Below are 461373 nucleotides of genomic sequence, written 5' to 3' on the forward strand. Positions count from 1 at the left end.
AGCTCACTATGTCAAACTAAAGCTCGATCACTCTTTTTCCTGTATCAAGAACCTTTTCCGCCAAAAAGTTCCCCTTCAAGAAAGCTCTCACTCCCCGCCACTTCTTATCTATCCATTAGTTATTTTGTTCACGCTTTCATCTATTGATTGAAAGGAAAAACATTATGAACGCCCTTACCAATCTTGTCTTCTATCTGAATACGCTCTTTTAAAAAACGCTTACTTATTCCCCCTTACTCTCCTCATTTAGTGTATGCCATGCACTCGTGAACATCGGCATTGCATAGCTTTTCTACATGATCCTACATTCCACAATTTTACGTTCAGATTTCTATGCTTATCGTGATTTTTTTCTTACAAATGAACGGCTAAAAGTAACTTTGACAAATATATTTTTCGCTATTCAATTCACAGAAAACCAAATGATAAAATGTTTTCATTAAAAATAAAAACAAATTATCCCAATGTGAAATTTGTTATTGATAAAAGGGAGGTTTTTCTCTTCATTACGCACGTTTTTCCTTATTGCTAGGTATGATTTCAAAGACGTACGACTTTGAGAAAATATACTTGGATTAAACCGTAACACTCAAATACTCCACAGAAAAGAGATGATACCATGAAGTTACCTAACATGTATAAATGTTTGATGGCAACTGCCCTTCTCGGTCAATTTGCAACCTATCCAGAAATATCACATGCGGCTTCACACGAAAAGGAAGTAGTAACTACACCAGATGCTAGTTTTAAAGGCTTAATAGGCTACTATTTTAATGATAAAGAATTAAAACAGACTGCTCTGATCTCGAATTCAGAGACAGGCGATTTATCCATTGACAGCGATCAACTAGATGACATGTTGCCTGAGGAATTGCAACAGTTTCAATCTGCCATGTGGAAAGGATTTATTAAGGTAGAAAAATCAGGTGAATATACGTTCTCCACGTCTGATAATGACCACACCATGCTATGGATAGATGATCAACAAGTCATCGATCACTCCTCCTCTACGCAAAAAATCGAATTAGAAAAAGGGAAGCTTTATAAAGTAAAAATCACTTATCAGCCAGAATCCGCTTCCGCTAACGAATTTGGCTTACAGCTTAACTGGATTACTCCACAAGGAAGGGAAGAAATCATTCCAGAGGGAAATCTACTGCTTCCTGACATAAAGAATCAACCAGAGAATGAATCTAGCAGAAAAAAAAGAAGTATTTCAGCTTCTGACGACGGAGTTGAAGATAGTGACGGTGACGGCATCCCTGATTCCTTAGAAGTTGAGGGATACACCTTGGATGTTAAGAATAAAAAACTTATCCTGATGCCTTGGATTGAAAAAGTCCATGGAAAAAAACGCACGAAATCTGGTGCTCCACTAACGAAATATAAATCATCTCCATTGAAATGGAGTACCGCTTCCGATCCGTATAGTGATTTTGCCAAAGTATCAGGAATGATTGATAAACAGGTACAAGTGAGAAATCCATTGCTTGCTGCATATCCTAATTTACAAGTTCATATGGAGAAATTTATTATCTCGAAAAATAGACATGAAACGCTAGAAAATGGCGGGAATACAAGTAGTTCAATCAGTGGAAGTACTTCTACAAGCAATACTAATTCAATAGAGGTTTCTGTTGGAGCTGAAGTCCACGCTTCCCTCTTTAATTTTGGTGGAAGTGTATCTACTAATTTGAGCGCCAGCAATTCACAGACCGTAACCATTGATCGTTCAAGTTCTGAGAGTTTAGGGAAAAACTGGTCCAAATCCTTAGGCCTAAACGCAGGAGAGGCTGCCTATTTTAATGCGAATATCCGCTATGTGAATAGTGGTACGGCACCTATTTATGATGCAGCACCTACTACCTCACTCGTGCTAGGAGATAACGACACCATTTCAACAATTAAAGCAAAAGAAAACCAACTAGCAAATGTAGTGTTACCGGACCGTTTTTATCCAAATAAAAACCAAGCAGCTATTTCTCTACAAACCAAAGACGATTTCGGTTCTAGCCCTATTACAATCAATAAAGATCAGCTTGATAAACTAGAGCAAACACAGCAAATGCGCTTGCAAACAAATCAGGTTTCCGGTTATGTAGGAGTAATTGATCCTAAAACAAAATTAGTATCAGTTGATAAAGAGAAGCAATGGAGTCATATTATCCCTCAAATTGAGGAAACTACTGCTCGATTGATCTTAAAAACAGATGATTCAGAGACAGAAAGACGAGTAGCTGCTGTTGATCCTGACGACTACACCGAACAAACGAAGCCAGATGTTACATTAGGAGAAGCGCTCCAATTAGCTTTTGGTTTTGAGGACAAGGATGGAACCTTATATTACGACAATAAAAGTATAGATGAGTTTAAATTGGTATTTGATGAAGAAACTGCTGAAAATATAGAAAAACAATTAGAAGATATGGAATCAGAAAATATCTATGACGTCCAACTGCATGCTCGAATGAATATTCTAATCAAGCCGAATAATGATGAGCCTATTGATGAAGTTGAGGTATCTGGTTGGGAAGAATTTGATGGAGAAAAATATTACAATAGATTTGGCGTGATGCAAACTGGTTGGCAAACGATAGATGGGAAAAGATATTATTTTAATGAAAATGGTGCATTAGTACCCAACAGAGTAATTGAGGATGGAACCTATCAAATTAAAACAGCATTAAAGAATACAAGTCTAGTTGATTGGAATAGAAACGATAATAATATCACAGTGTGGGAAAAGAGCGATGGGGATAATCAAAAATGGAAGTTAGAATATGATGACTCTCATCAAGCCTATGTGATTCGAAGCTTAGAGAATAACGATAAAATTATGGCTTGGAATGCTTATCAGGATTCCACTAATGTATTTGCTACAGCGTTTGAAGGAAAACCCGAACATTTTTGGATTCCCGAATGGATTGATAATGACTTCTATATCTTAAAAAATAAGAAAGACCCTACTAAAGTGCTAGATGTAGATGGTTCAAGCACTTCAAACGGGTCCAACATTCAGGTACGTGATTACAAAGACACTGATAATCAAAAGTGGGAAGTAAAACTAGTGAAAGAAAGTTAAGTTGTCGATCATATAGGACAATGAACTGAACACGAAGTTGATACATTCTCCTCTCTCTATACCATAGATATCAAAAATAGCCCTCTTTTACATAGTAATCACATATTAGACTTACTAAAAAAGAGGGTTTTTTTCTTTTACTGTAGCGCACATAGATAGACGATGATCTATTTTTTACTGCCTATTCAACACACTATTATCTTTTAAGATTTACTACCTGTAAGGAGGAATTTAGATGCCACACAGAAATAAAATGTTGAAAGTCTTGAGTACAACTACTATGCTGTTAGCTTTAACAGCCGCTTCTCCAGCGTTTTCCCATATTACTTATGCAGCAAATGGAATACATGATGTAGAAGTTAAAAAGAAAGAGGATAAAGAAAAGAAAAACAAAGAAGATAAAGAAAAGAAAGAGCGAGAGAAAAAAGCCAGAGAAGAAAGAATGAAGGAAGTCATAAAAGGAATTGTAAAAGCAGAAGGTAACAAGGAAGATGAGCGACGCTTAGAAGATACCCAAGAACTATTAAAAAAACTTCCACCAGAAGCATTGGAAATGTATGAAAAAGCGGGAGGAAAAATTCATCTGACCGAAAAAAGTATTGCGGAAAATCCGTTAGTCGAAAAAATCAGTGAAAAAGACAAAAACATAAAAGATAGCGAAGGAAATGAAGTATCCTTAGATTCTCATGTTGTCTTTTCAATTGGCGGGAAGGAACCAGCTCTGATTATTCATACGGAAGAGTTTTCGGATAGCCACACAAAAAGCAAAGAAGTTTATTATGAATTCGGAAAAGCAATCGCTCGTGATACGTTTGAAGAAAAAACTTTTGTCAATGAAGCATTTATAGATGCTTTAGATCGTGTACAAGCAGACGAGGATGCAAGCGCATTACTCCTATCCCATTTACCAACTCATGAGGGGAAGTTTGATTCCGAATATGTGAAAGAACACATCGATGGCTTTCGCGAAGTGTTTGCACAAGCCTTTTCATATTATTATGAACCAACCTATCAGCCGGTATTAAAGACTTATGCGCCAGAAATGTTCAAGTACATGGATGAAATGAATAAAAATGGATTTGAAGAAATAAATAAGAGCGTAGATGCACCAGAAAAACAGCCAGAGCGAAAAGACTTCGAGGAAAACGTAACAGCGGCTGACACATGGTACAAAGAAATGTATAAGGATTATAGTCAAAAGCTCAAGCCTGAACAAAAATCTGCCATCCAATTATATACCACGCAAAATTATAAAACGATCAATAAAGGACTACGAGAGAACGATTTGCCTTTAGATAAGATTAAAGAAGTAAGAGATATGTCAAAGGCTTTAGCTAAGTCCCCTCTCTCAGAAGCAGGAACTGTCTATAGAAAAGTGGGAAAAGATGCGCTAGGTATTGACATAACAACTAATTTTAAAAACGAAAATGTTGTAGAGAAATTGAAAAATCAGCTAGAAGGTTCCATTAGAGAAGAAAAAGCTTTCCTTAGTACCTCAGTAGCGAACCATTTTAGTGAATCGTTTGATGCGAAAACAGTTTTATTTAAAATAAATATTCCAGAAGGAACGCATGCTGCGTATATTTTTGGTGATCTTGCCACCTATCAAGGAGAATCCGAACTAATCATAGATAAAGGTTCTTCTTACAGAATTGATAAAATTGACACCTACGAATACACGAAAAAGTCTGGCGTTAAACAAACAAATTTACTAGTAGAAGCAACATTACTTCCGAGCCACCTTGCAGAAAATGTCAATACAGCAGCAAGAGAATTAGACAGACAGGGTCTAAAAGAAGATATGATAGAAAAATTAATTGATTTAGATGAGTCTCTATCTGATCTGGATCGTCTATTAAAAAAATCAGACAAAATAGATAAGGAAGAAGTAGTAGAGTTTTTTAATACGATTGTAGGTAATCTCAGTCATGTTACTAAACAAGATGCTGCTATCCTGGATTCACTAGTAACAAGTAGCCGCAGCCAAGAAAATGAAGAATATCAAACTTGGCTAGAAGATGTAAAAACAATGTATAACCATTATGAAACAATGCAACAATTAGATGACAACGAAATCGTTGAATACGTAACTGATTTGAAGAGTAAATTAGATTCTATTACCAACTAAATAGACTTCAACCCGTTTTTCCGTAATCTATGCACCCCTAACGCTCAGCGGTAACCCATAAGGTTTTCCATTGACTGCTGAAGGGGTGTATTCTCTTATAAAGTCCGAGAATGGTTTTCTTAGTAATTTATAAGCCTCTATCATGCCTGCATAAGTAATACCACCTAAGTTAACTCCCTGACGAAACGATCTATTTATACGTAAAGAGCCTCCCTATCACCCACATTTTTACTCATACTTATGTCCCAGGAAATAGCGCGCCCCTTTACACGTTTTGTTAGCCCGTTTTTCTGCTTCCTATAATTGCTTATAATAAAACCTATTTTACTAAAGCAGGATGGAAAATGCTTGCAAGCTACTTCACAAGGTAACAAGCTGCGGATAAAAAAAAGGGACAACCCCTCCTTCTATCACTGGAGCACTTGTCCCAAAACAGTCATTCCTTCACTCTTTTTTTTAAAGCAAGAAATAGTTAAACCAAAATTATGTGCAACGCGGTACACCTAGCGATAGCAGAAAGTTTGCTAATGCTTCATTAATAGGTGTTCGAATTGTCACACCAGCAGCTGTGACAACTAGGAAAAATTGGCCATTTACTTCATCTATACAAGTAACTTCTACCATATTTTCACCTTCTTTCCGAGAGTATGCTACATACTATGAAAAGAAGGAATAAAATGATAGGGACAACCTCCTAATTGAGTTAATTTCAACGAATTTACTAGTGTAACTTCGTCTTTAAAAACTGTAAGTCTCATTTATCGCATTACTATCCTTTGAGGGACAAGATATCCTGTACATCGGTTAATCGACTTGATTTTACGTGTAATTGCCTTAGTTTCGTATGTGCCCATGTAAAAATCCCCTTCTTGCAGACCACGACCTGTTAGTGTTGCTTCAGGTCCACGTTATCTGTTGCATGAAGCGCTACTAGTATTTTGGTCCGATTTTAATCCATTCATTTACGAAGCTGCCGCATCTATTGCTTTTCCGTCCGTACCACGAATTTGCTCTGCTGTACGAATTGGGTAATTTTTGAATAACAGTGAGCCAATATATCCTGAAAGAATACCAGATACCATAATACATAAGAAACATAATGTCACTTTCATTGGATCGTTAAACCCGTACATAACCATAAGTCCTGCAATTGGCGTTGCAGTTCCGGTTGCATTATTAATCAGATCAAACATTGAAATAATAATTCCCGCCGTTGCTCCACCAATAAAATTCGTTACATATACCGGTATTGGATTGGCTGAAATGAGATCCGCTTGCGTTAATGGTTCAATCGAAACGGCAATTACTGTACGCTTATCTCCGAGTTTCATTCGTTTAAAGAAAACATAGTTCATAAAGGATGAGCTTGTTACCGCCAAGGCACCAATTGCCATCGGTAACCCTGTTAATCCGAGCAATGCTGTTAATGCCATTGAGCTTAACGGTGCAGTTGCAACGACTGTAATAATTCCCCCTAGAATAATTCCCATAATAATTGGATTGGCATCAGTTGATGATGTAATAACTGCACCGATTTGCTTCAATGTTACTGTTACAATCGGGTCCATTCCTTTTGCAATTAATCTTGTTAATGGTGCCGCAATTACAATACAAGCAATTAAATCTAATCCTTCTGGTACGCGTTTTTCAATTTGTTTTACTAAAAATGATATAAGGTAACCAGCAATAAATCCAGGCAGCAATCCAAAATTTAACACAGAAGCCCCTACAAGCATAGCATAAACAGGTGATACACCCATCGCTAAAGCAACCAAAGTTGCACCAGCTACTCCGCCGAGACTACCGGAAGATTGGCCAACCTCCTTTAAAAATGGTATACCGATTAAATCGCCACCAACGTATAGCTGAAAAGCTTCAACTAAAAAACTAGCAACTGCCGCACTTGCTAAAGCCCCCATAGCCTTCATTCCATTGGGTGCTTTAAAACTAAAAAGGGAAAACAGACTTAGTACAAATAATAGTAGTATCGTACCCTTAAGAATCTCCATGATATCAACTTCCTTTTAATCAGGTTTAGTATGAAATAATGCCAAAAATCTAGTTTTCAAATGATGAAGAATGATAATACGCCCTCATTATAGCTTGTTTATTAGCAAACGTTTACTTTTAGTTAATTTAAAAACTTCTGATTTAAATAGCATTCACTATTCTTACAATAAAATTACCGTAATGAATTACCAGTAAATAGGCAGTAAAAAGAGTAGGCTCTAGCTTATTCCACATAACATGATATCGAACGTGAGCAGCACATCCTCTTAAATCACCTACCAGAGCTATGTTAGTGCAACTAACATAACTTTCTATTAAGATTGATGTAAATGGTCTGAGAACAGAGTAAGATCTTCACAAAGAATATACTACGCCATAGAACTCCTTTTGTTTTCCCTTAAGTTCCCAGACCCTATGTAAAGCGAGACAGATTTGTCATTTATGATGATAGGAATACTGCTGACCAGCACGACTTGGTTTTTCTATCAAGGTACCAATCCTGTTCATTTCACGAAGTAAATTATAGGATGCTCAACTGAAAAATGAAAGCACCACCCGGCTTTAGAGAAGCATGTACCTTCTTAACAACTTCCCCATTCGATTCGATGTAGTGAAAGGCCAACAAGCTAGTAACCACATAAAATAGAGAGTTTATATATAGAAATTAGATCATTTTACCTGGTTCTTAGTAGGTCAACACCTAGTAAAAATAAAACGATTAGGTTTACAAAAAAGTCGTCTTCTACATTCATAGAAAACGACTTTCTTCACTAGATAAAAGTCCTCAGTGATTCTGTATATCCTTATGTACTTTACGCCAGTATTGTCTTGTTTTCTCGTCGCGTACAATGTAGCCAAGCTTTGCAAGTTCATTGCGAAGGTCTCTGATATCTTCCTTTTCTTTCTTCTCCAAAGCTATTTCTCGTGCCTTCATTAGAGCATTGGCAGATGCTGATATATCGGGGGTATCAAGGACCCAGCGCCGATACTCGTCTTTAAACGGGTCCCCTTCTGAAGACCAAGGATAACCATGCTTCTGAAAGGCATCACTTATTTTGATAGCTGATTCATCGCTTTGTTCTCGTACAAGCTCATATCCTGATTTATCGAGCATGACCAATTGTTTTCCATCCAAGAAAACTGTATCAATGTCTTTTAAGGCAATCGTCTGCTTATACTCATCCTTCTCTAATTGTACTTCCTGATTCGTAATCGTTAGGATAAGAGATTCTTTAACAACTATGTAAGCAAACACCAAACCAGCAAGTAAACCAATCACTGCCAACACGATAGTAGGCCAGAATCCTTGAAAGGAATTGATGAGTTTTAAAATTCCTCGGAATGGGACCCAAGGAAGTGTTAAAGCCCATGCCGCTATTTGAGGAAGAAAAAAACCAAGAACAAACCCTGCTATTCCGAATCCACCGTATAAAAAAATACCAATCATTTTGGTGTATCCAACAACTGTTTTTTGTCCATTCAATGATATCTTTGATGTTGTCATCTATTTTCACCTACTTATGTATGATGAGCCTACTTTAAATCACGTCTTGCGTAAGCGATGAACGATCGCTTCTCTTCTCCATTCATGTTGCTGTGCTTCTATACTGTTCTTCACTTCTTTTGTTCACATAAAAGCTCTCCCTTGAATTTTCGATTCAATAATCAATTTTTCGAACAATCAATCAAATGTTATCGTAAAATAATTTTCTAGTCAATTCACTGCATATTTCTAATTTATTTTTGTTTATGTAGGAGAGAATAATGGATTTTTCACTAGCACCATCCTATAAAATTGGATCAACAGTAGAAAAAGGAGGCTGCTAATTGTTTTACATAGCAGTATTTTTCTCTGTCAATTCGTTGATCTCCATGAAGGCGTTAGTTAAACGAAGCCATAAAAAAAAGGTTCTCACTCGTCCAATAAAATATTTTCGATTTTTATGTTTGTACCATATATTGAAATAACAATAAATCTTTGTGTCCAAATTGTTAACTTAACCATATATGGAAGGATATCCCTTTTTACCAAAGAATTATTTGTGTTGTAACAAAAAATAATTTTTAGGGAGTTGAGGCAAATGTTTAAAAAATTTGTTGTTGGTGCCCTAGCCTTAGGACTTATGAGTGGATTTGGCGGTAGTTTCGCGTCTGCGGCTACTTTAGATTCCGCTCAAGAGCAACAGATTGTTAAAGCACAAATAAGAACTGGAGATCTTTTTGTAGTTCCAGGTGGACAACCAGTGCCTTTGTATTCTATGCGTAATATTTCATATGTAGTGATATCAGGCAACTCACATTTAGAGGTATATAAAAATCCCTATAATCAAACATGGTACATGAGAGCTGATTCCCAATTCACCGGTGGTTATATTAAACTGCTTCTCGATGGAGAAGATGAAATAGTGTATAAAGTTTATAGAAGATAGGCTCTACAAAGCTCTCCTATTAAATGAAGGAGAGCTTTTCAATTCACTCTCGTACATGTCCCAAAAACCACCGCCTACTGATCCGCTGGAAAACAATAGTCCTTTCAAAAAGAAAACATCTAAAATGAAAAAGATCGCGCTGATGTCGCGATCTTAATTTACAAGATTACGGTGTATTTTAGATATATTTTGCTACCAAAAAATGTAAGATATTTATGTTGATTTGTCGTGTTAGATTGAGTCAGGCATTTAAATCTGTCATAGCTGGTACATGAATTTCTTTGACACACGAAACCTTTGACAAGTTCACAACACATTTGACTAAAGAGACAATATCCTGGACTGGAATCCGTGTACCGTTATATTCAGAAATCGCTTTTTCGGCACCAGCCTCATATGGAATTTCTGCTGCTAGTTCACCTGGATTGATGCAAGTAACAGCAATTCCATCTTTTCTGACATGTTCTCGCAAAGCATTGGTTATGCCTCGCAACCCGAATTTAGAACTCACAAAAGATACTTGAGAATTATTTGTATTATCTAACCCAGCAGTCGATCCAATTAGGATGATCTTCCCACTTTCTGATCTTCTTAGATTTGGCAACAAGGCTTGGATATAAGTAATCGTGGATGTTATGTTTGTATGAATGATAGTAGCAATATCTTCTGGATCGTCCTGTTCGAAGTCATAATGATCTTCAAACCCTTCTTTTTCCCACACCCCAACATTGTATATCAGGACATCAATTCTTTCATGTTGAAGAGTATCCGTAATCATTTTTATTTTATTTTGCTGCGATAAATCGGCTTCCAGCCATATTCGCTGAACTCCGTCATGTAAGTCTAAGCTTCTGGGCCTACTTCTGGACACAATCCATACCTGATCACCAGAACTGGGTAAGCCTTTAACAAAAGCGTCTCCTAAACCTTTGCTAGCTCCAAATATAATATATATTTTCATCAAACGACCCCCTATTTCCGTAATTTACCATAATTATTCAGAATGTTATCATCTTTCATTATTTCAGTCAATTTACGTTAGATCAGGGAAATAGATATTGAACGGATTTTTGTCATTCTCTTTAATGTTTAAAACCAGCTCGTGTACAACATCACATTGTTTGGCAATCTCACTAATTTTCATAGTTTCATCTCCTTATTTATGATCAAAAAATAAAAAAAGCCCTATGCTAACCATAAACCTATTGAAGTGCACCCCTTAAAGTAGACATTGGTCATTCATTATTGAAAACCTCTTCAAATGCACGATCAATTTGATCAGCTTCTTTGGAGACCACAAACAGAACAAATTGGCCCTTCGCCTTCCAAACATGTTTTTCAACGAGATGATATTCTTCCGGGCGATAGTCTCTGAATTTGAGGGTTTGGGCCTCAATTCGTTTTTGCACATTTTCTTTGACGACATCCACCTGATTCAGGTCTTTCACTTTCAGTACCAAGAGTTCGTCCGCCTCCACATTAGATGAAGAGGTAAATAGGATAAAGTCCTCGACCTCCTCAGGAGCAATGTGATAAAGCTTTTGCAGCTTAGCCATATCACCTTGCTTCATTTTTTCCAAATTCACGGCTTGCTTGATGTGTTCTCCGACCTCGATCGCTGTACGAATGGAGGTATCTTCTCCCTCACTAGAACAACCAGTCATCACACAAAACAGAATTGTGCAAGCAAGGAATGCAGACAACCATTTCCTGCAACCACAACCTATGCTAGAATAAATTCCTTCCATTCTACTCCCCTCTCTCCTCCGCCTGTTCTGTTAAGACCTGGATAGACGGATCTTCAAAAAACGTCTGGACATTGTATAGCAACAGCATGTCGTGAATCTGCTGCTCCTGGATGAGCTTCTTGATATTCCCCTCATAATATCTGAGGTCGACGACATATATTTCTTGAAAATGCTGTGTTAAAAAGGGAAGAAAACTGTTGGCATAGGAATCTTTGATAACCAGCAGTTTTTTGCCCTTCCGATTGCTCGTTGCTATTTTGATCAGGCCGTGGTTCCCGTTGAGAAAAACGGTGTACTTGTCCTTCTTTTTCAGATTATCCATCACATACAGGGAGTCCGACCGTTGCTGTTCGTCAACATACTCTACGCTGTATCTACCGTTATCCTTTGGTAAATATAGCTCAATGCTGTCGGGCTTCATGTGTCTGTAACCGCTCTTGGAATACAGGGAACCGTAGAAGCCATTCGTCACTGTTTCAATACGGAAATCTTCTTTTATTTTCGGCTCAAACCCCATCTGCTTGCCCAACGCCTGATAGGCATAGTAAGCGCCATTGGTAGTCCAATGGTGATCCGTTTTATAAAAAATGGATTGCTCCCGATTGGCAAAAAGCGCTGGATACACATCAACAATATGAATATTTTCACGAAGAGATCGTTGGACCTTGCCTCTGGACACGAGCTCGCCATTATCCGAGACATTGGAAGGGAGCTTGTCGGCCAACACACTCTGAGCCGTGGGAACAAACATCACGTATTTTCGAAGATCGGGGGTGGAGTCATCGAAGGCATGGATTGCTGCTACCTTTTCCTTCAGATTCTCGTCTGTTGGCGGCGTAAATTTTTGCAGAAAAAATCCGTCCTTACCCAAATAAACCCCGTGGCTCTCCTTTTTCCCGATAACTCGTTCCGCATCCGTTTTCAAACCGATCCAAAAATCCCTTGCCGCAAATTGGTCAGCAATGTACTTCTCCACATTGGAAGCAAGCTTGCCCGACATCAGATTGCGTGAGGAAAAGCTCGCTAGCTGCTCCAAGCTCCGGTTTTCCGATTCCGAAAAGAGCTTATCTGGAGTCAAAAGGTTCCATACCAACATGCCGCATAAAAAAACGATCAACAGGATCGCAAGTATGTGCGGATACCAATGATTAGATCTGTTCAGAAAAACCACCTTCTTCAAAATCGAAAGTATAAGAAAGGATTGTACGTATCATTGACCAAGAAAGCAGTGGTCAGAAGCAGGAAAAGGAAATGCATAGTAAAAACAGCAATACCTCCTGCCCAATGGAATTTTTCTCTCACGTACAAAACAGCCCTTCTCGGAAATGGTGTTGCGCACAAGGCCAACAAAAGCAAAAGAATCAAATTGCTGGACAGGTAGTAAAGCGATTGATCATCATATACGTCATTCGAACCGAATCCAAACATCGTTTGGATGAATGTCCAGGCGTCAGAAACATGCTCGACTTCAAAGAATACCCATCCTACAATCACGAAGATAAGCGTGTAGACATGCCCGACAAAGGCATGCGACTTTTGCAGCCAGCTTAAAAGAATCCATTTTTCAATCATGATCAACACTCCGAAATACAATCCCCAAATCACAAAATTCCAGCTCGCGCCATGCCATAGACCAGTTAAAAACCAGACTACAAACAAGTTGATGAACTGCCGCAGCATGCCTACCCGGTTCCCTCCAAGGGATATATACACATATTCCCGAAACCAGGTGCCTAAAGAAATATGCCATCTGCGCCAGAACTCCGTTATGCTTTTCGAAATGTAAGGGTACTTGAAGTTTTCCATAAAATCGAAGCCGAACATTTTTCCTAGACCGCGCGCCATATCCGAATATCCGCTGAAGTCAAAATAAATCTGAAAACTAAAGGCCATAATTCCAAGCCAGGCGGAAATAACTGTGACTTCTTCTGCAGGCATCGCTTTCACATTCGTCCACAGAATACCGATGTTATTCGCAAGCAGCACTTTCTTGGCAAGTCCTCTGATAAACAATTCCGCTCCTTCGCCGAATCGTTCCAACGTCACTTTTCGAAAGGATAGTTGCTTGGCAATATCGCTGTATCTAACAATCGGTCCTGCCACCAACTGTGGAAACATCGTCACGTAAAGCCCAAAGGACAGGATATTTTTTTGTACAGGCACTCGATTACGGTACACATCTACGATATAAGACATCGTTTGAAATGTATAAAATGAAATTCCCACCGGAAGTGGAAGCTCTGTAGCTTGCAAATTCAGGCCAAGCCAGTGATTGAGATTGTCCACGACAAATCCGCTATATTTGAAGAACCCGAGAATGCCCAAGCTTCCGGCAAGCGAACAGATAAAAACAGCTCTGCTAATCCCTTTGCGGTGCCTGAAGTTGTCTATCAATAGTCCGTTTGCATAATCAAAGACGGTTGAAAAGAGCATGAGGAATACGTATACAGGTTCTCCCCACGCATAAAACACCAGACTGGCGGCAAAGAGAATCACATTTTTCAGAGCTGTGGGTACTAAAAAATAGAGTAAAATCGTTATCGGCAAAAAATAGTATAGAAAGATGAGACTGCTGAATACCAACGCTCGTCACCTCCTGACCTGCAGTCATTTAAAAATTTCAGCATGTCAGTTTACGTAGCCTTTTAATAAGTCCAGCAAAAGTTTGTAGTATTTCTCGTTGAAATGGATGCCGTCCTTATCATACAGATCGAGGCTGTTGGTAAAGATCGGAGACAAATCGACAAACGCTACTTTTTCCTCGGCAGCAAGCTCTTGTAATCCTTTGTTGTACTCTGCAATTTTTTGATAACGGGGTTCTTTCTGCTCCGCTTCCACAGTAACCGGGGTTACCGATAAGATCGTTATTTTTGCTTTAGGAAGTCTTTCTTTGATGCTGTCGATTAATTTTGCGTAATGCTTATACGAGTATTTCAGGGGATCATCTGTCGGCCACAGGATGTCATCCGATCCCAATTGAATAAAGACATGTTTCGGGTTTCTTTTCGCCAGATCGTTGACATCTTCCAAGGCAAATTCGGCTGTTTTCCCTGCACCTGCACTAACATTAGCTTCGTCCAAAACATCATGGAAGGACAGTCCTTCCATGATAGAATCCCCTAAAAATACACTTGTTTGAAACGTGGTTTTATACGAATGCTCTGCTATAGTGGGAGCAGATTTGCTTTCTTGAGTCACTGAACCCATTGCTTGCTCATTTGCCTGATTTCCACACGCTGCCAAGGATAATGCGATGACCCCCGTCAGCATAATTGCAAAAGTTTTATTTCTCATGTCAGTCTTCCTCTCTTGTGTTTGATAGATAATCTTGAATTCCCTCGATAATCGAAGTGGCAATGCGATATTGAAAATCTTCTTTCAACAGTTTTTGCTCCTCCATCGGATTCGTTACATACCCTACTTCAAGCAGTACTGCCGGCATTTCCGTGTCTTTGACAACGAAAAAATCCTCCTTTTTCACCCCTCTATCCCGAAATCCGGTCGCTTCTATCACGTGCTTGTGTATGCTCTCAGCAAACGGAAGAGATTCGGGACGATAATAGTACGTTTCTGTACCCGAAACAGTGGAATCTGTATACGTATTCCCATGGATGGAAAGAAACAAATCTGCGCCCATCTGATTGGCAAATTCCGGTCTCTTTCGATCAATCGAGGATAAAAAACTGTCATCGCTTCTGGTCAAGTACACCTTCATGCGCGAATCTTGCTCCAATAACTCCTTTACCTTTCGTGCCAGTTGCAGAGTAAAATCCTTTTCAGCTTGACCACTTACGCTCTTTGCGCCATGATCTTTTCCACCGTGTCCCGGGTCAATGACAATCTTATAGACTTGAGGATTGGCATAGCTCTTGTTTACATAACTGTCGCTTGCATCACTGTTGTTAGGATTGCTGTATAATAACCCAACAATAAAGATGACAAATACGGGCAATACCATATAAATAAATTTCTTTTTGACGATCACTTCCTACTCCTTTCTCCCTCTTACTTACATCCGCAAGGCTCCATTCTCTTGCTCACAATGAGATGATAATAGAAAGAGATAAAGATAAAGTGCAGAAGAAATCGAAATGGATTAAAGAATACGCTAAAACGGAAAGAAAACAAAAAAAGCGCAGAAGCGGGTTCTGCACTTGGGTGTTGACTTATACTTACTTGTGGAGATGGAAGTAAAACATAACGCCATCTTCCGTATTGAAAACGCCATAAGGTACGTCATGGAGCTCCAAAATCTTTTTAGAGATGGCAAGACCGAGCCCGGTTCCACCTGTGGAGCGATGGCGGGAAGACTCCCCTCGATAAAATCGATCCCATATTTTCTCAAGGTGCTCTTCTTGTATATGAGCTCCTTTGTTTTCGATACAAACGATTGCCATATCCTGTTCTGCGCCGATCGAAATCATGATGGTTTCCCCATCAGGCGTGTAACGAATAGCGTTGGTCAGGAAATTGACAAGAACTTGCTCGATGCGCAACTGGTTGGCCACTACCTTGATCGGAACAAGCTCGGTATGCAAATGCAACTGTTTGCTCTCGATTTCTGGCTGTAATTTCTCACAAATCTGCTTAATCACCACATCTAATGGAAACAACTCCATTTTCATCTTGTACGTTCCGGACTCGTATTTAGCAAGATCCAGCATATCCACAATGAGCATATCCATCTTTCTCACTTCATTTTCCATCGCATCGAAATAATAATCCTTCTTATGGCTCGCCACTCCATCTTTTAGGATCGACAGGCAGCTTTGGATCACACTGAGTGGAGTCTTCAACTCATGCGATACTCCTGAGATGAACTCCTTTCTCGTATTTTCCAATTGCTTCTCTTTCTCAATATCTTGCTGCAGTTGTTCGATGTAGGAGTGTAGCCGATCAGAGAGCATATTAATATTATGTGATAAGTCTCCGATCTCATCTTTGGACACAACGGGAATTTTCTCTGAGAAGTCTAGGGTTGCAATCCTTTTAGTCGTATGGTTGATCCGTAGCAAAGGCCTCGCGATCTGCTTCGAATAGTAGAACGAACTCAACAAGATGAGGAGCAGTACAAATAAAATGAGATACACATAGTATTCTTTAATCATGCTGATTGCTTCATCAACAGGCTGCAGCGATGTCATAGCAAAAATATAGACTGGCTTCCCGTCCTTGTTCTGGATGGGATGGACAAACAGTTGGTACTTGATATCGTTTTCTTCTACAAGGTACGTCCACGGGATAGTCAATTTCATCTTTTCCGGACTTAGTAAAAGATTAGCTTGAAATTCTTTGATCCGGTCCATAAAGACAAGGTTTGTATATAATAGTCGGGGTGTTTCGTTCTTTACAGGAAGATGAGTCTTGGTGATGGTTCCAAAAAGGTAGATGGATGGGAAAGCTTTTAGCGATTTTTCCTGGTCTTGAAATTTTGGAATTATCTCGTGCTCTTTTTTAGCGATTTGATTATTTTCAAAAGTTACCTTCCCCCATTCCACCCCAAGTCGATAAGGAACAACCGCCTTATCTTTCTTGATTCCTTCAATGGTAACCATTGCTCCTGTGTGAAGAAAGCTGTTTCCTTGGCGAATTTCCTCAATATTTATGAAGCCATATAACGGAATCATGAGTGTCTGATTGGAAAAGGGGCTGTCCTTATCGGGCAACAGCTTTACTTCTATGGAAAAATCATCGGCATGGTTTATATTCCCCAGACGATCCAGCGTGGTGATCCATGTATTGTGTTGGCGATAATATTCTTGCTCCAGTCTCTGGGTCACTTGCGCATCTCCGCTGTTCCTTCCATACTCTTGTGCGAATGTTTCCAGGTTCGCTTGGACATCCGCCACTTTTTTATTGATGTAAAATTGTTTGAAGAAAACGGTCTGTCCCACATAAATGGAAGCAAGAATGAACAAGCATAAAGTCGTTGTCCAGATAAACAATTTCAATACAATGCTACTCTTCATACTTGCTCCTCAAATTTATAACCTGAACGTACGACTGTGGTAATACATTTTGATTTCTCCCCTAGTTTGGAGCGCAGATTACGAATGTGACTATTCACGGTGCGATCATCGCCGGCAAAGTCATACCCCCATATTTTGGTGATCAATTGCTCCCTCGTGATGATCATCTCTTTATTCCTCATTAAATAAGCTAAAATTTCAAATTCGGTGTGCGTTAAATCGGTCTTAACACCTTCTACGGTAACTGTTCGGGACAGGAAATGAATGGTAATCCCGCTACTCGACAATCCTTCACCCACCAGCCCGGAAACATCGCGACTCTCCAGAAGCCTTTTTGCTCGTGCCAATAAAATGGGAGGACTGTATGGCTTGGTCACATAATCATCTGCCCCCAGCTCAAACCCAAAGATCGTATCATCCTCATCGACACGAGCTGTCAGCATGATGATAGGTACATTGGATGTCTTACGAATACGTTTGCAAACAGTCCATCCGTCCAATTCAGGCAACATAATGTCCAAAATAATCAAGTGTACTTCACTTTCCTGAAAAATCGTGAGTGCTTCTTTTCCGTCTGCCGCTTCTAACACTTCATATCCTTCATTTATAAAATAATCCTTCATGATCTCCCGCAATATTGGTTCATCTTCAACTATCAAGATGGTTTTTCGCATGTATGTTCTCCCTGAGCAATTTTATCTGATATACTATCATATTCGAAAAAGGATTTCTATCAGTTGCCCACGAACTTTCAGTCATGTAGGGATGCCCATTCCTACGCCCCGTGTTTGCACTAGCAAGGGTTTTTTATATTTATCAGGGCTATTTAACTTAATTTCTTCATGATACGGTTTCCTCCTGTTTGCGTAATTTTTAAGGAAATGAACTCACTTTAATAATACTAGTGCACGCTCGTCCCACTAAACTAACAGACCTACTGTTTCATCCTAAGAAAGCTATAAATGACAACACAAATAGCCCTGTTCACCTTAAATATGGTGAGGACTACTTGTATGTATGAGGAGAGCCATCCTAACGCTTACACAAATACGGGTTCCCAATCAATCTCCCTGCTACTTAGATGAGTTTTCTAGCAGTATGAAATTATTTATATAGCTGTCGGGCTTTGAATATATTTCGCTAATTTTATGAGTCTTAAGATCAAAGTAGAATAGTCCATTCGGTGGACCATCTTCGGTTATGTTATTATTTTTTAAAGTCGTTTTGAGGTTTCCTTTTATGAAAAGACCTTGTTTATCAGGAGCAAAATATGCCTCTTCGATTGTACTTAGTTCTGGAATAACAAGTGGCTCTTTTTTGCCTGAATCAAAATAAAAAAGATACATTTGTTTTTCTTTAAAAACATTAGAGCCACTTTTTATCAGTGCAACTTCTGTATTTGTTGAGACAGAGAATAATCTGATTACTTCTTTTGCTTTGTATAATTCTCTTGGTTTTTTTTGTTCTCCTTGATTCATATCGTATTCGACGACACGATGAGTGGCTGCATCAATGTCAGGTGCTTGTTCTTTTGCTGCTTTTCTGGTAAGTGTTTCATCTTCCTGATTAGAATAAAGAGTGGCATACAGCTTTTTTGTATATGGATTATACATTAGATGTTTTACTGAAGTATCATCATCATTTGGAGGAACCCAAAATGATAGTTTTTTTGTTTGTAGGTTATATGAAGCTAATTGGACCGCTGATTTTGTTTTTTCGGCAGCGGCTATAATAATTTGATTTCCCACTGGGATAATATAATTGATTGCAAATAAATTGGTGGTTAATTTCTCCTTCTTTTTCGTAGCAAGATCGAGTTTTACCAGTTGGTCAGACCCTGTAGAATCACGTTCGGAATAATAGAGTGACTTAGTATTTAGGTCAACAGCTCCAAGAGGATATTGAGCAGTATCAGGGGTTTTGGCCATTTCTTTTATGGTTTTTGCATCTATATCGTATGTATAAAAATGGTTTTCATTTTGTTTGTTTGTCACGGTGAGGGAAAAATATTCAGATTGGTTATGTTTTTCAGCATTTGAGTCAGAAGGCGGTACAGTCGAAGTGTTGGTGGTGCTAGTATTTGGAGTACAGGCATTGATCGCTACAGATACGACAAGAATGAAGGTAGTTAAGATTTTTTTCATTTTTGGCTCCCTCCTATATAACAAATAACACTACATTTTATTTTGAAAAAGAGAAAAGTGTCGTAAAATAACTCGACACTTATCAATCAGTTATAAGTACATTTTTGGTATGAGCTATTTTAGAAGAGCAGCTGTTCTACTTTTCGTAGTAGGTCCTTCCCTGAAATCGACCAGTTTTCTTTTTTCTGTCTACGGGAGAATCAAAGTCATCTTCCATTTTATCAGGCATGATATCTAGGACTGCATTAGGAAGGCCACCAACATCTGCCTTATATACATAGTCAACGATATCATTTTTTAAGTTCCTCACTTTGATCTTCGTATTGTATGCAGGTCTGTCATATTTCATTTTTGTAGCACAATGTTTTTCTTTTAATACTTTTCTGTCCGATCCTTTTTCGCCCATTCCATCATACCATGATACCCATCCTTCACCTTGAACATAGCTATCTGTGATGGTGAGTTTATTATCATCCTTACCATAAATGTAAACACCATTTTTCGGAGGGGTCCAAGAAGCAGCGGCTTTGGACTCGGTATCAACTAAGTTGCCTTTAGCATCAACGATCTTTGTAGGTAACCCCATTCCATCATAATAAATAGTCATTCCAGGTTCAGGTTTCGGTAATACTGGCTCGTCGACATAAAAAACAGGCAACGATTCTGCATCTTTTTTCACTTTTTCATAAATTGCCGTTTCTTCTTCAAGGAGTTTTAGATTTTGCCTATTTTCTTTAATAAGAGCTGAACGCTTTGCATTATTATTATTAAATTGGTACTTATGGACAATCATTTCATTATTTTCATCATACGTAACAATGGTTCCTGGTTCCATAGTCTCTGGGATACTTGGATTTGCAACTACTGAATATGGTACCACCATTAAACCACCTAAAACGGACAGCGTTAAAACAGAAGCCACAAATTTGTTATGTACTTTCATGATATCTACTCTCCTTTTTACAAATTTTGTTTTGATAGTCATCAGACCATATAGATAGAAGAGAAACAATTGAGAACGCTCTTATACCGTATTTAAGAATTGATTTATAAAAATCACCACCAAATATTTCCTTTTATGAGAATAACATTTATATTTCTGATAATCTATAATTTTTTTATTTTTTCGTACAAGGAAATTCTAGTTTTTTAGTATCAATTCATAATAAAATACCGTGCTGTATACACGGTATTTTGGTAGTGTTCAAATGTAATTTTGTAACATCAATAAAAAAACAATTTTTTCATTTACATCGGATGATCTTATTTTTATGTTATCGACTTTAACAAAGAAAAACATAGCTTGCGAACATATGACATTATAAAAAAATAAGGGGCACAAACAGGTAATAATCGTTTGTGCCCGCAGGTTTTATTTTTCCATAGGCGTCTCAACTTCGCCATTGGTTGGTTCTTTTTGTTCGATAAATCCTGCTAATGCTCGGATGGTTCGGTGTTCATAGACAACCAGATCATCGGAGATTAATCCCTCTTCCTCCATCTCTAAGTCGAGAGTAACAGCAAGTAATGAATTTCCCCCAAGCTCAAAGAAATCCTCGTTTGTCCCTACTTGTTCAACTTTCAAGACACGTTTCCAAATTTCCAAAAGCTTCATTTCTAATACAGTCTTGGGTTCTTCTCCTTCTTGGTTCCTTGGTGGTAAAAGTAGAGCTTCATCCTGAAGTGCACGTCGATTTACTTTTCCACTGGTCGTTATGGGAAGTGTATCCAGTGTCATGAAATGAGCTGGAATCATGTAGCTTGGAAGCTGTTTACTCAAATGTTCCTTAATCTCACTCATATTGATTGAATTTGTGGTAATGATGTATGCTACTAGCTGTTTATTTCCAAGTGAATCATCTTTATCTAGTACCACAGCGTCAGCTATCCCTTCATAGGAGCGAAGTCTTGTTTCGATTTCTTCCAATTCAATGCGGTATCCACGGATTTTCACCTGATGATCCATTCGGCCTAAAAATTCGATATTTCCATCAGGTAACCATCTTGCTAAATCCCCTGTCCGATACATCCTCTCATTGGCTACAAATGGGTTAGCAAAAAACGTCTGTTCATTCAACTCAGGCTTATTCAAATAGCCTCTCGCCACACCTGCACCAACAATATATAATTCCCCTACGATCCCGATTGGCTCCAATTGCATTGACTCATTCATCACATAAACCTGAACGTTTTGAATCGGTTTGCCAATCGGCAATGTATGATACTCTCCTGCGTTTCTCAGCGGAAAGCTTGTGGCGATGACGGTCGCCTCTGTAGGACCATAGAGATTATCAAGTTTTACATTCCTTGTAAGAGAGTAGAATTGCTCGACGAGGTCGTGCGAGATTGCTTCCCCCGCTACCAAGACGTATTTCAACTTATTGAGAACCTCAATTGACTCTTCGTGAATCGAATTGAGGAATACTTTAAACATGGATGGAACAAAGTTGATAAGTGCTACATGATAAGACTCAAGAGCACGGAGGATACGCTTAGGATTTCGATGTCCATTTGGTTCAAGAATCACCAATGATCCGCCAGAAATGAACCAGCCAAATAATTCAAGCACTGATACGTCAAAGGTATAAGGGGTTTTTAAGAGATAAGCATCAGCGGCTGTCATTGGATAGGTCTTTTGCATGGCAAATAGATAATTGACGATGCTTCTATGTTCAATCATGACTCCCTTTGGTCTTCCAGTAGAACCAGATGTGTATAGAATATAAGCAAGGCTGTCCGCTGTAGATATAGGCTCAAGGTTTGCTGTATCTCCCTCATAGAGAGCTTCAGCGTTAAGATCAAGAATTGGCCCCGTAAAAGCAATGGTATCGGTATGCTTTGTTTCCGTTAGTAAAACCTGCGTTTTGCTATCTTCAAGAATGTAGTGTACATGTTCCGCCGGGTAATCAGGATCGATTGCTACATAAGCAGCACCCGCTTTCATCACCGCTAAAATCCCTAGAATCATCTCTACCGAACGGTCAAAAAGTAAACCTACCACATCTTCTTTTCCAATCCCTAAGCCACGTAATTTTCTCGCTAATTGGTTCGCTCGTTCGTTCACAAACTCATACGTGTATGTCTGATTTTCAAAGATAAGAGCGATCTGCTTCGAATTGCGTCTCGCTTGCTCCTCGAATAATTGATGAACCTGTTTATCTTTTAGATACTCCTCTCTCGTATTGTTGAATTGATAAAGAATCTTATCTTTTTCTGCTTGCGTTAGGAGCTCTATATCAGAAATGCTAATGCTTGGATTTCGAAGTATCTGCTCTATAATCGCAAAAAAGTGATTCACCATTCTCTCAATGGTATCTTGCTTAAACAATTTCGTCACGTATTCTACGTGGAGCAAAAGCCCATTCTTTTCTTGAAAAATTTCAAATGTAATGTCAAATTTAGATGCTTTGTGTTTATATTCATAGGGAGTAAAGGTAAGTGAGTTCGCTTGTGTATGGTAGGCTGGAATATTTTGCATGATCAGCATCGCATCAAATAAAGGATTACGGCTGTTATCACGTTCCAACTGTAGCTTATTGACCAGCTCTTCAAATGGATACTCTTGATTCTGATAGGCTTGCAGGGCATTTTCTTTTACTTCCTGAAGGAGAAGACGAAACGGTTTATCTTGGTTTAGACTGTTTTTCATCGCCAATGTATTGACAAACATCCCCACCATTTTTTCCGTATCTGCGTGGACACGTCCAGCAATAGGTGACCCAACAATAATTTCTGTTTGTTTTGTATATTTATGAAGAAGAACATTGTAAGCGGCTAGTAAGACGATATACAAAGTAGTACCTGTTGATTCTGTAAAACCGCTCAACTGCTTCGCGAGAGAATCTGGGAAACGTTGAATGACACGGTTACCGTCGAAGCTTTGCTTTGCTGTTCGAGGGAAATCAGTAGGTAGTTGCAAAATTGGAATTTCATCTTTAAAAGTCTGTAACCAGAAGGCTTCCTGATGCCTTATCTCATCACTTTTCATATGCTTGCGCTGCCACGCCGCATAATCTTTATATTGGATGGACAAGACAGAAAGCTCTTCTTGAGCGTAAAGCTTTATAAAATCCTGCTGCAAAATCGCCATGGAAACACCATCGGAAATAACATGGTGCATATCAAAAAGTAGCAAATGACGATATTCGTTGAGTTTTACCAACCCGACCCGAAGTAAAGGGGCTTGACGTAAATCGAAAGGCTGAATGAACTCGTCTATGATCGAATCGATATGCTCCTCCGTAGTTTCCTGAAACCAGATGTCAATCGTGGCATGCTCCTGCACTTTTTGCACGGGTTCTCCATCTAGGAAAACAAACGACGTACGCAGGCTTTCATGACGTTGTATCAATTCCTGAATAGCTTGTTCGAATCGTTTTTGATCAAGCTCTCCTTCAACGATTAGTGCTCCTGGAATATTGTAGCTAGTTCTTACCCCTTCAAATTTATTCATGACAAAAAGACGCTGTTGTGCAGTGGAAACGGGATAATAATCACGTTTTTCTACAAGATCAATTGCTTGATACTGCTTTTTTTCGCCCCGATCAATATAGATTGCAAGCTCCTCAATGGTCGGATGCTGGAAAATAACCTGTAAGGGAACCTCCACATGGAAGATCTTCATGATGCGTGAAACAAGCGTCGTCGTATTTAACGAATGACCACCAAGTTCAAAGAAATTCTCGTGTACACCAATCGGGTCTTTTGAAAGTATATTCTGCCAGATTTCTACAAGCTTTGCTTCTGTCTCGTTACGGGCAGCAACGTACTGTGCCTTGGACATATGTTCAAATACATCCTCGGGATGAGGAAGCATTTTCTTATTTATCTTTCCATTTGAGGTAATGGGTAGCTTATCCACTTGGATTATGTAGGTAGGTACCATGTAGATAGGTAGATCCTTCGAAAGAAACTCACGTACTTCTCTTGCAACTACTGTATGATCTGCTACGACATACGCGCACAGATAGGTTTCTTGCGACGTTTTACTATCCAAACCAATCACAACAGCTTCTTTTATGCCTGAATATGTGAGGAGCATGCTTTCGATTTCGCCCATTTCAATGCGCATACCGCGTATTTTTACTTGCTCATCAAAGCGACCTAGGTATTCGATATTTCCATCTGGCAGCCATCTGGCTAAATCTCCTGTTCTGTACATGCGTTCACTAGATTGAGGAAATAAATCAAGAAATGGATTTGGCGTAAACTTCATTTCGGTTAGCTCAGGACGATTCAAGTAACCTCTGGCTAATCCCTCACCCGCAATACATAGCTCTCCAGGAATTCCAATTGGCTGAAGCTGATTATTCTCATTTATAATAAATACCTGTTGATTCGCCAGTGGCCGCCCGATGGAGATATTGTTAACTCGATCAACCTCTTCCAAGATTACATGGCAGGATGTGGAATCCACGCAGGTTTCCGTTGGACCATAGGCATTGAGTATTTTTGGTTTGTTTGAGAAATGACGTACAAAATTCGCTACAACCTTAGGCGTAAGCGCTTCGCCTGCAATGAGTAAGTGTTTGAGAGCCAAATCGGTAGTGTTTGCTTTGTGTAAGCAGTCCCCTAAAATACGTAGATGAGTTGGTGTGCCATCTGAAAGTTCGATTTGGTGCTTACGATAGAAAGCAACCAATTTGTCTCCCTCGACTCGTGCATCCTCTGGAACAATAAATAGACTATGACCGTTTAACAGGGAACCAAACATGTTTTGTATGGATGCATCAAATTCAAGTGGCGACACCATGGCTACTCGCAGAGGGGATGAATATGTGCCATATAATTCTTGGCTAAGCCCCCAAATAAGATTAACAACGCTACGCTGCTCAATCATCGTACCTTTTGGTTTACCTGTTGAACCAGATGTAAAAATCACATAGGCAAGATTGGATGGATTTACCTTGCAAAATTCTTCCGCTTCTTTTGTCTTATAGGAAAGAAGCTCTGTTACACTTAGCACTTCCAAGTCTGGGAGGTCCGCCATAAGCGAACTGTCAGAAAGGAACTCCTCATTAGTAATGAGAAGCGGGCAATTCGTGTCCTCTAACATGGATTGAATGCGATTTTTTGGTAGAAACGGATTGAGTGGCAAGTATGCACCGCCAACCTGCAGGATAGCTAGAATCGAAACTACGATATCTATATTACGCTTTAACATCAAACCTACGATTTGTTCTTGTTGAATTCCTTTTTTCTTTAATAGATACGCCGCTTGGGTTGCCCTGTCTTTCAACTCAGCATAGGTTAACTGACGATTGTCATCTGCCACAGCAATTACATCTGGCGTCTTTTCAGCTTGTAACGCAAAAAGCTCATATAAGTTTTTCTCTGTAGGAAATTCCATTTGCGTATCGTTAAAATCACGAATTTGTAGTTTCTCGTTCTCTGTTAGCATGTCAATGACAGACAAAGGTGTATCAAGATTATCTAAGATCTTTTGTAATAGTCCTTTGTAATGAGTAGCTATTCTTTGAACGCCGGCTCTGTGGTATCGATCGGTCGAAAATGCAATCTCCAGCTCAAGACTGTCATTTGTTTTGAGGAATGAGAATAAGACTTCCGGCTGGTTTGAAAGTAGGTAGTTATGATCATGGATGTTCTCTAGCAGAATTCCAACATGAAAGAGAGCTGAATAATCAGACCCGGAATGCCCCATAATCTGTTCATATAAGGATAAAAGCGGATAATTTTGATTTTGCGTCGCATCATTCAGCATTTCTCTAGTCTGTAAGAGTAGCTCCTTATATGTCATTTCATTTCTTAATTGGTTGCGAAGAATAAGGATCGTATTGATAAAATCAGCTTCTGTTTCCTGCTTTAAGACCGGAGTGACCACGATGATGTCAGTATGGCCCGTATATTTGTATAACAGCACGTTCAATACAGATGTCAAAATCATGTGTAGGCGAATGTCAGAGCCATTGGAAAGCTTCATTAGCTGGTTAAAAGTCAAGCCATCAACAACACTTTTTACATAAGCTCTTTGTTCACAAGGGCTCTCTTGATTTTTTTGATCGTAGGGAAAGTGGCACTCCGTTAGCTCTCCTGACAGCTTCATCTGCCAATAATCTCTTTCCTTTGACTTCTGGTTTGCAACAATCATTCGATCTTCTGAAACGTTTATCCTACCCATTGACTGCATTTGCATCTCTCCTAATAAGAAGTCCTTCTTATCCTGCTTTGCATGCCACATGTGTGATGTCCTTGAAGTTGAAGATTGCGTTCACGATTTGGGCAGTCTCCTTACCCAAATCGTTCTGATCATCGTGCAATTCAATCATTATTTTCATAACCGGTACCGTTATTCATCTTCTGTTAAAAACAACTTTTTGGTCAGAATCTCCCATTCTTTTAACCCATGCAAATTTTTCAAGTCATTTTCAAATTTCACGTCGCTTGTATCACTCCAGCCCTTGTCAATAGCTCGTTCTAAATAGGAAAGAGCAGTAGTCGTGTCTTTACTCACAGCAAAGCCACAAGCGATGAGAAAGCAATGCCAGTCTTCCAGTTCTCCCATACCTTTTGCTCTTCTAACATAGTCATTGGCTGTAACGACATCGCCAAACTCTTTTAGCTGGTAATAAGCACTGCTGACAAGATTATCTTGTTCTCGATAAAAGAAATAGTACGCCATGTAATCCCGACGGTTTTCAAAGCCTAACTTATTTGCAAGTCTTATGGACGCATAACGGAAATGTTCTGTCTTCCAATGTGGAGTGATCCCCCGCTGAAGACATTCATCCAGCACAGCGCGAGCAGCCAGTGTTGCCAATCCCTTGTTCCGATGTTTCATATCGTAGGTGTTAATGCCGATCTCAATATTTCCTTCACTTGCATAAACAGAAAGGCAACTGCTAACTGCCTTATCTCCTTGCATGGTGCAATAGCCAATACCCTTCTCGAAAAAAACCTCTGGAGAGACCCAGAAGTTCTCCAGCTCTTCTCGAATAACGCCCTCTTTGTCCCTCTCCATTAATTCCGGAGTAATTTTTTCTACAGAGTAGCCAAAGGGAGTCTGATCATGCCATTTTCCAAGCTCTCGATACCTCGCTTCATTAAATGTGAAAGCACAACGTCCATAAGCTTTTGGCAGATAGCTTTTCAGCCTATCAATCACTGTTCCTTCACCCGTATTCGCCCCTGCGAACTCTAGCTGAAAAGAAATGTCACCAATCTGCAAGCTCTCTGGTGCAATCCTCTCCCGAATGAACGACTCAAGGCTTCTGTTAAATGATTCGTTCTCCTTGTCTCCACCAAGTATAAATATTTCAAATTTTGCCCATATCAATGCTGTTTTTGGGTTTTCTGTATCATCTACATATACTTTTCCTTGGTTATTTCCATGAATGATTCCCCAAATAATAGGATGATTGATTTGTTCGCGAAAAATATCCGTAATCCGATCGTATTGTTGAACAGGAAGCTCATAAATCATGCCTGATGTTTCCTTTCTGTTGTGGGTTTTCTTATCTAGTATTCAAAATCTTTAGCCTATGCCTTCTTTTCTAACAGGAGACGATTATATTCTTCAAGCAACTGTACGGCAAAGCATCTTTCGTCCTGTGAAACCTCCATGATTTTTTGGGAGAGCTTCTCCAGTGTATTATCATTATATCTTTTTGTGAGATGCATTTTAATAACCATCCCTCGAATCACATTCCAATTATTACCTATCGCTTTCATTTCTTCAACTTCCTGTTTCAATCGAAGCATTTCCTTCTGCATAGCAGCAATCTCTTTAGGTGCAATAGATTGTCCTGCTTCCCGAGAGGAGTAAATTCTTTGATCCATTTGTAAATAGTGACTTCTGAAATACCATATTCGCTAGATAATTCCTTTACAGAGTAACCAGAGTGATAAAGATCTACCACTGTTCTTTTAAAATCTTCATTGTATCTCTTGTTCGTTTTTTTGTGTTCCTCATCTCCTCTTGTTTTCATTGTAAGGATTTAACTAAGAGGTGTCCATGAGACTATACTAACTCCATGAATCTTTTTTCAACAGATAGTCATTAACACATTGTACCTTTTAAATAACCATACATTATATTAATTTACATAAAATTACAATTATAATTTTAGTATTAACCGTACGATAAACAAGCTCAGCAAAATCTCTTCTTACACCGGTTAATCGTTACTAAAAGTGTAATGCATGTTGACTCTGTGTATACTGTGTATTATCATAATATACAGTTAGAATAACAAGGAGTACACTCATGAAAATTATTATTCAAAATAATTCTGGTCAACCATTATATCAGCAAATAAAGGATCAAATTAAATCGGCTATTCTTCGTGAAGAATTAAAGCCAGGAGAACAGCTTCCTTCCATTCGTTCATTAGCAAATGATCTTCAGGTTAGTGTACTTACAACCAAAAGAGTCTATGAGGAGTTAGAAAAGGAAGGTTTTGTTGTAACACAAGCAGGTAGAGGCTCATTCGTGGCATCAGAAAATGTAGATATATTAATGGAAACGAAAAAGCACCTAGTAGAAAAAAAATTATCAGAGGTATGGCATATGGCAAAAAACCTAGGGATTCAGAAAGAAGAACTATATGCCATGATGGATATACTTTTTGAAGAGGATGAAGAACAATGAAAAATGTTTTGGAAGTGAATCATTTAACCAAGAAATTAGACAGCTTTAGTTTGGATCAAATTAATTTTTCCTTACAAGAAAATTGTATTACTGGATTTATTGGCACGAATGGATCAGGGAAAACTAGTACGATAAAAACAATACTCGGACTCTATAAAAAGGATTCAGGAGTAATACGCTTTAACGGCCAAGACATAGAAAAACATGAACAACAAATAAAAAATCGGATTGGAATAGTCTTGGATGAGGGTTATTTCTATGAGGAAATGACATTAAAAGAAATGAAAAGTATCATAGCCCCTGCTTATAGTAACTGGGATGAATCAGTATTTTCCCAATATATCAAGCGATTTCAATTAAAATTAGATCAAAAAATTTCTCATCTATCAAAAGGGATGCGCATGAAGTTTGCCATTACCTTGGCTCTTTCTCATCATGCCGATTTATTAATCATGGACGAACCAACAAGCGGCCTAGACCCACTCGTTCGAAGTGAGCTAATGGAGATCCTGTTAGAATTTATGAAAGAGGAAGGAAAAAGTGTATTTTTTTCTACTCATATAACCTCTGACTTAGAGAAGATTGCTGACGTTCTTATCCTCATTGATAATGGTCGAATCATATTTAATGAGAGTAAGGATGAACTATTAGACCGCCATGCCTTAATCAAGGGCGACAATCATTTGATTAATCAGCATACGGAGAAATTATTCGTAAAGCTGCGCCAAACAGCATACGGATTTGAAGGAATTACAGATAAGCCGGAAGCGATTCTAGAACAGATGAATGGTGTCATCGTAGAGAGACCATCTATCGAAAATGTAATGCTAGCTTATATAGGAGGACATCAAAATGGTTTTGAATCTTGTTAAAAAGGATTTAATTCTTGCCAAAAAATATATCATCCCCATGCTCATTTTTGCAGTTGTTGGCCCCATCTATCTCTATTCGAAGCTAGAATTCAGTGGAGGTAGCTTTATCAGCTTTCTAATCACAGTGATATTCGCAGAATTTATTCTATTTAATATGGTTTCAATGTCAGAAGAGAAATATAAAGGTGCTGTTCTGCTTTGCACTACCCCTTATACACGAAATGGCATCATTAAGGGAAAATACCTATTGGTTCTTTTCATCTTTTTGAGCTGTTTCATACTGTATAACCTAGCAACAGTACTTGGAGCATCTATTGGTTTAGAATTGCTAACCCCTTTGACTTTCGGAATAGCCTTATTGGTCGTTTCTATTTTCTTTGGAATATTAATACCCGTTCAAATTAAGTTAGGTTATGAGAAAACAAGATATATCTCATTCTTTACAATCTTTCTAACACCTTTTGTACTTCCTACTATTTTAAAAGGGATACAATCTTCAAACCTATCCTGGCATTTTTCTTTTACTGAAGGAATCCCTGGCATAATCATAGATTGGCTTCCATTAGGTATTGCCTTATTCATTGGTTTCCTATCTATGTACATTTCTTTACATATTTATGCGCAAAAAAATCTATAGGAATATATGATTGCAGCAGTTTGCAGTTAATGTACGCAATTGGACAGCTATTCTATTTTCAAAAGCAGATTACAAACACATGCCACGCTTGTAATCTGCTTATTTTTTTACAGCTTATAGATTATTCAGTATTTCTTTTACAATTTCATCTAGAGGAAGCTGACCATCAATAATATAATCCGCATCAAGTTTCACCTTATTTTCCATCAGCTTGTATGCCTTTCTTCCCACCTCCAAATATAGTTCGTAATCATCTATGACATCATTGATCGAATCCATCGGCTCACGAAGGAATCTTCTTGCCATCGCGATATCTAATGGTGTATCAATATAAAAGGAATGACCTATCAATTCTTTCATCTGCTTATTAAGATAGGAAAAAGGATAGTCTACAATAATATATTGCACGTTAGATTCATGTACTAGCGATTTGATGTCTTTTACGATTGGCTCAACATTCCAATCATCATAACTTGCACTTTCTTCTACCCATCTACCAATATCACTTGGTCCTTCAATGTCATAATCATCGAAATGAATGGTTTTAGCATCATTAAGTTTACTAGCTACATTTTTTGCAACGGTTGTCTTACCTCCACCCGACACAGCCGCAATGGCTATTACTATTGGTTTCTGATTCATTTTTCCTCCTTAGGATGACTCGTTTTGTTAACAGACCTAATCGTTAGTCTTCCATTACCATCAGATATTCCTTCAATCTTCTGCTAAAACTTCCCTTTACTCTTTACTAGCTTAAAAAAGAGAAATCCAAATAATAAAGAAACATGCCCCTATAACAATCAGGATAAAAATGGTGCCCCAAGTCCTATTACTGTTTATCTTGGTCTATCTAGAAGTAAATAAATCTAAGAGTTGCAAATCTTATACGTCTTGCGATAGACGTACCATATCTATGCACTGTATGCCATTTTCAAATATCGGTTCGTCATAATGTCTGATAAAAAAGTCCTTATCAATATGAGTCATTCTAAATCCACATTTTTGATAAAGTGCTAATTGAACAACACTTGAATTACCCGTTCCAATTTCAATCGTTTTATAATGATTCAATCTTGCACTTTCAATGGCATGTAAAACTAGTTGTTTTCCATATCCTTTCCCATGCAATTCTTCATCAACCGCGACATTGACAAGCTCTACTGTTTCTGGACGAGTCGGGATAAGCACATATGTACCAATAATTCGTCGATCCTGTTCCATAATATAGCATTGCCCCCTCGCTACATATTCCTTCACAAGCCTCTCAGATGGGTCTGCCAACAACAGTAATTCCATCGGTACATCCTCAGTTTCATGTATCATTCTAATCTCCATTTTTTCACCTCTTGTAGAATAATCTTGTATGTATCCATAATTTATTTCAGAAATATTTTACATCAATTCGTTATAAATAGATATTCTAGGCTGAACCTTACAAGAAAGAAAAGGCTGCGATTTGCAGCCTTGTTTCTATCGAATAAGGTCAATTATATTTACTAGGAATCAATCCCCTCTCTACACAATTTTATTAGTTGGTGCTGAGAAAAAAGCTTTCCTCATCCTAAATAGATTTATGTATGTAATGACAATTAAGCTTACACTAAGTAAGAACGGTACTACGTAGTAATGGCTGTTAAACAAACTATTATATCGCTCAAGAGGTGTAAAATAAATGGCGACAATAAGACTCATCAGAGCTAATGCAACTGTAGTAGCTTTATTACCATTTTGACTTTTTATATTTCTATAAATAAAGATAGAATTAGTAGTTACCATCCACATACTTAATACAAGCAACGCGTGAGAAATCCTTTCTTCATATAATGAATGAAAATTGTATATAACAACTGAAATGATAAGCAAGGCAATTACAGGTATAATCATGAGTACTTTCGTTTGCATATATAAATGACTTGTTGATGAATAATTCTTTACGCCAATGAGCTTATTGGTATTTAAAACCGAGAGTAATGCGAAAAGAATAGATAGAAATATAGTAATAAACAAGAGATCACTTCCTATACATGTATAGTTTAATCAGACTTACTTGCACAGCTACAGCTAGCCATTAAAACATCTGCTTTCAAACGAATATTTGTCTTTTCAGTATTATGATGAAGAAATTATTACTGAAAGCGTAACACTAGTGTTTCTAAGATCAAACGTAAAATTCAATTAACAGGATTGAATCATTTTTGATAATAACTGCTCCCGCTCTTACCCTAATATGATAAGCCAGCAGTATCTCCCACCTTATTAAAAATTGATTGATAGTCTCTTATTTTACATGATCTTAGAGTTCTTTGTCTCACAAAGAACCTTTTAAAAAGAAGTCAGAAAAAAGGTCGATTCCTAGTATACAGGAAATCGACCTTTTTTCGTTTTGACTAACGAAAGCACCTATTCGTTCAATAAAGTTTCTCGTTTCTACATGTACATAGGAAACGTTCTACACCCGGATACTTTTCACCCAGACTAGTTACCTCGAAACCGTAATTTCGATAAAAATCCACTGCATCATGATCCGTCTCAGCATAAATCACTGAATATGTATCAGCGACATAGGTAATCATCTTGCTGCCAATACCTTTACCTCGTTGGCCTGAAGATACCGCAATATGTTTAATTTCACACTCTTTATCACTGATCATTTCAATACCAATACAACCAACAATTTCTCCTTCAAGCTCAAAACTATACAATTTTCGGTTTAGCAATTCTAAATATTTCTGGTATTCTTGCCCAACCTTATACTCTGATGTGGCAAAGGACAAAAGCTTCCTTATCGATGGATGAATCGTTTCTGTATGAACCTCTTTCATAAATATCACCTTTAGCAATCGACTTGTTCTTCATTTATAAGGTTTTTTGATTGGAGAGATCGTTTATTTTTTCTGTTTTTCTGGTAATAGCTCCGCTTCTATATTGACGACGATCCTACCATTTAAAACAATACCTTTCACATTTATTATTTTATAAGAAGAATCTCTTTTCAATAATAACTCTAACCAGTTATTATCCATGTAAATTGCAGGAGTTCCTTTTGGGAGTTTCATCTGAATAAGAATTGATTCCTGATTTCCACCTAAAGGAATACTATTAAGAGCTAGTGATGTGCTAATAAACCCTTTATCCGTTTTTATTTTGCCTTCTAATTTCTTTAATTTATTAATGGCATCGTGATTAACATTTCCATCCTTCGTGAATAGAGACCCCGCTGTGAGAGCAAATTCCCTCTCATCCGTTCTTCGATATACGATAAGATCATTAGGAAGCTTTGCTTCCTCTTTTTTAAAGAGACTGTCGATCCCATGAATGAACAGATCAATATCAGAAATTCCCGGATGTTTGTCGATTCCTCTTAAAATCCTATTTAACCTTGGGCCATATGCGACATAACCATCCATAAATTTTTTGTCTTCTTTTGTCACTACAGTATCCGATAGTTTTATTTTAGCTCCAAATTCCTTAGCAGCATCCATATCATCTTGAAAGTCTAATGGAGTTGTTTGTTTTTCCATCAAGTGAGTATTCGTTTCATTAAATCCTTTTTTGCTCATGTCATTCATATATCTAAACATTTCCGGTGCATAAGCTTTTAAAACAGGTTGATAACTAGGTTCATAATAATACGCAAAGGCCTGAGCAAACACTTCTCGAAAGTCATTGATGTGTTCTTTCACATATGCGTTATCATACTCACCTTCATAGGGAGGTACATGTGAAAGAAGTAAAGCACTTGCATCTTTGTCTGCTTTTGCTTGATGGACAGCATATAAAAAACTTTCATTTACAAAAGCACTTTCTCCTAACGCGTCACGAGCGATTGCTTTTCCTATCTCATAATATACCTCTTTGCTTTTGGTGTGGCTTTCTGAATACTCTTCTATATGTATAATCACAGTTGGATTTTTACCACCTGTTGAAAATACAAAGTGAGAATCTATAGAAACTTCTTTTCCTTCGCTATCTTTTATGTTTTTGTCTTTTTCACTGAGTCCTTTGACTATAGGATTTTCCGCGATACTTTTTTCGGTCAGATGAATTTTCCCTCCCACCTTTTCATACATTTCCAATATTTCAGGCGAAAGCTTGTTTACTAGTGCTTGGGTATCTTCTAACCGTTGTTTATCTTCACTGTTCCCCTTTGTTGTTACAATTCCTTTTATGACTTCCCTCATTCCTTCTTCTCGGTCGTTTTTCTCTCGCTCTTTCTTTTCGTTATCTTCTTTGTCTTTCTTGTCTTTCTTTTCTTTATCTTCTTTCTTTTTATCTTCCACATCATGTGATCCATTTGCCGCATGAGCAATATAGGAAAACGCTGGTGAAGTGGCTATTAAGGCAAATAACATAGCAGTTGTACTCAGAACTTTCCGTATTTTTTGTCTGTGTAGCATCTATATTCCTCCTTACAGTAGTGGAACCCCCGAAAGCAGTAGAGTCTTTTGTATCTCCATCGAAGAATAGAACGCTCGTTTCTCAGATTCATCGACAAAGAAAGAAAACAGCCCTCTTTTTTAGTACATCTATGAAATGATTACTATGAAAAAGAGGGCTATTTTAACATCTATGGGATAGCGGGAGATTCAGACACTACCTTCATGTTTATTTCATTGTACGTAGATTCACAACCTAATTTGCTTCCAATTGTTCTAATTTCCACTTTTGATTATCAGTACCTTTATAATCACTTACCTGAATGTTGGACCCGTTTGAAGTGCCTGAACCATCTACATCCAACACTTTTGTCGGATCTTTCTTGTTTTTTAAGATATAGAAATCATTACCTAGCAATTCAGGAATCCAAAAATGTTCGGGTTTCCCTTCAAACGCTGTAGCAAATACATTAGTAGAATCCTGATAAGCATTCCAAGCCATAATTTTATCGTTATTTTCTACGCTTCGAATCACATAGGCTTGTTGAGAGTCATCATACTTCAATTTCCATTTTTGATTACTTCCATCGTTCGTTTCCCACACTGTGATATTATTATCGCTTCTATTCCAATCAACTAGACTTGTATTTTTTAATGCTGTATTGATTTGATAGGTTCCATCCTCAATTACTTTGTTGGGTACTAAAGTGCCATTTTCATTAAAATAATACTTTTTCCCATTTATCGTTTGCCAGCCAGTTTGCAGCACATCATATTTATAGTAATTGTCTTCCCCATCTATTTCCCAGCTAGATAACCCTTCATGATCACCAGATTCATCCTTCTTCGGTGAAATTAGTATATTCATTCGAGCATGTAGTTGGACATTATAGATATTTTTTGTTTCCATATCTTCTAATTGTTTTTCTATATTTTCAGCAGTTTCTTCATCAAACACCAATCTAAAATCATCTATACTCGTATTTTTGTAAGATAATTTTCCTTGCTTGTCCTCAAAACCAAAAGCCAATTGAAGCGCTTCTCCTAATGTAACATCTGGCTTCGTTTGTTCAGTGTAGTCATCAGGATCAACAGCAGCTACTCGTCTCTCCAGCTCTGAATTGTCTGGTGTTTTTAAGATTAGTCGAGCAGTAGTTTCCTCGATTTGAGGGATAATATGACTCCACTGTTTATCTCTGTCTACCTCAATTAATTTTGTTTTAGGATCAATTACTCCTACATAACCGGAAACCTGGTCTGTTTCCAAGCGCATTTGTCGTGTCTGCTCCAGAATATTAAGCTGATCCTTATTGATTGTGATCGGGCTAGAACCGAAATCGTCTTTGGTTTGTAGAGAAATAGCTGCTTGATCTTTATCTGGATAAAAACGGTCTGGTAACACTACGTTTGCTAGGTGATTCTCTTTTGCTTTTATCGTTGCAATGGTATCGTTTTTCCCTAGTACTAGTGAAGTAGTAGGTGCTGCTTCATAAATAGGTGCCGTACCATTATTCACATAGCGAATGTTTGCATTAAAATAGGCAGCCTCTCCTGCATTTAAACCTAAGGACTTGGACCAGTTTCTTCCCAAACTCTCAGAGCTTGAACGATCAATGGTTACGGTCTGTGAATTACTATCGCTAAAATTAGTGGATACACTTCCGCCAAAGTTAAATAAGGAAGCATGAACTTCCGCCCCAACAGAAGCTTCTGTTGAATGAGTATTGCTTGTAGAAGTACTTCCACTGATCGAACTACTTGTATTCCCGCCATTTTCTAGCGTTTCATTTCTATTTTTTGAAATAATAAATTTGTCCATTTGAACCTGTAAATTAGGATACGCCGCGATCAACGGATGTTTCACTTTTACCTTTTTATCAATCATTCCTGATACTTTGGCGAAATCGCTATATGGATCAGATGCGGTGCTCCATTTCATAGGTGAAGATGTATATTTTGTTAACGGTGCTCCAGATTTCGTGCGTTTTTTTCCATGAACTTTTTCAATCCAAGGCATCAGGATAAGTTTTTTATTCTTGACATCCAAGGTGTATCCTTCGATTTCGAGGGAATCAGGGATGCCGTCACCATCACTATCTTCAACTCCGTCATCAGAAGCTGAAATACTTCTTTTTTTTCTGCTAGATTCATTCTCTGGTTGATTTTTTATGTCAGGAAGCAGTAGATTTCCCTCTGGAATGATTTCTTCCGTTCCTTGTGGAGTAATCCAGTTAAGCTGTAAGCCAAATTCGTTAGCAGAGGAGGATTCTGGCTGATAAGTGATTTTTATTTTATAAAGCTTCCCTTTTTCTAGTTCGATTTTTTGCGTAGCGGAGGAGTGATCGATAACTTGGTGATCATCTATCCATAGCATGGTGTGGTCATTATCAGACGTGGAGAACGTATATTCACCTGATTTTTCTACCTTAATAAATCCTCTCCACATGGCAGATTGAAATTGTTTTAATTCATCAGGTAACATATCATCGATTTGATCGTTATCAACGAATAGATCTCCAGACTCAGAATTAGAAATCAGTGCGGTTTCTTTTAACTCTTTATCATTGAAGTAGTAGCCCAATAGGCCTTTAAAATTCGCTTCTTGGTCGTTTATTATTTCTTTCTCGCTTGAAGCCGCATGTGATAGCTCTGGATAGGAGGTGAATGAACCGAGGAGTGCAGTAGCTAATAAACACTTATACATGTTAGGTAATTTCATCGTATCAACTCTTTTCTAGGTGTAATGTGTAGAAGTAATGAAATCTTACCAATTTTATACTTGGAATAAATTCCATTATTTTTTACAACATTACTTTATCATTCGTTTTTTTGTTCATTAAATAGCAGAAAGTTCCTTAATCAAAGCAACTTTCTGCTATTTACAAACCATTTATCATTGTGATGGTGACACAAATATTGGTATTTTATGCTATAAGTAGCTTTTTTTCGTGTCTGCGCTGCGCGGCGGTACACAATTTGTTGGCGGGAATGGTAAAGAAGTCGGTAGTAAAGCTCGCCCGCCCGAATTATAAATACGCCGTCGTTATGGGCTCATGCGTCTTATCTATTTAGATGTCGTTTTATTCTAAATGTAGGACCACGTGTGCCCCTTTTAACATGAAGAGAAGACAATCGCAACAAGAAACCCGACACCCGTCCTTGAATAAAAGGCGCCGCTCTCTAATGAAGTAATACTATTACACAATTCCTACATAAATAAGAAATCTGCGAAATATTTAGTTTTTCTATGATCTTCATGTTAACGGAGCGTCCTTACTACCGGGTCAAAATAGGAGGATTCTACACAGTGGCACCCACTCCCCGTAGCAAATAATTCGATGAACACAACCGTGTAACAGCCAGACACTTAAGTGGACAAAATGGAGAATTTGCCAGTACCAAATAAATTTCGTTTGCCTGTGACATTTTGTTTACATGTTGATCAAACTTTGGTGACATGTGCCCGCTATAGTGGAATAAGCATGGCATCACCCATATGCAAAGAATAATAGAACACCCAAAGAAATAACCATTTTGAGGAGGAATGCTAATTGTCAGTCAGTAGCAAGAAGCCGGACGAGTTCGGCAGTGAATATAAAACAGGGGCAAGCATCGCGGATGCAGTGGCTTCCAAAAACAACGGACTGAAAAAAAATGCGGTTGTAGGCAAATCAAAGGGGCGTCTTGTAGCGCTTGATGCAGCACGGGGGTTGGCGGTCATAGGGATGTATTTGCAGCACTTCGGGCTCAACGAAAGGATTGCTGCAATCGTCTCTGGGAACACGACGCTACTATTTGTGCTCTGTGGCGGCATTTCCTACTCGATCATGGCGCAACGCATGAAGGATCGAGAAACGGAGACAGCCGCGTTCCGGACACGGATGCTCGCCCGCGCGGTGTTCATCGATGTGATTGGATATCTGCTCATCCTACTGAATACCTCGTATGGAGTGATCTTGCCCGCTTATGCGGCAATGTTCGTGCTGGCGTTGGTGCTGATTCGTCGTTCGACGCGCGTACTCATTACGACAGCAATCGCTTTGACCGTGGTGGCCCCACCGCTGATGATTCTTGGTATGAGCGTCCTATCGGGAGCTTACCTCCTTTATGATATTGCGGGCGGCCCAATGTCTGCGCTCGCACTTGCCCCCGCTTTCGTCGCGGGTATGGCAATCGGGCGCCTCGAACTTACTAAGATACGTACTGCACTCTCGCTCGCGGGCGGCGGCATCATCATGCTCGTCGTCGGAAAGGGGCTGGGCGCTTTCGTTCTTCCTGGGCTGAGACCTTCCTTCGAGGCGTGGCTCATTGGCGTTCAAGGCACTGTCAGCAACCAGCCGGACCCGAATGTAATTTGGCCGCTCAACGCGGAACCACCGCTGTGGAACATGCTGCTCTGGCCATCTCCGCACAGTGCGTCGACATTCCAGACGCTGATTGGGCTGGGGGGCGCATTCTTGGTGCTGGGACTGGTATGCCTCGTACCGAAGAAGACCTCTGCCGTGTTAATGCCTTTCGCGGCAGTCGGACGCGTGGCGTTAACGATGTATGCGGCTCAGTTCATAGTGATATGGTGTCTCAAACTCGCGGGGATCGAATATGGTCTTGAGGGAATTCCATGCAGTGACCTGCTCGTTGCAGTCGCCACGTTGGTGACGGGGTGGTTGATCGCGCGGCTCCCCAACGGTCCGCTCGAGTCATTGATGCGACATTTCGACCGGGCGTTCAGCTCCTCCCGAACAGCACCGGTGTCCAGGTAGGCGGTCGTCCTCGAATCCCTCTTACCGCCGCACAAAAATCCTTATGCGTATCGCTTAATTAATGTCCCTTTATATTTCTTCTCTTGACTGCTTGCGGTCTGTTTGCTTTACCTTTTGTGGGAATCCCTCATCGCTGTTCCACACTTTTCTTGCCCAACGCTCCCTTTGTTTTGAGTTTTGCTCATCTCTCAATGGGGTACTTTGCTTTTCATAATGTTTTCCTTTTTTAGAATTCCCATGTAAATGTGATGGAAAAAAGCAACGACGCGTACTATGATAACAATAAAAATTTAACGTAGGAGCTACATATATGAAAAATATAAAAAAGGAAAAACGAAAAAAAATAGTAACAATTTTACTTGTAAGTCTATTTGCCTTTTCTGGTTGGGTATATTGGGGAAACACTGCCATTCAAACAACAAAAATTAACATCAACAATGAAAAAATCCCGGAATCCTTTGATGGATTTACCATTGTGCAGGTATCTGATTTGCACAATGCAGAGTTTGGAAACAATCAAAGCAGACTGCTTAATGCAATTAAAGCTGTATCCCCAGACTTCATTGCCGTTACCGGAGATTTGATTGATTCAAATCATACGGATGTTGCGAAGGCGATGGAATTCATCAATGGAGCTATTGAAATTGGCCCGGTGTATTACGTTACAGGCAACCATGAAGCACGGTCTGATCAGTATGCTAAGTTAAAACAACAAATGCTTGAAGCTGGCGTTATCATGTTAGAGGATGAAGGCACTACAATCAAACGCGAGGGAGCTTCCATCCGGTTGTTTGGGCTTAATGATCCAAACTTCACGGCAACTGATGATGCATACGAAAGCACAGCCATGGTTGATACGAAATTAAAAGCTATGCTAAGTAAGAACAATGAATACACGATTCTGTTGTCACACAGGCCGGAATTGTTCGACATCTATGCGGAAAACAGTATTGATATGGTTTTAAGTGGTCACGCTCATGGCGGGCAGGTTCGCTTGCCCTTTATCGGAGGGCTTGTAGCACCGAATCAGGGCTTCTTTCCTAAATATTCTGAAGGCGTGCATGAAAAAGAGCAAACTAAAATGATTGTCAGCCGAGGCTTAGGTAACAGCATTATCCCTGTGCGAATCAACAATCGACCTGAATTGGTTGTTATTACGCTTGATCATAAGCAGATATAACTACAATTCACTGAGCAGGCCAACTCTCTTTAACGAGTTGACCTGCTCCATTCATCACATTCTTCCTTGCTGATTATTTCATCTGTTGAATCTGTGATGTTCAAATTCCCTAAAGACCCCAGATGACTTTCAACATTGTCATAGTTATGTAGCTCAGAATATGAATTAATCATTGCTAAGTATGCTCTAGCTTTTAGCTCTGTATCATTTTCTTCTAAAGGAACCCTAGCCTCACATAGTTCAATACATTCAAAGTATTTCTTAATGTTATGAGCATGTAGTGACATTCTGAAGTAAAACGTTATTTTCTCGTCGTCAGATAGAAAATCAATTTAATGTAAACCTTCTTCTCCTACTTAAAACGATTCCTCCAACCGTTTTAAGTCCTCTCTCTCGATAAGGTACTTTTGATATAGTCCCTTGGCTATATATTTTGGTACTCCATGCTGTCTTGCGTATTTCACAATGACATTGTAAAGAGTCAACTTTGCTTCATTGTCTTCGAAAGTAGTGGTAAGGTTAAACAGATGTTCCAATATTGTGGATTACAGCTACTTTTGTGAGTAACGAGATATTGGCAATTTCAACAGCCTCTGCTAAAAATGCTTCTAAGATATCAATACGGGGTTCGACATCAATATAACGATCAATAATATCTTCATAAGGTATGTATATAGTGTCTGCAATAACTTTAAGATTTCTTAGCTCTAGACGCTTTGTTTCACCCGATTCTATTTTTTGAATAATGCCTGTACTAACCCCCGTTCTTCTTGATAATTCCGATAAAGTAATTCCAAATTCTTCTCTTTTTTCTTTTACCAGTTCCCCCAATGATGTGAAAGTTAAACTTTCAGCCATGTTAATATATATCCACCAATAACAACTGTCTTCCATAAATAGAAAAAGCCACCGTAAATGGCGATTATACTTTAACAAGGTTGTGTATTCCTTGATATCTCAAGGCTCAGATACTGAAACTAGGATTGCCAGTCCCCTAAGTTATACAAGCGGTTGGCCTTTAAAAGGATTAATAACCTGAATCATCGGACCAACCGGGGTCACTGTAATGCATGTGTATTGAATCGACCAATCAGGCTCTGCCATAAGTATGTTCTCACTTAGATGATATCTAGGATCATCACGCCAACTTGAATCAAAAACCCATTCAGGTTCTATGCAAAGTTTCCGCTCTTGAAAACTTTCATAACTCCAACCTGATCCGTTATGTGCCTTCATCCAACTCACCTCCTTGCTACACCTTCGATAAGATAATTCAAAGTCCTTCCATATAAGAGATCTGGTTTGTATTAAAAGGTAATATCATGTTCTACTAACGATAGGTAGAGGCTTATTTTATTTATCGGTACCCCTTCAGCCTTACTTCTATAGAATTCCATTAGTTCTAGATGATCTGGTGTAACTTTCTCATTAAACGATATTAATATTTGAGCGCTTTGATTAGGAGGAATCATTAATCTCTGAACTGGTATATATTTGCTCCTAATGATCACATATGGAGCTTCTTTATCCCCTACCTTAATAAAGCCGGTTACACCTTAGCGGAGTGAATACCGGCTTTTTGCATATGCAAACGTCCTAGCAGTAGGATTTCTTTTCGCATCGGTCATGCTTTTTCCATACTTTCTATATTCTTTTCCTCGTTTGGCATTGTCGAAAAGTGCAGGAGTTGGCGCAATTCGGTTTCGTTCTTTGGATAGCTGAATGTTCGTGCCACGCTCACCACCTCCTTTCGGAAGTATGTTCTTCTCTGACCCGTTCATCGTTCTTTTGCCCACTGATTAGAGGGCGCAGAACTCTATTCCTTTATAGGAGTAGGATAGGTATTCCCGTACCCAAGGTTTTACCTATGATGACTCCCTCTTTCGAGAGCGACAACCTTCGGATTTGGTTGTCTCTGGCTTTCGAGCCGTACATTCGAAGATTCGTCAAACAGCTTTTATACTGCTATTCTCGGTATAGTCACCTTATAGCCTCCCGACTATGTTAAACCATCTCAGGTTAGTTGTTCGCCGCCTTCACCGAGCTTCATAGAAGAATATTGGTATCCACTCTTGCATGTCGGAGTATTAGAGAACGTTAGCCAATCTTCTAACGTGCAAAGAACTGCCCCTGACCATTCGGATACGAAGTTCGGTTTCGTTAGAAACCGCCTAGTTTTATTGCGTATTACTACACAGGTTGTGTCTAGGAACAACGCGCACGGGTACCGCCAGCAAAACGCAAATTTACTACATTAAGGACTTCTTGACACAAAAAGAGCCAGTTTTCACCACATTCAGGGTGTGACCGGCTATTCTAACCTGCGGAAGGGTTGCTCTATATATTTGTAAGAAATGGCGGCAATGATAAAGCTGGCTGCCAGTTGCAATACGATGCGCAGTATGCTGGCCCCTTCCGTATTCACTGGAGAACTCGATAACACAATGATTGGGAAGTGCCAAATATATAAGCTGTACGACCGGACCCCGATCCATCGGAGTGGCTTGCAACCGATGAAGTTCCCTACTCGACTGGCAGAATGTACTAGCACGGCAATCGCTGCTGCAGTGATAAACGATAACTTTAGGAAACCGCCACGGTAAAGTGAATCATCGAATTTGTTTGTATCATTGATCAGTGCGAGTAACATAAACACTCCTACTACTCCAATGCTATCCAGCAAAAGACGTGTTGTTTTGGAAACCTTATAATTTAACTTCTGACTTGGCCATATCACTGCCAACGCCGCACCGGCCTATCAGTTAACAGGTGTGATTATCACTGGTATGTTGATCACCAGTTTTGGCAATCCTGCTATTGACTACAACACTGACTGATGTGTTTCCTTAGAGTCATCCAGTTTTCCCCTTCGTGCTAGAAGAACCGTTATCACCTTCATAGATCGGCGAGTTGTTCAATTCGGTAATTTGATGGTTCATCACATTCATCTCGGTTCGTAGCGAATTGCGAATGGCGAGAAATTTATCCCTGTACAAATACGTATACCCAGCCTTCCAATAGCCACCGTTGTCAAGGGAGATTAAGGAAGAAGCCGAAATACCTTTAAAGTCCATTGTAAGACCAATTATTTGTTCTTTCGAACAGGTCGGTATGGACATGTTCACCAGCTACTTCCAGCAGCTTGAACAGCTTTGGCAACTCGTCAAGATTGGTCAACTTATCTGCAACCACCTTGATCACCTCTTGAAGTCTCCTCTTTGTCTTACAGAACTCTCCAGCGAGAAAAGTGATTTACCCATCATAATTAATTAACGCTAAACTCGTGCTGGCCCACCCGACTCTTCCGAATATATCGCTCTTATGTCACGAAAGTTTGGCATACTTGTAAACAAATTGTCAACATAAGAAACAGAATCAAGCTTTTATTGTTTTTATATTGCTTTGATGCAAAAAAACAACCTTATTTCGGTTGAATAACGAAATAAGGCTGGCAAGCTGTCTGGTTCCCGATATGGCCTCAGACAGGGTATTATCATTACAAATTTGAGGATTTTAAGATTAAGCTACTTTTCCAAGATATACTATTGAAATGTAAGTACAAAAGGCGGCTCATCTAAGGTACTCGATTCTACCAGCCCGCCCTGCACAGAAGAATAGTACTTCCTGCCATGAATGAGAAGGCTTTTATTATCTGGACTCCAGAATATTTTCGACGGTATGACTCCATGATACACGGGTTCTTCGTAGAGGACATTTTTACCTTGGAGCTTTCCGACAAGGATGGTGTCTTTATCGTACAACGAGTATGCGACATACTTCCGGTCTCGGGAGAACTCGAAGTTGCTTACTTTATCCAGCAGGACGGTAAGCTCGCTGGTTCTGCGGTCGTATTCATACAGCGTTCCATCTGTTCCAAGGTACACGAACTGATCATTATTTAGCCAAGCGTTTTGTTCGCGACCCGTCTGGTGCTCATACTGTACGGTAATCTCACTTCCATTGATCATTCCCATGACTATCCTGTTGGAACGATTTGATTTATTCTCAAACAGGGTAAGCAGCACGCTGTGTCCATCATCAGAAATATTAACCCCTGTGAGCGTCCTTCCCCGATCAATATCCTTTAGTTGATACGTTTTGTACGATCCTGAATCGTTATCGTATACACCAACTCTGGCGTTTCCCTTCATGGATGCATCTATGATGAGAAAGCATACGTATCGACTGTTGTTAGACCACCCAACATCTTGCAGATACAGACTTTGGCTAGAATGGTAGATTTCCGTTTCCTTTCCATCAGGTAACGAGATCAGCTTTAGCGATGCACCTGATGACGACATGGCCATTTTAGAGAATTTCTTGCCGTCTGGGGACAGTTCCAAAAAATCTGTATTGGAGTCGATTTTTTTCAGCTGCTTGAGCTTTTCATAGGGAAAGGGAAGACGACTCAGGTTCCACGTCACACCCTCCGTTGTGCTCGCTTTCCTGAACAAACCAATCACAGAATCTGTGGTGGACCACCCCAACATCTGATCCGTCTCCGCGAATGTATTAATGAAACGGTATATCGCCTTCACCTGGAACGGGCGGCTATTCAGTTCATCGGTACGAGTCTCTTCCTTGCTTGGTATAACAATCGTCTCAGATCTGGGCCCTTGCGTGCATCCGGACAGAAAGATGGCGAGGAACAACAGCAACGCCCCAGAAGTTAACAAGGATCGACTATTCATCATGATAATATCTCCGCCTTCATGCAAGGTATTTCCACAAACACGCTAGTATAATCATTCTCGCTGACGATACTGATCTTCCCTCCGTGATCGTCGACAATAGATTTGGCAATACTCAGTCCTAAACCGACACTCCCTTCTTCCGCGCCTTTCACATTTGCCGAATAAAAGGGTTGAAACAGTTTTGTTAGTTGCTCAGGTGCGATCGGATTACCGGGATTTTTACATTCAACACGTACATTCCCAGCTGAAAGCTCGCCCTTAACTGATATTTCCGCATAAGTTGAGCTGTATTTGATGGCATTATCCAGAAGATTAATGAAAAGCTGGCGCAATTTGTCAGCTTGACCGTACACAAACAGATTATCTTCAGTCCTCCAGACGATCTTCTTCTTATAGCGCTTCGCCCGAAACGACATCGAATCACAAACGTCATGCAGAATTATTCCTGTGTCCACCCTATCGAATTCATAATTCTTTGAGGTTCTGCGGGAGATCTCAAGCAGTTTCAACACCATTCTGTGCAGACGTCGGCTCTCTTCGATGATGTGATTGATCCCTTTTTCGAAAAACGCCCGGTCAGTTTCCCCTTTTTCCCGAATAATTTCGGCGTACCCCAGAATGGAAGTCAACGGTGTTTTGAGCTCGTGCGTGATATTGTCAAAAAATCGTTTTTCCTGTTGGTTGACTTCTTTAAGTAAGTCACGGTCTCTTTCGATGGTTGAAATTTGGGTGCTGATCCGTTCGATCATATCGTTAAAATTGACAGCCAGTCGACCAATCTCATCCTTGCGATGAAAATGAATACGCACATCGAGATTGCCATTCTTCACCTCTGTGGAAGCATGGGTTAGTTTGACGAGTGGGATCGAGAGGTGCCTGGAGAGGATATAGGAGAACAGAAACGCCACTGCGAAGAGCGCAAGCGAGCTGTAAAAGATGATGTCCAATATCCGTCCACTTTGTTCATAAAGCAGGCTAAAGTCTTTAGCAAATCGCAGAATTCCTACCTTGCTTCCGTCAATGACAACCGGATAAGAGAAAAAGACATCCCCGTTGTTCTGGTCGTACGTGATATGATAGGCTGTTTTGCCTCCAATCGCCTGTTTAAGGTCCTCCTCTTGCTGTCCTGAGAATACCAATTTGTCCGAGGAATACAACAAAACGCCTTCCAACGTATAGACGCCGACGTTGCTTCCGGTGGCATGATTTAAATCACTTACCAAATCCTGGGCCATTTGGCTGAAATAGAGTTTGTTATTTGAAAAATGATTGATGAGAAATGCTTGACGTACATACACATTGCTGTTGTTTTTGAGACCAACCAATTCCGAAGTTACAATCTTTTGATTGCTCGTCCAAATGATCTCTTTTACCGTCTGATTGAGAATAAGGAAAGAGAAAAGAAAGATCAGAAGAAAACCGATGATAAATTTGGCTCGAATCGTCCCGATCATCGCTATTCGACCTGCTTCCCGAATTTATACCCGATCCCGAACACGGTTATGATCAGATCGCCTGCATCCAGTTTTTTGCGGAGCCTTTGAATATGGGTATCAACCGTCCGGGTATCGCCGCCAAAATCGTATCCCCATACCAGGTCAAGCAATTCTGATCGAGTAAAAATTCTTCCCCGGTGGCCAAATAATGTCATGAGCAAGTCGAATTCCTTGGGAGTCAGGTCGACTAGTATGTCCTCTTTTTTAACCAGTCTTTCCTCCACCACAATCTCGATATTTTTAAACCGGATCACATCGTCTTCACCCGTATCCCGTTCCCTCATATTGGCTTGATCAACCCGACGTAGAATCGTGCGGATTCTAGCGATAACTTCACGCAGGTCAAAAGGCTTCGTGATATAATCATCTGCTCCGAATTCAAGTCCGAGCACTTTATCGGTAATATCAGACTTCGCAGTTATCATTAAAATAGGAATATTGTAGTTTTCTGTAACTCTTTTACAAATATCTAGTCCACTTTGATCCGGTAGCATCCAGTCGAGCAAGAGAAGATCGGGGTTGAATTGTTCCATTTCCATCATTCCTGTAGCTCCACTTGCGGAAGTACGTGTACGAAAGCCTTCCAACGTAAGCCCATATGAAAGTAAATCAGCAATTGGTTGTTCATCTTCAATAATGAGAACTTTTGTTTTATTCATGGAGATCACCATTCCTTACTAGTCCGGCTAGGGATAAAATGTAAAAAGGTCCCTATGTTGAATCGATTTTAGCACATTATAATATAAATCATAACTTCCAAGCACTATCTTTCTCTTCCTAATTCCCTAACTTTGGTAACCAGGGAAATAGGAAATATTTTCCCCCGATACTCTTGCCTTTTGAGAGTTTTGATGAATTTCGGTCATCAGCTTATCATAAGCTATGTGCGCCTGAGCTATCACCCCCGCCTGTTCTTTTACTACTGCTTCCTCTACTACCTGTTCAAGTTTTGCCACACTCTTTTCATCTCCTTCGTTTTTTCTCCATGCAAAAAAGGACTCACTCCAATTTCAACAAGTGGAATAAGCCTCCAGGATTTTTATCAACACCTACTGCAATCACCTCTAAAGGCACTAATTCTTTTTTAAAATACCTTCCCGAGTTTAGTTCCGCAATTACATAACCAACCTCCCAGTCTGACATAGTATCAAATACATAAAGATACACTTACATTTCCATTTTTCCAAATAAAATGGCTACTAATAGAAATTGACCAATCAAAAGCTATATCCATTCGTTTTACACGCCATTCTCCAATAGCTAAGTCTTCCCCGTAATCTTAAGACATAGTTATACATGCAACGAAAATTTAATAAAAAAAACCGTTCAAGCTTGACGTAGAGAGGTATTGAACTATTCTGCTCATTACTTCAATCCCTAAAACTACAGTCCAAAAAGCCCCTACCAGAAAGGTAAAGGGTTTTTGGACCATATAGCTACTGAGTATTTTGCGAGGGATAATCAGGACACCGCCTGTTACTTCAAGACCTCACATTTTGTTTAAATACCCCATAAATGTTAGTGGCACCCAATTGTAAAGGAACTTTTCATTCTTACTACTAAATATGCAGATGTGCTGAATTGGTTGTCTGAGCATCTGCTTTACCAATATCATTTCTATCGTAATCTACACCGAAATATTTTGGTATTATGGTTTCGTATACATGTCCATCAACCTTATGAAGTAACTTAGTTACTTCGATTTGGAAGTAATGTAATAGGTTTTCTTCTGTCATCAACTCAGATACTGGACCTGTAATAATGGGTTGGTCTTTAGCAACCATGAGCACTTTATCTCCAAAATAAAATGCATGATTTGCGTAATGTGTATTGATAACACATGCTAGCCCACGTTCTTTCACAAGCTTTTTAATCGTTTGTAATATAATTTTCTGCTTATGAATATCTAGATGCGATTCTGGCTCATCCAATACTAAAATGTTGGGTTCTGATACCAATGTACGAGCAATCAATGCAAGTTGTAGTTCCCCACCACTTACAGCTGTGCATGGCTGTTCTGCTAGGTGTTGAATACCTACCATATCGAGTGCATCTAGGGCAGCTTTTCTATCGACTTCAGATGGTTGGGCGTAAGTATGCAGTAACAATGCACGCCCCATGATTACTAAATCTAAAATAGAATAGCCAAATGTCATTTTAGATGCTTGCGGTACATAACCAATCGTTTTCCATACTTCCTTTTGACTATAGCTAGAAAGAGGTTTCCCACCTAATAAAGTTTCTCCCTTTTTCCATCTCAACAACCCCATAATACACTTGAGCATTGTCGTTTTTCCCGCACCGTTTGGGCCGAGAATGGACATAATTTCCCCAGGCTGTAGTTCAAAGTTGATATCGTTATGGTATAAATATTTTTGTTCATTGCCATGATTTGATTTTTTATAAAAATAGTTGCCATCTTTTATTTGTAAAATCAACTCCAGCCACCTCCTGTTTTTCGTAATAAATACGCAAAAAAAGGTGCCCCGACAATTGCTGTTAAGATCGATAATGGTATTTCTGCTGCGGTTAAACTTCTCGCTAAATTATCAATCATTAACAAATACATCGCACCAATTGAGATGGATGCAGGCAATACATACTGATTATTACTACCAACAAGCATTCGGGCAATATGTGGGATAATTAAACCAACCCAGCCTATGATTCCTGCTATTGCTACTGCAGAAGATGTAATTAACGTTGCCCCTAAAATTACGAGCCATTTCATCTTCGCTACCGATATCCCAAGCGATTTTGCTTCATCTTCAGAAAGCGATAAAATATTTAAACGCCAACGCAAGATATATAAAATGATGATTCCTATTAATATAAGTGGACCACCAATTAATAAATCTGAATAGCTTGCTGTTCCGAGGCTGCCCATCAGCCAATAAGTAATGGAGGGCAGCTTTTCTTCTGGATCAGCTAGAAACTTCACTAGTGAAATAAGAGCTTGAAATAAGGCGCTTGTTACAACCCCTGCTAACACTAGCATAAAAATAGGCATATCTCGTTTGGAACCACCGATAAGAAATGCAAATCCAATGGCTAACATTCCCATCAGCAGTGAGAAAATTTGCATTGTAAAACCATTACCAAAGAGTAATATGCCAATAGACGCACCGAATCCAGCACCGGCAGAAACACCTAAAATGTCAGGACTGACTAAAGGATTCGCAAACATTCCTTGAAATGCAGCACCGGCGATGGATAGACCGCCACCGATGAGCATTGCAAGTAAAATACGGGGAAGACGGATATTCATTACAACCGTTTCATCCATATTTGTCCACGTCTTTTCTATAGGAACGATTTGTGAAAGCAATATTTTAGTTTGTACAATAAAATCTACGTGATAACGTCCAATTCCAATTGATATAAGTCCAAATATCAGCGGTAGCGTCCAAAGTAATGATTTTATGAATCTAGATTTCATTTGAAAGCCACCTTTACATTAATATTTTGCTGCCTCAGATGGGGGATTTAAGATTTCTTGTACTTGCTTATCTGTTAATTCATAATCATAGAAACGCTTATAGTAATCCTTAATTTCTTTATTCATGTCGTATGTGAAACGTTCTGGATAGTTTTTCTGTGCCATCCATTTCAGCATGAGAGGAGCATCTCCACTTGGTGGATACCAACGATATATTCCAAGAGGCATTTTATAAACTTTCTTATTTTTCACTGCCTTTACTTGGCTCCAGTCTTGTCCATCAAATACGTTATTATATAAGTCTTCTGGTTGTGTTTCCGTGAAATTTGTAATGTAAATAATGTCCGGATTCCATTCATAAACTTGCTCCATATTAATTGCTTTAATACCTTTTATTTTTTCAGCAGCAACATCAATACCTCCCGTTGCGTTTAACCAACGATTTCCATGCATACCAACACCGGCTGTCGAAATTTCCCCATTACTGTGATATTGAAGGATCATTACACGAGGTTTATCTTCTTTCACTCCTGAAAGTACTTCACTAATCATTTTCTGATTTGCTTCGCCCTCTTTAATAATTTCTTTTTGTCGATTTATCGTACCTGTAATTTCCCCTGTTAAAGACAACCAACGATTTAATGTATCAAGTGGGTTTAAAGAAGTTGTTTTTGTATCTAAAGCAACTGTTGTAATACCTGCTTCTTCAAGCTTTTTTACAGTCTTTTGTTGGTTAGCAATTTCAAAATACACTTGAGGATTTAACGCTACTAATTCTTCGATGTTTACTTCACCATTTTTAATAAAATTTGTTTTCGCTTTTAGAATAGATGGAGAAATATCTTTTAAAATCGAATGCGCTGCTGCATTATATGAATTCGGATGAATCCCTACAATTTCATCCGTTGAATTGGTTGCAATATACCATGTCGAGAAGTATGGAAGAATACTTCCCATTACTACACGATCAATTTTTGTTGGAATTTCCACCTTTCGATTTAATTCGTCAACAATTAGTTTTGTTTCTTGAGTTGGCTTAAGTTCTTTACTTGTAGAAATCTCTTCTGTGTTACCACATCCAGCAAGAAACAATAGTAGAGTAGTAGCCGATAAAACAAATTTACACTTCATTCTTTTACCTCATTCTGATATTATTTTTATTGATAACGATTTTCATTATCAATTTACAGCAATACTATCCTTTGGTCAATCATAATATCAAAATTTTAATATTAAGATAATAATCTATGTTAATTTTTGAATATGGCGACGGTGTTCACCGTTACATTGATATATGTTAACAAGACCTATTTAAACCCACTTCGAATGGAGGATTTTTTTTGGCTCAGTTTAAAGAATTTTTATGGTTAGATCCAGGTCATGCATTTGGTCTAGAGAATCGTACAAGTCCATTTATCGTAGAAAATTTTACACAAATTGATCAGTATGACTTTGCTGAGATAAATGTAAGACCATTCAAATGTATTGTCATCCATGATTTTATTGATCAGGAATATATGTTTAAACATAAGGAGAAAATTTCTTCATTTTTAGAAGAAGGTAAAATTGTTATTTTTTCTGGGCACTTATGTAAAGAATGGTTACCTGGTTGTCCAATATTTACTCCTAAAAAGATAAATACTTACAAAGATTATGAGATTTCTATCGCAACATCAAATCCAATCTTTGAGGGTGTTACACCAAACGATATGACTTATAACAAAGGAGTGGCTGGTTTTTTCGCTCGGGGCACACATTCACCTGTTCCAGCTAAAGCTGAAGTATTGCTTACACTTTCTGATGATTTGCCGGTAACATATATTGATCGGCATACAACAAAAGGGACAATTTTAGCCCACGCGGGACGAGACATTTTTGCCCATCGGATGCAAAATAAATCAACAGATCGTATTAGTGCGCAGTTACTTCAATGGATTCACGATGAATACGAAACAATACAAAATTCAGGAGGGAAATAATGAGAAAAATCGCAGTAATTTATAGTGGAAACGCTCCGCATCATCGCACATTTAATGAACCTAAATACCGACAATATATCAAAGAACTCATATACTTTCCCGAATTTTTAGATACCCCTCTAGAAAGTTTTGATGTATTAATCGTTCCGTCTCAATTGAACCAAAAATTACTTCTAGAATCTAAAGAGAAAATTCATGCTTTTGCACAACGAGGAGGAATTGTGGTTTCATTTGGCCCACAACCATGGGAGTGGCTACCAAACCAAAAATGGGAGGACCGAGAAACGAATTTTTGGTGGTGGATAGAAAAAGGAGCCCAAAGTGGTCTAGTATTGTCTGCATCTGAATACGACCTTTTTAATTACATTACTTTAGCTGATGCAACTTGGCATCAGCATGGCGTGTTCTGGCCCATAGAAGGTACGAAAAAACTAATCACAACAGAAGATGGAGGTGCAGTAATGTATGTAGATAAGATAAGCACTAATGGAACTTGGATTATTACAACACTTGATCCTGACTATCACTTTGGCTCATATTTTATGCCAGCCACTGAACGTTTCTTCGATGGCTTTTTTCCTTGGTTAGCACATGGGGAAATATAGAATTCTCTAAGATAAATTTATTTCTTCTAAAGGTAATACATTTGTATGGGTAAGCGACTTATTGATTTTTTCGGAACAAAATTAATCCAATAAGAACTACTATCATGCTTCTACTTTGCACCCTCCAAAAGAGGAAGGAGATAATCTCCCATTTTCTAAAATAAATTTTTATTGAAAGGCTTATTTGTGATATCTAGCAAATAAGTCTTTCTCCTGTTGTAGGGAACGCTTCGAGGACAAGGTTCTTACACAGTCCGTTCTCTCCTTTCAATCCGTGCTACTACATAAAAGGAGTGATACTTTCTTCAATTGCTTTCTTGAATACAGTAGGACGTTACCATCCTATCTCCCATGTAAGAAGCGATAACTCGTTCTGAAAGAAATTATCATCTCGCCTCCCCATGTTTCCGTCCGTACTCTTCATGTAAAGGCCCGAACTGAGTATCAAGCAATTTAATGTAGTTAACAATATCAGAAAGGATTATAATAGTGTAAATAGTAAGAAAAACCACAACATAATCTTGTACATTTTTATCAATTCCAGCGGGAAGATGATATAGGCGATTGTCATCTTGCATTCAATTGAAAACGAATGCTCAACTCAAGAAAGAGAGAACACTATGAAAAAAAATCTCCTGATTGTAATAAGCTTGTTCATCATGATGTGTGTTTTCACGGGTTTCTATTCTGAATCAGCCAACACGTTGCAACAGTCATTGAAATCTACCCTTGTTCCTGTTTCAGAAATAGAGCTTCCTTCGAAAAACACTATCTCTGAATCACCCAACACGCTAGAACAGTCATTGAAATCTACTCTTGCTCCTGTTTCGCAAATGGAACTTCCTTCGAAAACCATCATCGGGTTTGGAGAAGCTACGCATGGTAACAAGCAATTTACTACGCTAAAGTCAGATATTTTTAAGCATCTGGTGGAAAAACAAGGATATCGCGTATTTGCGATAGAAGGCGATTTCGGCGGAGGACAAAAAGTCAATGAATACATTTTAGGAGGCAACGGAACTGCGCAAGATGCTGCAAAGGCAATCGGATTTACGATTTACAATACACAAGAAATGGCAGCCTTTCTATCCTGGATGCGCTCCTATAATGAGCATCGGGAGGCAAAAGATAAGATTCATTTTTATGGTTTTGATATGCAGCGCTATGACCATAACAAAAACGGGCTATTCTCCTATTTAAAAAAAGTTGATCCGACACTTGCCTCCAAGTATGAGCTTGCGCTTACGAATCTAAATGATAAAACGGTGTATGATCAAAAGCAGGACAATGTTAAAGAGGGGCTTGCCCATAGTAAAGGCTTGATGGAGCGGATGAAAGAAAACAAATCCGTTTATACCGCAAAAAGCTCTGAGAAAGAATATGAGTTGGCTCTGGCCTTTGCCGAGGCTATCAAGCAAAACGCTACACTGCACGGAACAAATGTGAACTATAACAATACCCGTGATCAATATATGGCGGAAAAAGTGATATGGATTTTATCATTTGAAAAGAAATATTACGGTCGTGAAAACATATTCATAGCAGGACATAATGGACACATTGAAAAAACCTCCACATCCTTGGGAATGACAGCCTGTATGGGAGAGTATCTCGCAAAAACCTTAGGTGATCAATATTACGCAATAGGAAGTGAATTCTACGAAAGCTCCTTCATTGCTACTGACGCTTCGACCAATGAACGAAAAGAGTTTTATGTCAAAAATAATGGGAACGATCGGCTAGCTGTTCTGTTTGCACATACAAACATGAAGGATGGATTCCTTGACTTTGCAAAGGTGAGACATGATAAAAATTTCACTGAATATCTGAATAAAGCTCAGTCCATCAGTGCAATAGGTGCAGTCTTTAGTGGATTGTATGGAAAAATTGAAAAGATGTATACTTTAAAGATGATTCCAGCGAAAGCTTTTGATGCTATTATTTTCGTGCGCACAGCTACTCCTTCGGTCATGATAACAGATTAACGAACTTAGTCTAGAACAATATGTTCACAGTCTAACACTTTATTTCGAGTCTAAAAGATTCTTTTCAATGAACCATATTACCTTCAAACCATTAATGGCTTCGACCCTTGTAAGAAAGAGCGAAGCCATTAATGTTAAACGACTCCGGCATGGAAGTATCCCTTTCCAATTGCCTCATTTCATAGGTTAACTCAAGCATTCAATACACCACGAGCCAAACAAATAAGCCTTCCTTGTAGCAAGCTAACTGATTGCTTAGTTTAGCCATCCCATCCCCCCTCTCACCCGTAAATCTTGTACAAATACTGTTCTAATAACGGAAATCTATCGTGTAAGAAAAAGTGATAGTCCGGGACATATTTCTTTCTGACTACTACTTTTTCTTTACTAGAAACCTTCTGCCACATGTATCATGCCTTAGATAAATAGATTATGTCCAAACGCCCCGACCCTCTTTAGTAGTCTTCTTGGTTATGACACGTCTCATATAATGGCTGGCCAGTTATTCCGAGCCTAAAATAACGTCTTATCTCCCTTGTGTAAAACGTTTGGTCTACTACTGTATCCCTCGTTAGAAATTCTTTGGCATAACAATGTTTGCAGCATTGATGCTTTCTTACAAATCCGACAAAGTTATGGCTACATGATGTAACCAATCTGTACATAAGAAAAAGCACCACATTGGGTACGCCATGTAATGCTTTCTCTTAGAATTATAATCACTGGTATTTTTGATACTAAACAGTATTTTTACCAAGTTAGATTGCTAAAATGGATCTGTTTACGTAACCATCATAAAATCATTCTTTTCAAAAAGGCCAAACTATTATCAAGGGTTAAAACTCCCCTTTATTTTTAATCCGTTCTCAACTTTGTTAAAAAAACATACCCTGTATTAATGGGATCTTATGAAAATTGGCTTTATCCTCTATATCTATGGACTTTCATACGAAAGATTTCTCGACACCCTTGGCTTTTTTATTTTATGAGAGGAAGTTTAATAAATGAAAATTTTAGCCTTACTGTCTTTTGAAATTTTTCGTTTTTCCATTGGAAAATCTCTTGAGAAGCTAGGTCATGAAGTCATTTATTTAGATAACTTCGATGAACATCTTTTGGAACTAACAATCAATACATTTAAACCAGAGATCGCATTTAGTATGGGGTGGGAAGTGTGGCATGTATCTTTCTTTAAAACAGGAAAATTCCCGTTAATTAAGGAGCTTCTAAAAAAATACAATATCTTTCATATATATTTTGCTGAAGAAGATTGGCTACATCATGACAGATGGTCCAAGTCATATGTTAAAGCAATTCAACCTAATTATGTATTAACAAGAAGTACAATCTGTGTAGAAAAATATCAAAATCTGGGGATACCTTCTATGTTCTTTGATGTAGGTTGCAATCCCGATATTCACAGACCCGTACCAATTGATCCAAAATATCAATGTGATGTTGCTGTAGTTGCTAATGGGCACTTTGGTTTTGGGGAAATCCGTCACAAAAGTATTTGTGACCTTGTCTTTTCTCTAGTTAATCAACCATTCAAAACTAAAATTTTCGGGAAAGGCTGGGAAAATGTACAACATCACTTTAGTAATATAAATCTCCCATCTGAAATGCTGCATGGATCTATCGCTTATACCGAAACACCAAAAATATATAATTCAGCAAAAATATCCATTAGTTTACAAACCTGTAACGATCAATTAAGCAATCGCACTTTTGATATCATGTCTTCAGGGGGATTCTTACTTACTTCTGATACACCAGCAGTCCGTATTAAGCTTATTCCTGGCGTAAATTGTGTAATCTCTAATTCCGCTAAAGAAACAGTTGAAAAAATTACGTACTATTTAATCCATGAAGAGCAACGGATTCAAATAGCAAAAGCTGGACGAGATTACGCTATTAGACACTTCGACTATAAAAACACCTTACATGACGTTTGGCCAAACATTTTAGCCGAATATATGAACACTCTATTTCTCTAGAGAAGTTTTCTGCACACGCTGATCATTTTTAATATGGTGATGAATCATTCGAACCTATGCTACAAAGATATCCCTATAAAAAGTACCGCCTCTACAGAAAGGCGGTTTTACTATGTTTAAGTTCGTTTTTACCTTTTTCCCAACCTCATTAAATTGAATATCTCCTCTGGTAATTTTCTATTCATCTTTTTGTGTGAAGGTTGAGTACCTCTAACCCTGAAAACAGCATTTACTTCTTCTACAGGTATCCGCTAAAAAAACGAAAACGAAATCACAGGTCTAAAGAACGTTTAACGAAACTCCGATATTAGGTAATAAGTAACAGACGACATACGACGTTGGTAAACAGAGCAGTGATCAATGGACCGTAACGATGTAGGAGGACTCATCTTGGCAAAAAATAATGAAACAAAAAGCGAGCTTGGTAAAATCATCGTAGTGTTCGGAACTGTTCTAGGAATAGGTGTAGGCTCTATCTATTGTTTGTATCATTTTGTATTTGACTCCAAAAATGCTACCGCTGTAATAACAACGGCTCATTCAGAAGCAGCGAAGAATGCGGGTTCAGAAGGAGTATCTACGCTTAATGAAGCTGAAAGTAGTGAATCTCAAACCTCACCTCCTGTTGATAAGGTAAACAATCCTTCTGAAGCAGGATTTGAGCCCTTCTATGCTTCTCTTCAGATGGATGAATATGTAGCTGTTTACAATCAGAATGGTACGGAAAAGGTACTTTCTTTGGATTTAACAAAAGAAGAAGTGAAAACATTGCTGGGGAACCCTAAGTCTGAGTCCTACGTGGATAATGGGACTAGAAGCTTATGTTACAGATATGGTTCTTTATCAATTTTCTTCGATGATGAAGACCAATCCATTAGTTACATGACATACGAGGGAACGAAGGAACTATTGAATAAACAATGGTTGTCTAGTCTTACGAAAACATTAGATTCAGGCGACGTGAATTTCTATGAGTCTCCTACCCGTAATACAATGGTAAAAGTGGACCATTATCCTGAAACCGATGAGGTTGTAGTTTACTTGTCAAAACAATACCCACAGGATCAGAGTCTTACTGCACCATCGACCGAACAATCTCACGTTGTCCAAACACCAGCACCAACGCCACAAAATGCCAACACTTCTACGGAAGAACAGATGAACACCAATGGTGGATACTTGTTGTCCCCGGGTGAAGAAATTGTAATTGAAAATATTCAGGTGACCAATGACAGCAGAGTCCATACCGCTAAATACAATATTTATGTCAACTATCACTTTGCCTTCAACAGTCCCAATATGGTAAAGGTTATTACCGACCCTGAAAAAAACTTGGAACTCATGCCCGGAGAAACGGCCACAGTCCAAATCAAAGTCAAAGCCAGCAAAAGTGCTCCCAAAGCAAGATACAGATTTATCGTTTCATTGACACAAGGTTGGTCAATGCAGCCGCTGAAGGATTTTACTGTAGAAGTGAAATAGAGGATTATATGGCTCTATAACGAAATAAGTTCCAAATGATAAAGCGGCTACAAATTCGTTTTATGGTACGCCATTAATGGGCTTTTTAAAGGACAACGCGATCGAACATCTTGTTATCATGGGATGTATCAGCTTACTCACTTATTTAATGGCTCGATCAATCCAAAACGGGCTAGAATTAAAATTAAATAAACTGCTCCCTTCAACCCTTTTCTGTATGATAGGATTAAAAAAGGCACCTTAGTGGGTGCTTTTCCTTGTGGCACTTTTAATTTGTTTCTTTACTATCCTTATATGTAAAATTGAGACTTGATCTGCTTAAACGTATGCTTATAACAAGCCGTATAACAGAACTACATTTAATGTAAATAAGTTGATTAAAAAGTTGTTTACATAAAGTTAACCCTCTAGGGCTTTCTAGAGGGTTTTGTACTTATTAATAATTAAATGCCCCGTCTCATCGAAAAAGTAACCTAGCTTGCAACATAACTGAACGATTTCTGCCGAAAGTAGTTCATTACGAACAATATTTAAAGTAAGATTACCAGCGGGCACTGATGCTGAACTGAATTTAATAAAAATTTTAAATTTACCCCACTTTTTATTTAAATAGTCTTCACTATCCTATACCTAAGAAAGGGGGAACTGGAAATCCCAAATTATATGAACGAAAAGGAGAATTGGTATGAAAAACAACCTTAAAAAATCGTCTGTACGTTTGGCATCTTTAGGATTGGTCACTGCAATCGCGCTATCTGGTGGTTTACAAGTAAGTGCGAATGAAAATCCAGCTCAAAATACTGTAGCTCAAAACCAAGATTCTGCAGGTTTGTATGCAGGAGGGTACAAAAAAATCACAGCTTCCGAGGCTCTTGCGGACAAGGATGTGAAGGCAGCAATCGATCGAGTCTATGCTCAGTTTCCAGAAACAAAATCCTATGAGATTAATGCCTATGAAGATGTGGTATCAAAAGGCGAGTATGATAAGTATGTTATTAGACTGGAAAAAGATTCAGAGAACTTTTTTCACTTTGCTGTAGATGCGAAAACGGGGAAAGTCAGCTATACCATACAATCATTGACGGCTACTGAAGTGCTTTCATACGCAAAGTCCGGGATAGATAAAATCTACGCCTTGTATCCAGAAACAAAGTCCTATGAGATTACAAGTGTGAATGTTATCGACAACTATGTAAGCAATTTTAGCAGATATAACATTACGTTTAGTGAAAAAGATTCCAAACGCTCGATCACTTTTGGAATAAATGCGAAAACAGGAGAGATTATTACTCCCAAGAAAAAAGAAGTATAACCTGTAAAAAACTCTCCACTTAAAAGAAGTGCACCCCTTATAGTAGATAGGAACAACTCCTTGAAAATCAGATTCAAGGGGTGCATTTGTATTTAACAGCAACAAGCGCTCAGATTAGGAAACCGGACGTTTGTCTGCATAGTGCTTATTATCGGAACCCAATTCTAACGTAATTAGTTCATGGACTGTAAAACACTAAACTATACAGTTTTTTAAAGGAATGTTGCTCAACTAAACGTCTCATTTCCTCTATGCATTTCCACTCATCTACCACATCTATATTCATTTTAAACTCAGACCGTTTGAACTGTTCGCTTGCTCCGCTGTCAGTTGACATCCCCATTTAATATGTAACTAATTTCCTCCAATATTTGGTTCTGAAGTCCGTCACGCTGCAGTAGTTTCACCTAAGCGAAAGCACATGAGTGATTTTTCTTATTAAACGAATGGACAATCAGCCGTTACCAAATACTCTTTCAACAATATTATAGAATATTAAGAAAAGGGAGGTGATGAAACATGTCATGTTCATCTAGAATTAAAGCCTCTCGATATTGTCCGCGACGCCGAATAAATGTAGATATTGTCACATTGATATTCAACAATATAGATGGAGACATTATCGACTTCAAAATCGAAGGAAGTGCCGATCCGTGCGTAGCATTAATTGCTGTAGGACTAAGGGTTAGTAACGCCAGACATTGTCTGCTGTCAAATCGTTTTAAGATAACGAAGAGAACGCCGAACCTATTGGTGTTTGAACGTATCAATTTAAAAAAGCGTAAGAAGAAAACTAAAAAATACCCCGATCACTCTCTTTAGCCTTTCTGTCTGTAACGGCAGAGGCTTTTTTTTATATTTGCCAATTCATAAATTAAGTTATCTATACGAAATACTACTTTTATCTGTTATATAGTACGACATTATAAAACTCTTGTATACCTGGCTTGCCAGTTCTAATTATAATAACAGTCCTGGAATATCGATGAATTTGAAGCTATTACGGTGTTCTGTTTCTTTAACTCTTTGTAATATTTTGATTTTGCAGCGGTCTGGCAGCTCTCGAAAGTGAACCCGCAATGATAATACCAATAAATACGGCAATCAGTGCACGCAATAACCCAAAATGCTCTCCTAGGAAGCCCAGAGCAGGCGGACCTACCAAAAATGCGATATATCCTGTAGTGGCTACGGCTCCGACTCTTGCAGCAGCACCTTGAGGTTCATCTCCTGCCGCCGACAGGCCCACTGGAAAACCAAGTGAAGCCCCAAGCCCCCATAAGACGACGCCTACCGAAGCGACTAGATAATGCTGTCCCCAGATCACAAGCAGTAATCCTATAGTGGCTGCAATGGAACAGCCCAATAAGACCCGCTCTCGTCCAAAACGATCCAGAAATTTTCCTCCAGTTAAACGTCCCATGGTCATCGCGGCTACGAACAAACCATAGACAAATGAACCTGTTAGCGAGTTAACACCATAGCCGTCCACCATAACCAGCGGCAGCCAATCATTAGCTGAACCCTCGGCAAATGCCATACCCAAAACAATAATCCCAATTAGCAACGTCCGCTTCTCGTTCCATACCTTTAACTGCTGTTTAACAGCCGAATGCCTTGGAGTTCCTACCTTCACTTGTTCCTTTCCCGTATTTTCCGGCAGGTAACGATAGCAGTAATATACTGCTGCAGCCATTAATAGAGCGAGGGTCAAGAAATGGACCAAGATCGGGAGGTGAATGGCCAAAGCCCCGGCACTGATAGCCGCTCCCACGAGTGTTCCAACACTAAAAAAACCATGAAAGGCAGGTAAAAGCGTTCGATTAAGTACCTTCTCTACAGCCGATCCTTCGACATTCAGTGCCACTTCCGCCGAGCCGTAACCGCAGCCAAAAATGAGCAATCCTCCCATTACGACGGACACCGATGTCAGGGCCGTACCGACCCCAATAGCCGCAAATCCAATCACAATCAGCATAGAACTGACCATAATGACAAGACGGGCACCCTTTCGTGCGATAACCGAACCGGTCGTGAGCAGGCCCAACAAAGATCCAGCAGCAAGCGCGAATATAATGATTCCCATCTCGGCGGTCGAGAGCTGAAGTAAGTCTCGAACAGCAGGTGTGCGGGAAACCCATGAAGCAAAGGAAATTCCGGGCAAAGCAAACAGTAAAAACAAGATATTTCGTACAATTCTAGGATTTTGGTTGTAAGTTGATGTCATATGCTTCGATTCATCTCCGTTTCTCCACTAGCTGCAACGAATAGACAAGGCTCCCCACTGTCACTGTCATTGTAATTAATCCGTACAAATAGTCTCATCTGGATACTCTAACAACCATGAACGGCTTATGAACCCCGGAATATACTTCAGACACTCCTAACGAATTGCCAGTGTGGGTATTTCCATTCTCACGGTAGCTTCTGAATAAGAATCAGCGAGCCAGTAAAGACCTTAAGTTAATTCACTCTTGTCTATTTTTAGAATTATTCCGTAATTCGTTCCAGCTATCTAGCTCAGTAATCTCACGGATCATCCTCCAGGGCACTCCGGCAGCAATGCCCCCCGGTGGGAGATCTTTAGTGACGACATTCCCGGCCCCAATTACTGAATCATGATGCATTTCTAGCGATTATCCCGCTGCCTGATCAATTCTTCATCCGATGTTTTGTAGAGCTTTCCGGACAACACTTTTCCCTTTTCAGCCAACATATCCACATTCTCCATATATAGTGACTTCCAACCGGTAGTACCTGTTGAAAGTAAGATCGCCACCGCATATCTTCCGTCCATGCATCAATTTGGCAAATAGTCCTCCACATCAAACTCCCTGTCTTTGAAATAATATTTCCGGTCATCTTCCGTAATTTCGCGGATCACCCTGCAAGGATTTCCTACAGCAATCACATTATCTGGAATATCTTTCGTCACCACACTGCCCGCTCCGATCACAACATTGTTTCCAATCGTAACACCGGGGTTGATAACGACATTGCCACCGATCCATACATTGTCCCCGATGGTGATGGGAATTCCATATTCATAACCTGAATTTCTGGAATCTGGATGAACCGGATGACCAGCCGTATAAATGGATACATTGGGAGCAAACATAACATTCTCGCCGATGACGACCTTGCCCACATCCAGAATGGTACAGTTGAAATTAGCATAAAAATTGTTGCCTACCTCAATATTTTTCCCATAGTCACAATGGAAAGGCGGTTCAATATATACAATTGGACCTGTTTTTCCTAAAATACGCCGGATCAAATCATTCCGTTTGGCTTCTTCGTTCGGGTTTGACAAATTGTACTCTTGAATTTTCAGCCTGTTCTCTGTTCTTTCTTCACTTAATCCGTCTAACCAGGCTTTGTAAGGCAGACCAGCAAGCATTCTTTCCTTTTGATTCATTATCTACTTCATCCCTTCACGCTGTTCTATGTTAAATAGTATCTATTTTACAGATTCTTTATAGTGAATCATCTGGATTTCACAACAAGAGAACACCATAAATAAAATTAGTCGCCATTGAAAAAAGGTCATGCCTTTTCCGATGGCAAGAGAAAATACGACGCTCCAATATCGACGCAATCACTTGTGCAAAACCGGCAAAAGCGATCCTTTAGCAGTTAAACGCTCTCCCATGTGGGCTTGGGAAGAGAGTAGTGAAAAAATACATAAACAGACACCGATAATAGCTTTAGAGAAATCCCGGAAATAAGCAGGGCAACACTCTTCGTGAGGGGTTCAATCACAAACATGAGGCTCAAACAAGTCAATTCTTCCATCCTCACGAAAAGCCTTCGCCGCGTACAGCATGAGTCCAAAGAACATAAATCCGTCAGAGCTTTCATATTTTTGTTTTTGATTATCCACTAGCTCTTCTTTTTGCCGCATCTTATTTGGTATCAATCATGCTTAATGCGCTCTGTTTGATTCCGGCTTCAAAATCGGTATTTAAATCCGCTGACGTAATAATTTCGGGAAGCATCATCTTCTCTAACGGCAACAGACATCTTTCATGAATGATCTCAGTGATACGGTGCCTGATGTTTGCCCCATAAAGAACTATCCGATCCGGGTTGTACATACAAAGAAATGCCTGAATGGTTTTGAACATCACATCTTCCATTTCTTCAGATTTGTAATTAAATGATTCCCAATGAACACCGAAAGGAAAATATTTGATCTCTCCGGCCAAACCATTTCGTCCTTTATAAACTTTCCCATTCAAGTAAATTCCAGCTCCCGGGGGGTATTTATCGGGAAAGTAGAGTCCGATCACACACTCATCGCTACGAATTTGATTCAGATGACAATAACCCATGACTGCCGCATTGATATCATTTTCGATAAGAACAGGCAAATGGAATTTTGCGCTAACATGACCAGAAAGGGATTGTTCCCTCATTTCTTCGTAATCGCTTATGACGATCTTTTGATTCACTTCTGCCCCCGGAATCCCAAAACAGATAGCTTTGATTGCCGGAAATTGAGTAAGCAAATTTTCAATATGGTTATCAAAGCTGTCCACATTAACGTTGGAAATAGCATGCTGTGTCCTTTGAATAACCTCTCCCCTCAGATTGACAACGCCATAAAATACGGTGTCCTGTCCGTAGTATTCGTGCATATAGATCATCAAAGCCAGGCGGAATGTACTGTTATAGCGAAATGATGCCGCAGGACGTCCGCTAGCAGAATGCAATACCAAATCCGGAAGAACCTCTCCGGTATCCATAAGTGTATTGATCAAGGAATTGACGGTAACCACACTAAGACCTGTGAATTCGGCCAACTGAGATTTCGTTGCCGTTTCAACATCTAATAAGGCAGAACGGACTTTATTTAAATTAATCTCTTTTATAAGATTAACTTTTTTGCTCATTTGTTAGCTTGCCTCCTAAAAATAAAGGGCATTTATAAATATAGTTTATAAATACCCTTTATAAATATTCTTTACTTTAATCCTTATCAGAAATGTTGTCAATAAAAAGTTACCGTTGTTTTTAAGACAATCCTGTCTATAACCGTTGTTGGAACGTCTTAGGAAATGCCAGCATTATCGGGGATTATTTCCAAGCGGCGGGGATATGACGTTAGGGGCTGTCAGTGCCCCCCGCTTGGTAAATTCAAATATCAATAAACAAGGAGATTTATAATAAAAATTGGGGGAAATATTTATAATCTGCCCATCCATACGCAATCGGAATAATAACCAACTACCACAGCAAGGCTCCATTTGCTCGTTGTAACCTACTCTCCCTTCACACTGTGTTAAATATCCAATTCTAGTAGTTAATTGTGTGGTATAATTTCCCTAAATAAAATGAAAGGAGATATCATTGTGGAACTTATTCTAAAGGAAGTAACTTCTGAAGACTGGGAAGAATGTATTGAGTTACAGCCCCATGAAGATCAAAAACACTTTATCGCCTCAAATCTATATTCCTTAGCACAGTCAAAATTTTTACCGAATTTTGAAACCCTTGCCGTGTACAAAGATCAAATAATGGTTGGATTTGTGATGTTTGGGATAGATCCCGACGATTCACAATACTGGATTTATAGACTTATGATCGCTTCTGGTCATCAAGGAAAAGGGTACGGAATTGAAACCATGAAACAGGTTATAGACAAAATAAAAGCAAAACCAGATACAACAGATATTATGGTAGCCTATCACCCGGACAACCAAGCCGCTGCCTCTCTCTATGAAAAACTAGGCTTTCAAGTTCTTGGTAAAGCTCCATGGGGTGAAATTATGGCACGTCTTTCTCGAAAGCTAACTTAACAAAATGAGTATTGTGTACCCTCCAGCTAAACCGTCAGCGCTATCTGGGGTAAATTTTTGAGCGTGGCTTAGAGTTTAAGAAGCTCTTCTATTTACATCGCTATTGCTGTATTTTAGTGCAAATCATTGAAATAAGTTATCTTAGTTACTCACTATGAGAAGCGGTTTGAAAAACACGGGACTAGTTAAATTCTCCCTAATTTATTTATAGTCTTCTAGCTGAATAGAACGATCACAAACTTCTTTTAAAAGCTTCTTATTATGTGATATAAAGAGAACTGCCATATTTTCCTGTTCTTTTAATAATTTAATGATCCATAATTCATTGATCTTGTCTAAACTAGACGTTGCTTCATCACAAATCAAGAGCTTAGGCTGTACGAGCAAAGCTAAAGCGATACAGATTCTTTGGTATTGGCCTCCGCTTATTTCCAACGATCTCTTAGCAAGTATATCAACGGTTAAGTTGCAACGAGAAAGCACCGATTCGACTTTTGGCAGATATTCCTCTTTGCGGGCAAGCTGGAACTGCTTTAACGGTTCAAATAATAGTTGTTTTATTGTTTTTGTCGGATCCAAAGCTCTCCGTGTATATTGGGTCACTAGCTGAATCTGCTGGACCCACTCCTTCTTAGAAAAAGTTGCCATAGTGCGTCCGTCTAAATAAATTTGTCCATGGGAATATTTCTCTAATCCCGTTATAATCCTAACGAAAGTAGATTTCCCAGCACCATTTTCACCCACTATTCCTACCCACTCGCCAGTGTCAACGAGAAGATCCAAATTTTTGAAAATCAATTGGTTTCCATATGTTTTGGTCAGTTGAGAGATTTTTAATAAACTAGTATTTTCCTTCAAAGATCTCGATTAACTCCTTTGTATACTTTTCTTTCGGCTTACTGAGGACTTGATTTGTTGGTCCAGCTTCGATCAATCGTCCATCTTTAATGATACCCACGTGCGTACTATATTTCTTCACGATCGTTAAGTCGTGGGTAATAAAAAAGATGGTCATTTGCTTTTTCTCGTAAATTTCCCGCAGAAGATTTAGAATCGTTTCCTGGCTTTGTTCATCCAAAGCACTGGTGGCTTCATCAGCAATGATGATCTCCGGATCAGAAACGAGAGCCATTGCCAGTGCCACTTTCTGGCACATTCCTCCGCTCAACTGAAAAGGACGTTTGGCAAGCAAACTAGAACGATCGGAAAAACCTACCCAGCTTAGAACTTGAAGCATTTCCTTTTCACGCTCTTCTCTATTTTTCATACCTCTGGATTTTAAGAGATGATGAAATTGAGTTTCCACGGGAACATTGCTTTGCATGCTCCCAATTGGATTCTGTAGGATTATCTCCATCTTTTCCCGATTACTTTGAATAGAGCCGCTGACATGAAATTCTTTCGGCAAAAAGCCCAATATCATTTTGCCCAGTAAGGTTTTCCCACCCCCGCTTTCACCGATCAGGCAAAAGAAATCGCCTTTAGAAACCGACAGTGAGATCGATTTTAGCAGTGCTTGTCCTTTGAAATAGACAGAACAATTGGATAGATCAATCATAGGCTATTCCCCACCGTTTCCTGATTTTGCTGCTGATGAATTGAGTTATGAGCACGATCGCACTCAAAATGATTCCCGGAAAAATAAATATCCATGGCGCTACGAAGAAGTAGGCTTTTCCATCAAAAAGGATCGTTCCTAGTTCTGGTGTTGGCGGTTGTACACCTATACCTAAGAAAGACAGTCCGGAGATACTCAAAATAATTTTGCCGATATCGGTTAGAAATAAGGAAAGTAATTCTGTAAAAATATTAGGAATGATATGGTAAAACAATGTATGCTTTCCATACGATCCCCTCAAAGGAGCCAAAATGATGAATTCTTCTTTGCGGATATTCAGAACTAAGTTTCGGATATAGCGGATGTACTTGCCTGACCAACTTATGATTAGCGCAGCCATTACAGTAAAAATCGAATTTGAAAAGAATCCTGTAAAAACAAGCGTCAAAATCAATGATGGGATACTGATCATAATATCCGCAATGGTCGTTATACTGGAATCAACCAGCCCGCCAACAAGACCTGATATCCCACCTAGTATCAAGCTGACCAAAACGACTCCGAACAAAGAACAAATGGCCAGCAGCAAAGAATAGAAGCTGCCATAAAAAGTTCGACTAAATAAATCTCTTCCCAAATAATCTGTCCCAAACCAATGGCTCCAGCTCATCCCTTGCAAACTATTGCTCTTCTCGATAGCATAAGGGTCTTTTAATTGAATGAAGATAAGGGCAAGAACAACGCAACAAGCGAAAAAAACAACGATATGCTTCTTCATCATTCTCCCCCTTGATCGAGTTGTATTCTCATATCAATTTTTTGGATCAATAAATCGACGAAATAATTCAATAAAAAGATAACGCAAGCAATGATCAAGGTGATCCCTTGAATAACTGGATAATCTCTCGTGGAGATGGCATCCATCAACAGCTTTCCTAAGCCAGAAATACTGAATATGATCTCGACGATAACCGTCCCTCCGATAAGATTTATTAGGCTATTGCCGTAAAGAGAAATCAGTGGTACGAACAATTCCTTCAATTGATAATAAAACCGATAATACCACTTGATCCCCCTAAACTTGGCAATAATCTGCTGCTCGCTGGTTGCTGAAGATACAATTAAATCACTTACCATTTTGGATAGATAACATCCCTCAGAAAAGCAGATAACGAATATCGGTAAGACGAGATGCCTGCCAGAACTACTGCCTACAAAAGGGAACCATTTTAGCTGGACTCCAAAAATAAAGATAGCCAATATAGCGATCCAATAAATAGGAAACGACAACATTACAGAAAGAAGCTGTCTTAGCCATTTCAAAGCAGGAAAATTCCCGATCATGCCTCCCAAACTTAGAGAAAAAACAATACAAATAACAAGGGAGATTCCGATCAATTTCAAAGTGACCGCAGCTTTTTCTGCAATGATCTGCAAAACCGGTGTATTTGTCATAAAGGAATTTCCAAAATCCCCCTTTAAACTATTAAGCAGCCAGCGAAAGTACTGATCCAAAAAGTTCCCGTCGATCCCTAGCCTTGTTCTCATTTCTTCAATTGCTTCTTGGGATACGTGTTGGACCCCCAGCTTTCGGAGAACACCTAATGCTGGATCGCCTGTCGAAAAGGAGAGAAGCTCGTACAGCAAAAAGGAAAAAAGCAGCAGACTCACGACTAAACGTAGAGTTTTCCAGAAAAAAAACCCTTTATTCATCTTATTTCACCACAAGTTTTTTAAAATCGATTGGTACATCGGATACACCAGAATAATGGAATTCTGAAATTTTGCTTGAAGTAACAAATTTTTCATCTTTGTAATCGATTGGAATAGCAAGTGTTTCTTCAGAAATACGTTTAAAAATATTGTCGAATATCTGTTGCTGTTTTTTTTCTTGGATTGTAACTGCAAAATCATCTAGTAGATTCGTCAATTTGGTGTCATTTGCAAGAACTCCATGTCCCTCAGCAGTATTATGATAAAGTGAGTTCAAGAAATTATAAGGCAGCAGTGCATCAGTATAGGTACGATAAAAAATCATGTCATACTTTTTCGTTTTCCATAAAACATCATAGTAGCTTTCACTATCAAAGATATTGATATTTACTTTTACCCCAGCTTTTTTCAAGTCGCTTTCAATAATTTCCGCCTGTTCTTTCCATTCGGGAAATTCTGTTGTTTGGATAACTAGATCAAATGCAAGCACATTATTTGCTTTTTCATAATAACCCTCTGCATTTTCTACGTAGCCCTCTGATTCAAACATACTTCTAGCTTTGTTAAGATCATACGGAATGTTCTCTTGATTATCCGTAGAAACATATTTAACGTTCTCCTGGAATATGCCAACCAGCTTTTTATCCGATAATGTAGACTTGTTGACGGCCAATTCGATCCCTTTACGGATAGTGGAAGTCAATACTTGATTATCAGGATTGAAGGCTAGAAAATGCGACCTCGTTCCTTCAAATTTATGTACATTATAAGATTTATCCTTTTTCAATGAATTGATGTCACTATCCGTGATACTGCCTAATGTTCCTCCGACAACGTCGACCTCGCCGCTTTTAAGCGCTAAAGTACGTGAGCTTCCATCTTCGATCGTCTTGAAATTCACCTGATAATTCACTGGATTTCCATGATTATAGTATGGATTTGGCTCCATCAGCACTTGCTCGGCAGAGATTTCCTTCACAGTAAAGGCCCCAGTACCAATTGCCTCTTTGAAAGCTCCATCAACTTTTTCACCCTCAACAGAATGCGGACTCATGATTCTTAATGGACGAGCCTGACACAATTCAGCTAATACTTGATTGGATATTTTTGTAAAATGCATCGCAACTGTCGTACCATCGATCACTTCGATTTTTTCCAAATTTGTCAGAGTCTGCAAATCACTTGTTTCATTCTTTGCTTTTGCTCGATCAATAGTAAATTTCACAGCCTCCGCATTTACATCGCTGCCGTCAGAAAATTTGACATCCTTTTTTAGATGAAATACATATTTTTTCCCGTCCTCTGATATTTCCCAAGACTCAGCTAGACCAGGCTTGAAGGCTCCTTTTTCGCCATATTCGACTAAAGGCTCATAAACTGCTCCATATAGAGCCAAATATGCATCATAAGAAGTGGCATCTAGTTTCTGAGCATTTGACTCGTTTGAAATAGCGATATTTACTGTCGCCTTCTCATCTTTTTTTGATGCATCCTGATTATTAGAAGAGCAGCCAACAAGAGAAATGGCAGCCAGCATAGAAATTACAATCCCGAACTTTTTTTTCATTGTTATCTTTATTCCTTTCACATTTCCTACTCAAAGGACAACATCGTCTGAGAACAAACGTACAACTTTGTGTGTTTTTTACAGTAAACCAAACTTGGGCAGGGAAAAGTCGTTGTCCGCAGCAAAACTCGAGGGGATGAGCAAGCACATGGTCCCACTTCATACCCTCGCACTGTCAAAATGTACAGCTTTGCTTTGCAAGGCGGACGGACATTTCCCATGCCGCTTTTCTACAAGGATGAAATCCGTTGATTCATTTCTGGCAATGTGTCGTAATCATTTTAAGCGTTGCTTCCTGTTTTCCTTGCTTTGATTAGATAAGAATTTTCGCAAGATAAAATATAATCATCAACTGATAGATAAAATTCTTTATAATCGGTCACACTATATACCGGTTCAGTGTATTCTTTAAGCAGCTCGACTGAAAATCCATTTTGGATCAGACTATCTACTACCTCAGTAAGCGTCTTGTTCTGCATTTTTGTTGCTCCAAATTGATCTATCTGTTCTTTCATATAATCGAAGCTAGGATTTTTCGATTGATCCGCAAAAGAAGCATAATAGACTCCGCCATCATTTAATACATTCGAAATCATGCGGAAATGTTCATCTATATTTTCAATCAGATATAGTACTGAGGTGCTGATCACCGTATGAAACTTTCTTTCTAATGAAGCAGCATCTCCCGTTTGAAAATATTCGATCGGATACCCATCGACACGTTCTTTTGCAACCCCAATCGCTTTTTTAGCTAAATCAATCCCGCAAGCGCTATAAAAGGGCGTGGTATCATACAATGTCCTTAAAAATCCACCCTGATTGCAACCGAAATCCAAAACATCTCGGTTTTTCACATCATCGATATCAATAAGCTCAATTACTTTTTTCCATCCTTCTTGGTGACTGTCTTCCATCTCCTGATCGCCAGTATTCCCTTTTTGCCACCAATTATCGTATCCTTGTACCATTTTTAAACCCTCCTATATTTACATCTCAAATTAAACTAACTTCTTTGGCTGATATGTATATTTTGTATGTTAGTGTTCTTTCTAAAAATCGCAAAAAATATAGGATTTTCAAAAAATCCCCACATACAATTTTATTCATCAGTAAAATATAAATGAAATTCCTATTCTTTAGCAGAATGAATAGATAAAATAAAAATTCAATTATAGTGATGAAGCCATTTCTATTAGTTTTTTATTCCTAAATGATAATAGTAATCATTACGTTTTGATGGTTGCTATGTTATCAAAGGAGGTATCCACTTGTCAATCATTATTTTCAGATATACTGTTGAATTACGTTTATTGGTTCCTGTCTAGATTAGAGTCCATATCTTGGATACATTTTAGCAGAGACATTAGGTAATTTTGCTACGAGTTTAGTAATCAATGGAGCTATGAATTCTATTCCGATTGTAAAAACCTTCCATGTAAGAAAACAAAGCTCGTTTTGCCTCTTCAAAGTTTTCATAGCTCGTTCGATAAATTTCTTCTTTCTGGAGAAATTCAATTCCTACATGATTGTGCGGCGTTCCTTTTGGGGGTGGGTTGCAAAAACTTGCGGATATATCGTAGAGGGTATCGTGTATGCCATAATTTAATAAACAGAAAGGAGATAAAATGAAATTACAAAGGATATGAATATAGCTGATAATTGGTTTAGCTGAATAATCATTTATGAAAAAACGTCCGAATCTCCCTCGTATTCGGACGTTTGCTTGTTCCCTATGTTGCTTTAAAATAAAGTTAAAGCAACATATAGTTTCATAACCAGATTTTTACTGATTATATCTTCAATTCTTCATATTTAACTACATAGATATAGTTTTTGTTGCAACTGTTTGTTGAAATGCCTGATCATGCTCAACAATAACCATTGTAGGATTAAATCTTTGAATAAGCTCTTCAATCTGCATGCGTGAATAAATATCAATAAAATTTAACGGTTCATCCCAAATATATAAATGAGCTTTTTCACATAAACTTTTGGCTATAAGCAGCTTTTTCTTTTGTCCACCAGAATAATGAGATATATCTTTCTCAAATTGAATTCGGTCAAAATCCATCTTACGCAGGATGGATTTAAATAACGGTTCATCAATCTCATGCTCTTCAATAAAGTCCGATAAAAGTCCCTTCAAATGAGAAGTACCTTGTTGGACATAGGAAATAATGAGGCCTGAACCTAAATTTATTGAGCCTGTATGCTGTATCGAATTTCCTAGAATTAGTTTGAGGATACTACTTTTTCCGCTTCCATTCTTTCCATCAAGTACAATTCGGTCACCTTGTTCAACTTTAAAGCTAATTGGCTTATTCACTATTTGGTCATTGTACTTAACAGACACATCAGCCAAAACAATCAATTCGTTTGACTGAAATTCCAATGGTTCTAATTTTAATGACTCAGTTTTTTCCACATTTTTTAGCAGTTTTGACTTTTCCTCAATAGCTTTTTGTTGCCTTGATTCAAGGTTCTTTGCTCTCTTCATCATCTTTGCTGCTTTATGTCCTACAAAACCCTTGTCCAACTTGGAACCCGAATTCGTTGTCCCATTTTTGGAAGCTTCCACTTGATTAGACCAGCCTGCTGTACGCTTTGAAGACTGTTTTAATCTCCCTATGTCTTTTTGTAGACGCTGATTTGTTGCCTCTTCGTGTTCCTGCTGTCTATCAAAATTTAACTTCCAAGAAGAATAGTTACCACTTTGAACTTCAATATTTGCCCTATTTATAGATAAGATATGGTCAACGCATCCATCTAAAAAGATTCTGTCATGTGAAATTAAAATAAACCCTTTTTTCTTCCTTAGATAATCAGAGACGATCTTTCGTGCATCAGTGTCTAGATGATTGGTTGGCTCATCTATTAATAGAAATTGACCCTCAGTCAAAAAAAGTGCAGCAAGCAACACCTTTGTTTGTTCTCCATTTGATAATGTTTTAAATGGTCGGTACATGACCTCAGCATCAACATTTAGATAGGATATTTCACGAAGAAATTCCCAATCTTCTGCTTGGGGGCAAATTTCTTCAAAGATTTCATGAGTATACTTGTTTTTATCCGAAACTGGATAAGGGAAATAATTAAATTCTACCGAAGAAATGATTTTCCCACTATACTCATAATTCCCTAATAATAAATTAAAGAATGTTGTTTTACCTCGTCCATTTCTACCGATAAACCCAAGTTTCCAATCCGTATCTATTTGAAAGTTTACACCTTCAAAAATATTGTCAAAGCTACCTGGATAAGAAAAAGTTAAGTCTTGAACTTGTATCATTGACATGATAATTCCTCCTTTGTATATCAACCCTTTTTACTTTTTATACAAAGTCGGCACATCCATCTATTCTAAATTTCTCCGTATAAGTTTGATGGATATTAACGACTTATACGGAGTATTCATGCGTAACAATAGTGTCTGAATTGCTCATTTCTCTCTCTCCTTTACTTATTAGATTAAAGTTACAGATTCAAAAATATCAATCTTGACTATGAGAGAATAAAAAATCCTCCCAATTTGTAATTGGAAGGATTAGTCTTTCACTTATAGTAAATAAGCTCTTTTTTGCCATTGGAATCATGACAAATAAAGTGTAAACTGATTTATAAAAATGGATAGACTAACCCTATATTTTGTAGTTTGAAGTTATTCATTTCAAATAAAAATATAGATTAGTTAATCATTGTCCATCCATCAGTCCTCTCATAATTGTATTTATATAGTAACAAATTTTTTTATGAAATACAATTCAGCATCATCTTCACCTCAAATTACTGCTTGTTGCTCTTTTGATAATTTCCATACAATTGACCACAAGCAGCATCTATATCAATTCCAAATTGACTTCTAATGGTTACATTAATACCTGATGATTTTAATTTTTTGTAAAAATGAACAACATGACCTTCATCAACTTCTGCGAATCTTAAAGGAGAACTGACGGTTGGGTTATATCTGATTAAATTTACATGATATAAACGTCCTTCTTTATATCGACCTTTTAATAGACTTACTACTTCTTTAGCATGGTCAATAGAATCATTCACACCAGGTAACATAATATAAGCAATATATACTTTTCTTGATGTTATTCGTATATGCTCATCTAATGTGTCCATTACATCTAATAATGGATACCTATCATTAATCGGCATCAACTTACTTCGTTGTTCATTAAAAGGAGAATGTAACGAAAACGTTAAATTGACTTGCGGATAATTCAGAGTCATTTTTTTTATACTCGGTATAATACCAATAGTTGAAATAGATATCCTACGAGGGCTTAAAGCAAACATCGTAGGATCAGTGAGTACATCTAAGGCATCAAAAACTTGTACATTGGCTAACGCTTCTCCCATTCCCATAAAAGAAATACTATCAATTGAGTGACCTTGTAAGTAAAAATGGAGGATTTGGTCAGTTATTTCATCTGAGGTCAAATTTCTTTTTAATCCAATGTCACCTGTTGCACAAAATTTACATCCAAAATTACATCCGCACTGAGAAGATATACAAAATGATTCCCACCCAGCTTTATATTTCATATTTACCGTTTCTATTTTTCCATTTCCTGGAATTTCAAATAAGACTTTAGTGACTTGCTCAGAATGTTGTTCCTTTAAAGGAACAACATCTAAAATAGACTCTCCAAATTCCTTACCTAAAATTTCTCTTAACGATTTTGGAAGTACATGAATTTCGTTGAATTTATTTATTCTTTCTTTAAAAATGGCATTCAATATTTGTTTCATTCTAAAACTAGGGTAATTATGTTCCCTTAAGAATTCTTTTATTCTACTATACTTATTGTTTAGTTTTAATTGCATCTTCCTCTTCCTTCCATAAGACTCTCTAGTTTTATAGGAGTAAATAGAAAGGAGTTGTCTATCCCTTACGTTAAAAGTAAACGCCAAAAAAGCACCGATAGAATTATCGGTGCTGAACTTTAATTAAAATATGCACAAATAAATAAACAAGGACTCTAAGTCATTGCTTTGTAATTTATTTGCCATAGAGGTAAAGCTCCGATAACTGTTTTTGTATGGTTGTATAGCATAAAAAAGGACAGACTACTCCCTTTGTCTGCTAAATCATTACCAATTTTTACATTTTTACCAAACAGAATTCTAAAAACAGTTAACATTGCTTGCACCTCCCTTTGTCAAATTTATTATAGAGTAACCTAACATAAAAGTGAGTGTATGTAAAGTGTAATTTGAGAATTATTGTAAAACTAACCTGCCTATTAGTTAAAGGAAAAAAATTCTGCAAAAATAAGTTTTTAATCAAATTTTATTGCAAATTATCAATCTTTATTTTGAATAATCGAACTTTGTTTTAACTGATTCAATCTTTTTTATAAAACTACACCCTAATCACTAATCATTTTTTCTTACACTAATTACATCCACAACAGCATCCACCAGAAATCCCTCACTCCAATCCAGACATTGCCTAGCAAAATGGCGTCGCCCTTTTTGTACGTTATCTACATTGATACCGAAGTGCTCAAAGTGGTCATAACCGTGTTTGCTAATGACAAAATCTCGACCGGATCGTTCAATCATTCCCAACTCAAGCAGCCGATCAGTCAATCCAACACCCACTTCTCCCGCTATGTGGTCATAGCAAGTCCGGGCATACCTCAACACTTTTGACTGGTCATATTCCTTTAGAGACCGAATCGGCTCATCAAAAGCTATGTTTTTACAGGGATTATCAAGTTTTTTACACATGTTTGTAAGTGAAACTTGGGGAGGTACTACTTTTTAGAACTCCTGAAAACCCTTATGGCTCTGAGGCTACGAGTTATGAAATTGATTCATATAATAAAGGTTCTAATGGTCTCGCTTTTCTTTCCCAATGTTTTTTTCGTCAAAATATATGTTACGATTAAATCGTTCAATAATCCAACGCAGTCACTAGTTACTTTATATGAAACATGGGCAAATGGTCTTTCTGTGTTCCAAAGAAGAAGGGGTTAATATTCTTTTATCTAAAAATAAAATTAGTGTTCAGGCATTGTTTAACCGCAATTGTATTAGATACTTGACTCCAATATCATATGAGGGATATGGTAAACCAAACATAACAATTTGCATAACATAATAGCATTTGACATAAATATCTCAAAATAAATCTTCTATATTTATTAGTATCTTGTGCTTCGTCTCAAAAGATAAAAAATGATCCATTTATATCAAAATAGCCCTCTGACGGAAATTAGACCGTTGGAAGGCTTTCGCATTATCTTTGTTTCGCTAATTTAAAATACACTTCATCTATTTCAAATCCCGTTATTTTAACGGCCAAGCTTGTTCACCGCTTTTACTGTTGGTCCAGATCCTAAAAAGAAATCCGCTAACGTTTCGCCTTCCTGACTACTGTTCAGAATAATGCTCTCTATAAGTTTAACTGGCTTTTCGATGGGATGAATCATTTTTTGTCCTTCTACCGGGCATGTGGAGTGCTGTTCACTGTTCGTACGGAAAAATTGAAGTAAGATGCTTCGGTGTCTAAACCCTTCCAACATGACGGAAGTTTTTTTGTTTAGACGGTTCGACAGCTTAATGTGGTAACTATTTTCCAAAAATAAAAAAATGATATTTCTCCAGAACTAATTCTGATGGTAAAAGAAAATGGATGGTGTAATGGGTTTTGTTTAAGAAAAAACAAAATGGGACGATTGAAAGGCAATGTAACTGCCAATCTATGATCCCCTGTAATGCTTAAGGTTTAGTCATTGCAAGTATATTTAAATTCAGGGCATGTTTGAATAAAGTAACCGCTTCTCACTTGCCCTGCCCAATTATGCAATGCTTCCTTCCACTGGACACTCTCAAAAAAATCATTCACGGTTACACCAGTAGAAGAGTGCCAGATCAGTGGCGTGAAGGGAAAGAGCGGCCCCGCATCACCCCAAATCCCTCCTGCTGAAACCGTATCTTGTTTAACGAGGAGCAAAGGGAGTCCATATTGGAATGCCATGGAAGGTTCAATCTGTAAGAAGGGAGAATAGGGTTCACCTTGATTTGTTGGCTTTGTTGGCTTCAATAGGGCCGCTATAGTACCGTAACTTGAGTTGATCATGGTGCGGATATTTTCTAAGGTAGTATTAGGGTACTGGTCAGTATTAGGTAACGTTCTAGGAAAAAGAAGCACCTTCTTGATTTCCTTAAACATCCGAATGATGAATTGTTGCTCCTGTGATAATGGGGGTTGCGCTGGTCCGAGAGTAAACAGGTTTTGGTGGCTGAAAAAAACAGGGATTCGAAAAAACGCGCTTGCCGCTTCATTTAAATCATTCAGATCAGCGTAAGCCTGTTTATGCTCTTCCTTAGGGATAGTTTCCTTTGAATTATCATTCTTATATTTATCTTTCGATTTGTCTCTACTCATTTACATCACCTCCATGGGATAACATATTCAGAAATAAAGATGGGGGTGATAGCGATATTGCCAGCCCATGCCCATGTGTACTTTGTTCCAGACCAGACAATTCTTTATCGTAAATCCGACGCGCTGCATCCACAAATAAAGGAGCGAATACATGTTCCAATCAATAGATACATAAATATGTCTACCTGGCTTCAAAACTCTGTACGCTTCTCGGAGCCATTTAGTAAAACTTTCCTACCTTCCCTAGCGAGGTGCTAATGATCGTTAGAGACCCATGTTTTACCCTTGTAAGAACAGGGACCGCTAACGTGTATACGGTGACGATGCTGTCCCAACTACCAAAGAAAGCAAATTCATCCAGAACATATGACGATATGATGCAAGTAGAATCGTCAAAGTTTTGTGATCTCGCCAGAGCACGAGCTACTGATACAAATGAAAAACCTAACTGCCTACCCTTTAAGGAGATTTGTAAACGATCAGTTTACTCCAGGAAGTCACGCTGGTAATCATCAAACTCGATGGCCGGATCGCTTAACAGTTCCAGATACCCGCTTTCGGTGGCCAACACAGATTGTAAAGCCTCTGTATCAACCTTTTTAGGTGTGATAATAGTAGGGCCATTATTCTGCTCACTCACGAACTGTCATCCTTTTCAGAAGAACGTAAGCAAAGAGAGCGTTGACAGCTTCAGCAGAAATACCTATATTCACCTGAACCTGTGTCCCGTTATCCTTAGGGGCTTTTGGTGTCATGAGATATTGGCCGGATCAATACCGAGATCTTTGGTCATTTTTGTTGCCATAGCTAAAGCTGGATGGGCTGTCTTCTCGATGTATGGAATCCCACTGTTTTGTGTTTTTTATCTTTTAATTTCTCAATTTTAAGTTCGGTACGTAACAGGGAGCTACGCCCCTTTTCACTCAAAAACTTAATCAAAAAGCCACTCATTGCTTGATCATGTACACATGATACATCACTTTGAGTGGATCGAATCGTTTACCTTTTTATCTCACACTATCGAATCTTTGTTGCTCTCCATGTATATTGTTTTTCTCCTTGTGGATGACGAAACAATCTTACCTCAACCTTAACCTTTTTCTTATGCTCATCAAAATAAAAATCTGCTTCAGCGCCTGGATTAACATGACTACCTCTAAAGTACCAAATGCCGCGCCGTAAATATGCTAATAATGGTCCGGCTTGTAACCACTCTCCGGTAATGTAAATTATCGGTTCTTCTTTGTTAGGATCTTGATGCCTGAACCACACTGAACCATTAACCCTATACTGATGCGGTAGTACATTTGTGTATATATAAGTGTTAAATTTTAGAGTGGTTCCCCCATTTGTTTTGTAGATTCCATCAATGTTCAATTGATTTGGATTGGATGCAAATCGATACATATCTACTCTCCTTCATCACAGGCATGAAGAAATTTATCCATTCCAACATATGCGAAATAAAAAGAGAGGAGTTTGTCTAATTGGTAAAGATGTCGCCTATTTCTTCTAAAACAAAAAGCCCTAGCATGAGCCAGAGCTTCGTTAGCTACCGTTAACCGATTATTACTTGTACAGTGGACGCACAATGGATTCTGTGCTAGAAATAACTCCCTTGCCTTTCTCCACTTGTCATCATAGCCCCAACTTTTGGAAGAAACACGCTCTTGATCGTATTGTTTCTTGAGGGAGCTTGTCCAGAACTGGTAAGGCTTTTTTTATGCCGTAAATCTTTCTACCAACCTCGGTTATATATGAGGAACAAATTGGTTTCTCTTTTTCTCATTTCAAACTATGGACAACATTCCGCCGATCTATGAATGTGTTGAGTTCTTCAGGAGTTCCTTCGAACATTGTGTTTCCCATGATCATGTTCATAAGTAAAACCATCCTATCTGATTTTGGATATTGAAAAAGGATGTAGCATCAGCTACACCCTTGCATAAAGATTTTTGTGATAAATACTATCTATGTTAAGTCTTTTGTTTTACATGTAATTACAAATCCTAATCCACCCCAGGTATTTCTTACTTCTGGAATGCCTCCAGCTTCTTTACAATCCTGTGATTGCACTTCTGCAAATCTGTAGTTTCTAGCATGAAGAAGGCTTAAGAAAACAAAGCAACCAATTACTAAGATTATAATCAACAGGGGGTAGAACATTTTTTTCCTCTTACTAATTATTGTGGAATTTTGCATTTGACATCATATCCAATACCAGGAAAAGTATTTTTTACGTCTGCAACTCCCCCTGCATCTTTACAATCTTGAGCGCGTCGTTCAGCCATATCATAATTTCTTTCGTGGACTGTGTAGATCGTAAAAGTAGTGGCTCCTGCTGTTAAAAGCCCAGCAATTATCCAGATTGCAGGAAGAACACCTTTTTGCTCCTTATTAATATTGATTGGGATACCTCCATGATCTGCTGCCGAAATTGATGCTGGACCTAATACTAGAGAAGAAGATAAAATCGATAGCGACAAGATGACTGAAAGGAAAATAGAATTACCTTTAAAAATTTTAAATCCTCCTAACACTATTAAAATATTTTACATAAGGGACTTATTCTAGAGTTATACGGTATTTCCTTCCAATTATTACAAACATTTATTTTGTTGCGTTTTTATTGGTCTAATAACGTGTTTTTGCTCTCTGGTGTTAGTATTAAGAATTAAGAATATTGACACCCCAAAAACAAGATTGGTGCATAGAGCCACATGGGCTAGATTTATTTCTGAATTTTTAAAAAAATCTATTTATTCCTGTATATAGAAAAGAGAAAACAGCCTTCCGCCATACTCCCCCATAGGATTTAGGAATTTTTGATCTATCGGGGGAATATCCGTTTTTTGTTATCTACATTTTCAAAATACCGGTGAATCTCAGGTAACACCTCTCTGCCGTTTGTGTAGTAGTCAGGGTTGACCACATACACTTTTTCCTAGCTGGACAACGCTAAAAAGCCTAATGCTCTCTTGTCTAAGAGCGATTGGATTAGACAGTATCCTTGTGATTTTGAATAGCCACCTCTTTTGCAAAGATCAGTAGCATTACGTGGATCGCCCCGTTTCCCCCGTTCACCATCTCCAATCAGAACTTTGTTCATTTCATTTTGCCTCACTCCTTCTTCTCAATCACAGGACCATCTGATAAAGCTAAATACTACCTGTCCTGATTAATCAAAATATGTGCTGGCCCAGTACCTCTATAGTCTCTGCTTGCCCTATCCCATAATGATCAACGATTAGCTTGCAGTAGCCTGTGGCGAACGAATATAAATGGGTTCCTTGCCTACAGGACGCCTTGCTACTTCATCCCGCAATTCCTTAGTTAAAGACAAGCTCAAATCTGATTCGACTAATCCCGTTACTCGCTTGTAAGTTCGTTCAAACGGTATACAACAATATAGTAGTTGCTTCCGCTAAACGTCTTATCTCCTCTACGCTTTTCAATCCTTCTGCCAAATCTAGATTCACTTTGAAACTCAAACCATTTGAACTATTCACTTGCTCCTCACCCATATCACAGCAGCCCTTTAACATATAGTTGGTTTTGCCCACCTTTCGGGTTCCGAAGTCCGTCGCGCTGTGGTAGTTTCCTACCGAACTTCAGAAGCCTGACGATGGGGTAATACGCCTGACGGGCAGGAGAGATTAGCGTAAGAAGGATTTAGTGTAGATTTTATAGAATATTTCAATTAATCTGTTAAAAATTCAAATCTATCTTGTAACGTTATTAAAAATAGAAGAATTAAACAAACATTTTTAGGGGGATTTTTTTATGTTCCAAACCTTAGACCATTTTTTAAAATCTTGGGAGTTCGAAGCTGCTGCTACACAGAAACTACTGCGTAATCTAACTGATGAATCACTTAAACAGGAAATAACTTCACAAAGTTGGACTTTAGGACGTATTGCTTGGCATACCGTTGCTGCCATTCGCATTATTACTTCAAATACAAACTTAACGTTTGATGCCCCAGCCGAAGATTATCCCGTTCCTACTACGGCTCAGTTTATAGCAGACAGTTATCATCAAGCTAGCAATGCTTTTGTACAGGCATTAAAAGAAGAATGGACTGACCATACACTACAAGAACGCATCGAATTTATAGGTCAACAGATGCCGAATGGTTCACTATTAATGTTTTTGATTCAACATCAAAGCCACCATCGAGGACAAATGACGGTTCTTATGCGACAGGCAGGATTAACTGTTCCAGGAATTTATGGCCCTTCAAAAGAGGAATGGGCAAAATTTGGTATGGAAGCACCACAAATGTAGTTCAACAAAACCCATCCTAATGATCAAACTTCTTGTATTACATTTCCATCCGATATTGTAGAATCAATTTTGTTCAATCTTTTTTCAAAATTGATTCTTTTTGTTTGCTGACTTTTATTAAACTAACGGTAAACATCAGCTTAATAAAACAGTTGCAGTCTAGGACTTTATTTTTATGGTCCATGGATTGTCGCTATGTTTGTTTTTGAGGTCAGTCCAATACTTTATTATCAGCGAACAAAACAAGCTAAAACTACTTTGAATACATTTAAACAATGTGAGCCATTGATTTAACAGTGATTGTCACATAAAAGTTAAGTTAACGGCAATTTCCTGACGCTACCCCAGATGATAATGAATTTAATGAATCGAAGTCTTTGCTTTACCGAACCATAAATGTTTTGAAAAAGAATTTGATGTTGTTACATATGCATCTGAAATCTCATCAAACAATAACTCAGATTGTAAGATCACACGGATTTTTTCTTGACAGAATTTGGAGAAATCGATAAGTTAGAATTGATTTTTAAAGGAAGAGTCTTGTTAGTAAGAAAGGATTTTGGAGAGAAAGCGTTACATACAATGCGTGCTCTGTCGGGTTGACTCAATTGAAAAAAGAATTAGTAAAAACTTTTGCAAGTTCTCAATTATGCTCCTGCTATGGCTACCAAAACAAAGACGTTAAGAATCTCAACCTTCGTGATTGGAATTGCCCATCTTGTGGTACACATCACGCCAGAGAGCTTAATGCAGGTTTAAACCTAAAAAATAAAGCGATACGACTTCTAACCGTAGGGACACGGGGATAACCTAATCATTAGAAATCAAAAGGTTTCCGTACTTAGGAATCTCCCACTTCCACGAAGTAAGTGGGGAGTAGTTCAAGTAACGGATCTTTAAGAAAAGGGAAGCAATCAATAATTAAGGTGGTATATATGGAGTTAAAGAAATTTATGGAAGAGCATTATCATAATTTAAAGTTAATGCCTGATTTTTATCATCTTTGGGGACTAGGAATCCATGTTGAATTAGGCGATCATATATATCAATTAGATCGCAATGGTCAACTTAATATGGATATGTTTTATAGGGTGTATGAGCAAGTTTCTGAAATTACTTCCTTGTTATTTCAACAAAAGGATGATGTCATTGTTGTTGTGAACTCATATCCGAATGAAACAAAAAAAACAGCATATCCAAACTTTTTTAAACGTTATGTTAAAAATCAAAAGCTAAAATATTCATTACGTCTTCATGAATATTATTGGCAGGATGATGAAGATAATGAGTTTGTGCAGCAGATGGAATTGTTTTGTAAAGTATCTGACTTAAAATTAGAGTGGTTATTAAAAACCTTGATTCATAAAGATTTTTATGAATTACAGCCTCGTTTAAGAAAAAAAGGTAGTTTTTATGAGCCTGATGTATTCTTAGTAAACATCAATACAAATTGTATTTTCCATCTTTATGACGATAGAGGTTGCGAAATCATGAATACAAATAGAGCATATCATCAAGAACTAATGAATTACTTCAAAGAATGGGAAACTCAATCGAAGTCTTAATTTTTCAATTTAACGGGCACTTTTTATGAAGGTACGAAAATCGAAATGAAGGGCACAGGGTGGAGATTTTTTCGCGAGTTTTTTGGACTAATTCCTTTGCCCGTTTTGAAATTAAATCCAAAGCAGAAGGTTGCGAAAACAAACGCCAAGCGCTAGGCTATTGATGCCAAATGCAACACCCCGCCAGATTATCAATGGTGGGGTGTTTGCTGTATCCCTGCCCCACAGGTGCACTGCTTACGCTTCTATATTTACCACATTCTCAACAGGTATCCATCAAAAATCCTCATCATTCTTTCACTTGAATATGTTTAAACGTTGAATCAAATTTATCTATCCATCCCTAAGCTGATTCTATAAACCTCTGCCCTCTTTCGTTTCTTTCCACCAGCTAATTGTTAATACGTAGTCATACTGACGTGAAGTAAGATATCCTGTAAACAAAACTCGGCTAGCTCTGGAAAGATGAATTTCGTTACAAGTCAATTTCGATTGTAATATCCATCGGAAGCTGATTGACACCAACAGCTGTACGAGCATGCTGACCTAAGATACCAAACACGTTATACAACAACTGAGAGGCAAGTGTAATACCTAATTATTTAATTTTTCGTTCTATTTCTACAATACTTTCTCAATCCTTAACAATTTATCTGAAGGTCAGCGATAGAATATAAAACAGCAGAACCACTAATTTTTACTCTTTCCCCGATAAATTTACAGTATAGTGTTCCACCACGTTTAGAAAGCTGTCTAGCAATCATTTCGTTTTTTCCTAGTCGTTTTGCCCAAAAAGGAGTTAAACTACAATGCGCTGAGCCACAAACTGGATCTTCGTTTACCTGTAACTTTGGCCAAAAAGCTCTGGATACAAAATCAACCGCTTTTCCTTTTGCAGTCACAAAAACTGCAAGTCCTTCTGGAAATTGTGCTAATTTAGCAAAATCAGGGGATAAATTAAGCACCGCTTCTTCATTTTCGAGTACAAACACCAAATCTCTCCCTATATATGTTTCAATAGGCTTTACACCAAGTGCTTCCACCATCTGTTCTGTCAGCATATATTCCTCAACTTCAATACTCGGAAAATCCAATTCATAAAGATTGCAATTTTTCAAAACAACCAGTTCTCCGCTCATTGTTTGAAATCTGATTTTTTCTAGTTCTTTTTCATAATAGTTAGTGATTACATACGCAGTCGCTAGAGTAGCATGTCCACAAAGATCAATTTCCCCTCCTGGTGTAAACCATCTTAAACGATAATTGTCTATATCTCCCTCTTTGACAGCAAATGCTGTTTCAGAAAGGTTGTTTTCAGTAGCGATCTTCTGCATAGTGTTATCTGGCAGCCATTCCTTCATGATACAGACACCCGCAGGATTTCCTTCAAACAATTTTTCAGCAAACGCGTCTACCACGTAATATTTCATTACTAATAACCTCCTTGTTTTTATCTAAAACTTACAAATTACTTTACCATCGCAATTGTATGCTTTCAATGATAGAATTGTATGCAAGACAATTATCAGGAGGTTTAATATGCCTGTAAATTCATTTGAAAATTACCCAATGACATGGAAACCAGATAAGAAGCAGCTTGTTTCTCCAATATACCGATCCATTGCAAGTTTATTAGAATATGATATTCTCAATGGCTATCTCACACCTAATACCAAACTTCCTCCTCAAAGAGAACTAGCAGATTATCTTGATATTAATCTAAGTACGGTAACCAGAGCTTTTAAAATATGTGAAGTTAAAGGATTAATTTACGCTGTTACCGGAAGTGGAACCTTTGTCGCTCCTAATGTGGGAAATGCTATTTTTAAAGCAGATAGTGAAGAGAAAAAGAATGTAATAGAGATGGGAGTTATAGAACCACTTGATTGCTCAAATGCATTCGTAGCAGAAACAATTAAAAGCATCGTCACTAAAAATTATTTGGAAAAATTATTGGATTACAGACATCCGTTAGGCATGCCTTATCATAGAATGGCAGCCAAAAAGTGGATGGAGCGCTTTAACATGGATGTATCTGTTGAAAATATTTCGATAACTTCTGGGGGACAAAATTCCCTTACGCTGATTTTAATGTCCCTGTTTAATCCCGGGGATAAAATTGCGGTAGATACGTATACCTACCCTAATTTTATAGAATTGGCAAATATGCTTAATATTCATTTAGTTCCAGTAGAAGGAGATATCTTTGGGATGATACCAGAACGGTTAGATACCGTATGCATAACAAATCATTTGCAGGGAATCTATTTAATTCCTTCGTGTAATAATCCGACTGCTGTTACTATGGATATGAATCGAAGAAGGGATATAGCAAAGGTCATAAAGAAACACAACCTTATACTAATGGAAGATGACATATTTTCTTTCCTTGCTCCACAAGGTTACTTACCTATTTCACACTTTGTACCGGAACGCTTTGTTTATAGTTTAAGTATCTCTAAATCACTAAGCTCAGGCATACGAGTTGGATTTTTAGCCTACGCCAATCAGTTTGCTGAAAAAATCACTCACGGAATTTTCAATATCAATATAAAGACCTCCGCATTAAATGCAGAAGTTATAACAGAGTTGATCAATACTGGTTGTGCAGAGAAGATTATTACTCAAAAGAGAGAAATTGCCAAAGAACGTAATCTTCTCTATCAACAATATTTTCAAAAAAAATCTAACGAAAACCCTTTGAGTTTCTTTCGTTGGCTTCCGTTGCGCCAAAGGTATCAACTGAAACAGTTTGAACAGAACGCTTTGGCACATGGTATTCATGTGTATCATTCCCATCGTTTTTTGGTCAAAAAAGATGAATCTGATCAGTTTATTCGTATCTCGTTGACATCTGCCAAGGATGCTGATGAATTGGAGAAAGGACTTTGCATACTTAAGAATTTCTTACTGAACACCGAATGAAAAGTAAAGTAATTTAGAGGAATTGATTTGCGATGTTCTGGCTCTCGTTAGAAATGGTTAATAATATTTTGAATGAAGAAACAGAACAAATTACCAAGTAGAATTTGAGAAAATTCTTTGGAGTGGTTGGCAGAAAATCGTATGTTCAGAATATCCGTGACATACGATTTTTTTTGCGAAAATAAAGATTTGTTATGTCGAATGTTGCTTATCGAACTGAGAGCATGTACCTTTATTGAAGAAAAAAAGGTGGTTGCTATGAAGTTTGGAATGCGTAAACCAAGTTTCATAAAGCGTGTAGTAGCTAGGACAAGCCTAATAAGAGAGTTAGTGCTTCGAGTTGGGCTGAAAATTCCGAGAGGCTGGGGATGGCTCAGAAATCCTAAGAAGCATGCTTATAATAAAGTTTATAACAGGACTACGTTTGTTATATTTAAGGTGATTGGTAAGTTGTTTAAATAACTAATGCTTTGGTTGCAAAATTTCACCAAAATAAGCAAAATGGTTACAGAGATGATTGTCAAGAAAAAGAATAAAAAACCTCCCGATTAAGGAGTGTTTTGTAGTTATTTATTCTGCGGTTCCTATCCACTAGCAATCCTCAGCTCATCCAGTCATTGTCCATTAAAATTAGCTAGATCATACCTTTAGTATCGAAAAAACGCTAATCGCTGTAAACAGGAAATAAACGCCCGAATTTTGGGGTTCGGACGCTTATTACATAGCTATAATTGGACTCAATCTTTCTAGTTTCATTACTACTACAGCTTTGCATCCTGTTACTTAGTGAGTCAGCTTAGGCTATTTTTTCTTATTCAGATTTTTGATAAGTAAAATAATCCCTACAATAGCTAGGATAAGAATTATAACCCCTGCATATCCAACAGACCACCCTGCATCTCCAACAGACATTGATACTTCACTCCTTGTTATCCATTTAATAACTTTATTACCACATTTAATAACTCTATTACCACCATCAACGAAAAGTAAAGCTTTAAATTAAAATCATTGTTATTTTGCGGAATTTATTCTTTTTATTTACAAATAATATTTTTGTATATATTATATTTTTTGTTAATATTTATTTTATCTAGGGAGGAAGTCATCTTGAAAAAACTTTTACCGTCTTTATCCGTTTTTGCTTTATCTCTAACTTTATTAACTGGAAATGCTTTTGCTGCAGAAGCATCTCTTCCTACAAACTCGCACTATTCAGTAGCAAGTGAAGATGCCATTAATCAAAAACTTATTGATATCGCTAATAAATATGAGATTGGTGAAGCTATTGTTGGCAAAGATCTGGATTTTATTAAGGAACATGGAACAAGAGTGATTACCAATACTTCTTCAACTGAAGGTAAACAAAGACAAAAGAGAGCTATTACTGATAGTGAAAAAACATATAGAGTCAAAGGTTTTGAATCCAACGATTTTTTCGATGCTTCGATAAAAGGTAAGCTCTATACAGCATTAGGTATTTGGCATAATACTATTGATGGGGATATCACTACTAAAGTAAGTAGCGGAGAACCAACTGACTATAACACAGACGTTCGAATTATAGGATACGGTGCCGTGGGTACTAGTGGCACAATTGTTGGTAAAACTGTTGACGAAACATATTCTAGTGGTTGGACTAAAAGTACTAAAAAGTCTTGGACTTATAGTTTAGATCGAAACTTTTATGGTAGTGTGGCTGTCCTAACAATTAATGTTACTGCTTCAGTAAAAGGTCCAGACGGCAGCTTAGAAATTTCATGGGATTAGTTTACGATTAAAAACACTATCAAACAAAAATGGTAATTTGTTTATGGATTTCATTTACAATAGATTATGGAATAAAGCTTTTGTGAGCTGATAAGTGATTAATTGAAGGGTTCAAAAGCCCCTATATCTTAGGGTTTTTTTAAAAAATATTATTACTTTTGCCAAAACGTAACTAACACGCTCTTTAAACTTGTTTTTATTAATTTTTTCTTATTTGTCCACTAGCAACTCTCAACTCATCAGCCAATTGCCCAATCCTCACAGCTTTATCCTTCATCCCCATTTGATTGTAAAAAGCCCATTGTCCTTGTAAATGGCTAATAATTTCGTTCGCTACCTCTGGTTTCACTGTTGGTTCCTCCTTGTCATATTTAGCTAAACCATACTTTTCAATCAATCCGATAAGCTTACCTGGATACCCCGGATCAGTGGCATATCCTCCCTTGTGAATAGCATGGCAAGCAGTTTTATAATCAGCACCTAAAACGCCATGATAGCGTGTAGGCTTGTCTCTTGTACCGTTTAGAATTAGCTTTGAATGGTCTGCAATAGACTCTCCCCAGTTGTTGTAAGCTCTGAAATTAGCCGTGATAGTTGTCCATTGACCGTTGTAATTCTCCTTTGTAGGCATAGCGCAAACGCCTGCTGGGCCTGTTCCTTTGATACCAAAGAGATTGTTTCCTCGTTTAGTTAGTCCACTTTCTCCCCAAGCTGATTCAAGGATAGCCTGAGCGATCGTAAGAGATGCAGGTATCTTCGTTTTCTTCATGTCAGCTACAGCACTAGGTGCTATCTTATCTATAAAATCCTGTGGTTTCATTGCTCCACATCTCCCTTCTGAAACGAATTTTTAACTCCTGAATGAATCCCAATGGCAGCCGTTGCCTCAATAAAAGCTATCTTGCCAGCTTCGAGTAAATCTCCCCTTGAACAAAAAAGCGTTTATTGCATTATAGGCTATTGCCATCACAACAATAGCTAAAGGAATGTAATCATTTTGGGGACCAGCTCCGTGTTTTCAACCATGCTCCTGACGCCATTACGACTGCAATTACTAAACCAATTTCTATCATCATTAGCCCACCTTTTCTTTAAGTTCTTGTAATTTATTTTCTAAGCCATTTGGACTGCGCTCGATCTGTTGCAATGTAGTGGTATTACGTTCTAATTGAATTGCCATTCGCTCGTTATGCTCCATGAGTTTGGCTTCGCGTGTCTGAGCCTGTTTTACTAGTTGGGCCTCGCGCTCTCTTCCTTCCTTTTTTGTAGAGAAAAACAGCCAAACAAACAGAGCAGCGAACGGCCCCTGTTGAAGGAATGCGTTCATTACACTCTCTTCCATGCTTTTCCCTCTCCTTATCACCCCCCTAGGAGCAAAAATGAAAAGGGAGCCTATCAGCTCCCCATGAATGAAAAAACCCCTCTCTGATCGAGAAGGCGTTACTTGGCTAAATCCTCATATCCCAGTACAGTTAGTTGTCGTTTCACTTCAGGTCTTTATCTATTAGTTGTTTAGGCACCTGCTCCAGAGTTTTCTCTCCAGATATTACTTAATAAACAGTTCCACATTTATTATCAACCCAAACAGTTTGATCAAAATATGCGCGGAAACCTGCATTTTACACCAAAATAAAAGAATCCATTTTAAAAAAAGATTGATCAAAATGGATTCCTCACTTATAAATGATGGCTCGATTTTTATAAAAAAGCTTGATTGATAACTGACGGTGTATATTGTTCACTCACATCCAAACGACTTTTGATGTTTTCTTCTATAATTTTATGATTTACTTTTTTTCCATGACTGCAAAGTAATTTTTTTCTTTATCAGCAAAGTTAAACACTCTACCAGAAGGCATACTTACAATTTCCCCGACTGTAATTTTTTTATCTGAAAAGTCTTTATATAACTTATCGAGATCTTCCGAGAAAAACATCAGCGAAGGTGTATTAAGATTTAATTCAGGCTGCATTTTAGCAATTAATTCCTTATTGTGGAGAATGATACTCGTTCCTGCCTCATTTGTTGGAGCAATTTCAATCCATCTTAACCCTTGACCATTATCTTCTTCAGAAACTACGCTAAACCCTACTTTTTCTGTCCAAAATTGTAATGCCTCATCTTGGTTATTTACATATAACATAATTTGACCGACTTTATTAATCATTTTCTTCTCTTCCTTTCTATTAGTTCAGTTAATATTGATTTTTTACTTTTGAGCATTCCATTATACTTTGGCATCAAAATCATATCATTTTACTCCATCTTTATTTTAAATCAATTTTTTTAAAAGCCACAGCATTATCTGCTGATTGTAATTGTAAAATTGTTCGAACAGATCTGTTACGGCAATACTTATCTCAAAAGAGTATTGATTAAAACCTTGAGGATCATAGTAATCCCATTTTAGGATAGGTGCTAAACTGGCGCCTCCTGGTTTGTCCCTACTACCTACAGGTGATAATGGAGTAGCTGTTGGAGCTTTATATGTTTTAAGGTATTGTCTATTACTAAACTACGTTGTTGTATTGATCCCAGACTCGTACTGTATCGTAAAACTCCGTATCAGCTTGTAAGTATGCTGTCACTTTATGCGTACTACTACCACTCTCTATCATGCTGAGCCTGCCTTAACTTCAAAATCGTTCCACCCAGTTTGAAGATATCCCTTGTCAACCCCATTGCAAGTTCTCCTTTGTCAAAAACCAGATCGCCCCCTTGCAAAAGAAAAGACCAATATTTTCTTGGGCATCCATCTTGGTAACTGCGTTTCCAATTGACCATTCCAGGACAGGGTTCTTGTCATTAGAACCTCCTTTTCTAAGACCATTTCTCTAAAATTCTTAGTCGGCTCTGATAGAGTACGCACCCCTTACCTAATTTCAATCATGGTATAGCCTTCTGCTTCCATATTAGCAGCGAATTGAGTTGCATTGTATGGATCGTAACAAATTTCTTTGATTTTCTATTCCTCTTCGCGCTCCATGTGCTGAATATACGCCTTAATATAGGACAAATAAAAGAAGCAATCCATCAAGAATTGCTTCTTTATTTTCTAACCCTATTGTTCAAACTTTTATTTAGTTGAAAGTTCACTCTTTGTTACCCATTTATGATTTTTCACTGGTTCTCCGCCAGTTGTCGGAGTGTAATCAACCATATACACGGTAGCATGTTCACTGAATCAAATTTAGCAGTTGCTCCTTTCATACCTGGCATGTGGTCTGCCTCTAAGGTAACTTATTTACTTCAGAGCAAAACTCGCTTCGAGAATCTCTTTGAGTATGGAGCCATTTTTAGTAACTTGTTCTCCGCTAAGCATCCTCGGATGATCTCCATAGCCACGATAGTTTATAAATCGTTCAGATGCCCGTGCCCACACTTCCTCATTCCATTTTTCAGCCTCATAGGCTGTTACGTTTCCTTGCTCGCATTCTGCTTGGATGAGATGAATAGCGGCCTTTATATTACCTTCATTTACCAATTGATTATGGAACATCAGATAACTGAACATGTTTTGAAAAAAACTTTGTTTGATAAAATCGTTAGTTATGAACTGCTCTAGATCCTCTTTTTTCATATTAAACAGCTCGTTATTTTCTGCTATTTTTTTAAAATAGGCTCCAATTTCTTTTCTTGCTTCAGTAGCCGTTTGTTCAATTGTTTTATCCTTCCAATAGGAGTCAAATAAAATAATGCTGGACACCTGTCTTCCTTGGTTTTCCAATACTTTAGCTACTTCAAAAGCTAAGTTACCGCCAGAGGAATACCCCATCAAAGTATACGGCCCCTCAGAATCGATCTGAGTAATTGCATTGACGTACTGCTCAATGCGATTGTCTTCTTCTATGAAGTCAAAGCTATATAAAGAAATGTCGTGGACTTCTTCAGCAAGCTTTTGATAGAAGGTACTGTGGGCTGCAATCGGTGTAAAGCTAAATACAGGTCGATTTGTTTCTTTATTTAGTAGAATCGGGTAACCCGCGTTTTGCTCGTACTGCTTATGCAAAATAAACTCTGCCATTTTTTCAATCGTTGGATGCTGGAATACGAGATGCAACGGCAACTCTTCCTGCATGTACTCATACACCTTTGATATGAGAAGCATCGCTTTTAAGGAATGTCCCCCGATTTCAAAGAAATGATCGGTGATGCCAATTTTCTCTACTTCTAATACTTCTTGCCAAATAGCAGCCAATTGTTCCTCTACCATGTTTCTAGGGGCAATATATTCTTTTGCTGCAACGCCAACGTTCTGAGGCTTTGGCAATGCTCTCTTATCTACTTTTCCGTTAGCAGTAGTAGGTAGTTCTAAAAGCTGTACGAAGTAGGTAGGAACCATGTAGGCTGGGAGTTCCTTGGAAACAAATTTTCTCAGATCAGCCAGTACAACTTCCTTTTCAGCTACAAAGTAAGCACATAAATATTGCTGTGCATGTTGATCCTCTTGAGAAGTAACCACTACCTCCCCAACACCTTGATACTGAAGAATGGTAGATTCGATCTCTCCTATCTCAATTCGGAAACCTCGTACTTTGACTTGTTCATCTACCCGACCAACATATTCTATCGTGCCATCTGGACGCCACTTGGCCAAATCACCCGTTTTATACATGCGCTCCCCAGGTACAAATGGATTAGCAACGAACTTCTCTTCTGTTAATTCTGGTCGATTTAAATAACCTCTACCCAGTCCACGACCTGCTATGCATAACTCCCCTACTACTCCTATAGGCTGTAAATGATGCTCATTATTAACAATATAGACAGTTACATTGGCTAGCGGTCGACCAATTGTAATCGCTTGATCTACTCCAATTGCTCTTTGGATCGTCGTAACTACACTATTCTCCGTAGGTCCATACTCATTGTTAATCTCAATAGCAGGATTTTTTTGTTTAATCTTTTGGACAATTTGTGGTGATAATTTTTCTCCTCCAAGAGTGACACAACGTAATTGGTGTAAATCCTCTGCTGTAGCGCTATCCACAATTGCATTAAACAGACTTGGAACACCATAGTAATGAGTGATTGATTCAGAGGCGATCAATTTTCGTAGTGCAAATGGATCTTTTGACTCTTCTTCCCTTGGCAAGATCGAAGTGGCCCCTCCAAGCATAGGAGCAAACAAACTAGCTACAAATCCATCAAAAGCAAATGAGAAAATCTGCAGAGCTTTATCCTTTGGATTAAATGCATACTCGTCTCTTCTCCATTGCAGGCAGTTCACGATGGAATGATGTTCAATCATGACACCTTTTGGTTTACCAGTTGTACCTGAAGTATAGATTACATATGCCAAGTCAGTTGGTTGGTTCACAACTGTGAGATTGGTTCCATCAACTACATAATTTTGCTCCTCATCTAAATCTAGCCTCACCATATTAACTGCTAATCCATTGAACAAATGCGACTGGGTCAGTAAAAGAACAGCACCGCTATCTTCTAAGACATATTCAATACGTTCAGTAGGATAAGCTGGATCAATAGGAACATACGCCGCCCCAGCTTTCAAGATTCCCAATACGCCAATAATCATTTCAACGGAACGTTGTGCCATAATCGCTACTAGCTGATTAGCAACGACTCCTTTATTGCGTAATGTACGCGCTAATTGATTGGCTTTTTCATTTAGCTTTTGATATGTTACTTTCTGCTTGTTCCAAATAAGTGCTACTTGATCTGGTGTTTTTCTTACCTGTTCTTCAAAAAGCTGATGAATCGTTGTATCTTGCTGATAGTTTCTTTTTGTGTTATTAAACTCTTGTAAAAGCTGATTTTTTTCTGCATTCGTCAATATTTCGATAGTAGCTAGCTTCACTTCAGGATTATCTACGATCGCTTTTATAATCTGAAGGAAATTTGTCGTCAAGCGTTCTATTGTTTCCTGACGGTACAATTTGGTGCAGTATTCCACACCAATCATGATTTGATCTCTTTCTTCTGTAGCGATAAAGGTGATATCGAATTTAGAGTGTTTCCATTTATTTTCCCCTTCATAGGTAATAAACCGTAGCTCATCTAATTCAATAGAATCTTCCCCTCTGTTTTGGAGAGTAAACATGGTATCAAACATTGGATTTCTGCTTACATCGCTTTGTAGCTCCAGTTTCTCCACTAGCTCTTCAAATGGATAATCCTGATTCTCATAAGCTTGTAATGCATTTAGTTTTACTTCTATTAAAAACTCTCTAAATGATTTTGATCTAGCTGGTTTATTTCGCATGGCCAATGTATTGACAAACATCCCAACAGTGCTCTGTAAATCAACATGCGATCGACCTGTAACCGGTGTACCCACAATCAGATCTTCTTGACCAGAATATTTGGAAAGAAGTACATTATATGCGGCTAACAAGACCATATAAAGTGTGGTTCCTGTGTCTGCAGCTATCTTGTACAAGCCTTCCATAAGCTCTTTGCCAGTTCCTCTTGTGATTACATCTCCGTCAAAGCTTTGTGTATTTGGTCTCGGAAAATCTGTCGGTAGATTTAACACAGGAATTTCATCTGCAAATGTTTGAACCCAGTGGTCTTCCTGTTTTTTATACAAATCCGTCTGAGACTGTTCATGTTGCCATTCAGAAAAATCCTTATATTGAATCGTAAGCTCCGGTAACGTATTCCCTTGATACAATTCCACCAATTCGCTGATGATGATCCCAGATGATACTCCATCAGAAATAATGTGATGCGTATCTACTAGTAACAAATAACGATCCAATCGGGTTTGAACAAGCTTGACGCGAAGCAATGGTGCCATATTTAACTGGAATGGTTTGATAAACTCATCAATGATTTCTTCCAGCTCTTCTTCAATAGTTACCTGATAATCGACTTCAAAATCAACTACTGAATGGATTTTCTGTATAGGAGAACCATTTACTAACTCGAAGGATGTACGTAAGCTCTCATGACGGTTGATTAAACCTTTAAAAGCGGTTTCTAGTTTTACCAGATCAAGTTTTCCTTCCAGTAGCATGATAGAAGGCATGTTATAGCTGATATCTATCCCATCAAACTGGTTAAGAATAAACATTCTTCGTTGTGCTGCTGAAACCGGATAGTAATCTTGCTTTGTAGCAGGTCGGATAGAAATGATCTGCTTCATACGCTCGCTCTCCAAGTATTGGGCTATTTCTTCGATCGTTGGTTTTTCAAATAGGACACGTAAAGGAATATCCATTTGATACTCTTTATGCATTTGAGATATAACCATCATAGCACGTAAGGAATGTCCACCTAATGCGAAGAAATCGTCCTTACATCCAACTCGATCAATACCTAAAACTTGTTGCCAGACAGTAGCAAGTTGTACTTCCAATTGTGTTCGAGGAGCCACATATTCTGTGTTAAGCAAAGAATTGTCTGGATCTGGTAACGATCGCTTGTCAATTTTTCCATTTGCAGTTAATGGCATCGCCTCAAGTGAAATAAACGTAGAAGGAATCATCGCGATCGGTAGTTTAGCTGCTAAATGGGCACGTATTTCCGCTATGCTTACCTCTCTATCCGTAACCATATATGCGCAGAGGAATTTTTCCTTCGCTTGATCTTGCTTCGCTACAACGACTACTTCTCTTAGACCATCAAGCTTACGCATTTGTGACTCAATCTCACCAAGTTCGATCCTAACCCCACGGATTTTTACTTGATCATCAATTCGGCCCAAATATTCAATATTTCCATCTGGTAGCCACCTTGCTAAGTCCCCTGTTCTATACATTCGTTCTCCCGCGACAAACGGATTTTTCACAAATTTCTCTTCCGTAAGCTCCGGTCGATTCAAGTACCCTCTTGCTAGACCAACACCAGCAATGCATAACTCACCTGCTATCCCAATTGGTTGAAGGTTCTCAGAATTAGCCTGGACGATGTAAAGTTGGGTATTATATATAGGTTTACCAATCGGAATTGCAGCTAGTTCCTCATCTGTATCACAATCAAAATACGTAACATCGACAGTAGCTTCCGTTGGTCCGTATAAATTGATTAATCTAGCTTCACACACGGAGGAAACTGCTCGACGGAATCTATCAACATGCTGTGGTGGCAATGCTTCACCACTTGCAAAAACCTGCCGTAAAGACTGGAGTTTTTCCTCTACCAACTCACTTGGCTGTTGTTCAACATAATCCAGAAAAGCGTGTAGCATCGCAGGAACAAAATGCATTGTTGTAATGCGATGTTCGGCTATTGTCTCTAAGATTTGCTCAGGGTTCTTTTCTCCTCCTACAGGTAAAAGGCACATTTTGGAGCCCACCATCGACCACCAGAATAGCTCCCATACTGATACGTCAAACGTAATCGCTGTTTTTTGCATAATGGTGTCAGCGGATGAAATAGGGTATTTTGCATGCATCCACATCAGTCGATTTATAACTGAATGATGTTCAATCATAACTCCTTTAGGCTTCCCTGTAGATCCTGATGTATAAATAACATAGGCTAAGTGATTCGGACCATTTATCGCTTCCAAATTCGAACCATCTTGGTGATAGCTTTGAGCGTCATTTATATCTACTATCTTCCCAGAAAAAGTAACTCGCTCCAACAAATGGTTCTGACCCAAGAGTAGTTTTGCTTTTGAATCTTCTAGCATGTAGCGGATTCTTTCCTCTGGAAATTCCGGGTCGATCGGCATATAGGCACCGCCAGCTTTTAAAATCCCAAAAATTCCAATCATCATCTCTAATGAACGTTCTGCCATGATTCCAACTAATTGATCAGCTATTACTCCTTCAGAACGTAGCTTTCGCGCTAACTGATTTGCTCTTTCATTCAGTTCCCGGTAAGAAAGTTGTTCCCCCTCGCAAATGACAGCTATCTGATCTGGTATACGTGCTGCTTGTTCTTCAAATAGCTGATGAATCAGCTTTTCGCGTGGATATTCCATTACCGTATTATTAAATTCAGATATAATCATATTTTTCTCTTCTTCTCGAAGCAGGGATATGTCCGCTATTTTTGATGTAGGATGATGAATGATTGTTTCAATAATGGTAAAGAACTGTTGAATTAGTTGTTCCATCTCCATTTCTGTAAACAACTGTGCTCGATAATTTAGTTGAAACAGAATTTTTTGATTATCTAATTCAATCACATTCATTTCAAAATCATTAATGACGTCTCCACAAAAATTCTCATCAACTTCAATTTCAACATTTTCATACTGCGAATAATTCATAGCACGGTACTGTACAGAAACACCAAAGAGACGTTGAAGGTCCTTATGCTGATGTGCTTCTCGTAAATCTTCCATCATTTGATTGTACGGGAATCTTTGATGGCGTAGGATCGAAACCTGCTCTTTTGATACAACTTTCAATAATGAAAGCAAATCCATCTCAGGATCAACGAATACCCGTGTTGGCACTGTACTAACGAACATTCCTAGCATTTCTTTTTCCTTTTTGGTTGTTTTGTTCGCATAGAATGTACCAATTGAAACATCATTCTGTGTTGTCTTTTTATGCAAGTAGATGTACAACGCAGTCATAAAGATTGTTAACATACTACTGTTTGTTTGTTTGCAAAACTCATACAGGTTATAATACAAACGCTCTTCTAAGATAATATTTTTTCTTTTTCCAGCAGTACTTAAGGTAAGAGGATTATATGATTTAAACCCTATCACTTCGGGTAAGGTGCTAAATTTATCTACCCAATACGATTTATCCTTTTGATAGCGATCCGATTTTTCATAGTCCTGCTCCGTTTGTATAAAGTCGAAATAAGTATAATTCTCTGTTATTTCTGGAAGCTCATCATTTGCAATCTGAGAATAGTACTCGTTCACTTGATTGATGAACATTCTTGCAGAGATTCCGTCGCAGACAATATGATGAATTTTGACATTGTACCAATATTCTTGGTCACTAATCTTGCAAATGATAAATTGATACAATTCTGAATGTAGAAGTTCAAATGGTGTACGATTGTGCTGGTCCAGCCACTTTAATGCCTTAGCTTCTCCATCAACACCTGAAAAATCGAAACATTCGAATGATTTTTCGCTATATTCCTCCACATATTGCTGAGGATAGCCATTTTGAGCTGTCAATTTAATCCGAAAGGCATCGTGCCGGAAAATAATCATATTTAAAGCTTGTTGCAAGGCACCTAGACTTATATTACCTTTCATTTTAATTGTCAATGAAATCGACGATACACCCGTATTTGGATAAAGTAATTCAGAGTACCAAATCCTTTGTTGAGGATGAGTCAACGAAAATAATTGAAGCAAATCCTTATTCATATTGCTGCACCTCTTGTTAGAAATTATAGTTTATATAAAAAAATACTATGATTGCTTACTATGTAGATGCTATCGGCATGTTGCAAGGTTTGACTGTATGTTAGGATAGATGACGTTAATCTAAGATTTATGAGAGTTATGTCTAGAGATGTAGGGAGTCGCTTGAGGAAAGACGGTACTTTATGCAGAGGAATCATCATGATGTGAGAAAAGATTTTTTGTATATGAATCTATCAAATATTTTACCATCACCTCTTTTACTCAAGGATAATTGAAGCGGTTGTATGCGATCATACTTGGCCTCCTTTTCGATGGGAGTGACATATTGTTGCAGCAAAAAACCTTTGACCTCACTGTAAAAGCTAAATCACATATTCCACAAAAATATATTTTATGAAAAAATAAACATTTGCGACTCACCATAACATATTAGCATTATTCTTCCATTGAAGTGTTTGTAAATTTTGTGAACTTTTATATATATTTCTGTAAATTTCATGCTGAAAAAGTCAAAGATGCTATTGACCGTACTATACTAATGAATAGAGATTGCTTTGTCAGAAGTGGTTTCCCCTACAATAAACGCAGGTAATGTCTCTCTTTCACTTTCATCTCATCAGGTGTCCCATGATCCACGATAGAACCCTGCTCCATCACGAAAATGACATTTGCTATCTCTGCAGTTTGCATTTGATGCGTTACGATCACGACGGTACGTTGATCCTTTAATGAGCGGATCGCGTCACGAACACATGATTCGGAATGTGAATCTAGAGCAGACGTAGGCTCATCAAATAAAACGATAGGAGTTTTTGATAATAAAGCACGTGCAATGGCGATTCTTTGCCGTTGTCCTCCTGATAAACGTACCTTATCCCCTCCAATGAAGGTTTTGTATCCATCAGGCAACCCCAGAATAAATTCGTGAGCATACGCAGCTTTGGCTGCTTCAATAAGTTCCTCCTCCTCTGCATCAGGCCTCCCAAATCTAATATTCTCTTCAATCGTTCCTTCAAATAAATGCGGATCTTGTGGAACGTATGCTATCAATTCTCTCACCTACGTGAGAGTGTGAGTTTTTGCATTTTTAGCAAAGAAATTTATATCGCCTTCCGCAGGGGAATAAAACCCTAGTAGCGCTTTTAATAACGTACTTTTCCCAGAACCACTTGTTTCCACTACAGCGGCTAATATTTCCAAACTAATCTCCGTTTAGCTTAATGAGGCACTTCGTCTAATACTTTATTTTTTCTAACAGATAAATCATCTTCAAGAGCCTCTATCTTCTCTAGCATTCTTTCGATTATGACATTGCTCATATTATGGCTACCAGTTGTTCCGATCCCAAAACAACGTCTTATCTCCCTATGTGGAACGATATGGTGAACTACTGTAGCACCAGTGAGTAAGCCTTTATCAAAGCAATGTTTGCAGAGTGGATGTGCTTTCTTAAAAATCCTATTCTTGCTTTTCCCCACTTGGCATCGTAGCCACGTTGCGTAGATGATCCGCGTTCTCGATCATACTGCTGATGTAAAGGACAATAAGTTACTCTTGTTAAGGTTGGGCATCTGGAATGCAGACAGGTCTTTAATGGTTTGCTAGGCATTGTTTCATCTTCCTTGTTTCATAGAAAAAATATCTATCAAAATGACCTATATATTTATTTCTTTTCTTTTGTGTACCTATTGCATATATCATGCAGTAAAAACTAGAGTTACTGTTACAGAAACTACAATTTAAACAGAGTAATTGCAACATGATGTAAACATTAAGTACAAAAGAAAAAAGCACCACACTGGGTGCTTACAGCGGGTAGACAAAATACAGAAAGGTATGAAGGTCTGCACGCTGTTAGCCCTCCGGTACTCTGGAGGGTTATTATAGTATCCATGCCTCACTGACAATACATTCTATGCTGTAGTATTTCCCCAAAAATACAAAAAGCCGCCGAAAAAACGGAGACGGCGACCTATATAAATTCTTCCTTAAACCTAGTGAGTCACGGGCCATTTAATGACACCTCACTAGGCTATTAATAGTGAGGTGTTGACCGTATCCCTGTTCCCACAGGCAGTACGTTCTATGCAATTGTAAGATACTCAACTTAGGCTTCTACACCAATCACATCTTCTACAGGAATCCACCAAAAATCCTCATCGTTCTTTAACTTGATCTGTTTAAACGTTGAATCAAACCTATCTATTCATCCCCAAGCTGATTCAATTACTCCTCGCCCCTCTTTTGTTTCTTTCCACCAGCTAATCGTAAGGGCATAGTCGTACTGACGTGAGCCAGATATCCTGTAGCAAAACTCGGCCAGCTCATCCTCTTCAATGATCGGTTTCTCGATCAGTTTCTTATCCTCGTGATGCTGACGTAAAATCTCTGCATTTTTCTATGGGTACATATCTAGGACTCTCAAAAAATGGACTTCTTGGTTTGATACTAGTCTATTTCCCTTCTCTTCACTTGTGCATTATATATATAACACCACTGATAAACTAGGGAGGGAATACGATGAGTAATAACAAGTGTGCAGAAAAGGAAATTGATAAAATCGTTCGCAACATCAAAAAGTTTAAATGCAGACTAAAACATACAAGAAGAGAGAGCAAAGTAGAAGCAAATGAATCAAATATTCTCATCACGGAGATCCAGAGATTAATCGAACAAGCATTGCTCACATAGAACAGAAAGGGGTTATGAACCATGAGTGCCAGTCTCTGTAAACGTTTGGAAGAAATCGAGGAAAATATTAAAACACTCACAAGTCAATTCCTGCACGAAGCTGACGAAATAAAAGCTGATTTCGAGGATATTAATGAGCAATTACGACAAACTTTAGCCGTCATTCAGCAATTGCTTGCATAAAGGGAGGAATTTATTTTGATCACTGACTTTCAAAAAAGCCTTTTGGTTGACATTTTTACTACAACAACAAGAATTAGGGCAACACAAAGAGCAATTCTTGCTTTAGAAAGGCAAGCTACTTTCGGTTTCGCAGTGCTACTCTCTACGCTGTCTAATGAGAGTAAAGAGCCAAGCGAAAAAGAAGATATTCTACTCGCACTCACATTCGCCCTTAGCGGACTGGTAAGTCAAATCAGAACATTGCGTGAATTTTTACAAGGACTGCAAGAAGAATTAACGTTGGAGACGAACGCACTGGCAAAAACCCTCTGAATAATGGCCGCAAACCACCCTGCGAAATCAAACGAGCCAAGCTGGGTGGTTTGTTCTATCCAACATCTACATAGGAAAAATTGTTAGATCAGTATGCATACTGGTAGTCGATCATTGCAGTCTTTGGATTTTCGGCTTCTCAATCAGTTTCTTATCTTCATAAAACTGATGCAACATTTCTGCATGTTCTGGCAAGATGAATTTCGTTACAAGCGGATCAAGAATTTTGCTAGCCATCAAAACATCTCCTTAAAATACGAATATGCGTTCTTGTTTTATTAAATCTTGAAGAGACTATGCAATGGGTAAAATTACATGTTCAATAAATCTGCTAACCAATAAAAAATTATTTCTTATAATAAAAATAATTTTTAAAAATGTATTATATTTACATTTATTACAATATTATGTTATTGTATAGAGGTAATAGCCTACCCATTTAAGGAGAGTGATTATTTTGAGAAAAGCTTTAGTTGCTTTAGGAGTGCTTGCAATGGTTACAGCCGCAGTTCCAGCATCAGCTTCAACTCAAATCTCTGAACCTAAGGAAATTACAGCAAATGGCACTGTACAGTTTGGAGATACGGTTACGCATAACATTGCTGGATATTCTAGTTCCAGTACAGATACTCTGGAATTAGGTAACTATGGTAATCATACAATTCGTGTTAATGTAAATGAGATTTATCATGGTTCTATGGGTTCTAATACTGTAAAGGTCCATATTAATGAGGATGACGCGGGATATCTTCAACCTGGAAATAATTATTTTACCGTTAAGGCAGGCTCAGCAAGCTTTAAATATTATGGTAAATCGACTGGAACTAAATCCTTCAAAGTTACGTACTATAAATCATAAGCATATAGTTTTTTGAAAGTTTCACTAAGTCTATAAAATAGGTTTCCAACAGTTTAGATTTTACTTCTCTGTTGGGAACCTTTTATTATTCACATCCTAAAAATCCCTTTCAGTTTCACCATTTAATTATTTCTGTACATGGTTAACACTTGATAGCCCTCACTTTTAGTAGCTCAATTCCGTTACAAAAATCTCATATAAATCAACTTGGTTGCTGACATATTTCGTCAACTAATTTTTATTCTGTGGTTCCTGTCCACTCGCCACGCGCAATTCATCAGCCAATTGCCCGATCCTAACAGCTACATCCCTCATCTCCACCTGATGGGCCTGTTCCTTTGATGCCAAAGAGGTTGGTTCCTCGCTTGATTAGTCCACTTTCCCCCCAAGCTGATTCAAGGATTGCTTGAGCAATTGTAAGGGATGCAGGTATCTTTGTTTTCTTCATGTCAGCTACAGAACTTGGTGCGATCTTATTTATAAAGTCTTGTGGTTTCATTGCTTGTTCCCTCCGTTGTCTGGTTTTACATAGCTATAAGCTCCCGAAGCCGTAATCCAACGACTACCGCTGATAGTAAATTGGTTTTTACTTCTCCGTTTGGAAGAAATACAAATAGAGCTGAAAAAGCCATAGCGACTAATGGAGCAAATTTATTCGGAACTCCAAACCCTTTACACACCAGTTAGCGCCGCAACAATTGGGGCTAATGTAGCGATATCAGTGGTCATCTCCATTCCTTATCCCACCTTTTCTTTTCGTTCTTGGATATCACTACCAAGTTCTGCTAAACTCCGTTCAATCTATTGCAGGGTAGTTGTATTTCTTTCGAGCAGAATCACCATTTTCTCGTTGTGTTTCATGAGTTTTGCTTCACGTTCTTTCCCATCTTTTTTGGTAGAAAAAAGTAACCATACAAACAAAAAAGCAAATGGCCCCTGGGACATCACTGCCTTGTAAATCATTTCTTCCATGCGTCCCTTCTCCTCATCACCCCCTAGGGGCAAAAGTAAAAAAGGAGCCGCATCTCCCCATGAAAAAACGCCTTTTAAAATGAGAAGGCGCTATTTGGCTAATTCTTCGTACCCAAGTACAGTAAGTTGTCTTTTAACCTCAGGACGTATTTTAATCGGAACCTGAGGATAGGGTTTGTCACCATCCAATATTAGATATACATATATGGTCGCAAAAGGCATGATGGACTCACCCCCTTTCACTAGCATCCGAAGCCAAAAGAAAAACGCCCCTAAAGCTCTTCTAATCAGCTTCATTGGCGCTTAATTGACTTTCAACTTTATCTCTAATTTTTTGGGGAACCTATTCCAAAGTCTTGTCACCAGATTTAATTAGTGAGCAGTAGATTGGTACCATTGAATTCATTAGGCATTACCTCCAGATTGTAATTCTAAAAATTGTTCAAACAGCTCTGTTACGGCAATCATGATAGCTGTAATCCGCTTGTTCGATTCTAAATTTTGCTCGTACATGTCTGTGACAGTGAGCATTAGATCCCGCTTTTCCTATTCAAGTTGGTCTACCTGATCTAGCAGTTTCTTTTTCTCTTGCTCCAGCTTTTCTTTGACAGCACGCATTTTCTCTAAATCCGTCGATTTTGCTATTTCCAATCTATATCACTCCCGCTCCCGTTTAGTCGTAGGAAAAACCAAACGCATCAAATTCAATCGGGCCTAAACTGTCATTAGCACAAAGACAGTGATCCTCACGTTTAAACCCCAAATTGAATAGCTATTGGAGCTTTATATGTTTTAAGGTATTGTCTATCACTAAGCTAGCGTTGTTGTATTGATCCCAGACTCGTGCTGTATAGTACTACTCCGTATCAGCTTGTAAGTATGCTGTCACTTTATGCGTACTACTACCACTCTCTATCATGCCTATGTTGTATATTGAGTTATCTTTGATAAGTACCTGATAATACTTTTGAGTACTCCCAACATCGGGGGGCTGTATGAACACGATACTGACAAATTCGAAGAGTATATGCAAAATATTTACGACTAATTGGAAAAATGCGGGTGTTTTGTGGATGCGTATATGGCTACATACTTTTTCAACCGTATAACCCACAAACAAGAAAAACCCTCACGCTTACAGGCGCAAGGGTTCTGATCGATTAATACGTATTCATGTATTGGTTACGCTCCCACTCGTGAACACGCGTGCGGAACATACTTCCTCTAATCAAACAATATTTTTTAATTCGAAAACACGCGTTAAATCAATGTTTTACAGGTTCTGTAGTTTCAAATTATATCATCGCTTTTCAAAAAAATGTGGGCAAATTGTGGGCAATTTTGTGGGCAAATTTTTGAGCATGTCTTAGCGGTCTTTTGGATACCGTTTAGTTGTATTTGAGAGCATACCCCTTTTTAAAATGAAGGGGGCTTATTCCTTTTTCAACTCCTCTATCTTCTCTATCCTTGAACATAGATCATGCTGCCAGTCCGTGTTGTTCGTCATACTGACGATCAAGAATACGTTTTTGAGTTTTGCAATCTCCCAAGCTCTTTGTGCGTTTGCACTCATGCAATGGCTCATTTCTGTCATTTCCGAGTCAGTAAGCTCCCTTGTCTTATTAATAAACCAAAGCTCTGCCATCCATTGATGGACGATCCACATCTGCACCAGCTCCTTAATCTTGATGGTACAGTGTATGGCAGAGAAAAAACAAAAATGCATGTCCTCACAAATATAAATCCGCCATTAACGGAATTATTCTTCCCAAATATCTTCTACACTCATGTTTAGAGCCTTTGCAATGCGAATTGCAACCGGTAGGGTAGGTAAACTTTCTCCCCGTACGATTTGGCTCATTGCAGAAGTAGATAATCCTATACGTTCACATAGCCATTTCTGCTTAACCCCACGTTCCCCCAGTATTTCTTTCAACTTACATCGCATAAAATCACCCCATTGCTCACTTCATTACACGGCTTGTCGAATCCTTTGACGATTAAATAGAGATTTTGATGAAAAAGATCCAATAAACGCCTGTTTTTCCCTAATTATGACATAACTAGAATTAAGAACATATAATTTGTAAATTTTTGACTTTTTGTTATAATAAGTATATTAATTTCGATAAAATTTAGGAGGTTCTCTATGAAAAAGTTACGTCGATCATTTATTGTCCTTTGTAGCTTAGCTATGTTTTCCTCAGTAACACCTGCTTTTGCATACAATTCAAGCCATTCTAGTAGTAACGTACAATCCCAAGAACTGTCTGAAAAACAAACATTAACAAAAGAATTCATTAACAAGGTATCACCATATGTTAATCTTGACGAAAAAACTAAACAATTCTCTCTGTCAGAAAAAGCAAAGAAAGATTTAGATAAAGATACCTATGACAAAGCATTAGAGATACTCAACAAAAGCAACGCTCAAATAAGCGATATTAAGGACGAACTGGTAGTTTCTTCAAAGGGGACATTAATAGATAAAGAAAATGAATCAAAGATGTCGGCTATTGATCATGATGAATACTGGGATTATGACTTCACTTGGTGGGGACTCCAAATTTATTGGTCCCATGACTTTGTGGAGGATTTAAAAGATAAAATAGGACTAAAAACTTCAGTAACTGTAGGTACCTTCATAGGAACTGTTCAATATCTCATGGAGAAACATGGAAAGAGACCACCTAGCTGGTTTTCAGCTTTTACTACCGCAGCGGCTGCTCTTACTCTATGGTCATTTTTAGAACAAGATGAGGGTTGCGGAATTTATCTAGATTGCTATCTTTATGTTCCAACACGTTGGTATTCCGCTTGCGATTAAGAATAGAAGGGTAAATAAAAAAAGTGCACTTCATTACATAATGAAATGTGCTTTTTTATCATAATTATAGTAGTATAACCGAATAACGAAAGGAGCCCATAGGAGTGAATAAATTTCAAGAATACGTAAAAAGGCGACTTATATGGACAGTTATAACGTCTGTCATTCTAGCCACTGTCCCTTATTGGATTGGTACACATAACATTTCCTTAACAACTATTTGGGAATGGCTGATTTTGTTTTCTATAGTCACTATCTTCGATATTTTATCTATTTCTTCTCGACAAAACATAAAAAAATAATAATCTTAATAAGAATCATCCCTCCGCTACTCCATTATTCCGTATAGGTTCTGTCGAATCCTTTGACGAGTAAATGAAGGTTTTGACGAAAAAAAGACCTCGCCATCAACTTACTGGCGAGGTTATCTGTATCCCTGCCTCACAGGTTCACTGCTTAGGATTCTATATTGACCACATCTTCAACAGGAATCCACCAAAAATCCTCATCGTTCTTGAACTTAATTTGTTTATATGTTAAATCAAACTTCTCTACCCATCCCCAAACTGATTCAATTACTCCTCTACCCTCTTTTGTTTCTTTCCACCAGCTAATTGTTAATGCGTAGTCATACTGACGTGAGTCAGATATCCTGTAACAAAACTCGGCTAGCTCATCCTCTTCAATAATCGGCTTCTCGATCAGTTTCTTATCCTCGTGATACTGGCGTAACATTTCTGCATGTTCTGGCAAGATGAATTTCGTTACAAGCGGATCAAGGATTTTACTAACCATCAAAACATCTCCCTAAATACGAATGTATGTTCCTATCTTATTAGATGATGAGGAGATTATGCAACGGACAATTTTTTACTATCTAAATTAAAAAAGAAAATATTTTTTAAAAAATATACAAAATACACCATAATTAATTACATATTTTTCAATTTATGTTTTGTTTTATGAAATTTAATCTCGTATAATGCAAATGTGTCGGCCGACATAGCTAATATTCTTACAACATTTTTTATTCGTTATTCTTACATACACTCATAAAGGAGGTAAGCACTTTTCTCTTTCTATACAGATAGAGTAGGAGTGTTAGACAAATGAACCTAGAGAAAATAGGACTATTCGCTATTGCGATGATCATGACCTTGTTTAGTTTTCAAACGTATTCGTTTGCAGCGGAAGTAGATGAATATATTTGGACAGAAAAAAGTCCGATGCCAACAGGAAGATTTGGAATGGGGAGTTTAGTTTATGATGATAAAATTTATGTATATGGTGGAACTGTAAGTGGTGGAAGTATAAGTGGTGGAAATACAGCAATCCTTGAGACTTATGATCCTAAAACAAATCAGTGGGAACAATTATCTAGTTCTTCAATTAGTAGGTATTTAGTACAGTTTGTAGAGCATCAGGATAAATTTTATGCGATTGGTGGAGTTGAAAGTGCCGTAACCAATGTCGTTGAAGAGTATGATCCATTCTCTAATCAGTGGACTAATAAACAACCTATGCCAACCCCACGTTATAATGTGGGTGCTATTTCTATAGGTGATTATGTTTATACCTTTGGTGGATTCGGGATTAATAATACTTTAACTGATGTTGTAGAGGTATTCAATACCAAAACAAATAGTTGGGATATCAAAAACCCAATGCCTGTTAAAACCTCCGAAACGATTCCTTTTAAGATAAACAACTCAATCTATGTACTTGTTTATACCAAACCTGGAGAAACTCCATCTATTTATAATTATGACCCTGAACAAGATACATGGACACATATTGCTGAAATGCCTTCAGAAGTTACTTTGCCTAGGAATGTAATAGTCCACAATGAAAAGGTTTTCTTTCCAAGTGATAAGAATTTATTTTATTATGATTTAAAATCAAAAAAATTAATAAAATATCCTGTTGCACCTTTAAATAAGGCTATCAATAATTTTGAAATAATTAACAATAAACTTTATGCTATGGGAGAATTTCCGAATCTTGGATCTTTCTTAGAATTAAGCCTTTCAGATTTAGTTAATCCTAATCCTAATCCTAATCCCGATCCTAACCCTAATCCAACTGGAAACGCACTCTTAGTTATTTACATGGATAGTGGTTTAATCAAAGAATTTGAAATGACAACTGAAGAAATCAGAAACTTTTCCGAATGGTATGAAGGTAGAGCAAAAGGAAACGGTAGAGAAGCATACATCGTTAATAAGAAATACAACATCGGCCCTTTCAATTCTAGAAAAGACTTCATTAGCTACAGTCATATTGAGAGTTTTGAAGTTCAAGAATACAGTAGATAATAAGATACCCCCTCTTACACTATGTGGAGGGGGTATCTTATGTTTTTTAAGGTGATCAGTAAGTTTTTTAAATAGCTAATGTTTGGTTGCAAATTTTCATGAAAATTAGAAAAATGGTTGCAGAGATGATTGTCAAGAAAAAGAATGAAAACCCTCCCGATTAAGGAGGGTTTTATAGTTATTTATTCTGCGGCTCCTGTCCCCTTGCAATCCTTAACCGATCGGCAAGCTCCCCAAGGTATTTTGGCTGTCTTACAAGCGGATCAAGGATTTTACTAGCCATCAAAACATCTCCTAAAATACGAACATGAGTTCCTGCTTTATTTGATGATGAGGAAATTATGCAATGGGTAAAATTACATGTTTATCTTCAGGCTAGGTGTGGTATTTGTTGTACCCATCCCCTAACAAACTCAAAGGTACTGTAATTTTATGTAATTTTTTGAAAAAAGTTATATGTTATTGATTTTATGGTAACATTTAACTGTTAATACAAATATTTTAAAAGTTTTGAGTTTTAACATTAAAACCAAAGGAGATATGATGTTATGAAAAAAAGTTTCTCGCAACTGCATTGTCTTTAGCTACTATTATGGGAACCGTCACTACTGGACTAGCTGCTTCCCCCGTTGAGGTATCTAGTTCATCGTCACAAGCTCAATCCTCAATTGAATCTAAATTACAGGAACAGGTTATTGGCAATATTACTGTAATGTCTGAATAGTTAAAGTAGGTCAGGATGGCTTGGTTCACGTTGATCCTGCTGCTAAAGAGATAGTGGGAAAAAAAGTTTACGAGGTATACGTGAATTGTGCCGCATCTGTTAATAGTGCAATAGAGTCTGGCGACATTAAAGTAAAAGATGGCGAGCTTTCAGTAGATAAAAAAGATTTATCTGCCCCTACTGAAAAGGATTCGAAAGTTGCGTCACTTGGATCTTTCGGAAACTACTACTGGTGGGGATATGCATTTACTATGACAGATAGGAATACTAGAGACGTAGCTAACGCTTGGGCACAAGCAGGGACAGTTACAGCAGGTGTTACTGCGATTTCTGGGTTGATTCCTTCTCCGCCAACAAAACTTGTACAAGCTATTTCATATGCTTTGTCAACTGGAATGGTAGCCATTGCAAACGAAATTAACCATAAAAATGAAGGTTATGGGGTTACAATAAACATTCATTATATCGGTTATTTCACAATATCGACAAATTCTAAAGGTACATGGTAAAATATTGATAAAATCAACATATACTACTCCATCAAGGTATTACAGAGGGGTGTTGACTTATCGTATTCGGTGTATTTAATATAATGCTGTTTATTATATTAATAGGTGCTGTTGTAACTTTATTCCTGTTAAAGTCTGTGTTTTCAAAAAACATAGCCTACATTGTTTTCTCTTTGCTTCTTATTTCGGTTTTAGTTTGGCAACAAATATCAATGGAGCATGCAAACAATTTGTTCGTTATTACTTTAAATTTTGGCTTTCACTATTAAAGTAATAGCTGACCAAAAAAAAGGATAGAACACTACTACCACAGAAATAAAAAAAGGCCTCTGACGGTTTATAACTTTCCGTCAGAGGCCTTTCCCGTTATCTTTCCATAGTTGTTAATAATAATTCAGCTCATTTTTTTCGTTTTGGGACAACAACCAATTTCTTCACTTGATTGCAATGTGGTGCTACCCCTAGTAGACGGATAATCAAAAAGTGACTTACTATATTTCAGTTCTAATTAGTGGAACTTTAATCTCTTGAACGACAGTTCCACTCCCGTTATTGTTTCGTAACTTTGAATCTGTGATGTCTTCAATTTTTAAAATGAAGTCCGTTCCATAATTAGATTTGAAAGTACCTTGGCCTTTAACGATTACATCTCTTCCACTAGGTTGAAAGTTTCTGAAATCTCCCCATCCTTTTTGTTGGCATTTGGTAAGTACAGCACCTATATTTATTCCTCCGCCATTGGGATAACCTGGTAAAACCCCCCAAGCTATACCCCCAACATTTGCGTAAAGGTTAGCTTCACCTGATATAGATCCAGTATTTAGGTATGCTAAAACTCTATAGGTTTTACCTGCTGGTACTTTAATTTTTTGTGATGGGCTTTTATATGATACTTGTTTAGTTTTAGTATCAGTGGAAGAATTTTGAAAGTTATATTCAGTAGAAGCTTCCATGCTACCCTGAGCAATCGGGAATTTCATGGTAGCAGTGGTTTTGACTCCTAATTTTAATCCATGAGTTGTTGTATTTGAAGTGCTTTCCGTATAGGTATAGTTAAACTCGGGTGTTAACAGCTCTTGATCCATTGTTCCTTTTGAGTTATCTAATACGTTTTTTCCCGCATATAAAGGTGTCCCCGATACTTCGGTTGGACTTCCTTCTAATGTAGCCCATGCATTATTTACTTTATACTGTGAAATTCTTCTTTCGCCAATAACATTTTTAGGTGGTGTTAAGAAAACAATACCTTCAGTTGGACTATAAGAGAATTGTTGTTCATCACTGGGTTTGAAGTTAGTATTCCATGCTACATTAAGGGTTCCAGCTTCATTTTCTCTTGCCAAGTCCCGTAATCTTTCTTGAACATCTGTGGATGACGCATGAACAAATTGCGTACTCGAAAAAAGGAACACACTTATAAGAATTAAACTTGCAAATTTTTTCATAAAAACCCTCCCGTTAATATTTTATTATGTGAATATATTCACATAATAAAATCATACAATTAAATTCCACTAAATTCCACTATTTTCATTATGTAATCAGATATGTTCATAAATTCTCCATTTTTATAACAATTATTTTACAATTGGATTGTTGTTTATTTCTCAATGTATAATCTCTGTAAAATTAGGTTACACCCATAATAAACACAGACCGACTCTTTATTGTAAATAGACGAAACGATGCCTAGTTGTAAGTTCAAAAGGTTTTATTTGGAAATAAAAGTAACCTATTACCTCAATGACTTATTATTAATTGGATACATTGGACCTTCTTATATCTTTTCAGGAGGGTTTTATAGTTATTTATTCTGTGGTTCCTGTCCACTCGCCACGCGTAATTCATCAGCCAATTACCCGATCCTCACAGCTTCATCCTTCATCCCCATTTGATTATAGAAAGCCCATTGCCCCTGTAAATGGCTGATAATTTCGTTCGCTACCTCTGGTTTCACTGATGTTTCCTCCTTGTCATATTTGGCTAGACCGTACTTTTCAATCAACCCAATTAGCTTACCTGGATAACCTGGATCAGTGGCGTATCCGCCCTTATGGATATCATGGCAAGCAGTCTCATAATCAGCACCTAGTACGCCATGATAGCGTCTAGGCTTGTCTCTTGTGCCGCTTAAGATTAAAGTCCTAATTGAGACAGGGATGCGTAAGGGAGAAGCTGCTGCCTTACAATGGACGGATATCGACATCAAAACAGCACGCTCAACATCAACAAGACTCTCGACTTTTCAACAAAAAATAAAACCGACCTGTTCGGAGACACAAAAACGTATAGCTCTGCCAGAATTATTCGTATAAGTCAGACTTTAACGAACGATTTAAAAAACCATGCAAAATATCAGAATCAAAATAAACTTGCTTGGAATGAAAAATATCACCACGATCTAAATTTAGTACTATGTAGAAACGATGGTAACTTCATTCCTAAATCCTCTTTGTTTAATGCTTTTTCGAGAATATTAAGTAGGGCTAATCTTCCTTCAATCCCTATTCATTCCCTACGACACACCTACGCAGTTTTACTATTAGAAACTGGAACAGATATGAAATACATCCAGGAACGCCTTGGACACGGTAGTATCCAAATCACATCAGATGTATACGCCCATATCTCTAAAAAAATTGAATCAGATAACATGAATAAGTTCGAAAACTACATGAAGAATATCTATGATTAGTCAAAAAAATGTGGGCAAATTGTGGGCAAGAATTATAAAACTTGAAACAAACGATTTCTGCCCCCAAACAAGAAAACCCCTCACGCCTACAGGCGCAAGGGCTTTGCCACTTCTTACAGTGACATGTATTGGTTACGCTCCCACTCGTGAACACGTGTACGGAACATATTTTTTGTTTTCAATCGTTGTAATTAGCTTAATAAATCCGCATTAAATCAACAAATTTACTTTTCACACCTTCAAAGACTATCGTATCTTTTCATCATTTTGTGGGTGAATTGTGGGTGGAATTGTGGGTGAGTCTATAGGAGCTTTATCAGTATTAGTTCAACGATTTTATCAATACATTCCATCAGTGTTCACAAGAAGGGAATTTAACGTCAGTACCAATTTGGCTGTCAGTTGTCGAACCCTCTCCAAGATTAACGAAGCTCTTTCCTTTTTTCAACTCCTCTATTTTTTGTATCTTTGTAACAACTGGCGTACCGTTCTGTTCTACTTATGAAACTGGTAATAGAAAACCTAAGAAAAATTCTTGATTTCTCGTGAAAATTAACGTTTATTTACTGTCGACCGGACTGGGTTCGAACCAGCGACCCCCACCCTGTCAATTTGGTCAAACGCCTTTACGCTAGTTAATTTAAGTGCATTAACCTTACTTTAGTGCGGTTTATGTGTAATTAAGATGATGTAAATTTACCTGATTTACTTAAGTGCGTTGTCAATTTGGTTGTCAATGTTGTCTGCCTTCTTCAACATGAAAAACGTCAGCAGAATTATCTGCCTGCTTTAACCTCCTTAATCCATATCAATAAGTCCTCCGTCATCCTTAGTATCCAAAGCGCATCATTCATTGTAGCCTTCTCTGGGTAATGAACACCCTCTATCATAGGACCCTCATTTATATGTGGGCCTAAGTCAGATGATAAGGAATACAACTGGTATATTGTTCGGAATCTAGAATATTTAAAATCTACGTTTACTAAACCGAGTTCTTTCTTGGCTACATTATCTATTATATGTCTTGGACTACTTACATTTTCTATATAGGTATCTGTACTTAATTTTTGAAGTCCTTTAAGCCATCTTGTTTCATCGTCTTTTGAATTATCAAAGATTCCAGTAATGATATTCCGACAATTAGCAATACATGAAACAGATAGACCTTTTACATAAGCTTCTAAAGCATCTTTGTAGGACTTTGCCACAATCGGAAACTCAGTTTCTAGCCAATCCATCAATAAAGAAGGATTTCTGTTTAATTCACTTGCTCCCTGATGTGTAAAAGGCCTTAATACTAATTGATAATTCGAATAACTGATGTCCAAGTTCAAAACATGTAGATTATGAACCAATTCGTGATAGTCTTTTTTAGCTTCTTTATTGATTTTTTCTAAACACTGATCATTAGAACACCCCTTGAAAATCTCTTCTAAAGGATTTTCATAAATCCAATCATTCCCTCTTAAATTTTCTGCAACTTCCTCATTTAATACATCCATAATATCTATTTCTTCTATGATGGTACCAATCAGTTTAGTGAAAGCTTCCGAATTCTTCCCATGATTATAAACCGTCTTAAGGATGGCTTTGATTGCCGAGTAAAACTCACTAAATCGAGGATTATCATTTTCATAATCTCTGCCATTATAATGGTTGAAAAAACTAGGGGTAAGAGCATAATTATATTTATTAAATAATTCACTTTGACCAGCATTAGAGAGAACTCGATCCCATTTAGTATTATTCACCGTTCGAATAATACTATTTTTACTTATAATGGTGGCAATCCTCGATAAGGAAATATCTTCTATAGTATCCAATAAAAACTCCCCCTTGATAAAATAATCTACCTTTATATTACAACAGAATGTTTCAATTAAATTAAATTAAATATCCCAAAAACTTTATAACATATTTAGTACAGCCCTTTTTTTAATTAACACTTTTTCAACACACTTATACTTAAACTTTCAATATTATAGTTTGACGTGATAACAAACTGAATTGTAGAAAATTTAAATCTCCTGCGATTAAGCAAGGGATTTATCTTTGTCTTAACAATCAATTTTTGAAAATACTTTATTTAAACAACGAGCCAATTCTCGATTTATAATATATCTCTAATCAAAGAATAAATGTGTTCAAACACAAAACGATATTGGGAGTTGCTATGAAGAAACCATATACAGTGTATGTAGTCTTTACGACCGAATTTGAAGTAAAACACCATAAATGTTTTGAAAAAGAATTTGATGTTGTTAAATATGCATCTGAAATCTCATCAAACAATAACTCAGATTGTAAGATTACACGGATTTTTGCCTTGACAGAAGTTGGAGAAATCGATGAGCTAGAATTGATTTTTAAAGGAAGACTCTTGTTAGTTGAACAACGGACTGAAAAAGAAACTGATGAAGAACCTTTTAATCCTTTCATGCCTAAATCGTCTAAGAAGGATACTGCCACTGAGAATCCCTTACCTTTTAATCCATTTAAGCAGAGATAAACTTACACCCCGTTGATCATTCTTGACGGGGTATTTGCTGTATCCCTGTTCCCACAAGCAATACATTCTATGCAATTGAAAGATGCACCGCTTAGGCTTCTATATTGACCACATCTTCTACAGGTATCCACCAGAAATCCTCATCATTCTTTAGCTTAATCTGTTTAAATTGGGAATCAAACTTATCTACCCATCCCCAAGCGGATTCTATCACGCCTCTACCCTCTTTCGTTTCTTTCCACCAGCTAATAGTAAGGGCATAGTTATACTGACGTGAGTCAGATATCCTGTAGCAAAACTCGGCCAGCTCATCCTCTTCAATGATCGGCTTCTCGATCAATTTCTTATCCTCGTGATACTGACGTAACATTGCTGCATGTTCTGGCAAAATAAACTTCGTTACAAGTGGATCAAGAATTTTACTAGCCATTAAAACATCTCCCTAAATACGAATGTGTGTTCTTATTTTATTAGATGATGAGGAGATTATGCAATGGTTAGAATTGGTATTTACACCGAATGTAAATGAAAGAAGTACTGGCAAGCCTCCAGATGGTCACATTCTTTACAGGTGTCCTCTATATACCTTCCATACATAGATTTAATATTAATATTTACATATTTGTATTAAATTGGTAATATAATGGAAATTAATAGAAAATAGGAGGAACAAAAAAAATGGCCTTTAAAAAGCTTTCTATTGCTGTAGGGATTTGTTTAGTAGTATCTGGAGGGAGTTCTGTATTCGCAAAATCTCAGGATATGAATGAACCTACTATTACACATGAAACAATAGGTGATTTGGAAATCGTTGAAAAAGTCTGGAATACTCCTGTGAATTATGATTATGAGGATGCTCTTGAAGAAGATAAGGAATCGAAATATACTCCCAAGGGTATTAGTCCTCAGTATGTCGATTTCAATGAAACCGTTTATGAAATTAGCAAAAAGGATTTATATAAAGCAAAAAGTTTTGAAACAGAAGTAACAAATAGGGGTTCGGCAAATGACTCTGTTACAAGATCAGTTTCAAGAAAAACATTTGTTACCGGAAAAGTAGGCACATCAGGTGAAACAGCAGTTAATTGGAAGCTAATTCAAGGGAAAGTAGGAATAAATGCAGAGGTTGCATTTGGAAAGGAAACTGTTGAGACTACAACTTACACCTGGACCATTCCTGCAAATACTGTTACAACTATTGAGTACGGATCAAAAGCAGTAAGCACAAGCGGAAGTATAGTGAAGTACTTCCACGGGGAGCCAAAGAAAACCACTTATGTATACACCGATTACTCATATTCCGAGTATGCTGATAAAAATCCAAAAAAATTGAGGTAGCAAAAAAACTACATGAAAAGAACACCAGTCATCCCAGCCGTTCTCATTGCTTCATTATTTCTGTTTAGTGGTTGTGCAGTAGATAAATCTCCGAGAAAAATAGACAAAATATCAGAGGAAACGATTCAGAAAGTATCCAGCAAGACCTATCAATCGATTAATGAGTACAGTAAGGAAATTGCTGGACAGCATCTAAAAACATCTGTACTTCAAATATCCCAAAAAGATACCTTGGCTGATCTTAAACTTGAAATTTCTATATCGGAATATTTAAGGGAAAAGATGGTGGATACTGAAAAACCTATTTATTTTACGTTTGGGGACGTATTGGGTAGCAAAAAAATAGGGCAGTTACTTGTTGAATCTCCTCCAGTTATTCAAATTGATTTGAGTAAAGGTAAAGAAAACACCTATACTCTTTCACAACAACTCAAATTAAAAGAGAAACCGTCAGAGGAAGAGAAAAAAACACTTTTAACTCCGGAGAATTATGAGCTACAAGTGCTCAATGAAGAAAAGTTAGCTGTAGCTGTTTTCATTGGATTGGAAACCCCAACTATTCAGAAATAAAGCGTGAAAACAAAAAAATAGCCCTCCGACAGAAAAATTAAACCGTCGGGGGGCTTTGACATTATCTTTCTCTCGCTAAATCAAAATAAAAGGGTAATTGCTATGAAGTTTGGAATGCGTAAGCCAAGTTTCAAAAAGCGTGTAGCAGCTAGGACAAGCCTAAAAAGACAGTTAGTACATCGAGCTGGATTGAAGATGCCAAGAGGCTAGGGATGGCTCAGAAATCCTAAGAAGTATGCTTATAATAGGGGGAGGATTTACAACGTTAAGGAAATTACAATCGAAGTATGTTTAGTTCTGATTCGTAGGTTTTCGAAAGTATTTCAACAACCATCTACAGAGCATCTTAAGTAGATCTTTTGCCATACTGTTACACTCCTTATCCTTGTGCAAGAGTGCTAAGCAGACGTTTTTTCATCATCTTTAAATTTTATTTTTTGTCAAGCATTATTGATGGCGAAAAGCCCTAAATAGCAAATAAAAACATCCCCAAAAATGATAAACCTAAATAAAAGATTGCTTCGTGTTTGATGACAACTGAAGATGATGTTATTTCATCTTTTTCGTTGCTATTTTTTTTCAAGAAGACGTGAAAGAATGCTTTAAAGATGAAATATCCAATAATAGCGCCTAGTGTGTTCATAATTAAATCATCTGTCGTTGTGTTTCGACTTTGAGTAAACAACTGACTTAATTCAATACATAAAGATAACAAAAATCCCGACAAGGCAACCTTTTTTATTGTTCGAAATTGTTTCCAAATCAATGGTAACAAGAATCCTAATGGTATCGTCATTATAATATTTAAAACATACGGCATAGTTACCTCAGAACTAGAGAATGGAATTAAATAAATTCGATTAAATTCAGATGTAGATGCGGTAACAAACCTTTGCACATCCCAAATTGTTCCTATACCTGTTACACCATAAACAACTGCCAGATACACTAAAAAAATAAATACCCCTAAAAAATGCTTGCGGGAAACTCTTCCTTCCTTCTTCTTATCCCTTAGAAAAAATATTTTTTGAAATATAATACATAAAATACATGTGCAAATAATGTTAATTAATAAATCCGTATGAACAACATACATAATACATATACGAGTATAAACATATAAATACTGAAATAGTGACATAATAATCCCCCTTTCTGAATCTCCTAACTTTACATTAAACCTATGACTTTATCATTTTAGAACCTAATTCAAGAAAATGTGGTCACAATCACTCCATCTATATTATCACCAGATATTTCATATTGTTCATTCGCTGGTACTTCAACTTCAATTGTCTCATTTTGAGAAATGGGATAAGGTGCTTTATCCATCTTCATTTGAGTAGATCCTACATCAAGTGCTAATCCTAAATTATGTTCGCTATGACCAGCTGACAAAGCATAGTCAGCTCCCATCTCTTCGTATAATCTGCTTTACTCATCCAAGTCTCGATAACCACTGCTAATTAAAAAATTACTAACTCCATCCTCTTCGGCAGCAGCTATCATCTCCGAAAATTCTTCAGCTATTTCTTCTGACAATTCGTTATCAAGTAACCCATACCCCTTCGTCAATTCTTTGTGCGTAAATAAATTTACAATATCCGATTTTATACCTGCTTGTTGAACAGCAGATTCACTGTTAACCAAAAGCAGATTCCCTTGATAGATCTGCTCTTCTGTAATCTCAATCTTTTGGGTATTTTCAGTAGCTGTATTATCATTTTGTTCATATATTTGATCCTCTACTTTATCTTGGGATATCGGTAATATATTAAAAATAAATACTAGAAATAATGCAAAAACCAATAAAAATCCCCACTTTTTCATTTTTAGTCTCCTCCTTGATGTAACTTGTTTATAGGATAGGAAAACCTTTTAAAATAAAAAGTGGGGTAAATATAAAATTTTTCTTAAATTTTTTACTTCGATTTTACACTTAATCTCTTTGGGAATCCTCCATTGGTAAACGGACTTCAAATATAGTACGTATTAAATTAACCTATTATGTATCAGAAATTTTTGAATCAACTATTTGATAAAGGCTACAGCAAGCGTTCAGTTGAGTTTATACACTCTACCATGCATAATGCAATGAGCAGAGCTGTTACATTAGGGAAGATTGAGAAAAATCCATGTATCGGTGCAACTATTAAAGGTCAACAAAAAGTACAGACTTTAAAATTTATGAAAGCTTATCAATATAATTACATCTATTGGATTTACTTCAAGCTTTTAATTGAGACAGGATGCGAAAAGGTGAAGCTGCTGCACTTCAATGGTCTGATATTGATTTAAAACAAATGACCATCAGCATCAACAAAACACTCGATTTTTCTGCCAAGGATAGAAGTGAGTTATTTGGTGATACAAAGACCTATCACTCTGTTAGAACGATTCATATTAGTAAAAACTTAGTTAATGATTTGATCAATCATGCAAAATATCAAAATCAAAACAAGTTAGCGCTAAACGATCTCTACCATCACGATCTTAACCTGGTTCTATGTAGAAATGATGGGAGCTTTATTCCTAAATCTTCTCTATTCAACGCTTTCTCAAGGATTTTAACTAGAGCAGGCATCCTCTCAATGCCCATACATTCTTTACGACACACTCACGCAGTTTTGCTTTTAGAAACAGGAGTAGATATGAAATACATTCAAGAGCGTCTCGGACACGGCAGCCTTCGAATCACATCAGACGTATACGCCCACATATCTAAAAAAATCGAAACTGATTCGATAAGCAAATTCGAAGAGTATATGCAAAATATTTACGACTAATTGAAAAAAATGTGGGTGTTTTGTGGGTGCGTATGTGGGTGGAGACTTTTTCAACCGTATAACCCACAAACAAGAAAAACCCTCACGCCTACAGGCGCAAGGGCTTTGCCACTTCTTACAGTGACATGTATTGGTTACGCTCCCACTCGTGAACACGTGTGCGGAACATATCCCATTCAATTTCCTTCGCTTCGATGAAGTGTAACGCGGCATGCTCACCTAGCGCTTCACAGATAACACGATCTGCTTTCAGACATTCGATCGCCTCTTTTAGCGTAGATGGCAAGCTATCAATTCCGTTTGCTTCGCGTTCAGCTTCGTTCATCACATAGATGTTGCGATCAACAGCAGGCTGCAATTCTAATTTGTTCTTGATTCCATCCAAACCAGCTTTCAACATAACAGCTAGTGCCAAGTACGGATTCGCTGCCGGGTCGGGATTACGCACTTCCAAACGAGTCCCCAATCCGCGTGATGCAGGGATACGTACTAATGGAGAACGATTTTTTGCAGACCATGCCACGTAGCAAGGTGCTTCATAGCCTGGTACAAGGCGTTTGTAAGAGTTCACTAGTGGATTTGTAATTGCCGCAAATCCTCTTGCATGCTTTAAAAGACCAGCTAGATAGTATTTTGCTGTTTGACTTAGACCTAGCTCATCAGATTCATCATAGAATGCATTTTCGTTGCCAATAAATAAGGATTGGTGCGCATGCATACCAGATCCACTTACACCAAACAATGGCTTTGGCATAAAGGTTGCGTGCAAACCATGTTGACGCGCAATTGTTTTAACCACCAGTTTAAACGTCAGAATTTGATCAGCTGCATGTATCGCATTTGCATATTTAAAATCAATTTCATGTTGTCCTGGTGCTACTTCATGATGAGAAGCTTCGATTTCAAAGCCCATTTTCTCTAAAGTTAGAACGATATCACGGCGACAGTTTTCACCCAAGTCTAATGGTGCAAAGTCAAAATATCCGCCTTGATCATTCAGATCGAGAGTAGGCTCGCCTTTTTCATCAATTTTAAACAAGAAGAATTCAGGCTCTGGACCAACGTTAAAATCCGTATAGCCAAGCTCTTCTGCTTCTTTCATTACCTTTTTCAAAATATAACGGGGATCACCTTCAAACGGTTTACCATCCGGCATATACACATCACAGATCAAACGAGCCACTTTTCCGAATTCAGTTCCCCACGGGAATACCACCCATGTATCTAAATCTGGGAAAAGATACATATCAGACTCTTCAATGCGCACGAAACCCTCAATGGAAGATCCGTCAAACATCATCTTGTTATCCAACGCTTTTGGCAATTGAGAAACCGGAATCTCAACATTCTTACTGATACCCATTAGATCAGTAAATTGCAAACGGATATACTTCACATTCTCTTCATCAGCAAAACGCATAATGTCTTCTTTCGTATAACGGCTCATTCTCTCTTCCTCCTTGACCAAATCCATCAATTTTTTGTACCCATCTATCTAGTGGAAGAACCTAGAAAGCTCTCCACGAATCAATGCCGATTCACCTAAGCGATTGGCACTGGGGTTGATCACTTGTTGTTTCAATAATTGCAGTAATTCCTTCTTCTCCATTTGTGGACGAGCTGCCGTTTTCCCTGGTAAGATCGGCGCCTCCACAACAGGCTCCTTCAATTGGATCACCTGTTTAATGCCAGCAATATTTAGCCCCTTATCAATCAGTTGTTTAATTTCTAACAGACGATCTACGTCATTAAACGAAAATAACCGCTGCTTCCCGTCTGTACGAGCTGGTGTGACTAACCCGTGTTGTTCATAATATCGGATCTGTCGTGCAGTCAGATCGGTTAATTTCATAACGATGCCTATGGGAAAAAGGGCCATGTTGCGACGAATTTCATCACTCATTTTGCTTCCCCTTCCTCGCAAATCAAATCATTTCAATTTGTTATGTTCAAATTCTAACGGATAGTAGATTATCTGTCAACACATGTAAGGAAATCTGACATGACTTTTTTACAACAAGAAAAAAGCATGCTCTCTACGATCTCTTGACTACCTTATTTGCGGTAGAACAGCGAGACGATCTGAGAACATGCTCCCTTGTGATTATTTCTTATCCATTTTAATTACTGCTCGATCCCATACATTTTCACATATTCCTCCAAAATTTGCTTTGCAATCACTCCAGACATATCAGCACCATGCCCACCACCTGGCACAACGACAGCAAATGCAATCTGTGGATTTTTAACGGGTGCATATCCGACAATTAGCGCATTGTCTGCGTTCCCTCCCGTTTGTGCTGTACCCGTTTTAGCTGCCACAGGAAACGGAAAACCCTTGAAGTTACGATACGCTGTCCCATTCGGTTGGGTTACCTTTGCCATACCTTCCTGCACTACCTTTATCCACTTGGGATCAATATCGACCTTATTTAGAACATATGGCTCCACTTTGGTCAATGTTATTCGTTCTGTTGGATTACTTGCTCCCTTGCGAATCTCTTTGACTAAATGAGGTTTGATTCGATAACCCCCATTTGCGATTGTACTGACATACTGACAAAGCTGCATAGGTGTAAAGCTATTGTATTGACCGATAAATGCATCTACTAAATTCCCTAAATATTTGTCGTTTGCCAGGTACCCTGCCTTCTCACCCGGAAGATCAATTCCCGTTTTTACACCCAGCCCGAACTGGCTGTTATAGTAATCTAACACATTAAATTGTTCGCTATAATGCTTGCCTTCACGATTCCCCTTTCTTGCTAAACGAAGCCCCATTTCATACATATAAGTATTATTAGATACCTGTAAGGCCCTTCTTGCATCTACTGCACCATGTCCAGAGCGTAACCAGTTATTTTTAAAGCGATTTCCAACTAAGAGACCACCTCTGTCTATGATCGTCTCAGAAGGAGTAACCAGCCCCTCCTGCAAGGCAAGCATCACGGATATAGGTTTTACGGTCGAGCCTGGCGCATAGGCTCCCCGAGTAATTTTATTATCTTCATAAGGCCAGATATCCGTTTTATACACTTTACTAAATGTTTCTCGATCATAATACAAATTCAAATCATAATCAGGATAATTAGCCAAAGCTAATATTTCCCCCGTATCAGGAGACATTACCACCGCATGCCCAACTTTCAGATTTTTCTGCGAAAGGTTTTTATGCAGAATTTCCTCTACTTTATCTTGAAATCTCCAGTCCAAAGTAAGAATAAGATCATTTCCAGGCTCTGCAACACGCTTTATGGTTTCGTTGACAAATTCCGAATTCCGATTTACCTGTACAGTCATGGCACCAGTTTTTCCCCGTAGCTGCGACTCGTAATAATTTTCTAAGCCAGCTACACCAACCAATTCATTCCCTGAATATTGTTTGGACTTATACTCCTTCACAAAGCGAGGATCAATGGAGTTGATATACCCCAAAATATGTGTCGCAAGTGGCCCTCCGTTTGCATCAGTCTTTACTTTTCTAAGCGGCTCCACCTCTACATAAACACCAGGGAATCGGGCTAATCGCTCCTCAATCCGAGCATCCTCAGCCGCTGTAATATTTCGCTTTATCTGTCTTGGCATGAAGGCTGGGACACCCATGCCTACCATCCGCTCTAAAACAAGTAATTTTCGCCAAGTCTGCTCACGCTGTATCCCAGACAGACCTAGGTTTACATCTAAGAAAAAGAAGCGTGCATTTTCAATTAGCTTTCGATCGCTTTGCTTCGTAACAGGTGTTGCACGCAAAATCTCAATGGAGCTTTTTATTTTGCGAACAAGATCATCTGATTGTTTTTTCTCCAAATGATAAGGAAACGGAATCTGCTGTTGCAGAAGTTCGCCAAGCAGTACCCGATCATTTGCCCCTTGCTCATATGATAAGGTCTTTCCTGTTTTTTTTCGCAACAGCTCAAGAGCCTTAGTGCGTTCTACATCGGTAAAGGCATATTTGATTGGGATATGCACTTCTTTTGCCAGACGGAGTAACCCTACGGATTGTAATAGTTCCATTTTTTCTGGTAAAGGTAATGCATCTAATTTTGTCTGTATTTGCGTTCGCAGTCTCTGACGTTGCTCAAAAGACAACATGATGGGAAAGCTAGCTTGTAGCTGAATCCCTAAGTCAGCCAGCTTCTTATCATCACCTCGCTCCTCTTGCTTCCAATCAAGCAAGGTAGCCAATTCCTCCGCTACTCTCTCCTTATTTATTTTTTCTTCTGGTCTATCCATAAATTTAACAGTGAAAACAGGCTTATTATCCACTAGGACCACCCCATTGCGATCTAAAATATGACCTCTTGGAGCAGGAATTGGAAGTTCTTTGAGGCTGTATTTCTCTAATTCTTGCGCAAATAACTCCCCTTGAACAACTTGAACATATGCTAGCCGTAAAATGACAACTACAAAACAGATAAAAACAGCTAAAAACATAATATTTACACGGAATACTATTTCCGGGTCTTTTTTTCGCTGCTGCTCTGGTTCAATTTGCATGATTTCACCGCATCCCTTGTCATATATCCCTTTCTTATAAATATACCAGAACATTCCATATATTCCATTAGATAATATAGCCGAAAAATTAGTACGTCCCGCTAGGTTTCACTTTTACTCCATATAAAAAGACAGCTATAAATGTTGGACATTCATAGCTGTCTGCATAATTTCATCATATCTATCGTTATATGTTATAAATCAAGTAACCCTTTTGCAATCATGCCATCTAAAGCTGTTAAAATACCCACTTTTACATGCGAGTACGTAAGCCCTCCCTGCACAAAGCCCAAATAAGGTTCACGTAGAGGACCATCAGCAGAAAACTCAATGCTAGCCCCTTGAATAAAGGTACCCGCTGCCATGATAACCTCATCCGCATAGCCTGGCATTGGACTAGGATAAGGTGTTACATGCGAATCGACAGGAGCCGCCTTCTGTATACCTTGGCAGAAGGTAATTAATCGTTGGGCACTTCCAAATTCTACAGACTGAATTAAATCAGTTCGTGGTTCATGCCACAACGGATCAGTACGGAATCCAAGTTTTTCCAGCATAGCAGACGAGAAAATCGCCCCTTTCAACGCTTCACCTACCACGTGCGGAGCTAAGAAGAAGCCTTGGAACATCTCCAATAAAGAGTATAATGACGCTCCGCCTTCCGCTCCGATTCCTGGAGCTGCCATACGATAAGACGCCATTGTAACCAAATCCTCGCGTCCTACAATATAACCACCTGTTTTAACCAAGCCGCCCCCTGGGTTTTTAATCAGTGAACCAGCCATAATATCAGCGCCGACCTGTAGCGGTTCTTTTTCCTCTGTAAATTCCCCATAGCAATTATCCACGAACACGTATAATTCAGGGCGTATTTCCTTCACAAAAGAAATCATTTCCTCTAGCTTAGCAATCGTAAACGACGGGCGATCCGCATAGCCACGCGAACGCTGAATCCCAATCACTTTCGTTTCGGGACGAATCGCTGTTCTTACAGCATGAAAGTCAATGCTTCCATCCTCTAATAAGGGTACATAGTCGTAACTAATCCCATAATCCTTCAATGAGCCTTGACCTTCTCCACGCACTCCTACCACTTCTTCTAGCGTATCGTATGGTTTGCCCGTTATATATAATAAGTGATCTCCTGGGCGCAGCATTCCAAATAAACTAATTGCAATCGCATGCGTTCCCGATATAATATGCGGCCGTACGAGAGCCGCTTCTCCACCAAACACTTCTGCATAAATAGATTCTAGTGTTGCTCGACCACTATCATCATAACCGTAGCCAGTAGATGGTGAAAAATGAAATTCATTTACTTCATGCTTTTGAAATGAGCGCAATACTTTTAATTGATTATAGTCAACCAAGCGGGATACTTCCTGATGTCGCTTGGCAATCATCTCTTCTACTTCTTCCACAAGCGGACGTAATTGCGCCCCGTGCGTAAACAGTTGAAACATGTTCTTTCTCTCACCTTTCTCTTACCATTCCTCTTCGTTGATTGCTGGTGGGTTTACCATATATGGAATCAAACGCCCATACATGGGTTCATCTGGCTTAATACGTATCGTAATATGATAAGCGGTGCCATCCTCGGAGAATTCCTGCTCCATTTCTAGTCCAGCTCGATGCATCATGGAGATCACGTCCCCACGCTCCATCGGAATAATCAGTTCGACACTTTCATACCCCGTCAATACTATTCCTTCGACTCTATTTAATAAACGCTGCAAATCCTGCTCAGACAATGCTGATATCTGAATCGAATCTTCAGGGTGCGGCAAATACTTGTCAGTATCAAGCAGATCAGCCTTATTATATACCACTAATCGAGGGATGCCTTCAGCTTCTAAATCCTTTAAGACCTGATCTACAACCTCCATATGAACTTCAAAATCAGGATGGGAGCAGTCGACTACATGTAAGATTAAATCTGCCTCTTGAACCCCTTCTAATGTGGATCGAAAAGCTGCAATCAAAGCAGTGGGCAGGTCTTGAATAAAACCAACTGTATCCGTCAACAGTACTTCTTTTCCACTAGGAAGAGCCAGCTGACGTGTGGTTGGATCAAGCGTAGCAAATAATTTATCCTCTTGCAATGTATCTGCTTTTGTTAAATTATTTAATAAGGTAGATTTGCCTGCATTCGTATAACCAACCAGTGCGATTTGGTAAACATGGTTTTTCTTCCTGCGCTCACGATGAAGCTGTCTAGTCCGCACAATATCATCTAGCTGTTGCTTTAATTCACTAATTCGACGACGAATGTGACGGCGGTCTGTTTCCAATTTCGTCTCACCAGGTCCACGTGTTCCAATACCGCCACCCAATCGGGACATCTGATTTCCTTGCCCGGCAAGTCGGGGCAGTAAATAGCTATATTGTGCTAGCTCTACTTGAATCTTACCTTCACGCGAATTAGCTCTACTCGCGAAAATATCCAATATCAATTGTGTACGGTCAATTACTCGACACTCAAATAACGCTTCCAAATTACGGTTTTGGCTAGCAGATAATTCATCATTAAAGATGACAACATCTACATCCAGACTAACTGCTAATTCCGCAATCTCTTGGATTTTACCCGTTCCTAGATACCAAGCTGAATCGACCCGCTCGCGATTTTGAGTAATAACTTCTAGCACTTCAACACCGGCCGTCCGCGCTAGCTCTCCCAGCTCTTCTAGGGATAACCGCATCCGTTCTTCATCTCGCTGATCTATTAGACAACCAACTACTATAGCTGTTTGCTGTTTATTCCATTCACTCATATATGTAACCTTCCTTCCCACGTCCCCAGACGAAAAGAACGGCATCCGTTCGCATGTCTAGCAAACGTATGCCCTAATTCATTCTTTTACTAGCTAGTAATCAATATACCTTCTTTTTTACCCATTTGCCATCCTTTTCATCCTTCACCCGTTAAATCTAGGGAGATGTCAACTTTGTTCTCCAGATTTAAAAACACACGTTACATCCATTAAACGTCAGGCTTTCAGTTCAAAAAAGGATTGCTAACCTGCAAGTCCTCTGCTCGTATGCTCATTAATTCTTCCTTGCTTGGGTTAGAACTCTTTAACAACCGCATAGCTTGTGCTCGAATAGCCTTCTCCAGCATATTCCGTATGTAACGCGCATTGCTAAATGACTCCAAAAAAGGGTCGGATAGCAGGTGGATCAGATGCTGCTTCATTTTTTCTTTTGCCGTAGAGGTAAGCACATATTGCTTTTCCTCGACCATGATCGCTGCAATTTCCATCAGCTCATCTACCTCATAATCCGTAAAGTGAATCTGAATGGGAAAACGCGAGGGCAGGCCTGGATTGATCTGCAAAAACTCATCCATCTCCTCTGTGTACCCGGCCAAAATGCAAATAAATTCGTTTTTGTGATCTTCCATTGCCTTCGTGAGACAATCCACTGCTTCCTTGCCAAAATCCTTCTCTCCTCCGCGTGCTAACGAATAAGCCTCATCCACAAACAAGATTCCGCCCAAAGCCTTTTTAATTAAATCGCGTGTTTTCTGCGCTGTATGTCCAATGAACTCTCCCACTAGATCGGCTCGTTCCACCTCAATTAAATGGCCCTTGCTTAAAATCCCCATCTCTTTAAGCACCTTCCCAAAAATTCGGGCCACCGTAGTCTTTCCCGTTCCTGGACTACCTTTAAATACCATATGATATACCTGTTGTTCTGTCTTTAACTGATGCTTTGCGCGTTCACGGTTCGTTCTAAGGAGGGCATAAATCTCGTACATGACAAGCTTTGCCTCATCTAGTCCAATCATTTTTTCCAGATCATTAATAACGGATTTGATTTGATCATTCGCAGTAGATCGTACCGTGTCTACCAACGGCTCTGGCTCCTTTAGCGGCTGTACAACCGGATGATGAAACACAAATTGAATTCGATGTGGTGACTCCGGTGATTCTGTAACGACCGTTTTGGTCATAGTCGCAGCCTGTTTCATGTCCCATCACCTGCCTTCCATAATCGTCTCTACAGTATACGCAGCACACTTTGAAATCCTGTACAGAAAATCCAAAATAAATAGCTTGATTTATAAAAAAATCCCGTCTCACCTGTTGCAGTGATCCGGGATGCTTCTTATCTGTCAACAAATACAGCTTTACCTGTAGTCGCATCAATAAATACGTTTTTGTCTACCGTCTTCTCCTTAACTTGATACACTAACCTAGTCTTTTTACCCCCATCCACATATTCATACACCAGCTCTACCGGATTATAGCGCAGCCACTCACTAGCTCCCACTTTTGGTGACACTATGGCATTTCGATCCGGGAGCTTGACTTGCTTAATAGAAGAAGATACAAAAGGCTTTTCAACTGAATCTTTGATAAATAAGATGACTTCTCCTGTAGCTGAATCTACATGAACCGAATAACTGAGATAGGAACTATCCGTCTGTAAAACCGGAATGCCTTGATGGCTTTTAAAGAAACGGAATATATGCGTGTATTCATTCTCGTTACTGTATGTGAGCTGTACTTCTTTGTCCCAAGGATCAAGGTATTTCTCCAGAAATCGAATGGCCTTCTCTCTAGCTTTCTCTTTGGAGACTCTCCATTTTTCTTTAAGAGTAACCTTGGAAATTTGCAGGACACGCCCGGAGCTTAATTCCGTAATAACCGTATATTCACCCTTTTCTCCAAATTGGTAAACAGCCTCATTTTCTTCTTTCCGTTGTTTATGATCGTCCCAATTATTGGAGTAAACTTTTAATGGCCCCTTAATTCCATACTCCTGTTTAATGAGCAGCTCTGCTTCTTGTTGGTTGCGTGCGAGGGCAGGTTTATTTGGTGGATTCATTTTAATTAAGGTCGGTTGATCATAATCGTAGTAAGTATGATAGATCGTTTTGCCCGTAATCGCATCAAAGCTGTACGCGTTCAGGATACCTGGTGTATATTCTAGTATTGGGCGGTCATTTTTTGGATCAAAATGTTCGATATACCTTAATTTTATATACTTCTGTAACTGATTTTCCAATTCATGTTCGGGTATTACCTGTGACGGATGTGGAAAGGCTGATTGATCTATCCATTCGTCACTCCGTACACCGAACCCTTTTAACTCCCCTTTTCCATTCACACTTATGTAAACATTATCCCCGCTTACTGGAATCCCATTAACATATCGCATAAAGTTAGCTGAGCTTTTTGAAAGATTGGTTTGTTTATACTCTTTCCTTTTTTCACCTAAAAATTCCTGTAAAATAGCCGTGGCACTTTGTGAATCAATCGCTTTATTCCCCTTATCCCTTCCTGCATTCAATACGTCGAGTTCTTCTAACTTACCGTTAGTCCGATCGAGTCGAATTCTTGCTGACCATCCTTCTTCTTCTTTTTCTGTTTTCTTTTCTTCAATAGTAACAATATAATTATCACGAGCGTCTTTGAACTCCATTACTTTACCATTTTTTAGATATGGGGCAAATTTATAAAGGGACTGCATCGTTTTTTGAGCTTCTAGAGACAATCTTTTTAATTCTGTTTCCAGCTTAATAATCGGTTGTTTTGAGCTAAGCTGTATATCCTCGAGCCACACTGAGCGTGAACCAAGCACAATCAAAGTAAAGCCACACGCTAATGATAGGGAAGCGAATAATCGACGGTTTTTCTGCTTTTTCTTACGAATACCTTCCCAAATTTTTGCTTCCAACTGAGGAGTGAAGGGAAGGACATCTAAGTTAGTTGCCCTAAACTCTTGTGCTAATTTTTTATCAAATGAATCTACACCCATGTCTCTCCCCTGCTTTCTAGCATTTGCTTGATTTGTTGGCGGGCTCGCGAAAGCCTTTTCCGTACTGCCTCTTCTTTTATCTGTAGAATAAATGCTATTTCTTTCATTTCTAGCTCTTGGTAATAACGCAAAATAATGACTTGCTGATAATCTGGAGACAGAGACATCACTAGCTTTCTTAATTCAACGGCTCCGTTTTGCTTAAAAAATATACTTTCGGTATCATCCGTTACCTTATTTTGGGCCTGCTGTTGACTTTGCAGGGTAAGCTTTGAGAAAATCGTCCGAAATGACCAGGAACGGACATACTTTTTCGTTTCATTGATAGCAATCCGATACAACCATGTTTTAGGCTCTGACTCCCCTCTAAAATAATCCCAATTCATATACGCCTTCATAAAGGTTTCTTGTGTAATGTCTTCCGCAATCTTTTGGTCTTTTATCATGAGATACACCATATTTAAAATCTTTGGACCATATTCATGCATAAGAGACTCAAAGATAGTCTCTTTAGACATTGTTAAAGCGATTTCCGCTTTTTCCAATGAATTCACCTGCTTTATGTATTCTTTTTTCTTCTATTAAATTAGATTCTGCTAAACGATTTTTGTGACAATGATTTTTATCGGAATTCCCCTAAGGTAAAACATGAAAAACCGCCCTCATAGGAGAGCGGTTCACATCGAGCTCAGTCATTTTGGGGTACTAGCGGTACTGTTCTTTAACTCATCTACCTCCAATATAGAGTTAGATCATCAAAGCGAACCGGATACCACAATCTGGGTAATCATTTCATCGTCCACGGCACATCAACCTCCTATAAAGACTGTTGCGCGTTTCTAATTTGTGACCACCGAGCTCGATAAGTATAGTGTAGCCACAATGAACATTTCTATACATAGCTTATCCATTTTTTCTAAACTCGCTCGCTGAAACACCATATTGTTGCTTCCAAGCACGTTGAAACGAGCTGAGGCTACCAAATCCAGCCTCATATGCAATTCGAGTGATATCCCAATCCGTTGAACGTAGTAAATAGGCTGCCTCTTTTATTCGTAAATGTTGCAGGTATTGTCCGGGTGTCATTTTTTTATTCTTTTTAAACTGATGAATAAAATGATATTTGCTACTGCCGGCAATGCCTGCTATTTCTTCAAGTGTTACGGGATGTTTAAATGCTTCGTGCATATAGTCAACTGCTCTTTTGATTCCCGGATATTCATACAAAGAGGTTACCTCAAGCTCCGTGTATGTATTGTTTTTTGAATGAAGGGTAAGAAAGAGTCTAGCTATCTCCCACTCCAGTTCCGTTTGAAGCAATTCATCCATCGGCTCAAACACCGATCGCTGAAAGGCACGTTGTACGGTTTGTTGAAATAAGGGGACAACCTTCGTAGATAAGCTTGTATATTCAAGTGCATGTCTTGCTCTAACGGGCTGTTCATGCTCCCATACCTGTTGTAGAAAATTACGATGTAGGCCAACTAGCAAAATAGTAGCAGGGCCATATGTAGCAAGATGACGATGTTGTTCATCCGGTTGTACCAACAGTCTTTGCTTAGCTGCTACTCTTTGATATCGTTGATTCCATTGAATCTCTACCTCATTGTCCAGCGGCATGCTGACTTGCAGGTAATCGCCATGATCATGTAATTCATCGCTTTCCCCCTGTTGTAAGGTAAACAATCGAAAACCACTGTTTTTCCATTCTAGAAGCATATCCATTTGTTTATATTTCCTCCACTACAAGAGCTAATAAGAATTTCTAACGTGCTCAATATTCTGATTTTAAAAGGCCTTTATATGAGCAGGAATACGACATTATCAATAGGAAATACATACATTTTTACACATTAGTCTAACATAATCAGAAGAATAAAAAAGCGATGATCCATTGATATGTCCTAGTTTATTTGTTTTTCTATTGTATATTTTTTAGCCAAATCTTTATTGTACTAAAATATACACTTCTCTCTTTTTATAGAAATAACGCCCTTTTTTTGTTTCATTTTGTATTTTTCGCCACTGGTATATACCCTTCCCCATCTATAAGAGTCACCATATAATGCAAAAGATCTACTAAATTTATTAATGAAAGCGGTGATTTATTTGCCCTTTGGCAACAAAATTGTGAATGGAAATTTTGAGACAGGAAGCTTAGTCCCATGGAATTTTTCAAATGTAGCAATTAGTAATTTTCGGAGTCACACAGGGCTTTTTAGTGCACAAATGTTTGGAGATACTACAAATAGTGTATTATTTCAGACTGTTCCTGTCACACCCGGAGATAGTTTTGAATTTTTTCTATCGATCGGAAAAATAGGAAATTTGCCAAGTCCACAAGTAAATATTGCTGTGATTTATTTAAATTCCGCTTCTACTCCTATTAGTATCGGAATCAATATTATACTTCCGGTAGGTCAACTACCTAATAACCTGAATAATAACTGGTCTACCATCTACGAAATATCCTCTGTTGTACCCGCGACCGCAACTCAAGCAATGGTTATTATTCATAAAATCCCTGCTCCATCAACTGCAGATATAGTCGTTGATGATATTGTTTTAGTACAAACTGGGGCAGGGACAATAGGAGGTACGGGGCCTACTGGTGCTACTGGCGTTACCGGACCTACCGGTTTTACTGGCGCTACTGGTATTACTGGCGCTACTGGCGCTACCGGACCTACTGGTATTACTGGCGCTACTGGCGTTACCGGACCTACCGGTATTACTGGCGCTACTGGTTCTACCGGCGCTACTGGAGACACTGGCACTACAGGTTCTACCGGCGCTACTGGGGACACTGGCACTACGGGTTCTACCGGTGCTACTGGGGACACTGGCGCTACTGGCATTACCGGACCTACTGGTATTACTGGCGCTACTGGTTCTACCGGCGCTACTGGAGACACTGGCACCACGGGTTCTACCGGTGCTACTGGGGACACTGGCGCTACTGGCGCTACTGGCGTTACCGGTGCTACCGGTGCTACCGGTATTACTGGCGCTACTGGTATTACCGGACCTACTGGTTTTACTGGCGCTACTGGTATTACCGGACCTACTGGTTTTACTGGCGCTACTGGCGCTACCGGACCTACTGGTTTTACTGGCGCTACTGGCGCTACCGGACCTACCGGTATTACTGGCGCCACTGGTATTACTGGCGCTACTGGCGCTACCGGACCTACTGGTATTACTGGCGCTACTGGCGTTACCGGACCTACCGGTATTACTGGCGCTACTGGTTCTACCGGACCTACTGGTATTACTGGCGCTACTGGCGCTACCGGACCCACCGGTATTACTGGCGCTACTGGCGTTACCGGACCTACCGGTATTACTGGCGCTACTGGTTCTACCGGACCTACTGGTATTACTGGCGCTACTGGCGCTACCGGACCCACCGGTATTACTGGCGCTACTGGCGTTACCGGACCTACCGGTATTACTGGCGCTACTGGTTCTACCGGCGCTACTGGGGACACTGGCACTACGGGTTCTACCGGTGCTACTGGGGACACTGGCGCTACTGGCATTACCGGACCTACTGGTATTACTGGCGCTACTGGTTCTACCGGCGCTACTGGAGACACTGGCACCACGGGTTCTACCGGTGCTACTGGGGACACTGGCGCTACTGGCGTTACCGGTGCTACCGGTATTACTGGCGCTACTGGTATTACCGGACCTACTGGTTTTACTGGCGCTACTGGTATTACCGGACCTACTGGTTTTACTGGCGCTACTGGCGCTACCGGACCTACTGGTTTTACTGGCGCTACTGGCGCTACCGGACCTACCGGTATTACTGGCGCCACTGGTATTACTGGCGCCACTGGTTCTACCGGCGCTACTGGGGACACTGGCACCACTGGTTCTACCGGTGCTACTGGGGACACTGGCGCTACTGGCGTTACCGGTGCTACTGGGGACACTGGTGCTACTGGCATTACCGGACCTACTGGTTTTACTGGCCCTACGGGTTCTACCGGCGCTACCGGTATCACTGGCGCTACTGGCATTACCGGACCTACCGGTTTTACTGGCGCTATTGGGGAAACTGGTCCTACGGGTTCTACCGGCGCTATCGGTATCACTGGTGCTACTGGTTCTACTGGCGTTACCGGACCTACTGGTTTTACTGGCGCTACTGGCATTACCGGACCTACTGGTTTTACTGGCCCTACGGGTTCTACCGGCGCTACCGGTATCACTGGCGCTACTGGCGTTACCGGACCTACCGGTTTTACTGGCGCTACCGGTGCTACTGGTGCTACCGGTATTACTGGCGCTACTGGTATTACTGGCGCTACTGGTATTACCGGACCTACTGGTTTTACCGGACCTACTGGTTTTACTGGCGCCACTGGTGCTACTGGCGCTACTGGAGACACTGGTACTACTGGTTCTACCGGCGTTACTGGAGACACTGGCCCTACGGGTTCTACGGGTGCTACTGGGGACACTGGTGCTACTGGCATTACCGGACCTACTGGTTTTACTGGCCCTACGGGTTCTACCGGCGCTACCGGTATCACTGGCGCTACTGGCATTACCGGACCTACTGGTTTTACTGGCCCTACGGGTTCTACCGGCGCTACCGGTATCACTGGCGCTACTGGCATTACCGGACCTACTGGTTTTACTGGCCCTACGGGTTCTACCGGCGCTACCGGTATCACTGGCGCTACTGGCATTACCGGACCTACCGGTTTTACTGGCGCTATTGGGGAAACTGGTCCTACGGGTTCTTCCGGCGCTATCGGTATCACTGGTGCTACTGGTTCTACTGGCGTTACCGGACCTACCGGCATTACTGGCGCCACTGGTTCTACAGGTGTTACCGGACCTACCGGTTCTACTGGTAACATGGGAGCTACCGGACCTACCGGTTCTACTGGTAACACGGGAGCTACCGGACCTATCGGTTCCACTGGTAACACAGGACCCACAGGACCTATCGGTTCCACTGGTAACACGGGAGCTACCGGACCTATCGGTTCCACTGGTAACACGGGAGCTACCGGACCTACCGGTTCTACTGGTAACACAGGACCTACTGGACCTACCGGTTCTACTGGTAACACGGGAGCTACCGGACCTACCGGTTCTACTGGTAATACAGGACCCACCGGACCTACCGGTTCCACTGGTAACACGGGAGCTACCGGACCTACCGGTTCCACTGGTAACACGGGAGCTACCGGACTCACTGGTTCCACTGGTAACACGGGAGCTACCGGACCTACCGGTTCTACTGGTAACACAGGACCTACTGGACCTACCGGTTCTACTGGTAACACGGGAGCTACCGGACCTACCGGTTCTACTGGTAATACAGGACCCACAGGACCTACCGGTTCCACTGGTAACACGGGAGCTACCGGACCTACCGGTTCCACTGGTAACACGGGAGCTACCGGACTCACTGGTTCCACTGGTAACACGGGAGCTACCGGACCTACTGGTTCTTCTGGAAGCTTTTTAAATTTCCAAGTTTCCGAAAACGCACCTAATACCAGCGGCAGTTCCGCTATAGTAATAAGTACCACTCAAACCATATTAAAAACCATCACAGTAACAGGAAGTACAGCTACAAGCCGTATCTGGTTAACTGGAATAATTGGTTGGCAAAATGGATCAAGTAATCCAGTAGTCGAATTCCAAGTTCTTCAAGGAACAACAGTCATTTTTAGTATTAATGATCAAAGAACTGGAACAAATGCGTTTGGTTCTACGAGTATAAATCATGTTGATTTAGCCCCTGGAGTTGGTAATGTCACGTACACATTAGTGGCTCAAACTGTTGGTAGCGGCACAGTTACTGCTGTAGGGGGAATTACTTTTACCGGAGCTTTATTGTAGTCATATGTACTCTCTGTGGTCGCTCTTTATAAAGAGTGACCACTTCTCATTGCAAATAATCATTTCACTACGTCAAATATGAAACATCAATCCTGCCAATGAAAAATAAACAGTCAAATGAAGCAGCGCAATTTATACTACATAACGCGCAATTTTTAATGTGCGTAATTTCCGTATTCTTTTTATACTTAATTATGATATGTTAGCGCAGGAAATTTAGATGTAGCTAGCAGTTCTCGAAAGGAGTGAATAAATGTGCTTAGACAAACAAACGGTGCTTATGCCGCTGCAGGGCTTACGGAAGCCGAACTCATTCAAATAAAAGAACTTCTACAGGTATGTAATACTCACGATAACATTCAGATAAAATTAAATCTGGATATGCTTACCTGTAGACCCACTGACCAAGTTCAAGATTTTTACTTTGCTATAGATAACCGAATCATTGGGTATCTTGCCTTGTACATTTTTAATACGCAAGAGGTAGAAATCAGCGGGATGGTAGATCCAGCGTATAGACGTAATGGCATATTTTCTTCTTTGCTTCGGCAAGCCTATCCTGAAATCGAACGTCGTCAATTACCCAAGCTAATATTTATGTCTCAGGAAAAATCAGATTCTGGCAAAGCATTTTTAGAATCACTCGGTAGCACTTATTCCTTCTCAGAATACTGGATGGAATTAGAAGCACCGCCTACAGAATTAATTGCACCTTCTCTTTCACTAAGAGAAGCAACGCAAGAAGATCTTCCCCTGCTTGTCCAAATTGATATGGAAGCCTTTGGAGCAACAAAAGAGGATGCAACCAGATATGCCTCAACAGGAGTTGAAGAACCTGATCGGCATCTTATCATGGCCTTTCATAACAGCGAATTTATAGGAAAAATCAATTATCAAAGAATTGAGAATATGGATTTTATTTACGGCTTTGCGGTCATGCCAGCCCAACAAGGAAAAGGTTTTGGGAGAGAAATTTTGACAAGATTGGTGAACGACTTACTTCAAAAACAATCACCTTCCATCGTCTTGGAGGTGGAAACGAAGAACAAAAGCGCGCTCACACTGTATAACCGTTGTGGTTTTAAAGAAGTAACTGCCAATGATTATTATATCCTGGCCACTTCGCAACTTGGGAGCCTATTTCGTCTTTCGGATAGAGAGGTAGGTGACCAGGAAATGTAAGATTCTACGAATAATCAGGAACCGCAACAGGATAGCTTCCTTTTGCTACCGTTACTTCTAATCCTTGCTTCTCGATTTGATCTCGTAACTCTTTTGGTGTTCCCTCATCAGTGATGAGTAAATGAAAGCTGTTGAGGGGACCTATTTTAGAAAAAGCATCATGTTCCATATTCTCATGAGACGCTAAAATGAAGCGACGTCGAGAAACCTCCAAAACAGCGCGACTAAAACTAGCTTCCTCTGGGGTTGCAGTACTAACACCTTGCAAGCTAATGGCTCCTGCTGTCATAAAACACAGATCAATTGTAAATTGTTTTACCATTTCATTGGCAATAATATCGGAAATCATACCTGTTTTATTAACTTGTCCTCCGATAAGATAAACGTCAGTATTTTCAGATTCACGTAACTGCTCTGCGATTTTAACCGAGTTCGTCACCACTGTTATCGGCATATGTTGAGGTAAATATTTTATCATATGAAAATGCAGGTTCGTTCCACTTAAAAATATTGTATCGTGCTCTTGTATGTAGGATACGGCTGTTTTGGATATAGCAGTGATATGACTAGGACCATCTTTTATACGTACCGCTGATGGTACAACAGGCTTTCGCACAGCTGATACAGGGATAGCACCTCCATGAGTTTTTTTCAATAATCCCTGTTCTTCCATAATGGATAAATCTCTCCTGATGGAATCAATAGAAACATGAAATTGCTCCGCTAACTCCTTCACCAGCACTCGTTGTGCTTCGTGGAGTATCTCCAGAATCTTTCCTCTTCTCTCTTCAGCAAACATCTCATCGCCTGCCTTCACTATGTAATACTTCCATTTTATTCCGTTATCCGCAAAAAAGTCAATATTTACCTGCAAAAATCTTCTTGTTTATGCTTTTTTGGGCAAAAAAATCAGGATTCCCGAAGAAACCCTGATTTTCTTGTCTGCAATTACATTTGTTGTGATTGGCTTTCCGACATCAAGGATACCGGACGTTGTGGTGTAAATGTAGAGATCGCATGCTTATAAACCAATTGTTGCTTGCCTTCTGTATCAATAACGATTGTGAAGTTGTCAAACGCCTTGATATAGCCTCTCAATTGGAATCCGTTTACCAAATATATGGTAACTGCGATATTTTCTTTTCGTAAATGGTTTAAGAACGTATCTTGAATATTGATCGTCTGTTTCATGGACAATACCCCCTAAAAGGACTTGTAAGTTATATATTCGGCGTGGAATGGAACTTTCCTTCCATCGCACTGGTAATTGTTTCAACCACTTGTTCATATGAATCGGATTCAGTCATATCATACCATTCCAACTGAGGCATCCGCTTAAACCAAGTTAACTGACGCTTAGCAAAATGCCTTGTTCTTTGCTTAATGTCAGCTATTGCCTTATCTAACGTGATCTCTCCATATAGATAAGGAATGAGTTCCTTGTAGCCCAGCCCCTGCATGGCAACCAGATCAGCAGAATACCCTTGATCTAGCAACCTGCGAACTTCTTCTACCAATCCAGCCTCAATCATTAAATCGACTCGTTGATTTACTCTTTCGTAGAGCTTCGCCCGATCCATTGTTAAGCCTATAATTTTCAAGTTGTAAGGCGAATAAGCGGCCTGATTTTGAAAATCAGACATACGTTTTCCAGTCAATTCGTATATCTCGATTGCACGTATAACCCGGCGAACATCATTTGGATGTAAGCGATCTGCTGTAATAGGATCATGCTCGCGTAGGCGTCTGTGAAGAGCTTCTACTCCTTCCACATCGGCAAATCGTTGCAATCTCTCTCGCAATTCCTCGTCCTGATCCGCCTCAGAGAATTGATAAGCATGAGTAACCGATTGTATGTAAAGTCCTGTTCCACCAACGATAATAGGCAGATGATTACGCTGATTAATTTGGGTGATTAGCTGTTGGGCCTGCTGCTGAAAGATAGCCACAGAGTATTCCTCATCTGGATTCATGATATCAATCAGATGATGGGGAACAATGGACCGCTCTTCCTCGGTAGCTTTAGCCGTACCTATATCCATGCCACGATAAACCTGCATAGAATCACCAGAGATGATCTCTCCATTAAACTGTTGTGCTAATCGAAGGCTAAGAGCAGTCTTGCCTACTGCCGTAGGGCCTGCAATTACCACTAAATTCTCTTTTTGCCTCATCTCTCACTCCCCTCCAATGCTTCCATATAACTATAAATCACTTGATGTTCACGTTTTCGATAAGGTGTAAAGCCCAATTGCTCGTGCAAGGTACCTGTTGTACCCTCTTTTAAAACGACTCGTCGTTTAGCTACCCGGCGAGCTTGAGCAATCGTTTCCTCCGTCAACACCTTATCATTAGCCAATTGACGCAAGGTAGAAATACCATGTGACTCGAAGACAGCTTGTTGGAACATAGGATCAAAATAAACTACATCAAACGAGTTATCGGGCAATGCTTGAAGCTTGTCAAGGTGATCAACCTGTTCCACCTGTACTCGCCGCATCGCTTCGATTAAAGCTGGTGATCCCGTATCCCAATGAGTAAGACCGTCTCGGACAAGTCTCGCAATCATAGGCTCCGATTCAATTCCAACCACTTGCCCTGTTCCACCTGTGGCATAGGCAAATACGATCGCATCTGCCGCCAATCCCATCGTAGCATCAAGCACCTTATCACCTGGTGAAATTTGGCAAACAGAAAGCATAGTATCATTATCGCCGCGTTCTAGCCTCTTTATACGGAAAGACGCTGTATTTGGATGAAAAAAGAAAGCCTGTTGACCCCTCCGTTCCAACCTAGCTCCCTTAGCAGTTACAATTAAAATATCATTCGCCTGGTATTTATCTCTGAGCTTTTCAATCGAAAGCTCTCCACGTGAAACTAGTGGAGCGGAAAAGATAGTAGCCAGTTCCTGCGCATGAGCCAAAACAGACGCCCTTGGCTCATTTCCTGTTGTTACAATCATTTTATCACTCGTTTCCTACTCATACTAAATCCGATCAAATTTGATTCCTATCTCTATGTATGTCTGCCTTGGTTGCTATCCTATTATACTAACAAAAGAAAGCTGACAACAGCAACGAATTTTGATTAGCAATAAGCTTAAAATCAAGGTTATTCACGATGTTGCCGCTTTTCCCCTAATCAGCTTCATTATCCATAAAAAGAAGAACATCCCGCCGCCTCGTAAGCATACGTTCGAGATGTTCCTCTATACTCATGCCAATGGATGATCAAATTATCTCTACATACTCGTTTGATTAGTTGTGTTTCTATTAGTTAATTTGACCGCATTAACCGCTTTCTAATGCGATTCTTAACGAATATAGTTAACGTACATTTATCTGATTTACTTAAGTGCGTTGTCAATTTGGTTGTCAATGTTGTCAGTTCTCTATCTTCTCTATCCTTGAACATAACTCATGCTGCCAATCCGCGTCGTTCGTCATACTGGCGATAAAAGATAAGTTTTTGAGTTTTGCAATCTCCCAAGCTCTTTGAGCGTTTGCACTCAGACAATGGCTCATTTCTGTCATTTCCGAGTCGGTAAGCTCTCTTGTCTTGTTGATGAACCAAAGCTCTGCCATACGTTGATGGACGATCCACATCTGCACCAGCTCCTTAATCTTGATGGTACAGTGTATGTAGTTCACGACTACAAATTGCATGTCCATTTTAAAAAATTAGCCAGGAACTTCTAACCAGATTTCTTCTATCGGCATTTTCAAAGCCTTGGCTATTTGTAAAGCAGTTATAAGAGTAGGAAGATTCTTTCCTTGAACTATTTGACTCAATGACGCATGTGAGATAGGCTCGTCCATCTGTTTTAATAAATCAAGCTGTTTCATATTACGCTCAGCTAAAATAATGCGCAGACGACACTGTAGTTTCAAGAACTATCACCTCACAAAGAATAATTCGCCATTTGTCTTTGTCGAATCCTTTATCGAGAAAGCAGAGGTTTTGATGAAAAAAGCCCCTCTATCATTAATATAAGAGATTAAATCCTAGTCGCAGTGTTCATCAGTACTCCAGTATAAACTTTGACACTATGTAAAAACTAAAAAATATTAACTAAAACTGGAGGGAATTATGATGCAAACATTCGAACAGGACGGAAGGAGTCCAAACCGTCTTCAAAACGCGCTAGAACATCTGCTGAATACCGGGGTAAACGATTTTGTAGAAATGAAAGGACAGCACGAAAAAGAAGTGAAGAGTTTGGTACCAGACCAACAACCTACTACTACTACTACTACTACTCCGCCTCATGAGACGGCTGGCTTACAGACAATTACCAAACAGGATTTGCCTTCCTCTGAGGACTCAAAAGCATTTAATCTCTGTGCCCCTATCAGCGATAGTGTAGACCCGCAGTATAAAGTCACACATGAGCGGGGAGTTTACGCTCAGGAACTACCTGTCCTTATCGGAGATGGCATTGACCTACAGCAATTAAGTATTGGTTGTATTAGGGCTACCAATTCTCATGGCATTTCTGCCTTTTTTGGACTTTTACTCCTCATGGAACAGGTTTGGGATTTAAAGAATGTTGCAGTCAGCGATCTTTCATACACCACTAGTCTAGCTCCTAGCGAACAGTTAACCATCCAAATGCAAAATACTCAGCGCCGGATAATGGAAAAAAACACATTAGATCAAGCCGAAGAGATGACTTCTGAAGAGTCAACAACAGTAGATAAAGAAGCGCTCAACGTCACTCGGTCTTCGACTAAAACCGAAAAGTGGCATGTTAATGGGAATGGCCGGATCTCTATTGGCAATCCGCTATCACTAGGAGGACAGCTCGGGGCCGACGCAGGTTTTGACCGTTCTACACAACTGACCGCCCAAGTTACATTGAACCAAATCCATGAGGCGACCAAAAAATCAGCACACAGTTTGAAGACGCTTCACAAAGTAGAGGTACGCGGCTTCAGCGAGGACGTGTTTGATAAGCGGATTACTCGAGTGATTCGTAATCCATACCCGGACCGCACTCTATCACTCAATGTTTTTCAGTTGGTAAAACACTATAAAGTCACGTCACAGCTAAGTGATCAAATATTTGCACTGTTCATCTCGATAAACAATCTAGAATTCGATGACCAGTTTATCGGGGCATACATAGACTTCTTACGCAATCATCTGCTGGACCCTGTACTAGTAGACGAACTACCTTTAGCCTTTAAAGGAGCGCAGCTTTCAGTCAAACGAGCACTTGATGTGGCCAAAATGGCACTTCATTACCTATACGATGAGCCAAATATCTTCCAATTACCTCCCATTCAGATTAACTCAAATCAATGGGAAGACCCAAATCTTCCAGCTACCTCGTATGATGTAAGTGATTTTATTGGTTTTAGTGGTTTTAGTGATTTAAGTGGTTTTAAGGATTCACTTGAATCCGATAATCACCCTCGTGAGAGTATACCTCAGATCTTCACTATCATGAACATGTATTACAAAATTTACAAGGACAAGGTTTCAGATGGAACTCTCACTGAATACGCCATAGACTTGGCACTTTCCTTAGATCAAGGAGTTGGTGCTCTATGGAAGGGGATACAAAATAACAAGATAATTACTGAAATTATGGATAACGGATCTTTTACTGAATGTTTCCGTCGTCTATCAGGATTTCTGGCTTTGGTCGAAGGTATGCTTAAACCAGTGGTTTCGATAGATGAGGAAAAAGAAATGATTCAAAAACGGTCAGCGGCACTCAACGCACTAAATCGAGTTAAGGATCATCTTCATTGTAACCGTAACTACTATATACAAAAACTTCTCATCCACTTAGAGCGTTCAACGGAAAGTAATGCCATAACAGAGTTTGTAGACTTGATAATCGAACGGCTTAATGTACCGGACACCGTAAAAAAGCAGCTTCGTCAATTGCTTGACATCCAACGAGCGTATGTCGATAGACAACAAATTATAGTTCCAGCATATAGATCGATCCTTTTAGGACAATTAGTTGAGTTCAGTTTTGCCTTGTCAGGTGGATCGGGGAACATAATACTACCTGAGCCAATTCCACCTCTGGTACAGCAAATAGAAGTTCCCTGTGATGGAGTTCACATTGAGGTGGCTCAAGGGTTATGTCGACTAAGAGAAGTGCCGACCGATCATAGGGGGGAGAAATAGGTGCCCAATAAACCAGTAGATTACGTGTGGGTAGCGGATGATAAATTTTGGGAGGCTAGAGAGTTTTATAAGCTTCGTCCTAATACAAAGGTCTTGGAGGAGATTAGCAGGGATAAGATTATGAGCTTACAAGGGTTCATTGAAGCGGTCAGACAAAACAGTCAGCGCAATCCTCCTCATAATCTGATCGTGGTTGCTCATGCTGATATTATTGGGGGCCTTAAAATAAAACTTTTTGATGATGACGACGAGGAGTGGGTAAATTCTGAGCAACTACTAAAGGTTATTAATGACAGTGAAAAGAAAAAAAAGTTAATGATCCCCAGAGGTGTCCATTTTCTACATGTACGTGGTTGTCAAATTGGTCTAGCGAAGGGCTTTTTGAAACTATTACGAAAGGCAATCGGCGGAAACGTTCACGTATCGGGACCTAAACATATCATACTTTATGGGCCTTTTTCCTGGAATGGAAAACAGATTGGTTACCAGGAGTATATGATGTATGGCTTCCGACTCTTACGAACAAAGAAATTATCTGGACCTGAGGAAGTCAGAAACGATCTCAGGAAAAAGCCTTTTCACTTTTATGATAATACGCCTGTACCAAAAAAATTCTGGGATACAATAGACATTCCTAACCCAGATAAAGAAACGTTTTTCGAAGTTAAAGTAATATCCCCAGTTACCCAGACAGGATTTTTGCTTCAAGCTAGGTGGTTTTTTTATCAAATCTACTATCCGGGAATAAACAAAGATAGTAAAGAGAGATTTAAATTAGAAGGTAAGGATCCTGGCATTGATAAATTAAAGATGGAGGCTTTGCGACTTCGAAGAGACCTCCTTAAAAAGTTCCTATGTAACCAAAAGTGGTTTCCCATGGAGTACCAACGATTCGGATACAGAACGGCGAAGGAATTCATGGATGGCTGGAACTGGGATATCTCCCCGCTTGAAGGGCATCCTGACGAGCTTAAGTACGGTGGAAGCCGGTTCGATTACACTATCTGGTTTCCAGTCACTAATCTTAGTCCAAAGAATAAAGATTTGCTTTTCCTCAACTTTAACCCTCTACCAGGGGTTAAAAAGTACAAACGGATCAACAAATTGATCGATCCGGAAAATGATAAAAATAGGTGGTTTTATGAGATTGTATAATGTTTTCAAATGCTTCTAGGTTCAATTACTCAAGTGCCAAACAAATAAGCCTTTCCCTGGTCTTACCCCTGTCAAGTAGACAGTATTAAAAAAGCCTAAGCAGCCAGTGTGTTTCGGTATTCCACCGGAGCACACTGGTTTAATTTTTTCTGGAATCGTTCATGGTTATAAAACCATATGTATTTTTTTATGGCTTGAAAGAGTTCTTCTTCTGTTTTACACTCAGAAAAGTACAATGTCTCGGTTTTGAGATGCGAAAAAAAGGATTCAATGCAGGCGTTATCGAGGCAGTTTCCTTTGCGAGAGTGGCTGCCTTTTATGCCAAGCTCCTTTATTAGCTTATTGTACTGCTTAGACGTGTACTGGAAGCCCTGATCAGAATGCAGGATCGCTTCCTGCACGTCTCTTTTTTTGCTCAGTTGTTCCACAGTATCCAATACGAGCTGTAAGTCATTTCGATGAGAAATCTTCCAACTAACAACTTCGTTGTTATAGAGATCCTGGATGACTGAGAGATAGTAAAATCGATTTTGAAACGATACAAAGGTGATATCTGTTACAAACAAGTGATTTGGCTTGTCCGTTTTAAACTTACGGTTAAGTAAATTAGGATGAATAACAGATACTGTTTTACCAAAATAACGTCTCTTCTTTCGGATAATAGACCGAAGGTTTAGCTCCTTCATCAACCGGTATACTCGTTTGTGATTCACATTCCATCCTTTCTTTCTTAATGCAATTTGCATTCTTGGATATCCGAAATATGGATGAGTTTGGTGGATCGCTATTAGATGTTCCTTCAGATTTTGATTCTGCTCTTGTCTCAATGATGGTTTTCCTTTTGCGTTGAGCCATTTGTAGTAACCGGATCGAGACACTCTCGCAATTTCTACTAACCAAGTAAGGGGATATTTTTTACGCAGCTCATTTATGATTAAAAACCGATTTACTTTCCATACCTTCCCCCCAGATGCAGATTCGGATTGCGCTTTTTTAGGTATTCTACCTGCGCTTTAAGATAATCTCTTTCTTCTTCCACAGTAGCAAATTTGGTGCGTGGACGACCAATAAAAGGGTGGTCACCAGAACGGCTCTTCCCTCGTTTATCCATAACCCCTTCTCCGCTATTGAACTTTCGAACCCACTGCTTAACCTGAGTTGAACTTGGTATTCCTAATGCTTTAGTTATCGCTTTATAAGACATCCCTTTTTCTTGATACAAATTTACAGCCTTCAGCTTAAACTCCTCGGAATAACGTTTGAATTTTTGACCTTTTTTAGCCATAGGAAAATCCCCTCCAAGTAGAGTGTACCACCCACCGTCAGGTGGGCGGGCTTTTTACACTGTCTACTCAAAGGGGATAATACCACCCCATTTTTAAAGGAAGGCTTATTTGTAATTCTTGCATCCGCGTTCATGGAAAAGGAACGATCTACTACCATGCATCGCTGGTCTTGTCGAAGTATTGCTGTTGTAGATATCGGTGGTTTGTTTCAATGGGCGCCCCCGTGTAAGGAGCGATAATATCAGGAAAAATTAGCATACTAGAAGGTCTCATACGTGGTCATATAAATTCTAAAGTTCGATTTCCTTCTACTGGTCCTAGTAAATCTATTCCTGGTCCATGACTGTCCTGAAGTCTCAATTCTACTCCCCTCCCCCACAGGAGTACCTTCTATGGCTATAGGATTTCCCTCCAAATACAAAAAGCCTCCTAAAATCGGTGACCTACATAAACTCTTCCTAAAACGTAATTCAACCACGAGAGCTCCAGCGAGTCACGGGCCTATCCGGGGGAGTGTCACAGTCATCCACCAATTCCTTAGCCTCTTCGATCGGGTCCATAGACTGATACCTTCCAGGCGCGAGCGGTTCTACAGCAAGAAACTCACCATAAACTTTTAACTGCTTATCTATCCATGCTTCCAAGTTATTTTCATCTACATTATCGGCGTCAACAACTAGTAGTTCAGGGTGTTGTTGCAGGAGAAACGGTGCGCAAATCTTGATAGCTCTAGGTAGTTGGTGTGTTAATAGAGACTCACCTGTATGTGGTTTAGGATGTCGTAAACCACATCCATTCGCCGCGTTGAAACTAGTTTGCCTGTCGTGACACTGAGTACGTCACTAATGTGGAACAACTTCATTACTACCTCTCCTTCCGGTGACTATATGAAGTGCTTATAAGAAAGATACCATGTTCCGTTAAACGCGACAATACATTTCGTGCTATTATAGTGCTAAATTGAGTAATGGAGTTGTTCGCGATGAAAATACATATTAAACTAGCCGATCTACTCAAAGAACGTGGAATCTCGCAACGAGAACTCTCACGCCTGACAGGCATACGTGTCTCGTCAATCAACGAAATGTGCAATAATGAAACTGTACGGCTACCACTCAATAATCTTGCGAAAATATGCGAAGTGCTTAGCATTGGTATTACGGATGTACTAGAACTTTCAGACGAACGTCTCTAACAAGCATATATGCAAAACCGTTTGAAAAGCTATTAAATGTTAGGTGGCAACACCCCACTATTATAGCCTAGTGGGGTGTTGCTGTATCCCTGTTCCCACAGGTAATACACTATATGCAGCTATAAGATTCTCTGCTTAGGCTTCTACACTAACCACATCTTCTACAGGTATCCATCAAAAATCCTCATCGTTTTTTAGCTTGATCTGTTTAAATTGGGAATCAAACCTATCTACCCATCCCCAGGCGGATTCGATTACTCCTCTACCCTCTTTTGTCTCTTTCCACCAGCTAATCGTAAGGGCGTAGTCATACTGACGTGAGTCAGATATCCTGTAGCAAAACTCGGCCAGCTCATCCTCTTCAATGATCGGCTTCTCAACCAGTTTCTTATCCTCATGATACTGACGTAACATTTCTGCATGTTCTGGCAAAATAAATTTTGTTACAAGTGGATCAAGGATTTTACTAGTCATCAAAACATCTCCCTAAATACGAATGTGTGTTCTTATTTTGGTGGATGGTGAGGGGATTAATCAATAGTTAGAAATGGTATTCAAAGATCAACCACAAAAACAGATGTAATAAACTATTATTTCAATATTTGACATAATTTTCAAATATAAGTATTCTATTCTTAATATAAGAAAAGGAGAAATAATAATGAAAAGAATACTGATTTCTGCTCTTACTGTGTTTCTATCTTTAAGTTTATGTTTTAGCGCTTATGCCGAAACAACTCAAACAGAATTGAAAGAAAGTGAACGAGAAACCCTTATTTCAGACATTGGCTTGGATGAAGAAGAACTAGAAGATATGCCTCCCCACATCTTGCAAGCATTAATTGATCAAGGTGCTAAAAAAATTGGTTCAAAAACGGTTACACATAAATTTGATGAAGGTCAATCTGAGATGAATAAATCATTGGCCAAAAAGAAGGATGAAGAAGATGATTTTAGCGAAATAGAGCTAAAGGCAAAAGCTTTCGAAGTCAAAAGTGATAGAAGTGGTTATCGAAAATACTATTTATACGGTAAATTCGAGTGGTCAGAACCCCCGATTTGGACGTTAACTGATAAAATGTCAATCGGATACCCTGTAACATCCAAATTCTTTATGCCTATGACCTCAAGAGGTAAACCAGATGATCATGAAAATCGCTATTGTACTAAACCAGCTTTTAAAAAGAAATGGGAATGCGAAGATTCTTCAAAAGCATCTGATTGGGACCCAGGTATTGGTGTGGCAGCAGAATATGACCTACAAATGGGAAATAGACAACTACACTCTGGATACATTTCTCAATATGTTTACGCTGATAAAAATGAAAGAGGAACGATTAATATTAAATTCCAATATGGGCATAAAATTATAGGTGGCTCCGTATCCGTTTCTTATAGGCCCGTGGGGCTTTCCCTTCAACCTGCAACAACTACTCAAGTAGCGGATTTTGGTATAGAGTTTAAGTATCCAGAGCTTTAATTTTTCTGACCTTATTACGAGCTTTTCCGCTAATGTTAGACACTATAACCTATTGATCAAAGGAGAGAGGCTTCTATGATATTGCGCGCTTTTCTATACTGGTTACTCACGATGGCAATAATGTTTTTAGTGTTTATAGTTATCGGAAGTATCAAAGGTACTTTTATTGAGCTTATGGTTATATTACTTGCAATCTCCCAATCATTCACCATTGCTTTATTAGTAGCTCTTTTGCGAAAAAATAATAAATGACAACCCCACAAGTTAATAACTAAAAAAAGCCCTCTGACGTTTTATAACTTTCCGTCAGAGGGCTTTCGCATTATCTTTGTCTAGCTAAATTAAAATAAACCTCATCTATTTCAAAGCCTGTTATTTTACGGCCAAGCTTGTTTGCCGCTGCTACCGTTGGGACAGATCCTAAAAAGAAATCCGCTACCGTTTCGCCTTCTTCACTACTGTTCAGAATGATGTCTTCCATAAGTTTAGCAGGCTTCTCGGTGGGATGAATGGTCTTTTGACTTGCGATTCGTTGTATTGGCCAGATATCAGTAGCACGACGATTCGAAACACGACGGGCCTTGCTCTTACCCTTTACAGCGAAAATGATAAACTCGTGCTGATAGCGGTATTGCCAGCCCATCCCCATGTGTACTTTGTTCCAGACCAGACAGTTTTTTATCGTAAATCCGACGCGCTGCATCCACAAATAAAGGAGCGGATACATGCGCCAATCGATAAACACGTAAATATGTCTACCAGGCTTCAAAACCCTGTACGCTTCTCGGAGCCATTGAAAAGTGAATCGCTGATAGTCTCGTGGGTGTAGCTGATCGTTTGCGATGATGTTAAATCTAGGCTTTTTCGTCTTGGTTTGCGTAGTGCCACCAAAACCTAGATTGTAGGGTGGATCTGCAATGAGTAGGTCAATAGTTTCGTCTTGTAGGTGTTGTTTTGCTCCGGTTATGCAATCCATGTTAAAGATCATCGTAAATAGCTCCCTTGATGTAGTAAGTTATGTGTGTGCAGTAGGGAAAAAGAAAAATGCCTATCACTTGAACGGCATTTTAGTCTAATAGGCTATTGAATTCTATACCCCTAATTTTTTGGCCATGTTATGAATTAGCGTGGCAGCATTCTCGCCTTTTACTTTCCCACCTTTAATAGCATTAGTTTTCCAATACTCAGGTGATTGAATGATTCCAGCTCTTACAAGGGCCTCTAATGATTTATCTAAGTCGCTCATAGCTCCAGCTCCTCCTTTTGGTTTATATGGATGCCCAACGTATTCACAAAAGGCCTTTACAACTGCTTCTGCATACGTCTCCCAGTTAGTTTCTAAACGTGCGGCATCTCCCTTATTGTCGATAAAACCGTATTCCATGATCGTGGTGTCTACCGCTCCCGTCTCTCGATGCATGAAATAGTAGTCAGTACCTCCGTTTCCCTGGCGGCTATACGCCTTACGGAACTTTTGGCCGCAATCCTCAACGGACTCGGCGAGCACTTTCGCAAGCTTGTCAGTGGCGTGAATCGAGTGGATCGCCTCGACACCTTCTCCGCCACCGGCGTTTATATGGTTAGAAATGCAATACTTAGCCCCGCTTTGTTTAACCGCTCCTGTGCGCTGTGATGGCGTCAGAGTGACATCTGTTGTCCTTGTAATCGCTACTGGTAGGCCCAGCTCCTTGAATCGATTAAATTGATACAAACTAATTTGGAGGGTGAGGTCTTTTTCGCGCATTCCATTTCCAACTGCACCTGAGTCAGTACCGCCATGTCCTGGATCAATAATCAAAATAGGTGTGGCCACTCTATCAGCTCCTTGGTCGTGTTTGTATAGTTGGTACTCTTCAATACGTTTAATAAGTTTTTCAGCATATTCCGAATCAGTTGCATAGCCCGCTTTCTCAATCTCATAGCAAGCAGTACGCCAATCGGTGTTAATAATCTTGGCGTAACGTGGTCTCAACAAAAACTCCGAATGATCACACACAGAATCTTCCCAATCATGATATTTACGAAAAGGAGATTTCTTTGTTATTTTCATGTTCTTCTTCTGAAGAATCCCTTTCGTAACTACCTGCAGGTCCGACGCCCTTAATGCCAAACCAGTTATTTGCATTAACTGTCAGCTCGGAGGCTCCCCATCCGGATTCTAATATCCCTTGTGCAATGGTTAGGGATGCAGGGATACCGGTACGTTGCATTTCATGGATAGCAATAGGGGCTAATTTGTCTATAAAGTCCTGTGGTCTTATTGCTCCACATCTCTTTTCTGGAACGAGTTTTTTGTACCCGAATGAATCCCAATAGCAGCTGTCGCCTCAAGAAACGCAATCTTGCCAGCTTCGAGTAAGTCGCCACCGTAGAGTAAAGCATTGATCGCATTATAAGCTATCACCATCACAACAATAGCAAGAGGAATGTAATCGTTTGGGAACCAGCTCCGTGTTTTCAACCATGCTCCTGACGCCATTACGACTGCAATTACTAAACCAATTTCTATCATCATTAGCCCACCTTTTCTTTTAGCTCTTGTAATTCGTTTTCTAAGCCGTTTAGACTGCGTTCGATCTGTTGCAATGTAGTGGTATTACGTTCTAATTGAATTACCATCCGCTCGTTATGCTCCATGAGCTTGGCTTCGCGTGTCTGAGCCTGTTTCACTAGTTGGGTCTCGCGCTCTCTTCCTTCCTTTTTTGTAGAGAATAACAGCCAAACAAACAGAGCAGCGAACGGGTCCTGTTGAAGCAATGTGTTCATTACGCTCTCTTCCATGCTTCCCCTCTCCTTATCACCCCTTAGGGAAAATAAAATAGGGAACCGCAGCTCCCCATGAAAAAACGCCCTCTCCAGATCGGAAAAGGCGTTTTATGATTCAGTTTGTTCAGCTAAATATTCCGCTACGGGACCCCTATAAACTTCCGGTAAGGATTCAATTTCTCTGCGACCGACTTTAACCAATAGGCTGTACACAGGAATCATATACGCTTTAACCATTTCTACTTCTCTCCTTCTAGTGTTTTTATTTTGGCTTCCATTCTAGTTACCGTCTCTTGCAACTGAGCAATAGCTTCATAGGCTTCTATAACTCTGGCGAGATTTTGCCTTTCTTACGCTCTTACTCCATTTCACCCAAATCCATAGGTTTCATTAAAATTAATCGAATGCACCTCCGAATCCTTTTACAATCACAGACTCAGTTGCAACTCCTTTAACAAAAACAAAACGCACACTAACGCCCCATTTTTCTGCTGTTTTCCTTGTTGGTGAAGATGAAGCCTTGGTTGAATTTAACATGGTTAGTTGCGTCTTCCCACGTAGGCGACTCGTCAAATGCATTGTTACACACCTCGATTTTATAATCTGCACCAGGAAAAACTGTCACATTCTGCATTTTTATCACATTGAAAGATGAATGCTTTTTTTGTACATAATAAATAAAAATTTTTGTCACAAAACATGTTTTTCCGAATTGAAAAAGCAGATGGAAGTTTGGTACCGTTTGAATTTGACACAACAGGATTAAACCTTAAAAACGATGGGAAAACAAATGACCAACAAGAAGAAAATCCTGAATATTATACGAAAGATGGTAGCTTCCCACAATCATCCATTTATTCAAGGTACAGATGGTTTACCATTCAAATTAACAGCAGCAGAAAAAGAATTAACGCATGTAGGTATTCGTGATAAAGATAGACCAGAGGGTATCATTACATTTGTTGAAGGTCCTAAAGGGAAAGAATCCTTTAAACAACCACTTACATTAGATGTAAATATAAACAGAATTGGAAAAGTAGCTGGTTCTTGGAAAGGCGAAATTCATATTGATCCTACAAAATTGAAAGTAAGGTGAATGGAAAATGAAAAAAAGAACGCTGTGTATCTAATACCATGCTTTTCTTCTTTCTTGTGTTATGATTAAACAAGGCGAACAGCTTATAAATTGACACCCCACAAACCCTATACAATGAACATATAAAACATCTTTCAACCTTTTACGGAAATGGAAGGTGTTTTATTTTTTAAAAAGATATTTTTAGAGAACCATTACATAATTTTATTCGTATTTACATAATTATACATTTAAGTTAGAATGTTAAGAAATATCACGTTTTATTAATTCTGGAAGGGGATTAACTTAACATGAGTGTAAGTCTAACTTTCACAACATTGGGGGAACTGATAAAAGGAAAAATAAACTTTGGTTTGAGTTTATCAGAACTATCTAGGAAAACTGGGGTTAGTAAAGGGATACTATCTAAGATTGAATCAGGTGAAACAAAACGCCCTGAACTAAGGAACCTTAAATTAATTGCAGATGGGTTACAGATTCCTTATGACGAGGTAATTGAACTTTATATAGAGATTGAGCATAGAATGAGCATTTTTGAGGATTTTCTTTGGGAAGCGATTGACATTTCTAGTCCCTCTTTGATTGAAAAAGTGGCGTTAAAGTTCCTTGAAGATTCAAAAAAAGATACCTTCGAAACATTAGAGGGTATCTTTGCAATTGCTAATACTATTACAAACAATGATGCTAAATTAGCACTTTACAATACTATAATTAAATATGCGAGAGTACATGGCGTACCAATGTATATAGCTAAGGGTTATATCAAAAATATTTGATCGACAGACAGGATTTAAAACGGATGGACAAATCTTTTAAAGATGGTGAAGAAATCCTCCATTATGTCGATTTTTTATCTCATGAAGATAAAGTCACTTTTTACTATAAAATGGCACTACAAGCATTTGCCTTAAAGAAATATGAAGCATGTATCGAACTCGGGAAAGTGGGACATGCCGAAGACACAACAGAAAATGAGATGAAGGAAAGAGTCGCTTTAGCCATTTGTAAAGCGTACATGTTTACTGAAAATTATCATGAATTAGAAGAGCATCTACAGTTGTATGAAAAATTGGGGCATCAGTTTATACATGATCGTATCAAGTTTTTAGAGCTATTATTCTAGCTCGAACGGGAAACTCAAAATTTGCAAGAAAACTTAATAGCAAAAATGAGGGTAAAGGTGTAAACGTCGATATAGCTTGGGTACCAGTAGTTATCTCGATCTATGGTAGGTAGTAATTACTTATAGAGATAGCTGGAAGGAGAGAGTTATACCATGGTGTCTTTTTTGACAGCTGTCGTCCTGTTTAGTCTATTAGGTTACCTATATTTTAATTCTGAAGTAAACCCAATGATACTAATTTTATTAGGGATATCAGCTTTAGTAAATGTGTATCGTGGGTTTAAAGAATTAAAGAAAAAATCGTAGTATTTAAAATACGATTTACAGATCGTGTCCCGATAATAACTTTTAAATAGACAAAACGTCAGAGTCTCTTGTATTCTGACGTTTGTCTTATTATTTAGATTTAAAATATTATGAAGCCGATAGAGTACGTTATGAATAAAAGTCAATTATTGGAGGGGAGAGGTGATGTATTTTCCTCTTCACCTCCTACATATGAAAGGGATGAACATTTATTAAAGTAGATAGATATTCATCGTGTTCCTATTTCATTGTTTTGGGTATAGTCGTTTTTATTGATCGTTTACTACGGAATTCGTTCGACAATATTTATGTTCTCTTGCTTATCGATTTAGTTTTGATATATTTATTGTTCAAATTAGCGGATAAATTCATCGCCCCATTCATACAAAAAATTTGTACTAGATATCATATTCATGTGCTAGTCATATATATCGTTTATTTCCTGTTTTTTATTTTTGTTATGGCATAAAATCTAGTTATTGTAAGAGCGAACGTCCGAACCCCTTATATTCGGACATTTCTTTGTTTGGATTCACCCCTAAATCTTATCTGATGGTGGTTCTTGATTATAAGCAATGTCTGATATTGATTCCTTTTCGTTTTCTTTAGAGATTTCATTTTCAACATAAAGGAAATGAATTGTCTCATATTAACATGTTGTAAACCTCCTAGAAGGTCTTTAGTGAATAGCTGAAGATCGGCTTTTTAATTATTCACCCTACTGGGCTTTGTAAAGTTTCCCGTACAGCTTATTCATATCGACCAACTAGCGTCTAAGCTTCTGTAAGATAACGATGTACTCATCTAGTTGTCGGTTTATTTGTATTACAATTGGGTGTAGAAATGAGCCTTTTTTATAAGCTAATTGGATTGATTGAGAAGTATGTTCTAGATAAATATGACAAGGAGGAATTAACAGTAATCAGAGGTAGCGAACGAAATTATCAGCCATCTACATGGACTATGGGCTTTCTATAATCAAATGGGAATGAAGGAAGAGGACAGAGGCGGCATAGCTAAGAAGATAGATAAAAACAAGACCAAAAAAGGTGTTTATATGGATTTTGATTGGGATGGATTGACAACTAATATTTACGAGCGTTAATTTAACTGCATGAAAAGCCGCATACTTGCGGCTTTAGTTCATTTTAGGAGGTTGTTAGGATGAATGTAACCGTGATGAATATTGGTTTGTTTCTAGCCATTGTAATATTTTTAATTTCTTTATTTATTAAAAATAAAAAAATCCCAAAAAATCATATGTTATAATCTACATACTCAACATTATTATTCTGTGTGTTGTATTAGGTAACTATTTCTCCAATCCCCCTGGTGGAGCTGGTTCTATTGTTATACCTATCGTTTATATTCTGGTGATATTATTGAACCTCCAGCAAATTATACGAGGATTAAAAAATAATAACTTGAAATAATTTGTTCCTGATTATCAAACGTCCGAATGTGAGAATTCGGACGTTTTGCTGTATTAGCTATTATTTATTCTTTTTTCTTATAACATAAATTACTTATTCTGCAGCTCCTGCCCACTCGCAATCCTTACCCGATCAACCAGTTCCCCCAGATATTTAGCCTGCTCTTTCATCCCTATTGGGTCACTAACTTTCCATTGTGTTTTCAATACTAAAATGATTATTCAGGCGTACGGGGTAGCTTCACATCACCTGAGCTTGATGACGAAGTAAATACTACCCCATGTATAAATAAAAACACCTTTGGAAAAGAAAAGGATGAAGTACTATATATAGGAGGCAGAAATGAAGAGGTCGTTCTTGTTATTGTCGATATTTACAGTACTATTGCTTGCATTAGTTGGAATCATGAAATTTCAAAGTGAAGCAGTCTCAAAACGCAACTCGGGAGTATCTCAAGAGCAAGAGCCTAAATGGGAGTCTGTCAAGAGAGTTTTTAACAAGGGGTCAATTCAAAATGATGTTTTTAGAGTAACATTCCCTCGTTCCGATTTGCAGATAAAAGTAGATGATGTTCAAATTGATCCAAACCTTGCTTTAACATCTTATTTAGCTTTTAAACAAGTTGGTAACCATTCTATGATGATGGGTGATCTTGTTCTCCTTGAAAAAGAGGTCAAACCTGTTGAAACAAAGTTAGCTGAGCTTGGAATTGAGATTACTGCTTTACACAACCATATCATCGAAGAAAATCCAAAAATCATGTATTTACATGTTGCTGGTCACGGTGACCCAGTTAATCTGGCTGAAAAAATGAAGGTTGCTCTTTCCGTAACAGGCACTCCATTAGCCTCTACGCCACCTGAAAAATCACCGTCAACCTTTAACTGGTCTAAGGTTGAGGACATAATAGGGTGGAAAGGTGTACAAAGAGGAAAGGTGTTTCAATTCTCTATACCAAGACCGGAAAAAATAACGGAAAAAGGCGTAGGTATTCCACCGGCTATGGGTATAGCGATGCCCATAAACTTTCAATTGATTGGTGAGAAAGCAGCAACAACTGGTGATTTCGTTCTGCTTTCAAACGAAGTGAATCCCGTGGTTCGTGAATTAACGAAAAATGGGATTACCGTAACAGCGATACATAACCACATGTTGAATGAATCTCCTCGATTATTCTTCTTGCATTTCTGGGGAGTGGATGAACCCGAAAAGTTAGCTCGTGGTCTACGTGCGGCACTAAATCAAACCACAGTGGGAACACAAATAAAGTAGCCATAACGGAAATAGCCGGTTTCCTAAGCATATAGGATTCCGGCATTTTTTCGGTCAAAAAGGTCTTAGTGTTTATTTAATCGTTTTGAAGGTGATCCTTTTTCTTTTTTTATGCTTACATCACTCGTTTAAACATTTTCTCTAAATCATACGTTGAAAAATGAATAGCGATGGGTCTGCCATGCGGACAAGTGAATGGGCTCGTAGTTCGGCGAAGTTTGTTTAAAAGTGCCTCCATCTCAGCGTGGGTCAAATAACGATTCGCTTTTATAGAAGCTTTGCATGACATCATAATCGCAGCCTTTTCCCGCATTTTACTCACGTCAACCCGTTCATTTTCGCTCGCTTCTTGTACGAACTGAATCAGTTCGTTAATGACCTCCACTTCACTCCCCTGAGGGAACCACTGAGGATGAGCTCGAACAATAAACGTCCGGTTGCCAAACCATTCTATATCTAACCCAAAGGATTGCAGCAAATCAAGTCGCTCCAACAGTTTCGCTTCCTCCTGCATTGTACATTCGACTGTATGCGGAAATAGAAGCATCTGACTTGAAACCTTTTCCTCTTGCAGTTTTTGCATGAAGTACTCGTAAAAAATTCGTTCCTGAGCAGCATGCTGATCAATTAAATACATACCGGTGTCATTCTGAGCAATGATGTAAGTACCATGAACCTGACCTACTGGGTATAAGATTGGGACAGCATTTCCAGACTCATCTACGTAGGCTGCATCTTCATGGTTGCTTGCTTTTTGTATGGATGTATTCTCGGTATCTTCCTCAACTGCTGAGCTACTCATTTCACCTATATGCTCTGGTTGTTCTTCTCGATTTGAACCCAGCATATGAGAAGCTTCCTCGTGCGGTGTACTATTGTCGTCCTCGATAGCATCGCTCCAAAAGTCTTCCTCTGTATCGATACTCCTCCCTGAATCGGTCATATCATCTTTAGTTGGCGACTTTTCCAGCGCGTTAGCATCAATAGTATTTCCAGACTCATTTTGAGCAAAATGGTTACGAGAGCCTTCTGTGACAGACTGACTGGAATTGTGAGCAGGATAACTGGGCTTGCTGTTACCTGTGTACATCCAATTGCTCTCGCGTTGCTGATCTGACTGTATCTGAGCCTCTGCTTTCGACTCCTGATCTCCTTGCTGTCCAGATCCTTTTTTCGCCGTCAATTCAGAAGATGCAGGATCTGTGGATTGTTCTACGTAGGCTGACCGTTTTTCTCTAATCGGTACATCAAAAGCGGTCAGTAATCGATTCATCTGCTGTTGCTGCTCGTTTGAATGGTGTTCACCTAGATTAAGCTGCGGCTGATACGGTTTTTCCAGCTTAATTTTGGGCTTACTGTTCGTTTGCATCGGCTGTACAATTCGTAAGCCTACGCGCAGTGCCTCTTTTACTGATTGTTCAACCGCTGCACACAATTCCTGTTCCTTACTAAAACGTACCTCTAATTTAGCCGGGTGAACATTTACATCAACCAAGATCGGGTCCATTTCAATATGCATAGCGACTATCGGAAAACGCCCAATTGGTAAAAAGGTATGATACCCTCGCATAATCGCTTGTGATAATGGATAATTGCGCACATAACGACCATTAACCAGCGTAGAGATGTAGGTACGATTCGCTCTCGTTACCTCTGTCTTAGATAGAAGTCCGCTCCAGCGAAAATCTAACGTCTCCCCTTCAAATGGCAATAATTGCTTTGCTACCTGAACCCCATAAATGGCCGCCATCACATGTAACAGTTTACCATCGCCTGATGTTTGGAGAAGATTTTTTCCATTATGAGTCAACGTAAAAGCAATTTTTGGATAGGTAATCGCTAAACGGTTTACATAATCTGATACATGTCCTACTTCTGTCGAAATGGAGCGCATATATTTTAACCGAGCTGGTGTATTAAAAAATAAGTCACGTACAACAATTTCCGTTCCTTTTACCCTAGCCAAATCCTCAACGCTTTTCATGTCTCCACCGTCGATAACGACCTTAGTTCCTACTTGTCCGCTATCTTCAGCACTCATCAATTCAATTCGAGATACCGAGGCGATAGATGCCAAGGCTTCCCCGCGAAAACCAAGAGAACGAATATGAAATAAATCACGTGCCGAACGAATCTTGCTCGTAGCGTGCCGTTCAAAAGCTCGCAAACAATCTTCTCGATCCATTCCCACGCCATTATCAACGATGCGGATTAGCTGTAATCCGCCCTCCTCAATATGAATCTCTACTTGAGAGGTACCTGCATCAATAGCGTTTTCCACCAGCTCCTTCACCACGGAGGCTGGGCGTTCCACCACTTCACCAGCAGCAATCATATTGCTTACCTGTTCCGTAAGCACTTGAATTTTTCCCATGTTCCTCCTCCTTTTTTGTGTGAAGCAAGCTTATTTATGCTTGCGTAAACGTGTATTCCAGTCTGACAACTGAATGAGTGCCTGCAGAGGCGTCATTTGATTTAAATCGATATCACGTAATTCTGATAGGACATCAGCCTCTGTTGGATTTGGTAAAGGTTCATTTTTGCTAGATGTAGCTGGGGCTTGGGCTACCTCTGTACCTTCTACTACTGTATCGGTTTTATCCGTTTTTCCTTTTGTTTCTGCCTTTGATGTAGAAGCATCGTTAGCCCTTTTCTTCTTCTGATGAGTCGTTGTTTCAATTTGACCAGAAAAAACCTGCTGGGAAGCGGCTGGGGCTTGTCCCCAGAGCATATCAAGCGAAAGCTGCTCTAATGGCGCTTCTCGATCCTTGCCTTCTAAGCCCTGTAAAATTTCACGCGCACGACTGATTACCTCTAGCGGCATTTCTGCTAATTCTGCAACATGAATACCGTAGCTTTTATCAGCTCGTCCCTCTTCGATTTTATGCAGGAATAAGAGTTTGCCGTCACGCTCCTCACAACGTGCATGAACATTCACCACTCCTGGAATCTTCTCCTCCAGATCAGTTAGTTCATGATAATGTGTAGAGAATAAGGTCTTTGCCCCGATATGCTCGTGGATATATTCAATGACAGCTTGAGCTAATGCCATACCATCATAGGTGGACGTTCCCCGCCCAATTTCGTCCAGTAATATCAAGCTACGCGGGGTTGCTTTTACCAGCGCGTTACGAGTTTCTAGCATCTCCACCATAAACGTAGAGAATCCCCCCACTAAATCATCGGCCGCTCCAATTCGAGTAAAAATCTGATCCACTAGGCTAATACGAGCTTCACTGGCAGGAACAAAGCAGCCGATCTGAGCCATAACCGTAATCAAAGCCATTTGACGCATATATGTACTCTTACCCGCCATATTGGGGCCTGTAATGAGTAAAATATTACGATCCTTTTGATTCATCGTCACGTCGTTTGCCACATACTTCTCTTGATTTAATACTGCTTCCACAACAGCATGGCGACCGTCTTTTACATAAACCTCGCCATCGGTGGTCAAGGTAGGACGGGTAAAGCCGCGTTCTTCACTCACGGTAGCAAAAGCCTGCAACACATCAATGCGGGCAATTCGTTCTGCTAAATTTTGAATCCGCGGGATATGCTTCGCTACTTCCAAGCGAATTTGGGTAAACAACTGATATTCTAATTCCACAAGCTTCTCTTCAGCTTCCAGAATCAGAGCTTCCTTCTCTTTTAACTCTGGGGTGACATAACGCTCCGCATTCGTTAGGGTTTGCTTACGCTCATAGCGTCCCGGTGGTATGTGGGCCAGATTAGCCTTCGAAACTTCGATATAGTAACCAAAGACTTTATTGAAGCCTACCTTCAAGGAGCGGATTCCTGTTAGCTCACGCTCGCTTTTTTCGAGTTGTGCGATCCAGCCTTTTCCTTGGCGACTAGCTAATCTGAGCTTGTCTAGATATTCGTCATAACCGTCCTGAATTAAATTACCCTCACGCACGCTTACAGGAGGATCTTCTACAAGAGTTTCGGATAAAAATTGGGCAATATCACCACAGTCATCCATATCTGAAGCAATCGATTGCAGGGCTTGCTCTCCGCTGTTAACCAATAGATGGATTACACTCGGGATAGCTTCAAGAGAATGGCGTAGCTGCACCAAATCCTTGGCATTTGCATTTCCATAAGAAATCCGGCCCGCTAAACGCTCCAAATCATATACGCGATCCAGCCCCTCACGTACATCAGAACGCAATAATAAATCGTGGCGAAATGCTTCTACTGTATCATAACGATTACCAATTTCCTCAGGATTCAAAAGAGGCCGTTCAATCCAGCGACGTAACAATCGTCCTCCCATGGCCGTCTCTGTTTTATCCAGAAGCCACAATAAAGAGCCCTTTTTGGACTTGTCCCGAATCGTTTCAGTCAGCTCTAAATTTCTTCGTGAGAAATGGTCCATTTGCAGAAATTCATCTGCCACGTAATGCTGTAGGGAACGCATATGTGTTAACGCTCTCTTTTGCGTAGTCCCTACATAGTGCAAAAGTCCATTCATAGCTAGGCGGACTGCATCCTCTAGCTGCGAAGCTTCCTCTGGATATAGCTCATCTACGGCTGTTTGCGACATTGCATTGGTAGCTAGGCAGGTAATAGACATATGGGGCGGTAATCCTTTTCCGCGAAGCTCATCCTCAGCGATATCACATAGCAATAGCTCACTCGGGCGATATTGCATCGCTTCCTCTACTGCTGCATACATGGTTGACAATGAGGTGGTATACATTTCACCAGTACTTAAATCACACGCTGCTACCGCCGCTTTCCCTGACAAAGCGGCAATAGCAACTAGATAATTGTTCTCTTTATCATGTAACCATTTTCCCTCAATCATGGTTCCAGGTGTGATCATTCGCGTTACTTCACGCTTTACAACACCTTTTGATGCTTTCGGATCTTCTACCTGCTCACAAATCGCTACTTTATATCCTTTTTTTAACAATTCAGCGATGTAGGTCTCCGCTGCATGATGAGGAACTCCACACATGGGAATGCGCTCTTCAGCTCCTCCACCACGACCTGTCAACGTAATCTCTAGTTCGCGTGAAGCTAGAACTGCGTCTTCAAAAAATAGCTCATAAAAATCACCTAAACGGAAAAACAAAAAAGCATCGGTATATTGACGCTTTATCTCTAAATATTGTTGAATCATCGGGGTGTATTGTGCCATTATTTCTACTCCTAATACCCATAATCATTCATCTATTATAACATGGTTCCTAGTGGTTGTTGAGTTGAAATGGAGGTAACTTCCAAGTAAGCTTCATATCCTGATTGCAAGGCCACTCCCCATCCATAAAAATACTATGAAAAAAGGGGGTTATATATTTTCGATACGTTTGAAATAAAGGTAAATTATTTATCTCCAAATACAAGTCCTTGACCAATGAAGCAAGTTTTTCTTTTTCCCCGCGATAGTAGGCAAGCTGCATGGATATGTCTGTACTGACATCTTGCTTGAGAAGATATTGGGATTCTGCTATTACTTTTGTAAGAGCCAAAACTCCTTTGGTGATTCTTGGCGAAACCAGCCAACTAGGAAGAGTCCTGTATTCAAATCCTCCATGCGCCTGTGCACGTACATCTCCTAAAAAACCGTAGCGCGGCCTTCTTTTCATACATCCTTGATCTTCTAGTAAACATAAAGGTAATGCCAAATACGTATCTAATTTACGCACTAAATCAAAATGCAGAGTAGTCCCGCTAACATGAACATGACCGCCGATTGGATAACCATCAAAGGGCATCCCCCCTGCCAACCAAATAATCGAATCATCTGAAATCCGGCGTTGAGCCAGATGGAGGGCTCTATAAATATTTTTAAAGACAGTTTCTGGTTCAGTTGAGGGTTCTGGTCGAACTTCAACCAATGGATGCTGGTGCGATAGAAGCTCTGTTTTTAATCGGACTCCATCATATCCGATAACACCATTTTTCGGTAAATATTCTGAAGCAATTGCCATATTTCCAGACTGATCTCGTAAAGCAAATTCCGGATCGGCTCCTAGCATTACTTGTGGAGCTGCTACTTGATCTAAAAGAATTTGCTGTTCACGTTCCTTCATAAACAACTGTAAACGTTCTCGTAGCAAAACATCTGCTGGTAGCTCGGCTTTACAGTCCAGTACCCGCATCCTTGTTGGGGAATGAACTCCAACCAAAACTTTCCCGTAATCTAATCCAAGAGCGTAAATGGTACGGATCGCCAGGCTAATGATCCGATTTTTCTCAATCTCATCCAGCTTTTGACTTACTTCTTCTTTTTGCGTTTTGCCAGTTGTTCGTGCTTCTTGTAAAATCCAAACATTCCGTTCTTCTATTCGATAAATGGCAGCAACCTGGTGCTGAAACAGATGTACCTCAAACGTTTGCATAGGGATTACTCCATCGTACGTCTGAATTGGCATTCCGTGTAATTTCAGAATAGCCAACATTTTCTCTCGATGATGCGTATGTTTTATGGCACTCTCCCTATTCCACTTCTCAAACGTAGAAGCGGCGACTTTACTCATTACCATGTTAGACATACGCTTACCTCCCTTACTTCCTTCCTACACGCTATGCATGATAAAAAAGTAAGGTGCCTGGCCCAGTATGGTACCATTTTTAATAATAATATAATATTTTTCGTTATAAAAAATAGACGTAAAAAAGCTGCCGGACAAACCGACAGCCTTTTTCTACCACTTAATCTAAATCATCTAGTAAACTCGATGAGTCGAATTGATCGTACTCTTCGGTTGAGTCATCAAAGTCATGCGAGAAGGAATCTTTATCCTCACAGTTGTGACAAATTACAACACACACCTTCGTTTCTCCAACAACTTCAACAGAATACTCCTGTTCAACTCTTACATTAACTGCATTACCGCAAATTTCTGCTCTGACGCATTTTGGTTGTTCAATGCACTGGCAAATGATTTCTAAATCACCGCGGCAATTTTTGTCAAAATAAGAAAGAGGAACATCTAACGTGTACTTTACTTCTTCTTTTTTGACTTCTGTTTGAGTATTATCCTCATAAGAATACCAGAGATTGACATCATACGTTCCACTGATAACGACCGATTCTAACACTTTCTCTGCTGAAAAGTTATTGTTTATAATCCAGCATCCTAGGATAGTAGTCGGTGTCTGAGTAGGTGTGATCGTATGTGTCGTTTGCGAGAATCTATGTCCTCTACCGCAGACAGCCTTGGCAATCAATTCTCGACACTGCAAATCTTTATCAGGACCAGACATATTGTAACCTCCTCCATACATCGTTTCTGTACATTTGTATGCAGGTGATTCGCTCAGAGTGCAAGATCGAGAGAACTGTTGCGGCAAGAATTAATCTTTCATACTTTAGTGACCACAGCCACAGCCTTCATCATCATGATGACCGGCTTCAGGGCCACCTGTTTTACCGGTGAGAGGATTACCACCCGTATCTAAAATAATTCTATCGGACACAGTATTGGTAATAACATGGGTCACCATTTGCAAAAGATCGTTTACATCTGTTTGAGATTGCTTAAATTCTGTAACTAGCGGAATCTCATCTAATTCTTCCTGAAGAGCATCGAACTCCGCTTGTACTTTTTCTACAAGTTGCGTATTGTTCATGCTTTCATACATGACTAGTTGCTTTTGTTTTGCTTTCAGACTGGAAATCAAATCCTGAACGCGTTTGTTTTGCTTCACCTGTGATTCTGCTCGTTTGAAAAAGTCTACTTCCTTCGTCCGAGAAATCATGTTAGCTAATTCACGCGCTTTTGCTAAAATTTCTTGATCTGTGTAAACCGGTGTTTCTGCCATCTCCAATTACACCTCAACTTTAGTCACTAATTCCCCATATGTGGTAAATGTTTTTGCCTCTGTAATTGTAACATGTACCAGTGTACCAATTAAAGATTTATCAGCTTTTACATGCACTAATTTTCCAGTTCGAGTGCGTCCAGCTAATACCTCTGGATTTTTTCGACTCTCTCCTTCAATCAACAATTCATAGGTTTTACCAACCATCTCTTGATTTTTACGCAAGGAAATCTCATTCTGTACGGCCATCAATCGTTGTAAACGATCCTTTTTCACCTCTTCTGGTACATTATCCACCATAGAAGCAGCCGGTGTACCCTCGCGTGGAGAGTAGATGAACGTATACGCTGAATCGTATTCCACTTCTTTCATCAAGGACAGTGTTTCCTGGAATTGTTCCTCCGTTTCACCTGGGAATCCCACAATAATATCTGTAGATAACGAAACATCCGGAATAGCAGCCTTAATTTTACGAACCAACTCCATATAATGCTCGCGTGTATATTTACGTGCCATTTTTTTCAATACTTCTGAGCTACCAGACTGTGCAGGCAAATGAATTTGCTCTACCAAATTTCCGCCTTTTGCTAAGACTTCAATGAGGTGGTCATCAAAATCCCGTGGATGACTTGTTGTAAAGCGAATACGTGGAATATCAATCTTACGAAGTTCGTCTAACAAATCCCCAAGTCCATATTTCCGATCTTCAAAGTCTTTACCGTATGCGTTTACGTTTTGTCCCAGTACCATGATCTCTTTAAAGCCTTGGCGCGCCAATTCACGCACTTCAGCAACGACATCCTCTGGGCGGCGACTGCGTTCTTTTCCACGTGTGTAAGGCACGATACAGTACGTACAGAACTTATCACAGCCATACATAATATTAACCCACGCTTTGATATCACCTGTGCGTGTTTTCGGCATATTTTCGATGATATCGCCCTCTTTAGACCATACCTCAATCACCATTTCTTTACTAAACATTGCATCTCGCAATAATACTGGCAGACGGTGTATATTATGCGTTCCAAAAATCATATCTACTTCTGAATAAGAGCGTAATACTTTATTGACTACCTTTTCTTCCTGTGACATACAGCCACATAAACCGAGAATGAGATTAGGATTGTTACGTTTCAGATGCTTCATGTGACCAAGCTCACCAAACACCTTATCCTCTGCTCCTTCTCGGATCGCACAGGTATTAAACAGAATGACATCAGCTTCCATTGTATCTTCTGTCGCCGTATAACCCATTGCTTCAAAAATTCCAGCCATGGTCTCTGTATCATGCTCGTTCATTTGACAGCCATACGTACGAATCAAATAGTGAAGACCTTTTCCTATTTGTTTCATCTCTTCAGGTATAGTGAAATCGTAATGCACGGTAATGTCTTCTTTTCCACGTTTCTTGGCGTCCTTTAAGCTTGGTGCCTGAAAATATTTTGCATAATCAGCTGTGGACTTACTAGACTTTCCGGATTTTAAGTCCGTTGTCGCCTCTTTTTTATCGATCATTTTCTATTTTCACCTCATAATATGCTGTTTTTTTCTGCTATCATCCAGATATTATAGCATATTTGGACTTTGAGAATAAAAGGAAAAAAGTTCTCTGGGAATAGGAGAAGGGTGGTTATACTTGTCATACAAGTAAAGAGCAAAAACGCTGACCACTATTCTTAACGTGTGTTATTTAAAAGTGTAAAACAAGCCTGATGCGAGTGTAAAAATGGATACGTGAAAAAGAGCCTTTCTTGGTTGATTCAAGAAAAGCTCATACGGAATACAAGCAAACGATGCTTTTACCTGACATGTATAATATCATGCCTGTTCAAACTTACTTTTAAACTGATGCTTTTTTTGCGGGAATGTCTAATCGAAGCATGTATTTCGCTATTATGCATTTGCTTGGATGATTTCAGCCCGATGTTTCGTTCTTCTTGCCGCCCTATCCTCTTCTTTCATGAGAGGACAGGTATAGCAATACTGGGCACCCTCGGTTCTAAAATATCTACAGCAAACATTTTTCATTCTCATTTGCTTTGTTGGATCCTCTATATGTTCGATTAATCGCACCTTCACATCAAACGGATTCTTGCTACGTCCAAAAACACTTGGATTTAACTCATGCTGTAAAAAATGAAAATCATCAATCACACGCTGCTTCTCTTCGGAGCTTGTTGTTTGTTCCAAAAGATTTGTTGTAAAATGATGGAATTTCATTGGCAGTTGTCCCCACATTTGGCCTACGTTAAATCCAGTAACTGCAGATATGCATTCCAAGAGAGGACGCAAAGTTTCACCATACAGCCTGGAAAGAACGTCTGTTCTCCATTCCTGTCTCTTCTCATCACTCACCGGTGCTTTTGTTTCTGCCCAGGAGCGTAGTTGAAAAGAGATTCGGGTATACGATCCCTCTGATTTTGGACTCATATGTACAATTACATTCTCTAAGGAGAAATCCAACGCCTTATTTTGGATCGACACCATGTACTGAAGTCCTGTAGCCATCCCCAGAAACCAGCTAGCAATGTAAGCAGCCGTAGCCGTATCATCTAATGCCTTGATCACTAGAGCGTATTGATCAATAAAATTTCGCATAGTGCTCTCATTAAGGAGATCCGTGGCAGGCATGGAATAAAAAGCCCCATTAGGTTCTAGCAAATGAATATTAAACAGCTCATCAAGTCGTTGGATATATTCGTTTTTCATTATATTTCTCCTTTTCTTACTTTTCGTTATGTAGCAGAGAACGGTTCTAATGTGCGAGAATGATTTTCATTATTTGTAATTGTAAAGCACAGGGCTTACGCATTCAACTCAAAAAGGCTACCAAACGTTCCCTCATGACGTTTTGTAGCCACTTTTTATTTGACATTCCCATGCAGTTCTTCATCAGCCTCTGTTCTCCTGTGCTTTTATTTTTTTCAAAATGTATCTAGCTTCCTAATTTTTAAAGAACAAAACTTGAAGGTATTTCAACTCAAGGAATTTCAAAATCTATTTTTTATCTTATAAGCAAATTATATTTTATGTAAAATAGTATGTAGTAACTAGCTTCTTTTGACAGAAATCCATGGTTGATATTCTGGGATAAACACGAAAAAACTTGAAATAAGTTCAAATCATTTATGTAGATATCTTGAATTTTCTTCATATTCCTTTTGAAGATACTTCAACTATCGTATAATTGTTAGAAAAAAATGGGGTGAGAATATGTCGACATTTGGTCAACGATTACAAAAATCTAGAAAAAAAGCAAAATTAACGCAGGAACAAGTGGCCAATAAGCTCGGACTTGACTACTCCACTATCTCCAAATATGAGAATGATCACTCGCAACCCGATAATGATACTCTTATTTCGCTAGCAGATTTATATTGGGTTACTGTAGATTATCTACTCGGTCGATCAGTCGAACAATCTGATCACGATCTCTCTTTAGTGGATGCATACCTGCCTAAGGAAAAATTAGAAAAATTAACTCCAAAACAAATGGAAAAGATTAATGATTTTCTGTCTTTACCTGAAGACATTCAGATGAATATTGGTACAATGATTGAAGCCGCTGTCGAAATCGTAAAAGACAAAAATCGTCCTGATTAGTAATCGAACTGATTATGGCGTTTTTTCGCATCTTCAATGATTTTCTCTATAAAACAAATAATGGAATTTATACTATAGTCTTTATTTTCGATTAAGTAGAGTTCGGCTAATTCAACGGCTTTCATTTTGGTATAATCTGTGAGTTGTACCGCTTTTATCTCCATTTTTTTCACCTACTTTAAAATTCTTTGCATATAAAAATTTATCATTAAATTATAGAATTTTTTGTCGAAAAATGAAGATAAAGCCTGTCTGTTCTACCCCCTTCAATTTTTCTTTACATTTATCAAAAATATCTGTATAATGTTATACCAAAAAAGAAAGAATCATCCATTTAATCCGGATGATTCTTTCTTTTCAAATGTTTTACTAATTCATATTTAGACCTAGAAACTGTTGTATAAGAACCATCGTCGAAGTAAGCTCTGATGAACAACGGATTCTCCACTACATAAGTAATATTTTCGAGATTAACAACATTTACAGCATCTAATGAAACAAAGCCGTATTTCCCCCAAGAAGCGCGAATCCCTTCTAAGGTAGTCACTCCAAGAAACACACCTTTGCTAGTATGGAAGCGTAAAATGCTATCTGAGTTTTTTTTTGGTCTAAAGAGATCTACATAATTAACCTCTTCTACTCCAAATTCTACAAAATCTGACTCATCGTACTTTCTTTCGATTCTAATCCCTGTTAGCCTAGGTTTCATTTTGCTTCACTTTGCTTTTTTAGTTCTTCTGGAACGACTGGACTACCGATACCAGCTTTGAACGAAACAGCAAAAGCTCTGGCCACGGCGGTAAGCATAACCGAAGTAATTTCTGCTATATGTTTTTTCATTGATACTCACCCCCCTTTGGAATTAATAGCAACGATTGTACAAAGAATGATAATGCAACTATGGGAGAACCGAAAACGAAATTCGTGCTTACAATTAAAACAGAGCTTACTTTTAACAGAAGCACTTTTCGAGGTACGGTCAGATTTTCATATGTACTATTAGGAGCAAAACCACATACTAGAATGATACTGATAGCTGTTAGTAAATATACAAAAAAATTGTTTACAGGAACATGCGGGATGACCGCAATAATTGCTGTTGTAACAAGAAAACATTGATCTAAGGATTTTAAATGATAGCCCCCCGAAAAAAAGCGTAGAATCACAAAAGATATCAACGCGATAAAGGTCCCCAGTAACTTATTTGTCCAAAACCCAATAAGAAACAAAAAGAAACAAATGAAAAATAAGTTAAGTAAAATAGAAAGAGCGTAGGATAATATTGCTACACTATTCGTACGCTCTGGACTTGCGTTTTTTATTTTAATAGACATAACTTCTGATAGTTTTTCAATCAATAATTTTGTCCCTCCTATATAACCAACGAAGTAAAAGTAATAGAGGGGCCAAAATTGGGAGGATTAACACCCATATGTCACCTTTAAAAATAAAAATCCAATATGTAGTTGATGAAAGAGTCAATATCCCCAACACCAACCCACAAATGATTCTTATCTTTAATGCGTCCAATTTTCCTTTTTGATATAAATCATGAGGTGGTTGCATAATGAAAGAAAACCCAAAGTTAAACATACCAATGAGCCAGCCTATCAATAAAACGGTCACATCGGTGATAAATTGAATCAAAAAAGTTCCCCACTCTACAAGACTTTTACCATCACTTAATGTCACCAATTCAAAGGATAGAAGAATAGGATAAATCACAAATTGAATTCCTAAATAACTTAGATAACCAATTGCGGTAATTAAGGCTGATTCATATACTCTTATTTTGAACAAAAGTCTGAAAAACACTACAATCAGAAAAAATTGCGCCCCAACATCAATCTGGTCTACTTCTAGTACAACTCGGTTTACAAACGATGTGATAGACAATGCTGTAGCCATGATTGAGAAGTCCCTCAAATACATCGTTACTGGTAGCCTAAATGCTTTGAAGGTTAAGAACAGAATAGTAAATGAATCAACGAATCCAAACAATACATACAAAAAACTTTTCATATTATATCCCCTATTTAGCCAAGATCAAAACGATGTAGGTGTTTTTGTACTCACGACCATACAATAGACTATCTCTTAGAGAGTGTAGCTCGCTCATAACTTCTTGGTGAAAAATGATCTCCTCGCCTAATCAGCTCAAGGGAGGTTTTTTTATTTTTAAGTAAGTAACCATCAAGGCTAAAAAGAACATGCCAAACATGGAAATCAAGAACAAACCCTGATATCCACTGTGTACCTTTATGTACTCACCTCCTTCCCAATTGGGATAAAAGAGAGTGTGCTGATCATCTCTTAAGTGCCGCATTCTATTGTACCTCGCTATTATAGCATGGATTTTTTACGTATTCTCTACTTTCATAAAATATCAATAAAAAGCATGTGAATCCTTATCAATTCAAGTATTTTCTTGTAAAAACACACAAAAAATAGCACAAATAAATCCCTAAAATCTGAATGCTAAACCTCATCCTCCCTCTGTTACTATTTTTGTCCAAACCAACAACAAGCAATGCCCACATGACATCTTGCCAAACGACGAATCACTATAAATGTTAGGTGATAGGAGATAGTGGCGTAGATACCGTATTGGTCGACAAACGACAGGTAGCCCATGGTAGCTCCTCTACTAACACAGGTCTTTACAATTTGCCAATGATAAATCACTGACATCCATGATTCATACTCTTAGCGAAGATATACTCTTCCCAACACTAGTATTGTTGATTCATTTGGGGAACAAAAGAAAAACGCCACAGCTTGTATGTAAGCCTGGCGTTTTCTTGCTGAATGGATTTTGTTTTTATATATTCTCTGACTTAATCTACTGGTCGTTTATCGTATGTTTATTTTTATTTACCAAACGTTTTCGCGATTTCAACAGCACGCTCTTTTGCTTTTGCCTTGATATTTTCTGCCTCAGCAGGAAGTGCATTCATGCCTTCTACTGCCAATGTTTCGTAGTCAGTGATACCGATGAAGTTCATTACTGCTTTTAAATATTTATCACCAAATTCAAAGTCAACAGCAGGACCCTCAGAGTACATGCCACCACGAGCTTGGATATGCAGAACTTTTTTACCGTTTAGTAAGCCTGCTGGACCAGCTTCTGTATATTTGAAGGTTTTTCCAGCGATTAATACGTTGTCAACGTATGCTTTCACTACAGGAGGGAAGCTCAAGTTCCACATTGGTGTTACGAATACATAGCGATCTGCTTCTAAGAACTGATCCAATACTTCACCCATGCGGCCAACTTTAGCTTGAGCTTCTGGAGATAAATCACCAAACGCAGTTCCTTGACGCAATTTGTTCCATGCATCTAGCACAGTTCCATCAATCATTGGAATATCTTCCTTGAATAGATCAACACGTACTACCTCGTCCTGAGGATTTGCTTGACGGTATGCATCTACGAAAGTTTGTCCCACACTTAGTCCAAAGGAATCCTCTACAGAGTTCGGATTTGCTGTAATATACAATACTTTTGCCATTTTTGTAATCATCCCTTCTGATGTATGTACCTTATTATGTGCTTGATAAGCCTGCTGCATGTAATACATTAATATTTATTTACTTACCTTATATAAGTATAGTACTTTTTGATAGAAAATTTGTCAACACATTTATTTAGAAAGTACCCTTCCATATTTTTCTGTATTCTTCATTTGACAAGAGTGAACTACCTGTGAGATGCTTTGCCTAACGAACGTTAGGTAGGAGGTTTTGTCTTATGACTGCAAACAAGATAAAAGAGGCTGCCTTGCAGTGCTTTGCTCAACACGGCTACGAGGGAACATCGCTTGCTCAAATTGCAGACGAGGTTGGAATAAAAAAACCTTCCATTTATGCTCACTTTAAGGCAAAGGAAGATCTTTTTCTGCACCTGATCCATGATGTATTTACGATTGAGAAGGCCAAGATGCAACAATTTTTAATGATCAATCAGGATCAGCCCCTAGCTACCTTGTTACCCGAATTGTTAAACCATTACAAAACAAATTTTACTTCCGATAGCACGTTTACCTTTTGGCTTCGGATGGCTTTCTTTCCCCCCTCTAGCTTGGTGGAGCCGGTTAGTGATGTGACCAATCAATTTTTAGACGAACTGGAGGCTATGCTAGTCCCCTTGTTCAAGCGTGCAAAAGAATTAAGAGAAATTCAGGTGGATGATCCCCAAGATGCCGCCATTGCCTTTCTTTGTTTAATGGATGGTCTATTTGCAGAATTATTGTTTGGTGGATCAGATCGATATGAGAAACGTTGGTCTTCCTCATGGAAAATTTTTGCCAAGGGAATACACCTTCGAATACACAGGGAAAGGGATTGGGAGTAAACCTATGATGAACCGGAACTGGACATACGTCCTTATCGCAGGCTTATTAGAAATTATTTGGGTCTCGGGGATTAAACACTCCTCTACCTGGTATGAATGGGCTGGAACAATAATCACGATTGCTCTTAGTTTTTTCGTGCTTATCCGTGCAACGACATTTCTGCCTATTGGCACGGTCTATGCGGTCTTTACAGGAATCGGTACGACAGGTACTGTTTTGACAGAGATGTTGTTATTTGGTGAACCGTTTCATTTAGCGAAAATAAGTCTTGTTGCATTATTGCTGATTGGTGTTATCGGACTGAAATTAATTACGTCTGATGATTCCAATACGAATGAAACAAAGATGAAAGGAGCGAGCTAAGCATGGGCTGGGTTTTCTTATTTTTTGCAGGATGCTTTGAAATTGTTGGCGTGCTTGGCTTAAAAAAGGTCTCATTGAAGCAGAGCTTAGCCTCTTATCTGATTTTAATGGGGGGATTCGCTCTTAGTTTTACCTTTTTGAACCTGTCGATGCAAAGTATCTCCATGGGTACAGCTTACGCAATCTGGACTGGCATCGGTACAGTTGGGAGCGCCTTATTGGGTATGCTTGTTTATAAGGAACCGAAAGAATGGAGGCGGATTTTATTTATTATGATGATTGTATCCGCTGCTATTGGTTTGAAAATAATCGCATAGATACTGCACAGCAAAGACGAGTGGAAAAGCACAGAAGGTTGAGATTGCGAGAATGTTCAATATTTCGCAATGACACCTCTGTGCTTTTTGTATAGGTGAAATGACTGACTATCCCATTTCTTTTTGTTTCATCTAGACGTTACCAACCTCTGCGGTCACTTTCCTTGTCTCCTCTTTGAAAAACTGGGGCAGATAGGGCTTATGTGCTTCCAGCATTTCATCTAAAATCGTTTTAGCGATGGAGTCTGATGGAATTAACGGATTAATGCTCATGGCTAGCAATGCTTTATGGTAATCGCCTGTCACTGCTGCTTCGATCGTCACGCGTTCAAAGGATTTAATTTGTTGAACTAAACCGTTTACGGCGATTGGCAGCTCTCCCACCGAGATTGGCACAGGTCCTTCTTTTGTGATAACGCAGTTCACTTCGACAGCCGAATCAGGAGAAATCCCCGCAATGGCACCGTTGTTACGAACATTAACCGGTTGAATATCCCGTACATCATTATAAATCGAGTAAATAAGATTACATGCCGCATCACTATAGTATGCGCCGCCTCGTTTCTCTAGCTGTGGTGGCTTGATCGCCAACTCAGGGTCTTTATACAGTTCAAACAATTCCGCTTCTACCTTCTGAACTACCTCAGCTCTCGTTCCTTCTTTTTTCGCCGCTTCTCTTTCATGTTCAAGCATCGGTCCAGTCTGATAATAATAACGATGATAGGGACATGGCAATAAGCCTAGCGCCCGAATAAACTCTTTTTCCCACCCCATATCTGCAATATTTTTCACGGAAGGACCGGTTTCCTCGTCACTTGTCAGCTTATCAATTACTTGCTGGGTTACCTTCTTGCCATCCAGATAGACGTTTGTACCGAAAACCATATGATTTAACCCTGCAAAATCAATATGCACGCGACTACCATCTACATCCAGCATCTTGGCAACAGCCATTTTCATACCTACTGGAACATTGCAAAGACCTACGACTTTTTTAATATTGCTGTGACGCAGAACTGCCTCGGTCACCATTCCTGCTGGATTGGTAAAATTAATGAGCCATGCTTCTGGACATAGCTCTTCCATATCCCTACTAATGTCTAAAATTACTGGGATAGTGCGCAATGCCTTAAACAGACCACCTGCACCGTTTGTTTCCTGACCAATGCATCCATGTTTTAATGGTATACTTTCGTCTAATCCACGAGCCTTCAGTAGACCTACACGTAATTGAGTCGTAACAAAATCTGCTCCTAGCAGGGCTTCTCTGCGATCCAATGACAAATGAATTTGCATGGGAACACCAGCATTCTCCACCATGCGTTTTGCTAAATTGCCTACGATTTCTAACTTTTCTTTGCCTTCTAAAATATCGACCAGCCAAAGCTCACGTACAGGTAATTCCGCATACCGCTTGATAAAGCCTTCAACTAACTCTGGTGTGTAGCTGGAACCACCGCCAATGGTTACGATTTTAATTCCGCTCAACTGTAAGTCCCCCTTTGATGTTTATTTTTGCATAAAGGTCTATGAACTCGTTTGCTAAGTCTTTCACTGTGATTGCATTCATTAAATGATCCTGCGCGTGGATCATTAATAGGGTTACTTCTGTCTTGTTTCCGCCCGCTTCTTCCTGAATTAAAGAAGTTTGAATATGGTGCGCTTCACGTAGCTCTGCAGTCGCTCCGTCCATTAGCTTGCGTGCTTCCTCTATTTCTCCTCGCTTTGCCGCTGCAATTGCCTCCATAGCGAAGCTTTTTGCGTTGCCACCATGTAATATTATGTGAAATGCTACATCTGTAATTTCCATATGGTTGCCTCCTATCCCATGCACTACTGTCAGCCTAGTTGTTCAAATGTAATCAATTGTATATCTCGGCAGTTCAACCGTTTTGTAACATGCGGGTCAGTCAAAATCGCCAATTCGTTCATACGTTGAAGCGCATAGCTGCTCCCTTGGTAAAGTGGTTGGTCGATAAAAGCCGGATGTGTCATAATCTCCAGTGATTCAGCTCCAGCATGCTTATCGAGAATTTGTTCCAGGGACTCAAGGGAAAGCTTATCTCCATAAAAACTCTGATCGAAAGCAGCAGTGCTTTTTATGCCTGCTGGTAATCGATTAGTCTCATCAGGTGTGCGGAGAAGACGAAGCGGCAAATGATACCGCTCCGCCAATTTCAACACAATAGGCAATATTTTTTCATGCGCATGTACATGATGATGACTATCAATATGGGTTGGTTTCTTTCCGTATGAGAGAAATGCTTCTACTTGATGTGTAAATTCTTTCTCTACATCTTCTGTATTTATGTGATGAAATACATCCGGCAGTGAGTGAAAATGACCTGATTCATTTACTAAGGAAGGTACGTCGTCACCAAGTGGTTTGCCACAGGTCAAAACCAAATGAATTCCTACTCCTAACGCTGAATGCTGTTTGGCCAGTAAAAAGGCATGATCTACCTCGGGCATATTCATCATCATCGTAGTCGATGTAACAACCCCGCATGCATGAGAAGTAATAATTCCATAGTTGACTCCTTTTGAGTAACCAAAATCATCGGCGTTTATAATCAGTTTCGTAACGATTCCTCCCTTCCCGTGCATCTAATTAACACAATTGTTCTTATGCTTGTAATGTGGTGACAGCTTGATTTTTTGTTGCCTCCTGCTCTTCCTTGCATTTTTGGCGATCCCACAGACGTATAAATGGGTAATAAATCGCAAAAGCGAGTATAAAATTGATTAATTGTAGGACTAATCCGGATGTTTTAGCCCCAGTCGCGAGATAACCACTAACTAACAATGGAGTGGTCCATGGCACGGATATTCCGCTTGGTCTCGCTACAAGTCCCGTGGACATTGCAAAATAAGAGACACATAAAAGAACAACGGGCGTTACTATAAATGGAATAATTAAGAGCGGGTTCATGACGATCGGTACCCCGAAGATCACCGGTTCGTTAATGTTAAATAACCCTGGTGCAAGAGATAGTCTTCCTAAGCTTTTCATCTGCTGGCTCTTTGCCAGAAAAGCCATGGCAACAACCATTGCAAGCGTTGTACCTGATCCGCCAATATAGAGCCATAAATCAAAGAATTGAGTCGTGATAACATTCGGTAATTCTGCATTAGGATTGCTCATGTAAACAGCTCGGTTTGCATCCATCAGCGTTAACCAGATCGGGCTCATTACACTGCCAACCAAATTGGCTCCATGCAAGCCGCAAGCCCATAAAAGATGAATAAGAATAACAGCGATTAAAGCACCTGCGAAGCTGGAACCCAGTGCCTGTAGGGGAACTCCTAATAGTGTTTTAACAACATTGTGTACGCTTTCAAAAGTAGTAGCTTCCATAATCAAACGAATAATCCAGCAGGTTCCAAGTACAATAAAGGCTGGAATCAGTGCAACGAAGGATTTCGCAACCGCTGGTGGTACACCTGGCGGCATTTTTAAAACAATGTCCTTTTGTATAACAATACGGAAAATTTCTGTCGATAAAAGAGCCATAATCATGGCAACAAACAAGCCTTGACTTCCCATTAATGTTACCGGTATGACACCGCTAACCTGTATGGCTGTTTCTGTGCCAGCCGGAGTAAACATCGTGTTGTATGGCGTTACTAGCAAAAAGGAGGCAACAGATATCGATGCTGCCGATAAAGGGTCCACCTTATACTTTTCCGCTAACCGATACGCTATACCAAAACTAGCAATGAGTGCCATAATATCAAAGGTAACGCCTACCGGATATAAGAGCTTTGTACGCCATAGCTCTCCAAAAATCCCCTTCATAAAGTCATCATAACCCTCGATTGGAATAAACCCAATAACCAAACATAAGGAGCCGACAATTAGCAGGGGAGTTGTTAAAACGATACCGTCACGAATGGCTTGTAAGTGCTTCTGCCCAGCGACTTTCCCTGCAATGGGCATTAGCGCTCTCTCGAATAATTGAACGAGTCTGTCCATCGATATCACTCCTATCTATTTCTTCATGTGTAAGGCAGCTTCTAGTACCTTTTGGCCATTGACCATTCCATAGTCAACAGGGTTTATAACATCAACGGGTATATTTCTCGCTTCGCCTTCCTTTTTAAATTCTGCTAATTTATAACGGATTTGCGGTCCGAGCAGCACAACCTCTGCTTTATCCCAGTTATCACGCATATCATCTGCAGATATAGCCCAAATCGTCGCTTCGATTCCTTGCTCCTTTGCTGCCTCCTCCATTCGAGTTACAAGTAGGCTAGTTGACATTCCTGCTGAACAACATAGTACGATATTCATCTGTATATACCCCCTCTGGTCATGTAAGTGCTTACATTTTACTTATTTTGCAAATATGATGCCAAAACACTAATGATGTATATGTAGGCTGTCATCCTTTCATTCTTCCATTAGTGTTTCGCTTGTCCATAAGAAAAACGAAACACTAATCTATAGTGTTTCGTCCTAAATACAGTGAGTGTTTACTTATACATGAGACTGATTTGCTTCACTCATAAGGAAAAATTTCGCGAGATAACAAATTTCATTTTCTTCCACCATGATTCCATACGTCAACTCAATTGGCTGCATTTGTCCTTGTATAACAGTAAGCATCTCTTTAAAATGCTCTTTGTACGCTTCCTTTTCTTTAAATTCTGCTACTTCTCCTCCGCCTTTCAGCCGATCAATCATACAGCACATATGCAATGTAATCCCCATCAATTCATCCTGATATAGCTTCTGCTGTAGTTTTCGTTCCATGCGTTTAATAGTAGCACGTACATCTGCTAGGACTTGTTCGCCTGAGAGATATTTTAAATGAGCTTCTAGTGTTTCACCCATTTTTTTATAAATTTCTTCCTGGTTGATAATTTGCTGAATCTCAGGAATAGCCTGTAAGCTTAAGACCTGCTCAATATTGTATTGAGGTGCATCTATATCCAATCGAAAATTGCTGACAATACACAAAATCTGGCGGTTTGTCTTTAGTGCCTCCAGCTCCTGTTTCGCTTTGTTTTGATCCACACATGTAATCGGTATAATTTGTAAGGATTCGTTATGAAAGCGAAGATAATTTTTCAATAGATTTTTAATCACAAGTGCGCTTCCTTCACCTGTCAAGCACGCTGTTACGATCACTTGCTTTGGTAGCTTATTACGTTCCCGTTTAACAGACTGTTCTTGTATTTCATGACTTGATACCGCTAACACGCTTTGATAAATCTCGTCTAATGTAGAACCGGATATCGCTTTGCGGGTAGCTTCTAAAACATGCGTGGTACTAACCAAGGGGATCACTTTTACCGGTATTCCCAATTCTTTTTGGACGATTTCTCCAAAGGTAAGTAAAGAGCCCATATCTACTAAAAACAGCAGACCCTCTTCATTCCCAATCGTTTTGGCAATTTCTTTGGCTTTTTCTAATAATTCATGGGGAGGCTTTTCTAAGGGCATATCTAAAGGAACAGCATGATTCGTTCCTAAGAGGCGATTTGTCACCTCTACCATGGAGGTCGCACTGGAATTACCGTGCATCATGACGAGAATACCCACATAATTTTTGATCTCCTCAGGCTGTGCTTCGTCAAGTACAAAGAACATGCAGAGAAAACCTGCCTCGTCTAGCGGTATGTCGAGATCAAAAGCCTCTTCTATCTTACTCACACATTCAAGAGCTACCATGAATTCAGCCTTATGTAGCTTGCTAATTTGATTCAATTGCGGATTTGAGATTGTTTTTCCCCTTCCAATCCGATCAATGAGTGTCTGAATATGCAAAGACATTCCCAGTAGAACATTGCGTGTTAATGTTCTATTCAATATAGTCTGGGCATACGTAACGATGTCCTCGACCAGATTGACAATTTCGGGGTGGACAATTTTCAAGACATCTTCCTGATTGAAGCTTTTTCGTACATTAGTCAAATAAGTAGTGAAATACTTTTCAATCTCACTAGTCAAGACTGTGTACAGCTCTGTATCAGATACTCCCGTAGCTCGCAATTGTACAATCTTTTGTTCCATTCGTTCGTAGATATTATTGTCCATTACCGATGAATCTTCTATAATATATGGTTCTTGATCGGGATGAAACAAAAAATACTTCTTTTCCCCAATAAGCTTCTCGATATTTTGTCTATTCTGCTCCACATGCAGCACGCCCTCTTTTACATGAGGGGGAAGATCAGCGGTAGTAATTTGCATTTCTGTTTTCCGCAAAGATATAAAATCGGCATATGCCTTTGCACAGGATAGGCGAATATCCGTTTTCAATTGACCAATGTTGTTTGGACAGTCGTACAGGAGAAGCGCACGGATAGAATTACCTGAGACATGAATATCCTTCCCTAAACGATAAGACTCTTCTTGAAAAAATTGTTTGATTAGCTGTAGCCGCTCCTCCAGTCCTCTTTCTTTTAAGGAAGGCAGAGAAATCATCATAGGAATTCGTCTGGTAAAAGTCGCGAGCAATGCAGAGGTAGGATTCTCTGTTGTCGCCGCAATTAATCGTACATTTGCCTGACGCACTCCATCTGTTTCTCCTACGCGTCTGAAGAAGCCTTTATCGATGAAAGTAAATAACATTTCCTGCCCTTCAGACGGTAAGCGGTGAACCTCATCTAAAAACAGAATGCCAGTGTCAGCAGCTTCCATTAATCCTTGTCGATCATGATCAGCGCCAGTATAGGCACCCTTTTTTACACCAAATAATTGGCCTACCAATAATTGAGCATTGTGAGCATAGTCTGCACAGTTAAAAGTGATAAACGGAGCAGTAGCTGCTAAGATTCCTTTTTCCACAGCATATTCGTACATAAGCCCAGCAAACATGGTTTTCCCAACACCCGTTTCCCCAAAAAGTAGCGTATGCATGCCATGGGGCGGATAGAGCAACGCAGCCTTAGCTTGTTCAATGAGTGCCGCTAAGCTCTGGCAATCTCTAGCCAACTGGTCCATTACACTTGTTTGTAGCTGATTTTCGCTATGATGTATATTCCTCTTAAGCTCCGGCGGAAAAGAACCCGCTCTCTTACGTTCCCAAGTCTGCTTCCCTTCCGTTTTCCTTTGTTCGGACAAACCTGCGTTCATCAAAGCTTTAGGTTGAATCCCAGGCAAGGAGAAGCGTACAGGCCTAGTTGTACTTTTCTCTATACGACCTTCTCTCCAAAGCTGGTTTAAATCAGAGCTGACATTGGCTCGACTTAACGAGAGAAGCTCAGCCAGCTCTTGGGCACTGCTTGCTTGTCCTTCACGCGATCTGGATACAATCTGTTGCATAATCAGCTCTATGCGTTTCATTTCATCACCTTGTGCCGATTTTTAACTGACAGCCTTCACTATGAAAACTCTTTCATGATCCATCATCTCATATTTATATTCATTCATCCATGCATCATTTTTGTGAAAGTTAGATTCGCTTGGTTCGAGCTCGATCTACCTCTGGAATTTTGAATACTAGATAACCAAGAAAGACTACAAGAAGAATACCCTGAAATAAAATGGCAAAGGAAACAGAGCCGCCCATATAGGATACAGCATAGTAAATAACCGTTCCCCCTAGCATTAAGCTATTCTCTACAAAATTTTGGACCGCAATCGTTTTACCTGATCCGATGATTTGAAGTCCTTGCTCCTGAATGACAGTGTTCATCGGAACGATAAATACCCCGCCCATAAAGCCAACAGCAAGCAACATCAGAATAGCAATGAATGTTGAATGTATCCAAGGAAACAGCATAATACAGCCAGTCATAAGAAATCCATAGAGAATGGCTTTCGTAAATCTAGATAAAGGAATCACCTTCGGAGCAAAAAAGGCTCCTCCAATAATGCCAATGGAGGTAGTCGCTAGTATAAGGGATACACGAAAGTCGTTCTCTGCAAAACCCAGGGCAAGCGGAATCCAAGCAAGCACAGCAATCCGAAGTACCGCCGAACTCATCCAGAATGCCCCTGTTCCTATCAGTGCGTAGTGTGTAGTCGGATGACCGTACAGCAAACGAAAATTTTCAAAAAATAAGCGGATTTCTTTTCTGATTTTAATATGGCGATTGCCTCGCTGCATTGGGATGTAAAAGGTCATCGCAATCGAAGCCGCAAAGAGCAGCAAGCAGATGCTCGAAGAAACCATGACACTAGTAACGGCCGCAATGGCCCCTCCTCCTCCGATTCCTAGCAAAATAGCCAGTATCGTATAGGCCTCAATCCGTGAATTAGCTTCAAATAACTCCATTTCATTTTCAGTAAGCTCTACTAATATGCCGTACTTGGCTGGTGAGTAGACAACCGCTCCTATTCCTACAGTAAAGTAACTAGCCATCAACGCTATAATGCTTTGGTGGTCTACCGTCATTAATAATACGATGCCTAAAAGCTTCAAAAAATTACCTACAAGTAAAACGGCTGTTTTCGAATACTTATCTGCTATGGGCCCTACCACAGGTGCCATTACAATAAACGGCACGAAAAATGCCATGGAAACTAAGGCAAGCGCGACAGGAGAAAAGCCATTTTGTCTTAACAGATTGGCAATCACAAATAATGCCATGTTATCAGCAAACGCAGATAAAAACTGAGTGATATATAAATACTGCAAGGCTTTATTTTTCACGAATGCCGCTCTCCTCTCCCTATCGTTTAGATGGGGTCTCTTGTTCTGCCCATTGTTTTAATGTTACATAGTCCACCTTACCGCTTCCTAATAAAGGAAGTTCCTCAATTTCCACAATTTTAGAAGGAACCAATAGTGCTGAGAAGCCTTTAGCTATCACGTATTCCTTAATCTCACGCATTGTAATGGGAGTAGAGGTAAATAGATAAATGCGCTCTCCTTTTCGCGGATCACCTGTGGTAACAGCAGCGAGCCTCGTATCTTGCACTACCTCCGTAACCAGTTGCTCAACTAAATTTAGTGAGACCATTTCACCTGCAATTTTTGCAAAACGTTTTTTCCGAGCTACAATGGAAATATACCCTTCGTCATCCACTGTTACGATATCTCCACAATCGTAGTACCCTTCTCTTGGCTCGAAGCCTTTTCCATGAAATAAATAGCCCTTCATGACATTTGCTCCATCCACCCAAAGATTGCCGCCTTCCGCTATGCCTTCAATCTTCTCTAATTCGTAACGAATACCTGGCAAAAATTGACCGACTGTTCCCTTTTTATGCTGTAGTGGAGTGTTCAGTGAAAGGATTGGAGAAGCTTCTGTTGTACCATATCCCTCCATTACCCTAATGCCGAATTTATCCATCCAAAGCTGTCGAACCTCATCCTTTAATTTTTCTGCTCCCGCCACTACATGACGCATAGCGTAAAAATCGTATGGTTTGGCAGTCCGAGCATATCCTGCAAGGAATGTAGACGTTCCAAATAACACGGTACAATTGCGATCATAAGCAATCTCTGGAATCACCTTGTAATGAAGCGGCGAGGGGTAAAAAAACACAGGGATTCCTGTCACAATCGGTAAAATCGTACCTACCGTTAACCCAAAGCTGTGAAACATGGGTAAGGTATTTAAAAATTTGTCTTTCGATGTCATATCCATCATGGCCAAGACCTGCTGAATATTGTTATAGATATTACTGTGTGTAAGCACCACTCCTTTTGGTTTGCTCTCGCTTCCAGATGTAAATAAAATAAGTTCACTTTCCTGTAATGGATTCACCTTTAAAGCACGCTGTTTGCTCACATAAGCAACCATCGCTTTTCCTTTATCAGTTGTGCTAATCGATGCTTTTACGTCTTCTAGGTAAATAACCCGAATATGTTTGGCAAGCGCATCAGCCATCACCTGTAAATTAGCCTTCTGAATAAACTCTCTGGAGGTTAAAATGGTGGAAATACTCGCTGTTTCACAAGCATCCAATACCGTCTGAACCCCCATACTAAAGTTGAGGAGAGCGACCGTTTTATCTAAATAAAATAACGAAAATAAAGCTACGGTATGCCCAAGTGATGTAGGTAATAATGTGCCGATGCGTTGCTCCTGCTGAACAAGATCCTGTAATTTATTCCCTAATGCATATGTACTTATGACCAGCTTTTTATACGTTATTGACTGTGTTAATTCTTCCCCAATCATCCGGTTTGGACCATTAAGACGACAGGCATCTAGCATTTCATTAAATAATTGCACATGGTGCTTCTCTTTGGCATAAAATAATTCTGTTTGCATCGTTCTCAGGACTGTATTTCCGGCCTTTTCCTTTTGAATACGTTTCGATACTCCCTCTTTTGCTGGAATCGTATAGGCCTCACCAATACGGATACGCACCTTGGGGAATAAATGCGTTTTCCACTTATCCGTAATGTAAGAAAATGGTGTTCGTTCAGGCCCCACCAATGTAACGGGATAAATAGTGGCCCCTGTGCGAAGAGCAATATAACCGAGCCCACTATATATTTTCATGATTCCACCAGTCGTTGTAATTCTCCCTTCAGGAAACAACACCAAAGGAACTCCAGCCTTAACCTCACGCACAATTTTGCGGATGGAATAAGAATTAAAAGGATCAACCGTTATAAATTTTCGTTGTGATAAAAAGCTGGCATATTTTTTGGCAATATCCGTATTTACCACATAGCATACTTCTTTAGGAAGATTGCAGGCCAGTAATACGGCATCTAATATGGAAACGTGATTTGGTGCTAAAATAACCGGCTTGGAAAAATCGAGTTTTGAGAGTCCCTCAATCTCAACTCGATAACTCGTATTAACCACCGTTTTTAACAAACTATCTACAATACCCACACCATTCCACCTTTCTCCCTTTTTCTCTTTAACTTGTATTCTCAAAAAATCATAACAGACTTGTCAACTAATATATACTTTCATCTTCTAATCCCAACCATACATCTTATGTAGGATTTGCTTTTTCTATCTTTTTTCTTAGCATATTCTACTCTCCGTTGTTCAAAACAAGTCTTTTTAGCCAGATAAGAATACCTCTCAGGAAATTAGCCCTACTCAATCAGCCCTATTTTTTATTTTTTCTGATAAATACCGAAACTAACTCGTTGTTTTGCGCGTCAAGGATTTTGACAAACATCACATATTTGTGAAAAAGAACATGAGGAGGAAACCATGAAAAGGATATCTGCTTTATTGCTGTCGTTCCTATTGCTGTTTTCCATGATGCCCCTGCTAGCACAAGCTAAAAACACAAATTTCTGGGATGTCTCGCGAGATCATTGGGCTTATGAGGCAATCACTGACATGGCCACCAAGGGAATTATTGATGGCTACAGTGACGGTTCGTTTCGTCCAAACTCAAAAGTGACCCGTGCCGAGTTTGCTAAAATTATGATTGCAGCAGCAGGAGTCCAATTGGGGGATAAATGGGGGATTTCTCAGACCTTTAAAGATGTACCGCGCAGCCACTGGGCATTTACGTATGTCGAGCATGCAAAGCCTTACCTGACTGGCTACAAGTCAGGCTCAACCTACAGCTACAAGCCTGATCAGAATGCCGTACGTGAAGACATTGCCGTAGCTTTGGTGCGCCTGCTGGGCTATGATCAATCAAAATCAGCAAAAGTATCTTTATTAAATCAATTCAGAGACAAAGAAAGAATTTCTTACAATCTTCGCACCTTTATCGCAATCGCCTTAGATAATGATCTGATTAAAGGCTTCAACGATGGTACCTTCCGACCACAAGATGCCATTACACGCGCGGAAGCCGCCTCTCTATTGTATCGAGCTAAGCTAGATGAGCAAAAAGTCGTTTTCCCAACTGATCCTACTTCTCCCGTCCCGCAACCAAAGCCTGATCAAAAAACAAGAGAAGTGGTTGATGATTTTTCAGATAATCAATTGAAAAAATGGAACAGTACGCGAGGAACTGGATCGTGGGTGGTTTATGATAAGCGTGTAACAGCTTATAGCAATGACAGCGCTCTAAAGCATTATCTCCTGCCCCTAAAAGATAAGGTAAGCAGGGATGATACAGAATGGGAAATATCAGTAGATATTATTCCTGTCAAAACCGATGCGGAAGCCGGTATATTTATTAATGGGAACGATGGAGAAGCTGATATCGTTTATCTAACAAAGGATTCTCTACAGATTCGCCACCTGCCTGATCCTGAAAAGAAAGAGACAAAAGCTATCGCAAGCATTGCCACCAAGCTAACAACCAACAATAGCCTTAAAATAAAAGCTAGCGGTGATACATTATCCGTTTATCTAAACGGCACCAACATCTATACGCTCCAAAATGTGAACTGGGATCATTCCGAAATAGGATTATATATGAGTAAGGATGCTTTTAAACAGATTCCATCAAAGACTACCTGGTTTGACAATTTCACATTTATCGCTACGAAAAAATAAAAAAAGCTGGTCCCCTGAACATTTCGTTATATGATAAAGGTACCATTTTTTATTGTTTGGTACCTTTGGCGAAATGTTCTGGGAAGCCAGCTTTTTTTTGCTGTTTTACAGATTTTTTTTTAAAATCACCATATCTAAAGCACGAATTCCATTTTCCCAAATTGGATAGGGGTATTGCAAAAAGAAATCGGCTTTGATTCCTGTAATTCGAAACCCTACCTTTTGATAAAACGCTAGATTATCCAAGCTAGAATTCGCTGTTCCTACAACCATCACCTTATAGTTGCCTTCTTTAGCCTTCTCTTCCAAACACGAAATGAATTGTTTGCCGTAGCCCTTTCCCTGCTCTCCTCTACATACCGCAATATTTTTAATTTCGACCATTTCTTCGGTACACGGAAGCAAAATGGCGATACCAAGCAAACGCTCCTCTGTATAAGCAGCGTACATATCTCCACGATGCTTATAGCGTGCAATCATCTCTTCTGATTCATCAGCCTCTAACAACAATCGATCATATTCACCTTTATCCCGCTCTTCCATGGGTACAAGGACTACAGTTACCTCCTCTGACAAATCGCTCTTCCTCTCTTACATGGACTTCTTGACTTTCTCCTCATATATTAAACAAATCACACCGAAAAATCCATCTTTTCTGAATACTCCTTTTTCCTAGCAGAGATTTTCATGACATGTGTATAATGGAGAAAGACACCTCTCTTACAGGAGGGTATTTGGGAAGGGGTTTTATTGTGTATTCTGAACTACTGCACTCTCCATTTACCTGGATTGATTCGGGCATCTACCGACAATCTCCGGTAGAACCGATCGCATTGGATGAAGCATTAGCTACTGCTATGAAAGAGCCTAATGCGAAACCAATTATCCATTTATGGATTTATGATAAAGCTTTTTGGTTGGGACGACGTGACGCCAAGCTTCCGCACTTAGAGCAAGCCTTGAAGGCATACAGTTATGAAGGGTACTCGGCTCTCCTCCGTTCCTCGGGCGGCGCATGTGTTCCACTGGACAGCGGTGTTTTAAATATGGCTATTTTATTCCCACAATGCAATCTGGCAATTGATGATTTTTATAAGCTAGCTGCTGATATTCTATCAGTCGGACTTGCTGACTACGGAAAGATTGAACTGGGAGAAGTCGTAGATTCCTATTGTGTAGGTGACTATGATTTTGCGCTTTCTGGTAAAAAAATTGGTGGAATGGCTCAACGCCGTACCCGCTATGGTTCCATTTTGCAGCTCTGTATCAATATTGAGGGTAGTGGAATAGAACGCGGAGCCCTGATGGAAGACTTCTATCATCAAGCTGGACTTTATGAAATGGAAGTAGCCCAGCGCCCTGTTCCTGCCGTTCGAAAGGAGACTATCGGCAGTATCTCCGAGCATATGGGACGTGCCATCTCCGTAGATGAAGTAAAAGAGCAGCTGTATTCTGCTATTTCAAACAAATGGACAGCTCCCAAGGGAGAATTACCTTTGACAGAAGCAGATAAAGAAGTCGCAATCCAGCATTTAACGGGACGCCTTGGCCTCTTCTCTTATACCGCAGCAGAGATTCAACAATCTGATTGGCGGTTACAAAAATAAATTCATAATCAATGAGGTCTTTTGCATATCTATAAAAAAGACATCTTCTCATTTTAAAAAACCTGAGGATTGACCCGCTCAGGTTTTTTCTTTTTCATCTATTTTGAGACAAAATGGGCAGCATACATAAAAGATTTAGGATAGTCAGGACTTATAAAAATTTGCTCAAGCTACTTCTACACTGTTTTTCAACTCATTTCAAATAGAGAAAAAAATGCATTTTTGCTTAATTTTTTATACAATACAAGAAGAATGTCCATTAACAATGAAAGGTAAGGAGGATCTTGCATTGATTAATCCTCAAGCTAAGCATATTTTCAATTACCCGATTATGGATTTAATATTGCCCGCCTCAAAAGTAGCTCATGTTCAATTGGGCAATTCTTTGGAACACGCTTTATTAGTATTGGTGAAAAGCAGATATTCGGCCATTCCTGTATTGGACTCTTCCTATAAAGTGATGGGACAAATTAGTAAAACAATGATACTGGAATCCATTCTAGGTTTAGAGCGTGTGGAGTATGAAACATTACATGAGCATCATGTAGAAGAGGTCATGGAACATAACATCCCTCGTTTACGCCCTACTGACTCTTTTCAACGCGCTCTAGAATTATCCATTAATCATCCGTTTGTGTGTGTCGAGGATGAGCAAGGTGTTTTTGAAGGAATTTTGACTCGTAAAGCAGTTCTTGCCCTCGTGTACCACCATTTCCGTAACGCCGAATAATACAGTCTCAGACCCACACCCCATGGTGATGTTAGAAATGAAGGAAAGGCCCGCATCCAACTTGGAGCAGGCCTTTTATTACACACACGCTTTTTCTATTTTCCCGTAACCAATAGCATGATGTCTGGCCGTCTAGCAGTCTACTAATCATCATTTTTTCTTTTTGTACAGAGTAGCTCCATATTCAAGTGGTGTTTTATAAGATTGATAAAACATGGTCTTCTCACCTGCTTTAAAAAATGAGTATCTTTGATCCCTTACGTTCGCCTCTATAAAATATGGTAATCCAGACCGGTCAATCCCCATATCTAAGCCCAGATCAGCTAGTGACGTTTCATGTTGTTCTAGCTCCTCTACAATGGCAAAGCATGCAGCCTTCAAACGATTCACAATGACGGGAATACTTTGAGTAGCAAACAGCGAGGCCAGAACTGTTTCCAATTGTTCTGCCCTACCACCTTGTGCTAAGTTACTTAATTTATTGGTAGGATTTTCCAATTTCGCTACCATCCCTGATATCTTCCATTCATGCAATTGATTTTTTTGAATAGAAACACGCACATCAAAAGTTCGATCCTGATACTTGCAAAGCGGAATACCTTGTTGAATAATGTAGGTTTTGTTCTTGATCCAGTTTTCCACAAACTGTACAAGTTCTTCTACATGCTGAAAGCTTTCCTTTGTTTGCGACGAGTAGAAAAAATATCCCTCTGCCTTACGTTCTATTCGAGCAACTCCGACCCCTACTGATCCGACTACCGGTTTGATGTAGATAAAAGAATATTTATTCAGCATGTCGGTAAAGGCTTGTTTACGAAATAGCTTGGTTTCTGGAATGTAATGACGTAAATTATCCTGTCCCCAAAGTCTCTTGTGCACCCTCCATTTATTGCGTGTGACAATTCCGTTATACACTTGGCTTATTTTTTCTAATTTTTTTATCCGAAAAATCGTAGCTTTCTTGCCAGAAAGTAATCGATTGTGAATGACTTTTGGGATTATAAAAGTGGATGGTACCAGCTTCTTATCTCTCCATACATAGCCTTTAATTTTATTCGTGGCAAAGTTTATTTGATCAGCATGAAAAAACACAGTCTCTAGTCCAAGCCTAGCCCCAATCTCTACATAAAAAGCCAGCCGCTCATAGGTGTGTCGTCGTCGTCTGTTCAAGGAAATAACTTTCTTATCAAGCATGATTCCGATTTTTTCCACATTCATCCCTTCCTACATCATTTCTTCAGTACATTTTTCTTTTTTATTACTCTATGTAGGCCGCAGACAGATGGGTTGCCTATTTTTTATCTGCTTGATTTCAACTGAAAAAACCGAGTAATGAATAGATCCATTACTCGGCTAGGGCTGACGATATCTGTTTTGTCTTATCTTTTTTCAATGGCAATGATAAAAGGAGCTTGGTTTTGTTGATTCATATATTGATAACGAAGCACAAGGTATTCTGTCTGCGGTAGTTTTTCACAATAATCAACAACCGCCTCCTTCTCTATAGTCCCTGCTTCGTGCCCCCAGTAAATAATGATCGTCATGATTCCACCAGTCCTGAGCTTATCCAATCCGGCTTCAATAGCACGAATGGTGGTATTAGCCTGTGTCGTAATATCCTTATTTCCACCTGGTAAATATCCTAAATTAAACATAACAGCTCCGATTGCTACCGGAATCTCTTTCATTTGCTCGTGGCTGGTTAATAATAAATTCACCCGCTCTACTACCTGTTCGCGTTCTAAACGTGCTCGGGTTTTCTCAATCGCTTCCGATTGAACATCATAAGCGTACACTTTTCCTCTTTCCCCAACTAGCTGAGCAAGAAATAATGTGTCATTTCCATTGCCCATAGTGGCGTCCACTACCGTCTCTCCTTCTTCTACTCGTTCTCTAATATATTGACGTACAACTTCTAAAACATTTGGAAACACGTTAGCTCTCTCCTTTTTATATCTCTATCTGTAATCCTATCCTTGCAACATAGCATGATTCCCCATATGAGCTTGCTTGCTCGTATACATCCTCGTCTTTTGTATTATGAAATAGATGCGTAATTAATAATGCTTTTGCTTTTATATCATTGGCAATCTGGGCAGCTTGCCGCACTGATAAATGGCCAGTCGGCTTGTTCGGTTCAAAGCCGTCAAGATACGTTCCTTCACATATAAATAAATCAGGCTCCATAACCCTCTCCCAATTCGTTTGCATCCCTGTATCTGCACCATAGAGGATTGTTTTTCCATTATACGTAAACATCATGGCATAACATAAAATGGGGTGATCTGTTTTAACAAAACGAATAGTGATGTCTCCTACAATTATTTCTGTCTGCTCAGTTATCGGCTTAAAAACTGTTGCTTCTTTATAGGCCATTTGACTGCTAAATTCGACTGGCTCTGTCGGAGCATAAATGGGTACAGGTTGATTGGCACGAATCCCTTCTACTCTTTGATGCACATTCAAACCATACTGCAAAACTCCAACATCAGCAATATGATCTTGATGATAATGTGATAAGAAAACCGCATCTAGCTGATGAATTGGTATGTATTTTGTTACCTGACTGATTACCCCGCTCCCACAATCAATTAATATATTCTTTGATTCTGTTTGTAATAAATAACCAGGGGTAGCTCCTCCAGGTCCTGGATACGGTGATTGAAAGCCTAACACAGTCATACGCATGTTTTCACTCTCCATTTCATAGGATGTAGTATGGTGGACAGGAGGTACTCAATGCAAAATTCATGGAAAACTATTTTGCAGATCGCCTTTACTTATATCGGAACGGTTGTAGGCGCTGGATTTGCTTCAGGTCGAGAGATTCTCGAATTTTTTGTACGGTTTGGACCCTATGGCTTAGTTGGCATTGGCATTGCTAGTCTATTATTTGTATGGTCTGCTATACAGGTTATGCTGGTAGCACAGCGTATACAGGCCAAATCCTATCAGGAAGTTAGCTTCTACCTGTTTGGTAAAACGATCGGCACTTTTTTTAATACAATCTTACTCCTAGTTCTCATCGGGACAACTTCCGTCATGCTTGCTTTTACTGGTTCACTTTTTAAAGAATCGTTCCATTTACCAGCTCAGCTTGGAATTTGGGTAAGTATGATATTTATTTTCCTGGTAACAGCTAGAGGTATGGGTGCTATTCATATGGTAAATAGTATTTTTGTTCCAATCCTTATTGGATTTACGCTACTTGTCTTTTTCTACACGAAGCCTTGGGATAGCACTGCCTCCGTAGCCGGCTTGCCTCTTGATGAACTAGAAGCTGACGGATGGCTCCAATCTCCCATCTATTATGTATCACTAAACGTTGCATTAGCCCAAGCAGTCCTAGTCCCTATTGGACGTGAGTGCCCCTATAGGCGTACTTTGATTTACGGAGGTTTAGTTGGCGGTTTGGGTATTGGCTTGCTTCTCTTTCTCGCATATGCATCATTATTGGACAATATGCCCCACGTTCAATTTGTAGATACGCCTACTATTTTCATTTTGTCTGGACTAGGCAAAACGATTACCTTTCTTTTTGCATTATTGGTCTATGCGGAGGTTTTCTCCTCGCTCGTTGCCAATCTGTTTGGATTAGTTGAACAGGTGAAAAGCTATATTAACGTTCATTTTTCACTAATCCTATTGATCATACTGCTAATCTGCTATGGAGTTAGCTTCGTAGGATTTAGTTCTTTGCTTACTATATTGTACCCGCTTTTTGGACAGATTGTCGTGTTCTTTTTGGTGATGCTATTTTATCGCCAAATGATGGATCGATCAAAGCAATTGAATTGATATTTGCAGGCGCATAAGCTGATTCTGTATGTTACTAGAATCAGCTTGCTAGTATGGTATGATCATGTCAAAATTCCCCGCCCATCCTCAAAAAAAACATCCCCTCATAAACACTATTGTAGCAAAAGAAATCCGTTTTGCTGCCAAGTGTAGATGAAGGGATGTTTTTATGAGGTAAGCATCGTTATACTTGCATTTGCCTTACGCAAATTCCGCTTGTAATTGATTAAAGAGCTCTTCACCAAGATGCAAATCCTTTTTCACAAGGGCTTCTTGATCAAATCCTTTAACCAAGTCCTCGTAGCGCTGTTGCTCTGTATTTTGATAGATAATACCTGTTAGCAGGCCATTGTTCGCCATCGAATGGGACATTGCCATAATTTTATTGTGCTTGTCATAGCCTTCAATGCTATCAACTGGAACAATATTTTGCTTGAACCAGTCATATGTGTTTACTTTATTAAAGGTTACACAGGGGCTGAATACGTTAATTAACGAGAAGCCCTTATGTTGTATTCCCTTTTCAATAACATCTGTCAAACCTTTTAAATCACTGGATACGGACTGAGCCACAAAAGTAGCTCCCGCTGACAGAGCTAATTCGATAGGAGAAATAGCTTGTTCAATCGCGCCAGCAGGGGTAGATTTCGTCACAAAACCTGCCGCAGAGCGTGGCGATGTTTGACCTTTAGTAAGTCCATAAATCTGGTTATCCATCACAATATACGTAATATCCATATTGCGACGAATCGCATGTACAGTATGCCCCATACCAATAGCGAAACCATCTCCGTCTCCACCAGAAGCAATGACAGTTAATTCACGGTTTGCCATTTTTAGACCTTGGGCAATTGGTAAAGCTCGGCCATGCACACCGTGGAAGCCGTAGCAATTAATATAGCCTGAAATACGTCCTGAACAACCAATACCAGACACGACGGCCAAGTTTTCTGGTTCTAATCCCACGTTTGCTGCTGCCCGCTGAATCGCAGCTTGTACGGAGAAGTCACCACACCCTGGACACCAGTTTGGCTTGGTACTATTGCGAAACTCTTTGAACGTCGCCATCTTTTATCAGCCCCTTGACTTGTGTATAAATTTCGTTCGGCAAGAACGGATTCCCATCGTATTTTACTACGTTCTCCAGTCTGACAGCACAGCCTACATTCAATTTCACTAGGTTGGCGATTTGACCAGTCGCGTTATTTTCAACTACAATAATTTTTTTAGCTTGATCTACGTATGGCTTGATTGCTTCTACAGGGAACGGATGAAGCAATCGAATTTGAGCATGATTTACCTTTAAACCGTCCGCTTCCAAGCGTGTACGCGCTTCTTCCACTGTACCTCCAACAGAGTTGATCGAAACCAACAGTACATCAGATTCTACGCCTTCACCATTAATGCGAACCGGTGTAGGGAATTTAGAAGGAAGCACGTCTAATTTTCGTAAACGTTTATCCATTTGCGCCTTACGGTTAGTTGGGCTTTCCGATGGTTTACCTGATTGGTCATGCTCTACCCCTGTAACGTGGTGAAGACCATACTTTTGTCCTGGAATGACCCGTGGAGATACACCATCCTCTGTTACTTGATATCGCTGGAACATCGCTCCAGCTTCAGTTTCTGGAAGCTCCTGACCCGCAAGCAGCTTTCCTCGACGAATCTCAACACGTTTATAATCAAGCGGTTCAACGGTTTGCTTACCAAGTGACAATGCCAAATCCGTAATCAAAATAACAGGGACTTGATATTCTTCCGCAATATTAAAAGCCTCTACTGCATCATAGAAGCACTCTTCAACCGATGTAGGTGCCATTACTACCTTAGGAATTTCACCATGTGTACCATTGATCATGGCATTAACATCTGATTGCTCTTGTTTTGTAGGTAAACCTGTAGACGGACCGCCACGTTGTGTATCTACAATCACGACAGGCATCTCGGTCATTCCTGCTAAACCAATTGCCTCCATCATCAGAGACAGACCTGGACCGGCTGATGCTGTCAAGGTACGTACACCACCATAGCTAGCTCCAATTGCCATCGTAATAGCGGCAATCTCATCCTCTGTTTGTATAACTGTACCGCCAAATTTCGGTAGTTTTTTAATAAGATATTCCATGATCTCAGACGCTGGTGTGATTGGGTATGCAGGCATAAAGCGGACTCCAGCCGTCAAACAGCCTAGAGCTATCGCATCATTGCCGATCATGAAAAGACGTTTATTTCCATCTGCCGGTTCTAGTTGGAACTCTGGAAGTTGTCCACCTGTTAATTCATTTACAAATTGTGCTCCACGAGTAATCGCTTGCATGTTTAATTCGACTACTTTTTCACCTTTACGCAAGAACATGTCCTCTACAATGTTTCGGTATCCCTCAACTGGAATACCCAAAATTGCGCTGGTTGCCCCAATGGATACCATGTTCTTCATTAAGGAAGTACCCAATTCATCAGCAATTTGAGTTAGTGGAACAGCTAATAGGCGGACAGACTGTATCCCTTCTGGCAACACTGGGTTGAATTTAGCATCTGCTATGATGACTCCGCCTTCACGTAGCTCTGGAGCATTTACATCAATCGTTTCCTGATCAAACGCTACCAACATATCTAGGACATCCGAAATGGCCTGAACAGGCTTCGTGCTTACACGAATCTTGTTATTGGTGTGTCCTCCTTTAATACGCGAGGAGAAATGACGGTAACCATACAGATAATAACCCATGCGGTTCATGGCAATAGAGAAGATTTCACCTGTACTTTCAATACCTTCCCCTTGTTGTCCTCCAACTTTCCAAGAAAGTTGACTAATCATGAAATTCCACCCCTTCAGCGACTGTGAGAAAATCTACAATCATCATTCAATCCGAACTGCACACATCTGTTCAATCAGTATTTGTCTATGTAATATAGTAGACAAATTGTGAAGAATTTGTGTATAAACAAAACCAATTTTAGACCTAGCTTATTCAAATTGCAAGTGCTTTTACTAAAGATGGTTGCATTGTGTTAATAAATGTACTCGGTATATTAATGATCTTCTGAAGTAATTGTAACATGTTCCCATAAAGTCGCAACTATTTTTACTAAAAATTTAGAAGGTTTTGTCCTTCTGTTGAAGTTGATTCATTAGCTATTCTTTATATCTTCGTTGATTTTCGTGCTGAAAGCAAGTCATGTTTATTTATTTGTTTTTTTGACTGCTTGTACATCTTTTTTACGATGTATTTTTGAAATAATTATATGTAAAAACGATAAGAAAGCCAAGCCAATCGACTGAGAGGCTTGGCATCTAACTCTCTATGCTTTAACAGGCTTGTCTGCTATTCGGCAAATAAAAAACCTGTTTATTCCAAGAGGACAAACAGGTGAATAGGTAGTTTAGTTCTCTATCATCTGGGTTCTACAATTAATTTTATGGCTGTACGTTCTTCTCCATCAATTATTATGTCTGTAAAGGCTGGGATACAAATCAAATCGACACCACTAGGCGCTACGAACCCACGTGCGATAGCTACTGCCTTAACAGCTTGATTGAGCGCCCCCGCTCCAATGGCTTGAATCTCGGCGGCCCCACGCTCACGGAGTACGCCTGCAAGAGCACCAGCAACAGAGTTGGGGTTAGACTTTGCTGAAACTTTTAATACGTCCATCCTTTGTACCTCCCGTCAGATAGAAATAACTCTTATCTCTAGAATGATATTCGCATAACCCCTAAAAATTCCTGCCTTTTACGATTAATATTCGCAAAATTCGAATCTACCTTGTATTATTCCATAAAAGGACAAGCTGCGTCAATTCGAATTCGATCTATCTTTTTCGTTTTTCCTGTGGAATTATCGAGGGTAAAGAGAACACCGTTTAATTGTGTTGGCCCTTCTGCCACTTCAAATCTGACAGGTAATTGTGTTAAGAATTTCTTTATCACTGCGCTCCGCTCCATACCCAGAATCCCATCTGTTGGACCGCACATTCCTGCATCGGTAATATAGCCGGTCCCATTAGGTAAGATTCGTTCGTCTCCTGTTTGTACATGTGTATGTGTTCCAACCATGGCACTAATTTTCCCATCCAGATACCAGCCTAGTGCCTGTTTTTCTGAAGTAGCCTCAGCATGCACATCCACAAAAATAAATTTGGTGCGCTTTCTTGCTTCTTCTACTAGCCGCTCTGCCGTTTCAAATGGACACATTAATGGTGGTAAAAAGGTTCTTCCCTGCACGTTAATGATGGCTACCTCTCCCACATGTGTTTGGACATAGGTAAGACCTTTACCTGGGGTCCCCTCCGGAAAGTTCGCTGGGCGAACAATACGTGAATCGTCGTCTATAAAATCAAAAACTTCTCGATTATCCCATGTATGATTCCCCATCGTGATCGCCTGAACACCCACCTGAAAAAGCTCATTAGCAATTTTTCGTGTAATTCCACGGCCATGTGCTGAATTTTCACCATTAACTACAATCAGATCAGGTGCATATTTTCGTTTCAAACGTGGTACATAATCTTTTACAATTTCTCTTCCGGGAGACCCTACAATATCTCCAATGAACAATAATTTCATTCTAATCACCTCTACTATTGATTCTAAAAATGGGCGATGACCAATCCGCTACCCCCAGCAGGACTTGGTTGTACGTATAGAGATGAGAATGTAGATACATTTCTATCCGTCAAAAAAATAAAGTGGCGTCTCGCCACTTTATTTTTACTTCGCGTATTCAACAGCGCGGGTTTCCCGAATCACCGTTACACGTATATGTCCTGGATAATCCAGCTCATTTTCAATACGTTTCGTAATTTCTCGTGCTAGCCTCATTGACTCAGCATCATCAATTTTTTCTGGCTGTACCATCACGCGTACTTCTCGACCTGCTTGGATTGCATATGATTTTTCTACGCCATCGAAGGACTCAGAGATTTCCTCAAGTTTCTCCAAGCGTTTAATATATGTTTCCAAGGTTTCACGGCGTGCGCCTGGACGCGCAGCAGAAAGGGCGTCAGCTGCAGCTACTAACATCGCAATGACAGAAGTAGGTTCTGTATCACCATGGTGAGAAGCAATACTGTTGATAACAACAGGGTGCTCATTGTATTTCTTCGCTAGTTCCACACCAATCTCTACGTGAGAGCCTTCTACCTCATGATCAATTGCTTTACCGATATCATGCAGCAAACCTGATCTTTTTGCCAGTTTCACGTCTTCTTTTAATTCCGCAGCCATTAGGCCAGCAAGATGAGCTACTTCCATTGAATGTTTCAAGACATTTTGTCCGTAACTTGTACGGTAACGCAAACGTCCTAAAATCTTTATTAAATCAGGATGTAATCCGTGTACATCTGTCTCAAATGTTGCTTGTTCCCCGTACTCACGAATACGTTCATCTACTTCACGTCTTGATTTCTCAACCATTTCCTCAATACGAGCTGGGTGAATACGTCCGTCTGCCACCAGCTTATCGAGAGCCGTTTTAGCAATTTCACGTCGAATCGGGTCAAAGCCTGAAAGAATAACTGCCTCAGGAGTATCATCAATAATAAGATCAATACCAGTTAGTGTCTCTAGTGCTCGAATGTTACGACCTTCTCGACCGATAATTCGACCTTTCATTTCATCATTGGGAAGAGTAACAACTGAAACGGTCGTCTCTGCCACATGATCAGCCGCGCAGCGTTGAATTGCTGTTGTGATAATCTCACGAGCTTTTTTATCAGCGTCCTCTTTTGCTTGCGTTTCAATATCCTTGATCATAATTGCCATGTCATGGCGCACTTCGTTTTCTACGTTTGTTAGAATAATTGTTTTTGCTTCATCTTGAGTTAGTCCTGAAATGCGTTCGAGTTCAGCAACTTGATCTTTATATAATTGCTCAACCTTGGCTTGCAACTCAGTAATTGATTTTTCACGGTCGCTTTGTTCTACTTCTTTACGTTCCAATTGGTCCAGCTTTCGGTCAAGAGACTCCTCTTTCTGAAGGATACGTCTCTCTTGACGCTGAATTTCGTTACGACGCTCTTTGATTTCGTGATCAGCATCTGTACGCAGCTTAAACACTTCGTCTTTGGCTTCTAAGACTTTTTCCTTTTTCACTGCCTCCGCATCGCGTTTCGCTTCTTCGACGATTTGCTTCGCCGCTTCTTCTGCGCTTGAAATTTTGGCTTCTGCAATGGATTTACGTAAGAAGTATCCGACCCCAAAACCAATTGCTAGTGCTACCAACAATAGCAAAACTAACAATAGTGGGTTAGATAGATCCATACGTGTTCTCTTACACCTCCTTTGTCTATGACTTTTACATTTCTCATACAAATCATTTTTTTCTTGGTGATTCCTATCATCTTCGTATCTCGTACACAAAATGAAAAACAAGTAAGACCGAAGAAGGAAACATTTGGCATCCATAGCCTAAAAAACAAGACCGATGCGACTCGGTCGACTGCAATCATGATAGACATAGGCCTCATGGATGTTCAGTTATGGATTGCTAATCGCAAAAAGTTATCAAACACCAAGTAATACAAACCTATTTTATTATTTGCGAACAAGCCTTGTCAAGGAGTAGACCTTGTGGGGAGTAGGATTGCTTCGCTAGGGAAGGATTTAGAGGATACGCCCTCCCTACTCGTCATCTTCCTCCATCCAGTTTTTTGTTCTCCATTCATTTCTTAGCTGTTGAACAATGGAATGGGAAAATCCTTTCCGTAATAAAAATTGTAAGAGCTTATGCTCTGTTTTTTGATCAATGGGAACTGTTATTCTTGCTAGTTTTCCTCGTAACAAACCACGCGCTGCATCTAGCTCCTGTTCATATTCTATTCTTCCCAATACTTTCTCTATCAAACTTGAGGCAATTCCCTTCTGCTTTAATTCCATCTTGAGCATATAGGCTCCCCTAGGCTTCAAACGCAATCTCTCTTCTACCCATTTTTTAGCAAATAGCTCATCGTTTATATATCCTTCTCGCATACACTTCTCTACTATTCGCTCCGCTAGTTCTAGTGAAAACTCTTTCCCTATTAAATATCTTTCTACTTCTCTAGAACTCCGTGGACGATAGCTAAGATAATTAATAGCAGCCAAATAGGCTTTATTCTCATGATCCGCTCGTAAAACCTCTGCGAAAAAATTACTATCTATCTCTGTACCCTTCATCAAATGGTACTTAATAAAGACTTCCTCATGCACTTCAAATGCAAATTCATTGTCCAGATCAATTAAATACACTTGTTTTCTTTTAGAATCCCTATGAACGGACGTGATTACCCCTGAGGTTTTCATGTTTCCTCCCATTCTAATCGAGACTGCTTTGTCTTCACATAAAAAGCCTGCCGCACAGAATACGACAGGCTTACATCTCTTCTACTCTAAATCAAAAGTTGGCTCTTCATCCTGCTCTGGATCGAGAACCGCTTCTCCCTCTGGGATGGAATTAGGATTCAAGCTGTAATATTCTCGAATTTTTTGGTCAATCTGAGCTGCAATAGCTGGATTCTCTTTCAAGAACTGTTTTGCATTTTCACGACCTTGACCTAAACGTTCCTCATTAAATGCATACCAGGCGCCGCTTTTAGCAACAATGTCCAGCTCAGCTCCAATATCCAGAATACTTCCTTCTTTAGAAATACCTTCTCCATACATAATATCGACTTCGGCTACTTTGAACGGAGGAGCTACTTTATTTTTTACAACTTTAATTTTAGTCTTTGTACCTACTATATCATTGCCTTGTTTAATTCCCTCTGCTTTACGCACATCAAGACGTACACTAGCATAGAATTTCAAAGCACGTCCACCAGGAGTAGTTTCTGGGTTTCCAAACATAACGCCCACTTTTTCACGCAACTGGTTAATAAAGATCGCAATCGTTTTGGATTTATTGATAGCTCCAGAAAGCTTACGTAAAGCTTGAGACATCAAACGAGCTTGTAGACCAACGTGAGAGTCACCCATTTCTCCTTCAATCTCAGCTTTTGGTACCAAAGCCGCTACGGAGTCTACTACAATAATATCTACAGCGCCAGAGCGTACGAGAGCTTCTGCAATTTCTAAAGCTTGTTCTCCTGTGTCTGGTTGGGATAAAAGTAATTCTTCTATGTTAACACCCAATTTAGCAGCATAAACAGGGTCTAGAGCATGCTCTGCATCAATAAAGGCTGCTTGTCCACCTTGCTTCTGTACTTCTGCAATGGCATGAAGTGCAACTGTTGTTTTACCAGAGGATTCTGGCCCGTAAATCTCAATAATACGGCCACGTGGGAAACCGCCGACACCAAGTGCGATATCAAGAGCTAAGGCTCCTGTTGAAACAGTAGAAACCTGTGAATGTGCCATTTCTCCCATCTTCATGATGGAGCCTTTCCCGAACTGTTTTTCTATTTGTCTTAAAGCACTCTCAAGCGCAGCGCGACGATCTGACAATAGTGACACTCCCTTTCTCGTTCCACTCAACTTTTTCTTATGTATGTATCATACATCGAGATAGAGGGGTTTGCCAAGTATTTTTTACGAACAAATATTCGTATAGGAATTATATAGAAAAAAGAAGGCATTTTCACTTAACCTCCATGTGAAAAAACCTTCTGTACAGCCTAATTATGATTTACGTGTCCGCGGTTTAGCAGGCTCTAGATTAATACGTTTACCGTTGATGCGCGTCTGTCTTAACGCCTCATAAACAAACGGAGCAACATCTTCTGGGACTTCTACAAACGTGAAGTTTTCAAAAATATCAATTCGTCCTACTGATTTGCCCGGAATGCCCACCGATTCGGAAATCTCCCGTACAAGATCCTGAGGCTTCATGTTCACATTTCGTCCTACATTTAAGAAGAAACGAACCATTCCTCTTGCTGCGCCCGTCTCACCAAAATTGTACCCTTCTTCTTCATCATTTCCACTCGGATCAGTATGAAACGCGAGATGTAGAGCAGCGGCTGCAACTTTAGCTGGGTCATGCTCCTGCATTAGCTCATTCACGATTTCTTGATACATACCATTCACAGACTCACTTTCAATCAGCGAACGTAGCTGTTCACGTAATTGAGTACGTTTGCGCTCCGCAATCTCCTCCAAGGTAGGCACGGTGCGAGTAATCAAGGATGCTTTCGTCTGTTTTTGAATCACCATTAACTGACGCATCTCTCGAGGAGTGACTAGTGTCATAGCTATCCCTTTACGCCCAGCACGTCCAGTTCGGCCGATCCGATGTACGTAGCTTTCTGGGTCCTGTGGAATATCGTAATTAATAACATGTGAGACGTTACCTACATCAATCCCACGAGCTGCTACATCTGTAGCAATCAAAAACTCAATCGTACCTTCCCGGAAGGCCTTCATTACTTTGTCGCGCTGTGCTTGAGATAAGTCGCCATGCAAGCCATCTGCCATATAGCCTCGTGCTTGTAAGGCCTCACTCAATTCGTCTACTCCGCGCTTCGTTCGACAGAAAATAATGCCAAGCTCTACATCCTGGCTATCGAGAATGCGGCATAGGCTCTCCCGTTTATTACGTTCGAAAACTTTATAATACACTTGTTCAATAGAAGGTGCTGTTACTTCTTCACGGCTGACAGCCACAGTCTCGGGATTTTTCATATAGCGATGAGCTAAACGCTTGATTTCAGGAGGCATGGTTGCTGAGAAAAGCAAGGTTTGACGCTCAGCTTTCATGTGGCTAAGAATGGTCTCGATATCTTCAATAAAGCCCATGTCCAGCATTTCATCTGCTTCATCGAGAACAAGCATTTTCACATTTTCCAACTGGAGTGTCTTGCGGCGCAAATGGTCCAAAACACGCCCAGGTGTACCAATCACCACATGCACACCTTGTCGAAGCGCACGAATCTGATGGCTAATTGATTGCCCACCGTAGATAGGGAGTGTGCGAATTTTTTTGTATTTGCATATTCTCACTAATTCTCCCGCCACCTGTATAGCGAGCTCGCGAGTCGGAGTCAAAACAATCGCCTGTATACGGTTGTTAGTAGGGTTTAAGACCTCAGCCAACGGGATACCAAACGCAGCCGTTTTCCCTGTACCTGTTTGAGCCTGTCCGATCAGGTCGCCACCCTCTAGTATTTTAGGAATGCAAGCCGCCTGAATTGGTGATGGTTCTTCAAAGCCCATATCATGAATAGCTTGCAACACATTTTTATGTAAAGCTAAATCTGAAAAAATCGTCATGATAGTCACCTTTCTTTTAGTCATTACAGTGAAGCTGCTGGAGCGCATAATATAGAGCATTCTTGGCAACACGCCCAATTATCGCTCTGCGCTGTCCCGCAACTTGCACCTTTTTTACCAAAGTAGGCTGCTTCTCACTGGCGATTCCGATATAGACCAGTCCCACAGGTTTTCCCTCGGAAGACTCAGGTCCTGCTACACCGGTAACAGAAACGCCATAGGTTGTGCCCATCTTTTGGCGAATATTCTCAGCTAAAAGCCGAGCCGTTGTTTCACTGACAGCCCCTTCTGTCTCTAAGACTTCAAGAGGCACATCCAGCCATTGATGCTTGATTTCATTGGAATAGCAAACAATTCCTCCTCGATATACCTGCGACGCACCGGGAACCGAGGTAAGCAGTTGTGAAACAGTGCCCCCTGTACAGCTTTCAGCAAAAGAAATCGTCTCTTGTTTTACTAGTAGCTGCTCATAAAGCACCTGATGCAACGGAGATTCCCCTACTGCATATATAAACTCACCTACACGATTGCGAATCTCCTCTTCAACAGGACGTAGCAATCTCTCTGCTTCCTCCACAGAGGTAGCGCGAGCCGTAATGCGCAACGTCACCTCAAACTCCTTGGCATAGGGGGCAATTGTCGGATTGGATTGCTCCTCAATTAAGTCTATCAGCTTTGCCTCTAACAGAGATTCTCCGATACCAAAAAAGCGAAAGACACGAGAATGAAAGATTTGATGCTCATTTCCTAAAGAAGCCAAAAACGGCATCACATAATTTTCCATCATCGGATACATTTCGCTTGGGGGACCAGGCAACAAGACATATGTAACGCCCTCTTGGGTAATCCCCATTCCTGGTGCCATTCCGTGATCATTATCAAAGACTGTCGATCCCTCAATTACAAGGGCTTGCTTACGATTATTTTCAGTCATGTCAGTACCGCGTCTCTCAAAAAAATCACGAATGTTCGCCATTGCTTTTTCATCCGTGACTAGCTTGTGACCAAGATGGTCGGCCACTACGTCTTTGGTCAAATCATCCTGCGTAGGGCCCAACCCCCCGGTAAAAATGATGAGATCGGAACGCGATTTCGCACGTTCTATCACTTGTAGCATTCGTTCATAATTATCGCCAACTGTTATGTGATAATAAACATTGATTCCTACTTCTGCTAGCTTTTGCGATAAAAACTGCGCGTTTGTATTAGCAATTTGTCCAAGTAATAACTCAGTTCCAACCGCGATTATTTCCGCTTTCATCACTCTTCATCCCAATCTTTTACGAATATTGAATGACATTGCGATTCTTAGAAAAATAGTCATACCCCGACCAAAGGGTAATCAGGACCATTGCCCAAATCGCGATTTTATCAAAAGGTATGCCGACAAATTCAAACGGGAAATTATTCATCATTAAGACAGCAATCGCTACGATTTGAACCCAGGTCTTAATTTTTCCCCACGCGCTTGCGGCAATAACCTTTCCTTCCGCCGCTGCAATCATTCGTAGACCTGTCACTGCAAATTCCCGACTAATAATCACTATAACGACCCACGCTTCGATTCGTTGCATCTCAACAAGAGAAATAAGCGAAGCCGATACCAACAATTTGTCCGCCAGTGGATCTAAAAATTTGCCCAAATTCGTAACAATCTTCCGCTTACGGGCAATGTACCCATCTAGACCATCTGTGCTGGCTGCCAAGATGAATACCAAAGCCGCTATCAGCTCATTGTACGTCATAGTTAGAGTCCCGATGGTAAACGTGCCAAATTTGTATTCTACTAGTAGAAAAAACATGACGACAGGGACCAGAAAAATTCTGGCAAGCGTGATGCGGTTGGCAAGATTCAACTAAATAACCTCCCCAGCTAGATCATAATCGTATGAGTGGGTAATTCTCACCTTTACAATCTTACCTAGTTCTCCTTGATAATTTGAAATAAAGACTTCCCCATCGATTTCTGGAGCATCGTATTGGGTACGGCCTACGTAAATGTTGTTTCTACCTTCGTATCTCTCTACTAGGACATCCAATACCTTACCCACGTATTGACCATTCTTCTCGTTAGCAATCTCACGTTGAATTTCCATCAATATATTAGCGCGTTTTTCTTTGACATCCTCATCAATCTGATCAGGCAGGCGTGTCGCAGGAGTATCGTCTTCATTCGAATACGTAAACACACCTAGACGATCAAACTTAATGTCTTTCACAAAATCACAGAGCTTCAAGAAATCCTCTTCTGTTTCCCCTGGGAACCCAACAATTAAAGAGGTTCTCAAAGCTACATCCGGTACTTCAGCGCGGATTTTAGCAACAAGCTTACGAATATCGGTTTGACGTCCCGGACGGCGCATCCGTTTCAGAATGGCGTCCTCTGAGTGTTGCAAAGGCATATCAATATACTTACAAACTTTCGGGTTTTTAGCAAATGTTTCGATTAACTCATCTGTAAAGAACCCTGGGTATGCATAGTGTAGTCGAACCCACTCAATGCCGTCTACTTCAGACAGTCTGTTCAATAGCTCAGGTAGCATTAGCTTACCGTATAAATCCATACCGTAGTTCGTTGAATCCTGGGCGATTAGCGAAATTTCCACAATGCCTTTCGTTGCCAGATATGTCGCTTCCTCTACGATAGATTCAATTGAACGACTGCGAAATTTACCGCGCATGAGTGGGATACTACAGAATGTGCAATTGTTATCACAGCCTTCTGCAATTTTGGTATATGTTGTATAAGTTCCTTCTTTTACCTTACGTTTAACCACTTGCTCGTAGTTAAACACAGGATTGCCGATCAGGCTTGTACGTTTACCAATGAGCGTGTCTTCAATCACGTTAATAATTGACATAAAATCGCCGGTTCCAACAATACCATCCACTTCAGGAATCTCATGTAATAAATCTTCTTTATAGCGTTGGGTTAAACAGCCAGCTACTACCAACGACTTTAATTTTCCGCTCTCTTTTAACTCGGCCATGTCTAAAATCTTGTTCACAGACTCTTCTTTTGCAGCATCGATGAATCCACAGGTATTCACGATAACGACAGTTGCATCATCTGGATTATCAACTAACTCATAACCCTTCTCATCGATCAGATGTGCCATCATATCTGAATCGACCAGATTCTTCTCACAACCCAAGGTTACTATGGCAACCTTTTCACGGGGTGTTGTCTTTTCGGTCATTTCTCTTCCTCCAATTGCATATTCCAGCCCAAATTCACCTAACCAGTATAATATAAGCAAAGGCGAGTAGTCAAAAAGAGTAGCACTTAAAATCAACCGTTTTCAAGCGTTCAAAGCCTGTATCCTATATGGGTTAACTCTGATTGCAGATACAATCATGTTAGCTTATAAATAAGTCCTTCTGCTAAAAAACTCCCGTCTCACTTTTGATAGTGAAACGGGAGTCCATGAGCTTATAAAAAGTTATTGTGCCGGCACTTCGTCTTTTTGCAAAGTGAAATTAAACTTAGCCGTTTGCGCTTTAATATCACTCATTGTGATTGGAACCTGGTTAACTATTATTTCAATAGCAGGCGAATAACCTACATGCAGAAAAGCAGTATCTTGTGCCTCTATTGTTTTTTCTTCACCTTTTTGAAGAGTAGATTCAAATAGTTTTTTCCCTCGATCTTTATCTCGCACCTGTACCCAACAAGCACCATGGGTTGCTTTAATCGTCACTGAGATTTTATCCGTATTACCAACCTTATAATTATAAGTCTTTCCTTGCTGGGATTCAAAAGTAAGTGTACCCGCAGCCCCAGCCCCATCCGTCTCAGGTAAATTCTCATCAGGCATCGTAACATCTGGAGGAGTTGTCGTTGCCGGCGGTGTAGCTGTTCCAGGAGTAGTCGGAACCTGTCCTTGACCCGGAGTTTGATTCGGCGTAGGAGTCCCTCCTCCACCTTGTGTGGTATCAATGATACCTTCAGCGGGCTTTTGCACAGTAGGTGGTGTACTATCCCGGTTCACTAGTGCCATATAAGCAACGCCAAGAACTAAGATGATAAATAGTGTTAATAAAGTAGGAGCTACCCAGCTACCGGTTTGAAAAGGTGATCGCCTTTGAACCACATGGCGTCTTTGTAATCGTTCCACCTCTTCTTGTGGCGGTTGGGATGGCAAGTCGGCCTGGTAATGCTCTACGATCTGATTAGGATCCAATCCTACCGCTTCCGCATAGCTTTTGATAAAAGCTCTTGCATAAAAGTGGCCGGGTAACATGTGAAAATCTCCCCGCTCAATCGCTTCTAAATATCTGGTTTGGATTTTTGTCATTTTTTGTATATCATTGAGCGAGATTCCTTTTTCTTCTCTTGCTCTCTTCAATACTTGGCCGAGCTCAGACACAATGTAGCCTCCTTACGTCATCTCGAAGTCATTAAAACTTCTCGTGTTGATTAATTCATATGTAATCTCTTCATCGGGATGATGTCTCAACTCAATAATGTAGTGGAAATCAGACAGCTTGTACTCTGTCTCTCTTGCAAAAATATCAGGGTGTTCAATGACTTTAGTAGCTGGGAAAGCCATAATCTCACGCAACAAGCTGTGATGACGTTCCGTTGAACGCATGGTTGAGACGATCCCATCAATCAAATATACATGATTAGCTGTCATTTCATCAACGGTCAAGGAACTACGAACTGTTTGTCTTAATAAAGTTGATGAAATAAACGTCCAGCGCTTATTGGAGGATACACTGGCTGCGATCATAGACTCTGTTTTACCTACCCGAGGCATTCCACGAATTCCGATTAATTGATGCCCCTCTTTTTTAAATAGCTCTCCTAGAAAATCAACCAGAATTCCTAATTCGTCACGAATAAAGCGAAACGTTTTTTTATCTTCCGCATCACGTTCGATATAACGTCCGTGACGAACAGCTAGACGGTCAAGCATGGTAGGCGGACGTAGCTTGTTAATTTCAATATTGCTTACTTTTAACAACAGGCTACGCAAGGCTTCAATCTTATCATTGTCATCTGTGGATAATAACATTCCTCGCGTATTGGTTTGAACACCATTAATTGTACGAATGTTGATGTTAAGCATCCCCAGAATAGAAGCTAAGTCTCCTAGCAAACCAGGACGATCCTTTATTAAGCGATATTCTAAATACCACTCAAAAAATTCCTTCTCCTCCGTGAGCATCATGTATCCCCTTTTTTTCTGTAAGAACAATCCTACTTGTTCTTCCCCCGTGATAGATGGCTTTTCAACAATAGTATACCATTTGCATGTAGAAGGACAAAGAAAAAATGCAGAAAACATGCCAATGATACCAATAAAAATTCTTTTACTGCACTTATCAGCGGTTCGCTCTTTTGTTTATCAATAATCATTTCTATGCGCCGTTCAACTTATTATTCTCTTATAAAAAATACGCTTATTTTAATCTGTCTGCTTTTCTTACATTCCTTCGTATAAAAAACAGCCCTTACGTCTTTTCTAACGTAAGAGCTACTTTTCCTCAAAAGAAAAATCTATTCCATTTTACCATCGCTTACAAGCTTAACCATGACACTAGCTAGGGCGCGACGTTGCTCGTCATCACCAGCATCCCATAGTTGTTTAAGTAAACGTTCTTGTTCGTTTTTCGGATCAACCTGATCAGCAAGGTATCCACCGATTTGAAATGCTACATTTTGAATGGTATCGGAGTTCATACCAGCTTGTGTAGCTTGTTGGACGCGTTCAGATAAAAAACCTTTCCAATCACTAAAGTTATCAAGTACTGACATCCCAATCCCTCCTTAAGCACTCTTCGGACGCTTTTTCATGTCCGCTCAGAATTAGAATGCGTTTCAGTCCTGATTTTTATACAAGAAGAAGGAAAAGTTACTGAGCTTTTACATCCATGTTTTCATTTCTAGGTATGCCAGCCACCATTAACCGAAATGGTTTGACCAGTAATATACCCGGCCTCCTTTTGGAATAAGAAGGAAACCGCTGCGGCTACCTCTTCTGGTCGTCCAAGTCGTCCCATTGGAATTTCTTCGGATACAGCCTCTCTTTCTTCCAAAGTAAACCGATCCATCATTCCACCTAAAATAGCACCTGGCGAGACCGCATTGACTGTAATGTGGTTACGTGCCACTTCTTTAGCCAATGCTTTTGTAAAACTAAGAATAGCACCTTTTGTCATGGAATATAAAACCTCACACGATGCACCTATCTCTCCCCATATCGAGGAGATGGTAACAATTCGCCCAAATCTAGCCTGTAGCATTGCTGGAAGTCCTTGCTGCGATACAAAAAAGCAAGAGCCTATGTTAACTCGAACCAATTGATCAAATAATTCTGGGGTCACGTCGCTCAAGAGACCTATATGATCAATCGAAGCATTATTAACGATATACAATGGCTTCACTGGCATTTGACTAAACATAGCCGCGACTGCATCAGGTTGAGATAAGTCAGCCTGTAGTGCAATCGCCGGCACATTTTTGCTTTCACAATACGCTAACAATACGTTTATTTTATCTTTCTGTGTGTTGTAATGAAGATACAGGGGGATTGATTCGTCTGCCAGCTTCCGGGCAATAGCTTGCCCAATCTCACCGGAAGCTCCCGTAACCAATGCCCATGCTTGCTTGTCTTCCATGTATTTCTCCTCTTCCCCGGTTGCCTATGCCTGTGAACGTACGATCGAGACCGCCATCTGACTTTCTTGTAGATGGTCATGCATACGCTTTTGTACATCCTCTAACGTAATTTTTTCTAAAGTAGGTACGATTTCAAACAAATCAATTCCATTAAATTTATAACTAGTAAATTGATTAGCAATAAATTCAAGGGAATTTAACGAGCGCAGGAAAAGTCCGATTCTTCTCCGTTTTTGTCGTTGGAACGATTCCTCATCAATTCCTCGCGCTTTCGCCTCCTTGATTTCCTGTGTGATAACGCTAACTAGCTTTTCGGGATCAGGTGTATCGCCGCCTAGAATCGTATAGCCGTAATCCGTCTCGTTGCTGTAATCAAAATCAAAGGATTCTGTAAGGAGTCCTTCGTCATAATATCTTTGGTAAAAACTAGAGCTGTTTCCAAACAGCAACTCTAGCATCAATTTTGTCGTTAGTTCACGTTTTAGCAGCTCTTCACCAAATAATTGGTTTTTCACTTCTTTAAATCCGATGTATATTTTAGGGATTGCCACGGAAAGATGAGCTTCCACAAGCTTTTCTCCCACTTCAGTCGGTTCGTCTGGGAAAAAGCGTTCAATGATCGGGGCTGGTGGAAAACTTTTCACTTGCTGATTACTACGAATCAATTCACCAATCTGATCTTTATCAAATCCTCCCACCACAAATAACACCATGTTGCTTGGATGGTAAAAGGTCTCATAGCATTGATACAGCATGTCTTTTGTGATCGGTGTAATGGTTTCGATTGTTCCAGCGATCTCGATTCGTACCGGATATTTTTGATACATGGCTTTCAACAAATTAACATATACTTTCCAATCCGGATTATCATCGTACATTTGAATTTCTTGACCAATAATTCCTTTTTCTTTTTCAACGCTTGCTTCAGAAAAATAAGGTTCCTGTACGAAATCCAGTAATATCTTCAAATTCTCCTCTACTTTATCCGTAGAAGAAAAAAGGTAAGCTGTCCGGTTAAAGCTGGTAAATGCATTATAAGAAGCACCGTTTCGGGAAAAATCCTGAAATACGTCACGATCTTCCTTTTCAAATAGCTTATGCTCCAAAAAATGGGCAATACCATCAGGTACATTGATGGTCTCCTGGTTATTTAATCGGAAATGGCTATCATTTGAACCATAGCGGGTTGTAAAAACGGCATAGGTCTTGCTAAAGCCTTCCTTTGGCAACAAATAGACTGATAAGCCGTTTGGCAGTTTTTCATGATAGAGTGTTTCATTTAACTGATCAAATGTTACTGTTTTCACCCTATTCCCCACCCTTCTTATCGCGTAGTAGATAAATCGTATCGAGTTCAATTTTTTTAGCTACATGGACAACATCCTGCACGTTCACTTTTTCAATCTCAGACAGCAGGGTTTGTAAATCACGGTTTCTGCCGCTTATGACTCCGTTATAGGCAAAATCGACCATCATTCTACCGCTATCAAGCAATTCTTTAAATTGATTGTACAAGGTAGCTTTCGTCATATCCATTTCTTCCTGACTAATCTCGCCATTTTCCATCATCGTCATCTGTTCCTTGATGATGGTGACCGCTTTTTCATAATTATTGACATCAATACCTGACATCATCATTACTACGCCTTTATGGCTTTCCAAACGAGACACGGCATAATAAGCCAAGCTAGCCTTTTCACGTACATTTAAAAAGAGCTTGGAATGTGGGAATCCACCTAAAATCCCGTTATACACAAGCAAAGCAGGATAATCATCGTCTTTATATACAATATTGGTACGGCATCCTATGTTTAGCTTAGCCTGATTTACATCCATGCGATCTACAATTGTTTTTTGTTCAGTAACCTGCTTAGAGACCTGCTGAATGTTTAGATGGCTTTTATGCTGGGAGGGTAGCTGAAGATGCTTCTTACATAAAGCGGTAATCTCCTCTTCCTTCACATCGCCCACTACAAAGATTTCAAGAGGGTTATTATTTATAACTTGATGATAATAATCAGTAAGTGAAGCGGCATCTAGCTTTGTAACGTTATCTATTGTGCCGAATGCAGAAATAGCATATGGTTCACCCTTAAACATCTCTTCCGTAATCCGTTGATTTGCGTATCTCATTTTATCATTAACGATGCTTTCAATTTTTTTCGTTAAGGATTTTTTCTCTGCTTCAACATATGTGCTGTCAAACTGATCGTTAACCAAATAGGGGCGAGTAAGGATATCGCCAACAAACTCTATCGCGTCTTCAACTAATGACTGGCTTTCGCTTACATATTTTTCATTTGGAACCTCCATATATAGCTGGAGGACTTGGCGCTCCCCTCTTTTGGCTACATCAACGTCAAAAATAGCCCCATACAAATAATCAAGATGCTGACGAAGCTTTTGAGGTTCAGGAAAACGAGCTGTTGCACGCTTTAACACCATGGCAAGCAAAGCGGTTTTCGATGCATTTTCCTCCGTTAATTCCTGTTCAATGTTTACGATCATCGTAATTGATTTAAACTTTTCGGTCTGTAAAATATGTAGATTCATGCCATTTACCTGAGATTTCGTAAAAGCAATCTCCTGTGCCTTTTCAGCCATATGATTCGTCTCCCTCCTTATTTACGTACCTATTCTTTATTTTACCCAAAATAGGTAGCTTTCAGCAAAATGATTACATCAAATGTATGCCACACAACTGTACTCTTATACATCGTAGTTCATTCCAACAAAAAAGACTGATGAGCGAAAAACTCAACAGCCTTTTCTGTAATGCCCTTCCTTAAAAATCACTTGTATCCCAATCGCTAAGCATCTCCACACTAGTATCGCTAGAGTCAAAACGACCACAGTCCGGATTTAAGCAGAGAATGCCATGTAATTGATTGTCCAAAAACACATGACCATTTACAAACCCACAGTATGGACATTCCCACATTTTGATACACCCCTTATGCTTTTTATCTCAAAGTAGTGTACCCATTCCCTGTCTAGGATATAAGTATGGCATATATCATATGCTTTTACTTCGTCGATTGGATTTCAATCGTTTCCAGATATTTAAGGAAAAAATAAGGATTAACAGCTTTACCTGTCTGATTGCTGTACAGGCCAAAATGCAGGTGAGGAGAAAACATACCTGAAGTTTCCATCGGCCCGTACCCTGTATCGCCTACAAAGCCTATTAACTGACCTGCTTTAACAGAACTACCCACCTTTATTTCGGGAGCAAAAGCGCTCAAATGGGCATAGTACACCCGATACTTGCCAGAGGAATGTGTAATATTAACTCTCCATCCTCCCATGCTATTCCACCCTAAGCGATTAATGACTCCATTCGTTGATGAAAAGACAGGGACTCCATGAAAAGCCATTATATCAATGCCTTCATGATTTCTACCCTGAGCATCTGCGCCCCATGTTCGTTCATCCCCATATGTATTGTAAACCTGTTCATACCATGTACCTTTTTGCAAGGGGAAGACACTTTGCTTGGGGGCTAAGGGTTGATCAATGTTCCCTAGATATTGCTGCTTAGATTGTATGTCTAATGGTTTCCATGTCTGATTATACATACTAATGACTGGAATAGTCAGCGTCATTCCCTGGTGTATCTCTTCCTTTGTTAGACGAGAAGCATTCTGTATCGCCGAAATAGGCACACCAAATTTTTGACTAATCGACCATAACGAGTCCCCGGCCTGTACCGTATAAGTTGCTGGAGAGGTTTTAGTAGCCACCATCGCTACCTTCGCTTGTTCATTATAATTTACCTGATAGCCTAATAATTCACTTATCGAACGTAAAGGGACTAAAATACGTCCTTCCTTTACTATAGGGGAAACATCTAGGCTATGCTTTTTTCCATTCCCCCAAGCTGTTTTTTGATTCACCCTATAAGTGAATTCGTTTGTTTTTGTCTTAATAACTACTTGCTTCGTTGATGCCTGATAAGTAACTTGTGCCTTAGTAGCTTCTGAAACAGCACGAATCGGTACCAGCATACGATTATTCACAATTTGTGGTTCTACATCTGTTTTTAAACCCTTTCCATCTACCATAAGGAAAACACGTGGCACAGAAGCAGCCTGTACTTGTATAGGGTTAATCCAGGAAATGGATAACAAGGTAGCACCCACCAGACTCCTTACTAACCATCGGCTCGTACTCCTTCGTAATCTGTTCATGTAAATATCCTCCTTATCCAAGTCAAACTTGTCCCATTATCCCATAGGTTACAAAAGGGTATCTATGCATAATTACTGGTAAAAAGTAGCCGAACAAGAAAAACCACCCTTCCGGACGGAAAGGTGGCCATTGATTTTTTAGCTAGATTTACCTTCAAATACATGTAGATTCTTATTAGAAATAGATAAATACCGTTTACTAACGAGAACCTGTTTCATATGGTTCACCACTTGCTTTTGGAGCACGTGATTTACCAACAAGACCAGCAAGTACCAAGATCGTCAATACGTATGGCAACATGTAGATAAATTCAACTGGAATGTATTTGGTAAGTCCAAATACTTGTACAAGTGTTTTAACAGCTTGAGCTAATCCGAAAAACAGAGCTGCTCCCATAGCACCTACTGGATGCCACTTACCAAAAATCATCGCTGCAAGTGCAATAAAACCTTGACCAGAAATCGTGTTGTGAGAGAAGTTTGATGTTGTTGTTAAAGCAACAGTTGCTCCACCCAACGCTGCCAAAGCTCCACTCAGCATAACCGCAATGTAACGAACACGAAATACATTAATACCGGCTGTATCAGCGGCACGCGGATGTTCCCCTACAGAGCGAAGTCTTAAGCCAAACTGAGTTTTAAACAGTACGAACCAAACGATTGCCACTGTGATAAATGCCAAATAACTAGTAGGATATGCTTGGAACAAAGCACGGCCCAAGAAAGGAATTTCACTTAAAAACGGGATGTCCCATTTGGAAAATACAACGCTCAATGTTTTGGTTTGACCAGCACCATCAAAAATGATTTTGGTAAGATATACTGCCAAACCTGTTGCCAAGAAGTTAAGAGCAACACCACTTACTACTTGATTGGATTTAAACGTAATCGAAGCCGCTGCATGTGGCAGGGAAAAAATAATACCACCAATACAAGCCGCGATTAAACCAATCCAAGGTGCGTACGGCGCTGGCTCCATAAAGTAAGTAACAACCGCTCCAATGAAAGCTCCCATTACCATGAGGCCTTCCAGCGCAATGTTAACTACCCCAGAACGTTCAGAAATAACACCGCCAAGTGCCGCGAAAATGAGGGCTGTGGAAAATACGATCGTGTCATGTAAGAGATCGCCACCAATGGTTAGCCATTGCATCTTTACAGCACCTCCTTCTTATTCTTCTTAGATAAAACAGGTTTTAAAATAAATCTTACAATACCATGAGCGGCAACGAAGAAGATTACAGAGGCAATTACCACACGAATTAACTCTACAGGTACGCCTGCTCCCATCTTCATTCCATTTGCTCCAAAGGACAATATTCCAAATAAAATAGCACCTAATACTACCCCAATTGGAGTATTACCACCAATTAATGCAACTGCGATTCCATCAAAGCCATACCCAGGCTGAGCGGCCATAATAGCTTGATAATGGAACACCCCTAGAATTTCAGCGGCTCCACCCATACCTGCCATACAACCTGAAATAAACATAGCTTTAATAACGTTATTATTTACATTCATACCAGCATATTGTGCCGCATGCGGGTTAAAGCCTGTCGCACGAAGCTCAAAGCCTGTTTTTGTTTTCCAAAGAACAATATAGAAAAGGAGAGCTAAAACAAGAGCAAGTAATGTTCCCCAATGCATACGTGCACTTTCAAACATTTGAGACAGCCAGCCAATTGCAATAGACGCTGATTCCTTAATATTTTCAGAACGCTGTTGTCCTTCTGGAACCAATGTAGTCACCAGAATAAAGTTCACCATATACAAAGCAATCCAGTTCATCATGATTGTAGTAATAACCTCGTGGACACCACGTGCAGCTTTTAACCAACCTGCAAAAGCCGCCCACAGCCCACCGACAATTGTACTAACAATAATGGTTAATGGAGCATGAATATAGGCAGGTAAGTCCAGCTTTACACCGAGGTAAACAGCTGTAATCATACCCATCATGAATTGACCCTCTACTCCGATGTTAAAAAGACCAGTACGGAAAGCAAAAGCAACAGCCAGTCCACTAAAAATTAAAGGGGTGATCTGGCGAATCGTTTCACCAAAATTATAGGCGTCACCAAATACTTTCTTGACCAGAGAACCATAGGCTAACAATGGATCAAATCCACCTGCTAGCATCGCAATCGCCCCGACGATGAGTCCAAGCAGAATCGCAACAACAGGAACGATGAAAGAATCCTTCGTAAAAATCTTAAATACACTATTCATCCTGTTCGCCTCCTTGAATGCGTTTTCCACCTGACATCATCAACCCGAGCTCTTGTTCACTCGTTGTTTTCGGATCAACAATACCAACGATTTCACCTTCATAAATAACAGCGATCCGATCGGAAACATTGCGTATCTCATCCAGCTCAAACGAAATGAGTAGAACCGCTTTTCCCTTATCGCGTTGTTCAATTAGGCGTTTATGAATAAATTCAATCGCACCTACATCCAGCCCGCGTGTCGGCTGAGCTGCAATCAACAGATCAGGATTCTTGTTCACTTCACGTGCAATAATCGCTTTCTGTTGGTTACCACCCGACAGAGCGCGTGCTAGTGTATGTATCCCTGGCGTACGAACATCGAATTCTTCAATAAGCTTTTCTGCATGTTTGTTAATCGCATCATAATTCAAAAATCCATTTTTATTAAATTCAGGGTGGAAATAAGTCTCTAGAACAATGTTTTCAGCCATGTTAAAATCGAGAACTAAACCATGCTTATGTCGATCCTCTGGTATATTAGATAGTCCTGATTCAGAAATAAAACGCGGAGTTTTATTGGTTAGGTCCTTACCATTTAGAGTTACTGAGCCTTCCTGACACTTACGTAGCCCCGTTAACACTTCAATCAATTCAGACTGACCGTTGCCGTCAACTCCCGCAATTCCAAGAATTTCACCAGCCTTAACATCAAAGCTGATTTTATTTAGGGCATTAACTCCACGATTACCCATTGCTGTTACATTTTTCACAGATAGACTTTCTTCTTTAGGATTAGCAGGCTTTTTATCTACAGAAAACGTTACGTCACGCCCAACCATTTTGGAAGCCAATTCATCTGGATTCGTATCTTTAATAGCTAGAGAGTCGATAGTCTTACCACGGCGAATAATGGTGACACTATCACAAATTGCCATAATCTCTTTTAGCTTATGGGTGATTAAGATAATCGTTTTTCCTTCTTTAACCAAATTACGCATAATCTCTATTAACTCGGAAATTTCCTGCGGTGTAAGAACAGCCGTTGGTTCGTCAAAAATGAGGATATTAGCTCCGCGGTACAAGGTTTTAAGAATCTCAACGCGTTGTTGCATCCCTACTGAGATGTCTTCAATCTTTGCATACGGGTCAACCTTGAGCCCATACTGTTCAGATAGTGCTTGTACCTTTTTAGCCGCTGAATTGATATCTATCTTCAAACCATTCTTTGGTTCTTTTCCTAGAATAATATTTTCCGTAACGGTAAACGGTTCGACAAGCATAAAGTGTTGGTGAACCATTCCAATACCCAATTCGTTAGCAACATTTGGACTGGTGATTTTCACTGGTGTTTCATTAAGTAAAATCTCACCCTCATCAGGCTGATACAACCCAAATAGAATATTCATTAGAGTGGATTTACCTGCACCATTTTCACCTAAGAGCGCGTGAATCTCGCCCTTTTTTACTTTAAGTTGAATATTATCATTTGCAATAATTCCTGGAAAGCGCTTCGTTATTCCGCGCATTTCTACTACAGTTTTTACGTCTTTCATTTCACTCACCCCGTTTTTCTGGGTAATAATCCACAAGTAACTCTGTACAAGGCAACAACAAGGCTAGTCATGAAACTAGCCTTGTTGCTTATTTTCTTCAACAAATAAAATAACTAGATCAATTACTTAACAGCTTTTTCTGGAACTTTAATTTCGCCACTTACGATTTTTGCTTTAAATTCATCAACTTTTTTCAGAACTTCAGCTGGCACATTGATAGTAGAAGTAGATGCTAAACCTACGCCGTCTTCAGCGATACCTAGGTTAACAACTTTTCCACCTTCCCATTTGCCTTCAGCCATATCTTTGGAAACTTTGTAAACAGCTTCGTCTACTTTTTTCACCATAGAAGTTAAAGTGATTTCGTTACCAAAGTTAAGAGATTGGTCTTTGTCTACACCGATAACCCAAACATTTTCGCCTTTTTTCTTACGATCAGCAGCTTCGTTGAATACACCGTCACCAGTAGCACCAGAAGCATGGAAGATGATATCTACACCCTGTGCATACATACCAGAAGCAGTGGATTTACCTTGGTCTGGCTTATCAAATGCACCTGTGTAGATAGATATTACTTGAGCTTCCGGATTAGCGGCTTTTACACCAGCAAGGAAACCAGCTTCAAAACGTTCAATAACAGGAATTTTAACACCGCCTACGAAACCAATCTTTTTGGTTTTCGACATTTCAGCAGCTACAACACCTGCCAAGAAAGCACCTTCTTGCTCTTTGAACAATACGGATGCTACGTTTGGAGCATCAACTTGCGCGTCGATGATCGCTAGTTTCGAATCTGGGTTTTGGTCAGCAATTTTCTTAATTGGTTCAGCCATCATGAAACCAATACCCCATGTTAGATCCCATTTTTCCTTAACAAAGTTGTTCAAGTTTGGTACGTAGTCAGCATCGCCATTACTTTGAGCATAGTTTGTTTCAATGCCTGTGTCTTTGTTTAGTTTCTGTAGAGCTTCCCATGCACTTTGGTTAAAGGAGTTGTCGTTAACACCACCAACGTCAGTAACCATACCAACCTTTGCAGAAAGTTTCTTTTCTGCCGCTGGAGAAGCGCTTTCTTTACTAGGCTCAGTTGGTTGAGCTTTACCGCAACCAGTTAGCACTAGTGAAAGACTCAGGGTTGCCACGGAAAGAACAGATAGGATCTTTTTCATGCTTGTGATACCCCCAATTATCAGTTTTTATGTAGACAAGAAAATATCAGACTATCAAATTTGGGTGATGATTCAGGAGCTTGGAGAGAGCACTTCATAAATAAAAAACGATAATTTGTTTATTTTGTTCTCTACCAATTCCTATTAAGGAAAAAACACCCATTTTCGACATGATTCCAATATTTTCGCCAGCCCGTAGAAATTTTACCCCATGTAAGAAGCGATATGCAAGCGAATTTTTTATTCTATCATTCGGAATATGTTAGTTTTCTTACTCTTTAACATAAAAAACCTTTTTAAGAGATTTGTGATTCAGATGATGGTCGTGGAATTCGTACCTCTCGTGGTTTACTCCCCTCGTACGGACCAACAACTCCTTGGGCCTCCATCATATCTATAAGCCGAGCAGCTCTCGTATAGCCAACACGCAGTCTTCGTTGCAATAGAGAGGCTGATGCTGTCTGAGCTTCTGCCACAACCTGTACGGCCTTATCATACATTTCATCGTCCATGACCATTTGTGGCTCCTCGCTTATTTCCTCGGGAATCATTTCTTCACTGTATTTTGCTTCCTGCTGTTCCTTCACAAAGGATACGACATCTTCAACTTCCTTATCTGCAACAAAAGCCCCTTGTACGCGGGTTGGTTTGGAGGCTCCCATAGGTAAGAAAAGCATGTCTCCTCGCCCAAGTAATTTTTCTGCGCCTCCCATATCTAAAATCGTTCGGGAATCAGCCATAGACGAAACTCCGAAGGCAATTCGCGATGGAATGTTCGCCTTTATCACACCTGTAATGACGTCAACAGAAGGCCGCTGGGTCGCAATTAAAAGATGAATTCCAGCTGCGCGAGCCATCTGGGCTAATCGACAGATGGCATCTTCTACCTCTCCTGGAGCTACCATCATTAAATCGGCCAGCTCGTCCACTATTACAACGATATAAGGGAGGGGAGCCGTATGTTGCCCTTGTTCTGCGTTTTTCACCATCTGGTTGTACATTTCTATGTTGCGACAATTCGATTTAGAGAACAAATTGTAACGTCTTTCCATTTCTACCACTACTTTTTTTAAAGCTACAGAAGCACGTTTTGGATCAGTTACAACAGGCGCTAGCAAATGTGGTATACCATTATAAACATTAAGTTCTACCATTTTCGGATCTATCATCATTAATTTCACTTCGTTCGGTTTTGCGCGCAATAAAATACTCATAATAATCCCATTAACACATACTGATTTACCACTTCCTGTAGCTCCAGCCACCAATAAATGGGGCATTTTTGCTAAATCTGCCAAAATCGGCTCACCAGAAATATCGCGTCCTAAAGCTACAGTTAATTTGGCTTCTGAATCTTTGCATTGTGGACTTTCTAAAACCTCTCGCAGTGTTACCAACGAAATCTCACTATTGGGAACCTCAATACCTATGGCAGATTTGCCGGGTATAGGAGCCTCAATTCGAATGTCTTTTGCTGCTAAGGCTAAGGCTAAGTCATCTGTTAAACTTACGATACGACTTACTTTTACCCCAGTAGCAGGTTGTACCTCATAACGTGTTACGGCTGGACCGCGATGGATTTCAGAGACAATAGCGCTCACACCAAAGCTTTTCAGCGTTTGCACTAGCTTAGCCGCATTTGAGGCATGATCTACGTCTTTTTGTTGACCAGTGTTCTTCGGTCTTGATAGCATGGACAAATCAGGGATTATATAAGTACTTTCAAGCTGACTATCCTCTGTTTGAAAATTTACCGTCACATCCGGCATATCTTCTCCTTGAGAATCAGCCTTTGTTTTAATCGTGATCTTGGCTGATGTTTCTGTTTTGTTTGGCAGATTTGTCATTTCCTGCTCTGGGAGAGTCTCTACTCGCTCTGTGAAATCTTTTATCACAGGTGAGACCATCGCTGGTTCACTATCCATTTGCTCTTCCCAAGGGGTACTGTTATCTACAATCACTGGCGGTGGAGCCTCTATCGAACTAGCATGCTCCAAGTTTGATCCATTCCCGAGCTTTTCCTCTGATTTTTTCTTTTCTTTTTCTTCTTGTAAAAGCTGCATAGATTCTTTAACTGATTGCTTTGTTTTCATATAACCTGCGGACAGCTTGCCTCGAATGATATTGAACAGATCTACATAGGAAACCTGGAAGATAAACATGATGCCTATCAAAAAGAAGAGGCCAACAACAAGACCCGTTCCAACTGTGCCAATTAACGCATTGGTTACTGTAAATAAAATAGCTCCGATCATTCCCCCGCCGACGCTTACGGTCGATACTCTCTGCTTCTGATCCTCTAAAATTCTCTCCCAGGTGAGCTGAATCATATTTTGATCGAAACGTCCATTACCGGATAAAAGCTCATATAACAGCAGATGGTCCCATAATAGAATTCCCATGAAAATGATGAAAAAACCGAACATTCTTGGACTCATTCTGGGGAGTTTTCGAACGAACATCATATATACAGAAATCACAATAAGGGCAACAGGTATCAGAAAATCCCATGATCCTGCAAACATGCGAAATAAAAAGGAAAGGACTCTTTGACCTAACCAACCACTCTCCAAAAGACCGATCACACTGAGACAGATTATAATAAGACCAATCAGTTCCAGCTTAATGATCGAGGCCCATGCCGATGGGGATGTTTTTCTCTTTCTTCTACTCATGGCACGCTTGCCTCCTTTACGTATGATTACTTTTGCTTTTCCAGTCCCCTTGTAACATTCCCTTTTGACAGCGAGAATCCCTGCTTTAAGGGAACAAAAACAGCCGGAGTTGGTGCGTCCGGCTGTTTTTGCTATCTTAATTAGTATACCACAGGAAATTGTTACAAATACAAACTACTAACAAAATTCCTTTATTAATCAAATGAAGGACGAAATTTAACTGTTTGCCCAGGTGCATAGGCTGGATTGACATAGTCATGAGGGTTAGGACTAATCAGACGGACAATTTTTCCTTCATAGGAATTAATAGGCTCTACCAGCATGACTGCCGCTCCCATTTGGATTTCCTGAATTTGCTGCTTTTCCACCTGCTCCTGGTTATCAAATATGAGCTCCATTGGCATAACAGAGTAAATAATCATTGAAGCACACCCTCTTTATTACGTTTTTCCTCAATAAGTTCATTTAGTTTCTTTAACGCTTTCCCAAGTCCACCTACTTCATTAATTAAGCCATATTTAACCGCATCAGAGCCAATTACATTCGTTCCAATATCTCGGGTTAATTCACCTGTACGTAGCATGAGATCACGGAATTTCTCCTCTGTAATATCCGAATTACGAGCGACAAATGAAACTACTCTATCCTGCATTTTATCCAGATACTCAAAGGTTTGTGGTACACCAATAACAAGCCCCGTTAATCGAATCGGATGGATTGTCATTGTCGCTGTCTCAGCAATATAGGAGTAATCACCTGCAACAGAGATTGGCACACCGATAGAATGCCCACCACCAAGTACGAGGGTAACAACAGGCTTTGATAAGGATGAAATCATTTCGGCTAAAGCAAGACCGGCTTCAACATCGCCACCCACTGTATTTAAGATAACCATAACACCTTCAACCTTTTGGTTTTGTTCTGCTGCCACCAATTGGGGAATGATATGCTCGTATTTCGTTGTTTTATTCTGAGGGGGTAATTGAATATGCCCCTCTATTTGGCCGATGATTGTTAGGCAGTAAATATTGCTTTCCAATTGAGGTACGTTAGTCTGGCCAAGCTGAGTAATATTGTCTATTAGACGTTTTTTAACCTCATCTGAAGGCTCCTGCTGTGGTGCTGGCGTATCTGGCTGCTCTTGAGATCTTGAGCGGTCTGGTTGTATTTGGGGTGTTTGAGGACTCTCCTCATTATTGGTTCTATTCATTGTAAATGGGGGCTTACGCAAATAATCTTTAGGATCCATCTGGCTAACGACCTCCTTTCTGCTAGTTGTAGTATGGGTTAGCCCTACCGAATTCATGCATTGATGGAAAAGCTAGCCTGCTTATAAAATTGTTTCACATGAGTCAAATCCTTGTAAAAAAACACTCCTTTCATATTTGATGGCACATTCAGCCAATCATCCATGACAGGAGTGTTTTTATCGTCTATTTACTCTCTAAGCCTTTATTTAATTTTTCGCTTGCCTTAGCAGGAATCTCTGATATTTGTACCTCAGTATAAGAAACTACTTGATCAGGCTTCACATACACTTTAAGATACGCCTTTTGACGCAATTGTTTAAGACCAGTAAATGTAATCGTCTTTTCCATTCCGTCCTTATCATATCCAGTTAACGTATATTCGTACAAGTCTGTATTTGACACTTGTTTACCTTCTCCAATGATCTGAACATAATAAAGGTCTGCACCTATTTTTTTGAATCGATTGTCTTCAAAAAGATAATACAAACCGCCTAAAACGATCAAGAAAACTAAGATTCCAATAATTGCCTTCTTCATTTTCATTCTCCTCTATACGAATTCTCTTGCGATCAGTATAAGGGAGTTTTAGCCAATGTAACATTGAATATCCTTTCATCAATATTACATTTTTGTAAGATAAGGCATGTATCTGCTATCTAGAGACCATTGATCCTTTTAAAAGGGAAGCAAGCGGGAGAGCAAATTCAGGAATCCCAGCAGCATAAGGAGTATATTCATATAAGCCAAAATAAATGATTACGGAATCTCCTTTGATATAAAACGCTTGTTGCTCATTAATCGTTTCAAACGGTGTTAGTAAATACCCATATTTTTGTTGAAATTGTCTCTTTATTTGTTGTGAAATCTCTACTTTATAATCAGGGTTTTCTTTGAAAAGGTCTTGCAGTGAAAGAATTTTACCTGTTTTGATATCGATTGTGTAAGCAACCCGATCAACCATTCCGTGTGCTCCACCCGTATATGTATACTGATCAAAAACGACGCTAATGAATCCGTTTTGATTATAGGTAATCTCGTAATCAAGTGAGTAATCATAAGGATTTTCACCCTCTCTAATCTCCACAGAAGCTTGAGAACCCATTTCAAAGGTTTCAAGTGCAACCTTTTCTAGCTGATCGTTTATTTTCCGTTGAATTTCTACATTGGAAGAAAGCCATTTTAATTGCGGATATTGTATCGATACGTTTGTATGATTTCTGTTGATTTTCAGTTCTTTATTCTCGAATTGTAGGTCATTTTCGGATACAAAATGGGTGCTTACAGCTTTCGAAACGGAATCCTGTGAAATAGAAAAACCCATGTTTTCACAAATAACCCGCAATGGTACCAGTATGGAAGAGTCTTTGATTCGAGGGGCTTCCTCCATAAACAGCTTATGTCCATTTACGAGATAGGCATTATCTTCTACCTTCATTACGATTTCCTTTTTTGAAGATAGGATTGAAATACGTTTTGTTTGGGGCTCGTAGTATACATGAAATCGGAAATCGTTACGTAACGTATCTAATGTTACAAATGTAGTTCCCTTGATGACTGCTCCGGCACTTCTAAGCAGTTTGGTGTCGACCAATACATCAATCTGCTTAGTAGATTCTGCCCAGACGGAATTTGCACCGAACGTAACGCAATGAAGCATTGCTGCTACCATCAAAATAAACCCTCTTGCTTTTCTCATACAAGATTCTCCTTTTTGTACAGAACGATTCCTTCTTTTTACCATGACGCCAAAAGGACAGTATATCACATGTGATGCTGTTTGTACTCCTTCATTAGCATTTCACATACCTCGGTACAGCTTTTATTATTACTTTTTCAGGTTAACTTCTTATTCTAAAAACAACGACCCGTCAACGAAATCTTGACAGGTCGTTCATACTGTATCCCTGTTCCCACAGGCCATATATTTTATGCCTCTTTAAGAAGAAATGATTAGACTACCTGCCTGACTTCTACATTTATTCACCCTTAACCATTTCTGTCGCTTCAAATGATCGCATGTCATATTGCAGCCAAATCAACTGGCTAGATCGAAGCGATTTAATCAGCAGTCTGATCAGTACGTCCTATTCGAGATGGAACTAAAAGACTTATTTATCAGACTTATATGATCATTTTAAATTCATCCCGCCCAAAATTTTATTCCACATCGGTTACAAATAAATTACCTTTTTGTTATGGTACGAGTAAATTTGAACACTTCATCCGCTGCCCTTTGACGTCCTCCAGACTTATGAAATGACTGACTGATTTTTTTTGCCTTTTCCTGATAAATCGGATTTTCTAAAACCTCGTGAACAGCTTGTTTAATATCCTCTGATGATAGATTTTCAAAATCTAACAAAACCCCTGCTCCAAGCTCCTTCACCCGTTGTGCTATCATAGGTTGATCATTAACAATGGGCAGCATAACTAACGGTACCTCAAAATAAAGTGATTCACTTATGCTATTCATCCCACAATGGCTAATAAACACATTTGTGTGACGTAATACATCTATTTGAGGAACATAATGACGCACAATAAAGTTATCTGGTATATCCCCTAATTCTTCCATTGTTGTATTCTTTCCAATGCTAAGTACTACCTTACCATCTACGTCTTTTAAAGCCGTAAAGCATTTTTGATAAAGCTCTAGCTGTTGGTTTACGATCGTTCCCATAGAGATGAAGATGACTTGTTTTCCTGTTAACTCATCAATGGGAAAATCACCAAGGTGACTGCTATCTGGTATGGAAGGACCTACAAAAATATAGTTGTCATTAAACTGCTCACTATTTCTCTGGAAATAAGAAGAAGTGAACACAATATTTAAATCAACTGGCCCAGGATTCGATAAAAAAAATCCCGGAAATGGAACTTTATATTTGTTTTCTAATTGCTTTTTACATTCTTGTATTTTTTCCAATTGTAAAAAATTTTGAAGCGTATCCAGCCTCTCTAGCTTCCTTTTTTCATCATCTGAGTCTGTTAGTGTCATATTTTCATGAGGATCATTTGAAAATGCAAATGTAGTCCAAGTAGCAATGGATAATAACTTACATTGGTGAGCAATCCAGGTACCTACCATCGTTTGTGCATCGTATAAGAGATAGTCATATGTCTCATTCGTAATTTCGTTTTGTATGGTATCCGTTATCATTTCCATGGCATTTAGAAATTGCAGGAAAAACTCCACCGGTTGTGAATTAATCAGATTACTAATTTCTTGAAGTATTTCTTGCGCCCTTTGATCCACAGGCCGAAATATAGCTCCTGTTTGTTCAATTTTCTCTTGAAAATGATTGGACGAATAATAGACAATCTGCTCCCCGCGCTTTACTAAATCTGTTACTAGCCCTAACGTTGGGTTTACATGACCTTCTCCCAACATACTGATGTATAGTGCCTTTGCCATTTGCTTCCCTCCCATAATAAAGGTTGTTCTACTCCCCATTCCGTTTTTTTACAGGATGCCCACGGAAATTCGTTAGAACTGCTGCTTGTGAATGAAGATCCCTATAAAACTAAACGTAGTTATTATTTGTTTGGATTATAACAAACAATTTTATTTTTTGTCTACATATTATTCACATCCCTTTCATTCCGTATTCTTACGTCTTAGCTATTTACAGTTTTGAATTTCTAATAGATTCAGTTCATGAAATTACAGAGAAAATGAATTTGCGTAGATAAAAAAGCAAGTAGGCTTACGTTTTTTTAAAAACACCATCTATTTAATGGTACAATTCTAAATAGATAGATAACTAAAGCTAAAGTATCAATCTCTACGATTTGCTCGTTTTACTTGCATTCTTATTAGGAAAAGGTAGTGAAATTAGCTTATAGGAGGACGTATTATGGCAACAGCAACAGATATTTTTTGGAGACCAATCATCGGAAGCGGCTATGAACATTTGCGATTAGTAAAAGACGATCACAAAATAACGGTTGACAGTTTAGTAATTGGAAAGACAGACAAGGGTGCAATTTTTCGTGTACAATATCAAATTATTCTTGACACGAATTGGATCGTCCGCAAAGTAACCATACAGTGTATTGGCAAAGAACAATCCCTGATACTGACCTCTAATGGGAAAGGAGAATGGCGGGATGCGCATGGAAAGGTCATCTCCGCTTTAGCAGGATGTATTGATATCGACATATCCTGTACCCCATTTACGAATACACTCCCTATCAATCGCTTAGAGCATACCCTCTCTACTTCACAGGAAATCTCTGTAGTTTACATATCGGTACCCGATCTATGTTATCGTCAGGTAAAACAGACCTATACTCTGATGAAAACAAACCAAACTGAATCGATTTTTACCTATCAAAGTGGAAGTTTTATAGAAAATATCAAGGTAGATACTGATGGAATCGTCACAGAGTATCCGCAATTGTTTTTGCGTGAATTAGCCCATACTTAAAAATGTGATTATCCTATATAAAGCTGCGTCAAATCATATAGCTTTTGAATAGCTGCATTCTGTACAATGACCTAGGCCTACTAATGAATTAGCATAAGTAGGCTTGGATTTTATGTTTTCAAATGCAGGCAGGCACTCGTTAATTTTCACTGAGTAAAAGGGGAAATAAGCTATTTTCCTTACACTAGCTACAACTAATTTTTCAGCTAATACAGGATCATTTCATACCGACAAACCTCACAGTCCCCTTGTTTGTTGTATGAAAAATCTTTTAAGCTGAGCTTGAGATCCTGATAGCCATACAATGAGCCTATTTTTACTGAATCGAAGCCAAATGTATCCACAGCTCAAATCTCTTTGGCAAATGATAATCCCTTGTCGGCTAAAGCGCGACGGATTTGATCCATTGCTTTTGGACCCATACCATGTAGCTTCATCACCTCGGCTTCACTTCGTAGTGTAAATTGTTCTAGCCGGAAATAGCCTGCCCCTTCGAGTGCTCGTCTTGCCGGCTTGGCTAGCGTACTAGGTAAATCACTTTGTGTTTCATGATCATTCTGAGCCATCAGTCCCCCCCTCCCTCCTCCTTATTGAATCCCTCTTACAATTTCATTCTATTCTAGTTCAGCTCCCTTCATTATTTATAAAAGATTTCAAAAAGGATTAGACAAGCTTCTTTTTTAAATATTCCTTCCATATGCATGAACATAGGTGCATTACTCAGGTCTGACTAGCTTCGTTAACGAAAGTTATTTTTGTAATATATTTACATTATATAATTTTTCTGTATATAATAAATCATATAGAATGATCTGTCTACAGCGACTTGATGATATATAGAGTCAGGTTAACTAGCAATCATAACAGTCATTTATTATTTGACCTATTAGTTGGGATGTTGACATTATCTACTAAGATATCCCCTCCACTATCCGAAAATAGCTCGTGTGTTTTCGTAATCATGATTTCTCTCTGCTCATAGGAATTCATACGATCATACTTACTCCCTACATCAAATCTGGTTTTAAACTCTTCCATTTTCTTGTATCATGATCCACTCCTTTCTTTTTTATTTATAGTTGAAGCTGTTTAAATACCTTTTTCAAAACAAAAAGCCGAAAACCCTTGCTGTACAAGGATTTTCGACTCTTTAACTTCATGTCTGGAATTACACTTCCATGATGATAGGTAAAATCATTGGTCTTCTACGTGTTTGTTCGTATAAATAACGTCCAAGTGTATCTTTTACATTATTTTTCAGCGATGACCATTCATTTACTTTTTCATCCATACATTTTTGCAGAGTTTGGGCTACGATACGATTTGCCTCTTCCATCAATTCTTCCGACTCACGTACATATACGAAGCCACGAGAGATGATATCAGGTCCAGACACGATAGTACCATGTTGTTTACTGAGGGTAACGACAACAACCAGAATTCCATCTTGGGATAATAATTTTCGATCACGTAAAACGATGTTACCTACATCGCCTACGCCCAGTCCATCAATAAGAACGTTGCCAGCATGCACTTTAGGACCGTATCTTGCCTGACCCTTTGCAATTTCCACGGTATCTCCATTATCGAGTAAGAAGATATTCTCAGATGCTACTCCCACCTGTTCAGCAAGTATTGCATGCATACGCTGCATACGATACTCCCCGTGAATCGGGATAAAGTATTTAGGTTTCATCAGGTTAAGCATTAAACGTAGCTCTTCCTGGCTTCCATGTCCAGATACGTGTACAGTACCATTTGGACCATGTCCTCCATAAATAACTTCTGCACCTGCTCGGCATAAGTGATCGATGGTGCGGGAAACGTATTTCTCGTTCCCTGGAATTGGTGTTGCTGCAATGATTACTGTGTCACCAGGCATCATGTCTATTTTCCGATGGGCGGATCGGGCAATGCGGGTAAGCGCTGACATAGGCTCTCCCTGACTTCCTGTTGACAGAATAACTACTTGTTCTGATGGTAATTTATTACATTCATCAATATCTACAATTACCCCTTCTGGTACATGTAAATATCCTAAATCCATACTTATAGTTATAACATTGATCATACTGCGTCCTACTAACGTTACTTTACGATTGTATTGAACAGCAGCATCAAAAACTTGTTGGATACGATGAACGTTTGATGCAAACGTGGAAACGATAATTCGCCCCTCCGCTTTATGAAAAACTTCTTTTAACGCTTTCCCTACTGAACTTTCAGATCCAGTAAAGCCTGGACGTTCTGCGTTTGTACTGTCTGATAACAAGCAGAGTACGCCTCGTTCCCCAATTTCCGCCATTTTTCCGAGATCAGCTCTTTGATTGTTTACGGGGGTTTGATCAAACTTAAAATCTCCGGTATGGACGACATAACCTTCAGGGGTTTCTAAGCAAACGCCGACTGAATCAGGAATACTATGATTTACTCTGAAAAACGTTGCAGTTAATGTACTGCCAAGACTTACTTCTGAATCACTATTGATCAAGTGACGAGTAGTTGTATTTAGGATACCCGCTTCCTTCAATTTGACATCAATCAGACCTAGCGTTAACTTTGTTGCATATACCGGCACATTAAGGTGACGCAATACGTAACTTAGTCCTCCAATATGATCTTCATGTCCGTGTGTAATAATAATTCCGCGTACTTTATCACGATTTTCTTCCAAATAGGTAATATCAGGTATTACCATATCAATCCCCAGCATTTCCTCCTCTGGGAATTTGAGACCAGCATCAATAACAACGATGTCTTCATCGGTCTCTACTACGTACATGTTCTTACCAATTTCGCCAACTCCGCCCAGGGCAAAGATAAGAACACTTTGATTCAACTTAGACAATGAATGTACCTCCTATATTTAGTTGTCAAATTACACCTCAAATTAAACCGCCCCAAATCGCTTATCCCTATTATATCCGAATTAAAAACAGGAATACAAGTAAGAAAAGCATATATATAAATTTATCTAGACATTAGTACGCCAGCTCTGAAAAGGGTTTGCGGTTTTTTCCTTTGAAATTCTGCTCTCTATTATTTGTAAAGATATGGGACAAATAAGAGGTGGACCGTACAATCCATAATCTTATAAATCATTTTGTTACCTGTAAAATACTGACTCAAGACATATGCTTTACACAAAAAATCGCTGAGTAGTCATTTAGATATGACATACCCAGCGATTTTGTCAAAACGCTAATACAATAACGGATTTCATAGGTACCAGAAGGGCTAACTTCTAAAGAGCAGCAATCTACAGCCATTCATCTATATAGCTAGCTTCTTCGTCCGTCAGCTCCACAAGCGGTAAACGAACACCGCCTACCTCAATCCCTTTTTTGTTTAGCGCAGCCTTAATTGGTGTTGGATTAGGATATTTGAATGCACCTTCAAAGATCGGAACTAGCTTACGATGAAGAGCTGCTGCCCTAGAAGTATCTCCCTTGAAGAACGCATCCATCATTTCCTTCATCTCTAAACCAATTATATGGCTCGTTACGCTTACTACTCCAACTCCGCCAATAGAGAGTACCGGAATAGTTAAACCATCATCACCGCTATATAGCTCAAAGCCTTGAGGTGCACGTTCAATGATCTGTGCCATCTGGGTAAGATTACCAGACGCCTCTTTAATACATACTACATTCGGTAGTTCAGCTAAACGTAAAGTCGTGTCCGCTGTCACGTTAATTCCTGTACGTCCAGGAACATTGTATAGCATGATTGGCAGCTCTACTGCTTCACTAATTGCCTTAAAATGCTGGTACAACCCCTCTTGCGATGTACGACTGTAGTAAGGAGCCACCAGCATGATCGCATCTATACCCGTTTTTGTTGCTTCTTTTGAGAAAGCAATGGTTTCTTCTGTATCATTGCAACCTGTACCTGCGATGACTTTAACTCTACCGTTCGCTTTTTGTACACTAAAAGTAAATAAATCAAGCTTTTCCTGTTTAGAAAGAGTTGGTGATTCTCCTGTTGTACCACTTACCACGAGTGCTTCTGAGCCTGTGTCTATTAGGTAGTTGATCAGTTTTTCTGTGCGATCCCAGTCAATTTGGCCCTTGTCATTAAAAGGCGTTACCATGGCAGTCACAATACGTCCAAAAATAGCCATGTTTTTTCATCTCTCCTCTTTCTTCCTTAATAGGCTCTCTAACTTCCGCTCTACATAACTATAATCGAGCATTAGACAAATCAAACTGCTGATGCAATGCCCGCACAGCCCTAGCCATATCCTCGTCATGCACTAGCACCCAAATGGTTGTATGTGAGTCAGCAGATTGCAGGATTTGTATCTCCTCTTTCGTAAGTGCTTCTACAATATGAGCCATAACACCTGGTACTCCTGCAATGCCAGCGCCAATTACCGACACTTTAGCACAATGAGGCATTATTTGAGGCTCATAGCCCATGTCAGCTAAGATAATCGCCGCCTTTTCAGCCATATGATCGTGTACCGTATAAGCGACACCTAGTGGATTTACATTAATAAAATCAACGCTGATATTATGTTGTGCCATTGCTTTAAAAACCTGAAGCTGGGTATCATATTGTCCTTCTTTAGAGAATACCTTGATCTGTGTAATATTAGGAACATGAGCTATCCCCACTACAACTCGATCACTAAAGGATTCATTAAAACGGCCTAACTCATGTAGACTGGTAACCAATGTTCCTGGTTCGTCTGAAAATGTGGAGCGCACACGTATTGGAATATTGGTTTGCATAGCAATTTCCACAGCGCGTGGGTGAATCACCTTAGCACCTAAGTGCGCCATGTTGCAAATCTCCGTATACGTGACGGTATGAAGTGACTTAGCCTCGTCTACTATTCGTGGATCGGCCGTCATAATGCCATTTACATCTGTAAAAATATCAACCATGTCAGCTTTTAAGGCGACGCCAAGTGCTGTTGCTGTCGTATCGCTTCCTCCGCGGCCTAAGGTGGTCACTTGCCAATCTTCCGTACGCCCCTGGAACCCTGGGACGATGACAACACGCCCTTGCTCAAGCTCTTGTTGAATACGATCAGGTTCAATCGTAAGGATTTGTGCGTTATTAAAATCATTAGTAGTTATGATATTAGCTTGCCCACCCGTTAAAATTGTGGACTCGATGCCTCGCTCATTAAGCATGCTGGATATGACGCATGCGGAAATAATTTCCCCTGTATGCAATAACAGGTCGTTTTCGCGCGCTCGTAGGCTGTCCCCATTTTGACGGATCAATTGTAATAGCGTGTCAGTGGCGTAAGGATCACCCTTACGCCCCATCGCTGACACAACTACTACTAAGGAAAAGCCTTCCGCCAGTGCTTTTTCAATGTGGCCAATTGCCCGATTGCGATGATCCTCCGTTGTTAAGGATGAACCCCCGAACTTTTGGACAAGTATTTTCATGAAAACCTCTCTCCTAGCTGTTGGCCTTGATAAGCTCCTCGGCAATTTGTACGGTGTTCCACGCAGCACCCTTTAATAGATTATCTGATACAACCCACATATGGATCCCACGTGGATGCGTTAAATCTCGGCGAACACGACCGACAAAAACTTCAAGCTTATCCGCAGAATCGGTAGCCAATGGATATTTTTGTTCTTCAGGGGAATCGACAAGCACAATACCAGGTGCATGTGCTAGTAAAGATTTCACTTCTTCCAGTTCATAGTCATTTTTTAATTCGACATAAACGGACTCACTGTGACCTTTTACTACAGGAATACGCACACAAGTAGCTGCAACTAAAACTTGATCGTCACCCAATATTTTCTTTGTTTCGTTTACCATCTTCATCTCTTCATACGTAAATCCATTGTCTGTGAAAACATCAATTTGCGGAATCGCATTAAAAGCAATCTGATGATGAACCGGAAGCTTGGATACTGGCAGTACATTTGCTTCCGGCTCTTTCCCATCTAAAACATCTCTGGTTTGAGTCAACAGCTCATCGATAGCTTGAGCACCCGCACCAGATACAGCTTGATACGTAGAAACAATAATCCGATCTATTCCAAAACGGTCATAAAGAGGCTTCAATGCCGCAACCATCTGAATGGTAGAGCAGTTAGGGTTTGCAATGATTCCTTTGTGTTTGCGCGCTGCATCCATGTTAACCTCGGGCACAACCAATGGGACTTCTGGATCCATTCGATAAGCACTCGTATTGTCAATGACAACCGCTCCATGACGTACAGCATGAGGAGCTAATTCCTTACTGATCGCTCCTCCTGCACTGAACAGAGCAAAATCTACACCGATAAAGCTATCAGGTGTTGCCTCTTCAATTGTCACTTCCTGACCTTTAAACAGTACCTTTTTACCAGCCGATCTTTTTGAAGCCAATAGCTTCAGTTGACCGATTGGAAAATTTCGTTTCTCCAAAAGCTGAATCATTTGCTGTCCTACTGCTCCTGTCGCTCCCACGACTGCGACATTTACCTTCAGTTGGTTCTCCATCTTTTTCTCCTCCTAAGAGCCTGTTAGCTGCATCAATAATGGAATCTTTCTATAAGCAAAGGTTGCAACTGACGATGTTGAATAGCTAGCTCACACGTTTCCATGATGAGATCCATTCGCGCTACCAGTGAGTTTGGTTTTTTGTCAGGCGCATCCTGCCCAAACGGAACAAAATAAATATTTTTAGTGGCTAGAAGTTTTGCAATATTTGCCGCATTTAACCCCAATCCATCATTGGTTGAAATCGCCAAGACGACTGGATATAGATTGCGTAAGGTTGCTTTGGCAGCCATTAAAACAGGGCTATCTGTGAGTGCGTTCGCCAATCGGCTCGTGGTGTTACCTGTGCATGGAGCAATCACCATAACGTCAAATAGCTTGGAAGGTCCAAGCGGTTCTGCATCAGTAATAGTAGTGATAATCTCTTCGCCTGTAATCTGTTTTAATTGGTTCTGCCAATGGTTAGTCGTTCCAAAACGCGTATCAGTGGTCATCACAGTCTGGCTCGCTATGGGTACAACACGTGCTCCAGCGTCTACTAAGCGCTGAATTTGCGGCATGGTTTCTTCCAAGGTACAATGGGAACCCGTTAGCCCAAATCCAACCGTTTTTCCCCTAAGATTGCTCATGATGACCCCCCTGATTCTCGGCTTGCTCCGAAAGAAGTCGCGCTAAGGTATTGGCAATGATTTGCCCGGCTGTTTTCGGTGCAACAATTCCAGGAAGACTTGGGGCGAGAATCGCTTTGATTCCTCGACGTTCTGCATAACGAAAATCAGTTCCACCTGGCTTAGAAGCAATATCTAGGATAAATGCAGTCTGTGGCATGTGTGCTATTATGTCTGATGTAATAATCAAATGCGGAATTGTGTTAAAGATAATGTCTACCTTTGAAACATACTGCTTAAAATCATCCAGATCAAAAGCATCAATGCCCATTTCATTACTACGTGCTATGTGTTCCGGACGTTTTGTCCCAACCTTAACATGTGCTCCCAATGCATGCAAAGCTCTAGCTAATGACATACCTACTCGACCTAATCCGAGAACAATCACCTCGGAGCCATGGATCGTAATATCAGTGTTTTGGATCGTCACCATCAATGCTCCTTCCACAGTGGGAATGGAGTTGTAGATAGCCACATCATCACGGTTCAATAGCTCTTTTAGTGGGACGTTATGCAGTTTTAATAGTTCTCTGAGATAAGGCTTTGCCATCCCGGTATAGACAACGCATTTTTCTGGTAAAGCTTCAATATGCTCCTTAGATAGCTGAATGCTTTTTGTAGAAAAAATGCTTTCAATCATTCCTTTGTCATCTGTACCGACGATAGGTAGGATCAGGGCATCAACATCCTTTAACACATCGCATGTTAATGGTTTTTTGTTTGCTCCTGTAAAGCTACTCTCTAAGTTATCAAAGCCAATAAGAGTAACTGTGGCGTCCAGCTGGATGCATTTTTTGATGACTTCCAGCTGACGAGCATCACCGCCAATAAAAGCAACATGTTTTCCCGTCAGCATGCCGTGTTCCCCTTTCCAAACATTTTACGCAAGATAACCTGGAAACGCAAAGAATTTTTCCGAGTCCCATGGAAAATGTAAAATAGTTGACGGACCGTTTTTTGTTCACGGTCGATGTATATGTCGTGCACTGCGGTAATCTACCGTCATCCTATTCGAACACCTAACGTTTCGTTACTGAAGTTTCCTGTGGGAAATGGTTTTGGGTAGGTTGTAACTGTACAATTATCATATCCGGCCCAATTTGTACAATAGACCTCCAAGGAATCATCGTATCAGCTTTTTTCTTCCCTATCCCAAAAAAAGAATGATTGGAAATGACAATAGAAGCAATTTCGCCTGTTATTGGATTAATTTCCATATCCGATTGTGCTATCACTCCGCGTTTTTCTCCATAATCAACATCTACAATCTCTTTACCGCTAAACTCGCTTAGTCGCATTTTACTTCCTCCTTTGTTTGTCCACTCACAGCAGAATATACGAAAAAGCTGTTCAGTTTATACGTAAGATTGTCGTAAAGGGTATTTTTTAAAATAATTCGTATAAGATCAAATAATAAAAAGGCTTCCCACTAAGCCTAATGACTTAGGAGAAGCCTTTCTACCAAACAGTTATTTACCTGTAGAACCGAATCCACCTGCACCACGTTCTGTTTTTTCCAACTCGTCAACAATCTCTAACCGTGCTTGCATCACTGGCATAAAGAGAAGCTGGGCAACACGGTCCCCTTTTTTGACCACAAATGGTTCAGTCGTGTCTAGGTTCTGCAACAGCACTTGAATCTCACCTGTATAATCGCTATCAATTACTCCAACAGCATTCGTTAGTGATATTCCGTATTTAAAAGCATTGCCGCTACGTGGGAACACTAGACCTACCATACCTGCGTCAGGCATTTGCACAGCAATCCCTGTAGGAATCTTGGCGCGTTCCCCAGGAGCAATCGTGATCTCTTGTTCAATACATGCTGCTAAATCAAGTCCCGCTGAGCCTGATGTCGCATAATGCGGTAAAGGAAGATCCGTCCCAATCATTGGAGACATTTTTTTAATGTTTACAAACACAAAAGACACCTCTTTTTACGTTAAGAATACATTTGCATCAACATTTTCCGGGAATGCTTCCAATGGACTCACCATTGCCATCGCCATTTTGGAGTGGAATAATTCTTTCGCTACTGCTAGAACAGATTCCTGACTTACACGATCTACCTTCGCAATAATTTCATCTAATGTAAGGTGTCGGCCATGTAACAGCTCATTTTTACCCAAGCGATTCATGCGGCTGCTAGTGCTTTCTAAGCTTAGCATCAAACTACCCTTAAGCTGTTCTTTTCCTTTGTTTAATTCTTTTTCTGTAATTCCGTTTGCGCGAACATCATGTAGAACATTAGACACGATATCAAATACTTTACCTACATGCTCTGGTGCTGTTCCCGTATAAATATTGAATGTACCAGATTCTTTATAGGAAGAGTGATAAGAATAAACAGAGTATGCTAGACCGCGTTCTTCACGAATTTCTTGAAACAGTCGAGAACTCATGCTGCCACCCAAAATATTATTTAAAATAATTAAGGAATAAACATTGTCATGGCCCACAGCATAACCAGGCATAGACAGGCATAAATGAGCCTGCTCGGTCTGCTTTTGATGTACAATGCTTTGACCTGTAAAGGTTGGTGTAGCGATATCCATTGTTTTTCCTGCACGCTGGTACGTCGAAAATAATGATTGCACCAATGTGATTAACTCATCGTCAAAGTTACCTGCTACTGTAATTACCGTGTTCTCTGGTAAGTAGCGTTGTTCGATATATGTCAACAAATCCTCGCGTTTCATGCCTTTGAGTACATCTTCTTTTCCCAGTATCGTGTACCCTAGCGAATGATCGGCATAGGAAGCACGTGCAATCAGATCATGCACCAAATCATCTGGTGTATCCTCATACATACTGATTTCTTCTAGGACTACGTTCTTCTCTTTCTCTAGCTCCTCTGCATCAAACACAGAGTTGAAGTACATATCAGATAAAATATTGAGAGCAAGCGGTGCGTGACGATCAAGTACACGCGCATAATAGCAAGTGTATTCTTTGGATGTAAAGGCGTTTACATTCCCACCAATTTCATCAAACGCTTCCGCTATTTCTTTCGCACTGCGAGTTGTAGTACCTTTAAAAAACATGTGCTCCAAGAAATGTGAAATTCCGTTATTTTGCTCATTCTCATATTTTGAACCCGTTCCTACCCAAATTCCTAAAGCAACGGATCGAACACTAGCTATTTTTTCGGTAACAATCCGGACACCATTTGCACACGTATATGTTTGAATCAAATCTGATCCCCCTCTATCAATCTGCTATCTCTGGCTTATGCCACACAGGGAAGCGATCATAAAGTCGCTTCCCTGTTGTACATGTTACTGATAAGCGTTTTGCTTTCAATAGAAAATAACATGTCTTACTATAGCAAAAAATAGCGTCCGGTACAATATTCCATAAGCTTCTACGGCAATCGACGACTAGAGATTACCTCGGAAACCGTCGTTGGTTTCAATCCTTTTTTCTCTGCTAGTGTCAGCATTTGATCTAGTCCTTTAGATGAGGAATCAGTTGGGTGCATTAGTATGAGCACCCCTTTATCTAACTTCTTGCGAATGCGCTCTACCATCGTTCCTACCGGTGGGTTTTTCCAATCAATTGTATCCGCTGTCCAGAGAATGGTCTTCATCTGGTAATCCTGATGAGCAATTTCTACCACCCGTTGATTAAAGGAACCAGACGGCGGAGCAAATAGAGAGGGCTTTAAACCGATTGTCTTAGAAATAATATCTTGTGTTTTGCTAATTTCTTGGCGAATACGCGCCTCTCCCAGCTTGCTCATATCTGGATGGGAATAGGCATGATTTCCTATTTCATGACCTCTATCATAAATTTTCTTCGCTAGCTCAGGATTTCGTTTGACCCAAGATCCGTCTAGAAAAAAGGTGGTTTTTACTTTATGCCGATCCAATGTAGCAAGAATTTTATCCAGGTATTCATTGCCCCAGGCTACATTTATCATGAAGCACACTGCCTCTTTTTTGGGATTCCCTCTATAAATGGGATGAGCCCCTAGCTGTTCTACCTGTACCTTTGGCATCTGTTCTTTATAGACAATTGAACTTTCATCCTGCTTTCCTGTTTTCTTCATTTGAGCAATTGTTGCGTTAACATCAATCACTCGTCCGTTATATCCCGGAATCGCTTTCCAGACAGGATCAAGATATGCATCTTGTGGTGCTTCCTCGCGTTCCTTTTGCCACTGCTCTATCTTTTCTTTAAATGGCTCCTCAATGGTAATCTGACCTTGTACAGGGGTAACGCCAACTTTTAGTTGTGTAACATATGTGTTAATTGGAGATGAGGTTACTAATCCAAACAATAACGCTCCACAAACAGTTGCTACCGCCATATATTTTCTTGTCTTTTTAGAATGCTGTTTCACGGTTTCATCACCTTTGCTTTTATCTATCGAGTTCTTACTCTTATTCTCTATCCTCTTTGTCCAATCTATGTAGAGAAAATGCTCGATAGAAGCAAAAAAAGCTTGCACCCACATAGTTTCCCATGATCGGCAAAGCTTTTTGGCTATTTATTATTCAGTTTCTTGTGGTGCAGCCTGCGCTTGTTCTTTCAAAACAGCTTTTCGAGAAATATTAACGCGGCCTTGGTCATCAATCTCGGTCACTTTAACCAAGATTTTATCCCCGACAGAAACTACATCTTCCGTTTTAGCGACGCGCTCTTCCGCTAGTTGTGAAATGTGGCAAAGTCCTTCTTTACCTGCAAACAACTCGATAAATGCACCGTATTTTTCAACACGTTTAACAGTTCCCAAGTAAGTTTGACCCACTTCTACTTCGCGTACCAAATCCTCGATGATTTGTTTTGCACGTAGGTTCGCATCTGCATCCGTAGAGGCGATAAAGATACGACCATCTTGCTCAATATCAATTTTAACGCCTGTCTCTTCGATGATCTTATTGATAACGCGACCTTGTGGCCCAATCACATCACGAATTTTTTCTGGGTTAATTGACATTGTCATGATCTTAGGTGCATAAGGAGACAAGTGATCGCGCGGAGCATTGATTGTAGCCAGCATGCTTTCCAGAATATGCATTCTGCCTTCCTTCGCTTGCGTCAATGCTTGCTCTAGGATTTCACGATTGATACCTTCAATCTTGATATCCATTTGAAGAGCTGTAACCCCTTCAGCGGTACCTGCTACCTTAAAGTCCATATCTCCCAAGTGGTCTTCCATACCTTGGATGTCTGTTAGGATGGAGAAATGTTCACCATCTGTATCCATGATCAAGCCCATTGCGATACCAGCAACTGGTGCTTTAATTGGTACCCCTGCATCCATCAAAGCAAGAACACTACCACAGATAGACGCTTGAGAAGTAGAACCATTCGATTCAATTACCTCTGATACCAGGCGAATTGTGTAAGGGAATTCTACTTCACTAGGGATGATTGGTTCAATTGCTCTTTCACCCAATGCACCGTGACCGATTTCACGACGACCTGGAGGACGAAGTGGACGTGCTTCCCCTACGCTGTAAGGAGGGAAATTATAATGATGCATGAAGCGTTTTGTTTCTTCAAGACCAAGTCCATCCAAAATTTGTACATCACCAAGTGCTCCTAATGTACAAACGCTCAATGCTTGTGTTTGACCGCGAGTAAATAAACCTGAACCGTGTGTTCTTGGTAAAATCCCCACTTCGCTCGACAATGGACGAATTTCAGTTAGTGCACGACCGTCTGGGCGAATTTTTTCATGGGTAATGAGACGACGAACTTCTTCTTTCACCATGTCGTAGAGAATTTCGCTAATTTCTCCCTCGCGCTCTGGATACACCTCAGCAAAATGTACTTGTGTCTCATCTTTAACAGCATCGATCGCTTCTGCACGGGCATGCTTCTCTTCAACACGGACTGCTTCACGTATTTTAGCATCAGCAAAAGCACGCACAGCCTGGTCAATTTCCTCGTCTACACTATGCAAGACGACTTCCATTTTTTGCTTACCAATTTCAGCTACGATGTCATTTTGGAAAGCAACAATTTTCTTGATGTGATCGTGACCATACATGATCGCTTCTAGCATGATTTCTTCCGGTACTTCTTTTGCACCAGCCTCTACCATGTTAATAGCGTCCATCGTACCTGCCACCACTAGATGGATATCACTTTTTTCTTGCTCAGCAATCGTAGGGTTGATAATAAATTTACCGTCAATACGGCCTACAATAACACCAGCAATCGGACCATTAAATGGGATTTCAGATGTACTCAATGCAGCAGAAGTACCAATCATTGCTGCGATTTCGGTTGAACAATCCTGATCAACGGAAAGAACTGTATTTACTACTTGTACATCATTGCGGAAGCCTTCCAAGAATAGAGGGCGAATTGGACGGTCAATTAATCGGCTCGCCAAAATAGCTCTCTCGCTTGGGCGACCTTCTCGCTTAATAAATCCACCTGGAATTTTACCTACTGCATATAAGCGCTCTTCATAGTTTACCGTTAATGGAAAGAAATCCAAGTCTTTTGGTTCTTTCGAAACGGTAACCGCAGATAGAATGGTGGTATCTCCGTAACGCACTAAGACCGAACCTTGTGCCTGTTTTGCAACTTTGCCAAACTCAAGCGTAAGTTTTCGGCCTGCTAAATCAAAGTCAAAAGTACGATATTGTTGCTCCATTCTTTTAGCAGTCCTCCTTAATTAGACCATTGTCTAACATGATTCTTTTCTATCTCTATGTATTATTTCCTGCTATGGCAGAAATAAAATAGATATGATAATAGAAAAAGCGGGAATTCACCCGCTTTTTCAGACGTGCCGATTAACGGCGAAGACCAAGTTTGTCAACCAATGTACGATAACGAGCAACGTCGCTGTCTCTTAGGTAACCTAAAAGGTTACGGCGTTGACCTACCATTTTCAATAGACCACGACGGCTGTGGTGATCTTTCTTATGAGTGCGTAGGTGTTCGTTAAGATTGTTGATGTTTTCCGTAAGAATTGCGATTTGAACCTCAGGAGATCCAGTATCGTTATCATGTGTACGGAATTCATTGATCAATTGAGTTTTACGCTCTTGAGTAAGTGCCATTCGTACTCACCTCCATTAATTTTCCCACTAGCTGAGCATGCCGTCGGTGAGAATCGGACAGCCAAGCTAAAGGGGCGTTCTATTTAGAACAGTACAGATTATAGCATACTTTTTTTCATAAAGTAAAGGAAATCATTCACTTCGTTAGCATTCAAGCCAACTTAGCAAATTTATCTTTAGCAAAATTCACGTCTTGCTGGATTTGGGCGACAAGAGCATCCACGCCAGAAAATTTAATTTCATCGCGGATCATGAAGAGTAATTCTACTTCTACATTTTTTCCATAAATCTCATCTTTAAACCCTATGATATGAACTTCCAGCGATTTTTCACGCTTCTCCAGCTCAAAAGTCGGCTTAATTCCAATATTCATCACACCGTCATAGGTTTGACCATCAACGGTAATTCGAACGCCGTATACACCATTTTTCCCGATTAAATAAGGCTCGTCCACCCCGACATTTGCCGTAGGAAACCCGATGGTTCGACCGCGCTTGTCTCCGTGAATCACTGTTCCCTTTACCTTATAAGGGCGTCCTAACAGATGACGTACTTGCTCTACTTCTCCCTGGTGCAGATATTCCCGAATAATGGTACTACTTACCTTTTCGCCTAAACGATTTACTGGACCAATGATATCTACAGTATATCGGTCCTTGCTTAGTTCTAATAGCGTCTGAGTGGTCCCCATTCCCCGATAAGCAAACGTATTGTCAAAACCAACCACAATATGCTTGACCTGAAGCGGCAAAATCACTTCTTCTACAAAATCCTCAGGATAAATAGAGGAGAAGGCAATATCAAATTGCATGACAAAGACGATGTCTACTCCCATTTTTTCGAATTGCTCCAGCTTATCATCCAACGGGGTGATATATTGAGAATAACCACTTCTGCCTAGAACTTCACGTGGATGTGGGTCAAAGGTCAAGACACCACTTTTTATTCCATGTGCCTGGGCATGATCAATCGCTCGCTGGATGACGCGACGATGCCCGATATGAACACCATCGAAGTATCCCATGGCGACCGCGCATGGTTGTAATTCGATCTCAGATGAAAGCGGATAGGATAGTCGTATTATGTTCAAAGTCCCCACCTCATGTGCGAAAAACTTTTTCTGGTTTGGCATATAGACCTCGGTGGCTCTTATATACCTTATGAATGCCAAGTAATTGACCATTACTATACAAACAAATGAGCTTCCCTTCCTCAACCTGACAACCTGGCAAGCCTGTTTCCAATCCGTTTAGAACAGCCTTAGCTCGATCCGCTGTAATTTCATAGCGAGGCAAATAAGATAAGGCTTCTCCAATTGGAACCACAAGTTCCTCAATGCTCTTAGAGCCCTGCTCCTTGTTCATGCTGGCTTCCAATTCCTCAAACGTATGGGCATGCTGCATTGTAAATGGTCCGCTTTTGACACGAACTAACTTGGCCATATGCGCAGGATACCCCAGTTTTTGTCCAAGGTCAACACATAACGTACGCATATACGTCCCTTTGGAGCAAAGACAATAAAACGACACATCTACATATTCTGCGTTAGATTCAATGTGATGGAGCCGTAATTCATAAATAGTAACCTCGCGAGCCTTTCGCTCAATCGTAATTCCTTCACGGGCTAAATCATACAGACGCTGTCCATTTACCTTAATAGCAGAGTACATAGGAGGGGTTTGTTCGATTACGCCAAGCATTTCCTTCATTGCTTCCTCAACCCGTTCTCTAGTAATGGTCGCAGCATCCACCTTAGCTGTCTCCACTACCTCACCAGAGGCATCCTCGGTTGTCGTGGTTGAACCAATACGCATAACAACCTCATAAGCCTTTGGAAGCTCCTGTAAGTACTCCACAATTCGTGTCGCATTATTTATGCATATAGGTAACACACCTGTCACATCAGGGTCTAGTGTTCCCGTATGCCCCACTTTTTTCGTTTGAAGGATGCGACGAATTTTGGCAACACAATCATGTGAAGTCATTCCTGCTGGTTTATGTAAAACGAGAACTCCATGCTGCTGCTCATTCATTTCTTTCCACTCCAAGCACTTGATCTACCAATGTCAAAACAGACTTCTTGGCTTCTTCCAAAGTTACATCCTTCATCGTGCAACCTGCTGCGCGGGCATGTCCACCGCCGCCGATATTCTTAGCTATCTGAGCTACATCTACCTTCGCACGTGAACGCAGGCTAATTTTGATAATGCCTTCTTCTACCTCGGTGAATAATATTCCAACCTCGACGCCTTCAATATTACGCCCGTAATTTACAATGCCACCTGTATCATCATTGGTTGAATGGGTTTCTAAAAAATCCTGTTTTGATATTTGCATAGTGGCCACGAGTCCCTCGTTAGTCAGTTCCAGAGATGCTAAAGCACGTTTTAGAACCTGTACATGCTTTAATGTAATGCTCTCTAGACAACGTTCTGCGATCTCGGCTGAAGAAACTCCATATGTAAGTAGATGGGAGGCGATTTCCATCACGTGCGGTGTCGTATTGGAATATCGGAAACCACCTGTATCCGTAAGTAATCCTGTATAGATACATGTAGCAATTTCTTTTGTTAATGAAAAGGAGGAAGCAACACACCAATCATACATAATCTCTGCCGTTGCAGCGGCATGAGGCAGGAGAATGTTATACGTACCAAACGCATCATTGGTAGGATGATGGTCAATATTTAGAATTTGTGCATCTGGAGCAAACAAATGAGTTACTTCTCCCATCCGACTGCTATCTGCCGCGTCTACAGCGATAACGCAGGAGAATTTCTCATCCACAGTTTGTTCCGATAGATTGATGATGTGGTTGGAGCGCGGTAAAAAGGAGAACATATCAGGTGTAGACCCTTGGTTTACAATCACATAGCTTTTCCCCATCTGTTCTAACAACAAAGCCATAGCCAGTGCAGAGCCCGTCGTATCACCATCAGGATTAACGTGGGAAATAATTAAGAAACGCTCGTTTTCACGAACAAAACGAGCGGCATCTAAGAAAACAGTTTGGTCGATATTCATCCTATTTCTCTCCTTCATTTGGGGAGATTTCACGCAAAAGGTTATCGATTTTATTTCCGTAATCAATGGAAGCATCCAGTTTGAATAGAAGCTCAGGCACATGTCTTAATTTGATACGACGGCCCACTTCTGTGCGTAGAAAGCCTTTTGCTTTTTGCAAGCCTTTCAGCGATTCTTCACGTTTGCTCTCATCTCCGAAAACGCTAATATACACTTTTGCTTGTTGAAGGTCACTAGTTACTTCCACATCTGTTACTGTTACAAAACCGATGCGTGGATCTTTCATTTCACGTTGCAACAGAATGCTCAATTCTTTTTTGATCTCTTCACTTACGCGACTCATTCGGGTTTTATTCATGCTCATTTTGTTCACCTCCGAACGTAAATCGTACCTTAGTCGTAGTATTCCGTATCCGCACGAATTAACTCTACGTCGGAAAATGTTTCTACAAACCGCACGATGGTGGTAATTTCCTTTTGCAAAAAGGAGTATTCATTGGCAACGGCAGCTACCTCAAGTAAGGTACGCTGCCATTGCTCGTGAAAATCTATTTCAGCAATTGATACATTGTACTTATTTCGAATTTGACTCATGACGCTTTTAATAATCGAACGTTTTTCCTTAAGAGAACTCGTATAGGGCATAAACAATTCTAACTGCGTCACGGCTACCATTAGGCTTTAACTTCAACCATAATGAAGGCTTCGATAATGTCGCCCTCTTTAATATCCGTAAAACGTTCTAGAGTAACACCGCACTCGTAGTTCGTCGCCACTTCTTTCACATCGTCCTTGAAACGTTTTAGCGTATCTAATTTACCTTCGTAAATAACTACGCCATCACGAATCAATCGCGCACCTGCGTCACGGCTCAGTTTACCTTCCGTAACATAGCAACCTGCAATTGTACCCACTTTAGATACTTTGAAGATCTGACGCGCTTCCGCTTGACCAATGATCTCCTCTTTATATACAGGATCAAGCATCCCTTTCAATGCGGATTCAATCTCTTCAATTACAGTGTAGATAACGCGGTGTAGGCGGATATCAATTTGCTCCTGCTCAGCCATACTGCGAGCATTCGGTTCAGGACGTACGTTGAAACCAATGATAATTGCGTTAGAAGCATTTGCTAAAGTAACATCAGACTCTGTAATCGCACCAGCGCCTGTGTGAATAACCTTCACGCGAGTACCATTCACTTCAATTTTCTCTAAAGAACCTCGAAGAGCTTCTACAGAACCTTGAACGTCTGCTTTAATAATTAGGTTTAATTCTTTAATATCGCCTTCTTGGATTTGAGTAAACAAGTCATCCAAGGAAACACGCGCACTTGCACGGCGCTCAGAATCACGCTGTTTAACTGCACGAGATTCACCGATGGAACGAGCTTTCTTTTCATCCTCGAATACCATGAATTGATCCCCAGCCTGAGGTACATCATTTAAACCGGTGATTTCAACTGGCATGGACGGTGGTGCTTCTTTCATGCGGCGACCTTTGTCGTTCACCATAGCACGAATGCGACCGAAAGCAGAGCCTACAACGATTGGATCACCGACACGGAGCGTACCATGCTGAACCAATACAGTTGCAACAGGACCGCGACCTTTGTCCAACTCAGCCTCAACAACCGTACCGCGAGCACGTTTATCAGGATTAGCCTTTAATTCTTGTACTTCAGAAACCAATAGAATGTATTCTAAAAGTTCTTCAATACCTGTACGCTGTTTTGCGGATAGCGGGCAGAAAATCGTATCGCCGCCCCACTCTTCCGATACTAATTCGAATTGCATTAATTCTTGTTTTACACGATCTAGATCAGCAGCTGGTTTATCAATCTTGTTGACAGCCACGATAATCGGAACATTTGCCGCTTTCGCATGGCTGATTGCTTCGATTGTTTGTGGTTTCACACCATCATCAGCAGCTACAACAAGAATAGTGATATCCGTAACTTGAGCACCACGAGCACGCATTGTAGTAAACGCTGCGTGACCAGGTGTATCCAGGAAGGTAATTTTCTTGCCTTTAATTTCAACTTGGTAAGCACCGATATGCTGTGTAATACCACCAGCTTCTCCTGCAACAACATTTGTAGAGCGAATCGCATCTAGCAACGTTGTTTTACCGTGGTCAACGTGACCCATGATGGTAACAACTGGAGGACGTTCACTTAGATCTTCTTCTGCATCCACTTCAGCGATTGTTTCGAAGTTTGTTTCATCAATGACGATTTTTTCTTCTACTTCTACACCGTAGTCAGCACAAATTAATTCGATGGTATCTCGATCTAGATCCTGATTGATCGTAGCCATGATACCTAAAGCGAATAGTTTTTTAATAATTTCTGCTGGCTCTCTTCTTAGCTTTTTACCCAATTCGTTTGCAGTAAGTGACTCTGTAAACGTAATTTTGCTAGGCAATTCTAACACAGGCCGTTGTACAGGGGCTCCACCTTGACGTCCATTTGAACGTTTTTGGTTTTTATTAAACTGCGGTCCTTTTCTGTTATCTTCAAAGGTTTTTTTAGTTTGTGGAGCCTTCTTAATTTTTTCGCGTTTTTCCATTCCAACTTTTGCTGGAATTTTCGCTTTGTCTGCTAGCGTTTCTTCCTTACGTTCTGCCTCAACATTGGTCGTTTGATCTTTTACTTCATTTTGCTTTGCATCTTGTTTTTTGTTTTGACTCATAGTATTTGCTCTTCGCTCCTGATTCTTCCCCTGATTTTGGTTTTGCGTTCCTCTACTCTTTGCTTGAGCTGAGGTGTTACCAGCAGCATGTGCAATTTGCGGTTTTTGACCGTCTTGTTTGGGGGATTTTTCCGATTGGGATGTGGCTCGCGCCTCGCTGCTCGTTATGGTTTGTGGCTTATCTTGCTTTGGTTGTTGCACTTGTTTTGCTTGGGTGTTACCACTGGAAGCATTCGCTCGTAAATTTGCTAAATGCTGTTCCAATTTTTGTACCGTTTCTTCGTCCATAATACTCATGTGATTGCTGACATCTATATTGATTCTCTTCAAGAGAGTAACAATTTCTTTACTGCTCATGTTATGTTTCTTTGCGTATTCATATACGCGTGTCTTCATGTAATCACCCCTTGTTATGGATTAGGTGTGAGAAGGTTCTCCATGCTCTTCGCCATCTTTGTATCTGTGATGGCGACCGAGACTCGAGCTTCTTTACCAATCGCACTTCCAAGTTCGTACCTGGTCGAAAGCGAATAACAAGGCACCTTATAATACAGGCATTTGTCGGACACTTTCTTGGTCGTGTTAGCTGATGCATCTGTAGCCAGAAGGACAAGCTTTGCCTGTCCGTTACGAACCCCATTGATCACGAGACCTTCACCCGTTACTACTTTGCCTGCACGCATGGCCAACCCTAGCAATTGCGCTACTTTTTGATTCATTTCCCCATCATCTCCAGCCATTTCTCGCGGAAGTTCTCGTATTGTTCCTGTGAAATGCTGGTGTTTAGCGCACGCTCCAAAACTTTTTTCCATTTTCCAGCAGTGAAAGTATCTGGTGTGCGGCAACTCTCTTTTTGACAAACATAAGTGCCGCGTCCGGACGCCCTTCCGCTCGGATCAATCAAAATTTGTTCATCCGGCGTTCGAACGACGCGGAGCAATTCCTTCTTCGGGTACATTTCCTGACAAACGATGCATTTACGTAATGGAACTTTTTTTACTTTCATTCCATACCCACATCGCTAGCGTCTTCATCGGAAGGCTTAGGATAGGAAATCCCCTCTTGTTCAGCTTGACTTTCACTCTTAATGTCTATTTTCCATCCAGTAAGTTTGGCTGCCAGGCGTGCATTTTGTCCACGTTTTCCAATAGCTAGCGACAATTGATAATCAGGTACGATTACGCGCGTCATTTTCTCTTCTTCGTTCACTTCAACGTGAACTACTTTAGACGGACTTAACGCGTTAGCTACGTACTCAGCCGGGTCCTCAGACCAGCGAACGATGTCAATTTTTTCGCCCTTTAGTTCGTTTACGATCGTTTGTACGCGTAGACCTTTAGGACCTACACAGGCACCCACTGGATCGACTTCTTCATTTGTGGAGTGAACCGCAATTTTAGAGCGATCTCCAGCTTCTCTCGCGACTGATTTAATTTCAACGACACCGTCATAAATTTCAGGTACTTCCAATTCAAATAGACGTTTTAATAGTCCTGGGTGCGTACGGGAAATGACGATTTGGGGACCCTTTGTCGTTTTCTCTACTTTAATAATATATGCTTTGATTCGGTCTTGTGGTTTAAAATCATCTGTTGGCATTTTTTCAGTGAGAGGCATTACCGCTTCCACTTTCCCCAAGTCAACAAAATATGCGCGGGAATCTTGGCGTTGAACGATACCATTTACGATATCTTCTTCACGATCAATAAATTCATTATAAATAAGTCCGCGTTCTGCTTCACGAATGCGTTGCGTAACGACTTGCTTCGCCGTTTGAGCCGCAATGCGCCCAAAATCACGAGGCGTTACCTCAATTTCAACGATGTCATCAATGCGGAAGTTAGGATCGATTTCATTAGCAGCCTCCAAAGAAATCTCCAAACGAGCATCTAACACATCTTCTACAACATTTTTACGTGCAAACACGCGAACTTGACCTGAATGGCGGTTTACATCAACACGAACGTTTTGTGCGGAGTTAAAGTTGCGCTTGTAACCAGAGATCAGCGCTGCTTCAATCGCCTCAATCAAAACCTCTTTGTCAATCCCCTTTTCCTTTTCCAGATCATGCAGTGCTGTAATAAACTCTGCATTCATTGTACTAATGTCCTCCCCTCAATTAAAAGACGATAGCCAATCGGGCTTCGTTTATTTGATCCATTTTAATTGTATATTTGTTTTTTTGTTCAGAAATCGTTAACGTATCACCGTCAAACGCTTCTAGTGTACCTTCAAACAACGTGTGACCGTCCACCGCTTCTTTGGTGGTGATATGTACGTGTTTGCCTACAGCCTTGTGATAATCTTTTTCTTTACGTAAGGGACGCTCCGCTCCAGGCGAAGAAACCTCTAAGAAATATGCGGTTGGAATCGGGTCCAATTCGTCCAGCTTTGCGCCTAGTTTTTCACTAACGGTACCGCAATCTTCAATATCGATGTTGGACGAATCATTATCGATAAAGATACGCAAAAACCAGTTGCTACCTTCCTTCTTGTATTCGATATCCACCAGTTCCAATCCTGTTTCTTCAAGGATAGGAGTCAGTAGTTCCTCAACAATTTGCACTACCTTGCTCAAGCAAGTTCCTCCTTTAAGCAGATCCATACTGTTATAAATGTGTAACCGGCTACCAAAGTGGCACCGGGTGGTCACAAATCTAATTCTTTGCCACGAGAAGCTTTCTAGCTAGAAATCCTCTGTGGTCAAGAAGAAAGAGTGGGTTTCCCCACTCTCGTACGTGTATAACCAGTATTTCCAAAAAAATTATAGCATAATACCATGGCTCTTGACAACCACTGCCTCATTTGATCAGACTTTCCAAAACCATGCTGAATCCCTATTATACCAGTCATTGTAAAGCCCAGCTTACTCAATCTGATACATGAAAAGGGGGTGTTTCCTTTTCTTTCCGACCTTGATACCAGGCTATGTAAAATCATTCCCAGCATGATAAGCAGGAGCCCTGCTGAAGCCACTGGTGTAGGCAAGCTTGCAGATAACCACACGACCTCTCCTGCTGTAGCAAATAAGACTTCCATCGATTGTGTTGCTTCTACAGCCGCTAGGCGACGCATGTTGCCTTTCACCATTTCCGTAGCTCGGAAAAATAACACAGTTGCACAAATTCCTGAGAAAATCGCAACGAGAGAGGTTTGGAATACCTGACTCTGACTTGGCGCCCCATCTACAACCAAAGCTGTTATCGATAACAGCATCCAAAACGGCATACTGCAAATTGTCATACCAAGTACACGCTGATAGGTATCGACTCGCTCTCCACAAATTTGCATCATTTTACGATTCCCTAACGGATAAGCAAAGGACGCTACTACAACTGGCAAAAATCCTAACAGCACCTCTTTAGGTTGTAGTACACTCGCTTCGTTCGCTCTGCATGAACACAATTCCAAGCAAAATGATACTTGACATCCATAACCCCGGAAGCGAGATTTTCCCTCGCACTAATTGTACGCCCTGTGAGCCTGTTTTCTGCTCAAAAAAGAAAGGAGCCAGCAAGGAGCCAGAGATGATTGTAATTTGCCATGTTCCCGCTATTAACCATCCTGGCCCATACGATTGAGCAAAACAAAAGGGGGCGTAAAACAGGCCAAAACCTACCGTGCTCCATTATATCCATTCTTTTGGGTGCTTTTTAATCTCTATCCATAGCATTCCCAGATTTCCTCGTAAAAACACAAGAAACAATAGTGGCGGTAGCATGAAAAAAAGCGAAGTGCCGCACTCCACATCCAACTGCCTCCAGCAAGCTCCATGGAACGATTCAATACAAAGGTAAAGGCAAAAAAGAAGGAAGATATAATCACAAAAATTGATCATAGTGATAGATGGATCGATCGTTAACGTTGCCATTCTCAACGTATGATCAGTAAACTGCACTATGCTTTAATCGTTAGAACAAGGACAATTGATTTGAGTCTGGCATACCTTGGAGGGCTCCCTGCTCGTCTAGATATTCCAAAATTGTTTTAGAAATTTTGGAACGGCTGAGCAGGTCCTCTTTTGATAAAAATTCACCCTGTTCACGTGCTTCTACAATGCTGATTGCTGCGTTAGTTCCTAGCCCTGGAATCGCATTAAACGGTGCAATAAGCTTGTTTCCATCAATCAGGAACTTCTCAGCGTCTGAACGATATAGATCGACATTGGTAAAGCTAAAGCCTCGCTCTACCATTTCCAATGCCATCTCTAATACAGTCAAAAGAGATTTTTCTTTTGGTTGGGCATCGTGACCTTTTTCCTCAATCTCTTCAATCCGTTGGCGAATAGCTGCCGATCCTTGTACCATTAACGGGATATCGAAGTCATCAGCACGAACTGTAAAATACGTAGCGTAAAATTCTAGCGGATGATGTACCTTACAATAAGCAATCCGAACCGCCATCATTACATAAGCAGTCGCATGCGCTTTCGGGAACATATACTTAATCCGTTGACAAGACCCTATGTACCATTCAGGTACATCATGCTTGCGCATCTCCTCTTGGTCTTCCTCGCTGACACCTTTTCCTTTACGCACTGATTCCATTATTTTAAAGGCTTGAGATGGTTCCAGTCCTTTATAGATCAGATATACCATGATATCGTCACGGCAACCGATAACCTCAGACAGCTTACACGTCTGATTACGTATCAACTCCTGTGCATTGTTTAGCCACACATCGGTTCCGTGCGAGAGACCAGAAATCTGTACCAATTCAGCAAAGGTGGTTGGTTTTGTATCTTCTAGCATCTGACGAACGAATTTCGTACCGAACTCCGGTATTCCCAACGTCCCCATATTCGTACGAATTTGATCAGCCGTTACACCTAGCGCTTCTGTTGAACTAAAGATAGACATCGTTTTTGGATCGTCTAATGGGATTTGTTTCGGGTCTAATCCCGTCAAATCCTGAAGCATCCGGATAACGGTCGGATCGTCGTGACCCAGAATATCGAGTTTTAATAGATTGTCATGGATGGAATGGAAGTCGAAATGCGTTGTTCGCCATTCAGATTTAACATCATCAGCAGGGAATTGGATCGGACAAAAATCCTCCATATCCATATAATCAGGCAAAACAATAATTCCCCCTGGATGCTGTCCAGTCGTACGTTTAGCGCCCGTACAACCATTAACCAAGCGAGCAATCTCTGCTCCGCGAAGCATTAGCTTGCGCTCTTCCGCCCATTTACGAACATAGCCGTACGCTGTCTTTTCGGCAACTGTACCTATCGTTCCTGCACGAAAAACATTATCGATACCAAATAGGTCTTGTGTATATTTATGCGCCCTTGGCTGATAGTCACCTGAGAAATTTAAGTCAATATCGGGAACCTTATCTCCTTTAAATCCAAGGAAGGTTTCGAACGGAATATCTTGGCCATCTTTCATATATCTAGTGCCGCATTTCTCGCAATCCTTGTCCTTTAAGTCGAATCCAGAACCAATGGAGCCGTCCATAATAAACTCGCTATGCTGACAGTTTGGGCAAACATAGTGAGGCGGCAGTGGATTAACCTCTGTGATATCGGACATGGTCGCTACAAAAGAAGAGCCTACTGATCCCCGTGACCCTACTAAATAGCCGTCGCTGAGTGATTTTGTCACCAATCTCTGTGAGATCAGATAAATAACACCGAATCCGTGTTTAATAATACTGGTCAGTTCTTTTTCAAGACGTTGTTCAACAATTTCTGGCAACGAATCGCCGTAGATGCGCTTCGCTTTGTTATAGCACATATCACGCAGCTCTTCATCTGCCCCTTCAATTACAGGGGTATACAAACGATCTGGGATCGGGCTAACATCTTCAATCATGTCAGCAATGGCATTTGTATTGTCTACTACAATTTCTTTAGCCTTCTGTTCACCCAAATAAGAGAATGCCTCTAGCATTTCCTCCGTAGTCATGAAATATAGTGGAGGTTGGTCGTTAGCATCCTGGTCTCCTTTTGATAGCAAGAATACTTCACGAAACGTATGATCTTGAGGGTGTAGAAAATGAACATCTCCTGTGGCCACAACAGGCCGTTCCAAATGGTCAGCAATGCGTATCAGTGTTTCGTGATATGTCTTTACGACGTCCGTGTTAGGGATCGTCTCGTTGCGCAATAGAGGTTTGTAATGCTCTAAGGGCTGTAACTCAATATAATCATAGAATGTAGCAATCTCTTCTAATTCTTGTTCAGGTTTACCACGCAGAATGCCTTGGAATAGCTCCCCTTCTTTACAAGCCGTTCCAATTAACAAGCCTTCTCGATATTTTGTAATCTGGCTACGCATAATACGTGGTACGCGGAAGAATGTTTCCGTATGCGAGATAGACACCAGCTTATACAGATTTTTTAAACCCTCTTTGTTTTTCACCAATATCGTAGCATGAAAAGGACGGGTACTCTTATAATCCGCTTGAGCGTTGCTGCGCTCATTTAGCTCAGAGAGTGTTTTGATCTCTGCTTCCTTCACGTCCTTTAACATGAGCTGGAAAACCTTTGCTAGTGCAACGGTATCGTCCAACGCCCGGTGAGCATTGATTAGTTCAACATTAAAGCGTTTTGCAAGCGTTCCTAATCGATAATTGCGCATGCCTGAATACAGCATGCGTGCGAGCGGCAAAGTGTCTAAAAAAGAATTTGTCCACGGTTCCATTCCTACTCGAATGGCACACGCATTAATAAATGCTTGGTCAAATTCGGCGTTGTGGGCCACAAGAATCGAATCCCCAGCAAATTCTTTAAAACGGCGCAAGACAACGTCCAGCTTCTGTTTTCCCCGTAGCATTTCGTTTGTAATCCCCGTAATCTCCGTGGTTTTAGGGCCAACCAAGATACCAGGATCAATTAATTCTGTCCATTCTTCAATGATTTCTGAGCCTATCATTTTTACAGCCGCGATTTCAATAATGGTATGTTCATTCGCATTTAAACCTGTTGTCTCTGTATCAAATACGACATAAGGGGTCTTGTCATCAATGGCGTAATTCGTTGCTCCACGATCTAGGTTATAGACAATATTAATACCATCTTCCACTACATAGGCTTCTAAACCTAGAATACATTTGACACCGTTCTTTTTCGCTACACTATAAGCCTCAGGGAATGACTGTACGACACCATGATCCGTTATCGTAACAGCTTTGTGTCCCCATTTAGCAGCTTGTGAAATGTAAGATTTAACAGAAACAACTCCGTCTAACATGCTCATAGGAGTGTGAGCGTGTAGTTCAACCCGTTTTTCCTCTGCTTGGTCCTTACGTCCTTGTTGTTCAATCTGGTTGATGTCATTTGCCATCATTACCAGCTCGCGCATAAAGGTATCATGCTGAACGCTACCGCGCGCTTTAATCCACATACCGTCCTTAATCGCTTCAAGTACTTTAACATCTTCCTTGTCACGCGAAAAGATTTTGACCGTTAACGAATCCGTATAATCTGTCAGATGGAATGTTAGAATGTGACGTCCACTTTTTAATTCTCTAATTTCTACATTAAAGACTGTACCTTGTATCGTAATTCGTCTTTCTTCCTCTTGAATCTCACTGATAGGTACAGGCTCCTCCTTGATGTCATATCCAATGGTAACGGTGGTAATCGCTTCAGCTTCTTGTCCATTCTGGCGCTCTTTCTCTGCTTGAGCCTGCTGGGTCATGACATTTTTAACCAACGCTCGTTCTTCTTCTTTACGTTGCTCAATAAAAGCCTGCATAGCCTCGTCATTTTCTTCGGCTTGGAACAGAAAGCGCGGGCGTACCTGTGCAATCTTCCAAAATGCTTGGGTCAGTTGTTCATCTGCTTTTTTCGATTTCATAATATCTACTGCCATCTCAGTAGGTAACAATAGCTTTACTTGGTCCCCCGCTGTCTCCACTCGTCCTGTTTTCAGGGTACCTACCAATGTTTGCAAATGTGCATCTGGATCGCTGAGCAAGTAATCCCAGTATTCTTCCACCACAATATGTACGGGCGGCTGCAAGGAATAACGAAAAATCGCGTCAACCTTAGCTAAATGCGCAAAGGTTTGCTGTAATCGTTTCGTAAACGCACGATATATATCAACTGGCATCATTTTTTCAAATGTAAAATGAAATATCCATTCTTTGGTTTGTTTATATACTTCCAGCTTCTCAATATACCCCTCGGTAAAATAACGCTCAACCATCTCTTGGGGAACCTCTAATTGCTTGAGGAGCAGAGAAAATCTATGTTTTTGTTCTGTTAATAGATCCATTTTTTCTCACCTCTCGCTTTTCTCCTTCTCTACCTTACGACAAAATGCTAAGCAGAACCAACGGTAATATCTACATAGAAAAGGTACCCCTTGCGCTTCTGGGGTACCTTTTTCTTTTCTACAAAATTCAAAGCAAATCCTGCATTGCTTTGGATACCTAACTCTATAGGTTTGCTAGCTGTTCTTTTACATAAGAGACAAGCTCGCTCACAGCTACCACAGTAGCCTCACCTGTACGTCTAATGCGAACTTCAACTGTACCTGGTTCCAATTTATCAGAAACCGTGATTCGAAGCGGTAAACCAAGTAAGTCGGCATCCTTAAATTTCACACCAGCACGTTCTGTACGGTCATCGTACAATACTTCTACTCCCGCAGCTTCTAATGCGGCTGTAATCTCTTCACTCATTTCACGCTGTTGATCAGATTTGACATTGATTGGAATTACATGTGCATGATAAGGAGCAACTGACGTTGGCCAGATGATACCATTTTCGTCGTTGTTTTGTTCAATTACCGCAGCCAGCGTGCGAGATACGCCGATACCGTAGCATCCCATGATCATTGTTTGTTCACGGCCATTCTCGTCTAAGAATTTAGCACCGATTGGCTCTGAGTATTTTGTACCCAATTTAAATACGTGACCTACTTCTACACCGCGGGCAAAAGCGATTGGAGCTTGCGTACGTGGGCAAACGTCACCCTCCTGAATATTTCGCAGATCAGCAAAACGAGATACTTGATAATCCCTTCCATACTGTGCGTTCTTCAAGTGGTAATCTACTTCATTTGCCCCGATAATGGCACTAGCCACCTCTTGAACGTAGTTGTCCGCTACTACCTCAATTTTTCTCTCACCAGCACCCACAGGACCAACGAAACCAACTGGAGCACCTAGCTTCTCCGTGATTTCTGCTTCAGTCGCCATGCGTACATCAATTGCGTCAAACATATTTTTCAGCTTCACTTCGTTCAATTCATGATCACCACGAATCAAAACAAGTACAAACTGATCATCCACCATGAATGCTAAGCTTTTCACGATGTCTTTGCCTTCAACACCCAGACCCTCTTTTAGTTGCTCAATGGTTTTGATGTTTGGAGTGTGAATTTTTTCTAATGGAGCTACGTCTGCTTCTGGGGAAGTTGGTCCGTTATACAATACTTCCGCTTTCTCCAGATTAGCTGCATAATCGCCCTCTGTAGAATAAGCAATCGTATCCTCACCGATTTCACACAACGCCATAAATTCATACGTTCCCGTTCCACCAATAGAACCCGCATCTGCTTCTACCGCACGATAATTAAGTCCAACACGAGTGAAAATACGGTGATAAGCATGGAACATATCATTAAAGCTCTTATCCAAGCCCTCTTGAGTTGTATCAAAAGAATAAGCATCCTTCATCATAAATTCCCGACAACGAATGAGTCCAAAGCGCGGGCGTACCTCATCGCGGAATTTTGTTTGAATTTGATACAAGTTAATTGGCAGTTTTTTATAGGAGTTGATTTCACTAGCTACTAAAGTAGCTACAACCTCCTCATGAGTTGGCCCTAAAGCAAAACGACGATCATGACGATCACGTAAACGCATCAACTCAGGACCATAATGATCCCAGCGGCCGCTTTTCTCCCAAATTTCTGCCGGTTGAATCGTTGGCATTAAAATCTCTTGAGCACCTGCGTTATTCATTTCTTCACGCACGATGTTTTGAATTTTTTGGAGGACACGTAGAGCTATCGGCATAAATGTATAGATACCGGAAGCTAACTGTCTTGCAAGACCAGCACGCAACAACAGTTTATGACTGGCAATCTCTGCGTCTGCTGGTACCTCGCGTAAAGTAGGGATTAGTAATTGGCTTTGCCTTAACACACAAGTTCCTCCTTTGATCAAATCAACACGTTCTATTTCTCTTCCATGATTGTGTTGATTTCTTTCATTAACTCTTCAAAAAGTTCATCTTCTTTTACTTTACGGACGATTTCACCGTTGCGGAAGATTAGTCCCTCTCCATTACCGCCAGCTACACCCACATCAGCTTCGCGTGCTTCACCTGGTCCGTTAACTGCACATCCCATAACAGCTACCTTTAATGGTTTCTTCAACGTGCTAACTGCGTCCTCCACCTTCGTGGCCAATCCGATCAGATCAATGGCACAACGACCACAAGATGGACAAGCAATAACAACTGGATCGTTGTTCACGATATCTAGACTGCGCAAAATCTGTTTCGCTACCTTAATTTCTTCAACAGGATCGGCAGTGAGGGATACGCGAATTGTGTCACCGATCCCCATGGATAAAACCGTACCAATTCCTACAGCAGATTTAATGCTACCAGAGAATTGTGTACCTGCTTCTGTTACCCCTACATGTAACGGGTAAGGACGACGTTCGGCCATTAACGAATACGTCTGAATCATGGTTGGAACATCTGAAGATTTTAGTGAGATCGTAATATTATCATAGTTCAGGTCTTCTAAAATCTCTACATGGTTCATAGCTGATTCCACGATCGCTTCCGGACTAGGGTATCCGTATTTGTCTATTAGACGTCTTTCTACTGAACCTGAGTTTACACCAATACGAATAGGAACATTTCGTTCACGACAAGCATCCACTACTGCCTGGGTTCGTTTCCGATTTCCAATATTCCCCGGATTAATTCGAATTTTATCAATCCCGCTCTCCAATGCTGTAAGCGCTAATCGATAATCAAAATGGATATCAGCTACTAACGGCAATGGGGAGCGTTCCTTAATTTGCTTGATTGCTTTTGCAGCATCTTCATTAACAACCGCTAAACGAACGATTTGGCATCCAGCTTCATGCAATTGCTCTATCTGTTTGAGCGTAGCTTCTACATCACGCGTATCAGCGGTGGTCATAGATTGGATAACCACACTTTTTTGTCCTCCAATTTGGACTCCGCCTACAAATACCGGTTTGGTCTCCTCGCGCTTATACAAAGTAAGCACACTCCTTTATCTGTTTCTCTCTACATGTTGAAATTACTGTAAAAAGAGACGTTGTATATCATTCCAAGTCACAACTAGAATTAACATCATCAATAAAGCAAAACCAACAAAGTGAACCATGCCTTCTTTGTTAGGATCAATTGGTTTACCGCGCAATGCCTCAATGGCAATGAACACCAAGCGTCCACCATCTAGGGCAGGAATTGGCAGCAAATTAAAAATACCAAGGTTAATACTCAAAAGTGCTGTCCATGTAAAGAGTGCCGCAAGACCATTTTGCGCAAATTGACTGGTCATTGTAAAGATCCCTGCTGGTCCACTTAAATCCTTCACACTTACATGTCCCGTAAAGAGCTGTGCAAGATTGGTGAAGATGGTTTTCGTCCAGAAGATTGTTTGGTCAACACCATGCGTCAGCGCTAATCCAATCTCTCTTTTGACACCGGCACCAACCATTATTTTACCTTGTTCATTTACCTGTACGGGTACGACCATGTCTTGCCCATCCCTGTTGATCTTCATTTCGATATTTTTATTAGGAGATGCATTAACCGCTCCTACAAACTGGTTCCAATCATTTATTGGTGTCCCATCGATGCTAATAATGCGATCTCCCTGTTTCAGTCCCGCCTGATAAGCAGGTCCATCCGGAATAACTTGGCCTAAAACAGCATCTTTTGACGGAGCTCCGAAGAATAAAGCCCCCATCACAAAGATAACAAAAGCTAAAATAAAGTTAGCAGCAGGACCAGCAAAAATAGCTAGGAAACGTTGCCATATGGTTTTCCCTTTAAATTGACGATTAAAGGGAGCGATCTGTACTTCCTTACCCTCAATCACTAGCATTGTCTTGGGATCAACAGCAAATGTCTTCATTTCTCCCTGTATATCCAAGGTCATGATCAAATCATGCTCCAGATCATAACGAACCACATTACCAATCGTTGCATGATTGGGGATATCTTTAGGAGTAACATAAATGTGAGAAATCTGATTAGCTTGATTAAATAAAACCCCGACCTCCATATGAGGCTGTAATACTTCCATCTCAGGGTCTTCACCAGCCATTCGCACCATACCACCGATCGGTAACCAACGCAACGTGTATTCTGTTTCGCCCCTCTTAAAGCTAAACATTTTTGGTCCCATTCCAAGAGCGAACTCACGGCATAAAATACCTGCCCGTTTTGCTAACAAAAAATGGCCCATTTCATGGAAAAAGACCAACAATCCAAAAATAACTACAAAGGCGATTACCGATCCAAAACCAATCTGTACGGGAGGCATTTGCATAGATATAGCCACCTTTCCTTCTATTTCGTGATTGAGAAGCACTCACCCGTTCTATCGAAACAGGACCACTACTCTACTATATGTAGGTAAAGCGTCTAATCAGTACCCTGTCTCTGGCAAAGCTTTTCGCTTGTTTCTTTCCCTCTTATTTGCCCCAGTTGCGTGCAGCTTGTCGTGCCCATGCGTCAACTTCGTCAATCTCTTCTAAGGCAGGGTGTGAACTCGTGTTGTGCAAGGCACATACCTGATGAACAACCTCTTCAATTCCTACGATTGTGAGTTCATCCTGCAAAAACCGCGAAACGGCAACTTCATTGGCTGCATTTAGTACAGCGGGCAGTGTACCGCCAACCTTACCGCAATCGTACGCTAGTTTTAAGAGTGGATAGCGGGTGAAATCCATCTCTTTAAAATGAAGCGTTCCGCATTTCACGAGATCAAGGGTCTCAGTCGGCAACGGCCAGCGGCTTGGATAGGTAAGAGCGTACTGAATGGGAACCTTCATATCCGGTGTTCCCAATTGTGCTATCACGGCTTTATCTTTGTATTCTACCATAGAATGAATAATACTTTCATAGTGAAGAATTGTCTCTATCTGCTCATATGGCATTCCAAATAGCCAATGAGCCTCTAATACTTCAAATCCTTTATTCATCATTGTAGCTGAGTCAATCGTTATTTTGGCTCCCATGCTCCAATTTGGATGTCGCAAAGCATCTTCTCGCGTTACATGAGCTAACTCATCTCGAGACAAATGGCGAAGTGATCCTCCTGAAGCAGTAATAATGAGTTTGGAAACATCCTGTCGATTTTCCCCGTTTAGAGCCTGAAAAATGGCAGAATGCTCGCTGTCAACAGGAACAATTGTCGCCTGATGCCTTTGGGCAGCCTCCATGACCAGGTGTCCTGCACTTACCAGGGTTTCCTTATTCGCAAGCCCAATTGTTTTGCCACGTTCAATCGCAGCCAGGGTTGGTTTTACTCCTACACTGCCTACTACTGCTGACATAACAAATGATGCTTGTGGATGTGTTGCTACCTCAATCAAGCCCTCTAATCCATACACGATCTCTGCGGATAAAACTCCCGCAAGGCGTTTCGATAACTCTCGTGCAAGCTCTTCTGTCCCTACGGAAATAAGTTCCGGTTTCGCATATAAAGCTTGTTCTTCTAATAAGTCAATGTTAGTACCGGCTGCCATTGCAACGATGTTAAATTGATCGGGGTGCTGTCTCACTACTTCCATGGTACTTGTCCCGATCGAACCGGTAGAACCTAACAGCGATATATTTTTCACTCATCTCACCTCAAAACCCCTATTTGTCTACGAGCTACTACTTAAAACAAGCCAAATAAGTACAGTATCGGAAACACAATAAGCATACTATCAAATCGATCGAGAATGCCTCCATGGCCTGGTAGAATATGACCTGAATCCTTTACTGCAAAATGGCGCTTGTAAGCTGATTCTACTAAATCTCCTAGCGGACCGACAATACCTGTAATGGCTGCAATTGCTAAAGCTTGTCCCCAAGGAAGAGCTCCAGGTACTTGCAAAAAGATCAAGAAAGCATCAATTGCCCCGACAATCACAAGGGAGGCAAGGAAACCTCCAAGCGCTCCCTCTACTGTTTTATTTGGACTAATATCTGGCCATAATTTACGTTTACCAAATGCTTTTCCTGCAAAATAGGCTCCAGAATCTGTTGACCATACAGATAACAAGATGATAATCGTGAGCCAAAATCCAGTTAAGCCGATCCCCCCGCGAGCGACGGCAACGTAGTGAAAACCATATCCTATGTATAACGCTCCGAGTAATACCAGAGCGGCATGTTCAATATGAAAGCGATTTTTACTAAGTACAGTATAAAATAGCAGCAAGAATAAAGGTAACAGCAGAATTTGACCCCATTCCACTGTGATTGTACCAATACCATTCACCTTCAAGAATCCTAGCACTGGAAATAATAAAGCTGCGAGGTCTGGTTGCCATGCACTTATTAAAATCACATAGCCTAGTATACCTGGAAAACTAAATGGCTTTATGTTGGCCATGCGTAAAAATTCAAAAAGGCCGATGAAGGCCATAAGTAATACAAGGGACGAGTACCAAATCCCCCCCAGATATACCAGGGTGAGAAAACCAACACCCCCAAGTATTCCGGTAATTATCCGTTCCTTCACTTGTTCCACCTCTCCAGATCAAACTGCGCCATAGCGACGAGCTCGACCTTGGTATTCAGCAATCGCCTGTATGAAATGCTCTCTGGAAAAATCGGGCCAATACACATCCGTGAACCAAAATTCCGTATAAGCTAGTTGCCATAGCATGAAATTGCTAATACGAATTTCTCCGCTCGTGCGAATTAACAAATCAGGTTCGGGAATTCCTTGTGTATATAAATGAGAGGCAATTGTTTCCTCATCAATTTGTTCAGGTGTTAGCTTGCCTTGGGCGATCAATTGAGCAATCTCTTTTGTCGCTTTTAAAATTTCATCACGCCCTCCATAATTAAGGGCAAAATTAAGTTGTAAGCCTGTATTTTTTTTTGTCTTTTCCTCTGCTTCAATCAAAGCGTTTAGAGTATGAGAAGGTAAGCCTTCTCTAGAACCTATCATACGTATCCGTACATTTCGTTCAACTAATTCTACCAATTCAGTCGACAAGAACTCCTGCGGGAGCTTCATTAGAAACTCAACTTCGTCTTTAGGACGCTTCCAATTCTCTGTAGAAAAGGCGTACATCGTTAATACACCTACACCGATTTCATCTGCTGCTTTTACCACATCTTTTACGGTTTTCATACCCTGATGGTGCCCAGCAACACGCGGTAAATTACGTCTTTTAGCCCATCGTCCATTACCGTCCATAATGACTGCTACATGGTGCGGAATGACTCCTGCCTGATCAAACGCATTGCTTTTATGTTCTTCCTGCCTACCGCTAAACATTTTTCCTAACCGTTCTAACATACAGGTTTCCCCCAAAAAGAGAGATATAGACATAGCTCCCCCTCATCACAGAGGGGGAACATTTTCTCACATTATACCTCGAGAATGTCCTTCTCTTTATCTTTTACGATTTTGTCAACTTCCGCAATAAACTTATCGGTCGTTTTTTGAACCGTTTCTTGATGACCGCGGGATTCATCCTCAGAGATTGAAGCCGCTTTTTCCAACTTTTTAATACCATCATTCGCATCGCGACGTACGTTGCGAATTGCTACTTTTGCATCTTCTCCACTCTTGTTCGCAACTTTTACTAAGTCGCGGCGGCGCTCTTCTGTAAGTGGTGGAACGGCAATGCGGATTACGGAACCATCATTAGTTGGTGTAAGTCCGATATCAGACTGCATGATTGCTTTATCGATATCTTTTAGAGCACTCTTATCCCAAGGCTGAACTTGTAGCATACGTGGTTCTGGAGCAACTACGTTAGCCAATTGATTGATTGGTGTTGGTGTTCCATAGTAGTCTACCATGATTTTATCCAACATAGCCGGAGTCGCACGACCAGCACGCAATGTCGCTAGGTCCTTTTTTAATGTTTGAATCGCCTTGCTCATGCGATCTTCCATATCCTTTAAAATGTTTTGTGGCATTTAAGCATCCCCCTTTACTATAGTCCCAATTTTTTCTCCCATGACGGCCCGACGAATGTTGCCCTCTTCCGTTATGGCAAAAACAATAAGTGGTATATGATTATCCATGCAAAGACTGGAAGCGGTAGAATCCATGACGCCTAAGCCTTTGTTTAAAACTTCAAGGAAAGTTAGGTTATCGTATTTTGTAGCGCTTTCGTCAATACTTGGATCGGCTGTGTACACACCGTCCACCTTATTTTTTGCCATCAGGATAACCTCTGCTTCGATCTCGGCAGCACGCAATGCTGCTGTTGTATCGGTGGAGAAGTACGGGTTACCTGTACCAGCCGCAAAGATGACAACTCGCCCCTTCTCTAAATGACGAATCGCCTTTCTGCGAATGTATGGCTCAGCTACTTGACGCATCTCAATAGAAGTTTGAACACGGGTAGGTACGCCGACCTGTTCTAACCCATCTTGCATCGCAAGCGCGTTCATAACAGTTGCAAGCATGCCCATGTAGTCAGCCGTTGCGCGATCCATTCCTTTGGAGCTTCCGGAAAGACCTCTCCAGATGTTTCCTCCACCTACTACTACGGCTACTTCTACACCTAGCTCTACGATTTCCTTTATTTGATTTGCAATCGAAGCGATAACTTTTGGGTCGATTCCATACCCTAGTTCCCCAGCTAGTGCCTCTCCACTCAGCTTTAGTATGACTCGTTTATATGCAGCGTCTGGCATGCGAAAAGACCTCCATTTTCATTTCGTATTGCTGTTATTTCCTGTCTTTCTTTAAAAATAGGGAACACAGCGGTGTTCCCTATTTTCATCTTATTGCTTATTCACTTGCGCCATTACTTCAGCAGCAAAATCTTCTTGTTTCTTTTCAATACCTTCCCCAACTTGGAAGCGAGCAAAGCCTTTGAAGCTAGCTCCTGCTTCTTTCAACAATTGAGAAACGCGTTTGTCTGGATCCTTAACGAATGGTTGCTCTACTAAGCAATATTCTTCAAAGAATTTTGCCATGCGGCCTTCTACCATTTTGTCTACGATGTTAGCAGGCTTTCCTTCAGACAACGCTTGGTTTTTCAATACTTCACGCTCACGGTCAATCACGTCTTGAGAAACTTCTTCTCTCACGCCGAAACGTGGGTTAGAAGCTGCTGCGTGCATTGCAATGTCTTTTGCCAAAACTTCATTGTCAGTATCATTTAAAGCTACCAACGTACCGATTTTTCCACCCATGTGCAGGTATCCACCGAAAACGCCGTTGTCAGCTTTTTCAAGGATTTCAAAGCGACGGAAGCTGATGTTTTCACCAATTGTTGCGATTTTCGCGTTGATGGTTGTACCCAAATCTTCTCCACCTTGGAACGCTTGAGTCAAAGCTTCTTCAACAGTAGCAGGGCGAGCGTTTACTACATGTTCAGCGATATCTTTAACTAGTTGTTGGAACTCAGGGTTTTTAGCAACGAAGTCTGTTTCACAGTTAACTTCTACTACTGAACCAAAGTTTCCGTTAATTGCAAATCCAGTCAAACCTTCAGCAGCGATACGTCCGGACTTTTTCGCAGCTTTTGCAATACCTTTTTCACGAAGTAGGTCAATCGCTTTTTCGATATCACCGTTTACTTCTTCTAGTGCGCGTTTGCAGTCCATCATACCTGCGCCTGTTCTTTCGCGCAATTCTTTAACTGTTTGTGCCGTAATTGCCATTGAATTACATCCTCCTTCAACTAATCCGCAAGCATCTTATTGCCTACGTATGTAATGTGTGAAACTCTTCGTCGGGAGATACAATTGTATTCGTAGAAAAGGGTGGACGGGGTTCTGAAAACCCTCAGTCCACCCTCATTCATTACGCCGTGGTTGTTTGCTCTCCGCCTTGGTTTCCTTCAGACAGAGCGTCAGCCATCTTGCCAGTTAATAGTTTAACAGCACGGATAGCGTCATCGTTACCAGGAATCACATAATCGATTTCGTCTGGATCACAGTTAGTATCAACGATCGCTACGATTGGGATACCCAATTTACGAGCTTCCGCAACAGCGATGCGCTCTTTGCGAGGGTCGATTACGAACAATGCGTCAGGCAATTCTTTCATGTGCGCAATACCGCCCAAGAATTTCTCTAGGCGATCCATTTCTTTGTTCAATACGATAACTTCTTTTTTAGGAAGAACATCGAAAGTACCATCTTCTTGCATACGTTTTAGTTCAGCAAGACGAGCAGTACGTTTTTGAATAGTTTCGAAGTTAGTCAATGTACCACCCAACCAACGTTGGTTGATGTAGTAGTGACCAGTGCGTTCAGCTTCTTCTTTAACAGACTCTTGCGCTTGTTTTTTCGTACCAACGAAAAGTACTTTACCTTCGTTAGCAGCAACTTCGCGCATGAAGTTGTATGCCTCTTCTACTTTTTTCACCGTCTTTTGCAAGTCGATGATGTAAATTCCGTTACGTTCTGTGAAGATATAGCGATCCATTTTTGGGTTCCAACGACGAGTTTGGTGACCGAAGTGAACACCAGCCTCAAGAAGTTGTTTCATAGAGATTACCGCCATATTTCACACCTCCTCTAGTTTGGTTTTTTGTGTCAACCTCCGCCGACCGCATTTTTCAAGCAAAACTACCAGATGGTAGCACCGTTGCCGAAATTAGCCTGCGTGTGTATTTAACACCGAAGAAAACTATATCATATCAAAATAACAAATGCAATAAATAGTGTTAGAAAAGTTGCTTCGGTTTACTGTTATTTTCACCTAACAATATCCATTTTATCCAAAAAATGAACGACATATCATCAGTAAACTTATTTTTTAAGAAAATAACTATTAGGAAGCATTCTATTACCTGTCACTTATTTATGTTCAGATAGTGAATCAGCTACAGGAGTTTTCGGCGGCTCAGGAGGGGTTGGAGGAACTGGCGGCGTTATACCTGATGTATCCTTTTGCTCTGCTCCCGGCTTATTATTCGTAGTTTGCTCAACTGACTGCTCCTGCTTTTTCTCCGGCTCTTTTTCGCCTGTAGTGGACGTAGATGGCTCACTGTTCTCCTTAGAGCTATGATTCTGTTTTGAAACATCCTTCGCTTGTTGTTGCGTTGGAGCTGATGAGCCTTTAACAGGCTGCGTAGTTTTACTGCTTTCTTTTTCGTTTTCTTTCGTTTTCTTATCCGATTTCTCGGTTGATTGTTCCGTCTTCTTTTTCTCTTTGCTGGACTCATTCATTTTCTGCTTCTCTGTCGCCGACGGTGAAGCCTTCGTTGCCTCCTTATCATGCTCGGAAGCTAACTTCTTTTTCTCAGTATTTGCTGTTGGAGCAGTATCAGGCTTCTTCTCTGGTTGCTTTTGTCCAGTTGGAGCAGAGATAGCTGGTTGCCCGCTTTGTTTTTCTTTACTCGGATTTGGAGTTGCTTGTGGCTGATCTTTTGAAGGAACCTGCGTTTGCATACGCTGATATTCCTCTTTAGAAAGAACTACCCACCCTTGAGTAGCAGCGATTTGCTTTAGTTCATCTATGCTAATCGCCTTCTGTCCGAAGACTAGAAGAAATACGGCAGAGAATACAATCCCTAGTCCAAAACCCATCCACCCGATTCTCGTTCTCATGTCAGGCCTCTCTTTCAATCGGCTCGGCAAGCGTTAAAATTAATTCAATCTCCCCATGTCCGGCTCCAAGCTTTTTAGCTATCTCGGGAGTAGTAAGCCCTTGTTGTACTAATTCAAACACTCGCTGATACCGATCTTTTAATGCCAACACGTCTTGAGAAATCTCTGGTTGCTGGTCAGCGCTAGCTTGGCTCAACATCTGGGATTGCTCTACTCCCTTTTGTAATAAAGCGTGGGATTGTTGCAACTCACTAAATTGAAGATGTAATTTTTCCATCTCCTGCTGAAGAGAAAGATTGTCTTGTGCATGTTGCTTAGCAGAAGCGAATAATTCCTGCTGGCTATTTCTGATTTGCTCGATGTTCGCATGCAAATTCTGAGCTAACTCTTCATTTTCCCTTTTCACCTGTTGAACAAAGCGTTTAAGCGTTGTTTCCATGCTAGCGCGATCCAGGCTGGTGAGCTCTGAATGCTTCATCGAAGAAATTGCCTCAGAACCTATCTCGTGATGTTTTCTTTTAGATAACCAAAGGGAGAGGCCTGAAAGCACAATAGCGATTAGGCCAACTCCAAGTAGTATATATAACAATAGAGTCATTTTTCTTCACCTAGTTAGAATAGTTACAAAGAAATATCAATATGATGCCCACGGATTGGGTCAGGTGAAGGATGGGTTTGCGCTTTCATTTCTCCTTCTGCTTGTCCCTCTCGCCTTTGTTCAGGTTCTCCCTCATGCTTCTTTGCAGACTCTTCATGTTTATTTTTAACCTGTTGTTGTTCTGATTTATGCACATTCTCCGTTTTATTCCGTTTGGCTTCAGCTAGCCTCTTCTGTTCTTCCTTAATCTGCTGTTGCTCCGCTGCAGCCCGTTGTTGCAGTTGTTCTTGCCATCTACCTATCTCTTGTGTCCTTGGAATAGCATGCTGTAATTCGAGTGCTTTAAAACTCATCAGCATCTCTCTCCTTTTCTAAATGAGAGTGGAAGTAGATATCTCTCCATCCAAAACTAGGAATCGAGTACGGCTAAACTCTTGTTTAATAAAACGCACATGCTTACCAAAAACCAGTTTTGCTCCTGGGAAAATTAGCTGAGATACCTCAATATAGGATGGAATCTCTTGGTCTAATTCTGCCTCGAGCCGTCGTTTTTCTTCTTCTAACGTTTTTATTTCTTTATCCAACACAAGCTGCGTATTGCTCAATTTAATCTGTAACGACTTCTTGTCAGAAGGCAAATCTCCATAGGCTTGCATCATTTGCGTCAATACCTGTAGCCCTTGATCTGCCTTGCGCTTCTGATCATGAAGGTCGGTTAATTTCTTTTTAATTTGGCTGACTTCTTCACGGCATTGGGGCTTAGCACCCACTTCAAGACTGGTTGGCGTAGAGCTCATATTGCCAACTACCTGTGCAATAATCTTCTCGCCTGCTTGAACGACACCACCAATAATAATCCCCTTGGTTCCTTTGCAAACCACCTGCTTCCCAGCCTTTACCTGTGAAAACATGATGCTTTGTTTAACGAAAACGTTATTGCCGGCAGTTACATTCCCATTTTGAATATAGGAGGTCGTCACGTTATTACCTGCTTGAACATGTCCCTTATCCTGACCAGCAATACCATTTTTAATATCAATGGAGCCTTCTGCAATCAGTTCGGCACCCTCTACACTTCCATAGATGCGAATATCGCCTGTGGCTTTTATCGTAAACCCAGTTGGCACATGGCCACGAATAACAACAGTTCCAACAAAATCAATATTACCTACACTAAAATCAACGTCTCCATTGACTTCATAAACAGGGAACACATGAATCTTGTCATTGTCCACCGATACTTGACCGTCTATTACAGCGTATGCCAATGTTCGTTCTTCATTTAACACAATCCCTTTACCAGGCTTTAATAATGCTTCTTTACCTGGCTTTGGTGGGATCACATCATCTGTAACCGTTCTACCTGGTACTCCCGGTGTTGCCATAATCTTTTCTGCTAACAGTTGACCACGTGTCACATTAGCAATATTGAGAACGGAATAATAGTCCACTCGTCCATCTTCAAGCACTTTGGGGGAAGTTTTCTCTGCTGACTCATCTTGAAATAGATAACGAATGCTACCATTTTTACCCGGTATCGGTTCCACTCCTTTAGCAATACTGAGAGGCGTATTAACATATTGCGACGGGGCAGAACAGATAGCACGCACATGATTTTCTATTATCCCATATCTCACACCTTTTGTTTCACAAAATCGAATCAAGTCTTCCTCTTTTAGCGGGACATCACTTGTTGCTTTTAATGTAATTTCAGCAAGAAGCTTGTCAGATGAAATATGAATTTCCGCGTAATCGGTAATTTGATTCACGAAAAACCCCCCTTTTTCTGCGCTTTTGGGCGCCACCAGTTTTCTACATTAACTGCGATTTCCATTTTGCCAACGTATTGCGTAGACGAAAAATCGCTTTGGAATGCAACTGGGAAATACGTGAAGGGGATAAGCTCATGACCTCAGCGATTTCAGATAGAGTTAACTCTTCAAAGTAAAAAAGTGAAACAACGAGGCGCTCTTTCTCTGGTAGTTTGTCAATGGCTTGAGTTAAAACTTCCTTCAAATTCTGCATTTGGGCGACGTTTTCAGGATTTGGCATAAGATCATCTATTAAATAAGCATGACGAGCAATTTTCTGTTCATCTTCATCACCTACTGCTTCGTCAATCGACAACATACTGGATAACGAGGTATCATACATCACCTGTTGAACTTCTTTTTCCGTTATTCCCAAATGAACACTTACTTCTTTCTCAGTGGGAGAACGTAACAGATTTTGCTCTAAATATGTATATGCTTCTTCGATTTTTTTTGCCTTATCCCGTACCGTGCGAGGAATCCAATCATTTTCACGCAATCCATCAATCATAGCTCCACGAATTCTCCACATGGCATACGTTTCAAATTGCAAGCCCCGTTTATAATCAAACTTGTTTAAAGCATCAAGCAACCCGAATCGACCATAGCTGATGAGATCATCCTTATCCACGTTGTTAGGTAAACCAATGGAAAGACGCATTGCCACTTTATTTACTAGCGGCAAGAATTTTTCCACCAGTTCTAATTCCGCTTCTCGACTCCCGTTTTCTTTCCATTCCATCCATTTATCAAATTCTTTTGTTACCTTCTCTTGATTATATACGCGAGCCATGGTTTAATCACCTGCCTTTTACTCATCAGTAAATCTTCTTAACGTTTGGGCAATTAATTTTGGGTCATGCTCTGCAGATTCAGCTTCTGCACGCTCTACTTTTAATGGAATAAACTCTTCTTCTGGATGTAAAGACTCGTTCGTTTCTTCCTGATCGGTAGCAGCTTCCTGCTCTTCCCCTGCTGCTACTTCCTCGTCACCATCTGTATCCTCCAGCTCGATAGGATCTTCTTTTGGAAAAAGAATGGATAATACCCACTGAACAAGAAAGGCGATGATAAAAATAACCAGAAAAGCCAAAACTCCACGATAAAACGATACAACAAACAAATTGCCAGTAATAGCAGCCAAAAACGTTAGTAGAAATGCAATGCATCCTAACCAAAGACTTCTTTTCACGGTTTGGTTCATGGTTATACTTCCTTAGTTCCTTGATTTACGGTCCGGATTTGCAATACCCCGGTTTCCGCATCAACTTCAATAGTTCGTCCGCAATTTCCACCAGTATCCTCTGCAATAATCTGAATGGAGAATTGTTTTAAAGCTACTTTGCACGCCTCCACATTCCGCGGTCCAATTCTCATTGCATCGTTGGTAGAAAGAAAGGTAAACATTTGGGCGCCTCCAGCTAACTTAGCCGTCATATGACGGGTTTGGGCTCCCAGTTTCTTCATTCGTTCAACTAATTCAGGAATTGCTGTATCAGCATATTTCAAATGATTGGTCTCTGTATTTTTCCCTAGGCTTGAATCCGGTAACATGACATGTGCCATCCCCGCAATTTTAGTACTACGATCATAAAGTACAACCCCAACGCAAGAACCTAAGCCTGTCGTGCGAATATGGTTGGGGGAACTAGCTACTCCTGCGTCTGCCATTCCAACTTTAATAATTTCCATCTAACGGGACCCCTAATGCTTGGAATAATGTTGCAAATGAATCCGGATCTGGGATGAGGAAAAAGTGACCTTGCATTTTTTCGTTGCCTTCCATAAAAGCTGTATCGATCGTTAAAGCAAAATCACCGGCCCGACCTAGTTCAATAAGTCCATAGCTCAAAAGAGCGCCTGCCATATCAATCGCAAGAGCAGGTACAGTCGGTTGCATATTGAGCTTCGTAAAATCAGCCAGTGATGACAGATAAGAACCAGCCATAATGTTACCGATCTCATGCAAAGCCGATAATTCCATCTCACTAAAGATCTCTTCCTGCTCTTCTTGTGGCACAATCCCCAGCAGATGCTGCAATAGATTTTTAGCGGAAGGAATATCTATAATAAAAAACATATTTCCAGGGCAATCGCCTTCTACACGTAAAAAGACTGCAATTACCACCACTTCATCTCCACCCAGGAAATCAGCAATTTCCTGGAAAGAGATGATTTTTACTTGTGGAACGGTCATGTCGATTTCTTTTTGAATCAATTGCGAAAGTGCCGTGGTTGCATGACCAGCCCCAATATTACCTACCTCACGAAGCACATCTAATTGAAATTCGCCTAATTTCTTAATATGAGTCATAGACTAAACCTCAAACGAATCCAATTGTTTAATCTCTTCTGTACTCAACACTTTATCTAGATTTAATAAGATGAGTAGACGTTTTTCTAATTTAGCTACACCACGTAAATAGGTTGCTTCAACTCCGCCAACCACGGCTGGTGGCGGTTCGATTGCATTAACAGGGATATCAACCACGTCGTTTGCAGAATCAACAATTAGTCCAACTTCTAGTTCGTCTACAGCTACGATAATCACCCGTGTAGCTTCTGTGCATTCTGTTTCAGCCAATTGAAAACGACTGCGTAAATCAATAATAGGTGTAACCACACCACGTAAATTGATAACACCCTTTACAAACTCTGGTGTGCGAGGTACGCGGGTAATATGTTCCAGTTTCTCAATCGATCTAACCTGCTGAACCTCTACACCGTACTCTTCGTCTACCAATCGAAAAATAATTACTTTTACTTCTTCAGATGCTGCATTCATATCCAACATACTCATGACCTCCTACCTACTTAATTAAGGCATTGCAATCGAGAATTAATGCGACCTGTCCATCACCTAAGATTGTTGCTCCGGAAATGGCAAAGACATTGACTAGATACTTGCCTAGCGATTTCAGCACAATTTCTTGTTGTCCAATAAAGGAATCAACAACTAAGCCAGCCATTTTTTCCCCTTTGCGAACAATAACGACAGCCACTTCGTCTTCACGAGCTTTTCCATTAGATGGAATTTGGAAAATTTCTTTGAGAGACACAAGAGGTACAATACGTCCTCGGAAGTCAATCACTTGTTGACGATGAGCCATCATGATTTCACTTTTCTTGAAGACAGCAGTCTCAATAATGGAGCTTAACGGAACCGCATACTTCTCATTTTCAACCTGAACTAGCATTGCAGAAATAATAGAAAGGGTCAGCGGTAGCTGAATACGGAACACAGAGCCTTCATTCGGCGCTGAATCAACTGATACGGAGCCACCTAGTGATTCAATCTTCGTTTTAACAACATCAAGACCTACACCGCGTCCTGAGATGTCAGATACTACGTCAGCCGTACTAAATCCAGACGAGAATAAAAGTTCAAATATCTGTCTATCCGTCATCGTTTCCGCAACAGCGGCACTTACTACTCCACGGCTGATCGCTTTGTTACGTACCTTATCCTTGTCAATACCTGCTCCATCGTCACGTACTTCAATAAAGACGTGGTTACCGCTATGATACGCTTTTAGCTGAACCACACCCTCCTCTGGCTTACCAGATTGTTTACGCTTCTCAGGGGATTCTAGTCCATGGTCGATAGAGTTACGCAATAGGTGAACAAGTGGATCGCCAATTTCATCAATTACAGTACGATCAAGCTCCGTTTCAGCCCCAAAAATCTCTAGATTTACCTTCTTGTTTAATTCCTTAGCCAAATCTCGAACCATCCGAGGGAATCGGTTGAATACCTGCTCTACTGGAACCATGCGCATGGTTAGGATGATATTTTGTAGATCACCGCTAATCCGGCTCATGTGTTCCACTGTTTCATGCAGCTCTGTTTTACCGATTTCTCTGGCTAACTGCTCTAAGCGTCCGCGATCAATAACTAGCTCGCTAAACAAATTCATTAAGATGTCTAGACGTTCAATATCTACACGGATGGTTTTGCTAGCAGCAGGTCTTTTCGCAGGAGCTGCTGGGGTTGCCGGCTTTTGCTCTTTCTCAGGCTTAGCAACTTCCTGGGCAGGAGCTGCCGCAGCTACTTCCTTGTCACCCGCTGCCAAGTTAATCTCCTCAATCAAAACCTCCTCGATCTCAGAGATATTGCTGATTGCTTTATGGATCTCTTCTAAAGATTTTGAAGTGATATAAACAACCTCAAAGGATCTATCAAATTTTTCATTTTCAATCTCTTCTACGGAAGGAGTTGACTTGATTACCTCTCCATGTGTGTCCAGTTGGTCAAATACCATATAAGCACGCGCTGCTTTTAGTACACATTCTGCTTGCAGGCTAACACGAATCCAATATAAATTGTTTCCTGTTTCCTGCGATTGACGCATAATTGTGATCGCATAATCATCTAGCTGATAGTCACGTGTTACAGCTTGAGCTTCTTCGACCTGATCATTGGTTTCTGCATCAGAGTCGTCATCCTCAGCCATTGTAGCCGTAGGCTCAGAGGATGCTTCGTTAAAATCTCCCGCTACTATGGAACGAAGGACTCCTACTAATGAGCTAACATCAGCGGCCCCGTCGCCACCTTCCATAATGTTTTGAACCATGCCCTCCATAATATCTACACTTTTGAAAATGACGTCCATGATGTCGGTTGTAATCATTAGCTTCTGATTACGGATCAAATCAAGCACGTTTTCCATTTCGTGTGTTAAGCTGGCCAAATCTTCAAAGCCCATCGTTGCTGCCATTCCCTTTAAGGTGTGAGCTGAACGAAAAATTTCATTAACGATTCCAATGTCATGCGGATCGGTCTCCAGAGTCAACAGATTGGAGTTAATCGCCTGCAAATGTTCCTTGGATTCTTCAATAAACATATCAAGATATTGATTCATATCCATGTATCTATAACCTCCCCCATCATGTTACGAGTCGAACTAACGTCTCTGCCATGTGGTCCAGTGGAACAATATGATCCGCTAATCCAGCTTGAATGGCTGCACGTGGCATTCCGAACACGACACAACTACTTTGATCTTCTATCAATCCTACAACGTGATGAGCTTCCTTCATCTGTCGTAAGCCCGCTGTCCCATCAGCTCCCATGCCAGTCAAAATGACCGCCCACTGCCTTGTATGCGTAAGTTTGCTCGCTGATTCAAACAAAACGTCAACGGACGGACGGTGACCGCCACGTGGCGCCTCTTGATGTAATTTAATGATGATTTTTCCACCGGATGGCTGCATGGCTTCCATATGATAGCCTCCCGGTGCGATATAAGCTATACCTGCCTTCACTTCTTCTCCGTCAGTTGCTTCCTTTACTGTGATTTGGCACATGCTATCTAGGCGTTGGGCCAAACTTTTCGTAAACCCTGGTGGCATATGCTGCACAATTAATATCGGCGCTGGAAAATAAGCAGGTATCTGAGTTAATAAAGTTTGTAAAGCACGAGGTCCCCCTGTGGATGTTCCTAAGAACACAACCTTGGTCCCTGACTTATCCGTCAATTCCGTATGTTGCACTCCCATACTTTCTTTCGTAGGAAGGACTTGCTCATTCGTCTTTTCTGTTTGAAATAGCTTTTTCTTTGGCTCTGTTAGTGGTTTTTTAACAGGAGCTTTCGCGATTGGAGCTATTTGTTTTTGCCTGAAACGTCCCTTTGCTGCCGCAGCTTCCTTCACGAGTTCGACAAGCTGTTTGCCAACTTTATGGATGTCTAAGGAAATGGGCCCAGAGGGTTTGCCAATAAAATCAAAAGCACCTAACTCCAGCGCTTTTAAAGTGGCATCCGCTCCTTCTTTAGTCAAGCTACTCAACATGACAACAGGCAAAGGATGCTCTACCATCAGCCTCTCTAATGTTGCAAGTCCATCTAAAATAGGCATTTCCACATCAAGCGTAACCACATCTGGCTGTAGTTCTCTTACTTTTTCTAAGCATTCCATTCCATTTCGAGCACGAGCCACCACTTCAATGTTGGGATCGCTTGTCAAAATGTCAGAAATGACCTTGCGCATGAAAGCGGAATCGTCTGCCACTAGTACTTTAATTTTCATCATGTTACCGCTCCCTTCTAGTCACTTCAATCGTTTACACCATCTGTTTACATCCACTTTCTTAATTTAGCTAGAAATCCTTTAAATCCACCTTGCTCTTCCTGATCTATTGAAGAAGGGTTGAGCTGGGCAGTATATTTTGCAGCCAGTTGGCGAATGCCTTTTGCCATCTGAGACTGTGGATAAACGAGTAAAAGGGGGTGCTGCTGCTTTACTGCCTTTGAAACATACGGGTCGTCTGGCAATATTCCAAGTACTCCTATAGGAAATTCCAAAAAACGTTGGGCTACTGTAATCAGCTTATCAGCGGTTTGCTGACCTTCCCGTGTTGTTGAAGTACGATTTATTATTAACTTGATGTTAGCATCAGGTTTTTGCAAATGAACCATCTTCATCATGGCATATGCATCCGTGATAGCTGGTGGCTCAGGTGTGGTCACCAGCAAAATTTCATCAGATGCCATTAGAAATTGCAAAGATTCTTTGCTAAGTCCAGCCCCTGTATCAAAAAGGATAATATCGGCATAACCTTGTAATTTTCCCAATTCATCAAAAACCTTGCTCAATTCCCAATCTTGGAGTCGAGACATTTCGCTAAAGCCTGAGCCACCTGCAATGAATTCCAGACCTTTAGGACCTTTTTCAATGATGTCCCATACAGTATGGTCTGCTTCAAGAAGATGAAATAAGTGTTTCTTAGGAGTAACCCCCATTAAAACGTCAAGATTAGCTAAGCCTAGATCAACATCAAATACAAGAACCTTCTTGCCTTGCTCCATGAGACCTAGGGCTAAATTAAGCGTGACATTTGATTTACCAACGCCACCCTTTCCGCTAGTAACGGCTACGAGTCGCGTTTTGCGCGTCTCTATCTTTGCTTCATACGCTTGCTTCTTCCGTTGAAACTGTTCTCGCAGCTTTTGAGCTTGATCATGCATATGCCTCTTCCCCCACGATCAACTTGGTCAGTTTCTCCGTTGTGATGACTTCAATATCGTCAGGAACATTTTGTCCTGTAGTCAAATAAGAAAGAGGAAGATCAAATTGCTCAAGTAACGACAAGATGGGTCCATAATGTAGTGTTTCGTCAGCCTTTGTTAAAATAACCTGCGAGATAGGCACGTTCTTAAACTGCTCCATGATTGCCTGCATGTCCGCAAATTTGGAGGTTAGACTCATGACTAGTAAATGCTCGCTCATTTCTTCCCATTGTAAATACTCTTTTATTTTGCTTACAAATTCATCATTTCGATAGTTACGTCCCGCTGTGTCAATGAAAATCAGATCATAGCCCTGCATTTTGTCCAAGGCATTCTCCATTTCATTTGCAGAGAAAACGACTTCTAATGGTACATTTAAGATATTGGCGTATGTCTTTAACTGCTCTACTGCTGCAATTCGATAGGTATCGGCCGTAATAAACCCTACCTTTCGTTTTTCCTTTAACATATGCCATGCTGCCAGCTTGGCAATTGTCGTGGTTTTACCCACTCCTGTTGGTCCAAAAAAGAATAGATATTTTTTAGGATTCTTTGTTTTGGTTTCATCAGGTACATGCTTAGCGATTCGTTCGGCTATCCTTTGTCTCATCAAGCTGTCTACTTCTTCTTGGGTAGCATGATATGGATCAGATAGCTCTAGCAAAATATCATGCAATAGTGTAGCAATGGTGCTTTCTTGCATTTCATTATGTAAAAGCTTCTCTCGCCATTCGGTAAGGGATGGAGGTAATTGCTCACTGGCCTGTTTAGCAAACAAGAGCTTGTGGAGCATTACTCTCATATCTTTTAGCTCCCCAATCATATCCCGATATTCTTGCATACCTGTTGCTTGATCAAGTCGTTTCTCTTGATGCGCTTTTTCTGTAGAAACAGAAGTCCCAGTCTGATTCATGGATAAAGAGGATGCCAAGCTCTGAGAATGATCTGGCAACGAAGACTCTTCTACGCTAGGAGTAGAGGTCACCTCTACTGATGTTGCTATGAGTCCCGTGTCTTCCTCTCGCTTCCGCACTAGCGGAGTTTGAACTGGAGTTGACTTCGGTAATCCTGTACTCGCTTGTGGATTAGAATCTGTAAAGGTGTTTATTGTTTGTTGATAACGGATGGCTGCAAGCGCTCCTGCCAATGACTTGGGTTGCCCCTCTGGCTGCACGGCATCTCCATTTTGTGCTGGAGTTACCAATAGCTCCTCTTTTGGACTTGCGTGAGGAGCTGTGTTGGGCTGAGAAGCTGTTTGGATAACCTTGGGACTCTGTCCAACAGAGGGTTGCTCATTGTTTTTAGGCGCTTGATACCCTTGCTTGCCTACCAATGAGTTCACAGTCTCTTGCCTATCCAGTTTAGGAACGGAAGTAGCAGGCTTTGCTGGAGCCTGCTTTTCTTCCTTGGTTTCCGCTGCTGCGATCACTTCGATTTGCTGTTTTTTAAACAGCCCCATGAAGCCGCCTGTCTTAACTTGCTTCGTATTTAAAATGACAGCATCTTTCCCGAGTTCGACACGAATCTTTTCTAAGGCCTCTGGCATTGATTCAACCAAGTATCGTTTGACTTTCATTATACATTCACCACTCCTACACTCTGCACTTCAACATGAGGCTCTAATTCACTGTACGACAGAACAGGAATGTCAGGCAACATGCGCTCCATCAATTGTCGCAAATACATGCGAGTCATAGGAGAAGATAGAATAACAGGCTGTTGACCCATATTTACCATACGATTTACTTGCTCAGATACACTTTGGTAGATGCGTTGAGAGGTATCCGGGTCCATAGCTAGGTAACTGCCTTGTTCAGATTGCTCAACACTCTCGGAGATGGTTTTTTCCAAACTTGGACCTGCCGTAATGACTCGGAGCGGTTCTCCAGGCTGTGTAAACTGTAAAGTAATTTGTCTAGCTAATGCCTGTCTCACATATTCAGTCAATACCTCTGGGTCCTTAGAGAACATAGCATGATCAGCCAATGCTTCCAAAATGATTGGAAGATTACGAATCGAAATTTTTTCTTTTAATAGTTTCTGTAGAACCTTCTGAACGTCACCAATTGAAAGCAAGGATGGGATTAATTCATCTACTAACACTGGTGCTGTTTCACGTATGTTATCAATTAACGCTCGTGTCTCCTGACGTCCGAGTAATTCATGAGCGTGGCGTTTAATAATCTCTGTTAGATGGGTAGCAACTACGGATGGCGGATCGACAACCGTATAGCCAGATAGCTCAGCCATCTCTTTATTTTCCTCAGAAACCCAAAGAGCTGGTAGGCCAAACGCCGGTTCCATCGTAGGGATACCCTCCACAGATTCATCCTCAAATCCAGGACTCATTGCCAGATAGTGATCCATTAAAATCTCACCCGTAGCAATCACGTTGCCTTTGATTTTGATGATGTATTCATTCGGCTTCAGTTGAATGTTATCCCGAATACGGATAACAGGAACAACTAGTCCTAATTCAAGGGCGCACTGGCGACGGATCATAATGACTCGATCGAGTAAATCTCCACCCTGCTTCGTATCCGCTAACGGAATTAACCCATAGCCAAATTCAAACTCAATCGGATCAACCTGTAGAAGATTAACCACACTCTCTGGACTTCGAACTTCCTCAAGCTGCTGCTCTTCTTCCTGTGTAAAGGATTCGGCCAATTCGCTTTTCTGCTGTTTGGTTAATCTCGTTGCCGCAATACATAAAATGACTGCTACGATAGCCGTAGGAAGCAAGCTGATTGGTGTTAACAATCCGAGTAATAGCATCGCTGCAGCAACCACATACAGCAATTTAGGGTGTGCGAACAATTGTTCTGTGATATCTTCCCCTAAACCGCCTTCCGAAGATGCACGTGTTACAATAATACCTGTTGCTGTCGAAATCAGAAGCGCGGGAATCTGGCTTACTAAGGCATCACCGATCGAAAGTAGTGTAAAGGTACTTAAAGCTTCCATAAAGCTTAATTTATGTATAGCTACCCCGATAATAAAACCGCCAATAATATTGACGATAAAGATAACGATACCTGCGATAGCATCCCCTTTTACGAATTTACTCGCCCCGTCCATGGAGCCGTAAAAGTCTGCTTCTCGTTCAATTTTACGACGTCGCTGTCTCGCATCTTGTTCACTAATCATTCCTGCATTTAGGTCTGCATCAATACTCATTTGCTTCCCTGGCATCGCATCTAATGTAAAACGAGCAGCAACTTCCGCTACACGTTCCGAACCTTTCGTGATAACGATGAACTGGATGATGATCAAGATTAGGAATACAACAAAACCGATAACAGCGTTACCACCTACTACGAAATCTCCAAACGCTTCGATAACTGTACCACCCTGACCTGTAGATAAGATGTTACGGGTAGTTGAAACGTTTAGAGCCAACCGGAATAGTGTTGTTAATAGCAATAATGTAGGAAAGATGGAAAATTCCAGAGCCTCTTTGGTATACATCGAGACGAGCAGGATAACCAGGGCCAACGATATATTAACAATTAGTAGCATATCTAACAATCCGGATGGTAAAGGGATTACCATCATTACGACAATGCTTAACACGAAGATGATCATGCCCAACTGTTTTGCACCCATCTCGTCTCCTCCTTTCATCGTTTCACTTTACCTTGAAGTTTATAGACATAGGCCAATACCTCTGCTACCGCTTTGAACAGTTCCTCTGGAATGGTTTGACCAACCTCCACCTTTGCGTACAATGCCCTCGCAAGTGGTTTGTTCTCCATTGTAACTACGCGGTTCTTTTTGGCGATTTCTCGGATTTTCAAAGCTAAAAAATCCTGACCTTTAGCAATCACCGTCGGCGCCATCATTTCAGCAGAATCATACTTAATCGCTACCGCAAAGTGAGTCGGGTTGGTAATAATGACATCTGCGTTAGGAACTTCCTGCATCATGCGGCGCATGGCCATCTGTCTTTGGCGTTCTTTAATTTTACTTTTGATGAGGGGGTCACCCTCCATTTTTTTATGTTCATCTTTAATGTCTTGTTTGGACATGCGTAGATTCTTTTCATATTCGTAGCGTTGATATAGATAATCAAGGAATCCTAAGATAACCAACAGCATTCCGACTGAAATCCCCAGCTTCACGACCTGCCAGCCTGTAAACTCTAGCACTGCTTCGATTGTGGAAAAGGAAAGCCGTGGAATCTTATCCTTGATGTCCCATAAAATCATGTAAACAACAATCATTCCTGCTGTAATCTTTAAAATAGACTTAAACAATTCAACAAGAGTCCGCATCGAAAAAATTTTCTTAAAGCCTTCGATTGGATTTAATTTTTCTAGTTTAAATTGAATTGGTTCTAAGGAGAAAAGCACCCCGACTTGCAAATAGTTGACCACTAACGCGACCAACATGCAGACGCCAAACACCATACCCAGAATCTTGGCTGCCTCCTTGACGACCTGCAGGGTAATCACCTGAAGATTTTCAGCATTTACTTCCCAGGTCGCATAACTGCCCAACGATTCGCGTAGAATGCCTTCAAAGATGCCTAACATCCAAGAGCCAGCGATCATCAACAGAAAAAATACGGAGCTGATCATAAAAGCGGGGGCCAAATCTGAACTTTTGGCAACCTGCCCTTTTTTGCGAGAATCCTGACGTTTTTGAGGAGTTGCTTTTTCTGTTTTTTCGCCGTTAAAAAATTGCAAGTCTACTGTCACAAAAAAACGTGGATAACTCATCATGCTCCTCCCAAAATCAAGATCAATTCCGCCATAGCCTGAAACATCTTGGAAATATAATTACTAAGTACTAAAAAGAATCCAGGCATGATGAAAATGAGCATTAAAAAGCTAATTAACAGTTTCAATGGAAGACCTACCACAAAAATATTAAATTGTGGAACCGTTTTGGCGACAATACCAAGAGAGAGGTCTACCAGAAATAAGGCAATAACAATCGGTATTGCCATCATGAAGGCGCTCAAAAACATCTGCGAAATAGCCTTCAGCATAAACTCTCCAAATGCTTCAGAAGAAAACGAGACTCCGAGTTTGCTAATCGGGATGGTCTGATAGCTTTTCAGAATGCCCTGAATCATCAAATGATGTCCATTAATACTCAAAAAATATAAGGTAGCTAGGATTTCCTTCAAACGACCCGAAATTGGTACATAAGCACCTGTAGCCGGATCTACAACGTTAGCCATAGCTAAACCCATTTGCAAATCCATGAGTCCACCCGCTACCCGTACAGCCGAAAACATGAGCTGTAGCAAGAACCCCAATAACAAGCCCACGATCGTTTCCTTTACTACATAAGCAGCAAAAGTGATATCCAGCGGAATTTTATCCAAAATGGGTACATAGGCAAAACTGATGAACGCCATAGCAGCAGCGAAGCCAATCTTAAACTGATTAGGCATACCGCGTTGCGTAAATAGTGGAGCCGATACCACAAAGGAAATAATTCGCACAAATACCAGCAGGTACATGGGCAAGAACGTTTCAATCAGTTGCATATTCTACCCCACAAATCTGTACAGGTTACCCATGATATTTGCTGTAAATTCAATGACAATCCGTAGCATCCATGGACCAAAAATGAGCAAGGAAAGAAACACAGCTACGATCTTGGGAATGAACGCCAACGTTTGTTCTTGAATTTGTGTTGTTGCCTGAAAAATACTCACCATTAGCCCGACTAACAGCGCAATTCCCAAAATAGGGGCAAGCACGATCAATATGGTATATACTGAGGATTGCGCAATTTGTAAGATCATATCTGATGTCATGTTTCATCAGGCCTCCTAGAAGCTTAAAAAGAGTGATTTCACAACGAGATACCAGCCGTCCACCATGATAAACAACAGGATTTTAAACGGTAGTGAAATCATGACAGGCGGGAGCATCATCATCCCCATCCCCATCAAAATACTAGCCACAATCATATCGATAACCAAAAATGGAATAAACAACATAAAACCGATTTGAAAAGCTGTTTTTAATTCGCTGATGGCAAAAGCAGGAACCAAGGCTACTAAAGATACATCTTCTATTGACTTTGGTTTTTCAGACTTCGAGTATTGCAAAAATAACGCTAAATCCTTTTGTCTCGTCTGCTTTAGCATAAACGATTTTAGAGGAGTAACTGCTTTATCCAACGCTTGTTGCTCCGTAATTTTCCCCTGCATGAATGGTTTTACTGCGGTATCGTTAATGGTTTGAAATGTAGGCGCCATGACGAAGAATGTTAAGAACAACGCCATACCCACAATCACCTGGTTAGGTGGCATTTGTTGAGTAGCTAAAGCCGTACGTACAAACGACAACACCACTACAATACGCGTAAAGCAAGTCATTAAAATTAAGATGCTGGGTGCTAAGGCTAAGACCGTGAACATTAACAGCAGTTGAATCGTAGAAGCTGTTTTCTCAGGAGTATCTGCTCCCCCGCCGATCTTAAACTCTACCTGTGGAATTTTGGTTAAAAGTCCTGCTGCATCTGATGTACTTGCTTCAGCAACCTGTGTATAGGTCATCAAACAAAGAAACGTTGCACATATGAATAGAAGTGGCAAAAATCTGTTCATGACTAATCCCCTTTGCGGCGGTTCTGTTCCCATTGATTCTTTTGTTGCTCCGCATGGGAGACTTCCCGCCACTGTTCGTCCAGTAGCTGATCAAAAGAGGCATCTGTTTGTTGAGTGTGCGTGGATGTAGTCTTAGATTGTGCTTGAAACAAATGACCAAGCTTATTCCATGACCAGTCAGGAGTTGTTTTATTCTCGATATCGGCCAAAATAACATCCAACTCATCACCAGGCGGAATCTGCCGGATAAGCTGAATATTTTCCCCCACGCCTAACACATAAAGCGAGTCGCCAATCATCACCAATTGAATGGACTTACCTGTTCCAAGAGAAAAGCCTCCTAAAGTTCGAAATGGACCACTTTCTCGAAAACCGCCAGCTTGTCTCTTTCCTAACCATTTGAATAACAGATAGATTAGGCCGACAACTACTGCTAATGAAAAGACGATTTGGACCACATACCCAAGAATACTAGGGCTTTTTGGAACTGGAGAATCCGTAGATAACTCTCCCCCAGTCCCTTGTTTTCCCTGTTTTGCATCCTGCTGTAACCAGTCAAAAGCTGACCCTTCTGTCTGTTTTGCCTCCGCATAACTCACTGTTGGTGAAGGCGCTACTACAGCAAAAACTAATAACATTGCCACGAACAAACTACGAATGTTCATTGCATTCATAATCGTTTAGCTCAACGTCTTTTTGATGGCTTCGATTACTCGATCCGCTTGGAAAGGTTTTACGATAAAGTCTTTCGCACCAGCCTGAATAGCATCGATAACCATAGATTGTTGTCCCATTGCGGAACACATGATAACACGAGCATTAGGATCAAGCTTGCGAATTTCCTTCAAAGCTGTGATACCATCCATCTCTGGCATTGTAATATCCATTGTTACTAAGTCAGGACCTAACTCCTTATACTTCTCAACTGCTTGGGCACCATCACTTGCTTCCCCAACAACCGTAAAACCATTTTTCGTCAAGATTTCCTTTACCATCATTCTCATAAATGCTGCGTCATCCACGATTAACACTTTGTTAGACATCCTACTGTTCCTCCTTAAAGATCTGCTTATTGTAACTTCTGTACACGATCCCATTGACTAATTATATCGGTTACACGCACACCGAAGTTTTCGTCAATGACAACGACCTCACCTTTTGCGATCAGCTTGTTGTTGACTAATATATCAACAGGCTCACCCGCTAATTTGTCTAACTGAATAATAGAACCAGCAGACATCTCTAGTATATCGCGAATTAGTTTTTTTGTACGACCCAACTCTACAGTTACCTGAAGTGGAATATCCAATAGCAGCCCTAGGTTCTGCTCATCTGACTGAGCAGCATTATTCCCTTGGAATGGGGCAAATTGTGCTGGTTGAACATTCGCTGCCGCTACCGGTGAGTTAATCGCTCCCCCAGCCTGTTGTGGAGCCTGAGCATATGGCTGCGGATATGGCGGGTATGGATACGGATATGGAGCATACCCTTGATTTGGCGGATAGCCATATGGTGCTGGTTGCGGCGGATACGGATGCGGTGGTTGTTGTTCATAACCACTCGGAGCCGCGCCCATAGGCATACCAGGTGTTTGTTCCATAACTGGCTGTTGCGGTGCTGATGCTGCCATTGGTGCTTGTGCTGCAGGTGTTCCTTGCGGAGCTACTGCTGGTTTTCCAAAATCCATGGACGCTTCATGCATGATAGAAGCTGTTGCTGATGTCTCAACCATCTCCGGTCCTTCACTTCCCATCAAACGACTAATCATTTGTTTGGCAAAATTAATCGGTAAAAGCTGCATAATGTTAGAATCAATTAGCTCTCCTTGATCTCCAACCTTAATTTGGAAGGAAATCTTGACAAGCTCCTCACCGCTAGGCAATCCTTCTTCTCCTTGCCCATTCTGTAGGTCCATCATATCAATCCCAGGAGGAGAAATGTTCACTAATTGATTAAAAATAGTCGACATCGAGGTTGCGGCGGAGCCCATCATTTGGTTCATTGCTTCCTGCACAGCACTCAAATGCATTTCTGATAGCTCAAGAGCATTATTTCGACCATCGCCACCCATCATTAAATCTGCAATGACAGAGGCATCTGCTACCTTAATAACAAGCATGTTGATACCTTGAAAGCCATCCGTATATTCAACATGCACCGCAACATGCGGTCGCGGAAATTCATCGACTAACTCACTTCTCTTCACGATGGAGACTGTTGGTGTCGTAATATCTACCTTTTGACTTAGCAGAGTAGATAATGCAGTTGCTGCACTGCCAAACGTAATATTACCGATTTCACCTAAAGCATCTTGCTCAAAGGGAGAGAGATATTCATCAACATCGGCGATGCTGTTCTCCACTTGTGTTGGCTCCTCAGAGAGGTTATCGTTGGCTTTTAGCAAGGCATCAATCTCATCTTGAGACAACATATCTCTACTCATAGTTTTCCTCCCCCTCCTCTATCACTTCATCGATTTGTACAGCTACCTTACCTTTTAATGTACCTGGCTGCCCGTAGAATTTCAGGCAATCGCCCACTTTGATATGTAATCTGTTATCGATGGTTTGGTCCAATTGAATGACATCACCTTGAGTTAGTTGTAAAAATTCTCGTACGGTGATGGTGCTTGTTCCTAGTTCCGCACAAATCGGCAATTTAGCAGTTTTGACTTGATCTTCTAAAAGCAGTCTTTCTGCTTCATCTCGTTGTCGTCGCTGTGTTGAGAACCAGTATTGCCCTGATAATTTTGGCATGATTGGTTCTAATACCACGTGCGGCAAGCAAAGATTAATCATGCCTGTCGTATCACCAATCTTGGTGCTAAAGGAAATAACAGCAACAATTTCATTAGGTGAAACAATCTGCATAAATTGCGGATTCATTTCCAGAACTTCCAAATATGGATCTAATTCAATAATTTGTTTCCAAGCTTCGTGAAAACTATCTAGCGCCTTGCTGAAGACGCGTTCCATTACGGTCGTTTCAATCTCGGTCAATGCCCCCATTTTATCTGGGATCATTCCTTGACCGCCCAATAATCGATCCAACATCGCATAAGCGATATTTGGATTTACTTCCATTACCATTCTACCTTCTAAAGGCGGTGCCTCAAAGATATTTAGGATGGTCATCTTCGGTATAGATCGGATAAATTCGTCGTAAGGCAACTGGTCAACAGAGGCGACATTAATTTGCACGAAGGTCCGAAGCTGCGCTGAAAAATAGGTAGTTAAGAGTCTGGCATAATTCTCGTGAATTCGCGTAAGTCCGCGGATCTGATCCTTAGAGAAGCGAAGCGCTCGCTTAAAATCATATACCTTGATTTTTTTCTCGGCATCTTCTTTTTTAAGTTCATTAGCATCCATTTCTCCAGAGGAAAGAGCAGCTAATAACGCGTCTATCTCACCTTGTGAAAGTACCTCGGCCATGGCGGTCACCTCCTTTTGCGCTTTGTTTCATCCCACTCATCGTTTTTCTCATCTCTTATGTCTTTTTTAGGTTCGTTGTGCTAACAAGAATGATTCTACCATCTTGCATAATTGAATTCACATCATTTAGGACTTTGGCCTCAAGCTTGTTAATGCCTTCTGTACCTTTTAGATCCTCTGGAGTTAATCCAGCCAAGCTTTTAATAATAACCTGCTTTACTTGCGGCAATCTTTTTTCTAGCTCAGCTTTGCCTTCTTTACCGTCTGCTGTAATGCTAAAACGTACTACCACGAAGTTATTGGTTAAGAGGTTAGTGGTAATATCGTCGGTATCTACCGAGTATTCCTTCATTTCATCTGCATTTAATGCTTTTACTACCTCTGCTCCGTTCGTTTGTTTTGCTGGAGCAAACGTGTACATGTACATAAAGAATGCTGCCACACCTAATAGAGTGATAGCAATTAGAATAATAAGTGCCATATTTACTAATTTATTTTGAAACATAGCGGCCTCCCGTTATTAGCTAGATTCGCCTGGTTGTTTAAGCGTCTTTGCCAAATACGATTCCTGATAGAACTGCTTCATTTGAAGAATGATGTCTTCGACTGTCTCTTTGACCAGATACTTTTTGCCAGTGGTTAAGGTAATAATGGTATCTGGTGTTGCTTCTACTACTTCAATATGAACCGCGTTTAAATAAAAGGTGTTTCCGTTAAAACGGGTCAAGCGAATCATCGAACGACTCCTTTCAAAGGTGGCAGAGGAGGAGTTATTCCTCCTCTTGCCTTATCGTTGTGATGCGGATGATTACTTCTTACTACTAGCTGTTACCTAGCGTTTTAGGTTAATCAGCTCTTCCAAAACGGTGTCGGAAGTGGTGATAATACGGGAATTCGCTTGGAAACCACGCTGTGCAACAATCATTTCAGTGAACTCTTCACTTAGGTCTACGTTGGACATTTCAAGTTGACCTGAGAGAATTTTAGAGTTAGCCGCTGTTGGAGTAGTCGTTTCCATTTCAATGTTCCCTGATGCTACTGTCGTTTTAAATAGGGAACCACCCACTTTTTCTAATCCCCCTGGATTTGGAACTGTAACCATACCTATTGTAGCAGCTGTTTGTACTTGTTGATCGTTCCCAACAGTAGTGATTACCCCATCAGAACCAATTGAATAGGACACTACATTATCTCTCTCAATCTGAACAGGTTGTCCAGTCTCATCTAGTAGCTTCATTCCTTGTGGGTTAACAAGAAATCCCTCAACATCGCGTTCAAAGTTACCGGCACGAGTCAGATATTTATTCTCTCCATCCGAAACCACGAAGAATCCATCACCCTCAATAGATAAATCAGATGTCAAATTCGTGGTCATTGGGCTACCAACAGAGTGAACAACGTTAATGGCAGCAACTGTGGTTCCCAAACCTATTTGCTTTGGATTAACACTACCGCGTGTTTCAGATGGTCCTGATTCACTACCAACCTTTTGGCTTAAAATATCCTGGAACATGACACGGCTCTTTTTAAAACCAACCGTATTCACGTTAGCAATATTATTACCAATTACATCTAATTTTGTTTGAAAACCCTTCATGCCGGATACACCGGAATACATCGAACGAATCATCAATAAACCTCCCTTTTTCATTTATGGATTACCTCAGTCATTTGGCAACCCGTGGGCTTCCTACATGAGGGCCGGCCCTATTTATACAAAGACTGCACTGTCAATATTGGTAAATACATTTTCCTTCATTCGGCTTTCATCCATAGCCGTAATTACCTTTTGATTCGAGATGCTTACGACATAGGCGACATTATCCATCAAGATTAGGGACTCTCGTGCTCCTTTGTCCCTCGCCTTTTGAAACCCACTCTCCAACCGCTGCATATCTTCTGGTTGCAGCTCAATACCACTCTCACGCATCCTCTGTACTGCATGCTGGCTAAAGGAGAGGGCTTTTGGAGAGGAGCTCTGACTCTGCTGGGCCGTTAAGGAATCAGAAAGCCATTGATCAAATGGCTTAGTCGCTGGTTGCGAAGCTCCCGTCTTCTTAGGAGTGGAGAGCCGCGAAGGATAATAGGTGCTTCCTACACGTATATGATGGTTCAAAGCTATCCCTCCATCCTTATACCCTTTATGCGTTCAGGTCTACGCGAGATGCTCCTAGCCTTCTACTGCTTTCACGCTCGCTATCGAGAACACTGTCAAAGGAAGCTTCTGCTTGCTCGTTCTGTGTACCTTGATCCTGTGATTGCTCACGAGCCTGCTGACCACCATTTCCCTTGTCCTGATCAAATGAGAATGTGGAATTAGTGTTTTGTTGGCTTACTTCCAGCTTATCCACTTGTATCCCCTGCTGAGCAAAAGCGGTTCTAAGCTGAGCCATTTGTTGATCCAGCATGTCTTTGCCATGTTTGGATTCGGCAATAAAGTGAGCGGTAATCACACCATTGTGTGAGCTAATACGCACATCAACTTTACCTAGCTCCTGTGGATAAAGGATTAGCTTTGCTTCCGTTACCCCTTGGAGTGTTCCTACTTTTAGCTGACGGACAAATATATCCGTAACCTGCTGTGGCATCTGTTCTGCTCGAACAGGGAAGCTTCTCATTTCCGGTGCTGTAGTTGATTGCTTTTGTACCGGAGTAGCTGAAATGTTCTCCACGTGAAGTTGAGCGGTCGCATCTACGTCTCCATCAACGTTCTCTTGGTTCATAGCTACTGGTGTGATTGCTTCCTGCATGGTAGCTTGGAACGATTTCACCTGAATACCCGCTTCCTGGCCATATTGGCTCAGTGCATGATGAACTCGAACGGGTTGCATATGAGTAGGAGTTTGGTTGGAAACCTCTACTCGATTAGCTGTAGTAGGCATCAACTGCTTTTTCAATTGAGGAGTAGCCAATACGGATTGTTGCTCTTCTAAAGCCCCATCCTTTTGTAAGGAAATCCCCATTTGTCCCAGCGTTTTTTGCACGGTTTCAAGCAATTTTTGATAATCTCCCTTTGCTTGATCAGGAGTCATCGACGGCAGCTTCTGCAACAAATCAGTTAATTTGTTAGCATCCTCCGCAGACATTCCCTGTGCTGTTAATGCTTGAAGTAAGGTTTGTTTTCCCTCATTCGTTGTGAGTGTGATGATTGGAAGCTTGCCGGCAGTAGCTTCCTCAGCTTGTCCATCCTCTACGCTGATTTGCTGTTCCTGTGGCAAGAGCATCTGTTGATTGGCTCCTAGCAACTGCTGAAGCATCGCCATCAGATCCTCCAAAGCACTTGCATCTTCATCAGAAAGACCCGGAAACTCCACTTCAGACATGTTAGTAAAGGCTCCAACCGCTAAGCCTAATTGCAAAGAAAAAATTCCTTGCTCCTGGCCGGCAACAGAAGCCTGTCCTCCATTTACTAGTGGAGCCGCTCCTGTTGCGCCAGGTCCCATAGGCATCACAGCTTGCATGTTTCCAATATTCATCTAATCACCTCCTATATAATTTCGTTGCTATGTAAACGATGAAGAACATTTGTACTTCATCGAGGCAACGCATTCGTCAAGCGCGCTGCTAATTCGGGGTTTGTCTTGCTAATTTCACTTAGAAACTCGCCCCGTTTATTGTCAGATACTTGTCCCAGTACGCTTAAAGCACGTTCTGAATTAATTTTATACAGTGAGATTAAAATTTTAGATGCATCTCCTGCATTCATAGATTCAAAGCTTTTCATTAACTTCTCTGCATCTATTTTGCTTGATTCCCTAGTTTCACTTAAGGCTTTCGTTAAAATTTGGACCCGCTGTTGTAAGGCTGCTATGTCATCATCCTTGGAAATTTGATTATCCTTTAGCAGGATAGAAATATCCGCGGCCTTTTTTGGGTCCATCTTCGCCAGTAGCTGAGCTTGTTGGTCTGTCTTCATTTTGGAAAGAACAACAACGGCTTCCTCCTTGCTAAGATTACTTACGATCGCGGCTGCATTTTTAGCCGACATAGTGCTGTATATCTTAGCTAAATCCTGAAACTGTTTTTGTCTTTCTTCCTCTTCTATGCGCTTTTCTTCCGTTGCTTTTTGTAGATTCGCGATTTGTTTTTGTAAAGATGCAATCGTGCTATCTTTTTGGCTTACCTCTTTTTGCAATTGATCAGCAGCCTGTTTGCTCTTAGCTGCCTCCTCATTTACCTGAGCCTTTTTTGCTTCCGTTTTGCTATCTTCTTTGCTACCTTCTACCGTTTGGCTAGTTGGTGTATCGTCTGGTATCAGCTTTTCTACATATGGAATGTTATTTAGCCAATCTTTTACGCTTCCCACGACATCGTAGCCAAGGAGGCTTGCCAAGATTCCAGCTAACAAACTAGCAAATAAGGCAGGAATAACAATGATGTATAAGAGCCACTCTAGCCTGTTATACTCGCGTTCCTCCTGGATTTCCTCTTCCATGAAGACGCCTCCTTTCACACCTGCTTCAATTGTCGGAGGAATCGATTTGTGCCGATCTCATCCATTTCTTTTTGTTCTACTTGGTTTTGCCATTCTATATATTTGGTTTGAGCTTTATCACGCAGGGTTGACCACAGCTTGGATTCTTGCAAATGGTAGTGCAATTTCTCCTTGCATCGCTCAATTTCTTTATCACAACCAATAATGCGACGTTTTTGCGTTTCAATCTGGCGGTCAACTACCTGCTGAAATCTCGTTACGGCTAATAAGTCAGATGCGCTGCATGCAGAATGTTGCATATCCACAAGCGAATCGGACATCGTATTTCGCTTATCAACAAGTCGATATAGCTTTTGCTCTTCTTGTTGTTTTTGTTGTACCGATCGACCAAATGCCCATTGTGCTTGTTCTGTTTCTTTTTCCTTTAAATCAAGTACTTTTTGCATATGGAAGCGAAAAGGCTTCACGTTACATCACACTCCCAAAATGAGCGGTTAATGCTTGCAGAGTCGTATCAAAATCGGAGGGCTCATTAACACCCTGTGCCGTAAATGCCCGAATCGTCTCTCTATGACGAATAGCGGCATCAATTTCTCGATTCGTTCCCGTCTTGTACGCTCCAATATTAATTAGATCCTCTGCCTCTTTATATGTAGCCATGTGTCGTTTTAATTCCTGAGCTGCTTGTAAGTGCTGTGGAGTGCAAATCTCACTCATTACCCGACTCACGCTTTGCAAAATATCAATCGCTGGAAAATGCCCGCGTTGGGCAATTTTGCGATCCAACACAATATGACCATCTAATATCCCCCGCACAGCATCGGCTATCGGATCATTCATATCATCAGAGTCAACCAATACGGTATACAAAGCGGTAATGCTGCCTTTGTCTGATGTACCTGAACGTTCCAGTAGCTTAGGCAACATAGCAAATACAGACGGGGTATATCCGCGTGTAGCTGGTGGTTCACCAATGGCGAGACCAATTTCACGCTGAGCCATAGCAAAACGTGTCACAGAATCCATCATTAACATCACGTTAAGCCCACGATCTCTAAAATATTCAGCAATCGCAGTAGCAATCATCGCACCTTTAATACGAATCATTGCTGGTTGATCTGATGTAGCAACTACAACAACAGACCGTTTTAATCCCTCTTCGCCTAAATCTCGCTCGATAAAGTCCCGCACTTCACGTCCACGCTCTCCGACAAGAGCAATAACATTAATGTCAGCAGTCGTATTGCGAGCAATCATACTCATCAAAGTACTTTTTCCTACCCCAGAGCCGGCAAAGATACCTACACGCTGACCTTTTCCCATAGACAGTAAGCCATCTATAGCTCGAACACCTAAACTTAGGGGTTCTGCTATTCTCGGTCTCGTCAATGGGTTAGGTGGCATGTTATCAGTTGGATAGTTCGTTAGTCCATAGGGAAGCGACTCATTTGATAAAGGACGACCTAAACCGTCAAGAATACTTCCTAAAATTTCGGGTCCTACCTTCACTGATAAAGGTCTACCTGTAGCTACTACATCACATCCAGGACCGATGTACGACAAATCACCAAGTGGCATTAATAGAACCTTGGTATCTCGAAACCCCACCACCTCAGCCATAATTGGCTCTTTGTGATGAGGCGATTCAATCATGCAAATCTCACCTAACTTAGCTTCAGGTCCCTGGGATTCTACAGTGAGTCCCACTACCTGTGTCACCTTGCCATTTATCCGGTGAGGCGTGATTGTTTGCATAGCAACTTTATATTTTTCTGCGTTTAATGTAATCATTGGGATTCACTTCCCCGCGCTACGTCCATCAGAATTTGTTTGATTTCTTTTAGTTGGGTATCAATTTTGGCATCCACGCTTCCGTAGGCTGTCCGGATAATGCAACCTTCATCTTCAACGGCATAATCTGGATAAATGCCTAGTTCCGCTTGTCCATCGATTAACGAAAGCAATTGTTCACGGTGTTCTTCGACAAATGGATACAGTTTGTGATTCACCAAAATAGATACTTCTCCATGCGAGCGTGAGCTTTTTAAAGCCTGTCGAACAATCTCAACGACCTTTTCAGGTGCCAGCGTCAGCTCATCATGAATGATTTTACGAGAGATATCTAAGCTCAGTTCTACTAAAAATGGCTCGGCTTCCGCTATAACCTTCTCTTTGGTCTCATAAGCTTGCGTTAAAACATCCTTAGCCTTTTGAACATTTTCCTCCTGTTCAAGACGTGCCTGCTCTAAGCCCTGCTCCTGACCAAGAGCGTATCCTTCCTCACGAGCCATTTCCTTAGTCTGCTGCGCCATTTCCTCTGCTTCTTTTTGCTTTTGCTCCCACCACTCGGCTATCTCCTGCCGTGCTTGCTCGCGCAATTGCTCTGCTTGATTAGAAGCATCAGCCATAATACTTTCAGCTAGCTCTTCCGCATCTCGTATAATGGCTTTCGCTTCTTCTTCAAGTTTCTGATGATCAAAAACTTTATTTTCCAGCAACATTTCGTCTACTTCATCCGTCTGTACTTGTAAAGCAGCATTCATTTTCTGAGTTACTTCAAGTACATAGGCATCTACAGACTGGACATATCGATTTGCCTTAACAATCCTAGACAATGATATCATCTCCTCCACCGCGGGCGATGATGATTTCTCCAGCTTCTTCTAAGCGACGAATAGTAGCAACAATCCGGGATTGTGCCTCCTCAACATCACGCAATCGCACAGGTCCCATAAACTCCATTTCTTCTTTGAAGGTATCTGCCATCCGTTTGGACATGTTGCGGAAAACCGTTTCGCGAACTTCTTCACTTGCCACTTTAAGCGCAAGCTGTAAATCGTTGTTGTCCACATCGCGAATAACACGTTGAATGGAACGATTGTCCAGTGTAGCAATGTCTTCGAATACAAACATGCGTTTTTTGATCTCTTCCGCAAGCTCTGGGTCTTGAATCTCCAGTGAATCAAGGATGGTTCGTTCTGTACTACGGTCAACACCATTTAAGATGTTTACGATTGATTCAATGCCACCCGCTTGTGTGTAATCTTGGGTTACAGTTGCAGAAAGTTTTTGTTCCAATACCTGTTCTACCTGGGCAATTACCTCTGGAGATGTACTATCCATTAAAGCTATCCGTTTAGCTACATCTGCCTGACGATCCTGCGACAGTGATGACAAGATCATGGAAGATTGCTGCGGTTCTAGATAAGCTAGAACCAATGCAATGGTTTGTGAATGTTCATTTTGAATAAAGTTAAGGATTTGACTAGGGTCCGCTTTTCTAGCGAAGTCAAACGGGCGCACTTGCAAATTGGCTGTCAATCGGTTCAAGATATCTAGCGCTTTGTTTTCTCCTAATGCTTTTTCCAAAATTTCCTTTGCGTAGGTAATACCACCTTGTGCTATTACTTCCTTGGCAACTGCAATCTGATGGAATTCTGCTAGAATTTTGCCTTTTTCTTCATGATCCACTTTACGTACACTGGCAATTTCCAGTGTAAGCTGTTCAATCTCATCTTCACGTAAATGCTTAAATACCTGTGCCGAGACATCTGGACCAAGCGAAATGAGCAAAATCGCAGCTTTTTGCCTTCCAGTTAACTCTTTTGCGACACGAGCCACTATACTCACTCCTTAGTCTTCTGCTAGCCACGTACGAAGCAGAACGACGAACTCGTCTGGATTGCTTCGAGCCAATTTTTCCAGCTGTTTACGAACCACCGCTTCATCTGTATCATCTTCCAAAGAAGATAGATCTGGAATATCAGGCGATGGAGTAAACGGAAATTCCTCTTCGAACTCTTCCTCTTCTTGCTCTTGCTGTTTGCGTCGACGAATAAGCATAAACGCAAGTGCTCCTATGGCTAATAAAGCTACTGCTCCGACTCCATACATCACGGTTGGAGTAAAGAAGCCATTGTTGTTATCATCTTGGTTGCCGGAGAACGGTTTTGCAAAAACAGAAATACGCTTGTTCACTTCATCATCGGGTAAATTCTTATTGCTGACGGCTACACGAACAACATTACCAATTACTTTTTGTATGTTTTCTTTGGTAGCGTCATCCAACGTTCCTCCATTTGGAGGCTCAACCCCAACGTTGATAGAAATATCGACAATTTGATATGGACTAGCGGTTACGTTCTTCGTTATACGATTTACTTCACGATTGACAGTATCAGACAGCTCTTCATATTCACTATTGCTACCTTGAGTTGTAGCAGACTGATAACTGCCAACTTGGTTATCACCTGTACCGGCTACACCACCGATCGGCGGAGTTCCTTGTCCGGTATATGCTTTTGATAATTTTTGAGAACTAATTATAATACCTTCATCATTTACAACAGGTGAAACTAAATTTTCTACACGGTTTTCTTTTGAGAAATCCATTTGTACCATTGTATGTACGACAACTTTATCTCGGCCCATAATGGTGGATAGCATGTTGAATAAGTTCTTCTGTATTTCTCTTTCTACTTTGTTACGTATCCGTTCTTGCTGTTCAAAAGCAGTAAGTGAATTGCCCTCTTCTTTACCAGCTAATTCCAATGTATTGGAATACTGATCGGTAATCGTTATGTTTTCTACAGGTAAGTTTTTCACTGAGCGTGAAACAATATGATACAAAGATTTGATTTGTGCATCGTTTAATTGAGTACTTGGGTCTACCTCTACCATGACTGATGCTGTGGCTTTATCTGTGTTGTCCGTGACAAACGTGGTTTCTTCGGGCATGGTTAGGATAACTTGGGCAGTACGAACCCCTTTGACTTTTTCCAAGATTTTTCGAATCTCCTGTTGAAGAGCATCTTTCTTCATCACTTCAAACTGGCGATCGGTCATGCCAAACATATTATTAGAGAAAATTTCAGAGCTGATCCCAGCATCCTTAGGAATTCCTTGAGCTGCTAAATCAACTATGACATCTTGCGCCATTGTTTGCGGCACTTGAATACCTGTCCCATTTCCAGTTAAACGATATGGGATGTTTTTTGCTTCTAGTTCTTGTTTTATCGCACCAACTTCTTGCTCGCTCAATCTGTCATATAAATTTACATATACAGGACGAGAAGCTATGTATAAATAAAGGGAAAGCGCGATAAGTAGGAAAAGAGCTGAAGCACCTATCAATAATTTTTGTTTTTTCGTGAGCTTGTCCCACATTGTCTTTATCTTGTCTCGATATAACAATAAACGTTCGTTCATGGTTCACCTCTACAGAGCTGCATACCCGTTTGGAACCTTACACCTGCATGCGCATGATTTCCTGATATGCTTCGATCGCTTTGTTACGTACTTGCATCGTCATTTGTAACATGAGAGAAGCTTTTTGACCCGCTACCATCACCTGATGGACATCGGTCACTTCTCCTGCGGCATATTTTATTGCCATTTCTTCTGAAACTAATTGCGCCTGATTCACCTGATCAAGGGCATCGGTCATATAGGCCGAGAAATTGCGCGCTACTTCAGCCGGTGAAGCTGTATTTTTTACTTGTTGTAGCGGCTGTGCATTTATGACTGAACCTATGTTATTAATTTCCAACTGTCAGTCAACCCCTTTATTATTTACCATTAATCTCTAGTGCTTTTTGCATCATGCCCTTTAATGCATTCATAGCTGTAACATTTGCCTCATAAGACCTAGAAGCAGAAATCATGTCAACCATTTCTTTTGTCACGTCTACATTAGGCATCAGGACGTAGCCATCTAGGTCTGCGTCCGGGTGTTCAGGATTATAGACCCTTTGAAATTGACTATTGTCCTCTTTAATCCCGGTAACATGTACCCCCGATTCCTGACGACCTGCTACATTCCCGACCGCTGCTTGTAGAAGATTGTCGAATGACTCTCCTGTTCTTGGTGATAATTCTACCATCTTACGTCGGTACGGTTGCCACGCCCCATTTACGAATTTCCCACGAGTCGTATTGGCATTTGCGATATTAGAAGCAATCGTATCCAGCCTTAGCCGATTGGCAGTCAAGGCAGAGGCACTTGTATCAATTCCACGAAACAGACTCATCTACTATCTTCCTCCCTCAACAACACTCTTCAGTTTCGTAAAGTATCCATTTGTTAGCTGAACTAGACCGTTATACCAAATGGTGTTCTTGGCCTGTTGGCTCATTTCAAAATCAATGTCCACATTGTTTCCATTATTTTGAATTGATGTCTGGTTGTTCGTTATGGTCCGGGCCTGAGGGATATTACCTAAACCTGTGCCAAATGGAATGTGTCTCTGATTCGTTCGATATGCTTCTAAGGTTCGACCACTATTTCCTTCCAATGCCTCCTTCAGCAAGCTTTCAAATACTACATGCTTGCTCTCAAAATGAGGAGTATCAATGTTAGAAATATTGTTGGCAATCACTTTTTGTCTAAGCATAGCGGCGTCCAATGAGTTTTCTAGTACATTTAATTGCGTAGATTGAATCAAGCTTCTCTCCCCTCCTTTGTGCCTAAGCTTACATTTTTCTTCTATTTTCTTTGCAATTCGACATCTAACACGCACCTATAATACCATGAAGAAAACTACTAAGAAAGCCCTATCTTACTAGGACTAGGAAAAATGTTACAAAAGTCTCAATTGGTTAAAATGCCTATAAAAACAGTGCTTTTTACCAATTTTGTCACATTCGTTTCATAAATGTATTAATAATGTGAATACTTATTGTGAATACTATATAACTAAGTGATAAATATGAAAAAAAAGAGAAGAAGGTCAATAGACCTCCTTCTTCATTTTTCAACAAAGCGCATAACAACTGGGTTTTATGTCAGTTTATGGCGTTTTAAGCTTTTCTAATTCCGGAAGAAGTTTGCCATTTAGAACTTTAATAAATGTACCCTTCATACCCAAAGAACGTGATTCAATAACACCAGCACTCTCTAATTTTCTCAAAGCGTTAACAATTACAGAACGCGTAATACCTACGCGGTCAGCAATTTTGGAAGCAACAAGTAGGCCTTCTTTCCCATCTAGTTCTTGGAAAATGTGCTCAACCGCTTCAAGTTCACTATAGGACAATGAGCCAATAGCCATTTGTACAACAGCTTTGCTGCGCGCTTCTTCTTCAATTGCCTCAGCACGTTCACGCAAAATTTCCATCCCTACTACAGTAGCGCCCACTTCAGTTAGAATTAGGTCACCTTCAACAAATTCTTTATTTACACGAGCCAAGATCAATGTACCCAATCGATCTCCGCCACCCATAATTGGAACAATTGTAGTCCAACCTGTAGGGAATACTTCTTTCATTTCCACTGGGAAAGCACTATGTGGACTGTTTACATCAAGGTTTGCAGATGTTTCTTCAACTTTTAATAGACCATTGCTATATTCTTCTGGGAAACGGCGATCTTCAAGCATTTTGCGAATACGATCATTGTCGATTTCCTGTGCAATTGCATATCCCAGTAATTTTCCTTTTCTACTTAAAACGAAAATATTTGCATCAATAACGTCACTTAGTACGCTTGACATTTCATTAAAATTAACCGCGTTACCAGCCGTTTTTTGAAGCATACGGTTAATCCTTCTAGTTTTTGTTAGTAAATCCATCGTATATTTCCTCCTGACATCTTCTCACAAATAGATCGCCAATATATATATTTCTCTCTATAAAATGTATTGACTTAGGTCGCGATTCTGTACAATGCTATTTAACTTTTCCTGTACATATTGAGCGGTAATATTAATCACACTCAGGTTAATTTCTGATGCTTCAAAAGATAAATCCTCAAGCAATTTTTCTAATAGGGTGTGAAGTCTTCTTGCTCCGATATTATCGGTACTTTGATTCACCTCTGTTGCCAATCGTGCTATCTCATGTATAGCATCTTCAGAAAACACAATTTTAATTCCTTCCGTTTCCAAAAGGGCTTGATATTGTGTAATTAATGCATTTTTAGGTTCTGTCAATATTCTTATAAAATCTTCGGCTTTCAGGCTTGAAAGCTCTACTCGAATCGGGAAACGCCCCTGTAATTCCGGAATAAGATCAGATGGTTTGGCTACATGGAACGCTCCAGCAGCCATGAAAAGCATATAATCTGTCTTCACTGGTCCATACTTGGTCATAATCGTAGAGCCTTCCACAATCGGTAAAATGTCACGTTGGACTCCCTCTCGTGACACGTCAGGCCCACGACTATCCTTTCCGGCGATTTTATCAATCTCGTCGATAAAGATAATCCCAAATTGTTCAGCTCGAGCTATTGATTCTTGAGTCACTTCATCCATATCCACCAGCTTTTGAGCTTCTTGTTGAATCAAGATTTTACGTGCTTCTCGGATGGTCAGCGTGCGTTTTTTGGTTCGCTTAGGCATTAAGCTCCCAAACATTTCCTGCATCTGATTCCCCATCTGCTCTGCACCAGGAATTTGCAACATATCGAACATGGACGGTGACTGATCTTCTACTTCTATTTCGATCTGTTCGTCCTCAAGCTGACCTGCCGCTAGCTTCCAGGCCATTTGTTTTCGTCGTTGCTCTAGGGTTGGATCTTCCTGATCGCTTTTTTCGGTTTGTTGCTGGTTAGAAAATAACATCTCAAAAGGATTCTTAAAGTTGTTTTGCGGTTTCTTTGAAGGAAGTAAAAGCTGAACTAGCGCTTCTTCAGCATTTTTCTCCGCCTGTTCCTTGACTTTTTCCATCTTTTCCATTTTGACAATTCGGATAGATGATTCCACTAAATCGCGTACCATCGATTCTACATCGCGACCTACGTAACCGACTTCTGTATATTTTGTAGCTTCTACTTTTATAAACGGAGCTCCGGTTAGCTTTGCGATACGACGCGCAATCTCCGTTTTCCCGACTCCAGTCGGTCCAATCATCAAGATATTTTTAGGAATCACTTCATCCCGAATTTGTTCCGGCAAGCGACTACGACGATATCTATTGCGAAGCGCTACAGCAATGGCGCGTTTGGCCTGCTGCTGCCCTACAATGTATTTATCCAAATGTTCTACAATCAAGCGGGGGGTCAATTGCTCCCAATTTAATAACAAGGACATCTCTCCCTACCCTTCCATTTTCATGTCTTCAATTACTAAATTCGTATTCGTAAAGACGCAAATTTCAGCGGCTGTTAAAAGACTGGCTTCAGCAATCTGTCTAGCAGTAAGCTCTGGTGCATATTTTTTCAAAGCCCGTCCCGCTGCAAGGGCAAAATTTCCGCCTGACCCGATGGCTAGTATGCCGTCGTCCGGTTCAATAATTTCACCATTACCTGAGATTAAAAGAAGATGTTTGCGGTTACAAACAATCATCATGGCCTCCAAACGGCGCAATACTTTATCAGAACGCCATTCTTTAGCTAGCTCGACCGCCGCTCTCTGTAAATTCCCATGATACTCTTCCAGTTTGCCTTCAAAAAGTTCAAACAAAGTAATTGCATCAGCTACAGAGCCAGCAAATCCTGCCATAACTTCCTCTCGATATAGTCTTCGTACTTTTTTGGCTGTATTTTTCATTACCATACTGTTGCCAAACGTAACCTGACCGTCTCCTGCCATCGCCGCTTCACCCTTATGCTGGACGGCAAAAATGGTTGTAGCATGAAATTGTTCCATAGTCGTTCACCCCCTGTGAAAATTTGCACGCGGATGTGCAGTATCGTATACCTCTCGTAATCTTTCTTTTGTAACGTGAGTGTATACTTGTGTAGTGGAGATATTCACATGTCCTAATAGCTCTTGTACCGTCCGCAAATCTGCCCCTGCATTTAGTAAATGAGTTGCAAAAGAATGACGGAAACTGTGCGGTGAAATCCCTAGATGAAGGGCTGCTTGCTGTAGATACTTATCTACCATTCGGCGCACACTACGATCAGATAAAGGGGTTCCCCTATAATTTAACAAGAGTATTGGGTTATCTTTTTCAGCCTTGGCTAATAACTTCGGACGTCCTGCCTGTAAGTATTCTTGCATAGCTTTGATAGCAAAACTCCCAATTGGCACATATCTTTCCTTAGCACCTTTACCGAACACAAGAGCAATTCCATTCTGAAGGTCAACATCATTAATAGACATTGTTACCAATTCAGACACGCGCATTCCACTTGCATATAAAAGTTCCATAATAAGGAAATCGCGAAGACCAAGCGGTGTAGATGTATCAACTACTGCCAATAGAGCTTCTATTTCATGCGGATACATAAAGGTAGGTAGCTTCTTCTCTACTTTTGGTGTAGAAACCATTTGGAAAGGATTTTGATCCAAATGCTCTTCACGCATTAAAAAGCGATAGAAGCTCCGCAAGCTAGACAGCTTTCTCGCAATACTTCGACGGGAAAGACCTTTTCTCGCAAGATGAGCTAAAAAAGACCGACCATGTAAATAAGAAACAGCAGCAAATTCATTGATTTGTTGCTGTTTCATAAATACGACAAATTCATTGATATCTGCTACGTATTGCTTCAGCGTATGAGGAGAGACGTTTTTTTCCACCTTTAGGTAATGGATGTAAGATGTGATCCATACGGAAAACTCTGATGAATTGTCCATCTGAGATGTACTCCTCCCAAATCACATATATAGTAACATAGCGGTAAACAATGAAACAACTTTAATTATGTCTTTTATGTGTAAAATTCTGAATACTGCCAAGCGCGCGTTCAGCAAGCTTTTCGTTTTTTTCCTTTTTGTTCCTAATTTTAATTCCTAAACTTGGTAAAAGACCAAAATTAGCATTCATTGGCTGGAAATGTTTGGCGTTGGTTGTTGTGATATAATGTGCCATACTGCCCATTACGGTCTCAACCGGAAGAATGATTTGCTCTTCACCCTTAGCAAGACGCGCTGCATTGATACCTGCTAGTAACCCAGAAGCCGCAGACTCAACATATCCCTCAACACCGGTCATCTGTCCAGCAAAAAACAAACTATCTCTATCTTTGTATTGATAAGTTGGTCGTAGCAACTTTGGTGAGTTGATAAATGTATTGCGATGCATAACTCCATAGCGAATGATTTCACAATTTTCCAATCCTGGAATCAATTGAAAAACCCTCTTTTGCTCTGGCCATTTCAAATGAGTCTGAAAGCCTACTATGTTATACAAAGTTGCAGCGCTATTGTCTTGTCTTAACTGAATAACAGCATGTGGTTGTTCCCCAGTACGTGGGTCTATTAGCCCTACTGGTTTCAACGGACCAAACAGCATGGTTTGCCGCCCGCGAGAAGCCATGACCTCAATCGGCATGCACCCTTCGAAAAAGACCTCTTTTTCAAATTCCTTTAGAGGAACCGTTTCAGCAGAAATTAATGCATCATAAAAACGATTAAATTCCTCTTCGTTCATAGGGCAGTTTAGGTATGCCGCTTCCCCTTTATCATACCGAGAAGCAACAAACACTTTTTCCATGTCAATTGAATCCTTCTCAATAATAGGCGCCGCTGCATCATAGAAATACAGATACTCTTCTCCCGTAAGCTGCTTTAATTTATCGGAAAGTGCTGGAGAAGTAAGCGGACCAGATGCAACGATCACAATTCCCTCAGGAATCTCCGTAATTTCTTCATTAAGTACCTCAATTAACGGATGGTTACGTACTGCTTCCGTAACATACTCTGCAAATTCATGACGGTCAACAGCCAAGGCCCCACCAGCAGGAACCTGGCATTGATCGGCTGCCTTCATGATTACAGAATCAAATTGACGCATTTCTTCTTTTAAAACCCCAACGGCATTGGTTAATGAATTAGCTCTAAGCGAATTGCTGCAAACCAATTCAGCAAATTTATCTGTGTGGTGCGCAGGAGTTTGCTTAACCGGTCTCATTTCGTACAGCTTTACAGCAACACCAGCCTGAGCGATTTGCCAAGCAGCTTCACTTCCGGCAAGACCTGCTCCAACCACAGTTACAAAAGGTTGTGTCATGGTGAAAAATCCTCTCTATACCTACTATTTAATTAATCAGGGGAATAGAACTAAAAAGTTCTAAGAATCCCCCTCTTCTTCGTAATCACATTTTGTACAGACAATATTTACGCCTTGTTTTTTTCGTTTCTTTTCAACAAGCAACTCGCCACACTTTGGACAAGGTCTGGAAATTGGTTTATCCCAGGACAAAAATTCACATTCCGGATAGTTGGTACATCCATAGAAAATACGATTCTTTTTGCTTTTACGCTCAACTACCTCACCACTTTTACAGCTAGGGCATTTAACACCGATATGCTTGACAATTGGTTTGGTATTTCTACAGTCTGGAAACCCAGAACAAGCGAGGAATTTTCCGAAGCGCCCTAATTTGTAAACCAAATGCTTACCGCATAGCTCACAAATCTCATCAGACACCTCATCCTTTAGCTCCACTTCCTTCATTTCTTCTTCTGCAACTTTAACCCGTTCAGAGAAGCCTTGATAGAAAGAATCGAGAACCTTTACCCAGTCTGCTATCCCATCCTCAACCTGATCAAGCCCACCTTCCATTCCAGATGTAAATTCTACATCTAAAATCTCAGGGAAAAACTCTTCAATCAAAGAGATGACGATCTGACCAAGCTCGGTAGGTATAAACCTCTTCTCTTCTAAAGCCACGTATCCACGCTTTTGAATTGTTTCTAGAGTAGGAGCATAGGTGGATGGACGACCAATTCCGTTTTCCTCTAACGTCTTGACCAATCTTGCTTCTGTATAACGTGGCGGTGGCTGTGTAAAATGCTGTTTTGGTTCAATGGCTTTCTCAGATAGAAGCTGCCCTTCCTCGATTGGAGGTAACAGCTTATCATCTTCATTGGAACCGTCATCATTTCCCTCAACATATACTTTCATAAAGCCTGCAAATTGTACTTTAGAACCGCTGGCACGAAACATCACACCATTGTTCTCTATGTCTACGCTCATTGTATCGAGAACGGCTGAGGCCATTTGACTTGCTAAAAAGCGTTCCCATATTAAGCGATACAATCGCAGTTGATCTCGACTTAAGTATTCCTTCATGTCATCAGGCGTACGTAAGACAGACGTGGGACGAACTGCTTCATGAGCATCCTGAGCATTTTCCTTCTTCGGTGCTTGACGAGGTTCCTTTACAGAAAACTCCTGCCCATAATGATTGTTTATGAATTCCTTCGCTTCGTCTTGAGCGATTTGGGATACGCGTGTTGAGTCAGTACGCATATACGTAATTAAACCGACTGTACCTTCTTTGCCTAAATCAATACCTTCGTATAGTTGTTGAGCAATCATCATCGTCTTAGCAGTACGGAAATTAAGCTTACGAGCGGCTTCCTGTTGCAAGGAACTCGTGATAAACGCTGGAGCCGGATGACGCTTGCGTTCCTTCTTCTGCACTTTTACGACTCTGTATTCGTCTTTCTTGATTTTTCTCAAAATCTCTTGGACATTCTCTTCTGAAGAGAGTTCTACCTTTTCGTTAGCATATCCATAAAAACGAGCTTCAAATGGTTTTTTATTGGATTCTAATGTAGAAGTAATCGTCCAATACTCTTCAGGAATAAACTTCTGAATCTCTTTTTCTCGATCGTTTATCATTTTTACTGTTACAGATTGAACACGACCTGCACTCAAGCCCTTACGTACCTTTTTCCATAAGATAGGACTAATATTATAGCCCACGAGACGGTCTAAAATTCTGCGAGCTTGTTGAGCGTGAACCAAATCCATATTAATGTGTCTTGGATGCTTAAATGCATCTTTAATAGCTTCTTTCGTGATTTCATTAAACACTACACGCAGAGGCTTCGTCATATCAAGACCAAGATATGTGGCTAAATGCCAAGCAATAGCTTCCCCTTCACGATCCGGGTCGGCTGCGAGATATACTTTAGTCGCTTTCTTAGCTGCATCTTTCAATCCTTTTAAAATGTCACCTTTACCACGAATGGTTATGTATTTGGGTTCAAAATGGTTACCAACATCAACCCCCATTTGACTTTTAGGGAGGTCGCGCACATGGCCCATTGACGCTTTCACGACATATTTGCTGCCCAGATATTTACCTATCGTCTTTGCTTTCGCCGGGGACTCGACGATAACGAGAGTATCAGCCATTCTATTTTTTTCCCCCTTACAAAATGAATCTCCCCTATTATTCAATACGGGATATCCATTTGTCAAACTTCTAATATTTTCCTTCTACACTTCTCTTCTTCTATAAAATTGTCCAGCTTCCTCTTCAACCAAACCTTTTCCTACCAATAAAAGTAAAAAAATATGAAAATCACTCTGAAATTCCTTTGCTATTTTACCCCTGATCTCATCGATATGAAGACTCTTCTCCTGCATACTTGACAATAGTGCTATTTCACCTGCTGATAAATCTATCGCCTTCGTATCTACAGATTTTTTCTGGAATGTAGCTTGTAAATGATAAGGTAGTTCCTCTATGATATCTTCTAATGAACTTATTAATTTCGCTCCCTCTTTAATTAAGGAATGGGTCCCTTCACTTCCTTTAGCAAAGATGGAGCCAGGAATAGCAAATACCTCTCTATTTTGTTCCAAGGCACAACGAGCTGTAATAAGTGATCCGCTTTTCTCTGCTGCCTCCACAACTATTGTCCCCCAGCAAAGTCCGCTAATAATCCGATTGCGTTCAGGAAAAAAACCAGTCCTCGGAGCTGCCGCTTCTGAATATTCAGATACAAGCAATCCATGCTGTGCCATTTGCGTATATAATACCCTATTTTGCGCAGGATAAATCCGGTCCAGTCCGTTTCCAAGAACACCAATGGTTTCCGCCCGATGTTGGAGTGCAGTTTGATGTGCTATGGTGTCAATTCCTTTCGCTACCCCCGACACAATGACCATTCCAGATTTTGCTAAACCACTCACCAACATCTTACAAGCATCTCGACCATAAGCTGAAGGATTTCTTGTTCCCACAACTCCAATCGAGATTTTATGCAGCAACTCCAAATTCCCACGATAATATAAAAGGATGGGAGGGTCAGGTATTTCGCGTAAATTCTCTGGATACTCTTGATCCCAATATGTAATAAATTGGATTTCCTTCCGTTCCCTTTCTATTTTATCCTCATACACCTGTTTTGCAGTGAGACTAGTAAGAAATTTCCCGTCTTCCTCTCTTTTCTCGAACCAATTTAGGTTATAAGGAGGTTCAAAGCCTCTCTTTTCTTCATATATAGCCCACAACGTTTTTCTTCCTACTCCACGCTGTCTACTCAATGTATATACCCAATCACGTTCCTCTAGCACTCTCATCTACCTTCACTCTTTCTTTTTCTTCATTATAAAAAGAGTAAGAGGGGTAGCACAAAAATAAAAAACAAAAAGCCAAGCAAACCCAAACATGTCTCCAAGTCTTGTTTTGGAGTAGTTCAGCTTGTTGACTTTTTGTAATCAATTATTTACTCATTACTTTATCTAGCATTCCTTTTTCTGTCAGGAATTCTACTAATGTTTCACCGATAACAGCAGGAGTTTTAGCAACACGTACACCGCATTCCTCTAGTTTAGCAATTTTCTCAGCGGCTGTTCCCTTACCACCTGAGATAATCGCTCCTGCATGACCCATACGTTTCCCTGGAGGAGCTGTTTGACCACCGATGAATCCTACCACCGGCTTTTTCATGTTAGCTGCAATCCATTCAGCCGCTTCCTCTTCTGCTGTACCCCCAATTTCTCCGATCATAATAACCGCTTCTGTATCAGGATCTTCATTAAATAGTGCTAGTACATCGATAAAGTTAGTGCCGTTTACTGGGTCGCCACCAATACCAACTGCTGTTGATTGGCCCATACCGCGGGTTGTTGTTTGATGAACTGCTTCATATGTCAACGTACCAGAGCGGGATACAATCCCCACTTTGCCTGGAGTATGGATATATCCTGGCATAATCCCAATTTTACATTCTCCTGGAGTAATGACCCCTGGGCAATTCGGACCGATTAAACGCGTCTTTTTGCCTTCCATGTAGCGTTTTACTTTAACCATATCAAGAACAGGAATTCCTTCGGTAATGCAAATAACTAAATCAAGATCGGCATCTACTGCTTCCATGATGGCATCTGCTGCACCTGCTGGCGGTACGTAGATTACAGAGACAGTGGCTCCTGTTTTTTCTACAGCTTCCACAACGGTATCAAAAATTGGAATCCCGTCTACTTCTTGTCCACCTTTTCCAGCGCGTACTCCACCTACCATTTGTGTTCCGTATTCAACAGCACCGCGAGTATGGAACAAAGCTGTAGAGCCTGTAATCCCCTGTGTAATCACTTTCGTATTTTTATTAATTAAAATACTCATCGCGTATGTTTCCCACCTTTTTATCGTCTTCTTGCTTCTGTAACGGACAACATCCTACTTTACGAGAGCAACGATTTTCTCGGCTCCATCAGCCATGGAATCAGCTGCAACGATATCTAATCCTGAGTCCTTCAGAATTTGTTTACCAAGCTCAACGTTTGTACCTTCCAGACGAACGACTAGAGGCTTGTCTAAACTTACTTGTTTCGCCGCTGCTACTACACCGCTCGCGATAATGTCGCATTTCATAATACCGCCAAAGATATTGATGAAGATACCTTTCACCTTAGGGTCTGACAGAATGATCTTGAAAGCTTCTGTTACTTTCTCTTCTGTCGCACCGCCCCCAACATCAAGGAAGTTAGCTGGATCGCCGCCATAGAATTTAATAATATCCATGGTTGCCATTGCTAAACCAGCACCATTTACCATACAACCGATGTTACCATCCAGAGCGATATAGGATAGATCATATTTAGAGGCCTGAATCTCTTTTTCGTCTTCTTCTTCTAAGTCACGTAATTCCACTACATCAGAATGACGATAGAGGGCATTGCTATCAAAGTTTAATTTTGCATCTAAAGCCATTACTTCGCCGTCACCTGTGACAACTAGGGGGTTAATTTCAGCGATGGAACAATCCTTGTCAACGAATGCTTGATATAAGCTCATCATGAAACTAGCTGCTTTATTAACTAACTCAGTAGGAATATTGATCGCAAAAGCCAAGCGGCGAGCTTGGAATGGTAGTAAACCCGTAACAGGATCAATTACTTCTTTAAAGATCTTCTCAGGTGTATGAGCTGCTACTTCTTCAATCTCCGTACCGCCTTCTTCTGATGCCATCATGACAACGCGATTGGTGGCACGATCCACTACTACCCCTACGTAATATTCTTTCTTAATGTCACAGCCTTGCTCAATTAGTAAGCGCTTAACTTCTTTGCCTTCTGGACCTGTTTGGTGGGTTACAAGGACCTTACCAAGAATTTCGTTTGCATATGTACGAACTTCATCCAGATTCTTAGCGACCTTAACACCACCAGCTTTTCCGCGACCACCAGCATGGATTTGTGCTTTTACCACTACGACCTGGGTGCCAAGCTCTTCTGCTGCTTTCACTGCTTCATCTACGGAAAAAGCTACTCGGCCTTCCGGTACCTTTACTCCGTATTGTTTTAGTATCTGTTTTCCTTGATACTCATGAATGTTCATTCTGCAACCTCCTATGGCAGTTTGAATCAATAATGGTGAGCAAAAGTATAATTTCTTGCTAGACCAAGCAAAAACCAGCCCTAAAAAGCTCTGGTCGGACAAAAAGTGTCAATGTTATGACGTATTTATTTTACGATAAGATATGAAAAAAGTCACTCACTTAATGGTACGTTATCATTTATGAACTCAGTAAATTATTTAGTCTTCTCACGTAAACAGAATAGCCTCTATATTCGCTTGTAAATTAGGCCAATAGTATTTCTTCCCTTGATAAAAAACATAATTTCCTTCTATCTTCATCGGATATCGTTTTTTATTGAGAGAAAAGGTCAGGTTCAATGATGTATGGGGGCTGTCTTCTTGTCGCCACATGGTAGAAGTAGAAGGCTGGGTACGTGAAAGCACACGAATGACTTGATGAATTTTGCCCTGCTGCATCAGATTTTGTTTGATAAGATAGGCTTCTCGTTTATTGTCGTGAGCTCGGATATCCTCTGCTTCTAATTGTGTTGCTTCATATAATTCCTCCCATACTGACTTTTTAGGACTATCTGGCAATAACTTGGATATGAGTTGATACAAGGAAGGATTTGTTTTGTAATATATCGTTTCCCTTCCTACCACACAGCGAAGCAATGTTGGTTGAAGCAGTTCGTAATGAGGTTCACTCGGTCGCTGAGGATATTTCATCTGAAAGGAAGGATAGATCGGGTAAGCCTGGACAGGTTGATCTACCATTTTGCTATCTGCTAACAACCTGATAGCCTCCTGAGCTACTGTCCCTTTCACTGTTAAGGTTTTGGATTGGGGTAAATCCAGTGCTTTGAATTCTACCCCATCCAATTCTTGAACTTTTATGATAGCTAGCCCGAGTTGCTTACGTGCGGTTTGGTAGAAGACGCTGGCATTTTCACCTCGATATGTATTGTTTGCATAGGTGAAGCCCTGCTCGCCAACCTCTAAAACCAGTGGAGCCTCTTTTTGTCTATAGGCAATTAGTCTAAATTTAACTTCCTGATCCTTCAGCCTATCCTTTGACATCATCAAAGATAGACGACGGCCGGTGAAGTTTTTCTCGAATTCTTCTATAGATAGTGGTATTTCTTGTCCTGTTGTAGTGAGGACAGAGACTCCTTCCAATGCCTGAAAAACCTGTGAAAGGTCTACTTTTTCCTCAGACCCATAGCCGTTTGATTGCGTGGAGCACCCAACAACGACAAGACAAGTCCATATAACGGACATTAAGCAAACATGCCAGCTTTTTTTCACGCATGTCCCCTCCTAATCTACTTCTATGTTGTCTATCTACAGCAGTCCTAGACGACGGCTTATATCGCTGCCTAATCTACGCTTCACATAAATTTCGCCGATTTGATGAGGGTCCTTCACAATAAAGGAGCGATTGTTGGTTCGAATGGAGACATATTTTTCATTATTTTTATCTAGTCCGCATATCAATTCATTACCAACCTCTACGAATATACTAACTACAAATTTCCCCTCAACCTCCCGTAACGAGATTTTTGGAAAAGGATGTAATATCGGCGTAGTTTTAATTTGAATATATTGGGTAATAGCAAGTAAGTATTTATCTGGATCACCATAATGGGCAAGCTCATCGTTAACACCTATTATCTTTGAATCATCGCTAATCCCTAAAAATATATTTCCATTATTACTATTAGCAAAGGCGACAATCGCTTTGATGATCGCTTGCTTTGAATGTAAGAAGTCCTGTTTAAATTCAATCATATCGTTCTCACCCAGCTTAGTAGCGATGATTGGGTCATCCAGCCTGCCAAGATGGCGAAAACGACTCAGTGCTCCTAGTCGATAAACATAATCCTCAAATAGATCGGCCGGTAATGATATATCTTCAATAACTGCATCCATCTTCTGCCATAGCTGATAGGTTTCTTTAGAAAAACACATATCGAATAAAACCGTGCTTCCTAACGATTTCATGTTCATCCCAACTGCGACACTGTTGCGATAGGCAGGCTGATAAGTATCCACTCCTCTTACCTGCATAACCCCTTTTTCAATAAGGAAGTCAAAATAGATACGCGGTAATACAAGTAACCGTTTAAGCAGCATCGGATGGAGAGAAGGAAGACGATCATGGAACAAATCAAACAGAATTTCATTTTCCGAGACACGATGGATCTCGGCAAGAAAAGTACATAAGGTTTTCATCATTCACCCCGTTGCCCCTCTAGTGTTTTTATGAAGATGTTCATTATGCAGACTTTTTGTTCAATCATTCATCCTGTAAGAAGACTCCTTGCTCTTACATTCTTATTCCTTTTTAGTTTATGTTATCTATACTCATTTCAATTAATTTTTCTTATCATACTAAAGTAATATTACAAAACAAAGACAAAAGCTGATTTGATTTCAATTTCTTCGTTCTTACTGTTTTGTTAACAGAAAAAGCGCCCCCCAATGGAACGCTTTTCTGAAAATGAACGTATTTAAAAATATTGTTTCATTAAATAGTCTACCCAGTCTGGCAATTGTATATCTGAAACATGATCAAAAGCTGGAAAATATGGGTGGTCTCCTAATACGATGCTTCTTCATACCGATCCGTTATCGAATTTTTGATCCATACCAAAAAGGGAATCACTAATTAACAACCATAAGTGATTCCCAATCAATTCATATGTGTAGGCTAGCCTCTCGCCTATTTTTTATAATCTGTTACTTGCCAACAGCCGTCACACGTCCATTTTGAGACACAAGATAAATAGTACCATCTGCACCGATAGCAGGGGCTGATACCGTATTGTCTTTCATGTTGTATTCCCAAATTCGATTTCCTTTTTGATCAAGCGCACGCAGCACACCGTTTCCTGTTACCATGTAAATCACTCCATTGGCGTCAAGGATTGGTGCCGATTCAATTTGATGTCCTCCATTATAGGACCACTTGGTTTTCCCGTTTTTAGAATCTAACGCAAAAAACATACCGCTATCTGTTCCAACGTAAAGTGTTCCATTAGAATCAATAGCAGGGGATGAGGTTATTTTTTTTCCAACAGAAGTAGACCATTTTTCTTTCCCATTAGATGCAATTGCGTATATCTTTCCATCTTCCGTACCCAAATAAAGCGTACCATCATTTCCGATAACCGGAGATTGCTTCATTGGAGCATTCAATGCCAATGTCCATTTCGATTTTCCTGATGCCGCATGAACAGCATATAATTTACCGTCAGAATTTCCTACATAAACCACTTGATCCTTTGAAATGATTGGCGCTGTCGTTACAGGGGCTTTTGAGCTAAATGTCCATTTCTCGGAACCATTCTCGTTAAAAGCTTGTAGTTTGCCATCGCCCGTTCCTACATAAATCGTGCCATCTGAACCAAGAGCAGGGGATGTAGTTACTTCACCAACCGTACGTTTCTCCCACTTTTTCACTCCGCTTGGGTAAACAGCAAACAAGAGGTGTTCAGTCGACCCCGTATAAATCGTTCCATCCTTCCCAATTACACTACTGGTCAGATCGCCTTTGAGCAGAGTTTTCCAATTAATGCGGCCGTTTTGATATGCATAAAACTCTCCCCCATTAGAGGTTACGTATATCGTGCCATTAGCTGTAACTACAGGTGAGGATTTGATAGATTTTCCTGATGTAATCGACCATTTCTCAACTGGGTTAGGAGCAACATTATAACGCGATTGGCGGGTCCAGTTATATGTAGAAGGTTGTGCTGCTTGATAATCATAGCTACCAGCGTGATAACCTGTTCCTTGCGTAAAGGCTGTTGTTGTTTGAACTGGCTTCACGGCTACAGGCTTAGCCAAAATTGCCTGAGGTACTACCACTGAAGACAAAATCATGGTTCCCGCTACTAACAGTTGGATTCTATTCTGTTTTTTCATGTTAATTCCCTCTCTCTTCCACAGGTTTTTAATGAATTGATCATGTTATGCTTTTATTCCGACTATACGCACAGAAAATGATGGGTTTACTACCAGAAACGTGCGTGATTTCCTTTTGAATATACTGTAAATTGCTAGGTGAGTCTACCGTTTATTGTCAGGTAATTTCACCCATTCTTTCTTAGGACTTTTGTCTGAATATTAGTAAAGGATGGGTGAAGATGGTCATTGAACCCATGGTATCATTTTATGTAAAGCGCCTTATAGCATAAGTTTACACGTTTGACATAGGAATGAATCAGTGTGGTTTTTTCCAAAAAAAAGAAGGAAGGTTTCTTCAACCTTCCCCTCCATGATCCAACAATTACCTGTATGCTGTTAGACCCTTCATCATTTAGTTATCCTCTTTTATTGGCTTCCTCTAGCTCTTCCACCATAATCGATAGCTCAGTCCAACGTTCCATAGCCTGCTCCAATTGATTGGCTATCTTCTGTTCCTGAGCAAACAGCTCCTGCGCTCGCTCTACGTTACTACCAGCATTTGCAACCTGATTTTTTATCTCTGAAAGCTGTTCCTCCAAATCAGCAATACGATCCTCTATTTCATCCCAATCTCGTTGGTCTTTATAGGATAATTTTTTGGTTCGGTTTCCACCCCTATTGGCTTGGGCAGATGACTGATCTGATTTTTGTTCATTCGCTTTTTCCTTTGCTGCTTTTTCAGCTAATGCTTTCTCTTGCTTGCTCTCGTCTAGGTACTCCGAATAATTTCCCATGTAATGACGAATTGTCCCTTGCCCTTCAAAAGCAAACAGATGCTCAACCGTTCGATCTAAGAAATAACGATCATGGGAGACAGTAATCACAGCCCCTGGGAAGTTATCCAGGTAGTCTTCTAAGATACTAAGTGTTTGGATATCCAGATCATTGGTTGGCTCATCAAGGAATAAAACATTGGGTTCTCCCATTAACGTCCGTAGCAAATACAGACGGCGACGCTCCCCACCAGACAGCTTAGAAATATACGTCCATTGCTGATTAGGAGTAAATAAAAATCGTTCCAGCATCTGTGAAGCAGACAAGGTAAATCCATCTGCTGTTTTGATTTGTTCGGCTACTTCCTTGATATATTCAATGACCCGTAGATTACCATCCATCTCCACATTTTCCTGTGTGTAGAACGAAAGCTTAACCGTTTCACCTGTTTCAATTGTTCCGCTATCAGGCTGAATACGACCTGCAAGCATGTTTAGCAGTGTTGACTTCCCGCTACCATTGGGCCCAATAATCCCAATTCGATCTCCAGGTACTACAATGTAGCTAAAATCAGTAAGCAGTCTACGTCCGCCAAAAGCTTTAGAGACCTTCTCTGCTTCAATGACCTTTTTACCAAGACGACTTGCCCCCAAAGCAATATCAAGCTTAGCCTGTGGCCCCTCCACCTTCTTGTCTCGTAGCTCTTCAGCTCGCTGCACCCGGGCTTTTTGCTTTGTAGTTCGGGCTTTAGCGCCTCTTCTTAGCCATGCCAGTTCTCTACGCAGTAGATTTTGGCGTTTGCTTTCTTGAGCCAATTCATTCTCTTCACGCTCTGCCTTCTTTTCTAAAAATGACGCATAGTTGCCCTCATAGCTATACAGCTTGCCGTTGTCCAATTCAAAAATACGATTAGTAACGCGATCGAGGAAATAACGGTCATGGGTTACTAGTAATAGTGCACCTTTAAAGGAAGAAAGATACTCTTCTAGCCACTCTACTGTTTCATTATCAATATGGTTGGTCGGCTCATCTAAAATAAGCAAATCGGCAGGCTGAATTAGCGCACGTGCCATCGCTACCCGTTTACGTTGTCCACCAGATAACTCGGCTACTTTCTGCCCAAACTGGGTAATGCCTAATTTGGTCAGTATTGTTTTTGCCTTCGTGTTTGCATCCCAAGCATTCGTTGCATCCATTTGTTGCTGGGCACGTAATAATCGTTGTAGCTTTCGCTCATTTTCCTGATCCTGCTGCAGTTCTTCCAAAGAAACCTCATATTCCCGTAGGGCCTGCATAAGAGGAGTATCTCCATAAAATACTTGCTCAAGGACAGTTGAATCTCCATCAAATTCTGGATTCTGCGGCAAATATTCTACACGAAAATGATTGGAATGAATAATCTCCCCCTGATCTGCTTCCTCTATCCCTGCTAGAATTTTAAGCAAGGTAGACTTACCAGTACCATTTACGCCAATCAACCCAATCCGTTGATTCTCAGCAATATGAAAGGAGATCGTGTCAAACAAGACCTTTTCTCCAAAACTTTTTTTAATATGTTCTACTGTTAGTATATTCAATTTGACCATCCTTACTTCTATATAAGATGTCCGTTCGTAATACTCTACAAAATCCGTTTTTAACGAAACGTAGAGTAAAATATTGTTATCGTACATGGACTTACTTCTCATTGTACAAAATGACAGGCCTAATGGGAACAGCTAGCGGGATTTTGAGACACGAAATCATTTTTGTTGCAGATACCCTTTAACTTTTTATACAGTCAAACTTAGATGGCTTGAAAATGGATTATTCTAGTTCAAATCAATTCGTAACGACTAGTAAAGGGGTTATCTAACATGTATGCAAAAATTTACTCAGCTACCATTCATGGAATAGATGGCATGCTAGTTACAGTAGAAGTGGATATTTCGAATGGATTGCCACATTTTGAAGTGGTGGGTTTAGGAGGTAGCGCTATTAAAGAAGCACGGGATCGTGTCCGAGCCGCCTTACGAAATTCCGGATTCGACTTCCCTATGCAGCGAATTACCGTCAATCTAGCCCCCGCAGATGTGCGAAAAGAAGGCTCCGTTTTTGATTTAGCTATCGCCTTTGGAATCTTGCTAGCATCTAAACAAATTGAAATGACATCAGCTATTCCACTTATTATCGGTGAGCTGGCGCTAGATGGTAGCTTACGTCCCATTCCAGGTGTCTTGCCCATGCTACTGAAGGCTCAGCAAAGAGGATTTAAGAGAGTAATTTTGCCCATTGCCAATCAAGCAGAAGCAAAACTTGTTCCCTTAGAAATTCTGCCTGTACCCCATTTGCGAACCGCTGTGGAGGCTAATAAAGAAAAGGAATGGGTTCATGTAAGCGATCCTGCTGCATCTCATTTGGACTGCACTAATTCAAGTCCTATTGAGCTTAACACCGAAAGTAGACATCCTCCTGATGCGATTCCTACATATGATTTTGCTGATGTCATGGGACAACATTTCGTAAAAAGGGGTTTAGAGGTTGCAGCCGCTGGATTTCATAATGTAATGCTAGTTGGTCCACCCGGCTCTGGAAAGACCCTATTAGCCAACTGTTTTCCAACCATCATGCCTAAAATGACTCAGGAGGAATCCTTTGAGGTTACTAAGATTTACAGCATTGCTGGCTTAACAACGCGACATGGGCTTATTGAGACTCGCCCCCTGCGTGCGCCACATCATACAATCACCCAAGCCGCTCTAGCAGGTGGAGGTTCTCAAATTCCACGTCCGGGAGAATGCAGTCTGGCTCATGGCGGAATTCTTTTTCTTGATGAAATGCCTGAATTTCCCAGAGGTGTTCTTGAAGTGCTACGACAGCCCCTTGAAAATGGTCACATTACCATAAGTAGGGCCAAACAAGCCTATTTGTATCCAGCGCGTTTCTTACTAATTGGATCTATGAATCCTTGTCCATGTGGATATTATGGTTCCAAAGATCAAAATGTCTGTCGATGCTCACCCTCACAAGTATTAAAATATCGTTCAAAAATTTCTGGTCCCTTGCTAGACCGCATCGATATTCATTTGGAAGTGCCTCGTGTCTCAGTCGAACAGTTAACAAAGCGAGAGGGGGAGGAAAATTCAGCTTCAATCCTCACACGTGTAGAGATGGCTCGGAATATTCAACGTCAGCGTTATCGTCAAAACAAGCGTTCTTCATTTAATAGTTCAATGACTGGACAAGATTTACGAGCATACTGTTCTCTTGATAAAGGCGGGCAGGAGTTAATGAGCATAGCTTTTAATCAACTGGGACTGAGCGCTCGTGGATATGATCGAATTGTTAAAGTGGCTCGTACGATTGCTGATTTAGATGGTTCTGAGAACATCAAAACCTCACATGTAGCTGAAGCGATTCAATATCGTTCACTTGATAAGGCTGTTTTAGCATAATCCAAAAATATCTCTTCAAAACAGGTTAGCCATACACCTTTTTGGGGTAAATCTTTGTTGAGCATATTTGCTATCTATGAATTCCTGAACAAGTTGTCCTTCGCAAAAGATAGCATTATGTTCATATACTGTTTAGCAGATTGGGTACTATTTTACGAGTAAGAATCATAATAAGTAAACAATCTCATGTAAGCGGAATCAACGTTATAAATGTTAGGAGAATATTCACTTTTTTAAAAGAAGTAAAGATTGACTTATTTATTAAATATTGGTACGATAATAATCAGATAACCTGTCGAATTTTGACTAAATACATCTGACAGAGAGGGGATTTACACCTATGAAATCAACAGGTATTGTAAGAAAAGTGGATGAACTAGGACGTATCGTTCTTCCTATTGAATTGAGACGTACATTAAACATTGAGATCAAAGATCCTATGGAGATCTATGTAGATGGAGAACGCGTAATCCTGAAAAAATACTTGCCATCTTGTATCTTCTGTGGAAATGCTGACCAAATTACTCACTTCAAAGGTAAAATCATTTGCCATGATTGTCTGAATGATATGCCTGTTAGCACGAAAGAATAAGCTTTCCTTGTTACATACGCACTACATATGTTTTCCTTTATGTATAACTAAAGAAACCGTTCTCTTCCTCGGAAGAAAACGGCTTTTTTATTTCATCCTGCAAAATGTGGTTTTTACAAAAAAATGGCTGTCTTCACGTCATCCCCGACTAAAGACAGCCAAACCAGATGTATTACTTAATATGGAGGAGTTACAACTCGTCGAGTACATTGTATTGTACGCTTGAAGATGTACTATTGATGTAGTTAAATCACTATGAACAGCCTATTTCTTGCAAATTTAGGTGCTATCATATTATCCATTGCCTAAATACATTTGTAATGCTCAAGACCTTCTCCACTCAGTGAAAGATCAGGCGGAATCCATACTGCAATGGCATCAATTCGAAATGAATCATAGGACTGAGTATGATTTTGCAGATAAGCTAGAGCTAGCTGTCGCAATTTTTGCTGTTTGCGTGGTGTGATTGATTCAACAGGACTTCCATACCTAGGAGTAACTCCTTTTTTACCTATACGAGATCGAACTTCAACAAACACAACCGTTCTCTGCTCCATTGCAATAATATCAATCTCTCCCTGAGAAAGTCGGACATTACGACCAATAATACTGTAGCCTAGGCTTTCAAGGTAATCACATGCTCTCGATTCCCCAATTTGACCAATTAGCCTTCTTCGGTCTGTCATTAACTCCACTCTTTCTTCTCTAACCGATAAACAAACGCAAGAATTTCTGCTACCACCTGATATAATTCAGGGGGAATTTGCTGCTGTAAATCCAATTTAGACAGAACCTCTAATAATGAAGGGTCCTCCTGAACAGGGATGTTATGCTCTTTTGCCTTTTGCAGGATACTTTCAGCAATATAACCTCCCCCTTTAGCAACCAGACGTGGAGCATCGTCCTGATCCTCTTTATAGCGCAACGCTACTGCCTTTTTTAATCGTGGTACTGATTTTTCTTGAAAGTCATTGTTGGTAAAGGACCGATCCATTACGTTCCCCCCTTCCTATATTAGACACGCAAATCAACACCTGTGTAATTACTGTTTAATTGCTCTGTTTCTCTTATAAGTCCCCCGTTACCAGATTTGGCTTCTGGTAATGGCAAGACACGTAAAATAGATAGCTGATACCCTACTTCTTGGAGTTGCTGAGTAAACGTTTGCTTTTCTGACTGAATCAGCTTCTCCAACCAAGGTTGATCATTATAAACCTGAATTGTTGTAATTCGATTGACAATACTCACATCCACCATGGTCATTCCTAGCGCATGTAGATCTAATTGAAAAAATAATCTACAATTTCCCGGGTCTAATTGCCCACCTTTTTGCTTACGTGCCTCCACTTGTACAAAAGCTGTATCTTCTCCTTGCTCAGTTTTAATTGGAATTTGCATCATCACATGTGTCAGTGGTTGTGTTTGCTGAGAAGTCGACATCATTAATTGTTGTCCGGTAATATGCTGAAGCAATTGCTCTGCTGTTTCCTTTAATACTAAAGATACGCCTTGGGAAGCCTGTGCAACTTGTAATAACAAACTTTTTATATTTTGTAAATGCTGCTGATCAATTGCTTCTTTGCCTGTCCGTCCAGCCTGAAAAATATGTCTTTCATTAGAGACACCTAATAGTTCCAGTTTTTGTTGTAAAATTCCAGTTTCTTTCCGTAACTGAGCTTGATTCGCTGACGTTCCCTCATTTGATTGGGAAGATACTGCTTGATTACCTATTGTAGATGGCTGTTTCAATGATTCTTCTGGAGCAAGCATGCCAGAAGCTTGAATCTTAGTATTTACAGAAAAATTCTGCATGGGAGCTTGCATACTGGTTTGTTGTTGTCTATTTTGGTTAGATTCCCCTACACCTGTGAGTGTTTGGTTGCTATTACCTGTGATAATGACTGATTCTGTAAGAGTGCGTGTATTGCCAGATGAAGGAAGGGAAGACGATTGACCTGTACCTTCTGTTTGCTTCAGAGTAGCCTGGCCATTTCCTCCATTTATCCCCCCATTCAATCGTGTTTGCGCATCTGCTTCCGCTCCACTTATAACTCCAGCATTTCCTCCTTGTTGTGCATTTGAACCTTGAGTGGATGAAAAAGGTGCCGTGTTATCAAATAGGGCTGACGACATAGGTCTCTGTTGGGTTGGAACTTGATTCAAAAGATTCGTCTGTTGCCCTGTTTGCTGGCCGATTCCAACAGATGAGGTACCATTTTGTACTCCTGTCCCTGTTTGTTGCCCTGCTTCAGCTTCTTGGTTGCCAATATGTTGAGGCAATGACGTTTGCGAAGGATTCCCAATCACTTGTTTTCCCAACATTCCTAAGTTCCCGTTTAGCAAAGGGGATTCTTCATTGAGCTGTAGCGGCAACGACTGTAATAAGCTTGCAAGTGTTCGTAAGGTTTGTTGTAATTGTGGTTGTGGTGACACAGAGGCTGAAGAGCCACCTTGCGGGGTTGTTTGAGTCTGCTCATTAGCCCCCGAAGCCTCACTTTGCAAGGAAAGCGTAGCCAGTGTATCGGTCACCTGCTGTAAAAAAGCGCGAATAGAGTCTGATATGTTATTTCCAAATAAAAAGCTGCGCAACGCCAAGACTACATCCTGCGTGATTGGGATTTGTTTCGTAAGTGCTGTCTGCACTGCTTGCATGACATCTGTACCTGATCCTTGCGTCTTTATTATTTGACCAAGCTCCATTAATGTTTGCTTGTTTACAGGCAAATTCTTATCAAGTAAAAATTGCAGAGCTTCTTTTAATTCTGGTTGATTCGGTAAACCAAAAGAGCGCAATAAACCCTCCTGAGAGGCTTCCTTTGTGGTTTGACCTGCTTCCGTATGAACCACTTTTAACGTAAGTGGTTCTGTATTTCCCTGAACCTGTAACCATGCTTTTTGGCCTGCTTCCAAATTCGTCTCCATTTTAGCTACCATCTGCATTCCGCCAATTTGCACGATAGCACCCTGATCTGGAAGTACTTTTACGATGGTTCCCTTTACCACCTGATTCGGGCTTAGCTCTATCTGTTTGCTTCCGCTTGTGCGGGTTTGCTGCAGCATATTAGATAGCAATTGACCAGCTTGGATCATCGGGTCCTCCTCCTTTCATGTAAAACGAATAAACCTTTATTCCAAAAAGAAATTTTATGTACGAAATAGGCTGAAATGATTCTTATCAATGCTGATTTTGATCAGGAAAGATTTTTGGCCACTCAAGCCCGAACATATCTTATCCCCCTCTATCCAGTAATAAGCTCTTTAACTCCCCCAAAGGTTTTGCGATGCAACGCGGAAGGGCCATGAGTGCGTAAGGCTTGTAAATGTTCGGCTGTGCCATAACCAGCATTTTGCTCAAAGCCATATACCGGATACTCTGCCGCATATGCTTTCATAAGACGGTCACGCGTCACTTTTGCTACGATTGATGCAGCTGCGATCGAAATACTTTTGCCATCACCGCCAATAATCGAGAGTTGTGGAGCTTCTAAACGCGGTAGATGTACAGCATCAATTAAGCAGAGGTCTGGAGTGATTCCTGCGTCATTTATGGCTGTATACATTGCTTCGCGCGTCGCTTCTAGAATATTAATTTCATCAATGCGCTCAGCAGAAACGATCCCAATACCTACAGCGATTGCTTCGCGCATAATTACTTCATAATAAGCTTCACGCATGGTGACATTTACCTTTTTCGAGTCATTTAAACCTGGAAGATAAAAATCAGCGGGTAAACAAACGGCTGAAGCAACCACGGGCCCTGCTAGAGGCCCTCTTCCAACCTCGTCTATTCCTACTATGTATTGATTACCTTGTGCCCAGTATAATTTCTCTGTTTCTGTCATAGCTTCCCAAAGGGCTTGCTGCTTTTTCAAATGATTTTCCTGAGCAATAAATCTACGCCAAATTGCTTGGACGCCTTTTCTTGGGTCTGTAGAAAGCTCCAATCGTTCCTCAGAGGAAAGCTGGTCAGCTCCTTCGACCCATTCTCTTATCTTTTGTATCGACATTTCCGCAATGTTCATTAATTCTCTCTCCCGACTTCCTTTACATTCTTTCTTTATTCTATCGTAAGACTAGCCCCGCGACAAAAATTTTTCGCATCTATCGTAACCAAACAATCTATTACAACCATTCTTACATAGTGCAATCTGATTGAATGATTCACATATTTTATCATTTGATCAAACAACTAAAAACCCCTGCCATGTAGGCAAGGGTCAATACGTACATTTTTATTCATCATAGATAGAACGGGGCTCGCCAATGGTTACTTCCATTTCCCAATCAATCGGACGTTCTAACGAAATTTGCCCAATCTTTCCTGAGCGCAGTTCACGTAGCAATAGCTCAGAAGCTTTGTCATAGTCAATATATCCACCTGACGCCATACAGCCACGTTTTTTACCGATCATTTCTAGTAATTCTACGCCATCCTCAGGTAAATCAGTCAGCTTAAAGCGGTCTTTTAATCGCTCTGGATAGTAATGCATCATATAACGAACAGCATACAGGGCCACCTCAGAGAAATCAATCAGTTCATCCTTAATAGCACCACTTGCAGCTAATCGTAATCCTACCATTTGATCCTCAAACTTAGGCCAAAGAATACCTGGTGTATCCAGAAGCTCTAGTGTATCGCCCATTTTTACCCATTGCTGTGATTTGGTCACGGCAGGACGATCTCCTGTCTGTGCAACAGAGCGTTTTGCTAAACGATTAATCAGTGAGGATTTACCAACGTTTGGAATACCTAAGATCATGATTCGTACTGCTCTTGCCAGCATTCCACGATCTGCACGTTTTTGTAACATATCTGAGGCTAACTCCTGGCAAAGCTCAGGGAGCTTATTCACTCCTCTTCCTGATAAAGCATCAATCGGTAGCGTACGGAGGCCTTGTTCTTTAAAATATCTTACCCACATTTCTGTTACAGATGGATCAGCTAAATCCGCCTTGTTTAGCAATATCAAACGTGGTTTTTCTGCCACGATCTCATCGATCATCGGGTTACGACTAGATAAAGGTAGTCTTGCATCCAGAAGCTCGATGACCACATCAACCTGCTTTAATTTCTCCGTAACCTGGCGGCGGGCTTTAGCCATATGTCCCGGAAACCATTGGATTGTCATCGTACATTCACCTACTTTGTTTACACAGCTATTAGCGTGTCATGCGTATATCTTTTAACGGCCAGAAGACAAACTCTGCCCGGCCTACCACCTTGCTTATTTCAACTGGCCCAAACTCTCGGCTATCTGAACTATTTTGGCGATTATCCCCCATTACATAAATATGTCCGGGTGGAATCGTTATTTTTTCGAAAGGAGTGGTTAGTGGTAGATCCTTCTCTTTTTGCGCAATTTCACGTTTCTCTTTTAAGTATGGCTCTTCCACTGGCTTATCATTAACGTACAAAACATCATCTTTTACCTCAACGGTATCTCCAGCAACAGCGATAACCCGTTTGATATAATCTCGCTTCTCAGACGCATGGAATACGATAATTTCCTCACGTTGTGGCTCTCTTAGATGATAGAGAGCTTTGTTAACCACGAGTTTTTCTTCGTTATGCAAAGTAAAATCCATGGAATGACCCTCGACGATAAACGGGGCAAATAAAAAGGTACGGATGAAGAATGCTAAAGCTATGGCTATGACAATCGCTTTAATCCATTCCCAAGCTTCATTTTTCTTCTTGGTAGTCGAGGCGTTTTCGTTCATAATCTTTCCTCCTGCTCTAGAGTCTCATTTATCTATTATATATGACAGAAGATATCTTTACACTTTATAAGTGCATCTATCTGAGATGAACTGTATATTCTAGAGAACTGAGGGCATTCAAAACCGAATGTAACTGAAAAAAGGGGGACTGGCAAGCAGCCCCCCTCTTATTCTTATCGACGAATTTCTTTAATGCGAGCAGCTTTACCTACGCGATCGCGAAGATAGTACAATTTCGCACGACGTACGCGACCATGGCGAACTACTTCAAGTTTGTCGATCTTCGGTGTGTGTAGTGGGAATGTACGCTCAACACCCACGTTGTAAGAAATCTTACGAACAGTGAAAGTTTCGCTTACACCAGTACCACGGCGGCGGATAACAACGCCTTCGAACACCTGAATACGCTCACGAGTACCCTCGATAACCTTAACGTGTACACGTACAGTGTCACCAGGACGGAACGCAGGAAGATCCTGTTTCAGTTGTTCTTTTTCCAATTCACGAATAATTTGATTCATCATGATTCACTCCTTCCACACAGACGTTCTTACTCGCCTTACTTGTTAAACCTCTGTTAGGTTAACGAACGAATAGCGGACCGTCGTAGTCAGTGGCAAAATTGCCACAAGTGATATTCTAGCATAACTATAGGCCGTTAACAAGCATTATTAGAAAATAATCAAGGATAAAATTCCCTCAATCTACTACTTTAACTGGATGATCAAAAATCAGTGGCAAATTGGTAGGATTAGTCTTCCCATGCTTGTAAAATCAAGCGTTACTTTCTTCCTGCTGAATCTCTATTAGTAGCTTTTCAATTTCTTTGGTTTTCTCAATCTTCTCCAGTAACTCTGGTCGACGTTGCAGGGTGCGCTTTAGAGATTCTTTCAGTCTCCATCTCTCAATGTTCGCGTGATGTCCAGACAAGAGGATATCAGGCACCTTCCAGCCTCGGAAATCAGCAGGGCGTGTGTAATGGGGATGCTCTAAAAGTCCCGTAGAAAAAGAGTCTGTGACAGCAGACATTTCATTGCCGAGAGCGCCTGGCTGTAAACGCACAACACTATCAATCACAACCATAGCGCCTAATTCTCCACCTGTTAGTACATAATCGCCTATCGAGATTTCATCCGTGATCAGATGCTCACGAATTCGCTCATCGTAGCCCTCATAGTGACCACAAATAAACACGAGGTGCTCTTCACGAGCTAACTCCTCAGCCATTTTCTGATCATATCGTTTTCCTTGCGGGCACATTAGAATAATACGCGGTTTCGAGGTACCCTCACGAGCCTGAAGGTCTTCCACGGCATCAAAGATCGGATCTGGCTTTAAGACCATGCCACCACCGCCTCCATAGGGAGTATCATCTACGTTGCCGTGTTTGCTTTTCGAATAATCGCGAAAGTTAATGACCCCAAAATCGACGATTCCTCGCTCTGCTGCTTTTCCTAAAATACTGGTAGAGATTACCCCTGTAAACATCTCTGGAAACAGTGTTAGTACGTCAATACGCATGATCTAACTCTCCTCTATAGCAATCCATCCATGAGGTGGCAAATTACTTTTTTGTTCTGAACATCTACCTCTTTAATGCAATCATCAATGAAAGGTAGCATAATTTCTTTGCCCTTGTTACCTTTTACTACCCAAACGTCATTGGCACCTGGCTGTAAAACCTCTGTAATCTTGCCTAATACCTCACCTGTGTCCGTAATCACTTCGCATCCAATAAGCTGATGAATATAAAATTCGTCTTCTTCAAGCTCTAGCAATTCCGTTTCCGGAACCTTTAATTCTCCACCCTTATACTTTTCCACGTCATTAATAGATGAGTAGCCTTTAAAGGTTAAAATGGTAAAATCTTTGTGTTCGCGATACGAAGCTATTTCCACAATCACTGGTTCGGTCAAGCTTGGATGGAACAAATGTAATTTATTCCCCTTTTTAAAGCGAACATCCGGGAAATCTGTTGTAGAAACGACACGCATTTCTCCACGTAATCCCTGTGTATTAACCAATTTTCCTACTGTATAAAATTTTGGTTGTGTCACAAGCTTTTGCCTCCTTGACGTATTTCTATTACAATCCCGTCACGAATGATAATTTCAGCATCTGCCATTTTTTCATTCCAACGGTCCCCTACTTTCATTTCAACTTGACTTTTAAGGGTTTGCTGATGGAGTTCACTTTCTAAGGGAAGCCTTTCTACTTGTTCAAGTTGAATAGAAATCAGTTCCAATTTCTCACGTAGGGCTCCTTCTTCCTGATCCAACCTCTCCAGAGCCAGACGTACCCCTTCGCTTCCTCTTTTTTCAGCCTCAGCTAATATTTTTTTACGCTGGAATCGCCATTGCTCCAATTCCATATGCACATATTGTGCTTGTTTTTCATATTCTTCCCGTAATAACGCCTTAGTTTTCTCTGTCAAAACAACTTTTACATGCACCAATCTCTCAATGCTGATCATAGGAACCGCCTCCCGACAGCTAAGAAGGTTATTTCGTTGCTTTTCTTTATATAAACACATGTAGTAACACTATATTTTGCATGTGGGGTTAACACGTATGTAGATACGAAAAAAGACTGGAGAACCCCCCAGTCTTTTTTATACGATTTCAACGGTAATCCGCTTATCAGTCTGAACTGCAGCAGCCGTTACAACCGTCCGCAGGGCTTTCGCAATGCGACCTTGTTTTCCAATAATCTTACCCATATCATCTGGATGAACGGAAAGCTCGAAAACTAAGATACGCTCCTTGTCCACTGCGTTCACTTTCACATGTTCCGGATGATCCACAAGAGCTTTCGCGATCGTTTCGATCAAAGCCTTCATCTAAAGATCACCGTCCCAATCTTACTTCTTGCCGATTTTTGCTTCGTGTACTTTCGCAAGTACGCCTACTTGAGAAAGCAAGTTACGAGCTGTATCGGTAGGTTGCGCTCCGTTCATGATCCATTGAACAGCTTTCTCGCTGTCAATGTTAACCACTGCTGGTTGAGCAACTGGATTGTAATAGCCGATCTCTTCAATGAAACGACCATCACGTGGGGAACGAGAATCCGCAACTACCACACGGTAGAAAGGAGCCTTTTTAGAACCCATGCGCTTTAGACGAATTTTAACTGCCATGTTGTTCACCTCCTAAAAGAATCAACGAAAAACGTTGTATGTGTCTATATATCTGAACTATCGCCTTTATAGAGCGAAGAGAGTTCAAGCTTACATTATTTAAACGGATTAAATGGGAAATTGAAGCCACCTTTTTTATCATCGGCATCTCCGCCCATGCCACCAAACGGATCGATCGGTGCATTTCCTTTAAAAGGAAAGAATCCGCCTTTTTTCTTGCTTTTCTTTTTCATTTTGTCCGTCATGCCTGTGAATTGCTTCATCATTTTCTTCATATCCTCGAATTGCTTGATGAAACGATTCACTTCCTGGATCGTGGTTCCGCTACCAGCAGCAATACGCTTGCGGCGGTTTGCATTCATGATATCAGGGTTAGCCCGCTCTTCCTTTGTCATCGACTTCACGATGGCCTCCGTACGAGCAATTTGCTTTTCATCCACCTTTAGATCCTTCATGCCCTTCATCTTATTCATGCCAGGCAACATACCCAACAGGTCCTCAAGCGGCCCTAGCTGACGCATTTGCTGCATGGAATCCAAGAACATGTCAAAAGTGAATTCCCCTTGGCGCATTTGGCGCTCCATCTCTTTTGCTTTATCCACGTCGACGCTTTCCTGTGCTTTTTCTATCAAGCTCAGTACATCGCCCATTCCCAGAATGCGTGATGCCATACGATCTGGATGGAATGGTTCCAAAGCATCAAGCTTTTCACCCATTGCTGCGAACTTGATCGGTTTACCAGTCACTGCTTTAACAGAAAGGGCCGCACCACCGCGTGTGTCTCCATCTAGCTTAGTAAGAATCACACCTGTAAGCTCTAGTTGATTGTTAAAGCTCTCTGCTACATTAACTGCATCCTGACCAGTCATAGCATCCACAACCAACAAAATCTCATCTGGCTTTGCCACTTCACGCACTTGTTGAAGCTCTTCCATAAGAGTTTCATCAATGTGCAGTCGACCCGCCGTATCAAGAATCACATAATCGTAGTGATTTTCTTTAGCATGTTCAATCGCTTTCGTAGCGATTTCTACAGGACTTACCTGATCACCCATAGCAAATACAGGAGCACTCAATTGTTCACCTAGTACTTGTAGCTGCTTAATGGCAGCAGGGCGATAAATATCGCAAGCAACCAGCATAGGCTTACGATTTTGTTTTTGTAACAGCTTGGCCAGTTTACCGGTTGTGGTCGTTTTCCCCGCACCTTGTAGACCAACCATCATAATAACAGTCGGTGGTCGGTTAGAGACAGCCAGCTTGGAGACGTTACCGCCCATAAGCTCAGTCAGCTCTTCATTTACCACTTTAATAACCATTTGTCCTGGCGTTAAGCTTTTCAAAACATCTTGTCCAACTGCACGTTCCTTGACCCGAGCAACAAATTGTTTCACGACTTTAAAGTTAACGTCTGCTTCCAATAAAGCCAGACGCACTTCCCGCATCGCCTCATTCACGATGGTTTCGTCGATTTTACCTCTGCCACGCAGCTTATCAAAGGCGCCCTGCAATCGGCTTGCCAAGCTTTCAAATGCCATATGTGCCCCTCCTAATCCATCTCTGACAGTTGGCGGAGCAAGATAAGCAATTCCTCTCTCGTATCGTCCCCACCTGTGGCCTCTACCAGATTGATCATCATTCTCACAACCTCTTGACGCTGTTCATACTTCGCTGTTAGCTTCAGCTTTTCGTCATATTCATAAAGCTGCTTTTCAGCTCGCTTGATATGATCATAAACGGCTTGTCGGCTTACTTCATGCATTTCTGCAATCTCGCTTAACGATAGATCATCCAGGTAGTAAAGCTCAAGGTATTCACGTTGCTTTCCTTTTAACAGAGAAGCATAGAAGTCAAATAAGAGATTCACTTGATTCGTTTTTTCCAGCATGGAACCAATCCTTTACAGTTAGATCGGTTGCTACTGTGTAAAGTTTTTTTCCTTTACAGAGCCAAGTAATATACTATACAATCCTGCGCCTACTGTCAAGTCTTTTTGTTGACATTAATTTTTTCAAGATCTATTCTGCAAAAACAGCGCTCGTAAGCTTGCTATTCTTGCTCGGATTCAGCTTCCTGCTCTGTCTCTTTTTCAATCAAGCCAGCAAACAAAGCATGAACGAATTGTTCTGGATCAAAGGCTTGTAAATCATCCATTTTTTCACCCAAACCTACATATTTCACCGGTATATCCAGCTCATTGCGGATAGCAATAACGATACCGCCCTTCGCTGTCCCGTCTAGCTTGGTCAAGACAATACCTGTCACGCCAGCGGATTCTCCAAAAGCCTTAGCTTGGTTCATAGCGTTCTGTCCAGTCGTCGCATCCAGAACCAGCAATACTTCATGAGGAGCATCTGGGATTTCACGTTGTAGGACACGGAAGATTTTATTTAGCTCTTCCATTAGATTCACCTTGTTTTGCAAACGACCTGCTGTGTCGCAGAGAAGAACATCTGCCTTACGTGACTTAGCCGCTTGTACCGCATCATAGATAACGGCTGCCGGATCAGCGCCCTGCTGGTGCTTAATCACATCTACACCAACACGGTCGCCCCAAACCTCCAACTGTTCAATCGCAGCAGCACGGAAGGTATCCCCTGCTGCCAAAACTACTTTTTTTCCTTGTTGTTTAAACATATGAGCCATTTTACCAATCGTAGTGGTTTTTCCTACACCATTAACCCCTACGAATAACACAACGTTTAAACGTCCTTCCTCTATCTGTAGTGCCGTATTGTGGGCTTCATCGTTGCGTAATAGGTTAACTAGCTTTTCCGATAGAATCGGTTGCAAGTCTAAGGCATTCTCGATTTTGTGCTTGCGAACCTCTCCTCGCAAATCATCAACGAGCTCCATCACCGTATTTACGCCTACATCGGCTGCTATTAGAATCTCTTCTAGCTCCTCGAAGAAATCCTCATCAATTTTTTTGTAGCGACGGACTAAATCCTCTACTTTCTCTACTAAAAGATCTCTTGTTTTGGTTAACCCATCCGTAAACTTCTGCGTTACCTCTTCTGATTTTTTTACGATGGAATCACGAAGTTTTTTAAAAAAGCTCACAACTGACCCTCCTTGAATGTTGTCTGTTTGTTTTGGTGAATCGGCGAGTCTTAAAAGACTACAAATACGATCTATGAAGCGGATTCAATCAGTTTTTTCGTATCTTCAAGCTTAACAGACACCAGCTTGGAAACGCCGCCTTCCTGCATAGTGATACCGTACAGGACATCAGCACTCTCCATAGTTCCTTTCCGATGTGTGACACAAATAAACTGGGTCTCGCCGCTAAATTGATGCATATATTCGGCAAAGCGGCTAACATTGGCTTCATCCAGCGCAGCCTCTACCTCATCTAATACACAGAATGGCACTGGCTTCACGCGCAGGATAGCAAATAAGAGAGCCATAGCTGTTAATGCGCGTTCTCCCCCAGATAATAACGCTAAATTTTGTAGTTTTTTACCCGGCGGTTGGGCTACAATATCAATCCCTGTTTCCAGTAATCGATCTGGTTGTGACAACAGCAGATCCGCCCTACCTCCTCCAAATAACTGCACAAATACATCTTGGAATTGAACTCGAATCTCATCAAATGTCTGTTGGAAGCGGCGTGACATCTCTGTGTCCATTTCAGCAATCACCTGATAGAGCATTTCTTTTGCCTCTATTAGGTCCTCTTCTTGTTTCCGCAAGAAATCCAACCTCTCTGCTAGGCGATCAAACTCTTCAATTGCACCTAAATGAACGGTTCCGAGTGCAGCTATTTGCTTCTTCAATCCATTAACGATTCCCTGCTGCTCAGCAATCTCTCCCAACGGAGGATATTTTTGCTTAGCGAGATCAAAGCTTAGCTCGTACTCTTCTGATAGTTTGTTTAGCAAATGATCTAATTCTACTTCATACCGGTTTCCCTTTACTTCTTCGGCATGCAGCTTCTCTTCAAGTGCTTTTACTTGTTTACGAATCTCTTTAACCTCAAGCTCCAATTGCTCCTGCTTAGCAAATAGACTCGATCGATCTCCACGCCGTTCGGAAATCAGATTGGCTACACGATCCTTATCCTGACGAAGCTCAGAAATTTTTTCATCCAGCTCTCCAAAAAAGGAATCATTATTATCATCTAGGCTATGCAGATCCATCAAAGCCTGATTTGCTTCTTCCCATTCCTTTGTCAATAAGGTACGTTGTTCACGTAAACGCTCCACTTGTTCGATTCGAGAAGCATGCTCCTGCTTTACTTGTGCCACGAGGACCTTCAGACTGGTAATCTGCTCATTCATTTCTTCCTTGCTGAGCATATGCTCTTTTCGTCTTGTTTCGGCTGTAGCGATGGCAGTTGTGAGCAAATGCTCTTCTTCCTCTAGCACCTTCAATTGCTGGCTAAGTTCTGTCAGCTTATGCTGAGCATCATTCATCTCTTTTTGATAAAGAGCCATATCCTGATCAAGTACAGCCATACGCTCCCGTAAGGATTTTCCAGATAACTCCGCTTGTTGCAGCAACCCTTTTAATTCCTGTTCACGTAAGCGAAGAACCTCTCCTTGTTCACGCAGCTTTTCCTGTTGCTCTTCTGCTTGTTTCGCTGTCTCTGTAACAGCTTCAATGCTAGCCTTCTTCTGTGCAATTTCATTTTGCAAGGTATCTAACATGCCTTCTAGCTCTTCTACCTGACGGTTGCGGCCTAGAAGATTTGCATTGTTCTTCTTCACAGCTCCGCCCGTCATAGAACCGCCTGCATTAACGATATCACCATCTAGCGTGACCACCCGATAGCGGTAATGGCAGCTTCTGGCTACACGGTTTGCCTGCTCCAATGTTTCTGTAATAATGACATTGCCAAGCATAGACTCGACAACAGCCCGATAGGCTTCATCAAAGGAGACAAGACGACTGGCAATGCCTACCACTCCGCTTTCATTGCGCAATTGGCGTTCATCTTCACTAGTAAGGGAACGAGAACGAATGACCGATAGTGGTAAGAAGGTAGCACGGCCCAGATTATGTCGTTTCAGGTAGCCAATCGCTTCACGCCCCGCTGCTTCATCATTTACGACTACATTTTGCAGGGCTCCTCCCAAAGCAACCTCAATAGCAGTTTCCACCTTGCGCGGCACTGTCATGAGCTCGGCAACTGCTCCATGGATTCCCTTCATGCCTTTTTCACGAGCGCGTAGGATTTCTTTAACCCCCTGCTGGAAGCCCGCGAAATCATGCTGCATCTCTTTTAATAGGTCTAGCCTAGAGCGCGTAGCTTCGCGTTGCTGTTCAAGACGGCGAATCTCCATTTCAGCCTCTTCGATTTGTTGCTCTTGTCCACGGGTTTGGGCCATGAGTTCACGGAAACGGGTTAGCGTTCCATTTAGCTTTTGCTCAATTGTTGCAAGCTCAGCGGCATGCCCTTCCCCTGTATTTAGCTGAGTAGATTCTTCACTAACTAGGCGATCTCGGTCTGCCTGCAAACGCTCCATTCGTGCCTTGCTGGTATCACGCGTCTGTTCCTGATGCCGAATATCATTACGGAGGCGAGCCATTTCATTAAGCTTGTCGAAGTAATCGCTTTTCAGCTTCTCCAGATCATCTGTCAACCCACGCACGACCACTTGGAATTCAGATTCCGCCTTCTTGAGCTTTCCTTCTGCTTCTCGCATCTTTCCCTTGGCTTCTTCTCGGCGTGCTTCTTCCGCTGTCAGCTCTTCCTCTATGACATGCTGCTTCTCGGTTAATCGGTGCATTTGCTCCATCGTTTGCTTACGATTCGCTTCTAGATTTCTTTTGCGCTCCCGCAATACCTCACGGCGGCCCTCTACCTTCTCCGCCTCTTCACTCACCGTAAGCAAAACCTGCTGTAGCTCTTCAATTGATTCGTCAATCTGATTAACCTTGTAGCGGGCCTGCTCTAGCTCCGCTTCTTGCTGCCCTGCTTGCGCGGCACGCTTGGCTAATTGATTTTCTAAATCAGCAGATTGTCTTTTCGTTTCCTCCCATTTGACATGCGTCTGCTCGATTTGCTGCACGTAGAGAGCTACCTCATGCTGGACAAGCTTTTCATGTAAGCCTTTATAGGTCTTGGCTTTTTCCGCCTGCTCCTGCAAAGGACCTACTTGCTCTTCTACCTCATTGCGAATATCATAAATACGCACTAAATTTTGGGTTGTTTCATCCAGTTTCTTTTCTGCTTCCCGCTTGCGAGACTTATATTTTACAATTCCGGCTGCTTCTTCAAAAATGCCCCGGCGATCTTCTGATTTCGTGCTCAGTATTTCTTCGATTCGGCCTTGGCCAATGATAGAGTAGGCCTCTTTTCCTACACCTGTATCCATAAACAGTTCCATGATATCCTTTAATCGGCAGGAACGCTTATTAATAGAATAGTCGCTGTCCCCTGAACGATAGACTCGACGTGTTACGGTCACTTCGGAGTATTCGGTATCCAAAGAGCCATCCGAGTTATCTAGGGTTAAAGATACTTCCGCGAAATTTACCGGTTTGCGCGTATCGCTACCGGCAAAAATAATATCCTCCATCTTGGAGCCGCGCAGCGATTTAGCGCTTTGTTCACCAAGCACCCAACGAATCGCGTCCGATACATTACTCTTGCCGCTCCCGTTTGGACCAACTACCGCAGTCACTCCCGGTACAAACTCCAATTCGGTCCGGTCTGCAAACGACTTAAAGCCGATCAGTTCCAACCGTTTTAAATACATGATAATCTCCCCTAAACATACTCAATCCTCTTTAACTCTCCTAGTTTATCATAGATGACCCATTTGGCGTAGGGTGACTTGGGAAATACCTGATTTTCTGTATTTGTAGAAAAACGAAAAATCGATAGTAGGAATGAACACAAAAAGGCCCTTACTTTGTTTTCAGCCAAAGTAGGGACCTACGATTCCTTCTAATCAAACCATGCTTCTATTCAAATTGCCCTGCACTTTGCTACTTATTCATTCGTTAATGGTACTTTCCAATTAATACTGCGGTCTACCACAAGCGTTTCATCGAACCCTGTTTCTCGAAAAAACGTACATATGATTGCAAAATCATTTGCAAATAACTTTTTCAGTTTCAGTAAAAAACTAGGCTTCTACCTTGTAGAACACACAAAGTAGAAACCTAGTTTTTTAACATGCTTTCAGCTATTTATTACGTTACGCTTTCGTTTCAATTTTCATGAGAGCAAGTGCAGCAGCGCGTTGTTCTGCTTCTTTCTTGGAACGACCGGAGCCTACTCCCAACTGATTTCCATTCAATATCACTTCGGATACGAACTCACGGTTGTGGGCAGGTCCTCTCTCCTGCAAAATGCGATAAATGATTTCTCCCAAGCTGTCCTGTTGAACAAGCTCTTGCAATTGACTTTTAAAATCGGTCACTTGTGTAAATTCACCTTTATCAATGCGCGGATACACATATTTTTCTAGGAATTGAAAAACCGCATCCAAGCCTTGATCAAGGTACAAAGCGCCGACAAAGGCTTCAAAAACGTCAGCAAGGAGAGCTGGTCGTTGTCGCCCACCTGTAAGCTCCTCGCCTTTTCCCAATAGCACCAGTTCACCAAACTGAAGCAACTCTGCAAACTTAACGAGTGACGGTTCACATACGATCGCCGCACGAAGCTTGGTCATTTCACCTTCACTCATTTTCGGGAACATTTTGTAGAGAAATTGGGAGACCGTTAGCTCCAACACCGCATCGCCTAGAAATTCTAGGCGTTCGTTGTCGGAAATCCGTTTGCCCCTTTGCTCGTTCACATAGGAAGAATGGGTGAATGCTTGCCGCATCAAGGACTCATCAGTAAATACGATTCCGATTTTTTCTTGCAGCTCTTTAAAATTCATCCCTCTTTCACCTTCCCTCACCGAATGCATGCTCTACTCCGCATAACGTTTTAAAAGAATGGTCGCATTATGCCCACCAAAGCCAAATGTGTTAGACAAAGCATATTCTACCTTTGCCTCTCTCGCTTTGTTTGGTACATAATCCAGATCGCATTCCGGGTCAGGGTTCTCTAAGTTGATGGTTGGAGGTAAAATCTGATCACGCAGGGCATAAGCTGACGCCATCGCTTCGATAGCTCCTGTCGCTCCCAACAAATGACCTGTCATTGATTTGGTAGAACTCACAGCTAGCTTGTAGGCGTGCTCACCAAACAGGCTCTTAATTGCTTTTGTTTCAGCCACATCACCGGCTGGAGTAGATGTACCATGTGCATTGATGTAGTCCACTTGCTCTGGAGATACACCCGCATCCTTTAACGTATTTAACATACAGCGTCGGGCACCGTCTCCATTTTCATCCGGAGCAGTAATATGGAACGCATCAGCGCTCATACCATAGCCAACTACCTCGGCAATAATGGTTGCTCCACGCTGTTTAGCATGCTCTAGCTCTTCCAAAACCAATACTCCAGCACCTTCACCCATAACAAAACCATCTCGACCTTGATCAAAAGGGCGACTTGCCTTTTGTGGCTCGTCATTGCGAGTAGACATTGCCTTTAATGAACAAAAACCAGCCATACCCATCGGACGAATTGTCGCTTCTGTACCACCTGTAATCATAGCATCAGCTTGACCGAACTGAATGAGACGGAAAGCGTCACCAATTGAATTCGTACCTGTTGCACATGCAGTGATTGCACTCGAGGTTGGACCCTTTGCACCTAGCTCGATAGAAGCAATTCCAGAAGCCATGTTAGCGATTAGCATAGGAATAAAGAACGGACTAACGCGACGCGGACCCTTCTCCATCAAAATTTGATGTTGTTCTTCCCATGTACTAAGTCCACCTATTCCTGAACCAATATAGACACCGATACGCTCAGCATTCTCCTCAGTAATGGTCAAATTTGCGTTTTTCACCGCTTCCTTCGCTGCTGCTAGACCAAACTGCACGAAACGATCCATCCGACGTGCTTCTCGTTTGTCCATATATTGTTCGGGATCAAAATCTTTAACTTCTGCTGCAATTTTTGTAGGATAATCGGTTGGGTCAAAATTCTCAATCCGGCTGATCCCTGATTTACCTGCAAGCAGGTTCTTCCAAAGAGTTTCTGGGTCTTTTCCAAGTGCGGTTATACACCCAAAACCCGTAATGACTACTCTACGTCTCATGTTCATTCACCTCTATATAAATCAGCTTGCGCATCCTAGCTTAACATTATTAGTAACGTATCGTTTGTTGAAAAAATCACTTATTTGCGTAAAGGGAGAAGCCCCGTCGAAACGGAGCCCCTCCTTAGCGATTACTTGTGGGAAGATATGTAATTAACTACTTCACCCACAGTAGTAATTTTTTCTGCATCTTCATCAGAGATCTCTAGGTCGAACTCGTCTTCTAATTCCATAACAAGCTCAACAACATCAAGGGAGTCTGCCCCTAGATCTTCTTTGAAAGAAGCTTCTAACGTTACTTTATCTTCGTCTACGCCTAAACGGTCAATGACGATTTTCTTAACACGATCAAGAATTTCTGCCACTTACTTCACCCCCTCTCACGTATTATACGGGATGTCTCTTGTAAAAACCAGTTTACATATACATACCGCCGTCTACATGTAAGGTTTGTCCTGTCATGTAGCTTGAGGCATCAGATGCTAGGAAAAGTGCCACACTAGAAATTTCGTCAGCCGATCCAAGACGGTTAAATGGAATCTGTGCTAAAATTCCACTCTTAACGTCTTCCGGTAGAACATCTGTCATATCAGTGTCAACAAATCCCGGAGCAATCGCATTTACCTTAATGTTTCTGGAAGCGAGTTCACGAGCAGTGGTTTTGGTTAAACCAATGACTCCAGCCTTGGCAGCCACATAGTTAGCCTGTCCTGCGTTACCTAATACACCTACAACCGATGTAATATTGATAATGCTTCCGCTGCGCTGTTTCATCATTGGACGAGTCAACGCTTTTGTCATATTAAATACGCCTTTTAAATTGACGTTGATAACCTCATCCCATTCTGACTCTTTCATGCGCATTAAGAGATTATCCCTAGTAATTCCTGCGTTATTTACGAGAATATCAATTTTTCCAAAGCGCTCTAGCGCTGCTTTTACCATATTCTCCGCTTCTTCTGTATTTCCTACATTGGCGCGGATCATAATTGCTTCACGACCCAATTTTTCGATCTCAGCTACTGTTTCCTGAGCTTTCGCTTCGTTTCCTGAATAATTAACGATAATATTGGCGCCAGCTTCCGCATATTTTAGTGCGATGGCACGACCGATACCACGAGAAGCCCCTGTAATCAAAGCTACTTTACCTTCTAACATTAACATGCTTCTCCTCCTCCAACGAATTCAGTAAGTGAATCCATGTCTTGCAGGCTAAAGATTTTTATGTTGGCTTCTTTTGGTGCAATTTTTTTCACCAAACCAGCTAATACTTTTCCGGGACCGATCTCAATAAACGTAGTGACGCCTTGCTCGATCATCCAAGCAACTGAATCCTCCCAAAGAACAGGAGAAGATACCTGTTCAACCAAGCTCGTAGCAATTTCGCTAGAATTCGTCACAGGACGTGCTGCAACATTCGTCACTACTGGTACATTGGCATCGTTTATTTCGATATCTGCTAAAACAGCCTGTAAAAGCTCAGCCGCTGGTTGCATCAAGGAAGAATGGAAAGGTCCGCTAACATTTAGTGGCATGACGCGCTTAGCGCCCGCTTCTTTTGCCAGTACTCCCGCTTTCTCTACACCTTCAGCACTACCTGAAATGACAATTTGCCCTGGGCAATTCATATTTGCAAGCTGAACAGGGTATCCGGCTTCGGTAACTTGTTCACATATGCCTCGCAACTTTTGGCGATCCATATTAAGAACGGCCGCCATAGCCCCTTGACCAGCAGGCACTGCTTGTTCCATATATTGTCCACGTGCACGCACGGTTCTCACAGCATCGGTAAAGCTGATTGCTCCTGCGGCTACCAATGCAGAATATTCGCCCAAACTGTGTCCTGCCACGAAATCTGGCTTCAGATCAGGGCATTTTTCTTGTAAAACCTTAAGAACAGCAACGCTCATGGTCAAAATAGCTGGCTGCGTATTTACTGTCAAACGCAGCTCCTCTTCAGGTCCTTCGTAGCAAAGATGTGAAAGCGAGAAACCTAGTGCTTCATCCGCCTGACTAAAAATCGCTTTTGCCGCTGATGATTCTTCACATAACTGCGCTCCCATTCCAACAAACTGAGAGCCTTGTCCTGGAAAAACAAATGCTAGTTTATTCAAATCCATTCGACTCCAATCCCTGTGTACTTCGTATTATTCGCCGTTTTGCTCACGTGTGCACCATGTGAGCAGTGCTGCTCCCCAAGTCAAGCCGCCACCAAAGCCAACGAGAATAACATTGTCTCCTTCTTTAACTCTTCCCGCTTGGATAGCTTCATCCAACGCAACGGGAATAGAGGCAGACGACATATTTCCATAGCGATCTAAGTTAATTACCACTTTATCCTCTGACAAACCAAAACGTTTCACAGCCGAATCAATGATACGTAAATTTGCTTGATGTGGTACCAAGAGATCGATTGCTTCCTTTTCTAGTCCTGCTTTTGTTAACACGGTGTCAGTTGCACTGTTCATGACTCGTACAGCAAATTTAAAAACCTCATTGCCAGTCATGGTCAAATAGTGCATTTTGTTCTCTACGGTTTCTTTTGTAACTGGGTAACGAGAACCGCCACCTGGGAGAGATAGCAACTTAGCACCTGATCCATCCGCACCTAGATCAAAGGCTTTAAAGCCCATTCCCTCTGGAACAGGACCAAGAACAGCCGCTCCTGCACCGTCACCAAACAGTACGCATGTATTACGATCTTCATAGTTTGTGATTTTGGATAATGACTCTACCCCGATAACCAGCACATAACGATACATGCCGTTCGCGATAAATTGTGTAGCAGTCGTCACCCCGTAAATGAATCCCGTGCATGCTGCGGAAAGGTCGATAGCCGAGGCTTTCTTAGCACCCAATCTTTCTTGTAATATGCATGATGTAGATGGAAAGGAATGGTCTGGAGTTACTGTTGCCACAATAATCATGTCAATGTCTTCAGCACTGATGTTTGCCTTGTTCAGCGCTCTCACGGCAGCTTCATAGGCTAGGTCTGAAGAAGCTTGATCTTCCGCACAAATTCGACGTTCACGAATCCCTGTACGAGAGGTAATCCATTCGTCAGAGGTTTCCACCATCTTTTCCAAATCGGCATTACTTAACACTTTATCAGGTGTATAGGAGCCTGTTGCCAGGATTCCTACAGGACGTAATCCATTCATTCTTTTTCCCCTTTTCCGCTATGATCGATCTGTAGCTCCTTTAAGATGAGCTGATTGACATCAGACTTGCAAAAACGCGCCGCTGCTAGCAGGGCATTTTTAAATGCTTTTGCATCGGATGAACCATGCGCCTTAAAGACAGGTCGTTTCAATCCAAGCATCGGAGCACCACCGTACTCTGCATAGTCCATGCGGTTAGCAAAACGTTTTAGACTTGGCTTTAAAATGGCAGCAGCCAGTTTATTCATGAAGGTTGAGGTAAGCTCACGCTTCAACTGAGAGAAAATAGCTAAAGCCGTTCCCTCTGTATTTTTCAATAAAATGTTGCCAGAGAAGCCCTCACATACTAGTACGTCGCAAGCATCCTCTAGTAAATCTCGCGCTTCTACGTTCCCAATAAAATGGACCGGACTCTCCTTTAGCAAGGGAAAGGTGCTTTTAGCCAGTTCATTCCCTTTTGCTTCTTCTGTACCGACATTTAGTAGACCAACGCGTGGCTTTTTTATGCCTAACACTTTTTCTACATATAGGCTACCCATAATAGCATATTGCACGAGGTGCTGGGGTTTCGCATCCATATTGGCGCCAACGTCAAGCACCAATGTAACGCCACCCTTGATTTTGGGAATCATCGCAGCTAGAGCCGGACGTTCAATTCCCTTCATGCGTCCCGTAATCAATAAGCCTGCTGTCATCAATGCTCCGGTGTTACCAGCAGAAATGACCGCCTCTACTTCCTCTTGACGCGCTAGTTCTACTGCTTTTACTAAAGAAGAATCTTTTTTACGGCGCACAGCTTTGACCGGTTCTTCATCTGTTGCTATTTTTTCTGTTGTATGTAAAATCTCAATATTAGATGGACGGGGTGTAGGCAGATAGCTGCCAATAGCTGATTCATCCCCAACTAAAACAATTTGTAAGGAGGGTTCAACAGCGATAGCCTCCAAAGCGCCTTCTACGGCACTGCGGGGTGCATGGTCGCCCCCCATGGCATCAAGTGAAATACGCAAGTACAATTCCCTCCTGTTTTTTCCTGACCTTACTACTCACGGATACGAAAAACTCTAAACGTAGCAGTAAACACATTTTCCCCTTGAACCTTCGTTTCGACGCGCACCTTGCTTTCGTCCCCTTCCGTAGAACGAACCACAGCCTTAGCAACCAGCTTCTCGCCTTGCTTCACAGGCCGAATAAAACGCATGCGGGCTGTAGCCGTTAAAGCAACATCCGCGTCGATAACAGCAACCGCCAGGGAGTTTGCTTGAGCAAAGATATAATGCCCACGAGCAATCTGTGTTCGAGTAAACACATACTCCTCTGTTATTTCTAAGACAGAAATTCCATAATCATCCAGTTGCAGATCTATTACTTCGCCAATCACCTCTTCAATTCCTAGTGATTTGACTGGATCCAAACTTTTCTCTGCAACAGATTTAATCCGTTCACGTAATTCCGGTATGCCTAGCTCTAAACGATCCAGCCGTATTGTTTGGATGCTAACATCAAACATCGCGGCCAAATCTTCATCCGTAGCGAATGGATTTCGTTCTAGACTATCCACGAGCTGTCTTTGACGATCTCTCTTAGCTATGCGAGCGATTTTCGGCACCCCCCTTAGCTTTTTCTATCTATGCTTACGAGTTGTTTTTAATACCAGGTACTAAATTAGTATACGGGAGGGAGGCTATTTTTACAACCCTATTCATAAAAATAACTTAATCCGTTAGATTCCCTCGTTTGAATAGAAAAAAAGCAAGGTGATCACCTCACCTTGCCTCTTACTTATTGAACCACTTTCTTACCTTTGTAAGTTCCGCAGCTTGCGCATACGCGGTGAGCTAGTTTGTGTTCGCCGCAGTTATCGCATTTAACCATACCTGGAATCTCTAATTTGAAGTGCGTACGACGCAATCTTTTACGAGTTTTGGAAGTTCTACGTTGAGGTACTGCCATCTTCCTTACACCTCCTTCGAAGTCAAAATGTCTGAAGGTTCCCCATATAGAAACTCAAGGCATAAAGCCGTAAGTGAAATGGTTATCTGTGGAACCGATGTATGTGGGTTAGGGCTAATTCACAGGAATTGACCAACCCGTTCAAAAATGAAGCAATTCATCCAAAGAGAAGCGCTTCATCTTGAAAACAAGCTTATTCTTCTGCTTGAATGAAGAATTTCTTTAGGGCTTCTAAACGCGGATCAATACGTTCTGTGGAACAATTGCATGACTGTTCATTGCGGTTAATTCCGCAACTCGCGCACAGTCCCTGACAATCCTTGGAGCACAATGGGAATGCTGAAATTGACAACAAGAAGTCTTCTTCCAGGAACGGGTCCAACTCGATCTCTTCGCCAGTCACCTGATGAATATCGCTATCCTCATCAAATTCGATATCGGATGTATTCGGCGCAAAGGTTTCAGAAAAAGGAATCGAAAGCTGTTCCGTGTACGGTGTCAAGCAACGCGCACAAACGAACTTAGCTTCTGCTTGTATTTCTCCCTTGATATAGATTAAGCCACCGAGCTCCATAGCCTCTCCTGTAACAGTAACAGGAGATAAGTCTCGAATCTCTTGATGACGCTTCTTTAAATCCTGGGAATCCAAGTTTGTTTGAAAAGGAAGTGGTTCTCCTTTTCTGTGGTGCAATTCTATTAGTTTAATATTCATGTTATCACCTCATGCACAACAAAGATGATTATAGCTTTTGCCTACATCTTTGTCAACCTATTTTCCTTGACACCTTATCGGCTGCAAATAGAATTTGCCAGAACAAATGAACTTGTCTACACTACCAGTACAGATAGGTTCTGGTAGAAAGGATGTAATTTTTACAAATGAAATCAGTGGGCCTTATAGTAGAATACAACCCTTTGCACAATGGACACAAGCTTCATTTTGCATTAGCGAAAAAAATGACAGGCGCTGATGCCTGTGTCGCCGTCATGAGCGGCAACTTTTTACAACGGGGTGAACCTGCCATCGTCTCGAAATGGGCTCGCACGGAAATGGCTCTGCGTTTAGGTGTTGATTTGGTAATTGAACTCCCTACACTCTTTGCCACCTCGAACGCTGAGTTGTTTGCCCACGGTGCGGTCTCGCTGTTAGATCGCATCGGAGTAGTTGATACGCTATGCTTTGGTTCGGAGTGCGGAGACATTAGCTGGATGAAACAAGCGGCACAGCTACTCGCGCATGAAGCACCTGAATTTTCTCATTTACTAAAAGCAGGGTTACGCGATGGTCTTCCGTATCCTAAGGCATACGCTGAAGCGGCTCACACGTACCTCACCGATCACGGCATTCACGGCGCAGCTCTCGATCAACCAAATAATATACTCGGTTTTAACTATCTCCTATCACTGGCTAGGTTAAACAGCAAAATTGTACCTGTCACCATCCAACGTCAAAAAGCAGGCTATCATCAAGAAACAATCACAGACGAGCAGATAGCAAGCGCTACCGCTTTGCGAAAAATATTGACAGAGCAACAACAAAAGATAGCAGCAGTCGCCGGATACGTACCGAGAGCTACTGTAGAAGTGTTGCAACGTGAATGGCTTTCTGGGCTTTGTCCTATGACGTGGGAAAATTTCGCTCATCCTCTATTCCATCGTCTGTTACAGCTCACTGCACAAGAGCTTGCTACGTATCATGAAATAGAAGAAGGAATGGAATATCGGCTCCTTGAATCGGTACGGCGATCAAAAACCGTTGCACAGATGATCACCTCTGCTAAAAGTAAACGATATACGCAAAATCGCATTCAACGTATGTTGCTTAACGTGCTACTCGATGTAAAAAAAGACCAGATATCTGCTTTCAACCTCCGCCATGGCGCCTCATACGCCCGTGTACTTGGGTTCAGCCAGAAGGGAAGAGCATTACTTCAGCAGGCTAAACAAAAAAGTGCAATCCCCCTCTACACAAATGTAAGGGATGGATTGCACCCTATGCTTGATGTTGATATTCGCTCAAATGCTTTGTACCGTTTGGCTCATTCGACTCAAATCGAGCAGCCCTTTTTGGAAGAATATCGCCGGATTCCTTTACAAATCACACCTGAGTAAGAGAGGTCGTTTCTTTTACTCTGTTCCCTTTGGCTTTAGGTGCTGAAGGTATTGTAGTGCATCATCTACCGTTTTTACTGGAACAATCCGCATAGAGGTATGAATACGTTTCGCCGTTTCCACCGCTACTTCATAGTTTGATTTATCGCCGCTTGTATCGTTTGGCGCAAAGAAAATTTCTGCTCCTGCGGCATCAGCGGCGATAACCTTGTGATTGATGCCACCGATCCTTCCTACCGTACCATCGGAATTCATTTCACCCGTTCCAGCAATACGATAGCCACGCGTGATATCGATTTCTGGGCGCAATTGATTATAGATTTCCAAGGTAAACATTAAGCCTGCGGACGGTCCACCAATATTATTAGCGGCAATCGTAATTTTCTTATCAAATAGGATGCGCTTTTGATCCTGCGGTGTAATCCCAAACCCAGCTCGATGGGACGTTGCTCCATTATTTTCCGGTAATTGCGCCAGAATCAATTCCGCCTGTTCTTGTTTTCCATCCCGTTTAAATTGTAGTTGGATAGCATCGCCCGCCTTCTTACCTTCCAATAAGAGGAATAGATCATTCTTATTTTTAACCGGCTTGTTGTTCAGCGAGGTAATGACATCTCCCACCTTCAACACGTTTTTAGCTGGAAAGCCATCCATTACCGACAAGACTAAGACTCCTTGATCCTCCATTTTGACTGGATAGCCAGCTTTTTTCAGGGCGACCGCTTCTGCAACCTGCTGCGATCGCTGCATCACCAACAGCTCCCGTTTTGCATACTCCTCATCGCTTTCACCCTGCGCTGTAATAAATTTATCGGAAATGAGATCAGCATCCTTAGAAAATTGTGCGTATAGATACGTTAAAGGTGTTGCTCGGGACATGCGTACAGTGGTCAGCATAAATGTACCCTTCTCATCCTTTACGCCGCCTTCTACGGTAATCATAGGCGAAAGCTCTTTAGCCGTCCCAGCACGCTGTACATAATAAGGCATAGGTATATAAGTACTAATGACCATAAGAATCATAATGATCATAGCTACCAGGACGGCTACATTCCGTTTATTAGTTCGTCTTAAGCCCTCGTTCGATTGATTTTCGTTTTGCATCTGTTTCCTCCCAATTCTTTATCATCTCTTTAATTTGATCAATATGCTTTCGAGCCGCTATCTCTCCTAATTCGACAATTGATTCTATTTGTGTAAAAGACAAGCTGCCGATGTGACCTACCTCAGGACGGATCACTAAATCTGCTGATAGCATCCTATGGCGCAAAATTTCACGTTCCATTACATCTATCGTTTGAGCAATCACATCAAAGATGCTTGACACTTTCATTCTGGTGTCAAAATTCGCTACATCAATGGCCAGGACTAGATCAGCCCCCATTTCTTTCGCAACGGTTATCGGCACTCGATCAATTACACCTCCATCCACCAGCATTCTGCCATTTACCTGCTCTGGCACAAAAATTCCTGGCATAGCAATACTGGAACGCACAGCGATATCTACAGGTCCCTCTGTAAAAACAACTCGTTCTCCCGTCTCTATATCAGTTGCTACAATTGCTAAGGGAATTTGTAGTTCTTCAATATTTTTGCCATGTGTTAATAAGCGGATGATTTCTTTTATCTTTTGACCGGCTACCAATCCCATATGAGGGACCACTAAATCTAACCAGTGCTTGCGCTTTAAATTTATTGCCAATTTCTCCATCATGTCTGGTCGAATTCCATTTGCATAAAAGGCCCCTACCAAGCTCCCCATACTGCTTCCTGCTATAAAATCAACAGGAATATCATGCTCTTCAAGTACCTTTAGAATACCGATATGAGCCAATCCACGGGCACCCCCCGCTCCAAGTGCTAAACCAATGGTTGGTCGTTTCTTGTCTGTCATAAAAAACGCCTCCTCCCCTCAATCATATGAAAACAGCCCACTTCTCCATTCATTTTTTAGCTAGTAGAGAGTATGAATAGTTTGTACCTCTCCAACGTAGACATGTACTAACGCTTACATCCGGGAGGGTTATATGTCGCATCGTTCTCCTTATCTCACAATTAGTTTAGCGATTTTGTCGCTCCTTTTGGTTTTTGTACTTATTATTAATCCGGAGCCATCCTTTCAAGCTGCCGTTCGCGGCTTAAACATTTGGTGGGAAGTCGTCTTTCCTGCTCTTCTCCCCTTTATATTTGTATCGGAGGTTCTGATGGGAGTTGGTGTTGTTCATTTTATCGGGGTATTACTGGAGCCACTGATGCGTCCTCTCTTCAATGTCCCGGGTACAGGAGGGTTCGTGCTGACAATGGGGTTCTCTTCCGGCTATCCAGTCGCAGCCAATCTAACCACACGTTTACGAGAGAAAGGCCACATTACAAAAGTTGAAGGGGAAAGGCTCGTTACCTTTGCTACTACGGGAGATCCACTTTTTGTTATCGGTGCAGTAGCCGTTGGTTTTTTTAACAGTGAACAGCTCGGATATGTAATCGCCTTTACCCATTATGGTGCTGCAATCCTGCTTGGCATGCTTTATCGTATGTACTCCCCTGTTTCCCCCATAACAGCGATTTATGAAAAATCACAGCATCCCTTACTTTACCGGGCCTTACAAGCTATGCATCGTGCCAGACTCAGTGATAATCGCCCTTTTGGCAAGCTAATGGGAGATGCCGTGCAATCCGCACTACAAACCCTAATGGTGGTCGGGGGCTTTATTATCATGTTCTCGGTCTTGCTTCAAATGATGCAAACCGTTGGCATTACCAGCTTCTTAAACCGGGTTCTCTTTTTATTGCTGGGCCCGTTTGGATTTACAGACGCGATGGGTAAGGCTGGCTTAGCTGGGTTATTTGAAGTAACAATGGGTGCTCAAAATACTAGTGAAATTCAGAATATCTCGATGATGGTCAAAGCAGCTATTACCGCTGCCATCATATCCTGGGGCGGTCTAAGCGTCCATGCGCAAATTGCAAGCATTTTAAGCAAAACGGATATTAGCGTGAAGCCTTATCTCATCGGGCGGGCTATCCATGCTATTTTTGCAGCGGTGCTAACAATCGTATTCTGGAAACCACTTACGATCATCACGCAAAATGTAAATACAAGCATCCCAGCATTTTTACCTAGCGAGCACTTACTTCAGGCTAAATCGTGGTGGCTTATTTTTTCTCAAATGAGCACCATTGCAGCTTGTATTGCAATTGTCTTATTTTTAATTTGTTTTTTATTACACAAGCTTTGGAAGCAATAATGGCCTAATATGTATACAAATAAAGGAAGGGTAAGAAACCCGCGTTCCTTACCCATTTATTGAAGCCTTCCCCTACAGGCCGGCTAGCAACCATTCCTAGCTGTTTCCCTGTAATTCCTGAAACTTTAACCGCATCGATTGCTCTACAATCGGGGGTACCAAATCAGTTACATTGGCATCATACTTGGCAAGCTCCTTTACGATGCTTGAGCTTAAGAAAGAATATTGATTATTTGTCATGACAAACAGTGTTTCAATCTCCTCATCCAGCTTGCGATTAATAGAGGCCATCTGCATTTCATATTCAAAATCAGATACTGCCCGTAAGCCCTTTAACAAGACCCGAGCCTCTTTTCTTTGCATATAATCAACCAACAAGCCATTAAAGGTATCTACTTCTACATTAGAATACTCGGCTGTTACTTCACGTAATAATGCCATGCGCTCTTCTAATGTAAATAACGGCTTTTTATTTGAATTAACCAGTACAGCCACAATAACCTTGTCAAAAATTTTAGCTCCACGCTTAATGATATCTAGATGCCCATACGTGACCGGATCAAAACTGCCTGGGCAAACTGCTATTCTCATGCTAGGAATCTCCTTCCACTATATAGCGATAAATAGTAACCCTCGTATCTCCATAAGTAGAGCAACGATATTGCTCACACATTCCAATCTGTTCAGGTAAAGTTAGCTTAGCATCATGCTCGGTCACAATCCAAGCATCAGTGGCTACCATATGTAATTGTTGGAGTTGTTCAATCTCTTGCTCAAGCTTTTGCTTTGCATAAGGAGGATCAAGAAATACTAAATCAAATTGCACCCCACGAGTAGAAAGCACCTTAAGGGCACGTGCTGAATCGATTTTATAAACCTCTGCCTGCTCATCCAAACGCAAGGTTTTAAGATTTTGTTTGACCGTGTTAAAAGCTTTGTTGTCACTGTCTACAAAAATGGCCTTTGCAGCACCCCGACTAAGAGCTTCAATCCCTAAGCCTCCTGTCCCTGCATATAGATCCAACGCCCATTCCCCATCAAAATATGGTCCGATCATGTTAAAGATGGATTCCTTTACTTTGTCTGTTGTGGGCCTTGTGCTTGTACCAGGCACGGCAGCTAGCGAACGACCTCTATGTTCTCCTGAAATCACTCTCATTTTCTCTTCACCTAACTTGTATACATATCCGTTGTCACACTTTTTCGTGAGACAGTAGTTTTCATACTACCATATAGGAAGGAAAAACGTAAAATTTTCAATCCAAACGATAAAAAATATAAATCAGGATGTATAACTTACCAGTTTGCTGGTAAAAATGTGTTACAAGCGATGCTATGGTGTCGCTGACAACCGCGGAGAAGACTTACGTTTCCCCATAAGCTCTTCCTCCGGTTTCTCCTCTCCCATAATTGAAGTCAGTTCAGTTGACACCTCATGTAGATAGGAGCATGAAGGTGACAGGTTTCCCTCGTGGAAACAGCTTGAATGACTGCCTCACTCTTTTTAAGAAGAAGTGAGGTATTTTTTTGTCCAAAACAGAGATATTAGTAAACGTCCCCATTCATAAAGAATAGAAGGAGAGAACTAGCATGGCTGCTAAAAATCCATCAGAACGTAAGATTAAAGCCTCTAAAGCTCAATCGCAGGCGGATCGCACTGGTGTTGGAATCGAGCGTGCCCGCGATATGCAATCGGAAGCGGATCTTCTTGATGCCAAGAAGCATAACCAATAAATATTGTTGACGTCCCAAAAGTTACATGCCAATACATTATGCCTCCTTGTGGATACTACTTCTATAAGGAGGCGTTTTTTATGCACACCGTTTGGAAAGGTTCCATTAGTTTTGGTTTAGTGAATATCCCTGTTCGTATGTTTACAGCAACAGAAGACCGCGATATTCGTTTTCGTCAATTGCATAAGGAGTGCCACACGCCCATTCGGTACTCCAAGGTTTGCCCAACCTGTGACCGTGAAGTAGCTTCCGATGAAATCATAAAAGGATACGAATATGAAAAAGGTAATTTTGTTATGATTCAAGACGAGGATTTGGACAAAATCGCCCCCGAAACGAAACGGGCTATTGAAATTGTCGATTTCGTACAACTGTCAGAAATTGATCCCATTTACTTCGATAAAAGCTACTACCTCTCTCCACAGGAAACAGGGGAAAAGGCTTATTCCCTCTTACGGGTCGCTTTGCAGCAGACCGGTAAAATCGCAATTGCTAGAATCACCTTGCGTAATAAAGAAAGCCTGGCCGTATTACGTATATATCAAAATGGTATGGTGTTAGAAACGATCTTCTATCCAGATGAGGTACGCTCCTTAGCTCAAGTACCAGCTCTCCCTCAAGCAGATGCGCCACTAGTCGAGAGTGAGCTAGCTATGGCCATTCAATTAGTCGAAAGCATGTCTCGTCCCTTCCACCCTGAACAATACCAAGATACGTATCGACAGCATTTACAAGAGCTCATTACGAAAAAACTGGAAGGGAAAGAGGTGGCAACAGCGCCTTCCGCACCACGCGCTAATGTCATTGATCTCATGCAGGCATTAAAGGAAAGCTTGGCTCAAGCTGAAGCCCCTCAAGAGCTGGCAACAAAAGAAACAAATGAGAATCGTGACATCGTGGAACGATATCCTGAGCCGCGGCCTATTGCTCAGAATCCCAAAAAGAAAAGCAAAGCATCTACAACTGCGGCTACAACTAAGCTAACCCCTGATACAAGCACTACCAGTGTAACAAAAGCCTTGCGACGAAAGAAAACACAGACACCGAATGCAAAATCATAACGAAAAAGCTGAGGGCCCAGCTTGTTGCTCTCAGCTTTTTCATTTTTACTTTCTAGGATAGCTGGTATGTCTATAATACATCCTTAATTGGAGCTTCTAAATCCATTGGCTCAACAGGCGACTCAAAACGCCCCACTACCTTCCCTTCTCGATCCATTAAAAATTTTGTGAAATTCCATTTTATAGAGTCATCCATCAATGTCTCAGGAAATTTTTCTTGTAAAAACATATGTAAAAGTCGCCCAGATGCCTGTGACTCATCAAAGCCAGCAAATGGAATTTCCTGACATAGATAACGAAAGAGCGGATTCGCATTCGTTCCCTTTACATCCGTTTTCGCAAATACCGGAAATTTCACCCCATAATTCAACTCGCAAAACTGAGCAATTTCCTTGTTATTTCCTGGTTCTTGTTGCTCAAATTGATTGCAAGGAAATCCTAAAATTTCTAAACCATCCTCTCGGTAACGATCGTACAGCTTCTGTAAATCTGTATATTGCGGTGTAAAGCCACATTTGCTAGCTGTATTAACAATAAGTAAGACCTTCCCTTTATAACGTTCTAATGACACCGTTTCCTCATGCATTGTTTGTACGGAAAAATCAAAAATGCTCAAACAAATCACCATCCTCTCCTCCACATTATAATCATTCTAAATAAATTACGGCAATTATTTTTGCACTTACATACACTTTTGATCCATTTACAACGTAACATTGTTATGTTACGATCATTTGCACAAAGTAAACTTCTATCCTTACAAAAGGAGGTCACCCAAATTAACCAGGAATTGCTTTCAAAAAAACAATTGCTAGAGCAAACCGGAATCTCCTACGGCCAGCTTTACCGCTGGAAACGTAAAAATTTAATTCCCGAGGACTGGTTTATTCGCAAGTCAACCTTTACAGGGCAGGAGACTTTTTTTCCTAAGCAGGAGATCCTGCATCGAGTGAACAAAATTCTAAGTCTGAAGGATGATCTGTCACTAGATGAGTTGGCAAATATGTTCTCTCCTATTCCTTTAGATCATGCAATGAATAGACAAACGATCCTTTCTCGAAACATTGTTACACAAACTTCACTTGAGCTATATGAGGAATGCTTTGCCAAGCAGCAGGAATACTCTTTTGAAATCGTCTTGTCTCTGTATGCTGTTGATCAATTACTGCTCAGCGGTGAGTGTAGTCGAGAAGAAGCCAAAACCGTTCTGCGCACCTATGCAGCTAACTATGCTTCCTTACAGGGGAAAACGGCTGAACTTATTCTTGTTAGAAAAATGGGCGTATCCATCTGTTTAATCACATCATCTCCTGAAGAACTATTTTGGGAAGAGCATGCTCGAATTGTTGCCCGTCTTTCTCTTCCTGTTTTACTTGAAAATTTGAAGCAGAAATGGGACATACTCAAGGAGGAATTGTAAATGTCAAGAAAAGAACCCGATGATCTCGTAATCAATGGTTCCATGAAAATACCTGGAGGAACTTTTCATTCTGTCAAAATAGCTGGTAGTGCAAAAATCACGTCTGATCTTGTATGTAAGGAATTTTCTTGCGCGGGGCATGCTACTGTGGATGGAGATGTTGAGTCTGAAACCTTTGTCGTTCGAGGCAACTCCTCGGTTCATGGAAGCTTAGAAAGTCAAATCTTGAAAATTAGTGGGAATACAAAAATCAATGGTCAGGTTAAAGGTCAGGAAATTAACATTGATGGCAGTATTTTGGTTGATGGGTCCTGCCATGCAGAAGAGATGAGAGTACGTGGCTATACTAAAATTGCTGGCGATTGTGAAGCAGAGTCCTTTCAGACGTATGGCTGCTTTCAAATAGAAGGATTACTAAATGCGGGACGAATTTATATTCAGCCAAGCGGTGAATGCAGAGCAAAAGAAATAGGCGGGGAGCATATAGAAGTAAAACGACGCGGCTCCTTCCTCCCTTCCCTGCTTCGCCCGTTTTTTTCCAACAGTCTAACTACACATATTATCGAAGGTGACGATATTTATTTAGAAGACACCAAAGCCACCATTGTCCGTGGCAATCATATCACCTTAGGTCCAGGATGCGACATCCAGCTCGTAGAATACAAAACGAGCCTTATTTGCGATGATAAAGCAAATGTGAAGGAAAAAGTTCAGCAGCAATAAAATCTGTTCAGAAAGCGATCTGTACATCCAATCATTCCATTGTTACGAGGTGGCATATGAACCCAATCATCCCATTTGAACCAACCATTTGTGAAAGCATTCCTCAAGGCTCTGAATGGATAGCTCAGATTAAATGGGACGGTGTTCGCATCTTAACCTATTTTGACGGTCAACAGGTTCAGCTATTTAACAGAAGAGGCAATGAAAGAACCTGGCACTACCCTGAAATCACAAATATAGCTACGTATAGTTCAGCCACTTCCCTTATTTTGGACGGTGAAGTAATTTCCCTTGGTTCTACAGGAAAACCATCCTTTCATGAAGTAATGCGTAGAGATGGAATTCGCCGTCTTGAAAAGGTATCTCATATAAAATCCCAGGTTCCCATTACTTATATGATCTTTGATATCTTATTTGTTAATGGGGACTGGGTCAATCATCTTCCCCTACGCGATCGAATGGAACTTCTAAAGCAGTGGATCAAGCCTTCTGAGCATATTCAGCTGGTAACCAGTCATCCCGACGGACATGCACTATATAAGGTTGTACAAGAACATCAATTAGAGGGCATTGTTCTAAAAGATCTAACAAGTAGCTACCTTATCAATGGAAAGGATAAGCGTTGGCAAAAGAAAAAATACTACCGTGATCTAATTGCTGTTATAGGCGGTGTTACATTTCGCGATCAGGTGGTTAACTCGCTTCTATTAGGACTCTACACACCCGATGGTCATTTACACTATATTGGTCATGCTGGTACAGGAAAACTGACAAACGCAGATTGGTTAGCATTAACACAGGTTATCAAGCCACTCCTTCAAAAGGAGATGCCCTTCATGAATCGACCGGATCGGTATAAGGATGCCAGTTGGCTTTCACCTGAACTAACGGTAAAAGTGCATTTTGCTGAGTGGACAAGCGGTTTAACATTGCGACAACCAAGTATTCAAGCCTTTGTCGATGTACCAGCTCAGTCATGTCGATTTGATGTGTAATATTTACGGAAATGATCTGGACAAAAAAGAAGCGGATGCTGTGAAGCAAATACAGAAATATCGGGAAGAATAAGGCACATCCGAATAGCAGGAGGTGTTTATTCCTTGGCGATTGCTACGAAAGAGTATCGTTTAGAGATCGAAGGAAAAGAACTAGTTATCACCAATCCCGATAAGCCTCTTTGGGCTAAAGCCAGCGTAACCAAACTCATCTATTTACAATATCTCATACAAATGGCTCCTTATTTACTCCCTTATACAACTGATCGATTTTTAACTGTGATTCGCTATCCGCATGGAGTCGAGGATAAATCGTTTTACCAAAAAAATCTTCCAGATTATGCGCCAGAGTGGATTCCACGTGCTGTAGATGGCTCTATCACCTATGCATTGTTAAATGATACTGCCACACTGATCTGGATGGCCAATCAGGCTGTATTAGAATGGCACATTGCTTTTCATACCTATCAAGAGGAATGGCCTACTGAGTTGGTTTTTGATCTTGATCCATCCACTCCCGATTTTAGAGATGCAATAGAAGCTAGTTTGTATCTAAAAGAGATTCTGGATGAGCTACAGCTCAACAGCTATCCCAAAACATCGGGGGCCAGTGGTATCCAAGTTTATATTCCTATTCAGCCAGGCTATGCTTTCGAACAAACTCGAAAGATAGGAGAATTTATTTGTAACTATCTGACGCAAAAATATCCGAAAACATTAACCATCGAACGTTTGACGAAGAATCGAGGAACGAAGTTATATCTCGATTACTTACAGCATTGGCGCGGCAAAACATTACCCGCTCCCTACACAACCAGAGCCAAGGAGCTAGCAACAGTCTCTGCTCCTCTAAGCTGGTCGGAAATAGAGAGTGTACATCCTAGTGATTTTACCATCCACACAATGCCTGAACGGGTCAAACAAAAAGGAGACCTATTTCTTCCTTTACAACAGCAAGAAAATCGATCTACTCTAGACCATATTTTAGATATATTAAGCTAAGACATAGACGAATTTTTTGTTCCAATCCTTATCTTGATAGAAAAACAGCTTTCGTGAGAATGGAGGAGGAAATACGTGTGTATTCTATGTTATACTTTCCCCATGAGTAAACATGAGGAGGAGATTCACTTTGTATGATCCGATTGCCTTTTCCATCGGAAGCTTAGATGTCCATTGGTATGGACTTATTATGGGGACCGCTTTTTTAGTAGGAACATATCTCGCGCGTTATAATGCCAAGCGCTCTGGTATAGATCCCGATCACATTTTAAACATGGTGGTCTGGATTATTCCTGCCGCTATTGTTTGTGCTCGTCTTTATTACGTAGCCTTTGAATGGAGCACGTATAAAGAGAACTTGCTCGATATCTTTAAGGTCTGGAATGGTGGTCTGGCAATCCACGGAGGACTCATTGGCGGATTCATCGCTGGTGCTTTGTATATAAAAAAATACAACCTGCCTTTCCTTACATTAGCAGATGCTATGATGCCTAGTGTTATCTTGGGTCAAGCCATCGGTCGTTGGGGTAATTTTATGAATCAGGAAGCACATGGGGATGTAGCTTCTGCCGCATTCATGTCTCACTTCCCTGCCTTTATCCGTGAACAAATGTTCATCCAAGGTCAATACTACCATCCTACTTTCTTGTATGAATCCTTGTGGAATATACTTGTCCTTGCTCTCTTATTATTGATGCTGTACCAGTTCAAAAAATTTGATGGACAAATTTTAGGCAGTTACCTGATTTTATATTCATTTGGCCGTTTCTTTATTGAAGGAATGCGTACAGACTCCTTGTATCTCGGACCTTTACGCATCGCCCAAGTAATGAGCCTTGTTTTGATGGCAGCAGGCTTCATTGTCCTAGTTTACTGCTATCGCAGACAAAAAAAGATCGGTTCCAAGCAAAAAGATAGTATGTAGCAAGACCCACAGATAAAGCACTCTGTCCCAGTAAAAGGGGCCGGGTGCTTTTGTTATTTTCAGAAAGCTGTTGCTCGTTTAAAAAAAATAGAATCAGGTCATACTGGATTTACAGTCATAATCGACTGGCATTTCTGATAAGGAAGGGCTGAAAAAATGACTAGTGAACTGTTAGAAGAATATTTAGATCACGTTGTAATTGTGCATTATCAGCTAGCCAACGCTTCGAATACGCTCCCCGCCCATCATACAGAAGAAGGGCTGCTTTATGATTTTGACAGTGCTGGAATCTTGCTATGTCAAAAAAATCTGTGTTATATTCCATTTCATTCCATCCAAAAAATAGAAATAAAAGCTAGGCCCACTCTCTGGCAACGCTTAACAGGAGTGTCCTAGCTTTTAACTTATAATCTTACTTATTGTTACATTTTATAAAAACACATCAAGAACACGATAGCTGACAGCAGCTAAGAGAGCTACTGTTGGAAGCGTAATCACCCATGTGAAAACGATACGTCCTGCAACCCCCCACTTAACAGCAGAGAATTTCTGTGAGGCACCTACCCCCATAATAGCGGAGGAAATAACATGAGTGGTACTAACCGGCAATTTCAGAATCGTAAATAGAGTAATGATAAACGCAGAGGATATATCAGCCGAAAAGCCTGAAATCGGCTTGATCTTCATAATCTTGCCACCTAGCGTTTTGATAATTCTCCATCCCCCAACAGAGGTTCCGAATGCCATGGCAAGAGCGGCTGACACCTTCACCCATAGCGGGATATCTGTTGTTGTAGCGAAACCACCTGAAACCATTGCAAAAGTAATGATTCCCATCGTCTTCTGTGCATCATTTGCACCATGGCTAAATGCTTGCCAGGAAGCAGACAGCACCTGTAAATAGCGGAAGCCTCTGTTTGTCTTGTGATAAGGCATGTTAGCGACGATTTTGGAAACAAGTTTAATAACAATAAAACCAACTACAAAAGCAATGAGCGGAGAAAAAATTAAACCTTGAATGATTTTGATAAAGCCACCATAATTAACCGCACTAAAGCCTTCAGCTCCTACCACCGCACCTGCAATTCCACCGATTAATGCATGGGAGGAAGAGCTAGGAATGCCGAACCACCAAGTAATCAGATTCCAAAGAATTGCAGCCACCAAAGCAGCAAGAACTACCACTAAACCATTTTCTAGCTGAAATGGATTAGCAATATCGCTACCAATCGTTTTGGCAACACCTGTATAAGTAAGCGCACCGACCAAGTTAAAGATCGCAGCCATGAGAATGGCCGTACGTGGGCTTAACGCACGGGTTGACACCGAGGTTGCAATTGCATTGGCTGTATCATGGAATCCGTTGATAAAGTCAAAGCCCAAAGCCATAATCACCACAAGAATGAGGATGATTAGTTCTGGCGACAGATTAAGCATTCTTCAGCACAATCCCTTCAACCAGATTAGAGACGTCCTCAGCAAAATCAGCACAGTCTTCCAGTTTTTCATATATCTCTTTCAGCTTAATCGCTTCAATTGGGTCTTGCCCTGGTGTATTTAACAGCTCAGAAACCATTTTGCGATAGTTCGCATCTGATTCATGCTCAAGTGCTTTAATATCCTTTGCGATACCCTCTACTACGTTATGATCCAGCTTACGTAGAGTGCGAATCAATTCAATTAGTTTAGAGGTTAGCTGGTGTAGGATATTCGCTTGAGCTAGAACACGCTTGTCTACTTGTTTTACCTGGTAGAGATACATGCATTCTGCAGTACCATCAATCAAGTCAATAACGGAATCCAGTGTATGAGCCAACGCGTGAATATCCTCACGTTCCAACGGTGTGATAAATGTTGAGTTCAACTGGTTCATTATTTGACGAACAACAGCATCGCCTTCTTTTTCAACTGCTTTAATTTCAGCTACTTTCTCCTGTAAATTTTGGTAGTTACTAACCATTTCAAAAAAGAGATGGGAACCTTTATGTACAGTCGCAGCTTGCTGTTCAAAAAGATCGAAGAATGTTGTTTTGTTAGATTTGATCATGGAAGAAATCTCACTCCTTCAGAATTATCACCTCTACGATTATATAAAACATGGTTTTCTACGTAAATTGATTTATAGTCAAAATTCGACAAAACTATGTTAAGTTTTTGTAAAGATATTAATAAGATTTGATAAACCGCTAGATGACAGGGTTTTTAGCACTTTTATTTTTTATTTATTTGCAAAAAAATCCTTTATTCCCTCCATGAAAATTAAACAAAAACATACTTATTTTGTATTTATTTATAATTTATACATTAATTTACTGGTAATATTTAGATATTCTTTGATGCTTGATCGCAAATTGTTAACAAAATGTTTGCTTGCCAAATTCATAGGTCATTTGTATCAGATGCTCTCCCATTTTTTTCGTCATCAAAAAAACCAGGGGGTATCCTGGCTTCATCTTAGCTCTTTTCTATTGTGTACGTTGTTACATGCATTCATGTATATGTGTTTAATGAAGTGGAATGTGGTTGGTGTCACGATGCCAAAATTTTATCTCCCCGCCTACTGGACCACTATATAAGCAATCACGTTGTTTTTTAGCTTGGTACATAATTTGGTCTGCATAGGCAGTAAGCTCCGTAGCTGTAGCAGCATGATCGGGATAGGAAGCTACCCCTATACTAACTGTGACTTCGCCTACTTCCTGTCTAATTTTATTCTGTAAACGCAGACCTACATCCACCCCTTCCCCTAGGCAGGTATGCGGAAGTAGCACCACAAATTCCTCTCCTCCCCACCGTCCAACTAGATCATTTTCCCTGACATTTTCACGTAAAAATCCCGCAAAGCGCTTCAAGAGCCTATCACCTTCCAAGTGACCATGCTCATCGTTGTATTTTTTAAAATGATCCAGATCAATAACCAGTAATGTGACTGAATATTCGTGGATTTTTGCTTTTTGAATTTCCCTGTCCATCATTTTAAAAAATTGTCGATTAACCAGAACTCCTGTTAGTGAATCATGATGAGCCTGTTTTTTATAGTCCTCAAGCTTTTTTCCATAATAAAAGCCGCATGCACCTTGAAGAACTGCTAAAAAAAATGGAACATAGACAGATTGAAAAGAGACCTGAGAAACGGCGCCAAGCCACCACCATAAGCAACCGAGCAGAAATCCGATACCTGCTCCTCTATATCGATATCTCAATTTGATACCTCCCTCAAGCCGGACGCTGTTTCATAAAAATCAGAAGTAAATCTTAAGAACCATATTCTCTAGTTCATTTTACCCACTGATTCTGCTCATTTCAAGCTGTAACATTTCCAAATTGCACCTAGAAAAAGGATGCATCTATGTTTTTTTCCAAATTATAGGCAAGAGATGATTTAGGTCCAATTACTCATCCTTTGATGCAATGTACTGGTATGTAGTTCTAGCATAATCTTATCGGGATCATGAAAATATACGCTTTTGCCCCCTCCACGAAAAATGGGGCCTTTTACTAGCATGATTTCCCTCTTACGTAGCAGATCCACTGCTATGTCAAAATCCTCCTCGTTTATATAGAAGGCACAATGATGAAGGTGCTGTTGCTCAAGTTTAATCGGAAATATTTCCGGCCTCTCCAATAGGCATATCCAAGCACTTCCCCATTCCAAGTATGCATCTGTTCTCCCTTGATGAACCATTTTCATTTGCAATTTCTCACAATAGAAACGTAAAGATTGTTCCAGATTTGAGACCTGTAGAGTGACATGACTAAAGCCTATAACTCCTATATTTCCAGATGAATTTGCCTGTTCATTCATGTTTTTACTCGCTCCTTATCATCATTTCTTTTCCAATGATACCCCTATCCAAATGGAAAATCCCTAGCACGAGTCTAATAAACCTCTTCTACACCTATAATTTTTGCCACAAACATTTTCATTACTGAAAGAAATATACCGATAAAACATACTATCCTCCCACTTTTTCTTTTCTGTTTCCTTAGACATTACACGAAAGCATCGTGTGTCTTGCTTTGACGAAGCTTTCTATCTGTGGTTATATAAAAGGAAAACGCTTTTTGAATGGAAAGGACCCTGTTTATGAACCCTAGCTCGTACTTAGCTGATGTATGTAATAGTTTAGGTCATAATCTTCATCGAATTGGTCAGCTTACCCGTGAGGAAACGAATAAGGTATTAAAGCCTTACGATCTCACCCCTGAACAGTGGCAAATGCTTGCTGTCTTATATAAAACAAATGGTGTTACCCCAACAGAACTAGGGGAGATTACCTTACGTGACAAAACGACTATCTCTCGAATTTTGCCTGGATTATTTAAAAAGGGATTTATTTATAAGGAAGCACATCCTCAAGATTCCCGTAGTTATGTGGTTAAGCTAGTAGATCAGTATCAAAGTATGGTAGAAGAATCATTAATGAAAATCCGAGAGCATTATCAAACTAGTTTTTTTGCCCCTCTATCAAAAGATGAGCAACAGCAATTATTACAGTTGTTAGTTAAATTACGTAAAGGTGTAGGCGACTTGTAAGCATTCGGTTTCATGCCGCTTATTGTCGATTATAGGCATTATTTCCACGGAAATGATGCCTGTACTTTTTTGAAGCTTTTTATGACGCTTTATGACAGAAAAAAGAGTAAGATCGCTTGATCGTAAGCCTCTTACTCTTTTGATACACATATAGGTTTGTCATTACTCGGCATACAACAGCCTCTTTACACGCAATTCCAATTCAAGCATTGAAAACGGTTTTGACATATAATCGTCTGCTCCTAACGACAATCCTTGAATGATATCTTTTTGATTATTTCTTGCTAAAAGCATAATGATTCTCATCTTACGTAATGCTTGATCTTGTCGAACTATCTTTAATAAAGAAAGTCCATCCAGTTCGGGCATAATTCCACCTAAAATACAAAGCTGTGGTCGCCTTTTCCTCATAGCTTCCAGCGCCTCTTTCCCATCTGTGGCTTCTACGATATCCACTTCTAAATGTGCAAGCTTTGTTCTTAGGATTGAGCGAATCATTGGATCATCATCAGCTATAAGTAAGCATTTTTTCGTTTTTGCTTCCGGCTCATTTCGAGGCTTGTCCCGTTCCAGCTTAGCTCTAACAATTTGGTTACGCCCTTGGCGCTTCGCCTTGTACATAGCCCGATCAGCTAGCTCCAGCCATTTGTGCTGCGGCATTATATGGTCCCAATCAGCAACTCCTGCCGAGAACGTAATATGAAAATCTCGCCCATCTATTTGTAATACAGGAGATTGCTGTAGTTGATCTCGGATTCTCTCTAGAACCATTGTAGCCTGCTCAGCAGACGTTCCAGGGAAGGCAATTACAAATTCCTCTCCTCCATAACGCGCTAATATATCTGTTTCACGTAAGCTTTGCTGTATTTTGTGTCCCACCCCTTGTAATACTAAATCACCAATATGATGTCCATAACTATCATTAATCTTTTTAAAATAATCGATATCAAGAAAAGCTATAGAAATGGGCTCCTGTTTCCTGCGGGTTTGAGCCAGTTCTACCTGCAACTGGTGATCAAAAGAACGTCGATTGTTCACTCCTGTTAATGGGTCACGAAAAGCCATATGCTCATAGTACTGAGTTCTCGTAAGCAGACGGTAGATACAGGCCTCCAATTCCTCAAAATGGAAGGGTTTGGTTACATAATGATCCGCTCCCATCCGATAACATCTAATCTTATCCTTCCTATCCTTCTTTCCAGATAATACGACAAGTGGAATCCACTTTAAGACGAGATCATTTCTTACATATTCAAAAATCTCATACCCAGACTGAGTTTGCATCGTTAGGTCGAGCAAGATTAAATCAAAGGTTCGCTCCCATAATAAACGCTTCGCCTCTTCCGCACTATTAGCCTCTTCCACAAGATATCCCTCTTGAGAAAGGCGTTTGAGTAAATAGGCTCGCGAAACCTCATCGTCATCAATTAAAAGCAATCGATATGCTTTTTTATTTACTAGCCGATCCTCCTGCATTTGTTTCTCTTCCTGTACCGTTTCCATGTGACTCAAGCTCAGTTCCATTTTTAATTGACTAATTAGCATATGAACTTTCTGAAGCTGTTGAGGAGCCCGTCTTTTTTCATAATCCGTTTGTGTCCATTCCAATTCCTTTAGTAATAAATCAGCTACGTTGCCAATTGCCGCTAAACCATAGATAGAGACATTCTCTTTCCAAGTCTGAGCAATGTGGTAAATGGCTTGAGCTGACTGCTGATTTTGTTCATAAACATATTGCTCCAGATACTGCTTCATACGATTTAGTTGATTTGTTAATCCTCGCAAAAATAACTTACGTGCCTCATATAACTGTTTTTGATTTTTATTTATACTCATGGCAACATGTCACATCCACTTCCATCCGCTCCCCCATCAGTTCAAAGCAACGATCATGTATAAAAGCTGGTAACCGATTGTAGGAAGTAGAGAGCGGTACCATACTAAAAGTGCTGCTTGCTTATAATAGGGATTTGTCTTCATTGGTTTTATATGTTTGGTATTGGCTATTACATATATGACGATAAAATTGTTATTTTTGTTACCTGTAATACATATCCAATCGTACATGTAATCCCTATTTGAGCAACCTAATCATTCTGTAGCAACCCCTGCCCTAGACTTGATCACGAGTTAATCATTCTCGCTACAATCCCTTGCGTAGAACTGCTACATTTTTGTACCGTAATTTATCTCCTTTTGCGAAGTGTAATATGATTATGTATATTTATTTGAAAATAAAAAGGCGGCAGGTACTTTAAAGTACCTGCATACCTATAATCTCTAGTAAGCACCAAAGCCCTCTGTATATGCACCTACATCATTAATTAAACGTCTGAATTCACTGTCGTCCACATACTCACCTGCCAACAATCTGTCATGGACAGATAGAATTCGTTTATACATTTTATAATCAGGCGTAATAAAGACGAGACGTGCCTTATCCTGACGAATTAATGTGTCTCGTATGCCCCGAATAATCCGATTATCGTGTCCATCAACATTTAATTTTAAGCTTAGCTTTGGTCGTAGTTCACTCGTTGGATCACGTTGAATCGGTTTTCGTTCATACTTTCCGTTAGGAGTTCCATCTGTGATTACACCGATCAGCATGGTATCTCCATAAATAATCGCTTTTGCATCGAGTACGCCAGGCACCTTCTTAGCCCGTTCCTCCACGGCGGTTAACTGATAGCTATTTGTATTTTTTCCTTGGTACATCATTTTCACTGGTCCAGGTTCTACAAATTCATGGTTATTGCGACGATCACTTTTGTAATCCTGAATGCCAATTTGCGTATTCGTGCCACCTGGAGAACGGGTAGCACACCCCACTAGAGATAGACTCAGTACCATTGCTAAGCTCCATATCATAGCCGTATATATTTGCTTCATGCTAACACCCCCAGTAGTTATAGCATGCTTGTTTTAAAGGGGTTTTACTCGATTAGCCGTAATGGTAAAAGTTCTTAAGAAACAGAAGGTAACATAACAAATAGACCTCCCTGACTTATGCCACCAACGGAGGTCTATCTTCGTTTCCTTTTGCAAAACAATGTCATTTTACAAATAAATAGCTCATGGGGAAATTTCGTTTACATAATACGTACTCTTGGGTCTAGGAGAAATATCTCGAGCCTGATTTATTTAGCCCTGTTCCGACTGCCACGGACTCTCTTTTAGCGAAAAAAATAGCTGTTTAATACACATCTTGTCTACACAAGCTCAATTTCTTGACCTATCCCCACTTGTCTCGCCTTTTTATAGATTGCCCAAGCCACTCCTACATCCATTACAGCTAGACCTACTGATTTAAATAATGTTACCTCATTCGTAGTTTCTCTTCCTGGCTTTTGACCGTCCGCAATCTCCCCTAGCTCAGCGTACACCTGTTGGCTGGAAAAAACCCCCTCCTGTATAGGAAGTAGCAAATCTCCCGACTCTGCTAAAGCCGCTTCCTTCCCCTCTACAATCACTTTATCGGCCTTTGTAAGTACATCTGTAGGAATCTCCTGCATATGAGGCTGAAATGACCCTATCGCATTGATGTGAACGCCCGCAGATATTGCGTCTGCTGAAAAAATGGGGTTTGTTGCATTGGTTGCTGTAATTACAATATCTGCTCCCATAACAGCTTGATTTGCCTCTGGTACGACGTGTATCAGCAAATCTCTCCCTTGTTGGGATTGCTGTAGCTCTATTTTAAGTTGCTCCGCCTTTTGTTGCGTGCGATTATATAGCCGGATTTCCTTAAGTGGTCGAACCGCTAGCATCGCTAAGATTAATCCCTGCGCTTGTGCCCCTGTACCAATCACCCCAAGAATGCTGGCATCCTGACGAGCCAAATGCTGAGTAGCTAAACCAGATACTGCGCCCGTACGTATGATCGTCAAATAGGACGCATCTAATAACAGAAGGGGTTCTCCCGTCTGCATATCACAGAGAATCATGAGCCCTGTAATACTAGACTTCCCCTTTGTCTTATTATCTGGAAAAAAGGAAACATATTTCATGCCAAGGCTCTCCATAGCTGGAACAAGAGCTGGCATAAACAAAGCTGTACCGTTGCCTTGTTTTACAGGTACAGACAATCGAATGGGACTAACCGTCCTTTCGTTCGAAAATTCAATCAAAGAATGAGACACGGCTTCAATAGCTTCTTTCATACTAAGCAACTGTTTCACTTCCTGTTGCCTTACAATCAGCATTTTATCCTCTCCTTAATGTGATTTGTCATACATCTATTCCCTCCTGCTCTTTTTTACTTTTTGTGCAAATGCATTCTTTTCCTGCTAATTCAATACGATTTATTTCTGTTCAGTTGAAGCGTTCCCGATTTATAACCCTGTAAAATTAAGTCCTTATTAACACTTCCCCCGCTTTGTAGCTTGCAACACAGTGTGAGATTAGTGCGTAGTTCTTCAGATTGTTCACATTCCGTCGTTTTTTGCTTCCTGCTCTTTTACTCGTTTTTCAGTTTATTAGCTGTAAAATTCCTCACTTCACTACAAAACCTCTTTCCTCTCCTATACAAATGAAGGAATCTATACAAGCTTTAGCCTTCATTACAGGCAAATTAGCCAAGGAGACTGAAATAAAATAATAACTTAATTTTCCCTAAATTTACAAATAATGTTTTTCGAAACCTCGATACAGCTATTTGATCTGATATTTTTTGATAATTCCATAAATTTATCCCGAAAAATTTAGTCTTTTTTTCTCCATTTCTCTAACATGTTACGAAAATGTTTCTAGAATTCCAGATTACTTTTATATATAGATTCTCCTGATTTATTCTTTATTTATCTAATTTTTATATATTATCTCCGATTTTTTTACAAAAACCAATTGATTCCTACAAAAAATAATGACACAAATTGTTATTTTAAAATTAACATTATGACATAAAATGATAAATTTAGACATTTTTTGTCGATAAGTTATATATTGTGTTTTTTCGTAATTTTCGTATAATTTAGACAGTAACAAAATATTTTATAAGGAGATGTTGTTAAAAATGAAAAAATCACTAAAAGTCCTTTCTCTCTGCACCGCGTTAGCCACTCTCTTGCCTATCAATGTTTTCGCTTCGATGACTGAAAAAGTTGAGCATCAGGTACAATCCGCTGATGCTCCCGCAAAAGGTGAATTTAAAGATGACGAAATACTGGTGAAATTCAAACAATCTTTAGCACCTATTGACACAGAACAAATTCATTCTACCCTAGGTGGTGAAGAAGTAGAAGAGTTGGGTAACGGAACTTCAGAATGGCAATTAGTAAAAGTTCCAGATGGACAAGCTGAGGAATTCAAACAAAAATATTTATCGGATCCCAATGTAGAATCTGTTGAGTACAACATGCTGTATCATGTAGATTACACACCAAACGATCCTCTGATCAGCAGCCAATGGCACCACAAAAAAATCAATTCATATGAGGCATGGGATGTTATTAAAGGGTCCACAAAGAAAATAGCTATTTTAGACACAGGTGTTCAATTAGACCATCCTGATCTAAAGGATAGCCTGTTGCCTGGAACGAGCTTTGTCCCTGGTGTAACCTCTCCCAATGATGACCATGGCCATGGTACGCATTGCGCAGGTCTAGCTGCAGCTATCGGTGACAATGGTATTGGGGTAAGCGGGGTTGACGGTTCAGCTAAAATTATCCCGGTAAAAGTTCTAAATGCTCAAGGTTCAGGCTACACCTCTGACATCATCAAGGGAGTAACTTGGGCTGCTGATAATGGCGCTGACATTATCTCTATGTCACTTGGGGGCGGTGCTTTCCAACAATCCTTCCAAGATGCTATTAACTATGCTTGGGGCAAAAACAAAATCATCGTAGCTGCCGCAGGTAACAACGGATCTTCCTCTCTTACCTATCCTGCTGCCTACAACAACGTACTTGCTGTAGCTGCTACTGATTCTAACGATGGACTAGCTTATTTCTCCAACTATGGAAAATGGGTTGACATTGCTGCTCCTGGTGTATCAGTATACTCCACTTACAAAAACAGTGGCTACACCAATATGTCTGGTACGTCCATGGCTACTCCAGTTGCTGTATCTGTTCTAGCATTAACTTGGGGTAAACAACCGAATGCTACAAACCAACAAATCGTCGATCGTGTATTATCTACAGCCGATCAAACATCTGCTACAGGCACTAGCTACCAAAATGGTCGCGTAAATGCATACAAAGCAGTTAACGGATTTTAATTCCAACATAACAAGATCGGTTAATACAAATTGAGCCTTTGCCTTTGAACAACCAGTTACTTCAAAGACTTAGCTAGATGGGAGCGAATCAACAGCATGACAATGAGCAATCAAGCTGAATGTACATTCTAAAAACAGCCCTATGACTGGATGGCATTACTCCACTCCAAGACAGGGCTGTTTTCATTATGGCTAAGTTTACATACATCGTATTGCTTCTAAGCGCCCCCATGATTATGATCTTTTTTCTATTGATGTACAGGGGAAGAATAAGCGGCAAATTACACACGCTAAAGAATATCAGATGTCAGACCTGTCAATATCATCGGATGGACAGAAGCTATTCTTCACCAAATTTACCAATACTTCTGATAATCGCGACTTTAGTCAAGATAAGCTTTCGTTATTTGCTACCGATTTACAGGGAAAAACGCTGGCTAGCTATCTACCAGTCAATGAGGTACTCGGAACTCCTGAGATGTATGATGTTCATATTTCACCAGATAATAAGCAAATCACCACTTTACATAAGCATACTGATTCACCTGTCTATTTTCATAAACAGATTTAGCCTTCCTTCTACAGTTTCCGTTCATGCCCCTCTGCCTGCACCATAATTTCTGGACTTGTAATGCTACCGCTCACTCTTCTTTCCGATTCGTCGGTTTGATTTGTTTGGGCCAGACGAATCTGAAACGGCATTTCAAAAATCTCTTCTGCACGTGGTTGAATTACATACTCGGCTCGCAACGGTTCTGGCTCAGTAGTGTTATCATCGAATAGATGAAAGGGCATATCTATGGAAAAATGGACTTCTTGGCCACCGTAATTTTTAATACGAAATTGACAGCTTCCTTTCATTAGCCCATCTGTGTCACTTTGATAGTGGCAGAAGCTTCTTTTTTTCTCATAATCAAGGGCATAGACACCATTGGCAATAAAAGATTGAAACCCGCTTAAAAGAAGATACGTTGCAACGGGCACAGCAATCCATAGTGTCACAATTGTTTTACCTGCTCCGTATTCTTTCAGGAAAAGGACAAGCACACAGATAAATAATAAGAGAAGGAATATACCATCTACGTGGAATGACTCTATTCTGGTAGGAATGCCTATCTGCTGTAAAAGGCGGTATAATAGCGTGGTATTATGTGGAAAGGAGGCTTTCAGAAGAAGCAACAAAGCTAAACTAATCCAAGCCGCCCAGCGTAGTTTTTGATGTTTTTTAGGGATCAAAGAAACACTCCTTTCTCTTGGCTCAGACTGTCGGCTTACAATTGGGACGTTATCAGCGCACATTCTAGATGGAGAAGGCTTCGTTTTCTTTATTTTACCATTGTTTTCCTGATTGCAACATCAACTTCTGCTTTCTTTTTCATTGAAAAGAATTTTTAGTTCATGCTGTTTTGTACCACAAGGAATTCATGCTCAACATGTTCTTAAATTTACTTGGATGGTAATATAAATAATATGGTTATTGGTCTTTAGTAAAGGAAAGCAAGTGTAAGCACCCTTGAATCATTTCAAGCTTTAAAGAACTGAGGTGAATACCAAACCGCATTACATGCGTATTATTGTTGCAATCATGATTTTTAGGTGTACATAACTAAGTAGACAAACCATTATTTTTAACTGATAAGGAGAGAAATGCTATGCTTCGTGATTTGTATGCCCAAGAATGGGAACATTTCCGCAAAGATTACAAGAAAGGTTTTTGGATTGTTACATTCGTGGCTTTAGTCACCGCTGTTGTTTTTTATATGCTCATTGTAAAAAATCCGCAAACGGTTAAAGATCTGTTGACTACACTTGCTCAAGCCTTTGAGGCAAAAGGGATCAAGTCGGGCGGAACACCCACCAATTTTTTCTGGTCTATTTTTAAAAATAATACGCAAGCAACCCTTCTGTCCGTGGTGATCGGAATCATTCCGCTAATTGTTTTACCTGCCTTTTCAGGTATTATCACCATTAGCACGATTAGTATTTTACTTGCGTCTGTTGCGATTCAGAACCAGCCTTGGATAGATATCTTAGTTTACGGAATCCTCCCTCATGGCATTATTGAGATGATTGCTATTTTCTTAAGTGGAAGTGTTGGCATTTTTCTTAGTCTTACTGTGTTTCGCCGCCTATTTTCGCGCAATCGACATCAGTATTCTGTTAAAAATGCGATCCTCCAGTCACTTAAAACCTATATTTTGGTTATTTTACCGCTTGTCTTGCTCGCAGCACTTATTGAAGGCTATGTGACACCCATTCTGATTCACAAGGTCGTATAAACTGTAAACCGCTGCTACTTATGCTATAATACAAGTGAATATTCCCTATTTTTGTAATTAGGAGGATTCCATTTTGTTTTTTTCTAATCCACTTGAGCTTGGTTCACCCATGTTTGATTTTACGTTCTCTTTTATGGCTAACGTGATTCCTGTGATTGTAATTGGTGGCTTTATTTTTGTGATTGGTCGTGCTCTATTTACCTGGACAACTAATAATCATTCTCCTGTCGAAAATAAACAAGCTCACATTGTTTCAAAGCGGGTTCAAGTGTCTGGCGGTTCTGGAAATCATGCTTCCCACACTTCATATTATGTAACCTTTGAATTAGTGAGTGGTGAACGCAAAGAATTTCAATTGTCTGGATCTCAATACGGACTGCTAGCTGAGGGAGACCATGGTATCGTTTCTTATCAAGGAACACGTTTTAAAGGCTTTCAGCGTCAAACTACTTCGGCTTAATACTCCATTTTACATTGATCATACATGAAGCTGTTATTGTTTCTTGGTAAAAATATTGGTTAAATGGTCTAGACTGTTGATTGCAAAAAGACGAGCGCCTGTTTGTTTGAAATGATGTCATATTTCCCTGATCTGACGTTGCTGTTTCAATCAGCAACGTCCTTTTTCGCCGCTTACACATTTCTCCCACAACCATCAGGTACAATCATCACGTACAATAAATTAATTTTGCTCACCGTGCCTATGAATTGGATTTAGGCTTGCATACAAGTCACAGAAATACAAGGAGCGTACCTATGCTAGAAAATATGGATGTCTGGAAAAACATGGCCTTTCATTATCAATTTGCTTTACGCGAGTTGGAAACGAAGATCATGATCGTGAATACAGAATGGAAGCTGCAAGATGGATATTCCCCTATTGAACATATTAAAACGCGTTTAAAAGAACCGGCTAGTATCATGAAAAAGCTAGAACGTAAACGTTTGCCAAAGACTTTAGAAAGCGTGCGAGACAAGCTGTTTGATGTAGCTGGTGTTCGAATCGTTTGTGCCTTTGTTGAAGACATTTATCGCATTGCGGATCATTTTAAACAGCGAGAGGATTTGCGCCTTGTTGAGATTAAGGATTACATAGCCTCTCCAAAGCCAAATGGCTATCAAAGCCTGCATCTCATCGTTCAGGTCCCTCTCGTTCTAAATGAAGGAACACAATGGGTAAATGCAGAAATTCAACTACGGACCTTAGCTATGGATTTCTGGGCGAGCCTTGAGCATATTTTGTACTATAAGTACGACAAGCAGGTGCCGCCTTATGTCTTACATGAATTGACTGAGGCCGCTGAGGCAGCAAATAGCTTGGATCAAAAAATGCTGCGATTGCGTAAAGAAATCTTAAATGGGAAAGAATTTAAAGTAGTTGCCGGAGCCAAGGCATAGCTGTTCTCCCCGTACAAAAGAAAAAGGATAATTGGACGCGTCCCGTACGCTTGCAATTATCCTTTTTTTTCTTATATACGACCATCATATAAAATTAAGCAGGATATTTCCCTAGAACCCGAACAAATATTCCTATTTTTAGGGTATAATTTAGAGGGAGGAGGTTTTCATGAATCTCGAATTATATCAAATGACACCCTTAGAGGAATGGATTACAGCTAGGTATCAACGACATGGATTTCTAGCTCCTGAGGAATTACATCTGGAAGAGATTGCAGAGTTATTTGGAGGAGAAATTGCTTTTACAAGATTACCATCCCACGTAAGATGGTGCGAGAATAGTGGAGACTTTCTGATTTTTTTACATCAGCATCTCTCAGAGGTAGATCGACGAGCCGAATTTTTTCATGAATTATGTCACCCGTTGCGCCATTCTGGCAATCAGTTGTCATTGCCACCTGCTTTACGCGACTTACAGGAAATGCAAGCCGGACACTTTCAGTTGTATGCAGCTATGCCTTTTTATTTGCTTCAAACCTTACCCATGCCTAAATACGAACGGGATTGGTTACACCAGCTAGCTCTAGCTTTTCGGGTCCCCATCTCATTGGCCTCCCGCCGCTGGGAGCAGATCAAGCGCCGAATCTGGCTAGCACAGGAACAAGAATGGAGTATGATGGTATATCAGCAAAAACAAAGGTCAGCTCTGAAGAGACCTTCTCTTACTCCCGAAACGAAGCGCCTGCTTAGTCAATTGCAAAAACAGCTGTCGAGGGAGTGGGATTAGACTACTTTGTCATTTATATTTTTTCTTATTTTCCATACATATGTAGCTTCTTAGCATTTTTATTTTCATGTATACATTTTATCAAAAGCACGTATGCAGGCTGGCTCATCCGAGTCAGTCTGTTATTTTTTAGACATCTGCAAACTATCTAGAAGCTAGCCTATTAGTAGGTGAAAAGAGGCCAACATATAGAGTAGAAATAAAGGCTCTCTTCCCATGAAAGAGAGCCTTATCTCAGCTACATTTGTGTCATTAGTTTCATTAATAGCTTTTATTGTAGTTATTTGTTTAGATTGATTCTTTTATGATCCGCTAGCGACATCTACTTGCTTTTTAACAATATGGTGGCCAATATCTAAGCCTTTTGCTAGCAATTCTTCTTCTGTCAAAACCGTCAGCTGTTGATTCTTTGAAGGCATCGGCATCAATCCACCTAGTGGACTGAGCATGCGGCAGTTGGTATCCGTCTCGATCACGACGTACAAGCCCTTCTTTTCCATCTGTTCAATCAGATTCGCCCAACGCTTCGCATCCATTACTTCCGCGTGCTTGGTTAAAACCATGCCCATCTCTTGTGCTAACATTTATAATCCCCTTTTGTGCTCACGTGTTTTCGTAAAAATCTCACGTTACATACAATACAGCCAAAACGCTTTCCAACGCAAAATGCATTTTCACGCAAAATTCCAGCGAAAAATCCATAAATTCAATTAGAAACGTAAAATAGATCGTTCAATCTTGGCCGATCATGATTTTTTGCGTTACTACTCATTTTCTCTCTATTTCCATGATATTTACTTAGGTTTATTTTATTTTTTTCCTCAAATTATTTTCCAGACCCCTACAAACTTTTACCAGCTATCCTCCACTTCAGCCGCCAGAATCGTCTGGCAGCTAATCCAGGACACCCCGTGCTTTGTCTGCAGCTTAAGTCGTTGTGATACAGGATCAACATGCAGAGCATGCCCGATCATGCATTTCTCCCCCGTATCATCGTAATAACGCAATGTCAGCAAACGCTTTTGTTGTAAGCCTTGAAATAATGTGGCGCTAATACTGGCACGATCCTCTTCATCTAGATTAGGCGGACAGTATCTCTCTTGCTCTGCTTTCATTCGCAGATATAGCTCCCGATGCTCTGGCAAAATAAATCGGCTAGTCGCAAAAAGATTTTCCTTCTTGGAAACAGGCTTATTTTTCATGATCGTCACTGCTTTCTTTTTCCATTTTTTACTTATACAAAAAGTACAGATATTTACAAGAATAGTTGTCATACATATAATTGTTGTAGCAAGTATTTTTGAAGAAAGGAGGAGCCCCTTTGACCAAACAAATTGTTTCGGAGGACTCTATCGGCTTTATGCTGGGGCAGACCTACCGCAAAATCGTTTATCTGCTCTCTTCACGCTTAAAGGATTTTGACATTACGACGGAGCAATTTTCCCTTCTGTATCAATTGGATAAACAAGACGGGATCAATCAAAAAGAACTAGCACACCGTACATCTAAAGATCAACCAACAACAACCCGAATTTTAGATGCACTGTATAAAAAAGGCTTGATTCACAAAAAAACGTCTGAAAATGATCGCCGCGCTTTTTTGCTTTTCTTAACCGATGCTGGCAAAGAAATGGTCAAACAGACACTCCCCATCGAGCAACAAACGATTCAGGAAGCACTCCAGAACATCTCGGATGCTGATCTAGCGTTTATGAAACAGCTTTTACAACAAATGAGTGAGAATGCTCAAAAACAGATAGAGTCTTAGGAGTGGTACGTTTTGATAGGAGAACAAGAGAAACTTTGGTCTAAACAATTTATATTGTTAACAATTTGTAATCTGCTGTTATTTCTTAATTTACAAATGATCCTTCCCGCTTTTCCGGCCTATGTGAAAGAAACCTTCTATGCTAATGATTTTACGATTAGTCTAGTAACAAGTCTCTTTGCCTTGTCTGCTATTGTGACACGGCTATTCGCAGGTGAGTTGTTAAAGCGGGGAAAGATCACTTTCCTATTATTCACGGGCTTAGCAATTGCTGCTCTCTCTACAGCCGGCTATTATTGGTGCGGAACTATTGCTGTCTTGCTTGTTATGCGCGTTTGTTACGGGATTGGCTTTGGGATGTCTAGTACCACCTTTCCCACAATGGTTTCTCATGTCATTCCCATTCGCCGTATGGGAGAAGGCATGGGTTACTTCGGTTTATCTACCAGCCTAGCTATGTCTATCGCACCAATGATTGGATTATGGGTATTAGCAACGTATGGCTTTGGTACATTAACTGCCTCTTCTACCCTATTGATTTTATTGATCTTCCCTTTGCTGTACCTCGTTTTACCCAAGCAACAATCAATAGCAACGGAAAATGCTGAGTCTATTAGACAAACGGACCCTAAGACGTTCACTACGCAATCCACGTACAAAACCATGTCATCCAATAGTAGCTCTTCCTTTTTGGATAAGCACGTCTTGCTTCCTTGCCTGTTAAATCTGTTGCTATCAGTTACCTATGGCGGCTTACTGAGCTTTTTGGCCTTATTTGGAAAAGAAATGCAAATTGACAATGTAGGTAACTTCTTTTTGTTTAATGCACTAGCGATTCTGTGTATTCGTCCGCTTTCTGGCAAGATTTTTGATCAAAAAGGGCATGTAGCTGTTTTGATTCCAGGTGCTTTATTGGTAATCGCTGGTCTGCTTTCTCTTTCCTTTACGACTGGTATGATCGGTCTAATTGGTTCGGCTGTGTTGTATGGACTCGGTTATGGAACTCTCCAGCCTTCCATGCAAGCGTGGATCATTAAGGAAGTAAGTCCAGATAAGCGAGGAATGGCTAATGCTGCCTTTCTCAACTCGATTGACTTAGGAGTTGCCATCGGTTCTATGTTGCTCGGCGTAGTAGCAGCTAGTGCCAATTATGCAATCATGTATCGCATCTCTGCTTTAGCCATGGTGACCTATTTGCTCGTTTATTTATTCTTCTTAATGACACGTGGAAAACGCATGAAAAGAGAGCTAGCCAAACACGCTGAGAACGTAAAAATGTAACCGTAGCGAGTAGGATCATGCACGCCAGATGGGTAGTGCATACAACGCTGGTATCATTCACTAGCGACCGTTTCCTGCATCACCTTGTTGCGTCTCTCCCGTCAGCCATTGTTGGACGCGCTCCTGACATTCTGCCCGCAATAATTCGGGGGAATAGAGGAATTCGTGTACATAGCCGTTCAACCGAACCTGTACGCGATATAAGCCTTCTTTGGTCTGTGCGCCAATCACCTCGCATCCTCTGTCTAGTAGGGCTCTGCGCAGATCATGATGTCTACGCTCTGCCCAACGTGACAGGTGCTCTAATAAATGGATATAGGACAGAGACAATGGAATCTGTCGCAAAGTCTGCTGATCCACCATCGCTACTTTAAATAACAAGCCAAATAAAATAGATTCACGCACATGCTCCTGCCACTCGGGTAGCACGGTTGACTGGCTCATTTATAATGTCCTCCAATCTTGTGTGCCCTCTCCTTCACTTGACCAGCCGAGAGTATCGATACTGCGCGCATAATCGCATCATTGCCAAAGCGAGATCGAATTCCATCCATGGTGTAGGCAAGAGAACGCTTTTTCATTTTGTCTTCAAATAAACTAAGCTGACAAACATCATCCGGGGTCAATTGGCCAATCTGAACGCCCACGCTACGTACTGGAGACTGCTCCCAATGACGCTCAAACAATTCTAAGACAACGGCATAAATCGTCATCACATCATTGGTTGGCTCCAGCATTTTCATCTGTCGAGAAAAACCTGTTGGTACGTCAAAATCCGCCCCTCTGCATCCTACAGCTACGACCCAGCCCATTAGTTGCTTGCTTCTAGCCCTTCTACACACTTCTTCACATAACTCCAACAAAACCACCTTAATCTCTTCCGCTGTATGATAGTCACGTGGCAATGTCATATGATGACCGATCCCCTTCTGAACATCATGCGCCTGAACCGATACAGGTGACTCATCAATGCCATGTGCAGTCCGCCACAGCACCTCTCCATTTACTCCAAAACGTTTCATCATGACATCAAGCGATGCTTCTGCTAACTGACCAATTTTGTACATTCCCATCCGATGAAGATGCCGCTTCATCCGTGAACCCACACCAAACAGCTTGTCGATCGGTAACTGCCACAACGTTTCAGCCAGCTCCTCTTTTTTTAGCCAAAAAATCCCCCCTTCCTGCTTTTTAGCCATATCGCAAGCCATTTTAGCCAGCACCTTATTTTCGCCAATTCCTACTCGGCAGACTACTCCTGTCTCCATGAGAACACGCTGTCTAATCCTAGTCGCAATCGCTTCTGGATCATTCCCAAATAATCGCAGGCTCCCCGTAATATCAAGGAACTGTTCGTCAATCGAGAAAGGCTCCACTAAATCGGTAAAGGACTCAAAAATAGCCGTAATGTGCCCCGCTACCTCTAAATAACGCTGCATGCGGGGGCGTACTACCACAAGCTGGCGGCACTTTTGTTCGGCTTTCCACAAGGGCTCTGCTGTAGTCACACCATATGCTTTCGCTAACGAACAAGCAGCTAGTACCACACCGCTCCGTCTCTTCGGATCACCAGCCACCACGACAGGTTGATCACGCAGTTCTGGATTAGCCGCTTTCTCAACGCTTGCGTAAAAGCTTTGCATGTCAATTAGAAAAATCACCCGCTTCTTGTTCACCTCGAACACCCCTATCGAACATACATTCCTGTCGAATAGTATACCAAACACTTGTTCCTATTTATACTATGAACCCGGAGGTAATTTTATACAGTACTGAAGCACTTCAGCATGAGAAAATAAACGGAACAATTGGAGATGCTGCTACATGTAAATGGAGTAAACCAGATCAGCAGAATCAGGTTAGCTTTTGCCTAGAAAAAATTCGAGCCGAGGTTGATCGGTATACGTTTCCCGTGAAACCTTCCAAACAAAATAACGTACTTACTATAGAGGTGATTAAGAGTGGACAAGCGCATACAGGAGATTATTACGGCTACAAGTGAAAAATTTGGCCTTCAAACGTATCACTTACATACGAGCCGTTTATCGACAACCGTGGATTTGATTCGTGGCACAACCTATCAATTGAACATGGAATGGTTTGTAAACGGAGTAACAGAACGTACGGAGGATGATGTAAATCCCCCCGGTACGGCCGTAATTGAATATGATATTAGCTCCAAACGCTATAAAAGTGTTATTTTTGTCGGTGGAAAAACTTTTTCTACAAGCTCTACACGCTTTTCAACCCATTCCGAAATAATAGAGTGGATAGAAGCAGAAACAGGTCTACGCCATGAAGAGCAGTTCATTCTAAGCGATCGGACACAGTCCTCCACCATCCACCATTTTAAAGCCTGCCATAATGGGATTCCTCTTGCTCCAGGTGGAATGCTAACAGTAGAGCATAATGATAAAGGACAGCTTCTTTCGTTTACAGTAGGTGGCGTGTTTCCTATAAAAGAAATGATAAAAGAGGAGCCTTATGCATTGGCCCTAGATACAGATGTCATACAGATCGCAAAGGAACAGGTTAGCTTAATCGAATTTCCTTCAACAGAGCAAAACAAATGGATTTTGGCTTATGCACTTGAGGAAATTTATATAGCCCATGATTTATCAGCAACTTATCCTTTTGAATTTATGATAGATAATCGTTTTTGCTTGAAGGTTGACCATGTTTTTCATTGGGTCACACCATTAACGCTAACGTATGAGGAACAAAATCCTTTCCTATTTCAGAATCAGCCGGAGGTGTCTGCCAAGCAAGCATTTGCTAATGAACCACACCCAGATATGCTACCTATTACACGGGAGGAGCAGCAGCAGGCTATTCATGCAATTTCCGACTTTTTGCGTTCTATGTACCCAACAGAGTCAGGACAGTGGAAGCTAACCCATCTATATCGGCAAAACAACTACATTCAGGCTGTACTCCGGCCTGTTTCTAGCCCCACTAAATTGATCTCACCTAAAATCACAATATTCTTAGACCCGAAACAACTGCAAATCGTCTCGTATTTTGATAATCAGCTCTTTTGGAAAGAGGTACATGGAAATCTAGCGCAAGCTGAGCCCGTCACCATTGACAAAGAACTTGCCTTCGAACGGCTTAAACAGCATCTTACTCTGACGCCCACGTATGTGTTGTATCCAGAAAGAACCCATTATGTATTGTGTGGAAAGCTAGATTGCCACTATGGAGTGCTAGGAATAAATGGTGACGTTATTTTATTAGATTCCATCGACTAGAACGTGCCTTGACCACCTATTACCACACTAGTTTTTCTAAACAAGAATGTGTTCCTTGAACATACGTACATCAAAACGATCCGTATTTCCGCCGTTTTCCAAATGAAAGCCCCCTCACCCTTCTAACATTAAGAAGAGTGAAGGGGCTTCTTACATCGTCCTAAACAAACGTGTATTCTTATTCGAAATCTTTTTATCATCCTAGCAAAGTAAAAAAATCAAAATCATTTGCATCCATATCAAACAGAGCAAGCATAGCCATTTATACTAGTCTAATCTAAAACGGTACCATCCAGAATTCCCTGCTCTCGCAAATAGGAGCGTAAATATTCATACGCAGGCTCTGTCCAGAACTCATCCTTATTGACCATAACCGCTGCTTCCTGACGAGCTACCTCTAACGCTTTATAGTCGCTTAGTAAATCTGCTACCTTAAAGTCAGGAACCCCGCTTTGCTTAGTACCAAAGAAATCACCTGGACCACGTAGCTCCAAATCGCGTTGAGACAGTTCAAAACCGTCATTGGTTTCGCACATGACACGCATCCGTTCTTTTCCAACCTCTGATTTTGGATCGGCAATGAGTACACAATATGATTGATCAGCCCCACGACCGACACGTCCACGCAACTGATGCAACTGAGCAAGACCAAACCGCTCAGCATCATAGATGACCATAAAGGTTGCATTCGGCACGTTTACCCCAACCTCTACTACGGTCGTAGAAACAAGAATTTGAGTCTTTGCACGAGCAAACGATTGCATGACCTCATCCTTCTCTTTCGATGGCAAACGCCCATGCATCAAGCCTACCTGATACTCCTGGAAATACATGCTTAATTGGGCATGTACATCAATCGCATTTTGAACGTCCAGCTTGTCGGATTCTTCGATTAAAGGACAGATTACATACGCTTGGCGACCTTGTGATAATTCTGCTCGCATGCGTTCTAGCACTTGATGAAACTGCTCGTGCTTAGCCCATGAGGTCTCTACTGGTTTACGTCCAGCCGGCATCTCATCAATTACAGAGACATCCATATCGCCAAAAGCCGTGATTGCCAACGTACGTGGAATCGGTGTAGCTGTCATGAATAAGACATCTGGACAAAGCCCCTTGTTGCGAAGCACACGACGTTGTTCGACCCCAAAACGATGCTGCTCGTCTGTTATCACCAGTCCCAGCTTAGAGAAAAATACATCGTCCTGAATAAGTGCATGCGTACCAACTACTACATCCAAGCTTCCTGATTGCAGAGTTTCAAGCAGCTCACGTCGTTTTTTGCCTGTAACAGAGCCTGATAACAGCGCAATCCGTAGTCCCAATGGCTCCAATAAGCCTGTTAATGAGTGCAAATGCTGCTCAGCCAAAATTTCGGTGGGCACCATCAAAGCCCCTTGAAAACCGGCTTTCACTGTAGCATACAAAGCAATAGCTGCTACCACTGTTTTACCGGAGCCTACATCCCCTTGCAATAAACGATTCATTGCATAGGGAGCCTGCATATCATCAAGCACCTCTTTTACCACACGCTTTTGAGCTCCTGTTAACGGAAACGGTAGGGAACGTACGAATTCCCGCACCAGCTCCAGCGGAATGGCTTGGGCAATCCCCTCTGTTTGCTGACGTGTTATCCGTCGAAATGCCTGCATTTTTACTTGAAATAAAAAAAGCTCCTCAAACATAATACGGCGGCGCGCTTGATGACCTTCTTGTGCATTGCCTGGAAAATGGATCAGCTCAATTGCTTCATGACGCGGCAATAAACGATAACGTTCTACTAGTTCCGGAGGCAGAATCTCAGGAATTAGCTTGCCGTATTTTTCAAGGGCATGCTGAATCGTTTTGCGTAAAAATAAAAGATTAACTCCCGCACTTAACGGATAAACCGGGACGAGATCATTGCGTTTCTTGGCCCGCAGTGAATCCTTTTGTGTCATTTCACTCACGGTAATTTGCAGTTTATGCTTGTCCCATTTACCTGTAACTACGATCTCTTTACCAGTAGATAGCTGTGTTTTAACATACATTTGGTTAAACCAAACAGCCGTGACAACTACACGATCCATGACAAGCTTGACGCTGATCCGCGATTTCTTTTTGCCAAAAAAGCGAACAGAGGGCTCGCCGTAGACTGTGCCTACAAGAGTAACCCTCTCCTCATGCTTCACTTCAGTTAGATCGCGAATACGATAATCCTCATAACGCGATGGAAAATACTCTACTAAATCCTTGATGCTGTATATGCCAAGTGCCTCTAAATCTTTAGCCCGCTCGGCTCCAATGCCATAGAGATTGCTAACAGGACCAGCTAATAAATCAATCATGCTGTTTCACCGGCACACCAAAGATTTTCGCCTCAATTGCACGGCCTGTCTTCGTATCCGCCAACCCGCCTTGTGCCGTTTCCTTCAGGGTATTTGGCATGCTACATCCGATACGATACATCGCTAAAATTACCTCATCAGTAGGGATCACACTCTTAATGCCCGCCATTGCCATATCGGCAGCTACGGTTGCGATAGCGGCCCCCATTGCATTACGCTTCACACAAGGAACCTCAACCAATCCTGCCACCGGATCGCATACTAAGCCAAGCATATTCTTCAAAGCGATAGCTACCGCTTGTGCTGATTCCTCTGGTGTACCTCCAGCCATTTCAACGATCGCTGCCGCTGCCATCGCTGTAGCAGAGCCTACCTCCGCTTGACACCCACCGGCTGCTCCTGAGATGAAAGCATTGTTAGCAATGCAATATCCAATCGCTCCCGCTGTAAAAAGGTAATTCACCATTTGCTCACGTGTTGGATTTAGTTTTTCTGATACAGCAAACAAGGTTCCAGGAACAATCCCACAGGCACCTGCTGTTGGTGTGGCAACAATCGTCCCCATCGCTGCATTTACTTCATTAACAGCCACAGACATGCTTACCGCGTTAAGCAGCGTCTTGCCAGATAAAAACGGCTTTTCTTTCATATATTGTTGCAGCCTTTTAGCATCTCCACCAGTCAAACCACTATATGAACGAATGTCCTCGGTCAATCCCCGTTGCACCGCTTTTTCCATCACATCCAGATTGCGATACATCTCTTCCATAATAGACTCACGAGATCGCTCAGAAAAGTTCATTTCTGCCTCAATCATGATTTGAGAAATGGGTTTCCCTTGTGATTCCGCCAGTTCCACTAATTCTGCTACATTGCGAAACATGGACCTCAACTCCTTTTGCACTTACCTTCCAGCTCTATCTCTATTCCATAAAGGGCTTTATTTTTCACGACAATATCCAATTAAAAGCAGCTCCAAGCTACACAGTAGGTAGCAGCAATACCTGCTCAATGGACGACAGTTTTTCCATCTCCTGTATTGTAGCCTGATCAACCAGCGTATCTAGCTCAATGATCATGAGAGCTAAACTGCCTCGCTCCCGTCGTGATACCTCCATAAAGCCAATATTGACACGATGCTCAGCCAAAACCTCGGACACCTTAGCAATCATACCGAAACGATCCTCATGGAAAACCAATAATGTAGGAGCGCTTGCTGACAATGTTAATTGAAACCCATTGATTTCAGTAATCAGCATTTTGCCCCCGCCAATGGAAATTCCAACAATCTCTACACTATCCTGCTCATCTGAGAGCTTAATCCGAGACGTATTCGGATGCTCCGTCTGTAGCTCTGAGGTAGTAAGGATCACTTCAATTCCAAAGTCTTTGGCTATTTGGATGGAATCTTTTAATCGTAAGTCACTTGTATCAAAATCAAGGATTCCTGCCACAGTCGCTACATCTGAACCATGACCCTGATAGGTTTTTGCAAAAGAACCATAGAACGTGATTTCCGCCTTCTTTGGTTGCCTCCCAAATAAAGTGCGAGCAACGCGTCCAATTCGAGCCGCTCCGGCTGTATGTGAACTGGATGGCCCAACCATCACCGGTCCAATAATATCGAAAACGCTTTTAAATTTCATTTGAGCAGCCCTCGCTCTCCCAAAAGTCTCGTACACCTTATTGTATCGTAGGTTAGGGAAATCGGCTACTTCTAAAAACACATGTTAGTCAATCTATTCGATTACTCCTCGGCTTTCTATATTGATAGTCGGCAGGATATTCACCCGTGCTTTTGAAAATTGAGCAGGCCACTGATCTTGGATTTTTTTCCAATGCGGATACTGATACGCTCTTGCATACCATCCAAACCCGAATGGGTCCAATTTTTTTTGTTGTACCTTTTTTATGAGCGTCTCCATTTCAGTTTTCATTTTATTTTCTATGAAATGTGCCAGCTTATCCTTTTCTTTTTCCAAATCAATCGGTAAGGTTCGTTCAATAACTCGGACGTCCATTTCCAGATGAACCGTAAAAACAAATTGATTATCCTGATAGGAGGTTTCTATCTTTGGTTTTAATCGTTGAATATTCACTGTCACAAAGCCTTCCTTTTTCGCTTTACCTGATGACTGACCTTGCGAAAACGAAGCTGTTGGAACTGCTATGGTATAAGAGATCGGAATTTTGGCTTTCCGCTGTAGCATTAGCAGATACAAATTCTCTCGACGATTCAAGGACAATTGCTGTCTTCCTTCTTTGTCTAAGAGAGCCGCTCCCAATACGACGATCCCATTCTTATCTTTTTTTACCTCCGCGATAGCCGGTGTGATTCCCTTGTCATATAGCAATGTATGAAATTTTTGAAGAGTAGTTTCTATCCCTTGATTAAGCTTGGCACTATTTTGAAGAGAATCTGTAATATAGCGAGGCAGGATGGATTTATCCGGGAAATTACTATTTACAAGATCAGACATGGAGCCTTTAACTCCTACCATCACCATATTCGCCACATTTTTAGAATCACGAAAGGATACATCCAGATCAGGAACAATTCCCTCCTTTAACATTGCCTCCCCGAACAGTAGAACCTGTACTTTTCCTACAACTACCTGTCCTTGAGCCACACTGTTGAACACGTCCTTCGCTTGGCGAACAGTGTGTGCTTTTGCTCCATAGACAGCATATTTCTTTTTTGCATCTTTATCAAAGATCGGACTCATTTCATAGACTAGTATTTGGTTGTCAGGGGTCCGATCCATGGCATAAATCAGCGCTAAATTAATATCCTCCACAAGAACCTGATCTCCACAGCCGCTTAAGCCGAACAAACAGGCACATGCACCCATGCAGCTCAGTAGCTGTGACACTTTACTTTTACCCCGCTTTTTCATTTAACTGTCGCCCCCTCCATCGGCTAACCAACATGGTATACAATAAAAAGAGTACTGGAAACGCAAATACCGTGTAGTAGCCCATCCATTCCCACGAATTCTTCCAAAACGTAATACCTGTATACGATGGCTGATAAAACAGGTAGCTAAGCGCATAGATAAGTAAGATAGTGTAAGGCATCTGCCAATCCGTTTTATGAAACAGTTGCGAAATATTCTCCATCGCGAAAAAGAAGTAAGGGATGACAGACGTGGAAAAAATAAAGATATAAAAGGAAAGATAAACGATCTCAAAACGCTCGAGAAAAGAAAACCGAACCGGCTTGACCAAGGTGAGCGTAGGCCAAATAAATTTTGTAATTTCATCAGGGCTAAAAAAGGTAAAGCAGCTAAACGTAATTTGCAAATAGACGAGCAGCGTAATTGTATTTGCAATGATGACCCCTTTGACTGCTTGCTTTTTATTCTCCAAATAAGGATAAAACAAAAAGATCCATTCAAAGCCTAAGAACGCTAATACCGTTGTTTTCACTCCATGTAAGATAGGCATCCAGCCCTCTTTAAACACTGGCAACAAGAAAGTAAGATGACCATCCTTTAATGAGAACAGCAAAATTAAAGGCATCCACAAAGTAAAGAAAAATACGAACACCTGATATCGGCAAATTAGGCGAATGCCTCCTCTTAGACCAATGTAAGTACAGAGGAGAAAGAGAGCAACTATCAGAGATGTCATTGTATTAGGCAATACCCATTCTTTTATAATATAGATGCTCGTATAAAAGATCGTGATAGCCCCAAGCAAGGAATATAGAATCCAGACCACCATGATTGATTTCCCCAAAAAGGAGCCTACATAGTAAATCAACACATCGAGCATCGTTTTATTTGGATGCTTAGACATAATCCCGATGATGCAAAGACTGATAATCATCGTACACAAGTATCCGATAATAATAGAAATCCACCCATCAGTGCCAGCTACACGAGCCAAATCTGCTGGTAGATTCAAGATGCTAGTACCTACCTCAATTCCGCTGATCGTTAAAATAAATTGCAGGAGAGAAATTTTCCGATCACTCAATTTTCTCATGATGTTCACCATTCCCTCTGCCATTGTCTCCCTGTCGATCAACCTGCTTTGGCTTGAGCTCGATTGGCCGTTTCTTCATCATCCACACTGGTAAACGAATGAAGGTATCTTTTAGTTCAGAAAAATGCAAGGGTGAAAAGGAAGCACCATATGGTGTACCTAACGATTCCAGTGAGAGCAGATGCAGAATAACGAGCATAAGCCCCCAAATGATACCCACCATTCCAAATAAAGAAGCAGCCACCATCATAGGAAACCGAATCATACGAACTCCAGCCGACATCTCCAAATTTGGAATGATAAAGGAAGCAATCGCTGTCAAAGCAACTACAATCACCATGATATTACTGACCAACCCAGCTGATACTGCCGCTTGCCCTATAACGATACCGCCTACAATACCAATGGTTTGTCCAATAGGAGCTGGCAATCGTAATCCGGCTTCACGGAGCATTTCCAACACCATTTCCATAATAAATGCCTCAAGAATTGGCGGGAGCGGCACTCTTTCACGCGATTCTCCAATCGTCAAAAGCAAGGGAAGCGGTATCAATTCATAATGAAACGATACAGAAGCAATATAGATCGCAGGAGCCAATATTGCGATAAAAAAAGCAACAAAACGCAACAGGCGAATAAAAGAAGCAGCAAACCATCGAACACTATAATCATCTACGGTTTGAAAATATGAAAAAAAGGTCATGGGAGCCACTAACACTCCCGGTGACCGATCCATGATGATGACGACTCTACCTTGCAGAATATGGGAAGCTGCTGTATCTGGACGCTCTGTCATAGAGAATTGAGGAAAAGGAGTAAATGCTCGATCCTCCAAATATCCTTCTAGTTCTCCTGTATTTAAAATAATATCGACTGTAAGCGACTCCAATCTTTTTTCAAGCTCGTCCAAAATCTGAGGATTCGTCACATCCTCCAAATACAAGAGTGATACTTTTGCTCCACCGCGTTCTCCAATGGTATGTTCCTTAACCTTTAGCTCCCTGCTAGGAATGTAGCGCCGAATCATAGAAATATTGGCATTCGCTGTCTCGATAAATCCCTGGTGAGCACTTTTAATCGCTGATTCAATCTGCGGCTCCTGAATAGCACGCTGAGGCCAGCCTTGAGCCTCTATAAGAAAAGCCTGAGGAAACCCATCCATAAATATAATGCAGCAACCATGAAACAAGGACTCCTCAATCTCAGCCCATAAATTAATTTGTTTGATTTTGCCTACAAATAATACAGATTCCATTTGTTCAGGATATACGGTTTCAGCAACCAACAAGGGATGAACAATATCTCGATTCACAATGGTTTTGTCAATCAAACCATCTAAATAAACCAATAGTGCCTTCTCTCCTGTTTTTAAAGGAAGCTCACGCATAGTCAAATCCGGAATTCCAGAGAATTTCTTCTCTAATTGATTCAAATTGCTATACATCGAAGAGTCAATACAGGCAGAATCTGAAGTCTGGCTTCCCCCTGCCTTCTGTCCCTGTCTGGTTGTCCAATATCGTTGGAAGAATGACATGACCTCACCTTTTTATTCAATGTGAACCTCTGCGTTCCAGTTTGCTGTTGTAGCCTGTATATGTATGGTTTGCCAAAAAGGGAATAGAGATTCTCATATAAAGGGAAAAAACAATAACGAAATATCCCGAACATTAAAAATGAATAGGATTCCATAGGCGCACCTGCTACGTCAGCTTGTCTTAGCATACTTTAATATCCCAGCAAAATAGGTAACCAACGTGACAACCATTCATTCATAAAAGATTGCCACGTTTACGTTACAAGAACCTTACTATTCTAATATGATCCATTGAAAAACCGATCCTTTACTTCCAAAGTCCCTACTTATCTACCCTTTTGATATGCCAAAATTCGATACACCATAGCTTTATCACCCAGCTTGCGGAAGTGAGAAATAGCCGGATAATGATTTGTTTCAATAATCCATACCTTCCCCTTCTTATCCAATCCCATATCCATTCCATAGGTACGATGCGATGGAAATGCTACTCTTAGCCTTTTTGCGGACATTAAAGCCACCTGTTTAACATTAGAGAGGAGAAGTTGATTCGAATGATTTTTAAGTGATGATTTTTGAAGTGCCCTTTGAACGTGCAGCATCTTTCCTTTACTCCTAGTATTATTGGTGACGAAATAACCTTTGCCAGCTACTTTAGCTGCTTTGGCAGTAACTTTCCACGAATCAGAATATCTTCTGCGCTGTACAATGATCCGCATATCAAAAGGACGTTTACGGATTGTAGCAAGGGAAATTCGCCGTTGAATCATATAAGCAGTCGATCTTATCTTTTTTTTGATGTAGCGATAAGTCTGTTTTTTCCCTTTGATGGTCTTCCTTTTATTTTCACTGTGTATATTGAATTTCCGATCCCCTAGTGAAGATACTTGAATGACGCCCGCCCCTCCCCTTCCCCTGACAGGCTTTAGAATCACCTTTCCATACCGATTAATCAAATCCCAAAAGGCGCTTTTTGACATCCGTTGTGTTTCCGGCAAGTACGGTGCTAAACTTTTTGATCGTTTTAAAAATAAATATTTTGACCATTTATTTCTTGCTCTCATTAGGCATCTTCCTTTGCAAAAGGATAACCAATGGCTTGTAAATAACTTTCTAGGATACTCAAAAAATCCTCAATATCCTTATAGGTAATATCCCCAATATTTGCCACCCTAAATGTTTTTGAATCTGCAAATTTCCCAGGATAAATGGTAAAGCCTTGATCGTACAAATAATCGTGCATTTCATTGAAATTGTATCCGCTACAATCAGGCTCAATGATGGAAGTAATGATTTTGGAATGATGCTCCTTTGGAATAATATAATTCAAATGAAGCCTATCCATGCCTTTGATTAATGTTTCCCACGATTTCACATATCTTTGGTATCTTCTCTCTACCCCCTCTTCTTTCAATTCGTCGATCGCTTGCTTTAGTGCATAGAAGGTCTGAACAGGAGGAGTAAAACGCATTTGACGGGACTCACAAAAAAACTGATATTGTTCATAGAGGTGTAGGTAATAATTTTTGGGCTTATTATCCCGGATACGTTCCAATTTCTTTCGATTGGCAACGACAAATGCGACACCTGCAAAACCCTGTAGATTTTTATTAGAGCTTGCAGCCAAAAAACTGATATTCATTTTGTCCATTTGAATGGGAACGGCCGCATATGAGCTCATTGCATCCACAATCATATCAATATGATATTTTTCGCAAATGGCTCCAATCGCTTCAAGATTGTTTAAAAGACCAGTAGACGTTTCGTTGTGAACTACGGCTAGGTGGGAGATTTTTTGGCAGGAATTTTTGATCGTGTTTTCTAGTGCAACTAAATCGATTCCATCATCGTGAGGACTAGTGAATTCGAGGAGGGGCAGATTATAGGCTTTGGCAATTTCACATATGCGTTTTCCGTACGCACCATTGTTAATGACAAGTACAGCATCATCGCGCACAACAGAACTAATAATAGCTTCAACAGCTGCTGTACCGGAACCGCTAAACAAGACCGTCGTGTAATCCTTCGTATCAGCAACCAACTGGGTAAGCTCTGTAGATACATATTCCAATAGGTTACCAAATTCTGTTTCACGAGGACAAATATCAGGAACTACTTGGGCGTATTTCACACTATCCGTTGTTGTGGCGGGACCGGGATTCAATAAAATATTTCTCTTCACGATCTGCATCAGATATCCCCCTTTCCAAAATGGGATACATTGTTACTTGCAAACGCCTGGAGCCTCTCTTTTACTTCATAAGGCTTTATTTTAGGGCGACCAAGCTGCTCCAAGGAACCTTTGGCAATTCTCAAATAGAGAAAAGTAAGTCCTTTCGTTTGTTTCCATTCTCGAATGGAGGCTTCCAATTCCTTCAAGCTGTGAATGTAGGTGGATGTCAGATACCCGCAGGCGGAAGCAATTTCTACAAAATCAATCGTATGTGATACTGTGCTTTGTCCACCCGTAGAATCGTGGGCATGATTGTCGAGTAGAATATGGAGCATATTGTCTGGAGCATAGTACCCGTTTGTAGCCAGACTCCCCATACGCATCAGCATGGAACCGTCCCCGTCAATGACAACAATCTCTTTATCCTTTTTGGTTAGGGCTAGACCGAGTCCTAGAGAGCTAATGCATCCCATAGAGCCAACCATGTATAAATTATTGTTAGCATCTTCAATTTCATACAGTTCCCGTCCCGTTTTTCCAGTTGTGGCAAGCTGAATTGTTTGACTATCTTTTAGTGCGTTAATAACCTCCAACGCTTCTGAACGTTTTGGAACAGCATCCTGTTTATTTTTTTGCTTTTTATATAGATTGCCTTTCCCAGAAGGCTCTTGATTGAACAGCTTAACCTTTTCAAAGGTTTTCTTTCTGACAACAAAGAAAAAAGACTGATTCGCTTCCACATATTCATTAGCTCGGTTAATCTGCTCCTTCGCTTCTTCTATATCGACCGATAAAAATTCCCATTTTACTTGCATTAAATCCAGAAGCTGTGTCGTTATTTTGCCCATTAATTCATGCTGTGGCTCATCTTGAATCCCTTCTTCTCCTCTCAAACTGACAAATCCAAGAACTGGAAGGCGAAAAGGATAATTGAGTGATACTAAAGGGGAAACAGCATTGGTCAGACCGGAATTTTGCATAAAAACAACTGCCTTTTCTCCTCCTAACGCTACTCCAGATGAGATAGCTATAGCTTCGCCTTCATTGGTAGCCCCCACATACGTACATTCATTTTTGACATAGTTGATAAAATCCTTTAGAAACGAACAAGGAACTCCACAGTAAAATTGGAATCCCCGCTTTCTCAATTCATTAACAAACAGATTCGTATTTAGCACCATTAATCATCCTTTTTTTACATCTAGGATTTAAGTCCGTTTGCAGGGAGATATTTCTTTTCCGCTTCCTTTAATTCATCCGCATTCTGTAGATGGAACACATCGTCTAACGTTGCCAAATTCTCTTCCACCTGAATGAGGCTTTTCTGTTCAAAAATTTGCTTCGAGGTTTGCTGCATAGCAACAATTGAAGATCTCAGATTGTGATTCGCCCAGATGACCATACTCACACCCAATTCTTCAAATTTGTCCACCGGTGTTTTGTAATATTTAGTCGGTACGATCACAATAGGATGTCTAAACGCCCATTCTTTCATGAAAGCATCAATTTCTGTGACATCGGATCTTTTACTGTGGATCAGAATAGCATCTGCTCCCGCTTGTCGATAAGCTTCAGCTCTTTGTAAGGATTCTTCTAGCCCCCACCCTGCAATGAATGCCTCTACTCTTGCCACAACAACAAAATCCTCATCTGTTTGACTATCCTTCATCGCTTTAATCTTTCCACAGAACTCATCAATATTGGCAAGCGGTTGCATTTCACTTTTGATAAACGAATTGGTTTTTGGAAAAAGCTTATCTTCAATGCATACACCCGCTATGCTCCTTTGCTCTAATTTTTTTACCAATCTCCTTGCATTATTGAAGTTTCCATAACCCGTATCGCCATCTAGCAAAATTGGTACAGAAGTAGCATCACTCATAAACTCTAATACATCTAGCACTTGGGTCCAGGACGCCTCATTGTTGTCCCTCACACCCAGCGAAGCCGAAATGGTCAAACCACTAGCCCAAATCCCTTTAAAGCCACAATTCTCTGCAATTTTGCCTGATAATCCGTTATGAGCTTCCATTAAAAATTCAATTTCTTCAGAACGAATAAGCTGCTTTAATCGTGTTGTTTTTTTCATAAGGACCTCCATTCCATTTGGAGTCTAACTATTTTTTATCTTTATCTTATGAATAATTATAGGGCGTGTGCCAAAATGTTTCGTTTATAATGCTTTCATCATATGCTCATCTGCTGGATATCAACCCCCCTCTTATTTGTACGAATGCAAAACAAAAACACCTTACCTAATCGCTATTTGCACGATTCAAGCAAGGTGTCCCTTATTCTCTTGATTTTTCGTGAACCTTTATTCACAAAATGTTGTGTTACTCCTACTCTTTTACCATTGCGCAGGCAATTCCGCCTGGTCCAATATGTGCTCCGATAACAGGACCAATTTCGGATATATAGGTTTCAATTACCTGGAATTCCTGAGCGACCCGCTCTTTTAACGACTTTGCTTCTTCTAGCGCATTTGCATGCAGAATGGCTACCTTTACTCTTGCATCGGCAGCATAGGATTTTAGTTCATTCAGCATCCTAGCCACTGCTTTTTTATTGCCGCGTACCTTGTCAAAGGCATACACAGCACCATTTGCATCTAGCGACAGGATCGGCTTAATGTTTAAAAGCGAACCAATAAATGCGGAAGCGCGACCGATTCGACCGCCTTTTTGTAAAAACTCCAAAGTGTCGATGATAAAGAAATTCTGCATTTGCTGAATCATCCGGTCCACTTCATCCAGAATTTGTTGTTTAGAGCATCCTGCACGCGCCATTTTAGCTGCTTCAACAACAAGGAGTCCCTCAAACATAGCACCCTTCTTCGAGTCAATAATCGTCAAGTCTAGGTCTTGTTCGAGCATTCCCTTGCCAATAACAGCAGATTGGTACGTACCCGATAACTGACTGGACAACAAAATAGCAATGATGCAAACATCCGCACCATGCTTCTCACTAATTTCTTGGAATTTTTGAGAGAACTCTACTGGTGATGGCTGAGATGTTCTTGGAAATACGTCGGACGAACGTAAACGCTCAAAAAACTCAGCAGAGCGTATAGTGATTCCATCCAGAAAGGTTTCAGCACCAAAGCTCACCTTCAAAGGAACGATCTCAATACCTAGCTCTGTAATCAGAGCTGGATCAATATCTGACGCACTATCCGTAACAATTACAATAGGTGACAACGTAACATTACTCCTCTCCTACTCGACAGCAAAAATGAAAGGATAAAGTGGTTGTCTACCAGAAAGGATCTCAACTTCCACATCCTCAAATAAATCCGCTAGCATTTCCTCTAGTAGGGCCCCCTGCTCTTCGGAAGCACCTTCACCATAGATAATTGTAACCAGCCCTGTCTCTTCATCTACCATGTTTTTCAAAAGCTCCATAGCACTGTCCATCATGTCTGCTTGTGCTGTAATGATGGTTCCTTCGTTGATTCCAATAAAGTCACCCTCTGCAATTTCGACATCCCCCATTTTGGTATCTCGAACCGCATGCGTAACCAGCCCTGTTTTTACCTGCTCCAGCGCTTTTGCCATCATTTCTTTATTGCTCTCTAATTCTTCTCCGCCATTAAATGCTACCAACGCTGCCATCCCTTGTGGCACACTCTTCGTCGGTACAACAGCAACAGGTACACTTGCCAATACAGCCGCCTGTTGTGCAGCCATGATGATGTTTTTATTATTTGGCAGGATAATCATTTTTTCAGCGTGAAGCTCTTCAATAGCCTTTACGAAGTCTTCGGTACTTGGATTCATGGTTTGTCCACCTTGAACCACTACTTGTACTCCTAAGCTTTGGAAAATCTCCGCGATTCCGTCTCCTGCTGCTACCGCAATAATTCCATAAGGTACTGGGAGCTCTTGCTCATCTTTGATTGCTATAGATGCTGATTCAGCCTGTACTTCTTCAGAAGTCACGTGAGCTGTTTCTTCACGCAGGATATTGGAATGCTGTTCACGCATATTATCAATTTTAATTCGATGCAGTGAACCGAATTGCTGTGCATAGTTAAGCACATTTCCTGGGTGTTCAGCGTGAATATGTACTTTTATGACATCCTCATCAGATACAACCAGCAATGAATCTCCCATTGTATCTAATTGCGCACGGAACGTGGCTTCAGCAAAAGGCTTTTTATTCGCTTCTGTACTTCCAGTCAGATACACCATGAACTCCGTGCAATATCCATACAGAATGTCTTCTGTTTTTAATTGAGATTGAGCGCTATGCTTCTCTTCAACCAGATCACTCATATTCTGTAACGTAGTAGCTTTGCCAGGCATCTGTTTTTGCTCAACAGCCTTCTCACCATGCAAGGAACGAACAAAGCCCTCGTAGATGTAAACCAACCCTTGCCCACCGGAGTCAACAACGCCTACCTCTTTTAAAACAGGCAGATATTCAGGGGTTTGGCTTAGAGTAAGCTTTGCCTGTTCAAAGGTTTTGTCCATCACAGTAAGGATGTCATCCGTCGTGCGAGAGATTTTAACAGCCATTTCAGCAGCTTCACGTGCTACCGTAAGAACAGTACCCTCTACTGGTTTCATTACCGCCTGATATGCTGTATCCACGCCCATTTTTAATGCATCTGCAAACGTGCGAGCATCGATGGTTTCCTTACCTGCCACCACCTTGCTAAATCCACGGAATAATTGAGACAAAATAACACCTGAGTTTCCGCGGGCCCCCATTAAAAGTCCTTTTGCCAACGCCTGAGCTGAATTACCGATGTGTGCAGACTCTTTACGGGAAAGCTCTTCTACACCAGCTGTAAACGTAAGATTCATATTTGTACCAGTATCGCCATCTGGAACAGGGAACACGTTTAAAGCATCTACTATTTTGTAGTTCGTATGCAGGTTATTGGCGCCTAGATAAACCATCTGACTAAATTGCACGCCATCAAGACGCTTGTGTACCACTACTTTTCCTCCTTACAGTTCACGGTCTGTTCTGACCCCTTGGACATATATATTAATCGCCGATACCTCGACTCCTAGCGTTTGTTCGAGTGTATATCGCACACGGCTCTGCACATTGCCAGCCACTTCAGAAATCTTTGTACCATAGCTCACAATAATATGCAAATCTAAGCTAACATCGTTATTCTCATTGCGAACAACAACGCCTTTACTCAAATTATCCTTTTTTAGAAGTTCTGCAATTCCGTCCTTTAATGCTTTACGGGAAGCCATACCCACCAATCCAAATACTTCCATGGCGGCCCCGCCAGCAATTCGAGCGATTACTTCCTCACTAACATCAATTTTTCCAAGAGGTGTATTCATTTCAACTGGCATTTCAGGTTCCTCCTTTTACAAAAGACCAATCCGTATAATGGTATATCTTGTACTTCACCCCATTCTACTATAAGTAAAGTGCGATTTGAAGGTTTTTTCATTTGTCGAAATAGCCACAGGGAATTTCCTGTCAAGTATTGCAATTGACAGCTTGCTATGATACTATGAATCAAGCTGTTCTTATGCCCGTATTGGGCTTGTTTAATAGCTTCAAGGGAGGTGGATGTAAATGTCACGTAAATGTTTTGTTACTGGAAAAACAGCGAAAGCTGGTAATGCGCGTTCTCACTCTATGCGTGCTAGCCGCCGTACTTGGGGTGTTAACGTTCAAAAAGTGCGCATCCTTGTTAACGGGAAACCAAAACGCGTTTATGTAAGCACTAGAGCTTTGAAATCTGGTCTTGTAACTCGCGTATAACTCAGCAAAGGCTGAGCTAGAAGCGAATCAATTTGTTTGGTTCGTCATAGAATGGGTCTGTCTGGTCTTTGACTAGATACGACAACGTTGCACTTACATGTAACATGTAAAAAAAGCACCTTTCTTGGGTGCTTTTTTTATTTACTATTATTATCCCCTAAGATGGGAATCATCATAAATACCAAGGCATCCACCTACCAAAAAATACAGGGTGAATGCCTGTTTAAAATGCTGATGGGCAATCGAATGTCGCCTCTCATCTGAGCCACATCCTCAGCGTTTACTTGGCTTTCTTATTGAAAGCTTCAATCATGGCGCGAACCATACCACCTAGAATTTTCGGCAACTTGATCGTATAGAAACGCATCTTGACCCCTCCTTACTCCGGAATTACTTGTGATGAAATAAAAACCAGCCTGTTGCTATGAGTGCTGTTCCCAAGATGGCATACCACACCCAGAGGGGCATCGTATTCAAAATGAGGATAAGTCCACCCACTCCAAAAATGACTCCGAGAACGCGCTTGATTGCCATCCCCTGCTTCACGTGAAACGAGCGAAAACTCATATCAGGTCGCACCCCCCTTAGGCTTATTCCGTAATAAAGCTATTACATACATATTCCGAAGAGGGTCAAACATATGTCCAGTATGCCGGGGAAAAATAGAAAAACTTCATCACGTAAGAACAGTACCTGCCTACCTGATATGTATATGCGTCCAAAGTTCATTTGTTGCTAGTTTTTCTAGAAAAATCAATAGCAGCAGGTAAGAATCCAAAGCCTGTGTAAAGATTTAACAATCTCGGGCTGCGATCACAAATAAATCCCCTGATGCACGTTCTATTTTGCCATATTCACTTGCCCATTCATTACTAATCCCAATAGAGGAGCCAAATGCAATAGTCGCATCGGTCAATGGATAAGCAAAGCCTGTTAAATAAATGCCGGTCACCTCCTGCGAAGCTGGCACTAAGGACAGAAATTCACCGGAGTGTCCGCGAAGATTGACGTTTGGAAAATGATCGGATAACAGCATGACACGATTTTGTCGATTAACAATCTCCATCCAGACACCTTCACGATGCGCTTTTTTTAACAGTGATAAATTGGCAAGCGAATGATCCAATCTACTACCTACCGCCCCATACATTATGATCTTGAAGCGATGATCTGGATATAAATGCACGACACCATCCTCGCTATCTAGTGTAGCACCCAAATCACGCAAATGCTCTCGTGCAGCCTCCATAGCGATCTCTACGGCAATTTCCGTGTCAGTGGCATTCTTCATGGCGGAGAACTTTTTAATAGCAATACCTGCCTCCTGAAGCAGTCTAAGCCCCTCTTCCTGAATGGTATCAAAATCCCCCACGGCAATATGCGGGATCATCCCTCCTTCTAGTAAAGCAATCGCTCCCCCGTCCACTCCGATTAATAAATCCTCTCTCTCCATCTGCGGCAGCATATCGAGGTCTCCACCTGTGCAAATATGTATAGTAAAATCAATCATTATGCTTACATTCCTTTCTCCAGTACGTGCCTCTTAGTAGTTTTTTTCATATCAAATTGTTTTAGCTCATTTAGGAAGCTACTCTATATTGTACGGTCGCTCCTAGGGGAAGTAAACGTAAGCCTAGTATAAAACCATTGAATTTATGTAGAATCTCAAACACTCGATTTCGTACTCTTTGTCCTCGACATGCTAAAATAAAAGGCCCTCTATGTTTCCTCCTTTATACAGAAGAATTCCATCTATATATACTATTATTCCCCCTTCATTCTATTTGTTTTCTAATCATACGCATACGGACAATATATCGGAATCCTAAAAATGTCTCATCAAAAATCACTACTTTGAATACTACATTACCAATGCATAAGCATGAATAAAATTGAGTTTCGACACGAAAAAAGGTGCTGTCCAATAGGGACAACACCTGCCTTTTACACTGCTTTTTATTTCGGCTTTTTATAATACTTTTTCCAAAAACTGACGGGCACGTTCACTTGTTGGATTTGTGAAAAACTCCTGCGGGGAGGCATCCTCAATTAACAACCCGCCATCCAAAAATAGTACACGATCTGCCACTTCACGAGCAAAGCCCATCTCATGTGTAACAATTGCCATTGTCATACCAGAGTTCGCCAGGCTTTTCATAACTTCTAAGACCTCTTTGACCATTTCTGGATCAAGAGCGGACGTGGGCTCATCAAAGAGCATAATCTCTGGTTCCATTGCTAAGGCTCGCGCAATCGCAACACGTTGCTTTTGCCCACCTGATAAGCTACTTGGATAGACACCTGCCTTATCAGCCAGCCCAACGCGTTCCAAAAGCTCCATTCCCTTTTTCTCCGCAACCGCCTTCGTTAATTTTTTTACCTTGATTGGTGCGTAGGTCAGGTTTTGCAGGACCGTCATATGTGGGAACAAATGAAAATGCTGAAACACCATTCCCACTTTCTGCCGAATCTCTTGGATGTTTCCCTTCGAGTTGGTAATATCCATCCCGTTGATCATTACTTGTCCCTTTGTAGGCTCCTCTAGCATATTCATGCAACGTAAGAATGTAGATTTGCCCGAACCAGATGGCCCAATAATAGCAACTACATCCCCTTTTTTAATGCTGGTACTGATTCCTTTCAGAACCTCCAGTTTCCCGTATGCTTTATGCAAATTTTCAATTTTAACCATTGCGACGCAGCCTCCGTTCTAGCCATGTAGACAGTAGCGTTAAAATCATAACCAAAATATAGTACTGTAAGCCTGCAAACACTAAAGGCTCAAAATAAATATACAATTGACCCTTGACGACATCTGCACGGCGCAAGATTTCCGCCACTCCAATAACGGATACTAAGGATGAGTCCTTAAGTAAGGTAATAAATTCATTCATAATGGCAGGTAAAATGTTACGAATCGCCTGAGGAAAAATAATATCCTTCATCATGCGAGAGTAAGGAACCCCTAATGCCTTAGCCGCTTCCCACTGCCCCTTGTCTACAGCCAAAATTCCAGCGCGCATGGTCTCTGACAAATAGGCTGCGGAATTCAAGCTAAAAGCGAGAACCCCAGCAAATAAAGCTGGAATCTGATAATCGGTTAATTGCGGAATTGCATAATAAATCAATAAGAGCTGAACCAGCAATGGTGTACCACGAAAAATACTTGTATAAAAAGCAGCAAATACCTGTAAAAATTTGCTGTTGGATATTTTGCATAGGGTTAGGATTGTGCCCAGAATAAATCCGAAAAAAACCGATAAAACCGTAAATTGTAAGGTAATTCCCATACCCTCTAGCATGTAGGGTATATGTGGTGTAAGCACTGAAAAATCTATTGGTATGCTTGTATTCATGTTTTATGTTCACCTCTGCTTCATCATCTTGCCCTGTAAAAAAAGCAGACTGGGATTATTGTCCCAGCCACTTTTTAATCAGTTTGTCCATTTCACCGTTTTCTTCCATCTTTTTCAAGATTTCATTAAACTTTTCCACATGTTCTGATCCTTTTGGGAAAGCAATTGCGTAACCTTCTGTATTATTTGTTGTCATAACCGTTGATTGCAAACCAGGGTTTTTCTCCAGGAAGCCTTGGGCGATGGTATTTTCTACAACTGCCGCCGCAGATCGACCCGTAACCACCTCTTGAATGATTTCTCCCATTTTATTTAAGGAAACCACCTCAACCCCAGTAACCTCTTTCGCAATCACTTGAGCGGCCTTTTCTTGCATAGAGCCAATTTGAGCGGCTAGCCGTTTGCCTGATAGCTGTTCTGGCTTGGTAATAGACAAGTCTTTTTTGCTCACTAATGTATTTTTTGCTTCATAATAATTATTGGAGAAATCTACATTCTTCTTACGCTCAGGTGAAGTGGACATCCCCGCCATTACGAAGTCTGCTCGTTTTGATTGAAGAGCAGGAACCAGACCATTAAAATCTGTATCCACTACTTTTAATTCATAACCAAGTTCCTTTGCAATATAAGTAGCAATATCGATGTCCATGCCTACAATTTGGTCATTGCCATCCTTTGTTTCATGGAATTCATACGGATAGTAATCCGCTGACGTGAACATCGTTAAGGTTTTAGCCGCTGCTTGATCTGTGTTTTTGTTAGCTGCATTTCCACTGTCCTGACTAGCAGAACCACAGCCTGTTAATAAGGAAACAGATAATAAAGTAGATAAGGCAATTGCTGCAAATGATTTTGTAGATTTTCTCATAATAATACCCTCCTGTATGAAACACCGATGATCTACGATGTGTGTAATCCAATTATTTACGAAACACTGAAAACTTATATTTATAATACCATATGTATAAAAATAAGAAAGTAAAATTTAATAATATTTTTTAAAACTTCATAAATAAACAGTGCGTATCTAACCATAATTCTTGTCCTATCAGCTTGCTTCAAATAAAATCTCCGTATAGTGTGCGATCAAAACTAATCATCTATTCACATATATTCGCCTTTATAACCTGCTCAAAACCAGTATTTATACATTTTTTCGGCTTTTATGCATTTTTTATGCATGAATATCTGTTCTTTATTAGGTCGCCAAAGACAAATATGCATGTAAATATAAAATGCGCACCTTTAATCTTTAAGGTACGCATTCCTATTATGGATTCACACTGTAATATTTACATAGTCTTTTCATTCTTTTTTACCTATAGTCTTAAACGAATCCAAAAGCTTACAGAGATGGTCATAAAAAAAAGGATGCTCCCTCCGTATAAAAATGAGAGAGTCATCCTTTTTTGTTAGCCGCGAATCTCAGCGATCGCCTTTGCTCGATCTGGTTGATTATAAACAGCAGAACCTGCGACAAGTACAGTTGCTCCAGCATCCTCACACAAGCGTGCCGTTTGAGCATTTACCCCACCATCAATTTCAATATCAACATGAGATAAACCACGTTCATTTAATAAATGACGTAGATCACGTATTTTTGGTAATACGCTATGTATAAATTTTTGACCGCCAAAGCCTGGGTTTACCGTCATCAATAACACCAGATCCAAATCCTCTAGCACATGCTCGATCGTGCTAATTGGAGTAGCTGGATTTAAAACAACCCCTGCCTTTACACCTTGTTCTTTAATGTGGTGAATAGTTCGATGTAAATGGCGGCAAGCTTCCTGATGAACAGTGATGTAATCTGCTCCACTTTTAGCAAATTGAGCGATATAGCGATCCGGTTCTTCAATCATCAGATGTACGTCTAAAGGAAGTTGTGTGACTGGACGAATCGCATCGACGATCAAGGGACCTATCGTAATATTAGGGACAAAATGACCATCCATTACATCTACATGAATCCAGTCAGCGCCTCCACGTTCTACATCTTTAATTTCTTCTCCTAAGCGAGCAAAATCAGCTGATAGAATAGATGGTGCGATTTTTACCATTGTTTGTTCCTCCTCAGGTATTCTCTCAACTCTTCCATGAACTGTAGATAATGTTTATAACGATGTTCCACGATTTCACCAGCCTGCAAAGCCGCTTGGACTGCACAGCGTGGTTCCGTTATATGCAAACATCCCCGGAACTTACACTCATCGCTTCGTTGCTCAAAATCACGAAATGCTTGCGCCAAATCTAGCTCGGTCATATTGATAAAATCCAATGAACTAAATCCAGGTGTGTCCGCAACATAGCCACCTTCCTTTAATGGAAGCAGCTCTACGTGGCGAGTAGTGTGTCGACCGCGTCCTAGCTTTTGGCTGATTTCTCCCGTTTGTAGGCTTATTCCTGGAAAAATAGCATTTAGCAAAGATGATTTCCCTACTCCTGATTGTCCAGCAAACACCGCTAGCTTTCCAATCAGCTCTTCACGGACTTGTTCTACACCACGCCGATCAAGAATGGAGGTGGGAATCACTCGATATCCCACCTTTTCATATTCCGCTACAAGCCTGCTGCATTCTTCCTCTTCCAATAAATCTGCCTTCGTAATAACAATAATCGCATCAATGCCAGCATGCTCCGTATGCACAAGGAATTTATCCAACAGCAACGGACTCATATCAGGCTCCTTAGCAGAGAATACTAGGACAGCTAAATCAACATTGGCAATAGAAGGGCGAACCAGCTCACTTGTTCGCTCTCCTATCTCCATCACATACCCATCTCGATCATTTGGGGCCTCAAATACAACCCAATCGCCAACTAAAGGGGTAATCTTTGCCCCTTTCTTTTTAAACAAGCCACGAGCTCGACATTGGACGATTCGCTCTGGATTCGCTTGATCGGCCACGTAATAAAATCCACTTAATGCTTTTACAATTCGCCCTTCTGGCATGCATGTACCTCCAGCGTTTTACGGATACGATTGATAATCAACATCTATGGTATTGATTGTTTCGCCATTCTTTCTAACCTCGATTTTTCCATTCGTCTCTGGCGATAAGATTACTTCAACGCTGAAATCAGCGCTTTCTGATATAGATTGATGAATGGGCTTTAGTTCCGTTTTGCGAGCATCATTTACAACGATTTCAATGGTTGCAGAAGGTACTTCGACAGGATCGTGCTCAACATGAACAGGAACACTTACAATCTTGGCATCAGAAGGCCATTGTCCATTGCTTATTACCATGTTAACCTTCGTACCTTCTTCGACTACAGTGTTAGCAGGAGGATTTGTGGAAAGGACAATACCTCTTTCCCGGTGTTCATAAGAACCCTGCTCTGATAATTCTCCCTCCTTTAGATTTACATTGTTAAGAGAAGCTTTCGCCATCTCCCAATGCTTACCAACTAAATCGTTTGGTATTTTTGTCCGTTTTTTCCCTTCACTAACCGTTAAGGTCATGACAGTATCTACGAAAGCAAGATTAACATTTGGCATTGGATCTTGAGTCATGACCTGTCCCGCTGGAACATCATTGCTTTCTTTCATAACAATCTTTACTTCCTTAAAGTTAGCTAAACGCGCTTTTTGTTCTGCTTCCTGTTGTGACATACCGACGTAATCAGGAGTCGGTAGTAATTGTTTTCCTTTACTGATCATTACAATTACCGCGCTATTTTCTTTAACGCGCCTTGTTGCCGCTGGATCTTGCTCAAAAACCTTGCCCTTGTCTTCGGCATTAAAGGCCTCTTCAAACGTAGCACTTAATCCAGCATTTTTCAGGGCCGTATCTGCTTGCTCTCTCGTCATTCCAATCACATTAGGTACATCTGTTTCTGGAACAGTGAGTATCTTCATTGCAAGGTTAAAACCAAAAATAGCCAAAACAACGAATAGAACAGCGATACCAGACCAAAGAAGGCTTCGCTTCCACCAGATCCCCTTTTTCTTGTTAGCCAAGTTCTCCTCCTCCTCTTCCTCCTCGTCTCTATATTGCTCCTCTGTGCTTGCCACCTTTTGAGGAGTGCGGATAGGATAGGTTCTCGGTTGATAGCTATCTTGTTTATTTTTCTCCAGCATATCTGGCGTGATTGCTGAAATGACCCTTGTTTCTTCATCATCAATATCACTTGCAAACGTAAGCTTTGATTCATGACGTCTTTCTGTTGACAAGCACGTTTCCAAGTCCTCATACATTTCCCGTGCAGACTTGTAGCGCTGGAATGGGTCCTTAGCCAAAGCACGAATAATAACATTTTCCAAGCTTTGTGGAATAGCTGGATTTAATTTACGTGGTTCAGGCAATGGGTCTTGTAAATGCTTAAGCGCTACAGTAATGGGCGAATCTCCTGAAAATGGCAACGTACCGGTAACCATTTCATACAGTACAATTCCGAGAGAATAAATGTCGGATTTCTCTGCCGTGATTCCTCCACGAGCTTGTTCAGGAGAAAAATAATGGACTGAGCCAAGTACCGAACCCGTCTGTGTAATCGTCTGTGACGTAACCGCACGGGCAATCCCAAAATCCGTTACCTTCACACGACCATTCGTTCCAATCATGATATTGTGCGGCTTAATATCGCGATGAATGATCTGGTTTTGATGGGCGTGATCTAGTGCGTCACACACCTGCATCGCGATTCGAACCGCCTCACTCATCAGCATGCCGCCTTGAGCGGTGATAATTTCCTTTAAGGTTGAGCCTTCGATATATTCCATCACCATATAATGAATATCATCGTCTTGCCCAACATCATAAACATTGACGATATTATGATGCGAAAGACTTGCTACCGCTTGCGCTTCTCTGCGAAATCTCTCTACAAAGTCTTCGTCCGTGCCAAATTGGGGTCTTAGCAATTTGACGGCAACGATTCGATTTAATACAAGATCTCTGGCTTTGTAAACAATAGCCATTCCGCCGCCACCAATCACTTCCTCAAGTTGATAGCGCCCACCTAGTCGTTGACCTTGCATTCTCCTCCCCCCTCTTTCTCACAGACTTGCGAAGGCTTCTTTTTATTACGTATGGCCACACAAGTAATATTATCTTCTCCCCCTGCATCAAGTGCATATTGAACAAGTGCGTCCACGCTTTGCTGCAAAGGTATTGGTTTAGCTAACCATTCCTCTATGATCTCTTCTGGAACTTTGTTGGATAATCCGTCTGAGCAAAGCAGCACAATCTCGCCATCTGACCACTCAAACTGTCCCAGATCAATTCGAACATGATCCTCCGTACCTAGAGCTCTCATCAGGACATTGCGCTGCGGATGCAGGGACGCTTCCATTTGATTGATTTGCCCGCTTTTTAACAATTCCTGTACAAGCGAATGGTCCTCTGTATGCTGAATCAGCTCATTTTCCTTATAAATATACAAACGACTATCACCAATGTGTGCGGTGACACCCGCATCATTTCCTAGTAGTGTAGCAACGACTGTGGTTCCCATCCCATTACACTCCGGATGTGCCTCGGCATACTCATATACCTCTTGATTAGCAAGAAGTAAAGCATCCATCAATAATTCTCGCTCTTCTAAAGGAGCCATGCTATGTTCAACTTTTTTCATTTCTTTTAAAATGCGTTCAACCGCCATTTTGCTCGCAACATCGCCAGCTTGGTGACCGCCCATGCCATCTGCGACAACTGCAAGTACGCGTCCAGCCAGGTCAACTGCACAGGCATAAAAATCCTCATTAACTTGTCGGACGCACCCCACATGCGATTTCATCGCTATTTCCATACTTTATCACCCTGCCGTTTCTTTCGCGTGTTGCGCACGCAATTGACCGCAAGCAGCCGCAATATCACTGCCGTGCTCCCGTCGAATTGTAACGTTTATACCGCGATCGTCTAAAATGCGTTTAAAGGTGAAAATATCATTTTTAGCCGTGCGAACATAATCGCGTTCTGGCACGTAGTTCACAGGTATTAGGTTAACGTGGCAAAGCATATCGCCGATTAACTCGGCCAACTCTTCCGCATGATGCGGCTGGTCGTTCTGACCACCAAACAAACCGTACTCAAAGGAGATACGACGCCCCGTTTTAGCTATATAATGATGACAAGCTTCCATTAATTTTTCCAACGGGAAGCCGCGATTGATCGGCATTAGCTTGGTTCTTAGCTCTGTGTTAGGGGCATGAAGGGAAATAGCTAGGTTCACCTGCCCTCCACGCTCAGCAAATTCATAAATCTTAGGCACGATTCCGCTGGTGGAAACTGTAATATGCCGTTGACCAATATTTAATCCCCGGTTGTCATTAATGATGTTCAAGAAGGATAATAGTGGTTCAAAATTCTCAAATGGTTCGCCAATCCCCATAACAACTACATGACTTACACGTCCTTCATCTGCATCTAGGGCACGTTGGGCTTGCAATACCTGTGCCACAATTTCACCAGCATCCAGATTTCGCTTTAAGCCACCCAGTGTCGATGCACAGAACGTACAGCCAATGCGACACCCTACCTGTGTTGTTACACATACGCTATTTCCGTAATTGTGGCGCATGATTACTGTTTCAATGGCATGCCCATCTATCAGTTGGAATAAGAACTTGATTGTTCCATCCGCTGATTCCTGATGTGTAATTTCGGTTAGCGCATTGATGCGAAACTCCTCATTTAATTTATCACGCAAGGCCTTCGACAGGTTGCTCATCTCTTCAAATGCTGTTACTCGTTTCACATATAACCAGTCAAAAATTTGTGCAGCTCGAAATGCTTTTTCCCCATTCTCTTCCAGCCATTGCTTCATTTCTTCAAGACGCAAGCTATAGATTAAGGGTTTATTGTCTGTAAATGACGTAATGTTCATTGTAAGATTCACCTTTTTACTAGTTGTAACTACATTGTATTTGGGGATAAGAAACAAACCCCATTCACTCATTGTACCCTTTGTGACGGAAAAGGAAAAGTGGAAAGCCGCAATTGCAGATTTCCACTTGACTTTTTTTCACATAGAGACCTGATTTCTGCCACCTGATACAGCCTGGTAAACCAGTTCGTTATTTATTTACAAACACGCTTTATTCTGGCAATAAAAAATCCATCGCTAGAAAAGTGGTGTGGCAAAATCTGCACATAGCCCTTCGAAGCATCAATCTTTTCAGTTAAGCCTGTAGGCAAGTCTTCTGCCAATGATTTATCCAGCTCATACTCTGGGTGCTCGGCAATAAAACGCTCCACAACATCTTGATTTTCCTGAGAATCGATTGTGCATGTACTATAAACGAGGTAACCATCCGGCTTTAGTAAAGGAGCAACGCGCTCCAGCAAATCATATTGAATCTCAGAGATCGCTTTTATATCCTCTGCTGTTTTATTCCATTTCAGGTCAGGCTTACGGCGAATGACACCAAATCCGCTGCAAGGAGCATCTAGTAAAATCCGATCAAATTCACCCACGTTACGGTCTAATAAATCAGCCGCATCCGCTACCATTGTTGTGATAATCGTAATTCCTAGACGTTTCGCATTTTGCTCAATTAGCTCGCGTTTATGAGGATGGACATCGCAAGCAAGAATCCCCCCCTGATTGCCCATCAGCTCTGCCATATGCGTTGTTTTCCCACCTGGTGCCGCACAAGCATCCAGAACTCGTAGGTTTGGAGTAAGGTGCAGGGCAGGGGCCACTAGCATAGAGCTTTCGTCCTGAATGGTGCAAAATCCTTCTTGAAACCAAGAAGACCCTGCTGCATGTCCACTTTGTAGCAAAAGAGCATCTGGCGTTAGCTCAGATTTTGCAGCCTCAGGGAATGCTTCCTTCATTTCTTGTAACAACGCATCAGCAGTTGTTCGCAAACGATTTACTCGAATGCTTGGCATAGGCGACTGATTATTGCTGTGACAGATCGCTCTGGTGGTTTCCTCACCATATTGCTTAACCCAGCGCTTGACCAGCCACTCTGGATGTGACTCGGTGACCGCAATTTGTTTTGTTATGCCTTTAGGTAGTTTTTCCCATGACTCTGGTTGGCGAAGAATATTGCGCAAAACCCCATTGACTAATGAGGAAATCCCCTTGTGTCCGCGCTTTTTGGCAATCTCAACCGCTTCATGTACGGCTGCTCGATCGGGAACACGATCCAAAAAACGAACCTGATACAGGCTCATTCGTAATAATTGCAGGACCCAGCCCTGAAGCTTTTTTGTACCACCCTTTACAAATTGACCAATCACTTCATCTAACGTCATTCGGCGTTGAATTGTTCCATAAACAAGCTCCGTTACCAATCCTACATCTGCTTTGGAAAGGCCTGCTTCACCTAACGCGTATTTCAATTCTAGGTTGCTATAGGATTGATTCTCTTCTACTCTCACTAGAACATCTAGGGCTACTTCCCGCGCTGTTGTACTTCTCGTTTTTGACACGAATCTATTCTCCTACTTTCGAACCTGAAGCAATTGAAGCGCCTGCACCGCGTAAGAAATCGTACACGCTCATACGCTTTTTGCCCTCTGGTTGGATTTCTTTCAAGATAATACTTCCTGCTCCACAAGCAATGATGAGACCATCCTCGGTTCGGCCGATGATGGTTCCCGGTGTAGCCAGTTGGCCAGCTAGCTCCACTACTTCGGCCCACCAAACTTTCCACACTTTGCCTTCAAAAGTCGTAAAGGCAACAGGCCATGAGTTCATACCACGCACCTGATTATATATTTCCCGCGCTGATTTATTCCAATCTAGTCGCTCATTCTCACGTTTAATATTAGGCGCAAAGGTAGCTTCCTCGTGGTTTTGAGGCTCTGGTGTGATCTCGCCCTTCAATAGTTTAGGCAACGTTTCGATCAATAAGTCTGCTCCGGCTGTCGCTAACTTTTCAAACATGCTAGCTGCCGTATCGCGTTCTTCAATCGGTACAATCACCTTCGAGATCATGTCACCTGCATCCAGCGCTTGTACCATATACATAATGGTAACTCCTGTCTCCTTCTCGCCATTAATAATGCTGGCGTGAATGGGAGCGCCGCCACGATATTTTGGCAACAAGGAGGCATGTATATTAATGCATCCATGTTTAGGAGCTTCCAATAAAGAGACAGGTAAAATTTGACCATAAGCTGCTGTTACAATCAAATCGGGACGAGTTGCATCCAACACACTTTGAACGGATTCGCTCTCCCTAATTTTTTCCGGCTGATAAACAGGCAACCCGTGACGAAGTGCTAGCTCTTTCACCGGAGGAGGGGTCAGCACGCGTTTGCGGCCGACCGGACGATCTGGTTGTGTCACAACACCTACAACCTGATAACCATTCGTGATCAGGGCTTCCAAGCTTTGTGTAGCAAAATCAGGGGTTCCCATAAAAAGAATACGAGTATCTTTCAAGACACTAAACCCCTTCCTTGCCCTCTGTTGCAGGATATACTTTTTCAGCGATATCGATGAATAATACACCGTTCAAATGATCCAGTTCATGCTGAATGCAACGAGCTTCTAAGTCGTCTACTTCTAGCTCATAGAGATTACCGTCACGGTCTTGTGCACGCATTTTGACCACCATATGACGACGAACATCACCATGTAAGCCTGGAATACTTAGGCACCCTTCTGGATAATTCTCAAATTGCTCGCCACTAAACTCAATGATTTCAGGGTTGATCGCTTCTACATAGAAATCGCCGCAATCCATCACGAATACGCGTTTCGAAATACCTACCTGCGGAGCCGCAATCCCTACCCCGTTTGCTGCATACATTGTATCTTTCATATCATCAAGCAATTTGTGCAGGTTACTGTTAAATTTGGTTACCTGTATTGCTTTTTCTCTTAAAATAGGATCAGGATGGTTTACGATGTTGCGAATTGCCATAAAAAAGGCCTCCTTTATCTATATCCAGCATAAATTGCATTTGATCTGATTAAAGTAGCATCTGTGGGTCGACATCTATCGTGGACAACACTTTGTTTTGTTTCATCCAATCATCAAAATGTAGCGTAGTTTGCGCCAACAGATCAAATATTTTCGGTTCATCACGATATTTTAACATGATCTGAAACCTAAATCTATCTTTGATCCGGGCAATCGGTGAGGCCACAGGCCCCAGAACTACGGTTGTCTGCGCCAGCCGTGGCCGTAAATAAGCAGCATACTGTTCCGCAGCCCGAATCACCATAGGAACATCCTCATGGGAAAATGTGATCAATACTAGCCGATAGAATGGGGGATAACCCTTCTTCTTACGGTGGACCATCTCAGCTTGATAAAAGGCTTCATAATCGTGATGAGTTGCATGCTGGATGCTGTAATGCTCAGGTGTATAGGTTTGTACGACTACATCACCAGAAAGCTCATGCCGACCGGCTCGCCCCCCTACCTGGGTTAGAAGCTGAAACGTTTTTTCTGCCGACCGAAAATCCGGCAGATGTAAGGATGTATCGGCAGCAATTACTCCTACGAGCGTTACACGCGGAAAATCAAGACCCTTCGCTATCATTTGTGTGCCTAATAAAATATCACCCTGACCAGTGCGAAATTTCGTCAAAAGCGCCTCGTGCGCTCCTTTTTTGGAGGTAGTATCCACATCCATTCGAATAACGCGAACACCGGGAAATAATTTAGCCAATTCTTCCTCGACCTTCTGTGTCCCTGTGCCAAAAAAACGAATGTGATCACTTTGACATTCAGGACAATGCTTTGGCTGGGAAATGGTATAACCACAATAATGACAGCGGGCCGTATGATTTGTTCGATGATAAGTAAGTGAGATATCGCAATGCGGGCAGGCCAATGTATAGCCACAGGACCGGCACATGACAAAAGTAGAGAAGCCTCTACGATTCAAAAAAATGACAATCTGCTCCTGTTTTTGAAGCCGATCCGCAATCATTTGATGTAGGCTCCTGCTAAACATGGATCGATTTTGCTCCCGCATCTCTTCCCGCATATCCACCACATGCACTTTAGGAAGCGGTCTGTTCCCTACCCGCGACTTCATCGATAACAAATCATAACGTCCACGCGTTGCCAACGCATAGGTTTCCAAAGCGGGTGTGGCACTACCCATGATAAATACAGCTTTATTCATCTGTGCTCGCCATAACGCCACATCCCTAGCATGATATCTTGGGGTCTCCTCCTGTTTATAAGAGCCCTCATGCTCCTCATCCATGATGATCAGGCCCAGATTACGAAACGGAGCAAAGATAGCCGAACGGGCGCCGACTACCACCTGTACCTGCTGCCGCAAAATTTTGCGCCACTCATCATAGCGCTCACCTTGTGACAACGCACTATGTAATACAGCTACATTATCACCAAAACGCCCCTTAATCCTCTCTACCATCTGAGGTGTCAGGGAAATTTCAGGCACTAAAAAGATGGCTTCTCGGCCCTTTGCTAACGTATGTTCGATTGCTTCCATATACACTTCAGTCTTACCGCTACCCGTGACCCCATGTAGCAGGAAGGAATGATATTCTTCTTGCTCAACGGAACGCAAAATGGCCGCTAAATTATGTTGTTGCTCCCGTGTCAATATATGCTTTGGCGGAGGTGAAAAAGTACGATTGGCGTAAGGATCCCTCCCTACTTCTTTCTGCTCTATCGCTATCCAGCCTTTTTGTTGCATCGTTGTAAGTGTGGAACGAGTAATAGATAGCTTTTCGATTACATCCTTGACTGGGTATGATGCCTGCTGTCCTTGTTCCTTCTGCTGATTCAGCAAAAATTCAAGTACATCTCGCATACGATAGGAACGCTTTGGGATGTTCTCCATAAGCTCCCATGCTCGTACCTCATCTATTGCAAGCTCTACATGTGCTAGCTTTTTATGGGTTAGCCGATTTTTCACCTGATATTCACTAACAATTAATCCGTTTTTAATCCATTTCGGTATTTGTTTACTATCCGCAGGGAATTGCTTGTCTGCTTCTGTTTGCAACAGGCTTCCTTGATGAAGTAAATAGCGTAACATAGGATGTTTTTCTACCAGTTCTTCATCGACTTCATCTGCAAGCATGTACCATTTTTCTGTTTTCCCTTTTAAAACAGCAGGCAACATCGCTGCAATGGACATAGTAAGTGGGCATAAATAACGATGGCTCATCCATTCCGCCAATTGAATTAATTCAAGGGAGAGTGGAGGAACATCGTCTAATACCTTTTCCATTTCTTTTATTTTGATCATGCCAGGGCCATCAGGATCATGATCTGCCTCTTGTCCTTGTATCAATCCGATGACATACCCTTGAACCTTCCTCGGTCCAAACGGTACAACAACACGACTTCCTACCGCTACCAACGGCTGTAACCACAGGGGAACAGCATAGTCATACGGTCGATTGGTCCGAGTTGCTGGGACATCTACAATGACTTTTGCTCTGATTTGATGATTATTCATGCGGCATCACGCCTCTTGAACCGCTACTTGCAGATTCTGCTTTATTACATCTATAAGTCGCTCCGCTACGTCCCGCTTACTCATTTTATCGAGACGAATCGGTGCTTGATCCTGTTGATAGATGGTCACAATATTCGTATCAACACCCATACCCGCACCTTCCTGCAACACATCATTTGCTACAATCATGTCCAAATTTTTACGGCGCATTTTATCTAGTGCGTGCTTCTCAACCTCCTGCGTTTCCGCTGCAAAGCCGACTAGCATCTGATGGGTTTTCTGTTCCCCTAACGTCCGAAGAATATCTGGGGCTTTTACTAACGAAAGCGAAAAGTCCTCACTCTGTGTTTTCTTGACCTTATGCGTATACACTTGTTCTGGGCGATAATCAGATACAGCGGCTGACTTAATCACAACATCGGCCTGTGGATAAACCTGTAGAACTGCATCCAACATCTCTTGGACAGACTCGACTGGGACAAAAGTAACTCCAGCAGGGATAAAAAGCGCTGTAGGTCCGCTAATTAACGTAACATCCGCTCCACGATCACGTGCTGCTTCTGCAATCGCATAGCCCATCTTTCCGCTCGAATAATTTGAAATATAACGTACTGGATCAATTTTTTCACGGGTAGGTCCTGCTGTCACAACGATTTTTTTACCTTGCAGGTCCTGTTGAGGTGCTGAATGTAATGATTTCGTAGTGGTCTCTTTCTGTTCCAAAAAGCGTATAGCCGCTTCTACAATTTCTTCAGGCTCGGCTAGGCGTCCTCTGCCAACCCATCCACAAGCCAGCATGCCCTCATTTGGCTCTACCATCGTCACTCCATAGGTGAGTAAACGCTGCATGTTGGCTTGTACAGCAGGATGATTATACATATTTACATTCATAGCCGGTGCTACCATGACAGGAGCAGTCGTAGCTAATAACATGGTAGATAACATATCGTCAGCTATTCCGTTTGCATATTTCCCGATAATATTAGCTGTGGCAGGGGCGAGTATGACCAAGTCAGCTCGATCTGCTACATCTATATGAGAGATTACTCCTGGAACCGGTTCTTTGAACGTGTCTGTATAAACAGGTCGATGCGATAATGCTTCAAACGTAATCGGTTGTACAAACTTACAAGCATTAGCCGTCATCACGACGCTTACCTTGGCTCCTGCCTGTGTCAATTTACTTGTTAAGGCTGCTGCTTTATAGGCGGCAATTCCACCGGACACACCCAGAACAATCTCTTTATGTTGTAAGATACTCATGGTACAGCTCCTTTCACGCCAACCTACGCAAAAAACAACCTTCAAAAAGTGGTTGAGCGTTTTGCATTCATTACAGTTATCGTATAAATTTTATTGTTATATTGGCTTTCTCTGCTTTCGAGTATATATTTTTTATAGCCTTTTGTAACCTCTTTTGCCTATTTTGGTCTTAAATTTGCCCCATTTGTACAATCCCTTCTCGACCATCATGAAGCCATTTCTTCCCCTATCATTAACCTGCTCCTCCAAGAATAATCACAAAAAGCCCCTGCATGACCGCAAAGGCTTTTCATTTGTTTATCTATACTATTTAGAACCATCATTCACATAAATTGTAAAAATATCGCCATTACCATTAACCCCTATTTTTAGCGCATCTTGCTTATCTGGAAGAGAAAATTGAATCATACTCCCTTTTTGATTATCGTAATTCATACCGCCATAGGTCCAGTCCATAACCTCTTGAATTTTATACGCTTGCGTCTTCTCTTTGTCAAAACTTTGGAGAAATTGAGTCGCTTTTTGCTTAGCGATATCTGGAGCAGGGATTTTATCGGATAACGTCGGATAATCTAACAATTTCAATTGGCCATTCTTTTTGATAGCGATGGTAGCAACGTTAAGTGACCCCCAGCCTTGATCTGGTGTATGTTTTAGAGTCACGTTAAATGTTTGATTATGATATTCATACGTAACATTCTTAAGTGGGAATGTTTTAAAATGAGACAAAGTAGCTATTACTTTATCATAGGTAACCTGGGCAGGCTGAGAAAGGATATCATCCTGCATTTCACGTGTATTCAAGTCTGCACCGTACCACTTATCAAAGGTTGTTGGTTTCGTTTCAATCCGATATACGCCGATACCTCCATCGTCCGCAAAGGTAATAGACGCGTATGTAGCCATATTCCCATTACCCTCGATAGGAGATTTCACATTAACAATAGGTGGACGCGTTTTACCCGGAGCATCGCGATCAGGTTCGCGCCAAATTGAAATGATCTGATAGTTTTTCGCTTTCGCTCCGTACAAATTCTGTAGCAATGTAGTTGCTTTCTCTTTTGCTTGCTCATCTGTAATAGCCTTTTTGTCTCCAGTAGATGTTTTATATCGATAATCTCCTTCCCTATCCACTCCAGCTGGTTCCATAAGCCAGAATCTATACAGTTGATTCGTTTCCTTATTGATTTCTATCGAGAGAGAAGGCGTACCCGGACCATTTTTACTCAGCGTCACCTTTACCAAGTCACTCCACTCATAATTTTCCAGGTTCACCTTGTGATAGTCCTTAACCTTTGGAAACATAAGTGCTATTTTTTCCTGCCATTGACTTGCGACCTTTGTGTACTTATCCATCTCCACCTTCTGCGTGACGACATTTCCCTTTGCATCGACAGCCTCTAGCGGTATTGCTGATAACAGGCTGATTATTGCTGCCGTGGCTGTAAGCCTATGAAATGTATTCATTTTGTACCCTCCTGATTTCTGTTGCGAATTTTTGTATCCTACATTAGTCACAGAAAAAGTAAAAAGGTTACAGTTTGCTTGTAAAAATAACAATAAATCTGTAATTCATAACGTTGAAGTTTACGTATAAATTACATTTATTGGAATATATTTACATTGATTCAAAGTTGATTTCCCAAAGGAGTGATCAGGTATGTCGTGGAGAAAATCTACACAATTTGGCGGCGACGGCGGTAGCCCCTTTAGTGATGATCTCACTAACGTAAAAAGATTAGCAGGCTTCTATATCCGTCACGGCAGTAGAATCGATGCTATTCAGGGGATTTATGAGTATTCAGACGGGAGAAGAACCCCACAAGGCTTCCATGGGGGATACGGAGGCTCTCATAACATTGTTTTCTTTGAAAATGATGAGTATATCATCCAAATTACCGGGCGTACCGATAGACGAGTAGATCAACTTACCTTTACGACAAATAAGCGTACGTATGGTCCTTACGGCGGGGATGGGGGCAATCCCTTTGAGATTGACGCCGCACATATAAGCGGCTTCTTCGGAAGATCTGCTAGTGAGCTTGATGCGATAGGCTTTTTTATACCTACAGTCTAAACATACATTTTTTAACGTTATCATTCACTTGATAACGTTTTTTTCATACTCACCAACTTTTGATGGTTACCAGTCGTAAAAAAGCAAAAAGCTCTCTTTATGTAACGATCATAAAGAGAGCTTATCGGTCTAAAACGAGCCTGTACCTATTACTTTTTCACTTTTTTTTTCGGGTTATTTTACTGCTGGCGTCTCGTACAGTAATTTGTCTGAGATGATTTCCTCTAACGATTGCCCAACAAATTTTTTCGAGAAAGGTTTTTCTACTTGCATATCATTGTCTTCACGAAGCTGACGTGCACGCTTGGAAGCGAGTGTCACCAATGTGTATTTACTACCTACTTTGTCTACAAGTTTATCAATCGATGGATATAACATGTATTATACCTCCTTAAGCCATTTCAAAAATTTATGAACCTGACGATCTTTTTTCAAATGCTCGGCTGTTACAATGGATTTGATCTTTTCACATGCATGTGAGATTTCATCATTAACGACAACATAATCATAATGATCCATCATCTCAATCTCAGTACGTGCCATTGCCATCCGATTCTTAATGGATTCTTCCGTTTCCGTACCACGTCCAACAATGCGGTTTTGTAACTCTTCCAGATCAGGAGGTGCTAAGAATAAGAAAATGCCTTGCGGGAATTTTTCTTTTACCTGAATGGCTCCTTGCACTTCAATTTCAAGGATGACATCTCGTCCAGTAGCGAGTGTATCTTCTACAAAACGTCTAGGCGTTCCATAGTAGTTACCAACATACTCTGCCCATTCGAGAAGCTCATCTTCTTTCATCATACGCTTAAACTCTTCTTTTTCTTTAAAGAAATAGTTTACCCCATCCACTTCGTTCACACGCGGTTGTCTGGTTGTCGCAGATACAGAGTAGATAACGTCCGGCATGTATTCTCGAAGTGCTTTACAAACCGTTCCTTTACCCACTCCAGATGGCCCCGACAAAACTAACAGAAGGCCGTGGTCCTTATCCATAATCTTTGTTTCAACTCCTACCTTATTCATCAGACTCGTCATCTTTATTGGTTAGACGTTGGGCAACCGTTTCTGGTTGTACCGCTGATAAAATGACATGATCACTATCTGTGATAATCACAGCACGCGTTCTACGTCCGTACGTAGCATCAACAAGCATGTTGCGATCCCTTGCTTCTTGAATAATTCGTTTAATTGGTGCGGATTCAGGACTTACAATCGAAATAATGCGACTTGCATTCACGATATTTCCAAACCCGATATTTATCAACTTAATCCCCATAGAGATTGGCACCCTTCCTCACTCAACGTTCTGCACTTGTTCTCTCATTTTTTCCAGTTCGGTCTTCACTTCAACTGCCAAGCGCTGAATCTGTAAATGATTCGCTTTTGACGCGATTGTATTAGCCTCTCTGTTCATTTCCTGCAATAGAAAGTCCAATTTGCGTCCAATAATCTCCGAGCTATGTATCTGTTCCAAAAATTGCTCACAATGGCTTAACAAACGCGTAATTTCTTCGGAGATATCAGCCTTTTCAGCAAACAATGCCACCTCTTGAAAGATTTTAGATTCATCTAGCATATGATCTTCCATAATTTCATCAAGGCGATTTTTCAAGCGATTGCGATACTGCTCTCTTACTTCAGGAGCAATATCCTGCAAAGTGTGGGTCGTTGACTTAATGTATTCGAGGCGTCGGATCAGATCAAGCTGCAGGAGATTCCCCTCAGTACTCTTCATAACATAGAGCTCTGCCAACGCAGCATCTGTAGCCTCATCTAATAGTTGTTCTACCTCTTCATCAGAAATCTCAGGTACACTGGCTTCAATTAATACGCCAGGCATACGCATCAGATCTTTCACATGAAGGGTCTCAGGCAAACCAAAGCGCTCCACTAGCTGATTGGCCGCCGTAACATAAAATTGCGCTGTATTCCAATCAACCTGAACCTCGGAAGACTCGTCCCGAACGGCTTCTAGCGAGACGGTGACATCCACTCGCCCACGGCGCACTTTCGTTGCAATCCGCTTTTTCACTCGTTCCTCATGCATGGTCCAGATTTTTGGCAACCGAACAATAATCTCACAAAAACGATGATTAACCGAGCGCATTTCCACCGTTAAACGCATAGATCCACGTTCTATTTCTTTTCGGCCGTAGCCTGTCATAGAAATCATCTGGTTCCACCCACAGACATAAAATCGTTAATTTATTATAGGAGAGAATACAGTCTAGTGTCAACTTGACTCCCCATTACAAAATTACTGTTCCTACTTGGGTTGAGCTTCCCTGTATGCTACACTGAGGAAATAGCTACTGCTAGGTAGAGGAAGCAAGAGGTGAAGAATGTGGCTTTTGACGGATTAGTAACTAGAGCGGTCGTTCATGAGCTATCCATGCTCGTAGGAGCCCGTATTACTCGTATACATCAACCGCATCCAAGCGATATCGTTATGCAGGTGCGCTCAAACCAAGGAACGTTAAAATTAGTAATTTCAGCAAATCCAACCTATCCCCGCATTCATTTGACAACAGAGGAATTTATGAATCCAAAGGAAGCTCCGATGTTTTGTATGTTATTGCGGAAGCATTGCGAAAATGGGGTAATTGAGGCCATCACGCAGGATGGAATGGAACGTGTAATTTACATTGATCTAAAGTCTCGTGATGAGCTAGGAGATACAACCAGAAAACGAATTGTAGTTGAGATCATGGGCCGTCATAGTAATATTATTTTGCTAGATGTAAAAACTGACATGATTCTGGATGGCATCCATCATGTTTCTCATGGCGTCAGCCAGTATCGTCAGGTATTGCCAGGTCGAGCTTATGTAGCTCCTCCTGCCCAAAATAAGCTGAATCCATTAACGGCAAGCGAGCAGGATTTTGTGATGGCACTCCAATGGAACGAAGGAAAGCTGGACAAACAGCTTGTCGAGCGTTTCAGCGGTCTTAGCCCCTTGATAGCGAGAGAGCTTGTTTCTAGAGCAGCTCTGCCTACACGTGATGCAATTTGGCATGAGTTCTCCAGCTTTATGGAACAAATGAATCTTCACCGTTATGAGCCGGTGATTGAGACAACCAATGACAAAGCTGCCTTCTCCATAACCTCTCTCTCACATCTAGGTGTCAGGGAAAGCGAGACCTTCACGTCAATCAGCGAATGCTTACAACGATTTTATGAGCATAAAGCTATGCGAGACGTGGTTAAGCAAAAGGTGCAGGATTTATTGCGATTGGTAACGAATGAAAAGCACAAAAACGAGAAAAAAATCGAAAAGCTACACCATTCTATCGAGGATGCCCACGAGGCCGAACGTTATCGCCTTTACGGTGAACTGATTCTTTCTCATATGCATCAGGTCAAAAAAGGAGATACTGAGCTTACTGCAACCAACTGGTATAGTGAAAATGCGGAGACAATTGTCATACCGCTAGATCCGTTAAAAACACCGTCGGAAAACATGCAAGCTTACTATAAAAAATATAACAAAGCAAAAGCAAGTCTGGCATTTATAGCAGAGCAAATTAGCTTGGCTGAACAGGAAGTCATCTATCTGGATGGCATTCTTGTACAATTGGCTCACGCTAGTTTAGCAGAAGCGGAAGAAATTCGGGAAGAGTTAGTGGAGCAAGGTTATCTGCGCAATCGAAACAAACGCGGTTCTAAAAAGAAAAAAGAGACTGCGCCTGAGCTTGATACTTACTATTCCTCAGATGGCGTCACGCTGTTAGTCGGAAAAAATAATAAACAAAATGAATATTTGACTAATAAATTAGCGGCCAGCTTTGAGACATGGTTGCATACCAAAGACATCCCTGGTTCCCATGTGGTCATTAGATCACGTACAGTAAGCGATCAAACCTTATTTGAAGCAGCCATGCTTGCCGCCTATTTCAGCAAAGCTCAACAAGGCAGTAAAGTGCCAGTCGATTACACCTTAATTCGACATGTAAAAAAACCAAGTGGTGCTAAACCTGGCTATGTAACCTATGACCAGCAAAAAACGCTATTTGTTACTCCAAATGCTACCTTAGTCGCTGCGTTACGAAATAATTCGGCAGCAGAACAAAAATAACGCTAGGTCCACGTAATCACCTTTGTTCATACATAGACTGCATATCTATACCGCATCCGTTTCATACTACATATATGAGATAAGCGGTAGATTATTGTAGTGAACGAGGGTGAAAATGTGGAAGTAATTGGAATTGTCCAAACAGACCTGAATGAATTCAGCATTCTATTCGAACCGGATAAAAAGCAGAAGCAAGACCAACAGGGAAAGCAAAATGGAAACGATCAGAATCATCAGGATCAGGATCATCATCACGATGACGACAGTACTTTTCTCAGTTTTCTTGGCGGGGATATTTTACAGGAAACTGGCAATTCAAGAGATAAATCACAGCAACAACAGGAGCCACAGGAGATGGTTGTCCGAATCAAGGGAATTCCTGAGGGGCAAAAGGCGACATTTTTGCAGATGTATCAGATCGTAACAGATGCTCAGAAACAAGGAGATTTGGAGCAGCAGCTCACAATCGTAAGTATTGAAAATCCAAATAGTCAGCAAAACCAGCAAGGAAATCAACAGCAGCAGCAACAACAGGATAAATCAAAAAAGGGCTCGTCCAAAGATCAAAAGAACAACCAAAAGGACAAAAACAAACAGCAATATCAATGAAAATAGCTCTTACTTACACAAAAAAACCTGAAGCAATTGCTTCAGGTTTTTTGTTTCTTATGTATAACGCCCCGCTCTGCCGTCTTGCTATACATGTTTCTTTTAACCTGAAAGACCAGGTGGGTGACTCAGCCGCCCTTCTGCCTTCCCATCGTCCCATAAAGGAGGTGGGCTTGACATTAGGTAACAGCGTTCTGTCTCCCTAGAAACACTTAAGGTTAAAAACATATTAGCTCAACGCACATCGCAGGAATATGCTACACATCATATGTATTTGAAATCCTATCACAAATACCGATTGGAATCAACTTTTTATACAAATGTTACTAAAGGATTCTGTAGGTATATCATATCACTTTTGTTTATACAGGACAAGGCTTCTGTTACCAGTAGCTCAGATATGTATTAGGTAGGAGACAGAGGGTTTATTTTATGAGGGTATCTCTGCCATGATTTCCACCGAAAAAGCAAGAGAAGCGCCTTACAGCGCCTCTCTCCTTAAGCATTAACTAGCATTTTTTATGACAGTCGTGATGGTGACGACCGTGTCCGCTGAAACCGTCGTCAAACTCATCAAAAGCAGGTGCTTCACATACTATTTTGTGGAATGGTACACATTTACAAACTTTTCTCCAATGCTTCGTCATGAAACAATTTCCGGAGCCGCCGCCAAAGCCACCATGATCACGATACCCTCCACAATGACCACAACCATGGAATCTTCTTCTTCTTCTGCAACCACAACCCATAAACTCATCATCCTTTCGTTGTCTGATACGTTACCAAATTATGTACAAATCAATGTTTGTGATTGGTACAGGTGTCTAGTTCAATCAAAATCAGCTAATGTACCGGAGACAATCGTCTATTTTTTGGCGTTTTTTGATGTACATGAGCCCATTTTTATGAGGGGATACTAGTGATAACATATGAAGAAGGAGTGACGGAAGCATGGGCGAACATAGCCGGTTTCGTGAAGGAGAAAAATCACCGAAAAATCAAGTCTATATCGAAATTGGAGAAACAGGGTCAGGTGTAGAGGACCCCATGATTATTTCCCTAAAAAAGGGGGAGAAATTCCCTTCTACCCGAAATAAAAATCGTGTGTGGACACAAAAGTAAGCCTATCTTTTTGTATAAAAATGAAAAAGACACAGCCTGATACCGGCATGTGCCTTTTTCATTTTCTTTTTTTTCACACTTTTAATTTAGACCTCGTCGTCCTCGTCCTGTTCCTCGTCTTCTTCATCACCGCTTAAATAGATGATGGTTACCCCAAGCTCCTCTAACAAACGGATCACTTCTTTATTTAACGTTACATCTGCCAATAGCCCCAGACTTTCCACTAGCTCTAATTCCTCTAGATCTCCTGATTTTGCATCCTCAATAAGCTCCAGAATTTCCGTCATGCGTCTTTCTTTTAGTGCATCTACTATTTCTTGTTGAGTCATTTTTTATCCACCTTTATCTACACGAATTGTATTCCCGCTCTACATTAGGGGAGTTCATCTATTATAATAAAGAAAAACATGGATTAACAGGAGCGAATCAAATGTATCCTTCTGCTTATGTAGCATTTCTACTGCATTTTCATACTGATCGAGATTATTTTGAATGTCATGAGATTTTAGAGGAATATTGGAAATCACTTCCTCCAGACAAACGTACCTCTACCTGGGTATGTCTCATTCAGGTAGCCGTTGCCCTCTATCATCATCGCCGTGGCAATTTTAATGGCGCAATTAAATTACTGCAAAATGCCTCCTCCTTAGCGATTTCAAATAAGGCTGAGCTACTTCATTTAGGCATAAACGTGGATTTGTTTACACAGCTTCTACAAGAACGACTACAATCTGTATTAGCGAAGGAACCATATGTCAGCTTGAATCTTCCCTTAGCTGACAAAAGCCTTCTGAAGCAGTGTCAAAAGCTAGCTAATCATCGTGGATTAACCTTCGGAAATATCGATACCCCTGCTGATGAATATCTTGTACACAAGCATACCCTACGTGACCGTAACGAGGTTATCATGGAGCGCCATCTTAGCCTCACTCAAAAGAAAAACCAGAACGATTCGTGAAAATTACTACATTAAAATATCGTTCCCCTAGCTGGAGAGTTTTCCACATCTGGCTAGGGGAATTCTTTTTACAGGACATTTCGTAACATCGTGTACATCAAGGCCCAATCAGCAAATAAATGACTGATCCATGTCGGATAAATACTTTGATACCTTCTCCTTAACCATGCCCAAAACACACCAGTCATAAAAACCAGAAACGTAGCGACCAGCCCGGCCTTTATACCGAACAAAGTTACTCCAATGATGCAATGATACAGCGAATAAAAAAAACTGCTAAGTAAAGCGGCTTTAAATAGCTGCATCTTATAAAGTAGGCGTTCGAGCAGAAAGCCCCTCCACAGCATTTCTTCAAAAAGAGAGTTGCCAATGGTCATATATAGGGCAAACCACCACTTCGTTTCTTCGGTTAACCCCCAAGAAAATAACTTATTTCTCATCCACTCTGTAGATACCCCTGTCCATAGCAATATATAAAATCCAAGGCAAATCAGGATAAACAATAAAACACCCGAGATAATGCCCCACCAAATACCTTTTAGCTTTCTTTCCTGATGTCTATGCAAGCCCCATGCTTCTCGCCACTTTATCGCCAGATTTCCCTCCCAATAGGCATGAAAAATAGGGATGATTAGACAGGTTACAAGATGAAAGCCAATAAAGGTAATAAATAAGCTGTGCCTTTCAACTAATCCATAAAATATGGTGAGGGTGGCAAAGCAGCTATAGCATATCAGCATTAATAAAGGCTGTCTTCTTCGTTTGTCAGCTTTGTTTGTATGCAACATACTCACTCCCCCCAGATTTCTACTCTAGTTTGTGATGTTTATTCTCTTTCTATTTGTAATGAATGAAAAATAACTAATGCGCATAGATAAGAAAAAAGCCATAAATAAGATATGCCTATTTATGTAAATATTGGTATAATAATAACACTGAACATTTTAACTACATTCAAGGTAAGGGGTGGTCATTATTTTATCACGGAATAAATCTTACTTATGCTTAGTTATAGGTGAGGTTATAGCTGGTACAGGGATGTGGATTGGAATCATCGGGAACCTAAAATTTTTGCAACATTTATTCGATTCCGATTTTTTGAAGGGGTTATTATTGATGGTGGGGCTTTTTGTCAGTCTGTTCTTTTCTCCTAAAGCAGGAGAATGGATTGATCGCTTTTCCAAAAAGAACGTATTGTTTTATGCGACTTTGATACGATGTTTAGCTCCCATTTGTATGCTATTTGCGATTCATTACGATTCTGTAGGCTGGATGATCGCATCATCGATCTTTATCCAGTTGGCCGCCACTTTTTATCAACCAGCCGCTCAAGCATCTATTCCGTTAATCGTGCCCTCAGAGGAATTACTTCGTGCCAACGGATTTTATGTAAATGCTTCCACACTCGCAAGGATTGGTGGAACGGCGATCGGTGGAATCCTAATTGGTTTTATGCAGCTTTGGACGCTTTATAGCATTACACTAGCTTGCTATTTTGTTCTTATTCTTTTTATTCTTCCTGTTCATATTCCTGTAATCAACTCATTAAAAACGGCTGGAAGGGTTATTAAGATGCCCTTTCGAGAAGTTTTTTCCCTGCTTAAATCAGATCGAACATTAAGTCTGGGTCTTACAAATGCACTGGTTGTCTCGTATTTTGTAGGCGGCTCCAATCTCTTAGTTATTAATTTCAGTGAAATGCTTGCAGTACCAGGGCTGATGGGCTGGATTTATACGACTGAAGGACTCACAGCACTCATTGCAGGCATATTGGTCAAACGCTTTTTTGGAAAAACCAATCTAGTCATGTCATCAACGCTTTTTCTATTTTTACTGGCTCTGTCTCAAATCGGGATGGCTCTGTCGTATGGTTTGGTTCCATTGCTTTTATCTTATACGCTATTCGGGTTCTGTTTTGGGACGGTTGTGCCTCTTACTGCCACCCTGTTTCAAAAGCAATTACCTGCTGAATCACGTGGCCGCTTCTTCTCCTTTAAAACCATGCTGGATCGGACCTGGTTCCTACTAGCATTGGCTGGTACGGGATTGTGCCTTGATCTCATGGGCATTCACGCATACCTTTTCCTAATGGGCTTTGCTTCCCTTGTTGTCGGTGCTCTGTCCTATTACTATGGAAAGCGACATGCTCTAGATGTCAGACAGGTTACAGAAGCACCACCTGTTAAAATGGCATAGCCATATCTACTCTATATTTTGTGCTTTCCAGAACGCAGGAGGAGGGGTGTATTTACACCACCTCTTCTTTTTTTGTAGTATAGACATAAGGTAAAAGGTAAATATTTAGGGTGAATCGAGAAGGGAGCCGTACGAAATCGATGAATACAATTCTTGGGATCTCCCCTACAGTCGTTAGCATACTGATTGGTCTATTCATGGCGACCACTGTCATTCTTGTTCGGTTGCGTTCAGCAAAAAAGCCTATATCTACACGTAAGATTATTATCCCACCCGTAGCTATGTCTACAGGGTTTGCTATGTTTCATTATCCGGGCGTACCAACACCTATCAGCTATGATTTTATCGCTTTCTTTATTGGGTGTTTATTCTCTATTCCACTCATTTTGTCTTCCCGCTTTGAACAAGTAGGGAATCATGTCTTTTTGCGTCGTTCCAATGCGTTTATCGTGATTTTGTTTGTTCTGCTAGTCATTCGACTCGGGATTAAAATCTGGGTCGGTGATACATTTACTCCGATGCAGACAGCAGGTTTATTCTTTGTCCTTGCTTACGGCATGATTCTTCCGTGGCGAGTTGCCATGCTCTATATGTATAAAAGACTAATTAAATAACCCATGCTTTCCAATTTGGGATTACACAAAAGCGAGCTATCCAAAGCATGTTTCTTTGCTTGGTAGCTCGCTTTTTTATTTTATTTATTGATGTAATTTTGGTAAAAAAATACGTTTTTTATCTTCATTATGCGTGGTTTTTGAGGCAGAATGTGGTTTAATAGAGAGATGTACGGCTACTCATAATTTGGATATAAAATGAAAATCGACCTCTACGCCCCACTTACCTTTTTGAATCGCAACAGACACAACTGCTTGGCCTTTTCGTCTATGACCTAGAAAAATCGGAAAGTAAGCTTTTGTAAAAATCCACATAAACAGAAAATATCTACAACATGCACGATAAGAAATACTTGCACCTTTACTCTGACTCTGACGATTGCGAATTCCAAATCATGTAACCGATTTTTGACAATTTTCGTCAATTATAAGAGGTATATTACTAGAAGACAGGGGATTTATACGTGTTATCTAATTCAATTAAACTAAAAGAAAGAATAGCTTCAAAACAAAATATTTTCCTTTTACTCCTTCTCCAGTTACGTCCTCACCAATGGACAAAAAATTTGCTTGTGTTTGCTGCCCTCTTATTTTCTCTACATAAAGTCAGTATTCACCTGCTTGGCAAATCACTGATCGCCTTTTTTCTATTTTGCATGGTTTCAGGCTGTGTCTATATCATAAATGATTTTGCTGATATCAAAAACGATCGCAATCATCCCGAAAAGCGATATCGTCCGATGGCTTCAGGAGCATTAAATCCCTTTCTGGGACTAGCATTCGGGTGTGGGCTGCTGATCGCTTCCTTGTTTTCTGCTTTTCACTTCGATTTGTGGTTTGGTAGTGTTTTATTATTTTATTTTTTGATCAATGTTGCCTATTCCTTTACATTAAAGCATGTGGTTATTCTGGATGTTATGATTATTTCTGCTGGTTTTGTACTCAGGGCAATCGGTGGCAGCCTAATGATCGGCACTCCTTTTACTCCGTGGTTTTTGCTGTGTACAATGTTGCTTTCTCTATTCTTGGCGATTAGCAAACGTCGCCATGAGCTTTATTTGCTACAGGAGGAAAAAGGAAGTCATCGTAAAGTATTGGAAAATTATTCGATAGAGCTATTAAATCAATTAAATACGATTGTAACCTCAGCAACGATTATCAGCTACTCCTTGTTTACCTTTACTTCAGGACGAACCATTCAGCTTATGTGGACAATTCCGTTTGTGATCTTTGGTATTTTCCGCTATCTTTACTTGATTATGATGGGCAACAAAGGAGGAACCCCTGAAAAAGTGCTAGTAGAGGACAAACCGATTCTGATTACGGTTCTACTATATGTGATTGCTGTAGCTAGTATTATCCTTATTTTTGAATAAACAATATAAAAGGTTGTGTAAATATTTATGCCATCGCAAGTTCTTATCCTTATATCAGTCATTCTTAGTGCATGCGGGCAGGTCGCTATGAAAATGGGAGCCTCTGGTCTCTCAGGAAAAAGCGATGTGTTTTTGATGAAAATACTGCAATATCTAACCAATATTCCAATTATGGTGGGGCTTGGCCTTTATGGAATTTCTGCGTTTGTTTGGATTGCAGCCATTGAAAAGGTGCAGCTCTCCTATGCTTATCCTATGGCCGCATTGGGTTATGTTCTGGTAGCCCTGCTTTCTATGTGGATTTTTCAGGAGCCCCTTTCAGGTGTCCGCTTGCTTGGTCTAGCTATTATTGTTGTTGGCGTCATTGTCATTTCACGTTCTTAGTAACTATTCGGAGGAAATGTTTATGCTATACGCTTTAGCACCATTTATCGGCTGGTTAGTATCCGGTACGATGAAATTTATGATTAATTATTTACGATATGGGAAAGAAGCAAGAAATAAAATCGGAAATGGCGGCTTTCCTAGTACACACACAACCGTAATGGTAAGCACGATCAGCTTCATTGGTCTTCATGAAGGCTTTGCCACCCCTATTTTTGGTCTAGGAGTGGCTGTTACCTTTATCATTATTATTGATGCGACCGGATTGCGAAGAGCTGTCGGCAAGCATGCTACTGCTATTAACCTTATGGTAAAAGAGCATGCAACTACTGAAGAAAAAGAAATCCTGCGTGAAAGCATGGGACATACAAAATGGGAAATCCTCGGCGGTATTGTTCTAGGTGTGCTAGTAGGACTGCTGTTGTATCTGCTATCACCAATCATTTCAGGACTACTTTAGCCAAGGAGGAACTAGCAAACATATGAAGAGCCGAACACCGAACGTCTCTCTTGTGATAGGAATTGTTTTACTCCTATTCTTAATCGGAATCGTACTTTCTGCCTCGATTTTATTTTTACTTGGTGTGTCCATCTCAACAGCTAGCTTCTGGGTGGCTGTATGTGCAAGTATTGTCTGCCTCCTGGCTATGACATATACATTTTTCACCACACGCAGGACAACCATGTTTTTGTCTTTGTTAATGGGATTGGGATTGGTTTTTGGAGTAAGCTGGTATGTTAGTACCGCTACATATGATCTATCATGGGACGGGCAAACGTACCATCAAGAAGCGATCATTTTATTAAAGAATGGCTGGAATCCTGTTCATGACCAACCTTTGCTTAACATCACAGATACCCAAAAGTTCGATAATCCAAGCGAGGAAAGTCTACGAACTCCCTTTTATCTTTGGATTAATCATTACACAAAAGGTCCGTGGATACTTGATGCCGTCATGTACAAATTGACGGATAACATAGAAGGCAGTAAGATGTTTAACTTTATTCTTTTGTTTGCTTCCTTTTTTCTTTGTTTAGCGGCAATTCTTGATGCCTATCCAGAGAAAAAAAGGCGAGCCGTCTTCTTCTCCCTACTCTTGGCCTGCAATCCAGTCGTGATAGCACAGCTTGTCACTTTTTATATTGATGGTCAATTGGCATCGCTTGTACTTATCATTTGTTCCTTGGGCTATCTCTTATTTAAGCGATTTAACGCATGGATTGTCGTAGGGCTATGCTCGGCCATCATCCTGCTAACGGCTATTAAATTTACCGCCCTTGTATATGCCGTTCTTTTATGCGGTGGATTGCTCGTTCTATTTTTCCTGTACGATAAGCATAGACATTGGAAAAAGCTTTTACTTTCGCTTGTAGCGTGCGGTCTCGTAGCGGTAACAATCGTTGGTTACAATCCTTACGTTACTAATTTCTTAGCGAAGGGGCATCCATTTTATCCGTTAGCTGGTGAGCATGCTGTCGATATTATGACAGCTAACAGTCCAGCCGACTTCAAAGAAAAAAATCTATTCGAAAAGTTCTTTGTATCTTTATTTGCGAAGTCGGAAAATATTACAAGACCAAATGAAAGCACTATGAAATGGCCGTTTACTATAGCATTTGAGGAATTTCAAGCTTTTGTTGGGGCTGATGCTCGTGTAGCGGGGTTTGGGCCTTTGTTTGGAGGAGCTGTGTTAGTAACCTGTGTTGTCTCACTTGCTCTCTTTCTTCGCAGTAGACAACTAGCGAAGCCTGTATTTTTACTAAGCGGGATCATTCTCTTGACCGTATTTATCAATCCAGAAAGCTGGTGGGCGCGATACGTTCCGCAATTGTGGTTTGTCCCCATACTCGTCGCAATGGTAGGCTTCGAATCCGAAAAACAATTTGTGAAGTACGGAAGTTGGCTTTTAATTTGTACTCTTTCCATAAACTTGCTGTTAGTAGGGGCTACTCAAGCTATTGCTCAATCCTTCTTCAATGTGCAAGTAAACATACAGCTTCATGAAATGAAAAAGAGCAAGCTGCCTGTATTAGTTGATTTCCAGTATTTTCATTCCAATCGAATTAGATTAGAAAAAGCAGGGATAGAATTTATTGAAGCAAAGCTTGATGATAAAAATGCGAAAAAACTTAGCTCATCACGTGCTACGTATTTATTGAGATGAGTGGCTTTTCCATCATGCCACTCATTTGGGCAGAAGCTCGCTTTATAATCAACCTGAATAGTCCGTTCGTTAGGACGCTTGCTGACCCCACGCTTCAATTGGGGTCAGTTTTTTCATTCAGGCTACAGTCGTCCCCATCCGTCAACATTTTATTCTTGTTTTAAAGCCTGCTCCTGATAAAATGTGTGTGGCTTTTCCTTCCACTGGGATAAAACTTTTTCTTGTTGGGCATTGATTGTTCCATTATCTTTTGCTTGCTCTAAGAGTGCAGTGTAGTTGGATAACGTGTACAATGGATAGTTCGCTTCTGCAAAGGCACGTTCTGCATCGTTAAATTGGTAGCTAAAAATAGCAACTACTCCTAGTATTTCAGCCCCTTCCAGCTCAACAGCCCTTGCTGCCTTGATGGAGCTACCCCCTGTGGAAATTAAATCTTCAATAACGACCACCTTCTGACCGGCAGCAATACGCCCCTCGATTTGGTTTTGGCGGCCATGACCTTTTGCCTTATCGCGAACATAGATCATTGGCAATCCCAGACGATCAGCAATCCAGGCTGCATGAGGAATTCCTGCTGTCGCTGTTCCAGCAATGACTTCTACTTCAGGAAACCGTTCACGAATGATCTGAACAAAAGCATCTGCTAAAAAGCTACGAACCTCTGGATACGTCATCGTGATACGATTATCGCAATAAATCGGTGAAGCAATGCCAGATGTCCAGATAAATGGTTCGTCAGGACGAAGATGTACAGCTCCAATTTGTAAGAGATGCTGTGCCACTTGTTTTGCAATCGTTGTATTCATCTATTTTCCCTCCTGTATGCTTTTCATCATGTCAGCCCATGCTTTGGCAGGTTCTTCGGCCTGGGTAATGGACCTACCGATTACGATATAATCTGTACCTAACTCAAATGCTTTGACTGGTGTGGTTACGCGGGTTTGATCTCCAAAGGCGGAACCAACAGTACGAATGCCTGGTGTTACGGTCAAAAAATCTGTTCGAGTGACTTGTTTAATGATTGGTACTTCCAAGGGAGAAGCAACAACACCGTCCAGCCCAGCTAGACTTGCCAAGGATGCATAATGAGCAACCGTCTCTTCCAATCTACCAGGAATGAGAATCTGCTCATTCATCATCTGCTGACTGCTACTCGTCAGCATGGTTACCCCGATCAGTAATGGTGATGTACTGCCGGCAGAAATACCTTGCTCTAAGCCTTCTCGTGCCGCTTCCATCATTGCTAATCCACCAGCTACATGCACATTCACCATATCGGCGCCATGCTTAGCTAAGCTTTTCATTGAGCCTTTAGCTGTATTGGGAATATCATGGATTTTCAAATCAACAAACACTTTCAATCCCTGTTCCTTTAACAGCGATACAATTGCTGATCCTTCTGCATAAAACAGCTCCATGCCAACTTTCACGTAGCGCACTTGATTTTCTAGGCTAGCAAGACAGTTTAACACCTCGTCTTTTGTTTGAAAATCCAGCGCTAGAATAATCCGTTCATCGATTTTATCTAACGAATGCTCTTTTAGTAAGGATAATTCCATGTGTGAACGCTCCTCTCCGTTGTTTCCCTCATTGTCCACATATAGGAGGGGAGTGCTCCTGATGAGCACGCCCCCGTTCTAAGTCAACTCTTCTTTTTTACTGTGTTACCAGTACTTTTCCCACCTGTTGCTTGGGCATTGCCTCTGTAGAGAATGTGATTGTCTCTAATACATGCAGGATGGCGCTCGCTGTGTCTAGAGATGTCAGGCAGACTGCTCCGTTCTCTACGGCCTCACGACGAATGCGGAATCCATCACGCTGTGGTGTTTTACCTTTGGTTAAGGTGTTAAGCACAAGGTTTACTTGACCTGTACGGATTTCATCCAGTAGGTTTGGTGTGCCTTCGGATAGCTTTTGTACACGACGGACGGACAAGCCTGCCTGCTCTAGATAATCAGCAGTTCCATCCGTGGCTAGTAGATGGAAACCAAGCTGTTGGAAACGCTTCGTGATCGACAGCGCTTCCTCCTTATCCTTGTCAGCTACCGTTACCAAAAGTGTTCCTTTGGTTGGAATATTCATGCCAGCCGCTAGCAGTCCCTTGTAAAGAGCTTTAGCTAGGGTAGTCTCACGCCCCATTACCTCCCCGGTGGATTTCATTTCAGGGCCTAAGGTGATGTCCACACGGCGTAGTTTTGTGAAGGAGAAGACAGGAACCTTTACAGAAACCATCTTTTCCTCAGGATGATAGCCTGTAGCAAACCCTTGATCGAGAATGCTGTAGCCAAGAATTGCCTTCGTCGCAATGTTCGCCATCGGAATTCCGGTTACCTTAGACAGGAATGGAACGGTACGGGAGCTGCGTGGGTTTACCTCGATGACGTAAGGCTTGCCTCTATAGATGACAAATTGGATATTGAGTAAGCCCTTGATGCAGAGCGCGCGTGCTAGCTTTGTAGTCATGTCGATGATCTCTGCTTTCACTGTCTCTGATAAGGATTGTGGCGGATATACTGCGATAGAGTCGCCTGAGTGAACCCCTGCACGCTCGATGTGCTCCATGATACCTGGAATCAGCACATTCTCTCCATCACAAATCGCATCTACTTCTGCTTCAATCCCTAGCATATAGCGATCAATTAGTACAGGATGCTCTGGATTTACTTTTACTGCTTTTTTCATATAAGAGATTAGCTCTTCTTCGTTATAAACAATTTCCATCGCCCGTCCGCCCAAGACATAGGAAGGGCGGACCAGCACAGGGAAGCCTAATAAGTCAGCAGCGACCACAGCTTCCTCTACAGAGGTCACCGTTTTGCCCGGCGGTTGAGCGATATCCAGCTTTCGCAAGAGGGCCTCAAACTTCTCACGGTTTTCAGCTGCATCAATATTTTCTAAGCTGGTTCCTAGAATTTTGACACCGCGTCTAGTAAGCTTATCAGCAAGATTGATCGCTGTTTGTCCTCCAAACTGGACAATGACACCTTCTGGCTGCTCTTGCTCGATGATGTGCATAACATCCTCTATATACAGCGGTTCAAAGTAGAGACGATCAGAGGTATTAAAATCTGTTGAGACCGTTTCAGGGTTATTGTTGACAATAATGGCTTCGTACCCAGCCTCCTTCAAAGCCCAGACCGCATGGACTGTTGAGTAGTCAAATTCAATTCCTTGGCCAATGCGGATCGGACCAGAGCCTAGTACGATGACACGTTTTTTGCCTGTATCCATAAATTCGTTTTCTTGCTCGTAGGTCGAGTAATAGTACGGTGTTTGCGCTTCGAATTCGGCAGCGCACGTATCTACCATTTTATATACAGGCTTCATTCCCCATTGTGTACGCAGGTTATAAATCTCTTCTTCCTTTTGTCCCGTACATTCTGCGATTTTGCGATCGGTAAAACCAAGGCGTTTTGCTTCATGTAAAGCTTCCTGTGTCAATCCAGATTCGGCTAATGTTGTTTCATAAGCGACAATATTCCAGAATTTATGCAGGAAGAAGAGGTCGATTTTCGTTAATTGATGAATCCGAGAGATATGATAGCCACGGCGCATTGCTTCTGCTAGTAAGAACAGGCGTTCATCATCTGCGATTACCAAACGTTGCTCCAATTCCTCATCAGTAAGCTCTCTCGCTTCTGGTAGTTCTAAATGGTAGCTTCCAATCTCTAAGGAGCGGATCGCTTTCATCATGGATTCTTCAAAGCTACGTCCAATCGCCATTACCTCGCCCGTTGCTTTCATTTGTGTACCAAGACGACGATTTGCGGATTGAAATTTATCGAAAGGCCAGCGAGGAATTTTGCTAACCACATAGTCTAAGGTTGGTTCAAAGCAAGCGTAGGTTTGACCAGTCACCGGATTCTTCAGCTCGTCTAGTGTATAGCCAATAGCGATTTTTGCCGCCATCTTAGCGATCGGATACCCTGTGGCCTTGGACGCTAAGGCTGAGGAACGGCTGACGCGAGGATTTACCTCGATGACATAATATTGGAAGCTAACGGGATCAAGCGCGTACTGAACATTGCAGCCACCTTCGATTTTTAAGGCGCGGATGATATTTAATGCAGAGGAACGCAGCATTTGATATTCACGATCAGATAGCGTCTGACTCGGAGCGACAACGACTGAGTCACCTGTGTGTACACCAACTGGGTCAATATTTTCCATGTTGCAGACCACGATACAGTTGTCGTTAGCATCACGCATTACTTCATACTCTACTTCTTTCATTCCTGCAATACTTCTTTCCACTAAGCATTGCGTAATCGGGGAATATTTTAGACCGCTTGTGACAATTTCAATTAACGAGGCTTGGTCCTCACAGATACCCCCACCGGTTCCGCCGAGCGTGTAAGCCGGGCGAACAATGATTGGATAGCCAATCTCATTAGCGAAATCAAGCGCCTCTTCCACCGAGCTTACAATTACAGAGTCTGGTACTGGTTCGTTTAACTCCTGCATGAGAGAGCGGAACAAATCGCGATCCTCCGCTTGTTTAATCGAGCTCAGATTTGTTCCGAGCAGCTTCACATTCTCTTCTTCCAGTACACCCAGATCTGCTAAAGCTACTGCCATATTCAATCCTGTTTGTCCACCCAAGGTCGGTAACAATCCATCTGGTTTTTCCTGACGAATGACTCGGGCTACGAACTCAGGAGTAATTGGTTCAATGTATACTTTGTCAGCCATATTCGTATCTGTCATGATCGTAGCTGGGTTGGAGTTGATTAGAACCACCTCCATCCCCTCTTCTTTTAATGCTTCGCAAGCCTGCGTTCCTGCATAGTCAAACTCAGCCGCCTGTCCAATCACGATAGGACCAGAGCCAATCACCAGAATTTTTTTCAGATTATCTATTTTTGGCATACCATTTCTCCTCCTTGGATTGTTTCATCATGTCTAGGAATTGGTCGAATAAATAGCCTGAATCATACGGTCCAGGTGCTGCTTCTGGATGGTATTGAACAGAGAAGGCTTGCTTTTTCGCATTGCGTAATCCTTCAATCGTCCCGTCATTTAGAGCAACATGGGTCACTTCTAATTCTGTTCCAATAACGGAAGCTTCGTTTACAGCATAGCCGTGGTTTTGGGACGTGATATATGTACGTCCAGTTAGCAATTCTTTTACGGGATGATTCCCGCCACGGTGACCAAACTTCAATTTCTCCGTGTCAGCTCCGCTTGCCAGAGCAAACAACTGATGACCCAAGCATATTCCGAATAATGGGTATTCTCCGAGAATTTCTTTCACCATCTGAATAGCTTGCGGTACATCCTTAGGGTCGCCTGGGCCGTTAGACAGCAAGATGCCATCTGGTTGTAGTCGGCGAATTTCATCTGCGGTGACGTTATGCGGAACCACTACAATGTCGCATCCTCGCTTGGATAATTCCCGCATAATGCCATGCTTGCAGCCAAAGTCTACTAAGACGACGCGATCACCGTTACCTGGACTGGAGTAAATGCTTTTTGTTGATACCTGGGCAACCTGATTGGTCATGACATCCGTACTTTTCAACTGAGCAAGCAATTCCTCGGCTGGACGCTCACTGGTTGTAATCAATCCTCTCAGGGTTCCAAAATGACGTATTTTACGTGTTAACATTCGTGTATCTACACCGGAAATGCCCGGAATCTCATATGCCTGTAAGAGCTCGTGCAGGGTTTGTGTCGAGCGCCAATTGCTTGGCATATCGCAATGCTCTCGTACAACAAAGCCATGGATAAACGGACGAACCGCCTCGAAATCATCGCGATTAATCCCGTAGTTACCAATCAAGGGATACGTCATGACGACGATCTGTCCACAATAAGAGGGATCGGATAATACCTCTTGATAGCCTGTTAATCCTGTGTTAAATACCACCTCACCAATGCTTTCATTGGTGGCCCCCATCGCTTTTCCTACACAAATCGTTCCGTCTTCTAATATCAAACGTGCTTTCATGCCGTTATCCCCCTTATCCCTAATTGTTGTATACAATTTTTCCATCTACCATAGTGAGTACAGTCCATCCCTTACATAACCAACCCGCAAATGGTGTATTTTTTCCTTTACTTTTAAAATGATCGGGATTAATGCTTTTCTCAGTCGTAAGATCAAACACTGCCAAGTCGGCAATTGCTCCTACTTCTACTTTTCCATAGGGTAGCCCAAACAGTTCCGCTGGTTTAGTAGCCATTTTGTCTACCAGCTCGGCAAGGGTGAGTATTCCTTTTTCTACAAGATGCGTATAAAGGAGTGGGAATGCCGTTTCTAGTCCAACTATTCCAAATGGAGCCCGCTTTAATCCCTTTGCTTTTTCTTCCGAGGTATGCGGTGCATGATCGGTAGCAATGATATCAATGCTTCCTTCCTTTAATCCAGCGATCAATGCGTCACGATCCTCACGAGAGCGAAGCGGCGGATTCATTTTCCAATTAGGATCTAGGCTGTCTGGGATATCCTCGTCACATAACAATAGGTGATGCGGGGTTACCTCCGTGGTAACGTTGATACCTGCACGTTTCCCGTCGCGTACAAGTCGCACGGATTCTTTTGCGCTGATATGGCATACATGATAGTGAACCCCCGTGGCTTCTGCTAGTAGAATATCTCGGCCGACATGCACAGCTTCTGAAGCAGACGGGATACCTGGTAGCCCATGCTTAGCTGCAGTCACTCCATCATGTAATGCCGCACCGGGAGGCAACAGGTCGTTATCTTCACAGTGGGCAACTACAGACATTCCTAACGCTTTCGCTTTTTGCATTGCTTCTACCATCATTTTCGTGGATTGCACTCCTACCCCATCATCAGTTAGTGCAAAGGCTCCAGCTTGCTGTAGAGCCGCAAAGTCTGTGTGCTCCACCCCAAGCTGACGTACGGTAATAGCAGCGTAGGGTAAAACCCGTGCCAGGTTAGCTTGTTTTGCTTTATGAAGAACGAATTCTACTGTTTCGACACGATCGATCACTGGGCGTGTATTCGGCATGCAGGCTACCGTAGTGTAGCCGCCTGCCACTGCCGCATGAGCGCCTGTTTCGATGGTCTCTTTCGCTTCAAATCCTGGTTCGCGGAAATGCACATGTACATCCACTAGACCTGGGGCTATGAAGTGTCCGTTTAAATCCACCACTTCATGATCTGCTTCCGCCTCAATGTTGCTCCCGATCTTAACAATGCGATTTTCTACGATTAACAGATCCTTGATCGAAAGTTCACCTTGTTCGTTTAGCAGTTTGCCATTTTTAAGGATGATTCCCATGTGCTTATTCCTCCTGTCATCAATTTCGCAATTACAGCCATTCGAACAGCTACTCCATTTGTAACTTGCGGGAAGATAACGGATTGCTTACCCTCCACCAGTTGTCCATCAATCTCCACCCCTCTGTTAAAAGGAGCCGGATGCATAATGATGGCATTTGGTTTCATCATGGCAGCGCGTTCTCTAGTTAATCCATAAGCCTGATGATACGTTTCTTTAGAAGAAAAGAGCTGGCCTGTATGACGTTCTAGCTGCACTCGCAGCATCATCACCACATCCGCTGTTGCTATTGCTTCCTCCATCCCTACCACTCGTACCTCTTTTGGCAAGGCTGTCTGATCTCGCATCAACTGATCTGGTCCTGTAATCATAAGGTTGGCCCCGAGCTTCGGTAATGCATCTAAATGCGAGCCGAGCACTCTGCTATGGCGCAAATCTCCTATGATAGCTACCTTTAACCCTTGAATGCCCCCATGATGCTGCTTCATTGTAAGCAAATCCAGCAAGCATTGCGTTGGATGCTCCATCGTGCCTTCCCCTGCATTTACAAGGTGCAGGTTTAAATTTGGTTCGTTCGCAAGCTCATGAAATAATCCATTTTGTCCGGTGCGAATAACGGCCGTTTCTACTCCCATTGATTCAAGCGTTCGCAAAGTATCATAAATTGTCTCACCTTTGGTAGTAGAAGAGCTGATATCGCTAAAATTCAGTACATGAGCACCCAAACGTTTTTCCGCTACTTCAAAGGAAAAGCGGGTACGTGTACTTGCTTCGAAAAATAAGTTTGCTACAAATCGTCCCTGTAAGAGGTTAATCTGTTCATTTGGCCTTGCTGCAAAATATTCGGCCTCTCGCAAGATTGCTTCGATCTCATCTTTACCAAGGTGTTTGATTCCCAGCAGATTTTTCATTATTCCCCACTCCTTTGCCCGTATGGTTTGTCATAATGCTTATGCTGCTGACTCTACCTGATCCTTGTGCGCCTCGCCCATCGCAGATTCCTTTCCAGGCAAGATCGCATGCAGAAAAATTCCTATGAAGGTTGAGAATGCTACATTATCAATCGTTAGGTTCGTTAGGAAGCTTTGCCAGAAGGTAACTCCCTCGAAGCTAATTTTGTACCCGCCGATTCCCGTTACAAGTATGGAAGCAGCGATAATCATGTTGCGTTTATTTGCAAAATCGACTTTATTTTCAACATACATCCTAAAGCCTTGGGATGCGATAATCCCGAACAGTACGATGGAGACGCCACCTAGTACCGGCGTTGGGATGGTCATGAGAAACGCGCTGATTTTTCCGCAGAAGGAGAATAAGATCGCGAATACTGCGGCTAGGGCAATAACTGCTCGACTATAAACTCTTGTGATTGCTAGAACACCCATGTTTTCACCATAAGTCGTACTAGGTGGTCCACCGATAAAGGCGGAAACCGCGGTAGCTACACCATCACCTAGCAAGCTTCGATGCAAGCCAGGGTCCTTCATTAGGTCACGATTCATAATTTTACTTGTTACCAATAAATGGCCTAGATGTTCGGTTAAGGAGACAAACGCGATCGGTGCAATAATCAGAGCTGATAACCATGCTCCTTTATCCGTCATGGCAGTTGTCAGCAGGCCAACATGCAAGTGCTGCGAAAACATTTCTGGCAGGCTGATAAAAAGGGGAGCCTTTGTAATGGAAGCCCAATCTATCAAATCCGCATGTCGTAGAGCTGTATAGCCGTATCCGCCAATGATTCCAAGTAGGATGGGAATCAGTGACAAGAAGCCGCGCAGCATAACCGCAGCAATAATGGTTACCAGCAATGTGACTAAGGAGATTTCAATGGAAGTTAGCGAGATTACTGATTTTCCTTCTACCGTTACTTTTGTAGCCATGTCTACAGCTACACCTGCTAAGCTCAAACCGATAACTACGATGATGGAAGCTATCACAACGGGTGGGAGTAAGCGATCCAGCCAGCCTACCCCGAATTTTCGTACCATGGCTGCTACTAGGACATAAACCAGTCCCGATAGGAAGCAGCCCAGCAAGGCAACTCCTTGCCCGTATGTTGCTGTCACGGTAATGATGGGGCCGATGAAAGCGAAGGAAGAACCAAGATAGTTAGGAATTTTTCCCTTCGTAATCAGCATGAAAATCAGGGTGCCTAATCCACTGGCAATCAGTGCGGCAGATATATCTAAACCTGTTAAGATTGGAACAAGTACTGTGGACCCAAACATGGCGAATAAGTGTTGAATACTAAGTGGTAATAAACGAGTCAAAGCTGGTGTTTCATGTACGTCTACAAAATCTTGTTTGCTCATTTTCTCCCCTGCTTTCTTAATTTTTTGCACAAAAAAACCTCTTCGTGGGTACACAAAGAGGCAGGTCCAAGCACAGAGGTACGCATACCTCCAGCGTTAGATCGAGTCCCCTTGCTAACCTCACGGGATTAGCCTTAAAGAGGCGATATATAGTTGGCGATTCATTCTTCTTTTTGCATCAGTGAAACCTTATCTGTTCCATCTACTTCCTGCAATTGTACAGCAATAATTTCAGATCGGGACGTAGGAAGGTTTTTGCCCACATAATCAGGTCGAATAGGTAACTCACGATGGCCACGATCCACTAATACAGCGAGCTGGATCATCTTCGAGCGTCCCTGATCCACTAAGGCATCCAGAGCAGCCCGAACCGTACGTCCTGTAAACAGCACATCATCCACCAGAATGACCTTTTTCCCTGTAATCTCAGGCAGTTTTGCTCCATGAACAACAGCGTCTGAAGACCTATGTGTCAAATCGTCTCGGTATAACGTAATGTCTAATTCACCAAAGGGAAGCTTCACATTCTCAATCTGCTCGATTCGTTTGGCTAAGCGTTCTGCCAAATAAATTCCGCGAGTTTTAATACCGATGATCACACAGTCCTCTACGCCTTTGTTGCGTTCAATAATTTCATGAGCAATGCGAGTTAAGGCCCGTCTAATCGCTGCTTCATCCATCATAATGCTTTTTTCGTTCATTGGAGTTGCTCCTTTCAGCAGAAGTAGATGACCTTTACAAGACTCGGGAGGCTACTATCTGCCAGCTTGTGTTGTTCCTGATGGTCTGACACAAAAAAAGCTTCTTGTCTCACTGACAAGAAGCTTCGTGCGCACATAAAGAAGGGCATAACCATCCCAACTATATCTGCGTTATTCACCGTCGCCCTTGCCAGCCTCACGGGACTGGATTTAAAGGTTACCTTTTGTTACGAATGATTATGTCATACCTTTTTATATCTGTCAACACGTTTAACTTTTTTGCTCACGTATGAACTGAATTTCTGCTTGCAGTTCCTGTGGGAGCTCAGCCTCGAATTCCATGTATTCGCCTGTACTCGGATGAATGAATCCTAGTGTCTTCGCATGTAAGGCTTGCCCATTAATATCCAGCGTTTTTCGTGGGCCGTATTTGGGGTCACCTGCTAGCGGATAGCCAATATATTTCATATGAACACGAATCTGATGGGTGCGTCCTGTCTCAAGCTTTAATTCCACAAGGGTAAAATCCTTCATCCGCTCTAATACGACAAAGTGAGTGACAGCAGGCTTACTATTGCCAAAGACAACCGCCATCTGTTGGCGATTTTTAGGATCGCGTCCAATTGGAGCATCGATTGTCCCCATCTCATGTGGAATTTCTCCATGAACCAAAGCCACATATTTACGATTAACGGTATGTTCCTTTAATTGAGCTGCTAGACTCGCATGTGCCTTATCGTTTTTGGCAATCATTAATAAACCAGACGTGTCTTTATCAATACGATGAACGATACCCGGGCGCATCACACCATTTATACCTGATAAATCCTTACAATGATACATGAGACCATTGACCAATGTTCCTGTATAATGACCTAACGCTGGATGCACGACTAAGCCACGTGGCTTGTTTACAACCACGACATCGGAATCTTCATAGACGATGTCTAAATCCATCGCTTGCGCTTCGATCTTCAACTCTTTTGGAGGTGGCACACGCAAGCTGATCTCGTCATCCATTGCTACCTTGTAATTATTTTTAATCGGAGCATCATTGACCGTAACTCGTCCTTCTTTTACCCATGCTTGTACTTGAGAACGAGACCATTCTCCTTCTTGCATAGTCAAAAATTTATCAATGCGTTCTCCTGCTTCTTCTTTTTCCACTGTCCAATCATAACGTTCGAAAGTTTGCTCTGTCATCTATAAGCTCCTAAATATATTCATTCTAATGATAGTATGCTCTTACTTGCTGGAAGAATGTGATGGCTTGCGAGATTCCATAAAAATATCAATCAGCATCACGGCTACACCAAACGTAATAGCCATGTCGGCTACATTAAAGATTGGGAAGTTGATAATAACAGCGTGTAAAAAGTCCACTACCTGTCCCGTTGAAACTCGATCAATAAAGTTACCGATGGCTCCGCCTAATACAAGCGATAAGGCAAAGGACATACGCGGATTGCTTTTTCCTTGTTTGTAAAGAGTATAGATAATCCCAATTACAACTAGAGTAGTAATAATAATAAAAAACACACGACGGTTCTGGAGCATACCAAACGCAGCACCCATATTACGGTGAGAAGTAAGGTGGAATACATTTTCAATCAAAGGAATTGACTCCCCATATTCCATATACTTCACCACGAGATGCTTGGTCCATTGATCCAAGGCAATAACCGCGAGCGCAATTATGTAGTAGAAATACATAACAGCCTCCTTACAGAAATGGCGTAGAGTAACACCGCAAATTGTACCACAGGCAAAATCAGTTGGGCAATTTTTTTCAATAACTTCCTGCTTGTTTATTAGATCGAGCTCTTTTTATGTCTCTTTTTATGTTGCTTTTTATGTTTCAAGGAGGTCAACCCCTTTAGCTTCCGATAAAAGCGATACCCTTTGCGCACCAGATCAAGCGCCCATAGCGGAATCTTGATCCGACGATCTTTTAGATAAGGGTAATAAATCCGATAGTATGCGCTTCTAATATCCTTCCATTTGCGATCTTCTCCTGGATGGATATAATCGCTCACGTCAATGATATAGGCATGTCCTTGATACATAAGAACATTTTTACCATGCACATCTTGAGGATATAAGCCCTTCGCTCTCGCTTCATCCAATGCCTCATCTACTTCTTTAATTACATTTTCAGGGATCGGGATTCCATAGCGGACACAATCAAACAACGAGATTCCTCGCATCCGCTTTATTACTAGATAATTTTCGCCCTTCTCATAACAAATCGGATAATATTTTGATTCGCCCAGACGACGATATACCTCACTCTCTTCTTCGATTCCCGGTTTTCCTGGGGCGTACAGTTTAACAACAACGTCAGGGTAATCCGGATGACAGAATACACCTGCATAATTACCAGTTCCAACAATCTCCCATGGATGAGGAGCATAAAGGACTTGCACAGGGTCATAGGGAGAAGGTGAGTCCAATACTACTTCTTCTAAAAAACGTTCTAAAAGCTCCTGCTCCAATTTCATCGGTACCCTCTCTTCGTTATCACATCTTTATTTTTATTGTAACAAAGAAAGATGCGAGAAACATTGTTCCTTTAGTAGTGTAATTTTTTCTAGAAAGAACTTTTCGCCATGCAATTGATTTGACCTGCATACTTTTAACTGACATGAGAAAAAAACCAACTCACGAGAAGCCGGTTCCTTTCCATTCAGCGTTTTCTTATTGGGATAAAGCTTTTCCTTGTTTAATTACATGCTTTCCTCAAACCAATCTCTTACTGCCTCTTTCAGCCTTTCTAACTCTTCTGATCCAGTTGCCTCACAATAAATCCGTAGCAAGGGCTCCGTACCGGATGGGCGTATCAATACCCAATGTCCACCTTCTAGTAACAGTTTAAACCCATCCGATGTATGAATCGATTCAACAGCATATCCAGCGATCGCATGTGGAGGCTTCTCTTTAAAACGGCGTAAAAAAGCTTCCTTTTCTTTCAAGCGAATATCTAGTCGGATACTATACATGCGTCCAAATTGGCGGTGGATATCCGTTTTAATTTCGTCTAAACTCTTTCCCTCGACTGCACACATTTCTGCAATTAATAAATTTATTAAAATTCCATCCTTTTCAGGAATATGTCCCAGAATGCTGGCTCCCCCGCTCTCCTCGCCGCCAATAAGCACATCACCCTTGAGCATCTGCGCCCCAATATATTTAAATCCGACAGGGGTCTCGATTATTTCCAATCCATAATATTCACAAATCCGGTCTAGCTGGTGAGTGGTGGCTACTGTACGAATGACTTTGCCCTGACCATTTCGGTTTTTGACCATATGGTAGGTAAGTAGCGTAAGCACTTCATTTGGAGGTAAATACCTCCCTTGTCGATCCACGATTCCAAATCGATCCGCATCTCCATCATTGGCTACTCCTAAATCCGCATGCTCGACCAACACTTGACGAGACAATTCCGCTAAATGATGTTCATTGGGCTCTGGTAGGCCTCCGCCAAATAACGGATCTCTTTCTTCGCGGATGCTTTTCACCGCAACGCCGGCCTCCTGCAATAGAGCACTCATATATCCGCTCCCTGCTCCATGCATGGCATCTACGACAACGGTTAAGTTTGCTTGCTGTAATGCATCCATGCGAATAAGTCTGCGAATATGTGCCTCATAATGAGGCTTTAAGTGAATGGGCTGATATAGCTTACAAGTTTTAGCCTCCTCCATGCAGCGCGTCTCTATCTGTTCATTCCTTGCTACAATCTCTTGAATCAACACCTCTAAGCGCTGGGTAATCTCAGGAGAAGCTGGCCCTGCATATTCGGGAATATATTTGATTCCATTGTATTCTGCGGGATTGTGACTAGCTGTTAGCATCACCGCGCCGCTTACCCCAAAATGCTTGACGCCAAAGGCCACGACAGGGGTGGGGGTCGGCTCACTTACCAAGAAGGAAAGTATGCCCTGAGCAGTTAACACACGTACAACCTCTTGCGCAAACATTCGTCCCATAAAACGAGTATCATATCCCACGATGATTCCCCGATCGATCCACCCATTCTCCTCTGTATAACAGGCAATTGCTTTTGCCACGACCCGTACATTTTCCATCGTAAACTGATCGGCCATCACAGCTCTCCAGCCGTCTGTTCCAAAAACAATCTGTTTTTTCATTTGATTCCCTCCATGCTAGACAAGGTAGTCGCGTCAAATACTCCATTTTTACTGTATGAAGGGAAATAGTAGGATAGAAGGTTTGGGAACAGAAACAAATAAAAAAGCGACCCATTGGCCGCTTTACATCTCTATCATGAAGATCCTTATTTCTGCACTAGACGTTTCAAGGAGTGTCTTTCCTAATTTCTTACCAAACGGCGTACCGGTAACCTGTCAATCTCACTTTCTCAGACCGCATGATAGGACAAAATTGCCCAGAAGCATAAAGACCAAACTCGGCTACGTATTGTTTCCCTGTTTGCAAATGTTCAACGTAGCAGGCTTCTGCTTCTGCTTCTGCTTCTTCATTCATATACACGTCTTTATACCCCACCTCCCTATTAGAGGATATGCCTTCCTCCACCTCATAAAGACGAATTCCTTGTGTAATTTTCGCCCACTCTTCCTTTAGGTACCCCGCAATCATATGCAGGCGATATTTAGAAATAGACCAATGGATATACACAGTGTCAGGTGCCGTTGGAATAACAGCTATAGAAGGGACTCGCTTCTCTTCTAAGATAGCTTGCCCTTGGGTTTGTTCAGCTAAAAAGTCTTTCTCCTGAGTTGTATAGCTCTCCCCTCTGTCCGTTTCCAATGGGTAGACAGCAGGATAAAAAGGTGGGCTAACAACCTTTCCCATGAACAAATTAATGAAGGACTCCTCTGCTACGCTTTGGCAGCTCTCCTTGTAAGCCTGCGACTTCAGTCCAAATTTGTGAAGTTGGTATCTCACTTGGCCAATGGTCATCTCGCACCTTGTAGCGATTTCTTGCAGTGATAGGGATTGTGCTCGCATTTGTAGGATTCTTGTAATCATGAAGGTTGTGCTCCTTTCTGCTTAACTCATTGCTTTTAAGTATAAAAGAGCTTGCCTTCAAATCATGTCGAACGCTGAACGCATAACTTTTCTTCTTTTGTCGATACCAGCTAAAACGTTCGGCATAGAGAATGCTAGTTCGACAAACTTTTTATATTTACTAAATTTTTTTAAAAGAAAAATCGATGGACAAGAAGCTTACGAGGAGTGGAAACGTTCAAGAAGCATAGAAAAAACCACTCACAAGCCTCAGAATTTCTTCCTTTTGCTTGAGAAGTGGTTTTTCCTGTATTGATTACTATGAGCAATATAAAAGGACTACAAGCTAGTCTCTTACATGTGCACTGCTAAAATCACAATCGTGCAATTTCACAACCTTTGTTTTCTTAATCCATTTGTATCCCAACCATAAAGCAAGGAAGATCGGAATGCCGATATAGGATACCATCATAGCGTACCAATCAATTTTATCTCCAATAAATGCCTCGTAATTCTGCCCCATAATCACAACGATGCACAGTATAAAAGCAAATAGCGGACCGAATGGGAACCATCTTGCTTTAAAAGGCAATTCACTCAAGCTATGCCCTTGCGCTACAAACGCTCGACGGAAGCGATAGTGGCTAATTGCAATGCCCAACCAAGCAATAAAGCCAGACATACCAGAAGCATTAAGCAACCATGCATAAACAACCCCATCGCCAAAAAAAGAAGCGAAGAAAGCAACCATCCCAACTGATGCTGTCATTAACAAACAGTAAATCGGAATACCGCGGCGGTTTAGTTTTGTAAAAAATTTAGGTGCTTTCCCATCCTTCGCCATCGCCCACAGCATACGTGTAGAAGCATACATACCAGAGTTACCCGCGGATAATACAGCCGATAAAATAACAGCGTTCATCACAGAGGCAGAAAATGCCAAGCCTGCTTTTTCAAATACCATTGTAAACGGGCTCAGAGCAATCGATTCTATTTCTCCACCTACCAGATTCGGACTAGTGTAGGGTACCAGCAAGCCAATAACTAAAATGGCAAAAACATAGAACAACAGAATGCGCCAGAACACTTGCTTGATGGCTTTTGGGATATTTTTACGCGGATCGTCGCTCTCTCCTGCCGCTACCCCGATTAATTCTGTACCCTGAAAGCTAAATCCAGCAATCATAAATACACCAAGGGCTGCCATAAAGCCGCCATGGAATGGAGCGTCGCCAATGGTAAAGTTCGTAAAGCCTACAGCCTCTCCGCCCATGATGCCAAAAATCATTAAGATACCAACTACCAAGAAAATAATAACTGTTGCTACTTTAATCATCGAGAACCAGAACTCTGACTCCCCATATCCTTTTACAGATAGATAGTTTAATCCAAACATAAAGGCTAAAAATAAGCCGCTCCATAATAAGGATGAACTGTTCGGGAACCAAAATTTCATTAAAAGCGTAGCGGCAGATAACTCGGCTGCAATCGTAATAGCCCAGTTATACCAATAGTTCCATCCTAATGCAAAGCCAAGAGCAGGATCTACAAACTTTGTTGCATAGGTACTAAAAGACCCTGACTCCGGCATATAAGCTGCCATTTCACCCAAGCTGGTCATTAAGAAATATACCATAATACCAATTGCTACATATGCTACAATCGCACCACCAGGGCCTGCTTGAGAGATAGCTCCACCACTTGCTAGGAATAAACCCGTACCAATAGAACCGCCAAGAGCGATCATTGTCAGGTGTCGAGCCTTTAGACCGCGCTTCAATTCCTGAGGCTGTCCTCCATCCCTAGTTGTCGATATGTTTGTTACACTTTCATTCCCAGTTGTTGCTTGAGACATAAAAAAACACTCCTTATCTTTTCAAAGATACGTGCAAGGAAGGAGTGGGAATATAAAAAATCCGTCATTGTAGAATCTGTCGACGGATTTATACGTAACCCGCATCATACCTTCCATGAAGATAGCACAACACGCTTATTCGGCAAATAAACGTGACAGTTCTGTCCCTTTCGGAAACAGCCCCAGCCTGTACATCACAGAGTCTTTGTACAAGCTTCGGCGGTCTTTCCTTTCTGATGGAGTCTACAACATCTCTGGGTCTCGTCCAGCATACTCTTAAATACCGCAACCTCTACCTCACCAGATATGATGAGGATTTTATTATTTTATTAAAAAAGATAATGCCATTATAGATGATAAACCATTAGATTTCAACTAGTTTTTTGCCTTCTATCTATGATCGTTCACGGGTTTGTTGCTTCAGCCGTAGTGGCTGTTTTTGCATATAGGTTGCACATCGCCACAGCCATTCCATTGGTCCAAAGGCATACTGAGATAACCACCATTTACTAAACATGATCTGTAATAGATAGATCGTAATACAAAATATAAATCCAATCCATAGCGGAATTCCTGCCGTATTAGGAATAAACAGGGAAAACAACAGGACTGTGACCAATGTCTGCAATAAGTAATTGGTTAATGCCATGCGCCCCACATATGTGAAGCCTTGCATTTTTGCTCGAAAACGTTTGTTTTCCAGAAGCAGAACAATCGATACGAGATAAAAGACGAACAAAGTTTTCCCCGTCAATTGAATGTACTTTTGAATTTCTTCAGACACATAGACTTCATGGCTGAAATAATAACGAAACATCGGAATAAACAATAGAATCGTTACTACCAGACTGACAATCTGAGTGATGCGCAATCCACGTTTCCATTCATGCACACGTTGAAAAAAGTTGATCTTTCCTGCACACAATCCCAACAAAAAAAGTCCTAGTAATTCAGGAATATAGATAATTACATTGAGAATCTGGATGCCACTTAGCATTTCATAGCGTTGACTTACTTTTTGTGTATAATCCTCTAGTCCATTAAACCAAGGAGCTTCTAGTAGCACTGTTTGATCTAAATCAATATCCCCGGAATAAGCAAACCAGATAAACAACATAAACAGAGCCATTAAAAAAATGCTCCACACAAACAAGGCTGATGCCTTCTGACGATAAAAAAATAAAAGTAAAAAGCCCACTAATGCATACATATGTAAAATATCACCGTACCACAAAAGCAGAAAATGCAGGCATCCCAGAAGAAACAGCACAACTAGACGCATCGAAAAAAGGGACCTCATCCGCGACCCTTTCGCTTCTGCTCTACTCATAAATAGATAGAACCCCAATCCAAATAAAAAGGCAAACAAGGAGTAGAATTTTGTCTGGATAAATAAGTCATAACCAAAACGAAACACGGCATCGACGCCTTGGGTATATCCTCTTGTGTCAAGCGGTTGGATTCCTAGCATAGCTGGTAAGTTCACCAGAAATATACCCAGGATCGCAATGCCTCTAACGGTATCAATCGATGTTATTCGATCGTTAACGGAAATCGGTCTTGCTTGATTCATACATCACACCCCCTTTCTTTCTTGTTTGTTACTTTGCCTACTTTTATTCTTTTCTACTCAGTAGAATATAGCGCTTCTGTAATCTTTTTCCCTTTCGTTGCTCCTGAGCTTGGTTTTTTATACTCCTTAGCACCCGAAGAAGCTGTTTTTGCTTCAAATTCGAATTGGAATTGCGCTTTCTCTATATCCCATTTCAAATAGGCATCAAACGTCTTGTCACCTTTTTTAAAGCCTTTTATTAATCCGCTTTTTCCTTGCTCCATCAGTTTTTTCACATTGGTGGCAGACAAGGATTTGCCGAGTAATTTTTTCGGTAAAGTGATTTTACACCCCGTCTTGTTATACTGATCACAGCCATAGAAATTTCCTTTATCTACAATCGAGCCCTTACATCCAGCACAAACCGCTATCTTTTTCCCTAGAGTAAACGTAGAGGCTTGCTTAGGCATCGCCTCGATATCCATACCGGAAAAGTCCCATGTAGCAGATTGCTCGGTAGCATCCTGAACAATCTTGTACGCTAATTTTTTGACTTGCTCCATAAATTCCTGCGCCGAAGCCTGCCCCTGCCCAATTTCGGCCAACCGTTGTTCCCAGCGAGCCGTCATCTCTGGAGAAGCGAGAATCTTATCTCCAATGGCATCAATTAATAAGCTTCCCTTCTCTAGGGCAAATACTTGGTTTTTCTTCACCTCGATATACTTGCGATCCTTTAACATGGTAATAATACCCGCTCGTGTAGCCTCTGTACCAAGCCCCTCGGTTTTAGACAAAACCTTTTCCCACTCGCTATTCTCTAAATGCTTACCTGCGGTCTTCATTAGCGTAATTAATTGACCCTCTGTATAGCGTTTCGGCGGTTGGGTTTTGCCCGCTTTGACTTTTACACGGCTTACCTTCCCTGTTTCATTTTTTTCAACAGGCGGCAGTAGCTTTTCTTCATCCTTATCCTTGTCGTCCTCGTCCTGACCTTGAAATAACACGGTTCGCCAGCCTGCTTGCACCTGACATTTTCCCTTACTGATAAAGGTTGCTCGCCCATCCACCAAGGTAGTAATCGTAGTATAGTCAAAAATCGCCGGCTCATAATGAGCAGCGATCAAACGACGTGCCACCAAATCATAAATATGGCGTTCATCAGCAGAGAGCTTGTCCAAATGAGGCACCTGCTCGGTAGGAATAATAGCGTAGTGGTCCGTTACCTTCTTTTCATTTACATAGCGTTTGTTATTTGCTACTGAATGAATTGGCGCAGGAAAGAATGATTGAAATTCCTTCTTTTTAGCCAGCTTGGACAAAATTTCTGGAAAACTCTTAGCTTCTCCTGGTGTAACAAAGCTGGAATCAGAACGCGGATAAGATAAAAATCCCTTCAAATATAATTGTTGAGCTACATCCAACGTCTTTTTAGGCGAAAACTTAAAAATCTTATTAGCGGTTGCCTGCAAGGATGAGAGATTAAATAGGAAGGGTGGCAAAAATTCCTTGCGTTCTTTCTTAACCTCCTGCACACTAGCAGGCTTTTTCTCACAGAATTGAGCTATGCGTGCAGCCATTTGCTCGTCAAACAGGCGGGATTCTCCGTCCTTTTGCCAAATCCCCTCATATTTCTTTCCTTCTATGGTAAAGGAAGCAATCACTTCCCAGAATGGCTCTGATTTGAAATTAGCAATCTCCTTTTCCCTTTTGACAACGAGTGCTAGAGTAGGAGTCTGTACACGTCCTGCAGAAAATACATCCGAAACACCCTTTTGCTTAAAGAGAATTGTATAAATCCGAGAAGCATTCATACCAATAAGCCAGTCTGCACAGGAGCGACTGTAGGCCTCATAATACAGATTACGAGTGTGTGTTTCGTCTAATACATGCTCAAATCCCTCCACAATTGCACGATCCGTCAAGGAGGAAATCCATAGTCTTTTCATTGGCTTTTTTACACCAGCAAGCTCGATAGCCGTACGAATAATGAGTTCACCCTCACGCCCTGCGTCACCCGCATGAATGATTTCTGTGACATCTGAGCGTTTTAGCAGTTGTTTAATGATCGTAAACTGCTTGGCCTTTGATTTCATTACCTGATAGCGAAAACGTTCCGGTATCATGGGCAGTGTCTCCATGCTCCACTTTTTCCAAGTAGGGTTGTAATCTTCTGGTGGAACTAATTCGCAAATATGTCCGACAGCCCAAGTCACCAATGCTCCCTGTGGAAATAAACGATGTGGAGCGATTTCAATATATCCTTGTTGTTTTTTATGTGCAAATGGGCTGGAGAGCTTTGAGGCCTGATCAGGTTTTTCAGCGATAATGACTTTCATGTAAACGGCTCCCTTTTATCAATAGCTTTATTCTTCTGATCTAGTAAAAAAACTGTTTTCTAGTTTACCGTGTTTTGCCCGCTTAGACAATCTCATTGTAGGAGGAATCCATTGTGGTTTTAGGAACATGCTTGCTTAATGTATCCCCCAGTGCAGTGATATTTGTTATAATGAAGAGAAGCAACCATCTTAGCAAGAAGCGGGGGAAATGAAATTGAAACATGTTCAAGTGCTGATCGTTGGCGCTGGAATGGCGGGTATTTCCACTGCGATTTGGTGCAAACGGCTTGGGCTTTCTTGCCTCGTAATAGAACAAAGCGATTCGCTTGGCGGTCAAATTCACTATATTCATAATCGCATTTGGGACCTCCCCCCCAAACTATATGCAAATGGAGAGGAATTGCTGACAGACTTACGCGAAAGTGTGCAAGTATTGCAAATCCCTATTCGCTATCAAGAATGCCTGCGTAGCATTGATTATCAAACCAAAATGATACATACAGATCAAACCTCGTATCAGGCAGATTATGTAGTTGTTGCCACAGGGGTGAGTCCTGTTCACTTACCACAGCTTGCAGAGGTTTCGGCCCATGTGTTAGGTCCAGAGTTTTCTACATCCTCGGGGGCTCATTTATTAGATCAAAAGGATATTCTGGTGATTGGCGGTGGAGATCGTGCCTTAGAAAGTGTCTGTAATCTGTCCGCCTACGCACATCATATTTGGCTTGCCGTCCGTAATCATCAATTTCGCGGTCGACAAGAATGGGTACAAAAAGCCACTTCACTACCTAACGTGACCATTTGGATGGAAACGGAGGTAAAAGCGGCACAATCAAAGGGCAATAGATGCTCTGTTGATTTACAAACGCACAACCAAGAGATACATCGCTTGCAGGTTGACTGGATTTTACCTCGTGTTGGTATCGCTGCTAATAGTAGCCCGGTGGCAGAATTAGTGGATAAAATGGGCGGATTTCTAACGGTTGATGAGCATCTGCGCACTGCTCATGAATGGATCTATGCCATTGGAGATATTACAAATGGAAGTGATTATGCTAGTCTTTCACTTGCCATCGGTCAGGCTATGAAAACCGCAAAACACATTGCTTTGCATGCCAAGGAGGCCTAACATGGACACTTTTTACGATACGACAGGCGTACCCATGACGTTAAGCTTTGACCCGGCGGAATTTCGAGAGGAGCAGGCTAAGCACGTCCTCGTCTTTCCTTTTTATCAAGGCAAGCTTTTATTCACGATCCATACCAAACGAGGATATGAGCTTCCCGGTGGCAAAGTAGAGCCCGGCGAGTCAAGCATTGCCGCTGCCATTCGAGAGACGTACGAAGAAACAGGCTATCACTTATCCGCCATCAAAAAAATCGGTCAGTATACGGTCGGAGATTCGATTGTGAAAGATATTTATGTAGCAGAGGTGGAACGACAGGTCGCTTCTATTATAGAAGGATCGGTTGGCGGGGCATTTATCAGTGATAAAATTCCAACAGCCGAGGAGTTGCGTTCAGATGAGCGATATAGCGCTTTTGTAAAAGACGATGTCTATCCACTGACCATCGCTCATTTACGTGACTTAGGCTATATCAAATAAACTAAGCGTAGCGTCTTTTCAGGACAGGCTTAGTCACCTTGTCCCTTTTGTGTTAAAATGTAGTTACTTGCATATGGTAATATAGAAAAAGCCGTGAGTGTTGCCGCACTCACAGCCTTCTACAATAGTTGATTCTCTTCGATGAATCAGCTCATCAGCTATAGACAAGAAATGACCTCCTGTGCTTTGTGCACAGCATGAGGTCATTTCTTTTTCAGGTAGGTTAACAAAGCTAACAGGAACATCCCAAACATAAACATCAGGGACAGCGCTTGATAAACCTCCATGTTCTCACCCCCCTCTGGCATATCTTTTCTAGGGGTGAGCCGACCACCTTTGAGATAGGAAGCTATTGTAGTAGGAAAATTATAACATATCCCCGTCACAACAGGATTACATTTCTTAGTATTTTTTGAGGAAATTTATTTTTGCACAATTTTCACCTGAATTGGCATGAATTTTAACAGAATCAAATCTTACCAGCATTGTGCGAGATGGGATAGCGAATAACCTTAGTACGAAATTTTATAAATATACGCTATGCTCTTCCACTTTTAGCACGGCTTGACAAAAAACTGTGATCGTTACATATAAAAAAGCAGGAGCTGCCCCCAGTCGCTTACGACTGTAGGGCTAGCTCCTGTTTTCGTTGAAAGAATTCTTGTTTAATCTCTGTCAGCACAGCCTCGTTCGTCATTAGGGTAAAACCTGTCAAAGCCAATACCTTAGCGCCCACAATCAGTGCCGCGTCACCCTCTGGGGATTTGGCTGCTTCACGAAACGCATCTGTATGACAGACCAACTCTTCTGAGCCAATTTTAATATAGGGATGAATGGTTGGGACCACGTAGCTGATGTTTCCTGCATCGGTAGAGCCAAGACCCGCCTGATGACGCGTATCTACCAAATAACCAAACCGTTCCATTTGCGCTTGAAACACTCCATCAAACGTTCGATTAAGCACCATATCATCTACTTCATTTTGAAAAGCAATAATATTGACAGTCGCACCCGTCATACATGCCGCTCCTTGGGCAATCTCCTTGATTCTTTCCGTCACTTTCAGGCAACTGTGACGCGTTGCCGCACGAATATAGAATCTGGCCTTAGCATATTCAGGTACAATATTCGGTGCGTCTCCCCCATGGGTAATAATTCCATGAATACGGACATCAGCCGTCACATGCTGACGCAGAGCATTGATCCCATTGAACAAATGAATAACAGCATCCAGTGCGTTGATCCCTTCTTCTGGTGCAGCCGCTGCATGAGCCGCCTTGCCAATAAATTCGAAATCAAGCGGAATGACAGCGAGGGTTGTCCCCGTAATACGATTGTGACTAAATGGGTGCACCATCATACATGCGTCGATTCCTTTCAGCAAATCATGTTTAACAAAGCTGCCTTTTGCACTGCCGTTTGGACCGCCCTCCTCCGCCGGCGTTCCTAACACTACCACCTCTCCACCGGTCTCTTGGAGCGTTTCACCCAACGCTATAGCTGCAAGCACACTTGTTGTCCCAATAATATTATGGCCACACGCATGGCCTAGACCTGGCAGGGCATCATATTCAGCTAAATATCCTAGCGTAGGTCCTGTTTTCTCCCCTACCTTTTTACGTGCAAGAAAAGCTGTAGGATGACCAGCCACCCCTTTTTCAATCTGAAAGCCCGCCTCTTCTAATAATGCTGTTAATACCCCTTGTGCATACACTTCCTCATTGCCGATCTCTGGATGCTCATGAATCGCATGACTAACCGAAATAAATTGCTGCTTGTTTTGTTCTACGTAGGTAATGATTCTATTTTCCAGCTCTGACTCAGTGCGATCCGTCCCCATCTGGACGGCCTGTGTTTGATCTACCTTCATCATAATTCACCTGCTTCATTTTGCTTAGTTTTCTACACGCTCATACACCAGTTCACCATTGATAAATGTCTTTTCTACTTTATTTTGTATATGAAACGGATGCCCGCTCCAGATAACCACATCAGCATCCTTTCCAACCTCTAAAGAACCAACACGTTCTTCTACCCCTAGATGCTTGGCAGCTTGCAGTGTAATAGCTTGCCAAGCTAACGCTTCATCCAAACCATCGCTTACAGCGTGCGCTACACTGGTCACTAAGTATTCGATACCTACAACAGGATGATCTGTGGTTATGCTAAAAGGTACACCTGCTTTTGCCAAGGCAAGATGGGTATGGAAGCCTTTATCTGCTAGCTCAATTTTGGAGCGTGAGGAAAGAGTAGGCCCCACGGAAACACTGACCCCTTTATCTATTAAGAAATCCGCGATTTTATGCCCCTCTGTGCAATGCTCGATTGTGATTTCAATATGAAATTCCTCTGCTAAGCGAAGTGCTGTTACAATATCATCAGCACGATGAGCATGGGCACGTAAGGGAATCTCTCGCTTCAACACCTTTACCAGATTTTCTAGGCCTACATCACGTTTCACGGCCTCTCCTTTTTCTTTAGATTCCAAATATTCTTGCGCCTTTATAAATTCCTGGCGAAACAATGCAGCAGTCCCCATCCGTGTAATAGGTGCCTTGTCCTTAGCGCCAAAGACACGCTTGGGATTTTCACCAAAAGCTGCTTTCATTCCAGAGGGCTCACGAACAATCATGTGATCGACAATCGTCCCTGCCGTCTTTAGGACAACCATCTCGCCACCGATCACATTAGCGCTGCCCGGCATGGATTGAACAGTTGTTACACCTGCTTTTCGAGCCTCAAGAAAGCCTCGCTCAAAAGGGTTAATTCCATCTAACGCTCTTACATATGGTGTCACTGGTGAGCTCGTCTCATTATAATCATGCCCTTCTCTTCCGATACCCTCCTCATGAACACCAAGATGTGTGTGTACATCAATAAGTCCCGGTGTAACATATTTTCCTTCTGCATGGATTGTAACGGACTCCTTGTATTGATTTTTTAGCTGATTGATTTGCTCTGCAATCTCTTCTGTTTTCCCTACCGCCTTAATTTTTCCTTCTGCCAATAAAATACTGCCTGAATCAATTTGTTGCCCATTGCCTAGGATGATAGTAGCGTTTGTAATGATTGTTACTGCTTCTGACATATGTATGCTCCCCTTTTCGTTACGTATTTTGCTCTACTTATTAACTATATGGTGTCATGACAACTGGATGCCAGCCCAAATCAGCGATAGGATGATCAAAAGCATCCCTGCCACTAACAGGAGCGCCATCAGTTGCCTTGCTCGTTTTCGTTTCCATTCTTGCAGATTTGTATCCTCAGACATCTGTTCGTCAATTTGCTGAAGTGCCTTTGACTTTTTAAATAGAGTGCTACCTAATAGATAAAATCCCTTCATAAACGTGGCAAAAAACTTGCTTATCCATACATAAATAATCGCTCCTCCCAGCACTAGGAGTAAGCCTGTTAGAAACAGCGTATCCATAATTGTATCCATAGTAATCTCCTTCACTGGTGAACCCTTTATCTTGCTGGTATTGGCTGAACCATGTTTGCTATTCTATTGTTCTCTAGTCTTTAAGCATGTGTTTTGTATGAAAAAAGAGGGTCTGCTCCTCTTGGGGCAGAAGCAGACCTAAGATGTCAGGTATACGTATAAAAGCATTTACTCTAATGCTAGCCCTACTTGCTACTCTGCTCCTTTTTTAGCCCAACGCAAGTCTGGATTCTTATAAACACTGTATGTGACGTCCTTTAAGGTTTTGGTATTTAAATAGTTCTGTGAATAGAAGAAGAGTGGAAGCACAGGCAAGTCTTGCATGAAAACATCTTCAGCCTCATGTAGGTATTGATTACGCTTTGCTTCATCTTGTTCTACTTTGGCTTTTTCCATTAACTCGTCAAATTGTGGATTGACCCATTTCGCTTGGTTATTCGGACTCTCGCCTAGATAGTAATCAAGCATTGCAACCGGATCAAGGAAAGAACCAACCCAGCCCATGCGAGCCATCTGGAAGTTACTTTGTTTGTAGGTATCAATGTAGGTTTTCCACTCTTGGTTTTCTAGCTTCACATCGACGCCAAGATTATTTGTAAACATTTGTTGCAGAGCTTCGGCTACCTTTTTATGGTTTTGTGCATTATTGTACTTCAATGTGACCGCAGGTAGTTTACTCCAGCCCTCTTCCTTCATCCCTTCAGCCAATAGCTTCTTCGCTTCAGTTGGATCAAACGTGAAATAAGTTGGCTTTTCTTTACGGAAATCAGAACCAGCCGTTTTAACACCCTGTGGCACATAAGCGAATGCTGGTGTTTCACCTGCCTTAGTCACATTCTTCGTCAATTGATCACGATCGACAGCTAAGGCAAAGGCGCGACGGATTTTAGCATTTGTAAATGGCTCCTGCGTCACATTAAAAGTATACAGATAAGTCCCAAATTTAGGTAGACTTACATATTCCGCATTGTTCTTTTCTTGTTCGATAGCATCGATTGGCAACGTATCAATGATATCTAGCTCACCTGTCTTGTACATTTGGTAATAAGTAGTTGCATCTGGCACCATTTTGAAATGTAGTGTATCCATGCTAATATTCGATTTGTTCCAGTAGGTTTCACTCTTTGTTAGCGTTAATTGACTGTCATGTTCCCAGCTAGCTAATTGATAAGCTCCATTAGATACGAGGGTATTTGCTTCTGCTACCCAATTTTTATTTCCTTCCACAACCTTTTGATTTACAGGGAAGTAAACATTATTCATCATTACTTTTGGGAAATAGGAAGTAGGTGCATTCAGCTCCACTACCAATGTTTTGTCATCTGTTGCCTTTACTTTCACATCTTCTAGCTTACCTTCCCCTTTATTATAGGCCTCTGCACCTTTTATATAATACAGATAAAATGCATTAGTAGCCCCCGTCTCTTTATGTAAGACACGCTTCCAGGAATATTCAAAGTCCTTGGCTGTCAGAGCATCACCATTAGACCATTTCGCATCGTCACGAATCGTGAAGGTATAGGTTTTTCCGTCTGGAGAAATCTCTACTTTTTTAGCAGCTCCCTCTACCACATTTCCTTCCTTATCAAAGGCATATAGCCCCTCATATAGATGATCAATAATCCAAAAGGATTTCGTATCCGTCGCAATGGCAGGATCAAGTGAATATGGTTCACCTGCCAAATTTACTGTCAATTCCTGTTTAACACTAGCTCCTGCTTCAGGCGTACCCGCTGTACCTGTTTGATTTCCACAAGCAGTCAGAGTTGGTACTAGGAATAATAGAATGGCCAACGCTGGCGATAAAAGTTTTTTCACTGATGGTTCCTCCTCGTTATCTCTCTTTTCTTACTGGTGCAAGTGGCAAGCCGTCCAATGATCCGGCTTCACCTCCCTCCACTCTGGTTTAGCTTCTCGACAGATCGGCATTGCAACAGGACATCTGGTGGAAAACGGGCATCCGGCTGGTGGTTGCAACGGACTTGGTAGCTCACCTGTTAACACGATACGTTCTTTCTTAGCCTTTTTTGCTGTTGATGATACTGGGATCGCCGACAACAAGGCTTGTGTGTATGGATGAAGCGGCTCCTGAAATAATGTCTCACTGTCTGCAACCTCCATCATCTGACCCAAATACATGACGCCGATCCGATCGCTGATATGCTTCACCATCGCCAAATCATGTGCGATGAATAAATAGGTTAGTCCTCGTTCCTGCTGTAAATCCTCTAATAAATTGACAATCTGTGCCTGAATCGAGACATCTAAAGCGGAAATAGGCTCGTCTGCCACAATAAAGGTAGGCTCTACTGCTAAGGCTCGGGCTATCCCGATTCGCTGTCTCTGTCCTCCGCTAAACTCATGAGGATATCGTTTTGCATGTTCTGGTCGCAAACCTACTTTTTCTAAAAGCTCATAGATACGCTCTGTACGTTTAGCCCCTTTCGCAATGCCATAAGCATCCATCCCCTCTCCGATAATGTCACCTACTCGCATACGCGGATTTAAGGAGGAGTATGGGTCTTGGAAAATCATTTGCATATTCCGATTGAATTCACGCTTTTCCTGCCGACTATAGGTGGTGATGTCTTTCCCTGCAAAGTGAATTTGTCCATCTGTAGGCTGGTACAATCCGACCGCTGTGCGTCCCAGCGTTGATTTCCCGCTTCCGCTTTCGCCCACCAGTCCAAAGGTTTCGCCTGCTTTAATAGACAGCGTAATGTCATCGACCGATTTCACTGTTTGCTCAGAGCCTAAGGAAAAGTATTTTTTTACATTGCGTAATTTCAACAGAGTTTCAGATTGTTCTTTTTCTTCTGTAACTTCTAAGCTTCGCACCATTTCTCACTCCCTCCCTGCTACTCTACATTCTTGTTGGCGTGGAGCCCTTGGGTCATGCAGCCAGCAGTTCGCCTGATGTGTAGCTGAAAATGTGGTCGGTTGCGGGAGATGATCCAGGCAAATTTCCATCGCATGTGGACAGCGAGGAGCGAATGGACATCCTTTTGGCGGAGCAAATAAATCTGGTGGTGCTCCATCAATCGGGACTAATCGATGCTTCCCGGCTTGTTCCAGCTTTGGCACCGAGTCTAATAGCCCTTTTGTATACGGGTGTCCCGGCGATTCAAATAACTCATCGACTGTCCCTGTTTCTACGATTTTTCCAGCATACATCACTACCACCCGCTGAGCCACTTCTGCAACGACTCCTAAATCATGCGTGATCATAATGATCGAGGTACTGGTTGTTTGTTGTAATTCAAGCAGCAAGTCAAGAATTTGTGCTTGAATGGTCACGTCCAATGCGGTTGTTGGCTCATCAGCGATCAATAGCTGTGGATTACAGGCAATCGCAATCGCAATTACGACCCGCTGGCGCATTCCTCCCGAGAATTCATGCGGATATTGATGATAGCGCTTCTCTGCTTCTGGGATGCCTACTTGCCGCAACAGATCAATCGTTTTTTGCTGTGCCGCCTGTTGGGAGAGCCCTTGGTGTTTTCGTAAGCCCTCCGCAATTTGCTTGCCGATTTTCATCGTAGGATTTAGTGATGTCATTGGGTCTTGAAACACCATTCCTATTTTAGAACCCCTAATCTCCTGCAATTCCTTTTTAGACAAACCTGTCATTTCCTGTCCAGCAAAGCGAATAGAGCCTTCTGTCCTAACACCGCTTCCTGCCTTAACCATCCCCATGATTGCCTGCGCTGTAACTGATTTGCCACAGCCGCTCTCACCGACGATGGCTACCACCTCTCCTTTGTCCACATAAAACGAAATCCCACGAACCGCCTTAACCTCACCGCCATATGTCGTAAACCCAACTTCCAGCTCATCTATCTCTAGCAAATGTCCCATGATTATCCCTCCCTTCTACTTTTTACTTTTAGGATCAAGTGCATCCTGTAAGCCATCTCCGAAAGCATTAAAGGCAAACATCGTTAGTGAAATAGATAAGCCCGGGAAAAACAGTCTCCACCACTGGCCATTTAAAATCACGCCTATACCATCATTAGCCATCGTTCCCCAGCTAGCACTCGGTGCTTGTACCCCTAAACCAAGAAAGCTTAAAAAGGATTCAGCAAAGATCGCCTGAGGTATCGTAAAAGTCAGATTCACGATGATAATTCCTAAGGCATTTGGCAACAGATGCTTCCAAATAATTTTGGCGTGTGAGGTTCCTAGCTTTTCGGCCGCTAGTACAAACTCTTGTTGTTTTAACTGCAAGACCTGACCACGTACCAAACGAGCCATGCCAACCCAGCCTGTAACAGAAAGGGCGATAATGATAGTGGACAGTCCAGGCTCTAGCACCACCATCAATAAAATCACAACCAGTAAATAAGGAATGCCATATAAAACCTCGACAATACGCATCAGGATGCTGTCAATACGATCCCCTACCCTACCGCGTCCTGCCATATAACCCGAGACTCCACCGACAGCTACGCCAATCAATAAGTCGATGGTTGCTGCGATACAGCCGATAAAAAGAGAAATCTGTCCACCTGCCCAGGTGCGCGCCCACATATCTCGTCCTAAATCATCTGTCCCAAACCAATGAGTACCGGAAGGCTTGAGATTTCCAAGCATCAAATCTTGTTTTTCTGGACTGAAGGCTACTAGATGTGGACCGATCAGCGAAAGCATGACCACAAGGATTAATAAACTGAAACCAAGCATCGCCAGCTTGTTTTGTATGATTTTTCGTAGCATTTCTTTGCCATAGCTTAGGCTAGGACGATCTATCTGATGCTTCTCAAAAACTCGTTTATCCACAGGTCGAAAAAGATGATCTTGTTCAGAATGCAGTGAAGATTGCGCCATCTGTTAGTCCCCCTTGCTCGTTAGCTTAATTCTTGGGTCCACCAGTCGGTATGACACATCGATCAAAAACAACGACAAGATCAGGACCGTGCTATAAAAAACCGTTGTTCCCATCACAACTGGGTAATCACGATTAAAGATGCCATCTACGAAATACTTGCCAATGCCTGGAATGGCAAAGATTTTTTCAACTACAAACGTGCCCGTAATCAGCGCTGCAAACAACGGACCGATAAAGGTTAACACTGGTATCAAGGCGTTACGAATGCCATGCTTTACCACGATTGCAAACGTAGGTAAGCCTTTTGCCTCTGCCGTCTTCATGTAATTCTGACTAAAAACCTCAAGCATGCTAGCCCGAACAAAGCGGGCGATAATAGCCATAGGACCGACCGCTAATGTAACAGACGGCAGGATTGAATGTTTCCATGATCCCCAGGAGGCAGCCGGCAAAAGCTTCCACTCAACCGCAACTAATTTGATTAGCAGTGGAGCCAGGATGAAGCTTGGGACAGAAATCCCTATGATCGCAATAAACATCGAAACGTAATCCAACCATTTATGATGATAAAGGGCTGCGATAATTCCTAAGGAAATACCAAGAAATAAAGCTAAAAATAACGCTTGTAGACCTAGTGTTGCCGATACAGGAAATCCAGAAGCAATCAATGTATTTACATCACGTGATTTTGATTGTATGGAAGGTCCTAAATCCAACTGGGCCAAATCCTTTAGATATAACAAATATTGCTGTGCCATTGGTTTATCCAGATTATATTTTTCCCGCATATTTTGGACGACATCAGCCGGCAGCATTTGCGAATCAGTAGCAAATGGATCACCCGGTATAAGATGCATAATGACAAAGGTTAGTGTCACAATAATCCATAATGTTATGAGCATGGTACATATTCTTTTTAACAGATACATACGTAAGTTCCCCCACTTTTCTCTAATACCCTATTTTTATATCGGAATACTTGGTTATATGCTTGCAAGGATACATTTTTTCCTCTTTGACCGCCCTTTGTGATTCATTTGTCTGTGAAAAACCTATGCAAAAAAGCCCTTCTCTCTAAGAAGAAGGGCTTCATGTCTATGTATCTGCCATTCTCCTTATCTCTCAGAAATACTTCTGCTGGATTTAGCACCTTTTGAATGAATCAAGGTTGCCGGGTTTCATAGGGCCAGTCCCTCCACCGCTCTTGATAAGAAGTTGTTATAAAATTATCGGATTCAATTTATACATTATCATATCATCGTTACTTGAAATGTCAATAGAACCACCCTTGTTTTTACTTTTGTTTATTTTTGTTAGCAGTCATTTTTTTATAGAAATAGTAGAATACAAAAAAACCTCCAAAACCTGGAGGCTAAGCATCTATTTCGTTTTGTCTTTTTCTTTTTTGGTAAGTAGCTTTTCAAACAAATCTCCTAGGTCAAAACCCAGTTCCTTTTTCAATTGCTCCTGTTTTTGCTGATCTTTTGTTTCCTCTCGCATTTCTAATAACAAAGTCATCTCATCCAAAGCCTTCTGATCCAAAAGATTCTTTTCCTTGGCAGAGGATTCGGCTTCACTTTTAGTACCTGCTGATTTTGACGAATCCATTGAATTCCCGTCTGCTGAAGATTCCTTTTTAACAGTTCCCTCCTGCGAAGCTCCTTGAGAATTGCTGCCCTTTTGCGGCGTTATAGTAAAAAATGCAATTATAGCAAATAGTAACGTGACAGAAGCAATCGAATAAAACATAACTTTCGTCGAAAATCCCAATAACCACGTAAAAATCGGAGGCCCCAACGCTACTCCTATAAACCGGACACCATTATACAAAGACGTAATCATACCACGCTCTGTCTTTGTAACCGCTCCAATGATCATAGAATTGAGGCAGGGCAGAATCATGCCGGTTCCTACGCTACCAAATACAAGAATTCCTATTAAGAAGTACACGTTAGAAACAAAGCTTGCCCCAGCATAAGAAATGGTCAGTAAGAGCATCCCTGCAATAATAAAGTAGCGCATTACCGTTAGTCTCTTTTTAATAATAGCTCCTGTTATAAATGCCATAATGCTCAGAGCCAGCAGGGGAATAGCTAAAAAGGCACCTTTTAGAATACCATCAATCTGATAGGTCTCCTCCAATAAATCCGATAGATAAAAAAGCACACCAAATAGCGTAGACAAGCATATGCTACCAATAAAAAAGGCTGGAATGAGCCATTTTCCATTTTGTTTAAATATCTGGCCAATCGAGCCAAGGTACTCTTTAACTGATTTGGGTTGCTTGTTTTGCTTCTTTTCCTTTACCAATAGCAAAAAAATAGTTAGAACTACTGCACATATGACCGGAAAAGCTAAAAAGACTGCGTACCATGTCCATAAGGCGAATAGAGCGCCTAAAATTGGGCTTAACACTTTACCCAACCCGTTAGAGGTTTCCAATAGTCCAAGCGCTTTACTTTCGGAGGCACCATCAAATAAGTCTCCTACTAAAGCCATAGCTATGGGTGATGTTCCCGCTGCACCTATTCCCTGTAACACCCTTCCACAAATAATTAACCAGTAGGGATTGGTTAACCATAGGGACGCTAAGCCTGCAAGCAATCCGCCTGCGCCATATAACGTTAAAGCGATCGTTATGACCACTTTGCGATTAAATCGGTCAGATAGATAGCCAGCCAATGGAATAATGATTCCGGCCGCAATAGAAAAAGCAGTAATTAAAAAACTGGTTTGAAAAGAAGTTAAGTGCAATTCCGATTTCATTGTTGGCAATATGGGAATTAACATTGAATTTCCAAGTACCATAACCAATGGAACACCTGTTAATCCTATGAGGTTTTTCTTGTTATTTTGCGCTTGAGCCATCATACGTCCTCTTTTCTTAAACGATCAACGTAATCATGAAATGTACTTAGGCCTGATATATACTACCATCCCAGCTATAGTGTGCTAGGATGTCGGTATCGATCTCTATACCAAGTCCCACTCCTTTTGGCAGCGTAACCATCCCTTGGTGCGGAGAGAGAGGAATTAGTTTGGCAAAGGGATTTTCCATGATATCCCATTCAACTGGTTCGATTTCATCTCCTGTCATCTTGCTCCATGCAGGCAGACAGGCTTGGGCAAACAATGCATACAGCCTTGTTAAAGCACCATCAAATACATGTGGGGACACACGATAGCCAAAACTACGCACAGTTGATAGCGTATGTCGATACCCATCGATTCCGTCCTCATGCATCGGGTCAGGCTGGGCAATATCAATCGCTCCAAGCTGGCATAGATTGTGAAAATCCCTTACATGCAAGAGATTTTCTCCACCTGCTAATGGAATGGAAAGCTTAGATCGCAATAAAACATAATCATGCAAGCGATCCATCGGCATGGGCTCCTCTAGCCACAACAGATTCCTCCATTCTGAAAAAAGCTGCTGCCATGCTCCCACACTAGCCACATCATAGCTCTGATTTGCATCCAAGGCAAAAGACATTTGAGAGTCAAGCTTAGCCATTAAGAGCTTCACGTGAGCTTGGTCCTCTTTTATTGTTCTCCCGCCAATTTTAATTTTGGCCATTCGAAAGCCATCAAGTAAAGCCTGTTCTACTTGTTTACAAGATTGCTGCTCCCAGTAAGGTGTATCCCGATACGATTGCAATGAAGCATAGACAGGTATGGTGTCCCGCCACATTCCTCCGTATAAATCGCATATGGGGAGCCCACCACTTTTACTCAAAATTTCTATTAAGGCCATGCTAACGGCAGTAGCGGCTCGTTGATGCCACTTTTTCACAACAGTGACCAGCTTGTTTCTCTTTGTTGCCTGCTTACCAATTAAATAGGGAATAATTCGTTTGCGAAAGCCCACCTCCAGCGTGGGTAACCAATCAATACATTCCCCCCACCCTTCCAGTCCCGAGCATGTCACGATTTTAATCATGTAACAGGAACGATACTTTTTGTAGCCATTTGCATCCCCATAAGGCTCACGTAACCGGTGAAGGCAAGGGTATGTCTCGATCCGTTCGATAATCAACTAAATACCTCCATCTTACAGGTTGCTAAGATCATCAATATCCTCATCGGCTTCCTGCTTAGCTAAATCATCTAAATACTGGTCATACGATATGAATATCCCTTTTCCCTCGTTTTGATCCATGTATCGATCATACGTATGGCTCCGCATAAAATGAACACTGTCTGGCCCATGATAGCCATACATATCGGTGTAACCAATCTGCTCCACGGCTTCTACATAACCATCAGCTTCATCTGCCTCAATATACATATGGTTATAATCTGTTTTATCCGTGTCTTGGAAAGAAAAGGGCGTACTGGAGGTTCCCCATGATTCAACAATTTGCCATGCATCTTCGCCATCGAAGGAATTTGCTTCTTTTTCATCCAGCGAAGTTCGTCCAAAGGCTGGTTTCATAAACTGCTCCTCAACGGGACGCTGATTGTTAACAGCTGGAGATGGAGCATGTTCTTTGCATGTTAGTGCTTGCGGCAGGGCTTCTAATCTTTCGGCTGGAATTTCTTTTCCGCAGACAGTACAAATGCCATATGTTCCTGCATCCATACGCTCTAATGCTTGATCTATCTCGCCTAATGTTTCCCGATCCAACTGGTACAAGGCAATATCCTTTTCCCGCTCAAACAATTCAGAAGCAATGTCTGCAGGATGATTATCATAAGTGGAAAGCTCGGAGGTAGTTTCACCCATAGTGCTTTTCATACCATAGTGATCGTTCTCCTCTAAACGTTTTGTTATGCTCTCCCTCTCATCCAGGAGTCTCTGCTTAACATGAGCCAGCGTCTGTTTATCCATCTGGACACCATCCTTACTTAAAAGTGTAGAGCTCTCGTTTTGGTAGTATGCCCCACAAAAAAACGTTCTTACTAGGGAATTTTTTTCCCTAATAAGAACGTTCTTTGTAAAATCAATGTAATTCGCTTGGAAACGATGTGACCAAGTAAATTTACTCCGTCACATGTGAAAAGTGTTCGTCAACAATCGTAGCACAACGCTCGCATGTAGTTGGGTGCGATTCCACTGTGCCTACATCTTCTTTTACGACACGGCAGCGTTCGCATTTTCCACCTTCAGCTGCAAGGACAACTACGGAAATGCCTTCAAGCTTAACAGCCTCCGTAGGTGCCTCCGTGCCAGCCTCATGCATTTCAATATCAGCTACAATAAACAGATCTGCTAAATATTCCATATCCATCAGCACTTGATATACTTCCTGCGTGTGTGGATAAAGAACTAATCTAGCATCGACGGAATTACCAAATACTTTGTTGCGGCGCGCTTCTTCCATTGCTTTTAGCACTTCATCGCGCACCTCTAAGAAGGACGTCCATCTTGCCTGCTCTTCTTCGCTGAATAAATGCTGTTCATTTACTTCCGGCATATCGGTAAGCTGTACACTCGCCTCTGTTACACCTGGAATAAACTGCCACACTTCATCTGCTGTATGCGGGATGATCGGTGATAACAATTTCACTAGGTCAAGCAAGATATCATACATAACCGTTTGTGCTGCACGACGCTCTTCGCTATCTGGCGCTTCAACATACAAACGATCCTTAGAGATATCCATATAGAAAGAAGAAAGCTCGATCGTGCAGAAGTTATGCACAGTTTGATATACAGTATGGAATTGATATTCATCGTATGCTTTGCGTGTACGTTTTACCATTTCTGCCGCTTTTGCCAGCATAAAGCGATCTAACTCAGGCAGGCGATCGTACTCTACTCGATCTTTCATTGGATCAAAGCCAGCTAGGTTACCAAGCAGGAAGCGGAACGTATTACGGATTTTACGATAAACCTCTGCATTCTGAGCAAGAATCGCATCAGAGATACGGTGGTCTGATTGATAGTCCACTGAGGATACCCATAGGCGTAAAATATCAGCACCTAGCTTGTCTGTTACTTCTTTTGGAACAATCGTATTACCAAGTGATTTGGACATCTTGCGTCCTTCACCATCTAATGTGAAACCATGGCTTAGGATGCTTTTATATGGTGCCTTGCCATGAACAGCTACTGAAGTAGATAAAGAAGAGTTAAACCAGCCGCGATATTGGTCAGAACCCTCCAGATATAAATCAGCAGGCCAGCTTAGATTGTCGCGTTGACGCAATACTGCTTCATGGGAGGAACCTGAATCGAACCAAACATCCATGATGTCTGTTTCTTTACGGAATTCTTTGCAGCCGCAATCGCAAGTCAATCCTGCTGGAATTAGATCAGCCGCTTCACGGGCAAACCACACGCCAGAACCTTCTTTAGCAAACAAGTTAGCGATATGATCAATAGTTTGTTCATTGATAATTGGTTCGTTGCATGCTTTACAATAGAAGATTGGAATTGGTACACCCCAAACACGCTGACGTGAAATGCACCAGTCATTGCGATCTGCCACCATATTAGCAAGACGTGTCTCGCCCCAATGCGGAGTCCATTTCACCTCTTTAATAGCTTCAAGCATTTGGCTACGGAAGCCTTCTACCGACGCAAACCACTGCTCTGTCGCACGGAAAATGATTGGTTTTTTCGTACGCCAGTCATGTGGATAGGAGTGAGTGATGAAGCTTAATTTTAACAAAGCTCCGTTTTCCTTCAGTTTTTCAGATACCACTTTATTAGCATCTTCATAGAACAAGCCTTCGAAGCCTGGTGCTTCCTGTGTCATCTTTCCTTCATGATCGACTGGGCATAGTACTTCGATATTATATTTCTTAGAAACGTTAAAGTCGTCTTCCCCGTGTCCTGGTGCGGTATGAACACAACCTGTACCAGCGTCTAATGTAACGTGATCACCCAAAATGATTGGGGAAATACGGTCGTAGAATGGATGCTGTGTCTCAATTCCTTCTAAATCAGAGCCTTTAAAGGTTTGGACAGTCTCTACTTGCTCCCAGCCAATTTCTTTTGTTACGGATTCTACTAGACCAGAAGCTACTACATATTTATTTCCATCTGCAATCACTACACTATATTCCAGATCGGGATTTAGTGAGATAGCCTTGTTAGCTGGGAGTGTCCAAGGAGTAGTTGTCCAGATGATGACACCCGTATCCTGATCTAATTTACCTTTTCCATCCTTCACCATGAAACGCACGTAGATCGAAGCAGAACGCTTATCATGGTATTCGATTTCTGCATCTGCTAATGCTGTTTCAGAGGATGGAGACCAGTATACGCAACGCAGACCTTTATAGATATAGCCTTTTGTAGCCATGGCACCAAACACTCGAATTTGGGCTGCTTCATATTCAGGCAGCAATGTTACATAAGGGTTTTCCCAATCGCCACGAATACCCAAACGTTTAAATTGATCACGTTGTTTATTTACATAGCTCCAAGCGTATTCTTCACAACGTTTACGGAAGTCGTTTACTTCGATGTTGCGGCGATCTAATTTTTGTGCGTTTACAATCGCTTGTTCAATTGGCAAGCCATGCGTATCCCAACCTGGAATATATGGAGCATAAAAACCAGCCATGGATTTGTAGCGTACGATAATATCCTTTAATGTTTTATTTAAAGAATGACCAATATGGATATCTCCGTTCGCGTAAGGAGGGCCATCATGTAGAATAAAGCTTGGGCGATCCTTAGTACGCTCCAAAACTTGTTTATAGATGTCCATTTCTTCCCATCTTGCTTCTACTTCTGGCTCACGAACTGGCAAATTTCCACGCATCGGAAATTCGGTTTTTGGAAGGTTAAGCGTTTTTCCATAATCGATACTCATCTGTATTCACTCCTTGATTATAGTTACGATACCAGTTTTATTGCCGGGTGATTACAGGCTATTTAGCATATACAGCTATTTTTTTCCAACAAAAAAAGCCTTTCTAATCCCCGTAGGGACGAGAAAAGCTTCCCGTGGTACCACCCTAATAAACATGATATGGCAAGTTGCCCTGCTGTTTCATGTCCACTCATTTCATTCGTAACGTGAATGTAACGCTCACCTACTCACATCATGCTGGACGCTTTCAGGTATGAACTCCTGGGTGATTTTCGAGGAGCAGCTCCGTCCAAGCTTTCACCACCGCCTGGCTCTCTGTTACGGATGTTGGCACCTTTACTATCCCGATCATCGTTGTTTGATATATGGGTAAAAACTGAATAAAAACTTGCTATACATTATAATTCCATCTTTGACAGAACGTCAATGCTTTATTCCGTTAGTTATCCTTCATAGGAGGAATCCATTTTTTGCAAATCGTCCCAATCGCCATTTTCCAGCATTTCCAATTGTGCTTCAAGCAATGTGCGAAAACGCATGCGATAGACAGAAGCGCGTTTTTTCAGCTCTTCAATCTCAATTGCTACCTTGCGTGATTTAGCCAAGGCTTCATTGATAATTCGATCGGCATTTTTTTCAGCTTCTTTTAAGATAAGCTGTGCTTCCTTGCGAGCATTGTTTCTCACTTCTTCTGCTGTTTCTTGAGCAACTAGGATTGATTTGCTCAAATTCTCTTCTAAGTTCTTATAATGGTCCAAACGCTCTGTTAATAGAGACATACGCTCTTCGATTTCCCTTTTTTCCTTGATCATAAGCTCGAAGTCTTTTATGATTTGGTCCAAGAACTCATTGACTTCATCCACATTATAACCGCGGAAACCGGAACTAAATTCCTTGTTATGTATATCAAGAGGCGTTAATGGCATAGACAGTTCCTCACTTTCCCCGTTTTCTTATGTTGGCAAGTTACCCCATGTTTTCGACAGTTTCTATAAAAATTCCTGCCTTGGCTCGGGAAAAATGCGCGTAATCATGAAAAAATAAATGCTGTCAGACGTAAACGACCACTCTTAGTTGGCCCGGTTACCTCTGTAATTTCAAATCGACCAAAGCCACCAAGCGAAATCATATCACCTTGAGCAATACTATGCGAGGGGTCTTC

At 41.0% G+C, this 461373-nt stretch carries 427 protein-coding genes, 1 other RNA gene, 17 pseudogenes, 2 riboswitches and 1 other annotated feature (1 of these 448 running past the window's edge); of the genes and pseudogenes, 89 read left to right on the top strand and 356 right to left on the bottom strand.

Features of this window, described 5'->3' with window-relative positions:
* Positions 1 to 619: 619 nt before the first annotated feature.
* Both GOP56_RS07275 and GOP56_RS07280 read left to right on the top strand, forming a co-directional pair.
* A complete protein-coding gene (locus GOP56_RS07275) occupies positions 620 to 3082 on the top strand; it encodes a binary toxin-like calcium binding domain-containing protein (RefSeq protein WP_163245251.1) in 2463 nt (820 codons plus the stop codon).
* Positions 3083 to 3317: 235 nt separating this feature from the next.
* Positions 3318 to 5210: an ADP-ribosyltransferase gene (locus tag GOP56_RS07280; RefSeq protein ID WP_163245252.1), complete on the top strand. Its 1893-nt coding sequence runs from the start codon at positions 3318 to 3320 to the stop codon at positions 5208 to 5210.
* Between the two features lie 483 nt (positions 5211 to 5693).
* On the opposite strand, the gene GOP56_RS07285 is transcribed toward GOP56_RS07280, so the two are convergent.
* From GOP56_RS07285 to GOP56_RS07295, 3 genes are all read right to left on the bottom strand, one after another.
* Positions 5694 to 5834: a DUF3956 family protein gene (locus tag GOP56_RS07285; protein ID WP_003344408.1), complete on the bottom strand. Its 141-nt coding sequence runs from the start codon at positions 5832 to 5834 to the stop codon at positions 5694 to 5696.
* Positions 5835 to 6172: 338 nt separating this feature from the next.
* A complete protein-coding gene (locus tag GOP56_RS07290) occupies positions 6173 to 7219 on the bottom strand; it encodes a PTS sugar transporter subunit IIC (protein WP_022586407.1) in 1047 nt (348 codons plus the stop codon).
* 785 nt (positions 7220 to 8004) lie between these two features.
* The gene (locus GOP56_RS07295) at positions 8005 to 8724 is read right to left on the bottom strand and encodes a YqeB family protein (RefSeq protein WP_163245253.1); all 720 of its coding nucleotides are present in this window, start codon (positions 8722 to 8724) and stop codon (positions 8005 to 8007) included.
* A 577-nt stretch (positions 8725 to 9301) separates the two neighbouring features.
* On the opposite strand from GOP56_RS07295, the gene GOP56_RS07300 reads away from it, so the two are divergent.
* Positions 9302 to 9649, top strand: coding sequence for a hypothetical protein (locus GOP56_RS07300; RefSeq protein WP_003335847.1), 348 nt, complete (start codon positions 9302 to 9304; stop codon positions 9647 to 9649).
* A gap of 241 nt (positions 9650 to 9890) precedes the next feature.
* Here GOP56_RS07300 and GOP56_RS07305 read toward each other — a convergent pair whose 3' ends face one another.
* From GOP56_RS07305 to GOP56_RS07370, 13 genes and pseudogenes are all read right to left on the bottom strand, one after another.
* Complete coding sequence (locus GOP56_RS07305) at positions 9891 to 10610, bottom strand: SDR family NAD(P)-dependent oxidoreductase (protein WP_163245254.1); 720 nt, start codon at positions 10608 to 10610, stop codon at positions 9891 to 9893.
* Positions 10611 to 10884: 274 nt separating this feature from the next.
* On the bottom strand, positions 10885 to 11397 hold the full coding sequence (locus GOP56_RS07310; protein ID WP_163245255.1) for a DUF4358 domain-containing protein: 513 nt from the start codon (positions 11395 to 11397) through the stop codon (positions 10885 to 10887).
* 1 nt (position 11398) lies between these two features.
* Positions 11399 to 12433: a DHHW family protein gene (locus GOP56_RS07315; RefSeq protein ID WP_254068659.1), complete on the bottom strand. Its 1035-nt coding sequence runs from the start codon at positions 12431 to 12433 to the stop codon at positions 11399 to 11401.
* A 140-nt stretch (positions 12434 to 12573) separates the two neighbouring features.
* Positions 12574 to 13980 carry an MBOAT family O-acyltransferase gene (locus GOP56_RS07320; RefSeq protein WP_163245256.1) on the bottom strand — a complete coding sequence of 469 codons (1407 nt, stop codon included), beginning with the start codon at positions 13978 to 13980 and terminating at the stop codon, positions 12574 to 12576.
* Between the two features lie 45 nt (positions 13981 to 14025).
* Positions 14026 to 14691, bottom strand: a complete 666-nt coding sequence (locus GOP56_RS07325; RefSeq protein ID WP_003335841.1) for a GDSL-type esterase/lipase family protein — start codon at positions 14689 to 14691, stop codon at positions 14026 to 14028.
* A gap of 1 nt (position 14692) precedes the next feature.
* Positions 14693 to 15382 (bottom strand): N-acetylmuramoyl-L-alanine amidase family protein, encoded by a 690-nt coding sequence (locus tag GOP56_RS07330; protein WP_163245257.1) that lies wholly within the window; start codon positions 15380 to 15382, stop codon positions 14693 to 14695.
* A gap of 187 nt (positions 15383 to 15569) precedes the next feature.
* Positions 15570 to 17366, bottom strand: a complete 1797-nt coding sequence (locus tag GOP56_RS07335; RefSeq protein ID WP_163245258.1) for a sensor histidine kinase — start codon at positions 17364 to 17366, stop codon at positions 15570 to 15572.
* The gene (locus tag GOP56_RS07340) at positions 17363 to 18040 is read right to left on the bottom strand and encodes a response regulator transcription factor (RefSeq protein WP_022586733.1); all 678 of its coding nucleotides are present in this window, start codon (positions 18038 to 18040) and stop codon (positions 17363 to 17365) included. Before GOP56_RS07340 ends, GOP56_RS07335 begins: the two co-directional genes overlap by 4 nt.
* A 399-nt stretch (positions 18041 to 18439) precedes the next feature.
* On the bottom strand, positions 18440 to 19510 hold the full coding sequence (locus GOP56_RS07345; protein ID WP_121474553.1) for a hypothetical protein: 1071 nt from the start codon (positions 19508 to 19510) through the stop codon (positions 18440 to 18442).
* A gap of 136 nt (positions 19511 to 19646) precedes the next feature.
* Positions 19647 to 20453, bottom strand: a complete 807-nt coding sequence (locus GOP56_RS07350; protein ID WP_003335836.1) for a hypothetical protein — start codon at positions 20451 to 20453, stop codon at positions 19647 to 19649.
* Between the two features lie 429 nt (positions 20454 to 20882).
* Entirely contained in the window at positions 20883 to 26708 is a 5826-nt protein-coding gene (locus GOP56_RS07355; protein ID WP_163245259.1) for a non-ribosomal peptide synthetase, read from the bottom strand.
* 108 nt (positions 26709 to 26816) lie between these two features.
* A complete protein-coding gene (locus GOP56_RS07360) occupies positions 26817 to 27950 on the bottom strand; it encodes a GNAT family N-acetyltransferase (protein ID WP_163245260.1) in 1134 nt (377 codons plus the stop codon).
* A gap of 242 nt (positions 27951 to 28192) precedes the next feature.
* A pseudogene (locus GOP56_RS07370) lies at positions 28193 to 28455 on the bottom strand (transposase); the annotation flags it as partial.
* Between the two features lie 278 nt (positions 28456 to 28733).
* Between GOP56_RS07370 and GOP56_RS07375 the strand changes: the two are divergent.
* The 3 genes from GOP56_RS07375 to GOP56_RS07385 are packed head-to-tail and all read left to right on the top strand — an operon-like array spanning position 28734 to position 30626.
* Positions 28734 to 29117: a GntR family transcriptional regulator gene (locus GOP56_RS07375; RefSeq protein WP_003344392.1), complete on the top strand. Its 384-nt coding sequence runs from the start codon at positions 28734 to 28736 to the stop codon at positions 29115 to 29117.
* Positions 29114 to 29989: an ABC transporter ATP-binding protein gene (locus GOP56_RS07380; RefSeq protein ID WP_163245262.1), complete on the top strand. Its 876-nt coding sequence runs from the start codon at positions 29114 to 29116 to the stop codon at positions 29987 to 29989. The genes GOP56_RS07375 and GOP56_RS07380 overlap by 4 nt, the downstream gene beginning before the upstream one ends.
* Positions 29970 to 30626 carry an ABC-2 transporter permease gene (locus tag GOP56_RS07385; RefSeq protein ID WP_003335827.1) on the top strand — a complete coding sequence of 219 codons (657 nt, stop codon included), beginning with the start codon at positions 29970 to 29972 and terminating at the stop codon, positions 30624 to 30626. The genes GOP56_RS07380 and GOP56_RS07385 overlap by 20 nt, the downstream gene beginning before the upstream one ends.
* Before the next feature lie 114 nt (positions 30627 to 30740).
* Here the strand turns inward: GOP56_RS07385 and GOP56_RS07390 are convergent, their stop codons facing one another.
* From GOP56_RS07390 to GOP56_RS07415, 5 genes are all read right to left on the bottom strand, one after another.
* A complete protein-coding gene (locus GOP56_RS07390) occupies positions 30741 to 31268 on the bottom strand; it encodes a nucleoside/nucleotide kinase family protein (RefSeq protein WP_163245263.1) in 528 nt (175 codons plus the stop codon).
* A 240-nt stretch (positions 31269 to 31508) separates the two neighbouring features.
* Positions 31509 to 31961 carry a GNAT family N-acetyltransferase gene (locus tag GOP56_RS07395; RefSeq protein ID WP_163245264.1) on the bottom strand — a complete coding sequence of 151 codons (453 nt, stop codon included), beginning with the start codon at positions 31959 to 31961 and terminating at the stop codon, positions 31509 to 31511.
* A gap of 1073 nt (positions 31962 to 33034) precedes the next feature.
* Positions 33035 to 33448, bottom strand: a complete 414-nt coding sequence (locus tag GOP56_RS07405) for a GNAT family N-acetyltransferase (RefSeq protein WP_163245265.1) — start codon at positions 33446 to 33448, stop codon at positions 33035 to 33037.
* Between the two features lie 63 nt (positions 33449 to 33511).
* A complete protein-coding gene (locus tag GOP56_RS07410) occupies positions 33512 to 35023 on the bottom strand; it encodes an anthrax toxin lethal factor-related metalloendopeptidase (RefSeq protein WP_163245266.1) in 1512 nt (503 codons plus the stop codon).
* A gap of 235 nt (positions 35024 to 35258) precedes the next feature.
* Complete coding sequence (locus GOP56_RS07415) at positions 35259 to 37721, bottom strand: binary toxin-like calcium binding domain-containing protein (protein WP_163245267.1); 2463 nt, start codon at positions 37719 to 37721, stop codon at positions 35259 to 35261.
* An 832-nt stretch (positions 37722 to 38553) separates the two neighbouring features.
* Here GOP56_RS07415 and GOP56_RS07420 point away from each other — a divergent pair.
* Together GOP56_RS07420 and GOP56_RS07425 are read left to right on the top strand one after the other, a co-directional pair.
* Positions 38554 to 39762 carry a DUF418 domain-containing protein gene (locus GOP56_RS07420; protein WP_163245268.1) on the top strand — a complete coding sequence of 403 codons (1209 nt, stop codon included), beginning with the start codon at positions 38554 to 38556 and terminating at the stop codon, positions 39760 to 39762.
* Positions 39763 to 40072: 310 nt separating this feature from the next.
* On the top strand, positions 40073 to 40942 hold the full coding sequence (locus GOP56_RS07425) for a metallophosphoesterase (protein ID WP_163245269.1): 870 nt from the start codon (positions 40073 to 40075) through the stop codon (positions 40940 to 40942).
* A 519-nt stretch (positions 40943 to 41461) separates the two neighbouring features.
* Here GOP56_RS07425 and GOP56_RS23825 read toward each other — a convergent pair.
* The 12 genes and pseudogenes from GOP56_RS23825 to GOP56_RS07485 all read right to left on the bottom strand — a co-directional run bounded on the left by GOP56_RS23825 (position 41462) and on the right by GOP56_RS07485 (position 51702).
* Positions 41462 to 41800 (bottom strand): helix-turn-helix domain-containing protein, encoded by a 339-nt coding sequence (locus tag GOP56_RS23825; protein WP_254068660.1) that lies wholly within the window; start codon positions 41798 to 41800, stop codon positions 41462 to 41464.
* A gap of 141 nt (positions 41801 to 41941) precedes the next feature.
* Positions 41942 to 42178 (bottom strand): hypothetical protein, encoded by a 237-nt coding sequence (locus tag GOP56_RS07435; RefSeq protein ID WP_096886827.1) that lies wholly within the window; start codon positions 42176 to 42178, stop codon positions 41942 to 41944.
* A gap of 1075 nt (positions 42179 to 43253) precedes the next feature.
* A complete protein-coding gene (locus GOP56_RS07440; RefSeq protein WP_371807991.1) occupies positions 43254 to 43679 on the bottom strand; it encodes an acyltransferase family protein in 426 nt (141 codons plus the stop codon).
* Positions 43680 to 43794: 115 nt separating this feature from the next.
* On the bottom strand, positions 43795 to 44067 hold the full coding sequence (locus GOP56_RS07445; RefSeq protein ID WP_216842793.1) for a hypothetical protein: 273 nt from the start codon (positions 44065 to 44067) through the stop codon (positions 43795 to 43797).
* A 417-nt stretch (positions 44068 to 44484) separates the two neighbouring features.
* The gene (locus GOP56_RS07450; protein WP_163245271.1) at positions 44485 to 45636 is read right to left on the bottom strand and encodes a WD40 repeat domain-containing protein; all 1152 of its coding nucleotides are present in this window, start codon (positions 45634 to 45636) and stop codon (positions 44485 to 44487) included.
* A complete protein-coding gene (locus GOP56_RS07455; RefSeq protein ID WP_163245272.1) occupies positions 45633 to 47090 on the bottom strand; it encodes a sensor histidine kinase in 1458 nt (485 codons plus the stop codon). The genes GOP56_RS07450 and GOP56_RS07455 overlap by 4 nt, the downstream gene beginning before the upstream one ends.
* A gap of 2 nt (positions 47091 to 47092) precedes the next feature.
* The gene (locus tag GOP56_RS07460) at positions 47093 to 47791 is read right to left on the bottom strand and encodes a response regulator transcription factor (RefSeq protein WP_163245273.1); all 699 of its coding nucleotides are present in this window, start codon (positions 47789 to 47791) and stop codon (positions 47093 to 47095) included.
* A gap of 126 nt (positions 47792 to 47917) precedes the next feature.
* The gene (locus GOP56_RS07465) at positions 47918 to 48088 is read right to left on the bottom strand and encodes a hypothetical protein (protein WP_163245274.1); all 171 of its coding nucleotides are present in this window, start codon (positions 48086 to 48088) and stop codon (positions 47918 to 47920) included.
* A gap of 82 nt (positions 48089 to 48170) precedes the next feature.
* Positions 48171 to 48275 (bottom strand): annotated as a pseudogene (locus tag GOP56_RS07470) (glutamine amidotransferase); the annotation flags it as partial.
* A 416-nt stretch (positions 48276 to 48691) separates the two neighbouring features.
* Positions 48692 to 49570 carry an ABC transporter ATP-binding protein gene (locus tag GOP56_RS07475; RefSeq protein ID WP_096886834.1) on the bottom strand — a complete coding sequence of 293 codons (879 nt, stop codon included), beginning with the start codon at positions 49568 to 49570 and terminating at the stop codon, positions 48692 to 48694.
* On the bottom strand, positions 49567 to 50571 hold the full coding sequence (locus tag GOP56_RS07480; protein WP_101668581.1) for a FecCD family ABC transporter permease: 1005 nt from the start codon (positions 50569 to 50571) through the stop codon (positions 49567 to 49569). The genes GOP56_RS07475 and GOP56_RS07480 overlap by 4 nt, the downstream gene beginning before the upstream one ends.
* Before the next feature lie 18 nt (positions 50572 to 50589).
* Positions 50590 to 51702, bottom strand: a complete 1113-nt coding sequence (locus tag GOP56_RS07485) for an ABC transporter substrate-binding protein (protein ID WP_163245275.1) — start codon at positions 51700 to 51702, stop codon at positions 50590 to 50592.
* A 209-nt stretch (positions 51703 to 51911) separates the two neighbouring features.
* Between GOP56_RS07485 and GOP56_RS07490 the strand changes: the two genes are divergently transcribed.
* The 7 genes from GOP56_RS07490 to GOP56_RS07520 all read left to right on the top strand — a co-directional run bounded on the left by GOP56_RS07490 (position 51912) and on the right by GOP56_RS07520 (position 60753).
* Positions 51912 to 52550 carry a phosphate starvation-inducible protein PhoH gene (locus GOP56_RS07490; RefSeq protein WP_163245276.1) on the top strand — a complete coding sequence of 213 codons (639 nt, stop codon included), beginning with the start codon at positions 51912 to 51914 and terminating at the stop codon, positions 52548 to 52550.
* On the top strand, positions 52550 to 53155 hold the full coding sequence (locus tag GOP56_RS07495; RefSeq protein ID WP_163245277.1) for a hypothetical protein: 606 nt from the start codon (positions 52550 to 52552) through the stop codon (positions 53153 to 53155). Before GOP56_RS07490 ends, GOP56_RS07495 begins: the two co-directional genes overlap by 1 nt.
* Before the next feature lie 620 nt (positions 53156 to 53775).
* On the top strand, positions 53776 to 55140 hold the full coding sequence (locus GOP56_RS07500) for an erythromycin esterase family protein (RefSeq protein WP_163245278.1): 1365 nt from the start codon (positions 53776 to 53778) through the stop codon (positions 55138 to 55140).
* A 1004-nt stretch (positions 55141 to 56144) separates the two neighbouring features.
* The gene (locus tag GOP56_RS07505; RefSeq protein ID WP_163245279.1) at positions 56145 to 57137 is read left to right on the top strand and encodes a CgeB family protein; all 993 of its coding nucleotides are present in this window, start codon (positions 56145 to 56147) and stop codon (positions 57135 to 57137) included.
* 390 nt (positions 57138 to 57527) lie between these two features.
* A complete protein-coding gene (locus GOP56_RS07510) occupies positions 57528 to 58619 on the top strand; it encodes a COG1470 family protein (protein WP_254068661.1) in 1092 nt (363 codons plus the stop codon).
* A gap of 685 nt (positions 58620 to 59304) precedes the next feature.
* On the top strand, positions 59305 to 59931 hold the full coding sequence (locus GOP56_RS07515) for a PepSY domain-containing protein (RefSeq protein WP_163245281.1): 627 nt from the start codon (positions 59305 to 59307) through the stop codon (positions 59929 to 59931).
* Between the two features lie 519 nt (positions 59932 to 60450).
* On the top strand, positions 60451 to 60753 hold the full coding sequence (locus GOP56_RS07520) for a hypothetical protein (protein ID WP_163245282.1): 303 nt from the start codon (positions 60451 to 60453) through the stop codon (positions 60751 to 60753).
* A 196-nt stretch (positions 60754 to 60949) separates the two neighbouring features.
* Here the strand turns inward: GOP56_RS07520 and GOP56_RS07525 are convergent, their stop codons facing one another.
* The 5 genes from GOP56_RS07525 to GOP56_RS07540 form a co-directional block, all read right to left on the bottom strand.
* Positions 60950 to 62158: an MFS transporter gene (locus tag GOP56_RS07525; protein ID WP_163245283.1), complete on the bottom strand. Its 1209-nt coding sequence runs from the start codon at positions 62156 to 62158 to the stop codon at positions 60950 to 60952.
* 402 nt (positions 62159 to 62560) lie between these two features.
* Positions 62561 to 62710, bottom strand: a complete 150-nt coding sequence (locus tag GOP56_RS07530) for a hypothetical protein (protein ID WP_163245284.1) — start codon at positions 62708 to 62710, stop codon at positions 62561 to 62563.
* A gap of 21 nt (positions 62711 to 62731) precedes the next feature.
* A complete protein-coding gene (locus GOP56_RS07535) occupies positions 62732 to 63349 on the bottom strand; it encodes a sugar O-acetyltransferase (protein WP_003335797.1) in 618 nt (205 codons plus the stop codon).
* A 336-nt stretch (positions 63350 to 63685) separates the two neighbouring features.
* Positions 63686 to 63835 carry a hypothetical protein gene (locus tag GOP56_RS23325; protein WP_174250663.1) on the bottom strand — a complete coding sequence of 50 codons (150 nt, stop codon included), beginning with the start codon at positions 63833 to 63835 and terminating at the stop codon, positions 63686 to 63688.
* A gap of 1 nt (position 63836) precedes the next feature.
* Positions 63837 to 64826: an ROK family protein gene (locus GOP56_RS07540; RefSeq protein WP_163245285.1), complete on the bottom strand. Its 990-nt coding sequence runs from the start codon at positions 64824 to 64826 to the stop codon at positions 63837 to 63839.
* 459 nt (positions 64827 to 65285) lie between these two features.
* On the opposite strand from GOP56_RS07540, the gene GOP56_RS07545 reads away from it, so the two are divergent.
* Entirely contained in the window at positions 65286 to 65732 is a 447-nt protein-coding gene (locus tag GOP56_RS07545; protein WP_003335792.1) for a GNAT family N-acetyltransferase, read from the top strand.
* A gap of 201 nt (positions 65733 to 65933) precedes the next feature.
* Here the strand turns inward: GOP56_RS07545 and GOP56_RS07550 are convergent, their stop codons facing one another.
* The 18 genes and pseudogenes from GOP56_RS07550 to GOP56_RS23850 form a co-directional block, all read right to left on the bottom strand.
* Entirely contained in the window at positions 65934 to 66590 is a 657-nt protein-coding gene (locus tag GOP56_RS07550) for an ABC transporter ATP-binding protein (RefSeq protein ID WP_163245286.1), read from the bottom strand.
* Positions 66574 to 67290 carry an ATP-binding cassette domain-containing protein gene (locus tag GOP56_RS07555; RefSeq protein WP_163245287.1) on the bottom strand — a complete coding sequence of 239 codons (717 nt, stop codon included), beginning with the start codon at positions 67288 to 67290 and terminating at the stop codon, positions 66574 to 66576. The genes GOP56_RS07550 and GOP56_RS07555 overlap by 17 nt, the downstream gene beginning before the upstream one ends.
* Positions 67283 to 68071 carry an ABC transporter permease gene (locus GOP56_RS07560; RefSeq protein ID WP_240470196.1) on the bottom strand — a complete coding sequence of 263 codons (789 nt, stop codon included), beginning with the start codon at positions 68069 to 68071 and terminating at the stop codon, positions 67283 to 67285. The genes GOP56_RS07555 and GOP56_RS07560 overlap by 8 nt, the downstream gene beginning before the upstream one ends.
* A complete protein-coding gene (locus tag GOP56_RS07565) occupies positions 68068 to 69003 on the bottom strand; it encodes an ABC transporter permease (RefSeq protein ID WP_163245288.1) in 936 nt (311 codons plus the stop codon). The genes GOP56_RS07560 and GOP56_RS07565 overlap by 4 nt, the downstream gene beginning before the upstream one ends.
* A 1-nt stretch (position 69004) precedes the next feature.
* Positions 69005 to 70570 carry an ABC transporter substrate-binding protein gene (locus GOP56_RS07570; RefSeq protein ID WP_163245289.1) on the bottom strand — a complete coding sequence of 522 codons (1566 nt, stop codon included), beginning with the start codon at positions 70568 to 70570 and terminating at the stop codon, positions 69005 to 69007.
* A 281-nt stretch (positions 70571 to 70851) separates the two neighbouring features.
* A complete protein-coding gene (locus GOP56_RS07575; RefSeq protein WP_163245290.1) occupies positions 70852 to 71538 on the bottom strand; it encodes a class I SAM-dependent methyltransferase in 687 nt (228 codons plus the stop codon).
* Between the two features lie 416 nt (positions 71539 to 71954).
* Positions 71955 to 72149 (bottom strand): annotated as a pseudogene (locus tag GOP56_RS23840) (IS3 family transposase); the annotation flags it as partial.
* A 237-nt stretch (positions 72150 to 72386) separates the two neighbouring features.
* Positions 72387 to 73865 (bottom strand): Lsa family ABC-F type ribosomal protection protein, encoded by a 1479-nt coding sequence (locus GOP56_RS07580; RefSeq protein ID WP_163245291.1) that lies wholly within the window; start codon positions 73863 to 73865, stop codon positions 72387 to 72389.
* Between the two features lie 488 nt (positions 73866 to 74353).
* Positions 74354 to 75409, bottom strand: a complete 1056-nt coding sequence (locus GOP56_RS07585; RefSeq protein WP_163245292.1) for a Cfr family 23S rRNA (adenine(2503)-C(8))-methyltransferase — start codon at positions 75407 to 75409, stop codon at positions 74354 to 74356.
* 155 nt (positions 75410 to 75564) lie between these two features.
* Positions 75565 to 75726 carry a hypothetical protein gene (locus GOP56_RS23330; protein WP_022586682.1) on the bottom strand — a complete coding sequence of 54 codons (162 nt, stop codon included), beginning with the start codon at positions 75724 to 75726 and terminating at the stop codon, positions 75565 to 75567.
* A 235-nt stretch (positions 75727 to 75961) separates the two neighbouring features.
* Positions 75962 to 76189: a hypothetical protein gene (locus tag GOP56_RS07590; protein WP_163245293.1), complete on the bottom strand. Its 228-nt coding sequence runs from the start codon at positions 76187 to 76189 to the stop codon at positions 75962 to 75964.
* Between the two features lie 695 nt (positions 76190 to 76884).
* Complete coding sequence (locus GOP56_RS07595) at positions 76885 to 77022, bottom strand: DNA methyltransferase (protein ID WP_254068662.1); 138 nt, start codon at positions 77020 to 77022, stop codon at positions 76885 to 76887.
* Between the two features lie 296 nt (positions 77023 to 77318).
* Positions 77319 to 77981 carry a hypothetical protein gene (locus GOP56_RS07600; protein ID WP_163245294.1) on the bottom strand — a complete coding sequence of 221 codons (663 nt, stop codon included), beginning with the start codon at positions 77979 to 77981 and terminating at the stop codon, positions 77319 to 77321.
* Between the two features lie 27 nt (positions 77982 to 78008).
* The gene (locus tag GOP56_RS07605; protein WP_163245295.1) at positions 78009 to 78176 is read right to left on the bottom strand and encodes a site-specific DNA-methyltransferase; all 168 of its coding nucleotides are present in this window, start codon (positions 78174 to 78176) and stop codon (positions 78009 to 78011) included.
* A gap of 289 nt (positions 78177 to 78465) precedes the next feature.
* Positions 78466 to 78621 (bottom strand): hypothetical protein, encoded by a 156-nt coding sequence (locus GOP56_RS23845; RefSeq protein WP_254068664.1) that lies wholly within the window; start codon positions 78619 to 78621, stop codon positions 78466 to 78468.
* Between the two features lie 377 nt (positions 78622 to 78998).
* Positions 78999 to 79388 (bottom strand): hypothetical protein, encoded by a 390-nt coding sequence (locus tag GOP56_RS07615; RefSeq protein WP_163245296.1) that lies wholly within the window; start codon positions 79386 to 79388, stop codon positions 78999 to 79001.
* Positions 79389 to 80164: 776 nt separating this feature from the next.
* A complete protein-coding gene (locus tag GOP56_RS07620) occupies positions 80165 to 80521 on the bottom strand; it encodes a hypothetical protein (protein ID WP_254068666.1) in 357 nt (118 codons plus the stop codon).
* Positions 80522 to 80925: 404 nt separating this feature from the next.
* Positions 80926 to 81090 carry a hypothetical protein gene (locus GOP56_RS23850; protein ID WP_254068667.1) on the bottom strand — a complete coding sequence of 55 codons (165 nt, stop codon included), beginning with the start codon at positions 81088 to 81090 and terminating at the stop codon, positions 80926 to 80928.
* Positions 81091 to 81764: 674 nt separating this feature from the next.
* On the opposite strand from GOP56_RS23850, the gene GOP56_RS07630 reads away from it, so the two are divergent.
* From GOP56_RS07630 to GOP56_RS07640, 3 genes and pseudogenes are all read left to right on the top strand, one after another.
* A complete protein-coding gene (locus GOP56_RS07630; protein ID WP_163245297.1) occupies positions 81765 to 82268 on the top strand; it encodes a DinB family protein in 504 nt (167 codons plus the stop codon).
* A 626-nt stretch (positions 82269 to 82894) separates the two neighbouring features.
* A pseudogene (locus tag GOP56_RS07635) lies at positions 82895 to 83077 on the top strand (zinc ribbon domain-containing protein); the annotation flags it as partial.
* Positions 83078 to 83203: 126 nt separating this feature from the next.
* The gene (locus tag GOP56_RS07640; protein ID WP_003344302.1) at positions 83204 to 83833 is read left to right on the top strand and encodes a DUF3885 domain-containing protein; all 630 of its coding nucleotides are present in this window, start codon (positions 83204 to 83206) and stop codon (positions 83831 to 83833) included.
* 276 nt (positions 83834 to 84109) lie between these two features.
* Here the strand turns inward: GOP56_RS07640 and GOP56_RS23855 are convergent.
* A pseudogene (locus GOP56_RS23855) lies at positions 84110 to 84300 on the bottom strand (hypothetical protein).
* Between the two features lie 174 nt (positions 84301 to 84474).
* Positions 84475 to 85263, bottom strand: coding sequence for a PhzF family phenazine biosynthesis protein (locus GOP56_RS07645; RefSeq protein WP_163245299.1), 789 nt, complete (start codon positions 85261 to 85263; stop codon positions 84475 to 84477).
* A 109-nt stretch (positions 85264 to 85372) separates the two neighbouring features.
* Here GOP56_RS07645 and GOP56_RS07650 point away from each other — a divergent pair, with 109 nt between their 5' ends.
* Complete coding sequence (locus GOP56_RS07650; RefSeq protein WP_163245300.1) at positions 85373 to 86758, top strand: aminotransferase-like domain-containing protein; 1386 nt, start codon at positions 85373 to 85375, stop codon at positions 86756 to 86758.
* Between the two features lie 1110 nt (positions 86759 to 87868).
* On the top strand, positions 87869 to 88528 hold the full coding sequence (locus GOP56_RS07660) for a hypothetical protein (RefSeq protein ID WP_163245301.1): 660 nt from the start codon (positions 87869 to 87871) through the stop codon (positions 88526 to 88528).
* A 199-nt stretch (positions 88529 to 88727) separates the two neighbouring features.
* Here GOP56_RS07660 and GOP56_RS07665 read toward each other — a convergent pair whose 3' ends face one another.
* From GOP56_RS07665 to GOP56_RS23875, 9 genes and pseudogenes are all read right to left on the bottom strand, one after another.
* Positions 88728 to 89348, bottom strand: coding sequence for a glycoside hydrolase family 73 protein (locus tag GOP56_RS07665; protein WP_163245302.1), 621 nt, complete (start codon positions 89346 to 89348; stop codon positions 88728 to 88730).
* 255 nt (positions 89349 to 89603) lie between these two features.
* Positions 89604 to 89870, bottom strand: coding sequence for a BhlA/UviB family holin-like peptide (locus GOP56_RS07670; RefSeq protein WP_163245303.1), 267 nt, complete (start codon positions 89868 to 89870; stop codon positions 89604 to 89606).
* 445 nt (positions 89871 to 90315) lie between these two features.
* The gene (locus GOP56_RS07675; protein ID WP_163245304.1) at positions 90316 to 90696 is read right to left on the bottom strand and encodes a VOC family protein; all 381 of its coding nucleotides are present in this window, start codon (positions 90694 to 90696) and stop codon (positions 90316 to 90318) included.
* A 562-nt stretch (positions 90697 to 91258) separates the two neighbouring features.
* Positions 91259 to 91539: pseudogene (locus GOP56_RS23870) on the bottom strand (terminase TerL endonuclease subunit); the annotation flags it as partial.
* 66 nt (positions 91540 to 91605) lie between these two features.
* Positions 91606 to 91748, bottom strand: a pseudogene (locus GOP56_RS07680) (DUF1541 domain-containing protein).
* 25 nt (positions 91749 to 91773) lie between these two features.
* Positions 91774 to 98787, bottom strand: a complete 7014-nt coding sequence (locus tag GOP56_RS07685) for a non-ribosomal peptide synthetase (protein ID WP_163245305.1) — start codon at positions 98785 to 98787, stop codon at positions 91774 to 91776.
* 573 nt (positions 98788 to 99360) lie between these two features.
* Positions 99361 to 99966, bottom strand: a pseudogene (locus GOP56_RS07690) (ATP-binding cassette domain-containing protein).
* Positions 99967 to 100174: 208 nt separating this feature from the next.
* Entirely contained in the window at positions 100175 to 100396 is a 222-nt protein-coding gene (locus GOP56_RS07705) for a hypothetical protein (RefSeq protein ID WP_163244155.1), read from the bottom strand.
* 498 nt (positions 100397 to 100894) lie between these two features.
* Positions 100895 to 101173: pseudogene (locus tag GOP56_RS23875) on the bottom strand (YolD-like family protein).
* 134 nt (positions 101174 to 101307) lie between these two features.
* Between GOP56_RS23875 and GOP56_RS07710 the strand changes: the two are divergent.
* The 3 genes from GOP56_RS07710 to GOP56_RS07720 are packed head-to-tail and all read left to right on the top strand — an operon-like array spanning position 101308 to position 101973.
* On the top strand, positions 101308 to 101478 hold the full coding sequence (locus GOP56_RS07710) for a hypothetical protein (RefSeq protein WP_022586654.1): 171 nt from the start codon (positions 101308 to 101310) through the stop codon (positions 101476 to 101478).
* A 21-nt stretch (positions 101479 to 101499) separates the two neighbouring features.
* Positions 101500 to 101661 (top strand): hypothetical protein, encoded by a 162-nt coding sequence (locus GOP56_RS07715; RefSeq protein WP_003343659.1) that lies wholly within the window; start codon positions 101500 to 101502, stop codon positions 101659 to 101661.
* A gap of 15 nt (positions 101662 to 101676) precedes the next feature.
* Positions 101677 to 101973, top strand: coding sequence for a hypothetical protein (locus GOP56_RS07720; RefSeq protein WP_022586652.1), 297 nt, complete (start codon positions 101677 to 101679; stop codon positions 101971 to 101973).
* A gap of 111 nt (positions 101974 to 102084) precedes the next feature.
* Here GOP56_RS07720 and GOP56_RS24165 read toward each other — a convergent pair whose 3' ends face one another.
* A complete protein-coding gene (locus GOP56_RS24165; protein WP_003343663.1) occupies positions 102085 to 102210 on the bottom strand; it encodes a hypothetical protein in 126 nt (41 codons plus the stop codon).
* A 211-nt stretch (positions 102211 to 102421) separates the two neighbouring features.
* Between GOP56_RS24165 and GOP56_RS07725 the strand changes: the two genes are divergently transcribed.
* Complete coding sequence (locus tag GOP56_RS07725; protein WP_254068668.1) at positions 102422 to 102832, top strand: hypothetical protein; 411 nt, start codon at positions 102422 to 102424, stop codon at positions 102830 to 102832.
* Positions 102833 to 103151: 319 nt separating this feature from the next.
* On the opposite strand, the pseudogene GOP56_RS24255 reads toward GOP56_RS07725, so the two are convergent.
* From GOP56_RS24255 to GOP56_RS07750, 6 genes and pseudogenes are all read right to left on the bottom strand, one after another.
* A pseudogene (locus GOP56_RS24255) lies at positions 103152 to 103331 on the bottom strand (glucosaminidase domain-containing protein); the annotation flags it as partial.
* Between the two features lie 302 nt (positions 103332 to 103633).
* The gene (locus GOP56_RS07735; protein WP_254068669.1) at positions 103634 to 103804 is read right to left on the bottom strand and encodes a BhlA/UviB family holin-like peptide; all 171 of its coding nucleotides are present in this window, start codon (positions 103802 to 103804) and stop codon (positions 103634 to 103636) included.
* A gap of 90 nt (positions 103805 to 103894) precedes the next feature.
* Positions 103895 to 104026, bottom strand: a complete 132-nt coding sequence (locus tag GOP56_RS24170) for a hypothetical protein (protein WP_256380007.1) — start codon at positions 104024 to 104026, stop codon at positions 103895 to 103897.
* Between the two features lie 183 nt (positions 104027 to 104209).
* Complete coding sequence (locus GOP56_RS24175; protein ID WP_256380008.1) at positions 104210 to 104335, bottom strand: hypothetical protein; 126 nt, start codon at positions 104333 to 104335, stop codon at positions 104210 to 104212.
* Positions 104336 to 105236: 901 nt separating this feature from the next.
* Entirely contained in the window at positions 105237 to 105470 is a 234-nt protein-coding gene (locus GOP56_RS07745) for a DUF7667 family protein (RefSeq protein WP_163245311.1), read from the bottom strand.
* A gap of 93 nt (positions 105471 to 105563) precedes the next feature.
* Entirely contained in the window at positions 105564 to 105752 is a 189-nt protein-coding gene (locus GOP56_RS07750; RefSeq protein WP_022586643.1) for a helix-turn-helix transcriptional regulator, read from the bottom strand.
* Positions 105753 to 105953: 201 nt separating this feature from the next.
* Here GOP56_RS07750 and GOP56_RS07755 point away from each other — a divergent pair, with 201 nt between their 5' ends.
* Positions 105954 to 106631 carry a hypothetical protein gene (locus GOP56_RS07755; protein WP_163245312.1) on the top strand — a complete coding sequence of 226 codons (678 nt, stop codon included), beginning with the start codon at positions 105954 to 105956 and terminating at the stop codon, positions 106629 to 106631.
* 456 nt (positions 106632 to 107087) lie between these two features.
* Here the strand turns inward: GOP56_RS07755 and GOP56_RS07760 are convergent, their stop codons facing one another.
* Entirely contained in the window at positions 107088 to 107426 is a 339-nt protein-coding gene (locus tag GOP56_RS07760; protein WP_163245313.1) for a YolD-like family protein, read from the bottom strand.
* A gap of 314 nt (positions 107427 to 107740) precedes the next feature.
* Here GOP56_RS07760 and GOP56_RS07765 point away from each other — a divergent pair, with 314 nt between their 5' ends.
* Both GOP56_RS07765 and GOP56_RS07770 read left to right on the top strand, forming a co-directional pair.
* Complete coding sequence (locus GOP56_RS07765; RefSeq protein ID WP_163245314.1) at positions 107741 to 108946, top strand: Kelch repeat-containing protein; 1206 nt, start codon at positions 107741 to 107743, stop codon at positions 108944 to 108946.
* Between the two features lie 744 nt (positions 108947 to 109690).
* Positions 109691 to 110179 (top strand): hypothetical protein, encoded by a 489-nt coding sequence (locus GOP56_RS07770; RefSeq protein WP_163245315.1) that lies wholly within the window; start codon positions 109691 to 109693, stop codon positions 110177 to 110179.
* A 491-nt stretch (positions 110180 to 110670) separates the two neighbouring features.
* Here the strand turns inward: GOP56_RS07770 and GOP56_RS07775 are convergent, their stop codons facing one another.
* Complete coding sequence (locus tag GOP56_RS07775) at positions 110671 to 111624, bottom strand: ETX/MTX2 family pore-forming toxin (protein ID WP_163245316.1); 954 nt, start codon at positions 111622 to 111624, stop codon at positions 110671 to 110673.
* Between the two features lie 410 nt (positions 111625 to 112034).
* A pseudogene (locus tag GOP56_RS07780) lies at positions 112035 to 112319 on the bottom strand (glucosaminidase domain-containing protein); the annotation flags it as partial.
* Here GOP56_RS07780 and GOP56_RS07785 point away from each other — a divergent pair.
* Positions 112318 to 112874 (top strand): annotated as a pseudogene (locus GOP56_RS07785) (site-specific integrase); the annotation flags it as partial. The pseudogenes GOP56_RS07780 and GOP56_RS07785 overlap by 2 nt on opposite strands.
* A 776-nt stretch (positions 112875 to 113650) precedes the next feature.
* Here GOP56_RS07785 and GOP56_RS07790 read toward each other — a convergent pair.
* A complete protein-coding gene (locus GOP56_RS07790) occupies positions 113651 to 114697 on the bottom strand; it encodes a hypothetical protein (RefSeq protein WP_163245317.1) in 1047 nt (348 codons plus the stop codon).
* A gap of 350 nt (positions 114698 to 115047) precedes the next feature.
* Here GOP56_RS07790 and GOP56_RS07795 point away from each other — a divergent pair, with 350 nt between their 5' ends.
* Positions 115048 to 115383, top strand: a complete 336-nt coding sequence (locus GOP56_RS07795; RefSeq protein WP_163245318.1) for a hypothetical protein — start codon at positions 115048 to 115050, stop codon at positions 115381 to 115383.
* 91 nt (positions 115384 to 115474) lie between these two features.
* Here GOP56_RS07795 and GOP56_RS07800 read toward each other — a convergent pair whose 3' ends face one another.
* A complete protein-coding gene (locus tag GOP56_RS07800) occupies positions 115475 to 115813 on the bottom strand; it encodes a YolD-like family protein (RefSeq protein WP_163245319.1) in 339 nt (112 codons plus the stop codon).
* Positions 115814 to 116061: 248 nt separating this feature from the next.
* Here GOP56_RS07800 and GOP56_RS07805 point away from each other — a divergent pair, with 248 nt between their 5' ends.
* Both GOP56_RS07805 and GOP56_RS07810 read left to right on the top strand, forming a co-directional pair.
* Positions 116062 to 116721 (top strand): hypothetical protein, encoded by a 660-nt coding sequence (locus GOP56_RS07805; RefSeq protein WP_163245320.1) that lies wholly within the window; start codon positions 116062 to 116064, stop codon positions 116719 to 116721.
* Between the two features lie 12 nt (positions 116722 to 116733).
* Positions 116734 to 117291, top strand: coding sequence for a hypothetical protein (locus tag GOP56_RS07810; RefSeq protein WP_003335733.1), 558 nt, complete (start codon positions 116734 to 116736; stop codon positions 117289 to 117291).
* Positions 117292 to 117757: 466 nt separating this feature from the next.
* Here the strand turns inward: GOP56_RS07810 and GOP56_RS07815 are convergent, their stop codons facing one another.
* Entirely contained in the window at positions 117758 to 118387 is a 630-nt protein-coding gene (locus tag GOP56_RS07815) for a VanZ family protein (protein WP_174250708.1), read from the bottom strand.
* A gap of 113 nt (positions 118388 to 118500) precedes the next feature.
* Positions 118501 to 119121 (bottom strand): annotated as a pseudogene (locus GOP56_RS07820) (D-alanyl-D-alanine carboxypeptidase family protein).
* Between the two features lie 171 nt (positions 119122 to 119292).
* Between GOP56_RS07820 and GOP56_RS07825 the strand changes: the two are divergent.
* A pseudogene (locus tag GOP56_RS07825) lies at positions 119293 to 120077 on the top strand (site-specific integrase); the annotation flags it as partial.
* A gap of 115 nt (positions 120078 to 120192) precedes the next feature.
* Here GOP56_RS07825 and glnA read toward each other — a convergent pair.
* From glnA to GOP56_RS07870, 9 genes are all read right to left on the bottom strand, one after another.
* Positions 120193 to 121524: a type I glutamate--ammonia ligase gene (gene glnA / locus GOP56_RS07830; RefSeq protein ID WP_003343687.1), complete on the bottom strand. Its 1332-nt coding sequence runs from the start codon at positions 121522 to 121524 to the stop codon at positions 120193 to 120195.
* Positions 121525 to 121572: 48 nt separating this feature from the next.
* Entirely contained in the window at positions 121573 to 121980 is a 408-nt protein-coding gene (locus GOP56_RS07835) for a MerR family transcriptional regulator (RefSeq protein ID WP_003335725.1), read from the bottom strand.
* Between the two features lie 221 nt (positions 121981 to 122201).
* Positions 122202 to 124574, bottom strand: coding sequence for a peptidoglycan D,D-transpeptidase FtsI family protein (locus tag GOP56_RS07840; protein WP_163245322.1), 2373 nt, complete (start codon positions 124572 to 124574; stop codon positions 122202 to 122204).
* Between the two features lie 194 nt (positions 124575 to 124768).
* Positions 124769 to 126037, bottom strand: coding sequence for a methionine gamma-lyase family protein (locus GOP56_RS07845; protein WP_003335722.1), 1269 nt, complete (start codon positions 126035 to 126037; stop codon positions 124769 to 124771).
* Positions 126038 to 126058: 21 nt separating this feature from the next.
* Positions 126059 to 127348, bottom strand: a complete 1290-nt coding sequence (gene hflX, locus GOP56_RS07850) for a GTPase HflX (protein WP_163245323.1) — start codon at positions 127346 to 127348, stop codon at positions 126059 to 126061.
* A gap of 224 nt (positions 127349 to 127572) precedes the next feature.
* Positions 127573 to 128547: an AAA family ATPase gene (locus GOP56_RS07855; protein ID WP_003335720.1), complete on the bottom strand. Its 975-nt coding sequence runs from the start codon at positions 128545 to 128547 to the stop codon at positions 127573 to 127575.
* Between the two features lie 137 nt (positions 128548 to 128684).
* Positions 128685 to 130340 (bottom strand): YcdB/YcdC domain-containing protein, encoded by a 1656-nt coding sequence (locus GOP56_RS07860; RefSeq protein WP_163245324.1) that lies wholly within the window; start codon positions 130338 to 130340, stop codon positions 128685 to 128687.
* The gene (locus GOP56_RS07865) at positions 130331 to 130885 is read right to left on the bottom strand and encodes a sigma-70 family RNA polymerase sigma factor (RefSeq protein ID WP_096886245.1); all 555 of its coding nucleotides are present in this window, start codon (positions 130883 to 130885) and stop codon (positions 130331 to 130333) included. Before GOP56_RS07865 ends, GOP56_RS07860 begins: the two co-directional genes overlap by 10 nt.
* A gap of 358 nt (positions 130886 to 131243) precedes the next feature.
* Complete coding sequence (locus GOP56_RS07870; RefSeq protein ID WP_003335717.1) at positions 131244 to 132065, bottom strand: AraC family transcriptional regulator; 822 nt, start codon at positions 132063 to 132065, stop codon at positions 131244 to 131246.
* A 366-nt stretch (positions 132066 to 132431) separates the two neighbouring features.
* On the opposite strand from GOP56_RS07870, the gene GOP56_RS07875 reads away from it, so the two are divergent.
* A complete protein-coding gene (locus GOP56_RS07875) occupies positions 132432 to 136211 on the top strand; it encodes an NTTRR-F1 domain (protein ID WP_163245325.1) in 3780 nt (1259 codons plus the stop codon).
* 255 nt (positions 136212 to 136466) lie between these two features.
* The gene (locus tag GOP56_RS07880) at positions 136467 to 137393 is read left to right on the top strand and encodes a GNAT family N-acetyltransferase (RefSeq protein WP_163245326.1); all 927 of its coding nucleotides are present in this window, start codon (positions 136467 to 136469) and stop codon (positions 137391 to 137393) included.
* 4 nt (positions 137394 to 137397) lie between these two features.
* Here the strand turns inward: GOP56_RS07880 and GOP56_RS07885 are convergent, their stop codons facing one another.
* The 6 genes from GOP56_RS07885 to GOP56_RS07910 form a co-directional block, all read right to left on the bottom strand.
* Positions 137398 to 138192, bottom strand: a complete 795-nt coding sequence (locus GOP56_RS07885; RefSeq protein WP_173645584.1) for a DeoR/GlpR family DNA-binding transcription regulator — start codon at positions 138190 to 138192, stop codon at positions 137398 to 137400.
* 149 nt (positions 138193 to 138341) lie between these two features.
* Positions 138342 to 138584 carry an RNA chaperone Hfq gene (gene hfq, locus GOP56_RS07890; RefSeq protein WP_003337168.1) on the bottom strand — a complete coding sequence of 81 codons (243 nt, stop codon included), beginning with the start codon at positions 138582 to 138584 and terminating at the stop codon, positions 138342 to 138344.
* 29 nt (positions 138585 to 138613) lie between these two features.
* Positions 138614 to 139567 (bottom strand): tRNA (adenosine(37)-N6)-dimethylallyltransferase MiaA, encoded by a 954-nt coding sequence (gene miaA, locus GOP56_RS07895; protein ID WP_003337167.1) that lies wholly within the window; start codon positions 139565 to 139567, stop codon positions 138614 to 138616.
* Positions 139564 to 140355 (bottom strand): class I SAM-dependent methyltransferase, encoded by a 792-nt coding sequence (locus tag GOP56_RS07900; RefSeq protein ID WP_003337166.1) that lies wholly within the window; start codon positions 140353 to 140355, stop codon positions 139564 to 139566. The genes miaA and GOP56_RS07900 overlap by 4 nt, the downstream gene beginning before the upstream one ends.
* Before the next feature lie 421 nt (positions 140356 to 140776).
* Positions 140777 to 140998, bottom strand: coding sequence for a DUF7667 family protein (locus tag GOP56_RS07905; RefSeq protein ID WP_163245327.1), 222 nt, complete (start codon positions 140996 to 140998; stop codon positions 140777 to 140779).
* A gap of 75 nt (positions 140999 to 141073) precedes the next feature.
* On the bottom strand, positions 141074 to 141283 hold the full coding sequence (locus GOP56_RS07910; protein ID WP_163245328.1) for a helix-turn-helix transcriptional regulator: 210 nt from the start codon (positions 141281 to 141283) through the stop codon (positions 141074 to 141076).
* Positions 141284 to 141482: 199 nt separating this feature from the next.
* Here GOP56_RS07910 and GOP56_RS07915 point away from each other — a divergent pair, with 199 nt between their 5' ends.
* Complete coding sequence (locus GOP56_RS07915) at positions 141483 to 143540, top strand: hypothetical protein (protein ID WP_163245329.1); 2058 nt, start codon at positions 141483 to 141485, stop codon at positions 143538 to 143540.
* Complete coding sequence (locus GOP56_RS07920; RefSeq protein WP_163245330.1) at positions 143541 to 144695, top strand: hypothetical protein; 1155 nt, start codon at positions 143541 to 143543, stop codon at positions 144693 to 144695.
* A 95-nt stretch (positions 144696 to 144790) separates the two neighbouring features.
* Here GOP56_RS07920 and GOP56_RS07925 read toward each other — a convergent pair.
* Together GOP56_RS07925 and GOP56_RS07930 are read right to left on the bottom strand one after the other, a co-directional pair.
* A protein-coding gene (locus GOP56_RS07925; protein WP_163245331.1) for an IS3 family transposase occupies positions 144791 to 145980 on the bottom strand; the annotation gives its coding sequence in 2 pieces (ribosomal slippage) (positions 144791 to 145692 and positions 145692 to 145980; 1191 coding nt in all).
* A 471-nt stretch (positions 145981 to 146451) separates the two neighbouring features.
* Complete coding sequence (locus GOP56_RS07930) at positions 146452 to 146625, bottom strand: hypothetical protein (protein WP_163245332.1); 174 nt, start codon at positions 146623 to 146625, stop codon at positions 146452 to 146454.
* Positions 146626 to 146963: 338 nt separating this feature from the next.
* Between GOP56_RS07930 and GOP56_RS07935 the strand changes: the two genes are divergently transcribed.
* On the top strand, positions 146964 to 147176 hold the full coding sequence (locus GOP56_RS07935) for a helix-turn-helix domain-containing protein (RefSeq protein ID WP_121473862.1): 213 nt from the start codon (positions 146964 to 146966) through the stop codon (positions 147174 to 147176).
* Positions 147177 to 147350: 174 nt separating this feature from the next.
* On the opposite strand, the gene GOP56_RS07940 is transcribed toward GOP56_RS07935, so the two are convergent.
* A complete protein-coding gene (locus tag GOP56_RS07940; protein ID WP_163245333.1) occupies positions 147351 to 147650 on the bottom strand; it encodes a YolD-like family protein in 300 nt (99 codons plus the stop codon).
* Between the two features lie 187 nt (positions 147651 to 147837).
* On the opposite strand from GOP56_RS07940, the gene GOP56_RS07945 reads away from it, so the two are divergent.
* On the top strand, positions 147838 to 148656 hold the full coding sequence (locus GOP56_RS07945) for a hypothetical protein (protein ID WP_163245334.1): 819 nt from the start codon (positions 147838 to 147840) through the stop codon (positions 148654 to 148656).
* 322 nt (positions 148657 to 148978) lie between these two features.
* On the opposite strand, the gene GOP56_RS07950 is transcribed toward GOP56_RS07945, so the two are convergent.
* The 7 genes from GOP56_RS07950 to GOP56_RS07975 all read right to left on the bottom strand — a co-directional run bounded on the left by GOP56_RS07950 (position 148979) and on the right by GOP56_RS07975 (position 152001).
* The gene (locus tag GOP56_RS07950; RefSeq protein WP_163245335.1) at positions 148979 to 149644 is read right to left on the bottom strand and encodes a DNA-methyltransferase; all 666 of its coding nucleotides are present in this window, start codon (positions 149642 to 149644) and stop codon (positions 148979 to 148981) included.
* Positions 149645 to 149746: 102 nt separating this feature from the next.
* Positions 149747 to 150706: an N-acetylmuramoyl-L-alanine amidase gene (locus GOP56_RS07955; RefSeq protein WP_163245336.1), complete on the bottom strand. Its 960-nt coding sequence runs from the start codon at positions 150704 to 150706 to the stop codon at positions 149747 to 149749.
* Positions 150675 to 150866, bottom strand: a complete 192-nt coding sequence (locus tag GOP56_RS24365) for a glucosaminidase domain-containing protein (protein WP_163245337.1) — start codon at positions 150864 to 150866, stop codon at positions 150675 to 150677. The genes GOP56_RS07955 and GOP56_RS24365 overlap by 32 nt, the downstream gene beginning before the upstream one ends.
* Before the next feature lie 47 nt (positions 150867 to 150913).
* On the bottom strand, positions 150914 to 151171 hold the full coding sequence (locus GOP56_RS07965; RefSeq protein WP_141397662.1) for a hypothetical protein: 258 nt from the start codon (positions 151169 to 151171) through the stop codon (positions 150914 to 150916).
* A complete protein-coding gene (locus GOP56_RS07970; RefSeq protein ID WP_163245338.1) occupies positions 151171 to 151437 on the bottom strand; it encodes a BhlA/UviB family holin-like peptide in 267 nt (88 codons plus the stop codon). Before GOP56_RS07970 ends, GOP56_RS07965 begins: the two co-directional genes overlap by 1 nt.
* A 93-nt stretch (positions 151438 to 151530) precedes the next feature.
* Positions 151531 to 151659 carry a CD1375 family protein gene (locus GOP56_RS23885; RefSeq protein WP_254068671.1) on the bottom strand — a complete coding sequence of 43 codons (129 nt, stop codon included), beginning with the start codon at positions 151657 to 151659 and terminating at the stop codon, positions 151531 to 151533.
* A gap of 159 nt (positions 151660 to 151818) precedes the next feature.
* Positions 151819 to 152001 carry a hypothetical protein gene (locus GOP56_RS07975; RefSeq protein WP_240470206.1) on the bottom strand — a complete coding sequence of 61 codons (183 nt, stop codon included), beginning with the start codon at positions 151999 to 152001 and terminating at the stop codon, positions 151819 to 151821.
* A 117-nt stretch (positions 152002 to 152118) separates the two neighbouring features.
* On the opposite strand from GOP56_RS07975, the pseudogene GOP56_RS07980 reads away from it, so the two are divergent.
* The 3 genes and pseudogenes from GOP56_RS07980 to GOP56_RS23895 all read left to right on the top strand — a co-directional run.
* Positions 152119 to 152518: pseudogene (locus GOP56_RS07980) on the top strand (hypothetical protein); the annotation flags it as partial.
* Between the two features lie 290 nt (positions 152519 to 152808).
* On the top strand, positions 152809 to 153294 hold the full coding sequence (locus GOP56_RS23890; protein ID WP_163245339.1) for a helix-turn-helix domain-containing protein: 486 nt from the start codon (positions 152809 to 152811) through the stop codon (positions 153292 to 153294).
* Between the two features lie 23 nt (positions 153295 to 153317).
* Positions 153318 to 153641, top strand: a complete 324-nt coding sequence (locus GOP56_RS23895; protein ID WP_163245340.1) for a hypothetical protein — start codon at positions 153318 to 153320, stop codon at positions 153639 to 153641.
* Positions 153642 to 154713: 1072 nt separating this feature from the next.
* On the opposite strand, the gene GOP56_RS24370 is transcribed toward GOP56_RS23895, so the two are convergent.
* Positions 154714 to 154866 carry a Spo0E family sporulation regulatory protein-aspartic acid phosphatase gene (locus tag GOP56_RS24370; RefSeq protein WP_163246827.1) on the bottom strand — a complete coding sequence of 51 codons (153 nt, stop codon included), beginning with the start codon at positions 154864 to 154866 and terminating at the stop codon, positions 154714 to 154716.
* On the opposite strand from GOP56_RS24370, the pseudogene GOP56_RS24180 reads away from it, so the two are divergent.
* A pseudogene (locus GOP56_RS24180) lies at positions 154806 to 154947 on the top strand (mannosyl-glycoprotein endo-beta-N-acetylglucosamidase); the annotation flags it as partial. The gene GOP56_RS24370 and the pseudogene GOP56_RS24180 overlap by 61 nt on opposite strands.
* A gap of 775 nt (positions 154948 to 155722) precedes the next feature.
* Positions 155723 to 156652: a DUF1259 domain-containing protein gene (locus tag GOP56_RS08005; RefSeq protein WP_163245341.1), complete on the top strand. Its 930-nt coding sequence runs from the start codon at positions 155723 to 155725 to the stop codon at positions 156650 to 156652.
* 115 nt (positions 156653 to 156767) lie between these two features.
* On the opposite strand, the gene mutL is transcribed toward GOP56_RS08005, so the two are convergent.
* From mutL to GOP56_RS08040, 7 genes are all read right to left on the bottom strand, one after another.
* On the bottom strand, positions 156768 to 159026 hold the full coding sequence (gene mutL, locus GOP56_RS08010) for a DNA mismatch repair endonuclease MutL (RefSeq protein WP_163245342.1): 2259 nt from the start codon (positions 159024 to 159026) through the stop codon (positions 156768 to 156770).
* A 30-nt stretch (positions 159027 to 159056) separates the two neighbouring features.
* On the bottom strand, positions 159057 to 161801 hold the full coding sequence (gene mutS, locus GOP56_RS08015) for a DNA mismatch repair protein MutS (protein WP_163245343.1): 2745 nt from the start codon (positions 161799 to 161801) through the stop codon (positions 159057 to 159059).
* 49 nt (positions 161802 to 161850) lie between these two features.
* Entirely contained in the window at positions 161851 to 163158 is a 1308-nt protein-coding gene (locus GOP56_RS08020; RefSeq protein WP_022584453.1) for a putative amidoligase domain-containing protein, read from the bottom strand.
* A gap of 160 nt (positions 163159 to 163318) precedes the next feature.
* A complete protein-coding gene (gene cotE / locus GOP56_RS08025) occupies positions 163319 to 163873 on the bottom strand; it encodes an outer spore coat protein CotE (RefSeq protein WP_003337050.1) in 555 nt (184 codons plus the stop codon).
* Positions 163874 to 163978: 105 nt separating this feature from the next.
* Entirely contained in the window at positions 163979 to 164431 is a 453-nt protein-coding gene (locus GOP56_RS08030; RefSeq protein WP_022584451.1) for a YlbF/YmcA family competence regulator, read from the bottom strand.
* Between the two features lie 6 nt (positions 164432 to 164437).
* The gene (gene miaB / locus GOP56_RS08035) at positions 164438 to 165949 is read right to left on the bottom strand and encodes a tRNA (N6-isopentenyl adenosine(37)-C2)-methylthiotransferase MiaB (RefSeq protein ID WP_003337048.1); all 1512 of its coding nucleotides are present in this window, start codon (positions 165947 to 165949) and stop codon (positions 164438 to 164440) included.
* Positions 165950 to 166327: 378 nt separating this feature from the next.
* Positions 166328 to 167143 (bottom strand): (2Fe-2S)-binding protein, encoded by an 816-nt coding sequence (locus tag GOP56_RS08040; protein WP_163245344.1) that lies wholly within the window; start codon positions 167141 to 167143, stop codon positions 166328 to 166330.
* 504 nt (positions 167144 to 167647) lie between these two features.
* Between GOP56_RS08040 and GOP56_RS08045 the strand changes: the two genes are divergently transcribed.
* Positions 167648 to 168037: a helix-turn-helix domain-containing protein gene (locus tag GOP56_RS08045; RefSeq protein ID WP_003337046.1), complete on the top strand. Its 390-nt coding sequence runs from the start codon at positions 167648 to 167650 to the stop codon at positions 168035 to 168037.
* On the opposite strand, the gene GOP56_RS23340 is transcribed toward GOP56_RS08045, so the two are convergent.
* The 6 genes from GOP56_RS23340 to GOP56_RS08065 all read right to left on the bottom strand — a co-directional run bounded on the left by GOP56_RS23340 (position 168034) and on the right by GOP56_RS08065 (position 171549).
* Positions 168034 to 168201 carry a hypothetical protein gene (locus GOP56_RS23340; protein ID WP_022584449.1) on the bottom strand — a complete coding sequence of 56 codons (168 nt, stop codon included), beginning with the start codon at positions 168199 to 168201 and terminating at the stop codon, positions 168034 to 168036. The genes GOP56_RS08045 and GOP56_RS23340 overlap by 4 nt on opposite strands.
* Positions 168202 to 168371: 170 nt before the next feature.
* Positions 168372 to 168746 carry a LytTR family transcriptional regulator DNA-binding domain-containing protein gene (locus GOP56_RS08050; RefSeq protein ID WP_031413806.1) on the bottom strand — a complete coding sequence of 125 codons (375 nt, stop codon included), beginning with the start codon at positions 168744 to 168746 and terminating at the stop codon, positions 168372 to 168374.
* Entirely contained in the window at positions 168743 to 168877 is a 135-nt protein-coding gene (locus GOP56_RS24185; RefSeq protein WP_256380010.1) for a hypothetical protein, read from the bottom strand. The genes GOP56_RS08050 and GOP56_RS24185 overlap by 4 nt, the downstream gene beginning before the upstream one ends.
* Positions 168874 to 169395 (bottom strand): accessory gene regulator B family protein, encoded by a 522-nt coding sequence (locus GOP56_RS08055; RefSeq protein WP_163245345.1) that lies wholly within the window; start codon positions 169393 to 169395, stop codon positions 168874 to 168876. Before GOP56_RS08055 ends, GOP56_RS24185 begins: the two co-directional genes overlap by 4 nt.
* Entirely contained in the window at positions 169388 to 169945 is a 558-nt protein-coding gene (locus tag GOP56_RS08060) for a hypothetical protein (RefSeq protein WP_254068672.1), read from the bottom strand. The genes GOP56_RS08055 and GOP56_RS08060 overlap by 8 nt, the downstream gene beginning before the upstream one ends.
* 962 nt (positions 169946 to 170907) lie before the next feature.
* On the bottom strand, positions 170908 to 171549 hold the full coding sequence (locus GOP56_RS08065; RefSeq protein ID WP_162988359.1) for an FMN-dependent NADH-azoreductase: 642 nt from the start codon (positions 171547 to 171549) through the stop codon (positions 170908 to 170910).
* A gap of 239 nt (positions 171550 to 171788) precedes the next feature.
* Here GOP56_RS08065 and GOP56_RS08070 point away from each other — a divergent pair, with 239 nt between their 5' ends.
* Genes GOP56_RS08070 through GOP56_RS08080 form a run of 3 tightly spaced genes read left to right on the top strand, consistent with a single transcriptional unit; the run spans position 171789 to position 173072 of the window.
* Complete coding sequence (locus tag GOP56_RS08070) at positions 171789 to 172391, top strand: TetR/AcrR family transcriptional regulator (protein WP_163245347.1); 603 nt, start codon at positions 171789 to 171791, stop codon at positions 172389 to 172391.
* Positions 172392 to 172398: 7 nt separating this feature from the next.
* Positions 172399 to 172755: a DMT family transporter gene (locus GOP56_RS08075; protein ID WP_174250710.1), complete on the top strand. Its 357-nt coding sequence runs from the start codon at positions 172399 to 172401 to the stop codon at positions 172753 to 172755.
* A gap of 2 nt (positions 172756 to 172757) precedes the next feature.
* Positions 172758 to 173072 carry a DMT family transporter gene (locus GOP56_RS08080; protein ID WP_003337035.1) on the top strand — a complete coding sequence of 105 codons (315 nt, stop codon included), beginning with the start codon at positions 172758 to 172760 and terminating at the stop codon, positions 173070 to 173072.
* Positions 173073 to 173204: 132 nt separating this feature from the next.
* Here the strand turns inward: GOP56_RS08080 and GOP56_RS08085 are convergent, their stop codons facing one another.
* The 8 genes from GOP56_RS08085 to GOP56_RS08120 form a co-directional block, all read right to left on the bottom strand.
* Positions 173205 to 174560 (bottom strand): 6-phospho-beta-glucosidase, encoded by a 1356-nt coding sequence (locus GOP56_RS08085; RefSeq protein ID WP_163245349.1) that lies wholly within the window; start codon positions 174558 to 174560, stop codon positions 173205 to 173207.
* Positions 174547 to 174882: a PTS sugar transporter subunit IIA gene (locus tag GOP56_RS08090; RefSeq protein ID WP_163245350.1), complete on the bottom strand. Its 336-nt coding sequence runs from the start codon at positions 174880 to 174882 to the stop codon at positions 174547 to 174549. The genes GOP56_RS08085 and GOP56_RS08090 overlap by 14 nt, the downstream gene beginning before the upstream one ends.
* A gap of 29 nt (positions 174883 to 174911) precedes the next feature.
* Complete coding sequence (chbG, locus tag GOP56_RS08095; protein WP_163245351.1) at positions 174912 to 175679, bottom strand: chitin disaccharide deacetylase; 768 nt, start codon at positions 175677 to 175679, stop codon at positions 174912 to 174914.
* Between the two features lie 19 nt (positions 175680 to 175698).
* Positions 175699 to 177048 carry a PTS cellobiose transporter subunit IIC gene (celB, locus tag GOP56_RS08100; RefSeq protein WP_003337030.1) on the bottom strand — a complete coding sequence of 450 codons (1350 nt, stop codon included), beginning with the start codon at positions 177046 to 177048 and terminating at the stop codon, positions 175699 to 175701.
* 15 nt (positions 177049 to 177063) lie between these two features.
* Entirely contained in the window at positions 177064 to 177366 is a 303-nt protein-coding gene (locus GOP56_RS08105) for a PTS sugar transporter subunit IIB (protein ID WP_003337029.1), read from the bottom strand.
* 186 nt (positions 177367 to 177552) lie between these two features.
* The gene (locus GOP56_RS08110) at positions 177553 to 180366 is read right to left on the bottom strand and encodes a sigma-54-dependent transcriptional regulator (protein ID WP_163245352.1); all 2814 of its coding nucleotides are present in this window, start codon (positions 180364 to 180366) and stop codon (positions 177553 to 177555) included.
* 109 nt (positions 180367 to 180475) lie between these two features.
* A complete protein-coding gene (lplT, locus tag GOP56_RS08115; protein WP_096886187.1) occupies positions 180476 to 181678 on the bottom strand; it encodes a lysophospholipid transporter LplT in 1203 nt (400 codons plus the stop codon).
* 19 nt (positions 181679 to 181697) lie between these two features.
* Complete coding sequence (locus tag GOP56_RS08120; RefSeq protein WP_163245353.1) at positions 181698 to 183824, bottom strand: AMP-binding protein; 2127 nt, start codon at positions 183822 to 183824, stop codon at positions 181698 to 181700.
* A 333-nt stretch (positions 183825 to 184157) separates the two neighbouring features.
* Here GOP56_RS08120 and GOP56_RS08125 point away from each other — a divergent pair, with 333 nt between their 5' ends.
* Complete coding sequence (locus GOP56_RS08125) at positions 184158 to 185408, top strand: S-layer homology domain-containing protein (protein WP_163245354.1); 1251 nt, start codon at positions 184158 to 184160, stop codon at positions 185406 to 185408.
* Positions 185409 to 185513: 105 nt separating this feature from the next.
* Here the strand turns inward: GOP56_RS08125 and GOP56_RS08130 are convergent, their stop codons facing one another.
* Complete coding sequence (locus tag GOP56_RS08130; RefSeq protein ID WP_003337024.1) at positions 185514 to 185984, bottom strand: GNAT family N-acetyltransferase; 471 nt, start codon at positions 185982 to 185984, stop codon at positions 185514 to 185516.
* Between the two features lie 158 nt (positions 185985 to 186142).
* Between GOP56_RS08130 and GOP56_RS08135 the strand changes: the two genes are divergently transcribed.
* Positions 186143 to 187015, top strand: coding sequence for a lipoate--protein ligase family protein (locus tag GOP56_RS08135; protein WP_101668657.1), 873 nt, complete (start codon positions 186143 to 186145; stop codon positions 187013 to 187015).
* 289 nt (positions 187016 to 187304) lie between these two features.
* Complete coding sequence (gene cbpB / locus GOP56_RS08140) at positions 187305 to 187745, top strand: cyclic-di-AMP-binding protein CbpB (protein ID WP_003341260.1); 441 nt, start codon at positions 187305 to 187307, stop codon at positions 187743 to 187745.
* Between the two features lie 150 nt (positions 187746 to 187895).
* On the opposite strand, the gene GOP56_RS08145 is transcribed toward cbpB, so the two are convergent.
* The 3 genes from GOP56_RS08145 to GOP56_RS08155 form a co-directional block, all read right to left on the bottom strand.
* Positions 187896 to 188957 carry a YheC/YheD family endospore coat-associated protein gene (locus GOP56_RS08145; RefSeq protein ID WP_163245355.1) on the bottom strand — a complete coding sequence of 354 codons (1062 nt, stop codon included), beginning with the start codon at positions 188955 to 188957 and terminating at the stop codon, positions 187896 to 187898.
* Positions 188958 to 189124: 167 nt separating this feature from the next.
* Positions 189125 to 189679 carry a tRNA 5-(aminomethyl)-2-thiouridylate-methyltransferase MnmM gene (locus tag GOP56_RS08150; RefSeq protein WP_163245356.1) on the bottom strand — a complete coding sequence of 185 codons (555 nt, stop codon included), beginning with the start codon at positions 189677 to 189679 and terminating at the stop codon, positions 189125 to 189127.
* A gap of 16 nt (positions 189680 to 189695) precedes the next feature.
* The gene (locus GOP56_RS08155; protein ID WP_163245357.1) at positions 189696 to 190433 is read right to left on the bottom strand and encodes an MBL fold metallo-hydrolase; all 738 of its coding nucleotides are present in this window, start codon (positions 190431 to 190433) and stop codon (positions 189696 to 189698) included.
* 51 nt (positions 190434 to 190484) lie between these two features.
* On the opposite strand from GOP56_RS08155, the gene GOP56_RS08160 reads away from it, so the two are divergent.
* Positions 190485 to 191543 (top strand): YkvI family membrane protein, encoded by a 1059-nt coding sequence (locus tag GOP56_RS08160; RefSeq protein ID WP_003337016.1) that lies wholly within the window; start codon positions 190485 to 190487, stop codon positions 191541 to 191543.
* Between the two features lie 201 nt (positions 191544 to 191744).
* On the opposite strand, the gene GOP56_RS08165 is transcribed toward GOP56_RS08160, so the two are convergent.
* From GOP56_RS08165 to GOP56_RS08300, 29 genes are all read right to left on the bottom strand, one after another.
* Positions 191745 to 192611, bottom strand: a complete 867-nt coding sequence (locus GOP56_RS08165; RefSeq protein ID WP_003341270.1) for a 2-oxoacid:ferredoxin oxidoreductase subunit beta — start codon at positions 192609 to 192611, stop codon at positions 191745 to 191747.
* Positions 192583 to 194361: a 2-oxoacid:acceptor oxidoreductase subunit alpha gene (locus tag GOP56_RS08170; protein ID WP_163245358.1), complete on the bottom strand. Its 1779-nt coding sequence runs from the start codon at positions 194359 to 194361 to the stop codon at positions 192583 to 192585. Before GOP56_RS08170 ends, GOP56_RS08165 begins: the two co-directional genes overlap by 29 nt.
* A gap of 577 nt (positions 194362 to 194938) precedes the next feature.
* On the bottom strand, positions 194939 to 195199 hold the full coding sequence (gene spoVS / locus GOP56_RS08175; protein ID WP_003337012.1) for a stage V sporulation protein SpoVS: 261 nt from the start codon (positions 195197 to 195199) through the stop codon (positions 194939 to 194941).
* A gap of 116 nt (positions 195200 to 195315) precedes the next feature.
* Positions 195316 to 196110: a TIGR00282 family metallophosphoesterase gene (locus GOP56_RS08180; RefSeq protein WP_003341275.1), complete on the bottom strand. Its 795-nt coding sequence runs from the start codon at positions 196108 to 196110 to the stop codon at positions 195316 to 195318.
* A gap of 144 nt (positions 196111 to 196254) precedes the next feature.
* The gene (gene rny, locus GOP56_RS08185; RefSeq protein ID WP_003337009.1) at positions 196255 to 197805 is read right to left on the bottom strand and encodes a ribonuclease Y; all 1551 of its coding nucleotides are present in this window, start codon (positions 197803 to 197805) and stop codon (positions 196255 to 196257) included.
* Between the two features lie 360 nt (positions 197806 to 198165).
* A complete protein-coding gene (locus tag GOP56_RS08190; RefSeq protein ID WP_163245359.1) occupies positions 198166 to 198825 on the bottom strand; it encodes a RecX family transcriptional regulator in 660 nt (219 codons plus the stop codon).
* Between the two features lie 81 nt (positions 198826 to 198906).
* Entirely contained in the window at positions 198907 to 199965 is a 1059-nt protein-coding gene (recA, locus tag GOP56_RS08195; RefSeq protein WP_003337007.1) for a recombinase RecA, read from the bottom strand.
* A gap of 174 nt (positions 199966 to 200139) precedes the next feature.
* Positions 200140 to 201729, bottom strand: coding sequence for a DEAD/DEAH box helicase (locus tag GOP56_RS08200; protein WP_121474644.1), 1590 nt, complete (start codon positions 201727 to 201729; stop codon positions 200140 to 200142).
* Between the two features lie 16 nt (positions 201730 to 201745).
* On the bottom strand, positions 201746 to 202990 hold the full coding sequence (locus GOP56_RS08205) for a competence/damage-inducible protein A (RefSeq protein ID WP_003341282.1): 1245 nt from the start codon (positions 202988 to 202990) through the stop codon (positions 201746 to 201748).
* Positions 202991 to 203009: 19 nt separating this feature from the next.
* A complete protein-coding gene (pgsA, locus tag GOP56_RS08210) occupies positions 203010 to 203585 on the bottom strand; it encodes a CDP-diacylglycerol--glycerol-3-phosphate 3-phosphatidyltransferase (protein ID WP_003337004.1) in 576 nt (191 codons plus the stop codon).
* The gene (rimO, locus tag GOP56_RS08215; RefSeq protein WP_003337003.1) at positions 203586 to 204929 is read right to left on the bottom strand and encodes a 30S ribosomal protein S12 methylthiotransferase RimO; all 1344 of its coding nucleotides are present in this window, start codon (positions 204927 to 204929) and stop codon (positions 203586 to 203588) included.
* Between the two features lie 243 nt (positions 204930 to 205172).
* On the bottom strand, positions 205173 to 206099 hold the full coding sequence (locus GOP56_RS08220; protein ID WP_003337002.1) for a helix-turn-helix domain-containing protein: 927 nt from the start codon (positions 206097 to 206099) through the stop codon (positions 205173 to 205175).
* Positions 206100 to 206111: 12 nt separating this feature from the next.
* Complete coding sequence (locus GOP56_RS08225) at positions 206112 to 206903, bottom strand: DUF3388 domain-containing protein (RefSeq protein ID WP_018670903.1); 792 nt, start codon at positions 206901 to 206903, stop codon at positions 206112 to 206114.
* Positions 206904 to 207235: 332 nt separating this feature from the next.
* On the bottom strand, positions 207236 to 207493 hold the full coding sequence (locus tag GOP56_RS08230; protein ID WP_003337000.1) for a DUF3243 domain-containing protein: 258 nt from the start codon (positions 207491 to 207493) through the stop codon (positions 207236 to 207238).
* A 128-nt stretch (positions 207494 to 207621) separates the two neighbouring features.
* Positions 207622 to 208356: an elongation factor P 5-aminopentanone reductase gene (ymfI, locus tag GOP56_RS08235; RefSeq protein WP_163245360.1), complete on the bottom strand. Its 735-nt coding sequence runs from the start codon at positions 208354 to 208356 to the stop codon at positions 207622 to 207624.
* Positions 208357 to 208380: 24 nt separating this feature from the next.
* The gene (gene yfmH, locus GOP56_RS08240) at positions 208381 to 209664 is read right to left on the bottom strand and encodes an EF-P 5-aminopentanol modification-associated protein YfmH (protein ID WP_163245361.1); all 1284 of its coding nucleotides are present in this window, start codon (positions 209662 to 209664) and stop codon (positions 208381 to 208383) included.
* 1 nt (position 209665) lies between these two features.
* Positions 209666 to 210961, bottom strand: a complete 1296-nt coding sequence (gene yfmF / locus GOP56_RS08245; RefSeq protein WP_163245362.1) for an EF-P 5-aminopentanol modification-associated protein YfmF — start codon at positions 210959 to 210961, stop codon at positions 209666 to 209668.
* Positions 210962 to 211142: 181 nt separating this feature from the next.
* Positions 211143 to 211298: a hypothetical protein gene (locus GOP56_RS23345; protein ID WP_003336995.1), complete on the bottom strand. Its 156-nt coding sequence runs from the start codon at positions 211296 to 211298 to the stop codon at positions 211143 to 211145.
* Positions 211299 to 211383: 85 nt separating this feature from the next.
* Positions 211384 to 212547, bottom strand: a complete 1164-nt coding sequence (locus GOP56_RS08250; protein WP_163245363.1) for a stalk domain-containing protein — start codon at positions 212545 to 212547, stop codon at positions 211384 to 211386.
* 199 nt (positions 212548 to 212746) lie between these two features.
* Positions 212747 to 213700: an ABC transporter permease gene (locus tag GOP56_RS08255; protein WP_003336993.1), complete on the bottom strand. Its 954-nt coding sequence runs from the start codon at positions 213698 to 213700 to the stop codon at positions 212747 to 212749.
* A 2-nt stretch (positions 213701 to 213702) separates the two neighbouring features.
* A complete protein-coding gene (locus GOP56_RS08260; RefSeq protein WP_003336992.1) occupies positions 213703 to 214779 on the bottom strand; it encodes an ABC transporter permease in 1077 nt (358 codons plus the stop codon).
* Entirely contained in the window at positions 214772 to 216313 is a 1542-nt protein-coding gene (locus GOP56_RS08265) for an ABC transporter ATP-binding protein (protein ID WP_163245364.1), read from the bottom strand. The genes GOP56_RS08260 and GOP56_RS08265 overlap by 8 nt, the downstream gene beginning before the upstream one ends.
* A gap of 122 nt (positions 216314 to 216435) precedes the next feature.
* Positions 216436 to 217482, bottom strand: coding sequence for a BMP family lipoprotein (locus tag GOP56_RS08270; RefSeq protein ID WP_003336990.1), 1047 nt, complete (start codon positions 217480 to 217482; stop codon positions 216436 to 216438).
* 296 nt (positions 217483 to 217778) lie between these two features.
* Positions 217779 to 220157, bottom strand: coding sequence for an FtsK/SpoIIIE family DNA translocase (locus GOP56_RS08275; RefSeq protein ID WP_163245365.1), 2379 nt, complete (start codon positions 220155 to 220157; stop codon positions 217779 to 217781).
* 194 nt (positions 220158 to 220351) lie between these two features.
* Positions 220352 to 220579: a YlzJ-like family protein gene (locus tag GOP56_RS08280; protein ID WP_003336987.1), complete on the bottom strand. Its 228-nt coding sequence runs from the start codon at positions 220577 to 220579 to the stop codon at positions 220352 to 220354.
* Positions 220576 to 221406, bottom strand: coding sequence for a ClpP family protease (locus GOP56_RS08285; RefSeq protein ID WP_003336986.1), 831 nt, complete (start codon positions 221404 to 221406; stop codon positions 220576 to 220578). Before GOP56_RS08285 ends, GOP56_RS08280 begins: the two co-directional genes overlap by 4 nt.
* Before the next feature lie 184 nt (positions 221407 to 221590).
* Positions 221591 to 221944 (bottom strand): YxeA family protein, encoded by a 354-nt coding sequence (locus GOP56_RS08290; RefSeq protein WP_003336985.1) that lies wholly within the window; start codon positions 221942 to 221944, stop codon positions 221591 to 221593.
* Positions 221945 to 222059: 115 nt separating this feature from the next.
* The gene (locus GOP56_RS08295) at positions 222060 to 223103 is read right to left on the bottom strand and encodes a PdaC/SigV domain-containing protein (protein WP_163245366.1); all 1044 of its coding nucleotides are present in this window, start codon (positions 223101 to 223103) and stop codon (positions 222060 to 222062) included.
* A gap of 486 nt (positions 223104 to 223589) precedes the next feature.
* A complete protein-coding gene (locus tag GOP56_RS08300) occupies positions 223590 to 224822 on the bottom strand; it encodes a macrolide family glycosyltransferase (protein ID WP_163245367.1) in 1233 nt (410 codons plus the stop codon).
* 442 nt (positions 224823 to 225264) lie between these two features.
* Between GOP56_RS08300 and GOP56_RS08305 the strand changes: the two genes are divergently transcribed.
* Entirely contained in the window at positions 225265 to 225837 is a 573-nt protein-coding gene (locus GOP56_RS08305) for a putative glycolipid-binding domain-containing protein (RefSeq protein WP_163245368.1), read from the top strand.
* A 347-nt stretch (positions 225838 to 226184) separates the two neighbouring features.
* Here the strand turns inward: GOP56_RS08305 and GOP56_RS08310 are convergent, their stop codons facing one another.
* From GOP56_RS08310 to GOP56_RS08725, 84 genes and pseudogenes are all read right to left on the bottom strand, one after another.
* Positions 226185 to 226403 carry a helix-hairpin-helix domain-containing protein gene (locus GOP56_RS08310; protein WP_003341314.1) on the bottom strand — a complete coding sequence of 73 codons (219 nt, stop codon included), beginning with the start codon at positions 226401 to 226403 and terminating at the stop codon, positions 226185 to 226187.
* Positions 226404 to 227005: 602 nt separating this feature from the next.
* Positions 227006 to 228685: a ribonuclease J gene (locus GOP56_RS08315; RefSeq protein ID WP_003336978.1), complete on the bottom strand. Its 1680-nt coding sequence runs from the start codon at positions 228683 to 228685 to the stop codon at positions 227006 to 227008.
* Between the two features lie 411 nt (positions 228686 to 229096).
* Positions 229097 to 229960: a 4-hydroxy-tetrahydrodipicolinate synthase gene (dapA, locus tag GOP56_RS08320; RefSeq protein ID WP_163245369.1), complete on the bottom strand. Its 864-nt coding sequence runs from the start codon at positions 229958 to 229960 to the stop codon at positions 229097 to 229099.
* Positions 229961 to 230018: 58 nt separating this feature from the next.
* On the bottom strand, positions 230019 to 231245 hold the full coding sequence (dapG, locus tag GOP56_RS08325) for an aspartate kinase (RefSeq protein ID WP_003336976.1): 1227 nt from the start codon (positions 231243 to 231245) through the stop codon (positions 230019 to 230021).
* 13 nt (positions 231246 to 231258) lie between these two features.
* Positions 231259 to 232299, bottom strand: a complete 1041-nt coding sequence (locus GOP56_RS08330; RefSeq protein ID WP_003336975.1) for an aspartate-semialdehyde dehydrogenase — start codon at positions 232297 to 232299, stop codon at positions 231259 to 231261.
* Between the two features lie 32 nt (positions 232300 to 232331).
* Positions 232332 to 232928 carry a dipicolinate synthase subunit B gene (locus tag GOP56_RS08335; RefSeq protein WP_003336974.1) on the bottom strand — a complete coding sequence of 199 codons (597 nt, stop codon included), beginning with the start codon at positions 232926 to 232928 and terminating at the stop codon, positions 232332 to 232334.
* Positions 232915 to 233823, bottom strand: coding sequence for a dipicolinate synthase subunit DpsA (dpsA, locus tag GOP56_RS08340; RefSeq protein ID WP_003336973.1), 909 nt, complete (start codon positions 233821 to 233823; stop codon positions 232915 to 232917). The genes GOP56_RS08335 and dpsA overlap by 14 nt, the downstream gene beginning before the upstream one ends.
* 163 nt (positions 233824 to 233986) lie before the next feature.
* Entirely contained in the window at positions 233987 to 234265 is a 279-nt protein-coding gene (locus GOP56_RS08345) for a YlmC/YmxH family sporulation protein (protein WP_003341328.1), read from the bottom strand.
* A 171-nt stretch (positions 234266 to 234436) separates the two neighbouring features.
* Positions 234437 to 234889, bottom strand: coding sequence for a dUTP diphosphatase (dut, locus tag GOP56_RS08350; protein WP_163245370.1), 453 nt, complete (start codon positions 234887 to 234889; stop codon positions 234437 to 234439).
* 15 nt (positions 234890 to 234904) lie between these two features.
* Positions 234905 to 236161: a M16 family metallopeptidase gene (locus tag GOP56_RS08355; RefSeq protein ID WP_003336970.1), complete on the bottom strand. Its 1257-nt coding sequence runs from the start codon at positions 236159 to 236161 to the stop codon at positions 234905 to 234907.
* Between the two features lie 170 nt (positions 236162 to 236331).
* Positions 236332 to 237312, bottom strand: coding sequence for a polysaccharide deacetylase family protein (locus GOP56_RS08360; protein WP_003341332.1), 981 nt, complete (start codon positions 237310 to 237312; stop codon positions 236332 to 236334).
* A 150-nt stretch (positions 237313 to 237462) separates the two neighbouring features.
* Positions 237463 to 239583, bottom strand: a complete 2121-nt coding sequence (locus tag GOP56_RS08365; protein WP_163245371.1) for a polyribonucleotide nucleotidyltransferase — start codon at positions 239581 to 239583, stop codon at positions 237463 to 237465.
* A 142-nt stretch (positions 239584 to 239725) separates the two neighbouring features.
* Positions 239726 to 239995 carry a 30S ribosomal protein S15 gene (gene rpsO, locus GOP56_RS08370; protein ID WP_003336966.1) on the bottom strand — a complete coding sequence of 90 codons (270 nt, stop codon included), beginning with the start codon at positions 239993 to 239995 and terminating at the stop codon, positions 239726 to 239728.
* A 151-nt stretch (positions 239996 to 240146) separates the two neighbouring features.
* Entirely contained in the window at positions 240147 to 241127 is a 981-nt protein-coding gene (locus tag GOP56_RS08375) for a bifunctional riboflavin kinase/FAD synthetase (RefSeq protein WP_003336965.1), read from the bottom strand.
* On the bottom strand, positions 241096 to 242028 hold the full coding sequence (gene truB, locus GOP56_RS08380) for a tRNA pseudouridine(55) synthase TruB (RefSeq protein ID WP_163245372.1): 933 nt from the start codon (positions 242026 to 242028) through the stop codon (positions 241096 to 241098). The genes GOP56_RS08375 and truB overlap by 32 nt, the downstream gene beginning before the upstream one ends.
* The gene (locus tag GOP56_RS08385) at positions 242021 to 243019 is read right to left on the bottom strand and encodes a DHH family phosphoesterase (RefSeq protein WP_121474734.1); all 999 of its coding nucleotides are present in this window, start codon (positions 243017 to 243019) and stop codon (positions 242021 to 242023) included. Before GOP56_RS08385 ends, truB begins: the two co-directional genes overlap by 8 nt.
* 1 nt (position 243020) lies before the next feature.
* Positions 243021 to 243377 carry a 30S ribosome-binding factor RbfA gene (gene rbfA / locus GOP56_RS08390; RefSeq protein WP_003341340.1) on the bottom strand — a complete coding sequence of 119 codons (357 nt, stop codon included), beginning with the start codon at positions 243375 to 243377 and terminating at the stop codon, positions 243021 to 243023.
* Between the two features lie 35 nt (positions 243378 to 243412).
* Positions 243413 to 243694, bottom strand: a complete 282-nt coding sequence (locus GOP56_RS08395; RefSeq protein ID WP_003336961.1) for a DUF503 domain-containing protein — start codon at positions 243692 to 243694, stop codon at positions 243413 to 243415.
* On the bottom strand, positions 243694 to 246108 hold the full coding sequence (gene infB / locus GOP56_RS08400) for a translation initiation factor IF-2 (protein WP_068791722.1): 2415 nt from the start codon (positions 246106 to 246108) through the stop codon (positions 243694 to 243696). Before infB ends, GOP56_RS08395 begins: the two co-directional genes overlap by 1 nt.
* Positions 246109 to 246122: 14 nt before the next feature.
* Positions 246123 to 246431 (bottom strand): YlxQ family RNA-binding protein, encoded by a 309-nt coding sequence (locus GOP56_RS08405; protein ID WP_022584414.1) that lies wholly within the window; start codon positions 246429 to 246431, stop codon positions 246123 to 246125.
* Positions 246428 to 246718, bottom strand: coding sequence for an RNase P modulator RnpM (rnpM, locus tag GOP56_RS08410; protein ID WP_003341347.1), 291 nt, complete (start codon positions 246716 to 246718; stop codon positions 246428 to 246430). Before rnpM ends, GOP56_RS08405 begins: the two co-directional genes overlap by 4 nt.
* Entirely contained in the window at positions 246715 to 247809 is a 1095-nt protein-coding gene (gene nusA, locus GOP56_RS08415; protein WP_003336958.1) for a transcription termination factor NusA, read from the bottom strand. The genes rnpM and nusA overlap by 4 nt, the downstream gene beginning before the upstream one ends.
* 22 nt (positions 247810 to 247831) lie before the next feature.
* On the bottom strand, positions 247832 to 248290 hold the full coding sequence (rimP, locus tag GOP56_RS08420) for a ribosome maturation factor RimP (RefSeq protein ID WP_163245373.1): 459 nt from the start codon (positions 248288 to 248290) through the stop codon (positions 247832 to 247834).
* A 338-nt stretch (positions 248291 to 248628) separates the two neighbouring features.
* Positions 248629 to 249486: pseudogene (locus GOP56_RS08425) on the bottom strand (multidrug resistance efflux transporter family protein); the annotation flags it as partial.
* A gap of 137 nt (positions 249487 to 249623) precedes the next feature.
* Entirely contained in the window at positions 249624 to 253940 is a 4317-nt protein-coding gene (locus GOP56_RS08430) for a PolC-type DNA polymerase III (RefSeq protein WP_163245374.1), read from the bottom strand.
* Positions 253941 to 254103: 163 nt separating this feature from the next.
* On the bottom strand, positions 254104 to 255819 hold the full coding sequence (locus tag GOP56_RS08435) for a proline--tRNA ligase (protein WP_121474736.1): 1716 nt from the start codon (positions 255817 to 255819) through the stop codon (positions 254104 to 254106).
* Positions 255820 to 255851: 32 nt separating this feature from the next.
* Positions 255852 to 256916 (bottom strand): flavodoxin-dependent (E)-4-hydroxy-3-methylbut-2-enyl-diphosphate synthase, encoded by a 1065-nt coding sequence (gene ispG, locus GOP56_RS08440; RefSeq protein WP_003336952.1) that lies wholly within the window; start codon positions 256914 to 256916, stop codon positions 255852 to 255854.
* Positions 256917 to 256958: 42 nt separating this feature from the next.
* Positions 256959 to 258218 carry an RIP metalloprotease RseP gene (gene rseP, locus GOP56_RS08445; RefSeq protein ID WP_003336951.1) on the bottom strand — a complete coding sequence of 420 codons (1260 nt, stop codon included), beginning with the start codon at positions 258216 to 258218 and terminating at the stop codon, positions 256959 to 256961.
* Between the two features lie 145 nt (positions 258219 to 258363).
* Entirely contained in the window at positions 258364 to 259515 is a 1152-nt protein-coding gene (locus GOP56_RS08450) for a 1-deoxy-D-xylulose-5-phosphate reductoisomerase (RefSeq protein ID WP_163245375.1), read from the bottom strand.
* A 41-nt stretch (positions 259516 to 259556) separates the two neighbouring features.
* Entirely contained in the window at positions 259557 to 260405 is an 849-nt protein-coding gene (locus GOP56_RS08455; RefSeq protein WP_003336948.1) for a phosphatidate cytidylyltransferase, read from the bottom strand.
* An 18-nt stretch (positions 260406 to 260423) separates the two neighbouring features.
* Positions 260424 to 261194: an undecaprenyl pyrophosphate synthase gene (locus GOP56_RS08460; protein ID WP_162988373.1), complete on the bottom strand. Its 771-nt coding sequence runs from the start codon at positions 261192 to 261194 to the stop codon at positions 260424 to 260426.
* 71 nt (positions 261195 to 261265) lie between these two features.
* Entirely contained in the window at positions 261266 to 261823 is a 558-nt protein-coding gene (gene frr / locus GOP56_RS08465) for a ribosome recycling factor (protein WP_163245376.1), read from the bottom strand.
* Positions 261824 to 262549, bottom strand: coding sequence for a UMP kinase (gene pyrH / locus GOP56_RS08470; RefSeq protein WP_003336945.1), 726 nt, complete (start codon positions 262547 to 262549; stop codon positions 261824 to 261826). It abuts the gene before it with no gap.
* Between the two features lie 90 nt (positions 262550 to 262639).
* A complete protein-coding gene (tsf, locus tag GOP56_RS08475; RefSeq protein WP_003336944.1) occupies positions 262640 to 263524 on the bottom strand; it encodes a translation elongation factor Ts in 885 nt (294 codons plus the stop codon).
* 142 nt (positions 263525 to 263666) lie between these two features.
* On the bottom strand, positions 263667 to 264371 hold the full coding sequence (gene rpsB / locus GOP56_RS08480; protein WP_003341356.1) for a 30S ribosomal protein S2: 705 nt from the start codon (positions 264369 to 264371) through the stop codon (positions 263667 to 263669).
* A 296-nt stretch (positions 264372 to 264667) separates the two neighbouring features.
* Positions 264668 to 265420, bottom strand: a complete 753-nt coding sequence (locus tag GOP56_RS08485) for a hypothetical protein (protein ID WP_163245377.1) — start codon at positions 265418 to 265420, stop codon at positions 264668 to 264670.
* Position 265421: 1 nt separating this feature from the next.
* Positions 265422 to 266018: a DUF6115 domain-containing protein gene (locus tag GOP56_RS08490; protein WP_163245378.1), complete on the bottom strand. Its 597-nt coding sequence runs from the start codon at positions 266016 to 266018 to the stop codon at positions 265422 to 265424.
* A gap of 23 nt (positions 266019 to 266041) precedes the next feature.
* On the bottom strand, positions 266042 to 266371 hold the full coding sequence (locus tag GOP56_RS08495; protein WP_254068674.1) for a hypothetical protein: 330 nt from the start codon (positions 266369 to 266371) through the stop codon (positions 266042 to 266044).
* Positions 266372 to 266389: 18 nt separating this feature from the next.
* The gene (locus tag GOP56_RS08500; RefSeq protein ID WP_101668684.1) at positions 266390 to 267787 is read right to left on the bottom strand and encodes a flagellar assembly protein A; all 1398 of its coding nucleotides are present in this window, start codon (positions 267785 to 267787) and stop codon (positions 266390 to 266392) included.
* A 43-nt stretch (positions 267788 to 267830) separates the two neighbouring features.
* Entirely contained in the window at positions 267831 to 268622 is a 792-nt protein-coding gene (locus GOP56_RS08505) for a FliA/WhiG family RNA polymerase sigma factor (protein WP_003336937.1), read from the bottom strand.
* An 18-nt stretch (positions 268623 to 268640) separates the two neighbouring features.
* Entirely contained in the window at positions 268641 to 269033 is a 393-nt protein-coding gene (locus GOP56_RS08510; protein ID WP_096886145.1) for a hypothetical protein, read from the bottom strand.
* Between the two features lie 2 nt (positions 269034 to 269035).
* On the bottom strand, positions 269036 to 269521 hold the full coding sequence (locus tag GOP56_RS08515) for a chemotaxis protein CheD (protein ID WP_022584404.1): 486 nt from the start codon (positions 269519 to 269521) through the stop codon (positions 269036 to 269038).
* The gene (locus GOP56_RS08520; protein WP_003336934.1) at positions 269508 to 270143 is read right to left on the bottom strand and encodes a chemotaxis protein CheC; all 636 of its coding nucleotides are present in this window, start codon (positions 270141 to 270143) and stop codon (positions 269508 to 269510) included. Before GOP56_RS08520 ends, GOP56_RS08515 begins: the two co-directional genes overlap by 14 nt.
* A 3-nt stretch (positions 270144 to 270146) precedes the next feature.
* Positions 270147 to 270623: a chemotaxis protein CheW gene (locus tag GOP56_RS08525; protein ID WP_003336933.1), complete on the bottom strand. Its 477-nt coding sequence runs from the start codon at positions 270621 to 270623 to the stop codon at positions 270147 to 270149.
* Positions 270624 to 270639: 16 nt separating this feature from the next.
* Entirely contained in the window at positions 270640 to 272697 is a 2058-nt protein-coding gene (locus tag GOP56_RS08530; RefSeq protein ID WP_003341364.1) for a chemotaxis protein CheA, read from the bottom strand.
* 19 nt (positions 272698 to 272716) lie between these two features.
* Positions 272717 to 273859: a protein-glutamate methylesterase/protein-glutamine glutaminase gene (locus GOP56_RS08535; protein WP_096886144.1), complete on the bottom strand. Its 1143-nt coding sequence runs from the start codon at positions 273857 to 273859 to the stop codon at positions 272717 to 272719.
* Positions 273860 to 273903: 44 nt separating this feature from the next.
* Positions 273904 to 274794 (bottom strand): MinD/ParA family protein, encoded by an 891-nt coding sequence (locus GOP56_RS08540; protein ID WP_163245380.1) that lies wholly within the window; start codon positions 274792 to 274794, stop codon positions 273904 to 273906.
* Positions 274787 to 276412, bottom strand: coding sequence for a flagellar biosynthesis GTPase FlhF (gene flhF / locus GOP56_RS08545; protein WP_163245381.1), 1626 nt, complete (start codon positions 276410 to 276412; stop codon positions 274787 to 274789). The genes GOP56_RS08540 and flhF overlap by 8 nt, the downstream gene beginning before the upstream one ends.
* Positions 276412 to 278445, bottom strand: a complete 2034-nt coding sequence (gene flhA / locus GOP56_RS08550; protein WP_003341371.1) for a flagellar biosynthesis protein FlhA — start codon at positions 278443 to 278445, stop codon at positions 276412 to 276414. Before flhA ends, flhF begins: the two co-directional genes overlap by 1 nt.
* 14 nt (positions 278446 to 278459) lie before the next feature.
* Positions 278460 to 279560, bottom strand: a complete 1101-nt coding sequence (gene flhB, locus GOP56_RS08555; protein WP_003336926.1) for a flagellar biosynthesis protein FlhB — start codon at positions 279558 to 279560, stop codon at positions 278460 to 278462.
* On the bottom strand, positions 279560 to 280339 hold the full coding sequence (gene fliR, locus GOP56_RS08560) for a flagellar biosynthetic protein FliR (RefSeq protein ID WP_003336925.1): 780 nt from the start codon (positions 280337 to 280339) through the stop codon (positions 279560 to 279562). Before fliR ends, flhB begins: the two co-directional genes overlap by 1 nt.
* A gap of 3 nt (positions 280340 to 280342) precedes the next feature.
* Positions 280343 to 280612 carry a flagellar biosynthesis protein FliQ gene (fliQ, locus tag GOP56_RS08565; protein ID WP_003336924.1) on the bottom strand — a complete coding sequence of 90 codons (270 nt, stop codon included), beginning with the start codon at positions 280610 to 280612 and terminating at the stop codon, positions 280343 to 280345.
* A 15-nt stretch (positions 280613 to 280627) separates the two neighbouring features.
* On the bottom strand, positions 280628 to 281410 hold the full coding sequence (fliP, locus tag GOP56_RS08570) for a flagellar type III secretion system pore protein FliP (RefSeq protein WP_121474746.1): 783 nt from the start codon (positions 281408 to 281410) through the stop codon (positions 280628 to 280630).
* A gap of 2 nt (positions 281411 to 281412) precedes the next feature.
* Positions 281413 to 282084: a flagellar biosynthetic protein FliO gene (locus GOP56_RS08575; RefSeq protein WP_003336922.1), complete on the bottom strand. Its 672-nt coding sequence runs from the start codon at positions 282082 to 282084 to the stop codon at positions 281413 to 281415.
* Positions 282085 to 282090: 6 nt separating this feature from the next.
* Positions 282091 to 282453, bottom strand: coding sequence for a response regulator (locus tag GOP56_RS08580; protein ID WP_003336921.1), 363 nt, complete (start codon positions 282451 to 282453; stop codon positions 282091 to 282093).
* Positions 282454 to 282479: 26 nt separating this feature from the next.
* Positions 282480 to 283853: a flagellar motor switch phosphatase FliY gene (gene fliY / locus GOP56_RS08585; RefSeq protein WP_022584398.1), complete on the bottom strand. Its 1374-nt coding sequence runs from the start codon at positions 283851 to 283853 to the stop codon at positions 282480 to 282482.
* The gene (gene fliM / locus GOP56_RS08590; RefSeq protein ID WP_003336919.1) at positions 283846 to 284841 is read right to left on the bottom strand and encodes a flagellar motor switch protein FliM; all 996 of its coding nucleotides are present in this window, start codon (positions 284839 to 284841) and stop codon (positions 283846 to 283848) included. The genes fliY and fliM overlap by 8 nt, the downstream gene beginning before the upstream one ends.
* A 55-nt stretch (positions 284842 to 284896) precedes the next feature.
* Positions 284897 to 285346, bottom strand: a complete 450-nt coding sequence (locus GOP56_RS08595) for a flagellar basal body-associated FliL family protein (RefSeq protein ID WP_003336918.1) — start codon at positions 285344 to 285346, stop codon at positions 284897 to 284899.
* A 15-nt stretch (positions 285347 to 285361) separates the two neighbouring features.
* On the bottom strand, positions 285362 to 285577 hold the full coding sequence (locus GOP56_RS08600) for a flagellar FlbD family protein (RefSeq protein WP_003336917.1): 216 nt from the start codon (positions 285575 to 285577) through the stop codon (positions 285362 to 285364).
* 96 nt (positions 285578 to 285673) lie between these two features.
* The gene (gene flgG, locus GOP56_RS08605) at positions 285674 to 286471 is read right to left on the bottom strand and encodes a flagellar basal body rod protein FlgG (protein WP_003341384.1); all 798 of its coding nucleotides are present in this window, start codon (positions 286469 to 286471) and stop codon (positions 285674 to 285676) included.
* Positions 286472 to 286552: 81 nt separating this feature from the next.
* Positions 286553 to 286957, bottom strand: coding sequence for a TIGR02530 family flagellar biosynthesis protein (locus tag GOP56_RS08610; RefSeq protein ID WP_003336915.1), 405 nt, complete (start codon positions 286955 to 286957; stop codon positions 286553 to 286555).
* Positions 286958 to 286982: 25 nt separating this feature from the next.
* On the bottom strand, positions 286983 to 288317 hold the full coding sequence (locus GOP56_RS08615; RefSeq protein WP_163245382.1) for a flagellar hook-length control protein FliK: 1335 nt from the start codon (positions 288315 to 288317) through the stop codon (positions 286983 to 286985).
* A 56-nt stretch (positions 288318 to 288373) separates the two neighbouring features.
* A complete protein-coding gene (locus GOP56_RS08620) occupies positions 288374 to 289276 on the bottom strand; it encodes a MotE family protein (RefSeq protein WP_003336912.1) in 903 nt (300 codons plus the stop codon).
* 14 nt (positions 289277 to 289290) lie between these two features.
* Positions 289291 to 289743: a flagellar export protein FliJ gene (gene fliJ / locus GOP56_RS08625; protein ID WP_003336911.1), complete on the bottom strand. Its 453-nt coding sequence runs from the start codon at positions 289741 to 289743 to the stop codon at positions 289291 to 289293.
* A 1-nt stretch (position 289744) separates the two neighbouring features.
* Positions 289745 to 291067 (bottom strand): flagellar protein export ATPase FliI, encoded by a 1323-nt coding sequence (fliI, locus tag GOP56_RS08630; RefSeq protein WP_101668690.1) that lies wholly within the window; start codon positions 291065 to 291067, stop codon positions 289745 to 289747.
* Positions 291064 to 291900, bottom strand: coding sequence for a FliH/SctL family protein (locus GOP56_RS08635; protein WP_068791707.1), 837 nt, complete (start codon positions 291898 to 291900; stop codon positions 291064 to 291066). The genes fliI and GOP56_RS08635 overlap by 4 nt, the downstream gene beginning before the upstream one ends.
* Positions 291884 to 292897: a flagellar motor switch protein FliG gene (gene fliG, locus GOP56_RS08640; RefSeq protein WP_003336908.1), complete on the bottom strand. Its 1014-nt coding sequence runs from the start codon at positions 292895 to 292897 to the stop codon at positions 291884 to 291886. Before fliG ends, GOP56_RS08635 begins: the two co-directional genes overlap by 17 nt.
* A gap of 12 nt (positions 292898 to 292909) precedes the next feature.
* Complete coding sequence (fliF, locus tag GOP56_RS08645; protein ID WP_003341395.1) at positions 292910 to 294484, bottom strand: flagellar basal-body MS-ring/collar protein FliF; 1575 nt, start codon at positions 294482 to 294484, stop codon at positions 292910 to 292912.
* 37 nt (positions 294485 to 294521) lie between these two features.
* Positions 294522 to 294824, bottom strand: a complete 303-nt coding sequence (gene fliE / locus GOP56_RS08650) for a flagellar hook-basal body complex protein FliE (protein WP_003336906.1) — start codon at positions 294822 to 294824, stop codon at positions 294522 to 294524.
* Positions 294825 to 294843: 19 nt separating this feature from the next.
* Positions 294844 to 295305 (bottom strand): flagellar basal body rod protein FlgC, encoded by a 462-nt coding sequence (flgC, locus tag GOP56_RS08655; RefSeq protein ID WP_003336905.1) that lies wholly within the window; start codon positions 295303 to 295305, stop codon positions 294844 to 294846.
* A 3-nt stretch (positions 295306 to 295308) separates the two neighbouring features.
* Entirely contained in the window at positions 295309 to 295719 is a 411-nt protein-coding gene (flgB, locus tag GOP56_RS08660; protein WP_003336904.1) for a flagellar basal body rod protein FlgB, read from the bottom strand.
* Between the two features lie 345 nt (positions 295720 to 296064).
* Positions 296065 to 296844: a GTP-sensing pleiotropic transcriptional regulator CodY gene (codY, locus tag GOP56_RS08665; RefSeq protein ID WP_003336902.1), complete on the bottom strand. Its 780-nt coding sequence runs from the start codon at positions 296842 to 296844 to the stop codon at positions 296065 to 296067.
* Between the two features lie 57 nt (positions 296845 to 296901).
* Entirely contained in the window at positions 296902 to 298302 is a 1401-nt protein-coding gene (hslU, locus tag GOP56_RS08670; protein ID WP_121474749.1) for an ATP-dependent protease ATPase subunit HslU, read from the bottom strand.
* A 6-nt stretch (positions 298303 to 298308) separates the two neighbouring features.
* A complete protein-coding gene (gene hslV, locus GOP56_RS08675) occupies positions 298309 to 298860 on the bottom strand; it encodes an ATP-dependent protease subunit HslV (RefSeq protein WP_003336900.1) in 552 nt (183 codons plus the stop codon).
* Positions 298861 to 298866: 6 nt separating this feature from the next.
* Positions 298867 to 299793, bottom strand: a complete 927-nt coding sequence (gene xerC / locus GOP56_RS08680) for a tyrosine recombinase XerC (RefSeq protein WP_163245383.1) — start codon at positions 299791 to 299793, stop codon at positions 298867 to 298869.
* A 61-nt stretch (positions 299794 to 299854) separates the two neighbouring features.
* Positions 299855 to 301168, bottom strand: coding sequence for an FADH(2)-oxidizing methylenetetrahydrofolate--tRNA-(uracil(54)-C(5))-methyltransferase TrmFO (gene trmFO, locus GOP56_RS08685; protein WP_003336898.1), 1314 nt, complete (start codon positions 301166 to 301168; stop codon positions 299855 to 299857).
* A 60-nt stretch (positions 301169 to 301228) separates the two neighbouring features.
* On the bottom strand, positions 301229 to 303307 hold the full coding sequence (gene topA, locus GOP56_RS08690) for a type I DNA topoisomerase (protein WP_003341403.1): 2079 nt from the start codon (positions 303305 to 303307) through the stop codon (positions 301229 to 301231).
* Positions 303308 to 303391: 84 nt separating this feature from the next.
* Positions 303392 to 304480, bottom strand: coding sequence for a DNA-processing protein DprA (gene dprA, locus GOP56_RS08695; RefSeq protein WP_163245384.1), 1089 nt, complete (start codon positions 304478 to 304480; stop codon positions 303392 to 303394).
* A gap of 142 nt (positions 304481 to 304622) precedes the next feature.
* Positions 304623 to 305525, bottom strand: a complete 903-nt coding sequence (gene sucD / locus GOP56_RS08700) for a succinate--CoA ligase subunit alpha (RefSeq protein ID WP_003336895.1) — start codon at positions 305523 to 305525, stop codon at positions 304623 to 304625.
* 54 nt (positions 305526 to 305579) lie between these two features.
* Complete coding sequence (gene sucC / locus GOP56_RS08705; protein ID WP_003341407.1) at positions 305580 to 306740, bottom strand: ADP-forming succinate--CoA ligase subunit beta; 1161 nt, start codon at positions 306738 to 306740, stop codon at positions 305580 to 305582.
* A 207-nt stretch (positions 306741 to 306947) separates the two neighbouring features.
* Complete coding sequence (locus tag GOP56_RS08710; RefSeq protein ID WP_163245385.1) at positions 306948 to 308009, bottom strand: hypothetical protein; 1062 nt, start codon at positions 308007 to 308009, stop codon at positions 306948 to 306950.
* Positions 308010 to 308045: 36 nt separating this feature from the next.
* Positions 308046 to 308936 (bottom strand): AlbA family DNA-binding domain-containing protein, encoded by an 891-nt coding sequence (locus GOP56_RS08715; protein WP_003341411.1) that lies wholly within the window; start codon positions 308934 to 308936, stop codon positions 308046 to 308048.
* Positions 308937 to 309443: 507 nt separating this feature from the next.
* Entirely contained in the window at positions 309444 to 310631 is a 1188-nt protein-coding gene (locus GOP56_RS08720; RefSeq protein WP_003336891.1) for an outer membrane protein assembly factor BamB family protein, read from the bottom strand.
* A 398-nt stretch (positions 310632 to 311029) separates the two neighbouring features.
* Positions 311030 to 312964, bottom strand: coding sequence for an ABC-F family ATP-binding cassette domain-containing protein (locus GOP56_RS08725; RefSeq protein WP_163245386.1), 1935 nt, complete (start codon positions 312962 to 312964; stop codon positions 311030 to 311032).
* Positions 312965 to 313243: 279 nt separating this feature from the next.
* Between GOP56_RS08725 and GOP56_RS08730 the strand changes: the two genes are divergently transcribed.
* Together GOP56_RS08730 and GOP56_RS08735 are read left to right on the top strand one after the other, a co-directional pair.
* Positions 313244 to 314821 (top strand): YifB family Mg chelatase-like AAA ATPase, encoded by a 1578-nt coding sequence (locus GOP56_RS08730; protein ID WP_163245387.1) that lies wholly within the window; start codon positions 313244 to 313246, stop codon positions 314819 to 314821.
* Positions 314822 to 315161: 340 nt separating this feature from the next.
* Positions 315162 to 315413, top strand: coding sequence for an AbrB/MazE/SpoVT family DNA-binding domain-containing protein (locus GOP56_RS08735; protein WP_003336887.1), 252 nt, complete (start codon positions 315162 to 315164; stop codon positions 315411 to 315413).
* A 305-nt stretch (positions 315414 to 315718) separates the two neighbouring features.
* Here GOP56_RS08735 and GOP56_RS08740 read toward each other — a convergent pair whose 3' ends face one another.
* From GOP56_RS08740 to GOP56_RS08865, 26 genes are all read right to left on the bottom strand, one after another.
* Positions 315719 to 316099 (bottom strand): YraN family protein, encoded by a 381-nt coding sequence (locus GOP56_RS08740; RefSeq protein WP_003336886.1) that lies wholly within the window; start codon positions 316097 to 316099, stop codon positions 315719 to 315721.
* Complete coding sequence (locus GOP56_RS08745) at positions 316099 to 316407, bottom strand: EscU/YscU/HrcU family type III secretion system export apparatus switch protein (RefSeq protein ID WP_003336885.1); 309 nt, start codon at positions 316405 to 316407, stop codon at positions 316099 to 316101. Before GOP56_RS08745 ends, GOP56_RS08740 begins: the two co-directional genes overlap by 1 nt.
* 20 nt (positions 316408 to 316427) lie before the next feature.
* Positions 316428 to 318503 carry a hypothetical protein gene (locus GOP56_RS08750; protein ID WP_163245388.1) on the bottom strand — a complete coding sequence of 692 codons (2076 nt, stop codon included), beginning with the start codon at positions 318501 to 318503 and terminating at the stop codon, positions 316428 to 316430.
* A 149-nt stretch (positions 318504 to 318652) separates the two neighbouring features.
* On the bottom strand, positions 318653 to 319435 hold the full coding sequence (locus GOP56_RS08755) for a ribonuclease HII (protein ID WP_163245389.1): 783 nt from the start codon (positions 319433 to 319435) through the stop codon (positions 318653 to 318655).
* A gap of 210 nt (positions 319436 to 319645) precedes the next feature.
* The gene (ylqF, locus tag GOP56_RS08760; protein ID WP_035318517.1) at positions 319646 to 320542 is read right to left on the bottom strand and encodes a ribosome biogenesis GTPase YlqF; all 897 of its coding nucleotides are present in this window, start codon (positions 320540 to 320542) and stop codon (positions 319646 to 319648) included.
* A gap of 31 nt (positions 320543 to 320573) precedes the next feature.
* Positions 320574 to 321134 (bottom strand): signal peptidase I, encoded by a 561-nt coding sequence (gene lepB, locus GOP56_RS08765; RefSeq protein ID WP_003341428.1) that lies wholly within the window; start codon positions 321132 to 321134, stop codon positions 320574 to 320576.
* 173 nt (positions 321135 to 321307) lie between these two features.
* Complete coding sequence (rplS, locus tag GOP56_RS08770) at positions 321308 to 321655, bottom strand: 50S ribosomal protein L19 (RefSeq protein ID WP_003341429.1); 348 nt, start codon at positions 321653 to 321655, stop codon at positions 321308 to 321310.
* 253 nt (positions 321656 to 321908) lie between these two features.
* A complete protein-coding gene (trmD, locus tag GOP56_RS08775; RefSeq protein WP_003341431.1) occupies positions 321909 to 322655 on the bottom strand; it encodes a tRNA (guanosine(37)-N1)-methyltransferase TrmD in 747 nt (248 codons plus the stop codon).
* Between the two features lie 14 nt (positions 322656 to 322669).
* Entirely contained in the window at positions 322670 to 323128 is a 459-nt protein-coding gene (gene rimM / locus GOP56_RS08780) for a ribosome maturation factor RimM (protein ID WP_233882843.1), read from the bottom strand.
* A gap of 59 nt (positions 323129 to 323187) precedes the next feature.
* Positions 323188 to 323607, bottom strand: a complete 420-nt coding sequence (locus tag GOP56_RS08785; protein ID WP_003336875.1) for a YlqD family protein — start codon at positions 323605 to 323607, stop codon at positions 323188 to 323190.
* 138 nt (positions 323608 to 323745) lie between these two features.
* The gene (locus GOP56_RS08790) at positions 323746 to 323973 is read right to left on the bottom strand and encodes a KH domain-containing protein (RefSeq protein WP_003336874.1); all 228 of its coding nucleotides are present in this window, start codon (positions 323971 to 323973) and stop codon (positions 323746 to 323748) included.
* 21 nt (positions 323974 to 323994) lie between these two features.
* Positions 323995 to 324270: a 30S ribosomal protein S16 gene (gene rpsP, locus GOP56_RS08795; protein ID WP_003336873.1), complete on the bottom strand. Its 276-nt coding sequence runs from the start codon at positions 324268 to 324270 to the stop codon at positions 323995 to 323997.
* Positions 324271 to 324365: 95 nt separating this feature from the next.
* Positions 324366 to 325808, bottom strand: coding sequence for a signal recognition particle protein (gene ffh / locus GOP56_RS08800; protein WP_003341439.1), 1443 nt, complete (start codon positions 325806 to 325808; stop codon positions 324366 to 324368).
* Between the two features lie 11 nt (positions 325809 to 325819).
* Complete coding sequence (locus GOP56_RS08805; RefSeq protein ID WP_003336871.1) at positions 325820 to 326158, bottom strand: putative DNA-binding protein; 339 nt, start codon at positions 326156 to 326158, stop codon at positions 325820 to 325822.
* 161 nt (positions 326159 to 326319) lie between these two features.
* Positions 326320 to 327333, bottom strand: a complete 1014-nt coding sequence (ftsY, locus tag GOP56_RS08810; protein WP_003336870.1) for a signal recognition particle-docking protein FtsY — start codon at positions 327331 to 327333, stop codon at positions 326320 to 326322.
* 71 nt (positions 327334 to 327404) lie between these two features.
* Positions 327405 to 330977, bottom strand: coding sequence for a chromosome segregation protein SMC (smc, locus tag GOP56_RS08815; RefSeq protein WP_163245390.1), 3573 nt, complete (start codon positions 330975 to 330977; stop codon positions 327405 to 327407).
* Between the two features lie 444 nt (positions 330978 to 331421).
* Positions 331422 to 332111, bottom strand: a complete 690-nt coding sequence (gene rnc / locus GOP56_RS08820; protein WP_003341446.1) for a ribonuclease III — start codon at positions 332109 to 332111, stop codon at positions 331422 to 331424.
* A 33-nt stretch (positions 332112 to 332144) separates the two neighbouring features.
* The gene (fabF, locus tag GOP56_RS08825) at positions 332145 to 333386 is read right to left on the bottom strand and encodes a beta-ketoacyl-ACP synthase II (RefSeq protein ID WP_003336867.1); all 1242 of its coding nucleotides are present in this window, start codon (positions 333384 to 333386) and stop codon (positions 332145 to 332147) included.
* 131 nt (positions 333387 to 333517) lie between these two features.
* The gene (gene acpP / locus GOP56_RS08830; RefSeq protein ID WP_003336866.1) at positions 333518 to 333751 is read right to left on the bottom strand and encodes an acyl carrier protein; all 234 of its coding nucleotides are present in this window, start codon (positions 333749 to 333751) and stop codon (positions 333518 to 333520) included.
* A gap of 52 nt (positions 333752 to 333803) precedes the next feature.
* On the bottom strand, positions 333804 to 334544 hold the full coding sequence (gene fabG / locus GOP56_RS08835; RefSeq protein ID WP_174250712.1) for a 3-oxoacyl-[acyl-carrier-protein] reductase: 741 nt from the start codon (positions 334542 to 334544) through the stop codon (positions 333804 to 333806).
* Positions 334544 to 335500, bottom strand: a complete 957-nt coding sequence (gene fabD / locus GOP56_RS08840) for an ACP S-malonyltransferase (RefSeq protein WP_174250713.1) — start codon at positions 335498 to 335500, stop codon at positions 334544 to 334546. The genes fabG and fabD overlap by 1 nt, the downstream gene beginning before the upstream one ends.
* A gap of 33 nt (positions 335501 to 335533) precedes the next feature.
* On the bottom strand, positions 335534 to 336547 hold the full coding sequence (locus tag GOP56_RS08845; protein ID WP_003336862.1) for a beta-ketoacyl-ACP synthase III: 1014 nt from the start codon (positions 336545 to 336547) through the stop codon (positions 335534 to 335536).
* Positions 336544 to 337557 carry a phosphate acyltransferase PlsX gene (gene plsX, locus GOP56_RS08850; protein ID WP_003336861.1) on the bottom strand — a complete coding sequence of 338 codons (1014 nt, stop codon included), beginning with the start codon at positions 337555 to 337557 and terminating at the stop codon, positions 336544 to 336546. The genes GOP56_RS08845 and plsX overlap by 4 nt, the downstream gene beginning before the upstream one ends.
* 32 nt (positions 337558 to 337589) lie before the next feature.
* A complete protein-coding gene (fapR, locus tag GOP56_RS08855) occupies positions 337590 to 338156 on the bottom strand; it encodes a transcription factor FapR (protein ID WP_003336860.1) in 567 nt (188 codons plus the stop codon).
* A 173-nt stretch (positions 338157 to 338329) separates the two neighbouring features.
* A complete protein-coding gene (gene rpmF / locus GOP56_RS08860) occupies positions 338330 to 338500 on the bottom strand; it encodes a 50S ribosomal protein L32 (protein WP_018670782.1) in 171 nt (56 codons plus the stop codon).
* A 193-nt stretch (positions 338501 to 338693) separates the two neighbouring features.
* Complete coding sequence (locus GOP56_RS08865) at positions 338694 to 339212, bottom strand: YceD family protein (RefSeq protein ID WP_003336859.1); 519 nt, start codon at positions 339210 to 339212, stop codon at positions 338694 to 338696.
* A 167-nt stretch (positions 339213 to 339379) separates the two neighbouring features.
* Between GOP56_RS08865 and GOP56_RS08870 the strand changes: the two genes are divergently transcribed.
* The gene (locus tag GOP56_RS08870) at positions 339380 to 340612 is read left to right on the top strand and encodes a nucleotidyltransferase (protein ID WP_003341453.1); all 1233 of its coding nucleotides are present in this window, start codon (positions 339380 to 339382) and stop codon (positions 340610 to 340612) included.
* A 15-nt stretch (positions 340613 to 340627) separates the two neighbouring features.
* Here the strand turns inward: GOP56_RS08870 and GOP56_RS08875 are convergent, their stop codons facing one another.
* Together GOP56_RS08875 and GOP56_RS08880 are read right to left on the bottom strand one after the other, a co-directional pair.
* Positions 340628 to 341716, bottom strand: a complete 1089-nt coding sequence (locus GOP56_RS08875; RefSeq protein ID WP_022584373.1) for a SepM family pheromone-processing serine protease — start codon at positions 341714 to 341716, stop codon at positions 340628 to 340630.
* Positions 341673 to 342506, bottom strand: a complete 834-nt coding sequence (locus GOP56_RS08880; protein ID WP_068791695.1) for a patatin-like phospholipase family protein — start codon at positions 342504 to 342506, stop codon at positions 341673 to 341675. Before GOP56_RS08880 ends, GOP56_RS08875 begins: the two co-directional genes overlap by 44 nt.
* Before the next feature lie 133 nt (positions 342507 to 342639).
* On the opposite strand from GOP56_RS08880, the gene ylbJ reads away from it, so the two are divergent.
* Positions 342640 to 343857, top strand: a complete 1218-nt coding sequence (gene ylbJ / locus GOP56_RS08885; protein WP_003336855.1) for a sporulation integral membrane protein YlbJ — start codon at positions 342640 to 342642, stop codon at positions 343855 to 343857.
* Positions 343858 to 343953: 96 nt separating this feature from the next.
* On the opposite strand, the gene coaD is transcribed toward ylbJ, so the two are convergent.
* Together coaD and rsmD are read right to left on the bottom strand one after the other, a co-directional pair.
* On the bottom strand, positions 343954 to 344448 hold the full coding sequence (coaD, locus tag GOP56_RS08890) for a pantetheine-phosphate adenylyltransferase (RefSeq protein WP_003336854.1): 495 nt from the start codon (positions 344446 to 344448) through the stop codon (positions 343954 to 343956).
* Between the two features lies 1 nt (position 344449).
* A complete protein-coding gene (rsmD, locus tag GOP56_RS08895; protein WP_163245392.1) occupies positions 344450 to 345016 on the bottom strand; it encodes a 16S rRNA (guanine(966)-N(2))-methyltransferase RsmD in 567 nt (188 codons plus the stop codon).
* A gap of 431 nt (positions 345017 to 345447) precedes the next feature.
* On the opposite strand from rsmD, the gene GOP56_RS23350 reads away from it, so the two are divergent.
* Together GOP56_RS23350 and GOP56_RS08900 are read left to right on the top strand one after the other, a co-directional pair.
* The gene (locus tag GOP56_RS23350) at positions 345448 to 345591 is read left to right on the top strand and encodes a hypothetical protein (protein WP_003336852.1); all 144 of its coding nucleotides are present in this window, start codon (positions 345448 to 345450) and stop codon (positions 345589 to 345591) included.
* A gap of 80 nt (positions 345592 to 345671) precedes the next feature.
* A complete protein-coding gene (locus GOP56_RS08900) occupies positions 345672 to 346652 on the top strand; it encodes a non-homologous end joining protein Ku (protein WP_003336851.1) in 981 nt (326 codons plus the stop codon).
* A 70-nt stretch (positions 346653 to 346722) separates the two neighbouring features.
* Here GOP56_RS08900 and GOP56_RS08905 read toward each other — a convergent pair whose 3' ends face one another.
* Positions 346723 to 347268 carry a glutathione peroxidase gene (locus tag GOP56_RS08905; RefSeq protein ID WP_163245393.1) on the bottom strand — a complete coding sequence of 182 codons (546 nt, stop codon included), beginning with the start codon at positions 347266 to 347268 and terminating at the stop codon, positions 346723 to 346725.
* Between the two features lie 174 nt (positions 347269 to 347442).
* Here GOP56_RS08905 and GOP56_RS08910 point away from each other — a divergent pair, with 174 nt between their 5' ends.
* The 6 genes from GOP56_RS08910 to GOP56_RS08935 all read left to right on the top strand — a co-directional run bounded on the left by GOP56_RS08910 (position 347443) and on the right by GOP56_RS08935 (position 352113).
* Positions 347443 to 348072, top strand: coding sequence for a YhbD family protein (locus GOP56_RS08910; protein WP_121474757.1), 630 nt, complete (start codon positions 347443 to 347445; stop codon positions 348070 to 348072).
* On the top strand, positions 348073 to 348795 hold the full coding sequence (locus GOP56_RS08915; protein ID WP_163245394.1) for a polymer-forming cytoskeletal protein: 723 nt from the start codon (positions 348073 to 348075) through the stop codon (positions 348793 to 348795).
* 56 nt (positions 348796 to 348851) lie between these two features.
* The gene (locus GOP56_RS08920) at positions 348852 to 349790 is read left to right on the top strand and encodes an ATP-dependent DNA ligase (RefSeq protein WP_163245395.1); all 939 of its coding nucleotides are present in this window, start codon (positions 348852 to 348854) and stop codon (positions 349788 to 349790) included.
* A gap of 105 nt (positions 349791 to 349895) precedes the next feature.
* Positions 349896 to 350792 (top strand): non-homologous end-joining DNA ligase, encoded by an 897-nt coding sequence (gene ligD, locus GOP56_RS08925; RefSeq protein WP_163245396.1) that lies wholly within the window; start codon positions 349896 to 349898, stop codon positions 350790 to 350792.
* Positions 350793 to 350922: 130 nt separating this feature from the next.
* Complete coding sequence (gene lgt, locus GOP56_RS08930; RefSeq protein ID WP_003341474.1) at positions 350923 to 351717, top strand: prolipoprotein diacylglyceryl transferase; 795 nt, start codon at positions 350923 to 350925, stop codon at positions 351715 to 351717.
* A 156-nt stretch (positions 351718 to 351873) separates the two neighbouring features.
* Positions 351874 to 352113: a hypothetical protein gene (locus GOP56_RS08935; RefSeq protein ID WP_101668710.1), complete on the top strand. Its 240-nt coding sequence runs from the start codon at positions 351874 to 351876 to the stop codon at positions 352111 to 352113.
* Positions 352114 to 352146: 33 nt separating this feature from the next.
* On the opposite strand, the gene GOP56_RS08940 is transcribed toward GOP56_RS08935, so the two are convergent.
* The 4 genes from GOP56_RS08940 to GOP56_RS08955 all read right to left on the bottom strand — a co-directional run bounded on the left by GOP56_RS08940 (position 352147) and on the right by GOP56_RS08955 (position 355522).
* A complete protein-coding gene (locus GOP56_RS08940) occupies positions 352147 to 353154 on the bottom strand; it encodes an inorganic phosphate transporter (protein ID WP_003336842.1) in 1008 nt (335 codons plus the stop codon).
* Positions 353147 to 353764, bottom strand: a complete 618-nt coding sequence (locus GOP56_RS08945) for a DUF47 domain-containing protein (RefSeq protein WP_003336841.1) — start codon at positions 353762 to 353764, stop codon at positions 353147 to 353149. The genes GOP56_RS08940 and GOP56_RS08945 overlap by 8 nt, the downstream gene beginning before the upstream one ends.
* A 457-nt stretch (positions 353765 to 354221) precedes the next feature.
* Positions 354222 to 354920: a GGDEF domain-containing protein gene (locus GOP56_RS08950; protein ID WP_163245397.1), complete on the bottom strand. Its 699-nt coding sequence runs from the start codon at positions 354918 to 354920 to the stop codon at positions 354222 to 354224.
* Between the two features lie 179 nt (positions 354921 to 355099).
* Positions 355100 to 355522 carry a VOC family protein gene (locus GOP56_RS08955; protein ID WP_003341480.1) on the bottom strand — a complete coding sequence of 141 codons (423 nt, stop codon included), beginning with the start codon at positions 355520 to 355522 and terminating at the stop codon, positions 355100 to 355102.
* A 282-nt stretch (positions 355523 to 355804) separates the two neighbouring features.
* Here GOP56_RS08955 and GOP56_RS08960 point away from each other — a divergent pair, with 282 nt between their 5' ends.
* Positions 355805 to 356254 (top strand): MarR family winged helix-turn-helix transcriptional regulator, encoded by a 450-nt coding sequence (locus GOP56_RS08960; protein WP_003336836.1) that lies wholly within the window; start codon positions 355805 to 355807, stop codon positions 356252 to 356254.
* Between the two features lie 162 nt (positions 356255 to 356416).
* Here GOP56_RS08960 and GOP56_RS08965 read toward each other — a convergent pair whose 3' ends face one another.
* The 3 genes from GOP56_RS08965 to GOP56_RS08975 all read right to left on the bottom strand — a co-directional run bounded on the left by GOP56_RS08965 (position 356417) and on the right by GOP56_RS08975 (position 360459).
* Positions 356417 to 358090, bottom strand: coding sequence for a diguanylate cyclase (locus tag GOP56_RS08965; RefSeq protein WP_163245398.1), 1674 nt, complete (start codon positions 358088 to 358090; stop codon positions 356417 to 356419).
* A gap of 444 nt (positions 358091 to 358534) precedes the next feature.
* Complete coding sequence (locus GOP56_RS08970; RefSeq protein ID WP_003336833.1) at positions 358535 to 359146, bottom strand: YhcN/YlaJ family sporulation lipoprotein; 612 nt, start codon at positions 359144 to 359146, stop codon at positions 358535 to 358537.
* A gap of 320 nt (positions 359147 to 359466) precedes the next feature.
* Positions 359467 to 360459: an NAD(P)-binding domain-containing protein gene (locus tag GOP56_RS08975; protein ID WP_163245399.1), complete on the bottom strand. Its 993-nt coding sequence runs from the start codon at positions 360457 to 360459 to the stop codon at positions 359467 to 359469.
* An 809-nt stretch (positions 360460 to 361268) separates the two neighbouring features.
* Here GOP56_RS08975 and GOP56_RS08980 point away from each other — a divergent pair.
* Together GOP56_RS08980 and GOP56_RS08985 are read left to right on the top strand one after the other, a co-directional pair.
* Positions 361269 to 362474, top strand: coding sequence for a S8 family peptidase (locus GOP56_RS08980; RefSeq protein WP_003336829.1), 1206 nt, complete (start codon positions 361269 to 361271; stop codon positions 362472 to 362474).
* Between the two features lie 304 nt (positions 362475 to 362778).
* Entirely contained in the window at positions 362779 to 363045 is a 267-nt protein-coding gene (locus GOP56_RS08985; RefSeq protein WP_254068676.1) for a hypothetical protein, read from the top strand.
* Positions 363046 to 363053: 8 nt separating this feature from the next.
* On the opposite strand, the gene GOP56_RS08990 is transcribed toward GOP56_RS08985, so the two are convergent.
* The gene (locus GOP56_RS08990) at positions 363054 to 363710 is read right to left on the bottom strand and encodes a hypothetical protein (protein ID WP_096886093.1); all 657 of its coding nucleotides are present in this window, start codon (positions 363708 to 363710) and stop codon (positions 363054 to 363056) included.
* A 416-nt stretch (positions 363711 to 364126) separates the two neighbouring features.
* Between GOP56_RS08990 and GOP56_RS08995 the strand changes: the two genes are divergently transcribed.
* The 4 genes from GOP56_RS08995 to GOP56_RS09010 all read left to right on the top strand — a co-directional run bounded on the left by GOP56_RS08995 (position 364127) and on the right by GOP56_RS09010 (position 366938).
* Complete coding sequence (locus GOP56_RS08995) at positions 364127 to 364753, top strand: stage II sporulation protein M (protein ID WP_163245400.1); 627 nt, start codon at positions 364127 to 364129, stop codon at positions 364751 to 364753.
* Between the two features lie 73 nt (positions 364754 to 364826).
* Positions 364827 to 365213 carry a DUF2500 domain-containing protein gene (locus GOP56_RS09000; RefSeq protein ID WP_003336821.1) on the top strand — a complete coding sequence of 129 codons (387 nt, stop codon included), beginning with the start codon at positions 364827 to 364829 and terminating at the stop codon, positions 365211 to 365213.
* A gap of 296 nt (positions 365214 to 365509) precedes the next feature.
* Positions 365510 to 366151, top strand: a complete 642-nt coding sequence (locus tag GOP56_RS09005) for a GTP pyrophosphokinase (RefSeq protein WP_003336820.1) — start codon at positions 365510 to 365512, stop codon at positions 366149 to 366151.
* Positions 366152 to 366320: 169 nt separating this feature from the next.
* Positions 366321 to 366938 carry an ImmA/IrrE family metallo-endopeptidase gene (locus GOP56_RS09010; protein ID WP_163245401.1) on the top strand — a complete coding sequence of 206 codons (618 nt, stop codon included), beginning with the start codon at positions 366321 to 366323 and terminating at the stop codon, positions 366936 to 366938.
* A 302-nt stretch (positions 366939 to 367240) separates the two neighbouring features.
* Here GOP56_RS09010 and GOP56_RS09015 read toward each other — a convergent pair whose 3' ends face one another.
* The gene (locus tag GOP56_RS09015; RefSeq protein WP_003341509.1) at positions 367241 to 367522 is read right to left on the bottom strand and encodes a hypothetical protein; all 282 of its coding nucleotides are present in this window, start codon (positions 367520 to 367522) and stop codon (positions 367241 to 367243) included.
* A 267-nt stretch (positions 367523 to 367789) separates the two neighbouring features.
* Positions 367790 to 368140 (bottom strand): YolD-like family protein, encoded by a 351-nt coding sequence (locus GOP56_RS09020; RefSeq protein WP_003336815.1) that lies wholly within the window; start codon positions 368138 to 368140, stop codon positions 367790 to 367792.
* Between the two features lie 119 nt (positions 368141 to 368259).
* Between GOP56_RS09020 and GOP56_RS09025 the strand changes: the two genes are divergently transcribed.
* The gene (locus GOP56_RS09025) at positions 368260 to 368706 is read left to right on the top strand and encodes a MarR family winged helix-turn-helix transcriptional regulator (RefSeq protein ID WP_022584357.1); all 447 of its coding nucleotides are present in this window, start codon (positions 368260 to 368262) and stop codon (positions 368704 to 368706) included.
* A 12-nt stretch (positions 368707 to 368718) separates the two neighbouring features.
* A complete protein-coding gene (locus tag GOP56_RS09030; RefSeq protein ID WP_163245402.1) occupies positions 368719 to 369987 on the top strand; it encodes an MFS transporter in 1269 nt (422 codons plus the stop codon).
* Positions 369988 to 370047: 60 nt separating this feature from the next.
* Here GOP56_RS09030 and GOP56_RS09035 read toward each other — a convergent pair whose 3' ends face one another.
* Both GOP56_RS09035 and dinB read right to left on the bottom strand, forming a co-directional pair.
* A complete protein-coding gene (locus GOP56_RS09035) occupies positions 370048 to 370431 on the bottom strand; it encodes a YhjD family protein (protein ID WP_163245403.1) in 384 nt (127 codons plus the stop codon).
* The gene (gene dinB / locus GOP56_RS09040) at positions 370428 to 371630 is read right to left on the bottom strand and encodes a DNA polymerase IV (protein ID WP_051876162.1); all 1203 of its coding nucleotides are present in this window, start codon (positions 371628 to 371630) and stop codon (positions 370428 to 370430) included. The genes GOP56_RS09035 and dinB overlap by 4 nt, the downstream gene beginning before the upstream one ends.
* Positions 371631 to 371948: 318 nt before the next feature.
* Here dinB and GOP56_RS09045 point away from each other — a divergent pair, with 318 nt between their 5' ends.
* Positions 371949 to 373238 (top strand): hypothetical protein, encoded by a 1290-nt coding sequence (locus GOP56_RS09045; protein ID WP_163245404.1) that lies wholly within the window; start codon positions 371949 to 371951, stop codon positions 373236 to 373238.
* 272 nt (positions 373239 to 373510) lie between these two features.
* Here the strand turns inward: GOP56_RS09045 and recG are convergent, their stop codons facing one another.
* The 13 genes from recG to GOP56_RS09110 all read right to left on the bottom strand — a co-directional run bounded on the left by recG (position 373511) and on the right by GOP56_RS09110 (position 388586).
* On the bottom strand, positions 373511 to 375565 hold the full coding sequence (gene recG, locus GOP56_RS09050; RefSeq protein ID WP_163245405.1) for an ATP-dependent DNA helicase RecG: 2055 nt from the start codon (positions 375563 to 375565) through the stop codon (positions 373511 to 373513).
* A complete protein-coding gene (gene sdaAA, locus GOP56_RS09055) occupies positions 375558 to 376448 on the bottom strand; it encodes an L-serine ammonia-lyase, iron-sulfur-dependent, subunit alpha (RefSeq protein WP_003336806.1) in 891 nt (296 codons plus the stop codon). Before sdaAA ends, recG begins: the two co-directional genes overlap by 8 nt.
* A 97-nt stretch (positions 376449 to 376545) precedes the next feature.
* Positions 376546 to 377211 (bottom strand): L-serine ammonia-lyase, iron-sulfur-dependent subunit beta, encoded by a 666-nt coding sequence (gene sdaAB / locus GOP56_RS09060; protein ID WP_003336805.1) that lies wholly within the window; start codon positions 377209 to 377211, stop codon positions 376546 to 376548.
* Between the two features lie 93 nt (positions 377212 to 377304).
* Complete coding sequence (locus GOP56_RS09065) at positions 377305 to 378462, bottom strand: Ger(x)C family spore germination protein (protein WP_163245406.1); 1158 nt, start codon at positions 378460 to 378462, stop codon at positions 377305 to 377307.
* Positions 378446 to 379555 (bottom strand): GerAB/ArcD/ProY family transporter, encoded by a 1110-nt coding sequence (locus tag GOP56_RS09070; protein WP_163245407.1) that lies wholly within the window; start codon positions 379553 to 379555, stop codon positions 378446 to 378448. Before GOP56_RS09070 ends, GOP56_RS09065 begins: the two co-directional genes overlap by 17 nt.
* The gene (locus GOP56_RS09075; RefSeq protein ID WP_003336802.1) at positions 379539 to 381089 is read right to left on the bottom strand and encodes a spore germination protein; all 1551 of its coding nucleotides are present in this window, start codon (positions 381087 to 381089) and stop codon (positions 379539 to 379541) included. The genes GOP56_RS09070 and GOP56_RS09075 overlap by 17 nt, the downstream gene beginning before the upstream one ends.
* Before the next feature lie 326 nt (positions 381090 to 381415).
* A complete protein-coding gene (locus GOP56_RS09080) occupies positions 381416 to 382153 on the bottom strand; it encodes a YheC/YheD family protein (RefSeq protein WP_101668719.1) in 738 nt (245 codons plus the stop codon).
* The gene (locus tag GOP56_RS09085; RefSeq protein WP_174250664.1) at positions 382153 to 383280 is read right to left on the bottom strand and encodes a 2-aminoethylphosphonate aminotransferase; all 1128 of its coding nucleotides are present in this window, start codon (positions 383278 to 383280) and stop codon (positions 382153 to 382155) included. Before GOP56_RS09085 ends, GOP56_RS09080 begins: the two co-directional genes overlap by 1 nt.
* Complete coding sequence (aepY, locus tag GOP56_RS09090) at positions 383280 to 384443, bottom strand: phosphonopyruvate decarboxylase (RefSeq protein ID WP_163245408.1); 1164 nt, start codon at positions 384441 to 384443, stop codon at positions 383280 to 383282. Before aepY ends, GOP56_RS09085 begins: the two co-directional genes overlap by 1 nt.
* Positions 384444 to 384463: 20 nt before the next feature.
* On the bottom strand, positions 384464 to 385351 hold the full coding sequence (aepX, locus tag GOP56_RS09095) for a phosphoenolpyruvate mutase (protein WP_003336797.1): 888 nt from the start codon (positions 385349 to 385351) through the stop codon (positions 384464 to 384466).
* Between the two features lie 253 nt (positions 385352 to 385604).
* The gene (locus tag GOP56_RS09100) at positions 385605 to 386462 is read right to left on the bottom strand and encodes a DegV family protein (protein ID WP_003336796.1); all 858 of its coding nucleotides are present in this window, start codon (positions 386460 to 386462) and stop codon (positions 385605 to 385607) included.
* An 18-nt stretch (positions 386463 to 386480) separates the two neighbouring features.
* Positions 386481 to 388208 (bottom strand): DAK2 domain-containing protein, encoded by a 1728-nt coding sequence (locus GOP56_RS09105; protein ID WP_163245409.1) that lies wholly within the window; start codon positions 388206 to 388208, stop codon positions 386481 to 386483.
* A 12-nt stretch (positions 388209 to 388220) separates the two neighbouring features.
* Positions 388221 to 388586: an Asp23/Gls24 family envelope stress response protein gene (locus GOP56_RS09110; protein WP_003336793.1), complete on the bottom strand. Its 366-nt coding sequence runs from the start codon at positions 388584 to 388586 to the stop codon at positions 388221 to 388223.
* A gap of 229 nt (positions 388587 to 388815) precedes the next feature.
* On the opposite strand from GOP56_RS09110, the gene rpmB reads away from it, so the two are divergent.
* Positions 388816 to 389004 carry a 50S ribosomal protein L28 gene (gene rpmB / locus GOP56_RS09115; protein WP_003341540.1) on the top strand — a complete coding sequence of 63 codons (189 nt, stop codon included), beginning with the start codon at positions 388816 to 388818 and terminating at the stop codon, positions 389002 to 389004.
* 280 nt (positions 389005 to 389284) lie between these two features.
* Here the strand turns inward: rpmB and spoVM are convergent, their stop codons facing one another.
* The 17 genes from spoVM to GOP56_RS09195 all read right to left on the bottom strand — a co-directional run bounded on the left by spoVM (position 389285) and on the right by GOP56_RS09195 (position 407449).
* Complete coding sequence (gene spoVM / locus GOP56_RS09120; RefSeq protein WP_035292591.1) at positions 389285 to 389371, bottom strand: stage V sporulation protein SpoVM; 87 nt, start codon at positions 389369 to 389371, stop codon at positions 389285 to 389287.
* 23 nt (positions 389372 to 389394) lie between these two features.
* On the bottom strand, positions 389395 to 389571 hold the full coding sequence (locus GOP56_RS23355; protein WP_022584347.1) for a hypothetical protein: 177 nt from the start codon (positions 389569 to 389571) through the stop codon (positions 389395 to 389397).
* Between the two features lie 226 nt (positions 389572 to 389797).
* On the bottom strand, positions 389798 to 390514 hold the full coding sequence (locus GOP56_RS09125) for a thiamine diphosphokinase (RefSeq protein WP_031309002.1): 717 nt from the start codon (positions 390512 to 390514) through the stop codon (positions 389798 to 389800).
* Between the two features lie 459 nt (positions 390515 to 390973).
* Entirely contained in the window at positions 390974 to 391696 is a 723-nt protein-coding gene (locus GOP56_RS09130) for an amino acid ABC transporter ATP-binding protein (RefSeq protein ID WP_031413565.1), read from the bottom strand.
* A complete protein-coding gene (locus GOP56_RS09135) occupies positions 391689 to 392348 on the bottom strand; it encodes an amino acid ABC transporter permease (RefSeq protein WP_031309001.1) in 660 nt (219 codons plus the stop codon). Before GOP56_RS09135 ends, GOP56_RS09130 begins: the two co-directional genes overlap by 8 nt.
* Positions 392349 to 392415: 67 nt before the next feature.
* Entirely contained in the window at positions 392416 to 393228 is an 813-nt protein-coding gene (locus tag GOP56_RS09140; protein ID WP_163245410.1) for a transporter substrate-binding domain-containing protein, read from the bottom strand.
* Between the two features lie 544 nt (positions 393229 to 393772).
* Complete coding sequence (gene rpe / locus GOP56_RS09145) at positions 393773 to 394420, bottom strand: ribulose-phosphate 3-epimerase (RefSeq protein WP_003336786.1); 648 nt, start codon at positions 394418 to 394420, stop codon at positions 393773 to 393775.
* Entirely contained in the window at positions 394414 to 395313 is a 900-nt protein-coding gene (rsgA, locus tag GOP56_RS09150) for a ribosome small subunit-dependent GTPase A (RefSeq protein WP_163245411.1), read from the bottom strand. The genes rpe and rsgA overlap by 7 nt, the downstream gene beginning before the upstream one ends.
* A gap of 18 nt (positions 395314 to 395331) precedes the next feature.
* Positions 395332 to 397344, bottom strand: coding sequence for a Stk1 family PASTA domain-containing Ser/Thr kinase (gene pknB, locus GOP56_RS09155; RefSeq protein ID WP_163245412.1), 2013 nt, complete (start codon positions 397342 to 397344; stop codon positions 395332 to 395334).
* Entirely contained in the window at positions 397326 to 398114 is a 789-nt protein-coding gene (locus GOP56_RS09160) for a Stp1/IreP family PP2C-type Ser/Thr phosphatase (protein WP_163245413.1), read from the bottom strand. The genes pknB and GOP56_RS09160 overlap by 19 nt, the downstream gene beginning before the upstream one ends.
* Before the next feature lie 6 nt (positions 398115 to 398120).
* Complete coding sequence (rlmN, locus tag GOP56_RS09165) at positions 398121 to 399191, bottom strand: dual-specificity RNA methyltransferase RlmN (protein ID WP_003342772.1); 1071 nt, start codon at positions 399189 to 399191, stop codon at positions 398121 to 398123.
* 194 nt (positions 399192 to 399385) lie between these two features.
* Positions 399386 to 400747 carry a 16S rRNA (cytosine(967)-C(5))-methyltransferase RsmB gene (gene rsmB / locus GOP56_RS09170; protein WP_163245414.1) on the bottom strand — a complete coding sequence of 454 codons (1362 nt, stop codon included), beginning with the start codon at positions 400745 to 400747 and terminating at the stop codon, positions 399386 to 399388.
* A gap of 4 nt (positions 400748 to 400751) precedes the next feature.
* The gene (fmt, locus tag GOP56_RS09175; RefSeq protein ID WP_003342768.1) at positions 400752 to 401705 is read right to left on the bottom strand and encodes a methionyl-tRNA formyltransferase; all 954 of its coding nucleotides are present in this window, start codon (positions 401703 to 401705) and stop codon (positions 400752 to 400754) included.
* A 4-nt stretch (positions 401706 to 401709) separates the two neighbouring features.
* Complete coding sequence (gene def, locus GOP56_RS09180) at positions 401710 to 402189, bottom strand: peptide deformylase (protein ID WP_163245415.1); 480 nt, start codon at positions 402187 to 402189, stop codon at positions 401710 to 401712.
* A gap of 49 nt (positions 402190 to 402238) precedes the next feature.
* Positions 402239 to 404719 (bottom strand): primosomal protein N', encoded by a 2481-nt coding sequence (gene priA / locus GOP56_RS09185; RefSeq protein ID WP_163245416.1) that lies wholly within the window; start codon positions 404717 to 404719, stop codon positions 402239 to 402241.
* A 6-nt stretch (positions 404720 to 404725) separates the two neighbouring features.
* The gene (gene coaBC / locus GOP56_RS09190; protein WP_163245417.1) at positions 404726 to 405982 is read right to left on the bottom strand and encodes a bifunctional phosphopantothenoylcysteine decarboxylase/phosphopantothenate--cysteine ligase CoaBC; all 1257 of its coding nucleotides are present in this window, start codon (positions 405980 to 405982) and stop codon (positions 404726 to 404728) included.
* Between the two features lie 306 nt (positions 405983 to 406288).
* Positions 406289 to 407449 (bottom strand): hypothetical protein, encoded by a 1161-nt coding sequence (locus GOP56_RS09195; RefSeq protein ID WP_121472600.1) that lies wholly within the window; start codon positions 407447 to 407449, stop codon positions 406289 to 406291.
* A 193-nt stretch (positions 407450 to 407642) separates the two neighbouring features.
* Here GOP56_RS09195 and GOP56_RS09200 point away from each other — a divergent pair, with 193 nt between their 5' ends.
* Positions 407643 to 408059, top strand: coding sequence for a jacalin-like lectin (locus GOP56_RS09200; RefSeq protein WP_003336771.1), 417 nt, complete (start codon positions 407643 to 407645; stop codon positions 408057 to 408059).
* A gap of 174 nt (positions 408060 to 408233) precedes the next feature.
* Here GOP56_RS09200 and rpoZ read toward each other — a convergent pair whose 3' ends face one another.
* Genes rpoZ through GOP56_RS09220 form a run of 4 tightly spaced genes read right to left on the bottom strand, consistent with a single transcriptional unit; the run spans position 408234 to position 410235 of the window.
* Positions 408234 to 408437 carry a DNA-directed RNA polymerase subunit omega gene (gene rpoZ, locus GOP56_RS09205; protein WP_003336770.1) on the bottom strand — a complete coding sequence of 68 codons (204 nt, stop codon included), beginning with the start codon at positions 408435 to 408437 and terminating at the stop codon, positions 408234 to 408236.
* A 3-nt stretch (positions 408438 to 408440) separates the two neighbouring features.
* Positions 408441 to 409085, bottom strand: a complete 645-nt coding sequence (gene gmk / locus GOP56_RS09210; RefSeq protein WP_254068678.1) for a guanylate kinase — start codon at positions 409083 to 409085, stop codon at positions 408441 to 408443.
* Positions 409078 to 409338 (bottom strand): extracellular matrix/biofilm regulator RemA, encoded by a 261-nt coding sequence (gene remA, locus GOP56_RS09215; RefSeq protein ID WP_003336768.1) that lies wholly within the window; start codon positions 409336 to 409338, stop codon positions 409078 to 409080. The genes gmk and remA overlap by 8 nt, the downstream gene beginning before the upstream one ends.
* 18 nt (positions 409339 to 409356) lie before the next feature.
* Positions 409357 to 410235, bottom strand: coding sequence for a YicC/YloC family endoribonuclease (locus GOP56_RS09220; RefSeq protein WP_121472601.1), 879 nt, complete (start codon positions 410233 to 410235; stop codon positions 409357 to 409359).
* 171 nt (positions 410236 to 410406) lie between these two features.
* On the opposite strand from GOP56_RS09220, the gene GOP56_RS09225 reads away from it, so the two are divergent.
* Together GOP56_RS09225 and GOP56_RS09230 are read left to right on the top strand one after the other, a co-directional pair.
* A complete protein-coding gene (locus GOP56_RS09225) occupies positions 410407 to 412137 on the top strand; it encodes an Rqc2 family fibronectin-binding protein (protein WP_163246829.1) in 1731 nt (576 codons plus the stop codon).
* Between the two features lie 117 nt (positions 412138 to 412254).
* The gene (locus GOP56_RS09230; protein WP_163245418.1) at positions 412255 to 412746 is read left to right on the top strand and encodes a hypothetical protein; all 492 of its coding nucleotides are present in this window, start codon (positions 412255 to 412257) and stop codon (positions 412744 to 412746) included.
* 64 nt (positions 412747 to 412810) lie between these two features.
* On the opposite strand, the gene ssrS is transcribed toward GOP56_RS09230, so the two are convergent.
* Positions 412811 to 413002: non-coding RNA, 6S RNA (ssrS, locus tag GOP56_RS09235), on the bottom strand.
* A gap of 695 nt (positions 413003 to 413697) precedes the next feature.
* On the opposite strand from ssrS, the gene GOP56_RS09240 reads away from it, so the two are divergent.
* On the top strand, positions 413698 to 413868 hold the full coding sequence (locus GOP56_RS09240) for a YjzC family protein (protein WP_003336762.1): 171 nt from the start codon (positions 413698 to 413700) through the stop codon (positions 413866 to 413868).
* A gap of 86 nt (positions 413869 to 413954) precedes the next feature.
* On the opposite strand, the gene GOP56_RS09245 is transcribed toward GOP56_RS09240, so the two are convergent.
* Positions 413955 to 414197 carry a hypothetical protein gene (locus tag GOP56_RS09245; RefSeq protein WP_163245419.1) on the bottom strand — a complete coding sequence of 81 codons (243 nt, stop codon included), beginning with the start codon at positions 414195 to 414197 and terminating at the stop codon, positions 413955 to 413957.
* Positions 414198 to 414298: 101 nt separating this feature from the next.
* Here GOP56_RS09245 and GOP56_RS09250 point away from each other — a divergent pair, with 101 nt between their 5' ends.
* Complete coding sequence (locus GOP56_RS09250; protein WP_163245420.1) at positions 414299 to 414826, top strand: DUF309 domain-containing protein; 528 nt, start codon at positions 414299 to 414301, stop codon at positions 414824 to 414826.
* A gap of 68 nt (positions 414827 to 414894) precedes the next feature.
* On the opposite strand, the gene GOP56_RS09255 is transcribed toward GOP56_RS09250, so the two are convergent.
* Positions 414895 to 415614 carry a CPBP family intramembrane glutamic endopeptidase gene (locus tag GOP56_RS09255; RefSeq protein WP_163245421.1) on the bottom strand — a complete coding sequence of 240 codons (720 nt, stop codon included), beginning with the start codon at positions 415612 to 415614 and terminating at the stop codon, positions 414895 to 414897.
* 250 nt (positions 415615 to 415864) lie between these two features.
* On the opposite strand from GOP56_RS09255, the gene GOP56_RS09260 reads away from it, so the two are divergent.
* The 6 genes from GOP56_RS09260 (at position 415865) to GOP56_RS09285 (ending at position 421561) form a co-directional block, all read left to right on the top strand.
* Positions 415865 to 417022: an MFS transporter gene (locus tag GOP56_RS09260; RefSeq protein ID WP_233882523.1), complete on the top strand. Its 1158-nt coding sequence runs from the start codon at positions 415865 to 415867 to the stop codon at positions 417020 to 417022.
* Positions 417023 to 417162: 140 nt separating this feature from the next.
* Positions 417163 to 417636 carry a CcdC family protein gene (locus tag GOP56_RS09265; RefSeq protein WP_022584328.1) on the top strand — a complete coding sequence of 158 codons (474 nt, stop codon included), beginning with the start codon at positions 417163 to 417165 and terminating at the stop codon, positions 417634 to 417636.
* Positions 417637 to 418100: 464 nt separating this feature from the next.
* A complete protein-coding gene (locus tag GOP56_RS09270) occupies positions 418101 to 419012 on the top strand; it encodes a decaprenyl-phosphate phosphoribosyltransferase (protein WP_003336756.1) in 912 nt (303 codons plus the stop codon).
* 27 nt (positions 419013 to 419039) lie between these two features.
* Positions 419040 to 419396, top strand: coding sequence for a DMT family transporter (locus GOP56_RS09275; RefSeq protein ID WP_003336754.1), 357 nt, complete (start codon positions 419040 to 419042; stop codon positions 419394 to 419396).
* A gap of 22 nt (positions 419397 to 419418) precedes the next feature.
* A complete protein-coding gene (locus tag GOP56_RS09280; protein WP_035318697.1) occupies positions 419419 to 419856 on the top strand; it encodes a divergent PAP2 family protein in 438 nt (145 codons plus the stop codon).
* Positions 419857 to 419878: 22 nt separating this feature from the next.
* On the top strand, positions 419879 to 421561 hold the full coding sequence (locus tag GOP56_RS09285; RefSeq protein ID WP_163245423.1) for a hypothetical protein: 1683 nt from the start codon (positions 419879 to 419881) through the stop codon (positions 421559 to 421561).
* Positions 421562 to 421710: 149 nt separating this feature from the next.
* On the opposite strand, the gene pyrE is transcribed toward GOP56_RS09285, so the two are convergent.
* The 16 genes from pyrE to GOP56_RS09365 all read right to left on the bottom strand — a co-directional run bounded on the left by pyrE (position 421711) and on the right by GOP56_RS09365 (position 442565).
* Positions 421711 to 422367, bottom strand: coding sequence for an orotate phosphoribosyltransferase (pyrE, locus tag GOP56_RS09290; protein WP_022584324.1), 657 nt, complete (start codon positions 422365 to 422367; stop codon positions 421711 to 421713).
* Positions 422368 to 423081, bottom strand: a complete 714-nt coding sequence (gene pyrF, locus GOP56_RS09295; RefSeq protein ID WP_174250715.1) for an orotidine-5'-phosphate decarboxylase — start codon at positions 423079 to 423081, stop codon at positions 422368 to 422370.
* Positions 423082 to 423217: 136 nt separating this feature from the next.
* A complete protein-coding gene (gene carB / locus GOP56_RS09300) occupies positions 423218 to 426430 on the bottom strand; it encodes a carbamoyl-phosphate synthase large subunit (RefSeq protein WP_163245425.1) in 3213 nt (1070 codons plus the stop codon).
* A complete protein-coding gene (locus tag GOP56_RS09305; RefSeq protein ID WP_003342725.1) occupies positions 426414 to 427511 on the bottom strand; it encodes a carbamoyl phosphate synthase small subunit in 1098 nt (365 codons plus the stop codon). The genes carB and GOP56_RS09305 overlap by 17 nt, the downstream gene beginning before the upstream one ends.
* Before the next feature lie 19 nt (positions 427512 to 427530).
* Entirely contained in the window at positions 427531 to 428811 is a 1281-nt protein-coding gene (locus GOP56_RS09310) for a dihydroorotase (protein WP_163245426.1), read from the bottom strand.
* A complete protein-coding gene (locus GOP56_RS09315) occupies positions 428778 to 429722 on the bottom strand; it encodes an aspartate carbamoyltransferase catalytic subunit (RefSeq protein ID WP_003336746.1) in 945 nt (314 codons plus the stop codon). Before GOP56_RS09315 ends, GOP56_RS09310 begins: the two co-directional genes overlap by 34 nt.
* A gap of 39 nt (positions 429723 to 429761) precedes the next feature.
* The gene (locus GOP56_RS09320) at positions 429762 to 431126 is read right to left on the bottom strand and encodes a solute carrier family 23 protein (RefSeq protein ID WP_031308992.1); all 1365 of its coding nucleotides are present in this window, start codon (positions 431124 to 431126) and stop codon (positions 429762 to 429764) included.
* 161 nt (positions 431127 to 431287) lie between these two features.
* A complete protein-coding gene (pyrR, locus tag GOP56_RS09325) occupies positions 431288 to 431827 on the bottom strand; it encodes a bifunctional pyr operon transcriptional regulator/uracil phosphoribosyltransferase PyrR (RefSeq protein WP_003336743.1) in 540 nt (179 codons plus the stop codon).
* Positions 431828 to 432097: 270 nt separating this feature from the next.
* Positions 432098 to 433030, bottom strand: a complete 933-nt coding sequence (locus GOP56_RS09330) for an RluA family pseudouridine synthase (RefSeq protein ID WP_022584320.1) — start codon at positions 433028 to 433030, stop codon at positions 432098 to 432100.
* Positions 433031 to 433072: 42 nt separating this feature from the next.
* A complete protein-coding gene (gene lspA, locus GOP56_RS09335; RefSeq protein WP_003336741.1) occupies positions 433073 to 433540 on the bottom strand; it encodes a signal peptidase II in 468 nt (155 codons plus the stop codon).
* Between the two features lie 98 nt (positions 433541 to 433638).
* Positions 433639 to 434328: a serine/threonine protein kinase gene (locus GOP56_RS09340; RefSeq protein ID WP_096886041.1), complete on the bottom strand. Its 690-nt coding sequence runs from the start codon at positions 434326 to 434328 to the stop codon at positions 433639 to 433641.
* 225 nt (positions 434329 to 434553) lie between these two features.
* A complete protein-coding gene (locus GOP56_RS09345) occupies positions 434554 to 435981 on the bottom strand; it encodes a phosphoglucomutase/phosphomannomutase family protein (RefSeq protein ID WP_163245427.1) in 1428 nt (475 codons plus the stop codon).
* Between the two features lie 190 nt (positions 435982 to 436171).
* A complete protein-coding gene (locus GOP56_RS09350; RefSeq protein ID WP_163245428.1) occupies positions 436172 to 436843 on the bottom strand; it encodes a DUF4912 domain-containing protein in 672 nt (223 codons plus the stop codon).
* Positions 436844 to 437168: 325 nt separating this feature from the next.
* Complete coding sequence (locus tag GOP56_RS09355; protein WP_035318693.1) at positions 437169 to 438677, bottom strand: amino acid permease; 1509 nt, start codon at positions 438675 to 438677, stop codon at positions 437169 to 437171.
* 114 nt (positions 438678 to 438791) lie between these two features.
* A riboswitch (Lysine riboswitch) is annotated at positions 438792 to 438980 on the bottom strand.
* Positions 438981 to 439071: 91 nt separating this feature from the next.
* Complete coding sequence (locus tag GOP56_RS09360; protein ID WP_163245429.1) at positions 439072 to 440250, bottom strand: DUF418 domain-containing protein; 1179 nt, start codon at positions 440248 to 440250, stop codon at positions 439072 to 439074.
* Positions 440251 to 440303: 53 nt separating this feature from the next.
* Positions 440304 to 442565 carry a DNA topoisomerase III gene (locus tag GOP56_RS09365; protein WP_163245430.1) on the bottom strand — a complete coding sequence of 754 codons (2262 nt, stop codon included), beginning with the start codon at positions 442563 to 442565 and terminating at the stop codon, positions 440304 to 440306.
* A 208-nt stretch (positions 442566 to 442773) separates the two neighbouring features.
* On the opposite strand from GOP56_RS09365, the gene GOP56_RS09370 reads away from it, so the two are divergent.
* Entirely contained in the window at positions 442774 to 443694 is a 921-nt protein-coding gene (locus tag GOP56_RS09370) for an NAD(P)/FAD-dependent oxidoreductase (protein WP_163245431.1), read from the top strand.
* 1 nt (position 443695) lies between these two features.
* Positions 443696 to 444172 (top strand): NUDIX domain-containing protein, encoded by a 477-nt coding sequence (locus GOP56_RS09375; protein WP_022584312.1) that lies wholly within the window; start codon positions 443696 to 443698, stop codon positions 444170 to 444172.
* Positions 444173 to 444375: 203 nt separating this feature from the next.
* On the opposite strand, the gene GOP56_RS24375 is transcribed toward GOP56_RS09375, so the two are convergent.
* The 15 genes from GOP56_RS24375 to GOP56_RS09445 all read right to left on the bottom strand — a co-directional run.
* Positions 444376 to 444480, bottom strand: coding sequence for a putative holin-like toxin (locus GOP56_RS24375; RefSeq protein ID WP_309303873.1), 105 nt, complete (start codon positions 444478 to 444480; stop codon positions 444376 to 444378).
* A 311-nt stretch (positions 444481 to 444791) separates the two neighbouring features.
* Positions 444792 to 446042 carry a M20 family metallopeptidase gene (locus GOP56_RS09380; protein ID WP_003336728.1) on the bottom strand — a complete coding sequence of 417 codons (1251 nt, stop codon included), beginning with the start codon at positions 446040 to 446042 and terminating at the stop codon, positions 444792 to 444794.
* 24 nt (positions 446043 to 446066) lie between these two features.
* Positions 446067 to 447260, bottom strand: a complete 1194-nt coding sequence (locus GOP56_RS09385; RefSeq protein ID WP_163245432.1) for an amidohydrolase — start codon at positions 447258 to 447260, stop codon at positions 446067 to 446069.
* Between the two features lie 54 nt (positions 447261 to 447314).
* Complete coding sequence (locus GOP56_RS09390) at positions 447315 to 447614, bottom strand: DUF3899 domain-containing protein (protein WP_101668745.1); 300 nt, start codon at positions 447612 to 447614, stop codon at positions 447315 to 447317.
* Between the two features lie 192 nt (positions 447615 to 447806).
* Entirely contained in the window at positions 447807 to 449432 is a 1626-nt protein-coding gene (locus GOP56_RS09395) for a peptide ABC transporter substrate-binding protein (protein ID WP_163245433.1), read from the bottom strand.
* 30 nt (positions 449433 to 449462) lie between these two features.
* Entirely contained in the window at positions 449463 to 450455 is a 993-nt protein-coding gene (locus GOP56_RS09400; protein ID WP_163245434.1) for an ABC transporter ATP-binding protein, read from the bottom strand.
* Positions 450456 to 450458: 3 nt separating this feature from the next.
* Entirely contained in the window at positions 450459 to 451472 is a 1014-nt protein-coding gene (locus GOP56_RS09405) for an ABC transporter ATP-binding protein (protein ID WP_003336722.1), read from the bottom strand.
* A 15-nt stretch (positions 451473 to 451487) separates the two neighbouring features.
* The gene (locus GOP56_RS09410; RefSeq protein WP_096886016.1) at positions 451488 to 452441 is read right to left on the bottom strand and encodes an ABC transporter permease; all 954 of its coding nucleotides are present in this window, start codon (positions 452439 to 452441) and stop codon (positions 451488 to 451490) included.
* 3 nt (positions 452442 to 452444) lie between these two features.
* Positions 452445 to 453371: an ABC transporter permease gene (locus GOP56_RS09415; RefSeq protein WP_096886014.1), complete on the bottom strand. Its 927-nt coding sequence runs from the start codon at positions 453369 to 453371 to the stop codon at positions 452445 to 452447.
* 183 nt (positions 453372 to 453554) lie between these two features.
* Positions 453555 to 453656, bottom strand: a riboswitch (SAM riboswitch).
* Between the two features lie 166 nt (positions 453657 to 453822).
* Positions 453823 to 455313 carry an MFS transporter gene (locus GOP56_RS09420; RefSeq protein ID WP_163245435.1) on the bottom strand — a complete coding sequence of 497 codons (1491 nt, stop codon included), beginning with the start codon at positions 455311 to 455313 and terminating at the stop codon, positions 453823 to 453825.
* 43 nt (positions 455314 to 455356) lie between these two features.
* Positions 455357 to 456478 carry a mandelate racemase/muconate lactonizing enzyme family protein gene (locus GOP56_RS09425; RefSeq protein WP_163245436.1) on the bottom strand — a complete coding sequence of 374 codons (1122 nt, stop codon included), beginning with the start codon at positions 456476 to 456478 and terminating at the stop codon, positions 455357 to 455359.
* Positions 456479 to 456493: 15 nt separating this feature from the next.
* The gene (locus tag GOP56_RS09430) at positions 456494 to 457273 is read right to left on the bottom strand and encodes a TraR/DksA C4-type zinc finger protein (RefSeq protein WP_003336716.1); all 780 of its coding nucleotides are present in this window, start codon (positions 457271 to 457273) and stop codon (positions 456494 to 456496) included.
* A 151-nt stretch (positions 457274 to 457424) separates the two neighbouring features.
* Positions 457425 to 460205 (bottom strand): isoleucine--tRNA ligase, encoded by a 2781-nt coding sequence (gene ileS, locus GOP56_RS09435; protein ID WP_174250717.1) that lies wholly within the window; start codon positions 460203 to 460205, stop codon positions 457425 to 457427.
* Positions 460206 to 460322: 117 nt separating this feature from the next.
* Positions 460323 to 460572 (bottom strand) — a binding site (T-box leader).
* Between the two features lie 82 nt (positions 460573 to 460654).
* Positions 460655 to 461137, bottom strand: coding sequence for a DivIVA domain-containing protein (locus GOP56_RS09440; RefSeq protein ID WP_003336713.1), 483 nt, complete (start codon positions 461135 to 461137; stop codon positions 460655 to 460657).
* A 104-nt stretch (positions 461138 to 461241) separates the two neighbouring features.
* A protein-coding gene (locus tag GOP56_RS09445) for a YlmH family RNA-binding protein (protein ID WP_003336711.1) crosses the window boundary here: on the bottom strand, positions 461242 to 461373 show its 3' end. It continues 642 nt past the right edge of the window; only the last 132 of its 774 coding nucleotides appear in the window; its start codon lies beyond the right edge, outside the window; it ends in the stop codon at positions 461242 to 461244.

It is taken from the genome of Brevibacillus sp. 7WMA2, from assembly GCF_010748895.1.
Lineage (GTDB): Bacteria > Bacillota > Bacilli > Brevibacillales > Brevibacillaceae > Brevibacillus_B > Brevibacillus_B halotolerans.

Coding starts and splice junctions, on each gene's coding strand:
- trmFO (WP_003336898.1), bottom strand. CDS start 301,168: ATGACACAACCTTTTGTAACTGTGGTTGGAGCAGGTCTTGCCGGAAGT.
- GOP56_RS07805 (WP_163245320.1), top strand. CDS start 116,062: ATGGCCTTTAAAAAGCTTTCTATTGCTGTAGGGATTTGTTTAGTAGTA.
- GOP56_RS07505 (WP_163245279.1), top strand. CDS start 56,145: ATGAAAATTTTAGCCTTACTGTCTTTTGAAATTTTTCGTTTTTCCATT.
- GOP56_RS08620 (WP_003336912.1), bottom strand. CDS start 289,276: ATGGAAGAGGAAATCCAGGAGGAACGCGAGTATAACAGGCTAGAGTGG.
- GOP56_RS08510 (WP_096886145.1), bottom strand. CDS start 269,033: ATGAACCAAACCGTGAAAAGAAGTCTTTGGTTAGGATGCATTGCATTT.
- GOP56_RS07495 (WP_163245277.1), top strand. CDS start 52,550: ATGAGAAAAATCGCAGTAATTTATAGTGGAAACGCTCCGCATCATCGC.
- miaA (WP_003337167.1), bottom strand. CDS start 139,567: ATGAGGCAAAAAGAGAATTTAGTGGTAATTGCAGGCCCTACGGCAGTA.
- GOP56_RS07290 (WP_022586407.1), bottom strand. CDS start 7,219: ATGGAGATTCTTAAGGGTACGATACTACTATTATTTGTACTAAGTCTG.
- spoVS (WP_003337012.1), bottom strand. CDS start 195,199: ATGGACGTATTAAAAGTTTCAGCAAAGTCTAACCCCAACTCTGTTGCT.
- GOP56_RS07885 (WP_173645584.1), bottom strand. CDS start 138,192: ATGTTTGCTGAAGAGAGAAGAGGAAAGATTCTGGAGATACTCCACGAA.
- GOP56_RS07345 (WP_121474553.1), bottom strand. CDS start 19,510: ATGAAAAAAATCTTAACTACCTTCATTCTTGTCGTATCTGTAGCGATC.
- fliM (WP_003336919.1), bottom strand. CDS start 284,841: ATGGCCGAGGTACTTTCACAAGGTGAGATAGACGCGTTATTAGCTGCT.
- GOP56_RS08575 (WP_003336922.1), bottom strand. CDS start 282,084: ATGAATGCAATGAACATTCGTAGTTTGTTCGTGGCAATGTTATTAGTT.
- GOP56_RS09010 (WP_163245401.1), top strand. CDS start 366,321: ATGAATCTCGAATTATATCAAATGACACCCTTAGAGGAATGGATTACA.
- GOP56_RS08160 (WP_003337016.1), top strand. CDS start 190,485: ATGCAAAATTCATGGAAAACTATTTTGCAGATCGCCTTTACTTATATC.
- gmk (WP_254068678.1), bottom strand. CDS start 409,085: ATGAATAAGGTAGGAGTTGAAACAAAGATTATGGATAAGGACCACGGC.
- GOP56_RS07745 (WP_163245311.1), bottom strand. CDS start 105,470: ATGTGGATCGTCCATCAATGGATGGCAGAGCTTTGGTTTATTAATAAG.
- fliP (WP_121474746.1), bottom strand. CDS start 281,410: ATGAACAGATTTTTGCCACTTCTATTCATATGTGCAACGTTTCTTTGT.
- fabF (WP_003336867.1), bottom strand. CDS start 333,386: ATGAGACGTAGAGTAGTCATTACGGGTTTTGGGTGTATAACCGCACTT.
- GOP56_RS08260 (WP_003336992.1), bottom strand. CDS start 214,779: ATGAATAGTGTATTTAAGATTTTTACGAAGGATTCTTTCATCGTTCCT.
- ylbJ (WP_003336855.1), top strand. CDS start 342,640: ATGTCGCATCGTTCTCCTTATCTCACAATTAGTTTAGCGATTTTGTCG.
- def (WP_163245415.1), bottom strand. CDS start 402,189: ATGGCAATTCGCAACATCGTAAACCATCCTGATCCTATTTTAAGAGAA.
- GOP56_RS08580 (WP_003336921.1), bottom strand. CDS start 282,453: ATGTCTAACAAAGTGTTAATCGTGGATGACGCAGCATTTATGAGAATG.
- GOP56_RS07500 (WP_163245278.1), top strand. CDS start 53,776: ATGAAAAAAAATCTCCTGATTGTAATAAGCTTGTTCATCATGATGTGT.
- GOP56_RS08495 (WP_254068674.1), bottom strand. CDS start 266,371: ATGAGTTTTAAAGCACTCGAATTACAGCATGCTATTCCAAGGACACAA.
- GOP56_RS08065 (WP_162988359.1), bottom strand. CDS start 171,549: ATGGCAAAAGTATTGTATATTACAGCAAATCCGAACTCTGTAGAGGAT.
- GOP56_RS07755 (WP_163245312.1), top strand. CDS start 105,954: ATGAAAAAGTTACGTCGATCATTTATTGTCCTTTGTAGCTTAGCTATG.
- GOP56_RS08020 (WP_022584453.1), bottom strand. CDS start 163,158: ATGTCTAACATGGTAATGAGTAAAGTCGCCGCTTCTACGTTTGAGAAG.
- GOP56_RS08975 (WP_163245399.1), bottom strand. CDS start 360,459: ATGCTGATTGTAAGGCAACAGGAAGTGAAACAGTTGCTTAGTATGAAA.
- GOP56_RS07815 (WP_174250708.1), bottom strand. CDS start 118,387: ATGTATGTTGTTCATACGGATTTATTAATTAACATTATTTGCACATGT.
- GOP56_RS08485 (WP_163245377.1), bottom strand. CDS start 265,420: ATGAGAACGAGAATCGGGTGGATGGGTTTTGGACTAGGGATTGTATTC.
- GOP56_RS08750 (WP_163245388.1), bottom strand. CDS start 318,503: ATGATCCAAGCTGGTCAATTGCTATCTAATATGCTGCAGCAAACCCGC.
- GOP56_RS09390 (WP_101668745.1), bottom strand. CDS start 447,614: ATGGATACAATTATGGATACGCTGTTTCTAACAGGCTTACTCCTAGTG.
- GOP56_RS08300 (WP_163245367.1), bottom strand. CDS start 224,822: ATGGCAAAGGCACTATACATCAGTATGTTGGGAGAAGGTCATGTAAAC.
- GOP56_RS08190 (WP_163245359.1), bottom strand. CDS start 198,825: ATGAAAACCTCAGGGGTAATCACGTCCGTTCATAGGGATTCTAAAAGA.
- GOP56_RS08405 (WP_022584414.1), bottom strand. CDS start 246,431: ATGAATCAAAAAGTAGCGCAATTGCTAGGGTTGGCCATGCGTGCAGGC.
- yfmF (WP_163245362.1), bottom strand. CDS start 210,961: ATGGCTGAAAAGGCACAGGAGATTGCTTTTACGAAATCTCAGGTAAAT.
- GOP56_RS24170 (WP_256380007.1), bottom strand. CDS start 104,026: ATGCCTTTTGCGACCATATATGTATATCTAATATTGGATGGTGACAAA.
- rpe (WP_003336786.1), bottom strand. CDS start 394,420: ATGGTAAAAATCGCACCATCTATTCTATCAGCTGATTTTGCTCGCTTA.
- GOP56_RS09420 (WP_163245435.1), bottom strand. CDS start 455,313: ATGATGGCTCAAGCGCAAAATAACAAGAAAAACCTCATAGGATTAACA.
- GOP56_RS23355 (WP_022584347.1), bottom strand. CDS start 389,571: ATGAGTTTTCGCTCGTTTCACGTGAAGCAGGGGATGGCAATCAAGCGC.
- GOP56_RS08105 (WP_003337029.1), bottom strand. CDS start 177,366: ATGAATATCGTACTATGTTGTTCAGCAGGAATGTCAACTAGCCTACTT.
- GOP56_RS08935 (WP_101668710.1), top strand. CDS start 351,874: ATGACTAGTGAACTGTTAGAAGAATATTTAGATCACGTTGTAATTGTG.
- pyrR (WP_003336743.1), bottom strand. CDS start 431,827: ATGAACGAAAAAAGCATTATGATGGATGAAGCAGCGATTAGACGGGCC.
- GOP56_RS09220 (WP_121472601.1), bottom strand. CDS start 410,235: ATGATTTCTATGACAGGCTACGGCCGAAAAGAAATAGAACGTGGATCT.
- GOP56_RS07940 (WP_163245333.1), bottom strand. CDS start 147,650: ATGACTAGTAAAATCCTTGATCCACTTGTAACAAAATTTATTTTGCCA.
- GOP56_RS09065 (WP_163245406.1), bottom strand. CDS start 378,462: ATGAAAAAGCGGGGTAAAAGTAAAGTGTCACAGCTACTGAGCTGCATG.
- GOP56_RS07975 (WP_240470206.1), bottom strand. CDS start 152,001: ATGCATTTGACGAGTCGCCTACGTGGGAAGACGCAACTAACCATGTTA.
- GOP56_RS07860 (WP_163245324.1), bottom strand. CDS start 130,340: ATGGGTGTAGATTCATTTGATAAAAAATTAGCACAAGAGTTTAGGGCA.
- GOP56_RS08165 (WP_003341270.1), bottom strand. CDS start 192,611: ATGGCGACGTTCAAAGAGTTTCGCAATAGTACCAAGCCAAACTGGTGT.
- GOP56_RS07360 (WP_163245260.1), bottom strand. CDS start 27,950: ATGATTTATGAGCTTCCTGTTCAACAATACGATCGGATTACGGATATT.
- GOP56_RS07875 (WP_163245325.1), top strand. CDS start 132,432: ATGAAAGCGGTGATTTATTTGCCCTTTGGCAACAAAATTGTGAATGGA.
- GOP56_RS07380 (WP_163245262.1), top strand. CDS start 29,114: ATGAAAAATGTTTTGGAAGTGAATCATTTAACCAAGAAATTAGACAGC.
- tsf (WP_003336944.1), bottom strand. CDS start 263,524: ATGGCAATTACGGCACAAACAGTTAAAGAATTGCGCGAAAGAACAGGC.
- GOP56_RS08540 (WP_163245380.1), bottom strand. CDS start 274,794: ATGCATGATCAAGCTCAAAAGCTGCGAGAACAGTTTCAACGGAAGAAG.
- GOP56_RS07375 (WP_003344392.1), top strand. CDS start 28,734: ATGAAAATTATTATTCAAAATAATTCTGGTCAACCATTATATCAGCAA.
- GOP56_RS07845 (WP_003335722.1), bottom strand. CDS start 126,037: ATGTTTCAACTGTTTACGCACGGGGCGCAATTACGTCCGCTTGTGGAA.
- GOP56_RS08745 (WP_003336885.1), bottom strand. CDS start 316,407: ATGGATCGGTCCTTTACCAACAATGACTTTCAAGAAAAATCAGTACCA.
- rny (WP_003337009.1), bottom strand. CDS start 197,805: ATGGATCTATCTAACCCACTATTGTTAGTTTTGCTATTGTTGGTAGCA.
- fabG (WP_174250712.1), bottom strand. CDS start 334,544: ATGTTAGAAGGTAAAGTAGCTTTGATTACAGGGGCTTCTCGTGGTATC.
- lepB (WP_003341428.1), bottom strand. CDS start 321,134: ATGAACGAAAACGCCTCGACTACCAAGAAGAAAAATGAAGCTTGGGAA.
- GOP56_RS07340 (WP_022586733.1), bottom strand. CDS start 18,040: ATGCGAAAAACCATCTTGATAGTTGAAGATGAACCAATATTGCGGGAG.
- pyrE (WP_022584324.1), bottom strand. CDS start 422,367: ATGAATACAACGATTGCAAAACAAGTGGCACAGCATCTCTTACAAATT.
- GOP56_RS23850 (WP_254068667.1), bottom strand. CDS start 81,090: ATGAACAAAGTTCTGATTGGAGATGGTGAACGGGGGAAACGGGGCGAT.
- GOP56_RS07905 (WP_163245327.1), bottom strand. CDS start 140,998: ATGTGGATCGTCCATCAACGTATGGCAGAGCTTTGGTTCATCAACAAG.
- pknB (WP_163245412.1), bottom strand. CDS start 397,344: ATGCAAGGTCAACGACTAGGTGGGCGCTATCAACTTGAGGAAGTGATT.
- GOP56_RS07670 (WP_163245303.1), bottom strand. CDS start 89,870: ATGGAAGAGAGTGTAATGAACGCATTCCTTCAACAGGGGCCGTTCGCT.
- GOP56_RS07765 (WP_163245314.1), top strand. CDS start 107,741: ATGAACCTAGAGAAAATAGGACTATTCGCTATTGCGATGATCATGACC.
- GOP56_RS08050 (WP_031413806.1), bottom strand. CDS start 168,746: ATGAAACCTAGGCTAACAGGGATTAGAATCGAAAGAAAGTACGATGAG.
- rpmB (WP_003341540.1), top strand. CDS start 388,816: ATGTCACGTAAATGTTTTGTTACTGGAAAAACAGCGAAAGCTGGTAAT.
- GOP56_RS08635 (WP_068791707.1), bottom strand. CDS start 291,900: ATGATATCATTGTCTAGGATTGTTAAGGCAAATCGATATGTCCAGTCT.
- GOP56_RS09330 (WP_022584320.1), bottom strand. CDS start 433,030: ATGACAGAGCAAACTTTCGAACGTTATGATTGGACAGTGGAAAAAGAA.
- GOP56_RS08170 (WP_163245358.1), bottom strand. CDS start 194,361: ATGATTAGTCAACTTTCTTGGAAAGTTGGAGGACAACAAGGGGAAGGT.
- rseP (WP_003336951.1), bottom strand. CDS start 258,218: ATGCAAATGCCTCCCGTACAGATTGGTTTTGGATCGGTAATCGCCTTT.
- GOP56_RS09085 (WP_174250664.1), bottom strand. CDS start 383,280: ATGCAGATCGTGAAGAGAAATATTTTATTGAATCCCGGTCCCGCCACA.
- GOP56_RS08290 (WP_003336985.1), bottom strand. CDS start 221,944: ATGAAGAAGGCAATTATTGGAATCTTAGTTTTCTTGATCGTTTTAGGC.
- GOP56_RS08255 (WP_003336993.1), bottom strand. CDS start 213,700: ATGCAATGGCTAACCATTGGTGGCGATCTCTTACATGACACGATCGTA.
- GOP56_RS24175 (WP_256380008.1), bottom strand. CDS start 104,335: ATGCTCACTGTCACAGACATGTACGAGCAAAATTTAGAATCGAACAAG.
- GOP56_RS08285 (WP_003336986.1), bottom strand. CDS start 221,406: ATGGATCCTAAAGATTATTTGCGTAAGCCCCCATTTACAATGAATAGA.
- GOP56_RS09125 (WP_031309002.1), bottom strand. CDS start 390,514: ATGATTGATTTTACTATACATATTTGCACAGGTGGAGACCTCGATATG.
- GOP56_RS09035 (WP_163245403.1), bottom strand. CDS start 370,431: ATGAGCCAGTCAACCGTGCTACCCGAGTGGCAGGAGCATGTGCGTGAA.
- GOP56_RS23350 (WP_003336852.1), top strand. CDS start 345,448: ATGGCTGCTAAAAATCCATCAGAACGTAAGATTAAAGCCTCTAAAGCT.
- GOP56_RS08045 (WP_003337046.1), top strand. CDS start 167,648: ATGTCGACATTTGGTCAACGATTACAAAAATCTAGAAAAAAAGCAAAA.
- GOP56_RS07575 (WP_163245290.1), bottom strand. CDS start 71,538: ATGGTACAAGGATACGATAATTGGTGGCAAAAAGGGAATACTGGCGAT.
- GOP56_RS09305 (WP_003342725.1), bottom strand. CDS start 427,511: ATGAAAGCACGTTTGATATTAGAAGACGGAACGATTTGTGTAGGAAAA.
- GOP56_RS09015 (WP_003341509.1), bottom strand. CDS start 367,522: ATGTTAGCACAAGAGATGGGCATGGTTTTAACCAAGCACGCGGAAGTA.
- dinB (WP_051876162.1), bottom strand. CDS start 371,630: ATGCAAAGCTTTTACGCAAGCGTTGAGAAAGCGGCTAATCCAGAACTG.
- GOP56_RS07965 (WP_141397662.1), bottom strand. CDS start 151,171: ATGATGATAGAAATTGGTTTAGTAATTGCAGTCGTAATGGCGTCAGGA.
- celB (WP_003337030.1), bottom strand. CDS start 177,048: ATGGACAGACTCGTTCAATTATTCGAGAGAGCGCTAATGCCCATTGCA.
- GOP56_RS08960 (WP_003336836.1), top strand. CDS start 355,805: ATGAACCCTAGCTCGTACTTAGCTGATGTATGTAATAGTTTAGGTCAT.
- GOP56_RS07685 (WP_163245305.1), bottom strand. CDS start 98,787: ATGAATAAGGATTTGCTTCAATTATTTTCGTTGACTCATCCTCAACAA.
- GOP56_RS07460 (WP_163245273.1), bottom strand. CDS start 47,791: ATGAATAAAACAAAAGTTCTCATTATTGAAGATGAACAACCAATTGCT.
- GOP56_RS07915 (WP_163245329.1), top strand. CDS start 141,483: ATGATGCAAACATTCGAACAGGACGGAAGGAGTCCAAACCGTCTTCAA.
- GOP56_RS08205 (WP_003341282.1), bottom strand. CDS start 202,990: ATGAAAGCGGAAATAATCGCGGTTGGAACTGAGTTATTACTTGGACAA.
- ffh (WP_003341439.1), bottom strand. CDS start 325,808: ATGGCATTTGAAAGCTTGGCAAGCCGATTGCAGGGCGCCTTTGATAAG.
- GOP56_RS09430 (WP_003336716.1), bottom strand. CDS start 457,273: ATGGATAAACAGACGCTGGCTCATGTTAAGCAGAGACTCCTGGATGAG.
- GOP56_RS08600 (WP_003336917.1), bottom strand. CDS start 285,577: ATGATTCGCTTGACCCGTTTTAACGGAAACACCTTTTATTTAAACGCG.
- hslU (WP_121474749.1), bottom strand. CDS start 298,302: ATGTCCTTGTTATTAAATTGGGAGCAATTGACCCCCCGCTTGATTGTA.
- GOP56_RS07710 (WP_022586654.1), top strand. CDS start 101,308: ATGAGTAATAACAAGTGTGCAGAAAAGGAAATTGATAAAATCGTTCGC.
- GOP56_RS08125 (WP_163245354.1), top strand. CDS start 184,158: ATGAAAAGGATATCTGCTTTATTGCTGTCGTTCCTATTGCTGTTTTCC.
- sucC (WP_003341407.1), bottom strand. CDS start 306,740: ATGAACATTCATGAGTATCAAGGAAAACAGATACTAAAACAATACGGA.
- fliR (WP_003336925.1), bottom strand. CDS start 280,339: ATGCAACTGATTGAAACGTTCTTGCCCATGTACCTGCTGGTATTTGTG.
- GOP56_RS09345 (WP_163245427.1), bottom strand. CDS start 435,981: ATGAAAAAACAGATTGTTTTTGGAACAGACGGCTGGAGAGCTGTGATG.
- GOP56_RS08110 (WP_163245352.1), bottom strand. CDS start 180,366: ATGAAACGCATAGAGCTGATTATGCAACAGATTGTATCCAGATCGCGT.
- dprA (WP_163245384.1), bottom strand. CDS start 304,480: ATGAGAGTGCTAGAGGAACGTGATTGGGTATATACATTGAGTAGACAG.
- GOP56_RS24185 (WP_256380010.1), bottom strand. CDS start 168,877: ATGAAAAAACATATAGCAGAAATTACTTCGGTTATGCTTACCGCCGTG.
- GOP56_RS08980 (WP_003336829.1), top strand. CDS start 361,269: ATGAAAAAATCACTAAAAGTCCTTTCTCTCTGCACCGCGTTAGCCACT.
- GOP56_RS08875 (WP_022584373.1), bottom strand. CDS start 341,716: ATGCAAAACGAAAATCAATCGAACGAGGGCTTAAGACGAACTAATAAA.
- rimM (WP_233882843.1), bottom strand. CDS start 323,128: ATGCGTGTCGTTTCTACAACAGATTTCCCGGATGTTCGCTTTAAAAAG.
- GOP56_RS07410 (WP_163245266.1), bottom strand. CDS start 35,023: ATGCTACACAGACAAAAAATACGGAAAGTTCTGAGTACAACTGCTATG.
- GOP56_RS09405 (WP_003336722.1), bottom strand. CDS start 451,472: ATGGGACATTTGCTAGAGATAGATGAGCTGGAAGTTGGGTTTACGACA.
- GOP56_RS08965 (WP_163245398.1), bottom strand. CDS start 358,090: ATGAGTATAAATAAAAATCAAAAACAGTTATATGAGGCACGTAAGTTA.
- GOP56_RS08230 (WP_003337000.1), bottom strand. CDS start 207,493: ATGTCAGTACTTGATAACTTTAGTGATTGGAAAGGTTTTTTATCTGAA.
- ymfI (WP_163245360.1), bottom strand. CDS start 208,356: ATGGAAGACAAGCAAGCATGGGCATTGGTTACGGGAGCTTCCGGTGAG.
- GOP56_RS09080 (WP_101668719.1), bottom strand. CDS start 382,153: ATGAGAGCAAGAAATAAATGGTCAAAATATTTATTTTTAAAACGATCA.
- GOP56_RS08520 (WP_003336934.1), bottom strand. CDS start 270,143: ATGACTCATATTAAGAAATTAGGCGAATTTCAATTAGATGTGCTTCGT.
- GOP56_RS09265 (WP_022584328.1), top strand. CDS start 417,163: ATGAATACAATTCTTGGGATCTCCCCTACAGTCGTTAGCATACTGATT.
- GOP56_RS07630 (WP_163245297.1), top strand. CDS start 81,765: ATGTTCCAAACCTTAGACCATTTTTTAAAATCTTGGGAGTTCGAAGCT.
- GOP56_RS07335 (WP_163245258.1), bottom strand. CDS start 17,366: ATGAAGAGTAGCATTGTATTGAAATTGTTTATCTGGACAACGACTTTA.
- GOP56_RS08155 (WP_163245357.1), bottom strand. CDS start 190,433: ATGCGTATGACTGTGTTAGGCTTTCAATCACCGTATCCAGGACCTGGA.
- flgG (WP_003341384.1), bottom strand. CDS start 286,471: ATGATTCGTTCGATGTATTCCGGTGTATCCGGCATGAAGGGTTTTCAA.
- hslV (WP_003336900.1), bottom strand. CDS start 298,860: ATGGAACAATTTCATGCTACAACCATTTTTGCCGTCCAGCATAAGGGT.
- GOP56_RS07810 (WP_003335733.1), top strand. CDS start 116,734: ATGAAAAGAACACCAGTCATCCCAGCCGTTCTCATTGCTTCATTATTT.
- GOP56_RS08460 (WP_162988373.1), bottom strand. CDS start 261,194: ATGTTAGAACGGTTAGGAAAAATGTTTAGCGGTAGGCAGGAAGAACAT.
- GOP56_RS09130 (WP_031413565.1), bottom strand. CDS start 391,696: ATGGTTAAAATTGAAAATTTGCATAAAGCATACGGGAAACTGGAGGTT.
- GOP56_RS23895 (WP_163245340.1), top strand. CDS start 153,318: ATGGACAAATCTTTTAAAGATGGTGAAGAAATCCTCCATTATGTCGAT.
- GOP56_RS07870 (WP_003335717.1), bottom strand. CDS start 132,065: ATGGATATGCTTCTAGAATGGAAAAACAGTGGTTTTCGATTGTTTACC.
- GOP56_RS09360 (WP_163245429.1), bottom strand. CDS start 440,250: ATGAATCAAGCAAGACCGATTTCCGTTAACGATCGAATAACATCGATT.
- GOP56_RS07955 (WP_163245336.1), bottom strand. CDS start 150,706: ATGAAAATAACAAAGAAATCTCCTTTTCGTAAATATCATGATTGGGAA.
- GOP56_RS07640 (WP_003344302.1), top strand. CDS start 83,204: ATGGAGTTAAAGAAATTTATGGAAGAGCATTATCATAATTTAAAGTTA.
- GOP56_RS08040 (WP_163245344.1), bottom strand. CDS start 167,143: ATGAAAAACGAATATATCCAACGACTTGATGAGCTGTTTAATATTCAT.
- GOP56_RS08985 (WP_254068676.1), top strand. CDS start 362,779: ATGTCAGACCTGTCAATATCATCGGATGGACAGAAGCTATTCTTCACC.
- GOP56_RS07800 (WP_163245319.1), bottom strand. CDS start 115,813: ATGGCTAGTAAAATTCTTGATCCACTTGTAACGAAGTTTATTTTGCCA.
- GOP56_RS08785 (WP_003336875.1), bottom strand. CDS start 323,607: ATGATCAGCATTGAGAGATTGGTGCATGTAAAAGTTGTTTTGACAGAG.
- GOP56_RS24365 (WP_163245337.1), bottom strand. CDS start 150,866: ATGCAACGTACCGGTATCCCTGCATCCCTAACCATTGCACAAGGGATA.
- GOP56_RS07945 (WP_163245334.1), top strand. CDS start 147,838: ATGAAAAGAATACTGATTTCTGCTCTTACTGTGTTTCTATCTTTAAGT.
- rpsO (WP_003336966.1), bottom strand. CDS start 239,995: ATGGCACTTACTCAAGAGCGTAAAACTCAATTGATCAATGAATTCCGT.
- GOP56_RS08070 (WP_163245347.1), top strand. CDS start 171,789: ATGACTGCAAACAAGATAAAAGAGGCTGCCTTGCAGTGCTTTGCTCAA.
- GOP56_RS07615 (WP_163245296.1), bottom strand. CDS start 79,388: ATGTATCGATTTGCATCCAATCCAAATCAATTGAACATTGATGGAATC.
- GOP56_RS23345 (WP_003336995.1), bottom strand. CDS start 211,298: ATGTGGGAATGTCCATACTGTGGGTTTGTAAATGGTCATGTGTTTTTG.
- hflX (WP_163245323.1), bottom strand. CDS start 127,348: ATGAGTGAATGGAATAAACAGCAAACAGCTATAGTAGTTGGTTGTCTA.
- rnpM (WP_003341347.1), bottom strand. CDS start 246,718: ATGAAAGTAAAAAAAGTTCCATTACGTAAATGCATCGTTTGTCAGGAA.
- GOP56_RS09340 (WP_096886041.1), bottom strand. CDS start 434,328: ATGAAATTGGAGCAGGAGCTTTTAGAACGTTTTTTAGAAGAAGTAGTA.
- GOP56_RS09250 (WP_163245420.1), top strand. CDS start 414,299: ATGTATCCTTCTGCTTATGTAGCATTTCTACTGCATTTTCATACTGAT.
- rplS (WP_003341429.1), bottom strand. CDS start 321,655: ATGAATCAAATTATTCGTGAATTGGAAAAAGAACAACTGAAACAGGAT.
- GOP56_RS07565 (WP_163245288.1), bottom strand. CDS start 69,003: ATGAATAAAGGGTTTTTTTTCTGGAAAACTCTACGTTTAGTCGTGAGT.
- coaBC (WP_163245417.1), bottom strand. CDS start 405,982: ATGAGTATCTTACAACATAAAGAGATTGTTCTGGGTGTGTCCGGTGGA.
- GOP56_RS08030 (WP_022584451.1), bottom strand. CDS start 164,431: ATGGCAGAAACACCGGTTTACACAGATCAAGAAATTTTAGCAAAAGCG.
- GOP56_RS08940 (WP_003336842.1), bottom strand. CDS start 353,154: ATGCTTAATCTGTCGCCAGAACTAATCATCCTCATTCTTGTGGTGATT.
- GOP56_RS07750 (WP_022586643.1), bottom strand. CDS start 105,752: ATGCGATGTAAGTTGAAAGAAATACTGGGGGAACGTGGGGTTAAGCAG.
- truB (WP_163245372.1), bottom strand. CDS start 242,028: ATGAATGAGCAGCAGCATGGAGTTCTCGTTTTACATAAACCAGCAGGA.
- GOP56_RS24165 (WP_003343663.1), bottom strand. CDS start 102,210: ATGGCTAGCAAAATTCTTGATCCGCTTGTAACGAAATTCATCTTGCCA.
- GOP56_RS09320 (WP_031308992.1), bottom strand. CDS start 431,126: ATGAGCAAACAAGATTTTGTAGACGTACATGAAACACCAGCTTTGACT.
- GOP56_RS09385 (WP_163245432.1), bottom strand. CDS start 447,260: ATGTCAGAAGCAGTAACAATCATTACAAACGCTACTATCATCCTAGGC.
- GOP56_RS08870 (WP_003341453.1), top strand. CDS start 339,380: ATGAAATCAGTGGGCCTTATAGTAGAATACAACCCTTTGCACAATGGA.
- GOP56_RS08080 (WP_003337035.1), top strand. CDS start 172,758: ATGGGCTGGGTTTTCTTATTTTTTGCAGGATGCTTTGAAATTGTTGGC.
- GOP56_RS07435 (WP_096886827.1), bottom strand. CDS start 42,178: ATGAAGGCACATAACGGATCAGGTTGGAGTTATGAAAGTTTTCAAGAG.
- GOP56_RS08955 (WP_003341480.1), bottom strand. CDS start 355,522: ATGAATGAACAGGCAAATTCATCTGGAAATATAGGAGTTATAGGCTTT.
- fliI (WP_101668690.1), bottom strand. CDS start 291,067: ATGATTACATTAAACGCAGAAAAATATAAAGTTGCTATGCAAACAATC.
- GOP56_RS08865 (WP_003336859.1), bottom strand. CDS start 339,212: ATGAATATTAAACTAATAGAATTGCACCACAGAAAAGGAGAACCACTT.
- GOP56_RS23885 (WP_254068671.1), bottom strand. CDS start 151,659: ATGGTTAAAGCGTATATGATTCCTGTGTACAGCCTATTGGTTAAAGTC.
- GOP56_RS08090 (WP_163245350.1), bottom strand. CDS start 174,882: ATGGAAATTACAGATGTAGCATTTCACATAATATTACATGGTGGCAAC.
- GOP56_RS08265 (WP_163245364.1), bottom strand. CDS start 216,313: ATGAAAGACGTAAAAACTGTAGTAGAAATGCGCGGAATAACGAAGCGC.
- GOP56_RS07795 (WP_163245318.1), top strand. CDS start 115,048: ATGAAGAAACCATATACAGTGTATGTAGTCTTTACGACCGAATTTGAA.
- GOP56_RS07385 (WP_003335827.1), top strand. CDS start 29,970: ATGGTTTTGAATCTTGTTAAAAAGGATTTAATTCTTGCCAAAAAATAT.
- GOP56_RS07455 (WP_163245272.1), bottom strand. CDS start 47,090: ATGATCGGGACGATTCGAGCCAAATTTATCATCGGTTTTCTTCTGATC.
- GOP56_RS08530 (WP_003341364.1), bottom strand. CDS start 272,697: ATGGATATGAATCAATATCTTGATATGTTTATTGAAGAATCCAAGGAA.
- GOP56_RS09415 (WP_096886014.1), bottom strand. CDS start 453,371: ATGTATCTGTTAAAAAGAATATGTACCATGCTCATAACATTATGGATT.
- GOP56_RS07415 (WP_163245267.1), bottom strand. CDS start 37,721: ATGAAATTACCTAACATGTATAAGTGTTTATTAGCTACTGCACTCCTC.
- rpsP (WP_003336873.1), bottom strand. CDS start 324,270: ATGGCAGTTAAAATTCGTCTAAAGCGCATGGGTTCTAAAAAGGCTCCT.
- mutL (WP_163245342.1), bottom strand. CDS start 159,026: ATGGGAAAAATTCAAGTGCTTACGGAACAGGTAAGCAATATGATTGCT.
- GOP56_RS08525 (WP_003336933.1), bottom strand. CDS start 270,623: ATGTTGGATATGAATGCAGCATCTGAAGAAGTAAAAGTAATTATTTTT.
- GOP56_RS07390 (WP_163245263.1), bottom strand. CDS start 31,268: ATGAATCAGAAACCAATAGTAATAGCCATTGCGGCTGTGTCGGGTGGA.
- GOP56_RS09370 (WP_163245431.1), top strand. CDS start 442,774: ATGAAATTGAAACATGTTCAAGTGCTGATCGTTGGCGCTGGAATGGCG.
- GOP56_RS08280 (WP_003336987.1), bottom strand. CDS start 220,579: ATGATTATTTACTCTGTTATGCCAATGGAGCTCATATTTGATAACCAG.
- GOP56_RS09020 (WP_003336815.1), bottom strand. CDS start 368,140: ATGAAAAATAAGCCTGTTTCCAAGAAGGAAAATCTTTTTGCGACTAGC.
- GOP56_RS07525 (WP_163245283.1), bottom strand. CDS start 62,158: ATGACATCAACTTACAACCAAAATCCTAGAATTGTACGAAATATCTTG.
- ylqF (WP_035318517.1), bottom strand. CDS start 320,542: ATGACAATCCAATGGTTTCCGGGACATATGGCTAAAGCCCGCCGCCAG.
- GOP56_RS09260 (WP_233882523.1), top strand. CDS start 415,865: ATGTGGATTGGAATCATCGGGAACCTAAAATTTTTGCAACATTTATTC.
- GOP56_RS08970 (WP_003336833.1), bottom strand. CDS start 359,146: ATGAAGCAAATATATACGGCTATGATATGGAGCTTAGCAATGGTACTG.
- GOP56_RS23890 (WP_163245339.1), top strand. CDS start 152,809: ATGAGTGTAAGTCTAACTTTCACAACATTGGGGGAACTGATAAAAGGA.
- fliF (WP_003341395.1), bottom strand. CDS start 294,484: ATGAACGAACGTTTATTGTTATATCGAGACAAGATAAAGACAATGTGG.
- GOP56_RS08365 (WP_163245371.1), bottom strand. CDS start 239,583: ATGGAGCAACAATATCGTACTTTTGACTTTGATTTAGCAGGCCGAAAA.
- miaB (WP_003337048.1), bottom strand. CDS start 165,949: ATGATCGATAAAAAAGAGGCGACAACGGACTTAAAATCCGGAAAGTCT.
- rpsB (WP_003341356.1), bottom strand. CDS start 264,371: ATGGCGGTAATCTCTATGAAACAACTTCTTGAGGCTGGTGTTCACTTC.
- GOP56_RS07300 (WP_003335847.1), top strand. CDS start 9,302: ATGTTTAAAAAATTTGTTGTTGGTGCCCTAGCCTTAGGACTTATGAGT.
- GOP56_RS07520 (WP_163245282.1), top strand. CDS start 60,451: ATGTCATGTTCATCTAGAATTAAAGCCTCTCGATATTGTCCGCGACGC.
- GOP56_RS08915 (WP_163245394.1), top strand. CDS start 348,073: ATGTCAAGAAAAGAACCCGATGATCTCGTAATCAATGGTTCCATGAAA.
- GOP56_RS07560 (WP_240470196.1), bottom strand. CDS start 68,071: ATGATGAAGAAGCATATCGTTGTTTTTTTCGCTTGTTGCGTTGTTCTT.
- cotE (WP_003337050.1), bottom strand. CDS start 163,873: ATGTCTGGTCCTGATAAAGATTTGCAGTGTCGAGAATTGATTGCCAAG.
- GOP56_RS23825 (WP_254068660.1), bottom strand. CDS start 41,800: ATGGCTGAAAGTTTAACTTTCACATCATTGGGGGAACTGGTAAAAGAA.
- GOP56_RS08755 (WP_163245389.1), bottom strand. CDS start 319,435: ATGAACATTGCGGAAATGTCGATACAAAAGATAAGAGAATGGGTCGAA.
- GOP56_RS07540 (WP_163245285.1), bottom strand. CDS start 64,826: ATGAGCAAAAAAGTTAATCTTATAAAAGAGATTAATTTAAATAAAGTC.
- GOP56_RS07325 (WP_003335841.1), bottom strand. CDS start 14,691: ATGAGAAATAAAACTTTTGCAATTATGCTGACGGGGGTCATCGCATTA.
- GOP56_RS09245 (WP_163245419.1), bottom strand. CDS start 414,197: ATGACTCAACAAGAAATAGTAGATGCACTAAAAGAAAGACGCATGACG.
- fliQ (WP_003336924.1), bottom strand. CDS start 280,612: ATGACATCAGATATGATCTTACAAATTGCGCAATCCTCAGTATATACC.
- GOP56_RS08005 (WP_163245341.1), top strand. CDS start 155,723: ATGAAGAGGTCGTTCTTGTTATTGTCGATATTTACAGTACTATTGCTT.
- GOP56_RS07775 (WP_163245316.1), bottom strand. CDS start 111,624: ATGAAAAAATTTGCAAGTTTAATTCTTATAAGTGTGTTCCTTTTTTCG.
- frr (WP_163245376.1), bottom strand. CDS start 261,823: ATGCCACAAAACATTTTAAAGGATATGGAAGATCGCATGAGCAAGGCG.
- spoVM (WP_035292591.1), bottom strand. CDS start 389,371: ATGCGTTTCTATACGATCAAGTTGCCGAAAATTCTAGGTGGTATGGTT.
- GOP56_RS23340 (WP_022584449.1), bottom strand. CDS start 168,201: ATGGAGATAAAAGCGGTACAACTCACAGATTATACCAAAATGAAAGCC.
- GOP56_RS08335 (WP_003336974.1), bottom strand. CDS start 232,928: ATGAGCAATCTTAGGGGAAAAACGGTTGGATTTGGGCTAACGGGTTCC.
- GOP56_RS09400 (WP_163245434.1), bottom strand. CDS start 450,455: ATGGTGCGAAGCTTAGAAGTTACAGAAGAAAAAGAACAATCTGAAACT.
- GOP56_RS08490 (WP_163245378.1), bottom strand. CDS start 266,018: ATGACTCTATTGTTATATATACTACTTGGAGTTGGCCTAATCGCTATT.
- GOP56_RS07715 (WP_003343659.1), top strand. CDS start 101,500: ATGAGTGCCAGTCTCTGTAAACGTTTGGAAGAAATCGAGGAAAATATT.
- GOP56_RS08515 (WP_022584404.1), bottom strand. CDS start 269,521: ATGGAAATTATTAAAGTTGGAATGGCAGACGCAGGAGTAGCTAGTTCC.
- GOP56_RS07645 (WP_163245299.1), bottom strand. CDS start 85,263: ATGAAATATTACGTGGTAGACGCGTTTGCTGAAAAATTGTTTGAAGGA.
- GOP56_RS09350 (WP_163245428.1), bottom strand. CDS start 436,843: ATGATTACAAGAATCCTACAAATGCGAGCACAATCCCTATCACTGCAA.
- GOP56_RS07595 (WP_254068662.1), bottom strand. CDS start 77,022: ATGATTCATCCCATCGAAAAGCCAGTTAAACTTATAGAGAGCATTATT.
- GOP56_RS07480 (WP_101668581.1), bottom strand. CDS start 50,571: ATGAAATCTAGATTCATAAAATCATTACTTTGGACGCTACCGCTGATA.
- GOP56_RS09365 (WP_163245430.1), bottom strand. CDS start 442,565: ATGAAAGTCATTATCGCTGAAAAACCTGATCAGGCCTCAAAGCTCTCC.
- coaD (WP_003336854.1), bottom strand. CDS start 344,448: ATGAGAATAGCAGTTTGCCCAGGCAGTTTTGATCCGGTCACGTATGGG.
- GOP56_RS07355 (WP_163245259.1), bottom strand. CDS start 26,708: ATGTGGCATGCAAAGCAGGATAAGAAGGACTTCTTATTAGGAGAGATG.
- GOP56_RS07675 (WP_163245304.1), bottom strand. CDS start 90,696: ATGATTAATAAAGTCGGTCAAATTATGTTATATGTAAATAACCAAGAT.
- GOP56_RS23325 (WP_174250663.1), bottom strand. CDS start 63,835: ATGCGGCAAAAAGAAGAGCTAGTGGATAATCAAAAACAAAAATATGAA.
- GOP56_RS08595 (WP_003336918.1), bottom strand. CDS start 285,346: ATGTTTCAAAATAAATTAGTAAATATGGCACTTATTATTCTAATTGCT.
- GOP56_RS07425 (WP_163245269.1), top strand. CDS start 40,073: ATGAAAAATATAAAAAAGGAAAAACGAAAAAAAATAGTAACAATTTTA.
- GOP56_RS07735 (WP_254068669.1), bottom strand. CDS start 103,804: ATGGAAGAAATGATTTACAAGGCAGTGATGTCCCAGGGGCCATTTGCT.
- glnA (WP_003343687.1), bottom strand. CDS start 121,524: ATGAGCCGTTATACGAAAGAAGACATTATGCGTTTTGCTGATGAAGAG.
- GOP56_RS23330 (WP_022586682.1), bottom strand. CDS start 75,726: ATGTTAACTGTTTTTAGAATTCTGTTTGGTAAAAATGTAAAAATTGGT.
- GOP56_RS07835 (WP_003335725.1), bottom strand. CDS start 121,980: ATGAGTGATGAAATTCGTCGCAACATGGCCCTTTTTCCCATAGGCATC.
- GOP56_RS09160 (WP_163245413.1), bottom strand. CDS start 398,114: ATGGAAATAGCGATGAAATCGCATGTGGGGTGCGTCCGACAAGTTAAT.
- xerC (WP_163245383.1), bottom strand. CDS start 299,793: ATGGACAATTCATCAGAGTTTTCCGTATGGATCACATCTTACATCCAT.
- sucD (WP_003336895.1), bottom strand. CDS start 305,525: ATGAGTATTTTAATTAATAAAAATACGAAAGTGATTACACAGGGGATT.
- GOP56_RS08880 (WP_068791695.1), bottom strand. CDS start 342,506: ATGACAGACAAGAAACGACCAACCATTGGTTTAGCACTTGGAGCGGGG.
- GOP56_RS07515 (WP_163245281.1), top strand. CDS start 59,305: ATGAAAAACAACCTTAAAAAATCGTCTGTACGTTTGGCATCTTTAGGA.
- GOP56_RS08735 (WP_003336887.1), top strand. CDS start 315,162: ATGAAATCAACAGGTATTGTAAGAAAAGTGGATGAACTAGGACGTATC.
- GOP56_RS08430 (WP_163245374.1), bottom strand. CDS start 253,940: ATGGATCTATTAACAGAACAAAAACATAGATTTTCTCTGCTCCTCAAG.
- GOP56_RS09380 (WP_003336728.1), bottom strand. CDS start 446,042: ATGAAGGTAGATCAAACACAGGCCGTCCAGATGGGGACGGATCGCACT.
- GOP56_RS08740 (WP_003336886.1), bottom strand. CDS start 316,099: ATGACAGACCGAAGAAGGCTAATTGGTCAAATTGGGGAATCGAGAGCA.
- GOP56_RS08200 (WP_121474644.1), bottom strand. CDS start 201,729: ATGACGATTTTTTCAGATTTAGCTTTACATAAAAATGTGTTGCAAGCT.
- hfq (WP_003337168.1), bottom strand. CDS start 138,584: ATGAAACAGACGATCAATATTCAAGATACGTTCTTAAACCATTTACGA.
- pyrH (WP_003336945.1), bottom strand. CDS start 262,549: ATGCCAGACGCTGCATATAAACGAGTCATACTAAAGCTGAGTGGAGAG.
- GOP56_RS07840 (WP_163245322.1), bottom strand. CDS start 124,574: ATGCAAATTGAACCAGAGCAGCAGCGAAAAAAAGACCCGGAAATAGTA.
- GOP56_RS07855 (WP_003335720.1), bottom strand. CDS start 128,547: ATGAAACAGGCTGCGACTATGACCAAAACGGTCGTTACAGAATCACCG.
- GOP56_RS08790 (WP_003336874.1), bottom strand. CDS start 323,973: ATGAAGGCTTTGATCGAAACGATCGCGAAAGCTCTTGTGGATCATCCG.
- GOP56_RS07285 (WP_003344408.1), bottom strand. CDS start 5,834: ATGGTAGAAGTTACTTGTATAGATGAAGTAAATGGCCAATTTTTCCTA.
- GOP56_RS08275 (WP_163245365.1), bottom strand. CDS start 220,157: ATGAGTAGAAGAAAGAGAAAAACATCCCCATCGGCATGGGCCTCGATC.
- GOP56_RS09255 (WP_163245421.1), bottom strand. CDS start 415,614: ATGTTGCATACAAACAAAGCTGACAAACGAAGAAGACAGCCTTTATTA.
- aepY (WP_163245408.1), bottom strand. CDS start 384,443: ATGGTGCTAAATACGAATCTGTTTGTTAATGAATTGAGAAAGCGGGGA.
- dapA (WP_163245369.1), bottom strand. CDS start 229,960: ATGGCTATTTTTGGACGTATTGTGACTGCCATGGTAACGCCTTTTAAT.
- GOP56_RS07350 (WP_003335836.1), bottom strand. CDS start 20,453: ATGAAAGTACATAACAAATTTGTGGCTTCTGTTTTAACGCTGTCCGTT.
- chbG (WP_163245351.1), bottom strand. CDS start 175,679: ATGCACGGGAAGGGAGGAATCGTTACGAAACTGATTATAAACGCCGAT.
- GOP56_RS08060 (WP_254068672.1), bottom strand. CDS start 169,945: ATGGCTACAGCATTGTCTATCACATCGTTTGTAAACCGAGTTGTACTA.
- GOP56_RS09440 (WP_003336713.1), bottom strand. CDS start 461,137: ATGCCATTAACGCCTCTTGATATACATAACAAGGAATTTAGTTCCGGT.
- GOP56_RS07295 (WP_163245253.1), bottom strand. CDS start 8,724: ATGACAACATCAAAGATATCATTGAATGGACAAAAAACAGTTGTTGGA.
- GOP56_RS09280 (WP_035318697.1), top strand. CDS start 419,419: ATGCTATACGCTTTAGCACCATTTATCGGCTGGTTAGTATCCGGTACG.
- carB (WP_163245425.1), bottom strand. CDS start 426,430: ATGCCAAAAATAGATAATCTGAAAAAAATTCTGGTGATTGGCTCTGGT.
- GOP56_RS08845 (WP_003336862.1), bottom strand. CDS start 336,547: ATGAATGGATTACGTCCTGTAGGAATCCTGGCAACAGGCTCCTATACA.
- GOP56_RS09410 (WP_096886016.1), bottom strand. CDS start 452,441: ATGGCGCAATCTTCACTGCATTCTGAACAAGATCATCTTTTTCGACCT.
- rsmD (WP_163245392.1), bottom strand. CDS start 345,016: ATGAGAGTGATTTCAGGAGAACATAGAGGTCGTTCGCTAGCTGCCGTG.
- GOP56_RS08075 (WP_174250710.1), top strand. CDS start 172,399: ATGAACCGGAACTGGACATACGTCCTTATCGCAGGCTTATTAGAAATT.
- GOP56_RS08305 (WP_163245368.1), top strand. CDS start 225,265: ATGGCAACAGCAACAGATATTTTTTGGAGACCAATCATCGGAAGCGGC.
- lspA (WP_003336741.1), bottom strand. CDS start 433,540: ATGTATTTCTACTACATAATTGCGCTCGCGGTTATTGCCTTGGATCAA.
- GOP56_RS09315 (WP_003336746.1), bottom strand. CDS start 429,722: ATGAAAAATCTGCTGGGAATCAAACACCTTGGTAAAGATGAGATCGAA.
- GOP56_RS08295 (WP_163245366.1), bottom strand. CDS start 223,103: ATGAGAAAAGCAAGAGGGTTTATTTTGATGGTAGCAGCAATGCTTCAT.
- priA (WP_163245416.1), bottom strand. CDS start 404,719: ATGAATAATCATCAAATCAGAGCAAAAGTCATTGTAGATGTCCCAGCA.
- sdaAA (WP_003336806.1), bottom strand. CDS start 376,448: ATGTTTCGCAATGTAGCAGAATTAGTGGAACTGGCGGAATCACAAGGG.
- rimO (WP_003337003.1), bottom strand. CDS start 204,929: ATGACCGAAAAGACAACACCCCGTGAAAAGGTTGCCATAGTAACCTTG.
- GOP56_RS07570 (WP_163245289.1), bottom strand. CDS start 70,570: ATGAAAAAAAAGTTCGGGATTGTAATTTCTATGCTGGCTGCCATTTCT.
- rpmF (WP_018670782.1), bottom strand. CDS start 338,500: ATGGCAGTACCTCAACGTAGAACTTCCAAAACTCGTAAAAGATTGCGT.
- GOP56_RS08270 (WP_003336990.1), bottom strand. CDS start 217,482: ATGAAAAAGATCCTATCTGTTCTTTCCGTGGCAACCCTGAGTCTTTCA.
- GOP56_RS08225 (WP_018670903.1), bottom strand. CDS start 206,903: ATGCTCACGGAGGAGAAGGAATTTTTTGAGTGGTATTTAGAATATCGC.
- GOP56_RS08345 (WP_003341328.1), bottom strand. CDS start 234,265: ATGCGACTAAGCGAGTTTAGCGGTAAAGAGATTGTAGATGTTGATTAT.
- GOP56_RS07275 (WP_163245251.1), top strand. CDS start 620: ATGAAGTTACCTAACATGTATAAATGTTTGATGGCAACTGCCCTTCTC.
- dpsA (WP_003336973.1), bottom strand. CDS start 233,823: ATGCTGACGGGAAAACATGTTGCTTTTATTGGCGGTGATGCTCGTCAG.
- GOP56_RS08920 (WP_163245395.1), top strand. CDS start 348,852: ATGAACCCAATCATCCCATTTGAACCAACCATTTGTGAAAGCATTCCT.
- nusA (WP_003336958.1), bottom strand. CDS start 247,809: ATGAATGCAGAGTTTATTACAGCACTGCATGATCTGGAAAAGGAAAAG.
- fliY (WP_022584398.1), bottom strand. CDS start 283,853: ATGAGTAGAGATATGTTGTCTCAAGATGAGATTGATGCCTTGCTAAAA.
- GOP56_RS08505 (WP_003336937.1), bottom strand. CDS start 268,622: ATGGCTCGCGTATATAATCAAGAGAAGGTAACAAAAGAATTTGATAAA.
- GOP56_RS07305 (WP_163245254.1), bottom strand. CDS start 10,610: ATGAAAATATATATTATATTTGGAGCTAGCAAAGGTTTAGGAGACGCT.
- GOP56_RS07405 (WP_163245265.1), bottom strand. CDS start 33,448: ATGAAAGAGGTTCATACAGAAACGATTCATCCATCGATAAGGAAGCTT.
- infB (WP_068791722.1), bottom strand. CDS start 246,108: ATGAAGACACGCGTATATGAATACGCAAAGAAACATAACATGAGCAGT.
- GOP56_RS07760 (WP_163245313.1), bottom strand. CDS start 107,426: ATGGTTAGTAAAATCCTTGATCCGCTTGTAACGAAATTCATCTTGCCA.
- GOP56_RS09110 (WP_003336793.1), bottom strand. CDS start 388,586: ATGCCAGTTGAAATGAATACACCTCTTGGAAAAATTGATGTTAGTGAG.
- aepX (WP_003336797.1), bottom strand. CDS start 385,351: ATGAAAAAAACAACACGATTAAAGCAGCTTATTCGTTCTGAAGAAATT.
- flgC (WP_003336905.1), bottom strand. CDS start 295,305: ATGAGTCTGTTTCGTGGAATTGATACAAGTGCCTCTGCCTTGACTGCC.
- GOP56_RS08180 (WP_003341275.1), bottom strand. CDS start 196,110: ATGAAATTATTGTTCATTGGAGATATTGTAGGGTCTCCCGGAAGAGAA.
- GOP56_RS07705 (WP_163244155.1), bottom strand. CDS start 100,396: ATGCCTAGCAAACCATTAAAGACCTGTCTGCATTCCAGATGCCCAACC.
- GOP56_RS08730 (WP_163245387.1), top strand. CDS start 313,244: ATGTATGCAAAAATTTACTCAGCTACCATTCATGGAATAGATGGCATG.
- flhA (WP_003341371.1), bottom strand. CDS start 278,445: ATGGGTGCAAAACAGTTGGGCATGATCATCTTCGTGTTAAGCATTGTC.
- topA (WP_003341403.1), bottom strand. CDS start 303,307: ATGGCTGATACTCTCGTTATCGTCGAGTCCCCGGCGAAAGCAAAGACG.
- GOP56_RS07280 (WP_163245252.1), top strand. CDS start 3,318: ATGCCACACAGAAATAAAATGTTGAAAGTCTTGAGTACAACTACTATG.
- GOP56_RS08995 (WP_163245400.1), top strand. CDS start 364,127: ATGCTTCGTGATTTGTATGCCCAAGAATGGGAACATTTCCGCAAAGAT.
- dapG (WP_003336976.1), bottom strand. CDS start 231,245: ATGAAAATACTTGTCCAAAAGTTCGGGGGTTCATCCTTAACAACGGAG.
- GOP56_RS07450 (WP_163245271.1), bottom strand. CDS start 45,636: ATGATGAATAGTCGATCCTTGTTAACTTCTGGGGCGTTGCTGTTGTTC.
- GOP56_RS07950 (WP_163245335.1), bottom strand. CDS start 149,644: ATGATCTTTAACATGGATTGCATAACCGGAGCAAAACAACACCTACAA.
- GOP56_RS09375 (WP_022584312.1), top strand. CDS start 443,696: ATGGACACTTTTTACGATACGACAGGCGTACCCATGACGTTAAGCTTT.
- GOP56_RS24375 (WP_309303873.1), bottom strand. CDS start 444,480: ATGCCAGAGGGGGGTGAGAACATGGAGGTTTATCAAGCGCTGTCCCTG.
- GOP56_RS09005 (WP_003336820.1), top strand. CDS start 365,510: ATGCTAGAAAATATGGATGTCTGGAAAAACATGGCCTTTCATTATCAA.
- recG (WP_163245405.1), bottom strand. CDS start 375,565: ATGATTGATTTATTAGCTGGTCCTGTTAGCAATCTCTATGGCATTGGA.
- rnc (WP_003341446.1), bottom strand. CDS start 332,111: ATGAATTTTAAAGAGCTGCAAGAAAAAATCGGAATCGTATTTACTGAT.
- GOP56_RS07580 (WP_163245291.1), bottom strand. CDS start 73,865: ATGTCAATGATACAAGTTCAAGACTTAACTTTTTCTTATCCAGGTAGC.
- GOP56_RS07970 (WP_163245338.1), bottom strand. CDS start 151,437: ATGGAAGAGAGCGTAATGAACACATTGCTTCAACAGGACCCGTTCGCT.
- GOP56_RS07535 (WP_003335797.1), bottom strand. CDS start 63,349: ATGAATCAAAAGGAAAGAATGCTTGCTGGTCTGCCTTACAAAGCCTGG.
- GOP56_RS07310 (WP_163245255.1), bottom strand. CDS start 11,397: ATGGAAGGAATTTATTCTAGCATAGGTTGTGGTTGCAGGAAATGGTTG.
- GOP56_RS07665 (WP_163245302.1), bottom strand. CDS start 89,348: ATGAAACCACAGGATTTTATAGATAAGATAGCACCTAGTGCTGTAGCT.
- GOP56_RS08715 (WP_003341411.1), bottom strand. CDS start 308,936: ATGAAAACCTTATGTACTTTTCTTGCCGAGATCCATCGTGTCTCGGAA.
- trmD (WP_003341431.1), bottom strand. CDS start 322,655: ATGCGTATTGACGTACTAACACTGTTTCCAGAGATGTTTACAGGGGTA.
- GOP56_RS09075 (WP_003336802.1), bottom strand. CDS start 381,089: ATGTCATTCTTCCAACGATATTGGACAACCAGACAGGGACAGAAGGCA.
- GOP56_RS08395 (WP_003336961.1), bottom strand. CDS start 243,694: ATGGTAGCCGTGACGCAGTTAGAATTGTTTATGCCCTATACGAGTTCT.
- GOP56_RS08375 (WP_003336965.1), bottom strand. CDS start 241,127: ATGCCAAACCAGAAAAAGTTTTTCGCACATGAGGTGGGGACTTTGAAC.
- GOP56_RS07395 (WP_163245264.1), bottom strand. CDS start 31,961: ATGGAGATTAGAATGATACATGAAACTGAGGATGTACCGATGGAATTA.
- smc (WP_163245390.1), bottom strand. CDS start 330,977: ATGTATTTAAAACGGTTGGAACTGATCGGCTTTAAGTCGTTTGCAGAC.
- GOP56_RS07585 (WP_163245292.1), bottom strand. CDS start 75,409: ATGCAATTAAAACTAAACAATAAGTATAGTAGAATAAAAGAATTCTTA.
- GOP56_RS07555 (WP_163245287.1), bottom strand. CDS start 67,290: ATGATTGATCTATCCAATTGTTCTGTCTATTTCAAAGGACAAGCACTG.
- GOP56_RS09140 (WP_163245410.1), bottom strand. CDS start 393,228: ATGAGAAAATCTACAAAATCATTTGCAGCAATTGCCTTATCTACTTTA.
- GOP56_RS08385 (WP_121474734.1), bottom strand. CDS start 243,019: ATGAATATCGACCAAACTGTTTTCTTAGATGCCGCTCGTTTTGTTCGT.
- GOP56_RS07485 (WP_163245275.1), bottom strand. CDS start 51,702: ATGAAGTGTAAATTTGTTTTATCGGCTACTACTCTACTATTGTTTCTT.
- GOP56_RS09070 (WP_163245407.1), bottom strand. CDS start 379,555: ATGAGAAAATTGAGTGATCGGAAAATTTCTCTCCTGCAATTTATTTTA.
- codY (WP_003336902.1), bottom strand. CDS start 296,844: ATGGATTTACTAACAAAAACTAGAAGGATTAACCGTATGCTTCAAAAA.
- GOP56_RS09285 (WP_163245423.1), top strand. CDS start 419,879: ATGAAGAGCCGAACACCGAACGTCTCTCTTGTGATAGGAATTGTTTTA.
- GOP56_RS07900 (WP_003337166.1), bottom strand. CDS start 140,355: ATGATTGTAACAACAGGAAATGAGCCAAGGGCGTCTGTTTTGGCTCAT.
- GOP56_RS07650 (WP_163245300.1), top strand. CDS start 85,373: ATGCCTGTAAATTCATTTGAAAATTACCCAATGACATGGAAACCAGAT.
- remA (WP_003336768.1), bottom strand. CDS start 409,338: ATGGGGATTAAGTTGATAAATATCGGGTTTGGAAATATCGTGAATGCA.
- GOP56_RS09355 (WP_035318693.1), bottom strand. CDS start 438,677: ATGTCTCAAGCAACAACTGGGAATGAAAGTGTAACAAACATATCGACA.
- GOP56_RS09195 (WP_121472600.1), bottom strand. CDS start 407,449: ATGAATACATTTCATAGGCTTACAGCCACGGCAGCAATAATCAGCCTG.
- GOP56_RS08330 (WP_003336975.1), bottom strand. CDS start 232,299: ATGGAGAACCAACTGAAGGTAAATGTCGCAGTCGTGGGAGCGACAGGA.
- GOP56_RS09240 (WP_003336762.1), top strand. CDS start 413,698: ATGGGCGAACATAGCCGGTTTCGTGAAGGAGAAAAATCACCGAAAAAT.
- GOP56_RS08720 (WP_003336891.1), bottom strand. CDS start 310,631: ATGAAAAAACAGAATAGAATCCAACTGTTAGTAGCGGGAACCATGATT.
- GOP56_RS07935 (WP_121473862.1), top strand. CDS start 146,964: ATGAAAATACATATTAAACTAGCCGATCTACTCAAAGAACGTGGAATC.
- GOP56_RS09275 (WP_003336754.1), top strand. CDS start 419,040: ATGCCATCGCAAGTTCTTATCCTTATATCAGTCATTCTTAGTGCATGC.
- GOP56_RS08535 (WP_096886144.1), bottom strand. CDS start 273,859: ATGATGAAAATTAAAGTACTAGTGGCAGACGATTCCGCTTTCATGCGC.
- mutS (WP_163245343.1), bottom strand. CDS start 161,801: ATGGCACAATACACCCCGATGATTCAACAATATTTAGAGATAAAGCGT.
- GOP56_RS09200 (WP_003336771.1), top strand. CDS start 407,643: ATGTCGTGGAGAAAATCTACACAATTTGGCGGCGACGGCGGTAGCCCC.
- flhF (WP_163245381.1), bottom strand. CDS start 276,412: ATGAAAGTCAAACGATACTTGGTTGAATCAATGCCAGAGGCCTTAGAA.
- GOP56_RS08805 (WP_003336871.1), bottom strand. CDS start 326,158: ATGCTGGAAAAAACGAATCAAGTGAATCTCTTATTTGACTTCTATGCT.
- GOP56_RS08250 (WP_163245363.1), bottom strand. CDS start 212,547: ATGAACAGATTACGAAGGAGTACGAGCCGATGGTTAGTAAGGAGTCTG.
- rlmN (WP_003342772.1), bottom strand. CDS start 399,191: ATGAACATTACGTCATTTACAGACAATAAACCCTTAATCTATAGCTTG.
- GOP56_RS07600 (WP_163245294.1), bottom strand. CDS start 77,981: ATGAGTAGAGACAAATCGAAAGATAAATATAAGAATGATAATTCAAAG.
- GOP56_RS09310 (WP_163245426.1), bottom strand. CDS start 428,811: ATGGGAATCATCCTTAAAAATGGCAAACTGCTAAACGAACAAGGTGAA.
- sdaAB (WP_003336805.1), bottom strand. CDS start 377,211: ATGAAATTTAAAAGCGTTTTCGATATTATTGGACCGGTGATGGTTGGG.
- GOP56_RS08900 (WP_003336851.1), top strand. CDS start 345,672: ATGCACACCGTTTGGAAAGGTTCCATTAGTTTTGGTTTAGTGAATATC.
- rpoZ (WP_003336770.1), bottom strand. CDS start 408,437: ATGTTATATCCATCGATTGATAAACTTGTAGACAAAGTAGGTAGTAAA.
- GOP56_RS08945 (WP_003336841.1), bottom strand. CDS start 353,764: ATGATCAAATCTAACAAAACAACATTCTTCGATCTTTTTGAACAGCAA.
- flhB (WP_003336926.1), bottom strand. CDS start 279,560: ATGAGTTATCCACGTTTTTTTGTGACAGTAGACTTGCAATTTTTTAAC.
- GOP56_RS08310 (WP_003341314.1), bottom strand. CDS start 226,403: ATGGCTCAGAATGATCATGAAACACAAAGTGATTTACCTAGTACGCTA.
- rbfA (WP_003341340.1), bottom strand. CDS start 243,377: ATGAATAAAACCCGAATGAGTCGCGTAAGTGAAGAGATCAAAAAAGAA.
- GOP56_RS08615 (WP_163245382.1), bottom strand. CDS start 288,317: ATGAATATTGGAAACATGCAAGCTGTGATGCCTATGGGACCTGGCGCA.
- rsgA (WP_163245411.1), bottom strand. CDS start 395,313: ATGCCAGAAGGGCGAATTGTAAAAGCATTAAGTGGATTTTATTACGTG.